This is a genomic window from Bradyrhizobium sp. 149 (assembly GCF_023073915.1).
In the GTDB taxonomy this organism is placed as follows: domain Bacteria; phylum Pseudomonadota; class Alphaproteobacteria; order Rhizobiales; family Xanthobacteraceae; genus Bradyrhizobium.
Genome location: NZ_JADPKK010000019.1, coordinates 330,379 through 694,461, shown reverse-complemented (window position 1 = coordinate 694,461; position 364,083 = coordinate 330,379). Strand labels below are relative to the sequence as shown.

344 protein-coding genes, 7 pseudogenes and 1 riboswitch (1 of these 352 only partly in view) are annotated in these 364,083 nt (G+C 63.4%); of the genes and pseudogenes, 198 read left to right on the top strand and 153 right to left on the bottom strand.

Annotated elements, in window-relative coordinates:
- Nucleotides 1-742 precede the first annotated feature (742 nt).
- Entirely contained in the window at nucleotides 743-1,648 is a 906-nt protein-coding gene (locus tag IVA88_RS15025; protein ID WP_247498000.1) for a hypothetical protein, read from the bottom strand.
- Between the two features lie 638 nt (nucleotides 1,649-2,286).
- Here IVA88_RS15025 and IVA88_RS15020 point away from each other — a divergent pair.
- Both IVA88_RS15020 and IVA88_RS15015 read left to right on the top strand, forming a co-directional pair.
- Nucleotides 2,287-2,886, top strand: coding sequence for a YdcF family protein (locus IVA88_RS15020; protein ID WP_247497999.1), 600 nt, complete (start codon nucleotides 2,287-2,289; stop codon nucleotides 2,884-2,886).
- Nucleotides 2,887-4,673: 1,787 nt separating this feature from the next.
- Nucleotides 4,674-5,726: a hypothetical protein gene (locus IVA88_RS15015; RefSeq protein WP_247497998.1), complete on the top strand. Its 1,053-nt coding sequence runs from the start codon at nucleotides 4,674-4,676 to the stop codon at nucleotides 5,724-5,726.
- Between the two features lie 49 nt (nucleotides 5,727-5,775).
- Here the strand turns inward: IVA88_RS15015 and IVA88_RS15010 are convergent, their stop codons facing one another.
- A complete protein-coding gene (locus IVA88_RS15010; protein ID WP_247497997.1) occupies nucleotides 5,776-6,030 on the bottom strand; it encodes a hypothetical protein in 255 nt (84 codons plus the stop codon).
- A gap of 1,012 nt (nucleotides 6,031-7,042) precedes the next feature.
- A complete protein-coding gene (locus tag IVA88_RS15005) occupies nucleotides 7,043-7,318 on the bottom strand; it encodes a hypothetical protein (protein ID WP_247497996.1) in 276 nt (91 codons plus the stop codon).
- 240 nt (nucleotides 7,319-7,558) lie between these two features.
- On the opposite strand from IVA88_RS15005, the pseudogene IVA88_RS15000 reads away from it, so the two are divergent.
- The 3 genes and pseudogenes from IVA88_RS15000 to IVA88_RS14990 form a co-directional block, all read left to right on the top strand.
- Nucleotides 7,559-8,824, top strand: a pseudogene (locus tag IVA88_RS15000) (M10 family metallopeptidase); the annotation flags it as partial.
- 1,694 nt (nucleotides 8,825-10,518) lie between these two features.
- A complete protein-coding gene (locus IVA88_RS14995; RefSeq protein ID WP_247497995.1) occupies nucleotides 10,519-12,192 on the top strand; it encodes an oligosaccharide flippase family protein in 1,674 nt (557 codons plus the stop codon).
- Complete coding sequence (locus IVA88_RS14990; protein ID WP_247497994.1) at nucleotides 12,189-13,427, top strand: hypothetical protein; 1,239 nt, start codon at nucleotides 12,189-12,191, stop codon at nucleotides 13,425-13,427. Before IVA88_RS14995 ends, IVA88_RS14990 begins: the two co-directional genes overlap by 4 nt.
- A 166-nt stretch (nucleotides 13,428-13,593) precedes the next feature.
- Here the strand turns inward: IVA88_RS14990 and IVA88_RS14985 are convergent, their stop codons facing one another.
- Nucleotides 13,594-15,510, bottom strand: coding sequence for an acyltransferase family protein (locus tag IVA88_RS14985; protein WP_247497993.1), 1,917 nt, complete (start codon nucleotides 15,508-15,510; stop codon nucleotides 13,594-13,596).
- A gap of 1,302 nt (nucleotides 15,511-16,812) precedes the next feature.
- Here IVA88_RS14985 and IVA88_RS14980 point away from each other — a divergent pair.
- From IVA88_RS14980 to IVA88_RS14970, 3 genes are read left to right on the top strand one after another with little or no spacing between them, the layout of a single operon-like run.
- Nucleotides 16,813-18,558: a hypothetical protein gene (locus IVA88_RS14980; protein ID WP_247497992.1), complete on the top strand. Its 1,746-nt coding sequence runs from the start codon at nucleotides 16,813-16,815 to the stop codon at nucleotides 18,556-18,558.
- Nucleotides 18,534-18,998, top strand: a complete 465-nt coding sequence (locus IVA88_RS14975; protein WP_247497991.1) for an acyltransferase — start codon at nucleotides 18,534-18,536, stop codon at nucleotides 18,996-18,998. The genes IVA88_RS14980 and IVA88_RS14975 overlap by 25 nt, the downstream gene beginning before the upstream one ends.
- Nucleotides 18,995-20,092 (top strand): DegT/DnrJ/EryC1/StrS family aminotransferase, encoded by a 1,098-nt coding sequence (locus IVA88_RS14970; protein WP_247497990.1) that lies wholly within the window; start codon nucleotides 18,995-18,997, stop codon nucleotides 20,090-20,092. Before IVA88_RS14975 ends, IVA88_RS14970 begins: the two co-directional genes overlap by 4 nt.
- A 430-nt stretch (nucleotides 20,093-20,522) precedes the next feature.
- Here IVA88_RS14970 and IVA88_RS14965 read toward each other — a convergent pair whose 3' ends face one another.
- Complete coding sequence (locus IVA88_RS14965; protein WP_247497989.1) at nucleotides 20,523-22,559, bottom strand: acyltransferase family protein; 2,037 nt, start codon at nucleotides 22,557-22,559, stop codon at nucleotides 20,523-20,525.
- A gap of 148 nt (nucleotides 22,560-22,707) precedes the next feature.
- Here IVA88_RS14965 and IVA88_RS14960 point away from each other — a divergent pair, with 148 nt between their 5' ends.
- From IVA88_RS14960 to IVA88_RS14870, 18 genes are all read left to right on the top strand, one after another.
- Nucleotides 22,708-24,654, top strand: a complete 1,947-nt coding sequence (locus IVA88_RS14960; protein ID WP_247497988.1) for an ABC transporter ATP-binding protein — start codon at nucleotides 22,708-22,710, stop codon at nucleotides 24,652-24,654.
- A 432-nt stretch (nucleotides 24,655-25,086) separates the two neighbouring features.
- The gene (locus IVA88_RS14955) at nucleotides 25,087-26,100 is read left to right on the top strand and encodes a Gfo/Idh/MocA family oxidoreductase (protein WP_247497987.1); all 1,014 of its coding nucleotides are present in this window, start codon (nucleotides 25,087-25,089) and stop codon (nucleotides 26,098-26,100) included.
- A 23-nt stretch (nucleotides 26,101-26,123) separates the two neighbouring features.
- Entirely contained in the window at nucleotides 26,124-27,062 is a 939-nt protein-coding gene (locus IVA88_RS14950; RefSeq protein ID WP_247497986.1) for a Gfo/Idh/MocA family oxidoreductase, read from the top strand.
- Nucleotides 27,063-28,508, top strand: a complete 1,446-nt coding sequence (locus IVA88_RS14945) for a hypothetical protein (RefSeq protein WP_247497985.1) — start codon at nucleotides 27,063-27,065, stop codon at nucleotides 28,506-28,508.
- Nucleotides 28,505-29,122 carry an imidazole glycerol phosphate synthase subunit HisH gene (hisH, locus tag IVA88_RS14940; RefSeq protein WP_247497984.1) on the top strand — a complete coding sequence of 206 codons (618 nt, stop codon included), beginning with the start codon at nucleotides 28,505-28,507 and terminating at the stop codon, nucleotides 29,120-29,122. The genes IVA88_RS14945 and hisH (IVA88_RS14940) overlap by 4 nt, the downstream gene beginning before the upstream one ends.
- Entirely contained in the window at nucleotides 29,116-29,877 is a 762-nt protein-coding gene (locus tag IVA88_RS14935; protein WP_247497983.1) for an AglZ/HisF2 family acetamidino modification protein, read from the top strand. The genes hisH (IVA88_RS14940) and IVA88_RS14935 overlap by 7 nt, the downstream gene beginning before the upstream one ends.
- Before the next feature lie 144 nt (nucleotides 29,878-30,021).
- Entirely contained in the window at nucleotides 30,022-31,128 is a 1,107-nt protein-coding gene (locus tag IVA88_RS14930) for an N-acetyl sugar amidotransferase (protein WP_346657596.1), read from the top strand.
- A 105-nt stretch (nucleotides 31,129-31,233) separates the two neighbouring features.
- The gene (locus IVA88_RS14925) at nucleotides 31,234-32,445 is read left to right on the top strand and encodes a glycosyltransferase family 4 protein (protein ID WP_247497981.1); all 1,212 of its coding nucleotides are present in this window, start codon (nucleotides 31,234-31,236) and stop codon (nucleotides 32,443-32,445) included.
- Nucleotides 32,446-32,688: 243 nt separating this feature from the next.
- The gene (locus tag IVA88_RS14920) at nucleotides 32,689-34,005 is read left to right on the top strand and encodes an N-acetyl sugar amidotransferase (RefSeq protein WP_247497980.1); all 1,317 of its coding nucleotides are present in this window, start codon (nucleotides 32,689-32,691) and stop codon (nucleotides 34,003-34,005) included.
- Nucleotides 34,006-34,029: 24 nt separating this feature from the next.
- The gene (locus IVA88_RS14915) at nucleotides 34,030-34,791 is read left to right on the top strand and encodes an imidazole glycerol phosphate synthase cyclase subunit (protein WP_247497979.1); all 762 of its coding nucleotides are present in this window, start codon (nucleotides 34,030-34,032) and stop codon (nucleotides 34,789-34,791) included.
- Complete coding sequence (hisH, locus tag IVA88_RS14910) at nucleotides 34,791-35,438, top strand: imidazole glycerol phosphate synthase subunit HisH (RefSeq protein WP_247497978.1); 648 nt, start codon at nucleotides 34,791-34,793, stop codon at nucleotides 35,436-35,438. The genes IVA88_RS14915 and hisH (IVA88_RS14910) overlap by 1 nt, the downstream gene beginning before the upstream one ends.
- Before the next feature lie 12 nt (nucleotides 35,439-35,450).
- Entirely contained in the window at nucleotides 35,451-36,152 is a 702-nt protein-coding gene (locus tag IVA88_RS14905) for an acylneuraminate cytidylyltransferase family protein (RefSeq protein ID WP_247497977.1), read from the top strand.
- Nucleotides 36,149-37,180: an N-acetylneuraminate synthase gene (gene neuB / locus IVA88_RS14900; protein ID WP_247497976.1), complete on the top strand. Its 1,032-nt coding sequence runs from the start codon at nucleotides 36,149-36,151 to the stop codon at nucleotides 37,178-37,180. The genes IVA88_RS14905 and neuB overlap by 4 nt, the downstream gene beginning before the upstream one ends.
- Nucleotides 37,177-38,313: a UDP-N-acetylglucosamine 2-epimerase gene (gene neuC / locus IVA88_RS14895; protein WP_247497975.1), complete on the top strand. Its 1,137-nt coding sequence runs from the start codon at nucleotides 37,177-37,179 to the stop codon at nucleotides 38,311-38,313. The genes neuB and neuC overlap by 4 nt, the downstream gene beginning before the upstream one ends.
- Nucleotides 38,303-38,929 (top strand): acetyltransferase, encoded by a 627-nt coding sequence (locus IVA88_RS14890; protein ID WP_247497974.1) that lies wholly within the window; start codon nucleotides 38,303-38,305, stop codon nucleotides 38,927-38,929. The genes neuC and IVA88_RS14890 overlap by 11 nt, the downstream gene beginning before the upstream one ends.
- 9 nt (nucleotides 38,930-38,938) lie before the next feature.
- Nucleotides 38,939-40,411, top strand: coding sequence for an aminotransferase class I/II-fold pyridoxal phosphate-dependent enzyme (locus IVA88_RS14880; RefSeq protein ID WP_276577895.1), 1,473 nt, complete (start codon nucleotides 38,939-38,941; stop codon nucleotides 40,409-40,411).
- A gap of 43 nt (nucleotides 40,412-40,454) precedes the next feature.
- The gene (locus IVA88_RS14875) at nucleotides 40,455-42,368 is read left to right on the top strand and encodes an SDR family NAD(P)-dependent oxidoreductase (protein ID WP_247497973.1); all 1,914 of its coding nucleotides are present in this window, start codon (nucleotides 40,455-40,457) and stop codon (nucleotides 42,366-42,368) included.
- Nucleotides 42,369-42,635: 267 nt separating this feature from the next.
- Entirely contained in the window at nucleotides 42,636-43,697 is a 1,062-nt protein-coding gene (locus tag IVA88_RS14870) for a Gfo/Idh/MocA family oxidoreductase (protein ID WP_247497972.1), read from the top strand.
- A 791-nt stretch (nucleotides 43,698-44,488) separates the two neighbouring features.
- Here the strand turns inward: IVA88_RS14870 and IVA88_RS14865 are convergent.
- The 3 genes and pseudogenes from IVA88_RS14865 to IVA88_RS14855 all read right to left on the bottom strand — a co-directional run bounded on the left by IVA88_RS14865 (nucleotide 44,489) and on the right by IVA88_RS14855 (nucleotide 46,808).
- Nucleotides 44,489-45,130 carry a hypothetical protein gene (locus IVA88_RS14865; RefSeq protein WP_247497971.1) on the bottom strand — a complete coding sequence of 214 codons (642 nt, stop codon included), beginning with the start codon at nucleotides 45,128-45,130 and terminating at the stop codon, nucleotides 44,489-44,491.
- Nucleotides 45,127-46,015 (bottom strand): annotated as a pseudogene (locus IVA88_RS14860) (ERF family protein). The gene IVA88_RS14865 and the pseudogene IVA88_RS14860 overlap by 4 nt, the downstream one beginning before the upstream one ends.
- Nucleotides 45,999-46,808, bottom strand: a pseudogene (locus tag IVA88_RS14855) (YqaJ viral recombinase family protein). The pseudogenes IVA88_RS14860 and IVA88_RS14855 overlap by 17 nt, the downstream one beginning before the upstream one ends.
- A gap of 94 nt (nucleotides 46,809-46,902) precedes the next feature.
- Between IVA88_RS14855 and IVA88_RS32585 the strand changes: the two are divergent.
- Nucleotides 46,903-47,160 (top strand): helix-turn-helix transcriptional regulator, encoded by a 258-nt coding sequence (locus tag IVA88_RS32585; RefSeq protein WP_346657595.1) that lies wholly within the window; start codon nucleotides 46,903-46,905, stop codon nucleotides 47,158-47,160.
- 93 nt (nucleotides 47,161-47,253) lie between these two features.
- On the top strand, nucleotides 47,254-47,757 hold the full coding sequence (locus tag IVA88_RS14850; protein WP_247497970.1) for an HAD family hydrolase: 504 nt from the start codon (nucleotides 47,254-47,256) through the stop codon (nucleotides 47,755-47,757).
- 86 nt (nucleotides 47,758-47,843) lie between these two features.
- Here the strand turns inward: IVA88_RS14850 and IVA88_RS14845 are convergent, their stop codons facing one another.
- The 4 genes from IVA88_RS14845 to IVA88_RS14830 form a co-directional block, all read right to left on the bottom strand.
- The gene (locus IVA88_RS14845) at nucleotides 47,844-48,290 is read right to left on the bottom strand and encodes a hypothetical protein (protein WP_247497969.1); all 447 of its coding nucleotides are present in this window, start codon (nucleotides 48,288-48,290) and stop codon (nucleotides 47,844-47,846) included.
- Nucleotides 48,291-49,019, bottom strand: coding sequence for a recombinase family protein (locus IVA88_RS14840; protein WP_247497968.1), 729 nt, complete (start codon nucleotides 49,017-49,019; stop codon nucleotides 48,291-48,293).
- Nucleotides 49,020-49,953: 934 nt separating this feature from the next.
- Nucleotides 49,954-50,160 carry a hypothetical protein gene (locus tag IVA88_RS14835; RefSeq protein WP_247497967.1) on the bottom strand — a complete coding sequence of 69 codons (207 nt, stop codon included), beginning with the start codon at nucleotides 50,158-50,160 and terminating at the stop codon, nucleotides 49,954-49,956.
- 127 nt (nucleotides 50,161-50,287) lie between these two features.
- Nucleotides 50,288-51,226 carry a glycosyltransferase family 2 protein gene (locus tag IVA88_RS14830; RefSeq protein ID WP_247497966.1) on the bottom strand — a complete coding sequence of 313 codons (939 nt, stop codon included), beginning with the start codon at nucleotides 51,224-51,226 and terminating at the stop codon, nucleotides 50,288-50,290.
- Nucleotides 51,227-51,464: 238 nt separating this feature from the next.
- Between IVA88_RS14830 and rfbF the strand changes: the two genes are divergently transcribed.
- The 5 genes from rfbF (at nucleotide 51,465) to IVA88_RS14805 (ending at nucleotide 55,963) form a co-directional block, all read left to right on the top strand.
- Nucleotides 51,465-52,235 (top strand): glucose-1-phosphate cytidylyltransferase, encoded by a 771-nt coding sequence (rfbF, locus tag IVA88_RS14825; RefSeq protein ID WP_247497965.1) that lies wholly within the window; start codon nucleotides 51,465-51,467, stop codon nucleotides 52,233-52,235.
- The gene (rfbG, locus tag IVA88_RS14820; RefSeq protein ID WP_247497964.1) at nucleotides 52,232-53,293 is read left to right on the top strand and encodes a CDP-glucose 4,6-dehydratase; all 1,062 of its coding nucleotides are present in this window, start codon (nucleotides 52,232-52,234) and stop codon (nucleotides 53,291-53,293) included. The genes rfbF and rfbG overlap by 4 nt, the downstream gene beginning before the upstream one ends.
- Nucleotides 53,294-53,336: 43 nt before the next feature.
- Entirely contained in the window at nucleotides 53,337-54,578 is a 1,242-nt protein-coding gene (locus IVA88_RS14815; RefSeq protein ID WP_247497963.1) for a class I SAM-dependent methyltransferase, read from the top strand.
- The gene (locus IVA88_RS14810) at nucleotides 54,571-55,494 is read left to right on the top strand and encodes a hypothetical protein (protein WP_247497962.1); all 924 of its coding nucleotides are present in this window, start codon (nucleotides 54,571-54,573) and stop codon (nucleotides 55,492-55,494) included. The genes IVA88_RS14815 and IVA88_RS14810 overlap by 8 nt, the downstream gene beginning before the upstream one ends.
- Nucleotides 55,495-55,570: 76 nt before the next feature.
- Complete coding sequence (locus IVA88_RS14805) at nucleotides 55,571-55,963, top strand: hypothetical protein (RefSeq protein ID WP_247497961.1); 393 nt, start codon at nucleotides 55,571-55,573, stop codon at nucleotides 55,961-55,963.
- A 441-nt stretch (nucleotides 55,964-56,404) separates the two neighbouring features.
- Here the strand turns inward: IVA88_RS14805 and IVA88_RS14800 are convergent, their stop codons facing one another.
- From IVA88_RS14800 to IVA88_RS14790, 3 genes are all read right to left on the bottom strand, one after another.
- A complete protein-coding gene (locus IVA88_RS14800) occupies nucleotides 56,405-56,554 on the bottom strand; it encodes a hypothetical protein (RefSeq protein ID WP_247497960.1) in 150 nt (49 codons plus the stop codon).
- A 216-nt stretch (nucleotides 56,555-56,770) separates the two neighbouring features.
- Complete coding sequence (locus IVA88_RS14795; protein ID WP_247497959.1) at nucleotides 56,771-57,322, bottom strand: MarR family transcriptional regulator; 552 nt, start codon at nucleotides 57,320-57,322, stop codon at nucleotides 56,771-56,773.
- 63 nt (nucleotides 57,323-57,385) lie between these two features.
- Nucleotides 57,386-57,733, bottom strand: coding sequence for a hypothetical protein (locus tag IVA88_RS14790; RefSeq protein WP_247497958.1), 348 nt, complete (start codon nucleotides 57,731-57,733; stop codon nucleotides 57,386-57,388).
- 207 nt (nucleotides 57,734-57,940) lie between these two features.
- Between IVA88_RS14790 and IVA88_RS14785 the strand changes: the two genes are divergently transcribed.
- Nucleotides 57,941-58,798 (top strand): hypothetical protein, encoded by an 858-nt coding sequence (locus tag IVA88_RS14785; RefSeq protein ID WP_247497957.1) that lies wholly within the window; start codon nucleotides 57,941-57,943, stop codon nucleotides 58,796-58,798.
- 126 nt (nucleotides 58,799-58,924) lie between these two features.
- Here IVA88_RS14785 and IVA88_RS14780 read toward each other — a convergent pair whose 3' ends face one another.
- Nucleotides 58,925-60,148 carry an AMP-binding protein gene (locus IVA88_RS14780; RefSeq protein ID WP_247497956.1) on the bottom strand — a complete coding sequence of 408 codons (1,224 nt, stop codon included), beginning with the start codon at nucleotides 60,146-60,148 and terminating at the stop codon, nucleotides 58,925-58,927.
- 86 nt (nucleotides 60,149-60,234) lie between these two features.
- On the opposite strand from IVA88_RS14780, the gene IVA88_RS14775 reads away from it, so the two are divergent.
- Nucleotides 60,235-61,389 carry an AGE family epimerase/isomerase gene (locus IVA88_RS14775; RefSeq protein WP_247497955.1) on the top strand — a complete coding sequence of 385 codons (1,155 nt, stop codon included), beginning with the start codon at nucleotides 60,235-60,237 and terminating at the stop codon, nucleotides 61,387-61,389.
- On the opposite strand, the gene IVA88_RS14770 is transcribed toward IVA88_RS14775, so the two are convergent.
- The 6 genes from IVA88_RS14770 to IVA88_RS14745 all read right to left on the bottom strand — a co-directional run bounded on the left by IVA88_RS14770 (nucleotide 61,386) and on the right by IVA88_RS14745 (nucleotide 68,621).
- On the bottom strand, nucleotides 61,386-62,225 hold the full coding sequence (locus IVA88_RS14770) for an ABC transporter ATP-binding protein (RefSeq protein ID WP_247497954.1): 840 nt from the start codon (nucleotides 62,223-62,225) through the stop codon (nucleotides 61,386-61,388). The genes IVA88_RS14775 and IVA88_RS14770 overlap by 4 nt on opposite strands.
- A gap of 125 nt (nucleotides 62,226-62,350) precedes the next feature.
- Nucleotides 62,351-63,634 (bottom strand): ABC transporter substrate-binding protein, encoded by a 1,284-nt coding sequence (locus IVA88_RS14765; protein WP_247497953.1) that lies wholly within the window; start codon nucleotides 63,632-63,634, stop codon nucleotides 62,351-62,353.
- A 46-nt stretch (nucleotides 63,635-63,680) separates the two neighbouring features.
- Nucleotides 63,681-64,754: a branched-chain amino acid ABC transporter permease gene (locus IVA88_RS14760; RefSeq protein ID WP_247497952.1), complete on the bottom strand. Its 1,074-nt coding sequence runs from the start codon at nucleotides 64,752-64,754 to the stop codon at nucleotides 63,681-63,683.
- A 3-nt stretch (nucleotides 64,755-64,757) separates the two neighbouring features.
- Nucleotides 64,758-65,651, bottom strand: a complete 894-nt coding sequence (locus IVA88_RS14755) for a branched-chain amino acid ABC transporter permease (protein WP_219682122.1) — start codon at nucleotides 65,649-65,651, stop codon at nucleotides 64,758-64,760.
- A 220-nt stretch (nucleotides 65,652-65,871) separates the two neighbouring features.
- The gene (locus tag IVA88_RS14750; protein WP_247497951.1) at nucleotides 65,872-67,803 is read right to left on the bottom strand and encodes a long-chain fatty acid--CoA ligase; all 1,932 of its coding nucleotides are present in this window, start codon (nucleotides 67,801-67,803) and stop codon (nucleotides 65,872-65,874) included.
- Nucleotides 67,800-68,621, bottom strand: a complete 822-nt coding sequence (locus IVA88_RS14745; RefSeq protein WP_247497950.1) for an ABC transporter ATP-binding protein — start codon at nucleotides 68,619-68,621, stop codon at nucleotides 67,800-67,802. Before IVA88_RS14745 ends, IVA88_RS14750 begins: the two co-directional genes overlap by 4 nt.
- Before the next feature lie 331 nt (nucleotides 68,622-68,952).
- On the opposite strand from IVA88_RS14745, the gene IVA88_RS14740 reads away from it, so the two are divergent.
- Complete coding sequence (locus IVA88_RS14740; RefSeq protein ID WP_247497949.1) at nucleotides 68,953-69,627, top strand: Crp/Fnr family transcriptional regulator; 675 nt, start codon at nucleotides 68,953-68,955, stop codon at nucleotides 69,625-69,627.
- A 12-nt stretch (nucleotides 69,628-69,639) separates the two neighbouring features.
- On the opposite strand, the gene IVA88_RS14735 is transcribed toward IVA88_RS14740, so the two are convergent.
- The gene (locus IVA88_RS14735; RefSeq protein ID WP_247497948.1) at nucleotides 69,640-70,902 is read right to left on the bottom strand and encodes an MFS transporter; all 1,263 of its coding nucleotides are present in this window, start codon (nucleotides 70,900-70,902) and stop codon (nucleotides 69,640-69,642) included.
- A gap of 122 nt (nucleotides 70,903-71,024) precedes the next feature.
- Nucleotides 71,025-71,867, bottom strand: a complete 843-nt coding sequence (locus tag IVA88_RS14730) for a uroporphyrinogen-III synthase (protein WP_247497947.1) — start codon at nucleotides 71,865-71,867, stop codon at nucleotides 71,025-71,027.
- A 143-nt stretch (nucleotides 71,868-72,010) separates the two neighbouring features.
- On the opposite strand from IVA88_RS14730, the gene purU reads away from it, so the two are divergent.
- Nucleotides 72,011-72,874, top strand: coding sequence for a formyltetrahydrofolate deformylase (gene purU / locus IVA88_RS14725; RefSeq protein WP_247497946.1), 864 nt, complete (start codon nucleotides 72,011-72,013; stop codon nucleotides 72,872-72,874).
- Between the two features lie 45 nt (nucleotides 72,875-72,919).
- On the opposite strand, the gene IVA88_RS14720 is transcribed toward purU, so the two are convergent.
- Nucleotides 72,920-73,204 (bottom strand): hypothetical protein, encoded by a 285-nt coding sequence (locus IVA88_RS14720; protein ID WP_247497945.1) that lies wholly within the window; start codon nucleotides 73,202-73,204, stop codon nucleotides 72,920-72,922.
- 518 nt (nucleotides 73,205-73,722) lie between these two features.
- Here IVA88_RS14720 and IVA88_RS14715 point away from each other — a divergent pair.
- From IVA88_RS14715 to IVA88_RS14690, 6 genes are all read left to right on the top strand, one after another.
- Nucleotides 73,723-74,913: an ABC transporter substrate-binding protein gene (locus IVA88_RS14715; RefSeq protein ID WP_247497944.1), complete on the top strand. Its 1,191-nt coding sequence runs from the start codon at nucleotides 73,723-73,725 to the stop codon at nucleotides 74,911-74,913.
- A 177-nt stretch (nucleotides 74,914-75,090) separates the two neighbouring features.
- Nucleotides 75,091-75,960, top strand: a complete 870-nt coding sequence (locus IVA88_RS14710; protein ID WP_247497943.1) for a branched-chain amino acid ABC transporter permease — start codon at nucleotides 75,091-75,093, stop codon at nucleotides 75,958-75,960.
- Nucleotides 75,961-75,968: 8 nt separating this feature from the next.
- Nucleotides 75,969-76,997 (top strand): branched-chain amino acid ABC transporter permease, encoded by a 1,029-nt coding sequence (locus IVA88_RS14705; RefSeq protein WP_247497942.1) that lies wholly within the window; start codon nucleotides 75,969-75,971, stop codon nucleotides 76,995-76,997.
- The gene (locus IVA88_RS14700) at nucleotides 76,994-77,749 is read left to right on the top strand and encodes an ABC transporter ATP-binding protein (RefSeq protein ID WP_247497941.1); all 756 of its coding nucleotides are present in this window, start codon (nucleotides 76,994-76,996) and stop codon (nucleotides 77,747-77,749) included. The genes IVA88_RS14705 and IVA88_RS14700 overlap by 4 nt, the downstream gene beginning before the upstream one ends.
- Nucleotides 77,742-78,458 (top strand): ABC transporter ATP-binding protein, encoded by a 717-nt coding sequence (locus IVA88_RS14695; protein WP_247497940.1) that lies wholly within the window; start codon nucleotides 77,742-77,744, stop codon nucleotides 78,456-78,458. Before IVA88_RS14700 ends, IVA88_RS14695 begins: the two co-directional genes overlap by 8 nt.
- A 19-nt stretch (nucleotides 78,459-78,477) precedes the next feature.
- On the top strand, nucleotides 78,478-79,596 hold the full coding sequence (locus IVA88_RS14690) for a cobalamin-independent methionine synthase II family protein (protein WP_247497939.1): 1,119 nt from the start codon (nucleotides 78,478-78,480) through the stop codon (nucleotides 79,594-79,596).
- A 143-nt stretch (nucleotides 79,597-79,739) separates the two neighbouring features.
- On the opposite strand, the pseudogene IVA88_RS14685 reads toward IVA88_RS14690, so the two are convergent.
- Nucleotides 79,740-81,452: pseudogene (locus IVA88_RS14685) on the bottom strand (caspase family protein); the annotation flags it as partial.
- Between the two features lie 175 nt (nucleotides 81,453-81,627).
- Between IVA88_RS14685 and IVA88_RS14680 the strand changes: the two are divergent.
- The 6 genes from IVA88_RS14680 to IVA88_RS14655 all read left to right on the top strand — a co-directional run bounded on the left by IVA88_RS14680 (nucleotide 81,628) and on the right by IVA88_RS14655 (nucleotide 88,842).
- Nucleotides 81,628-82,983, top strand: a complete 1,356-nt coding sequence (locus IVA88_RS14680; RefSeq protein WP_247497938.1) for a hypothetical protein — start codon at nucleotides 81,628-81,630, stop codon at nucleotides 82,981-82,983.
- Nucleotides 82,984-83,043: 60 nt separating this feature from the next.
- A complete protein-coding gene (gene metK, locus IVA88_RS14675) occupies nucleotides 83,044-84,240 on the top strand; it encodes a methionine adenosyltransferase (RefSeq protein ID WP_247497937.1) in 1,197 nt (398 codons plus the stop codon).
- A 129-nt stretch (nucleotides 84,241-84,369) separates the two neighbouring features.
- Nucleotides 84,370-85,791: an adenosylhomocysteinase gene (gene ahcY, locus IVA88_RS14670; protein ID WP_247497936.1), complete on the top strand. Its 1,422-nt coding sequence runs from the start codon at nucleotides 84,370-84,372 to the stop codon at nucleotides 85,789-85,791.
- Between the two features lie 161 nt (nucleotides 85,792-85,952).
- Nucleotides 85,953-87,413, top strand: coding sequence for an NAD(P)/FAD-dependent oxidoreductase (locus IVA88_RS14665; RefSeq protein WP_247497935.1), 1,461 nt, complete (start codon nucleotides 85,953-85,955; stop codon nucleotides 87,411-87,413).
- A gap of 211 nt (nucleotides 87,414-87,624) precedes the next feature.
- Entirely contained in the window at nucleotides 87,625-87,780 is a 156-nt protein-coding gene (locus IVA88_RS14660) for a hypothetical protein (protein WP_167768006.1), read from the top strand.
- Between the two features lie 132 nt (nucleotides 87,781-87,912).
- Nucleotides 87,913-88,842 carry an aspartyl/asparaginyl beta-hydroxylase domain-containing protein gene (locus tag IVA88_RS14655; protein ID WP_247497934.1) on the top strand — a complete coding sequence of 310 codons (930 nt, stop codon included), beginning with the start codon at nucleotides 87,913-87,915 and terminating at the stop codon, nucleotides 88,840-88,842.
- Between the two features lie 30 nt (nucleotides 88,843-88,872).
- Here the strand turns inward: IVA88_RS14655 and IVA88_RS14650 are convergent, their stop codons facing one another.
- The gene (locus IVA88_RS14650; RefSeq protein ID WP_247497933.1) at nucleotides 88,873-89,415 is read right to left on the bottom strand and encodes a hypothetical protein; all 543 of its coding nucleotides are present in this window, start codon (nucleotides 89,413-89,415) and stop codon (nucleotides 88,873-88,875) included.
- Nucleotides 89,416-89,543: 128 nt separating this feature from the next.
- On the opposite strand from IVA88_RS14650, the gene IVA88_RS14645 reads away from it, so the two are divergent.
- On the top strand, nucleotides 89,544-90,002 hold the full coding sequence (locus IVA88_RS14645; protein ID WP_247498021.1) for a nuclear transport factor 2 family protein: 459 nt from the start codon (nucleotides 89,544-89,546) through the stop codon (nucleotides 90,000-90,002).
- Between the two features lie 76 nt (nucleotides 90,003-90,078).
- On the opposite strand, the gene IVA88_RS14640 is transcribed toward IVA88_RS14645, so the two are convergent.
- The 3 genes from IVA88_RS14640 to galE form a co-directional block, all read right to left on the bottom strand.
- Nucleotides 90,079-90,780 carry a fumarylacetoacetate hydrolase family protein gene (locus tag IVA88_RS14640; protein ID WP_247497932.1) on the bottom strand — a complete coding sequence of 234 codons (702 nt, stop codon included), beginning with the start codon at nucleotides 90,778-90,780 and terminating at the stop codon, nucleotides 90,079-90,081.
- 35 nt (nucleotides 90,781-90,815) lie between these two features.
- On the bottom strand, nucleotides 90,816-92,618 hold the full coding sequence (locus IVA88_RS14635; protein WP_247497931.1) for an ABC transporter ATP-binding protein: 1,803 nt from the start codon (nucleotides 92,616-92,618) through the stop codon (nucleotides 90,816-90,818).
- A gap of 119 nt (nucleotides 92,619-92,737) precedes the next feature.
- Nucleotides 92,738-93,751, bottom strand: a complete 1,014-nt coding sequence (gene galE, locus IVA88_RS14630) for a UDP-glucose 4-epimerase GalE (protein ID WP_247497930.1) — start codon at nucleotides 93,749-93,751, stop codon at nucleotides 92,738-92,740.
- Nucleotides 93,752-93,876: 125 nt separating this feature from the next.
- Here galE and IVA88_RS14625 point away from each other — a divergent pair, with 125 nt between their 5' ends.
- Nucleotides 93,877-94,914, top strand: coding sequence for a glycosyltransferase family 4 protein (locus tag IVA88_RS14625; protein ID WP_247497929.1), 1,038 nt, complete (start codon nucleotides 93,877-93,879; stop codon nucleotides 94,912-94,914).
- Nucleotides 94,915-95,092: 178 nt separating this feature from the next.
- Here the strand turns inward: IVA88_RS14625 and waaF are convergent, their stop codons facing one another.
- Nucleotides 95,093-96,163, bottom strand: a complete 1,071-nt coding sequence (gene waaF, locus IVA88_RS14620) for a lipopolysaccharide heptosyltransferase II (RefSeq protein WP_247497928.1) — start codon at nucleotides 96,161-96,163, stop codon at nucleotides 95,093-95,095.
- 174 nt (nucleotides 96,164-96,337) lie between these two features.
- On the opposite strand from waaF, the gene rfaD reads away from it, so the two are divergent.
- The 6 genes from rfaD (at nucleotide 96,338) to IVA88_RS14590 (ending at nucleotide 104,261) form a co-directional block, all read left to right on the top strand.
- Nucleotides 96,338-97,318, top strand: coding sequence for an ADP-glyceromanno-heptose 6-epimerase (gene rfaD, locus IVA88_RS14615; RefSeq protein ID WP_247497927.1), 981 nt, complete (start codon nucleotides 96,338-96,340; stop codon nucleotides 97,316-97,318).
- An 11-nt stretch (nucleotides 97,319-97,329) separates the two neighbouring features.
- Complete coding sequence (gene rfaE1, locus IVA88_RS14610) at nucleotides 97,330-98,814, top strand: D-glycero-beta-D-manno-heptose-7-phosphate kinase (RefSeq protein ID WP_247497926.1); 1,485 nt, start codon at nucleotides 97,330-97,332, stop codon at nucleotides 98,812-98,814.
- A complete protein-coding gene (locus IVA88_RS14605; RefSeq protein WP_247497925.1) occupies nucleotides 98,811-100,097 on the top strand; it encodes an O-antigen ligase family protein in 1,287 nt (428 codons plus the stop codon). The genes rfaE1 and IVA88_RS14605 overlap by 4 nt, the downstream gene beginning before the upstream one ends.
- Nucleotides 100,098-100,180: 83 nt before the next feature.
- Nucleotides 100,181-102,094, top strand: coding sequence for a nucleoside-diphosphate sugar epimerase/dehydratase (locus IVA88_RS14600; RefSeq protein WP_247497924.1), 1,914 nt, complete (start codon nucleotides 100,181-100,183; stop codon nucleotides 102,092-102,094).
- Between the two features lie 2 nt (nucleotides 102,095-102,096).
- On the top strand, nucleotides 102,097-103,317 hold the full coding sequence (locus IVA88_RS14595; RefSeq protein ID WP_247497923.1) for a glycosyltransferase family 4 protein: 1,221 nt from the start codon (nucleotides 102,097-102,099) through the stop codon (nucleotides 103,315-103,317).
- Entirely contained in the window at nucleotides 103,314-104,261 is a 948-nt protein-coding gene (locus IVA88_RS14590; RefSeq protein WP_247497922.1) for an NAD-dependent epimerase/dehydratase family protein, read from the top strand. The genes IVA88_RS14595 and IVA88_RS14590 overlap by 4 nt, the downstream gene beginning before the upstream one ends.
- Here the strand turns inward: IVA88_RS14590 and IVA88_RS14585 are convergent.
- Entirely contained in the window at nucleotides 104,249-105,268 is a 1,020-nt protein-coding gene (locus IVA88_RS14585) for a glycosyltransferase family 4 protein (RefSeq protein WP_247497921.1), read from the bottom strand. The genes IVA88_RS14590 and IVA88_RS14585 overlap by 13 nt on opposite strands.
- Nucleotides 105,265-106,224 carry a lysylphosphatidylglycerol synthase transmembrane domain-containing protein gene (locus IVA88_RS14580; RefSeq protein ID WP_247497920.1) on the bottom strand — a complete coding sequence of 320 codons (960 nt, stop codon included), beginning with the start codon at nucleotides 106,222-106,224 and terminating at the stop codon, nucleotides 105,265-105,267. Before IVA88_RS14580 ends, IVA88_RS14585 begins: the two co-directional genes overlap by 4 nt.
- Nucleotides 106,225-106,441: 217 nt before the next feature.
- On the opposite strand from IVA88_RS14580, the gene IVA88_RS14575 reads away from it, so the two are divergent.
- The 10 genes from IVA88_RS14575 (at nucleotide 106,442) to IVA88_RS14530 (ending at nucleotide 119,034) form a co-directional block, all read left to right on the top strand.
- Nucleotides 106,442-107,431, top strand: a complete 990-nt coding sequence (locus IVA88_RS14575; protein WP_247497919.1) for an NAD-dependent epimerase — start codon at nucleotides 106,442-106,444, stop codon at nucleotides 107,429-107,431.
- A 7-nt stretch (nucleotides 107,432-107,438) separates the two neighbouring features.
- Complete coding sequence (locus IVA88_RS14570; RefSeq protein ID WP_247497918.1) at nucleotides 107,439-108,851, top strand: mannose-1-phosphate guanylyltransferase/mannose-6-phosphate isomerase; 1,413 nt, start codon at nucleotides 107,439-107,441, stop codon at nucleotides 108,849-108,851.
- Nucleotides 108,852-109,034: 183 nt separating this feature from the next.
- Nucleotides 109,035-110,039, top strand: coding sequence for a Gfo/Idh/MocA family oxidoreductase (locus IVA88_RS14565; RefSeq protein WP_247497917.1), 1,005 nt, complete (start codon nucleotides 109,035-109,037; stop codon nucleotides 110,037-110,039).
- Between the two features lie 10 nt (nucleotides 110,040-110,049).
- Nucleotides 110,050-111,237, top strand: a complete 1,188-nt coding sequence (locus tag IVA88_RS14560) for a DegT/DnrJ/EryC1/StrS family aminotransferase (protein ID WP_276577894.1) — start codon at nucleotides 110,050-110,052, stop codon at nucleotides 111,235-111,237.
- A gap of 189 nt (nucleotides 111,238-111,426) precedes the next feature.
- Nucleotides 111,427-112,953, top strand: a complete 1,527-nt coding sequence (murJ, locus tag IVA88_RS14555; RefSeq protein ID WP_247497916.1) for a murein biosynthesis integral membrane protein MurJ — start codon at nucleotides 111,427-111,429, stop codon at nucleotides 112,951-112,953.
- 161 nt (nucleotides 112,954-113,114) lie between these two features.
- Nucleotides 113,115-113,531 (top strand): SRPBCC family protein, encoded by a 417-nt coding sequence (locus IVA88_RS14550; protein ID WP_247497915.1) that lies wholly within the window; start codon nucleotides 113,115-113,117, stop codon nucleotides 113,529-113,531.
- 284 nt (nucleotides 113,532-113,815) lie between these two features.
- Complete coding sequence (locus tag IVA88_RS14545; RefSeq protein ID WP_247497914.1) at nucleotides 113,816-114,208, top strand: DUF1127 domain-containing protein; 393 nt, start codon at nucleotides 113,816-113,818, stop codon at nucleotides 114,206-114,208.
- Nucleotides 114,209-114,493: 285 nt separating this feature from the next.
- Nucleotides 114,494-116,803 (top strand): xanthine dehydrogenase family protein molybdopterin-binding subunit, encoded by a 2,310-nt coding sequence (locus IVA88_RS14540; RefSeq protein WP_247497913.1) that lies wholly within the window; start codon nucleotides 114,494-114,496, stop codon nucleotides 116,801-116,803.
- 199 nt (nucleotides 116,804-117,002) lie between these two features.
- Entirely contained in the window at nucleotides 117,003-117,449 is a 447-nt protein-coding gene (locus IVA88_RS14535; protein ID WP_247497912.1) for a cytochrome c, read from the top strand.
- Nucleotides 117,450-117,738: 289 nt separating this feature from the next.
- Complete coding sequence (locus IVA88_RS14530; protein ID WP_247497911.1) at nucleotides 117,739-119,034, top strand: cystathionine gamma-synthase family protein; 1,296 nt, start codon at nucleotides 117,739-117,741, stop codon at nucleotides 119,032-119,034.
- Nucleotides 119,035-119,145: 111 nt separating this feature from the next.
- Here IVA88_RS14530 and IVA88_RS14525 read toward each other — a convergent pair whose 3' ends face one another.
- Nucleotides 119,146-119,562, bottom strand: coding sequence for a CHRD domain-containing protein (locus tag IVA88_RS14525; RefSeq protein WP_247497910.1), 417 nt, complete (start codon nucleotides 119,560-119,562; stop codon nucleotides 119,146-119,148).
- Nucleotides 119,563-119,717: 155 nt separating this feature from the next.
- On the opposite strand from IVA88_RS14525, the gene IVA88_RS14520 reads away from it, so the two are divergent.
- Nucleotides 119,718-120,647 (top strand): cytochrome c, encoded by a 930-nt coding sequence (locus tag IVA88_RS14520; protein WP_247497909.1) that lies wholly within the window; start codon nucleotides 119,718-119,720, stop codon nucleotides 120,645-120,647.
- 24 nt (nucleotides 120,648-120,671) lie between these two features.
- Here IVA88_RS14520 and IVA88_RS14515 read toward each other — a convergent pair whose 3' ends face one another.
- A complete protein-coding gene (locus IVA88_RS14515; protein WP_247378005.1) occupies nucleotides 120,672-120,917 on the bottom strand; it encodes an Lrp/AsnC family transcriptional regulator in 246 nt (81 codons plus the stop codon).
- Between the two features lie 129 nt (nucleotides 120,918-121,046).
- Between IVA88_RS14515 and thiD the strand changes: the two genes are divergently transcribed.
- The 3 genes from thiD to IVA88_RS14500 all read left to right on the top strand — a co-directional run bounded on the left by thiD (nucleotide 121,047) and on the right by IVA88_RS14500 (nucleotide 124,027).
- Entirely contained in the window at nucleotides 121,047-121,847 is an 801-nt protein-coding gene (gene thiD / locus IVA88_RS14510; protein WP_247497908.1) for a bifunctional hydroxymethylpyrimidine kinase/phosphomethylpyrimidine kinase, read from the top strand.
- Nucleotides 121,848-122,053: 206 nt separating this feature from the next.
- Complete coding sequence (locus IVA88_RS14505) at nucleotides 122,054-122,866, top strand: UDP-2,3-diacylglucosamine diphosphatase (protein ID WP_247497907.1); 813 nt, start codon at nucleotides 122,054-122,056, stop codon at nucleotides 122,864-122,866.
- A gap of 177 nt (nucleotides 122,867-123,043) precedes the next feature.
- Nucleotides 123,044-124,027 carry a threonine/serine dehydratase gene (locus tag IVA88_RS14500; protein ID WP_247497906.1) on the top strand — a complete coding sequence of 328 codons (984 nt, stop codon included), beginning with the start codon at nucleotides 123,044-123,046 and terminating at the stop codon, nucleotides 124,025-124,027.
- An 81-nt stretch (nucleotides 124,028-124,108) separates the two neighbouring features.
- Here IVA88_RS14500 and IVA88_RS14495 read toward each other — a convergent pair whose 3' ends face one another.
- Nucleotides 124,109-125,929, bottom strand: a complete 1,821-nt coding sequence (locus IVA88_RS14495) for a caspase family protein (protein WP_247497905.1) — start codon at nucleotides 125,927-125,929, stop codon at nucleotides 124,109-124,111.
- 163 nt (nucleotides 125,930-126,092) lie between these two features.
- Here IVA88_RS14495 and IVA88_RS14490 point away from each other — a divergent pair, with 163 nt between their 5' ends.
- Nucleotides 126,093-126,536 carry an RbsD/FucU domain-containing protein gene (locus IVA88_RS14490; protein WP_247497904.1) on the top strand — a complete coding sequence of 148 codons (444 nt, stop codon included), beginning with the start codon at nucleotides 126,093-126,095 and terminating at the stop codon, nucleotides 126,534-126,536.
- A 98-nt stretch (nucleotides 126,537-126,634) separates the two neighbouring features.
- A complete protein-coding gene (locus tag IVA88_RS14485) occupies nucleotides 126,635-126,994 on the top strand; it encodes a hypothetical protein (protein ID WP_247497903.1) in 360 nt (119 codons plus the stop codon).
- Between the two features lie 136 nt (nucleotides 126,995-127,130).
- On the opposite strand, the gene IVA88_RS14480 is transcribed toward IVA88_RS14485, so the two are convergent.
- Complete coding sequence (locus IVA88_RS14480; protein WP_247497902.1) at nucleotides 127,131-128,504, bottom strand: hypothetical protein; 1,374 nt, start codon at nucleotides 128,502-128,504, stop codon at nucleotides 127,131-127,133.
- A 75-nt stretch (nucleotides 128,505-128,579) separates the two neighbouring features.
- On the opposite strand from IVA88_RS14480, the gene IVA88_RS14475 reads away from it, so the two are divergent.
- The gene (locus IVA88_RS14475) at nucleotides 128,580-129,776 is read left to right on the top strand and encodes a major facilitator superfamily domain-containing protein 6 (RefSeq protein ID WP_247497901.1); all 1,197 of its coding nucleotides are present in this window, start codon (nucleotides 128,580-128,582) and stop codon (nucleotides 129,774-129,776) included.
- On the opposite strand, the gene dgcA is transcribed toward IVA88_RS14475, so the two are convergent.
- Nucleotides 129,746-130,741, bottom strand: coding sequence for an N-acetyl-D-Glu racemase DgcA (dgcA, locus tag IVA88_RS14470; protein ID WP_247497900.1), 996 nt, complete (start codon nucleotides 130,739-130,741; stop codon nucleotides 129,746-129,748). The genes IVA88_RS14475 and dgcA overlap by 31 nt on opposite strands.
- 143 nt (nucleotides 130,742-130,884) lie before the next feature.
- Between dgcA and IVA88_RS14465 the strand changes: the two genes are divergently transcribed.
- Genes IVA88_RS14465 through IVA88_RS14455 form a run of 3 tightly spaced genes read left to right on the top strand, consistent with a single transcriptional unit; the run spans nucleotide 130,885 to nucleotide 133,686 of the window.
- Nucleotides 130,885-132,018, top strand: coding sequence for an ABC transporter permease (locus tag IVA88_RS14465; RefSeq protein WP_247497899.1), 1,134 nt, complete (start codon nucleotides 130,885-130,887; stop codon nucleotides 132,016-132,018).
- A gap of 2 nt (nucleotides 132,019-132,020) precedes the next feature.
- Nucleotides 132,021-132,791 (top strand): ABC transporter ATP-binding protein, encoded by a 771-nt coding sequence (locus IVA88_RS14460; RefSeq protein ID WP_247497898.1) that lies wholly within the window; start codon nucleotides 132,021-132,023, stop codon nucleotides 132,789-132,791.
- 16 nt (nucleotides 132,792-132,807) lie between these two features.
- Complete coding sequence (locus IVA88_RS14455) at nucleotides 132,808-133,686, top strand: MlaD family protein (RefSeq protein WP_247497897.1); 879 nt, start codon at nucleotides 132,808-132,810, stop codon at nucleotides 133,684-133,686.
- Between the two features lie 199 nt (nucleotides 133,687-133,885).
- Here the strand turns inward: IVA88_RS14455 and IVA88_RS14450 are convergent, their stop codons facing one another.
- Both IVA88_RS14450 and IVA88_RS14445 read right to left on the bottom strand, forming a co-directional pair.
- Complete coding sequence (locus IVA88_RS14450; protein ID WP_247497896.1) at nucleotides 133,886-139,528, bottom strand: negative regulator of septation ring formation; 5,643 nt, start codon at nucleotides 139,526-139,528, stop codon at nucleotides 133,886-133,888.
- A 143-nt stretch (nucleotides 139,529-139,671) separates the two neighbouring features.
- On the bottom strand, nucleotides 139,672-139,926 hold the full coding sequence (locus IVA88_RS14445) for a hypothetical protein (protein ID WP_247497895.1): 255 nt from the start codon (nucleotides 139,924-139,926) through the stop codon (nucleotides 139,672-139,674).
- Here IVA88_RS14445 and IVA88_RS14440 point away from each other — a divergent pair.
- Complete coding sequence (locus tag IVA88_RS14440; protein WP_247497894.1) at nucleotides 139,925-140,299, top strand: Hpt domain-containing protein; 375 nt, start codon at nucleotides 139,925-139,927, stop codon at nucleotides 140,297-140,299. The two genes, IVA88_RS14445 and IVA88_RS14440, sit on opposite strands and share 2 nt — an antisense overlap.
- A 165-nt stretch (nucleotides 140,300-140,464) precedes the next feature.
- Complete coding sequence (locus IVA88_RS14435) at nucleotides 140,465-140,785, top strand: 2Fe-2S iron-sulfur cluster-binding protein (RefSeq protein ID WP_007602043.1); 321 nt, start codon at nucleotides 140,465-140,467, stop codon at nucleotides 140,783-140,785.
- A gap of 33 nt (nucleotides 140,786-140,818) precedes the next feature.
- Here the strand turns inward: IVA88_RS14435 and IVA88_RS14430 are convergent, their stop codons facing one another.
- On the bottom strand, nucleotides 140,819-141,286 hold the full coding sequence (locus IVA88_RS14430; protein WP_247497893.1) for a thioesterase family protein: 468 nt from the start codon (nucleotides 141,284-141,286) through the stop codon (nucleotides 140,819-140,821).
- A 182-nt stretch (nucleotides 141,287-141,468) separates the two neighbouring features.
- Here IVA88_RS14430 and IVA88_RS14425 point away from each other — a divergent pair, with 182 nt between their 5' ends.
- From IVA88_RS14425 to IVA88_RS14415, 3 genes are all read left to right on the top strand, one after another.
- Nucleotides 141,469-142,497, top strand: a complete 1,029-nt coding sequence (locus tag IVA88_RS14425; RefSeq protein ID WP_247497892.1) for an NAD(P)/FAD-dependent oxidoreductase — start codon at nucleotides 141,469-141,471, stop codon at nucleotides 142,495-142,497.
- A gap of 125 nt (nucleotides 142,498-142,622) precedes the next feature.
- Nucleotides 142,623-143,225 carry a DUF2147 domain-containing protein gene (locus tag IVA88_RS14420; protein ID WP_247497891.1) on the top strand — a complete coding sequence of 201 codons (603 nt, stop codon included), beginning with the start codon at nucleotides 142,623-142,625 and terminating at the stop codon, nucleotides 143,223-143,225.
- Nucleotides 143,226-143,605: 380 nt separating this feature from the next.
- Complete coding sequence (locus IVA88_RS14415; protein WP_247497890.1) at nucleotides 143,606-143,953, top strand: hypothetical protein; 348 nt, start codon at nucleotides 143,606-143,608, stop codon at nucleotides 143,951-143,953.
- Nucleotides 143,954-144,009: 56 nt separating this feature from the next.
- Here the strand turns inward: IVA88_RS14415 and IVA88_RS14410 are convergent, their stop codons facing one another.
- The 10 genes from IVA88_RS14410 to IVA88_RS14365 form a co-directional block, all read right to left on the bottom strand.
- Entirely contained in the window at nucleotides 144,010-144,273 is a 264-nt protein-coding gene (locus IVA88_RS14410; RefSeq protein WP_247497889.1) for a hypothetical protein, read from the bottom strand.
- A gap of 207 nt (nucleotides 144,274-144,480) precedes the next feature.
- Complete coding sequence (locus IVA88_RS14405; RefSeq protein WP_247497888.1) at nucleotides 144,481-145,686, bottom strand: mandelate racemase/muconate lactonizing enzyme family protein; 1,206 nt, start codon at nucleotides 145,684-145,686, stop codon at nucleotides 144,481-144,483.
- Nucleotides 145,687-145,729: 43 nt separating this feature from the next.
- Nucleotides 145,730-147,271, bottom strand: a complete 1,542-nt coding sequence (garD, locus tag IVA88_RS14400) for a galactarate dehydratase (protein ID WP_247497887.1) — start codon at nucleotides 147,269-147,271, stop codon at nucleotides 145,730-145,732.
- A gap of 16 nt (nucleotides 147,272-147,287) precedes the next feature.
- On the bottom strand, nucleotides 147,288-148,736 hold the full coding sequence (locus tag IVA88_RS14395; protein ID WP_247497886.1) for an aldehyde dehydrogenase family protein: 1,449 nt from the start codon (nucleotides 148,734-148,736) through the stop codon (nucleotides 147,288-147,290).
- An 86-nt stretch (nucleotides 148,737-148,822) separates the two neighbouring features.
- Nucleotides 148,823-150,163: a glucarate dehydratase gene (gene gudD / locus IVA88_RS14390; RefSeq protein WP_247497885.1), complete on the bottom strand. Its 1,341-nt coding sequence runs from the start codon at nucleotides 150,161-150,163 to the stop codon at nucleotides 148,823-148,825.
- A 24-nt stretch (nucleotides 150,164-150,187) separates the two neighbouring features.
- Nucleotides 150,188-151,132: a 5-dehydro-4-deoxyglucarate dehydratase gene (kdgD, locus tag IVA88_RS14385; protein ID WP_247497884.1), complete on the bottom strand. Its 945-nt coding sequence runs from the start codon at nucleotides 151,130-151,132 to the stop codon at nucleotides 150,188-150,190.
- Nucleotides 151,133-151,266: 134 nt separating this feature from the next.
- Nucleotides 151,267-152,172, bottom strand: a complete 906-nt coding sequence (locus tag IVA88_RS14380; protein ID WP_247497883.1) for a LysR substrate-binding domain-containing protein — start codon at nucleotides 152,170-152,172, stop codon at nucleotides 151,267-151,269.
- Between the two features lie 122 nt (nucleotides 152,173-152,294).
- Nucleotides 152,295-153,647 carry an MFS transporter gene (locus IVA88_RS14375; RefSeq protein WP_247497882.1) on the bottom strand — a complete coding sequence of 451 codons (1,353 nt, stop codon included), beginning with the start codon at nucleotides 153,645-153,647 and terminating at the stop codon, nucleotides 152,295-152,297.
- A gap of 262 nt (nucleotides 153,648-153,909) precedes the next feature.
- Nucleotides 153,910-155,862 carry a hypothetical protein gene (locus IVA88_RS14370; protein WP_247497881.1) on the bottom strand — a complete coding sequence of 651 codons (1,953 nt, stop codon included), beginning with the start codon at nucleotides 155,860-155,862 and terminating at the stop codon, nucleotides 153,910-153,912.
- Nucleotides 155,863-156,021: 159 nt separating this feature from the next.
- Entirely contained in the window at nucleotides 156,022-157,104 is a 1,083-nt protein-coding gene (locus IVA88_RS14365; RefSeq protein ID WP_247497880.1) for a YbhN family protein, read from the bottom strand.
- Nucleotides 157,105-157,529: 425 nt separating this feature from the next.
- Here IVA88_RS14365 and IVA88_RS14360 point away from each other — a divergent pair, with 425 nt between their 5' ends.
- From IVA88_RS14360 to IVA88_RS14350, 3 genes are all read left to right on the top strand, one after another.
- Entirely contained in the window at nucleotides 157,530-158,036 is a 507-nt protein-coding gene (locus tag IVA88_RS14360) for a ferritin-like domain-containing protein (RefSeq protein ID WP_247497879.1), read from the top strand.
- A gap of 142 nt (nucleotides 158,037-158,178) precedes the next feature.
- Nucleotides 158,179-159,582: an MFS transporter gene (locus IVA88_RS14355; protein ID WP_247497878.1), complete on the top strand. Its 1,404-nt coding sequence runs from the start codon at nucleotides 158,179-158,181 to the stop codon at nucleotides 159,580-159,582.
- Between the two features lie 111 nt (nucleotides 159,583-159,693).
- Complete coding sequence (locus IVA88_RS14350) at nucleotides 159,694-162,093, top strand: EAL domain-containing protein (RefSeq protein WP_247497877.1); 2,400 nt, start codon at nucleotides 159,694-159,696, stop codon at nucleotides 162,091-162,093.
- Nucleotides 162,094-162,095: 2 nt separating this feature from the next.
- Here IVA88_RS14350 and IVA88_RS14345 read toward each other — a convergent pair whose 3' ends face one another.
- On the bottom strand, nucleotides 162,096-162,530 hold the full coding sequence (locus tag IVA88_RS14345) for a hypothetical protein (protein WP_247497876.1): 435 nt from the start codon (nucleotides 162,528-162,530) through the stop codon (nucleotides 162,096-162,098).
- 79 nt (nucleotides 162,531-162,609) lie between these two features.
- Between IVA88_RS14345 and IVA88_RS14340 the strand changes: the two genes are divergently transcribed.
- The gene (locus IVA88_RS14340; RefSeq protein WP_247498019.1) at nucleotides 162,610-163,197 is read left to right on the top strand and encodes a hypothetical protein; all 588 of its coding nucleotides are present in this window, start codon (nucleotides 162,610-162,612) and stop codon (nucleotides 163,195-163,197) included.
- Nucleotides 163,198-163,277: 80 nt separating this feature from the next.
- A complete protein-coding gene (locus IVA88_RS14335; protein ID WP_247497875.1) occupies nucleotides 163,278-163,886 on the top strand; it encodes a YdcF family protein in 609 nt (202 codons plus the stop codon).
- A gap of 8 nt (nucleotides 163,887-163,894) precedes the next feature.
- Here IVA88_RS14335 and IVA88_RS14330 read toward each other — a convergent pair whose 3' ends face one another.
- Nucleotides 163,895-165,238, bottom strand: a complete 1,344-nt coding sequence (locus IVA88_RS14330) for a PLP-dependent aminotransferase family protein (protein WP_247497874.1) — start codon at nucleotides 165,236-165,238, stop codon at nucleotides 163,895-163,897.
- Nucleotides 165,239-165,422: 184 nt separating this feature from the next.
- Between IVA88_RS14330 and IVA88_RS14325 the strand changes: the two genes are divergently transcribed.
- Complete coding sequence (locus IVA88_RS14325) at nucleotides 165,423-165,659, top strand: DUF1127 domain-containing protein (protein ID WP_247497873.1); 237 nt, start codon at nucleotides 165,423-165,425, stop codon at nucleotides 165,657-165,659.
- Nucleotides 165,660-166,586: 927 nt separating this feature from the next.
- Here the strand turns inward: IVA88_RS14325 and IVA88_RS14320 are convergent.
- Nucleotides 166,587-167,012, bottom strand: coding sequence for a universal stress protein (locus tag IVA88_RS14320; RefSeq protein WP_247497872.1), 426 nt, complete (start codon nucleotides 167,010-167,012; stop codon nucleotides 166,587-166,589).
- Nucleotides 167,013-167,089: 77 nt separating this feature from the next.
- Nucleotides 167,090-167,626, bottom strand: a complete 537-nt coding sequence (locus IVA88_RS14315; protein WP_247497871.1) for a histidine phosphatase family protein — start codon at nucleotides 167,624-167,626, stop codon at nucleotides 167,090-167,092.
- Between the two features lie 105 nt (nucleotides 167,627-167,731).
- Between IVA88_RS14315 and IVA88_RS14310 the strand changes: the two genes are divergently transcribed.
- The 9 genes from IVA88_RS14310 to IVA88_RS14270 all read left to right on the top strand — a co-directional run bounded on the left by IVA88_RS14310 (nucleotide 167,732) and on the right by IVA88_RS14270 (nucleotide 181,287).
- On the top strand, nucleotides 167,732-169,219 hold the full coding sequence (locus IVA88_RS14310) for an FAD-binding oxidoreductase (RefSeq protein WP_247497870.1): 1,488 nt from the start codon (nucleotides 167,732-167,734) through the stop codon (nucleotides 169,217-169,219).
- Between the two features lie 56 nt (nucleotides 169,220-169,275).
- Nucleotides 169,276-169,788 carry a peptide-methionine (R)-S-oxide reductase MsrB gene (gene msrB / locus IVA88_RS14305; RefSeq protein WP_007612345.1) on the top strand — a complete coding sequence of 171 codons (513 nt, stop codon included), beginning with the start codon at nucleotides 169,276-169,278 and terminating at the stop codon, nucleotides 169,786-169,788.
- Nucleotides 169,789-169,966: 178 nt separating this feature from the next.
- The gene (locus IVA88_RS14300) at nucleotides 169,967-172,219 is read left to right on the top strand and encodes a flagellar hook-basal body complex protein (protein ID WP_247497869.1); all 2,253 of its coding nucleotides are present in this window, start codon (nucleotides 169,967-169,969) and stop codon (nucleotides 172,217-172,219) included.
- Between the two features lie 35 nt (nucleotides 172,220-172,254).
- Nucleotides 172,255-174,138: a flagellar hook-associated protein FlgK gene (gene flgK / locus IVA88_RS14295; RefSeq protein ID WP_247497868.1), complete on the top strand. Its 1,884-nt coding sequence runs from the start codon at nucleotides 172,255-172,257 to the stop codon at nucleotides 174,136-174,138.
- Between the two features lie 21 nt (nucleotides 174,139-174,159).
- Nucleotides 174,160-176,040 carry a flagellar protein gene (locus IVA88_RS14290; RefSeq protein WP_247497867.1) on the top strand — a complete coding sequence of 627 codons (1,881 nt, stop codon included), beginning with the start codon at nucleotides 174,160-174,162 and terminating at the stop codon, nucleotides 176,038-176,040.
- 74 nt (nucleotides 176,041-176,114) lie between these two features.
- Nucleotides 176,115-176,897, top strand: a complete 783-nt coding sequence (locus tag IVA88_RS14285; protein WP_247497866.1) for a hypothetical protein — start codon at nucleotides 176,115-176,117, stop codon at nucleotides 176,895-176,897.
- Nucleotides 176,887-178,536 carry a hypothetical protein gene (locus IVA88_RS14280; RefSeq protein ID WP_247497865.1) on the top strand — a complete coding sequence of 550 codons (1,650 nt, stop codon included), beginning with the start codon at nucleotides 176,887-176,889 and terminating at the stop codon, nucleotides 178,534-178,536. Before IVA88_RS14285 ends, IVA88_RS14280 begins: the two co-directional genes overlap by 11 nt.
- Nucleotide 178,537: 1 nt before the next feature.
- Nucleotides 178,538-179,791 (top strand): hypothetical protein, encoded by a 1,254-nt coding sequence (locus tag IVA88_RS14275; protein ID WP_247497864.1) that lies wholly within the window; start codon nucleotides 178,538-178,540, stop codon nucleotides 179,789-179,791.
- Nucleotides 179,788-181,287, top strand: coding sequence for an aspartate aminotransferase family protein (locus tag IVA88_RS14270; protein ID WP_247497863.1), 1,500 nt, complete (start codon nucleotides 179,788-179,790; stop codon nucleotides 181,285-181,287). The genes IVA88_RS14275 and IVA88_RS14270 overlap by 4 nt, the downstream gene beginning before the upstream one ends.
- 119 nt (nucleotides 181,288-181,406) lie before the next feature.
- Here the strand turns inward: IVA88_RS14270 and flbT are convergent, their stop codons facing one another.
- Nucleotides 181,407-181,847, bottom strand: a complete 441-nt coding sequence (gene flbT, locus IVA88_RS14265) for a flagellar biosynthesis repressor FlbT (protein ID WP_247497862.1) — start codon at nucleotides 181,845-181,847, stop codon at nucleotides 181,407-181,409.
- Nucleotides 181,848-182,167: 320 nt separating this feature from the next.
- On the opposite strand from flbT, the gene IVA88_RS14260 reads away from it, so the two are divergent.
- The 3 genes from IVA88_RS14260 to flaF all read left to right on the top strand — a co-directional run bounded on the left by IVA88_RS14260 (nucleotide 182,168) and on the right by flaF (nucleotide 187,605).
- Nucleotides 182,168-184,441, top strand: coding sequence for a DUF1522 domain-containing protein (locus IVA88_RS14260; RefSeq protein WP_247497861.1), 2,274 nt, complete (start codon nucleotides 182,168-182,170; stop codon nucleotides 184,439-184,441).
- 215 nt (nucleotides 184,442-184,656) lie between these two features.
- Nucleotides 184,657-186,945, top strand: coding sequence for a DUF1522 domain-containing protein (locus tag IVA88_RS14255; RefSeq protein WP_247497860.1), 2,289 nt, complete (start codon nucleotides 184,657-184,659; stop codon nucleotides 186,943-186,945).
- 291 nt (nucleotides 186,946-187,236) lie between these two features.
- Nucleotides 187,237-187,605, top strand: a complete 369-nt coding sequence (gene flaF / locus IVA88_RS14250; protein ID WP_247497859.1) for a flagellar biosynthesis regulator FlaF — start codon at nucleotides 187,237-187,239, stop codon at nucleotides 187,603-187,605.
- A 141-nt stretch (nucleotides 187,606-187,746) separates the two neighbouring features.
- Here flaF and IVA88_RS14245 read toward each other — a convergent pair whose 3' ends face one another.
- From IVA88_RS14245 to IVA88_RS14230, 4 genes are all read right to left on the bottom strand, one after another.
- Nucleotides 187,747-188,106 (bottom strand): hypothetical protein, encoded by a 360-nt coding sequence (locus IVA88_RS14245; protein ID WP_247497858.1) that lies wholly within the window; start codon nucleotides 188,104-188,106, stop codon nucleotides 187,747-187,749.
- Nucleotides 188,107-188,265: 159 nt separating this feature from the next.
- Nucleotides 188,266-188,763: a hypothetical protein gene (locus tag IVA88_RS14240; RefSeq protein ID WP_247497857.1), complete on the bottom strand. Its 498-nt coding sequence runs from the start codon at nucleotides 188,761-188,763 to the stop codon at nucleotides 188,266-188,268.
- Nucleotides 188,764-188,774: 11 nt separating this feature from the next.
- On the bottom strand, nucleotides 188,775-189,140 hold the full coding sequence (gene flgJ / locus IVA88_RS14235; protein WP_247497856.1) for a flagellar assembly peptidoglycan hydrolase FlgJ: 366 nt from the start codon (nucleotides 189,138-189,140) through the stop codon (nucleotides 188,775-188,777).
- Nucleotides 189,140-190,264: a flagellar basal body P-ring protein FlgI gene (locus tag IVA88_RS14230; protein ID WP_247497855.1), complete on the bottom strand. Its 1,125-nt coding sequence runs from the start codon at nucleotides 190,262-190,264 to the stop codon at nucleotides 189,140-189,142. Before IVA88_RS14230 ends, flgJ begins: the two co-directional genes overlap by 1 nt.
- 270 nt (nucleotides 190,265-190,534) lie before the next feature.
- Between IVA88_RS14230 and IVA88_RS14225 the strand changes: the two genes are divergently transcribed.
- On the top strand, nucleotides 190,535-190,948 hold the full coding sequence (locus IVA88_RS14225) for a flagellar assembly protein FliX (protein WP_247497854.1): 414 nt from the start codon (nucleotides 190,535-190,537) through the stop codon (nucleotides 190,946-190,948).
- Between the two features lie 4 nt (nucleotides 190,949-190,952).
- Here the strand turns inward: IVA88_RS14225 and IVA88_RS14220 are convergent, their stop codons facing one another.
- Nucleotides 190,953-191,324 (bottom strand): helix-turn-helix domain-containing protein, encoded by a 372-nt coding sequence (locus IVA88_RS14220; protein WP_027518927.1) that lies wholly within the window; start codon nucleotides 191,322-191,324, stop codon nucleotides 190,953-190,955.
- A gap of 148 nt (nucleotides 191,325-191,472) precedes the next feature.
- Here IVA88_RS14220 and IVA88_RS14215 point away from each other — a divergent pair, with 148 nt between their 5' ends.
- The 3 genes from IVA88_RS14215 to IVA88_RS14205 all read left to right on the top strand — a co-directional run bounded on the left by IVA88_RS14215 (nucleotide 191,473) and on the right by IVA88_RS14205 (nucleotide 193,957).
- Nucleotides 191,473-192,084 carry an NAD(P)-dependent oxidoreductase gene (locus tag IVA88_RS14215; protein WP_247497853.1) on the top strand — a complete coding sequence of 204 codons (612 nt, stop codon included), beginning with the start codon at nucleotides 191,473-191,475 and terminating at the stop codon, nucleotides 192,082-192,084.
- 216 nt (nucleotides 192,085-192,300) lie between these two features.
- Nucleotides 192,301-192,666 (top strand): RNA polymerase-binding protein DksA, encoded by a 366-nt coding sequence (gene dksA / locus IVA88_RS14210; protein WP_247497852.1) that lies wholly within the window; start codon nucleotides 192,301-192,303, stop codon nucleotides 192,664-192,666.
- Nucleotides 192,667-193,186: 520 nt separating this feature from the next.
- The gene (locus IVA88_RS14205; protein WP_247497851.1) at nucleotides 193,187-193,957 is read left to right on the top strand and encodes a fumarylacetoacetate hydrolase family protein; all 771 of its coding nucleotides are present in this window, start codon (nucleotides 193,187-193,189) and stop codon (nucleotides 193,955-193,957) included.
- A gap of 265 nt (nucleotides 193,958-194,222) precedes the next feature.
- On the opposite strand, the gene flgH is transcribed toward IVA88_RS14205, so the two are convergent.
- From flgH to flgF, 4 genes are read right to left on the bottom strand one after another with little or no spacing between them, the layout of a single operon-like run.
- Entirely contained in the window at nucleotides 194,223-194,990 is a 768-nt protein-coding gene (gene flgH, locus IVA88_RS14200) for a flagellar basal body L-ring protein FlgH (protein WP_247497850.1), read from the bottom strand.
- Nucleotides 194,991-194,993: 3 nt separating this feature from the next.
- Nucleotides 194,994-196,136, bottom strand: coding sequence for a flagellar basal body P-ring formation chaperone FlgA (gene flgA, locus IVA88_RS14195; RefSeq protein ID WP_247497849.1), 1,143 nt, complete (start codon nucleotides 196,134-196,136; stop codon nucleotides 194,994-194,996).
- 10 nt (nucleotides 196,137-196,146) lie between these two features.
- Nucleotides 196,147-196,935 carry a flagellar basal-body rod protein FlgG gene (gene flgG, locus IVA88_RS14190; RefSeq protein ID WP_247497848.1) on the bottom strand — a complete coding sequence of 263 codons (789 nt, stop codon included), beginning with the start codon at nucleotides 196,933-196,935 and terminating at the stop codon, nucleotides 196,147-196,149.
- 16 nt (nucleotides 196,936-196,951) lie between these two features.
- The gene (flgF, locus tag IVA88_RS14185) at nucleotides 196,952-197,713 is read right to left on the bottom strand and encodes a flagellar basal-body rod protein FlgF (protein ID WP_247497847.1); all 762 of its coding nucleotides are present in this window, start codon (nucleotides 197,711-197,713) and stop codon (nucleotides 196,952-196,954) included.
- 379 nt (nucleotides 197,714-198,092) lie between these two features.
- On the opposite strand from flgF, the gene fliL reads away from it, so the two are divergent.
- The 5 genes from fliL (at nucleotide 198,093) to IVA88_RS14160 (ending at nucleotide 204,893) form a co-directional block, all read left to right on the top strand.
- A complete protein-coding gene (fliL, locus tag IVA88_RS14180; protein ID WP_247497846.1) occupies nucleotides 198,093-198,593 on the top strand; it encodes a flagellar basal body-associated protein FliL in 501 nt (166 codons plus the stop codon).
- A 19-nt stretch (nucleotides 198,594-198,612) separates the two neighbouring features.
- Nucleotides 198,613-199,815, top strand: coding sequence for a flagellar motor switch protein FliM (gene fliM, locus IVA88_RS14175; protein ID WP_027567600.1), 1,203 nt, complete (start codon nucleotides 198,613-198,615; stop codon nucleotides 199,813-199,815).
- Entirely contained in the window at nucleotides 199,812-200,258 is a 447-nt protein-coding gene (locus IVA88_RS14170) for a DUF6468 domain-containing protein (RefSeq protein ID WP_247297202.1), read from the top strand. The genes fliM and IVA88_RS14170 overlap by 4 nt, the downstream gene beginning before the upstream one ends.
- 9 nt (nucleotides 200,259-200,267) lie before the next feature.
- A complete protein-coding gene (locus IVA88_RS14165; protein WP_247497845.1) occupies nucleotides 200,268-201,026 on the top strand; it encodes a flagellar protein FlbB in 759 nt (252 codons plus the stop codon).
- Between the two features lie 102 nt (nucleotides 201,027-201,128).
- A complete protein-coding gene (locus IVA88_RS14160) occupies nucleotides 201,129-204,893 on the top strand; it encodes a tetratricopeptide repeat protein (protein ID WP_247497844.1) in 3,765 nt (1,254 codons plus the stop codon).
- Nucleotides 204,894-204,974: 81 nt separating this feature from the next.
- Here IVA88_RS14160 and fliP read toward each other — a convergent pair whose 3' ends face one another.
- Entirely contained in the window at nucleotides 204,975-205,730 is a 756-nt protein-coding gene (gene fliP, locus IVA88_RS14155) for a flagellar type III secretion system pore protein FliP (protein ID WP_247497843.1), read from the bottom strand.
- Nucleotides 205,727-206,692 (bottom strand): flagellar biosynthetic protein FliO, encoded by a 966-nt coding sequence (locus tag IVA88_RS14150; protein WP_247497842.1) that lies wholly within the window; start codon nucleotides 206,690-206,692, stop codon nucleotides 205,727-205,729. The genes fliP and IVA88_RS14150 overlap by 4 nt, the downstream gene beginning before the upstream one ends.
- Nucleotides 206,693-207,038: 346 nt before the next feature.
- On the opposite strand from IVA88_RS14150, the gene flgB reads away from it, so the two are divergent.
- From flgB to IVA88_RS14100, 10 genes are all read left to right on the top strand, one after another.
- Nucleotides 207,039-207,443, top strand: a complete 405-nt coding sequence (gene flgB, locus IVA88_RS14145) for a flagellar basal body rod protein FlgB (protein ID WP_247497841.1) — start codon at nucleotides 207,039-207,041, stop codon at nucleotides 207,441-207,443.
- 16 nt (nucleotides 207,444-207,459) lie between these two features.
- A complete protein-coding gene (gene flgC / locus IVA88_RS14140; RefSeq protein WP_027567607.1) occupies nucleotides 207,460-207,885 on the top strand; it encodes a flagellar basal body rod protein FlgC in 426 nt (141 codons plus the stop codon).
- A gap of 16 nt (nucleotides 207,886-207,901) precedes the next feature.
- Nucleotides 207,902-208,210 (top strand): flagellar hook-basal body complex protein FliE, encoded by a 309-nt coding sequence (gene fliE / locus IVA88_RS14135; protein WP_247497840.1) that lies wholly within the window; start codon nucleotides 207,902-207,904, stop codon nucleotides 208,208-208,210.
- A gap of 173 nt (nucleotides 208,211-208,383) precedes the next feature.
- Nucleotides 208,384-208,647, top strand: a complete 264-nt coding sequence (gene fliQ, locus IVA88_RS14130; protein ID WP_007612284.1) for a flagellar biosynthesis protein FliQ — start codon at nucleotides 208,384-208,386, stop codon at nucleotides 208,645-208,647.
- Nucleotides 208,648-208,664: 17 nt separating this feature from the next.
- Nucleotides 208,665-209,435 carry a flagellar biosynthetic protein FliR gene (gene fliR, locus IVA88_RS14125; RefSeq protein WP_247497839.1) on the top strand — a complete coding sequence of 257 codons (771 nt, stop codon included), beginning with the start codon at nucleotides 208,665-208,667 and terminating at the stop codon, nucleotides 209,433-209,435.
- 11 nt (nucleotides 209,436-209,446) lie between these two features.
- Complete coding sequence (flhB, locus tag IVA88_RS14120) at nucleotides 209,447-210,526, top strand: flagellar biosynthesis protein FlhB (RefSeq protein WP_247497838.1); 1,080 nt, start codon at nucleotides 209,447-209,449, stop codon at nucleotides 210,524-210,526.
- Nucleotides 210,527-210,680: 154 nt separating this feature from the next.
- Nucleotides 210,681-213,263, top strand: a complete 2,583-nt coding sequence (locus tag IVA88_RS14115) for a PAS domain-containing protein (RefSeq protein ID WP_247497837.1) — start codon at nucleotides 210,681-210,683, stop codon at nucleotides 213,261-213,263.
- Between the two features lie 202 nt (nucleotides 213,264-213,465).
- On the top strand, nucleotides 213,466-214,470 hold the full coding sequence (locus IVA88_RS14110) for a Tim44 domain-containing protein (RefSeq protein WP_247497836.1): 1,005 nt from the start codon (nucleotides 213,466-213,468) through the stop codon (nucleotides 214,468-214,470).
- Between the two features lie 145 nt (nucleotides 214,471-214,615).
- Nucleotides 214,616-215,296: a lectin gene (locus IVA88_RS14105; protein ID WP_247497835.1), complete on the top strand. Its 681-nt coding sequence runs from the start codon at nucleotides 214,616-214,618 to the stop codon at nucleotides 215,294-215,296.
- 79 nt (nucleotides 215,297-215,375) lie between these two features.
- A complete protein-coding gene (locus tag IVA88_RS14100; protein ID WP_247497834.1) occupies nucleotides 215,376-216,083 on the top strand; it encodes a glutathione S-transferase in 708 nt (235 codons plus the stop codon).
- 25 nt (nucleotides 216,084-216,108) lie between these two features.
- Here the strand turns inward: IVA88_RS14100 and IVA88_RS14095 are convergent, their stop codons facing one another.
- The 3 genes from IVA88_RS14095 to IVA88_RS14085 form a co-directional block, all read right to left on the bottom strand.
- The gene (locus tag IVA88_RS14095) at nucleotides 216,109-216,783 is read right to left on the bottom strand and encodes an isoprenylcysteine carboxylmethyltransferase family protein (RefSeq protein WP_247497833.1); all 675 of its coding nucleotides are present in this window, start codon (nucleotides 216,781-216,783) and stop codon (nucleotides 216,109-216,111) included.
- Between the two features lie 116 nt (nucleotides 216,784-216,899).
- Nucleotides 216,900-217,073 carry a hypothetical protein gene (locus IVA88_RS14090; RefSeq protein ID WP_247497832.1) on the bottom strand — a complete coding sequence of 58 codons (174 nt, stop codon included), beginning with the start codon at nucleotides 217,071-217,073 and terminating at the stop codon, nucleotides 216,900-216,902.
- Between the two features lie 161 nt (nucleotides 217,074-217,234).
- Nucleotides 217,235-217,708 (bottom strand): hypothetical protein, encoded by a 474-nt coding sequence (locus IVA88_RS14085; protein WP_247497831.1) that lies wholly within the window; start codon nucleotides 217,706-217,708, stop codon nucleotides 217,235-217,237.
- 246 nt (nucleotides 217,709-217,954) lie between these two features.
- On the opposite strand from IVA88_RS14085, the gene IVA88_RS14080 reads away from it, so the two are divergent.
- Complete coding sequence (locus IVA88_RS14080; RefSeq protein ID WP_247497830.1) at nucleotides 217,955-219,610, top strand: fumarate hydratase; 1,656 nt, start codon at nucleotides 217,955-217,957, stop codon at nucleotides 219,608-219,610.
- A 134-nt stretch (nucleotides 219,611-219,744) separates the two neighbouring features.
- Here the strand turns inward: IVA88_RS14080 and IVA88_RS32580 are convergent.
- The 6 genes and pseudogenes from IVA88_RS32580 to IVA88_RS14045 form a co-directional block, all read right to left on the bottom strand.
- Nucleotides 219,745-220,664: pseudogene (locus IVA88_RS32580) on the bottom strand (SH3 domain-containing protein).
- Nucleotides 220,665-220,678: 14 nt separating this feature from the next.
- The gene (locus IVA88_RS14065) at nucleotides 220,679-220,975 is read right to left on the bottom strand and encodes a hypothetical protein (RefSeq protein ID WP_247497827.1); all 297 of its coding nucleotides are present in this window, start codon (nucleotides 220,973-220,975) and stop codon (nucleotides 220,679-220,681) included.
- A gap of 104 nt (nucleotides 220,976-221,079) precedes the next feature.
- On the bottom strand, nucleotides 221,080-221,634 hold the full coding sequence (locus IVA88_RS14060) for a septation protein IspZ (RefSeq protein ID WP_247497826.1): 555 nt from the start codon (nucleotides 221,632-221,634) through the stop codon (nucleotides 221,080-221,082).
- 12 nt (nucleotides 221,635-221,646) lie between these two features.
- A complete protein-coding gene (locus tag IVA88_RS14055) occupies nucleotides 221,647-222,222 on the bottom strand; it encodes a hypothetical protein (protein ID WP_247497825.1) in 576 nt (191 codons plus the stop codon).
- A 77-nt stretch (nucleotides 222,223-222,299) separates the two neighbouring features.
- Nucleotides 222,300-222,563 (bottom strand): hypothetical protein, encoded by a 264-nt coding sequence (locus IVA88_RS14050; RefSeq protein WP_247497824.1) that lies wholly within the window; start codon nucleotides 222,561-222,563, stop codon nucleotides 222,300-222,302.
- A 37-nt stretch (nucleotides 222,564-222,600) separates the two neighbouring features.
- Nucleotides 222,601-223,998, bottom strand: a complete 1,398-nt coding sequence (locus tag IVA88_RS14045; protein ID WP_247497823.1) for a carotenoid oxygenase family protein — start codon at nucleotides 223,996-223,998, stop codon at nucleotides 222,601-222,603.
- A 105-nt stretch (nucleotides 223,999-224,103) separates the two neighbouring features.
- Between IVA88_RS14045 and IVA88_RS14040 the strand changes: the two genes are divergently transcribed.
- Nucleotides 224,104-224,853: a WHG domain-containing protein gene (locus tag IVA88_RS14040; protein WP_247497822.1), complete on the top strand. Its 750-nt coding sequence runs from the start codon at nucleotides 224,104-224,106 to the stop codon at nucleotides 224,851-224,853.
- Nucleotides 224,854-224,871: 18 nt separating this feature from the next.
- Here IVA88_RS14040 and IVA88_RS14035 read toward each other — a convergent pair whose 3' ends face one another.
- Nucleotides 224,872-225,477 carry a hypothetical protein gene (locus tag IVA88_RS14035; RefSeq protein WP_247497821.1) on the bottom strand — a complete coding sequence of 202 codons (606 nt, stop codon included), beginning with the start codon at nucleotides 225,475-225,477 and terminating at the stop codon, nucleotides 224,872-224,874.
- A gap of 165 nt (nucleotides 225,478-225,642) precedes the next feature.
- Between IVA88_RS14035 and IVA88_RS14030 the strand changes: the two genes are divergently transcribed.
- Entirely contained in the window at nucleotides 225,643-226,203 is a 561-nt protein-coding gene (locus IVA88_RS14030; RefSeq protein WP_247497820.1) for an SET domain-containing protein, read from the top strand.
- 137 nt (nucleotides 226,204-226,340) lie between these two features.
- Here the strand turns inward: IVA88_RS14030 and IVA88_RS14025 are convergent, their stop codons facing one another.
- Both IVA88_RS14025 and IVA88_RS14020 read right to left on the bottom strand, forming a co-directional pair.
- Nucleotides 226,341-226,739, bottom strand: coding sequence for a hypothetical protein (locus tag IVA88_RS14025; protein WP_247497819.1), 399 nt, complete (start codon nucleotides 226,737-226,739; stop codon nucleotides 226,341-226,343).
- A gap of 34 nt (nucleotides 226,740-226,773) precedes the next feature.
- Nucleotides 226,774-227,016 (bottom strand): hypothetical protein, encoded by a 243-nt coding sequence (locus IVA88_RS14020; RefSeq protein ID WP_247497818.1) that lies wholly within the window; start codon nucleotides 227,014-227,016, stop codon nucleotides 226,774-226,776.
- Nucleotides 227,017-227,117: 101 nt separating this feature from the next.
- Between IVA88_RS14020 and IVA88_RS14015 the strand changes: the two genes are divergently transcribed.
- The 3 genes from IVA88_RS14015 to IVA88_RS14005 all read left to right on the top strand — a co-directional run bounded on the left by IVA88_RS14015 (nucleotide 227,118) and on the right by IVA88_RS14005 (nucleotide 228,934).
- Nucleotides 227,118-227,939 carry a helix-turn-helix transcriptional regulator gene (locus IVA88_RS14015; protein ID WP_063995739.1) on the top strand — a complete coding sequence of 274 codons (822 nt, stop codon included), beginning with the start codon at nucleotides 227,118-227,120 and terminating at the stop codon, nucleotides 227,937-227,939.
- 68 nt (nucleotides 227,940-228,007) lie between these two features.
- Nucleotides 228,008-228,673 (top strand): DsbA family oxidoreductase, encoded by a 666-nt coding sequence (locus IVA88_RS14010; RefSeq protein WP_247497817.1) that lies wholly within the window; start codon nucleotides 228,008-228,010, stop codon nucleotides 228,671-228,673.
- 57 nt (nucleotides 228,674-228,730) lie between these two features.
- Nucleotides 228,731-228,934, top strand: coding sequence for a type II toxin-antitoxin system HicB family antitoxin (locus IVA88_RS14005; protein ID WP_247439458.1), 204 nt, complete (start codon nucleotides 228,731-228,733; stop codon nucleotides 228,932-228,934).
- A gap of 206 nt (nucleotides 228,935-229,140) precedes the next feature.
- Here the strand turns inward: IVA88_RS14005 and IVA88_RS14000 are convergent, their stop codons facing one another.
- Nucleotides 229,141-230,301: a GNAT family N-acetyltransferase gene (locus tag IVA88_RS14000; RefSeq protein ID WP_247497816.1), complete on the bottom strand. Its 1,161-nt coding sequence runs from the start codon at nucleotides 230,299-230,301 to the stop codon at nucleotides 229,141-229,143.
- 171 nt (nucleotides 230,302-230,472) lie between these two features.
- Between IVA88_RS14000 and IVA88_RS13995 the strand changes: the two genes are divergently transcribed.
- Nucleotides 230,473-230,901, top strand: coding sequence for a YeeE/YedE family protein (locus IVA88_RS13995; RefSeq protein WP_247497815.1), 429 nt, complete (start codon nucleotides 230,473-230,475; stop codon nucleotides 230,899-230,901).
- A 5-nt stretch (nucleotides 230,902-230,906) separates the two neighbouring features.
- Nucleotides 230,907-231,374 carry a DUF6691 family protein gene (locus IVA88_RS13990; protein WP_247497814.1) on the top strand — a complete coding sequence of 156 codons (468 nt, stop codon included), beginning with the start codon at nucleotides 230,907-230,909 and terminating at the stop codon, nucleotides 231,372-231,374.
- Nucleotides 231,375-231,431: 57 nt separating this feature from the next.
- On the opposite strand, the gene IVA88_RS13985 is transcribed toward IVA88_RS13990, so the two are convergent.
- Together IVA88_RS13985 and IVA88_RS13980 are read right to left on the bottom strand one after the other, a co-directional pair.
- Nucleotides 231,432-231,761: a hypothetical protein gene (locus IVA88_RS13985; protein ID WP_247497813.1), complete on the bottom strand. Its 330-nt coding sequence runs from the start codon at nucleotides 231,759-231,761 to the stop codon at nucleotides 231,432-231,434.
- Nucleotides 231,762-231,873: 112 nt separating this feature from the next.
- On the bottom strand, nucleotides 231,874-232,278 hold the full coding sequence (locus IVA88_RS13980; protein ID WP_247497812.1) for a hypothetical protein: 405 nt from the start codon (nucleotides 232,276-232,278) through the stop codon (nucleotides 231,874-231,876).
- Between the two features lie 152 nt (nucleotides 232,279-232,430).
- Between IVA88_RS13980 and IVA88_RS13975 the strand changes: the two genes are divergently transcribed.
- Nucleotides 232,431-232,664 carry a hypothetical protein gene (locus IVA88_RS13975; protein ID WP_247497811.1) on the top strand — a complete coding sequence of 78 codons (234 nt, stop codon included), beginning with the start codon at nucleotides 232,431-232,433 and terminating at the stop codon, nucleotides 232,662-232,664.
- A 250-nt stretch (nucleotides 232,665-232,914) separates the two neighbouring features.
- Here IVA88_RS13975 and IVA88_RS13970 read toward each other — a convergent pair whose 3' ends face one another.
- Entirely contained in the window at nucleotides 232,915-233,157 is a 243-nt protein-coding gene (locus IVA88_RS13970; protein ID WP_247497810.1) for a PilZ domain-containing protein, read from the bottom strand.
- A 179-nt stretch (nucleotides 233,158-233,336) separates the two neighbouring features.
- Between IVA88_RS13970 and IVA88_RS13965 the strand changes: the two genes are divergently transcribed.
- Nucleotides 233,337-233,630, top strand: coding sequence for an HdeA/HdeB family chaperone (locus IVA88_RS13965; RefSeq protein ID WP_247497809.1), 294 nt, complete (start codon nucleotides 233,337-233,339; stop codon nucleotides 233,628-233,630).
- A 117-nt stretch (nucleotides 233,631-233,747) separates the two neighbouring features.
- On the opposite strand, the gene IVA88_RS13960 is transcribed toward IVA88_RS13965, so the two are convergent.
- Entirely contained in the window at nucleotides 233,748-234,212 is a 465-nt protein-coding gene (locus IVA88_RS13960) for a PaaI family thioesterase (protein ID WP_247497808.1), read from the bottom strand.
- A 143-nt stretch (nucleotides 234,213-234,355) separates the two neighbouring features.
- On the opposite strand from IVA88_RS13960, the gene IVA88_RS13955 reads away from it, so the two are divergent.
- The 3 genes from IVA88_RS13955 (at nucleotide 234,356) to IVA88_RS13945 (ending at nucleotide 235,245) form a co-directional block, all read left to right on the top strand.
- On the top strand, nucleotides 234,356-234,490 hold the full coding sequence (locus tag IVA88_RS13955) for a peptidylprolyl isomerase (RefSeq protein WP_247497807.1): 135 nt from the start codon (nucleotides 234,356-234,358) through the stop codon (nucleotides 234,488-234,490).
- A gap of 83 nt (nucleotides 234,491-234,573) precedes the next feature.
- Entirely contained in the window at nucleotides 234,574-234,885 is a 312-nt protein-coding gene (locus IVA88_RS13950) for a hypothetical protein (RefSeq protein ID WP_247498018.1), read from the top strand.
- Between the two features lie 105 nt (nucleotides 234,886-234,990).
- Nucleotides 234,991-235,245, top strand: a complete 255-nt coding sequence (locus IVA88_RS13945) for a hypothetical protein (RefSeq protein WP_247497806.1) — start codon at nucleotides 234,991-234,993, stop codon at nucleotides 235,243-235,245.
- Between the two features lie 9 nt (nucleotides 235,246-235,254).
- Here the strand turns inward: IVA88_RS13945 and IVA88_RS13940 are convergent, their stop codons facing one another.
- Nucleotides 235,255-235,488 carry a hypothetical protein gene (locus IVA88_RS13940; protein ID WP_247497805.1) on the bottom strand — a complete coding sequence of 78 codons (234 nt, stop codon included), beginning with the start codon at nucleotides 235,486-235,488 and terminating at the stop codon, nucleotides 235,255-235,257.
- Nucleotides 235,489-235,662: 174 nt separating this feature from the next.
- Complete coding sequence (locus IVA88_RS13935) at nucleotides 235,663-235,851, bottom strand: hypothetical protein (RefSeq protein ID WP_247497804.1); 189 nt, start codon at nucleotides 235,849-235,851, stop codon at nucleotides 235,663-235,665.
- Between the two features lie 286 nt (nucleotides 235,852-236,137).
- Between IVA88_RS13935 and IVA88_RS13930 the strand changes: the two genes are divergently transcribed.
- The 3 genes from IVA88_RS13930 (at nucleotide 236,138) to IVA88_RS13920 (ending at nucleotide 239,407) form a co-directional block, all read left to right on the top strand.
- On the top strand, nucleotides 236,138-236,395 hold the full coding sequence (locus IVA88_RS13930) for a DUF2798 domain-containing protein (protein WP_247497803.1): 258 nt from the start codon (nucleotides 236,138-236,140) through the stop codon (nucleotides 236,393-236,395).
- Nucleotides 236,396-237,196: 801 nt separating this feature from the next.
- Nucleotides 237,197-238,285 carry a recombinase RecA gene (gene recA / locus IVA88_RS13925; RefSeq protein ID WP_247328290.1) on the top strand — a complete coding sequence of 363 codons (1,089 nt, stop codon included), beginning with the start codon at nucleotides 237,197-237,199 and terminating at the stop codon, nucleotides 238,283-238,285.
- A gap of 108 nt (nucleotides 238,286-238,393) precedes the next feature.
- Nucleotides 238,394-239,407 carry a hypothetical protein gene (locus tag IVA88_RS13920; protein ID WP_247497802.1) on the top strand — a complete coding sequence of 338 codons (1,014 nt, stop codon included), beginning with the start codon at nucleotides 238,394-238,396 and terminating at the stop codon, nucleotides 239,405-239,407.
- On the opposite strand, the gene gcvP is transcribed toward IVA88_RS13920, so the two are convergent.
- From gcvP to gcvT, 3 genes are read right to left on the bottom strand one after another with little or no spacing between them, the layout of a single operon-like run.
- Nucleotides 239,386-242,250, bottom strand: a complete 2,865-nt coding sequence (gcvP, locus tag IVA88_RS13915; protein WP_247497801.1) for an aminomethyl-transferring glycine dehydrogenase — start codon at nucleotides 242,248-242,250, stop codon at nucleotides 239,386-239,388. The genes IVA88_RS13920 and gcvP overlap by 22 nt on opposite strands.
- Before the next feature lie 17 nt (nucleotides 242,251-242,267).
- Entirely contained in the window at nucleotides 242,268-242,636 is a 369-nt protein-coding gene (gene gcvH / locus IVA88_RS13910) for a glycine cleavage system protein GcvH (RefSeq protein ID WP_247497800.1), read from the bottom strand.
- Nucleotides 242,637-242,647: 11 nt separating this feature from the next.
- Complete coding sequence (gene gcvT, locus IVA88_RS13905; RefSeq protein ID WP_247497799.1) at nucleotides 242,648-243,796, bottom strand: glycine cleavage system aminomethyltransferase GcvT; 1,149 nt, start codon at nucleotides 243,794-243,796, stop codon at nucleotides 242,648-242,650.
- Nucleotides 243,797-243,941: 145 nt separating this feature from the next.
- Nucleotides 243,942-244,030: riboswitch (glycine riboswitch) on the bottom strand.
- Nucleotides 244,031-244,252: 222 nt separating this feature from the next.
- Between gcvT and alaS the strand changes: the two genes are divergently transcribed.
- Both alaS and IVA88_RS13895 read left to right on the top strand, forming a co-directional pair.
- Nucleotides 244,253-246,961, top strand: coding sequence for an alanine--tRNA ligase (alaS, locus tag IVA88_RS13900; protein ID WP_247497798.1), 2,709 nt, complete (start codon nucleotides 244,253-244,255; stop codon nucleotides 246,959-246,961).
- A 4-nt stretch (nucleotides 246,962-246,965) separates the two neighbouring features.
- Nucleotides 246,966-248,198 carry a cyclic nucleotide-gated ion channel gene (locus IVA88_RS13895; RefSeq protein ID WP_247497797.1) on the top strand — a complete coding sequence of 411 codons (1,233 nt, stop codon included), beginning with the start codon at nucleotides 246,966-246,968 and terminating at the stop codon, nucleotides 248,196-248,198.
- Nucleotides 248,199-248,214: 16 nt separating this feature from the next.
- Here IVA88_RS13895 and IVA88_RS13890 read toward each other — a convergent pair whose 3' ends face one another.
- Together IVA88_RS13890 and IVA88_RS13885 are read right to left on the bottom strand one after the other, a co-directional pair.
- Nucleotides 248,215-248,760, bottom strand: a complete 546-nt coding sequence (locus tag IVA88_RS13890; RefSeq protein WP_247497796.1) for a DUF3455 domain-containing protein — start codon at nucleotides 248,758-248,760, stop codon at nucleotides 248,215-248,217.
- A gap of 99 nt (nucleotides 248,761-248,859) precedes the next feature.
- Nucleotides 248,860-250,074 carry an NADP-dependent isocitrate dehydrogenase gene (locus IVA88_RS13885; protein ID WP_247497795.1) on the bottom strand — a complete coding sequence of 405 codons (1,215 nt, stop codon included), beginning with the start codon at nucleotides 250,072-250,074 and terminating at the stop codon, nucleotides 248,860-248,862.
- Nucleotides 250,075-250,401: 327 nt separating this feature from the next.
- Between IVA88_RS13885 and IVA88_RS13880 the strand changes: the two genes are divergently transcribed.
- The 3 genes and pseudogenes from IVA88_RS13880 to cynS all read left to right on the top strand — a co-directional run bounded on the left by IVA88_RS13880 (nucleotide 250,402) and on the right by cynS (nucleotide 252,483).
- On the top strand, nucleotides 250,402-251,610 hold the full coding sequence (locus IVA88_RS13880) for a TrmJ/YjtD family RNA methyltransferase (protein ID WP_247497794.1): 1,209 nt from the start codon (nucleotides 250,402-250,404) through the stop codon (nucleotides 251,608-251,610).
- Between the two features lie 31 nt (nucleotides 251,611-251,641).
- A pseudogene (locus IVA88_RS13875) lies at nucleotides 251,642-251,904 on the top strand (SARP family transcriptional regulator); the annotation flags it as partial.
- Nucleotides 251,905-251,994: 90 nt separating this feature from the next.
- The gene (gene cynS, locus IVA88_RS13870; RefSeq protein ID WP_211397665.1) at nucleotides 251,995-252,483 is read left to right on the top strand and encodes a cyanase; all 489 of its coding nucleotides are present in this window, start codon (nucleotides 251,995-251,997) and stop codon (nucleotides 252,481-252,483) included.
- 54 nt (nucleotides 252,484-252,537) lie between these two features.
- Here the strand turns inward: cynS and IVA88_RS13865 are convergent, their stop codons facing one another.
- Entirely contained in the window at nucleotides 252,538-252,861 is a 324-nt protein-coding gene (locus IVA88_RS13865) for a DUF1476 domain-containing protein (RefSeq protein ID WP_247497793.1), read from the bottom strand.
- A gap of 307 nt (nucleotides 252,862-253,168) precedes the next feature.
- Here IVA88_RS13865 and purC point away from each other — a divergent pair, with 307 nt between their 5' ends.
- Genes purC through IVA88_RS13850 form a run of 3 tightly spaced genes read left to right on the top strand, consistent with a single transcriptional unit; the run spans nucleotide 253,169 to nucleotide 254,457 of the window.
- Nucleotides 253,169-253,936, top strand: coding sequence for a phosphoribosylaminoimidazolesuccinocarboxamide synthase (purC, locus tag IVA88_RS13860; RefSeq protein ID WP_008974302.1), 768 nt, complete (start codon nucleotides 253,169-253,171; stop codon nucleotides 253,934-253,936).
- Nucleotides 253,937-253,948: 12 nt separating this feature from the next.
- The gene (purS, locus tag IVA88_RS13855) at nucleotides 253,949-254,191 is read left to right on the top strand and encodes a phosphoribosylformylglycinamidine synthase subunit PurS (protein ID WP_128950927.1); all 243 of its coding nucleotides are present in this window, start codon (nucleotides 253,949-253,951) and stop codon (nucleotides 254,189-254,191) included.
- An 11-nt stretch (nucleotides 254,192-254,202) separates the two neighbouring features.
- Nucleotides 254,203-254,457, top strand: a complete 255-nt coding sequence (locus IVA88_RS13850; protein ID WP_247497792.1) for a hypothetical protein — start codon at nucleotides 254,203-254,205, stop codon at nucleotides 254,455-254,457.
- Between the two features lie 12 nt (nucleotides 254,458-254,469).
- On the opposite strand, the gene IVA88_RS13845 is transcribed toward IVA88_RS13850, so the two are convergent.
- Nucleotides 254,470-255,486, bottom strand: coding sequence for a magnesium and cobalt transport protein CorA (locus IVA88_RS13845; protein WP_247497791.1), 1,017 nt, complete (start codon nucleotides 255,484-255,486; stop codon nucleotides 254,470-254,472).
- Nucleotides 255,487-255,651: 165 nt separating this feature from the next.
- On the opposite strand from IVA88_RS13845, the gene purQ reads away from it, so the two are divergent.
- Together purQ and IVA88_RS13835 are read left to right on the top strand one after the other, a co-directional pair.
- Nucleotides 255,652-256,353, top strand: coding sequence for a phosphoribosylformylglycinamidine synthase subunit PurQ (gene purQ / locus IVA88_RS13840; protein WP_247497790.1), 702 nt, complete (start codon nucleotides 255,652-255,654; stop codon nucleotides 256,351-256,353).
- On the top strand, nucleotides 256,350-257,324 hold the full coding sequence (locus IVA88_RS13835) for a tripartite tricarboxylate transporter substrate binding protein BugD (RefSeq protein ID WP_247497789.1): 975 nt from the start codon (nucleotides 256,350-256,352) through the stop codon (nucleotides 257,322-257,324). Before purQ ends, IVA88_RS13835 begins: the two co-directional genes overlap by 4 nt.
- Nucleotides 257,325-257,333: 9 nt before the next feature.
- Here the strand turns inward: IVA88_RS13835 and IVA88_RS13830 are convergent, their stop codons facing one another.
- Both IVA88_RS13830 and IVA88_RS13825 read right to left on the bottom strand, forming a co-directional pair.
- Nucleotides 257,334-258,290 (bottom strand): DMT family transporter, encoded by a 957-nt coding sequence (locus tag IVA88_RS13830; RefSeq protein ID WP_247497788.1) that lies wholly within the window; start codon nucleotides 258,288-258,290, stop codon nucleotides 257,334-257,336.
- 75 nt (nucleotides 258,291-258,365) lie between these two features.
- Nucleotides 258,366-258,845 (bottom strand): PaaI family thioesterase, encoded by a 480-nt coding sequence (locus IVA88_RS13825; protein ID WP_247497787.1) that lies wholly within the window; start codon nucleotides 258,843-258,845, stop codon nucleotides 258,366-258,368.
- A gap of 183 nt (nucleotides 258,846-259,028) precedes the next feature.
- Here IVA88_RS13825 and purL point away from each other — a divergent pair, with 183 nt between their 5' ends.
- Nucleotides 259,029-261,239: a phosphoribosylformylglycinamidine synthase subunit PurL gene (gene purL, locus IVA88_RS13820; RefSeq protein WP_247497786.1), complete on the top strand. Its 2,211-nt coding sequence runs from the start codon at nucleotides 259,029-259,031 to the stop codon at nucleotides 261,237-261,239.
- Nucleotides 261,240-261,359: 120 nt separating this feature from the next.
- On the opposite strand, the gene IVA88_RS13815 is transcribed toward purL, so the two are convergent.
- A complete protein-coding gene (locus IVA88_RS13815) occupies nucleotides 261,360-262,538 on the bottom strand; it encodes an acyltransferase (protein ID WP_247498017.1) in 1,179 nt (392 codons plus the stop codon).
- 188 nt (nucleotides 262,539-262,726) lie between these two features.
- Here IVA88_RS13815 and IVA88_RS13810 point away from each other — a divergent pair, with 188 nt between their 5' ends.
- Nucleotides 262,727-262,900 (top strand): DUF1328 domain-containing protein, encoded by a 174-nt coding sequence (locus IVA88_RS13810; RefSeq protein ID WP_247497785.1) that lies wholly within the window; start codon nucleotides 262,727-262,729, stop codon nucleotides 262,898-262,900.
- Between the two features lie 85 nt (nucleotides 262,901-262,985).
- Here the strand turns inward: IVA88_RS13810 and IVA88_RS13805 are convergent, their stop codons facing one another.
- A complete protein-coding gene (locus IVA88_RS13805; RefSeq protein WP_247497784.1) occupies nucleotides 262,986-263,345 on the bottom strand; it encodes a DUF427 domain-containing protein in 360 nt (119 codons plus the stop codon).
- Between the two features lie 210 nt (nucleotides 263,346-263,555).
- Here IVA88_RS13805 and IVA88_RS13800 point away from each other — a divergent pair, with 210 nt between their 5' ends.
- Nucleotides 263,556-263,792, top strand: coding sequence for a BolA family transcriptional regulator (locus IVA88_RS13800; RefSeq protein WP_018316584.1), 237 nt, complete (start codon nucleotides 263,556-263,558; stop codon nucleotides 263,790-263,792).
- A gap of 24 nt (nucleotides 263,793-263,816) precedes the next feature.
- Nucleotides 263,817-265,010 carry a low temperature requirement protein A gene (locus tag IVA88_RS13795; RefSeq protein ID WP_247497783.1) on the top strand — a complete coding sequence of 398 codons (1,194 nt, stop codon included), beginning with the start codon at nucleotides 263,817-263,819 and terminating at the stop codon, nucleotides 265,008-265,010.
- 25 nt (nucleotides 265,011-265,035) lie between these two features.
- Here the strand turns inward: IVA88_RS13795 and egtD are convergent, their stop codons facing one another.
- Both egtD and egtB read right to left on the bottom strand, forming a co-directional pair.
- On the bottom strand, nucleotides 265,036-266,007 hold the full coding sequence (gene egtD, locus IVA88_RS13790) for an L-histidine N(alpha)-methyltransferase (RefSeq protein ID WP_247497782.1): 972 nt from the start codon (nucleotides 266,005-266,007) through the stop codon (nucleotides 265,036-265,038).
- 66 nt (nucleotides 266,008-266,073) lie between these two features.
- Nucleotides 266,074-267,372 (bottom strand): ergothioneine biosynthesis protein EgtB, encoded by a 1,299-nt coding sequence (gene egtB, locus IVA88_RS13785; RefSeq protein ID WP_247497781.1) that lies wholly within the window; start codon nucleotides 267,370-267,372, stop codon nucleotides 266,074-266,076.
- A gap of 241 nt (nucleotides 267,373-267,613) precedes the next feature.
- Here egtB and grxD point away from each other — a divergent pair, with 241 nt between their 5' ends.
- The 4 genes from grxD to IVA88_RS13765 are packed head-to-tail and all read left to right on the top strand — an operon-like array spanning nucleotide 267,614 to nucleotide 271,089.
- The gene (gene grxD, locus IVA88_RS13780) at nucleotides 267,614-267,940 is read left to right on the top strand and encodes a Grx4 family monothiol glutaredoxin (RefSeq protein WP_007602294.1); all 327 of its coding nucleotides are present in this window, start codon (nucleotides 267,614-267,616) and stop codon (nucleotides 267,938-267,940) included.
- A gap of 3 nt (nucleotides 267,941-267,943) precedes the next feature.
- Entirely contained in the window at nucleotides 267,944-268,495 is a 552-nt protein-coding gene (locus tag IVA88_RS13775; RefSeq protein ID WP_247497780.1) for an O-acetyl-ADP-ribose deacetylase, read from the top strand.
- A 46-nt stretch (nucleotides 268,496-268,541) separates the two neighbouring features.
- Nucleotides 268,542-269,828: a serine hydrolase domain-containing protein gene (locus IVA88_RS13770; protein ID WP_247497779.1), complete on the top strand. Its 1,287-nt coding sequence runs from the start codon at nucleotides 268,542-268,544 to the stop codon at nucleotides 269,826-269,828.
- Nucleotide 269,829: 1 nt separating this feature from the next.
- A complete protein-coding gene (locus IVA88_RS13765) occupies nucleotides 269,830-271,089 on the top strand; it encodes a serine hydrolase domain-containing protein (RefSeq protein WP_247497778.1) in 1,260 nt (419 codons plus the stop codon).
- A gap of 10 nt (nucleotides 271,090-271,099) precedes the next feature.
- Here the strand turns inward: IVA88_RS13765 and IVA88_RS13760 are convergent, their stop codons facing one another.
- The 8 genes from IVA88_RS13760 to murI form a co-directional block, all read right to left on the bottom strand.
- Entirely contained in the window at nucleotides 271,100-272,167 is a 1,068-nt protein-coding gene (locus tag IVA88_RS13760; RefSeq protein ID WP_247497777.1) for a threonine aldolase family protein, read from the bottom strand.
- 36 nt (nucleotides 272,168-272,203) lie between these two features.
- Nucleotides 272,204-272,488, bottom strand: a complete 285-nt coding sequence (locus IVA88_RS13755) for a type II toxin-antitoxin system RelE/ParE family toxin (protein ID WP_247497776.1) — start codon at nucleotides 272,486-272,488, stop codon at nucleotides 272,204-272,206.
- Complete coding sequence (locus IVA88_RS13750) at nucleotides 272,485-272,712, bottom strand: hypothetical protein (RefSeq protein ID WP_247497775.1); 228 nt, start codon at nucleotides 272,710-272,712, stop codon at nucleotides 272,485-272,487. Before IVA88_RS13750 ends, IVA88_RS13755 begins: the two co-directional genes overlap by 4 nt.
- 113 nt (nucleotides 272,713-272,825) lie before the next feature.
- Nucleotides 272,826-273,443, bottom strand: a complete 618-nt coding sequence (gene rpsD, locus IVA88_RS13745) for a 30S ribosomal protein S4 (protein WP_247497774.1) — start codon at nucleotides 273,441-273,443, stop codon at nucleotides 272,826-272,828.
- 197 nt (nucleotides 273,444-273,640) lie between these two features.
- Nucleotides 273,641-274,408, bottom strand: a complete 768-nt coding sequence (locus tag IVA88_RS13740) for an acyltransferase (RefSeq protein WP_247497773.1) — start codon at nucleotides 274,406-274,408, stop codon at nucleotides 273,641-273,643.
- Between the two features lie 105 nt (nucleotides 274,409-274,513).
- Nucleotides 274,514-274,897, bottom strand: coding sequence for a cupin domain-containing protein (locus tag IVA88_RS13735; protein ID WP_247497772.1), 384 nt, complete (start codon nucleotides 274,895-274,897; stop codon nucleotides 274,514-274,516).
- Between the two features lie 67 nt (nucleotides 274,898-274,964).
- Complete coding sequence (locus IVA88_RS13730) at nucleotides 274,965-275,738, bottom strand: aldolase/citrate lyase family protein (protein ID WP_247497771.1); 774 nt, start codon at nucleotides 275,736-275,738, stop codon at nucleotides 274,965-274,967.
- 46 nt (nucleotides 275,739-275,784) lie between these two features.
- Nucleotides 275,785-276,582 (bottom strand): glutamate racemase, encoded by a 798-nt coding sequence (gene murI / locus IVA88_RS13725; RefSeq protein WP_247497770.1) that lies wholly within the window; start codon nucleotides 276,580-276,582, stop codon nucleotides 275,785-275,787.
- Between the two features lie 335 nt (nucleotides 276,583-276,917).
- Between murI and IVA88_RS13720 the strand changes: the two genes are divergently transcribed.
- A complete protein-coding gene (locus IVA88_RS13720; RefSeq protein WP_247497769.1) occupies nucleotides 276,918-277,559 on the top strand; it encodes a glutathione S-transferase in 642 nt (213 codons plus the stop codon).
- A gap of 16 nt (nucleotides 277,560-277,575) precedes the next feature.
- Here the strand turns inward: IVA88_RS13720 and IVA88_RS13715 are convergent, their stop codons facing one another.
- Nucleotides 277,576-278,382 (bottom strand): cyclic nucleotide-binding domain-containing protein, encoded by an 807-nt coding sequence (locus IVA88_RS13715; RefSeq protein WP_247497768.1) that lies wholly within the window; start codon nucleotides 278,380-278,382, stop codon nucleotides 277,576-277,578.
- A gap of 260 nt (nucleotides 278,383-278,642) precedes the next feature.
- A complete protein-coding gene (locus tag IVA88_RS13710; protein WP_247497767.1) occupies nucleotides 278,643-279,755 on the bottom strand; it encodes a preprotein translocase subunit SecD in 1,113 nt (370 codons plus the stop codon).
- 260 nt (nucleotides 279,756-280,015) lie between these two features.
- Here IVA88_RS13710 and IVA88_RS13705 point away from each other — a divergent pair, with 260 nt between their 5' ends.
- From IVA88_RS13705 to IVA88_RS13690, 4 genes are all read left to right on the top strand, one after another.
- Nucleotides 280,016-281,923: an acyl-CoA synthetase gene (locus tag IVA88_RS13705; RefSeq protein ID WP_247497766.1), complete on the top strand. Its 1,908-nt coding sequence runs from the start codon at nucleotides 280,016-280,018 to the stop codon at nucleotides 281,921-281,923.
- A gap of 205 nt (nucleotides 281,924-282,128) precedes the next feature.
- Nucleotides 282,129-283,949, top strand: coding sequence for a caspase family protein (locus IVA88_RS13700; RefSeq protein ID WP_247497765.1), 1,821 nt, complete (start codon nucleotides 282,129-282,131; stop codon nucleotides 283,947-283,949).
- Nucleotides 283,950-283,987: 38 nt separating this feature from the next.
- Nucleotides 283,988-285,799, top strand: coding sequence for a caspase family protein (locus IVA88_RS13695; protein ID WP_247497764.1), 1,812 nt, complete (start codon nucleotides 283,988-283,990; stop codon nucleotides 285,797-285,799).
- Entirely contained in the window at nucleotides 285,799-287,646 is a 1,848-nt protein-coding gene (locus IVA88_RS13690) for a caspase family protein (RefSeq protein WP_247497763.1), read from the top strand. Before IVA88_RS13695 ends, IVA88_RS13690 begins: the two co-directional genes overlap by 1 nt.
- Before the next feature lie 99 nt (nucleotides 287,647-287,745).
- On the opposite strand, the gene IVA88_RS13685 is transcribed toward IVA88_RS13690, so the two are convergent.
- Both IVA88_RS13685 and purB read right to left on the bottom strand, forming a co-directional pair.
- Nucleotides 287,746-288,918, bottom strand: a complete 1,173-nt coding sequence (locus IVA88_RS13685; RefSeq protein ID WP_247497762.1) for a M20 aminoacylase family protein — start codon at nucleotides 288,916-288,918, stop codon at nucleotides 287,746-287,748.
- A 130-nt stretch (nucleotides 288,919-289,048) separates the two neighbouring features.
- Entirely contained in the window at nucleotides 289,049-290,356 is a 1,308-nt protein-coding gene (purB, locus tag IVA88_RS13680; protein WP_247497761.1) for an adenylosuccinate lyase, read from the bottom strand.
- Between the two features lie 589 nt (nucleotides 290,357-290,945).
- Between purB and IVA88_RS13675 the strand changes: the two genes are divergently transcribed.
- A complete protein-coding gene (locus IVA88_RS13675) occupies nucleotides 290,946-291,530 on the top strand; it encodes a TetR family transcriptional regulator (protein ID WP_247497760.1) in 585 nt (194 codons plus the stop codon).
- Between the two features lie 7 nt (nucleotides 291,531-291,537).
- Here the strand turns inward: IVA88_RS13675 and IVA88_RS13670 are convergent, their stop codons facing one another.
- The 3 genes from IVA88_RS13670 to IVA88_RS13660 all read right to left on the bottom strand — a co-directional run bounded on the left by IVA88_RS13670 (nucleotide 291,538) and on the right by IVA88_RS13660 (nucleotide 293,996).
- Entirely contained in the window at nucleotides 291,538-291,840 is a 303-nt protein-coding gene (locus tag IVA88_RS13670) for a hypothetical protein (protein ID WP_247497759.1), read from the bottom strand.
- Nucleotides 291,841-291,967: 127 nt separating this feature from the next.
- Nucleotides 291,968-292,618, bottom strand: coding sequence for a response regulator transcription factor (locus tag IVA88_RS13665; RefSeq protein ID WP_247497758.1), 651 nt, complete (start codon nucleotides 292,616-292,618; stop codon nucleotides 291,968-291,970).
- Between the two features lie 7 nt (nucleotides 292,619-292,625).
- Nucleotides 292,626-293,996: a histidine kinase gene (locus IVA88_RS13660; protein ID WP_247497757.1), complete on the bottom strand. Its 1,371-nt coding sequence runs from the start codon at nucleotides 293,994-293,996 to the stop codon at nucleotides 292,626-292,628.
- A gap of 198 nt (nucleotides 293,997-294,194) precedes the next feature.
- Here IVA88_RS13660 and IVA88_RS13655 point away from each other — a divergent pair, with 198 nt between their 5' ends.
- The 5 genes from IVA88_RS13655 to IVA88_RS13635 all read left to right on the top strand — a co-directional run bounded on the left by IVA88_RS13655 (nucleotide 294,195) and on the right by IVA88_RS13635 (nucleotide 298,561).
- Entirely contained in the window at nucleotides 294,195-294,995 is an 801-nt protein-coding gene (locus IVA88_RS13655) for a MotA/TolQ/ExbB proton channel family protein (RefSeq protein ID WP_247497756.1), read from the top strand.
- Nucleotides 294,992-295,678: a hypothetical protein gene (locus tag IVA88_RS13650; protein ID WP_247497755.1), complete on the top strand. Its 687-nt coding sequence runs from the start codon at nucleotides 294,992-294,994 to the stop codon at nucleotides 295,676-295,678. Before IVA88_RS13655 ends, IVA88_RS13650 begins: the two co-directional genes overlap by 4 nt.
- Complete coding sequence (locus IVA88_RS13645; RefSeq protein WP_247497754.1) at nucleotides 295,671-296,276, top strand: hypothetical protein; 606 nt, start codon at nucleotides 295,671-295,673, stop codon at nucleotides 296,274-296,276. Before IVA88_RS13650 ends, IVA88_RS13645 begins: the two co-directional genes overlap by 8 nt.
- A 113-nt stretch (nucleotides 296,277-296,389) precedes the next feature.
- Nucleotides 296,390-297,130, top strand: a complete 741-nt coding sequence (locus IVA88_RS13640) for a metallophosphoesterase family protein (protein WP_247497753.1) — start codon at nucleotides 296,390-296,392, stop codon at nucleotides 297,128-297,130.
- A gap of 6 nt (nucleotides 297,131-297,136) precedes the next feature.
- The gene (locus tag IVA88_RS13635; protein WP_247497752.1) at nucleotides 297,137-298,561 is read left to right on the top strand and encodes a bifunctional serine/threonine-protein kinase/universal stress protein; all 1,425 of its coding nucleotides are present in this window, start codon (nucleotides 297,137-297,139) and stop codon (nucleotides 298,559-298,561) included.
- Between the two features lie 25 nt (nucleotides 298,562-298,586).
- On the opposite strand, the gene IVA88_RS13630 is transcribed toward IVA88_RS13635, so the two are convergent.
- The 4 genes from IVA88_RS13630 to rpe all read right to left on the bottom strand — a co-directional run bounded on the left by IVA88_RS13630 (nucleotide 298,587) and on the right by rpe (nucleotide 299,975).
- A complete protein-coding gene (locus IVA88_RS13630; RefSeq protein WP_247497751.1) occupies nucleotides 298,587-298,778 on the bottom strand; it encodes a hypothetical protein in 192 nt (63 codons plus the stop codon).
- Between the two features lie 21 nt (nucleotides 298,779-298,799).
- The gene (locus IVA88_RS13625) at nucleotides 298,800-298,979 is read right to left on the bottom strand and encodes a hypothetical protein (protein ID WP_247497750.1); all 180 of its coding nucleotides are present in this window, start codon (nucleotides 298,977-298,979) and stop codon (nucleotides 298,800-298,802) included.
- 4 nt (nucleotides 298,980-298,983) lie between these two features.
- Nucleotides 298,984-299,124 carry a hypothetical protein gene (locus IVA88_RS13620; RefSeq protein ID WP_247497749.1) on the bottom strand — a complete coding sequence of 47 codons (141 nt, stop codon included), beginning with the start codon at nucleotides 299,122-299,124 and terminating at the stop codon, nucleotides 298,984-298,986.
- Nucleotides 299,125-299,273: 149 nt separating this feature from the next.
- Nucleotides 299,274-299,975, bottom strand: a complete 702-nt coding sequence (gene rpe, locus IVA88_RS13615; RefSeq protein ID WP_247497748.1) for a ribulose-phosphate 3-epimerase — start codon at nucleotides 299,973-299,975, stop codon at nucleotides 299,274-299,276.
- 248 nt (nucleotides 299,976-300,223) lie between these two features.
- On the opposite strand from rpe, the gene IVA88_RS13610 reads away from it, so the two are divergent.
- Nucleotides 300,224-301,006 carry an EF-hand domain-containing protein gene (locus IVA88_RS13610; RefSeq protein WP_247497747.1) on the top strand — a complete coding sequence of 261 codons (783 nt, stop codon included), beginning with the start codon at nucleotides 300,224-300,226 and terminating at the stop codon, nucleotides 301,004-301,006.
- Nucleotides 301,007-301,017: 11 nt separating this feature from the next.
- Here the strand turns inward: IVA88_RS13610 and IVA88_RS13605 are convergent, their stop codons facing one another.
- The 3 genes from IVA88_RS13605 to IVA88_RS13595 all read right to left on the bottom strand — a co-directional run bounded on the left by IVA88_RS13605 (nucleotide 301,018) and on the right by IVA88_RS13595 (nucleotide 305,194).
- Nucleotides 301,018-301,230: a KTSC domain-containing protein gene (locus IVA88_RS13605; protein WP_247497746.1), complete on the bottom strand. Its 213-nt coding sequence runs from the start codon at nucleotides 301,228-301,230 to the stop codon at nucleotides 301,018-301,020.
- Between the two features lie 99 nt (nucleotides 301,231-301,329).
- Complete coding sequence (locus IVA88_RS13600) at nucleotides 301,330-302,325, bottom strand: P1 family peptidase (RefSeq protein ID WP_247497745.1); 996 nt, start codon at nucleotides 302,323-302,325, stop codon at nucleotides 301,330-301,332.
- Nucleotides 302,326-302,383: 58 nt separating this feature from the next.
- Nucleotides 302,384-305,194 carry a PAS domain S-box protein gene (locus IVA88_RS13595; RefSeq protein ID WP_247497744.1) on the bottom strand — a complete coding sequence of 937 codons (2,811 nt, stop codon included), beginning with the start codon at nucleotides 305,192-305,194 and terminating at the stop codon, nucleotides 302,384-302,386.
- A gap of 234 nt (nucleotides 305,195-305,428) precedes the next feature.
- On the opposite strand from IVA88_RS13595, the gene IVA88_RS13590 reads away from it, so the two are divergent.
- Complete coding sequence (locus IVA88_RS13590) at nucleotides 305,429-305,815, top strand: response regulator (RefSeq protein WP_247497743.1); 387 nt, start codon at nucleotides 305,429-305,431, stop codon at nucleotides 305,813-305,815.
- Between the two features lie 81 nt (nucleotides 305,816-305,896).
- Here IVA88_RS13590 and IVA88_RS13585 read toward each other — a convergent pair whose 3' ends face one another.
- The 5 genes from IVA88_RS13585 to IVA88_RS13565 form a co-directional block, all read right to left on the bottom strand.
- Nucleotides 305,897-307,015: a branched-chain amino acid ABC transporter substrate-binding protein gene (locus IVA88_RS13585; protein WP_247497742.1), complete on the bottom strand. Its 1,119-nt coding sequence runs from the start codon at nucleotides 307,013-307,015 to the stop codon at nucleotides 305,897-305,899.
- 171 nt (nucleotides 307,016-307,186) lie between these two features.
- Entirely contained in the window at nucleotides 307,187-307,927 is a 741-nt protein-coding gene (locus IVA88_RS13580) for an ABC transporter ATP-binding protein (RefSeq protein ID WP_247497741.1), read from the bottom strand.
- Nucleotides 307,924-308,754: an ATP-binding cassette domain-containing protein gene (locus IVA88_RS13575; protein WP_247497740.1), complete on the bottom strand. Its 831-nt coding sequence runs from the start codon at nucleotides 308,752-308,754 to the stop codon at nucleotides 307,924-307,926. Before IVA88_RS13575 ends, IVA88_RS13580 begins: the two co-directional genes overlap by 4 nt.
- The gene (gene livM, locus IVA88_RS13570) at nucleotides 308,751-310,070 is read right to left on the bottom strand and encodes a high-affinity branched-chain amino acid ABC transporter permease LivM (RefSeq protein WP_346657591.1); all 1,320 of its coding nucleotides are present in this window, start codon (nucleotides 310,068-310,070) and stop codon (nucleotides 308,751-308,753) included. Before livM ends, IVA88_RS13575 begins: the two co-directional genes overlap by 4 nt.
- 11 nt (nucleotides 310,071-310,081) lie before the next feature.
- Nucleotides 310,082-310,999 carry a branched-chain amino acid ABC transporter permease gene (locus IVA88_RS13565; protein WP_018455577.1) on the bottom strand — a complete coding sequence of 306 codons (918 nt, stop codon included), beginning with the start codon at nucleotides 310,997-310,999 and terminating at the stop codon, nucleotides 310,082-310,084.
- Nucleotides 311,000-311,343: 344 nt separating this feature from the next.
- Between IVA88_RS13565 and IVA88_RS13560 the strand changes: the two genes are divergently transcribed.
- The gene (locus IVA88_RS13560) at nucleotides 311,344-311,868 is read left to right on the top strand and encodes a hypothetical protein (protein ID WP_247497739.1); all 525 of its coding nucleotides are present in this window, start codon (nucleotides 311,344-311,346) and stop codon (nucleotides 311,866-311,868) included.
- Here IVA88_RS13560 and IVA88_RS13555 read toward each other — a convergent pair.
- The 3 genes from IVA88_RS13555 to IVA88_RS13545 are packed head-to-tail and all read right to left on the bottom strand — an operon-like array spanning nucleotide 311,830 to nucleotide 314,427.
- Nucleotides 311,830-312,222 (bottom strand): carboxymuconolactone decarboxylase family protein, encoded by a 393-nt coding sequence (locus tag IVA88_RS13555; protein ID WP_247497738.1) that lies wholly within the window; start codon nucleotides 312,220-312,222, stop codon nucleotides 311,830-311,832. The genes IVA88_RS13560 and IVA88_RS13555 overlap by 39 nt on opposite strands.
- A gap of 30 nt (nucleotides 312,223-312,252) precedes the next feature.
- The gene (pcaD, locus tag IVA88_RS13550; protein WP_247497737.1) at nucleotides 312,253-313,035 is read right to left on the bottom strand and encodes a 3-oxoadipate enol-lactonase; all 783 of its coding nucleotides are present in this window, start codon (nucleotides 313,033-313,035) and stop codon (nucleotides 312,253-312,255) included.
- Nucleotides 313,036-313,071: 36 nt separating this feature from the next.
- Complete coding sequence (locus tag IVA88_RS13545) at nucleotides 313,072-314,427, bottom strand: 3-carboxy-cis,cis-muconate cycloisomerase (RefSeq protein WP_247497736.1); 1,356 nt, start codon at nucleotides 314,425-314,427, stop codon at nucleotides 313,072-313,074.
- 183 nt (nucleotides 314,428-314,610) lie between these two features.
- Here IVA88_RS13545 and IVA88_RS13540 point away from each other — a divergent pair, with 183 nt between their 5' ends.
- The 8 genes from IVA88_RS13540 (at nucleotide 314,611) to IVA88_RS13505 (ending at nucleotide 321,488) form a co-directional block, all read left to right on the top strand.
- The gene (locus IVA88_RS13540) at nucleotides 314,611-315,057 is read left to right on the top strand and encodes a carbon monoxide dehydrogenase subunit G (protein WP_007602417.1); all 447 of its coding nucleotides are present in this window, start codon (nucleotides 314,611-314,613) and stop codon (nucleotides 315,055-315,057) included.
- Nucleotides 315,058-315,221: 164 nt separating this feature from the next.
- Complete coding sequence (locus tag IVA88_RS13535) at nucleotides 315,222-315,707, top strand: (2Fe-2S)-binding protein (RefSeq protein ID WP_007602418.1); 486 nt, start codon at nucleotides 315,222-315,224, stop codon at nucleotides 315,705-315,707.
- Nucleotides 315,708-315,740: 33 nt separating this feature from the next.
- Nucleotides 315,741-316,547, top strand: a complete 807-nt coding sequence (locus IVA88_RS13530; protein ID WP_106944512.1) for a xanthine dehydrogenase family protein subunit M — start codon at nucleotides 315,741-315,743, stop codon at nucleotides 316,545-316,547.
- 62 nt (nucleotides 316,548-316,609) lie between these two features.
- Nucleotides 316,610-317,548, top strand: a complete 939-nt coding sequence (locus tag IVA88_RS13525; RefSeq protein WP_247497735.1) for a MoxR family ATPase — start codon at nucleotides 316,610-316,612, stop codon at nucleotides 317,546-317,548.
- Between the two features lie 99 nt (nucleotides 317,549-317,647).
- Nucleotides 317,648-318,850 (top strand): VWA domain-containing protein, encoded by a 1,203-nt coding sequence (locus IVA88_RS13520; RefSeq protein ID WP_247497734.1) that lies wholly within the window; start codon nucleotides 317,648-317,650, stop codon nucleotides 318,848-318,850.
- A gap of 9 nt (nucleotides 318,851-318,859) precedes the next feature.
- Complete coding sequence (locus tag IVA88_RS13515; RefSeq protein WP_007602422.1) at nucleotides 318,860-319,183, top strand: XdhC family protein; 324 nt, start codon at nucleotides 318,860-318,862, stop codon at nucleotides 319,181-319,183.
- A 2-nt stretch (nucleotides 319,184-319,185) separates the two neighbouring features.
- The gene (locus tag IVA88_RS13510) at nucleotides 319,186-319,887 is read left to right on the top strand and encodes an XdhC family protein (RefSeq protein ID WP_247497733.1); all 702 of its coding nucleotides are present in this window, start codon (nucleotides 319,186-319,188) and stop codon (nucleotides 319,885-319,887) included.
- The gene (locus IVA88_RS13505; RefSeq protein WP_247497732.1) at nucleotides 319,884-321,488 is read left to right on the top strand and encodes a molybdopterin-binding/glycosyltransferase family 2 protein; all 1,605 of its coding nucleotides are present in this window, start codon (nucleotides 319,884-319,886) and stop codon (nucleotides 321,486-321,488) included. Before IVA88_RS13510 ends, IVA88_RS13505 begins: the two co-directional genes overlap by 4 nt.
- Nucleotides 321,489-321,674: 186 nt before the next feature.
- Here IVA88_RS13505 and IVA88_RS13500 read toward each other — a convergent pair.
- Nucleotides 321,675-322,037: pseudogene (locus IVA88_RS13500) on the bottom strand (avidin/streptavidin family protein); the annotation flags it as partial.
- Nucleotides 322,038-322,249: 212 nt separating this feature from the next.
- Here IVA88_RS13500 and IVA88_RS13495 point away from each other — a divergent pair.
- Both IVA88_RS13495 and IVA88_RS13490 read left to right on the top strand, forming a co-directional pair.
- The gene (locus tag IVA88_RS13495) at nucleotides 322,250-322,639 is read left to right on the top strand and encodes a DUF4189 domain-containing protein (protein WP_247497731.1); all 390 of its coding nucleotides are present in this window, start codon (nucleotides 322,250-322,252) and stop codon (nucleotides 322,637-322,639) included.
- A 63-nt stretch (nucleotides 322,640-322,702) separates the two neighbouring features.
- Nucleotides 322,703-323,113, top strand: a complete 411-nt coding sequence (locus IVA88_RS13490; protein WP_247497730.1) for a DUF2000 family protein — start codon at nucleotides 322,703-322,705, stop codon at nucleotides 323,111-323,113.
- A gap of 25 nt (nucleotides 323,114-323,138) precedes the next feature.
- Here the strand turns inward: IVA88_RS13490 and IVA88_RS13485 are convergent, their stop codons facing one another.
- From IVA88_RS13485 to IVA88_RS13475, 3 genes are read right to left on the bottom strand one after another with little or no spacing between them, the layout of a single operon-like run.
- Nucleotides 323,139-323,552, bottom strand: coding sequence for a GFA family protein (locus IVA88_RS13485; RefSeq protein ID WP_247497729.1), 414 nt, complete (start codon nucleotides 323,550-323,552; stop codon nucleotides 323,139-323,141).
- A 12-nt stretch (nucleotides 323,553-323,564) separates the two neighbouring features.
- Nucleotides 323,565-324,029 (bottom strand): SRPBCC domain-containing protein, encoded by a 465-nt coding sequence (locus IVA88_RS13480; protein WP_247497728.1) that lies wholly within the window; start codon nucleotides 324,027-324,029, stop codon nucleotides 323,565-323,567.
- Nucleotides 324,026-324,361 (bottom strand): metalloregulator ArsR/SmtB family transcription factor, encoded by a 336-nt coding sequence (locus IVA88_RS13475; protein ID WP_247497727.1) that lies wholly within the window; start codon nucleotides 324,359-324,361, stop codon nucleotides 324,026-324,028. Before IVA88_RS13475 ends, IVA88_RS13480 begins: the two co-directional genes overlap by 4 nt.
- Before the next feature lie 108 nt (nucleotides 324,362-324,469).
- Between IVA88_RS13475 and IVA88_RS13470 the strand changes: the two genes are divergently transcribed.
- The 6 genes from IVA88_RS13470 (at nucleotide 324,470) to IVA88_RS13445 (ending at nucleotide 330,457) form a co-directional block, all read left to right on the top strand.
- Nucleotides 324,470-325,132 (top strand): TetR/AcrR family transcriptional regulator, encoded by a 663-nt coding sequence (locus IVA88_RS13470; protein ID WP_247497726.1) that lies wholly within the window; start codon nucleotides 324,470-324,472, stop codon nucleotides 325,130-325,132.
- A complete protein-coding gene (locus tag IVA88_RS13465; protein ID WP_247497725.1) occupies nucleotides 325,129-325,917 on the top strand; it encodes an efflux RND transporter periplasmic adaptor subunit in 789 nt (262 codons plus the stop codon). Before IVA88_RS13470 ends, IVA88_RS13465 begins: the two co-directional genes overlap by 4 nt.
- Nucleotides 325,914-326,846 (top strand): ABC transporter ATP-binding protein, encoded by a 933-nt coding sequence (locus IVA88_RS13460; protein WP_247497724.1) that lies wholly within the window; start codon nucleotides 325,914-325,916, stop codon nucleotides 326,844-326,846. The genes IVA88_RS13465 and IVA88_RS13460 overlap by 4 nt, the downstream gene beginning before the upstream one ends.
- Nucleotides 326,843-328,006: an ABC transporter permease gene (locus tag IVA88_RS13455; RefSeq protein WP_247497723.1), complete on the top strand. Its 1,164-nt coding sequence runs from the start codon at nucleotides 326,843-326,845 to the stop codon at nucleotides 328,004-328,006. Before IVA88_RS13460 ends, IVA88_RS13455 begins: the two co-directional genes overlap by 4 nt.
- Before the next feature lie 31 nt (nucleotides 328,007-328,037).
- Complete coding sequence (locus tag IVA88_RS13450) at nucleotides 328,038-329,345, top strand: adenylate/guanylate cyclase domain-containing protein (protein ID WP_247497722.1); 1,308 nt, start codon at nucleotides 328,038-328,040, stop codon at nucleotides 329,343-329,345.
- Between the two features lie 197 nt (nucleotides 329,346-329,542).
- Entirely contained in the window at nucleotides 329,543-330,457 is a 915-nt protein-coding gene (locus IVA88_RS13445) for a PhzF family phenazine biosynthesis protein (RefSeq protein ID WP_247497721.1), read from the top strand.
- 8 nt (nucleotides 330,458-330,465) lie between these two features.
- Here the strand turns inward: IVA88_RS13445 and IVA88_RS13440 are convergent, their stop codons facing one another.
- Nucleotides 330,466-330,927, bottom strand: a complete 462-nt coding sequence (locus IVA88_RS13440; protein ID WP_247497720.1) for a DUF488 domain-containing protein — start codon at nucleotides 330,925-330,927, stop codon at nucleotides 330,466-330,468.
- Nucleotides 330,928-330,964: 37 nt separating this feature from the next.
- A complete protein-coding gene (locus IVA88_RS13435) occupies nucleotides 330,965-331,786 on the bottom strand; it encodes a DUF72 domain-containing protein (protein ID WP_247497719.1) in 822 nt (273 codons plus the stop codon).
- Nucleotides 331,787-331,902: 116 nt separating this feature from the next.
- Between IVA88_RS13435 and IVA88_RS13430 the strand changes: the two genes are divergently transcribed.
- The 4 genes from IVA88_RS13430 to IVA88_RS13415 all read left to right on the top strand — a co-directional run bounded on the left by IVA88_RS13430 (nucleotide 331,903) and on the right by IVA88_RS13415 (nucleotide 335,505).
- A complete protein-coding gene (locus IVA88_RS13430; protein WP_247497718.1) occupies nucleotides 331,903-332,283 on the top strand; it encodes a hypothetical protein in 381 nt (126 codons plus the stop codon).
- Between the two features lie 88 nt (nucleotides 332,284-332,371).
- Nucleotides 332,372-332,569 carry a hypothetical protein gene (locus IVA88_RS13425; protein WP_247497717.1) on the top strand — a complete coding sequence of 66 codons (198 nt, stop codon included), beginning with the start codon at nucleotides 332,372-332,374 and terminating at the stop codon, nucleotides 332,567-332,569.
- 256 nt (nucleotides 332,570-332,825) lie between these two features.
- Complete coding sequence (locus IVA88_RS13420) at nucleotides 332,826-333,971, top strand: glycosyltransferase family 2 protein (protein ID WP_247497716.1); 1,146 nt, start codon at nucleotides 332,826-332,828, stop codon at nucleotides 333,969-333,971.
- Between the two features lie 31 nt (nucleotides 333,972-334,002).
- On the top strand, nucleotides 334,003-335,505 hold the full coding sequence (locus tag IVA88_RS13415; protein ID WP_247497715.1) for a glycosyltransferase family 39 protein: 1,503 nt from the start codon (nucleotides 334,003-334,005) through the stop codon (nucleotides 335,503-335,505).
- Between the two features lie 23 nt (nucleotides 335,506-335,528).
- Here IVA88_RS13415 and IVA88_RS13410 read toward each other — a convergent pair whose 3' ends face one another.
- The gene (locus IVA88_RS13410) at nucleotides 335,529-337,418 is read right to left on the bottom strand and encodes an adenylate/guanylate cyclase domain-containing protein (protein WP_247497714.1); all 1,890 of its coding nucleotides are present in this window, start codon (nucleotides 337,416-337,418) and stop codon (nucleotides 335,529-335,531) included.
- Nucleotides 337,419-337,563: 145 nt separating this feature from the next.
- Nucleotides 337,564-338,085, bottom strand: coding sequence for a FecR domain-containing protein (locus IVA88_RS13405; RefSeq protein ID WP_247497713.1), 522 nt, complete (start codon nucleotides 338,083-338,085; stop codon nucleotides 337,564-337,566).
- A 645-nt stretch (nucleotides 338,086-338,730) separates the two neighbouring features.
- Here IVA88_RS13405 and IVA88_RS13400 point away from each other — a divergent pair.
- Complete coding sequence (locus IVA88_RS13400) at nucleotides 338,731-339,804, top strand: DUF2778 domain-containing protein (RefSeq protein ID WP_247497712.1); 1,074 nt, start codon at nucleotides 338,731-338,733, stop codon at nucleotides 339,802-339,804.
- Nucleotides 339,805-339,835: 31 nt separating this feature from the next.
- Here the strand turns inward: IVA88_RS13400 and IVA88_RS13395 are convergent, their stop codons facing one another.
- From IVA88_RS13395 to IVA88_RS13385, 3 genes are all read right to left on the bottom strand, one after another.
- Nucleotides 339,836-341,188, bottom strand: a complete 1,353-nt coding sequence (locus IVA88_RS13395; protein ID WP_247497711.1) for a caspase family protein — start codon at nucleotides 341,186-341,188, stop codon at nucleotides 339,836-339,838.
- A gap of 110 nt (nucleotides 341,189-341,298) precedes the next feature.
- Nucleotides 341,299-341,937, bottom strand: coding sequence for a glutathione binding-like protein (locus tag IVA88_RS13390; protein ID WP_247497710.1), 639 nt, complete (start codon nucleotides 341,935-341,937; stop codon nucleotides 341,299-341,301).
- A 13-nt stretch (nucleotides 341,938-341,950) separates the two neighbouring features.
- Nucleotides 341,951-342,544 carry a cysteine hydrolase family protein gene (locus tag IVA88_RS13385; protein WP_247497709.1) on the bottom strand — a complete coding sequence of 198 codons (594 nt, stop codon included), beginning with the start codon at nucleotides 342,542-342,544 and terminating at the stop codon, nucleotides 341,951-341,953.
- A 133-nt stretch (nucleotides 342,545-342,677) separates the two neighbouring features.
- On the opposite strand from IVA88_RS13385, the gene IVA88_RS13380 reads away from it, so the two are divergent.
- Nucleotides 342,678-343,517: a LysR family transcriptional regulator gene (locus tag IVA88_RS13380; RefSeq protein ID WP_247497708.1), complete on the top strand. Its 840-nt coding sequence runs from the start codon at nucleotides 342,678-342,680 to the stop codon at nucleotides 343,515-343,517.
- A 116-nt stretch (nucleotides 343,518-343,633) separates the two neighbouring features.
- Nucleotides 343,634-344,380 carry a signal peptidase I gene (gene lepB / locus IVA88_RS13375; RefSeq protein ID WP_247497707.1) on the top strand — a complete coding sequence of 249 codons (747 nt, stop codon included), beginning with the start codon at nucleotides 343,634-343,636 and terminating at the stop codon, nucleotides 344,378-344,380.
- A gap of 122 nt (nucleotides 344,381-344,502) precedes the next feature.
- Here lepB and groL read toward each other — a convergent pair whose 3' ends face one another.
- Nucleotides 344,503-346,143: a chaperonin GroEL gene (groL, locus tag IVA88_RS13370; RefSeq protein ID WP_247497706.1), complete on the bottom strand. Its 1,641-nt coding sequence runs from the start codon at nucleotides 346,141-346,143 to the stop codon at nucleotides 344,503-344,505.
- Nucleotides 346,144-346,186: 43 nt separating this feature from the next.
- Nucleotides 346,187-346,501: a co-chaperone GroES gene (locus tag IVA88_RS13365; protein WP_007611913.1), complete on the bottom strand. Its 315-nt coding sequence runs from the start codon at nucleotides 346,499-346,501 to the stop codon at nucleotides 346,187-346,189.
- A gap of 374 nt (nucleotides 346,502-346,875) precedes the next feature.
- Here IVA88_RS13365 and IVA88_RS13360 point away from each other — a divergent pair, with 374 nt between their 5' ends.
- Both IVA88_RS13360 and IVA88_RS13355 read left to right on the top strand, forming a co-directional pair.
- The gene (locus IVA88_RS13360) at nucleotides 346,876-347,163 is read left to right on the top strand and encodes an usg protein (RefSeq protein WP_007611911.1); all 288 of its coding nucleotides are present in this window, start codon (nucleotides 346,876-346,878) and stop codon (nucleotides 347,161-347,163) included.
- A 151-nt stretch (nucleotides 347,164-347,314) separates the two neighbouring features.
- Entirely contained in the window at nucleotides 347,315-347,854 is a 540-nt protein-coding gene (locus tag IVA88_RS13355) for a cupin domain-containing protein (RefSeq protein WP_247497705.1), read from the top strand.
- Nucleotides 347,855-347,999: 145 nt separating this feature from the next.
- Here the strand turns inward: IVA88_RS13355 and IVA88_RS13350 are convergent, their stop codons facing one another.
- A complete protein-coding gene (locus IVA88_RS13350; protein WP_247497704.1) occupies nucleotides 348,000-349,250 on the bottom strand; it encodes a nucleoside transporter C-terminal domain-containing protein in 1,251 nt (416 codons plus the stop codon).
- Between the two features lie 157 nt (nucleotides 349,251-349,407).
- On the opposite strand from IVA88_RS13350, the gene IVA88_RS13345 reads away from it, so the two are divergent.
- Complete coding sequence (locus IVA88_RS13345) at nucleotides 349,408-350,646, top strand: MFS transporter (protein WP_247497703.1); 1,239 nt, start codon at nucleotides 349,408-349,410, stop codon at nucleotides 350,644-350,646.
- A gap of 183 nt (nucleotides 350,647-350,829) precedes the next feature.
- Here the strand turns inward: IVA88_RS13345 and IVA88_RS13340 are convergent, their stop codons facing one another.
- From IVA88_RS13340 to IVA88_RS13320, 5 genes are all read right to left on the bottom strand, one after another.
- On the bottom strand, nucleotides 350,830-351,588 hold the full coding sequence (locus IVA88_RS13340; protein WP_247497702.1) for an SDR family oxidoreductase: 759 nt from the start codon (nucleotides 351,586-351,588) through the stop codon (nucleotides 350,830-350,832).
- A 26-nt stretch (nucleotides 351,589-351,614) separates the two neighbouring features.
- The gene (locus IVA88_RS13335) at nucleotides 351,615-352,373 is read right to left on the bottom strand and encodes a proteasome-type protease (protein WP_247497701.1); all 759 of its coding nucleotides are present in this window, start codon (nucleotides 352,371-352,373) and stop codon (nucleotides 351,615-351,617) included.
- A 123-nt stretch (nucleotides 352,374-352,496) separates the two neighbouring features.
- Entirely contained in the window at nucleotides 352,497-353,345 is an 849-nt protein-coding gene (locus tag IVA88_RS13330; RefSeq protein WP_247497700.1) for a transglutaminase family protein, read from the bottom strand.
- A 66-nt stretch (nucleotides 353,346-353,411) separates the two neighbouring features.
- On the bottom strand, nucleotides 353,412-354,356 hold the full coding sequence (locus IVA88_RS13325) for an alpha-E domain-containing protein (RefSeq protein ID WP_247453793.1): 945 nt from the start codon (nucleotides 354,354-354,356) through the stop codon (nucleotides 353,412-353,414).
- 4 nt (nucleotides 354,357-354,360) lie between these two features.
- On the bottom strand, nucleotides 354,361-355,779 hold the full coding sequence (locus tag IVA88_RS13320; RefSeq protein WP_247497699.1) for a circularly permuted type 2 ATP-grasp protein: 1,419 nt from the start codon (nucleotides 355,777-355,779) through the stop codon (nucleotides 354,361-354,363).
- Nucleotides 355,780-356,054: 275 nt separating this feature from the next.
- On the opposite strand from IVA88_RS13320, the gene IVA88_RS13315 reads away from it, so the two are divergent.
- Genes IVA88_RS13315 through IVA88_RS13305 form a run of 3 tightly spaced genes read left to right on the top strand, consistent with a single transcriptional unit; the run spans nucleotide 356,055 to nucleotide 358,005 of the window.
- The gene (locus IVA88_RS13315; RefSeq protein ID WP_247497698.1) at nucleotides 356,055-356,792 is read left to right on the top strand and encodes a molybdopterin-binding protein; all 738 of its coding nucleotides are present in this window, start codon (nucleotides 356,055-356,057) and stop codon (nucleotides 356,790-356,792) included.
- A 39-nt stretch (nucleotides 356,793-356,831) separates the two neighbouring features.
- The gene (gene gpt / locus IVA88_RS13310; protein WP_247497697.1) at nucleotides 356,832-357,359 is read left to right on the top strand and encodes a xanthine phosphoribosyltransferase; all 528 of its coding nucleotides are present in this window, start codon (nucleotides 356,832-356,834) and stop codon (nucleotides 357,357-357,359) included.
- A gap of 28 nt (nucleotides 357,360-357,387) precedes the next feature.
- Nucleotides 357,388-358,005, top strand: a complete 618-nt coding sequence (locus tag IVA88_RS13305; RefSeq protein ID WP_247497696.1) for a hypothetical protein — start codon at nucleotides 357,388-357,390, stop codon at nucleotides 358,003-358,005.
- On the opposite strand, the gene IVA88_RS13300 is transcribed toward IVA88_RS13305, so the two are convergent.
- Nucleotides 358,002-358,235 carry a hypothetical protein gene (locus IVA88_RS13300; protein WP_247497695.1) on the bottom strand — a complete coding sequence of 78 codons (234 nt, stop codon included), beginning with the start codon at nucleotides 358,233-358,235 and terminating at the stop codon, nucleotides 358,002-358,004. The two genes, IVA88_RS13305 and IVA88_RS13300, sit on opposite strands and share 4 nt — an antisense overlap.
- Nucleotides 358,235-359,257 (bottom strand): methionine synthase, encoded by a 1,023-nt coding sequence (locus tag IVA88_RS13295; protein ID WP_247497694.1) that lies wholly within the window; start codon nucleotides 359,255-359,257, stop codon nucleotides 358,235-358,237. Before IVA88_RS13295 ends, IVA88_RS13300 begins: the two co-directional genes overlap by 1 nt.
- 109 nt (nucleotides 359,258-359,366) lie before the next feature.
- Between IVA88_RS13295 and IVA88_RS13290 the strand changes: the two genes are divergently transcribed.
- A complete protein-coding gene (locus tag IVA88_RS13290; RefSeq protein ID WP_247497693.1) occupies nucleotides 359,367-359,975 on the top strand; it encodes a 2-hydroxychromene-2-carboxylate isomerase in 609 nt (202 codons plus the stop codon).
- Entirely contained in the window at nucleotides 359,975-360,952 is a 978-nt protein-coding gene (locus IVA88_RS13285; protein ID WP_247497692.1) for an NADPH:quinone oxidoreductase family protein, read from the top strand. The genes IVA88_RS13290 and IVA88_RS13285 overlap by 1 nt, the downstream gene beginning before the upstream one ends.
- A gap of 9 nt (nucleotides 360,953-360,961) precedes the next feature.
- Here the strand turns inward: IVA88_RS13285 and IVA88_RS13280 are convergent, their stop codons facing one another.
- From IVA88_RS13280 to IVA88_RS13270, 3 genes are all read right to left on the bottom strand, one after another.
- The gene (locus tag IVA88_RS13280; protein WP_247497691.1) at nucleotides 360,962-361,852 is read right to left on the bottom strand and encodes a crotonase/enoyl-CoA hydratase family protein; all 891 of its coding nucleotides are present in this window, start codon (nucleotides 361,850-361,852) and stop codon (nucleotides 360,962-360,964) included.
- A gap of 149 nt (nucleotides 361,853-362,001) precedes the next feature.
- On the bottom strand, nucleotides 362,002-363,423 hold the full coding sequence (locus IVA88_RS13275; RefSeq protein WP_247497690.1) for an amidase: 1,422 nt from the start codon (nucleotides 363,421-363,423) through the stop codon (nucleotides 362,002-362,004).
- Nucleotides 363,416-364,083, bottom strand: the 3' portion of a protein-coding gene (locus IVA88_RS13270) for a M20 aminoacylase family protein (RefSeq protein WP_247497689.1). It continues 505 nt past the right edge of the window; 668 of the gene's 1,173 nt are visible here — the last part of the coding sequence; its start codon lies off the right edge, out of view — the gene reads right to left on this strand; the stop codon is at nucleotides 363,416-363,418. Before IVA88_RS13270 ends, IVA88_RS13275 begins: the two co-directional genes overlap by 8 nt.

Here is a 364,083-nt window from a genome sequence, read left to right as displayed (position 1 = left end):
CTGGTGGGGGGTATGGGGGCGGTGGGGGAATCGAGCCGAGGTGGAATCGGGCTGGTTCAGCCGTGTGCCCGGACCGCTACGACTATCATGCCAGATCCGGTCTCTGTCGACCTCAACGCTACTAACAACTAACGGTACGCCGGCTCACGCTGGCGAGCCCGCGTGTTGCCCACGGGCAAGCTCCGTCGCGCTTCAGTTGTCGCTCCCGCTGCTTGCAAGCCGGCGAGTCCGAGGTGCCGAAACTCCAGGCGAATATCTCCGACTAAGCCCCTCGGACTCAATGGTGGAAAGTTCGAATCTCTCCGGGCTCGCCACCCAAGCGGTTGAAGGTTAAACAACTTTCTCAGCCCTGGTTTTCATTCTGAACGCCATCAGCCCCGTCTCTGAACGCTTGTCGCTATTTTGTTCGCGAGGATTTGGCATGACGTTTTTTGGTGGCCGATAGCATCCGCTTGCGGACCGCTTCGCATAGCCCTCATAGCTCTGTTGCGTCTTGTGGGCGCTGCGCCCGTTTTGAGCCCACTTGAGCTTACAGCTACCAGCCGTCGCGGGTGGCTGAATACCCTCACCACCGGATGCCACCGCGGGTAGCCCGTGGTTGAGAAATGAACCCGAGAAACAAGACCGAATTGACGGCTTGCGCGAGTCGGTGAGAGCTGAGAGCATAGGACTACTGACAGCCGCGAGCACAAACTAGAACGATGGCCCGCCAGCGCGAACGAGCGGGATCGCCCCACGATCGTCATTTGCTCAAGCCGACTGCGGAGGTTTTTGAAAGATCAATGACAGCTTGCTCGATCGCTCTGGCTGCTAGTATGGCGGACCGTTCATCCATGTGCATACCATCGGGCCATCGCAAGTCATGCTTGGCCAGCGTCAAGTTTAGCCAATTCTTCGAGTTGTCGAACCGATCCAATGCGAACCGCCGTGTATCGCGAACAAGCCGCGTGTGTTCCAGTTGATCCGCGTAAGGCAGTTCGAAAAACAGCACCAGAATGCCCTCAGATTGCGTGGTCGAAATCAGTCGGGCAAGCTCATCGACGTTGTTTCGCAGCGCGGCAGTCAGATCTTGATCAAAGCCCTCAGCCGCTCGATCGAAATACAGTTGATTGTTGTATTGTTGGGCAGCCTCGGTCAGTAACCGATTAGCGGCCGTGACTGACTCCTCTCGATTGCGAGGAGCGTGTTGCCAATTCTCGTAAGCCGCGACACCCATGCGGACAGGGCGGAAAAATAGATCCTTCTTGTTCTTGGGACTGGAATAACTTTCAATGAGCTTCTCATCAGCCCCTTTAGAGAGCAGATTTGATTCTATCAAAATTGTTTTCGGAAGCTTCTGGCGATCCAGCAATAAGAAGCGCAAGCCGGTCAGAGGAGATCCTCCGCCGATTGCAAGATTTCGGACATTTAGATGGTCGAAGTAATCCTCTCTCATCCGTGCAGTTAACGAGCTTCCCAGAAGAACAACCTTGGGGGCCGGCTCACTTACATACCGGTTCAAGGCGATAAGGGCTCCGTCTCGGGCTGTTGTCGCAGGCGCTTGCATCCCGCTTGGCAGAAATGGTTTCGCAGCAGCGCAAATTACCAGGGCGAGCGCCGCGGCCGCTGCGCACTTTATTAGCCATTTGAGGCCGAATCTGTCACGCATATGCGAGCGCCCGCAAAACCCTGGAGCAATTCAGGAGATGTTCAGGTCTTTAGCACTAAGTGACGGTCCTGGAGAAGTGTATGCCAAAACTTTAGGTATCACTGGCGATTGCTTTGGCTTTCCTCGAATCACAATCGGCTTCGGCCGGACTGATTGATGAACCACGAGCGCCGCCGCCTGAGGTGCGAGTATCTTGGAACAGGGCGGGATCGGCCGTCTGCTATTTGCCCGCCGTACTATGACTACCTAGCGCGGTACAGGGTCTGTCTTCCGAGATGACGTAGTGCCGCGCAGGATAGCGGCCCGCCAGCTTGCGCCTTAGCAGCCGGCGGTGAGCCCCCAGCTGGCGGCTTTCCCACCCCCATCACCGCAATAGCTCGCGCGTGTTCCGAGGCCCAATGTTGACGACTTGGCCCATTTCAGCGAAACGCTTTCAATCGCCCCAAACTTGGTGACCCGTGTACTTCTTCCTTTCTAAGTCCCTTGGCAGGCTGCTGCTACCGCCAGACATATTATTCTCGATCGGCATCTTGGGCTTGGCGCTTCTATCCACCCGATATTCCTGGCTCGGAAATCGTCTGGTTCTTGGCGCCTTTGCTGCTCTGGTCATCTGTGGAACGCTCCCCGTCGGCGTAGCCATGCTGATGCCACTCGAGAATCGATTTCCGGCTTGGAGCCCAACGGCAGAAGCCCCCGACGGGATTGTGGTGCTGGGCGGCGGCATCGATGAGTATCGCTCAGACGAGCGAGGCGAAACAATTCCAAATGGAGGGTTCGCTCGAATCGTTGCGGCAGCAAAGCTGGCACGACGATATCCAAGGGCACGGATCATCTACACAGGCGGCAGCAGTAATTTGACCGGCAACGACATCCGCGAAGCCGATTATGCCGCTCAAGCATTCGAGGACCTCGGAGTCTCAAAAAACCGCATCGAGATCGAACGAGATGCGAGGAATACTGCCGAGAACGCCGTTCGTGCCAAAGCTATCGCGTCTCCGAAACAAGGCGAGCGATGGCTACTAGTGACCTCCGCCTATCACATGCCGCGCTCGGTCCAACTCTTTGGCAAGGTCGGATTCGCTGTCGAACCAGTCCCAACGGATTGGCAAACGGGCCTCAAGACTTTTTGGCGCCCTGACCCATTGAAACGCCTTGGACAGATGAAAACCGCTTCCCGCGAGTGGACCGGGCTCGCAGCTCTCTGGATCACCGGAGATGCCATTTTCACCGCCCCATAGTTGCGCAGCAGTGATAGCTAGGGCCCCACCGTGAACCGGCGGACCGGGGCTTTTCCGAAACCCGCGACACGCAGTAGCTCGCGCCCGCCCGGACCCACTTGCAATCGACAATTTGCGAGGTACTTACGATGCCGTTTTGATAGCGGCATGCCTCGCCCCGTCTGACGGCCGACTGCTCAAGATCGCGTTCGGCGAGATGCGCGAGATGAAACTCCGTGGGGCCTGGACGACTGCCATTGTTGCACTCAGAGCCGATCGCTGGCCGGACAATGTTGGCTTGCCTGATCTCGAGCCGCCTTTGTGTGCGCCGGATGCGGGAACGAGGAGCTCAGGTCAGACCGGATTTTAGCAGCGGCAAGCCGCCTCAATTTGCGACTTCACGCATCGGTTAGACACCCTCACCGCGCTACGACTGGTCCATCTTGGATGAGCCCGTCTTTCGCTATGTGGTGTAAGGGACGAATCCAGCCACATGAGGAAAACGGTGGATCCGCCGAGCAAATACAAAATGGCCATGCCCGCGTAACCGCAGATAGGCCGGGGCGTTCCTCGCGAATCTCAACCACCCGTAAGTTCCAGCGGGTGCGGCAGCGAGGAACGAACGCGAAAAGGCATGGAAATCGTGCTAGCTCACCTCTTCGAGCTGGCGGAGCGGCCCCGGCCTAACCGCTGTTTCTACCTACTGCAGCTTCCCCCTTTACGGCGACCAGCGTTCCGTTTTCCGTGGCCTGCCGCAATTCACTTAGCCGCATTTCCCGCCTACGCATCCATTGCCGATCGCTGTACCACGTGGCGAAACGCCAGATCACAAAAACACTCACTATGGGGAATGCAAGGAAGGCGGCGCGGGCTAGCGCGCTATCTAGAACGACAACTAGTACTGAGAACGCACCGACGATCGACCACCCTATCAATTCCCCAATTCGGTTGAACGGACGCATTCACCCCTCCGGCGCCATGTGCGCGTCGGTCTGATACAAATCTCGAGCGTTAGATAACGAGCCCTGACGAAGGGGAAATGCACATTTCTGTGAGTCCTTGGTGATCGCTGGGGCGACCTAAAATCAGCGACTGCCGTTGGGCGCCCAACTGGGTCTGGTTAAAAGAAGCGAATCGGCAACCGCCCGGAATCAACTGAATCGCTGTGACGCCACCTCAAAATAGAAATAAACCGCCGAACTTTGGGAGTTGGCGGGGAAGTTTGTTTGGACTGTGCGATCGGGAAACCCGATCGCGAGATGGAGCCTATCCGGGATTGGGCAGGTTCGCGAGCCTACCTAAGTGGCAGCGCCCCTCAGTCGTCGGTGCGTAATGGGCCACTGCCGGTCACGCTTTCGATGTATCCTGGAGCGGCGCCGGTGCGCCCGTCCAAGAGCTAACATACTACCTCCCGGGCATATCCGGCAACAGGTGATGCAACGGCGGTACAGCAATCCCCAATAAAACAAATACTCTCAGTCGGCGGGTGGGACTAGCTCGGTCGTCGATTCTCCTCGAGACGAATGATCCAGATTGCGTGGGAGGAGATCATAGCTCCTGCCGTGCTTCTTAACTCCCAATACCTTATAGCGGCTCAACGGAGCGTGGCCAGAAAGCGTCAGCAGCCTGCTTCGATAGACGCGCTCTGCTGGGATTCATATTGCTCTCGCCCTTCAATAGCAGCTAAGTTTCCGAACAGGGACAATGAGAGATGCGTGTCTTCGGAATGGCGGCCACCGATGGGCGCATGTTGAAGGTCGGTTGCAGCCTTCTTTGTCCAATTGTTCTGGCCAGCAATTTTCGGGACAATGCGCAAGTGGACCGAGCGGACTGGCGTCTATGACGACATCTGTTATCTAAGACAGGCTCATCTCTTGCAGCGCTTTGGCGTAAGCGGAATTGATACCAACCTTGACCGGGACGATGACGGCTATTTTGCGCGCCTCGCCAGAGAAATTGGATTTGCAGATTGGTCCGTGGCTGACCGCCTTCCGTGTCACAGGTTAGCCGGAAATAAATACATTATTCAATATCCGCCGGGAACCGGATTCGCCCTATCAATCTTCCCCGCTGGATTCCAACGAGTTTCCCTCTATGCGGTTGCGAATGTCGTCACGCTGTTTGCGGCACTTGCTGCGATATGGTCTGCGGCCTCCCGCCGCTGGATTGCATTGGCTGGAGTAGTAGGGCTGGCCGCCCTTTACTTCATGATAAATCCGGCGAAGGCGAGTTTCTCGATCGCACCAACATTGATTGTTTGCGCCATTTGCGGCTATCTGACGAACATTCTCGCCAACTCTCTGAATGCTCGTAACAGGATTATTGCCGCTGCTGCTCTGGGATTTCTCTTGGGTTTGGCAGTGAGCTTTAGGATCCCAAATCTGTTTCTGTCTGCGGGTTATTTCGCGGTCTTGCTGGCGCTTGGACATTTGGAGCGCCTCGCCATATTCGGCCTGACCTACGGTCTGGGCCTCCTTCCGACCCTACTCGCGAACTCGATCAATGCCGGCGGTATACTAAAAACCACCTATGGTCCTGGTGAAACCTTGCCGCCCGATCTCAGTTTCAGTATTGCCATTGACTACCTAAGCGACATGCAAGGTGCGCTAACGCTCCTAATTATTTTTTGGGCCGCGTGCTTGCTGGTTTTCCAACATCACAAAACTGCCGCGAGCATCGTTGCCGTGAACCTCATTACAAATCTGGCGTTCTTTCTGAGTCATCCGATTTTCACGCCCTATTATTTGATGCCCATTGCCATGCTGTCCGTTTGGACTCTGCTAGCAACAACCATCACGTCGCCCGAATCGAAACCCGCGCGCCTCTCATCGTCTCCCGCCTTACCCTCGGTCGTCAGTTAGACGTCCAATGGCCCGCATTTCAATTGTCCAGCTATCGCCGAAGACGTGTTCAAGAGCTCCAGCGGAAATCTAAAAAGCTGGCATCGGAGATCATGAACGTGCCAGCACGACTCGACTTCGTTCCCGGCTCGAGGCCTTGCGCGGATGCGCGACCGTTTCCGTTCTGGGATATCATTGCACCGATTGGATTACCGGGACCTTGTGACAGGCCTTGGGCCGGTCGTGCTGTTTCTTCGTTCTGAGCGGCTTCGTTCTCGCCCGGTCGCATTCCAAGAATCCTGACCCGCTTGATTTTTTCAGACATCGGTTGTTCAGGCCTCTTCCCGCAGCCGTCGCAACTCCTCGTTTTTCGGCACTGTGCTTCCAATCTGGATTTTACGTCGGCTATGTTGAAACGTTTTCGAGTGCGACGAGTGATCCTTTTTTGTCCTACCGGGATTGCTGTCGCGGCCTAAGAGAACTGGCTCCACGCACCCCGCAATCGTGACGGGTCAATTGCAGACGCTAACCGTCTGCTGAACGAGGCTGCGCGAGATAACAACAATCAAATGTATCTCGATCGAGCGATAGAAACGATTCGGGATCTGAGTGCCGCTCTGCAAAAAAAAACGTCGATGAGCTTGCTCAACTGATTTCAGCTGCTCGAAGCCGAGGCGTTGTGGTGCTTTTTTAATTGCCTTACGCCGATCAGCTGGAGCCTGCGCGGCCTGTTCGCGATACGCGGCGGTCCGCTTTGGGACGTCTCGGCAGCTCACAGGAATGGTTAAACTTGACGCTCGCCAAGCGAGACTCGCGATGGCCAGATGGTATGCACATGGTCGAGGGGGCAGCCTTATTGACGGCCAGAGTCATCGAGCAAGCTGTCGAAGAGCGTTTAAAAGTGTTAGGCGAAGGCCGGCACATTTGAGCCTGTTGTTCTTCGTGTATGGTCATTCCGCGACCGGTACACCTCGTCGGTCTGCTCCCCCGTTCCGGCGGCCGCGCTACCAAGCGGCTCGGTTGCGAGACAGCGTCACGGGCCGCCGCACAGCGACTGTTGCGATCAATCGTTCGGCAGGTCTTGTGCGGTGCCGAAATGATTGACGCTTGTCTTCTGGTGATTGCGCAGATCGGGGGCACGCCGGCCTCGCTTAGCTCAATGACCCAGGGCTCGGTGGATAACGTCAAGGTTCGCTCTCGCTCTCGGCGCTGAGCACGTGGGGCTCTTCGAGCTCGCGTGGTCGCATAGTCGGGATGGCGGTGGGGCGCCGGAGCGCCCCCGCGGGCAGCGCACTTTGATCCGTCCGCCAACTCGGTGCTTTACTGCATGATGGGGATCAACGCGCCAGACGCTTCAGCTCGGCGCGCGCCTGCTCGGCCAGCGGGTCTTCGCCGTGGCGCGCAATGAACAGCTCGAACGCCTCTCGCGTTCCCTTGCGACGGGCGGATTCGTACTCCTCCGCGACCGCAGCCGAGGGGTCGCGGGTCATTGGGACGGAGGGCGCGCGCCCCGCTGTGCCGCCTTGTTGGCCGCTCTCATCCGCATTGGCTTTTCCGACCATTACAGGCAGTCCTCCGAAAGGTAGATGGCCCGGCCCGGCGAGCGCCACCAAGGCGCCGAACAGACCGGCCGAAAGGGGACGTAGTTTCGTGATTTCACTCGCCAGACGGCAGCTAGCCGGAACCGACGTCCTTGTCGTGACTGTATGAATACGGGATTTGATAGTTAACACGGCCTTATGGAAGGAGTCTGGACCGGCCCGCCAAAATTAAACCAAACGTTTAGCTCTCAAGCTAGAATCACCTGACGCGCCCCCGAATCGAACCTGGGGTTTGCTGATTTGGAGATTCCCTTGGCCACCGCCGTCAACGTAAGTGCGACCAACAACTCTGACATCGACGGCTTGCTGTCGGGCTACAAATGGTCCGGCACGATCACGTACAGCTTTCCGGACGCTGCAAGCGATTACGCCAGTCCCTACAGCGGCGGCAGCAGTGAACCGACGACGTCGGGTTTTGCCTCGGCGCCGAGTCAGATGCAGGCGGCGATCAATTACGCGATCGGACTGATCCTCGGCTACACCAACGCCAACATCCAGTACGCCGGGACGAACGGCGCCGACATCATGGTCGCGCAATCGCCAGCGGCCAATCCGACATCCTACGCCTATTACCCCGGCAACTACGCGTCTGGCGGCGACGTGTGGTTCGGAACCGCCTACAACTATTCGCTGGCTGCCCTCGGCAATTACTATTTCACAACTGCGTTGCATGAGCTCGGACACGCCCTTGGCCTGAAGCACAGTCAGGAAGCCGGCGGTCCCGCCAATGTCGCGGTGCCGAGCGCGCACGACGACAGCGAATACACCGTCATGAGCTATCGCAGCTATGTCGGTGCTTCGACGACGAGCGGTTACACCAATGAAGCCTATGGATATCCGCAGACCTATATGGCCAACGATATTCTCGCGCTGCAGACGATGTACGGCGCGGACTACACGACTCAGAGTGGGACCACCGTCTATACGTGGAACCCGACCACCGGGCAGGAGTTCATTAACGGCGTGGGCCAGCCGGCCGACAATGGCGGTGCCGGTGGCTCGGCCAATCGCATCTACGAGACGATCTGGGATGGTGGCGGCGTCGATACCTATGACCTTTCGAGCTACACGACGAACCTGAGCATCAATCTCAATCCAGGCGCCTCTTCCGTGTTCTCGTCGGTTCAACTGGCCAACCTTGGAAATGGCCATTATGCGTCGGGCAACGTCTACAATGCCTATCTCTACAACAACGACCTGCATTCGCTGATCGACAACGCCACCGGCGGCTCCGGCAACGATACCGTCGTCGGCAACGTCATCGCCAACGTCCTGAATGGAGGCTCGGGCAACGATACGATCACCGGCGGCGGTGGCAACGACACCATCACGGGCGGCTCGGGCACGGATACGGCAGTATATTCGGGCAACGCGGCGAGCTACGCGATATCATACAATTTAGCGACGCAGACCTTCACATTAATCGACCAACGGTCAGGTTCGCCAGACGGCACTGACGCCGTTACAGGCGTGGAGAATTTTCGATTCGCCGACAACGTCATTTCAAGTGACACACTAGCGAACCAAGTTACCCCCGACCGTGAAGTCGTCGTGTACGATACTTCAAATAATCTGCCTTGGACTTCTGAGGTTTTTGGTTACGATTCCGAGAATAGGCTAAATCACCTCACGGTGAAGAACGATGACGGAACTTCTACGCTTACCGATTATAACTCGGCCCAGATGCATAATTTCAGAATGGCGGTATCACAGTACGACAGCGGTCATGGCCTGACATCGGTGTCTATCTACCCTGCTAATGATGCAAATCACGCACTTCTTGTAACCGCTTATGACACGCAACATGTGCAAAGTTGGAAGGACGCCATTTCTGGTTACAGCGCGACCGGACAGCTTGAGTATGTTACTGTCGAGAAATATGACGGAACGTCAGCTTACACGAAATACTTAAACGGTGGGGACGCCACAGTGTACAATTACGAGGCTGATGGGCATTTGGTGAGCCTAGCTCATGCCGGAACGATTGTTTATGTTTGACATGTGCAATTAGTCGCCCCGAGATTCGGCTTCATCCGGCATCTCGGAAAGCAACTTCCACCTCGCCAAGTAATGGCAGTATGGCGGGCAAACAGCGGAACCGCTACGATTTCGCTGCGCAGGAGTGGCCCCCTCAAGAACGTGGCGCCGATCGAGGTCATCAAGGCAGCGCATCCATTTTCAGTCCCCATCAATGATGAGACAGCGTGCTGCACGTTTGCGGGAGTGGGCTCCATCAGCCTCGCTGCGTCGCATAATGGCGGCTCGGAGTCAGTATGCACATATTTCCTGGACACGAAGACGGGTATCGATTGTAGCTGGCGCGTTATCGCGATGGCGTGTCCCCGCAAATTCGTATCAGGCGGTGCGACACGACAACGCCATGCGGTTTTTTGAGAGAGCCAATCCTCCAGTAACGGATGCAGTGATGCGGAGAATGGGGCGGCATTCTCATCCTTCGATTTGGGTGCCACAATACTCAGCAAAGTCGATAGCGATAGGAAGTCTTAACTCAGCGGCTCTCGCGCAGCTTTGGGCCATATCGGTTTGACCAAAGGGGCGGGGAAAGCGGCGAGTTTCGGAACTTCCATCGACACTCGATCAGCACTATTCGGACCGACAGCCCTACTGATCCCTGAGGATGCCGAAATATTGGGCGGGGCGACAATCATTGTGGGCTATCTAGCGGACGTTTTTCTTAGGAACCGAGCGAAGTGGATTTGCTTGCATGAGCCAACGACAAAGCTACGTCGAAACTGCGTTGGGTTCGCACGAATCGATAGTACCGATAATGAGCCGGTATTAGATTCAGCGGTTCCAATCGTTGTTCCGCATTCATCCTTGCGAGATTGCCGCGGTCAACATTCAGAGATATTGGACAATCAAGAGACGGAGCTAGCGTGTTGGTGATCATAACCTGCCGTCACCTCGGGTGCGATCACGAGATCAACGGGGCACGCGAAATGCCAAGCAGATTCTATGCTATTACTACAAAGGTCTAAGACAGGACCCGACCTTAGCCGTGCACAAGCGTGGTCTTAGGGCCAAATTGCGATTGACGCGGCGTGCGATGCGGGAGAGCGATTGTGGGCGAAAAGTGCAACCGTCCCAAGCAGCGGGCGCGGATCATGTCGGGTGATCTGAATGCCAGCTAATGAATCCATGGGATAACGTTCAGAGGTGCATCACATCGGATGCGCAGGAAGGAATAAAAGGTGAGGCCCTTCTTCCTTTTGGGAACATCCTTTTTTCGGTCGTCCCTCGTCTATCTTTTAGCAAATGGCCTGTCCGCCGGCGCGCCGCTCGTTCTTCTGCCAATTCTCACGCGCGCTCTCTCTCCCGAGGAATATGGTCAGATCGCCATGTTTTCTGTGGCGGCGCAGATCTTTGGGATTACGACGGGCCTGAGCACGCACGGCGCAGTAGCGATGAGGTATTTCGATCGAGATGCGATCGATTTCCCACGATTTGTCGGATCTTGTCTGATCGTTTTGTTAATCAGCACAGTAGTCACACTGCTTGTCGCGTGGACCACTCTAGACTGGCTTAAGCTGTACCTCACACTTCCAGGCAGTTGGCTTCTGATTGCAGTCGCTTTTTCAGCCAGCACCTTCATCGTGCAGGTCCAGCTTTCAATCTGGCAATCTAGCAAAAAGCCGTTGAGCTTTGCTGCACTGAGAAGCTTTCAGGGAGCGACGGATCTGGCGACGTCGTTCATCTTAGCTCTATCCCTTGGGCTAGGTTGGCAAGGCCGTGTTTCCGGGATGGCACTTGCGTCGTTCGTGGCCGCTTGCTTGGCACTTCATACAATGCGGCGCAGTGGCTTGATTCGTCTTCCTCATGACGCAGTCTACATGGGCGACGCGTTGCGTTTCGGTCTGCCGCTGGTTCCCCACGCGGCAGGCGCAATGCTCATCATGATTTCGGATCGCTTCCTGGTGGCCAACGTGCTTGGAGTTGCCTCGACGGGAATCTATCTTGTCGCAGCTCAGCTGGGCATGATTCTCTATCTCGCCAACGACGCCCTGAACCGAGCCTACTCTCCATACTTGATCGAGAGCCTGAAGCTTCACGATCAAGCCCGAGACCGTCAGATTGTGCGGTTCACGTACGCCTATTTTGCTGGAGTTCTTGCGGCCGCAATTGCATTCGGGCTGTCAGCGCCTTTCATTCTCGCTGCGCTCGCCGGACCGAAATTCCAGGCTGCTGGTTCAATCTTCGTTTTCATCGCGATCGGGCAAGCCTTCAGCGGGATGTACCTGGTGGTGGCCACCTACATCTTCTATGCCGGGCGCACAACTTACCTGGCGATGGTGACCATAACTGCCGGCATCGCAGATATCAGTATAACTTATTACCTACTCAAGCATCGTGGGCTGATCGGCGCGGCTGAGGCATTCATGATTACCCAAATGTTGTTCTTCATCGGCACTTGGGCACTCGCGCAGCAATGTCGCCCGATGCCATGGTTGAAAGCTCTTGGTCTTGATGCAAGCTCTTTTGTAAGGCCTGCCCTGATCGGTTTGGCCATGACTACGTATGCCATAGCCTTCGTACCGTCAGGCAAGTGGCAGCACATCTTTGAAGCGGCAGATGACGTAGAATTGGACCCGCTGCATCTCATCGATGCGGCACGCGCGGGCGACCTGGTTATGATGGAGACGCTCCTGGCACGGGGCATCGACATCAACGCGGCAAACTCGCTTGGAGTGACTCCGCTCATTGCCGCATCGGCATCTTTGCAAGAACCCGCCGTCAAACTTCTGCTGTCTCGAGGGGCTCGCCGGTCAGACAGAACGAACGAGGGATACACGGCATACGACTTTGCCAAGAACCAGTTGAATGATGAGCTAGCATGGCTCCTGGCCGACAATGACAAACGCAAATGACTAAGCCTGGCGCCGGAAGCAGCACCTCTCTAGTTATATTTCTCCTCAATTCCATCGCGATTCAGATGGTCGTCGGGCAGGACGTCGCCATCGAACGTTTCTCGGCGATTTATTGGGCCTTAGTTCTTCCCGCTTTGATGTTACCCCTGATTTCCATCCGCGAGATCTTCAGGATGCTTCTCGGACGCGGCATCCTGTTGCTGGCGTTCTTACTTTGTGCAGGTGGCTACCAGTTCGCTCGTGGCGACCTGCAGGCGCTCGCTCAGCTGTTCCTGATGGTCTGGGTCACCGCGTGGTGTGGATGCGAGACCACTCGGCTTACAACCAAGACTCTCACCGACATTTTCCTTGGCACGCTTTTGATGGGTGTGATGGTCGCTATGTTGACGAAACTTAATCCCTGGGGCTTTTTTCCGGGTCAGACCTCAACTAGCTACGGGCCTTGGCGAACCTCATTCTTCCCCCACATCGCCAACTCCGCCACCATGTCGCTCATCATGCTTATGATTTTGACGCGATCGGCTAAACAATTTGACAAGAAAGGCATGCTTGCGCTGGCGGTCTCTGCCTATTTTGGCCTGCTCGGGTTCGTCCGCACCGTCCTGATCGCCGCCGCCGTGTATTTCTCGTTGTATGCTGTTTTGACGAAAGCTCGCATCAGAAAGCCCGGCCTGCTGGTCGCCGCAGCCCTGGCCGTCATGGTTTCGAGCATTGCCGTCGAACTTGCAATCGCACCTCTCCTAGAGATGCTTCAGAACTCCTCTTTGGTGTCGCGCCTTCTTCTGCGTGGCGCAACCGAGCTCGACTCGCTGGCGATCGAACAACAATTGTACCGCCCATGGCTTTGGAAAGAGCACATTTCGATCTTTGCTTCGAGCCCTTACTACATGGGGCTAGGCAACTTTCGGCTGCTGGATCACGTATCTTACAACCTAGTGCCGGGGCTTGATGCCTCTGGCTCGGAGAGTTATCCTACTCGATTGATTGCGACCTACGGGATCAGCGCGTTTCTTTTTCTGGGCTATTTCGGCAGCCTGCTTTTCAGATCAGCGTTTTCTGGAGATGCTTGGGCTTGTGCATGTTTTCCGGTGATCGTTTTCATGATGATGAATTGGGGCAGTGTTTTCCACCCAACGAACGCATTTTTTGTTCTATTCTTGCTGATGATGAGGGGATCCATGGCGATTTTGCCGCGAGCGATTGCAGACCTCAACGAAAGGCATCGAAAGCTTTAAGGAGCGATGGCAATTGGGCCAATGACTCAGCGAGATCAACTTGAAAAACGTCCCTTCGGACAATGCGATGAATAGTTTTGGAAGTTCTCGGCCGCTTCGGCGGCTGGATCGGGCTGCCTCAAAACCGCAATCGGCAGGCTCTGCCATAGTAATCGAAGCTGCCCCGTCAATGTTTGTCGAGAATTCCCTTATGTAAGACGTCGCGGAAGTGATCAAGAACCAACTCTGCTCCGCGGTGGGTAAGATGATTGGCGTCACTGTAAATTGGCACGGTCCCGTCGATCAGCCTGCAGGTTCCTCCGCCGTCACACAGCGCATCCATTGGATTAATGAATGTTGCGCGCTCGCCAAGGGCTGCGGCCAGTTGTATGTTCCTCGCCTTTCGTCCCGCGTCGAGCTTTGAAGCTTGACAGCTATTTTGAAGGCGAATGGGCCGGAATAAGCAATCGACAGGATCCTGTTGCTGCTCGGGGGCTCCTGGAATCGAGCCAATGACAAGCAGAGAGGCTGCTCCTACGCTCGTTGCTAGTGAAGACAGCTGATCCGCATAAAATGGTGCGGCGGCAGAAAAATCAGAGAAGCGAAGCCTTTTGCCCGTGCTCTCTGAAATCAATGGAAAATTGAGCCATATCTGGCTGACAACAATCGTGGCCGGAGACCGCCGCATCTGCTCGAATGCCGCTGCTCTCGATGCACGGCATCCTTTATCGTAAAGCGATGGATCTGAATGCTCAGAGAAGTCGCGCGTATATTCGGTCGAGAAAAACGGGCAGCTTGAAAACTGGACAATACGAATATTATCGTCGGGGAACTCAGCCTTCAGCGCCGAATAGTATTGCTGAGCATTAGAGTCGCCTATGAAATACGCGATGACTGGTTTTCCTGGATTCGTCTCGCAACTATTGCCGCATCCATCGCCACCGTAGTTCCGCGCCGGGCTCGCAGAGAGAGCGGAATATTGAGGGCCTCGATCGCCAAGCCGCCAAATCCAGCCGCTTTGATAGCACGTAGCTGCGAGCGCAAGTATCGTAAAAGCAAACGCGAGCGTCGACCGAATGAAGATTGGATTGCCGATGCGAGCGCCGCGCGTGGGATATCGGAACGGCTGCTCCACCGTGCGGTACAGTATTTCGGACAGCCCGATCGATGCAACGGTCAACCATAGGCCCGTTCTCCAGCCCCATGGGGCGGCAGTTAGGTAGCTGTAGAAGACGGCGACCGGCCAGTGCACGAGGTAAAGCGAATAACTGCGCGCCCCTAGATACAGCATGGCGGAAGTACCCAACAGCAGTCTGCTTGACCTGTTTGCGCCGCCGAGAATAATAAACGCCGTTCCGACAGCCGGCAGTAGAGCCGGATACGACGGGAAGCCTGTTGTCTCGTCAAAAATTACATAGGACGTCAGCACCATTCCTAGGCCGACGGTTGTGAGGCCACACGTTCGGTGCGCGGTCTTCCTTTCGATGAGTGTCGTTAGAGCGCCAATGCAGAACTCGAATGCGCGAAACGGGAGTAGAAAGAAAATCGACGAGGTGTGGTCTCGAAAAGCAATATTCGCGGCCAAGCTGGCAATGAGAATCGCGACGACAGCCGCGAGGCGCGCATTACGCGATGCCGGCAATATGAACAATAACAAAGGCCAAAACCCATAAAATTGTTCTTCAATACCTAGCGACCAGGTGTGTAGCAAAGGCTTCAAAATTGCAGAGACTTCGAAGTAGCCTTGCTGGCTCCAGAACAGAATATTGGAGATAGCGAGAATTGCGGCAATCGACGATGCGCCAAGCTCTCTCATCCTGTCCGGCGAGAAAAACAGAGCGCCAACAAAAAGCGTCGACACGATGACAGCTAGGAGCGCGGGAAATATGCGCCGTACTCTTCGCTGATAAAAAGATCTAAAGCGAAAGGACCCTTGCCCGATTTCGCGTATGATTTGTCCTGTGATCAAATATCCGCTGATAACAAAAAAGACGTCCACCCCGGCATATCCGCCTGGAAACCATGTGGACCGAAAATGGCAAAGAAGCACACCGCCGACGGCGATTGTCCGAAGGCCATCGATTTCTGGCCTACGATCATTCATGCGCTTTAGTCGCCACCACGCACTCTTTGTAAAGGGTTGGTGATCGCGCCGTCGCTCGAGCAGACGAAAAACAGTGGGCCATCAGGTAAGTTCTCCAATTTCGTCATATAGGTCTTGTGAACGCTGCTCATTATGGGCGCTTCATCTATCTCAAGTGCAGCTATGCAAGTAGGATCGAACATGAAAAACGATAGTCGCTGCTGCAAGCACGCCGTGGGTCCACCAGCAGCACGCGCGATCCCGCTTTATGAGCGGCAAGGCGTTGCATTATTTCTCTCGTAGGAGCTCATGGGTTAAGCTGGAGTCGGGCTCTATCTTGGACTGCTGTAGCCTTTTGGCGGCCCGTGCTTAGCCTTGCGGCGCATCGAAGCCGGACATTTAGCAGCCGTAGGATTAAAACCACAGCTGTTCCCGACGCAAGCAGCTTCTTGACAGGAGAGGCTATCTCATTTGGAATTGCCTCCGATGCCGTCCAAGACGACGGTCGCACAAGTCGGTGCGGCTCAAGATTGAGTTCTGTGGGTCGTGAGGAAAGGAACGGCACTGGGTCGGATCGCACGGATCCTTAGTTGATCATCGAAACATGCACCGCGTGCACTTTGCCTCGCAACGATTCATTCGAGAAGGCCGGAACGTACGTCACGAACATCAGAGCGGCGATCAGGCGGGCGTAGAACGGAAGGATACTTCCGGTTTCCCACACCTGGGCGACGACAAGCGTGCGCTCCCAATCTCGCCTGAAGCCGCTGTCTACCTCGTGCATGGTGGAGGAAGGCGGCGGGGGGTGAAGCGAGGACGGCTAGGACGTTTGGCTGCATCGGCAAGCGCGGGAGCTTCTGCTAATACTTGTTCTCCGCGGGGGACGATCAGATGGCACCTACGGTAGTGGTGTGATCTTGATCCACATTCCCTATCGTGTTGAGGTGTGACTCGGGAACTACCCCTGTCGAAGCGTGCCGTTGCCTCAAAAGCATGCTGAGCTCATTTGTCAGCCAATCCGGCGGCTGGCCACTTCCTTGCAGGTGGACGCCCGGCGATGATTTCTGAGTTCCCGCCTCCCCTAATAGGCGTCACGCCTCAAAACTTCAAGAGAACCAGCGCTTTAATGAAAATTTGTGTTAGATGTAGGTTCACTATGGACTTTGCCTTATGCGATCCACTCGACCGCTAAACTGGCTTTGCTAAATCCAATATTCCCTTTGGCGAACGAGTTCGGGATCACATATGGCGACTTGCGGCGAATGTCCCTCTCGGGAAGGAGTGCGACGGCTTAAAATCCTTTTCTACATAGATTCTGGCACGATGTGGGCTCATTGCCTGACAGCCGCCGAACTGATTAAAGCGCAACTTCAGGTAGATATCGTGTTCATGATTGTTGATGCGAGAAACTATCTTGATGAAACAATGAAGAATTATCGGGTCTACGATTATGAGAGTCTATTTCAGGCTGGCTGTGGATTTGCACCGGTCTGGCCGATTGAAAAAACAAGCGGAAATTTCGGGAGCCGACTACGCAATCTACTGAGAAGCCGATCCCTGCAGTCGGCCTTTAGGAAGATTGGGAGTAGATCAAAGATTGTTCAAGTCACCTTGTTGCCGGGGCTGTTCGTATTGATGATAGCTTTTCGCGTCCTGAGACTGGCTCGAACTATGCGACGCCAACTGCACCGCAAATTTCGTGTGAAGAAAGCAATCGGGGCCCTGTTCGGAGATCCGCGCATTTTATCATCGTCGCGCGCGTCCCGTAGCCACAACGCACTGCACGCGGTGCTGGGGTACCTTGTTCTCTTTTTGCGCCATGATCTAAGCTCTGCTCGCAAGGGTCTGCGAGGCGTACGAACGACGCTTCGGGAAGTGCTGTTTGACCTGCGGAAAACGCAGACAGGACAGTTGCTTCAGCAACTGAAGAGCCTGTTTCTGGGAGCGAGAGGCGTAGAAAAATTTCTCAGAGCGATACAACCAGATCTGATCATGCTGCCGGAGGACAATGTCGAAACGCTGTCGACGATCTTTGTGGCCAAAGGTCGTCGACTGAATATTCCTAGTATGGTCATTCCATTCACAATTCCGAACCCGCTTGAGCCAGCGCGCTATTATCATGACAATCTAATGTATCATGCGCGTGGGGCCGTTGCACGGCGACTTGTTCACCGGCATCCCAAGTGGCGATTTAATCACGAGGGCAGGGATCTGCTTCGTCAGCCTGCCCTCAAGGCATCATGCCAGGAATTTCTGGGACTATCCTCTCCGGATCCATGGGTTCTGAATCGCGGTAGCGCGGTCAGCATAGCGCTCGATAGTGATGCGCAGCGTGACCTTTATATAAAATTGGGATTTCCGGTCGAACAGTTGAAAGTCATCGGTGATTTAAACGGGGCGATGTTTCACCGTGTTCTGAGTCACAAGCAGCGGTTTGTAGAAGAGATTTGCTCGAAGTACGGGTGGCAATCCGATCGACCACTGATCCTTTGTGGTTTTCCGCCGGATCAGTATCAAGGCACGGATACGAGCAGGTTTGAATTTCCCGACTATGATGCACTCATCGAGTCCTGGATGGGGAGCTTCAGCATGCTCAGCACACGGGCAAACATTCTGGTCAGGCCGCATCCACGTATTCCTCTGGAACGCCTCTCGGGCTTTGACGGCCCGAATGTCAAAATTTCGCTTCAGCCCACCGCTGAATTAATTCCTCTATGCGATCTCTATGTTGCCTCGATATCTGCGACGATTCGATGGGCCATCGCGTGTGGTATTCCTGTTATAAATTACGATACATACCGCTACCGCTACGCCGACTATGAGTCCGCTGCAGGGGTTATTGGTGTAGAAGACGTGGGAGAATTTCGTTCGCTGATGACACGTTTTGTGGGCGACGAAAAGTTTGCGGCCGATCTGAAGGAACGACAGCGCGGCGTCAAAGACTATTGGGGGCAATTGGATGACGGGACCGGGCGACGGTTGTCCGCTCTGGTTTTGGATGCCGTTGCCGGTGCTGGCCGCATCAATCCAAATGAGGAGAGGCAATGGGACTTGAGACCCGCCGAATAGGAATGCTGGATGTGACGTCCGGCGCACGGGTCGTGGTGACCGAGCCTTGCAATCTTTATGGCTGCACGCTTGGTGACGACGTTTTCGTCGGTCCCTTCGTCGAGATCCAGAGAGAGGTGGTAGTCGGCGCGCGGTCGCGTATTCAGTCGCATACGTTCGTATGTGAACTCGTCACCATCGGCGAAGATTGCTTCATCGGCCATGGCGTCATGTTCATCAACGACGAATTCAGTAACGGCGGTCCGGCTCGAGGCGACAGGTCGCTCTGGAAGCAGACGAACATCGGCAACAGCGTCTCGATTGGTTCGAATGCCACCATCTTACCGGTCAGGATTTGCGACGGCGCCGTGATAGGCGCGGGTGCCGTTGTCACGCGTGACATTATCGAACGGGGAATCTATGCCGGAAACCCCGCTCGCAAAATCCGGAACATCTCGTGATTAAGTTTCTCGATCTTCAGGCACAGTATCTGTCCATCAAGGGCGAGCTTGACGCTGCGGTTGCGGAGGTCATCCAAAGTTCGGCCTTCGTCGGAGGCCCGTTCGTCCCCGCATTCGAACAGGACTTTGCCAGATGGACGGGGGCGCCATACTGCATCGGCGTTGGCAACGGCACGGATGCGTTGGAAATCGCCGTTGAAGCCTTGGATTTGCCAGCAGGGTCGGACATCATCGTGCCGGGAAACAGCTTTATCGCGACCTCGGAGGCGGTGAGCCGTTGCGGTCACCGCGTGATCTTCGCCGACGTCGATCCGGATTGTTACACGCTCAACGCCGAAAACGTCCGCGCCAAGCTGACGGCGCGAACGGCGGCTATCATTCCCGTCCACTTGTATGGGCATCCCTGTGATATGGCCTCGCTGAAGCAGATCGCGCTGGAAAGAGGTATGAGGATTGTCGAAGATTGTGCTCAGGCCCACGGGGCCGAGTTCAACGGTCGCAGGGTAGGCACGATCGGCGACGTCGGGACTTTCAGCTTTTATCCGGGAAAAAATCTCGGTGCCTATGGAGATGCCGGGGCCATCGTGACCAATGACGAGGTTCTGGCGCGGAAGATGCGGATGATCGCCAATCACGGGCGGATCGCCAAATATGATCATGAATTCGAGGGCCGCAGTTCGCGTCTCGACGGGCTGCAGGCTGCGATCTTGAGCGTCAAGCTGCGACATCTTGATCGCTGGACGGAGCACCGGATTGCAATTGCAAATCGCTATCTTGATCGTCTGCGCGACATTCCCGAGCTCACGCTCCCTGTACGCAAGAACTGGGCGCGGCAGGTTTATCATCTATTCGTGGTGCGAACGAAAGAACGCGATGCGCTTGCGGCGCATTTGCTGGCAAGGGGAATCCAGACTGGCATTCACTATCCGATTGCGCTGCCAAAGCTTCAGGCTTACGCATCATTTGGCCAGGCTGACGAGAACCTTTTTGTCAACCGCAGCGACGCGCAACTGCTGAGCCTTCCGATCGGAGAGCACGTGACAATGGACGACGTTGATGTCGTCGTGGCGGCGATACGCGACTTTCTCGAATAAGAGATTAACATACGTCAAGTGTTGCTGGATGAACTTAGGTTGCCAGCTAGATAGGTTGAGGCGGGGAGAGGGATGTCGGCTCAATCGAGTGGTCCAGGCGGGGGGATCAAACGTCATTTTGAACTGAGCGAGAGCAATGCTTGGTTTCGGAAAAACCGGCATGGTCTGCAGCGTTACACTCAGCTGCGTCGCAGGGTAGCCAACGGCCGTATCCTAGCAGGCCGACCGTGCTGGTGGCGACAGGCAGCGAGCGATTGTGGGATATGACCGCACGACTGTCGCATTGTCGGCGGGATACGGCGGGCAATTTGCCGTTCGCGACTGGTTGGTTCGATTTGGTGCGTTTTAACTTTCCCACCTGGCTTGAACCCGGGAAAACTGGTGCGTGCTTGCTTGCCCATGATCGTGAATTCCAATGGAGTTCCGTGCCTCAATCTTGAAACTCTATTAGTTTCGCGGAAGCTGCGACCAATTTTTCCGCACCTTCCCGACTGAGATGGTCGGTATCCGTGTAATATATCTTGTCGTTTTCATGCGTAGCGCATCGTCCCGAGACGGCACTGCAAAACGTTTCATGTGGATATATCGGGATGATTTTTGAATTGTTTTTGAACCCGTCGAGGATGTCGAACACCCTTTCATTTCGCTTCAAATAAACAGCTAGGCTCGTCGTCAGCGGAAGGTCTCCACGGGCAATTAGCTTCAACAAGGTGCGCGGGACATTCCAGCCGACTTCGGGTACCGGGAGCACATAGTATACGACTATATTATTATCAGCCAATAGCCGAAGCGTTTCACGCAATTGGCTTGCTACCGCTCTAATCCTTGCGTGGTCGTCGCCCTTGAATCCGACTGGTTCGACTGGAAATGGTAGTCCCGGTTCTATCCCCCCTTCCTGATTGTCGAAGCGGGTCCCCAGTATATACGCAGTGCTTCGATCATTGATAATAACCTTCGATACCTGATTGGCTTTCAACGCTCGAAACGCGTCATTGTTGTATTCATCGCAACGGCTAGTGCCGAACTGTTCGACAACACCGATGATAAATGGACATCCTGCGTCCGTGTACACATACGCGGCCGCAGAATTGATGTTAAGCAAGTCGGAGATCGGACCCGTGAGTGTTTCTGCGTGGCTATCTCCAAGTACGGCGAAATGCGGCTTTGTACCGGGCCGTCCGATGATGCAGGCATCGGCAATTGCTCGCCTCGTGCAAGTTCTTCCCCCCACATACGCTATGCCGCGTTCAGGCGTGATTTCTAACAATTGTTGCTGAACCTGCGAATATCTCGCTGGAAAGCCACCCGCGAGAAGTGAAGAGAGGCCCGCCGCAACGAGCGTCACAACGGTTAAGATCGCTGACGCAGCGAGTTGCTTACCGTCGATTGCAGCATGCCGAAACGGCTGTTCAACGTAGCGCCAGCTTAAAAATGCCAATGCAAAGCTTGCCGACAGCAACAATGTCAGTGTAGCCCCGCCTGGAGCATTGACCAGATATGATCTTCCGAGCGCCAGAATTGGCTGATGCCATAGATAAAGTGAATATGAGATAAGGCCGATCCAAACGAGAGGCCGCCACGTGAGCAGCCGGACTGCCGGGCCACGATCGCCAAGGATGATAAGCGATGTTCCAACTGCTATCGTTATGGAGCCCATTCCGATGGCGCCTCGCGATCCAAGCAAGACCAGCGAACAAAGAACAAGCCCTAAACCAATGACGGGAAGCGCTGCACCAAAAGGACGCCATGAATCTCCATGGTCTGCCTGCATTTTAGCTAGAATACCCCCTAGTAGGAATTGCCATGCCCGGTAGTGAAGGAAATAAAACGTGCCTGCAGGATCAACTGCGCTGTTGAGGAAAGCCAACAGGATTGAAACTGCCGTAGCCACGATCATTAAGCAAAGAGTCGCTTGCCGCGCGCGCTGCCAAACCAGCAGTAACATTGGGGGGAACAGGAGATAAAATTGTTCTTCTAGCGAAAGAGACCAAAGGTGCAGCAGGGGAGTCAGTTCGCCAGGCTCTGAAAAATAATCTATTCGCCACCAGAAGAAAATATTGGCAACGAAAAAAATGCTTGCAACTAGACTGCGCGAAAAGTCAACGAGAGGTCGCGGTACGAGGATCAGCAATGCGAGAAAAAAGGTGACGATAAGAACCAGGAAAAGGGCTGGCAATATTCGTCTAGCGCGGCGAATATAGAAGACGTGGAGCGAGAAGGTCTCGCGCCTGAGCTCAGCAAGCACCAACGCTCCAGTCAGGTATCCGGATATCACGAAAAATATGTCGACGCCCAAATAGCCACCTTGGAGGGCGTAGCCATTGGATGATCCGAAGTTGGCGTGAAACAGCACCACGGCGAGGACTGCAATCCCTCGCAGGCCATCAATTTCGGGTCTGTATCGCCGCTTTTCGCGCGCCTGTGGATCTTTGATGTCTTGAGATCGGTTTTGTGGCATCGGTTTCATTGAGCTGCGTCGTTTTAGGTTTTGCGTACCCTATCGTTACAAATTAGGCCACCCTGGAGTTGAAGGCAGCTAGGCCGCCTTGCAAGCGGCGCTGGAGAATTCGGCGAGAGCCACCTGTTGATTTCAGGGTGAAGAGCTCCGTTCGAGAATGGTTGACCCGAAACGCCGGGTGGTCCAAATCTCAACTGCTTGGGAGCAGGAAGCTCACGAATCGCCTGCTCTGCTGACGAAGCATCACTGGAGCACGCTGTTGATTGTTATGTTTGGCCGCAAGATCGAAGGTTACAAGGCCGTTTTTGCGCTGGCGTGGCGCTACAGCCAAAGTCACCGGAAATTACTGTGGTTGTTCGCGGGCCTAGCGGTATTCGGCACCCTGACAGAGAGCTTTGGTGTCTTTCTTCTGGTTCCGTTGTTGCAAACGATGGGGCAGACGAATGTCTTTGCCAACGTTCCCCTGTTGGGTCGGATGTCGGTCCTTTTCAATGAACTCCCCGTTGACCGGCGGCTGCTCTGGGCTGGCGCCCTTATGTTGGTCGTTGTCTTGCTGAGAGGCGCGTTGCAGTTCGCCCAGGAGTTCGTGGGATATGCTATCCCGCACCGGATCGATCTTCATCTTCGGTTTCGTGCGTATTCCGTGTTTACTAGAACAAGCATGAAGTTTGTCGATACGATCGGCGCGGGCGAGATATCGAATATTACGATTAATCAGCCTGCCCGCATCGGGATCGCCATGCGATTCTTCGCTACTCTTGCTGCGAACGTAGCCGTCTTGTTCAGTTACATTGCCGTGCTGAGCTTCGTGGCTCCGCTTCTGTTTCTCATTGCATTCGTCTACGTGATTATCGTGTCGGTTGTTTTCAGGGCTATGACCACAAGACTAGTTCACAGCGTTGGCCTAGAGGTGTCGCAGGCGAACCTGCAGTTTGGCCAGCTTTTTTATGAAACGCTCCACGGCGGAAGATTAATTCGCCTGGCCGGCGCCACTGAGGATGTTCAGCGCGACTTGAAGGCTTCGCTGAAGGACCTGGAGCGTGCTCGCGACAAGACCGTTGCCGTCGAAAACATGACGGTGCCATTTTTCAGCACAGTTGGTGGCATTCTGATTTGCGTCATCGTGATGCTTGCTGGCACGTTGGATCCTGACGTCGTTGGGCAGGCGGTAGGCGTTCTCGTGATTTTTTTCATCCTGCTGTTTCGAATTCTGCCCCCCCTCAGCATCATCAATATTTCTAGGAATAATATTATCATTCATCTAGACGCATTTAGGGAATTCGATGCGTTTCTTGAAAAAGCCGAGAAAGCCAGAGAGCGGGATGGACACATTCGCGTAGATAGTTTCTCGGATGAAATTCGATTTGAAGATGTATGCTTCGCCTACGAGGAGGGGAGGCCGAACGTTCTCGATAAAGTCAGTTTCGTTGTACCAAAAGGTCACATGGTCGCGATTGTTGGCCCTTCCGGTGCGGGAAAGTCGACCATCATAAATTTAATAACTCGCTTGTACGCCCCCAACTCAGGAGCCGTGTATGTGGACGGCGCAAGTCTTAACGATATCGAGATCGCTTCCTGGTGGCGACGCCTTGGCGTGGTTACCCAGGATATTGTGGTGATGGATGACACAATCCGGGCAAACCTTTGCTTTGGTCTGCGGAATGAAGTTTCGCTGGACCAGATGCGTTCCGCAGCCAGGCTGGCTGCAATCGATGAATGGATCGAGAGTCTGCCGGACGGTTACGAGACCGTGATGGGTGATAGAGGATCTCATCTTTCCGGCGGGCAACGTCAGCGTATTGCGCTCGCGCGCGCCTTCCTTCGTGACCCCGACGTCATGATACTTGACGAAGCGACGAGCGCGCTTGACTCGCTGACCGAAAGAACGATCCAGAAGCAGCTGCTGGCACTTTCGCGCCGCAAAACGATGATTATCATTGCCCACCGTCTATCCACCGTGAGGCGGGCAGACACCATAATGCTCATCGATCGCGGACATGTTGTGGAAGTCGGCTCTCACAACGAGCTAATAGCCCGGCGCGGGAGGTATTGGAATATGATCGAGTCGCAGTCATTGGACCTCATCGAGGACGAAGAACGCTGATGGTCCGGTATTAGGCCGATAGCTGATTAGTTGGGATCTTGGAGTCTTGCGGGTGATTACAGAACCACAACTCGAGACACGGACATTCCGCAGAAGCCCTGTGGTTCACGGGGGGCGCCTGCACTTCAATTCTCACCGGGCAATGCCGATTGTGCTGCACGCCGACGCGAAGAGCCCCGCCCTCGATCTCTTCGTGTAGCAGGTTTTGTCCGCCCCAGTGGCGGCTGGGTAGGAACGAAGAGCTTAGATCGGTCTCGCTCACCAAGTTCTACTATTGAAGTTGGCGGCTCATTCGAAAACGGGCTGGGGGAATGCCTGCCGTCGGTTGCTTGGAAGCCATAATCGTCGTAGCAACAGGCGCGAAATCATGAATGTTCAGCAGTCAGCTTCGATTTTCTTGGGGTAGGATATGGGCTGCCATTGGAGACTTGGATGAAGGTTTGTGTGATTGGTGTCGGACGCATGGGGCGCCGGCATATTGTCGCCGCGCGTAATGCCGGATTTGAGCTTGCCGGCATTTTCGATGTGTCGGCGGACGCGCTTGCGACGACAATGACCGAAGGCCATGTAGACAAGGAATTGGCGTTTGACGATGCGCACCGCATGCTGAAATCGGTACGGCCCGATGCGGTGGTGATTTCGACCACCGCGCCCAGCCATTGCGAATTCGTTTGCGCGGCCGCTGGCGCCGGCGTGCGCTATATCCTGTGCGAGAAGCCGATGGCTTCCTCGCTGGAAGAGTGTGACCGCATGATCGCTGCGTGCCGCGCGGCCGGGGCAAAGCTGGCGGTCAATCACCAGATGCGATTTATGGAGCAATACACCGATATCAAGGCTCTGACAGAGACGCTGGAGTTCGGCGGATTGCGGTCCATGGTCGTCACCGCGAGCAATTTCGGTCTCGCCATGAACGGTTGTCATTACTTCGAGGCATTTCGCTACCTGACCAACGAAGAAGTAGCGGAAATATCCTGCTGGTTCGACCCGAACAACGTGCCTAATCCCAGAGGTCCGCAGTATGTTGACCGCTCCGGGCAACTGCGCGGTATCACGGCGTCCGGGGTACGGCTGATGATAGAGCTTGGGGCTGACCTCGGGCACGGCATCGAGGTTATTTACGGATGCCGCAATGGGCAGATCCTTGTGGACGAGCTGGCTGGATTTGTTCGCGGCATACATCGATTGCCCGAGTACCGCGATCTTCCGACCACCAGGTACGGAATGCCGGCCAACGAATTTCAACGAAAGGTCGCCCAGGCCGATGTGACCAAGCCGACGGAAGACCTTTGGCGCGCGATGCTTTCGGGTGACATATATCCCACCGGCGAGAACGGCCGGCATGCTGTCGGTGCGCTGGTGGCGGCAAACCTTTCGGGTGAAAACGCCGGCCGCACGGTCGCCCTCGGAAACGGATTGCCGATCGAACGCAAATTCATGTGGGCCTGAGGAGACTGGATTTGGCTTCCGGATTGAACGTCGCCTTCGTCGGCGCTGGTTATATGGCCGAAGAGCATATGCGGGCCTTCGCCGGTCTGCCTGACGTTACCATTGCCGGTGTCTACAGCCGTACCCGCGAACGCGCCGAGAAGCTCGCAGCCGTTCATGGCACCAAAGTCTACGACTCCGTTTCCGATCTCTACAGCAAGACGCAAGCAGACCTGGTCGTCGTGACGGTCATCGAACTCTCGATGGCGGAGGTCGCGGCCGCCTGTTTCGAGCATCCGTGGACCGTGCTGCTCGAGAAGCCCGCCGGCTACGATCTTGCCGATGCCACCCGGATTCGGGACGCGGCCGATCGTAGCCGGCGTCGCGCGTTCGTCGCCTTCAATCGCAGGGCCTATTCCAGCACGCGGCACGCGCTCGAGCTGCTCAAGGGCAGTTCGTCGGAAAGATTCATCAAGGTCATCGATCAGCAGGACCAGCAATCCGCCATGCTGGTGAACAAGCAGCCGGAACTGGTGGCGCGGAACTACATGTTCGCCAACTCGATCCATCTGATCGATTACTTCCGCGTTCTTGGCCGCGGCGAAGTAGCGAGCGTCGAGCCGATCGTGCCCTGGAAGCTGGAACGGCCCGGACTGGTTTTGGCGAAAATCAACTTCAGCAGCGGCGACATCGGGCTGTATGAGGGAATCTGGGATGGTCCCGGACCCTGGATCGTCACCGTCAACACGCCGGAGCAACGCATCGAACTGCGACCGCTGGAGCGGGTTTCCCTCCAGCTGCGAGGTACCCGGGCTGTCACCACGCCGGATATCGACGCCGACGATACCACCTACAAGCCGGGATTGCGTTATCAGGCCGTTCAGGCGATCGCAGCAACGCGCGGCCAGCCGGCCAACCTGGCCACCATTGGAGATTCCTGGCACTCCATGAAGCTGGTCGCGGATATCTTTGGCCTGAGATGAATGGCGTCATTCCCGTCACCCCGGTCGGAAGCTGAGGTCACCGCTGTTCTGGAGGAGTTTGAGCGGCGTCACCGGGTGTTCGGGCTGACGATCGGAGGGATATCGCTGTGGCGGATTCTGCGGTTCGAGATTTCCTTCACCATGCAAAATCTCGGGCTGTCGCGCCCAATGGCTTCGAAGCGCGAAATACTGGCGAGCATGTTTTCCGCCGCCAGACAGTTTTTCGTGGCGCCGCGCGGCATCCAATATCTCGGAGCCACCATGAGTTCGGCCCTGCGCACGTTCGATGGACGTGGCTGGCGCGATATCTACTTTGATCCCATCATCGACGGGATCGATGGTGGCGGAAAGATGCTGTATGTCGATGCGCCCGGTTTTGAGCAACATGCCAGGAGCGCCGTTCGCCAGCCGGTCTTCAACGACACCTCGGTGGTGGCGCTGAGCGCCGTTCTGGGGCGCATCTTCGGGGTGCGCGGCTATGATGATGTTTTCCAGGCGCTGTCACAAACCGTCGTCAACGATCTTGGCCTGCCCGAATTTACGGCAGAACGAATTCGCCGCAAATACAGCGTGCTGATCTGGCGAAGCTGGCTCTATCGCATCGTTTTGCGGCGGCTCCGGCCTGGTTGCGTCATGATCCCGAACTCCGGACAATTCGCGCTATTTCTGGCGGCGCGCGCGCTCGGCATTCCCTTTGTCGAAATGCAGCACGGCATCTTCAGCGAAAACCATCCAGATTCACTCCCGGCCGAGGCGCTCGAATTCGATCAAGGTGCGATGCTGCTGCCGGATTTCCTGACGGTCTATGGTTCGTGGTGGGGCGACCTGTTGAAAGACTCGGCGCTGGGCCGGCTTGGCCGGATTCGCGAGGTGGGCGCCTCCTGGATCGAGTCCGCCCGGGCATTGCGCCTGCGTCAGTTCGCGACCGATCCAGACCGGCCCGTTGTGACACTGACGTCACAGGGAACCGGCGTTGAGCAATTGGCTGATTTTGTAGCAGCGTTCCTCAAACTCTATTCGGGTCCTCTGCAATTCAATATCCGGCTGCATCCGGGCTATGAGATCGGTACAAGCCACTATGAAACCAAATTTTCCGGAGATGACCGGGTAAAACTGTGGCCCGGCAACTCCAGGCCGGATACGTTCGAGATGATCGCCATGTCCGACCTGCATCTCAGTGTTTCCTCGGCATGCCATTACGAGGCGCTTGGGATCGGCACGCCGACCGGGGTTCTGGCGTTGCCCGGACACGAACTGGTGCTCGACCTGGTGAGACGCAACGACGCCGCCTTGGTGGACAATCCCCCCACGCTGGCCATGATGGTCAAGAACCGTTCCTGGCCCACGGTATCGAACCGCGTTTCGGACCAATATTTCCGTAGAGGTCACATCGAGAACATCCGGGCGCTTCTTGCCGAATGCGGCGACATGGGGAAGAGCAGGTGATTACGATCGTCGATTATGGGACCAGCAACCTGGGATCGATGCAAAACATGCTCAAGAAGATCGGTGCAGCCTCCAGGATTGCGGCATCGCCGAGTGACCTTGACGGGGCCAGCAAGATCATCGTGCCCGGGGTTGGTTCGTTTGATGCGGGCATGGGCAAATTGCGGGAATCCGGCATGATCCCGGTGTTGAATCAAAAGGCGATGGTCGACAGGATTCCGACCCTCGGAGTCTGCCTCGGGATGCAATTGATGACGAAAAGCAGCGAGGAGGGTGTGCTGTCCGGTCTCGGCTGGATCGAGGCGGAAGCCGTCCGGTTCGATCAGAACGCGGATCCCGGTCTCAAGGTCCCGCATATGGGCTGGAACGAAGTTGTTCCCGCCAAGGCTTCCGCACTCACCGCGAATTTCCCGGCCGATGCACGGTTCTATTTTGCCCATTCATATCACGTAAAGTGCAGGGTGGCGGAAGACGTCCTGCTCGGAGTGTCCTATGGCGCCGGTACATTCACGGCGGCCTTCGAGCGCGGCAACTTGTTCGGCGCGCAGTTTCACCCGGAAAAGAGCCACCGCTTCGGAATGGCGTTCCTGAAGAATTTTGTAGAGCGATGCTGAAGACCCGCGTCATTCCCGCGCTGCTGTTGCGTGGTGCCGGCCTCGTGAAGACGACCGCCTTCAAGAATCCGGTCTACGTTGGCGACCCCATCAATGTGATCCGGATATTCAACGAAAAGGAAGTCGACGAACTCGTGCTGCTCGATATTGCGGCGACGCGTACTGGCCGGGGACCCGCATTCAGCACCATCGAAAGCATCGCCAGCGAATGTTTCATGCCGGTCGCCTATGGCGGCGGAATCACTACCGTCGAGCAGGTGCGGAGGATACTGGGGCTGGGTGTCGAGAAAGTCGTCATCAATGCCGCTGCGCTGGCCGATCCGCAATTCGTGCGCGCTGCGGCTGATGAATTCGGCAGTCAGGCGATCGTCGTATCGATGGATGTCAAACGCAAGCTGCTGGGCCGCTATGAGGTCTATGGCGACAGCGGCACCCGGTCAACGGGGCACGAGCCGGTGGCCTATGCCAGGATGATGGCCGACCTCGGTGCCGGTGAAATTCTCCTCACCGCGATCGATCGCGACGGGACCATGAAAGGCTACGACATCGAACTGGTGTCGAAGGTCGCCTCGGCGGTCGGCATTCCCGTCATCGCCTCCGGCGGTGCAGGCACGATCGCCGACTTCGGCGTCGCGTCGAAACAGGGTGGCGCCGCGGCGGTCGCTGCGGGAGCGATGTTCGTATTTCACGGCCCCCACCGCGCGGTGCTCATCACCTATCCCTCGCATGCCGAACTGTCCGCGGTCCTCGGTTGAAATGGACCCGCGCAAAATGTGCGCCTGATGAGCCCGGTCTGCTTCAAACAGTCCGAAAATCAGTATTTCTCCAACTGCCCGATTTGCTTTAATCAGGGTGCGCCGCCATGAAAGCCGGCGGTTTGTTCAAGAGGGATCTAGCGAGTGACAGTCTGCACGAGATGCATCATGGATACGACCGATCCGGACATCTCTTTCGATGCGGCGGGGGTCTGTAATCATTGCCACCGCTACGAGGAAGTCGCCCGTCAGCGGATCATCCCGCCGGCACAGCGCCAGGAGCGTCTCGCGCAACTGGTGGCCGAAGTGAAAAGGGCGGGCAAGGGAAAGCCTTACGACTGCGTCATCGGGGTCAGTGGCGGCGTCGACAGCACCTATGTGGCGTGGGTGGTAAAAGACCTGGGATTGCGCCCGCTGGCCGTCCATCTCGACAATGGCTGGAATTCCGAACTTGCCGTCGCCAATATCGAGAAGACGCTCAACAAGCTCGGCATCGATCTCTATACCCATGTCATCGACTGGGAAGAGTTTCAGAATTTGCAGATTTCATTTCTGAAGGCGTCGACGCCCGACGGCGAGGTGCCGACGGACCATGCGATTTTCGCGCTGCTATACAAGATCGCCGCGAAACACGGGCTCAAGCATGTCATCACCGGCACCAACGTGATATCGGAGGCGATCCTTCCGGAGAAATGGGGCTATGGATATTTCGACTGGTCGTATGTGAAGGATGTTCACCGCCGTTTTGGTTCGGCGAGGCTTTCGACCTATCCTCATTTTTCTCTGCTTGATCTATTCTACTACGTCTTTGTTCGCCGTATCCGCATGGTCTCGGTGCTCAATTTCATCGACTACAACAAGAACCAGGCGATGAACATTCTGCAGAACGAACTCGGCTGGGTCTATTACGGCGGCAAGCACTATGAATCGATCTATACGCGCTTTTATCAGGCCTATTTGCTGCCGCGTAAATTCGATATCGACAAGCGCAAGGCGCACTATTCCAATCTCGTCCTGTCCGGCCAGATGACGCGACCCGACGCGATCGAGGCCATGAAGGCGCCGGTCTATCCAGCCGATCTTCTGGAAGAGGACCGTCAATACGTCATCAAGAAGCTCAATCTGGATGCGCAGCAGTTCGAAGCGATCATGACCCTACCGCGGAAGACGTTTCTGGACTATAAAAACAACCGCGACGTGTTTGCGTTCGCTAAGCGACTGGTGAATTCGTCGCGGCGATTGATCGGGTAACGTGAAAGACTTCCAGAACCAGCTCGGGTTTGCGAAACGGTACGCCGATCGGGCCGCCTATCGCGGGCCGTGCGCGCGCGAGACGGCGGCAGCGAAAAACCTATCATGAGAGTCCTTTATATTCACATGACGGGCGCTTTTGCCGGCGGTTGCCGCAGCCTTTACGAGGTCGTCCGCGCCTTGCCCACGGGCGCCGTTGAACCGGTATTCGTCGCGCCGCGAGGCAGCATTCATGCCTTCCTGTCCAGGCTCGGGGACATGATTGAGACGGCCGGGATCAGCCAGTTCGACAACACACGGTACGGCTATTATCGCGGACTGCGCTGGCTGGTGCTGCTTCGTGAAATCGCTTTCGTGCCGTCGACGATTGCGGGGCTGTTGCGGGCCCGCCGTCAATGGAAGTCGGTCGATCTGATCCATATCAACGAGATCACCGGTTTGCTGCCGTGGCTGCTTGCCAGGCGGCTGTTCAAGGTGCCGGTCGTCGTGCATGTGCGTTCGGTCGTCAGGGATGACCGCGAATCCCGTCGAACCCGCTGGATCTCCCGGATGTTGCGTGATCGGGCCAGCGCGGTCATTGCCATCGATCAGAATGTGCGGGCGAGCCTGCCGCCGGATCTGCCGGTCGATGTCATTCACAATTCGCTGTCACTGGATGCTCCCGAGAAGTCGGCTGCCACGCTGGCCGACCAACTCAAGCTGAAACCGGACTCGTTCAAGATAGGATTCGTCGGCAATCTGTTGCGCGTGAAAGGCATTTTCGAACTGATTGAGGCCGCGCGCCTGACGCGGGACCGCGGCCTCAATGTCGAGTTCGTCATCGTCGGCGGCGATGCGAGTGGCTCCAACACGCTGAAGGCCCGTATTCTGAACCGGCTGGGAATCGGGCAGGACGTGGGCACCGAGGTAAAAGCCAAGATCGCGGAGTATGGATTGGCCGATCGCGTCCACATGGTCGGCTTTATGGCGAACATAGCGCGGGCCTATGCCTGCATGGACGTTCTATGTTTTCCGTCGCATTACGATGCGCCGGGCCGCCCGATCTTCGAGGCCGCCTTTCTCCGGGTTCCCAGCATTGCCGCGGTCAGGAAGCCGCTGGCGGACACGTTGGTCCACGGCGTGACCGGGTTGGCGGTTCCGCCGCATGATGCTCAAGCCCTGGCGGATGCCATCGCCACGGTCGCGGCCGACCGGGCACTGGCGGCGCGGATGGGTGAGGCGGCTTACCAGATGGCCGTCTCCAATTTCCAGGCCGTCAAGAACGCTGCCAAGCTCCTGGAGGTCTATAAGCGGGTGACCGGGGCACCTCACGCCTAAGCTGGGGTGGCAATGTCGGCAGGGCGGGGCGCCCAGCTTCTCGCCGCCTGCCGACCGAAAGGCGGCCTAAAGCCCTAGATCATTGGATAAAATCGGCTATTTTGCTCTGCAATAATCATTGGTTTTTCCGCCTCCGATAGCTTAAGAAGCGGCTCAATCCCGAAATCTGGTGGAGCTTGCGACCGGCGTGGTTGTTGGCTGCGGACAGACGGCCACGACGCTGGCGAGTTAGAGGTTTCCCGCATGGAAAAGATTCAGGCCCCCCAAGACATCGACAAGTCGCTCTTTGCGCCGGACGCGACCAATCTGACCACCCGGTTCGGCCTTCCAAAGAAAGTCGTGTTCTGCAAGCGTTGTGTCATTTCCAACCAGCGGCCGAATTCAGCGGTCGAGTACGCCCACACCAAGGAAACCCAGAAGAAGACCATCTTTTTCGACTCTGAAGGCATCTGCGACGCCTGCCGCTTTGCCGAGAAGAAGAATGCGACCATCGATTGGGATGAACGCGAGCGCCAGCTGCGCGATCTGCTCGACCAGCATCGCAGCCGCGACGGCAAGTATGATTGCATCCTGCCGGGATCGGGAGGCAAGGACAGCTTTTACGCCTCTCACATTCTGCGCACCAAATATGGCATGCACCCGCTGACGGTCACCTGGGCGCCACATATCTATACCGACTGGGGCTGGAAGAACTTCCAGAGCTGGATTCACGCCGGCCACGACAATATGCTGATGACGCCCAACGGCCGTGTGCACCGGCTGCTGACGCGGCTGGCGGTCGATCTCTTGTTCCATCCGTTCCAGGCCTTCATGTTCGGACAGAAGTCGCTGGCGCCCAAGATGGCGCTGCTGCACAAAATACCCCTAGTGATCTACGGCGAAAACGAAGCCGAGTACGGCAATCCGATCGGCGATACCGATACGGCCAAGCGCGACTGGTCCTATTTCACCTCCGACGACCAATCGAAAATCTATCTCGGTGGCGTTTCGATCTCCGACCTGAAGAACCAGTTCGGGGTGGAGCATCAGGACTTGCTGCCCTATCTGCCCGCCGATCCCAACGAGATCGAGCGGCAGAAGGTCGAAGTGCATTATCTCGGCTATTATCTGAAATGGCATCCGCAGAGCTGTTACTATTACGCCGTCGAGCACGGCGGTTTCCAGGCCTCGCCGGAGCGAACGCCGGGTACCTACAGCAAGTACAACAGCATCGACGATCGTATCGATGACTTCCACTATTACACCACCGGGGTGAAGTTCGGCATCGGCCGCGCGAGCTACGACGCGTCGCAGGAAATTCGATCCGGCGACATCAACCGCGAGGAGGGCGTCGCACTGGTCAAGCGTTTCGATCACGAATATCCGTCACGCTTTGCCGAGGAGATCTTCCGCTATCTGAGCATTCCCGAAAAGGAGTTCCCGGAGGCGAGCAAGATGTTCGAGAACCCGATCATGACCGAGCAGTATTTTGCCCGCCTTGCGGACAGTTTCCGTTCCCCCAATCTGTGGAAGTGGGTCGGCAACAACTGGCAATTGCGTCATGCGGTGTGGGAAGAATAGGTCCGGACCTGGCGGTAATCCGACGTGAGCAATCTCAGAATCATTCCTCGGCTGGACATCAAGGGGAAAAACCTCATCAAGGGCGTCCAGCTCGAGGGCTTGCGCGTCATGGGAGACCCGCAGGAGTTTGCGCTCGACTATTACCGCGCCGGCGCCGACGAACTAGTCTACATGGACATCGTCGCCAGCCTGTACGGGCGGAATAACCTGAGCGACATCATCCGGCGCGCCGCCGATCAGGTCTTTATTCCCATAACGGTCGGCGGCGGGATTCGCTCAGTCGATGATGCCAGGCACATCCTGAGGTCGGGAGCCGACAAGGTTGCCATCAACACGGCGGCCATTGCCCGTCCGGAGCTCATCGGTGAAGTGGCGCGCCATTTCGGCTCCCAGGCCATGGTTTTGTCGATTGAGGCCAAGCAGGTCGCCCCGGGCAAGTGGGAAGCCTACACCGACAATGGCCGGGAACGGACGGGGTTGGACGTCCTGCAATGGGTTCAGCGCGGTGTGGAAATGGGGGCCGGCGAGATTTTGTTAACCTCCGTGGACAGGGAAGGCACCCGAAAGGGGTTCGACATCGATTTGATCAGCCAGATCAGCAGGCTGGCGACGGTTCCCGTGATCGCCAGCGGCGGCATGGGCAGCATCGAGGACTTCCTAAAAGTGGCCGAATCGGCCCGGCCCGACGGGATTTCTATGGCCGATACCTTGCACTATAAGCGTGTGCGATTGGGTGATATCCGGGCTGCCGCGTTGAAGGCCGGATTGGCTGTCAGGCAGGTTTAATGGCCACGAAGATTACATTGCTCGACTACGGCATGTGCAACATGCTGAACGTTGCTCGCGCGCTGGAGCACGCAGGCGCCGACGTCCATGTTACCGAAGACCCCAAGGATGCCGTGGCCGCCGAGCGGCTGGTGGTTCCAGGGGTCGGCGCCTTCTCCGAATGCATGCGTGCGGTCAACCGTCTCGGCCACGGCGAAGCCATCCATCAATTCGTCAGGTCCGGGCGTCCGATGCTCGGCATCTGCGTCGGCATGCAGATCCTGTTCGAGGCCAGTGAGGAGTTCGGCGAGACGCCGGGGCTTGGTATTCTGCCCGGACGCGTTCGGATGATTTCCAACACCAATACCGATGGCGTCTCGCAGCGCGTACCGCATATCGGCTGGAATCATCTGATCGAGCCGCAGGCCGGCCGCAGCTGGGAAAAAACCCTGCTTGAGCCCTTCGGCACGGAAGGCCCTGCGGTCTATTTCGTGCATTCGTTCGCCGCTCAGCCCACGAACGACGATGACCGGCTCGCCGATTGCGACTACGGCGGTCACCGCATCAGCGCGATGGTCAAACGCGGCAATGTCACCGCGACCCAATTTCATCCCGAGCGTAGTGGCACTGTCGGGCTGCGAATGTTGAAAGAATTCCTCTCGCGATAGCGTGGTTCGAACGTGAAGACGCTGGCTATCATACCGGCTCGCGGTGGTTCGAAGCGCTTGCCCGGCAAGAACACGAAGCGCTTTCTCGGCGTGCCCCTGATTGCTTGGTCGATTCGCTTTGCCCGACGGCAGCAGCGGTTCGACGAGGTTATCGTCTCCACCGACGCCGAAGAGATTGCTGACGCGAGCCGGGCCGAAGGCGTCGATGTGCCATACCTGCGGCCGGCGGCCCTTGCCTCCGACACGGCAACCTCCGCGGCGGTCGTGCTCGACATCCTGGCCCGGGAGCGGCGAATCGGAAACACCTTCGATCTGGTCGCGTTGTTGCAACCAACCTCGCCGGTCCGCGAGCCGTCACGCTGGACCGAGGCGTTCGCCTATATCGATCGCGACGTCACCGATGCCGTGATCGGCGTCGCGCCGGCCCATCCCCATCCGAATTATGCGTTCCATTGGGAGCAGGGCGGCAAATTGCGATCCTTCGCCGATGGAAAGCAAATCACCCTGCGGTCGCAGGACCTTCCGCCTGTGGTTTATGTCGCCGGCAACATGTACCTGATCCGCTCGACTGTGCTAGAAGCGCACGGGGGATTTTTCCCCCCCCGCACGGTCGGGGTGCTCTGCGACCAGCCTTGCGAGGCGGTGGATATCGATACTGAGGCAGACTGGGTCGCCGCCGAGGCCCTGGCAAAGCATTACGGCAAATCGCCATGAAGACCTTCATCATCGCCGAGGCCGGCGTCAATCATAACGGCGATGAGGAAATGGCCGTCGAACTGGTCGAAGCCGCCGCCAAAAGCGGCGCCGACGCGGTCAAGTTCCAGACCTTCTCCGCCGACAAGCTGACGCGCAAGGGCGCCGAAAAGGCCGAGTATCAGAAACAAGCAACCGGCGACGGCGACCAGCATGGCATGCTCAAGGCGCTTGAGATGTCGGAAGGTCTGCACCGCCGCCTGTTCGCACGCTGCACCGAACTTGGTATCGAGTTCATGTCCACGGCCTTCGACGAGGAGGCGCTCGACTTTCTGGTCGCGCTCGGCATCAGGCGCATCAAAGTCCCGTCCGGCGAAATCACCAACGCGCCGCTGCTCCGGCACATGGCGTCCAAAGGTTTGCCGCTGATCGTTTCAACCGGGATGGCCGAGCTGGATGAAGTCGTCGCCGCCATCGGAATCATCAGCGCGGCGCGGGAGAGCCGTGGTTTCGCCGAGCCCCTCGGCGACATCGTGACTATTCTCCATTGCACCTCGAACTATCCGGCCGAAAGCGCAGATGTCAATCTTCGGGCCATGAACACCATGGCCCGAACCACCGGCCTGCCGGTGGGCTACTCCGATCATACGCTCGGCCTTGCGGTCTCGACCGGCGCGGTCGCGTTGGGTGCGAGCGTGATCGAAAAGCATTTTACCCTCGATTCCGGGTTGCCGGGGCCCGACCACAAGGCCTCCCTCGAACCCGATCAGCTTGCGGCGCTGGTGCGGCAAATCCGCGATGTCGAAGTGGCGCTGGGATCCGACATCAAGGCCCCGGCGGCATCCGAACTTCCAGTGCGCGACCTGGTTCGCCGCAGCGTCACCACCGTTCGTCCGCTTGCCGCCGGCGCTACAGTCGGCAGGGACGACGTCGCCCTGATGCGGCCGGGCACCGGCATTCCGCCGGTTGACCTCGACAAGGTGATCGGACGCAAATCTGCCCGGCACATTTCGGCCGGCGAAACCTTGCATTGGTCAGATATTGCATGACGGTGCGGAAGGTTTGTTACATCACCGGAACGCGGGCCGATTTCGGCCTGATGCAGTCGACCTTGGTACGTATCCAGCAGTCGGAAAACCTTGATCTCTCGCTCATCGTCACTGGAATGCACTTGCTGCCCGAATACGGACTGACGGTCGGTCAAATCGAGGCGGCAGGCCTGCCCATCGCGGCCCGCGTCGCCGTCGAAGACGGGTTGCCGACCGGCGCGCTGATGGCCAGAAATGTCGGACGGATGCTGATCGGGTTCGTCGAGGCGTTCGAGAAAATTGCTCCTGATATCGTTGTGGTGCTGGGCGATCGCGGCGAGATGCTGGCTGGCGCGGTGGCGGCCATTCATCTTGATGTTCCGGTCGTTCATATACATGGCGGCGAAAGATCCGGCACGGTTGATGAGCCGGTGCGCCATGCCATTTCCAAGCTTGCGCATTTTCACTTCGTCGCCACGGATGAGAGCAAGACCCGGCTGGTCCGCATGGGCGAGGTTGCCGAACGAATCTCGGTCGTCGGCGCGCCCGGGCTGGACGACCTCAAGAAAGCCGCGTTGACTTGCCGCGAAAATTTGTGCGCAGGCGTAGGGTTTGATCCGGCCCGGCCGGTCGCACTGCTGGTGTATCATCCGGTATTGCGGGAAGCCGGGATGTCGGCGGATCATGCCGCGCACATCATCGACGCTGTCCTGGCGAAGGGCTTTCAGATCATAGCCCTTAAACCGAATTCGGATGCCGGCAGCGCCGGCATCCGCAAGGTGCTGGAGGCGCACGCTTCGGCAGGCGATATCAGTCTTGCGACGCATTTGCCGCGGCCGGAATTCTTGTCATGGCTTGCGGCGTGCGATGTTATTGTCGGAAACTCGAGTAGCGGCATCATCGAGGCCGCTAGTTTCGGGACGCCGGTTGTGAACATCGGATCGCGGCAAAATCTTCGCCAGCGCAATGCCAACGTCATCGATTGCGGTGTCGATCGCGCCGGCCTTGATGAGGCGTTAACGCGCGCGTTGGCAGCGGTGCGTTTTGATCGCAATAATGTCTATGGGGACGGCCGGGCGGGAGAGCGGATCGCCTCGCTACTTGCCCAGATCGAAGTTTCCCGATCCTCAGTTGCAAAAACCAATGTCTACTGAACCTCTCTTTCTGATCGGCGCGGGCGGGCACGGATTGGTCGTGCTGGATGCAATCGAACGAGCCGAAGGGGCATCGGAGGGCATTTCCATTTTCGACCAGTCCGAGAACCGGATCGGCCAGAAGGCGCTCGACCTCATAGTCCATCGTTTCGACTCGGCCATGAACATGAAGGGCCGACGTTTTCACATCTGCATCGGTGACAATGCCACGCGTGCGCGTTTGTTTTGCTTGCTGGCCGGGGCGGGTGGCATCCCGGCGACGGTGATACACCCGATTGCAACGATCGCTCCTAGCGCGTTAGTTGGCTCCGGCAGCTTTATCGCGGCACACGGGATTGTTGCTCCCGACGCCCTCCTTGGCGAAGGGGTGATCATAAATCATGGAACCATCGTCGACCATGAATGCATCGTGGGAAGTTTCTGTCATATTGCGCCGGGGGCCACTCTTGCGGGGAACGCGCGGGTGGGCGACCGTGTCATGGTCGGTGCCGGTGCCAATATACTTCCCGGTCGCCGAATCGGCGATGATGCGATTATCGGTGCTGGTGCTGTGGTAACGACCGATGTACCACCAGGGGCGACCTATGTGGGCGTGCCCGCCCGCCAAATCCGCTGAGGACAGATAATGGATATCTCCGGAATCTGCATTACCCGCGACGCGACGATGCGTGCCGCGCTCGATATGCTCGACCGCAGCGGGCTCGGCGTTCTCCTGCTGGTCAGGGATGCGCAGGTATTCGAGCGTACCGTCACCGACGGTGACATTCGCAGGCTGTTGCTTGAGGGTGCATCGCTTGATCAGACCCTGGCGGCGGTTTCTGAGAAACGTTCCATCGTGCTGCCGGAAAACAGCACCCGGCGGGAGGCGCTTGAGTTGATGCAGAAGCACACCATCGATCATCTTCCGGTGGTCGATGCGAACGGCCGTGTAATTGATCTTGTCGAGCGCCGGGGGATCGACGAACAGATTTTGTTGTCGACCCCGCACATGGGAGAGAGCGAGCGCGATTTTGTGGAGGAGGCGTTTCGCACCAACTGGATAGCGCCGCTCGGGCCGAACGTCGACGCCTTCGAAACGGAGCTTGCGGAGATGGTCGGCGCGCAGCACGCGGTGGCGCTCACGTCAGGCACGGCGGCAATCCACCTCGCGCTCGTGCTGTTGGATGTCGGCCCGGGCGACACGGTCTTTTGTTCTTCATTGACGTTTGCCGCGAGCGTCAACCCGATCATGTACCAGGGCGCGGTGCCGGTGTTGATCGATTCAGAGCCCGAAAGTTGGAATATGTCGCCGGCCGCTCTTGGCCGCGCCCTCGAGGCTTCGCACAAAAAGGGATGCTTGCCGAAGGCCGTTATCGTGGTCAACCTCTACGGCCAGAGTGCGGACATGGGGCCGATTGCAGCACTTTGCGATCTCTACGGCGTACCGCTGGTGGAGGACGCAGCTGAGTCGCTTGGCGCCAAATACAAAGGCAAGTCGTCGGGAACTTTCGGCCGCATCGGGATCTACTCATTCAACGGCAATAAGATCATCACTACCTCAGGCGGCGGCATGCTTGTTACGGAAGACAAGTCGTTTGCCGAACGGGCCCGCTTCCTTGCAACGCAAGCGCGGGATCCCGCGCCGCACTATCAGCACAGCGTTGTCGGCTATAATTACCGCATGAGCAATATTCTGGCGGGCGTTGGTCGTGGCCAGCTCAAGGTTCTCGATCGCCGCGTTGAAGCTCGGCGGGCAATATATCGCCGCTACCTCGAGGCGTTTGCTAACGAACATTGGATCCAAATGATGCCGGAACCGGAGTGGAGCTTTTCCACGCATTGGATTTCGGCCGCTCGTCTTGTCCCGGACGCACGAATTACTGGTCCCACTTTAGTGCAGCACGTTTCCGACGAACTTATTGAGGCTCGTCCTGTTTGGAAGCCCATGCATCTTCAGCCCGTGTTCGCGCATGCACTTTATTTTCCTCATGGAAACGACTCTGTCTCAGATGAGCTTTTTGAGCGCGGCATCTGCTTGCCGTCAGGCTCGAACCTCTCCATGGAAAAGGTTGACCGGGTGGCTGAGACAGTGCTGAAGATTGGCCGGCGATTAGCGTAGTAGCGGCGTTCCCGCGACTGAGCCATTGCTCGTTGGAATGTAGATGACGTTTCCTTTGCATCTTACCTTGCGCAATTTCCTGATCGCGCTTCACGACCTGCTGGCGACCGCGGCGGCGCTGTTCGCCGCCTTTTATCTGCGCTTCGAGGGCGGCGAAGGTTTCTTCGACCGCCTGCCGCTGCTGATCCAGATCCTGCCCTATTTCCTCGCCTTCAGCGTGGTCGTGTTCTTCGTCTTCAACCTGACCGCGACGAAATGGCGCTTCATCTCGCTGCCCGACGCGCTGAACATCATCCGCGTCGCGACCGTGCTGACGGTTGCACTCCTGGTGCTCGACTACATCTTCGTCGCCCCCAACGTCCGCGGCGCCTTCTTCCTCGGCAAGGTGACCATCGTCCTCTACTGGTTCCTTGAGATCTCCTTCCTCAGTGCGCTGCGCATGGCCTACCGCTATTTCCGCTATACGCGGGTACGGCGTCACGCCCGCACCGGCGATGCCGCGCCGACGCTGCTGATCGGCCGCGCCGCGGACGCCGAGGTGCTGTTGCGCGGAATCGAGAGCGGGGCGATCAAGCGCATCTGGCCGGTCGGCGTGCTATCGCCGTCGAGTTCCGACCGCGGACACTCCATCCGCAACATCCCGGTCCTGGGCGGCGTCGATGACATCGAGGACGTCGTCGCCGACTTCGCCAAGCGCGGCAAGGCGATCGCGCGCGTCGTGATGACGCCAACCGCATTCGAGCCGGAGGCCCATCCCGAATCGATCCTGATGCGGGCGCGCAAGCTCGGCGTGATAGTCAACCGCATGCCTTCGCTCGAGAGCGGCGATACGCCGCGGCTCACGGCCGTCGCCGTCGAGGACCTGCTGCTGCGACCCAGCGAGACGATCGACTACGCGCGGCTCGAGGCCCTGATCGAGGGCAAGGCGGTGATCGTCACCGGCGGGGGCGGCTCGATCGGTTCCGAGATCTGCGAGCGTGTCGTCGCGTTCGGCGCCGCGCGGCTCCTGATCGTGGAAAATTCCGAGCCGGCGCTCTATGCGATCACGGAAGCGCTCGCGGCCCGCGGTGCGACTGCTTCGATCGAAGGAAGGATCGCCGACATCCGCGACCGTGAGCGCATCATCCGTCTGATGGCCGAGTTCAAGCCGGACATCGTATTCCATGCCGCCGCGCTCAAGCACGTGCCGATCCTCGAGCGCGACTGGAGCGAGGGGGTCAAGACCAACATCTTCGGCTCAATCAACGTTGCCGATGCCGCGCACAGCGCCGGCGCCGAAGCCATGGTGATGATCTCGACCGACAAAGCGATCGAGCCGGTGTCGATGCTCGGCCTCACGAAGCGCTTCGCCGAGATGTATTGCCAGGCGCTCGACCATGATCTTGCGGCGGCTCACGGCGGCGCCAGGCGATCGATGCGGCTGATCTCGGTCCGGTTCGGCAACGTGCTGGCGTCGAACGGATCGGTGGTGCCGAAGTTCAAGGCCCAGATCGATGCGGGCGGCCCCGTGACGGTCACGCATCCCGACATGGTCCGCTACTTCATGACCATCCGCGAGGCCTGCGATCTCGTCATCACGGCGGCAACGCATGCGCTCGGAACGCAGCGTTCGGACGTGTCGGTCTACGTGCTCAACATGGGCCAGCCGGTGAAGATCGTCGATCTCGCCGAGCGCATGATCCGTCTCTCGGGCCTGCAACCCGGCTACGACATCGAAATCGTGTTCACGGGCATGCGGCCCGGCGAACGCCTGCACGAAATCCTGTTCGCCTCCGAGGAGCCGACTCGCGAGATCGGCGTCCCCGGCATCATGGCCGCGCAGCCGAACGAGCCGCCGATGCAGACGCTGCGAAAATGGATTGCGGCTCTGGAGCAGGCGATCGCGCGCGACGATCGGGCCACCATCAGGACCATCCTGAAGGATGCGGTTCCGGAATTCGGGTCGACCGCGGCCTGATGGACCAGCTTTTCCGCGCTGTTTCTAAGAACGGCACTCAGAACACCCGCTGCATCGGAGCAATCTCACATGAGTACGGCAATTCATGCCCACGAGGCAAATGAAACTGTCGGGAGTCGGTATAGTACTGGATAAGCACACGGTTTACGATTCTGTCAGAATTGCGGCTTCGTAGACGCTATCAAAATTCTTGATTCCACATGTCGTTGATAATGTAGAGTGCAAATTGGTGATCCCTCCGGATCACGATTTCCCGAGGAGACTATCGTGATTAGGTTTGGCCTGCTGGGCTGTGGACGCATTGCAAAGCGGCATTCTGACCTGCTTGGCGGCAATCACATTGAGGGCGCCAAGCTGGTGGCTGTTTGTGACACCGCACGCGCGCGTGCTGATGCTATTGCTGCTAAATTCGGTGTTTCGGCTCATTACAGTCCGGACGAGCTGTTGTCTCGCGGCGATATAGACGCGGTTGCGGTATTAACCCCTAGTGGCCTGCATCCTCGACATGCCATCGCCTGCGCGCAAGCGGGAAAACATGTGGTGGTGGAGAAACCGATGGCGCTGCGGCTTCAGGATGCTGACGACATGATCCGTGCTTGCGATGAGGCGGGGGTGAAGCTTTTCATCGTCAAACAAAACAGGTTTAATGTCCCAATCATAAAGGCGCGTGAGGCGCTCGACGCCGGTCGGTTCGGAAAGCTTGTGCTAGGCACCGTTAGGGTGCGCTGGTGCCGGGACCAATCCTACTACGATCAGGATGCCTGGCGCGGCACCTGGGCATATGATGGAGGCGTGCTGACCAACCAGGCGAGCCACCACATCGACATGCTAGAGTGGTTCTTCGGCGATGTCGTCAGTGTTCATGCCCGCGGTATTACGGCACTTGTGAACACCGAGACGGAGGACACCGCGGTAGCGACCCTTAAGTTCCGATCCGGTGCCCTAGGCATAATCGAAGCCACAACTGCTGCGCGTCCCGTGGACCTTGAGGGCTCGCTTTCGATTATGGGTGAAAAAGGGGCCGTCGAAGTCGGCGGCTTTGCGATGAACCAGATTCGTCACTGGCGCTTTACTAACGAGCTGCCTGCGGACAAGGCAGTCATTGAAAAATTCTCGGTGAACCCACCGAATGTCTACGGTTTTGGCCATCAAGCCTACTATCAGCACGTGGTCGAGTGTCTTGCCAACCGCCACGCAGCCCTCGTCGATGGGCTTGAAGGTCGAAAAAGCCTGGAGCTCATCTCAGCACTTTATGAATCCATCGAGACTGGGGGGGAGGTCGCTCTGCGTTTCATGCCGCGGCGCAGTCGGCTTGGTGTCGGCTCGTGAAACGGTCCACACGTATATGATGCACGGGCTATAGCGATCGTGCGTGCAACTTACATGGGGAATGATTGCTTCGATTGACATGGCGTGATGTTCGTCACGCTACCTTTGCGAGTGTTGGACGGCCCGTGACGAGGTAGATTGTGGCGCCCGGCCAAATTAGGGACCGGGGTTGCCTTGGCTGGGACAGTTTCTGACCGCGTGGCAATCGGAGGAGGCTCGGTCGTCACAGGACATTGCGACCCGAGTACGTATTTTGGTAGCCAGTGCGGCGGTTTGACTACGACGCTCACCGACAGCATCTGCTTTGGACGAGGTGGATAGCCAAGGGGCAAATTCACGGAGTTCCCATTTCGCTCGGATGACACATGTCGAAGCCGGCATCATGAGCGGAGAATTTAAGGTATAGGGGCTATTCGGAGCGCAGGATGCAACAAGGCCGGCCTTGGGATGGCTTCTGGTTCGTACTTCCGGTACTGGTTCTTACTTCCGTTAAAGGGCATCGCATGCTTACTTGGTTTTGTCGGCTCCAATGGAAGATCGAACGTATGAAGGAGACACGCAGAAAACTCCGAAGGCGTCGACGCGAGATCGAGGGATGGAAGCGCATGCTGCTCGCCTGTCACGAGTGGGCCGATAAGATTGATCACGCGGAGTCGCGGCTGGCTCTTCTATCGATGGCAGAAAATTACAGGAACGCAATCGATGCGCATACACGCGAGCATCCAAGCGCCCGGCCGCCAGCATGAAGTACCGGCCCGGCGTCTCGGGGTAGTAAGGCTGGAGCGGTACGGTCAGCTCATTTGACGGCTTCCATCGAGGATCGATTTGCTTCCGCGAACGGTCGGGTCCTCGGTTTTGGTCGGAAGGAGCTTGGGGTAGACTTGTATGCGGCGGCGGCTGTCAATCTCCTTCAGCAGGAAGAGGCGTCTCAACTGCGCCCCGTTCATCAACGTTTCGAATAGCGGGAACATCTCGCGAGCCTGCACGTAAACTTCCACGCTAATGGTGTGCTGATCGAAGCCAAATGATGCGAGACGCGCCTCGATCTCGACTGCCGCAACAGGATCGAGCCGCCAATCGAGCGCGTTCTGAACGATGTAGCGTTCGGCGTCGTTTTTGAATTCGGGCACGATGCCGGGCACATCTATCCGACGAAGCGTCATCTCTATCGCTTTTTGGCGATATGATTCCAGCAGCTTGTGCCGCAGAATTCGATAGCGCTGCATCTCCCAGGACAGCTCCGCAACATCAATGGCGAGCAGCCATTCAATAGCGGATTGCGGGGCTATGTCGCGGAAGATGACGGCTTGAAGCGCGCGATGCTGCTCGAGGCTTTCGCCGGGTAGAAGTTGGGGAGCAGGACACAAGACCTGAAATTCGACCGGAATAGCTGATGTGGTTGCCGTCGTGGCGTTACCGAAGGGGCCATTCATTGACGCGTGACCTCCGGCCGGGCCTGCGATGAAGCATCGAAAGTGGCCACGTTCGTATTTGCCGGGTCGTGAACGGGGCTCGCTCCCCACAACTCGCTCGCGACAGGCAAAGGTGATATCTGCATATCCAACCATCATGCCTTTTCGTTGCCATGCCGATGGAGAGCCTGGTGGTGAGAGCGGCATAACGGAACGGTGAATTCGTCGCTGACCTTGCGCCCTAATGTTCGCGGCTGGGCGAACTTAAGGTGGTGGGCATCGGACGGAGCCTGCTTGCAGACCAGGCACGGCTGTGCCCGGACAAAAGCAAGATGGGCCTTGCTTCGCTTGCGCGGAGGCTCTTTTGGGAAGGCGAGGCCGCGGCTTCAGCACCGCCGGTCGGCTCAACACCGCCTTCGCCGGCTTCGCCTTGGGGCCCGGAGCCACTTGCGGCGCGGCGGCAGCGGGAGGTCCGGCGATAGCCTCAGGGGCATCGAGGTCGTCCTCACCCGCGATGCTGACCAGAGCGAACAGGGCGTAGCGGCGGGCATAGGTCAAGGACGCGCCCATGCGGTGCGGGGCCTCGACGTCCTTTGCGGCGCAGACCGGCAGGTCAGAGGAAATCCATTCTCCGGAGGCATGGGCCAACAGCGTGGTGAGGTGAATTTGACCTGAGACCTGCTCGATGCGCGTGGTCTGGACCGTTGCGATCTCCTGCTGGCTCAATGTCTTGCGGACAATGTCCAAGCCGGAGGCCAAGGAGGCGTAGCGGAAGGTCCTATCGCCCTCCCGCGGGAACGGGGACCGGATTACCGCCGTCAGGTTTTTTTCGGGGTTGGTCAGCACAGCCTGGGCCTTCGCCAAGGCCGCCGCGAGGGCGCCTATGCACTCACTGGACCGATGCATGAGCGACCTCCAGCGGCAGAGCTTCGAAGCTGATCGCGCCAGATTTGGAACGCTTCGCCTTCAAACCGTGGCCAGTGGCTTCCTTCGCATCTTCCGGGACCAGCTTCTTCAATTCGGCTTTGGCGAGCTCATGGTCATCGTGTGCATCTCGGGTGCGGAGGTAAGTCGCGGCGAGTCCAGCCCAGGAGTTGGATGATGCCATATCGACGATCTTGATGGCCTCGAGCCGAGGACGCGGCGTTTCAATTCCGAACAGTGCCGGTGGATCGCCGCTTTGCACGCAGCGCCAAAACTGCTTTTCGGCCGTCAAAAGGAGGTGCTGGTAGAGCGGGTCAGCATGTACCGTCATTTCAACCCACTTCCCTCCGCCCGTGACGATGGACAGCACCGCGCAACGTGCCGACACGACCCACATGTTGTGCTGCAGTTGAGCATGTGCTTCTCCGCTGCAGCTTCCTCTGAAAAATTCCAAGCCAGCATGAACTTGGCTTCGAATACTGCCCCGGTCCCCTGCACACGGCCGTCCAGGGTCGCTCCCATCCATTTGTGGACCGGATGCCTGACCCTTCTCTGCACGTCTTCCGACGCGGTTGCCGCTGGTTCGCTCGTACCAGGTCCGGTTGAGGTCCTCTGTGGCCGTTCCAAGTTGAACGATCAGCTCACCACTCAAATCAACAGGCTCGACCTCACCTCGCTTCTCTCTCCAGAGCCGAGAGAGTTTGTCTCCATCCTCTCCCATGATGATCCGCGCATCGGATCCTCCTATGAATGAGCGTCGGTCGATGGCAGTAATTGCGTCGTCTGTTTAAGAATCACGGCATGTTTTCCGTTGGGGTCGTCAACATAAAATGTTGATTAAAGGAAGGTAGCGTAGGTGTCAACATAAAATGTTGAAATTGATGTCGCCGTCTCAATGCCGAGCTGCTCGGGCTTTGCTCGACATGACACAGCCACGGCTGGCAACGTTGGCGGGGATTGGATTGTCGACGGTGGTCGATTTTGAGAAGCAACGGCGTGTCGTCTCTGATGACGCTATCAGGAAGATGCAAGAGGCGCTCGAAAGCTCGGGTGTGGTTCTCATCCCCGAGAACGGCGGAGGATTTGGAGTTCGTTTGTGCAAGCCCGCCGGAAAGTCGGGCTACTAGCTATTCCCACCGGCCCTCTTACAGCGCTTCCTTGATGTGAGCAGTTAGCGAGCCAACCCTGAGTGCAAGGCTGCTCGGTTTAAGGTATTTGCAATGAAACCCGCGGTGTTTTTGGACCGAGATGGCGTTCTTAACGAGGATATTGGCTATCTCTATGAGAGAGCTAAGTTCAGGTGGATGCCAGGCGCGCGGGAAGCCGTGAAGGCCGTCAATGATGCCGGATATTTCGCCTTCGTAATCACGAACCAGTCAGGAGTTGCTAGGGGATTGTACAAGGAAGCCGATATCAGAGCTCTTCATACCTGGATGTCAGAGGAGCTGGCAAAAGTTGGCGCTCACATAGATGCTTTCGAATATTGTCCACATCATCCTGAGGCAAGCGTCGAGCTTTATCGCACTTCGTGCACCTGCCGAAAGCCCAGGCCCGGCATGATCACGAAGATCATGAATCGCTTCCCCGTTGATTGTGCTCGGAGCTTTCTCATAGGCGATAAGTTCACTGACATCGAAGCGGCGAATGGAGCGGGGATACACGGCTACCTTTTCGAGGGCGGGAATCTTCAGCAGTTCGTCAACAGCCATTTGCGCACCAGATAAACAAGCCTCTCAGGAGAGGCGAAGCAAATCACCAGACGTGGCGAATGTCTTGTGACGCAGCATCGTGCAGTGGCCTCGTACAGCCGTTATGTCGAGAGGGCCGCCACTTTGGTCATGATTGCTCGCAAGACGTCCTCAATTGTGGGGCAACGATAGCTCGCAAATCGGGAGCGAGGCGTTGCCGTGAGATTAATTCGCTGCTTGGCCATTTCACTCAACGGTAAGAGGAAATAGTCGGTCACCTGCCTGTTTGTTGCTGGATCCAGTCTCAGCGCCAAGATGAGCTCGGCGGGTTCGATAATCCGTCGATGTACCAGCCAGGCGGGCGCGTGTCGCGGCGCGATGTAATAGCGAGCCATCCGAAGGGAAATGGCGAGCCTGCTGTCAATAGTCATCACTTTGGTGCCCCCGTCGAAGACCGCCGCAGCGCCAAGTGCTCGAATGCGCGTGGCAAGCTTCGATGCTTGTTGCAGCAATTCAGCATCAGATTGTCGGCGCGCGTCGAGGTAATCAAAATCGCGATCAGAGTTCACTTAACCAACCCGGCGGAAGGCTTCCCGCAGGCTGCCGAAACGGTATGCATAGAGAGGCGGGCTCGGCATGCCCTCTGTCGCCGCCATTATCGAGACGCTCAACTTCCCATTTGCTGCGAGCGCGTCTCGCAGCTTCTTCAACAAATGCTCGTCTGAAAGCCTGACATACTGTTCTTTCAGGAGCTCTTGAGCTTTGAAGAAAACGCTTCTGTCAACGATTGGCTCATAGAGCCCAGTCGCTCTGACCCATAATTCAGGTGGGTTCTTTTTCATCACCTGTTTGAGCCGAAACGACTTGCGATTATAGACGCTGTTGCCGATATAGGCTTCGTTGCTCAGTATGCGGATCATCCCTTCGGACCATGGTGTGCCCCGGTGATTGGAAACTTGTTCCTTGTTGAGCAAACGTACGATCGAGGCTTGCGACCGTCGTCGGACAACATACTCCCGAAAAATCTGGGCGACGATCTGCTGCTCGTGCTGCGGTCCGGGCTGGACGAGAACCCGGTCGGTCTGCAAATGTTTGCGCTGTCCGCTGCCCAGAATTATACCTCTCGAGCAGCGGTTTTCATCAACCAATTCGCGCTTGAGCCCGTAACTGATGGCGCCGCCCTGCTTGAAGCCAAGGCTCGCCACGCGGCAGGCGCCGGCGTGAACCTTGACCGAAAGTTCTCTTGAGTATTCGGCCGCCATCACTCGCTTGAGATTTTTCACGATGCTTGCGATCACACTACCGTCGTTGTCGAATTCTTCGGCGCAGTAGCAGACCTTGATCCTAGCCTGACGGCAGGTGAACTCGTAATACGCGCTCTCGTCGACATCCTGGAACTTCCCCAGCGGCTGACGTCATAGACAAGGATGTGATAAAAGTCCGCCCGGCCGCTGCGGACGTCGTCAATCAGCTCGATCAAACCTTGGCGGCGGTGAATGCGAAGACCGCTCCGACCCTCGTCCGTGTAGGTGCGAACAATGATCCAGATCGTGCTGCGCGGCATAGACGGCGATGGCAGCCGCTTGGTTTTGTGTCGAGTATCGCTGGTGGTCCGTTGACATGCGCACGTATTGGGCCGCACGCCCAGTTCTTGTCAGGGACAAAACATCTGCCCGAGGGCGAACGATCAGTGCGTTGGCCATGCTTTGCCTCCGCTACGTTGCTTGCAAGTCGATCGTATCACCAACTAGACCACGAAGAGATATGCTTGCTGACCCAATTCAGCACAACTGAGCAGATGATCGATGCCAAGCCGGCCCAAAGCCAGGATCGCCCCCGCGCGGCGCTGATAGATCTCAGATAAAGAAATGCGCCGAGGAGAACACCGTAATTTCGCCTGAAGTCGCCATTGAGCCGGGCGATCTTCGACAGCTCGCTAGACGCTTGGAGTTCCTCTGCCACGGCTGCCCCTTTTAATTTCGCAGGACCAGCACCCTATAAGCTCCTGTTTTGCCCGACGGAGCAAGTGGTATTTCGGGAAATCGAAAGGATGGCAAGTTCCGCGAATGTGGTGAGCGCGCACAGTTGGCCGAGAGCTATTATCGGACCTCGGACTTTAATCCGCCGAAAGGTCCGATGCGGATCAAAACCGCGGCAATACTCTGATTTGCCAAAAGGTTCTGCTCAAACGGTGAGCGGACGCCCTGCGGCCTACTTTATGAGGGCAGGCCGCTATACCACACCGCCAAACTCGATGCCTTCCTTGGCAAGCTCCTCGGCTTCCTCGGGGGAAGCGGTCGGCTTCGTATCAAGGTAGGGATGCTCAGACGCTGGCAGGATGGTGCGAATGTTTTGGCCGTCTGCCCGCGTGATACGGGCAACCCAGCGGCTATGGCCGTGCTCAAATCTCTGGATATGGTATTGCTTGTACGTGATCACGACGCTTGCACGCAACTGACGCTGGAGCAGGCCCCATATTAGCAAACGGGATGCCGCCGCACAACGTTTTCTAAAGTCCTGGCTTGAGCTCCGCCAACTGGCTTGAGCTCCGCCAAGCGCATTTCGCTCAGAAGTTGACCCGTTCTCTCTCGATCACGATCGGTCTCCTGCGGACCTGGTTGAAGATCGCAACGATATATTCGCCAAGCACGCCGAGGAAGAAGAGTTGCACGCCGCCGAAGAAAAATAGGCCGATGATGATCGTGGGAATGCCATGCGGGCCGATATCAAAGCCTGCGATCTTGAGGAGGAACACGACGAATGCGTAGGTGAAACTTAGCGACGAGATCAGCAACCCGAAGAAGAACGCGACCCGCAGCGGCACGGTGGAGAAGCTGATGGCTCCGAGCAGACCCTGGTCGATCAGGTTCGAGAGCCGGTTGCGCGATATGCCGTGCTTCCGCGCGAGCCAAGTGTAGGGTACGCCGATCGACCGGAAGCCGCATTCGAAGGGCATCATGCGCATGAACGGCTGGACGTCCTCGAACTGCTTCATGGCGTGGAGTACCTTGCGGTCGACCAGCTGGTAGTCGCCGACGTCGGCGGGATAGTCCACGTAGGACATGGTACTGATCGCTTTGTAGTACAGGTGGCGCGCAGTGCGGCTGAGGAACGCCTCCTCACGCCGCGCCCGGATGCCGAACACGATCTCGTAGCCGTCCTCCCAGTGTTTGACGAACGTCGGGATCAGCGCCGGCGGGTCCTGCAAATCGGCCGGCATGAAAAGCACCGTGGCATCGCCGGTGGAGGCCAGCACGCCGTTGTAGGTGCTCCTGAGCACGCCGAAATTCCGGGAGTTCACGATGACCTTGACCGAGGGGTCCTCGGCCGCGATTTCCTTCAGGATCTCGACGGTCCGGTCGGTCGAGGCGTTGTCGCAGAAGATGTGTTCGCGCTCGTAGCCCGGAAGCTCCCGATCGAAGATGTCCTTGACCACGGCGTAGGACTCACGGATCCCCGCTTCCTCGTTGTAGCAGGGGGTCACAAGGCTGATCTTTTTCGGCATCACTCCTCCAGGCGTCCATCGAAAGAGATCAGTCCCGCGCGGCTCGGAATCAGGCGGATGGCAGCCACCCCAGGCGGGTTTGGCGCGCCGGTGGTGGGGTTGCCATCTTTCAATCGTTTCTTTAGCAGGTAAGCCAACAACTTCAACCGCTCGAAGAGTAGGGCGGCACGGCTAGATCGTGTTGACAAGATTGGTCTATTCGTTCTGAAGTGACGTTTTCCGCTGGACGGGTACGAGCATGAAGGCCGTGATTCTGGCGGGCGGATTCGGGACGCGTATCACCGAAGAGAGCCACGTCAAGCCAAAACCCATGATCGAGATCGGCGGCAAGCCGATCTTGTGGCACATCATGAAGATCTTCTCGTCGCACGGGATCCACGAGTTCATCATCTGCTGCGGTTACAAGTCCTATGTCATCAAGGAGTATTTCGCGAACTACTTCCTGCACATGGCCGACGTGACGTTCGACCTCGCCAACAATGCGATGGAAGTGCACAACAAATTCGCCGAGCACTGGAAGGTGACGCTGGTCGACACCGGCCTCAACACCATGACCGGCGGTCGGCTCAGGCGCGTCAAGGACTACGTAGGCGAGGAGACGTTCTGCATGACCTATGGCGATGGGCTCGCGGACGTCGATATCGACGCGTTGCGCGATTTTCATCGCGCCCACGGGCGTCATGCGACGGTTACCGCGATCCAGCCGCCGGCGCGGTTTGGTGCGCTCGACATCTGCCACGACGTGGTCCGGCATTTCGAGGAGAAGCCGCGGGGCGACGGCCGCTGGATCAATGGCGGCTTCTTCGTGCTGGAGCCCGCGATCTTCGACTATCTCGACAACGACGCCACCATCTGGGAGCAGGAGCCGCTCAAGCGCCTGTCGCAGGACGGGCAGCTTGCGGCCTACCGTCACGCCGGCTTCTGGGCGGCGATGGACACGCTGCGGGACAAGCTGCACCTCGAACAGCTCTGGGATAGTGGGCAGGCGCCTTGGAAGAGCTGGCCATGAACGCCGGTTTCTGGACGGGCAAGCGCGTTCTCGTCACCGGGCATACCGGATTCAAGGGGGGCTGGCTGGTTGCGTGGCTACGCCATCTCGGCGCCGAGGTCGCGGGTCTCGCGCTGCCGCCCGCGACGACGCCGAACCTGTTCGATCTGGCTCATACTGAGCGGGACATCGTGTCTGTTTTCGCCGACATCCGCGATCCCGCTGCCATCCAGGCGGCGTTCGATCGGTTCCAGCCCGAGATCGTCTTTCACATGGCGGCGCAGGCGATCGTGCGAGCGTCCTATGAGGACCCGGTCGGCACCTACGCCACTAACGTGATGGGCACCGTGCACGTGTTCGAGGCCGTGCGGAATTCAGGCGTACGTGTGCTAGTCAACGTCACCAGCGACAAATGCTACAACAACAAGGAATGGGTGTGGGGCTACCGCGAGACCGATCCGCTCGGCGGCAAGGATCCCTATTCCAACAGCAAGGCCTGCGCGGAACTGGTGACACAGGCCTACCGGTCGTCATTCTTCAGTGGAACCAGCCAGATCGGGCTTGCCAGTGTCCGGGCCGGCAACGTGATCGGCGGCGGCGACTGGGCGCAGGATCGTCTGATCCCCGATGTCATCGCCGCGATCCGCAGCCGCCAGCCGGTGCCGGTGAGGAATCCCGAGGCGGTACGGCCGTGGCAGCACGTCCTCGAGCCGCTATCGGGCTATCTGCTGCTCGCCGAGCACCTGTGGCGGGACCCGGCTGCGTTCTCCAGCGAATGGAATTTTGGTCCCGATGCTGACAGCGTGCGCACCGTGCGCTGGCTGGTCGACCGGCTGGCCGTGCTCTGGGGTGTTCCGCCGCAGCAGATGGCGCAGCCGGGACAGCATCCGCACGAGGCGCGCCTGCTGTCACTGGACAGTTCAAAGGCGCGGGCTCATCTGGGGTGGGCGCCGCGCTGGGGCCTGGATCGTGCCGCATCCGCCGTGGTGGAATGGTACAAGGCATTCGAGCAGCGCGCCGCGATCAGGCCGGTGATGGTTGACCAGATCGACGCTTTCATGAACACCAAGCGGTCCTAGACTCTCTCTCGGTCTGTTTGGGCCGCCAACCGGATTCGATCTGATGGCCACCACGTCGACGCAACCGCTCACCGAGATCAAGAGCTGCGAGGTCTGCGGCAGCGACAAGCTCGTGCCGGTGCTCGATCTCGGCCAGCACCCGCTGTGCGACGATCTGGTGACGGCTGGCGATTCGCGTCAGTGCCGTGAATACCCGATCAAGATCGACTTTTGTCCGACCTGCGCCACCGGCCATCAGCGTTTCCAAGTCCCGAAGGAGGATCTGTTTCCCGGGGACTATCACTATCGCTCGCGCTTCACGGCCGACGTGCTCTCCGGGATGAAGAGTCTCGTGGCAACATGCGCGGAGCGGATGGGACCCTTGACCGGCAAGACCGCACTCGACATCGGCTGCAATGACGGCAGCCTGCTCGACTTCTTCCGCGAGGCCGGCGCCAGGACGGCCGGCATCGAGCCGACCGGTGCGGCGCAGGACGCCGCGGCCAAGGGCCATTTCGTGGTGCAGAACTACCTCAGTGCAGAGACTGCTTCCGAAATCCGTCGCGGCGTCGGTACGCCCGACATCGTCACTTTCACCAACGTGTTCGCCCATGTCGAGGATCTCAAGGGCGTGCTCGCGGCGCTGAAGGTGTTGCTTGGCCCCGACACGGTGATCGTGATCGAGAACCACTATCTCGGCGCGGTGCTGGATCAGCACCAGTTTGATACTTTCTATCACGAACATCCTCGCACCTATTCGTACAAGTCGTTCAGCTTCATCGCGAAGTCGCTCGGCCTCGACATCGTCAATGTCGAATTTCCCGCGCGCTATGGCGGCAACATCCGCGTCATCCTCGGGCACGCCGTGAGGAACGATGCCGTCGCGGCCGATGTCGTCGCCCGCGAGAACAATTTTCAGGTCGAGTTTGGCCAACTCGCGCGCGACGTCGAGCTCTGGAAGGCCCGCAAGGGCGAAGAGCTGAAGAAGATCATCGCGGCCCACGGACCCATTCGAGCCAAGGCGTTTCCCGGCCGCGCCGCCATCCTGGTCAAGCTGCTCGGCCTGACGGAGAAGGAGATCCTCGCGGTTCACGAAAAGCCGGGCTCGATCAAGATCGGACATTACGTACCCGGCACTCGCATTCCGATCGCGTCCGACGACGAGTTGTTCGCGCATGGCGATCAGAGCAAGCCTCTGCTCAATCTCGCCTGGCACATTTCGCGGGAGATCCGCCAATATCTCTCCGACAACGGCTACAGGGGCCCGGTGATCGACGTGCTCGGCCCCGACGATTTCCATGCCTGAGGCACCCGTCTTCACGATCCTCGGGTCGGGCTTCGGTATGTATGGATATCTGCCCGCGCTGATCGAGTGCGGGATTAAAGTGGCGCTGCCGGAGCGCTACGCTGCCGTGGTCGGTGGCCGAAGTGAGCTGGCTCAATATCTGCACGAGGTGATCTGGTGCGCCGATAGGGACGAGGCGCTGGCGCAAGCAAGCGGCGCGGTACTGGCGCTTCGTCCCGCCGATCAGGTGGACTGGATCGCTCGCTTGACGAAAACTAGAATTCGCGATTTCGTAGTCGAGAAGCCGATCGCGCCCACGCCGCAGCTTGCCTCGCAGCTCGCCGACCTGTTTGAGCGCACTGGCAAGCGGTATCGCGTCGGCTATACTTTCCGCTTCTTGCCATGGGCGGCGCGGCTCCGCACCATCTTAGGACAAAGAATCGATCGCCTTTCATTGGACTGGAGCTTCATGGCTCATCACTATCGGGCCAACATCGTGAATTGGAAGCGGTTCGACTCCAGCGGAGGCGGCGCGCTCCGCTTCTATGGCATCCATCTCATCGCGCTTTTCGCTGAGCTCGGCTACGACGACGTAGAGTCGTCGGTCGTCAGCGGTCCGTCGGATGACGAAACGGTCTCATGGGAGGCGATCTTCACTGCAAAGAACTTGCCGCCCATCGCGCTGCGCGTGAACAGCCGAGCCTCGCGTACTTGCTTCAAGATGACTGCAGCCCCGCAGTGCGGCTTCTTAGATCAGCCTGATCCTTTCGTTTCCGTACGGCAGAATTCGCCGAACGCCCGTGATCCCAGGGTGGACGTACTCGCGGCGCTGTGCCGTTCCTTTGGAGAGGCTGACGCTGATCATGCACAGCGTCAGCGCAACGTAATCTCATTGTGGGCGCGGATCGAGCAGAAATCCCGCAGAGTCCAGGTGTGACGGTCCCCATCAGCCAAAGCCTATGCCCCCGGCGCGGGCTGGCTTTATTGGAGGTCAGACCGGCGGATCTAAGCTGATGCGAGCAATTGACAGATTTAACCTGCTTGACGTTAGCCGTTTTCGGTTCGAGGAAAAAGTGAAGCGCGCGCTTGCCATTGTGGTGATGCTACTTCTGCCGATAACGTGCCTGAACGCCGGATCAACCATCGTCGGCGCCGGCTCGCAATCTTGTACCGCCTGGATGAATAGGAAGAAGAACCCGGTGGTTAAAGCAGCGTTTGAATCCTGGGTTGTGGGCTTCGTCAGCGGGCTAAATGTGGGGGCCGACAGGGAAATTGTCGGCGGGGGCGATTTCACAGCGATCGTCGCTTGGATGGACCGGCGCTGCAGATCTAATTCTTTGGATCAAATTGGGGTTGCAGCTCTGGATTTGGCGATGGAACTGGCGGATAACGCGGCAAAGCGCTGATCTGTTAGGCCAGCCGGTTTACGTTGGCCGCTAACATTCCGTAGATGCGTGGCCTCTTCTAAGAGGCGACTAGCCGCTCTGCCGCTAAGTGTGAACTCCACCTAGTTCATGATAGGATTTGGGAGCCGGCCTGAATAGCGGAGACGGATGTGCGGATCAAGCTACCCGAGACAGACCTCAAGTCAGTGCAAAGCCTTGGTAGCATTGAGCTCAAACACGAAGGCGGCAGACACGTCGGCCAATACTTTTTCGGAAAGGGTTACGGCCGAACCGTCTTCCTATTCGGGAAGTACAAGGGCACGTTTAAGACGCACGCTGAGTGTCAAGGTTTCGTCAATGGCGTGACGGCTGTCATCGATGATAACCGCGGAGCCCGGAGCGAGGCGACAGTTGACCTGAGTTGAGTGATTGGAAGCTTGGCCGCCCGGCCCAAAGCGGACGTCACGCTGCTTGGCCTGAAAGTAGGCTTCGAGGTTTACGCGACATCAGACCTGCATCTTGACCGCTGACCGAGGCGCGCTGCTCCTCGTTGAGGAGCGGCACCGTCATGGCCGTGGCAAGACCTGTGACGATCAGGTAGGCGGAGGACATGTTCCACCCAGGCCATTCGAAGACCAGATAGGAGAACAGAATTGCGCCTCCTCGCTCGAATAGGGGGGATATCAACATGCTGGCCGTAATGAGCCTGATTTGACTGCGGCTTGCCTACGATCAATTGGGCCTGCGCAAACGACCGCCTCTCGCTTTCTTCCTTCTTTGAAGGGGACAGTTCGACGGTGCGGAAGATTTGCGTGCGGCGCCCTTCCTTCATGGATCCCTTATCCGGTCTAGCGCCCGTTGCAATTCGCGGAAGGAGCGCTGGCCAATCCTCCCGGCTAGCGCCTTCTCGCTTTCGTCGATTGCCGGCCGCAAGCGGCCCAACAGTGCGGCGCCGGTCTCGGTTAAATAGAGCACGTAGTAGCGGCGATTGACGGCGGAGGCGGAGCGCCGCACCAGGCCGCACCGCAACAGATGATCCACCAACCTCCCGAGCCCTGCGCGCTCGATCGACAACGATTGCGCGATGGCGAACTGATTGACGCCGGGATTGGCCTCGATCGCCGACAGCACGAAGAATTGCGATGGGCTGATCTCAAAGGCGGCGAGACGCCGGCTGACATCCTTGAAGACCCAAAGCTGAGCCCGCCGGATGCGATAGATGATCGATCGGGACAGATCTGCGGAGGCAGGCAGCTTTGGCGGTGCGAGCTTTGCGAGTGGCGCCGCTCCCGGCAACGTGCGCGCCGGCCTTGCGACGCGCGCAGTCTGCGACCCTCTTTTGTCGACTCGCTTTCTGGTGCCGCCCTTTCCTGCCTTCATCGCGCGATCTTCCAAAATAGGGCGCAGGAATGTCCGACGGGTTGTCGGCGACCTCACTTCGCTTCAATGCGGGCAGTCTTGCCCGCCTGATGCGAACACTTTCTCGATCATCGCACTGATCATTTGATGTTCCGCCGCAAGCCGCGTCTGGGCTTGGATAAGGTTTGCTACAGCCCTTACTTGCGCTCCCAAAATATACGGGTCGATCACCAGCATTTCGTATAGTTCGAGGCTCTCAATGATGGAAGCGCTGCAGCGCCGGTCAAGGACGGCCGCGGAGAGCCTAACTGGGATTGGTAGCATCACACCTGCGCAAAGATTTTCAAGTAGCGCTTCCAACTCCCGGCGTGATGCCGCCAGCAGAGTGCGTCTCTCGTCGAGAGATTTTGCGATCTTGTTGATGTGGAGCATCACGAGGCGCCTAGACTTTGCATTGCCAGCTCAACAAGCGAATCAGTCTCTATCTGGCGCGGGTCCTTAACAAGGCGGATTGGGCCTAAACGAATGTCATCCCCAACTTCTATCTGGCTCGCATCAACATCCACTTGCATACGACGCGCGCCTCGGCGAACTTGGTGGAGGACCGGGGCAAATGATGATCTGTTGAGAGGATACATCGTGTCGCCCAAGAGAACGCGTTCTACTAACGCTCTGAAACATGGCGCTTATTCACACGCCGTGTTGCTTCCGCACGAAAGCCGCCGCGAGTACAAGTGGTTTGTCGCGGAAGTCGTCGCGGAATGGTGCCCGAACGGGCCGACCGAGGACATGTTGGTCGATCGCTTCATCGATCTCATGTGGCGTCAAAAACGAGTAAAACGCCACGACGACCAGCTGTTGCAGGCACATATCGATAGCGTTCAGACATATAACCGGACCCTGCCGCTTCGGGCCTCGCTGCAAGCCATGGCGCCAGAGTTCGCGCTAGCCGACACAGTTGAGAAGGTCGAAAAGCTCTTTAAAAAGTACAAGAGCTATGCAGACCTCGTTGTCCATTGGGTCCCGCGCCCAGCAGACGCTGAGAAAGAGGCGTCTTGGGGTACTGCTATCGCGGAACGCTTGAAAAAGCTGGAAGTCGGTCAGGTGGTGGAAGGTCCCTCCGAAGTCACCACCTTCGTGAACCCGACCAAAATTGAGCTGCTGGAAGACCGAATGGGACGACTGGACGAGCGAATCTTGATGGTCACTAAGCGGCTTGTGCAGGTCAAAGCATCGAAAGAGTTGCTCGGCACACATAAAGTTGCGCCGAAAATGCTGGCCGTACAGGCACCCCGCGCAACGAACTCGAGCATAACGATCGATCACGAACCGGACAGCAACGCCACCATCAATCCGGAGAGTACTTCGAAGGAGAAATGGTGGGTGCCTGGGCCGATCGGTTTCCGGACAGGAAACAAGGACGTGCTGAACCATCTGGAAGATCAGGAAACCTCGGGCGCCATCTTTACGACGGCAATGAAAACTGTGAAGAAGTGAAGCATTGCAACGGAATTGAAATTGTTGGGGGTGCCCGAGACGGTTGCAAAACTCGCAGAACAAGACTTCCATCCTGTTCGGAAAATCGATTGTAGATAGGTGGTTACACGCCGAAACACCCATCCTCTACCGCTCGTCCGCGATCACCTTGCCGTCGTTCGGCAGCGCGCCGGGGATCACCAGTTCAACGTCGCCTCCGAGCTTCGTCACCGCGCGCAAGGTGCCTGCAATCTCCTCGCGCAACGCGTCGCTCGCGGCCGCCGTCTCCGCTTTCAGCGTCATTGCATCGGCCTCGCCCTGGCGCGTGACGACGAGGCGTAGTCTTCCGAGCGCGGAATGGCGCTTGCCGATCTCGGCGACCTGCTCGGGGCGGACGAACATGCCCTTGACCTTGGTGGTCTGGTCGGCGCGGCCCATCCAGCCCTTGATGCGCATGTTGGTGCGTCCGCAGGGGCTGGTGCCCGGCAGTGCCGCGGTGAGGTCGCCGAGAGCGAGCCGGATCCAGGGATGATGCGGGTCGAGCGAGGTCACGACGATCTCGCCGACGTCGCCGGGCGCCACGGGATCGGCGGTACCGGGCTTGACGATCTCCATGATCAGATCCTCGTTCACGACCATGCCATCGCGCGCCGCGGTCTCGAAGGCGATGAGGCCGAGATCGGCGGTGCCGAAGGCCTGATAGGCATCGACGCCGCGCCCCTTGATCTCCGCCTGGAGCGAGGGCGGGAACGCCGCGCCCGAGACCAGCGCGCGCTTGATCGAGGAGACGTCGCGGCCCGAGCTTGCGGCAGCATCGAGCAAGATCTTCAGGAAATCCGGCGTGCCGCTGTAGCCGACCGGACGGTAGGCCTCGATCAGCTCGAATTGCTGCTCGGTATTGCCGGGACCCGCGGGGATCACGGCGCAGCCGAGCGCGCGCGCCGACGCATCGAAGATGAAGCCGCCGGGGGTGAGATGGTAGCTGAAGGTGTTGAGCACGATATCATCGGGCCGGAACCCGGCCGCGAACAGCGCCCGTGCGCCGCGCCAGGGGTCGGCCTGTCGCCCTTCCGGCTCGAAAATCGGCCCTGGGGAGGTGAAGAGGCGGGCGAAAGATCCGGGCGCCGCCGCGACGAGACCGCCAAAGGGCGGGGAGGCCTTGTGCAGGGCCGGCAGTTCAGACTTGCGCAGCACCGGCAGGCCCGCCAGGGCGGCCCTGGAGGTCACGGCAGCGGGATCGACCCCTTTCAGCCGATCGGCATAGGCGGGCGCGGTCATCGCACAGCGCAGCACGCCTGGCAGGCGGGAGAACAGATCGGCCTCGCGCGCGGCTTGTTCGCGCGTCTCGAGGGCGTCGTAATGGGCGGTCATGGCTGATCTTTCCGGGTTGGCATGCGTTGCGCGCCGCCGCCGGCATGGGTATCAGACGGCGATTGGCGAGGTTTGAAGAGGACGCGATGGCGGACGAGGGAATCAGTGCAGCGCACGAAGCGGCGGACGTCGTCGCGCGCCTGAAGCGCCGCATGATCGACGAGGCGCTGCCGCTGTGGTCGACGGTCGGCTGGGACCATGGCGCGGGTGGTTTCATCGATCGGCTGCACCGCGACGGCACGGCGGACGTGATCGCGCCGCGGCGCGTGTTCGTGCAGGCCCGCCAGATCTGGTGCTACGCCAAGGCCGCGCAGATGGGCTGGTACCCTGAGGGGCGCGCCATCGCGCTCAAGGGGCTCGAGCATCTGCTCGCCAAAGCAAAGGCGCCCGACGGCCGGCCCGGCTACGTGCACCGGCTGACGCCGGAGGGCGCGGTGCTGGACGGTCGGCGCGATGCCTACGACCACGCTTTCATCCTGTTTGCGCTTGCGACCGTCTATGCGCTCGACCAGGACGCGCAGGTTCGCGCCGAGATCGACGTGCTGCTCGCCTTCCTCGACGGCCATCTGCGCTCGCCGCATGGCGGCGTCCACGAAGGCCTTCCGGTCTCGCTGCCACGCCGGCAGAATCCGCACATGCATCTGTTCGAGGCGATGATCGCGTGCTTCGACGCGACCCACGATTTGTCGTTCCAGAACCGTGCCGGCGAGTTCTTCGCGCTGTTCCTTGCCAATCTCTACGACAAACGGACGCGCGCGCTCGGCGAATATTTCGAAGAGGACTGGTCGAAGATCGCGCCGGTCAGCGTCGAGCCCGGCCACCAGGCGGAATGGGTCTGGCTGCTGAAGGGGTTCGAACGCATCACGGGCTGTCCGACCGGACAGCGGCGCGCCGAGCTGCTGGAAACCGCGCTGCGCTATTGCGACGCGGCCACCGGCTGCCTGATCGACGAGGGCGACGACGCCGGCAAAATTCGCCGCAGCACGCGCCGGCTGTGGCCGCAGACCGAGCTTGCGAAGGCGTGGATCGCGCAGGCCGAATCCGGCGAGGCGGGTGCGGCGGACGAGGCGCGCTTGGCGCTGGCGCGGCTCGAACGGTATTATCTCAGCCATCCCGTGCGGGGCGGCTGGTACGACCAGTTCGATCGCGACGGCAAATCGCTGATCGACACCATTCCTGCGTCGTCGTTCTATCATGTTCTCTGCGCAGTCACGGAAGCGGAGCAGGTATTGGAAGGTTAAAGCCAGCGCTTGCGCCGCTTGAAGCTCTTGAGATTCTTGAAGCTCTTGCGCTGGTCGCCGGCGCCGCCGAGGTAGAATTCCTTGACGTCCTCGTTGTCGCGCAATTCGTCCGCGGTGCCGTCGAGCACGACCTTGCCCTGCTCCATGATGTAGCCGTGGCTTGCCACCGATAGCGCGGCGCGGGCGTTCTGCTCGACCAGCAAGATGGTGACGCCGAGGTCCCGGTTGATCTTCTGGATGATCGAGAACACCTCTTTCACCAGCAGCGGCGACAGGCCCATCGAGGGCTCGTCCATTAGGATCATCTTCGGGCGCGCCATCAGCGCGCGGCCGATCGCGAGCATCTGCTGCTCGCCGCCGGAGAGATAGCCGGCAAGCCCGGTGCGCTCCTTCAGCCGCGGGAAATAGTTGAAGACCATGTCGAGATCGGCACCGACCTCGCGATCCCTGCGGGTGAAGGCGCCGAGCTTGAGGTTTTCCAGGGAGGTCATGTCGGCGACGATGCGCCGGCCCTCCATCACCTGGAAGATGCCGCGGCGGACGATCTTGTCGGGATCGATGCCGTTGATGCGCTCGCCCTCGAACAGGATCTCGCCGCGCGTGACCTCGCCGTCCTCGGTCTTGAGCAGCCCCGAGATCGCTTTCAGCGTCGTCGACTTGCCGGCGCCGTTGGCGCCCAGCAGCGCCACGATCGCGCCCTTGGGCACGTCGAGGCTGAGGCCGCGTAGCACCAGGATCACGTCGTCATAGACGACCTCGATGTTGCGCACGCCGAGGAGGGGCGGCGCGGGCACGACGGTCGGCTTGGCGTGGGTTGCTTCAAAGGTGTCGGTCATTCTGTATGCCGCCGATTTGCTACGCTCGTCATGCCCGGGCTTATCCCGGGCATCCACGTTCTTCGTGCCGCCTGGTCAGACGTGGATGGCCGGGACAAGCCCGGCCGTGGCGTCGGAGATCGAAATCACCACCCAAGCAATTCCGGTTTGCGCGGCAGCTCGACGGTCTTGACCTTCTCGAGCTTGATCGCGCCCTTGGCCATGAGGTCGTTGAGATCGCCGTCGGTCGCACCGGTGATCTTGGTCCGATAGAGATCGACCTTCAGCGTGCCGCGGTGGTCCTTGTCGGTCCAAGTCGAGGGATTGCAGACGCCTTCCATGCCTGATGGCACCCAGTCCTTCTTCTGGTAGAAGCCCTTGGCGACGTTCTCGCCCGTGGCGCCGCCATTCTTGGCGGCCCAATCGATCGCCTCCTTCATGTAGAGGGACGAGCACACCGCCGCGATGTAGTGCACCGGGCGATAGACCTTGCCGGTGGGATCGGACATCTTCGAGATCTCCATCACCGTCTTCATGCCGGGCGCATCGCCGCCCCAACTCACAGCGGTGCGCAGCGGGAAGATCACGCCCTCGGCGGCATCGCCTGCCGTCTTGGCAGCGTTCTCGTCCATGCCCCAGACATTGCCCATGAACTGGATGTCGACGCCGGCGGTCTTGCAGGCCTTCATCACCGAGATGTTTGAAGCGGCGGTGTTGCCGAGATAGGCGTAGTTGGCGCCCGAGGATTTCAGGCTCAGGCACTGCGCGCTGTAGTCTCCCGGCGCCAACGCGAACACCAGCGGCGGCAGCACTTCGAAACCGAGTTCCTGCGCCATGGCTTCCCCGGCGGCCTTCGGCGCGTTCGGATAGGGGTGGTTGGCGCCCATGTGGACGAATTTCGGCTTGCCGGACTTGCCCTTGGCCTTCCAGTCCTCGGCTGCCCACATCAGCATCGCGCGCAGCGAATCCGAATAGCTCGGGCCGTAGAAGAAATTATAGGGCGCGGGCTTCGCCTTGCCGCTGACACCTTCCGGGTCGGTCAACGCGGCGGCGTAAGAGCCAGACATGTCCGGGATCTTGTCCTGTGCGAGGAAGCCGGTCAGCGCCTCGGTATCCGCCGTCCCCCAGCCCATGATCGCGGCGACCTTGCTGTCCGGCGCCGACCATTTCTTGTAGAGCGCGATCGCGCGCGGCACCTGGTAGCCGTAGTCGTTGGTATCGACGTTGAGCTGCTTGCCGCCGACACCGCCGTTCTTGTTGACCCAGGCAAAAGTGTCGGCGACGGCCTGACCGTAGGGCGTGCCGACGTCGGAGGTGCCGCCGGAATAATCGGCGAGATGGCCGATTGCGATCTGCGCCTGCGCACTTGCCGAAAATGCGGCGATCGCCAGCGCCAGCGATGCGGTGCTCAAAAAGGATTTTGTCTTCATTGGTTGCCTCCTCCTGTTTATTTGTTGGTTAGACAGTTGCCCGTACTCAATGTGAGAACGGGTAGAGTTTCCAGTACGCCTTGATCTGCCGCCAGCGGTGGGCGAGCCCGTCCGGCTCGAACATCAGGAACGCGATGATGATCACGCCGATCGCGATCTCGCGGAGGAAGGTGATGTTGGTGTTGAGCGACAGCGCCTTGTCGATCGCACCACCCTTCAGGTGGACGCTGACGAATTCCATCGTCTCCGGCAGCAGCACCACGAAGGCGGTGCCCATCAGCGTGCCCATGATCGAGCCGGTGCCGCCGATGATGATCATGGCGAGAAACAGGATCGAGCGCTCGATGCCGAAACCCTCCTGCGAGACCACGAGCTGGTAATGCGCATAGAGCGCGCCGGCGATGCCGGCGAAGAAGGCGGCGAGGCCAAACGACAGCGTCCGGTATTTGGTGAGGTTGATGCCCATGATCTCCGCGGAGAGATAATGGTCGCGGATCGCCACCAGCGCGCGTCCGTCGCGCGTGCGCATTAAATTGGTGACGAGAACGTAGCTTGCGACCACATAGGCGAGCACGACGTAGAAATATTGCCTGTCGCCGCGCAGCGTGTAGCCGAAGATCGAGAACGGGTTTGCACTTGCCGGTACCGAGCCGCCGGTGAACCACTCGGCGCGGGAGAAGAAGTCGAGCAGGATGTATTGTGCCGCGAGCGTCGCGATGACCAGGTAGAGCCCCTTAAGCCGCGCCGCCGGGATGCCGAAGATCAGCCCCACCAGCGCCGTGCCGACGCCCGCGAGCGGGATCGCGAAGAACACCGGGATCGGAGCGTTGTTCGAGATGTAGGCCGAGGTGAAGGCGCCGAGCAGGAAGAAGGCCGCATGCCCGATCGAAATCTGGCCGGTGAAGCCGACCAGGATGTTCAGCCCGAGCGCTGCGATCGAAAAGATGCCGATCTGGATCAGGATGCTGAGCCAATAGCCGCCAAGGAATTGCGGCACGAGACAGAGCAGCAGCACGCCGATGATCGCAAAGTTGCGGCTGGTCGTGGTCGGAAAGATCGTGGTGTCGGCCGCGTAAGAGGTGCGGAAATCACCAGCAGGGATGAGGGCAGGGCCGGCCATGGGTCAGATCCGCTCGATGTCGTGGGTGCCGAACAGGCCGTAGGGCTTGATCATCAGCACGATGATGAGGACGTAGAACGGTGCGATCTCATAGAGATTGCCCCAGTGCAGATACTCGCTGTCGACATATTGCGCGATGTTCTCGAGTAGTCCGATGATGATGCCGCCGAGCACCGCGCCGCCCACGGAATCGAGCCCGCCCAGGATCGCCGCCGGAAACACTTTTATGCCGTAGGCGGCAAGGCCCGAGGATACACCGTTCACGACCGCGACCACGACGCCCGCGACCGCCGAGACCGTCGCCGAGATCGCCCAGGCCATCGCGAACACGCTTTTCACGGAAATGCCGAGCGACTGCGCCACCTGCTGGTTGAACGCGGTGGCGCGCATCGCTAGGCCGTATTTGGAGGCGCGGAAGAACCAGGCCATGCCAATCATCATCGCGACCGAGACCACGAGGCTCATGATATAGACGGTCTGGATCTGTAGCCCGAACAGGCTGACGGACTGGCTCTCGAACACGCGCGGGAACGGCTGCGGATTGACGCCGAACATCCATTTCAGCGTCGCCTGCAGCACGGTGGACAGGCCGATCGTCACCATGATGACCGAGATGATGGGTTCGCCGATCATCGGCCTCAGGATCAGAACCTGCACCGCGATGCCGAACACGAACATGAACACCAGCGTCATCGGCATGCCGATCCAGAACGGCACCTGGTATTTCGCGAGCAAGGTCCAGCACACCCAGGCTCCGACCAGCAAGAGCTCGCCCTGCGCGAAATTGACGACTTGGCTGGCCTTGTAGATCAGCACAAAGGACATCGCGACCACGCCATAGAGCGTGCCGACCACGAGGCCGTTGACCAGGAGCTGGATGAGGAAGGCGGTGTTCATGCAGTGACGCTCGTTGATAAATCCGGCGCGCTCTTCCCCTCTCCCCTTGCGGGAGAGGGTGGCTTCGCGAAGCGAAGAAGGGTGAGGAGTTGTCTCCGCAGCGAGGATGCGGAGAGAGGACCCCTCACCCTGGCGAGGGTGTGGCCGATTGCGGAGATGCCCTCTCCCACAAGGGGAGAGGGCGCATCGGTTGGCCGCGTGCGCTTGTTTGGAAGTAAGATCACTCCGCCGCCTCCGCGAGCTGCCCATGTCCGCGCAGATCCACTACCCGCAGCGTCGTCCGCACCCGTTGCGTGGTGCCGTCCTGGAAGCGGATCACGGTGTCTACGGGGATGTCGGCGTCGCCGCGGTAGATCGCGTCGATGATGCCTGCGTATTTCTCGTTGATGACGCTGCGGCGCACTTTTCTTGTGCGGGTGAGCTCGCCGTCGTCGGCGTCGAGCTCCTTGTAGAGCAGCAGGAAACGGGAGATGCGCTGCGCCGGCGGCAGCGTGATGTTGACGGTTTCGACCTCCTTGCGAAGCAAAGCGTAGACCTCGGGCCGCGAGGCGAGATCGCTGTAGGTCGTGAACGAGAGCCGGTTCTTTTCCGCCCATTTGGAGATGATGGAATAGCGGATGCAGATCATCGCCGCGAGTGCGTCGCGGCCTGCGCCAAGCACCACGGCTTCCGCGATATAGGGCGAGAATTTCAGCTTGTTCTCGATGAACTGCGGCGAGAAGCGCTCGCCGCGCGAGGTCTCGGCGAGGTCCTTGATGCGGTCGATGACGACGAGTTGCTTGTTATCGTTGAAATAGCCGGCGTCGCCGGAAAGCATCCACCCATCCCTGACGTCGGCGACGCTCGCTTCCGGGTTCTTGTAATAGCCCAGGAACATGTTGGGATGCCGCACCACGATCTCGCCGACGCCGTGGACGTCGGCGTTGTCGATGCGGATCTCGACGCTGTCGGCCATAGGCACGCCGGTGGTGTCAGGATCGACCTTGCCCTCGGGATGCAGCGTGTAGGCACCTAACAGCTCGGTCTGGCCGTAGAGCGTGCGCAGCGGCACGCCCATGGCCTGGAAGAACTTGAAGGTCTCGGGGCCGAGCGCCGCGCCGCCGGTCGCGGCCGAGCGTAGGCGCGTGAAGCCGAGGCGGTCGCGCAACGCGCGGAACAGGATCGCGTCGGCAAAGCCGGAACGTTTGCCATGCTCGAGCGCGGCAAGCCCGCTCTTCATGCCCACATCGAACAGGCGCTGCTTGAAAGGCGTTGCGTCCATCACCTTGGCGCGGACGTCGGCGGCGATCGACTCCCAAACGCGCGGCGCAAACAGGATAAACGTCGGTGCGATCTCGCGCAGATCATTCATCATCGTCTCCGGCTCTTCGACGAAGTTGATCTTCATCCGGCACAAGAGGCCTTTGCCGAGCACGTAGACCTGTTCCATGATCCACGGCAGGGGCAGCACCGAGACATATTCGTCGTCGGGGCCCTTCGGATCGAAGGCGAGATAGGTCGCGCAATGGCCGAGCACGCGGCCGGCTGCGAGCATCGCGAGCTTTGGATGCGAGGTGGTGCCTGACGTCGTGCAGAGGATCGCGACGTCCTCGCCCTTGGTCGCATCGACCAGCCGATCGTAAAGTTCCGGTTCTCGCGTGGCCCGCGCCCGGCCGAGCTCGGCAAATTTCTCCGCCGACATCAAACGCGGATCATCATATTTCCGCATGCCGCGCGGGTCGGAATAGATGATGTGCTTCAGCCTCGGCACGCGTTCGGCCAGCGTAAGCAGCTTGTCGACCTGCTCCTCGTCCTCGGCGAAGACGAGTTGGGCTTCACCGTAGTTGAGGAGATACGAGGCCTCTTCATCCAGCACGTCGCGATAGAGCCCGAGGCTCAATCCGCCGATGGCGTGGGTGGCGATTTCCGCTGCGACCCAGTCCGGCCGGTTGTCGCCGATGATGCCGACGACATCCTCGCGCCCCAAGCCCAATTCGAGGAGGCCGAGTGCGAAGTCGCGCACCCGCGTGTGGTAGTCATTCCAGGTGAACGGGCGCCAAAGCCCGAGATCCTTCTCGCGCAACGCGATCTCGTTGCCGTACTCCTTCGCATTGAGCCGGAGCATCTTCGGATAGGTGTCGGCCTGCGCGACGCGGCCTGCGTAATCCATCATGCCGCGCTCTCCTGCGCCGGCGGAGCATCGTCCGGATCGACCAGCACCTCGTCCTCCTCGCCGAGATAGGCGCGCCTGACGTGGGGATCGGCCAGCACGGCGGCCGGATCGCCCTCGGCGATCTTGCGGCCGAAATCCAGCACCATGACGCGGTGGGAGATGTCCATCACCACGCCCATGTCGTGCTCGATCATCACCACGGTCATGCCGAACTCCTCGTTGAGATCGACGATGTAGCGGGCCATGTCCTCCTTTTCCTCGAAGTTCATGCCGGCCATCGGCTCGTCGAGGAGAATGAGGCGCGGCTCCAGTGCCATGGCGCGCGCGAGCTCCACGCGCTTGCGCAGGCCATAGGAGAGGGTGCCGGCAGGCGCCTTTCGCACCGACTGGAGATCGAGGAAATCGATGATCTCCTCGACCTTGCGGCGGTGCTCGAGCTCTTCCTTGCGCGCACCGGTGAGCCAGTACAGCGAGCCCGTGAGGAAATTGTTCTTCAGGAGGTGATGGCGGCCGACCATGATGTTGTCGAGCACGCTCATGTGGTGGAACAGCGCCAGGTTCTGGAAGGTGCGGCCGATGCCGAGCGAAGCGCGCGCGTTGGGCGTCAGGCCGGTGATGTCGCGGTCCTGATAGAACAGCTGGCCTTCGGTCGGCTTATAGCGGCCGGAAATACAATTCACGATCGAGGTCTTGCCGGCGCCGTTGGGGCCGATGATCGAGAACAACTCGCCTTCCCTGATGGCGAAGCCGACATCGGTCAGCGCACGAACGCCGCCGAATCGCAAGGACACGCCGCGCACTTCAAGACTGGTAGTCACCAACAAATCCCTCCCGGTGATGGCGCATTCAGTGGCGCTCTTCGTCCGTTCCTGTCGGGCGATCCTAGTACGGCCGTGCCGGTGAGGCCATGCAGCAGATGGTCTCGACCGGAGCCGCGCCGCTCTCGTCCCCGCTTGGGATCAAAAGCCGCGTCGTCCGAGGTGGTCCTCAATAGGGGAAAGCGCTATTTTGAAATGTCTCCCGCCTGACAATTCTGCGACAAAGTTTTCGGGCGGAGCGTCATCCGTCTTTCGTCGGATGGTAGTCGAAACGGTCATGCTGCAATGCAGCAGAACAGGAGTGGCGAACGGTGCGGCTGGCTTCGGGATCATGATTTCAGAGGATCAACTGAAGCGCGTCGCTGCCTGGTCGCGCGAGCTCACGCGAGCGGAGATCGAGGTTGCTCGTGCCGGGATCACCGAGCGGTCCTACGGCACCGGCGAGACCGTCTTCATGCGCGGCGATACCTTCGACTATTGGGCGGGCATGATCTTCGGGCTTGCCCGGATGGGCGGGGTCTCGCGCGACGGCAAGGAGACGAGTCTTGCCGGGCTGACGGCGGGGGCCTGGTTCGGCGAAGGCAGCGTGCTCAAGAACGAACCGCGCCGCTATGACGTGGTCGCGCTGCGCAACAGTCGCGTCGCACTGATGGAACGTAGCGCCTTCATGTGGCTGTTCGAGAACAGCGTCGGCTTCAACCGCTTCCTGGTGCGCCAGCTCAACGAGCGGCTCGGCCAGTTCATCGGCATGCTCGAGGTCAACCGCACGCTCGACGCCACCGCGCGCCTCGCCCGCGGCATCGCCTCGCTGTTCAACCCGATCCTCTACCCGGAATCGACCGCGCATCTGGAGATTACCCAGGAGGAGATCGGTGCGCTCTCGGGCATGTCTCGCCAGAACGCGAACCGCGCGCTGAACCGGCTGGAGAAGGAGGGGCTGCTGCGGCTCGAATATGGCGGCGTCACCATCCTGGATGTCGAACGGCTGCGCGGTTACGGCGATTAAGGATCCTCATCGTCATCGCCCATTGGCGGGAGCGTGCAACGGCCAGAGGTCGGCCCGCCAGCGGAACGCGATCGCCAGCATCGCGATGAAGCCCGCGGCGGCATAGAGCGAACCCGTCGCGGAATAGCCGATGATATCGATCAGGCTGCCGGCCGCGAGCAATCCAAGCGGCAGACCGTAGATCACCATCATGCGCACGCCCATCACGCGGCCGCGAAGGTGTGCGCTGGCCGTCCGCATCAGGATGACGGCAGCCGATATCATCGACATGCTCTGGGCGATGCCAGCGAGCACGAGGCAGGCCATCGCCACCGGCATGGTCCTGATTTCGACGAACACCAGCAGCATGGCGTACCAGGCCAGCGTCGCACCGATCAGGAGCCGGGCGATGCGCAATCCGCTGACGAGGCTGAGGGTGATGGAGCCGATCAGCGAGCCGACGGCGAAGCTCGCCGAGAGATAACCGAGGCCGGTCTGGTCGGTATGAAAGATGTCCCGCGCGATGTAGGGCAGCAATCCGCCGGTGAAGGGAAATGCGGTCAGGTTGGCCAGGAAGGCGACGCATAGCGCCGCGCGCATTCCCGGGCCATTCCAGGCGTAGACGATCCCTTCCTTCAAATCGACCAGCAATCTCGAAACGGCGCGGCTGTCTGCCGGAAGATGAGTTGTGGCAATGGTCCTTTCCGGCCGGGTGAGGCAGAGCATGAGCAGCGCGGCCGCGAGATAGAGGCAGACGATCACCACATAGACGAGGCCAATCCCGAGGACGGCAAACAGCCCGGCACCTGTCAACGCACCGGCGATGCGCGCGCTGTCCTGGGTCGTGCGCGCAACGCTGATGGCGCCCACCAGTTGCTCGGCCGGCATGATCTCGGCAAGCAGCGCGCCGCGAACGCCGAGGTCCGAGGGGCGGATCAGGCCCATAATCGCGACGATGATCATGACGCTCAGCGGCGTCAGGTGACCGGCCAACGCCAGAACCATGATGATCGACGCGAGCACCATATAGGCAAGACGCATCACGACCAGGAGATCGCGATGACCCATGCGGTCGCCGATCATGCCGAACACCGGCGCCACCAATGTCCCGACGAACTGCAGGGACGCAAGCACGGTGAGCAGCAGTACCGAGCCGGTCTCGACCATGATGTACCAGCCGAGCACCAGCGTCTCGACCTCGAATGCCCAGGAGGTGAGCAGGTCGGACGGCCATTGAAAGCGATAGTTGCGGATGCGAAATGGCGCGAGCGCGGAAGGGCGTGCGGGTGTGCTCAAGGCGCGATGGCGCGTATCACGGCGATTCCCTTGCCTTGTTGTTTCTTCTTCTGTGCGAGACCGTAGCGCCGGTGGCGCTTGTGTCAATCGGGGCAGCTGCAGGCCGCTCCCGCGCTCTGCTCCTAGCTTGCAGCGGTTCTCGATTTTCGCTCCAGGAGCGCGGTGGCCATCGCCGAGATCAGCGGCCGCATGAAGTAGGCTTCATCGGCAGGCGAGACGTCGGTGCGCAGGCCATGCGCGGCGAGCTCGCCCGAGACAGCAGGTCCCACCGAGGCGATCAAGGTGCGCTCGAAGCCTGCGCGTAGCTTCGCCTCGCTGCCATGCGCCTTCGCGGCCTCAATCAGGCGGCGCACCTGGCCAAGATTGGTCAGCGCGATCGAATCGATTCGCCCTTCAGCCATCTCGTCGATCGCGGTGACAATGTTGGCATCCGCCGCCTTTGAGTCGTAGGCATAAGGCAGCACGGCATCGACCTCGGCACCTTGTGCCGCGAGCGCGCGGGTCAGCGTGCTATGATCCTTGTCGGGATAAAGCTGGAGGCCGAGGCGATGCCCTTTCAGGTCGAGCTTGCCGAGCATCTCGATCACGCCCTCGGTGGTCGGCTTCTCCGTGGTCTGCTGCGCCTCGAGCCCGTTCTCACGGAGTGCGTTGCCGGGTTTCGGGCCGCGCGTGAACTTTCGCGAACTGGCAAGCGCCGCCACGAGGGCCTGATCGAGCCCTCGTGCGACGGCGAGCTTCATGATCCGCCGCAGCCCTTCGCCGGTCATCAGCACGAGATCGTCGAAGGGCTTGTCGATGGCGCGGCGGATCCAGGCCTCGACCGGGGCGGGGTCCGGTGCATCCTGGATGGTGAACATCGGGCATTGCACGACCTCGGCGCCTTGCTCGGCCAGCAGCTTCGAAAACTGCGCCTCCTCGCGCGTTTCCAGGATCAGGATGCGGGTGCCGTTCAAGCGGTCGGCCATGAGCTTACTCCGGTCAGTCAAAGCAATCGTCCGTTCATCCTGACTCCTCGGTTGGGATTGGCGCAAGGGTGGGGTCGGTGATAGAGCAGGGCGCAAATCGCGGGGTCGTTCCGCAGCCACTGCCCAAACCTTCATCAAGGCCCATGCCCGATCATCAATATGTCCTGACCCTGTCCTGTCCGGATCGTCCCGGCATCGTCTCGGCGGTGTCGACCTTCCTGGCCCATAACGGACAGAACATTCTCGATGCCCAGCAGTTCGACGACGTCGAGACCAAGAAGTTCTTCATGCGGGTGGTGTTCACCGCGGCCGATCTCGCCGTGGAGCTGTCGGCGCTCCAGACCGGCTTTGCCGCGATCGCCGAGCGTTTCGGCATGGAATGGCAGATGCGCGACCGCGCCGAGCATCGCAAGGTGATGCTGCTGGTGTCGAAGTCCGACCACTGTCTGGTCGACATTCTCTATCGCTGGCGCACCGGCGAACTGCCGATGAATTTGGCCGCGATCGTCTCCAACCATCCGCGCGAGGTCTATGACGGGCTCGATTTCGGCGGGGTTCCGTTCCACTATCTGCCTGTTACGAAAGAGACCAAGCGCGAGCAGGAGGCGCAGATCCTGGACCTCGTCGCCAAGACCGGGACGGATCTCGTCGTGCTCGCCCGCTATATGCAGATATTGTCCGACGATCTCTCGGCAAATCTGTCGGGACGCTGCATCAACATCCACCACTCGTTTCTGCCGGGTTTCAAGGGCGCAAAACCCTATCACCAGGCCCATGAGCGCGGCGTCAAGCTGATCGGCGCCACCGCGCATTACGTCACGCGCGACCTCGACGAGGGCCCGATCATCGATCAGGACGTCGAGCGCATCAGTCATCGCGACAGGCCCGAGGATCTCGTGCGAAAGGGCCGCGACATCGAGCGCCGCGTGCTGGCGCGCGCGATCCGTTACCATCTCGACGACCGCGTTATCCCCAACGGCCGCAAGACCGTGGTGTTCATGGATTGATGTTGCTTCACCTCGCCCCACAGCGAGGCGAGGGAGCGCACCGACCTAACGCACTGCGCCGGCCGACGTAGACCCCGTCGCGCCCTTCTGCGCCTGCTCTTCCTTTTCGCGATCGGCCGCCGGCAACAGCCGCTTGCGCTCGCGCTCCTTCATGTAGGCATCGTATTGCGGCGTGCCGGCCCGCGGTGGGGCGTCCGACGGCAAGCCGCCGGCCCATTGCGGGACGTAGTCACCCATGCCGGAGGAGAGCTTTTCGTTGACGGTGCCGCAGCCGGACAGCCCCGCGGAGAGTGCGAGGAGAAACAGGAGGGAACTGAAGGATCTGGGCATTGTACGGGCGCGTCAGTCGTGTTGGACGTCAGGTTAGGCTGGCGCCGGGAGAGTAGCCTTCAACAAGGTAAAATAGGCTTATTCGAGGTAGGTAATTAGCTACCGAGATGTGCAGGCCCAAGCCTCGCCGATGTTCAAATTCTGCAAACAAAAGACGAAATCCTCCATCCACCCGGCTGGCTGCGTTTCTAGACTGCGGCAAGGGCTCGCGACAAAGTGGCTCGATCGGCGAGAGGGCTTTTTCGTTGACAGGTCCATTTTATTTGTACAATCGTACAAATGATGGCGACCGCAATCGGGATGCTCGGGTATCCGATATAACCCCGACATCGCTTGCTGCTGTCGGTATTCGGAACGTTCGGCTTGCGCCGAATGGTCGCCAAACGTCCGATTGACAATAAGGGCGCGAAAGACGCCATGTTGCGCGCGACATCACGCGTGCGTGAGCTAAGCTCAAGGCAAGGACCGGGCACTCGGTCCGGCGCACAAGAGATCAGGAATGAGGGGAGGGACATCTGATGTTCGAACGCAAACAACTGTCTCGTAAGACTGCTTGGGCCGCGGCAGCGGCCGCCCTAGCGGGCCTTGCGGCCGTCGCTCCGGCCAAGGCCGAGGACAGCGTCAAGGTCGGTCTGATCCTGCCGATGACCGGCGGCCAGGCCTCGACCGGCAAGCAGATCGAAAACGCGATCAAGCTCTACATGCAGCAGAAGGGCGACACCGTCGCCGGCAAGAAGGTCGAGATCATCCTCAAGGATGACGCTGCGATTCCGGACAAGACCAAGACCGCCGCCCAGGAGCTGATCGTCAACGACAAGGTCCATTTCATCGCCGGCTTTGGCGTGACGCCGGCCGCCCTCGCGGCCGCGCCACTCGCCACGCAGGCCAAGATTCCGGAAGTCGTGATGGCGGCCGGAACCTCCATCATCACCGAGCGCTCGCCCTATATCGTGCGCACCAGCTTCACGCTGGCGCAGTCCTCCACCATCATCGCCGACTGGGCGGTGAAAAACGGCATTAAGAAAGTGGCGACGCTGACCTCGGACTATGCGCCGGGCAATGATGCGCTCAACTTCTTCAAGCAGAACTTCACCGCCGGTGGCGGCGAGGTGGTCGAAGAGGTGAAGACGCCGCTTGCCAATCCGGATTTCGCACCGTTCCTCCAGCGTATGAAGGATGCCAAGCCTGACGCGATCTTCGTGTTCGTGCCGGCCGGCCAGGGCGGCAACTTCATGAAACAGTATGCCGAGCGCGGGCTCGACAAGGCCGGCATCAAGGTGATCGGGCCGGGCGACGTCACCGACGACGACCTGCTCAACAACATGGGCGACGCCGTGCTCGGCACGGTCACCGCGCATCTCTATTCGGCAGCGCACCCCTCGCAAATGAACAAGGATTTCGTCGCGGCCTACAAGAAGGCGTACGGAAACCGTCCGGGCTTCATGGCGGTGAGCGGTTATGACGGCATTCACCTGATCTACGAAGCGCTGAAGAAGACCAATGGGGACACCGACGGCACCAAGCTCGTCGAGGCCATGAAGGGCCAAAAGTGGGAGAGCCCGCGCGGCCCGATCTCGATCGATCCCGAGACCCGCGACATCGTGCAGAACATCTACATCCGCAAGGTCGAGAAGGTCGACGGCGAGCTCTACAACGTCGAGTTCGCGACCTTCGAGGCCGTCAAGGATCTCGGCAAGACCAAGAAGTGACGCGTGTGCTTCACCTCTCCCGCTTGCGGGAGAGGTCGGCGCAACGCGCCGGGCGAGGGCTCTCTCCTCTTTGGGAGTCTCTTCGGTTGAGACACCCTCTCCCCAACCCTCTCCCGCAAGCGGGAGAGGGAGCGCAGCACGGCCCTTGGCCACACCTAGGATAACCTTCGACACGCGATGACCTCAATCCTCACCAATCTGTTCGATGGCGTTGCCTACGGCATGCTGCTGTTCGTGCTGGCCTGCGGGCTCGCGGTCACGCTCGGCCTGATGAACTTCGTCAACCTTGCCCATGGCGCCTTCGCCATGGCCGGCGGCTATGTCTGCATGGTGCTGGTCAACCGGATGGGTTGGCCGTTCTTCGCCGCACTGCCGCTGGCCTTTGTCTCCGCTGCGACGATCGGCATCGTGCTCGAACGCACGCTGTACCGACACCTCTATGCGCGCAGCCATCTCGACCAGGTGCTGTTCACCATCGGCCTGACATTCATGTCGGTCGCCGCCGTCGATTACATCCAGGGTTCGTCGCGGGTCTTCATCAACCTGCCGGCTGCGCTCCAGGGCCAGTTCGACGTGTTCGGCGTCGGCATCGGCCGCTATCGGCTGATGATCATCGTGATCTGCGGACTGCTCACCATTGGTCTCCAGATGGTGCTGGCCAAGACGCGGTTCGGCAGCCGCCTGCGCGCCGCAGTCGATGATCCCCGCGCCGCGAGCGGCCTCGGCATCAACGTGCCACAGGTGTTCGCCTTCACATTTGCCTTTGGCTGCGGCCTGGCCGGTCTCGGCGGCGCGCTGAGCGCCGAGATCCTCGGTCTCGACCCGTATTTCCCGCTGAAGTTCATGATCTACTTCCTGATCGTGGTGACCGTCGGCGGCTCGTCCTCGATCACCGGCCCGTTCCTGGCCTCGCTGCTGCTTGGCATCGGCGACGTGGCCGGCAAATATTACGTCCCGAAGATGGGACCTTTCGTGATCTACACCATGATGATTGTGATCCTGATCTGGCGCCCGAACGGTCTGTTCGGCCGCACGGCCGCGCGTTGAGTTCGCCGATGAGCGCTTCCTCCGACGTCGGCTATCACGCCCAGCGCCAGGCACGCTGGCACTATGGCGAGGCCGCTTTCTGGCTGATCGTGCTGGCCTGCGGCTTCGTATTTCCCTCGCGTTACCTGATCATGACCGACATCCTGCGGCTCGCGCTGTTTGCGATGTCGCTCGATTTGCTCCTCGGCTATGCCGGCATCGTCTCGCTCGGCCATGCCGCGTTCTTCGGCGTTGGCGCCTATGCCGCGGGACTTCTGGCGCTGCACGGGATCGTCAACGAGCCCGTGCTTGCGCTTGTCGTCGCCGGCCTCGTCGCGATGGTGCTCGGCTTCGCCACCAGCTTCCTGGTGATCCGCGGCGTCGACCTGACGCGGCTGATGGTGACGCTCGGCATCGCGCTGCTGCTGGAGGCGCTGGCCGAACGCTTCTCCAACGTCACCGGCGGCACCGACGGCCTGCAGGGTATCGAGATGCAGCCGATCTTCGGTGAGATCCCGTTCGACATGTTCGGCAAGACCGGCTTCTTCTATTCGCTCGCCGTTCTGTTGGTGTTGTTCCTGTTCGCCCGCCGCGTCGTGCATTCCCCGTTCGGTCTGTCATTACGCGCGATCAAGAACAATCCGCTGCGCGCTGCCGCCACCGGCATCCCCGTCAACCGTCGCCTGATCGCGATCTACACGCTCGCGGCGTTCTATGCCGGCATCGCGGGCGCGCTCTTCACCCAAACCACGGCGATCGCCTCGCTCGATGTATTCGCCTTCGAGCGCTCGGCGGACCTGATGCTCGTGCTCGTGATCGGCGGCACCGGCTATCTCTATGGCGGGCTGATCGGCGCGGTGCTGTTTCGTATGCTCCAGGAATTGTTCTCGACCATCACCCCGCAGTATTGGCAGTTCTGGATCGGCCTCGTGCTGGTCGTGATCGTGCTGGTCGGCCGCCAGCGCCTGCATCGCTGGATGCTGTATGTGCCCAATCTGGTCATCAAGCAGATAGCCGGGCGCAAGGCCGTGGTCGCCATTCCGGAGAGCGACGCATGACCATCGCGCTGGAAACTCAAAATCTCGAAAAGCAATTTGGCGGTCTGCGTGTCACCCGCGACTTGTCGCTAAGAATCGACCAAGGCGCCCGCCACGCGCTGATCGGTCCGAACGGCGCCGGCAAGACCACGGTGATCAACCAGCTCACCGGCGTACTCAAGCCAAACTCGGGCCGCATCCTGCTCGAAGGCCAGGACATCACGGATCTGCCTGTGCACAAGCGCGTGTTGCGCGGCTTATCGCGTACCTTCCAGATCAACCAGCTCTATCCCGACCTGACCTCGCTCGAGACCATCGGTCTCGCTGTCTCCGAGCGCCTCGGCCATGGCGGCGACTGGTGGCGGCGGATGGGCACGCGCAGCGACGTCAACGGCGAGATCGCCGACCTCCTGACGCGCTTCCACCTGCTCGACGTCATGAACGAACAGACCGTGACGCTGCCTTACGGCAAGCAGCGCCTGCTCGAGATCGCGGTCGCGATAGCCGCCAAGCCGCGCGTGCTGCTGCTCGACGAGCCCGCCGCCGGCGTGCCCGAGAGCGAGCGCCACGACATCCTCGCCGTCGTCGGCAGCCTGCCGCGCGACGTTACCGTGCTGCTGATCGAACACGACATGGACCTCGTGTTCTCCTTTGCCGACCGCATCTCCGTGCTGGTCTCCGGCGCGCTGCTCACCGAAGGTCCGCCCGAGCAGGTCGCGCGCGACCCGCAGGTCAAGGCGGTCTATCTCGGCGAGGAGGCGGTCAATGTCTGACCTGCTCGCGATCGACTCGCTTCGCGCCGGCTACGGCGAGGCAGTGGTGCTGCCGAACATGTCCCTGCGTCTCGCCGAAGGGCAGGTGCTGGCGCTGTTGGGCCGCAACGGCACCGGCAAGACCACGCTGATCAACTCGGTCGTGGGCGTCACCCGTCGCTTCTCCGGCACTGTCGGGCTGGCCGGCACCGACGTCACGACCTTGCGGCCCGACCAGCGGGCGCGCGCCGGGATCGGCTGGGTGCCGCAGGAGCGCAACATCTTCCGCTCGCTCACGGTGGAAGAGAACATGACCGCGGTGGCCCAGCCCGGTCCCTGGACCGTCGAGAGGGTCTACGAGATGTTCCCGCGGCTGAAGGAGCGGCGGAGCAACTTTGGCAACCAGCTGTCCGGCGGTGAGCAGCAGATGCTGGCGATCGGCCGCGCGCTGACTCTCAATCCGAAAGTGCTTCTCCTGGACGAGCCGACCGAGGGCCTTGCCCCCATCATCGTCGAGGAGCTCTTGAAGGCGATCGGGACCATCACCCGGGCCGGCGGCATCTGCTCGATTATCGTCGAGCAAAATGCCCAAAAGATTCTGGGGCTCGCCGACCGCGTTGTGATATTGGAGCGCGGAACGATCGTCCACGACGCCCCGAGCGCCGCGCTGAAGGCCGACCCGTCGGTCCTCGAGCGCCACCTCGGCGTGGCAGGGGCGGCGGCCCACTAGAATTTCGGGAGAGACAAAAATGCAGCGAACCAAAGCCCCCTTCCGCGCTGACGAGGTCGGCAGCCTCCTGCGCCCCGCCAAGATCAAGGAAGCCCGCGCCAGGCTCGAGAAGGGCGAGATCTCGGCCGACGATCTGCGCAAGATCGAGGACATGGAGATCGAGAAGGTCGTGCACAAGCAGGCTTCGCTTGGCCTGAAGCTCGCAACCGACGGCGAATTCCGCCGCTCCTGGTGGCATTTCGATTTCCTGGCGAAGCTCACCGGCTGCGAAATGTTCCACCCCGACACGGGCATCCAGTTCGCGGGCATCGAGACGCGGCATGACGCGGTGCGGGTGATCGGCAAGCTCGACTTCCCCGACGACCATCCGATGCTGGACCACTTCCGCTTCCTGAAGAAGGTCACCGACCAGGCCCACGTCACCGCCAAGATGACGATCCCCTCGCCGGCGGTGCTGCACTTCCGCGGCGGCCGCAAGGCGATCTCCAAGGACGTCTATCCCGATCTCGACGCCTTCTACGAAGACCTCGGCAAGACCTACCGCAAGGCCGTGAAGGCGTTCTATGACGCCGGCTGCCGCTATCTCCAGTTCGACGACACCGTGTGGGCCTATCTCTGCTCGCCGGACGAATTGCAGAAGGCGCGCGAGCGGGGCGACAATCCCGAGGGTCTGCAGCAGATCTATGCGCGAATCATCAACTACGCGCTGGCCGAGAAGCCGGCCGACATGGTGGTGACGACGCATGTCTGCCGCGGAAATTTCCGTTCGACCTGGATTTCGTCAGGCGGCTACGAGCCGGTTGCCGAGACCATGCTCGCCGGCACCAACTACGACGGCTATTTCCTCGAATACGACAGCGATCGCGCCGGTGGCTTTGAGCCGCTGCGTTTCCTGCCCAAGGGAAACAAGGTCGTCGTGGTCGGCGTCATCACCTCGAAGTTCGGTGAGCTCGAGAAGAGGGATGACATCAAGCGCCGTCTGGAAGAGGCCGCCAAGTTCGCCCCGCTGGAGCAGCTTGCACTCTCCCCGCAGTGCGGTTTTGCGTCGACGGAGGAGGGCAACGTGCTCTCCGAAGAGGAGCAGTGGGCCAAGCTCAGCCTCGCCGTGGAGATCGCCAAGGAAGTGTGGGGCCAATAAGGCCTCGTTGGCTCCGCTGTCATTCCCCGCGCAGGCGGGGAATCCAGTAAGCCGCAGCTTTCCCGTATCTCTCGCTGTCTATGGACTACTGGATCGTCCGGTGAAGTCCGGGCGATGACGGCCTGCATGGAGGCCGTCCTTACTTTCTCCGCCAGATAAACCTCGCCCAGCAGCGACGAGTTCGACCACGGCACTTGCTTGTTCTTCGTGGTCGAGACCACCTCTGCCCGCACCCGCGTCAGCATCTGCTGCACCTCAAGGCCGGGCGTGCCGAGATGGCGGGAGAGCGCGGCGGAGAACGGCGAGTTGGCGCCTTCGCCGTCGAGCGCGACCTGGCCCGGCGCAGTGGCGAAAGCGATCAGCGTCCCGGCGCCGAGCGTCGCACCGGCTCCGAGACTCGTTGGCGCCGCCAGGCCCGAGGCAGCTTCGATGCCGCGGTTGATGTCGGCCGATGCGACCTGCTGTGCCATTGGATTGTTGCGGCAGGCATCGAAGATCAAAATATTGGTGCGGACCTGGTCGTCGAGACCGGCCATGATCGTGTCCATGTCGATCATCGCGTCAGTCATCCTTGCGCCCGGCTTGAGTTCGACGTCGACGGGTATGAGATAGTTGCGGCCGTCGATCTGCACGCCGTGGCCGGCATAGTAGACCACCGCGACCTGCGCCCGCGCCGCCTCCCGCAAAAAGCCACGCGTCATCTGCTGCATCGCCGCGCGGTCGAGATCGACGCCTTCGGACACAGTGAATCCGATGTTGCGCAGGCTCTTCGCAACGGCGCGCGCATCATTGGGCGGATTGGGTAGTGCCTTGACGTGTGCATAGGCGCCATTGCCGATGATCAGCGCCATGCGCGTGCCGCGCGCGGCCTGAACAGGCGAGGGGGGCGCGGCACCCGTCTGCTGGGGAGCTGGTGCCTGTGCCGGCTCCGTCGTCGGTGACGGCGCATCGCGCGGGATCGGCACGCTTGCGCCGGTGACCAGCGACAGCCGCACCTTTGCGGTCGCCTGATTGGCCTTGCTGCCGGCATCGGCAGCCGCGATCGCCAGCGTCGCCTTGTAATCGTCTCGCGCCTGCGCGTAGTCGCCTTTTGCCTCATAAGCGAGCGCGCGATGGGTGTAGCCCGAGATCAGCACGCTCTTCGGCGGCGTCATGATGTTGACGGGCGGCTTCTCCCTCGCGAGTCGGATCGCTTCGCTGCCGTCCGCAATCGCGCGATCGTAATCGCCTCTGACACGCCAGATCGCGGTCCGGTTGATCAGCGGCTGCGGTAGCGTCGGGTCGAGCCGGATCGCCTGATTGATGTCGGTCAGCGCGCCGTCGAAATCACCAAGTGCCTCCTTCGCGATACCGCGGTTCTGGAACGAGAACGCCGATCTGGGATCGGCCTTGATCGACATATCGTAATCGGCAATGGCTTTGGCGTAGTCGCCCTTGCCGCGCCAGGCATTGCCGCGATTGTGGAAGATGATACCGCTCGGCGGGCCCAGCTTCAGCGCGTCGTCGAAATCGGCGATCGCGATCTCGTACTCGCCTCTGTCGTAATAGGCCGATCCCCTGAGATTAAAGGCCGCCTGGTTCGGCTGGAGCCGGATCGTTTCCGTGGCGTCAGTGATGACCTTGGCGTAATCGCCCTTCTTGTTCCAGGCCACCGCGCGCCAGAAGTAGACCGTCGCGAGTTGCTCGCCCTTGAACACCTTCAGCGCAATGATTTTAGCGCAGGCGTCGATCATCTGGTCTGCCGGCGTGGTGTCGCTGGTGCAGAGCGGCCCAAGCTGCCTGCGCGCCTGCGCAAATGCCGGCGCCGACCACGGGGTTGCAGCGAGCAGGCAGAGTGCGGCGAGGAGGCGGCGCATGGCGGTGGTCCCGTCGAGGGAGAGGCGTCTGTTTTGTTGCCCGGCAGGGGGCACTGGTTCACGGCCTCGCTGTTGTGCACAACGGCGAACCCGGATGCCTCGATCCCCTATTCCCTCAGTGGGCAGATTTTGCTACGAGGCGGTACCCAACCCCTCTGCCCACCGCGTCCCACTGATGAAAAACGACGAAATCCTGAGCCAAATCACTGAGTTCTGCCGCAAGGCGGACATGGCGGAATCGACGTTTGGCCGACGTGCGGTGAACGATGGGAAACTCGTGCACCGCCTGCGCGAGGGCAAGCGCATCACCATCGACACGCTGGACCGGATCCAGGCTTACATGGCCGCATCGATGGCCGGCGGCGTGCCGCCACCGCGGGGACTTCAGGTGCCCCCGGAAAAGCGCGATCCGCGCGGCAATTTTCGCTTTTTTGAGAACCGCCAGAAATACCTGCTGTTCGTCCACACTTGCAGCGAGAAGCGGGTGGTCGCCGAGCGCGTGGCGCTGGAGCTTGCCAGCATCCATCCCCGGCCCCCGGCACTGCGCGTGTTCGACGCGGGCGTTGGGGACGGCACGGTGCTGGCGCGCGTACTGCGCTCGATGCATCAGCGCTTTCCGCACATGCCGTTCTATGTCGCCGGCAAGGAGCTCAGTCTCGAGGATCTCCGCCTGACGCTGGAGAAGGTGCCGGATCGCATTTTCGAGCATCCGGCCTCGGTGTTCGTCTTTACCAATATGTTGTACGCGGAGGCGCCCTGGCTCACGCCGGCATCGCCCGCGGCGGCCGCCGCGACCGTCTGGCACGAGGTGCCCCTGCGGGGGGCTTCCTCGGGCGAGTTCGAGACCCAGATCGCGGAGCTGAAGCCGTTTTTGGAGCAGAATTGGCGCGCGGCGATCAGCCCGCGCACGGGCATGCCGCTGTATGAGCGGCCTGTCGTGCTGGTGCTCTACCGCGAAGACCAGCGGTTTTTGCTCGATTCGACCATTCCGCGGCCGGGCCAGACCGAGGCCAATTTCGACCTCGTTATTGCATCCCAGCCATACCGCGCGCTGTCTTCGGTCAATTTTCGGGCAAAACGGATCATTGCGCCCCTGGCGCGGGCCTTGCGGGCAGGCGGCCGCCTGATCGGAATTCACTCCCACGGCCAGGATCCGGGCATGGAAATGATCCAGGCAATCTGGCCCGGAGAAAATCCTTTCTCGGTGAGCCGTCATGAGCTATTGCGCGCGGTGAAGTACGAGCTCGGCTCGGTGGGCCGCGACCTAAATTTTAATGCTTACGCAGATAACCGCTCGATCTTCAGGTATGATATGGAAGCGCTGCCCAACGAGGTGACAGGCACTATCGGAACCTCGACAGCCTTTGCAGCCTGGAATGCGGCGGTGTATGTCGCTCAGATTGAGGACGACCGGTTGACGGAAATGACTCAAAACGGCCGCACTCTGGATGCCGCCAGGGACGTGCTGCGAAAGTACAATGGGCTCTGGTTTCTCGACGAATCCTACGTCATCTCACGCCGGCGTGATTGACATCATTCAAAGCTAAATATCGCAACGCCCGCCAGCTAGCGGCGGAACAAGGGGTTACTGATGCGCGCGTCCTATCTCTTCACCAGCGAGTCCGTGTCCGAAGGCCATCCGGACAAGGTGTGCGACCGGATCTCCGACGAGATCGTCGATCTGTTCTACCGGGAAGGACCGAAAGCAGGCATCGATCCCTGGCAAATTCGCGCCGCCTGCGAAACGCTCGCGACCACCAACAAGGTCGTGATCGCTGGCGAGACCCGCGGTCCCGCATCCGTCACCAACGAGCAGATCGAAGGCGTCGTTCGCGCTGCTATCAAGGACATCGGCTACGAGCAGGAAGGTTTCCACTGGGAGAAGGCCGACATCGAGATCCTGCTGCATCCGCAGTCGGCTGACATCGCGCAGGGCGTCGATGCGCTGCAGCCGGGCGAGGTCAAGGAAGAGGGCGCGGGCGACCAGGGCATCATGTTCGGCTACGCCACCAACGAGACGCCGGATCTGATGCCGGCGCCGATCTTCTACGCCCACAAGATCCTGCGCCTCATCTCGGAAGCGCGCCACTCCGGCCGCGAGAAGGTGCTGGGTCCTGACTCCAAGAGCCAGGTCACGGTGCAGTACGAGAACGGCAAGCCGGTCGGCGTGCGCGAGATCGTGGTGTCGCATCAGCATCTGGTCGAGGATATCTCGTCGAAGCAAATTCGCGACATCGTCGAGCCCTATGTGCGCGAGGCGCTGCCGAAGGACTGGATCACGTCGAAGACCATCTGGCACATCAACCCGACCGGCAAGTTCTACATCGGCGGTCCCGACGGCGATTCCGGCCTGACCGGCCGCAAGATCATCGTCGACACCTATGGTGGCGCGGCCCCGCATGGCGGTGGTGCGTTCTCTGGCAAGGATCCGACCAAGGTCGACCGCTCGGCCGCCTATGCGGCGCGCTACGTCGCCAAGAACATCGTCGCGGCCGGTCTCGCCGACCGCTGCACGCTGCAGCTCGCTTACGCTATCGGCGTGGCGCGCCCGCTGTCGATCTACATCGATACCCACGGCACCGGTAAGGTGCCGGAGGACCAGCTCGAAAAAGCGGCGGCAGAGGCGATGGATTTGACGCCGCGCGGCATCCGCAGCCATCTCGACCTCAACCGCCCGATCTACGCGCGCACCTCGGCCTACGGCCATTTCGGCCGCACGCCGGACAACGAGGGTGGCTTCTCCTGGGAGAAGACCGATCTCGTCGAGCCGCTCAAGCGCGCGGTCTAGTTCCCGTGCGACACTCCGGGGCGCTCGCGTGAGCGAGCGAACCCGGGATACTTAGTCATCACATCGATATTCCGGGTACGGCTCTTCGGGCCGTCCCGGAATGACCAATTCAACAACAGGACGCCCGCAATGAACGCGAAGCCCGGCTTCACCGATTACATCGTCAAGGACATTTCGCTCGCCGAGTTCGGCCGCAAGGAGCTCTCGCTCGCCGAGACCGAGATGCCCGGCCTGATGGCCACGCGCGAAGAGTATGGCCCGAAGCAGCCGCTGAAAGGCGCGCGCATCGCCGGCTCCCTGCACATGACGATCCAGACCGGTGTGCTGATCGAGACGCTGGCAGCGCTCGGCGCCGACATTCGCTGGGTCTCCTGCAACATCTATTCGACGCAGGACCACGCCGCGGCGGCGATCGCAGCCGCCGGCATTCCGGTCTTCGCCGTCAAGGGCGAGAGCCTTACCGAATACTGGGACTACACCGCCAAGCTGTTCGACTGGCACGGCGGCGGTCACCCGAACATGATCCTCGACGACGGCGGCGACGCCACCATGTACGTCCATCTCGGTCTGCGGGCCGAGAACGGCGACACCAAGTTCCTGGACAAGCCGGGTTCGGAAGAAGAGGAAGTCTTCTTCGCGCTTTTGAAGAAGCAGCTCAAGGAGAAGCCGAAGGGCTACTTCGCCGAGATCGCCAAGAGCATCAAGGGTGTTTCCGAAGAGACCACCACGGGTGTGCATCGTCTCTATGACATGCAGAAGGCCGGCACGTTGCTGTGGCCGGCCATCAACGTCAACGACAGCGTCACCAAGTCGAAGTTCGACAATCTCTATGGCTGCCGTGAATCGCTGGTCGACGGCATCCGCCGCGGCACCGATGTGATGATGTCGGGCAAGGTCGCGATGGTCGCTGGCTTCGGCGACGTCGGCAAGGGCTCGGCCGCCTCGCTCCGCCAAGCCGGCTGCCGCGTGATGGTGTCGGAAGTCGATCCAATCTGCGCGCTGCAGGCGGCAATGGAAGGCTATGAAGTCGTGACCATGGAAGACGCCGCGCCGCGCGCCGACATCTTCGTCACCGCGACCGGCAACAAGGACATCATCACGATCGAGCACATGCGCGCGATGAAGGATCGCGCCATCGTCTGCAACATCGGCCACTTCGACAACGAGATCCAGATCGCGGGTCTGCGTAACCTGAAGTGGACCAACATCAAGCCGCAGGTCGACGAGATCGAATTCCCCGACAAGCACCGCATCATCCTGTTGTCGGAAGGCCGCCTCGTGAACCTCGGCAACGCGATGGGCCATCCGTCTTTCGTGATGTCGGCCTCCTTCACCAACCAGACGCTGGCGCAGATCGAGCTTTTCGCCAACAACAAGGACGGCAAGTACAAGAAGGAAGTCTACGTGCTGCCGAAGTCGCTCGACGAAAAGGTCGCGCGCCTGCACCTCGCCAAGATCGGCGTCAAGCTCACCGAGCTGCGCAAGGACCAGGCCGACTACATCGGCGTCAAGCAGGAAGGCCCGTTCAAGTCGGATCACTACCGCTACTGAGACGCTGGTTCGAATCCATTGTTGACACGAAGCCCCGGAGCGATCCGGGGCTTCGTTGTTTTAATGACGACGGAGCGCCTGTCGTTGCGGTTGTGATCGAGCCGATTGCCGGTTGACGCGCAACGTCCGCGAGCGGACAATCCTTGGCGGCGGAGGGAACCATGTCCCAAGACCATTTCGACGTGCTGATCGTCGGTGCCGGCCTGTCCGGCATCGGTGCGGGCTATCATCTTCAGACCAAATGCCCGGGCAAGAGCTACGTCATCCTCGAGGGGCGCGACTGCATCGGCGGCACCTGGGATTTGTTTCGCTATCCCGGCGTCCGCTCCGACAGCGACATGTTCACGCTTGGCTATTCCTTCAAGCCATGGACCGATCCGAAGGCGATCGCCGACGGCGCGCAAATCCTCAACTACGTTCGCGAAACCGCGGCCGAGAACGGCATCGAGAAGCACATCCGCTTCCACCATCGTGTCAAGCGTGCGGCGTGGTCAACGAGTGAGGCGCGCTGGACCGTCGAGGCCGAGTGCATCACGGGCGAGGGCGCGACTGAGACCGTGCGCTTCACCTGCAATTTTCTGTTCATGTGCTCGGGCTATTACAAATACGAGGCGGGTTACACGCCGGAGTTTCCGGGCGTCGCGGATTTCGCCGGCCGCATCGTGCATCCGCAGAATTGGACTGACGACATCGACTGTGCGGGCAAGCGCGTCGTCGTGATCGGCTCGGGCGCGACCGCGGTGACGCTGGTGCCGGCGCTCGCCACGACGGCTGCGCAGGTCACCATGCTCCAGCGCTCGCCGACCTATGTGGTGTCGCGTCCGGCGCAGGATCCCGTCGCCAATAAATTGCGCCGCAATCTGCCGACGCGCCTTGCCTATCATCTGATCCGCTGGCGCAACGTGATGTGGGGGATGTTCTTCTTCCAGCTCAGCCGGCGCCGTCCTGCGAAGGTCAAGGAGCTGGTTCTCAAGGGCGTGCAGATGGCGCTCGGCTCCGACTACGACGTCGCCACCCATTTCACGCCGCGCTACAATCCCTGGGACCAGCGGCTCTGCCTCGTGCCTGATGGTGACCTGTTCAAGGCGATCCGCGAGCAGCGCGCCTCCGTGGTCACGAAGGAGATCGACACGTTTACCCGCGATGGCATTCGGCTGAAGGACGGCAGCGAGCTTGCCGCCGACATCATCGTGACGGCGACGGGGCTAGTGCTCCAGGTCGTCGGCGGCCTTGACGTCAGCGTCGACGGCCGCGCCGTCGATTTTGCCAATACGCTGACCTACAAGGGCATGATGTATGCCGACGTGCCGAACATGGCTTCGGCCTTCGGCTACACCAACGCATCATGGACGCTGAAATGCGATCTCACTTGCGAATATGTCTGCCGGCTCATCAACTACATGGACCGGCACAATTTCCGGCAGTGCATGCCGCATAATGACGATCCGGCGATCACCGCGCAGCCCTCGCTCGATTTCACCTCTGGCTATGTGCAGCGCTCGGTCGCGATGATGCCGAAGCAGGGCTCGAAGCAGCCTTGGCGGCTCTACCAGAACTACGCCCTCGACATCGTCTCCTTGCGCTTCGGCCGGATCGACGACGGTGTCATGCAGTATTCCTGATCGCGCCGTCGCCCGCGGTTGCGCCTTGCGCGTGGTGAGCGCCTGGCCAAGATCGACCGCGAGTGCCAGCACCGCCGTCCGGCAATGCGTTGTTTTGCGTATACGGCCGCTCGGCTGAATCGGCGATGCTGCCCGAACGGTTAACGCCGGATTAACCGCGGAGTCCTAGCCTGTGTCGGCCGGGGTTACTCGCAAGGCCGAGGTAAGCCCAATGGAAGCCCAGAAGATCGCGGTCGACGCCGTCGTGGCGCTGACCGATTGCGACCGCGACGCCGTGATCGCGTTCATCCGCCGCCTGTATCTCGCCGGCGTCACCGACCCCAAGCGCCTGACCTTCAAGGGCCTGCAGGCGCTGTCGCGGGTCTGATTCGGCTCGCTTCAGCTGCAGGTCCCAACCTTACTCTCCGGAGTGTGATTGCAACCCACCGGTGAATATCTTGCCGCTCGGGCGGTGTCGGGGTAGATCACGTTCCCGGTTGGATCGCTGGGGTACGGGGAGATGCTGAAACAGCTTTTTGCACCGCAACTGGTCATTCTTTATATCCTTGCGGCCTCGACGATTTACATCCACTTCCGGGGCAAGCAGCGGCTGCGCTTCGCGCGCCAGCTGGGCGATCACTCCACCTATCTCTCGCCCTACAACGTGCTGATGTATGCGGGCTCGGCGGTGCCGAACAGGCCGGTGATCCCGGTCGAGCAGTTTCCGGAGCTGAAGCTGCTCAGCGAAAATTGGGAAGCGATCCGCGAGGAGGCCGTGCGCCTGTTCGACGAAGGCTTCATTCGTGCCGCGGCGAAGAATAATGATTGGGGTTTCTACTCGTTCTTCAAGAGCGGCTGGAAGCGGTTTTATCTGAAATGGTACGACGACTTCCTGCCTTCGGCGCGCACGCTGTGCCCGAAGACGGTGGAGCTGCTCAACTCGATCCCGATCGTGCATGGCGCGATGTTCGCGATGCTGCCGCCGGGCGGCAAGCTCGGCGCCCACCGCGATCCCTTCGCCGGCTCGCTGCGCTACCACCTCGGCCTCGTCACGCCGAACTCGAACAAGTGCCGCATCCTGGTCGACGGCGTCGAATGCGTCTGGCGCGACGGCGAGGCCTTCATGTTCGACGAGACCTTCATCCACAGCGCGGAGAATGCGACCGACGTCAACCGCATCATCCTGTTCTGCGACGTCGAGCGTCCGATGAAGTACGGCTTCCTAACCGCGATCAACCGCTGGGTCAGCCACCACATCGTCAAGGCGTCGGCAACCCAGAACGTCGACGGCGAGAGCGTCGGCGTGCTCAACAAGGTGTTCGGCAAGCTCTACGAGATCCATCTTGCGAGCCGCAAGATCAAGGCGTGGAATCGCAAGGTCTACTACGTGCTGAAATATTCGCTGACGGTCGTGATTCTCGGCCTCTTCGTGCTGTCGGCCTTGAGGTGATCGCGTTCGCATGCGAACCGTCAGCATTTTCTAGTGATGGTGCTTCTGTCCTTCGGAGCTATCGGGGCGTTGGTAACCTCGCAGCTCCGCGTATCGCCGCATTTGGCTCTGATCGAGCAAGGCGGCTGTCGACAGATGATATTTGAGATGGCTTTCGCGGAGCAGTGCCTGGGTTTCCGAAATGGCAACGAGGGTCGCCTTGAGTGACTCCGATGTTACGACGCGGGCGGAGAAGAGCCGGTCCAACTCCGTTTCCTGCTCGACCAGCTTGTTACCCAGCGGGACCGCCTCTTGCTTCATGGCATCGAAGAGGCGCTGAACCTGGATGCGCTGATCCGCGGTCAAATCAAGCCGATCACCGAACTCAAGAACATGGCTCGGACCGGGATATCCATTGAGCTCGGCGGCAAGCGCCAGGCCCATGCCACGTCCCGCTCGAAGATCGTCGATCTGCTGGTGCGACAATGCCTTGATGGGCCGATGCTCAAGGCCAGCATAGGGCTGACTGGACTGCGCGCCGGCAACGTTGCACGAGACGATAAGCGTGGCCGCAAGGAGGAGAAGGCGCCTCATGAGTCTGGCTCCATGAAATCGGCCCGGTTCGTGATCGATCTCCACCGGTGCTCACCACTTATCTTGCTGGATGGTTCGCCCCATGGCAACAAGATTACCTGATTGAGCGGTCGAACTTGGAGCAGGCAATGGCCCCGTTACTAGTTGCGAACATTGAGGTGGTGCAGTTTTTCCGCGCGTGGCTGGAAACCTTCGCGGGCTATGTCCGCGAGGTCGACTACGCCTCGGCACGTCCGCTCTTCCATGCGGATGTGCTGGCCTTCGGCACGCACAACGACGTCATCCCCGGTCTTGACCAATGGGTCTCGACGCAATGGGACAACGTCTGGCCGAAGACGACCGACTTCCGATTCGTGATTGAGCAAACTTCGGTCCTGGCATCACCCGACGGCGCGATGGCAACCGTGATCGCGCCGTTCACGAGCACGGGCTATCATCCCGATGGCAGCCCGTTTCCGCGGCCAGGCCGCGCCACCATGGTGTTTTCCCGCAATGCCGATGGTTGGCTGTGTGTGCATTCCCACATGTCGCTCAATCGCGGTGTGCCCCAGGCAAGCCACGCCAATCGGTCGGTGAAGGCCTGGTAGATTGGCATCGTTCGCGATCGACATGCAAAAGGCCCGGACATGTCCGGGGCCTTCCTATTTCAAGCCACGGTGAGCCTTACTCAGGCTGGCCGATCGAGACCTTCAGCGTGCCGACGCCGTCGACGCCACATTCGAGCTTATCGCCGGGCTGGAGCTGCGACACGCCGGCCGGCGTGCCCGTCATGATGATGTCGCCCGCGGCGAGCTTCACCTGTTGCGAGAGCTGCCAGATGATCTCAGGCACGTTCCAGATCAGCTCGGTGAGGTCGCCCTTCTGCGCTTCCTTGCCGTTGACCGTGAGCCAGATCTTGCCCTTGGCGGGATGGCCGATCTTCGACGCCGGCTGCACCGCGGAGCAAGGCGCCGAATAGTCGAACGATTTGCCGATCTCCCACGGACGCTCCTTCTTGCGCGAGGCAATCTGGAGGTCGCGGCGGGTCAGGTCGATGCCGACGGCATAGCCATAGACATGGTCGAGCGCCTTGTCGGCGGGGATGTTCAGCCCGCCGCTCTTCATCGCGACGATCAGCTCGACCTCGTGATGGAGATCTTTGGTCAGCGGCGGATAGGGAATGGTGGCGCCGTCGGGCACCAGCATGTCGGCGTGCTTGGCGAAGAAGAACGGCGGGGCGCGCTCGTCATTGCCCATCTCGCGGATGTGCTCGAGATAGTTGCGGCCGACGCACCAGATGCGGCGCACGGGATAACGGCCGCTTTCCCCCACCACGGGAAGCGACGGCTGACTTGGGAGCGGGATGACGTAGGAGGCGGCGTTCATGAAGTGGTCTCGCTGCTCGTGAGGTGAAAGGAACTCTATGCGGTTGCGCTGATCGGCGCCAGAGCGCCGGCGTCGTGATGTTGCAGGCGGAAGAACGAGGCGTAGCGCCCGCCGCGGCGGAGCAGCTCGTCATGCCGGCCCTGCTCGACGATCTCGCCGCCCTCGACCACCAGGATCGCATCGGCGTGCATGATGGTGTGCAGGCGGTGCGCGATCACGATGGTGGTGCGGTTCTGGCAGAGATGCTCGATCGCCTCCTGCACCTGCCGCTCGGACTCGGAATCCAGCGCGGCTGTGGCTTCATCGAGCAGGATGATCGGCGCGTTCTTGATCAGCGCGCGCGCGACTGCGATGCGTTGGCGCTGGCCCCCGGACAGCTGCGTGCCGTGCTCGCCGACAGGCGTGTCGTAGCCGAGCGGGAAGCTCATGATGAAATCATGTGCGCAGGCTGCTTTCGCGGCATCGATGATTTGTTCTTCGGTCGCACCAGACCGGCCGAAGGCGATGTTGCCGCGGATGGTATCGCGGAACAGATAGACGTCCTGGCCGACGTAGGCGGTCTGAGCGCGCAGCGATTTTCGCGAGATCGCGCCGATCGACTGGCCGTCGATCACGATCGTTCCTTGCGTCACCTCGTAGAAGCGCAGCAGCAGCGCCAGCACGGTTGACTTGCCGCCGCCGGAGGGGCCGACCAAGGCGGTGACCTTGCCGGGCTCGGCAACGAAACTCATGCGGTTGAGCACGGTCTCACCGCTGCGATAGGAGAAGCTGACGTCACGCAGCTCGATGCGTGCATTCGACAGTTTCAGAGCCGGCTTGTCGTCGTCGGAGTGCTCGCTCGCGGGGCTGTCGACGACTTCGAGCAGCATGCGGGCGCCGACGAGCTGGCTGTTGAGGTCGATGTTGAGCCGCGCCAGCCGCTTGGCCGGCTCGGTCGCCATCAGGAACGCGGTCATGAACGAGAAGAACGCGCCGGGTGTGGCGTTGAGCGCGACCACGCTATAGCCGCCATAGAGCAGGCAGCCGGCGACCGCGAAGCCGCCGAGCATCTCCATCAGCGGATTGGAGCGGTTGGCAACGCGGGCCATCTTGTTGGCGTTGCGCTCGACGATCGCGATGTTCTCGTCGATGCGGTTCTGCATGGTGTCTTCGAGCGTAAACGCTTTCACCGTGCGGATGCCCTGCAGCGACTCCTGCATCGTCTCCAGGATGTCGGCGGTGCCGGTGAACTGGTTGTAGGCGAGGCCCTTGATGCGCTTGACCAGCTTGCGCAGCACCAGCATCGCCGGCGGCACGACGACGAGGCCGATAAACGACATCACCGGATCCTGCCACACCATGACGCCGATCATGGCGAGCAACATCATGAGGTCGCGCCCGACCGCATTCACCAGCATATTGAGGACATCGGTGATGGACTTTGCGCCGGCCGTCAGCCGCGCCAAAAATTCCGACGAATGCCGCTCGGAGAAGAAGCCGACGCTCTCGCGCATCAGCTTGGCGAACAGCTGGCGCTGGTTGGTGGCGAGGATGGCATTGGAGATCTTGGTCAGGATGACCATGTGGCCGTAGGTCGCCACGCCCTTGATGAAGAGCAGGATCACCGTGATGCCCGAGAACATCGCGATGCCCGGGATGTTCTTGTCGACATAGGCCTGGTTGATGACCTGGCCGAGCACGTAGGTCGCGCCCGCGGTCGATCCGGCGGCAAGCGCCATCAGCGCGAAGGCGACGAGGTAGCGCCGCCAGTAGAGGATCCCCTGTTCCGTGACCAGGCGGCGAATCAGGACCGCTGCCGCATAGGGATCGTCGGTGATTTTCTTTGGAAACTGAGCCATCCGCAGTCCATTGACGGCACAGGAAAAAAGCCTGCCCGCGCGTCAGGGATCGAACGGCCTCTGTGCCCGCTAAGCCAGCGCTTTTCAAGTCCAATTAAGGGCTTGCGCCCGGATGGAATCTAGGCCGAGGCGGCGTGGCGGAGCTCGCCGTGGCGCTCGCGGAACAGCTTTTCCTCCCACGCCAGCGCATGCGCTGCGATGGTCTCGAGGTCGTCGTATTGCGGCTTCCAGTCGAGCAGGCCGCGGATGCGGCTGGTGTCGGCGACCATGGTCATGATGTCGCCGGGCCGGCGCGGGGCGTATTGCACGGCGAAGCTGCGGCCGGACACCCGGCGCACAGCATCGATGGTCTCCAGTACCGAGTAGCCGCGGCCATAGCCGCAATTGAGCGTCGTCGAGGCGCCGCCATTGCGCAAATAGGCGAGCGCCGAGCGATGCGCCTGCGACAGGTCCGTGACATGGATGAAGTCGCGGATGCAGCTGCCGTCCTGGGTCGGATAGTCGGTGCCGAACACGTCGATCTTGGCGCGCTGGCCGGTCGCGGCTTCCACCGCGATCTTGAGCAGATGCGTGGCGCCGACGGTGGCAAGGCCGATGCGGGCCTGCGGATCGGCACCCGCAACGTTGAAATAGCGCAATGTCACGTATTGCATGCCATATGCGGCGGCGACGTCGTGCAGCATGATCTCGGTCATCAGCTTCGACGAACCGTAGGGCGACAGCGGCCGTGTCGGCGCATGCTCGGGCACCGGCACCAGGTCCGGATCGCCGTAGACCGCCGCGGTCGAGGAGAAGATGAAGCGGTTGATGCCACGCTTGACTGCGACGTTGAGCAGGTTGCGTGCGGTCATGAAATTGTTGCGGTAATAGCCGAGCGGATCGCGCATCGAATCCGGCACGACCACCGAGCCGGCGAAATGAATGATACTCTCGATGTTGTGCTGGGCGATCACGCCTTCAAGCAGGTTCTCGTCGCCAGCATCGCCAATGAACAGTGGCACGCCCTCGGGCAGATAGGCCGAGAAGCCGGTGGAGAGATCGTCGATCACGACGACATCCTCGCCGGCTTCCGCCAGCGCCAGAACCGTGTGACTTCCGATATAGCCGGCACCGCCGGTGACAAGCACAGTCATGGTCTCACCCGTCTTCGATCAACGCTCCAAACTAACGTTTACGTGGTGAAGAGTGGGTATCGGCGCGGCTGAACTGGTCACTATGCTTAATGTTGCGTATAGGGACTTTCGAAACGGAGCGTGACGTGGCGAATTCCCCAAGCGATCTCGAAGTGATCGTGCCAAATCTGCACAGGCGCTATTCCGGGGTCACCGCGACCAACCGAATGGTGGCGCCGCGGCTGGCAAAGCTGTTTCGCGCCGCATGGTTCGGCTCCGACGCGCCGGAGGGGATCGCGCGACTGAGCAGTGCCGATCTTCTGAGTTTGTGGCGTCGCAAGGCGCCGCTGATCTGGCACGCGCGCCGCAACAACGAGATGATCGCGGGCGTCGTGCTGCGCGCCCTTGGTTGGCCGCTGAAACTGGTCTTCACCTCGGCGGCGCAGCGCCATCATAGCTGGATCACGCGCTGGCTGATCCGGCGCATGGACGCGATCATCGCGACGTCAGATCTTTCAGCCTCGTTCCTGAAGGTGAAGGCGACGGTGATTCCGCACGGCGTCGACACCGAGGTCTATGCGCAGCCGGCAGATCGCACTGCTGCCTTCGCGGAAGCCGCGCTGCCGGGCCGCTACGCGATTGGCTGCTTCGGCCGCGTGCGTGCGCAGAAGGGCACGGATGTGTTCGTCGATGCGATGTGCCGCTTGCTGCCGCGTTATCCGGATTTCACCGCAATCATTGTCGGCCAGGTCACAGCCGAGCAGACACCGTTTGCAAGCGACCTGAAGAAGCGGATCGAGGCCGCCGGCCTGCAATCGCGCATCGTCATCACCGGCGAGTTGCCGATCGAAGCGGTGCAACGCTGGTATCAGCGGCTGACGATCTACGCCTTCACCTCCCGCAACGAAGGCTTTGGCCTGACGCTGATCGAGGCGATGGCGGCCGGCAGCGCGCTCGTCGCCGCGCGTGCGGGCGCGGCCGAGCTGGTGGTCGAGGATGGGGTGACGGGCGTGCTGATCCCGACGGGCGACGTGGACGCATTGGTCGCTGCGCTGGAGCCGCTGATGTGCGATGTAGCCACAGCAAGCGCGATGGGCGAGCGCGGGCGGGCACGGGTGCTCGAACGATTCAGCCTCGATGCGGAGGCCGCACGGATCGGCGAGGTGTATCGGCCGCTGCTTTGAACCCGCGCTTTGTGCCCGCAAAACAAAAACCGTGAAAACAACCCCATGCACAGTAGACGGGGACAGTGAAATCAATGGCTTGGCGGTCGGTCTATTGCGTTGCTGACTTTACGAAATGAATTTGACTCGTCGGGCAAAACACCGGCATGATGTCATCATCGGCGCAGCCCCAACGGCCTCAAGTCGTAGCGCGCATTCCAGCTTCACCCAGCACCCGCTCCGCGATCTCCACCACCTCGCCCGCCGCGATATCCCGCATGCAGCGGTGGTCGTTCATCCTGCAGATCGTGCTCTGGCAGGGCTGGCACGACAGCACGCTCTTGTCCTGGACCACGGTCGCGGCAAGGCCGTTGAGGGGCGCCCAGAGATAGGGGCTGGTCGGGCCGAAGATGCCCATGGTCGGCGTGCCCAGGGCGGCTGCGATGTGCATCAGCCCGGAATCGTTGGAGATCGCGACCCCGGCCGCGGCCATGGCCAGCACGCCGTTGCGCAGATCAGTGCCGGTGAGGTCCCGGACATCAGGGCCGCCGGCCGCGACGATCTCCTGGGCCAGGCTCTTTTCCCCGGGGCCGCCGACCACCCAGACCTCAAGGCCGCGCCCGGCCAGCAAGCGGGCGGCCTCGGGATAGTAGGTCCAGCGCTTTGACACCCCGACCGAGCCGGGAGCCAGCGCCACAGCTGCGCCGGCGCTGAGGCCGTTGGCCTGCCGCCAGCGGACGATGTCCTCGGCCGGGACCCGCAATTGCGGCACCGGCCATTCCCCCGGCAGGGGGGCTCCATCGGGCTGGGCGAGGGCAGCATTCTTGTCGATGAAGCGCGGCAGCTTCTTCTCGCCCCAGCGCCAGCGGTTGAGCAGGCCGAACCGGAACTCGCCGACGAAGCCGACCCTCTCCGGGATCCCGGCCAAAGCGGGCGCAATAGCCGCCTTCCAGGTCCGGGGCAGCACCAGGGCGGTGCCGTAGTTCCGCTCGCGCAGGAGCTTCGCCAAGCCGAGCTGGCGGCCCACGGCGAGCTGGCCGCGCGGCAGGTCCCAGACGATCCCAGCGCGCACGCCGGGCATGTAGTCGACCAGCGGGGCGCACAGGGATGTCGTGAGCAGATCGACTGGCCGGTTCGGCCAGCGCTCCTTCAGGACCCGCACCACGGTGTGATTCCGGACGAAATCGCCGATCCACATATAGGGGACGATCAGGATCGGGCGCGTGTCGCCCCGATCTGTATCTCCACCAAATTGCGAATCTTTGTTCATTTGTTAGATTGGACCGTGGGTGCGCTGATGTGGCGGTTCGGTAGCCGCTCCGGGCCGGCAGGTAAAGTCGGCTGAGCGGCAATCCCAAAACCGCTTACACTTTGGCGGATCATGCGCTAGGGCAGGACCGGGCCGCAAAACTTCGGGCAGGCAAAATCTGGCAGGGAAGTTGGAATGTTGCTGGTGACCGGCGGGGCCGGTTTTATCGGATCGAATGTCGTCGCCGCGCTGAACGAGGCCGGCCGCAGCGACGTCGTCGTCTGCGATCTTCTTGGCAAAGACGGCAAATGGCGCAACCTCGCCAAGCGGCAGCTTGTGGATATCGTGCCGCCGGCCGAACTGTTGGATTGGCTGAAGGGCCGCAAGCTCGACGCCGTGATCCATCTCGGGGCGATTTCCGCGACCACCGCGACCGACGGCGACCTCGTGTTCGAGACCAACTTCCGCATGTCGATGCGCCTCCTGGACTGGTGCACGGGGAATGCGGTGCCGCTGATCTACGCCTCCTCGGCGGCGACCTATGGCGACGGCGAGGCAGGATTTGACGACGACGCCTCGATCCTTGCGCTGAAGAAACTACGGCCGATGAATCTCTACGGCTGGAGCAAGCACCTGTTCGATCTCGCCGTCGCCGAGCGCGCAGCGAACGGCGAGAAGCTGCCGCCGCAATGGGTGGGGCTGAAATTCTTCAACGTGTTCGGCCCCAACGAATACCACAAGGGCTCGATGATGAGCGTGCTGGCGCGGCGCTTCGACGACGTCAAAGGCGGCCGCGTCGTGCAATTGTTCAAGTCGCATCGCGAAGGCATCGCCGACGGCGATCAGCGCCGCGATTTCATCTATGTCGACGACGTCGTGCGCGTCATTATGTGGCTGCTGGCGACGCCGTCGGTGTCCGGCATCTTCAATGTCGGCACCGGCAAGGCGCGCAGCTTCAGGGATCTGATGCTCGCGGCCTATGCCGTGCTCGGCGCCAGCCCCAAGATCGAATACATCGACATGCCCGAGCAGATCCGCGGCAGCTACCAGTATTTCACCCAGAGCCAGGTCGATCGCCTCCACCGCGCCGGCTATAATGGTGGTTTCACGACGCTCGAGGACGCGGTGAAAGCCTATGTCGGGGATTATCTCGACCGGCCCGACCGCTTCCGCTGAGGCCCATCACCATGCCGACGCCCATTCTCGATTTCGATGCCCTCGCGCAAGCCATCTCAGGCCGCACGGTGCTGTGCATCGGCGACATCATGCTGGATGAGTTCGTCTATGGCGAGGTGTCGCGGATATCGCCGGAGGCGCCGGCGCCTGTCATCGCGGCACAGCGCAGCGAGATCCATATCGGCGGTGCCGGCAATGTCGCGCGCAATGTCGCCGCACTCGGCGCCCGCTGCATCTTCGTCGGCCTCGTCGGCGCGGACGATGCGGGCAGGCAGCTCGCCTCGGCGCTCGCGGAGCAGGGTGCAATCGAAAGCGTGCTGGTGTGCGATCCCTCGCGCCCGACCACGCGAAAGGTCCGCTTCGTCTCCGAGCATTTTTCCACGCACATGCTGCGTGCGGATTGGGAGCAGGCACAGCCTGCCTCCGATACGATCGAGACCAAGCTGATCGACGCGATCCTGCCGCACATCGCGCGCGCCGACATCGTGCTGCTGTCCGACTACGCCAAGGGCGTGCTGACCGCCCGCGTGATCCGCCACACGATCGACGCCGCGCGAAAGCTCGGCAAGCCCGTGATCGTCGATCCCAAGAGCCTGAACTGGGCGATCTATCGCGGCGCGACGCTGCTGACGCCCAATCGCAAGGAATTTTCGGAGGCGACCCGAAGCCGCGCCGACACGCCGCAGAGCATCGTCGATGCCAGCGAGGACGTGATGCGCCTCGCCGATTGCCAGGCGATCCTGGTCACGCAAGGCGAGCACGGCATGACGCTGGTGCCGCGCAATGGCGAGGCCGTTCACGTTCCGGCGTATCCGGTGAAGGTGCGCGACGTCTCCGGCGCCGGCGACACCGTTGCCGCGGCGCTCGCGGTGTCGCTGGCCACGGGCGCGAACTGGGACACGGCGCTGCGCATGGCAAGTGCCGCGGCCGCCGTCGCCGTCGGCAAGCAGGGCACCGCCAGCGTAGGCACGGCCGAGCTGAAGCGAAGGATCCTGCCGCATGCCTATCTCGCGGCCGAGGAGAAGATCGTGCTCGAGCGTGATACACTCGACGCGCAGCTCGTGGAATGGAAGAGCCAAGGCCAGCGCGTCGGCTTCACCAATGGCTGCTTCGACATCCTGCATCCCGGCCACGTCAAGGTCCTGACCGCCGCCCGCTCCGCCTGCGATCGCCTGATCGTAGGGCTGAACAGCGACGCCTCGGTACGGCGGCTGAAGGGCACCGACCGCCCCGTTCAGGACGAGCGGGCGCGAGCGGAAGTGCTGGCGGCGCTCGAAGCCGTCGATCTCGTCGTCATCTTCGACGAGGATACGCCGATCGACCTGATCAGCCGCATCAAGCCGAGCGCGCTGATCAAGGGGGGCGATTACACCCGCGAGCAGGTGGTCGGCCATGAGGTCGTCGAGGCCGCGGGCGGAAATGTCGTGCTGGTCGACATTCTCCAGGGTTTCAGCACGACCGCGCTGGTTCATCGCGCGCGGGGAGAGGGCAAGTGACGACGCTCGCGGGGGAGACGACCGGCCAGGTGCTGTGGCGGCGTCTGCGCAGCCCGGCGGCCTGGTCCGAGACGGTCGATCTGTTCGCGATCCTGACCGCGGCCTCGCTGCCATGGTCGACTTCGCTTGCGGGGATCTTCAACGCCCTGATGCTGCTCTGCATGGTGCCGTTCCTCGACGTGCGCGAATTCCTGCAATCGCTGAAGCGTCCGATCTGCGCGGCGCCGATTGCACTGGTCCTGCTCGCGCTGGTCGGGACGCTGTGGTCGGACGCGGCCTGGGGCGCGCGATTCTACGCGGTCAATCCGACCGTCAAGCTGCTGGTGCTGCCGGTCCTGCTCTATCATTTTGCGCGCTCTCCGCGCGGGCATTGGGTCTTCGTCGCCTTCCTGGTGTCCTGCGCGCTATTGTCGGTGATGTCATGGCTCGTCGCCTTCTACCCGGACCTCGCGATCAAATCCGACCGTGTCGAACACGGCATCTTTGTGAAGAACTACATCGACCAGAGCCAGGAGTTCACGCTCTGCGCGGTCGCGCTCGCCTATCCGATCGTGCAGTTGCTGCGCCAGAAGCGATACTGGATCGCCGGGCTGCTCACGGCGCTCGCGCTAGCCTTCTTCGTCAACATGGCCTTCGTGGTGGTGTCGCGCACCGCGCTGGTCACCATTCCGATCATGTTCGGTGTGTTTGCGTTGCTTCATCTGAGATGGCGCAGCATCGCGATCATCTCTGCGGCCCTGCTCGTGGGCGCGGTTCTCGCCTGGCAGGCCTCGCCGCAATTGCGCAGGACCGCCGACAGCTTTGCCAGTGACTACACACGCTATGTGGAAAAAGGCGAGCCGACTTCGGCCGGCCTGCGGCTCGAATTCTGGCGGAAATCCGTCGGCTTCTTCGCGGAGGCACCGATCATGGGGCACGGCACGGGCGCGACGCGCGGATTGTTCGAGCGTGCCGCGACGTCCGGCGCCCAGAATAAAGCGTCCGCCGAGGTGATCGGCAACCCGCATAACCAGACGCTGAACGTTGCCGTGCAATGGGGCATCATCGGCGTCGCCGCTCTCTACGCCATCTGGATCCTGCATCTGCTGTTGTTTCGCGGCGACGGCCTCGCAAACTGGGTCGGCCTCCTGGTCGTGGTCCAGAACGTCTTCACCTCGCTGTTCAATTCCCATCTGTTCGACTTCCACGAGGGCTGGATGTACGTCATCGGCGTCGGCGTTGCCGGCGGCATGGTGATCCGGGCTCAGCAGGCCGAAGCGAAGGCGGCAGAAGCCGGTTCCTGAACGGCCGCGCGGCTGGCAACTCTCGTCGAGATGGGCTATCAGCGCGGTCAGGTTGCACCTCAACGGATTTCATCGGTCAGCGGATGACGCGTCTTTCGCATCTCACCTTGCGCAATTTCCTGATCGCGCTCCACGACCTGCTGGCGACCACGGCGGCGCTGTTCACTGCCTTCTATCTGCGCTTCGAGGGCGGCGACGGTTTCTTCGACCGCCTGCCGCTGCTGATCCAGATCCTGCCCTATTTCCTCGCCTTCAGCGTGGTTGTGTTCTTCGTCTTCAACCTGACCACGACGAAATGGCGCTTCATCTCGCTGCCCGACGCGCTGAACATCATCCGCGTCGCGACCGTGCTGACGGTTGCACTCCTGGTGCTCGACTACATCTTCGTCGCCCCCAACGTCCGCGGCGCCTTCTTCCTCGGCAAGGTGACCATCGTCCTCTACTGGTTCCTTGAGATCTCCTTCCTCAGTGCGCTGCGCATGGCCTACCGCTATTTCCGCTATACGCGGGTACGGCGTCACGCCCGCACCGGCGATGCCGCGCCGACGCTGCTGATCGGCCGCGCCGCGGACGCCGAGGTGCTGTTGCGCGGAATCGAGAGCGGGGCGATCAAGCGCATCTGGCCGGTCGGCGTGCTATCGCCGTCGAGTTCCGACCGCGGACACTCCATCCGCAACATCCCGGTCCTGGGCGGCGTCGATGACATCGAGGACGTCGTCGCCGACTTCGCCAAGCGCGGCAAGGCGATCGCGCGCGTCGTGATGACGCCAACCGCATTCGAGCCGGAGGCCCATCCCGAATCGATCCTGATGCGGGCGCGCAAGCTCGGCGTGATAGTCAACCGCATGCCTTCGCTCGAGAGCGGCGATACGCCGCGGCTCACGGCCGTCGCCGTCGAGGACCTGCTGCTGCGACCGAGCGAGACGATCGACTACGCGCGGCTCGAGGCCCTGATCGAGGGCAAGGCGGTGATCGTCACCGGCGGGGGCGGCTCGATCGGTTCCGAGATCTGCGAGCGTGTCGTCGCGTTCGGCGCCGCGCGGCTCCTGATCGTGGAAAATTCCGAGCCGGCGCTCTATGCGATCACGGAAGCGCTCGCGGCCCGCGGTGCGACTGCTTCGATCGAAGGAAGGATCGCCGACATCCGCGACCGTGAGCGCATCATCCGTCTGATGGCCGAGTTCAAGCCGGACATCGTATTCCATGCCGCCGCGCTCAAGCACGTGCCGATCCTCGAGCGCGACTGGAGCGAGGGGGTCAAGACCAACATCTTCGGCTCAATCAACGTTGCCGATGCCGCGCACAGCGCCGGCGCCGAAGCCATGGTGATGATCTCGACCGACAAAGCGATCGAGCCGGTGTCGATGCTCGGCCTCACGAAGCGCTTCGCCGAGATGTATTGCCAGGCGCTCGACCATGATCTTGCGGCGGCTCACGGCGGCGCCAGGCGATCGATGCGGCTGATCTCGGTCCGGTTCGGCAACGTGCTGGCGTCGAACGGATCGGTGGTGCCGAAGTTCAAGGCCCAGATCGATGCGGGCGGCCCCGTGACGGTCACGCATCCCGACATGGTCCGCTACTTCATGACCATCCGCGAGGCCTGCGATCTCGTCATCACGGCGGCAACGCATGCGCTCGGAACGCAGCGTTCGGACGTGTCGGTCTACGTGCTCAACATGGGCCAGCCGGTGAAGATCGTCGATCTCGCCGAGCGCATGATCCGTCTCTCGGGCCTGCAACCCGGCTACGACATCGAAATCGTGTTCACGGGCATGCGGCCCGGCGAACGCCTGCACGAAATCCTGTTCGCCTCCGAGGAGCCGACCCGCGAGATCGGCGTCTCCGGCATCATGGCCGCGCAGCCAAATGAGCCGCCGATGCAGACGCTGCGCAAATGGATTGCGGCGCTGGAGCAGGCGATCGCGCGCGACGATCGGGCCACTATCAGGACCATCCTGAAGGACGCGGTTCCGGAATTCGGGTCGACCGCGGCCTGACTATGCAGCCTCCAGGCAAGATCATCGTCGCGAGCCAGCATTACCCGCCTGATCCGAGCACGACGGCGGCGATCATGGCCGAGATCGCCTGCCGCATCGCCGGGGATCACGAGGTCGTGGTGCTGTCGGGCTCATCAGGCGCGTTGCCGGCATCGCAGACCGGCCCGGGCAAGCCGCGAATCGTCGCCGTCAAGAACCGGATGGCAGGCAAGGCGGCGCTGGTGCGGCGCGGGGTCTCGGAGCTGCTGTTCGCGGCGCGCACGTTCCTGGCGTTGACACGGGAGCTGAGGCGAGGTGACGTCGTGCTCACCGTCACCGCACCGTTCATGCTGCCTTACGCGGTCGCGGCGGCGGCAAGGCTGAAGGGCGCGCGCTCGGCGCTGATCATGCACGACCTCTTCCCCGACGTGCTGGTGATGGCTGGTCTTCTGAAGCCTGGTTCGATCGTGACCATGACGATGCGCGTCGCCAATAGCCTGATGTTCCGCGCGCTCAATGCCGTCATCACCATCGGCCGCGATGCCGAGCGGCCACTGCTGAGCTATTCCGGCATGACGCGGAACAAGATCCGCTTCATCCCGAACTGGGCGACGCTCGTGGTCGCACCCCGGCCGGTGACGGCGGATAATCCGTTCCGCAAAGCGCTCTCAGCGCGTTTCGTCGTCGGTCTGTCGGGCAATCTCGGCTTCACCCATGATCCGGAGATCGTGTTCGAGGCGGCGCGCCTTTTGAGGGCCGAGCCGGACATTCACTTCCTGCTCTCCGGCTGGGGCATCGGCTTCGAGCGGTTGAAGCAGTTGCAGGCCGAAGCGAATTTGCCCAATGTCTCCTTCGTGGCGCGGGTCGAGGATGCCGAGCTCGAGGCATTCCTGACGGCTGCCAATCTCTGGATCATTCCGTACCGGAAGGACGTTGCGGGGGTGTCGGTGCCGAGCCGGTTCTACAATCTGCTGGCGGTCGGCCGTCCCGTGGTGCTGGTCTCCGAGCCTGAGGCCGAGGCCGCGTTGACGGTGGTAGAGAACGGGCTCGGCTGGGTCGTGGCGCCCGGCCGTGCCGATCAACTGGCCGAGGCGATCCGTGGGGCGTCTTGCTCCGACGGTGTCACTATTGCGGAGCGCGCGGTGAAGGCGGCAGCGAAGTTCGATCGCGTCACCGCGATGGATGCCTATGCGGCGCTGGTCGACGAATTGTTGCGCAACCCCGAACTGGCGGAGCAGCGATGAACGAAAGCAAGCCAGTCGTGCTGGTGACGGGTGCGAGCGGTTTCGTCGGCCGTCATGTCGTGCCCGCGCTGGCGCGCGCGGGATGGTCGGTCCGCCGCGCGTTGCGCAGATCGGAAGGCATGGACGACGAGGTCGTGATCGAAACGATCGGCCCCGAAACCGACTGGCAGACCGCGCTTCAAGGCGTCGACGCAATCGTTCATCTCGCCGCGCGGGTGCATCACAAACACGAGGAGCATGCAGTCCAGCTCTACCGCAACGTCAACATTGCCGGCACTCTGCACCTGGCGCGCAGTGCGGCGATGGCTGGCGTGCGCCAGTTCATCTTCATCAGCACCGTTCTCGTGCACGGCCGCAGCAACGAGGGCCGCGCGCCGTTCAGCGAGGACGATATCCTGACGCCGCGCGGTCTCTACGGCATGTCCAAGGCCGCGGCCGAAGCAGGCTTGAAGACGCTCGCGCGCGACAGTGCCATGAAAATCTCCGTGATCAGGCCGCCGCTGGTCTACGGTGCGGGCGCCAAGGGAAATTTCGCGTTGCTGACGCGTGCAGTGAACCTCGGGCTGCCGCTGCCCTTTGCCGCGATCCGTAATCACCGCGCCTTCCTTGCCGTGCAGAACCTGTCGTCGTTCATCCTGCGCCGGCTATCTCATCCAGATCCCGCGAGCAATTTCGAAATCTTCCTGGTGGCTGACAGGGAGCAGGTCTCGACGCCCGAGTTCATCGAGCGGCTGGCCAAGGCTGCCGGCAAGAACCCGCGACTGTTCGGCATGCCGCCGGAACTGCTCAGCACGCTGCTGAGCGTGATGCGCCGCCAGGATACGCATGACAGCCTGATCGGCTCGCTCGAGCTCAATCTCGCCAAGGCGACGGCAACCGGCTGGCATCCGCCGATCTCCCTCGATGAGGGCCTGCGGCTGGCGCTGTCGGCTCAGGACTCCTGAGGGCGGGAGAAGCGGCGCAGCACGAATCCGACCGCGGTCGCGCCGGCGAGCAGGGAGAGGAGCGTGATTGCCGTCGAGCCGGCGCGCACGGTGACGATGGCAAGCAATGCCAGCACGAGGTTGAGCGCGAACACCTCGCCGATCACGCGGGAGACCGTGAAGCCGTGGTTGGTGGCGCGCTGGTAGAAATGCGAGCGATGAGCCGACCAGAATTGCTCGCGCCTTGCAATGCGCCGGAACAGCGTGATGGTCGAATCCACGAGGTAATACGCCGGCAGCAACAGCGCCGCGGCGGGCTGTCCGCCCCAGGCGAGCTCGAGCAGGCACCAGCCGAGCAATAGGCCGATCGGCAGGCTGCCGACGTCGCCCAGGAAGACTTTTGCGACCGGCTTGTTGAACGGCGCAAAGCCGAGCATGGCGCCGCACAGCGTTGCGGCGATCAGCGCGGTCGGCCACGACAAATCGCCGAACAGTCCGAGCAGCAGCAGCGCCGCGGTGACGGGCACCACTTCCGCCACCGTCATCAGGTCGAGCCCGTCCATGAAATTGACGAGGTTCACGAACCACACGCCCGCCAGCAGGATGAGGCCGCGCTCCAGTGCGAGCGGTAGCGCCGGCACGATGCGCGCGGTCTCGGGCGCGGTGAACACGACAGCGCCGACGGCTGCGGCCTGCAGCACGAGGCGCACGAGCACCGGCAGCGACCTGATGTCGTCGGCAAATCCGACCAGGGCGATCATGACCGTCGCAGCGATCAGCGCCGGCGGAATCGCGACGCTCGCCCAGGCTGCCCAGGCTGATGCGACCAGCAGCGTCGCGGCGGTCACTGCGATGCCCGCACCCTGCGGGGTCGGGATACGGTGCGAGGATCGCGCGTTGGGCCGCGCCAATGCGTAGCGCTGGAGCAGGGGGCGGCTGGTCCAGGTGACGACGCCCGACACCAGCGCGGCAATCGCAATGGCAAGCAGCGAGCATACAGCGCCGAGCGCGTCATTGGCCGCGTTCACTCCGGCACCCCGAGCGGCGCCGACCCCTGCGCGGCTTTCTCCGCGCTGAGGATCCAGACCAGGCCGCCGACCGCGCCCACGATGAAGTACACGGCGCCGAACAGCAGCGAGACGTTGACCCCCTCGTTTGCGGCCAGCCCCGCGAAGCCGAACGCGAGGCCCATGGTGGCTTCACGCACGCCCCAGCCGGCGATCGAGATCGGCATCATCGTGATCAGCATCACCGGCGGCACCAGCACAAAGACGTCGCTGAAGCCGACCGGCGCCGCGATCGACTGCACGACGCACCAGGCGATCACGACGGCCAGCACATGCACGGCGAGCGACAGGATCACGACGGCCGGTCCGCGCGAGCGGCTGAAGATCACGCGGTTGGCGATCACGGCACAGGCGTGGATGTGATGCGTGGCCCACCAGGTTTTCAGCCAGTGCCATTTCAGCGCGCCGAAGACCAGGAAGCCGAGACCACCCGCGAGCGCCGCGAGGTCGACGAGCAGCAGCGCCGAGCGCCCGTGCGGATCGGCGATGAGGCTGTAGCTCCAAGGCAGGCTCGCGACGATGATGATCGCGAGCGCGATCAAACCGATCGCGCGATCGACGAAGATCGAGTAGGTCGCAGCGCGCCAGCCGGCGCCGGCGCGCGCAACGAGCCACAGCCGGACCGCATCGCCGCCGATCGCCGACGGCAGGGTCTGGTTGAAGAACGATCCGATCACGTTGTAGCGCATGGCGCGGCCGAGCTCGAGCGGGGCGCCGCATGCGGCGCTGATCTCGCGCCAGCGCAACACGCCGACGAAGATTTGCAGGAAAGCGATCGCGATCGCCAAGCCGATCCAGAACAGGCTGGTCACGGTGAAGCGCGAAAACAGTTCGGACAGATCGACCTTGCGCAGCGCCAAGTAGAGCAGCGCTCCGGAAATCAGGATCTTGGCCGTCGACAACAGGATTCGGCGCATTTCGCCCGCATGAACCAGGGTTTTGAAAGCAACCCGACGCAGGGGCGCCGAATTCGGCCGCTTTGGTATGGTTTTGGCGCCGATCTTGCAATAGCGGTTATCGGGAGCCCTCATGCAGGGCGGTGGGGCTATTGCGACCGCGTCGATCCGGAGGCTAAAGAGGCGCCGCGGGCGAAAGATCGAGCGACGGATCGGGCGAAGAGTCCTTGGGAACAGGATGACGGATCAGGCGATTTTGGTCACGGGTGCCGCCGGTTTCATCGGCTTTCACGTCGCCCGGCAGCTCCTGGGCGAGGGCCGGTCCGTCGTCGGGCTCGACAATCTCAACAGCTATTACGACCCGGCGTTGAAACAGGCGCGGCTTGCGCTGTTGCGCGGCGATTCCCGTTTCTCCTTCGTCGAGGCCGATCTCGTCGACGGCGACACCATCGCGGCGCTGTTTGCGCGACATCGATTTGCCAAGGTCGTGCATCTCGCGGCCCAGGCCGGCGTGCGCTACTCGATCGAGCAGCCGCATGCCTACGCCGATTCCAATCTTGACGGCTTTCTCAACGTGCTGGAGGGCTGCCGGCACAATGGCTGTCGTCATCTCGTCTACGCCTCGTCATCGTCCGTTTATGGCGCCAACACAAAACTGCCATTTGCCGTGCAGGACCGGACCGACCATCCCGTGAGCCTCTACGCCGCGACCAAGAAGGCGAACGAGCTGATGGCGCAGTCCTACAGCCATCTCTACCGGCTGCCGGTGACGGGCCTGCGCTTTTTTACCATCTACGGCCCCTGGGGGCGGCCCGATATGGCCATGTTTCTGTTCGTGAACGCCATCATGGCCAACAAGCCGATCCGGCTCTTTAACCATGGCAAAATGCGTCGCGACTTCACCTATATTGACGACGTCACCCGTGTCGTGTCCAAGCTGGTTGATCGGGTGCCCGCGGATGACCAGGCTGCCGCAAATGCGCCGTCTAAGGTCTACAATGTCGGCAACCACCATCCGGAAGAGCTGATGCACGTCGTCGGACTTCTGGAGCAGGAGCTGGGTCGGACGGCGATCAAAGAATTGCTGCCGATGCAGCCAGGAGACGTTTTGGAAACGTTCGCGGATGTCGAGGATCTGATGCGCGACACCGGCTTTGCACCGTCAACGCCGATCGCGCACGGAGTTCGTAATTTTGTCACCTGGTATCGGGACTACTTCAAGGTTTGAAATGACGATGGACAAACGCATTATCCCCCTGATCATGTGCGGCGGTGCCGGGACGCGGCTGTGGCCGGCTTCGCGCGAGGTGCGCCCCAAGCAGTTCCTGCCGTTGTTCGGCACGCGCTCGACCTTCCAGGACACGCTGCTGCGCGTCTCGGAGGCCTCGCTGTTCGATCGCCCGATCGTCATCACCAATGCGTCCTACCGCTTCATGGTGCTGGAGCAGCTCGCCGAGATCGGCATCGAGGCCGACGTGATCCTCGAGCCGATGCGACGCGATTCCGGCCCCGCTATCGCCGCGGGCGCGGTGTTCGCGCAGAACCGCGCGAGTGAAGCGATCGTGCTCGCGCTCGCCGCAGACCACGTGGTGCAGGACAATGCCGCCTTCGTCGCGGCGTGCCGCGAAGGCCTTACCGCCGCGAGCACCGGCCGCATCGTCACTTTCGGTGTCAAGCCGGAGCGGCCGGCGACCGAATACGGCTATATCAGCCCGGGCGAGGTCATCTCCGGCGAGGTGCACGCGGTCGCGCGCTTCGTCGAGAAACCGGATGCCGTGAAGGCGGCCGACTACGTCAATTCCGGCTATCTCTGGAACAGCGGCAACTTCATGTTCCCCGCCGCCGTGTTGCTCGACGAATACCGCAAGGTCGATGCGGCGAGCGTGGAGGCGATCTCCAATGCCGTCGCCAATGCCGGCCGCGATCTCGGCTTCGTGACGCTGGAGCCCGAGGCGTTCGGCGCGGCCAAGGCGATCTCGATCGACTATGCGGTGATGGAGAAAACTTCGCGCGCAGCGGTCGTGCCGGTGTCCTGCGGCTGGTCCGACGTCGGCTCCTGGCACGCGGTGTGGGAATTGTCGGACAAGGACGCGCAGGGTAACGCTTCGCACGGCGCTGCGGTGTTCGAAGATTCCCGCAACTGCAACGTCACCACCGATTCCGCGCTGGTCGCGCTCGAAGGCGTCGACGATCTCATCGTGGTGGCGACTGCGGACGCAGTCCTCGTCTCGCGCCAGAAGGATGCCAACGGCCTGAAGCGGCTCGTGACCAAGCTCAAGGAGGTCGCACCGAAGGTCACCGAGGAGCACCTCAAGGTGCATCGGCCCTGGGGCAGCTACCAGTCCGTCGACAATGGCGAGCGCCATCAGGTCAAGCGCATCGTGGTCAAGCCGGGCGGGCGTCTGTCGCTGCAGAAGCACCATCATCGCGCCGAGCACTGGATCGTGGTCCGCGGCGCTGCCCGCGTCACCGTCAACGAGACCGTCAAGACGGTGCACGAGAACGAGTCTATCTACATCCCGATGGGCGCGGTGCACCGGATGGAGAACCCCGGTAAAATCATGCTGGAACTGATCGAGGTCCAGACTGGAAGCTATCTCGGGGAAGATGACATCATCCGGATTGAAGACGACTATCAAAGGTCCTAACCAGCACACTCCGAATCACGCGACCCGGGCCAAAAGAGTGGTCTCTTTCAGAGGCTTAAGGCCCGGGGAACGTGTAACTGTTTGAATCAAATCGTGTCCGGACCGCTAGCTCCGCATTCGCCACAAATGTGGCGTCCGTGCTAGAAGCGCCCGGGGATTTGCGTTGAATCGGGGTTTGCTCAAATGAGTTCCAAGGAATCTGCACCGGCAAAGGCCGGCTTGCGCGTCGGCGTCATTGGCGCCGGCGTGATGGGCAGCAACCACGCGCGCGTGCTTAGCGGTCTTCCCGGCGTCAGCCTCGTCGGCGTCGTCGATCCTTCGCCGGCACATCGCACGCGGGCGATGGAGCTCGCCAATTGCGCGAGCTTCGAGACGCTCGACCAGCTCCTGGCCGAGGGCGTCGACGCGGTCACGATCGCGGCGCCGACCCATCTGCATCACGAGGTCTCGCTCGCCTGCATCGCCAAGAACATTCACGTGTTGGTCGAGAAGCCGATCGCGTCCACGGTCGCAGAGGGCCGCGAGATTGTCACTGCTGCGCAAAAGGCCGGCGTGACGCTGATGGTCGGCCATGTCGAGCGCTTCAATCCGGCGGTTGCCGCCGTTAAGCAGGCGATCGCGGGCGAGGATATTCTCTCGATCGCGATCACGCGCGTCGGCCCGTTCCCGCCGCGCATGTCCAATGTCGGCGTCGTGATCGATCTTGCCGTGCACGACATCGACCTGATCCGCTGGTTCACCGAATCCGACATCGTCGAGGTGCAGCCGCAATTGTCGAGCGCGATCGCCGAGCGCGAGGACATCGCGCTACTCCAGTTCCGCACCGCCAACGGCGTGCTCGCGCACATCAACACCAACTGGCTGACGCCGTTCAAGGCGCGCAGCGTCACGGTCGCGACCCGCGGCAAATACGTGATGGGCGATCTCTTGACGCGCCAGGTCACCGAATGCTTCGGCTTCAAGCCTGACGGCAGCTATTCAATGCGGCATCTGCCGGTCGGCCATGACGAGCCGCTCCGCGCCGAGCTGATCGCGTTCCTCAAGGCCGTGCGTCACGGCGAGACGCCGGCGGTCACCGGCGACGAAGGCGTCGCCAGCCTCGAGATCGCGACGCAGTGCCTGGAAACGCCGTCCCGGCCCGCGGCCACGTCGCCCGCCCGCAAGGGTCCGCGCCGCGTCGTGGGCTGATTCCTTATCCATGCCGACCACTCAAGAAGGCGCCAAGAACCCGGCCATGAACCAGCATCTGCGTTCCGAACCCATTCCCTTCATCGACGTCGCTTCGCAGCGCCGCCGGCTCGGCGACTCGCTCGATGCTGCCGTCAAGCGCGTTCTCGACCATTGCCAGTTCGTCAACGGCCCTGAGGTCGCCGAGCTGGAAAAGCAGCTTGCGGCCTATTGCGGCGCCAAGCACGTCATCGGCTGCGCCAGCGGCACCGACGCCATCCTGATGGTGATGATGGCGAAGAATGTCGGGCCGGGCGATGCCGTGTTGTGTCCGTCCTTCACGTTCATCGCGACGGCGTCGCCGGTGGCGCGGACTGGCGCGACGCCTGTTTATGTCGACGTCGACGAGGCGACCTTCAACATGAGCCCGGAATCGCTGAAGCGCGGCATCGCGACCGCCCGCAAGGCCGGCCTCAAGCCCGTCGCGATCATTCCGGTCGACCTGTTCGGCCAACCGGCCGATCACGATGCCATCGCCGAGATCGCCAAGACCGAAGGCCTGTTCGTGCTCGACGACGCCGCGCAGGGCTTTGGCGCAAGCTACAAGGGCCGCAAGCTCGGTACCCTGGCACTCGCCACCGCGACCAGCTTCTTCCCCGCAAAGCCGCTTGGCTGCTTCGGCGACGGCGGCGCGATCTTCACCGATGACGACGAGCTCGCGGCGACGCTGCGCAGCATCCGCGTGCACGGGCAGGGCGTCGACAAATACGACAACGTCCGCCTCGGCCTGACCGGCCGGCTGGACACCATGCAGGCCGCTATCCTGATCGAGAAGCTGAAGATATTCGACGACGAGATCGCCGCCCGGAACAAGGTCGCCGAGCGCTACGCCCGCGGCCTCAGCAATGTGGTCACCGTGCCGCGCATTACTCCCGGCAACACGTCGGTCTGGGCGCAGTACACGATCCGGCTCCCGGAGGGCACCGACCGCGACGGCTTTGCCGCCGCGCTGAAGGCCCAGGGCGTGCCGACGGCGATCTATTACGGCAAGTCGATGCATCAGCAGACCGCTTACAAGCAGTACCCCGTCGCCGAGGGCGGCCTGCCTGCTTGCGAGAGCCTGTCGCAGGACGTCATCAGCCTGCCGATGCATGCCTATCTGACCGAAGCCGATCAGGAGCGAATCATCGCGGCCGTGCGCGGCGCGCTTTCTACCTGATTTCGCCGTTCTTTCTTTACCTCTCCCGCAAGCGGGAGAGGTCGGATTGCGCAAGCGATCCGGGTGAGGGCTCTCTCCTCCTGGGGATTCCTGCCCGCGGCGGCAGCCCTCTCCCGCAAGCGGGGAGGGAGCGCAGCTGCGCCGCAGCTTGCACCTAGACCTAATCTCGCCATGCTCTAAAACAGACGCATGCTCGGACGTATCTTCACGGTTGGTGGCTACACGCTGCTCTCGCGGCTGACGGGGTTTGCCCGCGACATCCTGCTCGCGGCGATCCTCGGCGCCGGCCCCGTGGCCGACGCCTTTTTCGTGGCGCTGCGGCTGCCCAACCATTTCCGTGCGATCTTCGCCGAGGGCGCCTTCAACGCCGCCTGGGTGCCGGCCTATGCGCACGTCCATGGCGAGCGCGGGGAGGGGGCGGCAAGATTGTTCGCCGACCGCATCTTCACGCTGCTGCTGGCCTCGCAGGTGCTGCTGCTGATCGTCGCCTGGCTGTTCATGCCGCAGGCCATGAGCATTTTGGCGCCCGGGTTTTCCGAGGACGCCGAACAGCGCAAGCTCGCGATCGAGCTGACCCGGATCACCTTTCCCTATCTGCTGCTGATCACGCTCGTGACGCTCTACGGCGGCATGCTCAACGTGATGCAGCGCTTCGCCAGCGCCGCGGCCGCGTCGATCTTCCTCAACATCTCGATGATGATGACGCTGGCGCTCGCCGCCTGGTTTCCCAGTGCGGGCCACGCCGCCGCCTGGGGCGTCCTCATCTCCGGCTTCCTCCAGTATTTTTTGCTCGCGGGTGATCTCGCTCTCCATGGCGGCCTGCCGCGCTTTGCCCCGCTCAAGCTTGACGAAGACATCCGCGGCTTCTTCAAAGCGCTCGGCCCGGCGACATTGGGCTCGATGGGCACGCAGGTCGCGCTGTTTGCCGACACCATCATCGCGACTTTCCTGCCCGCGGGTGCACTGTCGGCGCTCTATTATGCCGACCGCCTCAACCAGCTCCCGATCGGCGTGATCGGCATTGCCATCGGCACGGTGCTGCTGCCGGAGATGTCACGGCGGATCACGGCCAACGACCATGACGGCGCGCTGCAGGCGCAGCGCCGCGCCTTCGATTTCACGCTGCTGTTCTCGGTGCCGTTCGTCGCCGCCTTCCTCACCGTGCCCGACGCGATCATGCGTGCGTTGTTCGCCCGCGGGGCGTTCTCGAAAGCCGACGCTGCCGCCGCAGGCGCCACGCTCGCGGCCTATGCCATCGGTCTGATCCCCTTCGTGCTGATCCGCAGCGCGGTCGCGACCTTCTACGCGCGGAAGGACACCGCGACGCCGGTGCGGGCGTCGCTGACCGGCATCGCCGTCAACGTCGCGCTGAAGGTCGCCTTGATGGGATCGCTGGCCCAGATCGGCCTGGCGTTGGCAACCGCCGTGGGTGTCTGGACCAATCTGCTGCTGGTGCTTTTCTTCGCGGTGCGGCGAGGCTTTCTCGTGCTGGACCGCGCCTGGCTGTTTTCGCTCGCCAAATTCCTGCTGACCGGGATCATCCTGGCCGCCGCCTTCTGGCTCATCGCGCGCTTCAGCGGTCCTTCGCTGGGCTCGATGCACTTCCGGGACGAATTGACGCTGCTTCTGCTGGCCGTCGGGGGCGCGATCGTCTATGCGCTCGCCATCCTTGCACTGTTCGGCCGCCGCTGGCTGGTCTCGCTGGTGCGCGGCTAGCTTTTCATATTTTCAACGCATTGACGGCTCGAGCTTGTCGGCACGGGCCAGTCTCGATCGTCCTTGGATGGACACGTCTCGGAAGTGCGGTGGATGGACCCTGCACACGCGACGTGATGCCGTGACCTCGAGCCGGCAAAATCGAACCAGGAGCACTGTTTATGAGGATCACCGTCGAAACCAACGTAGCAGCCCCCATCGATCAGGTCTGGCGCGCTTACACGACGCCTGCTGACATCATGAAGTGGAACGCCGCGTCCGACGACTGGCATACGACCAAGGCGACCGTCGACCTGCGAGAAGGCGGTGTCTTCTCATCGCGCATGGAGGCCAAGGACGGCAGCATGGGCTTTGACTTCGCCGGTACCTACACGAAAATCATCGAGCACAAGCGGATCGAATATTCGTTCGGCGAGCGAAAAGCTGAAGTCGAGTTTGTGCCCGGCCCGAAGGGCATTCTCGTCCGCGTGGTCTTCGATGGCGAATCGACGCATTCGGTCGAGCAGCAGCAAGGCGGTTGGCAGGCCATCCTCGACAACTTCGCACGATACGTGGAAGCGAAGCAGAAGAAGTCGTGAAGGCACGTAGGGGGAAGGGAGCGCCTGAACGAGGGGCTCGCCTCCAGGATGCAACCGACGTTCACACATCTCTTGATTTTGCGCGATTGCTGTGGTACTAACAGCTCATGACTAAATCCGTGCGCAACATCAACTCGATGCACATGACCCGCTTCGGCTGGGCCGTGGAAGGAGTCGCGCGCTAGGAATTCGACGACGACATCTTTCCACCAGGGCCCCGCCGGCATCGGACGGGGCCTTTTGTTTGGCCACGCTCCCTGCCGGCACAACAGCAGGAGCATCCGATGCCACCCCAACTGACGAACGTCACATCCGAGACCGAGGTCGATGCCGCGGGACGCGGCCTCAACCTCTCCATCGTGTCGGCGAAGGACGCGATGGACGCGGCGTTGGCAGCGCGCCTCAAGGCGACCGCTGCAGCGCTGGACGACGCTTTGCCGGAAAGGAATGCCGCGGTAGCGACGCGAAGCGGCCGGGGCTTGCTCGGTCGGGCTTGGCGTGCGTTTCAGGAGCGGCGCCAGCGCCAGAGCTTACGAGCCAACTTGCAGGACCTGAGTGACAGGGAGTTGATGGATATCGGCCTCACGCGCGGCGAGATCGACTACATCACAGCTGAACGAGCTATCGATCGACTTAGAGATAGCACGATATATCTGTGGGGCCGTGGCTTGATGTAACTTGTAGAGGAGCTTGGCGGGCTGCCCCTTCGCGGCCGATCCTTCGAGACGCCCGCTTTTGGCGGGCTCCTCAGGATGAGGTCTCGTTTCGCGGCGCAATGGTGCGCCGCTTACGGCCCGTCTCGAACCACGCCTTCCAGAACGCCATATGCGATAGCCCCGCGCAATGACGGATCAGCGGCGCTTTCCGTACCGCCGATCAATGTGCCCGCCTAAACCCGTTTGCCTTGCCAGTTTTTCCACGGCAATATGCCGGCAAAACAACCATGAGAACGGGAAGAGAAAATGGCGGCTCCCATCAAATTCGGCGTTGGCCAAAGCGTGCTGCGCAAGGAGGATGACGCACTTATCCGTGGCAAGGGCCGCTATACCGACGATTACGCGCCGCAGGCCGCACTGCGCTGCCTGATGCTGCGCTCGCCGCATGCCCATGCCAAATACACCATCGATGCGAGCCGTGCCCGTACGCTGCCCGGCGTCGCGCTGATCTTGACCGCCGATGACGTTGGGGATCTCGGCAATCTGCCCTGCCTGTTCAATCTCGAGACCGATCCGTTCACCGGCCCGCCTTACCCGATCCTCGCCAAGGACGAGGTGCGCCATGTCGGCGATTCCATCGCCTTCGTCGTCGCCGAGACCGTCGACCACGCTCGCGACGCGATCGAGGCGATCGAGGTCAAATGGACCCCGCTGCCGGCGGTGACCGGCGTCGTCAACGCCATCAAGAAGGGCGCGCCGCAGGTCTGGCCGGACAAGGCCGGCAACGTCCTGTTCGATGTTTCGATTGGTGACAAGGCGGCGACCGAAGCGGCGTTTGCCAAAGCACATGCGGTCGCGGAAATCTCGATCGTCAATCCGCGCGTGGTCGCGAGCTTCCTGGAAACGCGTGCGGCGGTGTGCGAATACGACGCCAAGCGCGACCATCTGACGCTGACGGTCGGCAGCCAGGGCAGCCATCGGCTGCGCGATATCCTCTGCCAGAACGTGCTCAACATGCCGACCGACAAGATGCGGGTGATCTGCCCCGACGTCGGCGGCGGCTTCGGCACGAAGCTGTTTCCCTATCGGGAATACGCCCTCCTGGCAGTCGCCGCGCGAAAGCTGAAGAAGGCGGTGAAATGGGCGGCCGATCGCAGCGAGCATTTCATGGGCGACGCGCAGGGCCGCGACAACGTCACCACCGCGAAGATGGCGCTGGCCGAGGACGGCAAGTTCCTCGCGATGGATTGCGACTTGATGGGCGACATGGGCGCGTATCTGTCGACCTTCGGGCCCTACATCCCGCACGGCGGCGCCGGCATGCTGCCGGGCCTCTACGACATCCAGGCGTTCCACTGCCGGGTTCGCACCATCTTCACCAACAGCGTGCCGGTCGATGCCTATCGTGGCGCGGGGCGGCCCGAGGCAGCCTACGTCATCGAACGTCTCGTCGACGCCTGCGCCCGAAAACTCGACATGACGCCGGACGCCATCCGCCGCAAGAATTTCATTCAGCCGAAGGCGCTGCCCTACAAGACGGCGACCGGCAAGGTCTACGATTCCGGCGACTTCGCAGCGCATCTCAAGCGCGCGATGGAGATCGCCGACTGGAAGGAATTTGGCAAGCGCGCCAAGGCGGCCAAGAAGAACGGCCTGATCCGCGGCATCGGGCTTGCGAGCTATGTCGAGGTCTGCGGCACCATGGGCGAGGAGACCGCCAATGTGCGGATGGATCCCGATGGCGATATCACTGTCCTGATCGGCACCCAGTCGAGCGGGCAGGGTCACCAGACCGCCTACGCGCAGATCGTCGCCGAGCAGTTCGGCGTTGCGCCCGAGCGCGTGCACGTCCACCAGGGCGACACGGACATGATCGCCACGGGCCTCGGCACCGGCGGCTCGGCGTCGATCCCGTCAGGCGGCGTCAGCGTCGAGCGTGCGACCCGCGAGCTCGGCGCGCGACTCAAGGAGATTGCGGCCCAGGCGCTGGAAGCCAGCGCCGGCGACCTCGAGATTTCGGAAGGCGCGGTGCGCATCGCCGGCACCGACCGTTCGATCTCGTTCGCCGGTCTCGCCAAGCGCGCGGGCGCCGATCCCTCGAAGCTGAACGCGAGTGCGACCTTCGCCAGCGCCGACGGCACCTATCCGAACGGCACCCATCTCGCAGAGGTCGAGATCGATCCGGCGACCGGCATCATCAAAATCGTCAATTACGTGATCGTCGACGATTTCGGCAAGACGCTCAATCCGCTGCTCTTGGCAGGCCAGGTGCATGGCGGCGCCATGCAGGGCATCGGCCAGGCCCTGATGGAGCAGGTGGTCTATGGCGCGGGCGACGGCCAGCTCATCACTGCGACCTTCATGGACTACGCGCTGCCGCGCGCGGCGGACGGACCGGCCTTCGTGTTCGAGACTGCCAACGTGCCCTGCACGACCAATCCGCTGGGGGTTAAGGGGGCGGGCGAGGCCGGCGCGATCGGCTCCTGTCCGGCCGTCGTCAATGCCATCGTCGACGGGCTCTGGCGCGAGTACAAGATCGACCACATCGACATGCCGGCGACCCCGGAGCGGGTGTGGATCGCCATCAACGAGCACCACCGCCGTCACAGCCTGTGATTTCGCATGATCCGCAAACGTGTGGAGCGGTTTTCCGACGGGATCATGCGCGACTAATAAGGGTGCGACGATTTATCGTCGCGCCTTCCGCGGAATGAAATCTGCCGAGTGGTGTTGGCCCCATTGAGGGGTCGGCACGATCTGCATCAAGGCGATCCTGCATCAAGGCGATCTTGCATCAACGAAAGGGATTCTGCGAATGAAGCGAGTGTTGGTTGTTGGGGGCGCGCTGCTGCTCGGTATGGGCGCGGTTTGGGCACAAGAGGACTCCGTCAAGGAGGTCCAGACCCTCATGAAGGGCAACGGCAAGAACGCCGGCGCGGTGGCGGCGATGGTCAAGGGCGAAAAGCCCTATGACCAGGCCACCGTGGACAGCGCGCTGGCGCAGTTCGAGGACACCGCCAAGAAGCTGCCGAACCTGTTTCCGGCGAGCGCAAAGGGCATGAAGCCCGAGGGCGACTACAGCGCCTCGCCGAAGGTCTGGGAGGACAAGGCCGGGTTCGATGCCAAGGTCGCGAGCTTCGCCAAGGTCGTCGCCGAGGCCAAGGGCAAGATCAAGGATCTCGACTCGCTCAAGGCGAATTTTCCCGCGGTCGGCAAGGAATGCGGCGGCTGCCATGAGACCTTCCGCGTGAAGAACGGCTGACGCGCACAAGAAGCGGGTGGCCCGGATGGATGCGCAGTGAAACCCGCGCTACCAAAGCCAAGAAAGGGCGGCTGCGAGAGCAGCCGTTTTTTTATGTCGGCGCGCAGCGCAGCGGAGAAATTCTGTTCGCAAGGCCTGACGGATCGCTGCCAGAACAATTATCTTTGCTCCAGCCGCCGCGCCATTGGTGTGAGCTTTTGACGCTGACGCATCTCGCTCCTGACGGCTTCATGACATCAGGAGTTCCAACCCGCGGCGAGCTCCTCAATCAGGAACAGCGAGACAGGCCATGGCAAAACCCTTCCCGTCGAAGACGCACATCGGCAACCATATGCTGCATCCCGAAACGCTGATGCTGACCTATGGCTATGATCCGCAATTGTCGGAAGGCGCCGTCAAGCCGCCGGTGTTCCTGACGTCCACCTTCGTTTTCAAGACGGCCGAGGATGGACAGGACTTCTTTGATTTCGTCTCCGGACGGCGCGAGCCGCCGGAAGGGATGGGCGCGGGCCTAGTCTATTCACGCTTCAATCATCCCAACAGCGAAATCGTCGAGGACAGGCTGGCAATCTACGAGCGCACCGAGAGCTGTGCGTTGTTCTCATCCGGCATGGCGGCGATCGCAACCACGATCCTGGCTTTCGTCCGCCCCGGCGATGTCATTCTGCACTCCCAGCCGCTCTATGGCGGGACGGAAACCCTGCTGACAAATACGCTTGCGCGTCTGTCGATTGGCGCCGTCGGCTTCGCCGATGGCGTTGACGAGGCCGCGGTCAACCAGGCCGCGGAAGAGGCCATGGGCAAGGGCCGGGTCTCGATGATTCTGATCGAAACTCCGGCCAACCCGACCAATGGGCTGGTCGATGTCGCGATGATGCGCCGTGTCGCCGAGACAATCGGAAAGACGCAAGGACACGTTCCGATCATCGCCTGCGACAATACGCTGCTCGGACCGGTGTTTCAGCGGCCGATCGAGCACGGCGCGGATATTTCTCTGTACTCGCTCACGAAATATGTCGGCGGTCATTCAGATCTGATCGCGGGCGCCGCGCTCGGCTCGAAAGCCGTCGTGAAAGGCATCAAGGCGCTGCGGGGCGCCATCGGCACCCAGCTCGATCCGCATTCCTGCTGGATGATCAACCGGTCGCTCGAGACGTTGAGCCTGCGCATGGAAAAGGCCGATGCGAATGCGCGGCTCGTGGCGGATTATCTGCGCGATCATTCCAGGGTGGCCAAGGTGCACTATCTCGGTCATCTTGAGGCGGCTTCGCCGGTCGGACTTGTGTTCGCGCGGCAATGCTCAGGTGCAGGATCCACCTTCTCGTTCGACATCGTCGGCGGCAAGGCCGCGGCCATGAAGTTCCTCAACGCGCTGCAAATCCTCAAGCTGGCCGTGAGCCTTGGTGGAACGGAGTCGCTTGCGAGCCTGCCTGCCACCATGACTCATTCCGGCGTTCCCGCCGACATCCGCCGCAAGATCGGCGTGCTGGATTCCACGATAAGGCTGTCGATCGGCATCGAACACCCGTCGGACCTGATCGCCGATCTAGCGCAAGCGCTGAACGCGGCCGAACCCGAAATGTGACGCATGCGCCAAGATCGCGCCTTGTGCGTGGCTTCGGATTCCCAACCCAAGAATCGAAAAGGCCGGACGCTCCCTCCAGCGTCCGGCCTTCGCCGACGAAGCGGCCTTGACTTACTTCGTCACCTGACCGCGGATCTCGCCGCCCGGATTGGCCGCGGTGTGGATGTTGACATAGAGCTTCCCGCCGAGCAGATCGGCGGCCTGCGCGTCGGTCAATGTCGCCGAGCCCTCGGCCGGGCTGGTGGCTGCGCCGGGAATCGGGATCGCGACGCCCGCGTTCTTGCCGGGCTCGGCAGGCCCGTGGAAATGCGCGGCGGTGGCGGGGCCGGACAGGCCGGAATAGGTGACCTTCCAGGACAGCTTCTTGCTGGCGGCGTCGTAGTCCAGATCGGCCGTTCCGGTGCCGCTGCTGGTGGTTGCCGGTACCTCGGACTTGGCGTCGAGCGTTGCTTTCAGCTTTTCCGCACTGGCCGAACCCGCAAAAGCGACGGCGCCGAGCACTGACATGGCGATGACGGTCTTGTTCATGACTCTTCTCCCTGCTGAACCCGTTTGGGCTGCCAAACTTCCAACAGCCGGCATTTCAGTTTATTCCCGTTTCAGGCCGCGGCGGGCTAAATTCTTCGTGGCTGGAGCGGCGAAGACATCGGTCATAAGGTTCGCCGCGACGACGAAAGGACCGCATGTTGCGACGAACAATCTCCGTGGCGCTGCTCGCCGCACTCGCCGCAGCCGGCGTCTATTGGTGGCTCAGCGCGCCGGTGGTGGCGGCCGCCGGCGCCGCGCCTGCCCGCGTGCCTGATCTTGCCAATGGCGAGGTGATGTTCAACGCCGGCGGCTGCGCCTCCTGCCATGCCGTCCCCGACCAGCCCGATCGTCTCAGGCTCGGCGGCGGCGTCGCGATCAAGTCGCCGTTCGGAACGTTCTACGCGCCGAACATCTCCTCCGATCCGACCGACGGCATCGGCAAATGGAGCGACGCCGAATTCGTCAATGCGGTGATGCACGGGGTCTCGCCGGACGGCCGGCATTATTTTCCGGCCTTTCCCTATACGTCTTATCAGCGCGCCAGGCGCGAGGACGTGCTCGATCTCTTCGCCTATCTGAAAACGCTGCCGGCCGTTGCAGGCAAGGTGCGCGACCACGACGTGCGCTTTCCGTTCAATATAAGGCGCAACGTCGGTATCTGGAAATTCCTGTTCATGGACGGCAAGCCGTTCGTTGCTGACGGCACGAAGTCGCCGCAGTGGAATCGCGGCGCCTATCTCGTCAACAGCTTTGGCCATTGCGCGGAATGCCACAGCCCGCGCAATGCGCTTGGCGGCATCATCGCCGGACAACGCTTCGCGGGAGGCCCCAATCCGGAAGGCGAGGGATGGGTGCCCAACATCACCCAGAAGGGCCTCGGCGAGTGGAGCGCGAAGGATATTGCCTATTTCCTGAAGACCGGCGAGTTGCCCGACGGCGACAGCGTCGGTGGCGCGATGACGCGGGTGATCAAGAACACCTCGCAATTGCCGGACGACGATCTCGCGGCGATGGCGGACTATCTCAAATCGCTGCCGCCGGTGGACGGTCCGCCGCGCCCCAAGCGCAAGGAGGGCGGCGCCTGATCAGGCCCGCCCTTTTCCGGACGGTTAACTTGCGCCAAACGCCTTGAAGGTGATGATGGTGAGGGTGTCCTGGATGCCCGGCAGCACCTGCACCTTCTCATTGACGAAGTGGCCGATGTCGGTGTCCTTGTCGACGTAGAACTTCACCAGAAGGTCGTATTGTCCGGCCGTGGAGTAGATCTCGGAGGCGATCTCGGCTTCGGCGAGCGCATTGGCGACCACATAGGATTGGCCGAGCTTGCATTTGATCTGGACGAAAAAAGGAACCATCGCGGTCACTCCGAAAGCATATCTGAAGGCCACTAGGCCAAAACCAGCCGGATTTGGCAAGCGAACTTGCGGGTCGCCGGAGTGCGCGCTAGGACGGGCCATGGTCCCCAGGAAGCGGAAAATCGCCCCATGACGACCCCCGTGGCGCTCACGATCGCCGGCTCCGATTCGAGCGGCGGCGCCGGCATCCAGGCCGACCTGAAGACCTTTGCCGCGCTCGGCGTCTTTGGCGCTTCCGCCATCACGGCGCTGACGGCGCAAAACACGCGCGGCGTCACCGGCATTCACGCCGTGCCCGCGGAATTCGTCACCGCACAGATCGACGCGGTATTTTCCGATCTCGGGGTCGGCGCGGTCAAGATCGGCATGGTGGCGCAAGCCGCCAGCATCGATGCGATCGCCGCCGCATTGTCGCGCTGGAAGCCCCAACACATCGTGCTCGATCCCGTGATGGTGGCGACATCGGGTGATCGCCTGCTCGCGTCCGAAGCCATCGACGCCTTGCGCACAAGGCTGATGCCGCTGGCGTCGATGATTACGCCCAACCTGCCGGAAGCTGCGGCGCTGCTTGACGAGCCCGTCGCGGCGAGCGAGGCCGAGATCGAGAGCCAGGGGCGCCGGCTGCTGGCGCTGGGCTGCCGTGCGGTCCTGATCAAAGGTGGCCACGGCGAGGGCGCCGAGAGCATCGACTATCTCGTCGACGCCAACACCACGATCGCGCTCGCCGCGCCTCGCGTTGCCACAAGCAACACGCATGGCACCGGCTGCTCGCTGTCCTCGGCGGTCGCTGCGGGGCTGGCCAGGGGCGAGGATCTCGAGCGCGCCGTGCGCAACGCCAAGGTCTGGATCAGCGCGGCGATCGCGGCCGCCGATCGCTTCAGCGTCGGGCACGGCCACGGTCCGATCCATCATTTCCACAAATTTTACTGATTACGGTCGCGAGCGCGCGGCCGTGAACCCATCCAACCATGCAGGTCCGGTTCTTGCGGCGGCCGCTGCGGCGTCATGTCGCCTGATTGTCGCATGCGACTGATATTCGCAGGGGCGGGCGAGGCAAGGCGTGATTCGTATCCGAAGGTGCCTCAAAGGTTCGATTGGTCATCCCCCTGTCACGGGACATTGTTACAGGCTGGCGCATGGGAAGTTACGATGTGAGTGACGAGAGCCCGGAGCGGCGCTTTCGCACGTTGTTCATCTCCGACGTTCATCTCGGAGCCCGCGGTTCTCAAGCCGACCTTCTGCTCGATTTCCTGCGTTTCCATGATGCCGACACGATCTATCTCGTCGGCGACATCGTCGACGGCTGGGCGCTGAAATCGAGCTGGCATTGGCCGCAATCGCATAACGACCTGGTCCAGAAGCTTTTGCGCAAGGCGCGCAAGGGCGCCAAGGTCATCTACATCCCCGGCAATCACGACGAGTTCCTGCGCAACTATTACGGCACCCATTTCGGCGGCATCGACGTCGTCGAGAACACCGTCCACACCGGCGTGGACGGCAAGCGCTATCTCGTCATCCACGGCGACATCTTCGACCTCGTGGTGCAGAACGCACGCTGGCTCGCCCATCTCGGCGATAAGGCCTACGACTTCGCGATCCAGCTCAATCGCTTCGTCAACTTCTTCCGGCGCATGTTCAAAGTGCCCTATTGGTCGCTGTCGCAATGGGCCAAGCAGAAGGTCAAGAACGCCGTCAACTATATCGGCGCGTTCGAGCAGGCGCTCGCCGCCGAGGCGCGGCGCCACGACGCCGACGGCGTGATCTGCGGCCACATCCACTACGCCGTGATCCGTGACGAGCGCGGCATCCGCTACATGAATTGTGGCGACTGGGTCGAGAGCTGCACGGCGCTGGTCGAGCACGACGATGGCCATTTCGAAATCATCACCTGGGCGGACCAGGTGCAGAAGCCGGCGGAAGTCCCGCAGGTGGCAGCCAAAGCTGCATAACAAGGGCGGCCTGATGCGCATCCTGGTCGCGACCGACGCCTGGCACCCGCATAAGGGTGGTCGGTGCGGTGCTGCCGGCCGGAACGGGGCGGAACAGCCACGATTCGTCGCCAGAGGGGCAAAATCCTCGCGCGGAGATGTCTTGCCCGCGCCTCGATAGCCGCGATAAGGTCGGACATGACCGAACAGCTCCTTCCGATCGGCCCTGCCGATATCGATGCCGCAGCACGCGTGATCGCGCCCTTCGCCGTCCGCACTCCTCTGCTGTGCTTTCCGGTGCTCGACGAGCGCGTCGGTGCAAAGATCTTTTTGAAGCCGGAGATGCTCCAGCGCACCGGCTCATTCAAGTTCCGCGGTGCCTTTAACAAGGTCGCCTCGATCCCGCAGGACAAGCGCGCCGGCGGTGTCGTGGCGTTCTCCTCCGGCAACCATGCCCAAGGCGTGGCGGCGGCGGCAAAAATCCTCGACATGCAGGCAACCATCGTGATGCCGGCGGATGCGCCGTTGTCCAAACGCGAGCGCACCAAATCCTATGGCGCCGAGGTCGTGCTGTACGACCGCGATCGCGACGACCGCGAGGCGATCTCGCGCGGCATCGCCGAGAAGCGCGGCGCGACACTGGTCAGGCCCTATGACGATCCCTTCGTGATCGCCGGCCAAGGCACCGCAGGCCGCGAGATCGCGGAAGACATGGCAGCGCTCGGTCTCGCCCCTGACATCGTGGTGGCGCCGGCCTCCGGCGGCGGTCTGATCGCGGGCGTCGCGACGGCCGTGAAAGCGCGCTATCCGCTGGCCCAGATCGTCGTGGCCGAACCGGAGGCGTTCGACGACCACGGCCTGTCGCTGACCGTAGGGCATCGCGAGCCGCACGGGCCGGCAGGCCGCACCATCTGCGACGCGCTGATGGCCCTGATCCCCGGCGAGATGACGTTTGCGATCAACAGCAAGCTGCTCGCGCGGGGCGTCACCGCGTCGGACACGGAAGTCGGCGCGGCCGTCGCGTTTGCCTATCGCGAGCTGAAGCTCGTGGTCGAGCCGGGCGGCGCGGTGGGTCTGGCCGCGCTGCTGGCGGGGCGTCTCGATGTTGCCGGCAAGAACGTCGTCATCGTGCTCTCCGGCGGCAATGTCGATGCGGATCTGTTCGCGGAGCTGGTGGCCTGATTTTTCGGCCTGATCTTCCGACATGAAGAAGGGGCAGAGCGTCACCGCTCTGCCCCTTTCTCGTGTGCGCTCCGTGCGCCATCAGTGCATGAAGCCGCGATGGTTGTTGCCGCCGCCCATGTTCGACGACTGGTTCATCGACTGGCGGAAGTTGTTGCCGCCGACATTGCTGATCCGATTGGTCGTGTTGAACTGCGGACGGTTGTTCTGCTGGTCATTCTGGACCTGCACCTTGTTCACCGGGTTGTTGTTGATCTTGACGCCGTTGTTGATGCGGATCGGGTTGTTCTGGGTCTGAACAGGCTTGACCTCGACAGTCGTACCGCCCTTGCCGACATTGACCGGCATGCTGACGATCTTGCCAGGATTGCCGTTGATTGCGCCAGTGGCAGTGCCGACATTGCTGCCGCCATTCTGCGTCTTGTTGGTCGCGGGCAGCGTCACGATCTTGCCGATGCCGCCATTGCTGTTGGTGGTGTTGGTCAGCGCAGGCAGGGTAACGATCTTACTCGGGGTCTGCGATGGCGTGCCGTTCTGCTGGTTGGCCTGGTTGTTGGCCGCCGGCAGGTTGATGATCTGGCCGCCATTGCCGAGCTTGCCGATGCCGTTGTTGTCGCCCGACTTCTGCACGATCGGCAGATTGCCGTTCATCTGTGATCCGCCATTACCCTGCTGCAGCGGCATGTATTTGGGCTGGCCGAGATTGCCGATCTTGAAGGTCGGGGCGATGTTCTGCGGCGCCAGGAACTTGGTCGCCTGCATCAAGGGAATCTGCTTCGGCTGCATCTGGAGCTTAAGCGCGACCTGCGCATAGGGCGTGTTGCCGTAGCTGTCGTAGAAGCTCTTGTAGGCGACCGGCGAGTTCGCGAGCACCGTCTTGTGCCAGGCCTGCGTGAGCAGCAGGTTGTTGAGCAGCCAGCGGACGTGATCGCACAGCGGGTCATGCGGGTACATCGTGATGAACTCCTGATAGTACTCCGGCCGCGCTTCGGACACGACGTAGTCATAGGCCTGGCGTGTGGAGCGGCTCGGCAGGTTGGAGGCCATCTGCACCACAGGCGCATTCACCGGTGCGCGGTTGGCGGCAACAGCGGTGTCGCCGAAGAAGGTGAAGTCGGACGTCAGCGACGAGCTCTCCCACGGGATCTGCGCGCCGCTGGTGGTCTGGTTCACTTCGAGGCGCACGCGCTTGAACAGCTGCTCGATCGGGACGTTGGGCTCGCGCGCGACGTTCAGGAAGGCCTGCGTGTAGGGGCTGTGGCCGCCGGTGCCGTCCTGGGCTTCGGCGCCCGGCGCGGTCGAGTAGCCGACGATCGAGCCGTTCGGCGCATCAACGATGGCCAAGCCGCGGCCAGCGTCGTTGACGTTCGGGAACGGGTTGTTGCGGCAGGCGTCGAGGATGACGATGCGCATGCGGCTCGGGATCGTCTCCAGCGTCGACATCACGTCGACCAGGCGGACGGAGTTGTTGACGAGCTCGGTCTGGCTCGAGACCTTGGCGTCGACGGGAACGAGGTAGTTCTCGCCGGCGAGCTGCACGCCGTGACCGGCGTAATAGACCATCGCCACCGTGTTCGGACCGCGCGCCGACACTTTGGCGGAGAAGTCCTGCACCACGCGGAGCATGTCGTTCTGGGTGAGGTCGGTTGCGGCGACCACTTCGAACCCGGCCGAATTCAGGAACTTCGCCATCGACTCCGCGTCATTGTCGGGGTTGGCGAGCTGCGGCGCGTTCTGGTAGTTCGAATTGCCGATCACCAGCGCCACGCGCTGTTCCGGGCCTTGCAGCGCGGTGGGGGCCGGCTCGACCGGGGCGACTTGCGCGGAAACGGGGCCGCAGGCGAAGCCGAACAGGCTTCCCAGCAGGCTGGCCGTCATCAGGAAAGGTTTTAGGCGGAACATGGCGTGCTCCTTTGGCACTGATCTCGATACGAGATTGGTTGCCGCGGAGCTTGGCCGCGTTCGAGTTTGAGGTCCGTGATCCCCATCACCATGGTAGGCTGCGTGATCTGAATCACGCTTGGAACCCTCAAGGTGGGCGTTCGATGGGAGGACAGTCCGTCACATGCTGAAATCGATCGATCCGATCCTCACACCCGACCTGCTCTGGCTGCTGGCTTCGATGGGCCATGGCGACGACCTCGTTTTCGTCGATGCCAACCACCCCGCGAGCCGCATCGCGCAGAGCACGAATTCGCAGCGTCTGATCCAGTTGCCGGGCCTGCGCATGGAGACCGCAATCCGCGCCATCATGTCGGTCTATCCGCTCGACGATTTCGATGCCGATCCGGTGCGCGTGATGACGCCGGTCGACGATCCCGACCGCATTCCCGACGTGCAGCGCGCGGTGCTCGCGGAGATCGAACGCGCCGCCGGCCACCCTGTGACGCCCGGAAAACTCTCCCGGCCGGATTTTTACCGCGCGGCTGCGGCGGGCTTTGGCGTGGTGCAGGTCGGGGACAGCAGGGGTTACGGCTGCTTCCTGATCAGGAAGGGTGTGATCAGCTAGGCGAAGTTTCGGGCCATTCGATGGGTGCGCGATCGTGCTAATAGCTTTGCACTCGAATTTGAATGGCGTTCCCGGACTCGACTGTCTATCGTCGATCCATGTCGCGCCTTCTGTGTCTATCTGTTGCTATCGTCCTGTCGCTGCTGCCGGCTGTCGCGCCGGCTGCGTCAATCCAAAAGCGTCCCAAGCAAGCCTGGCATGGCTACGGCTTTCTGCCGGGCTATCGGCAGCCGCTGAGCAACAGCATTCCGCTCTACAAGCAGAAGGAAGCGATGCGGCGGATGTCCCCTAGCGACCGGCGCCATTGGTACATCGATCCGGTCCCGCAATATTACGGCTGGGATGGTGAGTGGCGCTATTTCGGCCGGCCCGGCTTCGGCGGCGGCCGTTACAATGGCGGCAGTTTTGGGCCGTGCTGGACGCGGACGCCGATCGGCGCAGTCTGGAATTGCGGGTGATCTGGCTCAGCGCGGGGCCGCTGGTCTAGTCCGTCATTGCGAGCGCAGCGAAGCAATCCAGAGTCTTTCCGCGGCGGCAGTCTGGATTGCTTCGCTGCGCTCGCAATGACGATGCGGTGAAAGCGCGCGCCCCCCTCTACGAGAAGAACGCGATCTTCTCGGCCTGGGTCATGCGGCGGATTGGCGCCATCGGATCGTTGGCGGCGGCGCGGGGCTTTTGCAGGATGCCGCTAGCGAGGATGGTGGCGCCGAGCGACGGCTCGGGGACGGGCGAGGGCATCGGCAGCGTGATCGGCTCCGCGCTGAACGTCGCGTTGGCGGCCATGACCGGCGCCGGCTGCTCCATCACTTCGGCGGCGGCTTCCGCAATGGCGTTGGTGAGGCGCGCAAGCGATTCCATCGCGATCGGCGCCTCCTCTACGGGCTCCTCCACGACGGGTGCGGCGCCCGGCTCCGGCGCGATCGGCATCTCGGCTGCAACGGGCGCTGCGGCCTCCGCAACCACCGGCTCCGGAACGGTCGCTTCCATCTCGACCGGCTCGATGATCTCGTCGAACTCCGGATCGGGCGCCGCCATCTCGAGCGCGATGGCCTCGAGGATGGCTTCGTCCTCGGCTTCCGCGGCGGCATCAAGCGAAAATTCGTCCGGCACCTCGGCGAAGGCGGCGGGCTCAACGACCGGCTCTTCAAAAACGACGGTTTCAGGCGCGATCTGGCTCTCGGCGACGATCTCCGGCTCTGAGGCGGCATCCATTGCCCGCTCGGCAACGGAGAAGGCCCCGGCGACGCCGGCTGCCGCTATGGCTGCTTCGGGCTCGATCGCCTCTGCGATGTCCTGCGGCGCCTCCGTAAAAGCGACGACGGCTTCGCTGGCCATCGCCGCAGGCGCGGCCTCCGCCGGCGGAGCTTCCGCCACGGACGCAGGTGCGTCCTGCACCGGAGCGGGCGAGGGGCGCGCAGCCTGCGGCGTTGCGTCGCCGTCGGTCTGGTCAATCCGGTCCTTGAGCAGATCGAATGCGGCCTTGAGGTCGGCGCGGGGGTCGATGGCCGCAACTTGCGCGCAGGCCGCCTCGATGGATTCGAGCTGCGAATCAATCAGGTCGCAGATTCGCCCGTCGGCGCCGATCTCGCGCCAGCGCCAGGAGATCTCCTTGATGATGCGAAGGCCGCGCGGGATCGGCGCGAGGCTCGCCTCGATCGCTGCGGGATCGAAGGCCGCGATCGCGATCGTCTCGGCTTCGCGGATCGCGTGCCGGATTGCGACCAGCGCCTCGGGGAGGCGGTCCTCGACGAGGGGCTGGCGCTGTGCCGCAAGGGTTTCTTCGATTTTCGCGACCGCGTCGAGCACCATGCGGGTGTCCGCATTGCGGTTGCGCTTGGCGTATTCACCGAGGAACCAGCGGCCGCGCGCGGTCTCCAGGAAGGCTTCGCGGATCGCGTCGTAATCCTGCTCGTTCGGCTCGGCCGCGCGGGCAGACATAGGCGAGAGGGCGAATGCTTCGTTGGCCATGTCAATCTCGTCGCGCAAATCAGTGCGCGTTACAGTAACGATCACCACGATATCGACCGAATCGCAATTGGTTTGATGGCACCCGAATCACTAATCCCCATTGCGGCATCTCGGAAGCGGCGATTCGCCGTGAGCCTCGCCCTGTTCTACTCGGCCGTGTTCGCGGTGTCGGGTACGCATCTGCCGTTCTTTCCGGTCTGGCTGAAGGCGATCGGCATCGACGCGGCCTGGATCGGCCTCATCAACGCGCTGCCGGCGATCACGCGCTTCACCACGCTGCCGCAGATCACCGCCTTTGCCGAAAAGCGACATGCCATTCGCGCCGGCATGATGGTGTCGGTGCTGGCGACGGCGATCGGGTTCACGGCGGTCGGTCTGCAGCAGCAGCCGCTGGCGCTGTTCCTGATCTATGCGCTGACCTGCATGATGTGGACGCCGACCATGCCGCTGACCGATGCCTACGCGCTGCGCGGCGTCGCCCGCTACGGGCTCGACTACGGGCCGGTGCGGCTGTGGGGCTCGGCAGCGTTCGCCGCCGGCTCGCTCGCCTGCGGCTATCTCGTAGACCACATCGCGGCGCGCGATCTGATCTGGGTCATCGTCGCCTGGGCCGTTGTTGCGGTCGCCGCCAGCGTGCTGCTCCAGCCACTGGATGATGTCAGGCGAAGGACCACAGAGGCGCGCGCCAGCAAAGCGCTGCTGCGCGATGCCGGCTTCTGGGCCATCATCGTTTCTGCCGCGCTGATCCAGGGCAGTCACGTCGCGTATTATACATTTTCGGCTATTAACTGGCAGGCCCACGGCCTCGGCGGGCTGACGATCGCGGGCCTCTGGACGTTAGGCGTGATCGCCGAGATCATCGTGTTTGCGCTGTCGCCGCGCTTCTCGCTGCACCCGTCCTCACTGATGGCGATCGGGGGCGCGAGCGCAGTCGTGCGCTGGGTCGTCACCGCGCACGATCCGCCGCTCGCGCTGCTCGCGGTCGTGCAGCTCGGCCACGGCCTGACCTTCGGGATGACCATCCTCGGCACGATGAGTCTGATGGTGCAGCGCGTGCCGTCGCATCAGATCGCGCGGGGGCAGGGCTACTATGCCGCATGCAACGGATTGCTGGGTGCGACCACCTCGATCGCGTCAGGCGCGATCTACGCCCGCATCGGCGATGGCCTCTATTACGTGATGGCGGCGATGGCCGCTGTCGGCGCGCTCCTGATCTGGTCGGCGCGGCACCGGCTGAAAACTCACCCCCACAGCGAAGAGTCCGGCGGATAAATCAGGCTGTCGTCGTAACGCAGGCCGTACTCACGGTCATGCTCCAGCAGCAGCGGACCGTCGAGATCGACGAAGCGCGCCTGCGGCGTCACCAGCATCGCAGGCGCCATCGACAGCGAGGTTGCGACCATGCAGCCGATCATGATCTCGAAGCCGAGCGCCTGCGCGGCATCGGCCATCGCCAGCGCCTCGGTGAGGCCGCCGGTCTTGTCGAGCTTGATGTTCACGGCGTCGTAGCGTTCACGCAAGGGTGCGAGCGAGTTGCGGTCGTGCACGCTCTCGTCGGCACAGACCGCGAGCGGGCGCTTGATCCGCGCCAACGCGTCGTCCCTGCCGGCCGGCAGCGGCTGCTCGACCAGGGTGACGCCGGCGGCGTCGCAGGCCGCGAGATTGTGCTCCAGATTGGCCTCGGTCCAGGCCTCGTTGGCATCCACGATCAGCTCGGATTCGGGGGCGGCGCTGCGCACCGCGGCGATCCGCTCACCATCGCCGTCGCCGCCGAGCTTGATCTTGAGCAGCGGCCGGTGCGCCGCCTTGGCGGTGGCAGCCGCCATGGCCTCGGGCGTGCCCAGCGAGATCGTGTAGGCCGTGGTGCGCTCGCCCGGCGCAGGGCGGTCGAGCAGGCTCCAGGCGCGCAAACCCGCGGCCTTGGCTTCCAGATCGATCAGGGCGCAATCCAGGGCATTGCGGGCCGCGCCAGGCGGCATGGCGGCTTGCAAGGCCTGCCGGGTGAGCCCGCGGGCCACAGCCTCCTGCATGGCCTGGACGGCGGCAAGGGTCGCCTTGGGCGTCTCGCCATAGCGGGGATAGGGCACGCATTCGCCGCGGCCCGTCAGGCCGTCCCGGCTGACCTCGGCCACGACGGTCACGGCCTCGGTCTTGGCGCCCCGGCTGATGGTGAAGTTGCCGGCGATGGGAAAGCGCTCGATTCGTGCCGCGAGGGCCGGAACTTTGCTGGAAGTCATTTTGAACTCTGGCGAAATCTGAACCTGCTGGTTACCTCTAGCAACTAAGGTTAACCAGTTGGGGATACCTTCTCCGGGTAAGGGCGCGTGCGCAACCATCTGATTTCATCCGTTTCTCGCGCCCCGGCACGGGAGCGGACATCTTGAGCGGCGATCCGAAGCTGGAACGGATTGCGAAAGGCAATGCGCTGGCACTCTGCGCCACCGGAGCCTGGACCGCGAGCTTCGCGCCGGTCCTGGAGCGGATGGTGGCTGACGCCGAGAAGCTTGCCGGCGGTTCGCAAAGCATCTTCATCGATGTTTCCGAGGTCGCCAAGCTCGACACCTTCGGTGCCTGGCTGATCGAGCGGCTGCGCCGGAGCCTGACCCAGGGCGCCGTCGAGGCGCAGATCGCTGGCCTCTCCGCCAATTATTCGAGTCTCGTGGACGAGGTGCGGCGGGTCAGGGCGACGCCCGTCATCGACACCAGCACGATCACCATCACCGGAATGCTGGACCAGATCGGCCGTGCCGTGGCCGGGGTCGGCGGCACCGTGGCAGGCCTCATCGACATGCTCGGCGCCGTGCTCGCGGCGGGCGCGCGCACCTTGGTTCACCCGCGCTCGTTCCGCCTGACCTCGACCGTGCATCATCTCGAGCAGGTCTGCTGGCGCGCGGTGCCGATCGTGGTGCTGATCACCTTCCTGATCGGCTGCATCATTGCCCAGCAGGGCATCTTCCATTTCCGCAGGTTCGGCGCCGACATCTTCGTCGTCGACATGCTCGGCGTGCTGGTGCTGCGCGAGATCGGCGTTCTGCTGGTCGCGATCATGGTCGCGGGCCGCTCCGGCAGCGCCTACACCGCCGAGCTCGGCTCGATGAAGATGCGCGAAGAGATCGACGCGCTGCGCACCATGGGCTTTGATCCGATCGAGGTGCTGGTGCTGCCGCGCATGCTGGCGCTGGTGATGGCGCTGCCGATCCTGGCCTTCCTCGGCGCCATGGCCGCGCTCTACGGCGGCGGTCTCGTCGCCTGGCTCTATGGCGGCGTCGATCCCGAAGCGTTTTTGCTGCGCCTGCGCGACGCGATCTCGATCGACCATTTCATCGTCGGCATCGTGAAAGCACCGGTGATGGCCGCCGTGATCGGCATCGTCGCCTGCGTGGAAGGGCTCGCCGTGCAGGGCAGCGCGGAATCGCTAGGCCAGCACACGACGGCGTCGGTGGTGAAGGGTATCTTCTTCGTCATCGTCATGGACGGCGTGTTCGCCATCTTCTTCGCCTCGATCGGGATGTGACGATGGCAGGCGAGATCCAGAACCCCATCATCAGCGTCCGCGACATCACCGTGCAGTTCGGCGCGACGCGCGTGCTCGACGGCCTCAACCTCGACGTCAAGCGCGGCGAGATTCTTGGCTTCGTCGGCCCTTCCGGCGCGGGCAAGTCGGTGCTGACGCGGACCATCATCGGCCTCGTGCCGAAGCTCGCGGGCAGTATCGAGGTGTTCGGCGTCGACCTGGATTCCTCCAATACGTCGCAGCGTCGCAACGTGGAGCGGCGCTGGGGCGTGCTGTTTCAGCAGGGCGCGCTATTCTCCTCGCTCACGGTGCGGCAGAACATCCAGTTTCCGATGCGCGAATATCTGCGGGTGTCGCAGCGGCTGATGGACGAGATCACCATCGCCAAGCTCACCATGGTGGGTCTCAAGCCCGAAGTCGCCGATCGCTTTCCCTCGGAATTGTCGGGCGGCATGATCAAGCGCGTGGCGCTGGCGCGCGCGCTGTCGCTCGACCCCGATCTCGTCTTCCTGGACGAACCGACCTCGGGCCTGGACCCGATCGGCGCCGGCGACTTCGACGAGCTGGTCAGGACCCTGCAGCGTACTTTGGGGCTGACCGTTTTCATGGTAACCCACGATCTCGATAGCCTTTACACAGCATGTGACCGCATCGCCGTTTTAGGGAACGGTAAGATCATTGCGGCAGGGTCGATTGCCGACATGCAGGCCTCGCAGCATCCCTGGCTGAGACAATATTTCCATGGCAAGCGCGCTCGCGCGGTGATGGGCTGAGGTGCCGGAGTAGCTGATGGAAACGCGCGCAAATTATGTGCTGATCGGGTCGTTCACGCTGGCGGTGATCGCCGCCGCGATCGGCTTCGTGTTGTGGTTTCAGTCGTTGCACACCACCAAGCAGCGCAGCCCCCTGCGCGTCGTGTTCGAGGGCCCGGCCGCGGGCCTGCGCAACGGCGGCAGCGTCAATTTCAACGGTATTCGGGTGGGTGAGGTGGTCTCGGTGAAGCTCGACAACCCGCGGCGGGTTGTCGCACTCGCCATGGTCGAGAACAACGCTCCAATCCGCAAGGACACCCTGGTCGGCCTCGAATTCCAGGGCCTGACCGGCGTCGCCGCGATCTCGCTCAAGGGCGGCGAGGAGGCCGCACCGTCGCCGCCGCTTGACGAGGACGGCATCCCGACGCTGACCGCCGATCCCAACAAGCTCCAGGACGTCACCGAGGCAATCCGCGGCACGCTCCAGAACATCAACAAGATCGTCGCCGACAATCAGGAATCGGTGAAGAACTCGCTGAAGAATCTCGAGACCTTCACCAACTCGCTCGCCCGCAATTCCGAGAAGATCGACGGGGTGATGGCCAAGGTCGACGGCGTCATGCTCAAGGCCGATAGCCTCATGCTCGGCCTCAACACGCTCGCCGGCGGCAAGGACGGCGGCGAGCTGTTCCTGGCGGTGAAGTCGATCCGCGAGCTGGCCGACGATTTCGACAAGCGCTCCGGCGCGCTGATGACGGACGGCCGCCGCACGCTCGGCGACATCAGCCGCGCCGTCAACAATTTCGATCGCAACCCGACCCGCGTGCTGTTCGGCGCCAGCAACAGCGCACCGGCGGCCGCGTCGCCGCCGCCAGAGCCGCCCAAGCCCGCCACGCCGGAGCGCAGGCGGCAGTAGGCGCGTTCCACTCGTCTCTCACCTCGTCATTGCGAGCGAAGCGAAGCAATCCAGACTATCTCCGCGGGGGCAGTCTGGATTTGCTTCGTCGCAGGAGCTCCTCGCAATGACGGTGCTTGCGCAACGACGTTCCCCAAAACAAAAACGGAGCCCGCGAGGGCTCCGTTCTTCATCGCTATTCGTTATCGCGGCGAACCGCTTACCCCAGCCGTCCCGCGCTGTGCGCGAGCAGCGTGTACACCAAGCCCGTCTCCGAGGTCAGGTGGTTGCGCAGCTCCTGCGGGCCGCGGCCGTCGCGGGCGACTTCGTCGAGCAGGCGTTCGAATTCCGCGACATAGCGGTCGACCGTGCCCTTGAAGTTGCGGTCGGAGCGATACTTGCGGGCGACCTCGTCGAAGGCTTTCTGGCCGGCGGGCGTGTAGAGGCGCTTGGTGAAGGCCTTGTTCTCGCCGCGCTGGTAGCGGTCCCACATCTCGGACGCGAGGTTGCGATCCATCAGCCGGCCGATGTCGAGCGACAGCGATTCCAGGGGATTGCCGCCACCTTGCGGAGCCTGCGGCTGCGGAGCCGGTGCAGCTTGGCGGCCGCGCTGGGCTTCACGTCCGGTCGGCGCACCCTGGTTGGCGTCCGTGCGGCTCAACAGGTCCGAGAGCCAGCCGTCGCGGCCCTGGTCGTTGCCGGCCGGCGCAACCGGCGGAGCTTCGGTGCGGCGCGAGGAGGCCGGCATGCCGAGGTCCGGCGGCGGCAGCGTCGAGGCGCTGGCGCTCTCGCGCATACGCGTCTCGGTGCTGCGGGCGCCGACGGTCGCCAGCATCGGCTCTTCCTGGCGCTGCACGCTGGCGCGGCCCGCCGTGGAGACGTCGAGGCCACGGCCGTGCTGGGCCACGATGCGGTTGAGCTCGGCGAGGGCTTCGATCTGGTCGACGATCACCTTGCGCATCTGCGCAGTGCTCTCGGCGGCCTCCTGCGGCATCTCGAGCACGCCGCGGCGCAGCTCGTTGCGGGTGGCTTCGAGCTCGTTGTGCATCTCGAACGCCATCTGCTTCATGCTGGAGACGAGGTTGGTGAACTTCTCGGTCGACTGCTTGAACATCGCATCCGCCTCGTCGGTGGTCTGGCGGTAGATGTCGTGCATCGCCTCGACGGTCTGCCGGTGCTCCTCTTCGGAGGCCGATCGCACCGCCTCGAACTGGCGGGTGATCGCGGCGGAACCGGCGCCGGCAGTCTCGGCCACGACGCGGGCGATGTCGCGGGCACGCTCTTCGGCGGCCGCCAGCGATTCATCGAGCAGGCCGGTGAAGCGCGACAGGCGCTGGTCGAGATCGGCCGTGCGCAGGTCGATTGTGGTGACGAGCGATTCCAGCGCCAGCTTGCGTTCGGCGAGCGAGGCGGTGGTGTTCTTGTTGCTCTGCTCGACGACCTGTGCGGCTTCGACGAGTGCCTTGCCATGCGCGTCGAACTGGGTCGACAGCTCGCCGAGATCCTGGAGCGCCCGCGTGGTCTTGCTGTTGAAGACGTTGAGCTGGTCTTCCAGGTTCTGCGTCGCGGCGCCGTTGCGCGAGGTGACGTCGTTCATTGCCGAGACGAAGTCGGCGACACGCGTCACCAGCGCCCGCTCGAGCGAGTTGAGGTTGTCGTGCGCACCGGTCAGCACTTCCTGGAGCAGGATGTTGCCTTCGCGCAGGCGCTCGAACAGCGCGACCGTGTCGGTACGCAGGATCTTGCTGGTCTCCTGCATCTCGGTGACAGCCGCGATCGAGACCTGGCGCGACTGGTCGATCGCCGCGCGCGAGGCCTGCTCGAGGTCCTTGAGCGACTTGTTGACGGCACCCGTCGCCATCTCACTTGCCGAGTTGATGGTCCGCGCCACTTCGGAGCCGTTGCCCATCATCGTCTGCGAGAACGCATGGCCGCGCGTCTCGATCGACTTCAGCGCGTCGGAGGTGACGCGGTCGATGTCGAGCGTGAGCTGGCTGGTCTTCGAGCCGATCGCGTCCACGAGCGAGCCGCGCTTGGCGTCGATCATGTTGGCGAGACGGTCGGACTGCTGCTGCACATAGGTGACGATCTCGTCGGTCTTGCCGGTCATGGCCTGGCCGAAGCTGCTGCTGGCGGCCAGCACCGAGCGCTCGACGTCCGCCGAGCTCGACTTGACCCGCGAGCTCGCCTCGTTGGATGCGTTGATCAGCGCGTTCTGGGCGTTGAGCGCGCTGGTCTGGATGTCGTTGGTCGCGTTCGCGGCGGCCGTGCTCAGCGTGCGCTCGATCTCGCTCGAGATCGTGCGGATCTGGCTTGCGGCATCCGCCGAGGTCGACGTCAGCGAGGTCTGCGCCTCACGCGCGCTGTTGAGGATGGTCGAGGCGGTGTCGGCACCGACCGAGGTCAGCGTGCGCTCGATGTCCGTGGTCAGCGACTTGATCTGGCTCGCAGCGTCCGTCGAGGCGGAGATCAGCGTACCCTGAGCCTCGCGTACGCCGCTGGTGAGCGCCTCGATGGTGGCGCCGCCGGCGGTCGCCAGCGCGCGCTGCATCTCGGCCGCCAGCGAACGAACCTGGCCGGTCTGTTCGGCGGAGACCGCGAGCAGGGTGCTCTGGGCATCGCGGGCGCTGGTCGTGATCGTCTCCGCGGTCGACTGGCCGACCTGCGAGAGCGACCGGTGCACTTCGGCGGCGAGAGACTTGACCTGGTTCGCCGCATCCGAGGACGCGTTGACGAGCGTGCTCTGGGCTTCGCGGGCGCCGGTCATGATGGTCTCTGCCGTCGCGGTGCCCGCCATCGAAAGCGAGCGCTGCACGTCCGAGGACAGCGCCTTGATCTGGTTGGCGGTCTCGCTCGAGGCCGCGATCAGCGCGCTCTGCGCATCGCGGGCGCCGGCGGTGATCGATTCCGCCGTGGTGGAGCCGGCCATCGACAGCGAGCGCTGCACGTCGGCGGTGAGGGTCTTGACGTGGTTGGCCGCGTCCGAGGACGCCGTGACCAGCGTGGTCTGCACCTCGCGGGCACCGGCCAGGATCGAGGCTGCGGTCGCCGAGCCTGCCGACGACAGCGTGCGTTCGACGTCGGCTGCGAGCCCCTTGATCTGGTTGGCGGCATCGCCGGATGCGGCGACCAGCGTCGACTGTGCTTCGCGGGCACTGCTCAGGATCGAGTTCGCGGCACCGGTGCCGACCGCGGTCAGCGCGCGCTCGACCTCGGCGGAGGTCATCTTGAGCTGCGCGTTGACGTCGGAGGAAACCGTCATCAGCGACTGCTGCGCGGTGCGCGCACCGGTCTGAATGGTCTCGCTGGTATTGACCACGAGGTTGGTGAGCGAGCGCTCGGCGTCCTCGACATGCGAGCGGATCGCGGTCGAGATCATCTCGGCGCGGGACATCATGTCCTCGCTGGCCTGGCGTCCGCTGCTCTCGATGCGGCCGGCGACGGCCTCGACGCGCGAGCCGAGCAGGTCCTCGAACTGCGCCACGCGCACGTCGATGTCGCTGGCGACCGAGCCGACCTTGGTCTCGATGGCGTACTGGATGTCCTGGAAGCGCGCCGTGACCGTGTCGGTCAGGTGCGTGCTGCGGCCGTCGATGATCTCGGTGACGCCGGTGATGCGGCGGTCGACCGCCTCGATCGCCTGCGCGGTGCCGTCCGTGAGCGTCGAGGTCAGGAGCGTGAGGCGGGTATCGATCGACTGCACGGCCTGCGAGGCGCCGTTCGTCACCGCGGTGGTCAGGTAGGTGAGGCGCGTGTCAATGGATTCGAGCGCCTGCGACGCGCCGCCGGTGAGGGTGGTCGTCAGATGCGTGAGGCGCGTATCGATCGACTGGATGGTCTGCGATGCGCCGTCGGTCAGCGACGACGTGAGGTGGGTGAGGCGGGAGTCGATCGACTGGATCGCCTGCGCGGCACCGTCGGTGAGTGACGAGGCGAGCGTGTTGAGGCGTCCGTCGATGGTCTCGGTGACCGACTTGGCACGGGTATCGAACGACTGTTCGAGCGCGGCGACGCGGCCGACGAGCTGCTCGTCGAAGGTCTTGATGTGACCGTCAATCGTCGAGTCTAGGCTGGAGATCTTGCCGTTCAGCGAGGCATCGAGGTTGCTGACACGTTCGCCGATCGTGGTCTCGAACTGCACCAGGCGCTGGTCGAGCACGGCCGTGATCGCACCGCCGTTGGCGGTGAAGCGGGTGTCGAAATTGTCGACATAGGTCTTCAGAGACTCATGGATATCCTGCGTGCGCTGGCCCATCCGATCGACGATCTCGCCGCCGAAGGTCTTCACGGTGCGGTCGAATTCGGAGATGTGGCGGGTGATCAGCGCACCCAGCGTGCCGGAGTCGCGGGCGAACTTCTCGACCAGCTCGGTGCCCTGGTTCTTCACCAGCTCGTCGAAGGCGCTCATCTGGAGCGACAGCGAGTCGTGCGCGGTCTCGGTCTGGCTGACGACCTTGGCGACCAGCGTGTTGACGGTGGCGTCGAGCGCCTCGCTCGCCTTGTCGCCGGAGGTCATGATCTGGCCGGCGAGGCGGTTGCCGGCGTCGTCGATCTTGGCGGAGAGGTCGTTGGAGCGCAGCTCGAGCTCGAGCAGCAGCGAGTCCGACGAATTCTTCAGGCTGTCGTGCACCTGCTCGGTACGCTCGGAGATGCCGTCGACGATCGCGGCGGAGCGCTGCTCGAACTCGCCGGTGATGCGGTCGATGCGCTCGTTCAGCATTTCGTGGACGCGGTCGGCGAGGTCGACGAACTCGTCGTGGACGTGGCCGGTCTTGAAGTTGAGGCTGGTGGTCAGCCGCTCGCTGGCGTCGAGCACGGCGCGCGTGGTCTCGTTGCTGGCCTCCTCGAGGCGGTCGAGCAGGTCGCCGCCGCGCTCGCCGAGCGCGAGGATCATGTTGTCGCCGGCGTTGCTGAGCGCACCAGTGATGTGGGCGCCGCGCTCTTCGAGCGCGCCGGTGATGGACTTGGCGACCTCGTCGACGCGTGAGGCGATCGCGTCCGAGATCAGTGCGATGTCATGGCGCAAATCGATCTGAACGCCGGAGATGGCGCTGCGGACCTGCTCGGCCTGGCCGACCAGATTGTCGCGCTGATGCGCGATGTCCTGGAGCAGGGCGCGAATGCGGACTTCGTTGTCGGAATAGGCGCGTTCGAGCGCCGCGACCTCGTTGGCGACCAGCGTCTCGAGCTCGCCGGCGCGCGCGATGGCCCGCTCGATGCCGTCGCCCATGGCCGCGACCTCGCGGCGGATGGCTTGGCCGACGGTGACCATGGAATCGGAGGCCGAGCCCTCGGGCTCGGAGAAGCGGATCGCGACCTGCGCCATCGCCTGGGCGATCATGCGCATTTCTTGACCGCGCCAGACGAGGCTGGCAAGGAAGTAGAACAGCATGATCGGCGCGAAGAACATCGCGATCAAGCCGGCGATAACGAGCACGCCGCCGCTCTGGCCCATGGCGGCCTGGATCGAGGGCAGGAAGCCGACCGTCAGCGCGGCGCAGGCGGCGAGCCAGACGCCGGCGAAGATGGTGGCAAAGGTGTAGACGCTGCGGGCAGGGCGGCCCTTCTGAAGGGCCTGCAGCAACTGGCCGATGGTCTCACGGTCGTCGTTGGCTGCGCGGCGCGAAGAGCGCGGCTCCTCGATCGGGTCGAACATCCCGCGCTCGTTCGCGGCAGGACGCGGGTCGAAGCTCGGCTCGTCGAAAAGCGGAGGAGCGGGCGGCGCGACCGGAGGCAACGTTTCGTTGCGCATCGAGGCGTTTCGGCTGGTGTCCGCAGCCGTGTCGCTGATGTTCAGGGCTTCCTGGATCGCAGAAAGCGCAACTTCTGTGGGGTCTTTGACCTTTTTCGGAGTGTTCGCCATGTTCAGTCCGAGCCCTCGTTACTTGTACGCGTCCCCCCGCGAGCTCTGCGCGCTACGCAAGCCCACAGTCCGGATCATGCCGCTTGCGCGGATCTCCGAGCCGTCCCCACCCGGACGGCTTGTCCGCCAATTTCTCCAACATCCTATTGGCAGAGCGTCGCGAATGAAATGCCTGCGATTAAGACATTCTTAATCATCGTTAACAGGATCGGGCCGTAAGGCCTTAGCAATAAATGTAATTCTCCACCGAACTCGCCGGATTGCGGCAACTTTTCGTCAATAAACGGGCAGATTTGCGCAAAACCGCCGGAACATTTCGTTAACCATTTCCATGCTTGGGTGGAGGGAACTTGACCGCCGGACCGGCGGACATCGCGCGATGCCGGGGCCTGCGCCATGACGCCTGAACTGCAACGGATGAACTGGATGCCCTCGCCCCCGCTTGCACCCATCGACAGCCCGCTCGACTTCGATCACCTCTCCCGCATGACGCTCGGCGATTCCGAGCTGGAACAGGAAGTGCTGGCGATGTTTGCCGAGCAGGCCGTGCGCCTGATCGCGGCGATGGCAGCGCTGCCGGCCGAAGCCGGCGCACTCGCCCACAAGCTCAAGGGCTCAGCACGCGGGATCGGCGCCTTTGCGGTGGCGGATGCCGCAGCCAGCCTGGAGACCGCGATCCGGACAGGTCAGGGCAGGCCGCACGCCTTCGCCGCGCTGAAAGAGGCGGTGACCGAGGCTCGCGCCGCGATCGCAGCGATCCTGAAGCCTTAGGGCGATAGGGCGAGAGCCGTGCCCTAGTCTTTTGTTTTGACGGGTTTTCTTCCCGCCAAGCGGTATTCACGACTTACCAAAACGCTATGGCGCCGGGCTGACCGACCCGTTATAGGACAGCCCGGACCCTCCTTCATTCTCAAGATCGCGGCAGCACGAGCACACATGGCCAAAATTCACTTTGTCGATCACAAGGGCGAAACCCGCACGGTGGACGTCGAGAACGGCGCGACTGTGATGGAAGCCGCCATCCGCAACAGCATTCCCGGCATCGAGGCCGAATGCGGCGGCGCCTGCGCCTGCGCCACGTGCCATGTCTATGTCGACGAAGCATGGCGCGAGAAGGTCGGCAGCCCGACGCCGATGGAAGAGGACATGCTCGACTTCGGCTTCGACGTGCGCCCGAACTCGCGCCTGTCCTGCCAGATCAAGGTCTCCGACGATCTCGACGGCCTCGTGGTCGCGACGCCGGAACGGCAGGCCTGATCCTTCTGACAAGCCTGATCCTCGTTGATTGAACTATGAGCTCGGCGGCGCGACCTCGATGCCGCGCTTGTGCCAGGGCCTGAGCTTCTCGAGCACTTCCGCGGTGAGCGGCGTTGGCCGGCGCGACACCTCGTCGATCATCACGGCGACCGACGTCGCTGACGCGATGCACTTTCCTTCCGAAAACACGACCTGCTCGAACGTCACTGACGTTCGTCCCAGCTTCACGACGGCGAGGCCGAGTTCGATCGTGCCCGGCCAATGCAGCTCCGCGCGAAAATGGATGTCGAGCCGCACGATGATCCAGGCGAGTCCCGGCGGCGTCAGCCCATATTCCGGGAGCTTCATCAGCGTGACACGGCCGGTCTCGAAATAAGTGGCGTAGACAGCGTTGTTGACGTGCTGGTTGGGATCGAGATCGCCGAAGCGGACATTGTCGCTGATGCGATAAGGGTAGTCCTCCAGGCGCGGCGTCGTATCGAGGCGGCTTGGTGCGTTCACCGATTGATCTCCGTCATATCTTTGCTCGTTACAGCCCAGTTATCCTGACCCGGCAAGTGGGTGCGGCTGCGGGGCGCTCCCGCTTTTATGCCTTCCCTGATCCATCCCCGTTGGCTAGACAGGCAAGGTCACCTCTGCCCGCCGGGCGCCGTCCCACCGATAACGACCGATAAAGAGACGACATGAGCGACGCGATCAAAACCGATGTGCTGATTATTGGCGCCGGCCCCTGCGGTCTGTTCGCCGCCTTCGAGCTTGGCCTTCTCGACATGAAGGCGCATTTCGTCGACATCCTCGACAAGGTCGGCGGCCAGTGCGCCGAGCTCTATCCGGAAAAGCCGATCTACGACATTCCCGGCATTCCGCGGGTTTCAGGCCAGGGCCTCACCGAAGCGCTGATGGAGCAGATCAAGCCGTTCCATCCGACCTTCCATCTCGGCGAGATGATCGAGACCGTGGAGAAGATCGGCGATCCCCTGTTCCGCTGCACCAGCGACGCCGGCAAGGTGTTCGAATGCAAGGTGCTGGTGATCGCGGCCGGCGGCGGCTCGTTCCAACCCAAGCGTCCGCCGGTGCCGGGGATCGAAGCTTATGAAGGAAGCTCGGTGCACTACGCCGTGCGCAAGATGGAGACGTTCCGCGACAAGGACGTGCTGATCGTAGGCGGCGGCGATTCCGCGCTGGACTGGACGCTCAATCTGCATCCGATTGCCAAGCGCATCACGCTCCTGCACCGCCGCGACGATTTTCGCGCCGCCCCCCACAGCGTCGAGCAGATGCGCGCGCTGGTAGCCGGCGGCAAGATGGATCTGCGGCTCGGCCAGGTCACCGCGCTGTCGGGCACCGAGGGCAAGCTGACCGGCGCCACCGTCAAGGGCAACGACAACAGCGTGAGCGAAATTGTCTGCGACACCATGCTGCCGTTCTTCGGGCTAACCATGAAGCTCGGTCCGGTCGCGAACTGGGGCATCTCGCTGGAGAACAATCTGGTGCCGGTCGAGACATCCGCGTTCGAGACCAACGTATCAGGCATCTTCGCGATCGGCGACATCAACACCTATCCCGGCAAGATCAAGCTGATCCTGTGCGGCTTCCACGAGGGCGCGCTGATGTCGCAAAAAGCCCATCGCTACGTCTACCCGGAGAAGCGGCTCGTGTTCCAGTACACGACCTCGTCCTCCAGCCTGCAAAAGAAGCTTGGTGTCAACTGACGGCCAGCTGCGAGGGCGGCGATGGCCCATGTTTCTGGTGCTGGAACAGTTCGCGAAATCGCCGTAGTCTGCGGCCATTGCAGTTGGTGGCTTAGCAAGGTGATTGGCTCAGCAAGGTGACGATAATGCGGACTCTTTTTTTCAGCTTTCGGCTGTTCTCGCTGCTCGCGCTGGCGATGTCGCTCGGTGCGATGAGCCCGGCTGCGGCGCAAGTGCAGCAGCCGACCGCCGCAGGCCTCTGGCAAAAGGTGGAAGACGGCAAGACGGTGGGATGGTTTCTCTTCGTCGACCACGGCGGTGTGTTCGAAGGCGTCATCGCAAAAACCTTTCCGCGGCCCGGCGACGATCCGAACGAGGTCTGCGCGAAATGCACGGACGATCGCAAGAACGCGCCGGTGCTCGGGCTCTCCTTCATCCGCGACATGAAGCGCGACGGCTTGAAGTATGACGGCGGCAACGTGGTCAATCCGCGCGACGGCAACATCTGGAAGGCCAAGATGACGGTCAGCCCGGACGGGCAGACGCTGACTATGCGCGGCTTTCTCGGCATCTCCCTGTTCGGCAAGGACGAGACCTGGACGCGTCTTCCCGACGCCAACATCGCCCAGGTCGATCCCGCGATCGTCGCGAAATATCTCCCGGCGCAAGCGACCGCCGCGACCAAGCCGCTGCCCGCGCCCGCGGCGAAGAAGGGCGGCGCGATGATGGCGCCGGCGCCGAAGCAGTAGGGCCTACCTCGCGTACTGTGCTGCCTGAACTTCTGTAGCTCCACACGGCGCCGTGATTTCCCGTCAAGGCGGGGAATCCAGCACGCCGCAGGTTCTCCGTGTTCGCACGCGGCGTCCGTGACGACCGTGCGCAATTGCATGCGGCCGGCGATGACAGCGGAGATCGTGGCGCACGAGCAGCGGGTATATCCGTCGAAAGACGAGCGCGTGCCCGCCGCCCTCCAGTAGTTCCCCGGAATGCGCGCTGGCGCCGGATTTGCATAGCTGTCGCAAAGCTGCTGGGGAGCGAGTCGTGGTCTCTGTGCCCTTCTGAAGGGCACAGAAGGCGGACGACGTCGTCTGTCCCCTGCTGCGAGGATTACGATTCGCGAGAAGACGACATGCGACTTGCACGATTATGTGCCGCTGCGCTGCTGGGACCGCTAGCGACCCCGGCGCTGGCGCGCGACGACGGGCGCTACGCCAACTCACCGTTAAAGCCCTGGTTCGAGAGCCTGCACAGCGAATACGGCCAATGCTGCTCGGATGCGGACGGCTATATGGTTGCCGATGTCGACTGGGAATCCGACCAGGGCCGTTATCGCGTGCATCTCGACGGCGAATGGGTGGTCGTGCCTGACGGCGCCGTCATTACCGAGCCGAACAAGATCGGCCGCACCATGGTGTGGAAGCACTATATCGACGGCCATCCGCGCGTGCGCTGCTTCATGCCGGGCAGCATGACGTAGAATGAAGCGTCATCCCGGGCGACGCAGAGCGTCGAACCCGGAATGACGGTGGAGGTTCAGCGCGCCTCGCGCGCCGTGTCGGCGCTGGCAAGCCGCTTCACGCGCGGCGACGGCACAGACACGGGGGAGGCGGGCATGCCTGCGACGATCATCGCGGGCGCAGCCGACTGCTCCTCGACGCCGGCACCGCCGAGCACCTGCACTTGCATCGCCGAGATCGGAAAGGACTTCACTTCGTAAGAGGGAAGCTCGCCGGCGAATGCACCGACCGAGTTGGCAATCATGGCAGCGGCAGCGGCAATCATCGAAAGAGCGCGCATTGGAAAATCTCCGTGGAAAAATGGCAATCGGAGGTTTTGTCGCGGCGATGCCGCGACAGGTTCGCTTGTGTGCGAACATTCGATCGCCAGGCTCGGATATATTTGATTGCATGATGTCGCCGCGACGAAGCGTGAAAGAAACTTACGGCGCCAATGTTTCCGGACGGTTTCGGGGGAGCCGTCGCGCGGTGACGTTTCGCGCGTGTCTTACGCGCCGAAACGGGACTCTCGCACCACCGCATCCGCACGGCGGCGCACGTCGGGATTGAGCGCAAGGCCCAGGCCGGGGGAACGCGGCGCAGACACGACGCCGTTGTTCACGGTCGGCAGCGCGGTGACGAGATCGCGGTACCAGGTCGACAACGTCGCACGCACGACCTCCTGGAAGATCGCGGTTGGCGCATGCAGCGCCAGATGCAGACCCGCCATCAGCGCGACCGGGCGGGTGCAATCGTGCGGCGCGAGCGGCTTGTTGTAGGCTTCTGCCAGGGCGGCGATCTTGCGCGCTTCGCTCAAGCCACCACACCATGCGATGTCGAGCATCACCACGTCGATGGCGTCGGCCGCGAGCAGATTGCGGAAACTCGCAGCGCCCGCCAGGGTCTCGCTACCGCAGATCGGCGTCTTGACGCGCCGACGCAGGTCGGCGAGGCCCTGCACATCGTCCATCTTGTCGAGGGGATCCTCGACCCAGAACACATTGTAGTCTTCCAATGCGCGGCAGATGCGTTCGGCCGCCTGCGCGCCCCACAGGCTGTGCAGCTCGCACATGATCTCGATGCGCTCGCCGACCGCGTCGCGGATCTTGCGGAATGGCTCCAGCCCGGTCTTGAGCTCGGTGAGCGAGATCGAATGTCCGCCATCGGCGGCAAAGGGGTCGAATGGCCAGATCTTCATGGCGCCATAGCCCTCGCTCAAAAGGCTTTCGGCGAGCGCGCCGGCGTCGCGCATGAACGCGATCTGGTCGTCATAGGGACCGAGCGATGCATCGTCCGTGCCGATCTCGCGCCGTTTGGCGCTCTTGGTGTTGTAGGCGTAGCCGGCGCAGGTGTTGTAGGCGCGGATGTCGAGCCGGCTCGCGCCGCCGAGCGCCTCGTGTACGGGAATGCCGTGACGCTGGCCCTTGATGTCCCACAGCGCGATGTCGATGGCGCTGGCGGCACGCACCTCGGCGCTGACGCTGTGGAAGCCGAGATAGGGCGTCAGCAACTGGCGCGAGATCGCCTCGATGCGGCGGGAGTCCTGGCCGAGCACCAGCGGTGCCGCGAGCTCATGCACGGCAGCCTCAACGGCCTGGGCGCCGCGAAAGCTTTCGCCGAGGCCGGTGAGCCCTTCATCCGTTTCGATCTCGACCCAGATCAGGTTCGGTCGTTCCTCAATGCGGATCGTGCGCAGGGTCGTAATGCGGGACATTGAGACGTCCTCTTGATGTTCTGTTAGCATCCGCGCGCGGCGCTCAGGTCACCGGCGCCGGATTGAACAGCGTCAAATCGTTGTGGATGCCCCAGCGATCCGACCAGGGTTGCGTGCGGCCGCTGGCGACGTCGAGGATCAGGCGGAACAGGTCCCAGCCGGTTTCCTCGATGGTCTTCTCGCCGGTCGCGATGCCTCCCGCATCGAAATCGATCAGGTCCTTCCAGCGACGCGCGAGCTCGCTGCGGGTGGCGACCTTGATCACGGGTGCGGCGGCAAGGCCATAGGGCGTGCCGCGGCCGGTGGTGAACACCTGCAGCGTCATGCCGGAGGCGAGCTGGAGCGTGCCGCAGATGAAGTCGGACGCCGGCGTTGCCGCAAACAGCATGCCCTTCTGGGTCGCCTTCTCACCGGGCGCGAGCACGCCGGTGATCGCGGACGAGCCGGACTTGACGATCGAGCCGAGCGACTTCTCGACGATATTCGCCAGGCCGCCCTTCTTGTTGCCCGGCGTGGTGTTGGCGCTGCGGTCGGCGCCGCCGCGGGCCAGATATGAGTCGTACCAGGCCATCTCGCGCACCAGTGCGCGGCCGACGTCCTCGTTGATGGCGCGTCGCGTGAGCAGCTGGATCGCGTCGCGCACTTCGGTGACTTCCGAGAACATCACGGTGGCGCCGGCGCGCACCAGCAGGTCCGCGGCGAAGCCGACGGCGGGATTCGCGGTGACGCCGGAGAAGGCGTCGCTGCCGCCGCATTGCAGACCGATGACGAGATCGGCGGCCGGGCAGGTCTCCCGGGTGCGCTTGTTGAGGATTTTCAGGCGGGTTTCGGCCTGGGTCATGATCGCGTCGACGATCGCGCCAAAACCGTCGAAGGCTTCGTCCTGCATGCGCACGATGGCGTTGCTGACGCCTTCCGGTACCAGACGCTCGGGCGCAAGCTTCTCGCAGCCGAGGCTGACGACCAGAATCTCGCCACCGAAGTTCGGGTTCTGCGCGATGTTCTGCAGCGTGCGGATCGGAATCACCGCGTCGGGCGCGGTGATGGCGACGCCGCAGCCATAGGCATGCGTCAGCGGCACAACGTCGTCGACGTTCGGGTATTTCGGCAGCAGCTCGGCGCGGATGCGCTTCACGGCATACTCCATCGTGCCCTTGACGCACTGCACGGAGGAGGAGATGCCGAGGATGTTTTTGGTGCCGACCGAACCGTCCGAATTGCGAAAGCCCTCGAAGGTAAAGCCTTCGAGCGGCGGCAGCGGCGCGGGAACGGCGGTCGAGATTTCCAGCTTGTCGAGGGCAGGGGCCTCCGGCATGCGGATGCGCGCTTCATCCACCCATTCGCCGGCCAGGATCGGCGAAAGCGCGTAGCCGATCACCTCGCCGTAGCGGATGATCGGTGCGTCCTGCGTGATGTCGACCAGGGCCGTCTTGTGGCCTTGCGGCACGAAGGCGCGCAGCGTCAGCCCGCAGGCAAAGCGGGAGCCGGCGGGAAGCCCGAAATCATTGACCACGATCGCGACGTTGTCGCGATCGTTGAGCTTGATGTAACGGGGCTGTTCTTTCGCTGCGACGTCCTGGTCCATTTGGTATTCCGCGTGGTTAGCCGGGATAGGTATAGGCGGTCTTTACCGTCGTGTAGAACTCGCGGGCATAGGAGCCTTGCTCGCGGGCGCCATAGCTCGAACCCTTCCGGCCGCCGAACGGCACGTGATAGTCGACGCCGGCGGTCGGCAGATTGACCATCACCATGCCGGACTCGCTGTTGCGCTTGTAGTGCGAGGCGTATTTCAGGCTCGTGGTGCAGATGCCGGAAGCAAGGCCGAACTCGGTATCGTTCGAGATCGCCAGCGCCTCCTCGTAGTTCTTGGCGCGAATGACGGTAGCCACCGGCCCGAAGATTTCTTCGCGCGCGATACGCATGTTGTTGTTGGCTTCCGTGAACAGTGCGGGCTGCAGGTAGTAGCCGGGCGTCTCGCGCTTGAGCAGCTCGCCGCCCCAGGCGAGCTTGGCGCCCTCGTCCTGGCCGATCTTGATGTAGCGCAGGTCCTGGTCGAGCTGGCTCTGGTCGACCACCGGGCCGATATGCACGCCGGCCTTGAGCGCGTCGTCCACGGAGAGGCCCTTCAGGCGCTCGGCCATTGCGGCGACGAAGCGGTCATGGATGCCTTCGGTGACGATCAGGCGCGAGGATGCGGTGCAGCGCTGGCCGGTCGAGAAATAGGCGCCGTTGACGGCGACTTCGACGGCGGTCTTCAGGTCGGCGTCGTCGAGCACGACCAGCGGGTTCTTGCCGCCCATCTCGAGCTGGAACTTCTTCATCGGGTTCGACAGCACGCAGGCCTGGGCGATCTTGCGCCCTGTTTGCACCGAACCGGTGAAGGAGATCGCGGCGACATCCGGGTGCTCGAGCAGGGTCTGGCCGACCACCGAGCCGGAGCCGATCACGAGGTTGAACACGCCGGCAGGAATGCCGGAGCGGGTGATGATCTCGGACAGCGCATGCGCCGAGCCCGGCACCAGCTCAGCCGGCTTGAACACCACCGTATTGCCGTAGCAGAGCGCCGGCGCGATCTTCCAGGCCGGGATCGCGATCGGGAAATTCCAGGGCGTGATCATGCCGATAATGCCGACCGGCTCGCGGGTGAGCTCGACGTCGAGGCCGGGACGCACCGAGGCGCCCTTCTCGCCGATCAGGCGCAGCGCTTCGCCGGCGAAGAACGCAAAGATCTGGCCGGCGCGGGCGACCTCGCCGATACCCTCAGGCAGCGTCTTGCCTTCCTCGCGGGCGAGCAGGCGGCCGAGCTCTTCCTTGCGGGCGATGATCTCGAGCGAAATCTGGTGCAGCGCGTCGTAGCGCACCTGCGGCGTCGACTGCGCCCAGGCGGGGAAGGCGGCCTTGGCGGCTGCGATCGCCTTCTCGGTCTGCGCCTTGTCGGCCTTGGCGTATTCGCCGACGACGTCATTGGTGTTGGAGGGGTTGATGTTCCTGGTGACGGCGGAGCCATCGACCCATTCGCCGCCGATGAAGTTCTTCAGGATCGCAGTCATGTTGTTTTCCTCCAAGTTATCTAAGGGGGCATGATCCTTATCGGAAAACCGGTACCCACTTTTCCGGGATCATGCCTGAAGGTTTCTTAACGCACGAGGCAGGGACGCTTGTCGTCGAAGGTCCAGCCGGGGATCAGGTCCTGCATGGCAATAGCGTCATCGCGGGCGCCGAGTCCATGCTGCTTGTAGAGCTCATGCGCGGCGTCGATGGCGGCCCTGTCGATTTCGATACCCAGGCCCGGCCTACCAGGCACGGCGATCTTGCCGCCCTTGATCTGGAGCGGCTCCTTGGTCAGCGCCTGGCCGTCCTGCCAGATCCAGTGGGTGTCGATCGCGGTGACCTTGCCGGGGGCGGCGGCGGCGACATGGGTGAACATGGCGAGCGAGATGTCGAAATGGTTGTTGGAGTGCGAGCCCCAAGTCAGGCCGTTGTCGCGGCAGGTCTGGGCCACGCGCACCGAGCCTTGCATGGTCCAGAAATGGGGATCGGCGAGCGGAATGTCCACCGCGCCGAGGCGCAATGCATGAGAGAGCTGCCGCCAGTCCGTCGCGATCATGTTGGTGGCGGTCGGTAGCCCCGTCGCACGGCGGAACTCGGCCATGATCTCACGGCCGGAGAAGCCGCCTTCGGCGCCGCAGGGGTCCTCGGCATAGGCGAGGATGCCGTGCATGTCCTTGCAGAGGCTGACAGCCTCGTCGAGCGACCAAGCGCCGTTCGGATCCAGGGTCACGCGCGCGTCCGGAAAGCGCCTGGCGATCGCGGTGACCGCCTCGATCTCCTGCTCGCCCCGCAGCACGCCGCCCTTGAGCTTGAAATCGGCGAAGCCGTAATGGTCGTGGGTGGCTTCCGCGAGCCGCACCACGGTCTCCGGCGTCATAGCCTCCTGATGGCGGAGGTTGAACCATTCGGGCTTGCCCGTCTCGCCGCTGACGTAGTCGAGCTTTGACCTGCTGATGTCGCCGACGAAGAAGAGATAGCCGAGCGTCTCGACACTGCTGCGTTGCTGGCCTTCGCCGAGCAGCGCGGCGACGGGCAGGTTGAGATGCTGACCGAGCAAATCGAGCAGCGCCGACTCCACGGCCGTGACGGCGTGGATCATGACGCGGAGATCAAAAGTCTGCTTGCCACGGCCGCCGGCGTCGCGATCGGCGAAGGCGGTACGGATATCGGCGAGAATGTTGTTCATCGCGCCGACGGTCTTGCCGATCACGAGATCACGGGCGTCCTGCAGAGTCTGCCAGATCTTCTGCCCGCCCGGCACCTCGCCGACGCCGGTGTGACCGGCATTGTCGGTGAGGATGACGATGTTGCGGGTGAAGAACGGCGCATGCGCGCCGCTCAGATTGAGGAGCATGCTGTCACGGCCGGCGACCGGGATCACCTGCATCGCCGTGACGACCGGTGCGCCAGAGATATTCTCGGCCATCGCGCGCTCCTCCCTGTTGTCCTCTTATTCTGCAGCCTGTTGTGACGATCGGATGGCGGGCAGATTTTTCACCAGCGCGGCCACTTCCGCGATCTCCTGCTCGGTGAGATCGGTGAGCGGCGGGCGGACCGGGCCGGAATCGCGGCCGATCACCTTCATTCCGGCCTTGATGATCGAGACCGCATAGCCCTTCTTGCGGTTGCGGATCGCGATCAGCGGCAGAATGAAATCCTTCAGCCCGGCATGGATCGTCGCATGATCGCGCTTGCGCACCGCGGCGTAGAAGTTGGTGGCGAATTCCGGAACGAAGTTGAACACCGCCGAGGAATAGGTCGTCACGCCCATGTCGAGATAGGGCAGCGCGAAGGTCTCCGCCGTCGGCAGGCCGCCGATATAGGTCAGGCGATCGCCGAGCTTGGTGTAGACGCGGGTCATCAGCTCGATGTCGCCGATGCCGTCCTTGTAGCCGACGAGGTTCGGGCAGCGCTCGGCAAGGCGGGCCAGCGTATCGGGCTGGAGGATGGCGTTGTCGCGGTTGTAGACGATGACGCCGATCTTCACGGAAGCGCAGATTGCTTCCACGTGGGCAGCAAGGCCGTCCTGCTCGGCATGGGTGAGATAGGGCGGCAGCAGCAACAGGCCGTCGGCGCCGGCCTTTTCTGCGCCGATCGCGATCTCGCGCGCGGTGGCGGTGCCGTAGCCGGTGCCGGCGAGCACGGGCACGCGGCCCTTGGTCTCGTCCACGGCGATCTTGACGACCTGCGGAACCTCGGCCGCCGTCAGCGAGAAGAACTCGCCGGTGCCGCCGGCGGCGAACAGGCCTGCGACGTCATAGCCGCACAGCCAGTCCATGTTGGCGCGGTAGGTCGCCTCGTCGAAGGAGTAATCCACCTTGAACGGCGTGACGGGGAAAGACAGGAGCCCGGATCCGATCTTCTGGGCCATTTCCTGCGGGGTCATCTTGCTCATGGGCGCTGCTCCCTTGTCTCGTGCTTGTCTCGTGTTGTGGAGGACGCAAGCCTGCGCGTCCATGGGCCGTGGTTTAGGAGACCGTTCGATGCGCGTCCAAGCCAAAGCCTATATCGACCAATGCGAAATCAGCATCAATCTTCCATCGCCTCCGCCGAGGACAATTCGCTCGCGATTTTGACCAGCGCCGAGAGCAGCGGATTTTCGTCGTCGCGTCGCCAGACCATGAACAGCTCGACCGGGACGCGCGTGCGCAGCTTCAGCGGCCGCAGGCGGACGTCCGCGATCTTCAGGCTCGCCGCTGCCGCCGGCACGATGGCGAGGCCGAGGCCGGCGCGCACCATGGCGAGGATCGAGTGGATCTGGCTCAGGTGCTGAACATAGCGCGGCAGGATATCGGCGCGGGTGAACAGCGCCACCAGCACGTCGTGAAAGTAGCGGCTCTCGTAGGGCGAATACATCACGAAGGGCTGGTTGTCGAAATCCTTGATCGTGATGCTCTCGGCATTCGCCAACGGATGCTTTTTCGGGATTGCGGCGAGCAGGGGCTCGGCGACGACCCGGCGGCTGGCGACTTCCGGGCGCGCGATCGGCGGCCTGAGCAGGCCGGCATCGATCTGGCCCGAGGTCAGCGCCTCGAACTGGTCGCCCGACACCATCTCCTTCAGTGAGAAATCCACCTCCGGCAGCTTGGCGCGGCAGGCGGCGACGAGCTCGGGCAGGAAGCCGTAGGCCGCGGCCGCGGTGAAGCCGATCTTCAGCGAGCCGGACTTGCCGAGCGCGATACGGCGGGCGACCTGCGAGGCGCTTTCCGCGAGCTTCAGGATGCGCCGCGCCTCCGGCAGGAAGCTGCGCCCGGCGGGCGTCAGGCGCACCGAACGGCTGGTTCGCTCCAGCAGCGGCGCATCGATGATATGCTCGAGCACCTGGATCTGCCGGGACAGCGGCGGCTGGGTCATATTCAGCCGCGCGGCGGCGCGGCCGAAATGCAATTCCTCCGCCACCGTGACGAAACAGCGGAGCTGATTAAGGTCGAACATCGATACATGCCTTAGATGAATAAGGCGTTTCCCCGGCACTTCTAGCATCGATTACTCCCAAAACAAAGACGGCGGCCGTGAAGCCGCCGTTAAGTTGCCTGGTCAAGCTCCCATGGGAGCCCTCAGGAGGAACGTTTGAGCACCACGCGCTCGATCTTGCCGACGACCACGAGATAGGCGAATGCGGCCACCAGCGCATTGGCGCCAACGAATATCAGTGCACCGTTGAACGAGCCGGTCGCGGCCAGGATGTAGCCGATCACGATCGGGGTGCTGATGGAGGAGAGATTGCCGAAGGTGTTGAACAGGCCGCCCGAGACGCCGCCGGCTTCCTTCGGCGAAGTGTCGGAGACGACCGCCCAGCCGAGCGCACCGATGCCCTTGCCGAAGAAGGCGAGTGCCATGAAGCCGACCACCAGCGCCTGGCCGTCGACATAGTTGCAGGCGATGATCGACATCGACAGCAGCATGCCGCCAACGATCGGGATCTTGCGCGCCATGGTCAGTGAACCCGTCTTGCGCAGGATGGCGTCGGAGATGACACCGCCGAGCACGCCGCCGACGAAGCCGCACAGCGCCGGCAGGGTCGCGACGAAGCCGGCTTGCAGGATCGAGAGGCCGCGCTCCTTGACCAGGTAGACCGGGAACCAGGTCAGGAAGAAATAAGTCAGTGTGTTGATGCAATACTGGCCGAGATAGACGCCGAGCATCATGCGATTGGAGAGCAGCTGGCGGATGTGGTCCCATCCCGGGCCGGAATCCGGTGTGCGTTGACCCTTCAGATCGTCCTTGGGCGCGTCGAGGTCAACCAGCGCGCCGCCTGCCTTGATGTAGTCGAATTCAGCCTCGTTGACGCCGGGGTGCTCTTTCGGCCCGTAGACGGTCTTGATCCAGACCACGCCCATGATGATTCCGAGCGCGCCCATCACGAAGAAGACGTAGCGCCAGCCGTAATCGTGCGCGATCCAGCCCATCACCGGCGCGAAGATCACGGTCGCGAAATACTGTCCGGAGTTGAAGAACGCGGACGCGGTGCCGCGCTCATTGTCGGGAAACCAGGCCGCAACGATGCGGGCGTTGGCCGGGAACGACGGCGCCTCGGCGATACCGACAAGGAAGCGCAGGCCGAACAGCACGACGATCGCGGTGCCGGCGCTGAAGAAGCCGACCCAGCCTTGCATCGCAGTGAACAGCGACCAGATGATAATGCTGAAGGCATAGACGAGGCGGGAACCGTAGCGGTCGAGCAGCCAGCCGCCCGGCACCTGCGCGATCACATAGGACCAGCCGAACGCCGAGAAGATGTAGCCCATCGCGACGGGATCGAGATGCAGCTCCTTGGAGAGCGCGGGGCCAGCGATCGACAGCGTGGCGCGGTCGGCATAATTGACGGTCGTGACCAGGAACAACATGGTCACGATGAATAGCCTGACGCGAGATCTCCTCACGTCCGCTGCGGACATCACTGCGCTCATTACGCGCCTCCTTAAAACTCGAAACGTTTCCTCCCGATGACTCCTAGAGGCGCGCGCGGCAAGGTGTCCAAGTTCAAGGGGGTATCGATCGATGCCGCTTTTGGATTGATGGAACGGCAGGTAGGAGGAACGATAATGAGTTTGCGATCTCAATCTCGTCATTGCGAGTGCAGCGACGCAATCCAGAATCCCTCCGCGGAAAGACTCTGGATTGCGTCGCTGCGCTCGCAATGACGGATGTGGAGAGAGCTCGCTCTCGCTGCTATTGCCGCGCGCCCGGCATGAGCGGTGCGAGCAGTCCGCGCGTCACGCCCGGCGGCACCGCATCCAGACCAAGCACGGCGCTTGCGGCCGGCAGCGCCGCGTCCGCCATCGCGGCGTGGCCTTCGGCGCTCGGATGCACGGCGCCGCCATAGACGGCCGAGAGCACGCCCCAGGTCGCGTCGTGAATGTCGGTCGGCTGGCTCGCTGCCGGCAAGCCTTGCGGATAGGTCATCGCGGCGAAGTAGCTGTCATTGGCGTCGCGGATCCAGCGCGCGCGCGGCAAATAGGCCCGGAATTCGGAGGCGCCGCGGCCGCACAGCATCGGCTGGCTCGCCGCGCTCACGATGTCAGGATTGAAGCTCTGGCCGTTCTCGGCAAAGCAGCTGCGGTCGAACTCGGGATCGTTGCCCGAGTGCGCGCAGAAGCCGTGATCGGCGAACGCCGCCTGATGCGAATCCACGAAGGTCATGCGGTCGGCCTCGGGATCGCGGCACAATGCGCCGCGGGTGCAGGTCGCGAGCCCCTTCAGTTGCGGCAGGAATTCCGTGTCGACGAAGGTCGAGACGCGGGCGAGGCGCTGCGGATCGGCATTGAAGGACGGATGGATGTCGAAGCCGGCGCGGCCACCGCGGCAGGGCACGCCACCATCGGCGAGCGCCGGGTTGGCGTAGGAGACGTAGACCACGTGCGAGAGGTCGCCGCCGACCAGCGGCTTCAGCGCCTCGCGAAGCTTGACGAAATTCTGCGGCAGCTCGCGCGCCAGCGCATCGCGGGAATCATCGACGCTCGCCATCACGCCGGAGCGGCGGAATAGCGCGCGCTCGGTTGCGGTCTCGACGATCACGTCGGCGACGAGGCCGGAGAAATAGACGTCATTGGCACCGACCGAGAGCAGCACCAGGTCGAGCGTGCGCTCGGGCTGGCGCTTCCTGGCGGCGGTGAGCGCCTCGCGCAGTTCGGCGACCTGCGCATTCACGCTGGTGTTGCAGACGCCGGTCTTGCCGGGCGGGCATTCGCGGGCGCGCTGCGAGCCGAGCAGTCCGTCGCTGATGCTGGCGCCGGTGCAGGCGAGCGGCAGGAAGGTCACCGCGACATGGGTGTAGCGCACCGCGAGCGCCAGCGCCGTGCGGGCCTGGTAGCTGTAGAGCGAGCGGTGGCAGGGCGAGTTGAACCAGAGCGCGCTGTAGCGCTGCCAGTTGGCGAGCGTATCCGGCGCTTCGCAGGCGCGGCCGCCCTTATATCCGGCGCGGCTCGGCCGATAGTACTGCGCGCCGGCGGTGCCGAGATACGAGCGGAAGCAGAAACCTTCATCCGACAGCGCCAGCGGCCGGTCCGGATTGCCTTCGCCCGAGGCGATGCTGTCTCCGAGGCCAGCGACGAAGATGTCGCGGACCTGGATCTCGGTCTGGACGCGCTGGGTCGGATCGGAGCCGGAGGAGATGTCGACGCTCGCGACGGTCTGCTTGCCGTAGCGGACCCGCAGATTGATCGGTTCGGCGCAGTCGAACGTGGATTGTTGCGGCCCGTCGCCGTCGTCGAACGACCAGGCGCAGGTTGCGCCGACGGGCACCGCGCCGGTGAGGCGCACAGTGATGGGATGGTCGACCGGGGTGAGGTAGTTTTCCTTCGTATTGTCGCGGTTGCAGGGCTGGTTGACCCGGCCCTGGAGGTCAATGCAGAGGCGGTTGACCATGTTGCGGGCCCAGCCGCGGCCCTCGCTCTGGAGCTCCAGCGATTGCTCGGCGGCGAGGATGCTGCGGTTACGCGCGTTCTCGACATGGAGCAGGAAGTCGCGCTCCTCGCGGAACAGCCGGAAGCGGTTGCGCACCTCCCAATTGATCTGCATGGCCCCCGCGTCCTGCGCGGTCGCCGGCCCCAGCGGCCAGGCGGTGAGGAGCCCGGCGAACAGCAGGGCGCCGGCGAGGAAACGGCGAAGGGATACAGGGATCATGGCCCGCGTCTTCAACGGCAAAGTTGAGGCGGAAATATGAGAGAGGAACTGCTCTCCGCCTGCAACATGGGTCTGACGGTTTTGCGGGCCGCCGTCTAGCGGACTATTGTTGGAGCATGATCTATTCGGAAAACCGCTTCGCACTTTTCCGGATCATGCTCAGCGTTTGCTGGCCTGCCGCAGCGACCGCTCGCGCTCCATCGTTGCCACCTGCTTGGGCAGGTTGGCCTGCGCGCAGGCCTCCGCCAGCCGTCGGCGCTCCTGCCAGGGCTCCACCACATTCATCCAGAGCTCGCGTGCGCCCATGATGGAGATGGCTAGACCGAACGGAATCACGAAATAGAGGATGCGGAAGACGAGGAGCGTCGCCAGAAGCTGCTCGCGGCCGAATTCGGGCAGCGCCACCAGCATGGCGGCGTCGAACACGCCGAGCGAGCCAGGGGCGTGGCTGGCGAAGCCGAGCAATGTCGCCAGAATGAACACCACGGAGAGCGACAGGAAGTCGATCTGCGGATTGGCCGGCACCAGAAGGTACATCGCCAGCGCGCAGAAACCGAGATCGATGACGCCGATCAGGATCTGCACCAGCGTCAGCGGCGCCGACGGCAGCACCACCTTCCAGCCCTTCTGGCCGAGCTCGCGGCGCTTTTCGCCCATGCAGAGCCAGACCAGATAGGCGCCGATCGAGGCGAGGCCGCCGAACGCAATCAGCCGGTTGATCGACGACGGCAGCTGATCCATGGAGGAGGCGGCAGCCGGGTGGATCGCCATGCCGATCGAGAGCACGAAGATGTTACCGAGCCAGAAGGTCAGGCCCGACAGGAAGCAGATTTTTGCGACGTCGATCGCGTTCAGCCCGTAATCCGAATAGATCCGGAAGCGGATCGCACCGCCGGTGAAGACGGTGGCGCCGATATTGTGGCCGATCGAATAGGACGTGAAGCTGGAGAGCGCCGCGATGCGATAGGGCACGTGCTTCTTGCCGATCGTTCGCAGCGCAAAAAAGTCGTAGAAGGTCAGCGTACAGAACGCGAAGCATACGCAGATCGCCGCCAGCCCGATATTGCCGCGGGGAATCTCGGTCAACGCGGTCAGGATGACCCCGGTATCGATGCCCTTGAGGGTCCGCACCAGCGTGGTGATCGCGAAGGCGATGATGAAGACGCTCGCGGCAATGCCGAGCCGTCGCCAGCCGATCCATCTCGTGAAGCCGCGTTTCAGCGCGGTCAGCAGTCCGTGCATTCATCCTCCCGGCGGGGGGCAAGACCGACCATGCCAGACATTGGCCGGTCGGATGCGATCAGTGCCCGATGTGGGCTTCGATCGCTAGGCATGATGTAGCTCATTTAAGGCAAAAACAGTGACTTGTGCAGCCCTTGACAACAATAGGTTCTGCCTCGCACCAGCCACTTTGTCATACGCGGTTCACATCGGGCGCGCGTTAAGCATATGAGTCGTGGGCCCGGCCGGATCACGCGTTCCTCTGCTGGACAAAACTCAGATCTGGGCGCCTTCGGCATTGTTCCAGCGCAAAGCACGGTGCGCTTTTTTGGAACGTCGATGCCGCGTCCTTGTTAGGCCCCATCAGCAATCGAACATGGCGGAATATGCGGCTTCTCCTGCAAGCCGACGCCTCCGTGTTCCCAAAACCAGAGAGGATCGGACCGATGGGACTGTTCACAAAAGACATCAAAACCATGAACGACCTGTTCGTGCATCAGCTCCAGGACATCTATTACGCCGAGCAGCAGCTCACCAAGGCGCTGCCGAAAATGGCAGATAAGGCGACCGACCCGCAGCTGAAGCAGGGCTTTTTGACGCACCTCGAAGAAACCAGGGAGCACGTCAAGCGCCTCGAGGAAGTGTTCAAGATGCACGGTGCGCAGGTGAAGGCGGTCGATTGCCCTGCGATCGACGGCATCATCGAGGAAGCTGACGAGACCGCCGGCGAAGTCGCCGACAAGGCGGTGCTCGACGCCGCGCTGATCAACGCGGCACAGGCTGCGGAGCATTACGAGATCGTCCGCTACGGCAGCCTGATCGCCTGGGCCAAGCAACTCGGCCGCAACGACTGCGCCAGCGTGCTCGCCAAGACGCTCGAGGAGGAGAAGGTCACCGACAAGAAGCTGACCACGATCGCCGAGAGCAAGGTGAACCTGCGCGCCGCCAGCTAGGGCCGGGCGTAGCCGGGATAAAGCGTCGCGCGGTCTTCCGCGCGACGCTGGCATTTGACGCATCCATCATTCGGTCATAGTCGAAACATGGCGGGGGGCTGGAAGCGTATGGTTCGCATGGGGCTGCAACCGAGATGGCAGCATGCGAGTAAGCACCGTCAAATACGAAGCCTTCGCAGCCGGCCCGCCGCATGCCGGCTCGCGCCTTGCAACCTCCCTCACGCTTGCCGCGATGAGCCTTGGCTATGGGGTGGTGCAGCTCGACGTCACCATCGTCAACACCGCGCTCGATGCGATGGGCAGGACGCTCGGCGGCGGCGTCGCCGAGCTGCAATGGGTGGTCAACGCCTACACCATTGCGTTTGCCGCCTTCATCCTGACGGCCGGCGCGCTCGGTGACCGGGTCGGGGCCAAGCGCGTCTTCATGGCGGGGTTCGCCATCTTCACCACGGCCTCGCTCGCCTGCGCGCTGTCGCCCAATGCGGCCGTGCTGATCGCAGCGCGGCTGGTCCAGGGGCTGGCGGCGGCGATCCTGGTGCCGAACTCTCTTGCGTTGCTCAATCATGCCTATCCGGACGACCGCGAGCGCGGCCGCGCCGTTGCGATCTGGGCCGCCGGTGCGAGCCTCGCGCTCACGGCCGGCCCCTTCGTCGGCGGGGCGCTGATCACGCTGGTCGGCTGGCGCGCGATCTTCCTGGTCAATCTGCCGGTCGGGCTCCTTGGGCTGTGGCTGAGCTGGCGTTACGCCAGCGAAACCACGCGGGCGCGCTCCCGCGAGATCGATCTGCCCGGCCAGCTTGCCGCGATCGGTGCGCTGGGAGCCCTCGCCGGCGCGATCATCGAAGGTGGCGCGCTTGGCTGGGAACATCCAGCCGTGATCGCAGCCTTCGTCGCAGCCGCAATTCTCGCCGTGCTCTTCGTCTGGCGCGAGAGCCGCGCGGCGCAGCCGATGCTGCCACTGTCGCTGTTCGGCCACCGGCTGTTCGCGCTGACTTCGCTCGTCGGCCTGCTCGTCAACATCGCGATCTACGGCCTGATCTTCGTGCTCAGCCTGTATTTCCAGAGGATCAACGGGCTGTCGGCATGGTGGACCGGTCTCGCCTTCGTGCCGATGATGGGGGTGGTGCTGCCGGTCAACCTGCTGGCGCCGCGCCTCGCCGAGCGTATCGGCCCGTGCCGGACCATCATGGTCGGCGCCTGCGTCTCGGCGATCGGTTGCCTCGGCCTGCTCTGGATCGAAGCCGGCACCGGCTATTGGGCGATCTTTGCGCAGATGATCGCCATCAGCGGCGGACTTGGACTGCTGGTGCCGCCGCTGACCTCGACCTTGCTGGGCAGCGTCGAGAAGGCGCGCTCGGGCATCGCGGCGGGCGTGCTGAACGCGACGCGGCAAACCGGCAGCGTCCTCGGCGTCGCGCTGTTCGGCTCGCTGGTGGCCTCGGAGGGGGCGTTCATGACGGGCCTGCATCTGTCCCTGGCCGTGTCCGCGGCCGTGCTGCTGCTCGCCGCCGCCGTGATCGGCCTCGGCGCACCGGCGCGCGGATGAACAATCCGAGGGAATGACCACATCTCCCGTTAACCATCACCGAAGCAGGCGCGGAACCGCTTACTGACTGTCCATCTCTGTCGGTCCAAATGCGGTCGATAGGGGCCCGCAATGTATCAAGTTCTCTACTGTCTCACCGGCGAGCACGACTGGCGGCTCGTCGCGCTTGGTGGCGCGGTGTGCCTGCTCGCGAGCGGGACGGCGATCAGCTTGTTTCACCGGGCGCGCGCGACGCAGGGCCCTGCGCGTCTGGTCTGGATCGCCCTGGATGCCGTCGTCAGCGGATGCGGCATCTGGGCGACGCATTTCATCGCGATGCTGGCCTACGGGCCGGGCAACGGTGGTGCCTATAACATTCCAGTGACGATCCTGTCGTTGATCTTCGCGATCTCAGTCACCTTCGTGGGACTGAGCATCGCGGTATCGTCCTCGCGGACACCGTGGGTCGTCCTCGGCGGTGCCATCGTCGGCGGCGGCGTCGCGGCGATGCATTACACCGGCATGGCGGCACTGGAGATTCCCGCGCGCGTGAGCTGGGTCGAAGGCACGGTCGTCGCCTCGGTCCTGTTCGGCATCGTCTTTGCGGCGCTCGCCTTGTTCGTTGCGGCGCGACGCGACGACCGCTCACATGCGCTGAGTGCCACCGGCCTGCTGACGCTCGCCATCGTCGCACATCATTTCACCGCAATGGGCGCGGTGCTGCTGACGCCGGACCCGACGCTCGCGATCAGCGGGCTGTCGATCCCGCCGGCCTCGTTGTCCTTCCTCACCGCGGGTGCCGCGGTCGCGATCATCGCGATTGCGCTCGTGGCGGCGCTGCTCGACCGCCGCGCCAAGGGCGAACTGGGCCGCCAGCAGATCGTGCTGGACACGGCGCTCGAGAACATGTCGCAGGGGCTGTGCATGTTCGATGCGGACGGCAAGATCATCCTGTTCAACGAGCGCTATGCGGCGATGTTCGGCCGTACCGAAACCCTGCTCACCGGTCGCCTGCTGGTCGACGTGCTGCGGGAGGAGCAGGCCAAGGGCCAGTGGCAGGGCGATGCGGGTGAATTCTTCGCCCGCCTCGTCGGCGACGCGCGCGAGAGCCGTACCACGACCGACGTCGTGACAAGGTTCGGCCGCTCCATCCGGGTCGTCAACCAGCCGATGCAGGGCGGCGGCTGGGTCGCCACCTTCGAGGACATCACCGAATGGCTGGACGCCCAGGCCAAGATCTCGCACATGGCCCGCCATGACGCGCTGACCAGCCTGCCAAACCGCGTGCTGTTCCACGAACAGCTCGTGCAGGGACTGCGCCGGACCAGATCGGGCGACCAGCTCGCGGTGCTTTGTCTCGATCTCGATCACTTCAAGGACATCAACGACTCGCTTGGCCATCCCATCGGCGATGCGCTGCTCAAGGAGGTCGGCCGCAGGCTGAAGGCCACCGTCAGCGAGAGCGACACCGTGGCGCGGCTCGGTGGCGACGAGTTCGCCGTGGTCCAGATCGGACGGTCGGAGGAGACCGCGGCAAGATCGCTTGCCGGCCGCCTCGTCGAGGTGATCTCGGCGCCTTACGAGATCGACGACCATCAGATCGTCATCGGCGTCTCGATCGGCATCTCGCTGTCGCCGCAGGACGGCAGCAATCCGGACGAGCTGTTGAAGAACGCAGACCTCGCGCTGTACCGCGCCAAGGCGGACGGCCGCGGCACCTATCGGTTCTTCGAGACCGGTATGGACGCGCGCGCGCAGGCGCGGCGCCTGCTGGAGATGGATCTGCGTGCGGCGCTGCAACGCGACGAGTTCGAGCCGTACTATCAGCCGATCCGCGACGTCGCCAGCGGTCGCGTCGTCGCCTTCGAGGCGCTGCTACGCTGGAACCATCCGCAGCGCGGCCTGATTGCACCACTCAACTTCATTCCGCTGGCCGAGGAAACCGGACTGATCATCCAGCTCGGCGAGTTCGTGCTGCGTTCCGCCTGCACCGACGCGGCCACCTGGCCCGACGATGTCGACGTCGCTGTCAACCTGTCGCCGGTGCAATTCAAGAATCCGACCCTGATCGCATCCGTGACCGAGGCGCTGGCCGCTTCGGGACTCGACGCGCGCCGCCTCGAGCTCGAGATCACCGAATCCGTGCTGCTCCAGAACACCGAGGCGACGCTGACCACCCTGCACGAGCTGCGCGCCATGGGCGTGCGCATCTCGCTCGACGATTTCGGCACCGGCTATTCGTCGCTGAGTTACTTGCGCAGCTTCCCCTTCGACAAGATCAAGATCGATCGCTCCTTCGTGTCCGAGCTGGCGACGCGGGAGGATTCCATGGCGATCATCCGCGCCGTGACCGGGCTGGGCCGGAGCCTCGGCATCGTCACCACGGCAGAAGGCGTCGAGAACGACGCGCAACTCGAGCTGCTCCGGCGCGAGGGCTGCACCCAGGCGCAGGGCTATCTGTTCAGCAAGCCGCGGCCCGCTTCCGATGTCGCGATCATGCTGGACGGTCCACAGCTGCGCGCGACCGCCTGAGGCTAGCCGCGGCGCAGCGCGAAATGCGCGCCGCAGAACGCCATCACGGCACCGAGGCCCAGCGCGGCAATCCCGGCCAGCACGCCCGAGACCGTCGGGACCGGGCTCGGCGCCGAGGCCACCTGGCCCGCACCCGCCAGCAGCAGCACGCCGACCGCGATCAGGAACTGCCGCATCCGTTGCGGGATCTGGCCCGAGACGGCGCTCTGCATCAATGTCGCCGTGAAATAGCCGCCTGAGAAGCCGACGGTGGCGATTAGCCACCAGGCGATCGCCGCGCCCGCCGGTATAAATTCATGCGTATCGGAGTGCCAGAGGCCGCCGAGGTCGAGCCCGTAGCGTGCACCCAGCATGTGCACGGCGAGCGCGAGCAGCACGCCGGAGATCACGGCGGCGCCGAGAATCAGGCGGCGCGGAAAAAAAATCGTCTCAGCCATGTCTCGCTTGTAGGATGGGGCAGGGCGCTCGCGCAAGCGGATCGCAGACTGGATCGCCCGGATTGGATTCATTGTGAAGGTGCAGGATTCGAGCGCTGAGGCCGCTGCGGGTGCGAGCTATGCCTACAAGGCGTCGCTGATCGGCTCGGCGCATCGCTTCGAGCTGACGGAGGAGGGACTGTCCTGGCACATCGGCGGCCGCACCTCGCTCTGGCGTTATGACGAGATCAGTGCAATCCGGCTGTCGTTCCGCCCCGTCTCGATGCAGCAGCACCGCTTTCGCGCCGATGTCAGCCATACCGGTGGCGGCCGTATCGCGATCCTGTCGACGAGCTGGCAGACCGCAGCTCTGATGGCGCCGCAGGACAATGGCTTTCGCAATTTCATCGTCGCGTTGCACGCGCGGATGGCGCAGGCCGGCAGCCGCGCCGAATTGTCCACGGGCCTTGGCCGCAGGACCTATGCGGTGATCCTGGCTCTGCTCGCGGCGTTCGCAGTGGCGATGACGGGGCTCCTGATCCGCGCGCTCGTGATCGGCGAATTCGCCGGCGCGCTGTTCATCATCGGCTTTGCCGCGCTGTTCGCCTGGCAGATCGGCGGCTTCGTGCGTCGTAACCAGCCGCGGAGCTACAGCTTCGATCGCGTGCCAAACGCTTTGCTGCCCTAAATGGCTTTGCTGCCCTAGCTGCAATGGGCCGCAATCAAACGTGACTTCGCGCCTTTGCGCCGGTGTCGCATCGTGCCGCCATGTCAATCATGGATCGCAGCAGGCGTCTGCCGACTGGGGATGAGATCTCCGAGATCAACCGCACGCATCTGATCGATACGCCGCTGCAGCCGGCGGACCTCTTGTTCATGTTCGGCACCCGAGAGGACGTCGCGCAACGCGTCGACACCGCCGCGAAACTGTGGCGCCGGGGCTACTTCCGCTGGTCGATTGTCAGCGGCGGCGTGACCGCGGGCTCGGAGCAATCCGAATGCACGATCATCAAGGCGGCGATGGCCGCGGCGGGCATTCCGGCTGACCGGATCCTCGAGGAACATCGTGCCTTGAACACCGGCGAGAACGTGATCCTGTCGTTGCCGATCATTGACGCGGCGCTCGGGCTGCAGAATATCCGCAGCGTGATCTGCCTCGGCAACACCTGGACCGCGCGGCGTTATCCGATGACGCTGCACCGGCACTGGCCGGAGGTTGAGAAGATGCTGCTCACGGTCGACAGCTTTGCGACGCCGCGCGCGCTCTGGCACACCGACCCCGAATTTCGCCGCCGCGTGCTGCACGAATGGGACAAGATCGAGCCTTACAAGGCGAAGGGCTTCATCGCGGAATGGCCCAAGGCCTTGCTGCCCTAGACGGATCGCTACTCCGTCGAGTCGAAATCCTCTTCCTTGGTGCCGAGCAGCGACACGATCGTGCGCAGGCCGGAATCGAGCTGCTCGAACGAGGGTGGGGCGAGCGCGAGCCGCACCGCGTTCGGGGCATGGCCATGGGCGATCGCGAAGGTCGAGGACGGCGTCAGCGCGATGCCGCGCCGGGCTGCGGCGGCGACGAAGGTCTGCGAGCGCCAGTGTGCCGGCAGCGTGAGCCAGAGATGATAGGAGCGGGGATCGGCGGCGAGCTGGTAGCCGGCGAGCAGCCTTGCCGCGGTCTGCTGGCGGCGCGCGGCGTCGATGCGTTTCAGCCGCGTCAGCTCGGCGACGGTGCCGTCTGCCATCAGCCGCTGCCCGGATGCGAGCGCGTGGCCGGAGGCGAGCCAGCCGCCGGTGCGGACCGCGGTCATCACGCCCTCGCGCAATCGCGGCGGCGCGACGAGGATGCCGAGTGCGATCCCCGGCGCGACCTTTTTGGACAGGCTGTCGATCACGATGCAGCGGTCGGGTCCGAGCGCGGCCAGCGGGGTGTCGTCGGCCAGGAAGCCGTAGACGGCGTCCTCGATGATGGTGAGATCGAGCTTCTCGGCAACGCGCATGATGTCGGCACGCCGCGTCGCGTTCATGGTGACGCCGAGCGGGTTCTGGATGATCGGCTGGAGATACAGCGCCGACAGATGCGCTTCGCGATGGGCCTTCTGGATGGCGTCGGGGCGCGCGCCAAATTCGTCCATCGGAATCGGGACCAGCGTCACGCCGAGCCGCGCGGCGATGCTCTTGACGTAAGGATAGGTCAGCGCCTCGACGCCGCAGCGGCCGCCGGTGGGAACGAGCGCTGCGAGCGCGGCCGCCAGCGACTGCTTGCCGTTGGCGGTGAAGACGATCTGCTCGGCCTGCGGCGCGAAATCCTTGCGCGCGAGATAGGCGGCGGCGGCATTGCGCGCGCTCTTGGTGCCAGTGCTGCTGGAGACGCGCAGCGCGGATTCGAGCGCATCGACGCGCTCGAGCCCCGCAAGGCTCTTGGCGATCATCGCCCATTGCTGCGGCAGCAGCGGGTAATTGACCTCGAAGTCGATCCGCGCGTCGCGCGGCTCGCTCAGCGCCTCGACCTCGCGCCTGATGTCGCCGGAGATGAAGGTGCCGCGGCCGACCTCGCCGACGACGAGGCCACGGCGGAGCAATTCCGTGTATACCCGGCTCGCGGTCGAGACCGCGATGCCACGGTCATAGGCAAAATTGCGCTGCGGCGGCAGCCGGTCGCCGGGTCTTAACGTGCCGTTAGAGATATCGAGAGCAATGGCATCGGCAAGCTTCACGTATTCGAACTTGGACATTATTGCACCGAGAGCAATGTTTCACTTGCTCCGAGTAGTGTACTGGAGCATTTAGGTTCCATCAAGGTCCACGATTGAGCCGAGGAGAGCGAGAGCAATCCGATGGCAGATCAGGTGCAGGCGCTCGGGCGCTTGCGCCAACGGCATCCCTTTCGCCGCGTGGACAACAGGCCGGAGAAGGACAATGAACACGATCTCGCAGACCGCCGGGCGGAGTTTACACTCATCCTCGTCGGACGGATTTTTCCGCAAGCTGGCCAATGGCGCCTATGCGCTGTTCGACCGTCTCGAGCGCCGCTCCGCCGTCAAGACGCTGAACGAGCTCGACGACCGCGCCCTGCGCGACATCGGGATCACGCGCAGCCAGATCGAGGACGCCGTCTACGGTCAGGCCAAATCAGAGCTGACGCGGTATCTGTAGGACGCTTCGAAGATCATCATGCCTGGCCAGGCCAGGCATGATGATCACTCGCGTGACGTACAATGCCTCCGCATCGTCATTGCGAGCGCAGCGAAGCAATCCAGAATCTTTCCGAGGCGGCAGTCTGGATTGCTTCGCTGCGCTCGCAATGACGGTGTTTGAGGCACTGGCGTCGTTCTCTCAATTTCTCTATCGAGCGCAGACACACCTTCGCCCTCTCGCGGCGTGTTCGCCCGAGCTTTGCTTGGTCGTCTCGCCCTCGAAATTGAAAGAAGGCGCAGGGAAGACCGGGCGCCGGCTGGCACCCGCGGTCCACTGTGCGAAGTTGCAGTCAAAAAATCTGCACAGCGGCATACAGGTGAAGCCAAAACGACCGGCCTTCCCTGCGCAGTGGTTTTACGACTTATGTCGTGCTCTCCCCGGGGAGCGATGCACTATTGCCCCCGTCGCCTTGCGGATAGCTGATGCCTGCAGTCCGGTTGGACCGCCACATCACCGCAACACTTGGCGCACAGACCCCGGGCGCCAGGACCACACGATTTCGCCGTACGCCGATCGCACCGGTCGTGCGCGCGACGCCTTCGCTCACGGCTCTCCGCCCTGCGAAACCATTCGCGCCGATGTTATCAGCGTCCACCGCCGTCCGGCCCGCGTTCGTGACGATCGCGATACGCCCCTCTTCCTTGGGCCGGGTTGCCGCGACACATACGTCGTTTCCGAATTTCGGTAAAGTGGAATATTTCTGGCCCGGCGCGTTGACCCAGCGCTCGGGTGTTTTGCCCGTCAGGCAACGCAAGATCTGGTAGCCCGGAGTGATAGGCGCGCGATGCCTCAACATCGTCATTGCGAGCGCAGCGAAGCAATCCAGACCGCCACCGCGGAAAGACTCTGGATTGCTTCGCTGCGCTCGCAACGACGGAGCACCGCTCAGTGCCTGACCACCAGCACGGAGCATTTGGCGTAGCGCACGACATGCCCGGCATTGGAGCCGAGGAAATAGGTGCGCATTGCCGGCCGGTGCGAGGTCATCACGATCAGATCGGCCTTCATGTGCACGGCTTCCTCCAGGATTTCGTGGTAGATGCCACCCTGGCGCACCACGCTGGAGATGCGGGAAGCCTCGATGCCGGATTCGCGTGCGACGATGGCGAGGGCTTCTTCCGAGGTCTGACGCTGCTGTTCGTCGAAATCGGCCGGCACGTATTCGGCCAGCATCACCGGCGTCATCGGCAGCACGTTGAGCAGGCGCACCACGCCGCTCCAGGTATGCGACAGTGTTGCCGCGGTCGCGATCGCCGGCTTGGCCAGATCGGTGTCGGCGAGGTCGATGGGCACGAGGATGGACTTGAACATCTGCGCCTCCAAATCTTCCGGTCAGGAAGTCTTGTGACCAGGCTGGATCGACCGGTCGAGACGCGCGCCCCCGCGTCTCATTCCAATCGAAGCAACCTGGGGCTGACGAACTGCACCAGTTTGCCGCGGCGGTAGGCCACGTCGCCCCAATCCTTGACGTCAAAATCGAAGATCGCAAGCCCTGCGGTGGGCAGATTGTCGGCGATCGCCTTGGCGCTTGCCGGATCGCCGCCGCCCATCAGCATCAAGGCGACCTCATGCATGCCCGGATTGTGGCCGATGAGCAGCAGCTGCTTCGGGTCGGCCGGGACGGTTGCAGTGCGAATGGTCTCCAGGATCTGCGCAGGATCGGCGCCGTAGAGTTCCGGCAGGATCTCGACCTGCGGCGCCGCGACTCGGTCCTTCATCGCCTCCCAGGCGATGTCCCAGGTCTGTCGGGCCCGGACGGCATGCGACACCAGCACGGTCTCGGGGAAGGGCGGATGGGCGGCGATCCAGTCACCGAGCTGCGCGGCATCCCGTTGGCCGCGGTCGTCGAGATGGCGATCCTGGTCACGGCCGCTCGGCGCGTCGGTCTCGGTCTTGGCGTGACGCAGCAGCAGTAAACGGCGCATGGCATTCTCGAATCATTTCGCGTCCAGGGTAATCTAAAACGATAATCTACAGGCGCCGGTCGAGGACAAGGTGACAAGCGGCCGCTCAGTCCTTTAAGAAACGTCATGAGCGAGACTTTCACAAGCGTGTCCCAGGAAGAAGCCGGCTTTCGCGACCGCACGCGGCTGTCGTTCGACTTCGATGCGGACATTTGCGTCATCGGGGCAGGGCTGGCCGGACTCTCCATCGCGCTGGAGGCGGCCCGGCTCGGGGCCAGCGTCGCGGTGCTCGAGGGCCGCCATATCGGCTGGAACGCCTCGGGCAACCAGCTCGGCACCGTGATGCCGGGCTTCGCCCTGCCGCTCACCGACCTGATCGAGCGCGTCGGCTTCGAGGACGCGCGGGAATTGTGGACGCTGTCGAAGGAGGGGGCCGAGTTCGTCCGGGCCAACGCCACGGAAGCGAACATGCCGGGGATCGGCCCAAGCGACGGCGTGCTGGAGGTCTCCAACGTCGATGCCGGCGACCGGCTGATCAGCCGGTTGCAGATGCTCACCGAGGATTTCGACACCGAGGTCGAGGGCTGGCAGGCCGATCGCGTTCGCGAGGTGCTCAAGACCGATCATTACTTCCACGGCGTGTATTATCCCCGGGCGTTCCAGGTCGATGGCCGCAAATATGTGCACGGCCTCGCGGCGCTGGCGCGGCGGGCGGGGGCACGCATCTTCGAGGATACGCCGGTCGTCAGCATCGATCATTCCGGCATCCGCAAGCGCATCGTCACGCCCTCGGCGCGGCTGCGCGCCACCCACATCGTGCTCGCCGGCAACATCCATCTCGGCGCGCCGTTGCGGCGCCTGTCTGAAACGCTGCTGCCGGTCTGGCGCTATGCCGGCATCACCGCGCCGCTCGGCGAGCGCGTGCACGAGATCATCGCCTTCAAGGGATCGGTAATGGATTCCGACGGCGTCGATCATTTCCGGATCGTCGACGGCGACCGCCTGATGTGGGAGAGCCCGGAGACCACCTGGGCGGCGCGGCCGCAGCGCTTTGCGGGTGCCGTCAGGCGGCGGGCCAGGACTATCTTCCCCCAGCTCGGCAATATCGAAATCACCGAAACCTTCGGCGGCGCCACCGGCCAGACCGTGCACGGCATGCCGCAGATCGGCCAGTTGCGCAAAGGCCTGTGGGTGGCAAGCGGGTTCGGCCGCCAGGGCATGAACACCTCGGCCCTGGCCGGGCAGATGATCGCGCGCAGCATCCTGTGGGGCGACGAGCGCTGGCGGCTGTTCTCGCCGTTCGAGCTGGTCTGGGCAGGCGGCGCGACCGGACGCGTCGCGGGCCAACTGGTCGGGATCTGGGGCAGGGCGAGTTCCGCTGCCGCAGGTTCGCTCGCCCGCTATCGCGAACGGGCGAGGATCAAGGACCGGGAACGGGAGGCACGCCTCGCCGAAGCCAACCGGGCCGCCGGCACCGGTCCGCGTCGTCCGCCGTCCGGCGTCAGGCCGCGGCTGGCCCAGCCGCCCAAACCTTCGGCCGAGGCGGTGGAACCGGCCTCGCGCGACGACAGCGTCTCGCAACGGACCCGAGAAAAATCCCGCCCGGAAGTGTAACGTCGGCCGTTAGAGCCCGTATCTCAGGGCGTGGACGCTCCCGCACGGAGAATGAGATGTTTGATCGCCGCATCCTGTTGACGACTGTCGCCGGCCTGTTCGGCCTTGCGGCCTTCCGCTGGCTCAGAGCATCGCCCGCGGAGGCCGGAGAGAAGGCCGCGCAAAAATTCGAGATCGAGAAGACCGACGCCGAATGGCGTGCCCAGCTCACGCCGCAGCAATATGAGATCCTGCGCAAGGAAGGCACCGAGCGGCCGGGCTCCAGCCCGTTGCTCAAGGAGCATCGCAAGGGCATCTTCGCCTGCGCCGGCTGCGACCTGCCGCTGTTCGCCTCCGACACCAAATTCGAGAGCGGCACGGGCTGGCCGAGCTTCTACCAGCCGATCGAGGGCAATGTCGGCAAGACTGAGGACCGGACCTACGGCATGCTCCGCACCGAGGTGCATTGCCGGCGCTGCGGCGGCCATCTCGGCCACGTCTTCGACGACGGTCCGAAGCCCACCGGATTGCGCTACTGCATCGATGGTTTTGGGCTGGTCTTCCACCCCGCGGCGGCGTCGGCGACGTGAAGTTTGATCCGGCAATTGTTGCCGGCCCGGCAATTGTGCCCCGGTCATACGACCGGGGCATTCCTATTTAAGTCATTGATTTCGTAAGAAAACCAGCATTGGCATAGCCCTTGCGACAGTCTCCTCCGACTGCGGCCATGGTCGACCGGCCGCCGAGATCGGATCTGGAGACAAAGTTATGGGTATCTTCGATGCAATGAACACCTCGGTGGGTGGCCTGCAGGCGCAGTCCTACGCGCTGCAGAACATTTCCGGCAACATCGCGAACTCATCCACCACCGGTTACAAGGGCATCGGGACCAGCTTCGTCGATCTCATTCCGGACTCCTCGGTCCCAAGCAAGCAGGTCGCCGGCGGCGTGACGGCCAACGCCAAGGCCACCATCACCACGCAGGGGACGATCTCGGGCTCCACCGTCGCCACCAACATGGCGATCACCGGCGACGGCTTCTTCTCGATCCAGAAGGCAACCGGCATCGTCGACAACGTGCCGGTGTTCAGCGGCGTCACCTATTACACGAGGCGTGGCGACTTCCAGCTCAATGCCAACGGCAATCTGGTCAACGGCGCCGGCTACTATCTGATGGGTGTCACGGTCGATCCGAAGACCGGCAACCCGCAAGGCAACGTTGCGACGGTCCTGAAATTCCAGAACAACTTCATCCCGGCGCAGGCGACCACCTCGATCCAGTACGCGGCGAACCTGCCGACCCAGCCGAACACGGTGGCGAGCACGACGGCGGCGTCCGGCACGCTGCTAGCGGCTGGCGGCCTCAATCCGTCCGACTTCTCGGCCAACCCGCTGCCCGTGGGCACGCCGCCCGCGCCCTATACCAATGCGACGGTTTCCGGTGCAGCCGCCACGGGCAACATTCGTTCGGCCTACTCGTCGACCACGGGGACCGGCACGGTCGCGCTCCAGAACAATTCGTCCGCAGTGGCATCGGGCACCACGTCGCTCGACAACACCGTGGGCACGCATCTCGCCTCCAGCATTCTGACCGCGCTCAGCGGCCAGACGCTGACCATCAACGGCAACACGATCACTTTCGACGGCAGCACCACCGTCGCGACGGTCGGCAGCAACACCACGATCGGTCTCGGCGCAGGCACGACGGCCACGGTGGCCAGCATCCTGAACGCGATCCAGACCGCCGGCGGCGCCGGCGTCACGGCCTCGCTCTCCGCCAGCGGCAATATCCAGATCTCGAGCGGTACCGGCACCGACGTGGCGGTCAACAGCGGCACAGCAGCCACTGCGCTCGGCATCAGCAGCGTGACGCGCGGCGGCAACGTGCTGTCCTCGCCCGCGATCTCGGGCGCCACCGTGCTGAGCGGCGCGGCGTCGGCCGGCGGCGCAGAGGTGATCTCGTCGGGCTTTGCGGCCGGCGACACCATCACGGTCGACGGACAGACGCTGACATTCATGGCGTCGGGTGCATCAGGCGCGAACCAGATCAACATCACCGACAATATCACGACCTTGCTCGGCAAGATCGACGCTCTCTCCGGTGCGTCAGGGTCTGCGGTCAGCACCGGCGGCGTGATCACGCTGAACACCGGCACCGTGTCCAATTTGTCGGTAGCCAGCTCCAACAGTGCGGCCTTTGCCGCGCTCGGCTTCACGTCGACCATCACCAAAAACCGCGATGGCGGCGGCACCGCCGGCACCGGCGGCGTGGTCGGCAACGACGTGGCGACCTTCACCAAGGAATCGATCAGCGGTGGCGCGGTGACCGCCTACAACGCCGCCGGCACGCCGGTGAACCTGCAGTTGCGATGGGCCAAGACCGACAGTGCCTCGCTGGGCGCGGGCCATGCCGATACCTGGAACATGTTCTACCAGACCGACCCGAATGCGACCGGTACGGCGGTCGGCTGGGTCAACACCGGTCAGGCCTTCACCTTTGCCTCCGACGGCTCGCTGACTTCGCCGAGCGGCTCGGGCATCACCATCAACAACGTCAGCGTCAGCGGGCAGACGCTCGGCTCGGTCTCGTTCAACATTTCCTCGGGCGGGCTGACGCAATATGCCAGCACCAGCGGCGCGGTGACCATCAACACCATCACGCAGAACGGCTATGCCGCGGGCCAGCTGCGCTCCGTCGCGGTCAACAACAACGGCCTCGTGGTCGGAACCTTCTCCAACGGCCAGAACCTCGACCTCGCACAGGTGTCGTTGTCGCACTTCAACGGCACCAATTACCTCAAGGCCATCGACGGCGGCGCTTATGCCGCGACCGAACAGTCGGGGCCCGCGATCGACGGCGCTTCGGGCACCATCAGCGGCTCGTCTCTGGAAGGCTCGAACACCGACATCGCCGACGAATTCACCAAGCTGATCGTGACCCAGCAGGCCTACTCGGCCAACACCAAGGTGATCACGACGGCGAATTCGATGGTGCAGGACCTCCTGAACGTGTTGCGCTGATCGGCGCGTGACGTAACCAAAGGCGGCAAGTCAACATGGGTTTGAGTTCAGCCCTCGCCAGCGCGATGAGCGGTCTGCGTGCCAACCAGGCGGCGCTCTCGATCGTCTCCTCGAACGTCGCCAACTCGCAGACGCCGGGTTACGTCGTCCAGACGCCGAACCAGATCGAGGTCACCACCGGCGACTTCGGCTCGACGGTGATGACGACCGGCGTCAGCCGCGAGCTCGACACCTATGTGCAGAACCAGCTGCGCACCGAGACCGGCGGCAGCGGCTACGCCGACCAGATGGCCAACATCCTGAAGCAGCTTCAGAATGTCTATGGCACGCCCGGCAACAGCGGCACGCTCGAAACCGCGCTGAACAATTTCACCACGGCATTGCAGGCGCTGTCGACCAGCGCGGGCTCGTCGTCGGCGCAAACGGTCGCTCTGGGCGCGGCGCAGACGCTGGCGCAGCAGCTCAATCTCACCACCAAGGGCATCCAGTCGCTGCGCTCCAATGTCGAGCAGGATCTCGGCACCTCGGCGCTGGCCGCCAACGCGGCGATGCAGCAGGTCGCCGACATCAATTCCAGGCTCCAGGGCCTGTCGGAACACGACCCTTCGGCTGCGACGCTGATGGACCAGCGCGACCAGGCCATCAACACGCTGTCGAAATATGTCGACGTCCGCGTCACCACCGACGGCTCGAACCAGGCCAACATCTACACCACCACCGGCATCCAGCTGGTCGGCGCCGGGCTCGCCTCGCAATTCACCTTCGCGTCTGCCGGTGCGCTGTCGGCGACCTCGCTCTACAACATTGATCCCTCCAAGTCCGGCGTGGGCGCGCTGAACATCAAGCTGCCGAACGGCTCGCAGCTCGACGTCGTCGCCAACAACGTGGTGTCTTCGGGCCAGATCGCGGCCGATCTCAAGCTGCGCGACCAGACGCTGGTGCAGGCGCAGAACCAGATCGATCAGCTCGCCGCGACGATGTCGAGCGCGTTGTCGGACAAGACCACGGCCGGCAGCACGGTCTCCGGCCCGCCGGCCGGCTTCGATCTCGACCTTGCCGGGGCAGCGCCGGGCAACAGCGTCAACATCACCTACACCGACACGACCACCAACACGAAGCGCCAGGTCACGCTGGTCAACGTGACCGATCCGGCGGCGCTGCCGCTCCAGAACGCCGCCAACGCCAATCCGATGCAGATCGGGGTGAACTTCTCCGGCGGAATGGGCGCGATCGCCTCGGCACTCAACACCGCGCTTTCCGGCTCGCATCTGTCGTTCGCCGCTGCCCCGTCGCCGGCGACCGCCACCACGTTGCGGGTGACCGACGACAACAGCGGCCTTGCCAAGGTCAATTCGTCCTCTATCACCAAGACGATCTCGTCGCTGACCTCGGGCAATCCGCAACTGCCGCTGTTCACCGACGGCGGGCAGGCGCTCTACACCGGCGCGATCACGGCATCCGGTTCGCAGATGACCGGCCTTGCCGGGCGCATCGCCGTGAACAGGCAGCTGACCGCCGACCCGACCAGGCTGTCGGTCTACAACACCTCACCGATCACGCCCGCGGGCGACACCACGCGCTCGGACTATCTCTATTCGCAACTTACCTCGGCGGTGTTCTCCTTTTCGCCGCAGAGCGGCCTCGGCTCGGCGAGCCAGCCCTTCACCGGCAGCGTCTCGAACTATCTCCAGCAGTTCCTGAGCGTTCAGGGCAACGCCGCGACCCAGGCGACCCAGCTCCAGCAGGGCCAGAGTGTCGTGGTCTCGACGCTGCAGGCCAAGTTCAACTCGACCTCCAGCGTCAATCTGGACTCGGAGATGTCGAACCTGATCCAGCTCCAGAATGCCTATGCCGCCAACGCTCATGTCATGTCGGTGGTGCAGAGCATGATGAATACGTTGCTCCAGGCTCAAGTGTAACAAGTAACAGGGCTCTGAAACATGTCGATCAGCAGCATCAACTACTCTTCGTCGGTTCTCGGTTCGCAGATCCGCAACATCAACACGCAGCTTACCGACCTGTCGACGCAGCTCTCGACCGGCAAGCTGTCGCAGAACTATTCCGGGATGGGGACCAACGAGGGCTTCGCGATCGCCGGGCGCGCACAGCTGTCCAACATCGCCGCCTATACCGACACGATCACCAACGTCAACGTCAGCATCAACCTCGCCAACACCGCGCTGCAGGCGCTGACCACGATCCGCAACACGGTGCAGACGGGCTCAGCCAACACCGCGCAGGATCTCAACGTCAACGGCCAGACGGTCGCGCAGAACACCGCCGCCGCCCAGTTCGGCTCGATGGTCGGCGTGCTCAACACGCAGGCGGGCAACCGCTATCTGTTCTCCGGAACCGCCGTCAACACGCAGCCGGTCGCGGATGCCGGCGACATCATCAACGGCACCACGACACAGGCGGGCTTCAAGACCGTCCTGGCCGAGCGTCAGGCCGCCGATCTCGGCGCCGGCACAGGGCGGCTGGTGCAGACGTCATTGCCGTCGGGCGCTGTGCAGGTGTCCGAGGACGTTGCCGGATCGCCGTTCGGACTCAAGATCGCGGCGGTCTCCTCGACGCTGACGGGCGCGACGGTCACCGGCCCGAGCGGCTCACCGGTGTCATTCTCGGTGAATCTCAACGGCACCAATCCGAACAATGGCGACAAGCTCAGCGTGAGGTTCACGCTGCCCGACGGCTCGACCGAGCAGATCGACCTGACGGCGTCCACCGCCACGCCGACGCCCGTCGGCAGCTTTGCAATCGATGCAAGCATTCCGGTGAACCCAGCCAACACCCAGACCAGTCTCAACACCGTGCTGAACACCGCGATCACGAAGCTCGCCAACACTGCGCTCGTGGCGGCATCCGCGGTGACTGCCGGCGACAACTTCTTCAACACCGCGAGTTCTGCGATCGGCACGCCTGTCAACAATCAGGCGGCGGCGCCGGCGCCCGTGACCGGCGCGACGGCGTTGTCCGGCGCGAGCCCCTCGGACTCGATTTCACCGGGCTTCGTCGCCGGCGACACCATTACCGTCAACGGCACCACGCTCTCGTTCGTCAGTTCGGGCGCGACCGGCAACCAGCTCAACGTCGGCGACAGCATCCAAGCCCTGATGAGCAAGATCGACCAGATCACGGGGACCTCGAAGCCCTCGACGGTCCATGGCGGCTCGATCACGATCAACACCGACGATGCGGCGAACCTGAGCATCACGACCTCGAATACGGGAGCGCTGGGTTCGCTTGGTTTCGCTTCCACCCCCGTGACCGCCACCCAACCGCCGCTGCGCGTCGGCTCGTCGCCCGCAAGCTCGGCGACGACGCTGGTCAACGGCTCGGCCACCACCGTGAAATGGTACCAGGGCAATGACGGGCCGGGCTCGCCGCGCTCCACCGCGATGGCGCGGGTCGACGATTCCGTCACGGTGCAGTACGGGGCGCAGGCCAACGAGGACGCGATACGCAAGGAGTTGCAGGCGGTCGCCGTGTTCGGGACGTTCGCGACCTCGCCGGCCGGACAATATTCGGGCGGGCAGGTCGCCGCGCTCAGCCTGCGGGTGACGCAGGCGCTGACCAAGCAGGCCGGCCAGCAGCGCATCGAGGACATCCAGACCGACCTCGCGATGTCCCAGAACACGATGAAGGACGCAAGCTCGCGCCAGACCCAGGCCAAGGCGCAGCTCCAGACCATCATCGACCAGGCGGAATCGGCCCCGCCGGACCAGGTCGCGAGCCAAATCCTTGCGCTCCAGAACGCGCTCCAGGCGTCCTACCAGGTGACCTCGAACCTCTCGCAGCTCTCGCTCGTCAAGTTCCTGTAAGGGGCGGGTGTTAAGGCGCCGTTAACCATGCCTCTTTACCTCTTGGTGAGGATTGGAGCGGGGCGGAGCTGCCGATGTCGGACAAGATGAAGCTGGTGGTGGCCACGCCATGTTTCGGCGGGCAGGTGACGAGCATCTATGCGAGCTCGATCTTCGCGCTCCAGCGCGCCGTCCACGGCATGGCCAATCTCGAGCTCAAGGTGCTGCTGCGCGACGGCGACGCGCTGATCACGCGCGCGCGAGCCAATCTGGCCACGATGTTTCTCGACGATCCCGAAGCGACGCATTTCCTGTTCATCGACGCCGACATCGGCTTCAAGCCGGAGCAGGTGTTCCGGCTGATCGAGTGCGGCGCCGATGTCGTTGCCGGGTGCTACCCGATCAAGCGCGTCAACTGGGACAAGGCGAAGCGCGCGATCGAAGCCGGCCGCACCGACGTGCCGGCCGCATCGCTCGACTACGTGCTCGAGATCGAGGACCCCGACCGCATCGTGGTGGTCAACGGCTTCGCCCGCGTGCGCTACGCCGGCACCGGCTTTTTGATGATCCGACGCCCCGTGCTGGAGGCGATGTGCCGCCATCCGGACTACGCCGCCTTGCAATTCTTCCGCGAGCATTCGCACGATGCGCTGGCGGCGAGCCAGAACCGTTTTGCCTTGTTCGAATGCATGATCGATCCGGCGACCGGCACTTATCTCTCCGAGGACTTCGCCTTCTGCAAGCGCTGGACCGACATCGGCGGTGAGATCTGGGCCGACATCCAGAGCTCGCTCGATCACGTCGGACCGTCGGTGTTCCATGGCGACATCACCTCGCAATTCGCACCGGCGCCCGCGGCCGCGGCCGATGCGGCGTGAGCCTTTCGGGATGAGCGCCGGCGCATCCCGTCTGTCAGCTGCCGAGCCCGCGTCCGACGGCGGCTCGCGCTATCGCCTGCGCGATCTCTTCACACCGCTGGATACGCTGCTCGCCTCCGGCGGAGATCCGCGGCTGGCGCTCGATCCGAACGACCGCGTCAACGCCTATGGCTGCGCGGCCTCGCCGGAGCCGGAGCTCTGGAATTTCGCCTCCTCGACCGCCTCGACGATCTCGCAGACGGCCTACGACCGCGCCGCGCTGGCGCGCGAAGAGCTGATGCACAAATGCCTGTTCGAGGAGGTCGAAATCGCCTTCGATGCGCGCTGCGAGGGTATGCGCGAGGAGCTGCGCGGCCACCTTCAACTATCATCGCGCGTCGAAATCGTGTTCTCGCCGTCCGGCACGGACTCCCAGCTGCACGCCCTGTTCGTGGCGCGCGCGGTGCTCGGCGCGCTCCCGGTGACGATCGTGGTCGGCGCCGACCAGACCGGAAGCGGGACACTGCATACCGCACGCGGCCACCATTTCAGCACGATGACGGCAGGCGGAATTGCCGTGCGCAAGGACGGCGCGGTGACCGGGCTCGCCGGCGATAGCATTGCGGTGCCGCTGATCGACACGGCGGCCTGCATTGCGATGCGCCGGGATGCCGATGCCGCGGTGCTGCGCGCGGTCGAGACCAGCCTCGCGCAAGGCCGGCGCGTTCTGTTGCAGATCATGGATTCGTCAAAGCTCGGTTGGCGCGCCCCAAGCGAGGCCTGTCTCGATGAGATCGCGCGGCGCTGGCCGCGCAAGGTTCAGGTCGTCGTCGATGCCTGTCAGGCGCGGCTCGGCCGTCGGCGGCTGCGCGCCTATCTCGACCGCGGTTACATGGTGCTGATCACCGGCTCGAAATTTTTCGGCGGACCCGCTTTCAGCGGTGCGCTGCTGGTGCCGAAAGGCCTGTCGCGGTCGATCGACCGGATTGGCGGGATCGCGCCTGGTATCTTCGACTATGCCGGCCGCTGCGACTGGCCGATGGCGTGGACGGCGCTACGTTCGCGCTTCGAGCGCCGGCCGAACTTCGGTCAGTGGCTGCGTTGGGAGGCGGCGCTGGCCGAGATCGGCGGCTACTACGCCGTGCCCGGGGCTTTCCGCGCCAAGATGCTGGCCGAGCTTGCCGCCGGCATCGATAGCATGATCGCGTTGTCGCCGTCGCTTCGCCCCGTTCCAACCGCGATCGATAAGTCAGGCGCGGACGACGAGGAATTCGCGCAAGCCACGATCTTTCCGTTCACGCTGCTGCGCGGCGGAAAGCCGGTCTCGATCGCCGAGACCGGCGCCGTGCATCGGGCGCTGGCGCGCGACATGGCCGAGGAGATCAGCGGCAGCGCGGTGGACCGGCATGTGGCCGCCCAGCGCTGTCTCGTCGGCCAGCCGGTCCGACTGGAGCGGCAGGACGATGCGCTGCAAGCCGTGTTGCGCCTCTGCGTCGGCGCACGGCTCGTGACCGAGGCCTGGTCGCCGGATAAAGTGCAGGCGCAACGCAATGTGCAACGCGTTCTCGATCGCATCGCCGATGTCCTGGTGAAGATCGAGCTATTGCTTGACCGTAGCGCGGTCGCGGCCGTGCCGGCAAAATCCGCGTTCGAGGTGTGAGATGCAGCATTCAGTTTCCGCGCCGATCGGCGTGACCACGCCGAATCATGCCGACCGCATCGGCTTTGCGCAGTTGACGCGCCGGGCCTTCGAGGGCGGCGACCTGCATCCGTTGCGCGACCGGCTCCTGGCGCGGATCGAGGAGGGCACGGCGGAGGCCGGCGAAGGCCTCGATCTCTCGCTGATCGCCCAGCTTCTCGGCGAGAAGGAGGCCGGGCTGGTGATCCAGACCGAGGTGCTCTCCTTCCACCAATTGTTTCGTACCCCTTGCGCTGCTCCAAAACCCCGCCTGCGGGTGCTCGCGCTCGCCGCCGATATCGACATGGGCGGCAATACGCCGATCGACTTCCTGCTGGAAGACTCCGACATCGAGCTGTTGACGCTGTACGTCGTCAAAGGCATCGGCCTGCCGGAGAGTTTGCCGGAGCACGACGTCGCGATCGTGATTGCATCCGATTCCGAGGAATGCCGGGAGGCGCTCGCGCTGATCGAGAAGGCCGCGCCGCGCTGGCCGCGGCCACTGCTCAATCGCCCCGACCTCATCGGCAATCTCGATCGCGATAAACTCTATCGGCTGCTGGCGGGCGTGCCCGGTCTCGACATTCCCGTGACCGCCCCCACGACGCGCGCGCAATTGTCGGAGCTTTCGCAAGCCAAGATCGTCTGCGAGGAGATTACGGGCGAACTGCGCTTTCCGATGATCGTGCGGCCGCGCGGCACGCATGCCGGCGTGGGGCTCGCGAAGCTCGATGATGCCAGGGCGCTCGCTGCCTATCTCGCCGAGCGACAGGAGCAGGACTTCTTCGTCGCGCGCTTCGTCGACTATGCGAGTCCGGACGGGCTTTACCGCAAATATCGTCTCGCCATGGTCGACGGCAAGCCTTACGCCTGCCACATGGCGATCGCCGACCGCTGGGACATCTGGTACCTCAACGCCTTCATGGCGTTCAGTGAGGAGAAGCGGGCGGAGGAAGCCGTCTTCATGCTCGACTTTGACCATGCTTTCGCTGCGCGTCACAAGGTCGCGCTCGGCGAGATGAGCAGGCGCGTCGGCCTCGATTATTTCATCGTCGATTGCGCAGAGAACCAGAACGGCGAGCTCCTGGTCTTCGAAGCCGACAACACCGCCGTCGTGCACAACATGGATCCGCCGGCCGTGTTTCCGTACAAGCCGCCGCAGATGCGCAAGATCTTCGCGGCATTTACGGCGATGCTGTCGCGGCATGCTAGCGTGGGCGAGGAGAGTGCAGCATGAACGAGATCATCCGCAACACGCAAAGCTCCGTCACGCACACCTCGCTCGATCCGCAGGACTGGAGCGAGTTTCGTGCGCTGGCCCATCGCATGCTGGATGAGACGATTGACGGGATCGCCAACGTTCGCGCGCGTCCGGTGTGGCAGCCGATCCCCGAGGGCGTCCGCGCGGCATTCAAGGCCGACGTGCCGCGCAAGGCGAGCGATCTCGCCGACGTCTATCGCGACTTCTCCGAACATGTCGCGCCCTATGCGACCGGTAATGTCCATCCCGGCTTCATGGGCTGGGTGCATGGCGGCGGCACCGCCGTCGGCATGGTCGCGGAAATGCTCGCGGCAGGCCTCAACGCCAATCTCGGCGGCCGCGACCACATGCCGATCGAGGTCGAGCGCCAGATCGTCGACTGGATGCGCCGCCTGTTCACCTTCCCGGAAAGCGCGAGCGGCATCTTCGTCACGGGCACGTCGATGGCCAATCTGATGGCGGTGCTGGTGGCACGTACGAGCGCCCTCGGCACGCTGGCGCGGCAGTACGGCATCGGCAATGACGGCGCACTTCTCACCGCCTATACGTCGCAGGCCGCGCATGGTTGCGTATCGAGGGCGATGGACATCGCCGGGCTCGGCATCGATGCGCTGCGCAAGATCGGCGTCGATGCCGATCATCGCATCGACATTGCCGCGCTGCGTGCGCAGATCGCGATCGATCGCGAGGTCGGCTTCAAGCCGTTCCTGGTCGTCGCATCCGCGGGTACGGTCGATATCGGTGCGATCGACGATCTCAAGGCGATCGCAGAATTGTGCCGCGAGGAAGGAATCTGGTTTCACGTCGACGGCGCCTTCGGTGCGCTCGCGATCCTGTCGGCCGAGCTTGCGCCGCTGCTCGGCGGCATCGAGCTTGCGGATTCCATTGCGCTCGACTTCCACAAATGGGGACAAGTGCCTTATGACGCCGGCTTCCTGCTGGTGCGCGACGGCGAGCAGCATCGGCAGGCCTTTGCGCAGCCCGCGGCCTATCTGCGCCGCGAGGCGAGGGGGCTTGCGGCGGGCGCGGTCTGGCCCTGCGATCTCGGCCCCGATCTGTCGCGCGGCTTCCGTGCGCTGAAGACGTGGTTCACGCTGAAGGCGTTCGGCACTGACCGGCTCGGTGCGGTGATCGCGCGAAGCTGTGCGCTGGCGAAATATCTGGAGACGCGCGTTCTGGCCGAGCCGCGGCTGGAGTTGCTGGCACCGGTCAATCTCAATATCGTCTGCTTCCGTTACCGCGCCGCCGATGAGGTCAATCGCGAGATCGTCGCCGACATCCAGGAGTCCGGCGTCGCGGCGCCGTCGAGCACGACGCTGGACGGCAAGTTTGCGATCCGCGCCGCGATCGTCAATCACCGCACCGAGGAGACCGACATCGATGCGCTGATCGCGGCCGTGCTGGAATTCGGCGGACGGCGCAGCCGCGACGCTGTGATCGAGGTCGAGGCGCCGCCGCTCGCGGCACAGTAGCTCGATCCATGTTTGAAACGACAACGGCCCCGGAGACGATCCGGGGCCGTTGTCGTTGGTAGGGCTGGTCGTTCGTGCGTTCTGGTCGTTCGCGCCGGCGTGGCCGCGCGAACGCGTGGTCAGGCGGCGGTGCTGACGTCGTCCTTATCCGCTTCGGCCTTGGGATGGGCGGCCTCGAACTGGCCGCGCAGCTTTTCTTCGTAGGCGATCAGCTTGCGGGCGTCCTTCAGTGCGCGATAGAGGTCGCCGTTGAGGATGTTGTTGTTGATGCCTTCGATGATCGGCCAGGAGCTCGGCACCGCGGTGACGATGTCGCGCACCAGGTTGAAATAAGTACCGTGTTGGGTCTGCGGATCCGGCGAGATGTACATGAGCTGGACCGCAAGATAGACGAGCTTGGCGGGCGTATCGGCGGTTTCCGGCGTGAGGATGTCACGCTCGCGCAGGATCGGCACGTTGTCGCCATCGATCAGAAGGCGGGCGCGCTGGTCGGTGTTGGTTATCACGCAGTTGCCGACGATGATGCGTTCGTGCGGTCTGAGCTCGACCTTGAGGGCCATGCCTGTTCTCCATCAACGCTTTCGTAACCGAGCGTGTGTTGCGGCGGATCAGCGCGCAATACTCCATCAAGATTAGTTAACGAGTTGTGAATCCCGGCCATTGCTGCGGAAAAGATCAATCATATCAACGCCGAAATTAGCAGTCGGAGCGGCGTCACGGGCCTGCTTATCGGCCGAATCGCGCGCCGACTCAGCAAAAGTGCCGATTTCATTTCATGTTTCGTTAGAGGACTCCGCCCCACGGTCCGCCGGTCGCTGGGTCACTCGATCCATGCAGACGCGTAACAGTAAGCGTCGTTTTACCAGAAAGGTAACACCCAATGTCCGGTATCGTTCTCTCCTCGTCGGTTCGCCAGAACCTGCTCTCCCTCCAGTCCACCGCTGACCTCCTCGCCACCACGCAGAACCGTCTGTCGACCGGCAAGAGCGTCAATTCGGCTCTGGACAGCCCCACCAACTTCTTCACGGCTCAGTCGCTCGACAACCGCGCCAGCGACATCAACAACCTGCTCGATGGCATCGCCAACGGCGTGCAGGTGCTGCAGGCCGCCAACACCGGCATCACCTCGCTGCAGAAGCTGATCGACAGCGCCAAGTCGATCGCCAACCAGGCGCTGCAGACCACCGTCGGCTACTCCACCAAGTCCAACGTTTCCGCTACCATCGCGGGTGCGACGGCGGCCGATTTGCGCGGCACCACGAGCTTCGCCAGCGCGACCGCAAGCAGCAACGTCGTGTTTAGCGGCGCGGCCGGCGGCACCACGGCGGCGGCGGGCACCACGACCCTCGGCGCCACCATCGGTTCCTTTGCAAGCACGGGCGCGACGGCCGGTGACGGCACCACGGCCCTGACCGGCGCCATCACCCTGATCGCCACCAACGGCACGACCGCGACCGGCCTGGCCGGCAACGCCCAGCCTGCCGATGGCGACACGGTGACCGTGAACGGCAAGACCATCACCTTCCGCAGCGGCGCGGCTCCGGCGTCGACCGCCGTTCCGAGTGGTTCGGGCGTCAGCGGCAACCTCGTCACCGACGGCAGCGGCAACACCACCGTCTATCTCGCCACCGCGACCGTCAACGATCTCTTGTCCGCGATCGATCTGGCCAGCGGCGTCAAGACCGTATCCATCACCGCGGGTGCTGCGACGATCGCCGTGAGCGCCAGCCAGCCAGGTGCTGCCGTCTCGACCGCTGCAGGCGGCGCCGTCACGCTGAAGAGCTCGACGGGTGCGGATCTCAGCGTCACCGGCAAGGCCGACCTGCTCAAGGCTCTCGGCCTGACGACGGCCGTGGGCGGCGGCAACGCCACCATCAACGTCAACCGGACCACGAGCTCGGGCTCGCTGGGGGCAACGATCGCCGACGGTTCGACGCTGAACGTCGACGGTCACGTCATCACCTTCAAGAACGCGCCGATCCCGGGCTCGACCGGTGCGCCGAGCGTTCCGAGCGGTTATGGCACGAGCGGCAACGTCCTCACCGACGGCAACGGCAACTCGACGGTCTATCTGCAGGCCGGCACGGTCAACGATGTGCTGAAGGCGATCGACCTTGCCACCGGCGTGCAGACCGCGACCATCAACGCCAACGGCACCGCGACGCTTGCGACCGCGACCGGCCAGTCGAACTCGACGATCAACACGTCCGGTCAGCTCAAGCTCTCGACCGGCGTCAATGCCGACCTCTCGATCACGGGCTCCGGTAATGCGCTGAATGTGTTCGGGCTCGCCGGCAACACCGGCAGTGCGACGGCGTTCACCGCGGCGCGCACCTCGGGCATCGGCGGCATCGCCGGCAAGACCTTGACCTTCTCCGCCTTCAACGGTGGCACGGCGGTCAATGTCACCTTCGGCGACGGCACCAACGGCACGGTCAAGACGCTCGATCAGCTCAACACGCAGCTTCTGGCCAACAATTTGTCCGCGACGATCGACGCCAACGGACGGCTGACCATCACCGCGTCCAACGACTATGCGTCCTCGACGCTCGGTTCGACGACGGCAGGCGGTGCGATCGGCGGCACGCTAACCTCGGCGCTGACCTTCTCGACGGCGTCCAACCCCGTCCAGGATGCGGTTGCCCAGACGGCCCGTGCCAACCTGGTGTCTCAGTACAACAACATCCTGAACCAGATCGACACCACCTCGCAGGACTCCTCGTTCAACGGTGTCAACCTGTTGAACGGTGATCAGCTCAAGCTGGTGTTCGACGAGACCGGCAAGTCGAGCCTCAACATCACCGGCGTGACCTACAACTCCAAGGGTCTGGGCCTCGCTGCCTTGACCGTCGGTGTCGACTTCATCGACAACGCCGCCTCCAACCGCGTGCTGACCAATTTGAACGCCGCGTCGAGCACGCTGCGCTCGGAAGCCTCGAGCCTCGGTTCGAACCTCTCGGTGGTGCAGGTGCGTCAGGACTTCAACAAGAACCTGATCAACGTGCTCCAGACCGGCTCGGCCAACCTGACGCTGGCCGACACCAACGTCGAAGCGGCCAACAGCCAGGCGCTGTCGACCCGCCAGTCGATCGCGGTCTCCGCGCTGTCGCTGGCCAACACCTCGCAGCAGAGTGTGCTTCAGTTGCTCCGTTAAGCGACTGAAACTACTAAATAAATCGAGCGGCGGGGCCAGTTGCCCCGCCGCTCTTTTTTGCGTCCGGAGGCGGGTAGGGGCGTTCACCGGCCATTAACCCTGTCCCTTAAACCGGCGTTAACCATACTTTAAAGGAGACCCCCTAAGACTGGACCAAAGCCCGCTTTCAAGACCGCGCGGCCGATTCGTACCTGGTTCAAGAGGAAGACTCGCCAATGTCCAACATCGTTCTCTCGGCGTCCGTTCGCCAGAACCTGTTGTCGCTGCAGTCGACGGCCGACTTGCTGGCCACGACGCAGGAGCGGCTGTCGACCGGTAAGAAGGTCAACACAGCGCTCGACAATCCCACCAACTTCTTCACGGCGCAGGGGTTAGACAACCGGGCGAGCGACATCAGCAACCTGCTCGACGGCATCAACAACGGTGTGCAGGTGCTCCAGGCCGCCAACACCGGCATCACCTCGCTGCAGAAGCTGATCGACAGTGCCAAGTCGATCGCCAACCAGGCGCTCCAGACCACGGTCGGCTATTCCACCAAGTCGAACGTCTCCACCACGATTCCCGGTGCGACGCCCGCCGACCTGCGCGGCACGACCTCGTATGCGAGCGCGACCGCCAAGAGCAACGTCCTCTATACCGGCGCAGCCGGTGGCGTGACCCCGGTCACGGGAACCGCCGCACTCGGCGCCTCGCTGGGTTCAAACGCGGGCACGAATGTCGGGTTTGCCGCGACCGCGACCGACGGCACGACTGCACTGTCCGGTACCGCCACGCTGGTCGGCACCACGGCATCCACCACCTTCGGCGCGGCGCCGGCGGACGGCGACACCCTCACGGTCAACGGCAAGACCATTACCTTCCGCACCGGTATCGCCCCGACGACGCAGCCGACCGGCTGGGGCCTCGACCCCAGCGGACACATCGCCACCGACGGCAACGGCAATTCGATCGTCTACGAAGGAACGGCGGCTGCGCCCGGCGCGACTGTCAATGACGTCCTCAGCGCGATCGACCTCGCCAGCGGCGTCAAGACCGCCGCAATCAGTGCAGGCGCAGCAACCATCACGGTCAGCGGCTCGGCCGGTCCGATCGGCACGCTTCAGGTGGCATCGTCCATCACGGGCGGCCAGGTCACGCTGAAGAGCTCGACCGGCGCCGATCTGAGCGTGACGGGCAAGGCCGACTTCCTCAACAAGCTCGGTCTGACCGCGGCGACCGGCGCAGGCAATGCCAGCATCACCGCGGCCCGATCGACTACCGCCGGCTCGCTCGGCTCTCTCGTTCAAGACGGCTCGACGCTGAACATCGACGGCCACACCATCACCTTCAAGAACGCCCAGTCGCCCCAGTCGACCGCCAGCGTGACCTCCGGCGGCGTCAACGGCAACATCGTCACCGACGGCAACGGCAATTCGACCGTCTACATCCAGAGCGCGACGCTCACCGATCTGCTGAACTCGATCGACCTCGCCACCGGCGTCAAGACGGCCAGCATCTTCAACGGCGCGGCGACCCTGTCGACGACTGCGGGCCAGATCCCCTCGTCGGTCAACAGCAGCGGTCAGCTTGCGCTTTCCACCGGCATCAACGCCGACCTCTCGATCACCGGCACCGGCAATGCGCTCAACGCGTTCGGTCTCAGCGGCAATACGGGAACGGCGACCGCTTTCGCCGCGGCGCGCAACTCCGGTGTCGGAGGTGTCAGCGGCAAGACGCTGACCTTCACCTCCTTCAACGGCGGCACGCCTGTCAACGTCACCTTCGGCGACGGCACCAACGGCACCGTCAAGACCCTCGACCAGCTCAATGTGCAGCTTCAGGCCAACCACCTGACGGCGACGATCGATGCCAACGGCGTGCTGACGGTCACCACCGTCAACGAGTACGCGTCCTCGACGCTCGGCTCGACTGCCGCCGGCGGCACGGTCGGTGGTACGCTCACCGGCGTGCTGGCCTTTACCACCGCGCAGCCTCCGATTCAGGATCCCGTCGCGCAGACCGCGCGCTCCGGCCTGGTCAGTCAGTTCAACAACATCCTGGCGCAGATCGACACGACCTCGCAGGACTCGTCCTTCAACGGCGTCAACCTGCTCAACGGCGACACGCTGAAGCTGGTCTTCAACGAGAACGGCAGCTCGACGCTCGGCATCAACGGCGTCGTGTTCAACGCGGCCGGCCTCGGTCTTAGCAATCTCGTTCCCGGCACGGACTTCATCGACAACGGTGCCACCAACAAGGTGCTGGCGAGTCTGAATGCCGCCTCGAGCACGCTGCGCTCCGAGGGTTCGTCGCTCGGTTCGAATCTGTCAATCGTGCAGGTGCGCCAGGACTTCTCCAAGAACCTGATCAACGTTCTGCAGACCGGCTCGTCCAACCTGACGCTCGCCGACACCAACGAGGAAGCGGCGAACAGTCAGGCGCTGTCGACCCGCCAGTCGATCGCGGTGTCGGCGCTGTCGCTGGCCAACCAGTCGCAACAGAGCGTACTGCAGCTGCTCCGCTAACTTTACGGCGCAAGATCGCTCATCGATTTCGCGGCGGGGCTAACGCCCCGCCGTTCATTTTACGGAGATCGCTAAGGCACGATTAGCTGAGATTGATGCGCATCACGCGGGACGTGTTTACTGCGTGCACATGCGCATCTAGCTTCATGATGACGAAGAACTCCGAGACCCGTAATACTCCGGAGTGCTTCCAAGCACACACGTAAGCAAATCTTAAGCGGTGCTGCCTAGGGTTGGGAAAGAAATCCTTAAGCGCGTTCAACGGGCTAGGTAACCTCCAAGGTGTGATTGATGTCGAATTCCGCTGCCTCGGCCTACGCGCGTGTTGCAACGACCACCGCATCTCCTCGCGACATCGAAGCGCAGACCCTGCTCAAGGCCGCGAACAAGCTTCAGGATGCGATCAACAACGCCGATCCGTTCAGCGAGCAGACCACGCAGGCCCTGATGTTCAATCGCAAGCTCTGGACGATTTTCCTGAGCGAGGCCATGCGAGACACCAATCCGCAGCCGATCGACGTCCGGCAGAAGATCGCCAACATCAGCGTGTTCGTGCTGAGCCAGACCGCCGCGCTGCAGATGAGCCCGCAGTTCGATCACTTCCGTCCGCTGATCGAGATCAACCGCAACATCGCCGCGGGTCTGTCCGGCCGTCCGTGATCAAGGACGGCTCCTTCCGCTTCGGCAACAAAGTTCACGCTGACGGATATGGGCAAGGCGCAGATCAAGAACGTCGTCACCGATCCTGCGACCGCCTCGAGCTAGCTCGACACGGGCGTTGCGATGCCCGACGCCTGATCGTCAGGCGCTGCGGTCGGTGCTGGCCGGACGCGAGGGTTCGGACTTCAAATCCAGTGCATGGAAATAGGCCCGCCGGCGCAGCATCGCTTCGTCGGGGAACTGGTTGACCACGGCGTCGGTCCTGTCGTTAACGACCTGAAAAACGAACGACGCAGCCGCCTGGTCGAACACGACTTGGCGTGACACGTTCTCATTACCATGCAGATCGTTACGCACAGGCGCGCTGGTATCGCTCGCGGCGACCGTCTGGCGCGCCGGAAGATCAGTTTGCACGGCCTCGTTCGCCGCCGCATTCGACGTCGTTACGATCTGCACAGGGGCCGGGATCCCCACCGGCCTGATGCTGAAATCTGTACTCATGGCAGCCTCCTGGTTGCCTCACGTGAGTCAAATCCCAACCCCTCTCAATGCGCAACCATGGAACGCCGGGATTGAACATCCGGTAAGCAAACGTGCCTAACCGCGCGACGATATCGCCGCGCGGTTTTTCGTAAAATTGTCGCTTGTATTTGCGCGCGCTCAGAGCGAGCGGCTGACCGCGAGCGGGGTGATGTGGCGCGGACCCGGAGTGGCGCGTCGTCCCGCCGCGGTGTAAGTGTTCGGCACGTTGCGCTTCTGGATCTCGGCGTTGACGCCGCGCACGACGCTCTCCGAGACTGCGTGAGCGGTTGCGAGCACGGTGAGATTGACCTGGAGCATCGCGCGGAATGCATCGTGGTGCCGATGCAGCGTCGAGAGCAGCTCGGGCGCGGATTTCGCGAGCTGGGCCTGGTTCGCCTTCAACTGGCTGACGGCGCCGACATAGTTTCGCGACAGCTCCTGCTTCTTGCTCTCGAGGGTCATCGCCTCGCGGACCTGGCCGGCACGCACCAGCTCGGTCTCGCGCTCGATCAGGCCGAGCAGGGCACTCATCGCATCCATCAACTGCTCGGCGATCTTGCGCGCTTCGGCGGTTCCGGGTGGGGTGTTCGGGCGCTGTGCTTGCACCGGCTGGCGCGAGGCGTTGAACTGGTTCATCTCGTTTGACCTTATGCCGTGCGGATCGTTTTCGCCTGCTGCATGATCAGCGTGCGATAGACGTCAGTGGCGATGCCGACGCCGCCGGCGTTGGCGAAATTCTTGGAATATTGCTCGGTCAGCATCGAGCGCCACACGCCGGTGCCCGGCGTGTCGCCGAACGGGCCTTCGCCCTTCAGACCCGAGGTCATCTGCGAGAACATGCTGTTGAGGAACATCGCCTCGAAGTCGGTGGCGGTCTTCTGCGCCTTGGCCTGCTGCTTTGGCGGGACCTTTTGCAGTGCCGCGGCGAGATCGAAGTCAGGCCTGCCGTTGCGGCTCTCCACCGAGAAGGCGGAGCTGGCGAGGCGTGCGGTGTTGACCATGCCGGTCTGCATCACATCACCTCGATGTCGGCTTCGATCGCACCGGCCGCCTTGATCGCCTGCAGGATGCTGATGAGATCGCGCGGGCCGATGCCGAGGCCGTTGAGGCCGTCGACGAGCTGCTGGAGCGAGACGCCGTCCTTGACGACGGCGAACTTCTTGCCGTCCTCGGTGACGCTGACGCTGCTGCGCGGCGCGACGACGGTCCGCCCGCGGGACAATGGGTTGGGCTGGCTGACCTGCGGGCTCTCGGAGATCGTGACGGTGAGGTTGCCCTGTGCGACCGCAACGGTGGCGACGCGGACGTCGCGACCCATCACGATGATGCCGCTGCGTTCATCGATGATGATCTTGGCGGCGAGATCCGGATCGACCTGCAACTGCTCGATCTCGGTGAGAAACGCGACCACGTTGCCCTTGAACTCAGGCGGGATCGTAAGCTGCACCGTCGATGGGTCGATCGGCTCGGCGGTCTTGACCCCGAGATAGTCGTTGACCGCGGCGGCGATCCGCTTGGCCGTGGTGAAGTCGGCGTTGCGCAGCGCAAGGCGGACGTTCGGCAAGCGATTGAGCGCGAACTCGATCTCGCGCTCGATAATGGCGCCGTTGACAATGCGTCCGACCGTCGGCACGCCACGCACGATTTTCGCCGCTTCGCCCTCGGCCTGGAAGCCGGAGATCGCGAGCGAGCCCTGTGCGACCGAGTAGACGTTGCCGTCGGCGCCGAGGAGGGGGGTGACGAGCAGGGTGCCGCCCTGGAGATTCTTGGCGTCGCCGAGCGCGGAGACGGTGACGTCCATGCGCGTGCCCTGGGTGGCGAAGGCCGGCAGATTGCCTGTCACCATCACGGCGGCGACGTTGCCGGTGCGGATGGTGGCGCCGCGGATGTTGACGCCCATGCGCTCGAGCATCGCTTGCAGCGACTGCTTGGTGAAAGGGATGTTGTTGAGGGTGTCGCCGGTGCCGTTGAGGCCGACGACGAGGCCGTAGCCGATGAGCTGGTTCTGCCGCACGCCTTCGATGTTGGCGAGATCCTTGATGCGCGATGTCGCGCTTGCAGAATTGACCGAGAGCACCAGCGCTGACAGCGCGGCGCAGGCCACCCCCACAATTCTCACCCAACGAACGCCTGGCATCCTCTGCTCCCCGAGGCTCCTCAAATCGAAGGACCATCACGACACTCCCATGACGAGCTGGTCCGACGCTGTTCTTGCGAGCGCTGTGCCAACTCGGGGCAGCGGGGGTAGGTGGCTGAATAGGTTGAGTAAATCTGTTTCGGATGGTCTCAGCCTGTGTTGTCCCTGAGGAGCGAAACTGCCGCCTGTCGGCAGATTTTGCCGGGCTGTTTACGGGCCGTTAACCATAAAACGGCGAATGTGGCGCATCGATCACCCGGATTGCTTCCGATGCGCATCTACGGACCGAACGGCACCACGCTTGGAACGCCGGCCAGCCAGGCCAGGCGGACGAGCTCCGGCACCTTCGTGCTGCCCGACGCCTCGTCGGCGCCGGAGACGCGGGGCGCTGCCGCACCGAAGGCCGCTGCCAACATCGACGGGCTGCTCGCGCTGCAAGGCATCGAAGAGGATCCCGTCGAGCGTCGCAAGCGCTCGGTCGTGCGCGGAAAGACCGCGCTCGACGTGCTCGACGATCTCAAGATGGGGCTCCTCTCCGGCAAGCTCGACGCCTCGACCGTGATGCGGCTGCGTGATGCTGCGGCGAACCTGAAATCGTCCTCCGGCCATCCTGGTCTTGACTCGGTGCTGTCCGAGATCGAGCTGCGCGTCGAGGTCGAACTCGCCAAGGCCGGACAGGCGTAGCGTCTTACGCCGCTTCATCCTTCAACTGCGCGTCGTAGCGGCGCTGGGCGGCGAGCACGTCTTTCAGATTCTGCTCGGCCCAATCTCGGAGCGGATCGACCGCCGCCGCTAGCGTCACGCCGAGCTGCGTGATCGAGTATTCCACGGTTACCGGCACGGTTGCGATCGCGTGACGCTTGATCAATCCGTCGCGTTCGAGCGATTTGAGAACCTGGCTCAGCATCTTCTGCGAAATGCCTTCTATCGTGCGGCGTAACTGATTGAAGCGCATCGGCTCCTCGCGCAGCAGCAGCAGGATCAGCACCGCCCATTTGTCGCCGACGCGGTCGAGGATCTGTCGGGTGGGGCAGTTCGCTGCATAGACGTCTGGCTTCATCGTCGCGTCTCACGATCCATTCCGCTCATTTACCGGCTGCCGCCGGTTACTCCTGTGTAATCAGGTAAGCACAAAGTGCTCTCTTAACACCAGCATACTTTTAGATATCTAGTCACTGGTAGTTACCACAGAAGCAAAGGAGCCTTCCATGAAAATCGCAATCGCCGGCGCCTCGGGCCGGGCCGGGTCGGAGATCACCAACGAACTGTCCCGCCGCGGCCACACGGTCACGGCCATCGCCCGCAATCCCGAGAAGATCGCGGCCCTTCCGAACGTCACGCCCACCAAGGGGGACGTGCTCGACCAGTCCGGCCTCGCCAAGCTGTGGGCCGGTCACGATGTCGCCGTGAGCTCCGTTCACTTCCTGGCCAGCGATGCCCTCAAGCTGATCGGCGCAGCAAAGGAGTCCAAGGTCGGTCGTTACCTCGTCGTCGGCGGGGCCGGCAGCCTTGAGGTCGCTCCGGGCGTCAAACTGGTTACAACTCCGGGTTTTCCGGCTCAGTACAAGGCTGAGGCGGAGGCGGGTTCGGCCTTTCTCGACCTGCTGCGGCAGGAAAAGGAGCTGAACTGGACCTTCATCTCGCCTTCGGCCCTGTTCGTCGAGGGGGAGCGCACCGGCAAGTTCCGGCTTGGGACCGATCAGCTTCTCGCAGATGCGAACGGGAAGAGCTGGATCACCTTCGCGGACTACGCCATTGCGCTCGCCGACGAGATCGAGCGTCCGGCCCATGCGAAGCAGCGTTTCACGGTCGGGTACTAGGCCTTCGGCCGCCCTCCGGGCCCTCCAGGATAAACCTTCCTGTGCAAGGGCTTGGGGGCGCCGATCGGGCGATCAGGGAAACATTGTCTGTCACAAGAGGCCGCTATATAACGCCCCGCTCAGCGGACACCGTTCCGTTTGCGAGTCGTTGCTTAGACAGATAGGCCGCCCTTGGAAAAGTTGAAAAACTACCGACCGACCGAAAAAGAGCCTTTCATGAACGACAGGCAGAAGGAGTACTTCCGTATGAAGCTCCTCTCCTGGAAGGATGAGATACTCAAAGAGTCCAAGCTCACCCTGCAGGCCCTGCAGGAGGAGAACGTGAACCATCCCGATCTCGCCGATCGGGCATCGTCAGAAACCGACCGCGCTATCGAACTCCGCGCCCGCGACCGCCAGCGCAAGTTGATCGCCAAGATCGACGCCGCGCTCCAGCGTATCGAGGACAACACCTACGGCTATTGCGAGGATACCGGGGAGCCGATCTCGTTGAAGCGGCTCGAGGCCCGGCCCATCGCGACGCTCTCGGTGGAGGCGCAGGAGCGCCACGAGAAACGCGAGAAGGTCTATCGCGACGAATAAAGTCCGAGCCGCAGTGATGCGGCTCTTTGTTTTTTGCACGCAAGGCGCGGCGTTTTGCGCCGTGACCAGCATTTTGCCTGTCGCTTGCAACCGCGCGCTTCGGCGCGCGGGCGCAAACGCGAAAAGTGAGTCGCGATCAACGAGGTAGACTCAACTCCTCCGAGCTCACGTGAGTTCGGATGAGAAACAGCCTTCACTTCAGGTGCGGGGGTTTTGCGAGTCGCATCAACGACATCGAGTCGAATGCTGGGACACTGATCCAGCAGCTTCACGCATCGCTGCAATCAAGCCTGTTGCCACGCTGCAAGGCGCGCATCCGCATAAAGCCTGGACCAGCTCACTTTTTCCTTAAGCGCCGGCAGCAGGCCATGAGGGTTCCCATGATGTGGCCCGATCTGGTTTCGCAGCTCTCCAGCCAGGGCTGGCAATGGCGTGCTGCCGCGCGGCTCCCGCGCTTGTCACGCCCGGGCGGGGATGCTGAAGTGCCGGCCTCGATTGTGGTGCGTGGGAGCCGGCGCCGATGGACAAAATTCTCGCAGCCGCAAAGGCGATCGCGTTGGCGCGCCGCAACCATGCGCCGCTCGAAATTGCCCCAGCCGACGAAGCGGAGGGCTATCAGGTCCAGCGCGCGCTGCACGATCTGCTGCTGCAGCATGTCGGCCCGCTCGTCGGCTACAAGATCGGCTGCACCAGCCAGGTCATGCAGGATTACATCGGCATTCCGCACCCTTGCGGCGGCGGCGTGTTCCAGAAGGGCGTGCACGACAGCGGCGTGCAGCTCGCGGCTGCCGATTATGTCCGGGTCGGCGTCGAATGCGAGATCGCGGTGCGGCTGAAGCGCAATCTCGCCGCCGGGGAGGCGCCGTTCACGGCTGAATGGGTCGGCGAGGCCGTCGAGGCCTATCATCCCGCGATCGAGATCGTCGACGATCGCTACGTGAACTGGGAGACGATGGGCGCGCCGACCTTGATCGCCGACGATTTCTTCGCCGCCGGCTGCGTGCTGGGCGAGATCGTGCCGCGCTCGTCGGTGCCGGACCTCAAAGCCGTCAAAGGCCGCGCCATCGTCAACGGCGAAGAGGTCAGCCACGGCACCGGCGCCGACGTGCTCGGCCATCCCCATAACGCACTCGCCTGGCTCGCCAACCATCTCGCCGCCGAGGGCAAGGGCTTGCACGCGGGCCAGCTGGTGCTGACGGGGAGCCTGGTGAAGACGCTGTGGCTGAAGGCCGGCGACAAGGTGCGGATGGAGCTGGACGGGCTGGGCGTGGTGGAGGCGGAGTTTACGTGACCTCTCCGCGTCGTTGCGAGGAGCTCTTGCGACGAGGCAATCCAGAGTCTTTCCGCGGCGGCAGTCTGGATTTGCTTCGCTTCGCTCGCAATGACGGAGATGGGGGCAGCGAAGTCGCTGCGATCGCGCGGATCTGACCAGCTGTACGCGGCCGCGCCATCGCCAAAATACATGCGGCCCTCGCCAGGGGAGCTAGCGAGGGCCGCGTCGTACATCGTCGTTCGCGCCTAGGTTCGCGAACACGATGTGGGAGCTCTTGAAGAAGTTAGAAGGGCAGCAGAACGTCCATGACTTGCTGGCCGTAGCGCGGTTGCTGCACGTCCGTGATTTGGCCGCGGCCGCCGTAGGCGATGCGGGCCTGCGCGATCTTGGTTGAATCGATGGTGTTGTCGCTCTGGATGTCTTCGGGACGGACGATGCCGGCCACGACGAGCTCGCGGATCTCGTAGTTGACGCGGATCTCCTGCTTGCCTTCGACCACGAGGTTGCCGTTCGGCAGCACCTGGGTCACGACGGCGGCGACGTTGGTCTGCAACGCTTCCTGGCGGTTAACCGAGCCCTTGCCGTCGCTGGACGCCGTGGAGTCGGCGGCGAAGATGCGGCCGGGCAGCACCTTCTGCGCCTGCACACCGAGCGTCTTGGCGCCGATGAAGTCGTCGATGCCCGAGTTTTCCGAGTTGGTGCGGCTGCGCTGGGTCTCGTTGGAGAGGTTGGCCTTGTCGGTGATGTTCACGGTCACGGTCAGGAGATCGCCGACATGGGTCGCGCGCTGGTCCTTGAAGAAGGCGCGGCTGCCGTTGCGCCACAGCGAGTTCGGATTGTAGGAGGCGACTTCCGGCTTCGGCATCGGCATCTGCACCGGCTTGTAGCCGGGCTGCGTCGTCGGATTTTCGATCGCCGCCAGCTTCGGTTGCTCGCCGATCTGCGACAGCCGGTCGATCGAGGAGCAGCCGCTTGCCAGCGCGCAAATCGCCAGCAGCAGGGCAGTAATCGCGATGCGACGAGGACGGGAAGCCGAACTAAAAGCGGACATGACTTACTCTGACTTGGCTGGAGCTTGCGAGACGCGAACTTGCGGGATCTGGGCTTGTGCGATCTGGGCCGGGGATGCCGGGGTCTGGATCAGGCTCTGGGCGAGGGCTGCGGCCGTAGGGGCGGGGGCGGGCGCTTCGTCACGCTTGAGCGACGAGGTCTGCTCGACCGCGGCCGGCATCGGTGCCGCCTGGCTGGCGCCCTGGACCGTCACCTGGCCGCGGCCGGTGATGACGCCCGAGAGCGTGCGCTTGGTCTGCAGGTTGAGCACGCTGATGGTGTCGCCCTCGGCGCCGCTCTCGATCGCCTTGCCGCGCGTGGTGAGGTAAATCCCGGGGACCTGGTAGATGACGGTTACGCTCTGGTAGCGCTGCACGAAGTCGGGCTTGACCATGTCGGCGACGCGGATCGGCGTCCCCGCCCGCATCGGCCGGCGGAGCTGCATACCGAGCGTGCGATCGCGCGATGCGGCCTCACCGGTGACCTCGGCCTTGGGCCGGCGCTCCACGGCGACGTCGGAGGACTTCAAGAGATCGGTCCGATCGATGTCGCGCGTCAGCACCGCCACCTCCACCGTCTCGATGGCGTTGCCGGTGAAACGCAGCTTGGTCGGCGCCGAATTGTTGTCGTTGTTGATTTCGAAGGCGATGTCGAAACGGCCGCTGCGGGCGTCATAGCGGGTGGCGACCGGCTGCAGCACGCCGGTGTTGGAGGCCTCCAACCGGATGTCGGCGATGCCACGGTCGAACGTGACGGTGATGTTGGCGGCATCGCCAAGTCCGAAGCGGCGCTCGAGCGCCGAGGCAACCGCGGCTTCGAGGTCCTTGTTCACCAGGGTGCGGGCGAGACGGGTGACCTGGACCTCCCTGATGTCGCCGGTCATCACGCCGATCACCTGCTTTGCACGCAATACCGACAGCACTTGCGCGACCGGCAGCGCGCCGGTGGTGCCGAGATCGGGCGAGCGGTAGACCGGGATCAGCGCAGCCGAGCCGGCATTGTCGATGAGATCGCCGACCCGCACCACGTCCGAGGTCACGGTGATGCTCGCGCGCAGCGTCGGCGCCGCGATGGAATCGTCGGCGGCCCGTGCAGGCAGCGCCAGCGCGAGGACAGCGGAGATCGTGGCGAGGGTGGTGCGGATCATCGTCATCACCTCAGCGGAACAGCGCCGTGGTCGATTGCATCATCTGGTCGGCGGCGCTGATCACCTTGGCGTTCATCTCGTAGGCGCGCTGGGCGGCAATCAGGTCGCTCATTTCCGAGACGACATCGACATTGGCCTGCTCGAGGCTGCTCTGGGTGATGTTGCCGAAACCCTCGGCGGTCGCCGTGCCGTCCTGCGGCGGGCCGGAGGAGGGCGTCTCCGTGAACTGATTGTTGCCGACCGGCTGGAGGCCCGCCTTGTTGATGAATCGGGTCAGGCCGATCTGGCCCTGGATGGCCGAGGTCGACGAACCCGGCAGCGTCACCGAGACCTGGCCCTGAACGTTGATGGTGAGGCCCGAGGCGTTGTTCGGGATCGTGATCGTCGGCTGCACCGGGTTGCCCTGTGCGGTGACGATGCGCCCCTGATTGTCCATCTGGAAGGTGCCGTCGCGGGTGTACTGGTAGCTGCCGTCGGGCATCAGGATCTTGAAGAAGCCTTCGCCCGTGATGGCCATGTCGAGGTCGTTGCCGGTCTGCGACAGCGTGCCCTGGGTCATGCTGCGCGGTGTGCCGACGGTCTTGACGCCGCCGCCGATGTCGACGCCGACCGGAAGGATGGTGCCCTGGTCGGACGACTGGGCGCCGACGCGGCGGACATGTTCGTAGATCAAGTCCTGGAACGCCGCGGTCTGCTTCTTGAAGCCGGTGGTGCGCAGGTTGGCGATGTTGTTGGAGATCACCTGAACGTTGAGTTCTTGTGCCGCCATTCCGGTTGCTGCGGTGTGAAGCGCCTGCATGTCAGTTCTCCCTCAATCAGGCCGGAACGTCGGCGAGCTTCTCGATCGCCGACTTGTGCATGTCACTCTGCTGCTGGAGCAGGTTGGCGATGGCGGTGTAGCTGCGCATGACTTCGACCATGCGGCTCATCTCACCGACCGAGTTCACGTTCGACTTCTCGACGTAGCCCTGCTGCACGGTCGACTTGGTGTCGGCCTGCTGGGTCGCGGAGCCGACGCTGTAAAGGTTGGCGCCGAGCTTGGTCAGCTTGGCTGGATCGTCGAACGAGGCCATGCGGATCTTGCCGCGGATCGAGTCGTTCTTGGCCGTGCCCTCGAGGACGGTGACGGTGCCGTCCGGCGCGACATTGATGTCGTGGTCGGTCGGCTGGAAGGTGATCGGGCCGCCGGTGCCCAGCACGAGGTTGCCGTCGGAGGTGACGAGCTGGCCGGTGCTGTTGAGCGAGAATTTGCCGTCGCGCGTGTAGCGCTCGGCGCCATTGGCCTGAACCGCGAAATAGGCGTTGCCGCTGATCGCCATGTCGAGCGGATTCTTGGTCGGCTCCATCGGCCCTTGGCCGACGTCGCGGAAGGTGCCGCGGTCCTGCACATAGGAGACCCGGCGGTCGGAGCCGACGAAATTGTCTTCACGCGCGTTCGAGTTGAGGTACTCCTCGAACAGCGAATGGTCGGCCTTGAAGCCGTTGGTGTTCGCATTGGCGACGTTGTTGGCGATGACATCCATCTGCCGTTCCAACGTCATCTGCCGTGACAAGCCGATCAGAAGCGCGTTCTGCATCGGAAATCTCCCCTGAGTGAGATCTGCCACCTCGCTCTCCCAAGCGCCTTGGCCGACCCCGTGAACGAGACCTCGGGTTCTCCCAAACCTTAGGTCTCGGCCCTTTCTCAGCGAAACTCGTGCCAAGCCGGAAAATTACGCAATTTCAGCGCTTTGTCTGTTTTTCGAAGGTGTGGGGAGGCGGCAGAAAGGTTCTGTTAGCCATGTTTGCCCGGCAGATTTTTCCTAGTGAAGGCCTAATCGAAAGGTTCCGTTAACCATTATTACCGTAGCGTTTGCGGGTAAGAGGAGCACTGCGCTGGGGCATTTGTATCGCGTCATTGTCTGCCAGGAGCTTCGCTCTTTCGACCCCTTTGAGAGATGAGCGAGCGCGGCGATCATGGCAGAGAATGAAGCGGAAGGCGGCGCAGCCGCCGAAGGCGCGGAAGCCGCTCCGCCCAAGAACAAGCTCAAGCTCATGATCATGGCGGTGGGCCTGCTCGCCGTTCTCGGCGGCGGTGCCGCGACCTGGTTCTTCTTTTTCCGTCACGGCGACAACGAGCATCACGCCGAGGCGGCGCCCCCGCCGAAGCCGCCGGCTTTCGTCGAGGTTCCCGACATCATGGTCAACCTCGCCGGCGCGCCGGGCGAGCGCGTGCAGTATCTGAAGCTCAAGGTCGTGCTGGAGCTGAAGGAAGAGAAGCAGGTCGAGGCGATCAAGCCGACGATGCCGCGCATCACCGACATCTTCCAGACCTATGTGCGCGAGCTGCGCTCCTCCGACCTCAACGGTTCCGCCGGCGTCTTCCGCCTCAAGGAAGAGCTGACCAAGCGCGTCAACGCGGCGGTCGCCCCGGTCCAGGTCAGCGCGGTGCTGTTCAAGGAAGTCGTGATCCAGTGAGCATGACGGGCTAGGGATCATGGCAGGCACCGACCAACCAGACCAGGATGCAATTGCCGCCCAATGGGAGGCCTCGCTCGATTCCGAGGATCCCGCCGAGGCCGCGAAGGCTGCTGCCGAAAACGAACTGTCCGAGACCATGGCCCTGCAATGGGCGGCCATGGTCGAGGACGGCAGCCGCGATCTCGGCGCCGGCAAGAATTCCGGCGAGCGGGTGCTGTCGCAGGAGGAGATCGACAACCTCCTCGGCTTCGCGGTCGGCGACGTCACGCTCGATGACCATTCCGGCATTCGCGCCATCATCGATTCGGCGATGGTCTCCTACGAGCGTCTGCCGATGCTCGAAATCGTCTTCGACCGCCTGGTGCGGTTGCTGACGACCTCCCTGCGCAATTTCACCTCGGACAACGTCGAAGTCTCGCTCGACCGCATCACCTCGGTGCGCTTCGGCGACTACATGAACTCGATCCCGCTGCCCGCCGTCCTCACCGTCTTCAAGGCCGAGGAGTGGGACAATTTCGGCATGGCGGTGGTCGATTCCAGCCTGATCTACTCGATGATCGACGTGCTGCTCGGCGGCCGCCGCGGCTCGAGCCAGCTCCGCATCGAGGGCCGGCCCTACACCACGATCGAGACAGAGCTGGTCAAGCGGCTGGTCGAGGTCGTCATGGCCGATGCCGAACAGGCGTTCCGGCCGCTGTCGCCGGTGACTTTCACGATCGACCGGCTCGAGACCAACCCGCGTTTCGCCGCGATCAGCCGTCCTGCCAACGCCGCGATCCTGGTGCGCCTGCGCATCGACATGGAAGATCGCGGCGGCAATATCGAGCTCTTGCTGCCTTACGCGACCATCGAGCCGATCCGGGGCGTCCTGCTCCAGATGTTCATGGGCGAAAAGTTCGGCCGCGACCAGATCTGGGAAGGCCATTTCGCCACCGAGATCGTCCAGGCCGAGATCTCCGTCGACGCCGTGCTCTACGAAGCCGACATTCCGCTCAAGCAGCTGATGCGGCTGAAGGTCGGCGACACGCTGCCGCTGGACATGCGCGCGGATGCCAACGTCACCGTTCGCTGCGGTGACGTCACGATCACCGAAGGACGCATGGGCCGGGTCGGCGACCGCGTCGCGATACGGGTGACGAAACCCTTGCGCAAGCCAAGTACGACACTTGCGATGTTCGAAAAGGTCGACGAGCAGAACAAGATGATGGAGGCCCCATGAACCACTCCCTAGGAATGGCGATCGAGACGCTGGTGGCTATCTTGCTGATGCTGACCATCGTCTACTGCGTCACGCTTAACAAGCGGCTGACGCGGCTGAAGGCGGACGAGCATTCGCTGAAGGCGGTCATCGGCGAGCTGATCACCGCAACCGAGATCGCGGAGCGCGCGATCGGCGGGCTGAAGCTCGCGGTGCGCGACGTGAACGAGAATCTCGGCAGCCAGCTTGCGGCGGCGACCCAGATGTCCGAGCAGCTCTACAAGCAGCTCGGCGAGGCCGACAACGTGGTGCGGCGCCTGTCCAAGATCGCGGTCGCCGCGCGCCCCGTGACGAACCCGGAAACGGTCGCCGCGCCCGCAGCCAAGCCCTCGTCGGCGAAGGCGGTGGCGGCTGCGGCCGAAGCCTTCTCCGAGCGCCGACGATCCAACGGTCTTGCCGCATAAAGTCAGGGTATGAAGTCCTTTCGCAACATCCGCGTCATCCCCATCGTGCTGGTTGCCGTCGCTGGCCTCGCTACGCTGAAGGTCGCCGGCCTCGTGCTCAATGGCGGCTATGTCTTCGACTACAAGCCGGGCCAGACCAAGAAATCCTGGGCGCAGGAGAATCTGAACTTTCCGAGCAGCCGCGAGGATCCCGATATCACCGGCTCGACCCATGGCGCGCCGAAGGAGGCGCCCAAGCCCGCCGCACCCCAAACCAAGCCCGAAGGCGCCGCCGTCAAGGAGGAAGCCCAGCCGCAGATTTCGGCCTCCGAGCGCGCGATCCTGGAACGCTTGCAGTCGCGCCGCCAGGAGATCGAGGCCCGCCAGCGTGAGATCGACATCCGCGAGAGCCTGTTGAAATCCGCCGAGAAACGCATCGAAAACAAGGTCGAGGAGATGAAAGCGGTAGAAACCCGTATCTCCGCGACTCAGGCCGAGCAGAAGGCTGCCGAAGCCCAGCGCATGAAGGGCCTCGTGACCATGTATGAGGGCATGAAGCCCAAGGACGCCGCGCGGGTCTTTGACCGGCTGGAGATGGGCGTGCTGATCGAGATCGCTTCGCAGATCGCGCCGCGAAAGATGTCGGACATCATGGGATTGATGTCGCCGGAGGCCGCCGAGCGGCTGACGGTCGAGATGGCCCGCCGGGCCAATGGCGGCGGCGATCAGTCCGCCTCGGCCGGCGAGCTGCCCAAGATCGACGGCAAGCCGACGCAAAAGCCGAATTGAGGGCTCATACTTAAGAAGTCCTTAATTGCCAAAATCTACAGTCGAGGGCAGGGGCCGGCACCAGTGCCGGCGTGGACCGTCGAACCGGAAGAAATGCCGCCAATGGCGCGAGAGGCTGCCGCTGGATTTGTGTCGCGAGCCCGCGCCCTGGCGCGGGGGCTGTCGCGTCATGTCCGCGTGGCGCCGCTGCTGGCAGCCAGCCTGCTGATCGGCTTCAGTGCACCGGCCCGGGCGACCGATGCTGTCAGGGGCGAGGCGACTTTTTCGGCCGGCGGCGGCTTTGCCCGGCTCGTGATCAAGCTCGGCGAGGACGTCCCTTCCGAGGTGACGACGGCCGGCTCCATTCTCGTCATCCGCTTCGACCGGGCGGTCGACGTTCCCGTCGATCGGGTCCCGGAAGGCGCGCCGGACTACGTCAATTCCGCCCGCCGCGATCCCGACGGCGGCGCCATCCGCCTGTCGCTGGCGCGGCGCGTCACCGTCAACACCATGAATGCCGGCGAACGCACCTTCATCGACCTCTTGCCGGAGGGTTGGAAGGGGCCGCCGCCGAGCCTGCCCATGGACGTGGTCAAGGAACTCGCCGAGCGCGCGCGCGTCGCCGAACGCGCCCTGCGCGCCCACCGCGCCGCGGCGGAGAGCAAGAAGCGTCCGCAGATCCGCGTGCGCGCCTCGGTGCAGCCAACCTTCGTTCGCTTCGTGTTCGAGATGCCCGACGGCGTCGGCGTGTCCTCCGTGCTCAACGAGCAGAAGCTCACGCTCGCCTTCAATGCCAATCTCAATTTCGATCTGGCGGACGCGGTCGTCGCAGCGCCGCCGAACGTCGCCTCGATCAAGCAGAAGGCCGACATCGACCAGACCAGTGTCGAAATCGCGCTGATCGGCGATTCCGACGTGCATTCGTTTCGCGACGAGAAGAACTACGTCGTCGACATCTCCTTCCAGCCGGACAAGGGCAAGATGGCTACGACGGCCGAGGCGGCGATCGCGCAGATCAAGCCTGCCGCTCACGGACCCGCGCCTGCGCCTGAAAAGCCGGCGGCCGAGAAGCCGAAGGACGCGCATCGCGAGATCGCGCCGCCGACGTCCGAGACGATCGCGCGCGAAGCCAAAATCGAGGTGAAGCCCGAGGTGAAGCCGGAAACGCCCGCCGCGATGCCGCCCGCTGAAGCGCCGAAATCGGCGCCAGCGCCCGAAGCCGCGCACGCTGCCGAAGCGTCCAAGGAAGCGCTCAAGGAAGCGTCCAAAGAAATCTCGAAGCCTGCGATCCCTGCTGCGGAAGCCGCGGTCGCGCCTGCCAAGCCCGTCATGGCCGAACCGCCTAAGGAGGTCGTGAAGGAAGTTGCCCAGGAGACTGCGAAGGAGCCGGTCAAGGAAGCCGTCAAGGCTGCGCCAGCAGAGGCGCCCGCCATGCCCCTGCCCACTGTCGCCAGCGTCGATGCCCGCCGCGACAGCGACGGCCTGCGCGTGACCTTCCCGCTTCAGGTCGCGACGCCTGCGGCGGCTTTCCGCCGTGGCGACACCGTTTGGCTGGTGTTCGATACGCCGAACCCGATCGACGTCGAGGCGATCCGCACCAAGGGCGGTGCGATGATCGGGGAGGTTGGCCGTATCCCGCTCGACAAGGGACAGGCGGTGCGCATCCGTCTGACCCGGCCGCTGGTCTATTCGCTGACGAGCGAGGAGGTCGGCAAGCAGACCAACTGGCTCTTGACGCTCGCCGACAAGATCCAGGCGACGCCGCTGCCGCTGATGATGTCGCGCAACATCACCGACCCCGTGCTCGCCAACATCGCGATCCCCTTCTCCAATCCGGGGCTTCTGCACAAGCTCACCGATCCCGACGCCGGCGACACGCTCTATGTCGTCACCGCGCAGCGGCCGGTGCGCGGCTTCATCAAGCGGCAGGACCTCGTCGATCTCGCGCTGCTGGAATCCGCGCATGGCATCGCGATCCGGCCGAACTCCGATGAGGTCGGCGTCGAGGTCGGGTCCGACAAGGTCATCCTCGGCAAGAAGGGCGGGCTGACGCTGTCGCCGGTCGACATCTCGGCCGAGCGCGCCCCGACCGCAGTGCGGCCGATCTTCAACCCCGAAGGCTGGCGCAAGGGCCAGTCGGAAAACTTCATAACGCGCCAGAACGACCTGATCACGGCGATCTCCATCGTCGAACCGGCGCTGCGTTCGCTGCCGCGGCTCGACCTCGCGCAATTCTACATGTCGCGCGCGATGTATCACGAGGCCAAGGCCGTCACCGAATTGATGCTGGCCGATCCTCTCAACAAGGAGGAGAGCGGTGCGCTGATCATGCATGCGGTCGCAAGCATCCTGATCGGCAGGCCGGCGCAGGGCCTCAAGGACCTCGCCAACCCCGTGATCGGCAACAGCCACGATTCCCAGCTCTGGAAGGCGCTCGCCTATGCGCGCCAGGGCAAATGGGCGGACGCGCGCGAGAAGTTCAAGAACGTCGAGTTCGCCATCGCCTCGCTGCCGCTCGACATCCAGCGCATCGTGACGATGGAGGCGATGCGCGCTTCGCTCGAGGTGAAGGACTATGCCGGTGCCTCCAAGCGCCGCAGCGAGCTCGAGGTGGTCGGCGTCTCGCCCGAGGCCGCGCCCGGCTTCGCCGTGCTGCGCGGCCGGCTCGCCGAAGCGCTCGGCCACGACAAGGATGCGCTCGACGACTACAAGTTCGCGGTCGGCTCGACCGACCGGCCGGCTGCGGCCGAGGCCAAGCAGCTCGAGATCGCGCTGCGGCAGAAGCGCGACGAGATCAGCAAGGAAGACGCGCTGCGCGAGCTCGAAACGCTCTCGATGACCTGGCGCGGCGACTCGATCGAGGTCAAGACGCTTCAGATGCTGTCGCAGATGTTTGCCGAGAACGGGCGCTACCGGGACGCACTCACCGCGGCGCGTACCGCGACAAAGTTGCAGCCGAATGCGGACGCCTCGCGCCAGGCACAGGATCTCGCCTCCGACCTGTTCACGCAGATCTTCCTGGGACCCAAGGGCGACGAGCTGCCGCCGGTCGAAGCGCTCGGGATGTTCTACGAGTTCCGGGAGTTGACGCCGATCGGCCGCCGCGGCGACGAACTGATCCGACGCCTCGCCGACCGTCTCGCCTCCATCGATCTGCTCGATCAGGCCGCCGAGCTCCTGCAATACCAGGTCGACCACCGTCTGGAAGGTGCGGCGCGTGCACAAGTCGCCGCGCGCCTCTCGATGATCTATCTCGCCAACCGCAGACCCGACATGGCGATCACGGCGTTGCGCGCGAGCCGCATCAGCGACCTCTCCGGCGAGCTCAGGCAGCAGCGCCTGCTGCTGGAGGCGCGCGCGCAGAGCGACGTCGGCCGCCACGATCTCGCGCTCGACATCGTCTCCAACGTCTCGGGGCGGGAAGTGCTGCGCCTGCGCTCCGACATCTTCTGGGCGGCGCGGCGCTGGCGTGAATCCGCCGAGCAGATCGAGCTCTATTACGGCGAGCGGTTCCGTGACTTCAAGCCGCTCAACGCGGTGGAGAAAAGCGACATCATCCGCGCCGCCGTCGGTTATGCGCTCGCCGACGATTCGATCGGCATGTCGCGCTTCCGCGAGAAATACGCCCCGCTGATGAGCGAGAGCGCCGATCGGCTCGCCTTCGACATCGCGAGCAAGCCGTCTGGCGCCTCCAGCGCCGAATTCGCCGAGATCGCCAAGCTGGCTGCCAGCGTCGACACGCTCGACGGCTTCCTGCGCGAGATGAAGCAGCGCTTCCCTGACGCCACCGCCCGCGCGCCGGCCTCGCCGCAGGCGAAGGACGAGGCCGACCACACCGGCTCGCTGCCCACGATTCCCGTCGTGCGGCAGATCAAGATGACGCGGTAGGGACCCTGCTAATTTAGCTCCCGTTTCTCGGCGGGTGCCGCGCGAGGCGGCAACCTTCGTGGGGCATGACGGCGGTGGAGATTACCCCCCGTAGCTCTGCACTAGGCTCCCCGCCACCAGCGACCAGCCGTCGACCAGCACGAAGAAGATCAGCTTGAACGGCAGCGAGATGGTTGCCGGCGGCAGCATCATCATGCCCATCGACATCAGCACGGACGCGACGACGAGGTCGATGATCAGGAAGGGGAGGAACAACAGAAAGCCGATCTCGAAGGCGCGCTTCAGCTCCGAGATCATGAAGGCGGGGACGAGGATGCGTAAGCCGAGCTCGTCGGGGGTGGCGGGCGGCGGTTCGCCGGAGAGATCCAGGAACAGCTTGAGGTCCTTCTCGCGCACGTTCTTCTGCATGAAGCCGCGCAGGGGAACGGAGGCGCGCTGAAGCGCGTCCTCGACGCCGAGCTGATTGGCGACGAGCGGGCGGATGCCTTCGTCGTAGGATTTCTGCAAAACCGGTCCCATCACGAAGAAGGTGAGGAACATCGCGAGTGCGATGATCACCGAGTTCGGCGGAGCGGTCGCCGTACCCATCGCGGTGCGCAGCAGCGACAGCACGACCACGATGCGCGTGAACGACGTCATCATGATCAGGATCGACGGTGCGATCGACAGCACCGTGAGCAGCGCGATCAGCTGGATCGCGCGCTCGGTGACGCCGCCACCGCCCGCGCCGCCGAGATTGATGCTGATGTCCTGCGCATGCGAAGGGCTCGCGAGCGAAGCCGCGCCGATCAGGACAGAAAGAAAAAAAACTCTACGCGGGAGGGCCGGCAGCCTCACGAAGACGGCTTCGGACGGCCGAGCAGCGAGGCCATCTCGTCTTCGAGATTTTCAAAGCTGGTCTTTTCCGGGGCCGGCTTTGCGGGAGGGGCCGGTGGTGCCGGCGGCTCGCTGCGGGCCACACGCGGGGGAGCGGCCGGGGGCTCCGGCGCGACCGGAGGGGCAAGCGTCTCGCCGGCCGGGCGGCGCAGCGCAGCTTCGAGCCGCTGCGCCATCTCGGCGAGATTCTGCTCGGCGCTCGATGGCGCCGCGGGAGCCGGCGGCGGAACGGGCGGAGCCTGCGGTACAGGCGGCGGCGGAGGAGGTGGCGCAGCTGCGCGCTCGGCGCGCACCGGAGGCACCTTGACGGGTTCACTCTGGCGCGGCGGACGCGGCATCGGAGGGGGTTCGTTGCGGGCCACACGCGGAGGAACAGGTTCGGGACGCATCTCGCGCTCGGGGCGCGGTGCGAACGGCTCGGACGTGAAGCCGGGCAGTGGCTCGTTGCGGCGTTCGGCCGGCGCGGGCCGGCGCACTTCGTCGGCGAAGGAGGGGCGTGCGGGCCGCGGTGGCGGCTCGGGCATTTGCGGTTCGGGATGATCGAGCAGCTCGGGCCGCGGTGCTTCGTCGGCCCAGCCGCTGGTATCCGGCATCGGTGCAAGACGCGGCGGCTCGGCGGCATTGGAACGCTGCGGGAGCTGGTCGCGGCCGGGCGCTGCGCGCACGATGTTGGGTTCGACAACGATGTCGGTGGGACCGCCGATCATCAGAAGATGCTCGACATTGTCACGCCGGACCAGCACCAGACGGCGGCGGCCGTCGACCGCGGCGGCATCGATCACGGCGAGCCGGGGCATCCGGCCGCGCTGGGTGTTGGCGCCGAGCCGGCTGGTGGCGAATCGGCGAACCAGCCAAGCAGCGACGCCGATCAACGCCAGAACGACGATGAACGCGACGATGAAGGTGATAGGGCTGCCTTGCATACTTGTCCCCGACAAATGGTGCTTTTCTCGTGCCCGTGGTCAGATGCGCCAACCACGGGCGTACGATGCCCCAAACTGCGATTTCTTAACGTCCCACGGCAAGTTTTGCCGTCCCCAACTCTTAATAACCTATGAATCGCTCGATCCAAAACGACTTCTTGGCCTGTGCACGCGCCGCCAAGCGGTTGGGTTAATGCCGCTTTTGGAGGCGTAGAATCACGGGGGCGCGCATTCGTGTCCCGACGGGGGACATCTGCTGTGACATCTTTAACCAGCTGTTAACCATACACGCGGCAAATTCTGCCTAGCTTCGGACCTGATCCGAGAGGCGGAAGGAGCCGCAACGATGTCCATCAACGATCTTCCGGTGCTGTCGGCGCTTCGCACCAAGATGCAATGGCACCAGGAGCGCCAGCGCGTCCTGTCCGAGAACGTCTCCAATTCCGACACGCCCAAATTCCGGCCGCGAGACCTGGTCGAGCCGAAACTGGACAAGAGCGGAGCCGTCACGGGTTCGATGGGCCCTTTGACCCTCACCCGCACCAGCGGTTCCCACATGACGCCGTCAGGTGCGGCCTCCGGATTCGACCAGAACAAGAATGTGGGTTTTGAGACCCGCCCCGCGGGCAACGCCGTCAATCTCGAGGAGGAGATGATGAAGGCGGCCAGCAACCAGATGGATTATGCGGCGGCGACCTCGCTCTATTCGAAGAGCCTGCATCTGCTCAAGACCGCGATCGGCAAAGGCTAGCTAGAGGAAGCGCATCATGGCGAATGACAGCAGCGACTTTGCCCGCTCGATGGCGATCGCGACCTCCGGTCTGCGCGCGCAGGCCGGGCGCATGCGGGTGATCTCGGAGAACATCGCGAACGCGGATTCGACCTCGCAGAGCGCCGGCGGCGATCCCTACCGGCGCAAGGTTCCGACCTTCTCCTCCGCGCTCGACCGCACGCTCGACGCGCAGGTCGTCACCCTCGGCCGGATCAAGCCCGACCAGTCCAATTTCCGCACCAAATACGAGCCGAACAATCCGGCGGCGGATGCGACCGGCAACGTCAAATATCCCAATGTGAACTCGGTGGTCGAGATGACCGACATGCGCGACGCGCAGCGGTCCTACGAGGCCAATCTCAACATCATCAGCGCGACGCGCCGGATGATCCAGCGCACCCTCGACATCCTCAAGAGCTGAACAGGACATTTGAACCATGGCAACACCGACAATTGCCGCCAACGCCTATGCAAACCTCGCTCGCGTGCTGGAGCACAGCGGCGCCGGCAAGGGCAGCGAGCCGAGCGGGCAATCCTTCGCCTCTCTTCTGAAAGACACTGTCGGCAGCGTCCTGGAATCCGGCCGCAAATCCGATGCGCAGACGGTGGCGATGGCCGCCGGCAAGGCCAATGTGATGGACGTGGTGACGGCGGTTGCGGACACCGATGTCGCCGTGTCCACGCTGGTCTCGGTCCGCGACCGCGTGATCGCGGCCTATGAAGACATCATGAAGATGCCGATCTGATTTTTGGCGCTCGCGTCTGCCCCAATCGTCATTGCGGGCGCAGCAAAGCAATCCAGAGTCTTTCCGCAGCGGCAGTCTGGATTGCTTCGCTACGCTCGCAATGACGGGGGATAAGCCTTCGCATCGCTCGCAAGAGCGGTGGGAGGCGAGGAATAAGACAAAGGAATTGTGCAATGACCGGACCCGAAACCCTCGACGTCGCGCGTGATGCGATCTGGACGATCGTGATCGTGTCGTCGCCCCTGATGGTGGTGGGGCTCGTGGTCGGCGTTGTCGTGTCGCTGTTTCAGGCGCTGACGCAGATCCAGGAGCAGACGCTGATCTACGTGCCGAAGATCCTGGCCATCTTTGCCACGATGCTCTTGGCATTGCCGTTCATGGCCGACGCGCTGCATTCCCACATGCTGCGGATATCATCGCGAATCATCGGCGGCTGAGGCACAATGCGCCCGTCATGCGCATCGACGTCTCGCTGCTGCCGGCGCTTGCCGCCTCCTTCATGCTCGCCTTCGCCCGGGTCGGCGCGATGGTGATGCTGTTGCCGGGGCTGGGCGAGACCAATATCCCGACACGGATCAAACTGTCGATCGCGCTGCTGCTCACGCTGATCATCCTGCCGCTGCATCGGAACGCCTACCACGTCGACATGGAATCGATCGCGCCGCTGCTGGTCCTGATGCTGCATGAGATCGTGATCGGCATCGTGCTGGGGGCGACCGCGCGGGTGACGTTGTCGGCGCTGCAGGTTGCCGGTGCCGTGATCGCGCAGCAGATGGGGCTCGGCTTCGTCACCTCGGTCGATCCGACACAGGGACAGCAGGGCGTGCTAGTCGGCAACTTCCTGACGATGCTGGGGGTGACGCTGCTGTTCGCCACCGACAGTCATCATCTGGTGATCGCGGCGCTGAACGACAGCTACGCGATCTTTGCGCCGGGCGAGACCGTGTCGAGCGGCGATGTCGCTGCGCTGGCGACGCGCGCCTTCGCCGCCGCGTTCCGCCTGGGCTTGCAACTTTCCGGACCTTTCCTGGTGTTCGGCCTCGTCTTCAACATCGGGCTCGGCGTGCTGGCGCGGCTGATGCCGCAGATGCAGGTCTATTTCGTCGGCGTGCCGCTCTCGATCTTCGCCGGCTTCCTGGTGCTCGCCGTGGTGCTCACGGCGATGATGGGCACCTATCTCGACTATTTCATCGGTGTGATGCACCAGATGATGCCACTCAAGTGACCAGGTGATCGATGGCGGAAGACAACGATCCAGAGAGTCAAACAGAAGACCCGACGCAAAAACGTCTCGAAGAGGCGCTCGAACGCGGTGACGTCGCCAAGAGCCAGGAGATCAACACCTGGTTCATGATTGCGGGCGCCACGCTCGTGGTCTCGAGCTTCTCGGGATCGGTCGGCAGCGGGCTGATGACGCCGATGCGCAACCTGCTTGCCAATTCCTGGATGATCAAGACCGACGGCCGGGCTCTGCTCGCGCTGATGCAGCAGATCGAAATCGCGGTGCTCGCGGCGCTGGGCGTGCCGCTGCTGATGCTGGTACTGGCGGCAATTGCCGGCAACATGTTGCAGCACCGCTTGGTTTGGTCGGCCGAATCCCTCAAGCCCAAGTTCAGCAAGCTGTCGCCGGCCGAAGGTCTCAAGCGCATCTTCGGCAAGCAAGCGGCGGCGAACTTCCTCAAGGGTCTGGGCAAACTGATCGTGCTCGGCGCCGTCATGACCACGATCCTGTGGCCGGAGCGGCATCGCATGGAGGCGATGGTCAGGCTCGATCCGGCCGCCATGCTCGGCGCCACCACCAGCCTGACCATTCACCTGCTCGGCGCGGTGGTCGCCGCGCTCGCGATCATCGCCATTGGCGACTATTTCTTCCAGTATCGCAGCTGGTTCCAGCGGCAGAAGATGTCGCTTCAGGAGATCAAGGAAGAGTACAAGCAGTCCGAAGGCGACCCGCATATCAAGGGCAAGCTCAGGCAGTTGCGCCAGCAGCGCTCCAAGAAGCGCATGATGGCGGCGGTTCCCAAGGCCTCCGTGATCATCACCAACCCGACCCACTATTCGATCGCGCTGTCCTACGAGCGCGGCATGTCGGCGCCGATCTGCGTCGCCAAGGGCGTCGACAACCTCGCTTTCAAGATCCGCGAGATCGCGCGCGAGCACGACATCCCGATCGTCGAAAACGTGCCGCTCGCCCGCGCGCTCTACGCCACCGTCGAAATCGACCAGGAAATCCCGACCGAGCATTACCATGCGGTCGCCGAGGTCATCGGCTACGTCATGCGTCTGAAGAGCGGATTCAGTGCCAGCCGGCAATAAAACCCCTGAAAAGTACTGGAAATGGCCGTAATCTGGGAATCAGCGTACCTTTCGCCCCTGCTGCCCTTGCGCCTGCGGGTCCGATTCAGGCAGGGAGGACCCCGCGCGCCCCGTAGCGCGTTGATTCTCTGCCGACAGGCTGCGCCAGCTTGATATGACTGCTGAGACTGACCACGACCTCACACGCGAGCCCGTTGCGACGCACGAGCCGTCGCCGCGCTCGGGCAGCATTGCGCTGGTGCTGCTGGTCGCCGCCGGCCTCGTCGCCGTTGCCGTCGGGCTGATGACGCTCGGGCGCGCGCAGGCCCAGCCCTATATTCTCGGCATCCTCGCCGTGCTGGCCATGGTCGGCCTGTTCAACCTGTTCGCCTTCGCCGCCGGCATCATCCGCTTCGTCGACCGCAATCTCGACGATCCCGTGATGGGGCGCATCGCCGACCACGCCTTCGACGGCCTCGCCGTGACCGACCCGCGCGGCCATGTGGTCTATTCCAATGCGGCTTATCTGACGCTGACCGGCGCCGCCGGTCCACAGGACGTGCGTCCCGTGGAGCGCGTCTTCATCGGCAACCCCGACGTCTCCGAAGCGGTGTTCCGCCTGTTGAAAGCTGCGCGCGAAGGCAAGCGGCAGCAGGAAGAGGTGCGCATCTCCGGCCACGACGGCAGCCAGGGCCGCTGGCTGCGCATGCGGGTGCGGCCCCTCGGCACCGGCAAGCGCGAGACGAGATACGCGGTATGGTCGATCGCCGACATCACCCGCGACCGCGAGCGCCAGGAGGACGTGTTCCAGGAGCTCCAGCACGCGATCGAATATCTCGATCACGCGCCGTGCGGTTTCTTCTCGGTCAATCCGGCCGGCGAGCTCGCTTATGTCAACGCGACGCTGGCGAACTGGCTCGACTACGACCTGGCCGAGATCGGCTCGGGCGGGCTGAAGCTCACCGATATCGTGTCCGGCGACGGCGCTTCGCTGCTCACGGCGATCGTGGCGGTGCCGGGCGAGGTGAAGACCGAGGTCTTCGACATCGACTTGCGCATGCGCACCGGCAAGACCATGCCGGTGCGGCTCTATCACAAGCTCGCCTTCGGCGCCGACGGTGCGCCGGGGCCGTCGCGCACGCTGGTGATCAGCCGCGCCCGCGACGAGCGCAGCGATCCGGACCGCGCCGCCGAAGTACGCTTCATGCGCTTCTTCGACCATACGCCGATGGCGATCGCGACGGTCGACCGCGGCGGCAACGTCGTGCGCGCCAATGCGCGCTACGCCAAGCTCGGGCAGGCGCTGGGGCTCGACAGCGCCAGCAAGTCGATCTTCCGGGCGGTCAATTCGCGCGACCGCCATTTGCTGATCGCGGCCATCAACCAGGCCGCCGAGAATCAGGCCGACATCGCGCCGGTCGAGGTGGCGCTGGAAGGAACCAAGGAGCGCTGGGGCCAGTTCTTCGTCACGCCGGTCGACGGGGGTGAGAACGACGCGGAAGCCGCCATCGTGCACATGCTCGAGACCACCGAGCGGCGCGCGCTGGAGAACCAGATCAATCAGTCGCAGAAGATGGAGACGGTGGGCCAGCTCGCCGGCGGCATCGCCCACGACTTCAACAACGTGCTCTCTGCCATCATGATGGCAAACGACTTCCTGCTGAACGCGCATAAGCCTACCGATCCGTCGTTCCAGGACATCATGCAGATCAAGCAGAACGCGACGCGTGCCGCCACGCTGGTGCGGCAGTTGCTGGCGTTTTCACGGCGGCAGACGCTGCGGCCGCAGGTGCTCGACCTCGGCGATGCGCTCTCCGACCTCGCCATGCTGCTGCGCCGCCTGATCGGCGAGAAGGTCAAGCACGAGACCATCCACGGCCGCGATCTCTGGCCGGTCAAGGTCGACGTCTCCCAGTTCGAGCAGGTCATCGTCAATCTCGCGGTCAACGCGCGCGACGCCATGCCCGACGGCGGCAAGCTGATCATCCGCACCGCCAACGTCACCACCGAGGAAGCGGCCAGGCTGGCCTACAAGGGCATGCCGGCCGCGGACTATGTGCGGATCGAGGTCGCCGATACCGGTACCGGCATTCCCGCCGACATCCGCGACAAGATCTTCGAGCCGTTCTTCTCGACCAAGGAAATCGGCAAGGGCACCGGCCTCGGGCTCTCGACCGTCTACGGCATCGTCAAGCAGACCGGTGGCTTCATTTACGTGGATTCCGAGCCGGGGCAGGGCACTTCGTTCCACATCTTCCTGCCACGCCATCACCCCGAGCCGGAGGTGCAGGTCGAGCAGCCGGCGGCGGTCGTTGGTGCCGCCAATGGTGCTGCGAAGGAAGCCGCGTCCGCGGCGGACGCCAAGCCCCGCGCCGACCTTACCGGGCAGGGCACCATCCTCCTGGTCGAGGACGAAGAGGGCCTGCGCGCGCTCAACGCACGCGGCCTGCGCTCGCGCGGCTACACCGTGGTCGAGGCCGAGAACGGCGTCGAGGCGCTGGAGGTGCTGGAAGAGCAGAGCGGCGGAATCGATCTCGTCGTGTCCGACGTCGTAATGCCGGAGATGGACGGCCCGACGTTGCTCAAGGCAATGCGCGAGAAGAACCCCGACATCAAGTTCATCTTCGTCTCCGGCTACGCCGAAGACGCGTTCGAGAAGAGCCTGCCCGAAGGCCAGCAGTTCGACTTCCTGCCCAAGCCGTTCACGCTCAGCCAGCTCGTGGCGGCCGTGAAGGAGACGATGGCGAAGGCGGGGTGAGGGCTTCAACGCAATGACGAGGAAAGCGGAATTCCCGTCGCAAAAGCCACGGTAGCCCGCGACCGCGGTTCCTTCGCGTACGCGGCCAAGCTGCCGCCAAATATGGGCTTTTGCCACATCCCCGCGACTGAGGGCCGCAGCCACAAGTTCCGATAGTGGCTTCCTTTTTCCGGAAGGCTGCCCATCTTAGGGGCACGCCCCGATGCCGGGGATCTGGGAAACGAACATGAATTTCTCGCAACGCTCCCGCAGCCTCTTCAAGACGATTGCCGTCGTGCTGGCGCTTGCGCTGCCGACTGCGCTGGCGATCTCGTCCGCCGATGCCCGCGTCGGTGGCGGCATGTCGTCGGGTTCGCGCGGTTCGCGCACCTATTCGGCCCCGCCGTCGACCACGACCGCGCCGGGTTCGACCTCGCAGTTCAACCGGACCTACAGCCAGCCGGGTGCCGGCATGAACTCGGCTGCCGCCGCCCCCGCACGTGGGGGCCTGTTCGGCCGCGGCGGCGGTTTCCTGGGCGGCCTTGCGGCCGGGTTCCTCGGCGCAGGCCTGCTCGGCATGCTGTTCGGCGGTGGCCTGTTCGGCGGCCTCGGCGGCCTTTCGTCGATCATCGGCCTGATCATCCAGGTCGTGCTCGTGGTGGTCGTGGTGCGACTGGCCATGTCCTGGTGGAAGCGCCGTCACACCCCGCAGGCGGCCTATGCCAACGCTGAGGCCGGTGCCGGTCCGGGACCGCAGGCGAACAATCGTAGTGGTCTTGGTGGCGGTCTTGGCGGCGGCTTCGGCTTCGGCGCCAACAACGCGCCGCTCGAGATCAAGCCGGACGACTATGAGGCGTTCGAGCGCCTGCTCGGCGATGTCCAGACCGCCTGGTCCAACGAGGACGTGGCCAAGCTGCACACGCTCGCGACGCCGGAAATGGTCTCCTATTTCGAGCAGGACCTCGCTCAGAACCGCGCGCGCAACGTCGTCAACAAGGTCAGCGATGTGAAGCTGTTGCAGGGCGACCTCGCGGAATCCTGGCGCGAAGGCGAGACCGACTACGCGACGGTGGCGCTGCGCTTCGCGCTCACCGACAAGACGCTTGACCGCAATACCGGCGCGGTTGTCGCCGGCAGCGAGCAGCCGGGCGAGGCCACCGAAGTCTGGACCTTTGCCCGACGTCCGGGCGGCGCCTGGGAATTGTCGGCGATCCAGCAGACCAACTGATCGCGGACGACAAGAAAAAAGGCGTCGTGCTTCTTGCACGGCGCCTTTTTCTTTTGGAACGTCTCGCATCGCGGCATCGGAATAAACGGGCGGGGGCCGGGTTGAAATCTGGCGACCAACGACAAAAACACAACTGGAGGATAAGATGATCCGTATCGGGAAATCCGTGACGATTTCAGGCCTTGCGTTCGCTGTGGCTTTGCTTGCGGCGCCATCGGCGCTGGCGCAGTCGGCCGACATGACGTTCTTCGTCACGTCCAACGGGCCGGGCAAGGGCGCCGATCTCGGTGGCCTGGAGGGGGCCGACGCGCAATGCCAGAAGCTGGCACAGGCCGTCGGCGCCGGTAGCAAGACCTGGCGCGCTTATCTCTCGACCCAGCCTGCCGACGGCAAGCCGGCCATCAACGCGCGCGACCGCATCGGCAAGGGACCGTGGCAGAACGCCAAGGGCGCGGTGATCGCCAAGGACGTTGCCGACCTGCACGGCGCGGCCAACAACCTCACCAAGCAGACCGCGCTCAGCGAGAAGGCCGAGGTCATCAACGGCCGCGGCGACACGCCGAACCGGCATGACATCCTCACGGGCTCGCAAGCCGACGGCAGCGCATTTCCCGCAGGCGACGACAAGACCTGCAAGAACTGGACGTCGAGCACGCAAGGCGCGGCGGTCGTCGGCCATGCCGATCGTCAAGGCCTGCGCGATGACGAGCCCTCGAAATCGTGGAACAGCTCGCATCCCTCGCGCGGCCCCGATGGCGGCTGCTCGCAGGCCGATCTGAAGAGCACCGGCGGCGACGGCCTGCTGTATTGCTTCGCGGCGAATTGAGGCCGCGGAACTCTCTCCGGCGTCATGGAGTTCGTGGCTGCGTGCTACATTCGCGGCAACGCAATCACGGACAGTTTCCATGAAATACGAGCTCTATTATTGGCCCGAGATCCAGGGCCGCGGCGAATATGTCCGGCTGGCGCTGGAGGAAGCGGGCGCGGCTTACGTCGACGTGGCGCGTGGCCCACGCGGCACCAGTGCGATGATGAAGATGATGGACGCGCACCAGGGCACGCCGCCCTTCGCGCCGCCGTTCCTCAAAGCCGGCAAGCTCGTCATCGGCCAGACCGCCAACATCCTGCTCTATCTCGGTGCCCGCCATGGGCTGGCGCCGAAGTCGGAAGCCGGCCAACTCTGGGTGCATCAGCTCCAGCTGACGATCGCCGATTTTGTGGTCGAGATTCACGATACCCATCACCCGCTCGGGCCCTCGCTCTACTACGAAGATCAGAAGCCGCCGGCGAAGAAACGCACGGCCGACTTCTGGAGCGAGCGCGTGCCGAAATTTCTCGGCTATTTCGAGCAGCTCCTTCAGGACAATGGCGGTGCCTATTTCACCGGCCGCAGGCTGACCTATGTCGATCTCTCGCTGTTCCAGATCGTCGCGGGGCTGCGCTATGCGTTTCCGAAGCGGATGAAGGCGTTCGAGGCCGATATCCCGGGCCTCGTCGGCCTGCACGACCGCGTCGCGGCGCGGCCGAACATCGAGGCTTATCTCGAAAGCCGGCGCCGCATTGCCTTCAACGAGCAGGGCATCTTCCGTCACTACCGCGAGCTGGATAGTTAGCCGGTCTCAGCGGACTGATGCGCACTCACCACACGCCAGGCAGCAGGCGATAGCGCACGCGCGTCACGTAATCGGCATAGCCCGGCAGGCCGTCGCGTAGCGTGCGCTCCTCGATGCGAATGCGGAGCGCAAACAATACGAGGAACAGCGGCACCATCACAAGTCCCCACCATGAGCCCAGAAGCAGTGGCACGCCGGCGAAGAACAGGATCATGCCGCTGTACATGGGATGGCGCACGTGCGCGTACGGCCCCGTCGAGATCACGCGCTGCGCGCGCTCGGCTTGCAGCTTCACCACGGGCGCCGCGAACGAGTTCTCGCGGAAGACCCAGAGGATGAACAGCGTCGAGAGCAGGAACAGTGCGAGGCCGAGCATCTGCAGCGTCATCGGCATGTCGGAGAATAGCGTACGCCGGTCGAGCCCCATCGCCGCCAGCCAGATCAGCATGGCGACGACAAAGACGGTCATGAATACCTTGTCGGCAGCGGGCTGGTCCTTTTGTAGGACCGGCCGCAGACGTTCGGCGAGCAGTGCGGGGTCGACCCGATAAAGCCACCAGCCGCAGAGCGGGCCGAGCAGGGCGGAGGTCGCGAGGAACCCCCAAGCTGATGGCCAATTCAGGGTGCCGGCGGATGCGAACAGCAACGCGCCCATGGCGGCGGTGGTGATCGTGCTCTGCAACAGCAGTCTTGCGATCATGCGCAGGTCTCAGAGTAGCCGCGCACGATATTGGTCCCGCTATCGGGCGAAGATGCGGCCGGACACGCGAAAAGCCCGATCGACCGGATCGGGCATTTCACCTCTGGCAAACCCGATCAGGCGAGCTGATCGATCCGCGTGCCCTGACCCGGCGGCAGCGGCGCAGGCGGCGTCGGCTTATAGGTCGGGTCGCTGTCCTTGGTCTTGGTCTGATCGTCCTGCTGCTTGGTCGCGTCGTAGCTCGGCACCACGATCGCGATCGGCGGCGGCGAAACGGTAGAAACGCTCATCCACAAATCCTCACACATGGAAACAATTGACCCTGCGCCGTGAGGCGCGAAGCTTCCGTCAAGTCAATCGTTAAAATGCGAGGGATCTGGTGCGGTGGAGTGCGTTCTCGGACGTCTCCTCGTCATTGCGGAGCGTGTGGAAAAAGCGCGGGGCGCCCCTTCTATTCGTCCTTGCCGCGCGTGATCGCGATGGACGCATCCGTCTTGGTACGGGTGCACTCCATGTTGAGTCGTCGGTAGCGCATGACGACCTTGTCGCCGCGCAACAGTCCCATCCGCTTCAGGCAGCGTGTCGCGCCCGTGGTGGTATCGTCCTTCGTCACAGTAAAGACGATTGCCGCCATCGACCCGACCAGCGCAAAGAACTCCGGCTTGGGCTTGCGATCGCCCTTGGCATAGAGCTCGATCGAATATTTGTCGCCACGGCAAGCCACGGACAATTCCTTGGCCGCAGGATGCGTGAGGTAGACGACGTTGGCCGCGCGGAAATTCACCTTGAGGCGATCGATTTGGGACGACAGTTCCTTGGCGCTGTCGTCGCAGCGATCGGCGCGAGCGGGCGAGGCGAGGGTCACAAGGCCGGTGATGGCGGCGGCGACCAGGATCGCGCCGCGGACGTGCAAGTTCAATGTCATGATAAAAAGCCCCTTAGCGGGCGCATTCAACCGTCGTCGCGCGCGCAGCGCAAGGGGTGCAACCCCGGTCTTCACCGGCATCATGGGGACACCTGTCCGCCGACAGCCGCCGAAAAAGGCTCGCCATGCCGCCGAATCGGGATGCCCCGACCGCACCAGAGCGCCTTCCCTTTGTGGCAAAAAAGCTTAGAACGCTTCTATGAAAGGGGCCCATGCGAGGACCCCAAAACCCCGAGATTCCAGACCATGAACGCTCCCACCGCCTTCCCCGATCCGTCAAAGCCCGTTCCGCCCTACAAGCACACGCCGCTGTTTCCGCTGGGCAAGGACGAGACGCCCTACAAGAAGATCACGGCCGAGGGCGTGAGGCTCGAGAAGGTCCTCGGGAAAGACATGCTGGTGGTGTCGCGTGAGGCGCTGCGGGCGCTGTCGGAAGCGGCCTTTGGCGACATCAACCACTATCTGCGGCCGGGTCACCTGAAGCAGCTCCGCGCGATCCTGGAGGACGGCGAGGCCAGCCCGAACGACAAGTTCGTCGCGCTGGACTTCCTCAAGAACGCCAACATCGCCGCCGGCGGCGTCCTGCCGATGTGCCAGGACACCGGCACCGCGATCATCATGGGCAAGAAGGGCTGCAACGTCATCACCGATGGTGACGACGAGGCGGCACTGTCGGAAGGCGCGCGCGATGCCTACCTGCGCCGCAATCTGCGCTACTCGCAGGTCGCGCCGCTCTCGATGTACGAGGAGAAGAACACCGCCAACAACATGCCGGCGCAGTGCGAGATCTACGCCGAGGGCGATGACGCCTACAAGTTCATGTTCATGGCGAAGGGCGGCGGCAGCGCCAACAAAAGCTTTCTGTTCCAGGCCACGCCCTCGGTGCTGACCAAGGACCGGCTGCTTGCGTTTCTGAAGGAGAAAGTGTTGACGCTGGGCACTGCGGCGTGCCCGCCCTATCACCTTGCCATCGTGATCGGCGGCACCTCGGCCGAACTCTGCATGAAGACCGTGAAGCTCGCGTCGGCCCGCTATCTCGATGCGCTGCCAACCCATGGCTCGCCCGACGGCAACGCGTTCCGCGATCTCGAAATGGAGCAGGAAATTCTGAAGATGACGCAATCGCTCGGCGTCGGCGCGCAGTTCGGCGGCAAGTATTTCTGCCACGACGTGCGCGTGATCCGTCTGCCGCGTCATGGCGCCTCGTTGCCAATCGGACTTGGCGTGTCCTGCTCGGCCGATCGCCAGGTGCTCGGCAAGATCACCAGGAACGGCGTCTATCTCGAAGAGCTCGAGCACAACCCGGCGCAATATCTGCCGCAGGTCGAGCAGTCGCTCGGCGGCGAGGTCGTCAAGATTGACCTCAACCAGCCGATGAAGGACATCCTCGCGACTTTCTCGAAGTACCCGACCAAGACCCGGGTGTCGATGACCGGCACCATGATCGTCGCGCGCGACTCCGCGCATGCCAAGCTGCGCGAACGGCTGGACAAGGGCGAGCCGCTGCCGGACTATTTTAAGAACCACCCGGTCTATTACGCGGGCCCCGCCAAGACGCCCGAGGGTTACGCCTCCGGTGCGTTCGGCCCGACCACCGCAGGCCGCATGGATTCCTTCGTCGATCAGTTCCAGGCCGCCGGCGGCTCGATGGTGATGGTCGCCAAGGGCAACCGCGCGCCGGCCGTGCGCGAGGCCTGCAAGAAATACGGCGGCTTCTATCTCGGCTCGATCGGCGGCGCCGCGGCCAATCTTGCCGAGCACTGCATCAAGAAGGTCGAGGTGCTCGAATATCCCGAGCTCGGCATGGAAGCGATCTGGCGCATCGAGGTCGTCGACTTCCCGGCGTTCATCATCATCGACGACAAGGGCAACGATTTCTTCAAGGAGTTGAATCTGGGCTGATGCCGCGTTCCCCGGAGGCCGCGCAGCATGAAATGATGCGCTGCTGATCCGGGGATCCACGTGGCGGCATGAGTCCCGGCTCTGCGGAGCAGCGCTACGCGCTGCACCGCGTTTGGGACACAAGACTTACTCGCTCAGCTACAATTCGTGACCTGGTTGGAGCACAGCCCGCGCCACCAGCCGCGGACGCCGTCGTGGCTCTCGACGAGACCCCAGAGACCGCTGCAGGCAAAGATGCGCTTCGCTCCGCCGTCGGTGTCGATCGCGCCGCCGAGTTCGCGCTGGGCCGGCATCCATTTCGCATCGACGAAGGGCGCCTGGAACAGGCCGCCCATGCGTGTCGCGCCATTGGCGTAGGATGCGCCGACCTTGTTGGCGGCGACCCAGCCGCGTCCAGCATAGGGCTTTGGCGCGCTGCGCGGATATTTGTTGTCGTCCTCGTAGTCCTTGCCGGGCGGCTTGGCGCCTTCGATCAGAAACCAGCCGTTCCTGGAGCCGATGATGCGGAATTAGGTGAGCCAGCCGCCATCGGGCGTGTTCTCGCTGCCGCCGAGCTTGAGCCGGTAGGGCGGCGGAATCGTGCCGAGCACACGCGCCTTGACCGACGGTTCGGCGCGCACGTTCAGGCCATCAGGGTCCTTGTCGATGGACCAGGCGCCGAGATCGCAGGGCTCGGTGCCCTCGGCGAGCGTCGGGCGCTTGGCCGCGAGATCGGCGTGCAGCTTTGCAAAATCAGTGTCGTCGTTGTCAGGATCAGGCCCGGTCCGCGGCTTCAATTCGGCTGAGACTGCGCGTGTCGCATCCGGCGTCAGCGTGACCACGACAGCCTGGCGCGTCGCGAACACGCTTGCCGGTGACTCGGATCGTTCGATGTCGCGGGATAGACGGCGAGGTAACCCGTCGAACCTTCGGTCCGATAGGCCGTGCCGGCCACATAGCCTGCCGGCACCATGGCGAGTGCGCTTGCGCGCCATGCCGGTTCACTGTCGTCCGCGCGCGCCGCTTGTGTCGCGACACACAGGATGGTCGCTGCGATGAGACGGAGCGCGCGCACTTTTGCCGCGCGTCTTAGGCGCGCGTGCCGGTGAACGGGAAGCTGCCCATCGGGCCGATCCCCATTTCTCCGCTCATGCTGTCGCCGGAGACCGTTCCAATGAATTCGAGCGTCAACGGCATCGGGTTGGTGATCGAGACCTTCCAGTTGACGGCGTCGCCGGAGACAGTGCCGTCGAAGATCTCGGCGGTATTGCCTTCCGCGCCCTGCGTGCCCGTAAGCGTGCCGCCGGCGGCCGTCAGGCTCAGCGTCGCCTTGCGCTCGCCCATGGGCGTCGTCATGGTCAGAGTCCAGTTGCCGTCCACGGCCATTCGCGTCTCCCAAGATGCCGGCGGACCGCGACGATCCGCGGGCCAGTCCCGGCCGAGCGTATAGCGCAACTCGCAGCAGCTGCCTAACGCTCCGTTGGAGGCATTTAGGCGCGGGCGGCGGCGCGCCGACGGCTGGTCACGATGAGGCGAAGCACGACATACTGCACGGCAAAGGCGAGGATCTTGGCGCCGCCTGCGACCACCGTGAGATAGAACGCCCACAGCTTCAGATCGCCTGTGGAGGCTACCGCGATCATGCCGACGCCGATCACGAACATCAGCGCCGCCCAGACATAGCCCGCTGCCGTCACATATTCCGGGACGGTCTCGACGACGATCGGCGGCATGTAGCGCAGCATCCAGCCGCGCTTGAGCATGATGGCGCCGATCGCGAAATGCGCAATTGAGGGTTTTGCCAGCATGAAGCGCGGATCGTTGGTCAGCAGCGTGACCGTGCCCAGCACGACGACGAGTGCGAGGCTCGCATAGGTCATGTAGTTGAGTTGCTGCCCCTTGACGCTGGCGTAGATCACCTGCGCGATCGCACCGGCAATCGCCACCGACGTTGCCAGCACGACATTGTCGGTGATGAGGTAGACGACCAGGAAGACGATGGCGGAAAGGAAGTCAGAGGCGAGGCGGGCGAATACGTCCTTCATCGTCGATCCTGTTCAGCGAGTGTGGGGCATTGCGCTGGCGGGCGTACCGTACTTGATCTGGCGATATTCGGGATACCATTTTGTGAAATAGATCGCGCTGTTGCGGGCGGCGAAGGCGACCGCAAGGCTCGACCAGAGCGGCAGGCCGGGGACATAAAGCAGCACGAGATTGGCAGCCGCCATCAACAGCGCAGCCGCTGTCCATGCGGCGGTGATGACGTAGTTGGCATAGAGAAAGCCGGGCATCGCCGCGGTCTCGGCCGGCACGGACTCGAGCGCGTATTGCAGCGTGAAGGGACGGCGGACCAGCATCGAGCCGAGCGAGATTGCGAAGATGCCGATGTCGACCGACAGCTTGACAGCGAGCGTGCCGAGCGCCGGATCGATCAGCGTGAGGTAGAGGCCGATTGCGGCGAATAGCAGCGCCGAGCCCATCGCCAGGATCTTCACCGTGCGGCCGCGTGCGACATCGATCGCGACGGTGGCGAGGCAGATTGCCGAGGCCACGAACACGCTGATCGTGACCGATGTCACCAGCATTAGGAAGCTGTAGGCGCCGTAGGGCGCGAGGATCAGGAAAATCGCCATGGTCTGCCTCGATCAGGCCTTATCTTTACGATGTAAAGATAACTAGCGAGAGGATGCCGCCTGGTCAAGTGAAATCTTTACAGTGTCAAAATGACGTAAGTGAGCTCTAAAACAGAAAGTACTGCAACGGCTTGGTCGGACGCTTGGTCGGCCAATTCCGCCCAGGGTAGGTGCGAGAAGGTCGGCAGCGCTGCGGCGGCAAGAAGACCTAAGGAGAGCAGGATGCCGCCGTTGAAGATGGTCTGTCTGCTCCGCCGCAGCCGGACCGTCTGGAGCGCGAGCGCGGCGCAGGTCGGGGCGAGGACGGCAAGACAGTCCGTGGTGATCGGGTGCATATCCATGGGAGACCTCCTTCCATCCGGAATGACGAGGTGAGAGCTATTGCGCGCCGACCCAATTGCCGTGAAAACCGTCGGGCACGCGGTGGCCGAGCAGCACCAGCGCGACAGGCCCTGCCTCGACATCGGTGGCATTGAACACGGCGAGGTCGCTGCGGTTCTCCCGCGCGCGCCAGATCACCGCCAGCAGCCAGCCATCGCCTTCAGGCGCATCCTTCGACCGCTCGACGAACACAGGCTCGGAAATGGTGTCGCCGGTCGGCAGCAGATAGTGGCCGAGGCGCTTTCCATTGCCGTCGACATGGACGATGCCGGATAGCGCGCCGAACATCGGCAGCTTCGGATTGGCGCAGGCGTACCAGCCGTGACGGCTCTTCAATCCGGCGCGGCGGTCGTCGATGCGCGGGAATTCGCCGGTGAGATCGTCCAGATAAGTCTGCTGGAAACGGTCGGTATTCCCCGAGAGATCGAACGTCCAGCGGCAATGCCGGGCGCGCGACTTCTCCGGATCGGTCGGCCGACCGTCGGGATGCGGAAACAGCGGCGCTTCCTCGAACTGCATGACATCGGCGATGATGCGGTCACCGTCCTCCCACGCATTCATGACGTGGAAGACGTAGCAAGCTTCAGCACGAAACCAGACGATGTCCTTCGCCGTGCCGTTGCCTTTCATCACGCCGACATAGGCGCCCTTGTCGGGCTCCCAGGCATAGGGCGGCCGTCCGCTCATCGCGCGCTCCATGCTGCCGGTGATGGGCAGGATCGGAAACAGCACATGGTTTTCGGTCACGATGAAGTCGTGCACCATGCTGGCATAGGGCGCCTCGAACCGTTCGAAGCGCGTCGCCTTGCCGGACGCGTCGATCGACCCGTAGGAGAGGGCAGGTGTCAGCGGACCCGCGGCATTGTAGCCGAAGAACACCAGCTCGCCGGTGAGCGGATCGATCTTCGGATGCGCCGTGAAACTGCCGGCGACGCGGCCCTGATAATTGTGATAGCCGCGCGTTGCGAGCGTGCCGGCCTCGATCTCGGTCGGCAGATGCGCTTCTTCCAGCGCCAGCAGCTTGCCGGCATGAAAGACGATGTTGGTATTCGCGGCGCCGCCGTCGGTGAGGCCCGCTGGGGCGTCCGGCAGCTTGCGGCCGAAGCCGCCGAACAAGGCACGGCCGGCATCGTGCTCGGCCAGCCATTTCGGCGTGCGGACCCAGCGGTTGCGGTAGCTGGCGCGACCGTTCTCGAGATGAAAGGCGTGCAGCATGCCGTCGCCAACGAACCAGTGTGCGCCGGGGGACTCGAACTGCGGATTGGGGCCGTTGCGATAAAGCGTGCCGTTCAGCTCGCGCGGCAATTCGCCGAGGACCTTGAGGAAGGGCGCGTCAGCCTCGAATGGAATCGGCGCGAGGTTGTGGCGGCGTTCGGCAATGGCGTCCTGCTGCACGGCGTATGCCCTTTATCTTTACATCGTAAAGATCAGGTAGTGCTGATCGTCGCGGTAGTCAAGTGAAATCTTTACAGTGTCAATATTGCGTCCTATAGCTTGGCCATGGGCAAGAGCGAAACCAAGAGCGAAACCAGGACCGAATCCCCGCGGCGCGCACGCACTTCGCGGAAGACATCGTCGGCAGCGGGTACGCCGCCCCGTTCCGTGCGCCGCACATCGAGCGTCAAGACCGAGGCGCCCTATCACCACGGCGCGCTACGCGAGGCGTTGCTCCAGGCCGCCGAACGGGTGCTGGAGCGCGACGGGCTCGCCGGCCTGACCTTGCGCGCGGTGGCGCGCGAGGCAGGCGTCTCGCATGCCGCCCCCACCCATCATTTCGGCGACCTCACCGGGCTTCTCAGTGAGCTCGCGGCCGTCGGCTTCCGCCAGTTCAATGCGGCGATGGCGTCGTCCTGTGACAGCGCCACCACGCCGCTCGAGCGCGCGCTGGCGCGGCCGAAAGCATATGTCGCCTATGCCCAGGCTCATCCCGGCATGTACGGCATCATGTTCCGCACCGAGCGCCTCGACTATTCCAGGCCGTCGCTGCACGAGGCGGCCGAGGCGTCCTTTGCCGGGCTCGCCAATGCCGTCGGCATGATGCGGCAGGAGCAGATCAGCGGGGACGCGCTGACGCTCAATCAGGGCGCCGCGATCGCGCGCGCCTGGTCGATGGTGCACGGTTTTACCATGCTGCTGCTCGATGGGCGGCTGGAGGATATTCTGGGGCGCCTGCCCGAGGGGACGACTCCCGAACGCCTGCTCGAAGCGATGCTGATGTCGCCCGTGACGGGGAAGCCGCCGGCTCCTTGATCGATTGCCAGCGAGCGCCTACCGGATCGTCGCGAGCTTGACCGCGCGGCCGCTGGCACCAACGATCTTCACCTTGTCCTTACCGCAGGTAAAGCCGCGGGCGGACTCGTCAGCGGCCTTGCGCGCGAGCTCATTACTGTTCGGGTTGGCGATCGCGTCGACATAGGCGACGTGGCAGACAGGGCCGGGCGGCAGCCGGGTCACGCTGAGCATGGCCTTGGTGTTCGGCCGCCCCTGCTTGTCGGGATCGGTGCCATCGGCGATGTGCCAGCGCTGGATCATCGCAAACGGCTTGGCGGCCGCCGTGCGCCATTCGACGGTGGTCCCGGATGAGTTGAACGGAGCGAACCAGACTTTTGCCGCCGGTTCCTCGGCCGCGGCCTTGCGATTGCGGCCGACGGAGACAACCTCGCGAAGATCGTCCTCGGCGATCAGGACCACGAGTCCATCCTCGCCCTTGCAGGCCCGCGTGGTGCTGCCGTCGAGTTCACTGGCCTTGCCGACTTGGCGGCAATCCTTCGGGGCCGTCGAGGTATATTTGCTGCCCACGGATTGGGCGTCGGCGCGGTCCAGACCGCTGCACATCAGCAACATGGCCAGGCTTGCAATGGTGATGCGGATCATGACGGCGCCTTTGATCGAGCGGGAACTTCGTACCATCAGACGTCTTGATTGTGGGCAAGGTTCAAACAGGAGCGACAGACACCTGACAGCGGCGCGGAATCGTTCTAGAAGAGCGGCTTCGCTTGGGCTATTTCAGCCTCGTTCGCGTCCTCGTTTCTCGTGATCATGCCAGCCACCTCGTCGAACAAACCTTATCGCGTCGGCCGCTCGAAAACCGGGCTCGGCCTTTTCGCCACCAAGCCGATCAAGAAGGGCACCCGGATCATCCGTTATCACGGACCGATCCTGGACTCCCGGATTCCCGAGCAGGATGACATCGAGAACAAATACCTGTTCGAGCTCAACGGCCGCTGGACCATCGACGGCTCGGTGCGCAAGAACCTCGCGCGCTACATCAACCATTCGTGCCGGCCCAACGCCGAATCCGACGTGCGGCCGCGCGAGCGCAAGGTCTTCATCCGCGCCATCAAGAACATCGAGCCGGGCGAGGAGATCAACTACGACTACGGTACCGATTATTTCAAAGCCTATCTGAAGCCGATCGGGTGCAAGTGCGATTCTTGCGAGAAGAAGCGCAAGAAACTGCGCGCCGAAGCACGGGTCGAGCGTGCCAAGGTGAAGGCGCGGGCGGAACGCAAGGCCGAGAAGGCGGGCGCCAAAGGCGCCAAAAAGAAGAAGCTCAACGGCCATGCCATCGGCAAGGCAAACGGCCGCGCACGGGCCTAGCTTGTGCCTCTGGCTCCGCTGTCATACTCCGGGTTGACCGGGGCATCCAGTACGCCGCAGCCTGTCCGCATACGTCCGCTGCCTCTGGAATGCTGGGTCGCCCGGTTAGACCGGGCGACGACTCGCAGCGGTAAGCCTCAGGCCGCCACCGCACTCCCGCTCCTGCGCAATCCTACATATTGCAGCTCGGCAAACACGCCGGTCGCGATCGCCTGCGCCACGACCATGAGCTCACCGCTGATGTTCGGCGACACCGCGCCCGAGAGCAGCAGCGCGATGCTGCCGACTGTCCAGGCCGCGTTGCCGACCACGACCAGCAGCACGAGCGGCTTTGCCACGGAGGCGCGTGAGGCAAGCCAGCCGACGAGTGCGGCGTAGGCGATCAGGAACAGGCCGGTCTCCCGCAGCAGCGCTTCGGGCAGGTTGAACAGCGACGCGAACGCGCTGGCACCGAAGGTGAAGCCAAGGGCGGCGATGCCGCTAAAGATTGCGTCGGCAAGCAGCGCGCGGCGGAGCAAGGTGGATGCGTCGATCATCGTGGTCTCCATGTGGGTTGGACTCAGGGAAAAGTCAGTTCCCTCCGCGCCACCAGGCGCGGAGCAGGCGGGCGAGGCGGAACGGGCAGAGGCTCCTGCCGAGGCCGTGCTCGAAAGCTGCGACCTGCGCGACGACATAGTCGCCGGTCGAATGCACCAGCGGCTCCGGCATGTTGAGGCTGCGCGCCAGCATCCGGGTTGCGAGCGCCGTGGCCCAGGGCAGGACTCGCGGCAGGAGGTGGTCTGTGACGGTGCGGTAGAGCAGTAAAGCGATCATGGTCGTCTCCTGTTGCGACCGAAGATGTGCCGGCCCGAGGCCCAATTCGATTACCTTCGACGTAATGGAAGCGCAGAAATCTGCGTGCTAGGTTTTCGACCATGAACGCACATGCATCCACGGCACAGGCCGAACGCAGCCAGCCGGTCCATATCGGCGACCATCTGCGCGAGTGGCGGCAGCGCCGCCGCATGAGCCAGCTCGATCTCGCCGGAGAGGCCGAAATCTCGGCGCGGCATTTGAGCTTCGTAGAGACCGGCCGCGCCGCACCGTCGCGTGACATGGTGCTCAGACTCGCCGAGCGCCTCGACGTGCCCTTGCGCGAACGCAACGTGCTGCTGGTCGCCGCCGGATATGCCCCGGCCTTTCCGCAGCGGCCGCTGGAGGATCCCGCCTTGAAATCAGCCCGCCAGGCGATCGACCTCGTCCTCAGGGCGCATGAGCCCAATCCGGCGCTGGCCTATGACCGGCACTGGAATCTGGTCTCGGCCAATCGCATGCTGGCGCCGCTGCTCGCCGGCATTCCGCAACGGCTGCTCGGCCAGCCCTTCAACGTGCTGCGGCTCGCCTTCCATCCGGAGGCGCTGGCGCCGCGCACGGTCAATCTCGCGGAATGGTGCGGGCATCTTTTGGAGCGGCTGCACCGGCAATGCGAGGCGACGGCCGATCCCGAGCTGATCAAGCTCTACAACGACCTGAAGAGCTATCCGATCCCGGCGCGCGCGGCGCCCCTGTCGAGCGACAATGTCGCGATCCCGTTCAAGCTGCGCCACGACGGGGAGATCCTAAGTTTCTTCTCCACCACCATGGTGTTCGGTACGCCGGTCGACATCACGCTGTCGGAGCTAGCGCTGGAAACCTTCTTCCCGGCCGACGAGCGCACGGCCGAGCGGCTCCGACAAATGGCAGCAGCCATGAGCTAGCGGGCTTGCCTCGGAACGGGTTCGGCTTATCTTTGGCCACAAACCCGCAACGCCCGAAGGAGGCGCTCATGAGCACCCTAAAGCCGCTCCAGATTGACGTCGTCTCCGACGTGGTGTGCCCCTGGTGCTATATCGGCAAGCACCGGATCGAGAGTGCGCTGGCGCTCGTTCCCGACGTTCCGGTCAATCTCAATTTCCGTCCCTTCTTCCTCAATCCCTGGGTCCCGCGTGAGGGCATCAGCCGGGAAGACTATCTCACCAAGAAGTTCGGCTCAGTCGAGGCCTATAAGGGCATTGCGGGCCGTGTGGTCGCGGCCGCAAGTGAAGAGGGCCTCACTTACAAGCCCGAGCTTGTGGCGCGTCAGCCCAACACGACCGACTGTCACCGCCTGATCCTCTGGGCCGAGACGATCGGCAAGGCTCCCGAGATGAAGCAGCGCCTGATGGAGCTGTATTTCCGCGACGGGGGCGACCTCACTGATGTGAACGTGCTGGTGAAGGCGGCTGCCGATGTCGGCCTTGATGCCGACGACGTGCGCAAGCGCCTTGCTACCGACGAGGACGTCGCGCGCGTTTCGGCGGACGCACAGGAGGCCGCCGAGAAGGGCATCTCCGGCGTGCCGACCTACGTGTTCGCGCAGAAATACGCCGTCTCCGGCGCGCAGGATCCCAATATGCTTGCGCGTGCCATCCGTGAGGTCTCGGCGGAGATCAACGCGCAGGCGGCGGAGTAATCTGTTGAGGTTGAATATGTCTACGGCTTCGGCGACTATCCAGGTTGTGAGGTCGTCATGAAGATCAAGATAGTTGTTCACGAGGCTGAAGAGGGGGGCTTTTGGGCTGAGGTCCCGGCGATTCCTGGTTGTGCCACCGAAGGCGATACAATGGATGAGCTGATGGCCAACCTCAGAGATGCGATCGAGGGGTGCCTATCCGTGGAAGTCGCGCCACCCGAACCGGGCGGCGTTGAGCGAATTCTGGAACTGCCTGCGTGAAGTCAATCTCTGGTCGGGAGTTCGCACGAATTGTCGAGCGTCACGGCTGGAGTTTGCTTCGGATCAGCGGCAGTCACCACATCTACGGTAAACCGGCAGCATCGTGCGGCTCTCGGTCCCCATTCACGGTAACAAGCCGCTGAAGGCTGGATTACTCCGTCATCTCGTCAAAATAGCTGAGCTGTCTGACGCGGATTTGTAGCCCGTCAACTCCTGATCAAGTGCACCGCGGATCGCGCCGCTTTGCGCGCGGCATAACACGCTGCGAGCGCTCCGTGAATGAGCGCCACGATGGGGTCGTTCCGCCGCAATGGTATCAGCACGTCGCCGACGGCGAAGCGCCCGCGCCAGATCGGATTGATCATGGGGTGATCGGCGCTCGCCGTGGAATCCGCGCTGGCGATGGCCGGATCGGCGCAGAAGCGGCGGGTGAGCTCGAGCGTGAGCTGCACGCCCGGCGAATATCTTGCAAAACGCTCGTCGATGCCGAGCTTGAAGAAGAAGGCGCGGTCCTGATGGTGCAGCACGACGCCGGCGGCCACCGGCGTCGCGCCAGCGCGAAGGGTGACGATCTCGCATTGCGCGGTTTCTGCCAGCGCGGGAACCGCGCGGCGGATGAAGGTCGCATCGCCGGCATGCTGGACCAGCGCGGTGCGGCGCTTGCCTTTCCAGCCGCTGGCTTCGAGCTGTAAAAATATTTCGAGCGCAGGTCTGATCTCGTCGGGGCTGCGCGCGACGTCGAACACGACGGCGCCGTGTTCTTCGAGGCGATGGCGTTGGCGGCGTAGCTCCTTGAGCTTTTTGGTGCCGAGCGCGTCGCGCAGCAGCGTCTCACCGTCCTGCGTCGCGTCGAGGCTGGCACGGATGTAGGAGCCGAGGATTCGCGGCTTCAGGCCGTCGCGGTTCAGAACCTGATTGAGGGCGGTCATTGCGCCCCCGTCGAGCGCGACGTCGTTCAGCACGAGCGCATGCGCTCCGGCCGCGCGGGCCTGCTGCAACAGGCGCGTCGCTGCCTCGATCGGGGCATCGCGGTCGATCAGCGGGCTGCACAGCGTGCCGTACGGATGCGCGCTCACCAGCGCGGGCAGGGGAATCTTCCATGCCCGCCAGAGCGAGATCACCGGCATCAGTCCGATCAGCCGCGATCCATCGCATGCAGGAAGCGCCGAGGCATCCGTGCGGCCGCGCGCGGTTGCGCTGACAGCAAGCTCCCAGCCCGGCAGGTAATATCCATTAGGCTCGATCGCGCGCTGGGTGAGTGCGCGCCATTGGCCGGGTTCGATCGCCGTAAGAGGGACGCGCGCGCGCGACGCCGCGGCATCTGCCGATGCCGGATTGATCGCAGCCTGGTGCGCGATATCGACCACGTCCCGTCGTCCCCGTTCAGGAGGCCATGCTTAGCGCAAAGATTGGAAAATACCGTTGGGACGCCGCTTCAATTCGAGTGGTAATATTAATGCCTCGTTGAGCATCCGGCCGCGAGCCGCCGGCTGTCCCGTTGGATACGCCCAAAATTGCTCTCGACCCGGAGGATCATAATGGTCGCAACACCTTTCACGCCGATTGCATCGCTCCTTGGCGGCGCGTTGATCGGCCTGTCCGCCGTGCTGCTGATGTGGACGACGGGACGGATCGCCGGGGTCAGCGGTATCGCGGCGCGGCTGTTTCCGCCTTATGAGGATCGGCAATTTGCCGGCCGGCTCGCCTTCGTCGCGGGCCTCGTCGTCGCGCCCATTCTGGTGCGCCTCGTCACAGGAAGCCTGCCGGCGCAAACGATCGGGGCGGCAACGCCGCTTCTGATTGTCGCGGGATTGCTCACCGGCTTCGGCGCTGTGTGGGGCAGCGGCTGCACCTCCGGCCATGGCGTCTGTGGCTTGTCGCGGCTGTCGGTGCGCTCGTTGGTCGCGACCATCACCTTCATGGCGGCAGGCATGGCGACCGTCTTCGTGATGCGGCACTGGAGCTGATCGGGATGACAATCCTCATTCAATTCGCGATCGGTCTGGTCTTTGGCCTTGGCCTCATCCTCTCCGGCATGTCGAACCCGGCAAAGGTGCTGAATTTTCTGGACGTCGGTGGCATTCCCGCAGGGACCTGGGATGCGAGCCTCGGTTTCGTGATGGCCGGCGCGGTCGCGGTGACCTTTATCGGCTTCAGCCGCGTCTTGAAACTCGCGCGGCCTGTCTTCGCCAACCGCTTCTACGTCCCAACGCGAAACGATATCGATCCGAGAATTATCGCCGGTCCCGCCATCTTCGGTATCGGCTGGGGCCTTGTAGGCTTTTGTCCAGGACCGGCGTTGACCGCGCTCGGATTTGGCTCGGCCTCCGCCTTCATCTTCGTCGCCGCGATGTGTGCCGGGATGGTGCTCGCCCGCTTCATCGCGCAGCTCCCGTCGTCAACGCGTATCGTCAAGCCGGCCGATCCGCTCGAGACCTGACATGGGCAGGACCGGGCGAGTTGTCTCGTCCGGTCCCGCCTGTCATGTCATTATTGACTACCAGCGGTCTCCGCCGACACCGACGCCCACGCTGACGCCGGGTGCGCGGATGCCGACGCCGCCGCGCGGACCATCGTCCCAGTCACGATAGGTGCGGCGTTCATAGTAGCGGTCGCGCGGCATGGTCGCGTAGGAATCGCGCACGATCACGCGCGAGCCGCCGCGGGTGCGATAGCAATTGCCGGCATCGTCGCAGACCAGCCGCACTTGCTGGACGAGATCGGGGCTGGTGTATTCGCTGGTCGTATAGACGTCGGCGGCCTTGGCGCCGCTCACCGCTGCCAAGGCTCCGACACCAGCCAGCAATGCAATCGTGAATGTCTTCATCACGTCCTCCTCGAAACTGCCCTCGGCGGTAACAAGAAGGGGAAGCGGTGATCGTTCCGGCAGAATTACAGGTTTTTCCCGGAACCGGATCGCATGTCGGCGAGATCTGTTCCTAGATCGGCTCGTAGCTTTCCGACCCGCAGATGTCGTCCGCCTCGGCGCGGCGACGATCGATCACCTTTCCGCCTGATATGGTGACGATGTAGGTCTGTGGGCCGAGCGACGACCCGGTCGCCGAGGTGAGCTGGGCCCGGACGCAAGCTGTCCAGCCCGGTCCCCGCACCTCCCGATGGGGTGTGGCGACGTGCACCTCACGCGGATAGGACGTGCTGAGGAAGACGAATTCGATCTGCTCGCGCACCACGCGTTTGACGTCAGGGGGCGATTCGGGCGGCGGCTGCTCGGCTTCCTTCATGCGCATGAACTCGGGCACCGGGGCGCGGCTGTCGGCAAAGCCGCAGCCACCGAGCGCGAGCGCGCCGGCCAGCAGCGCCGCTTGAGCAACAATCCGCAACATCCGTGAAGGTCCCCTGCGGGCCAACAGATAGGCACGAATGCGATCCGACGAAGTCCCGGCCGATCAAGATTTGCTGAAATCTTGGAACCCGCTGCATTTGCTATTCCGGGATTGCAGGCTAGTTTGTGCCCCGGACGAGGGGGATTGCGCCAATGAGGATTTTGGTCATAGCGGCCGCGGTGCTGGCGCTGGCGGTTGCCTCGGCGCAGGCGCAGATGGGCGGCGGCAGGCGTCAGCCCAACGAGGGCGGCCAGAAGGCGGACAACAAGCCCAACGTCGACGAGAAGGCCTACAAGGCCGCACTCGATCGCATTCCCGAGTCCAAGGAGAAGTACGACCCGTGGAGCGGGGCGCGTCCGCCTGAACTTGCCAAGAAGCCGAAATAGGTGAGGCGCGCGTTGGCGACCTCCGGCTGGGTCATTTGACTTCTCTCGTTTCGTATCGCCACCGCAGCCAAGCATCGGGCGGCAAACGGCTGGCCCGTAGCGAGCCCGCCGGCCAAGGGAGGTTTCGTCGTCGTGCTCGACCGCGGTACCGGCAAGCCGGCGTGAGTCTGCGCTCGAGTCGCCGCCGTTGCATCAAGCAATCATCATCGTGTTGTGGATGTGATGCGAACGATCATTCACGTCATATGCACTACTGTACGAAAGCGAGGCCGATGCGCCTCTCGCTGCGCCAGACGGTGCGGCAATTCCGCACAAAATTGTCGCGCGCGATCGCGAGTGTGAACGATTGCGGTAATGTGACGGTGGCGTCGAGCTCGATTGCGGCGCCGTTCGCCGATATGTTTCGCACCGTGCACGTGATGCCGCTGCTTTCAAACCTGATCGTTCCGCCCTTGAAAACACGATAACGTTGCGTTGTACGCTTCTCGATCATCCGCGTTAATCCATAATGATGTTTGTGAAATAGTGCATAGAAATTACGTTGAACTAAACTCAATACTGGCGCTACTTGCACCGCGCTTCAGACTTCGTTTACGACGTCGAAACGGAGGTAACTCCGCCGATTTTCCCCAAGCCGTTCCTTTCTGGCGCTACGCGCCGATGGAGATATTGATGAAGACCACACTTTCGCTTCTGTTCACCGCAGCGCTCTGGCTGTCGTCGATGCCCGCCCACGCCACCAAGCTCGATCTCGCGACCATGAGCTGCAAGCAGTTTCTCGAGAGCGGCGACGACACCATCAAGATGGTGCTGACCTGGATGGATGGCTGGTACAAGGGCGATGAAGAGAACGCGATCATCGATACCGACGTGTTCGTCGAGAACGCCAAGCAGTTCGGCACTTATTGCGGAAAAAATCCGAACGTCAGCATCGTCACCGCGGCCGACGAAGTGCTCGGCAAGTAAGTTCTCCCGCGTGACGGTGCGAAACGCGATGCCATCGCGTTTCCCGTCTGGACATGACGCCATCGAGAGCCGGGGTGCGCTTTGCGCTCACGCGGCTTTATCCTTTTCGGATGATGTTCACCCCGGCAGCATCGCGAACGCGCTCGACACCATCGCCACCGGCTTGTTGTCGGTGGCCGAGAGCAGCGTGACGCGGCCAAAGCTCATGGTGCGTCCGAGCCGCACCACGCGGGCGTCGGCCAGCACGTCCGACGAGGAGACGGCGCGCATGAAATGCGTGGTCTGGTCGACCGTGGTCATCGGGCGATAGCCGCGGTTGGCGGCGAGATTCGCGATCACCATCGCGGTGTCGGCGAGCGCCATCAGCGCCTGGCCGCAGACCACGCCGCCGTTGCGGCACAGGCGCTCCGAGAACGGCATGCGCAAGAGCGCTGCCGGCTGCCAGTCGGGCACGTCAGGCGGCGGCAGGTGCTCGATGCGCTCGACCGAGAGGTTGAGATCCTGGACCCAGGGCGCAAAGACTTCGCCGAGGATGCGTCTGGCATCAGTGATGCCGAACTCGGCTTCTGGCTGCGATGGCATTGCTGTCGCTTTCTCCCGTATTGCCGGATGTTCGGCATTCTGAGCGGATCGGCGCGGCAAAGTCACCCGGTCTGCCGCGGCTCCCGTCGGCTTGAAAATGCCTGACTTCGCCCAGTATGATGCCACGGAGTGGGGATGGGTGGATGATGTTGCGTCGGTATGTCCTCGTGTTTTGTCTGGTCGGGCTCGGCCTCGCGCTGAGCGGGTGCACCAAGTGCGGCCCGATCTGGGACGACTGGCTCCACGCGCCGAAATCGTGCAAATCGGACCGGCTCTAGCGGGCCGAGCGGCCCCTGCGGCTGTGGCAGGGGTGACAAGGCGCGGGCGACCCGCGCCGCCATGGATGATCGAGGAGTACATGATGAAGCTTTTCCGTATGGCCGCGGTGCTGGCTGTCCTGGCGGGACCGACCGTGCTGGCGGGACCGGCCTATGCGCAAATGCCCAATCTCAATTTGCTGCAGGAGGGGCCGGGCAAGACCCCCGAGGAGAAGGCCGCGGAAGCCGAGCGTGATAAGGCCTACAAGGAAACGCTGAAGAAGATTCCGGACTCCAAGGCGTCCAACGATCCCTGGGGCGGCATGCGCTCTGATCCGCCGAAGCAGCCGGCGGCGCCAAAGGCGTCGGCCGCAACCGGTGCGCCGAAGAAGAAATCCGGCACGGCTGCCAATTGACGGTCTGCCCGATCGGAGGCGGCTGGCGCCTCCGGCCGGGACTCCTCTTCGGCCTGCCTGCTTCCTACATTCCGCCAGAGCGTATTGTGTAAAGAAGGGCGGGACATGGCCGATCGTCCCCGGGATCTCGCCGAGCGGATGGCGCGCCGGCGCAAGATGGGTGGCAAGCCGGGCCAAATGGCCGGCGACGGGTATCTGCGCGAGACCTTCACGCTGCCGCGCGCGGCGGCGCGGGAAAGGGCGCAGGCCTTCTTCGCCCGCTACCCCAAGGCCGGCTATATGAGCGCGGTCGAGACCTGGCGCGAGCTGCCCGGCGGCGACATCGAATTCACGATGCGGCGGCTGCCCAGCGCGGACTAGGGCCGACCCCTATTCGAACGTTTCGGCGGTGATGCGGATCCGGAACACGGGCTCCTTGGCCTCGTCCAGCAGCTCCATGTGCCACTCGGAATTTTCCTGGAGCTTGCGGGCGATGCCGGCGGCCATGTCGGCGCAGACATTGGTCATCTCCTTCCACGCCAGATCGCGATTGGCGAATTCCGACGCCTGGTCGGCGCAGCCGGAATAACGGCCGTTCCGGATTCGAAAGAAGTAGAGCGGCATGGCTGGCACCGATCGCACGTGATGGCCCCCGTTCTCCACGGCCATAATCGCGTTCAGTCCAATCCCAAACCGCTGGCAGATCAATTCCGGGCGGCTACGGAATAGCCGCCCATGGGCGTCGTGCCGCCGATGATCTCAGTTCCGCTGCTCGGGCCGGCCGCTCAGTCCGGCCGTTCAGGCCGTCTTCCGCCCGATCGCCTTCAGCTCCCGATCGATGCGCAGCTGCACCCGTCGGATCGCCAGGAGATCGATCTTGGTCTCGGTCCTGCCGGTCTTGATCTGCTCGCCGATCCGGAACTGCCACTGCCAGATTCCGGCAATTGCCGTCTTCGAGACGGTGAACTCGACGCCCCTGTGATTCATGGCCATCTCCCACGATTCACTTCCATCCTTGCAAACATGCCGGGCGGCGAAATATTCCGCGGACAACCTAAGTCTGTCGATAAGCTGCGGATAGTTCACGGCTATCTCGCAAACGCGCGCGCTCCGAGACATACGAAATCGGATTTCGAAAGACGCCGGCGGCGCGCCCTCGTGCCCCGTGGTTCTCCGACCATGAACAGAGTTCCTGGCCGGGCAAAGGCGTCTTCCGGCGGACGACGGCATGTGGCTTGCTTGGCCTGATGACGACAAGCAACATGGGCGCGTCATGCTGGGCATTCCCCGCCGTTATTCTCATTTCGTGTTCGGAATCATCCAGTCCGGACTGACCTCGCTGATCGCCGCGGGCATCGCCAGCTTTCCCGCAGGGAACACGCTGGTCTTCCTCGCGCACTGGATGGTGTCGTGGCTGATCGCATGGGCGGCGATGCTGCCGATTGTGCTGCTGGCGGCGCCGGCGATCCGCGCCTTTTCGCTGCGGCTGACGCAGGAGGAGGGCGGTTCGCAAACCGGCCGGCCGACATGAAAATCGGCATGAAAAAACCCCGCTTGGGGAGAGCCAAGCGGGGAAAAGGTTATTGGAGGCTGAGGTGCTGGGCTGCAACACCATAGCCGGACGAGCCTAGCCGGGTCAGCTTACGACAGCCTGACAAGGCCACGAATCGGGTCCGGGCGTCGGGCGGCAGGCCGCATACTGGCCCCGCACCCGTCCCAATTTCGACATCCGCTCGCACAACTCAGGACACAACCGCAGGCGAGATTTCGCAGCGACGGCGCAGCCATGGGGGAAACGTGGCGCGCCGGCAACGGGGTGGCATCATGGACAACGTAGAGCGGTCATTCGCCGCCGCGACGGCAGCTGGCTTCGTGGTGCTGGTGATCGGCATCGTGCTGCTGGCGCTGCTGTAGGCGCGGTGCCGGCACGCGGTGAGAGGGCGGCAGGCCCGGCGGTGGAAGGCCCATGCGCGGCTTTCAAAACGCGAAAACAACCCCATGCACAGTAGCTCGCTGGCAAGTTTCCTTGTTTAATCAACGGCTTGCTGGTAGTGCTATGATACCATTCCTGCCCGGACTCGCCTCTAGACATGCGAATCCCGATTCCTAGGCCAATCCCTTGATGTGAACGGCGGCCCGTTCCCGGCGAGCCATCAAATGCGTTCCCGGCGGCGAACGCCTCCGCCTCCGCCTGCCGCGCCGGCTCGGAAGCCCATCCGCAAAAGAACATATTGCGAACTTAGAACAAATAGGGTACATTGCTTTTATCGCCGCGCCGCCCCGCCAGCCGTTTGTCCCTCTAGCGAATCCTCGCCATAAGGAGCACGACCCAATGTCCACCACTGCCCTGCGTATCGTCGAAGGATCTTCCATGGACAAGACTAAAGCTCTGGCCGCCGCGCTCTCACAGATTGAGCGGCAGTTCGGCAAGGGCTCGGTGATGAAGCTCGGCAAGAACGACCGTTCGATGGATGTCGAGGCGATCTCCTCGGGCTCGCTGGGGCTCGATATCGCGCTCGGGATCGGCGGCCTGCCGAAGGGGCGCGTCGTGGAAATCTACGGGCCGGAATCCTCCGGCAAGACCACGCTGGCGCTGCACACGGTGGCGGAAGGGCAGAAGAAGGGCGGCATCTGCGCCTTCATCGACGCCGAACACGCGCTCGATCCGGTCTATGCGCGCAAGCTGGGCGTCAACATCGACGAGCTCCTGATCTCCCAGCCGGACACCGGTGAGCAGGCGCTGGAAATCTGCGACACGCTGGTGCGCTCCGGCGCGGTCGACGTGCTGGTGATCGACTCGGTCGCGGCGCTGGTGCCGAAGGCCGAGCTCGAGGGCGAGATGGGCGATGCGCTGCCGGGTCTGCAGGCCCGCCTGATGAGCCAGGCGCTGCGCAAGCTGACGGCGTCCATCAACAAGTCCAACACGATGGTCATCTTCATCAACCAGATCCGCATGAAGATCGGTGTGATGTACGGCTCGCCGGAGACCACCACCGGCGGCAACGCGCTGAAATTCTACGCCTCGATCCGTCTCGACATCCGCCGCATCGGCGCGATCAAGGAGCGCGACGAGGTGGTCGGCAACACCACCCGCGTCAAGGTGGTGAAGAACAAGCTGGCGCCGCCCTTCAAGCAGGTCGAGTTCGACATCATGTACGGCGAAGGCGTCTCCAAGATGGGCGAGATCCTCGATCTCGGCGTCAAGGCCGGCATCGTCGAAAAATCCGGCGCATGGTTCTCCTATGACAGCCAGCGTCTTGGCCAGGGCCGCGAGAACTCGAAAGCGTTCCTGAAGGCCAACCCCGACATCACCGCCAAGATCGAAACTTCGATCCGCCAGAACTCCGGCCTGATCGCCGAGCAGATTCTCGCCGGCAGCCCGGAGCGCGACGCCGACGGCGAGGAGCCGGCTGACGAGTAAACCTCGAACAGAGAAGAGTTTTTCGCGAGGAGCGGGCGCTGAGGACGTTGAGTTGCCGACGTCGTTAGTGCCCGTTTCGTTTTGGCGTGGTGGTGATCGGGTGATGCGATGAGGCGTGTGATCCTGACCAGTTCGTCCGGCATCGGCCTCATCCATGCGAACCGCGCCGACATGGTGATCCCGCTGATCTTCCGGTTTGTTTCGGGGCCGTTGCCTTCGTCCGAGCATCTTGCGCGTTATTTCGGGGGACGTTCTTCCAGAGAATTGGAGCCTGAGGTCCTTTGGTGCGAACTTGTCGGTCGGTCATTCCTGACCGGGCTCGCACACAAAAACGTACCATTCGTTCTGGTCTGCGAGGATTTTGCCGTCGACCTCATCGAGCTGTGGTTCGATCCCGAACCGAATAGTCAATTGCAGCTGATCTGGATCATCGACTATTTGCGCTCCGTGCCATTCCTCGCAGAACGACTGAAACTGCGCTCTGTCGATTTCGATCTGCGCAGAACCGATCCGGCGGAGCTGCGTCACCGCACCGTGCAGGAGTTCGACGTTACGGAACGCGACTTTGAGATCGCAGGCATGGCCTGGGAAGCCTATCGCGCGCCGACGCCCGAGCTCTGTTTCGGGCTGCTCAGCCGGCCTCTCGGCAATCTGTCTTCCCTGAAACCGGCGCTGCTACAATTGCTAGCGAAACTGCCGTCGCCGGTAACAGGCCTCGGCGCAACGGAGAGGCGATTGCTCGAACTGATCGCGAGGGGACACAACCGTACCAGTGAGTTGTTTCAGCCAACCGTGCTCGGCACGGGCGTGTTCGATCAGTGGGAGTTGGGCGCGTTGCTGGAAGGGCTCGCATTCGGTCCATCGCCCGCAGTTGCGGGTCTGGATGACAAGCTCGCAACCCTGGACCCGAACGATGCGAGAGGACACCACGCCGCCTATCGCCGCAGCCGGCTGTCGTTGACCGAGTTTGGCAAAGCGGTTCTGGAAGGCCACCAGGATTTTTGGCGTCACAATCCGATCAAGCGCTGGTGGGGCGGCACCCTTCTGACGAACGAACGGCTTTGGCGCTGGGACCCAAGAAGCCGCTCGCTGGTGGCGCCTTACTCCGCGGCCTCCGCGTAGTCGCTCACCGGCGGGCAGGAGCACACCAGGTTGCGGTCGCCATAGACGTTGTCGACGCGCCCGACCGGGCTCCAGTATTTATCGGTCCGCGAGGTGCCCGCGGGGAAGCAGCCCTCGGCGCGGGTGTAGGCGCGGTTCCAGTTGTCGTCCGCAATGTCGTGCACCGTGTGCGGGGCGTTCCGCAGCGGCGAGGCCTCGATCTTGAAGCGGCCGGCCTCGACCTCGGCGATCTCCTTCCGGATCGCGATCATGGCATCGCAGAAGCGGTCCAGCTCCGCCTTCGACTCCGATTCGGTCGGTTCGATCATCAGCGTGCCCGGCACCGGGAAGCTCATGGTGGGCGCGTGGAAGCCGTAGTCGATCAGGCGCTTGGCGATATCGTCGACGGTGACGCCGGACGTCGTCTTCAGCGCGCGGGGATCGACGATGCACTCGTGCGCGACGCGGCCCTTTTCGTTCTTGTAGAGCACCGGAAAATGCGCATCGAGCCTTGCTGCGACGTAGTTGGCGTTGAGGATCGCGATCTCGGTGGCGCGCTTGAGGCCTTCGCCGCCCATCATCAAAATGTAGATGTAGGAGATGGTCAGGATCGACGCCGAGCCGAACGGCGCCGCCGAGACCGGGCCGATCGGCGCGCCCCCGTCCGTTGCAGGATGACCAGGGAGGAACGGCGCGAGGTGCGCCTTGACGCCGATCGGGCCCATGCCAGGGCCGCCGCCGCCATGCGGGATGCAGAAGGTCTTGTGGAGGTTGAGATGGCTGACATCGGCGCCATAATCGCCGGGCCGGGACAGACCGACCTGCGCATTGAGGTTGGCGCCGTCGAGATAGACCTGGCCGCCGTGGCCATGCACGATGTCGCAGATCTCGCGAATGTGCTCCTCGAACACACCATGCGTCGAGGGATAGGTAATCATGACCGCGGCGAGGGCGTTGGAGTGCTTCTCCGCCTTCGCTCTGAGATCATTGACGTCGACGTCGCCATTCTTTTCGCACGCGACCACCACGACGTCCATGCCGACCATCGCAGCGGAAGCCGGATTGGTGCCGTGGGCGGAGGAGGGGATCAGGCAGATCTTGCGGTGCGTCTCGCCGCGCGCGGCATGATAGCCGCGGATCGCGAGCAGCCCGGCATATTCGCCCTGCGCGCCCGAATTCGGCTGCAGCGAGATCGCGTCATAACCGGTGATGTCGCACAGCCACTTCTCCAGGCGGGCGAACAATGCGTAATAGCCGCGTGCCTGCTCGCGCGGGGCGAAAGGATGCAAGGAGCCGAATTCCGGCCAGGTCAGCGGCATCATCTCGGTGGTCGCGTTCAGCTTCATGGTGCACGAGCCGAGCGGGATCATCGCGCGGTCGAGCGCGAGGTCGCGATCGCTGAGCTTGCGCATATAGCGCAGCATCTCGGTCTCCGAGCGATGCGCGTGGAAGACGGGGTGGGTGAGAAAGGAGGTGCCGCGCTTCAGCGCCTCCGGCAGCGCCTCGCGCGTGGTGGCGTCGATCTCGGCATAGGCGAGCGTGCCGCCAAAGGCGCGCCAGACCGCTTCCACCGTCGCGGGCGTGGTGGTTTCGTCGAGCGCGATGCGCAAGCTGTCGTCACCGACGCCGAGATTGATCTTCTCGGCCGCCGCGCGCGCGACAATCTCGGCACGCTTCGCGCCGGCATCCACGCTGAGCGTATCAAAGAAGCTGTCGGACTGGAGCGCAAAGCCGAGCTTGCGCAGGCCTGCAGCCAGAACGGCCGTGCGGCGATGTACGTTGCGCGCGATCTGAGTCAAGCCTTCGGGGCCGTGATAGACCGCGTACATCGAGGCGATCACGGCAAGCAGCACCTGCGCGGTGCAGATGTTGGAGGTCGCCTTCTCGCGGCGGATGTGCTGCTCGCGGGTCTGCAGCGCGAGCCGATAGGCAGGCATCCCGCGCGAGTCCACGGAAAGGCCGACGATGCGGCCGGGCAGCGAACGCTTCAGCGCGTCGCGCACCGCCATGTAGGCGGCGTGCGGCCCGCCATAACCCATCGGCACGCCAAAACGTTGCGCCGAGCCGATGGCGATGTCCGCGCCGAGTTCGCCGGGCGAGGCGAGCAATGTCAGTGCCAGTAGATCGGCGGCAACGATCGCGAGGGCGCCTTTGGCCTTCAGCGCTGTGATTGCAGGCCGCAAGTCGCGCACGGCGCCCGACGTTCCCGGATATTGCAGCAGCGCGCCAAGCACGTCCGTCTTGTCGAGATCGGTGAGGGGATCGCCGACGACCAGGGTCCAGCCCAAGGGCTCCGCGCGGGTGCGCATCACGGCGAGCGTCTGCGGATGCACGTCCTTGTCGACGAAGAAGGCCTTTGCTTCGACCCGCGAGTGCCGCTCCGCGAGCGCCATGGCTTCGGCCGCCGCGGTGGCTTCGTCGAGCAGCGAAGCGTTGGCGACATCGAGCCCGGTGAGATCGCAGATCATGGTCTGGAAGTTGAGCAGCGCCTCAAGCCGGCCCTGGCTGATCTCTGGCTGATAGGGCGTGTAGGCCGTGTACCAGGCCGGGTTCTCCAGAATGTTGCGCTGGATCACCGCAGGCAAAATCGTGCCGGAATAGCCCTGGCCGATCAGCGAGGTGAAGACCTGGTTCTGGGCGGCGAGCTCGCCCATATGCGCGATCGCCTCGGTCTCGCTCAAGGGCTTGCCGAGATCGAGCGGGGCGGCCTGCCGGATCGAGGCCGGCAACGTCTCCGCCATCAGCGCGTCGACGCTTTTCGCGCCGACGGCCTCGAGCATTGCAGTGACGTCGCGTGCCGAGGGGCCGATGTGGCGGCGTACGAAGCTGGCGGTGTCGCCGTTGGATTTGCGGTGCGCGGTCATCGCTTGCTCCATCGTCTTTAAGCCGTGTGGGCCTTGTAGGCGGCTTCGTCCATCAAGCCGCCGAGTTCGCTCTTGTCGGCAATCTTGATCTTGAAGAACCAGGCTTTGCCTTGCGCGTCCGAATTGACCAGCGCCGGCTCGCTCGCGAGATCGGGATTGGTTTCGAGCACTTCGCCCGTAACAGGCGCGTAGACGTCGGAGGCGGCCTTCACGGATTCCACGACGGCGGCGGCTTCCGCCTTCTTCAAGGTGCGGCCGAGCTTGGGGAGTTCGACGAACACGACGTCGCCGAGCTGCGACTGCGCATAGTCGGTGATGCCCACGGTGGCGACATCGCCGTCGATCGCGAGCCATTCGTGGTCGGAGGTGTACAGCGTCGTGGTCATTTTCTCAGTCCTCAGCGTTTGTAGGTGTTTTTCACGAATGGCATGGCGGCGATTTGCACGGCCAGGCGTTGGCTGCGCACCTCGGCGAAAAGCTTTGTGCCGAGCGCGCTCTGGTGCGTGGGCACGTAGCCCATCGCGACCGGCGCATTCAGGCTCGGGCCGAAACCGCCCGAGGTGACCTTTCCGATCGGTTCGCTGGAGCTCGCATCCGCAAACAGCAGCGCGCCCTCGCGCACCGGCGCGCGCGCCTCGGTGCGCAGGCCGACGCGGCGGCGGGATGCGCCGTGGTCGAAATGAGCGAGAATCTTCTCGGCGCCGGGAAAGCCACCGGTGCGCGCGCCGCCGGTGCGGCGGCTCTTCTGTACCGACCACTCCAGCGCGGCCTCGGCCGGCGTGGTCGTGGTGTCGATGTCGTGGCCGTAGAGGCAGAGCCCGGCCTCGAGCCGCAGGCTGTCACGGGCGCCGAGCCCGATCGGCATGACGTCGGGATTTTCCAGCAGCGCCTTGGCGAGGCGCTCGGCATCGCCAGCAGGAACCGAAATTTCAAAGCCGTCCTCGCCGGTGTAGCCGGAGCGCGAGACGAAGCAGTCGATGCCGGCGACCTTGTGCGGGCCGGCATCCATGAACTTCATGGCGGGCGCCTCTGCACATAATTTCGCCAGCGCCGATTCCGCCTTCGGCCCCTGTAGCGCGATCAGCGCGCGGTCGGCAAGCTGCTCGATGACGCAGTCGTCCGAGAGATTCGCGCGCAGATGCGCCTCGTCCTCCGCCTTGCAGGCGGCGTTGACGACCAGGAAAAGATGATCGCCGAAATTGGCGACCATCAGATCGTCCAGAATTCCGCCCTCGGCATTGGTGAACTGGGCGTAGCGCTGCCGTCCCGGCGCAATCGCCAGAATATCCTGCGGCACCAGCCGCTCCAGCGCGCGGGCGGCGTCCTCGACCTTGCCGGATTTCGGCCGGAGCGCGATCTGGCCCATGTGGGAGACGTCGAACAGGCCGGCTGCATTGCGGGTATGAAGGTGCTCCTTCAAAACCCCTGCGGGATATTGCACGGGCATGTCATAGCCCGCGAACGGCACCATCTTGCCGCCGAGCGAGATGTGCAGGTTGTAAAGGGGGGTACGTTTGAGGGAATCTTGGTCGTCGCGCGCAAGCATCACAGGGGCCCTCGGCGGTTCCCCGGAGACAATTCCCCGGTGGCAACCAGTCGAAGCCCCATCTGTCGCTGTGCCTGAGAGTATTATCCCGTCGGCGGACGCAATCCGGACTTAAGCCCGTCGGCGCCTCTTTCCAGATGCTGTCAAAGCCACGCGGTCCTTTTGCCTGAGAGTTTCCGGGGCGGTTGCTCCTTCGGCGCCGGCACCAAAGCCGGTCTCTCCCGACGTGGCCGTACGATACAGATGGGTAAAGACCACAGCCCGGCCAAGCCTGTCAACGCGGGCTTTGTGCATTTCAACGGGATTGAGCGCCTGCGGCAACCCACTGATCTGTCTGCACAGTTTCTGGACAGCGAAGCTGGCCTTGTCTAAAAGCGCTTTGGCCCGCAGATATCAGCCCAAACTTGCGGTTTGGATGGCTGGGAAGCGGGTCCAAGCATACCCGATTGGATGAACATGAGCGGCGTCAACGAGATCAGGTCGACCTTTCTGAACTTCTTTGCCGAGAACGGCCACGAGATCGTGTCGTCCTCGCCATTGGTGCCGCGCAACGATCCGACATTGATGTTCACCAATGCCGGCATGGTGCAGTTCAAGAACGTCTTCACCGGGGTCGAGAAGCGGCCCTATCAGCGCGCCACCACCTCGCAGAAATGCGTGCGCGCCGGCGGCAAGCACAATGATCTCGACAATGTCGGCTACACCGCGCGCCATCTCACCTTCTTCGAGATGCTCGGCAACTTCTCCTTCGGCGACTATTTCAAGGAGCGCGCGATCGAGCTGGCCTGGAAGCTGATCACCAAGGAATACGGGCTCAAGAAGGACAAGCTGCTCGTCACGGTCTACCATACCGACGACGAGGCGGCGGACCTCTGGAAGAAGATCGCCGGATTCTCCGACGACCGCATCATCCGTATCCCGACCTCGGACAATTTCTGGGCGATGGGCGACACCGGCCCGTGCGGCCCGTGCTCGGAGATCTTCATCGATCGCGGCGAGCATATCTGGGGCGGGCCTCCGGGCTCTCCGGAGGAGGACGGCGACCGCTTCCTCGAATTCTGGAACCTGGTGTTCATGCAGTACGAGCAGGTGACGAAGGAGGAGCGCGTGGCGCTGCCGCGTCCCTCGATCGACACCGGCATGGGCCTTGAACGCATGGCTTGCATCATGCAGGGCGTCGACACCGTGTTCGAGACCGATCTGTTCCGTCATTTGATCGACGCGACCGCGTCCGCTCTCGGAAGCGGACCGGACGAGAAGACCGTCGCCTCGTTCCGCGTCATCGCCGACCATCTGCGTTCGTCGGCCTTCCTCGTCGCCGACGGCGTGCTGCCTTCGAACGAGGGCCGCGGCTACGTGCTGCGCCGGATCATGCGCCGCGCGATGCGCCATGCGCAGCTGCTCGGTGCGCAAGAACCGCTCATGCATCGGCTGGTCTGGGCGCTGGTTCGCGAGATGGGCCAGGCCTATCCCGATTTGATGCGCGCGGAAAATTTGATCGAGGAAACGCTGCGGCTGGAAGAGACCCGCTTCCGCAAGACGTTGACGCGCGGCCTCGCCATTCTCGACGAGAAGAGCGCTTCCTTGAAGAAGGGCGACATGTTCGACGGCGACGTCGCCTTTACGCTGTACGACACCTATGGCTTCCCGCTCGATCTGACGCAGGACGCGCTGAAGTCGCGCGGCATCAGCGTCGACCAGGCCTCCTTCACCGATGCGATGGAGCGTCAGAAGGCCAAGGCGCGCGAGTCCTGGAAGGGTTCTGGCGAAGCCGCTTCCGAGGCGATCTGGTTCCCGCTGCGTGAGAAGCTGGGCGCGACCGAATTCCTCGGATACGACACCGAAACTGCTGAGGGCGTAGTCACGGCGATTGTTAGGGGCGGTGAGGAAGTCTCCGAACTTAAGCCTGGCGAAAGCGGGCAGGTCATCCTGAATCAGACGCCGTTCTACGCCGAGTCTGGCGGTCAGGTTGGCGACACCGGGGTCATGAGGCGTGGACCGGATGACGCCAAAATTCTGGCGCGTGTCTTGGACACACAAAAGAAGGTGGGTGGCGATCTGTTCGTTCACCACATTGCCGTAGATAATTATGGATTGAAGGTCGGCGACCCTGTTCTTCTAGATGTCGATCACGGCAGGCGGTCCTCGATCCGCGCGCATCACTCGGCCACGCATCTCATCCACGAGGCGCTGCGCCAGGTGCTCGGCGATCACATCGCCCAGCGCGGCTCGATGGTCGCGCCGGACCGGCTGCGCTTCGACTTCGTGCATCCGAAGCCGATCACGGCGGAAGAACTCGCGCGCGTCGAGGACATCGCCAACGACGTGGTGCTGGAGAACGACGAGGTCTCGACCCGCGTGATGGGCGTGGACGAGGCCCGCGAGGCCGGCGCGCGTGCGCTGTTCGGCGAGAAATACGGGGATGAGGTTCGCGTCGTCTCGATGGGCCGGACCGCGCGCGAGCGCGGCGCCAACGCGCTCGGCTGGTCGGTCGAACTGTGCGGCGGCACCCATGTCAGGCGCACCGGCGACATCGGGCTGATCACGTTGACAGGCGAGAGCGCGGTCGCCTCGGGCGTGCGCCGCATCGAGGCGCTGACCGGCAACTACGCCCGCAAGCACGCCAACGACACCATGGCGCTGGCAAAGACCGCGGCCAACGAGCTGCGCACTTCGATCGACGACGTCCCGGCGCGCATTGCCGCGCTGATGGAGGAGCGCAAGAAGCTCGAGCGCGACCTCTCCGACGCCCGCAAGAAGCTGGCCATGGGCGGCGGTGCATCTTCTTCGAGCAATGGCGCGGCCGCAGGCGTGCGCGAGATCGGCGACGTCAAGCTGATGGCGCGTGCGGTCGAGGGCATCGAGATGAAGGATCTCAAGAGCCTTGCCGACGACGGCAAGAAACAGATCGGCTCCGGCGTGGTCGCCATCGTCGGCGTCACTGAAGATGGCAAGGCTGGCGTCGTCGTCGGCGTCACCGCTGACCTCACCTCGCGCTTCAATGCGGTCAATCTGGTGAAGGTCGCCTCCGAGGCGCTCGGCGGCAAGGGCGGCGGCGGCCGGGCCGACTTGGCGCAGGCCGGCGGCCCTGATGGTGCCAAGGCGGCTGAGGCGCTGACGGCGATCGAAAAAGCCATGACTGAACAAAAGTCGGCCGGCGCGTAAGTACGTGAGCCCCGTTCCGCGAGGACGTGGCTCAGCCGATCCCGATTTGAGGGATCGCCTGTACGAATTGCTGGAGCACGATCCGCTGGCCTACTCGGTCGGGTCGCGCTTCATCCAGCTGATCGTTGGCGTCATCGTGCTCGACGTGGTCGCGATGATCCTTGCCTCGGTGCCGGAGCTCGACGCGCAGTTCGGTGCGGTGTTCGCAGGCATCACCATCCTGTCCGTGATCGTGTTCGCGCTGGAATATGCCGCGCGCCTGTGGACGGTGGCTGGCCATACCCAGCGCACGGCGTCCGCGCTATCGGACCGGCTCAGCTATGTCTTCTCCGCGCTCGGCATCATCGATCTCCTCGCGTTCCTGCCGGCTGCGATCGTGCTCGCTATGGGCCGGCATGCAACGCTGGCTGCGCTCGGCGTGCTGCCGTTCTTCAAGCTGGTGCGCTACTCGCCGGCGATGCGCTCGCTGCTCGCGGCCGTGCACGCCGAGCGGCGGGCGCTGATCGGCTGCATCGTCATCCTGATCGGCGCGGTTCTCACATTTGCCTCGCTGCTCTATGCCATCGAGCGCGACGTGCAGCCCGACAAGCTCGGCACCATTCCGCAGGCGATGTGGTGGGCGATCGTGACGCTCGGCACCGTCGGCTATGGTGACGTCGTGCCGGTGACGGCGCTGGGGAAATTCATCTCCGTCTTTACCATCATCAGCGGATTCGCCATGATCGCGCTGCCGGTCGCGATCATCTCCACGGCCTTCGCGGAAGAGGTGAGGCGGCGCGACTTCGTGGTCACCTGGGGCATGCTGGCGCGGGTGCCGCTGTTCTCGCACCTGAGCGCGTCCGAGATCGCCGATATCATGCGGCTGCTGCGGGCCCGCACGATCGAGCAGGGCGAGATCCTGGTGCGGCGGGGCGATGCGGCGTCGTCGATGTATTTCATCACCGCCGGCGAGGTCGAGATCGCGCTGCCGAACCAGCAGGTGCGGCTCGCGGATGGCACTTTCTTCGGCGAGATCGCGCTGCTGCACAAAACCAAACGCAGCGGCACGGTGACGGCGACGCGCAAGACCCGGCTGCTGGTGCTCGACGCCCAGGACTTTCACGCCCTGATCGAACGCATGCCGACGCTCGCGGCGCATGTCCACAAGACGGCGAAGGCGCGGCTGGAGGGGAGCGGCGACCTTGCGGCGGCGGAGTTGGCGCAGGCGGAGCGCGAAGGCGGCGACGGAAGCGAGTAGTCTCGCCGCAAGAGGGTCAGCCCTTCTTCAGAAAAACGTAGGTGGCGGAATAGGGCACGCTCTTGAAGGCTCCGGCCCTCTCGCAGGCGCCGTCAAGTTTTCCGCCGATGGTCCCGAACCGCTGAACAGTGGTGGCGGCGGAGAGCGCGCCGTTGCCGCGTCGTTCGGTGACCTCCAGTTTGAGATAGGCAATGGCCCCCTCGGTCAGGCTTGGAGCGGTGGCCGTGACCTTCGCTGTCACGGCGCTGCCGTCCTGCAGCTCCCAGTTCGGTCCGGCGTAGTGTCGCCCCACTGTCTTGCCATTTTCGATCAGCGTTGCGATCGGCTCCCGGAAGCTCCAGACGAGTTTACCGTCGGCGTCCGCCTTGCATTCATAGATCTGAGCCCCTTCGGCGCTCAGGACCGCGATCCGCTGCTCGCCGGGAGCCTGGATGGCCTCGGGGAGGCGAACGAGCATGATCGCCCCTGATGGGGCCTCAGGCTGGCCAGTCTCCGCAGACATCGCGGGCGCAGCCATGGCCGCGAGCAGCAACAGGCAGGGGACAGCAAGCTTGATCGACATGGTCGCATCTCCGCGCAAAGGTCAGAATAAGCAAACGGGCCGCGCTTGCGACGCGGCCCGTAATGATGTCCGGCCCAGTCCGGCGAAATTGCGGACGGCTTACGCCGCCAGCGCCTTCCCGAGGTTCTCGGCGACCTTGTCGAGGAAGCCAGTGGTCGAGAGCCAGCGCTGGTCGGCGCCGACCAGGAGCGCGAGGTCCTTGGTCATGTAGCCTTCCTCGACCGTGTCGACGCAGACCTTCTCCAGGGTGTTGGCGAACTTGGCGAGCTCGGCGTTGTTGTCGAGCTTGGCGCGGTGCGACAGGCCGCGGGTCCAGGCGAAGATCGATGCGATCGAGTTGGTCGAGGTCTCCTTGCCCTTCTGGTGCTCGCGGTAGTGGCGGGTCACCGTGCCGTGGGCGGCTTCGGCTTCCACCGTCTTGCCGTCGGGGGTGAGGAGGACCGAGGTCATCAGGCCAAGCGAGCCGTAGCCCTGCGCCACCGTGTCGGACTGCACGTCGCCGTCGTAGTTCTTGCAGGCCCAGACATAGCCGCCGGACCATTTCAGCGCCGAAGCGACCATGTCGTCGATCAGGCGGTGCTCGTAGGTCAGGCCCTTGGCGTCGAACTCCTTCTTGAACTCGCGCTCGTAGATGTCCTGGAAGATGTCCTTGAACCGACCGTCATAGATCTTCATGATCGTGTTCTTGGTCGAAAGATAGACCGGGTAGTTGCGCAGCAGGCCGTAGTTCAACGAAGCGCGGGCGAAGTCGATGATCGAGTCGTCCAGATTGTACATCTGCATCGCGACGCCGGCGCCCGGGGTCTTGAACACTTCCTTCTCGATGACGGTGCCGTCCTCGCCGACGAACTTCATCGTCAGCGTACCCTTGCCGGGGAACTTGATGTCGGTGGCGCGATACTGGTCGCCATAGGCGTGGCGGCCGATGATGATCGGCTTGGTCCAGCCGGGAACCAGGCGCGGCACGTTCTTGCAGATGATCGGCTCGCGAAAGATCACGCCGCCGAGGATGTTGCGGATGGTGCCGTTCGGCGACTTCCACATCTGCTTGAGGTTGAACTCCTTCACCCGCGCCTCGTCGGGGGTGATGGTGGCGCACTTGACGCCAACGCCGACCTTCTTGATGGCCTCGGCGGCGTCGATGGTCACCTGATCGTTGGTGTGATCGCGGTACTCCATTCCCAGGTCGAAATACTGCAGCTCGACATCGAGGAACGGGTTGATCAGCTTGTCCTTGATGTACTGCCAGATGATCCGGGTCATCTCGTCGCCATCGAGTTCGACGACGGGGTTGGACACCTTGATTTTTGCCATGATCGGGGAAGCCTCTTGGGAACGGCGCTATTGGCACGCCACGGGAATATCCGCCGCCTCTTAGCACCTGACTGCAGCGGGCGAAAGCCAAGGGATTATGCACTTTTAGCTCATCCAGCCTCCGCAGATGGGGGATGGGGAGCGGTCCCGCCGCGGGGGCCGGGTAAGGTTTCAGGCGAGATTCAAAAGTCGAATCCAACCCGTTATTTCCCTTGAGAATTTCGTCAGGACAGGCAAACGACAGGCAGCCGGCCTCGGCCGATTTTGAATCAATTCCTGAAGCTCGCCTTGGCAAGGCCTTGAGAACCAGTGCGAAAGCGAAACGAGATGTCGGGGACTGACAAGAGCAAGACCGGCCTTTCCCTCGACGGTCCCATCGTAATCCTGGTCGAGCCGCAGCTTGGCGAAAACATCGGCATGGCCGCGCGCGCCATGGGCAATTTTGCGCTTGGCGCCTTGCGCATCGTCAACCCTCGCGACGGCTGGCCCAACATCGCCGCCCAGCGCGCCGCCGCCGGCGCCGACTATATTCTGGATAAGGTCGAATTGTTCGACACGGTCGGTGAGGCCGTCGCCGATATCGACCTGCTGTTTGCCACCACCGCGCGCCCCCATGATCAGGCCAAACCGGTGGTGGGGCCGGAAGCCGCAGCGGCCGAGATTTCCGGGCACGTCGTGGCGGGCGGCAAGGCCGGTATCCTGTTCGGCCGGGAGCGCTGGGGTCTGACCAATGAGGAGGTCGGGCTCTCCAACCGCATCATCACCTTTCCGGTCAATCCGGGCTTTGCCTCGCTCAACCTCGCCCAGGCGGTGCTCTTGGTCGGCTACGAATGGTTCAAGCGCGCGACCTCCGGCGAACTGCCGCATGCCATGCCGGAGCGTTCCGAGCGCGCCTCGCAGCACCAGATGCAGGCCTTCTTCGACAACCTCATCCGCGAACTCGACCGCGTCGAGTTTTTGCGCCCGGCCGAGAAGCGCGACACCATGCTGGTGAACCTGCGCAACATCTTCAGCCGGATGGAGCCGACCAAGCAGGACATGCACACCCTGCACGGGGTGGTGATGGCGATCGCCGAGGGCCGCAAGGGCCCGGCCAAAGGCGGCGTGCTCGATGGCGAGCAGGCGACGCGGCTGCGCGCGCTGCTGGCCGAGCACGGGCAGGGCGGCGGCGTGCCCGACAGCGGCTCGACCGTGCGCGGCCTCGCCCGCCTGCTCCGCCGCAACCCGACCGATGCCGAGCGGCTGCTGTGGCAGGCCCTGACCCGCGACCGCCGCTTCGCAGGCGGGTTCAAGCGCCAGACCCCTGTGGGGCGGCACATCCCGGACTTCGTCTCGTTCCCGCACCGGATCGCGATCGAGCTGGTCAACCCCGGCGAGGGCGAGACGATCGCCGCTGACCGCGCGTCGCGGCGGGCGTGGCTCGAGGCGCGCGATTATCGGGTGATCGAGATGCGGGCGGCGGATGTGGAGCGCGATCTGGAGGCGGAGCTGGCAAGTCTTCAGAGGATGATCGCGGAAGGATCGAACGATTCGTAGGAAGAGTGAGCCTCACGGCTGCGCAGAAGGCAGCCCGCTCGAGGCGTTTCGCGACGCCGACGTACGACACCTTCGGGCGCAGATTGCCGTGCCGGCATCGGAGCTGCATCATCGGGACGACAAGGCCGTACGGATCGCGGCCGGCTGGGAGTGGCGAGCCGGATCCGCGACGCAGAATTCATCGAGCTCGACGGCCATGATCATTGGTTCTTCGCAGGCGATCAGCAGCCGGTGCTCGAGGCGATCAAGCGATTTGCCGAGGCTTTGCCGCGCGAAGCGAGGTCGAGGCGGTGAAGCCTTAAGCCTCATTTATTGGCACGTTTCGTGCCTCCCAAAGCGGCACGAAACGACGTGACACCGTGCTTAGCCAAGGGAGACCCTGACATGAAACGCGAAGACCTCACCGAGAAGCTGCTCGACATCAAGCGCGAGAAGGGCTGGAGCTGGAAATATATCTGCGAGCAGATCGGCGGTTATGCCGAGGTGCTGATCGTCGGCGCCATCCTCGGCCAGATGAAATTGACGAAGCCGCAGGCGGCGAACGCCGGCGAGCTGTTCGGCCTGTCGAAGGCGGAGACCGCGATGCTCAACGAGGTGCCGATGCGCGGCACCGGCACGCCGATGCCGCCGACCGATCCGCTGATCTACCGCTTCTACGAGATGGTGATGGTCAACGGCCCGGCCTGGAAGGCACTGATCGAGGAGGAGTTCGGCGACGGCATCATGTCGGCGATCGACTTCGACATGGCGATCGAGCGCGTGGCGAACCCGAAGGGCGACCGCGTCAAATTCACCATGAGCGGCAAATTCCTGCCGTACAAATATTACGGCGCCAGCGGCAATGTGCCGGAGTACGGCTTCAAGGAGGGATAGCTGATCGTCATTCCGGGTGCGCGTCTTCGATGTGCCCCGGAATGACGTTTCGCCTTACTTCCCCGCTTTCACCTCGGCCGCGGCCACGGCGATCAGCTCGTTCATCTTGGCGCGAATCGCCTGTTCGGTGACGGCGACGTTCTTGGCGGCGAAATCGGCCATGACCTTGCGCAGGACGTCGGCATCGCCGGCCTCCTCGAAATCGGCCGCGACCACCTCCTTGGCATAGGCGGCGGCGGCATCGCCGGTGATGCCGAGCTTTTCGGCCGCCCACAGGCCGAGCAGCCGGTTGCGGCGGGCTTCCGCCTTGAATTTCTGCTCCTCGTCGAGGGCAAACTTCTTCTCGAAGCCTTCCTCGCGCTTGTCCAACGTGCTCATGCTTTTCCAATTCCCTGCTGACTGGACCCGGCCGCCCTCGTTGCGAGAGCCCCGGTGCATGCCTAGATAGGGGGCACGAATCGGCAAAACAACGAGCCGTTAAGCCGCAGGCAAGACGGTATAAGTTTGATGCCGGATGGCCGGATCGATTGTGCTGGGACAGCCAATCGGATAGGTTGCCTAAGGCTGGGTTCCCGTTCTGTTTCTAGGGGTTCCGGGCCGTTCACGGCAGCTCCGCTGTGGGTCGTAGTCTCGTCAACCGGAGCACACCAAATACATGGATTTCAACAAAACACGGTACATCCCCATGAGCCGTCGGCGTCGCATTTATGAAGGCAAGGCAAAGGTTCTTTACGAAGGCCCGGAGCCCGGTACCCTGATCCAGCACTTCAAGGATGACGCCACCGCGTTCAATGCGAAAAAGCATCAGGTGATCGAGGGCAAGGGTGTCCTCAACAACCGGATCTCGGAGTACCTGTTTCAGCACCTCAACGACATCGGGGTGCCGACCCATTTCATCCGCCGCCTCAACATGCGCGAGCAATTGATACGCGAAGTCGAGATCGTGCCGCTGGAAGTGGTGGTGCGGAACGTCGCGGCCGGCTCGCTGTCGCAGCGCCTCGGCATCGAGGAGGGCACGCAGCTGCCCCGCTCGATCATCGAGTTCTACTACAAGAACGACCAGCTCAACGACCCCATGGTGTCGGAAGAGCACATCACCGCGTTCGGCTGGGCAACGCCGCAGGAGATCGACGACATCATGGCGCTCGCCATCCGTGTCAACGACTTCCTCACCGGCCTTTTCCTCGGCATCGGCATCCGCCTCGTCGATTTCAAGATGGAGTGCGGCCGGCTGTTCGAGAACGAGATGATGCGGATCATCGTCGCCGACGAGATATCGCCGGACTCCTGCCGTCTGTGGGACATCAAGTCGAACGAGAAGCTCGACAAGGACCGCTTCCGCAGGGATCTCGGCGGCCTGCTCGAGGCCTATACCGAAGTCGCCAAGCGTCTCGGCATCCTCATGGAGAACGAGCGTCCGGCGGGATCCGGCCCGGTGCTGGTGAAGAGCTAAGAGGGATTTGACGTGAAGGCACGTGTCACCGTTACCTTGAAGACGGGCATCCTCGATCCGCAGGGCAAGGCCATCGAAGGCGCGCTGAAGTCGCTCGGCGTCGACGGCGTCGCCAGCGTGCGCCAGGGCAAGGTGTTCGACATCGAGCTCGCCGGCGCGGACAAGGCCAAGGCCGAGGCGGCGTTGAAAGACGCCGCCGACAAGCTGCTGGCGAACACCGTGATCGAGAATTATGCTATCGAGATGAAAGCATAAGGGTCGGCCAAATGCCCGACGTGCCGTCCGAGCTGATGTTCGAGATTTTGAAATCGATCCAGACGCGGCTGGCGCAGGTCGACGGCAAGATTGATGAAATGAAGCAGGAAATGTCGGCGTTGCGAACTTCTCAGAACGCGGCTCGCCAGGAGATCACCAGCGTCTTTCAGGAGCTCGGCGGAATTCATGCAACACTAGTGAGGCATGAAGGGCGGCTCGACCGAATCGAGCACCGGCTCGAACTCAGTGATGCGCCGGTCCGTTGAGGTCGCGCTAGATCACAGCCACCCGACCGAACGAAAACGCCAGTACAGGGCGCCGCACGCCGTCAGCATCACGCCGAGCAGCGTGTAATAGCCGTACTCCCAGTCCAGCTCCGGCATGTGCTTGAAGTTCATGCCGTAGATGCCGGCAAGCGCGGTCGGGATCGCGATGATGGCGAGCCAGGAGGCGAGCTTCTTGGAGACGGCCGTCTCCTGGGCCTGGCCGACCAGCAAGCTTGCTTCGAACGCGAAGGCCAGCACCTCGCGCATGGAATCGATCCGCTCCTGAATGTTCCTGACGTGGTCTGTGACGTCGCGAAACAGCGGCTGCATCGTCGCGCGCACCATCGCAAGCTCGTCATGCTCCAGACGGCGGCAGACCTCGACCAGCGGGCCGATCGCAGTCCTGAGTCGCAGCAGGTCGCGGCGCAGCATGTAGAGGCGCTCGATCTGCGCCTTGCTGATCGGCTTGGAGAGCACGTCGTCCTCGATGCTCTCGACCTCTTCGTGAATGCTCTCGAGCACGGGCGAGTAGTTGTCGACGATGAAATCGAGGATGGCGTAGAGGATGTAGTCCTCGCCGCGCGCGAGTGCACGGGGGCAGCTTTCGCAGCGTTCGCGCACCGGCGTGTAGGACGTCGAAGCGCCGTGGCGCACCGAGACCAGATAGCCTTCGCCGACGAAGATGTGCGTCTCGCCGAAGGCGATCCGGCCCTCGATCAGTTGCGCGGTCCGCGCCACGATGAACAGGGCCTCGCCGTATTGCTCGATCTTCGGACGCTGATGGGCGTGGTTGGCATCCTCGATCGCGAGCTCGTGCAGGTCGAACTGCTTCTGCACCGCGCTGAGCAGCGCCATGTCCGGCTCGTGCAGCCCGATCCAGACCACGTGGCCGGGTTTGGCCCGCCAGCTCGAGGCTTCGCTGATGGCGATATTGGCGACACGCCGGCCGTCGACATAGGCGCCGGCGGCGATGACGCCCTCGGTGGACACCGGCTCGGAGAGGGATGCAGGCAGCGACGGGACATTCATGGCTTCAATCCCGGGCAAGTCGATCGGCCGGATGGCGGGCTACGGCCTGTGCACAACGCTCGCGGCTGAGGCTAGCACTGGTAAAATCCCCGTCAAATGGTTATGTCTGCTGGCGATTTGGCAGCCGTGCCAGCCCCATTTCAATCCTCGTTCGGAACCTCTGCCATGAAAGCCGCTATCCTCGTCTTTCCCGGAATCAACCGCGAGCGCGACATGGCGCGCGCGCTGAGGCTGATCTCTGGCCATGAGCCGGCGATGGTGTGGCATGCCGAGACCTCGCTACCTGCGGGGACTGATCTCGTGGTCGTCCCCGGCGGCTTCTCCTACGGCGATTATCTGCGCTGCGGCGCGATCGCGGCGCGGGCGCCGGTGATGGACGCGGTGCGCGACTATGCGGCCAAGGGCGGCCTCGTGCTCGGCGTCTGCAATGGCTTTCAGATCCTGTGCGAGTCCGGCCTTTTGCCGGGAATCCTGATGCGCAATGCGCGGTTGAAATTCATCTGCCACGATGTGCATCTGCGCGTCGAGCGCTCCGACACGCCGTTCACGCGCGGCTACAATGCGGGGCAGGTGATCCGCGTGCCGGTCGCGCATGGCGAGGGCAATTATGCGGCGGACGCGGAGACCATCAAGCGGCTCGAAGGCGAGGGTCGCGTGCTTTACCGCTATTGCTCGGCCGACGGCGCAATCGACGATATCAGCAACATCAATGGCGCCGCCCAATCCATCGCCGGCATCGTCAACGGCAAGGGCAACGTGCTGGGCATGATGCCGCATCCGGAAAACCACGTCGAAGACATCATGGGCTGCACCGACGGCCGCGGCCTGTTCGCCGGCCTCACCGCGCATCTGGAAAAGGCCGCGTGATTGGGTTCGTGCTGAAGCGGCTGTCGGCCGCCGTCGCCGTCGTTGCGTTCGCGACGGCCGCGTTCGCGCAGGATTTCCCCAAGCGTCCCGTCACCATGATCGTGCCGTTCGCGGCCGGCGGCACGTCCGACGTGATCGCGCGCACGGTTGCCGAGCAGATGGGCATCGCGCTCGGCCAGACCATCGTGATCGAGAATGTCGCCGGCGCCGGCGGCTCGACCGCACTGGCGCGCGCCTCCCGCGCCGAGCCTGATGGCTACACCATTGCGATCGGCAATGCCGGCACCAACGCCGCGACCTATACGATCTATCCAAAGCTCCCGTTCACTCCGGACTCCTTCGTGCCGATCGCCATGGTGGCGAAGACATTCGGCATCATCGCCGTGCGCAAGGATTTTCCGGCAAAGGACCTGAAGGAGTTCATTGCCTACGCCAAGGCCAATCCCGGCAAGATCAATCTCGGCCATGCCGGCGTCGGCTCCTCGAACTACCTGATCTGCAAGAGCTTCGTCACCGCCGCCGGCATCGACGCGACGCTGGTCGGCTATCGCGGCGCTGCGCCGGCGCTGACGGATGCGATCGGCGGCCAGATCGACGGCGTCTGCGATGCGGCGGCCTCCGTCTCGCAATCGATCAACGAGAAGCTGGCGCGCGGGCTCGTGGTCGGCTCAACGGTGCGGCTGGCCACGCTGCCCGATCTGCCGACCTCGGCCGAAGCCGGCCTGCCCGAATTCGAGGCGCAGGGCTGGAATGGCCTGTTCGCGCCCAAGGGCACGCCGCCGGCGGTCATCGCCAAGCTGAATGCCGCCGCGCGTACGGCCGTGGAAACCGACGCGGTGAAGAAACGGTTCGCCGATCTTTCGACCGTTGCCCCCGATCCCGACGAGCACACGCCCGAGTTGCTGCAAAAGCTCGTGACGCGCGACGTCGAGAAGTACCGGAAGATGCTGGCAGACGACGCCAAGCAATAGCGCTTCGCTCTACCGCCTCTTCAGCCGCTCCGCCGGCACCGTCATCGCGGCGACGCCGGCCATGACCAGCAATAGTCCCAGCGCCAGGTTCGACGGCACGCTTTCGCCGAGCAGCAGCACGGAAAGACCCACGCCGATCGGGATGCGTAAATAGCCCTGCGCGTTCGTCGTGAGCGTGCCGAGCCGTCCGAGGCACATGTAGAACAGCATCAGCCCCAAGGCGCTGGAGACGATGCCCATGACGATGGTGGCTATGATCGCCGTCGGCGTCGGGTGCAGCGTCCAGGGCTGGTCGATGATCAGCGAGGGCGGCAGCAGCACGAGGCCGCCGAACAGCAGCGAGCCGGCCGCCACCACCATCGGATCGTATTCGGACAGCCGCAGGCCGAAGATGGTTGCGCAGGCAAAGGAGATGGTGGCGAGCAGGATCGCGATCTCGGCCACGATCTCGCTACCGAAGCCGCGCAACGCGTCGAGCCCGACGATGACGATGGTGCCGACAAGGCCGAGGACCGCGCCTAAGAGCTTCAGCAGCGTCGCCGGCTCGTGGCGCGTGATCAGCGACGTGATCAGGAAGGCGAAGATCGGCGTCGTCGAGGCCAGCACCACCGTGTTCGACGCCGGCACGTATTGCTGGGACCAGGTGATGACCAGGAATGGGAAGGTCGAGTTGATCAATTGCTGGGTCGCGAACAGCTTCCAGGCCTTGGCGTCGGTCGGGATCCTGACGCCGCGCATCCACAGGATCGCGAACAGGAAGGCGGCCGCGATCAGCGAGCGCGCCGTGATGAAGGTCGCGGGCGGGATCGTGTCCAGCGCGAGCTTGGCCAGCGGATAGGTGGAGCTCCAGCAGCAGGCCAGCGCGACCAGCAGCGCATAGTCGCGCCAGCTCCGCGCTCCGGTGACGGGCATGGACGGCAATGGCGAGGCCGTGGCGCGACCCGTCGGCGATGTGCTCTGCGGCACCCTGGCGTTGCTCCCCGGCGCGACAGCGCTCGACGCAAGTCTGGGCGAGGGGGCGCCAAAAGGGAAGGCGGCGAGCTATGCGTTTGGCTGTAGTGCCGGCTTCCGCTTCACCCGCTTGATCGTGCCGGAGAAGGTGAACAGCGGCCGCCCGGCTGATGTCAGCTTGCCGCGCAGGAAGATCAGCGAGCCGCCGGCGCGGGAGACTTCGCCGACGCACTCGATCAGCTCGCCTTCGCGTGCCGCGTCGAGGAAGTCGCAGGCGAAATTGGTGGTCACGGCCGGCCCGTCCAGCTCGTGGGTGGCGATCGCGAACAGGCAATAGTCGGAAAACGCCATGAAGCAGCCGCCGTGGACGTTTCCGGAGCCGTTGAGGTGCTTTTTCTCGACCCGGAACGCCGAGCGGACGCTGCCGTCCGCCTCGATCCGGTGCCAGAAGGGGCCGACATGGGACTCAAAACTGTCGCGAATCCAGGTTCGCCAGCCCTGGAATTCCCCATCGGTGGCGACGTGGAGGTCGGGGCGGCGCGGCGGGGGCGCCTTGGTCAATTCATGCAAGGAAATGGGCCTTCAATTGCGGGTCTTTTGCTCTTAAATCCGATCTGTCCGCGCTGCGCAATTCCTGTTCCTGCAGCCCCTGGCCGCAAAACGTGGGACAGCGGGAAAATGCGCCATAAAGGGCTTTTCGTGAGCCCCCGATGTTCCTAAGAACGGCCAACCGACGCCGAAAGCCCAAATTCCATGAAGAACGAACCCAAGATCACCCCCGAGCTGATTGCCGCCCACGGGCTCAAGCCCGACGAGTACGAGCGCATTCTGAAGCTGATCGGGCGGGAGCCGACCTTCACCGAGCTCGGCATCTTCTCGGCGATGTGGAACGAGCACTGCTCGTACAAATCCTCGCGCCTCCATCTGAAGGGGCTGCCGACCAAGGCGCCCTGGGTGATCCAGGGTCCCGGGGAGAACGCCGGCGTGATCGACATTGGCGACGGCCAGGCCGTGGTCTTCAAGATGGAGAGCCACAACCACCCGAGCTACATCGAGCCGTACCAGGGCGCGACCACCGGTGTCGGTGGCATCCTGCGCGACGTCTTCACGATGGGCGCGCGCCCGATCGCCTGCCTCAACGCGCTGAGCTTTGGCGCACCCGAACATGCCAGAACCCGGCATCTCGTCTCCGGCGTCGTCGCCGGCGTCGGCGGCTATGGCAATTCCTTCGGCGTGCCGACGGTCGGCGGCCAGGTCCGCTTCCATACCCGCTATGACGGCAACATTCTCGTCAACGCGATGGCGGTCGGCCTCGCCGATACCGACAAGATCTTTTATGCGGCCGCCTCCGGCGTGAATATGCCGATCGTCTATCTCGGCTCCAAGACCGGCCGCGACGGCATCCACGGCGCCTCGATGGCCTCGGCTGAGTTCGACGACAAGTCCGAGGAGAAGCGCCCGACGGTGCAGGTCGGCGATCCCTTCGCCGAAAAGCTGCTGCTCGAAGCCTGCCTCGAGATCATGGAAAAGGGCTGCGTCATCGCGATCCAGGACATGGGCGCGGCTGGCCTGACCTGCTCGGCGGTCGAGATGGGCGCCAAGGGCGACCTCGGCGTCGACCTCGATCTCGATGCGGTGCCGACGCGCGAGATCGGCATGAGCGCCTACGAGATGATGCTCTCGGAGAGCCAGGAGCGCATGCTCATGGTGCTCAAGCCCGAGAAGGAGAAAGAGGCCGAGGCGATCTTCAAAAAGTGGGGCCTCGATTTCGCCGTGGTCGGCTACACCACGCCGAGCAAGCGCTTTGTGGTCAAGCATGGCGGCGACGTCATGGCCGATTTGCCGATCAAGGAGCTCGGCGACGAGGCGCCGCTCTATGACCGCCCGCATGTCCCCTCCGCCGCGCTGCCGGTCGTGCATGCGCGCGAGGTGCCGGCGCCGATGGGTCTCGGTGCCGCGCTCGAAAAACTGATCGGCACGCCTGACATGTGCAGCAAGCGCTGGGTCTGGGAGCAGTACGACCACGTCATTCTCGGCAATACCATGCAGCGTCCCGGCGGCGATGCCGCCGTGGTGCGCGTGCAGGATGGGCCGAAGGGCCTGGCGCTGACCGTCGACGTCACGCCGCGCTATTGCGAGGCGGATCCCTATCAAGGCGGCATGCAGGCGGTGGCGGAAGCCTGGCGCAACATCACCGCCGTCGGCGGCAAGCCGCTTGCGATCACCGACAATCTCAATTTCGGTAATCCCGAGCGGCCCGAGATCATGGGTCAGTTCGTCGGCTGCCTGAAGGGTATCTCGGAAGCCTGCCGCGCGCTCGACTTCCCCGTCGTGTCCGGCAACGTCTCGCTCTACAACGAGACCAACGGCCGCGCGATCCTGCCGACGCCCTCGATCGGCGGTGTCGGCTTGCTCGATGACTTCACCAAGTCAGCCTCGCTCGCCTTCAAGGCCGAAGGCGAGGCGATCCTCCTGGTGGGCGAGACCCATGGCTGGCTCGGCCAGTCCGTTTACTTGCGTGATATCTGCGGTCGCGAGGAGGGCGCGCCGCCGCCGGTCGACCTCGCCGCCGAGAAGCGCAACGGCGACTGCGTGCGCGGCATGATCCATGCGGGCACCGCGACCGCCGTGCACGATCTCTCCGACGGCGGCCTTCTGATCGCGCTTGCCGAAATGGTGATGGCGAGCGGCGTCGGCGCAAAACTGCTTGCGGCGCCGACCGCGCTGGTGCCGCAGGCCTATTGGTTCGGCGAGGACCAGGCGCGCTATCTCGTCACCGTTCCGGAAACGGAGGCCGGCCGGGTGCTCGCCAAGATGCGCGGCTGCGAGGTGCCCTGCGTGCGGATCGGCACCACCGGCGGTGACACCGTCGCGATCGCGGGCGAAGCGCCTGTGACGATCGAGGCACTGCGGACCTCGTTCGAGCGCTGGCTGCCGGAATACATGGGCGGGAAAGCAGCCTGAGCAGCTGCTCCGCTCTCGTCATTGCGAGGAGCGAAGCGACGAAGCAATCCAGACTGTCTCCATGGAGGGACTCTGGATTGCTTCGCTACGCTCGCGATGACGCGTGGGTAGACCTTGGCCTCACAACACGTGTGACGCCCCCGGAATCTTCCGCAAGCCCGCCGTGAGCCCCCAGCTCAGGATAACAGTGAGCACGAAGCCGGTCGTGGCTTTCACAATGGCCGGCAGGCTGTAATCGAACAGCGCGTACTGGATCCACAACGCGATTGGGTAGTGCACCAGGAAGATGCCGTAGGCATCCGCCTGCATGCGGTCGAGCAGGTTCGGGCCCGGTGACTTCTGGTGTAGGAAGAAGGCTAGGATCGCGAGCAGGATCGAGCCCGAGAACAGAACCAAGAACGTGCCGTAGAGCGCCTGATACCAGTGCGGCTGCGGGTCGGGATTCCCGAGGACCTCGCGCTTGATGTAGATCATGCCCCACATCAGGCAGTAGGGGATCAGCGTGGCGATCACCCACAGCCAGCGCTGTTTCGGCAACTGGCCGTCGGCGCTGAGAATGCCGCGATCGAAGTTCGCAGCGCCAACACTGACGCCGATGAAGAAATAAGCGAAGTAGAGCAGGATGCGGCTCGCTTGCACCGAGAACGGCCCGAGTTCGAACCATTTGCTGCCGCCGAAATAGAGCAGCGCCGGCACGTAGACGATTGTCGTGACGACCACGAGCAGCAGCCAGAATACGGCCGGCTGGTCGAATCCGCGCAGCGAGATGCGGTTGCCCGGATCGACCAGATGCGCCGAGACCCGGTAGAGCAGGCTTGCTGTCAGGTCGAATGCCAGCAGCACCCACACGAACCAGATCGGGCCGCTCGGCCATGGGCCAACCGTGATCGTCTTCCACCAGAACGCCGTGAAGCTCAGCCCGGGATCGTGCCGCAGCGCGATTGCGTAATAGGCGAGCGGGATGATGGTGAACGCCGCGATCGCGAACGGCAGCCCCAGCCGCAACAGGCGGTCGCGGAGAAAGACCTGCGGCGCCTTGCGCGCAATGCCCGGCCACGTGAACAGCCCCGACAGGAAGAAGAACATCGCCATGAAGAAGCTGTCGGTGGCCAGCACGACGATGTCGAAACCGGCCCAGGAGGTCGGATCGGTGTGCCCGAAATAGGTGTAGGGGATCACCGCGTGATGGAGCAGCACCACCAGCGTCAGAAAGGTACGGGCCCGATCGAGCGACAAATTGCGCGTCTTGCTCCTCGGCGCGGCGTGCACGTCTGCGCCGATCGTCGCGGAATGTGACATCGTCATCGTGGCCGCCCCGGTCGCGCTTCTATCCCGGCCGGACTTTGCCGCCGGGAACCGGATTCAGCAAGGGGCGTTTGAGGCGGCCGCAGGTCCGACACCGTTAGGAACCAGTTCCGCGCGGCGAAGTTAGCGTTCGCCAAAAGGGCCTGAGGGCCGCGACAAGCGGTACAATTTCGGAGCTGGCGATGACGATCCTGAAATGGGCGCTGATCTTCTTACTTGTCTCGATCCTGGCCGGCGTGCTCGGCTTCACCGGTATTTCGGCAGCCTCCGCCGATATCGCCCGCTTCCTGTTCTACGTGTTCGTCGTGATCTTCCTGGTGCTGCTGATATTGGGGCTCACGATATTCAGAGCGTAGCGGGGCGCGGATCCATTTGTATCTGCGCAGCCAAGAACGTGGATGGCCGGGACAAGCCCGGCCATGACGGCAGGCCCTGTGGATGCTACCCTACTTCCTCGATCTTCACCTTGTCCGGGTAGAAGGCAAGATGACCGGAAATCTCCGTCATGGCGGGGAAGGGCGTCTCATAGGTCCAGATCGCGTTGTCGAGCGTCTTGCCGTCGGCCTTGACGCTGTAATAGCTCGCGTCGCCCTTGTAGGGGCAATGGGTGACGCGGTCGGTGCGCTCCAGCAGGGCCATGTTGGCGTCCTGTCGCGGCACATATTGCACCGCCGGATATTTCGCCTCCTTCAGCGTCAACGCCTTGCTGGTCTCCGCGATCACGGTATCGCCGGCCGTGACGCGGACGCGCCGGGGGTTCTGGGTGATGGTGATGGGATGGTCGGGCCCTGGAAGCTTCATGATTTCAAGCCTTTTCGATCAGTCTGCCGCACGCGGCACTTTGTCGTGCCTTTATCCTGATGGGATCACGGATATAATGCCTCAAGGCGTGACGTAGAAGACCGTTCACGCTAAGTTTGCCCCTGCCGGCAAGCTTGGCTTTGCAGATCCGGACCCCGGCAAGCGATTCGAAGAGGCTGTTTTGCAGCCGAGACAAGGAGCACGACCCGAATGCCTATGGACGCCCACGATATCGAGGCGATGATCAAGGCGGCAATCCCCGATGCCGAGGTGACCATCCGTGACCTCGCCGGGGACGGCGATCACTATGCCGCGACCGTGATCTCGGAATCCTTCCGCGGCAAGTCCCGCGTCCAGCAGCACCAGATCGTCTACCAATCCCTGCGCGGCCAGATGGGCGGCGTGCTGCACGCGTTGGCGCTGCAAACCGGGGTGCCGGGCGCTTGATTTGATTTTGACGGGGGGATGATAATGGCTGCGGACAATCCTCGCGGTGCGATGTTTCGCGTCATCCTGCCGAACCAGCACAGCCGCGTTACCAATGCCGAGCTGTTCTTCGACCTCGTCTTCGTCTTCGCGATCACGCAGGTCTCGCACACGCTGCTGCACCATTTCACGCCGCTCGGTGCGGTGCACGTCACGGTGCTGTTTCTCGCGGTGTGGTGGGTGTGGGTCTACACCGCCTGGGTCACCAACTGGCTTGATCCCGAGCTGACGCCGGTCCGGATCATGCTCTTCCTGATGATGCTGGGGGGGCTTGTGCTGTCGACCACGATCCCGACCGCGTTCGAGGGGCGGGGCCTGTGGTTTGCGATTGCCTACGCAACAATGCAGGTCGGACGTACCGCGTTCTGGATGTTTGCAACGCCACGGCATCGAACTGCGGTCCGGCACAATGCGATCCGCATCCTGACGTGGCTCTCGATCTCCGCGGTGTTGTGGATCGCGGGCGGGCTTTCCGAAGGCGATACGCGGCTATGGCTGTGGATCGCGGCGCTCACCTGGGAATACATCTCCCCGGCGGTACGTTTCTGGGTGCCGAAGCTTGGCTTCTCGTCGGTCGAGGCCTGGGCGGTCGAAGGCGCCCACATGGCCGAGCGTTGCTCTCTCTTTGTCATCATCGCGCTGGGCGAGGCCGTTGTCGTCAACGGCGCGACCTTTGCCGAGCTGGACTGGACCGCGGACAACATCCTCGCCTTTGTATCGGCGCTCGTGGGGGCCATCGCGATGTGGTGGGTTTATTTCCACAAGGGCGCGGAGGCCGGCTCGGAGCGGATCTCCAAGTCCGCCGAATCCGGCCGCCTGGCGCGGCTCGCCTACACCTATCTGCACATGCCGATCGTCGCCGGCATCATCCTGACCGCGGTCTCCGACGAGCTGGTGCTGAAGCATCCGGTCGGCCATTCCGACCTGAGGACCATCGTCAGCACGATCGGCGGGCCGCTGCTGTTTCTGGTCGGCACCATCCTGTTCAAGCACGCGATCCGCGGCTTCCTCCAGCTCTCCCACGGCATCGGCATCATCCTGTTCCTCGTGCTGTGGTGGTTTGCCGCCGAACTGTCCCCGCTATGGCTGTCGATGGCCGCGACGGTGATCATGATCGTTGTTGCGGTGTGGGAGTCGGTGTCGCTGGGATCGCCCCCGGAAGAGGCCGAGGAGCATTGAGCCGGCGCCATTGGCGCCGGAGCGTTTACTCCGCAGCCTCCAGTGCGTGCACCGAGAACATCTTGGCCGCATCCGTCCAGCTCTCGCGCACCTGCCAGCCGGCGCCGTGCGCCAGCGCCGCGAAACGTTCGATGCTGTATTTGTAGCTGTTCTCGGTGTGGATGCTTTCGCCCGCCCGAAACGAAATGCTGGTGCCGAGCAGGCGCACGGTCTGGCTCTTCTTGCTGATCAGGTGCATCTCGATGCGGTGCCGCTCGCGATTGTAGATCGCGCGATGGGTAAAGGCGGAGAGATCGAAATTGCCGCCGAGCTCGCGGTTGATCCGCACCAGCACATTGAGGTTGAAGCGGGCGGTGACGCCGGCGGCATCGTTATAGGCGTCGTGGAGAACCCGCTCTTCCTTCTCGAGATCGGCGCCGATGATCATCTGCGCGCCCTGGCCCAGAATAGCTCGCGCGCTCTTCAGGAACGCCTGTGCTTCATGCGGCTCGAAATTGCCGATGGTCGAGCCCGGGAAGAACCCGACCTTGGGCATGGTCGCCACCGCCTTGGGCAGCTCGAACGGCGTGGTGAAGTCGGCCGCCACCGGGTAGATGCCGAGTGACGGAAAATCCCGCTTCAGGCCGTTCGCCTGCGCCTTCAGGAAGTCGCCGGAGATGTCGACGGGCACATAGGCCGCGAACTTGCAGTGATTGAGCAGCAGGCGGACTTTTGTGGTCGCACCCGCGCCGAATTCGACAAGGGCCGCGTGCTCCGGAATGATTTTCGCGATCTCGCTGCCGCGCTCCTTCAGAATCGCAAGCTCGGTGCGCGTCGGATAATATTCCGGCAGGCGCGTGATCGCCTCGAACAGCTCAGATCCGGCCGCATCATAGAAATATTTCGGCGACAGCTTTTTGGGCTGCTGCGAGAGGTCACCGATGGCCTCGCGCGCGAAGGCGGTGGTCTGCTCGTCGGGAAGATGGGCTTCGGCCAAAGCACTGGCGCGCACATTCATGATACTCTCCTGAACGCGCTGTCCGGCGCGCGGTTGTCGTCGGATGAGACTTTTAGTCGTCGTCTGCTAATCGTAGTCGGCGAGCCGCAATCCCGTGAACTGCCAGCGATGGTGCGGATAAAAGAAGTTCCGATAGGTTATACGGCTGTGCCCGTCCGGGGTTGCAAGCGAGGAGCCGCGCAGCACCAGCTGGTTGACCATGAACTTGCCGTTGTATTCGCCGAGCGCGCCTTCGATGGCGCGATAGCCCGGGTAGGGTGAGTAGGACGATCGCGTCCACTGCCAGACGATGCCGAAGGCATCGTTGAGCTGGCCGGCGCGGGCCGCGATCTCCCATTCCATCTCGGTCGGCAGATGTTTTCTGGCCCAACGCGCAAAGGCGTCAGCCTCGTAGTAGCTGATGTGGCAGACCGGCGCGTCGGGATCGACCGGCTTGAGACCGGCCAGCGTCATCACCTGCCATTGGCCGTCGACCTCGCGCCAGTGGCCGGGGGCGTCCCAGCCCTCGTTGCTGACGGCCGCAAAACCGTCCATCAACCACAGCGTTGCGGTCCGGTAGCCGCCGTCGCGCATGAAGGCGAGCCATTCGCCATTGGTGACAAGATTGCGCGCGACCTTGACCGGGCCAACGAGGGCGCGATGCGCCGGCTTCTCGTTGTCGAAATGAAAACTGTCGTCGACATGACCGATGGTGTGGATGCCTTCGTTCAGCGTCAGCCAATCCTCACTGGCCGGCGTCGCGGTCGGAAAGCGCCAGTCCGGATCATAGGCCGGCGGGATCGGGTTCTGCGCGAAGGCGTGCAGGATGTCGGTGAACATCAATTCCTGATGCTGCTGCTCGTGGTTGAGGCCGACCTCGATCAGCGGCGCGATTTCGCGAAGCTTGTCCTCGCCGGCCTCGCCGAAGAATTTCACGACGGCAGCGTCGACATATTTTCGATAGGCGCCGACCTGATCGGCGCTGGGACGGGTGATGTCGCCGCGGTGATTGCGGGAATGGCGCGGGCCCGCGCCGACGTAATAGGAATTGAACAGGAAGGCGAAGTCAGGGTGAAAGGGCCGGTAGCCCGCACAGTGCTCGCCGAGCAGGAATTGCTCCCAGAACCAGGTGGTATGCGCCCGGTGCCATTTCGTCGGGCTCGCATCCGGCATGGACTGGATCTGCTGATCCTCCGGCGACAGCGGCGCAGCCCGGCGCTCGGTCTCGTCGCGGACAGTGAGAAACGCGTCTTCCAGCCTCCGGGCAAGACCGCCCAGATCGGCCGACGGTGACGAAAGCGAGGCGGGGGCCGTAGCGGAGGCTTGTTTCGTCACGCTTTTCTCCAGACAGCACAAGAGAACGTTGTTGCCGTTTCCCGGTTCCAAAACGCCGGGTTCGTCCTAGATAGGCGCTCCGTGACGGTATGAAAGTCCTCCCCGGTGATGATATTCGTGGCATCATGCAATGGGCCGGCGCTGCTGAGAGCGGTCCGCCCAGGAGCCGCTCGCCGCCATTTTACTTTGGATGCACAACGGTTTGGGCTACATATATAGGCAGGTATCGGGTTAAATCGGCTGAGCCAGCCCGAAGCGATTGGAGTGGGCTCCGCCCCATAAGGACACGGATATGAGCATCGAGGAATTCATCGCCAACGAAGTGAAGTCGAACGACGTGGTTCTGTTCATGAAGGGTACGCCGCAATTTCCGCAGTGCGGGTTCTCCGGCCAGGTCGTCCAGATCCTCGACCACATCGGCGTCGGCTATAAGGGCCTCAACGTTCTCGAATCCGCCGAACTGCGCAACGGCATCAAGGACTATTCGAACTGGCCGACCATTCCGCAGCTCTATGTGAAGGGCGAGTTCGTCGGCGGCTGCGACATCGTCCGCGAGATGTTCCAGGCCGGTGAATTGCAGCAGCTCTTCTCCGAAAAGGGCGTCGCTGTCGCGGCCTGATACGTGACCCGACTGACGCGCCGGATCGGCGGCGCTCAGCTTGAGGTCGTCGTTGCTGACATCACCACGCTGAGCGTTGACGCCATCGTCAACGCCGCAAATTCGTCTCTTCTTGGCGGAGGCGGCGTCGATGGGGCAATCCACGACGCTGCCGGTCCCGCGCTGCTAGCCGAGTGCCGGACGCTCGGAGGGTGCCCGACCGGCGATGCCAAGATCACCAAAGGCTACCTTCTCCCTGCGCGCCATGTGATCCATGCGGTCGGCCCTGTCTGGCACGGCGGCACTCGCGGTGAGGCAGAGGCGCTGGGCTCCTGCTATCGCCGCGCGCTTGAGCTCTGCGGGCCCAATCAGCTGACTTCCCTGGCATTCTCCGCGATCTCCACCGGGGTTTACGGCTTTCCGGCCGACCAGGCCGCGAAGATTGCGGTCCATGCGACCATCGAAGCCCTGCCGGCTGCACCGCTGGTCGTCGAGGTCATATTTTGTTGTTTCTCTGAGAACAGCGCGGCTCTGCATGCGGACGTTTTGGCGCGGTACGGCAGCCCTTGTGCCTGATGACGCGGTCAGTACACTCCGCCGGACCGTGTTCGGGGGAGGGGATATGATTTCAAAGTCTGGACTGCGTGCGCTGGTCTGCGCCGCGCTGGTATCGCTTGCTACGATCTCGTTCGCGCGGGCGGAGGGCACCTACGAGGTTCCGGCCGGCGCGCATTTCAATCAGGACAAGCTCGCCAAGGTCAGCGAGTTCTTCAAGAACGAGGTCGCGACCGGCAAGATCGCCGGCGCTAACGTGTTGATCAAACAACATGGCAAGCCGGTCTACCACGAAGTCTTCGGCGTGCAGGACGTGGTCAGCAAGGCGCCGATCACCGATAAGACGATCTTCCGTCTGTTCTCGATGAGCAAGGCGATCACTTCCGTGGTCGCGGTGAAGCTGATCGAGGACGGCACGATCAAGCTCGACGATCCCGTCTCGAAATACATTCCGTCCTTTGCCAATGTGAAAGTCGGCGTCGAGAAGAAGGCCGAGGACGGCACCAAGTCGCTCGAGCTCGTTCCGCCGAACCGGCCGATGACGGTGCACGATTTGATGACGCACACCTCGGGCGTCACCTACGGGTTCTATGGCGACAGCCTGGTCCGCAAGGCCTATCGTGATGCCAATATCTATGCCGGCGATTTCGACCTCGCGGAGTTCGCCGAGCGAATCGCAAAACTGCCGCTGCACAACCAGCCGGGCGCGCTGTGGCAATACGGCCATTCCACCGATATCCTGGCGCGGGTCATGGAGATCGCGGCGGGCAAGCCGCTCATCGAGATCGAGCGGGAAAAGCTGCTCGATCCGCTCGGCATGGTCGACACCGGCTTCTTCGTTACCGATCCCGAGAAGCAGAAGCTGCTGGCGCAGCCGGTGCCGAACGACAGTGATTTCCGGGTTGGGCGGATCAACGATCCGACCATCGTCAAGAAGATCCAGTTCGCCAGCGGCGGCATGGTTACGACCATGGCCGACTATGAGCGCTTTACGCAGATGCTGCTCAACGGCGGCAATCTCGACGGCAAGACGGTTCTCAAGCCCGAGACGTTCAAGCTGATGGTGACCGACCAGATCGGTCCCAAGTCGGGCGTCGATCGCGACTATTTCTATTTCCCCGGCGACGGTTTTGGTTTCGGTCTCGGACTTGCGGTGCGCACCGATCCCGGCAACGCAAAACCGCCGCCGCCCGGCGATCTCGGCGAATTGAAATGGGACGGCGCCTCCGGCTGCTATTTCGTGATCGACCCCAAGCAGGACATGTTCTTCGTCTTGCTGGAGCAGACCCCGACCGAGCGTCAGCGCGTGCAGCGAACATTGAAGCAGCTGATTTATGAAGCCATGGAGAATTGACATGTTCGGGCGCCGCGCGTTGATCGCGGCGCTCGTTGTTCTGTTCGGCGTGCTTGGTGCGAAGGCAGGCTCCGAGCGCGCCGCACACAATTTCTCGCCCGAGGGCCTGGCAAAAGTCTCCGACTACATTCGGAAAGAGATCGCCGCTGGCACATTTCCGGGCGCGATCCTGTTGCTTCAGCAGCACGGCAAGCCGGTCTATTACGAGAATTTCGGCGTTCGCGACATCGCAACCGAGTTATCGATGAGCGCGGATACGATCTTCCGCCTCTACTCGATGTCGAAGCCGGTCACGTCAGTCATGGCGATGATGCTGGTCGAGGAGGGCAAGCTGTCGCTCGACGATCCCGTCTCGAAATACATTCCGGCCTTCGCCGGCATGAAGGTCGGCGTCGAGAAGAAGGCGGAAGACGGTAAAGTTGCGCTGGTGCTGGAGCCGCTCGAGCGTCCAGTCACGATCAGGGACCTGCTGCGCCACACGTCGGGGCTGCCCTACGGCTATTACGGCGGCGGCATGGTGCGCGAGCTCTATGCGGACGCCAATCTCTTCAACAGCAATCTCACCAACGCCGAGTTTGCCGCGAAGATCGCTACGCTGCCGCTGGTCGAGCAGCCCGGCACGGTCTGGGACTATGGCTATTCCACCGACGTGCTCGGCCGCGTTGTCGAGGTCATCGCGGGAAAGACGCTGCTTCAGTTCGAGAAGGAGCGGCTGCTTGATCCGCTCGGCATGACAGAGACCGCATTCTTCGTCGCCGATCCCGCCAAATTCCCCCGCATCGCCGAGCCGATGCCGGAGGATCGCAACATCAATCCGACGACGCAGGTCCGCGACATCAGGCGGCCCCTGAAATGGGAATCGGGCGGCGGCGGCATGGTCGGTACGATCGGCGACTATGCCCGCTTCGCCCAGATGCTGCTCAATGGCGGCAGCTACGACGGCCGGCGCTATCTCCAGCCAGAGACCATTGCGCTGATGGCGTCGGATCACATTGGGCCAGAGACCAAGATCGCACGTGACCAGGACTATTATCCGGGCGGAAGCTCCGGCTTCGGCCTTGGCTTCGCCGTGCGCACCTCGGTGCCATCAGGTACATCGTGGCCACTTGGCGAATATCGCTGGGACGGCGTCGGCGGCACGTTCTTCTTCATCGATCCCGAGGACGATCTGTTCGGGATCTTCATGGTGCAGACCCCGTCGCAGCGCGGCCGGTTCCAGCTGGCGCTGAAGACGCTGATCTATCAGGCGATGGGGCGGTGATCGCGTTCCGTTACGCCCCGCGCACGATCTCGCGGACGCAGCCGATCGTCTCTTCGATCTGGCTCGCATTGACGTCGAGATGGGTGCAGGCGCGGATGCGGCCGTCCATCATTGCAAGCGTCACGCCACGCTGGCGCAACGCCGCAACCATCTTGTCGCCGGGAATGCCGGCGCCATCGGGCTTGAAGAACACCAGATTGGTCTCGGGCTCCTGCACCTCGACGCCTGCGATCTGCGACAGCCCGCGGGCGAGCGCGCGCGCATTGGCGTGATCGTCCGCGAGGCGATCGACGTGGTGGTCGAGCGCATAGATGCAGGCGGCGGCACAGATTCCCGCCTGCCGCATCGAGCCGCCCAGGCGCTGCTTCCATTGCCAGACCGCGTCGATGAAGGCGCGCGAGCCCGCGAGCACGCCGCCGATCGGTGCGCCCAAGCCCTTCGAGAAGTCGATCCAGGCCGAATCCCACCCCGCGGTCATGTCGCGCGGGGAGATGCCGCTCGCCACGGTGGCGTTGAGCAGGCGCGCGCCGTCCATATGGGTGACGAGGCCATGTTGTTTGGCGATTGCGACGATCTCGTCCAGCGCCGCCTTCTTCCAGATCGTGCCGCCGCCGATATTGGCGGTCTGCTCGACGCTGACCACCGTCTGCGGCGGCTGGTAGCGCGTGCGCGGATGCAGCGCTCTGCGGAAGGTCTCCGGCGTGAACTGGCCGTCGGGTCCCTTCAATTGCGTGACCTGGAAGCCGCCGATCGCGGCATGCGCGCCGCCTTCGCGCGCGATGATGTGCGCGCTCTCGTGCGCGAGGATCTCGTCGCCCGGACGGCAATGCACCAGCGTCGCGGTGACGTTGCACATCGTGCCTGAGGGCATGTACACCGCGGCTTCCTTGCCGAGCAGTTCGGCGACGCGCTCGCACAGCGCGTTCACGGTTGGATCATCGCCGACCTGTTCGTCGCCGACCTCCGCCCGCGCCATTGCCTCCCGCATTGCAGGTGTCGGCTTGGTCTGCGTGTCCGAGAGCAGATTGATGCGCACCGGCGGTGCCTTGGGATCGATGGGGGGAGGGGTATAGAGCATCAACTTGCTCCTTAAGGGAATTGCACTCACTCGCGGTCAGCGAGTTCTGGGTGGACGCCGGGCGGCGTGACGAAACCGCATGATAACGACTTCTGTCGCGGTCACACGATAATCGATCAGATACGGATAAGGGTTGACCGGCAAGCGACGGACGTATGCACGGCTGGTCGGTCGCCCTGCATAAGGGTGATCCTGAAGCAGTGCGATGAGCGCCATAACGCGGTCACGCACGTGGTCTGCTCCTTCTGGCGAGCGCGCTTCGATGTAAGTCAGAACTTCGTCGATTTGGACGAGCGCCCGCTTCGTGTAGCGGACCTTCACAGCCCGTGCTTAGCCCACATCGCGCGGACTTCGTCGACACTGGCAAGCTCACCGCGAGCGATTTCGGCTTCGGCCTCCGCGAGATCGGCCTCTTCCGCCGGCGTCAGCTGGATCGGAGGCTGATCGACCCCGGCAAGCTCAAGCAGGGTCCGCGCCAATTCGTCCTGCTCTGAATCGGGCAGGCCGGACACTTTGCTAAAGGCCTCTTCCAGAAGACGCGTCATGCTCAACTCCGCGATGCGCAATCCTAGCACATATGGCCTGGGGCATGGAAATGGCCGGCTCATACAAAAAGGCCCCGGAAAACCGGGGCCTTGAACTTTGATCTGCCGAACTATCAGCGCGAATAGAATTCGACCACCAGATGCGGCTCCATCTGCACCGGGAACGGCACGTCGGAGAGGTGGGGGATCCGAATGTATTTCGCGGTCATCTTGCCGTGGTCGACCTCGATATAGTCGGGGGTATCACGCTCGGGGAGTTGGCTGGCTTCGAGGACGTGGGCGAGCTGCTTGGAGGCTTCCTTGACCTCGATCACGTCGCCAAGCTTGACCTGATAGCTCGAGATGTTGACCTTGCGGCCGTTCACCTTGACGTGGCCGTGATTGACGAACTGGCGCGCGGCGAAGATCGTCGAGACGAACTTGGCACGGTAGACCACCATGTCGAGACGGCGCTCCAGCAGGCCGATCAGGTTCTCGCCGGTGTCGCCCTTGAGACGGCTCGCCTCGACATAGACGCCGTGGAACTGACGCTCGCTGATGTTGGCGTAGTAGCCCTTCAGCTTCTGCTTGGCGCGCAGCTGCACGCCGAAGTCGGAGAGCTTGCCCTTGCGGCGCTGGCCGTGCTGGCCGGGACCGTACTCGCGGCGATTGACGGGGCTCTTCGGGCGGCCCCAGATGTTCTGGCCCATACGGCGGTCGAGCTTGTACTTGGCTTCACTGCGCTTAGTCATCGCGTCCTCTGTAAGTTCATGGTTTGAGGAGACGCGCCCTCCTGTGTGACGGGCTAGCCCGGCACTGACAGGTCCGATCCCCAAAGCGTAGGGGAAAGGACCACGGGTCGCGAAACGCTTCGCGGGCCGAAATCGGCCCGCGAGCAAGCGGCTTTTAGGGGAATCTGGGGCTCGCTGTCAATGCGAATAGCCCGGAATCACGTCCTGACCGCCCGAACCGGCTTGGGGCCGGCTGCCCGTAATTCGGCAGCGATTTCAGTGTTCAGGGCCTGTTCCAGACGGGTCAGGACCCGGGCGATCGGGGCGGCGTCGGTCACCCGGTGATCCCAGCGGATCACGACATGGATGGTCTGGTCAGGCCCGACCACCCCATAGCTGACAATGAAAGGGCCGGGCGTGATGGGGTGAAGCTCGCCCCCGCCATAGGCGGCCACCGAGCTCACCGCGAAGCTGCCGAACCAGTTGCCGCGCTGCCGGCCGAAATTCAGCCCCATCGCCCAGGACAGGCGCCGCAGCGGCAGCGGCAGGCGGGTCGCCCGCATGATCTTGCGGAACATGGGAATTTCGTCGATCGGGGTCGTCTTGGCGCGCCGGATCTCGGCATCGATTTCGGCCAAGGCCATGGCCTCGGGGCCTGCGATCCGCTGAAACAGCACGCATTCCTCGCCGTCCTCGACCCGGGCGATGGCGACCGAGGCGACGCTCTTCGGCAACTCATAGAGCATCGGCCAAGGCCATTTGGCATAGACCGTGCGCAGGGCCGGCTCGTCCCTGGCCACCAGAGCGAAGGCCTTGACGAAGATCGCGGCCCAGCCCGCCGGCGCCATCGCGCCTGTGCGGGCGTCCAACAGAGGGCGGATATTGAGCGAACGGGAGAGCGATACGAACGGCACGCCCATCGAGGCGCGCATGAGATCAATAATCAGGCCACGCGGCAGCGAGATGGTCTTTGCTTTCCCGCGCATCGCTCTTTCGGCTCCCGCAGATTAGAAAATGTCCAGCGAGCGGGTTCCCGCTCGCCGTCTGCTCTAGCACGAACCAACCCGGCTAGGGCCGGTCGGTTCGCCGCATCAGGGCGCCGGCGAGGCCAGCGGCTTGGTCTTGTCGACGACGTAAACGCCAAGCACTTTCATGGCCTTGTCGCCGTGAGCTTTGGCATCATGCACGACGCCTGCCGGGATCTGGTAGGAATCGCCGGCTTTCAGGGTTTTCTCCGGCTGCCCGTCGATGAGAAGATTCAGCTCGCCTTCGAGCACGTAGCCGGTCTCGATTCCCGGATGGGTATGGCGTCCGGCCGCGCCGCCCGCCGCGACTTCCGCGATGGCGGTGATGGTGTTGTAGCCATCCGGAAATTCGATCTTCTGGAGCGGGGTGCGCTTGATGCCGGGCTGCTGGGCGAAGGCCGCAACGGCAAGGCCGGCGAAGGCAAGAGCGAGCAAAGTCTTTTTGAGCATTGTTTCCTCCCTGGAACGGCCGACCCTAGCAGCGCGGCAGCTCCCGGCAAGGTGGCAATCGGCCTGTTCAGCGCTTGATTCCCTCGAACGCCGCCATGATGCCGCGCTGGAACAGCGACCAGTCGAAGCCGAGTGCGATCGCACGGTAGCCGCGGTCGATCAGCTGGTTGGCCTGGTCTGCGGTACGCGCCACGCCGCCGATCGGGACGCCGCTTCTGAGGATGCCGGCCTCGGCCCGCGCCACCAGCTCCAGCAATTCCGGATCGTCCATCTGTCCGCGCTTGTTGATGGACGTCGCGAGATCGCCGGGGCCGATCACGGCTACATCGATGCCGGGCGTGGCCATGATCTCGTCGATGCGGTTGACCGCTTCGACGTGCTCGATGGTGATCATGCAGATCATCTCGTCGTCGGCGCCGGCCATGTAGTCCGGCATCGACTGGCCCCAGCGGAACGGCGCATGGAACGGACCCCAGAGCCGATCGCCGCGTGGCGGATAGCGCACGCTGCGCACCGCTTTCTCGGCTTCAGTGCGATTGGTGATCATTGGGAAATTGATGCCGAAGGCGCCGATATCCATCGGTGCCTTCGCAAGCCATGGCTCGTTCGCCGCGATCCGCACCAATGGCGTGCACGGTGTGCCGGTGGTGGCTGCGATCATCGCATGTGCTTCGGTCAGTCCAATCGGGCCGTGCTCGAGATCGACGATGATCCAGTCGAGCGAGCGGGCCATGATCTGCACGGTCTGCACGCTCGGGATCGTCGCGATTGCGCCGAACGCGGGACGACCCTCGCGCCAGAGCTGGCGGAGACGGTTGAGCGGCGTTGCGGGAACCGACATGAGGAGCCTTGGGATGATCTTAGCAGCGCGCCGTCGAGGCGCAAGGTCAGGCGGGAATGCGGCCGCCGAAGAACGGCGTCAGCGTGGCCGAAAGGCCATGCACGCGATTCGAGGTGAAGATCATCTCGGCGCCGGATTGCGCGATGCCACCCGTGTGCGGGCCGAGCAGATCCGAGACGCGGCGGGCGATCGCGGGCGCCGGATCGATCCATTCGACCGGCCAGGGCGCGAGCTTTTTCAACCGGTCGAGCAGCAGCGGATAATGCGTGCAGGCGAGCACCACTGTGTCGGTGCGTGCGCCCGCGTCCCGGGCATCGCCGACGAAACACGGGGCGAGCTCGGCGAGGATGGCGTCGTCGCTGACGGAGGAGCCGCTGAGCTCTGCTTCAGCCAGCGCGGCCAGCTCGGGCGAGCCGACCAGTGTCACTTCGCAGCCTTGCGCGAAGTCGCGGATCAGCGCCCTGGTGTATTCGCGCTTCACCGTGCCCTTGGTGCCGAGCACGGAGACGCGCCGGCTCCTCGATCGTGCACAGGCCGGCTTGATCGCGGGCACCGTGCCGACGAAGGGCAGGGAATAAGCCGCGCGCAGATGCGATAGCACCAGGGTGGACGCCGTGTTGCAGGCGATGACGACGAGGTCAGGATCGTGCGTGCCGACCAATTCCCCGATCAGCGGCACCACCCGGGCGATGATCTCGTCCTCGCTGTGATGGCCGTAGGGGAAGAAGGCGTCGTCTGCGACGTAGACGTAATGCGCATCGGAGCGCGCGGCCACGACCTCGCGCAGGACCGTCAGCCCGCCAAGGCCAGAATCGAACACCAGAATCGTCGGAGAATTGGTCACGTGATCACCCTAGCCCGACATGGTTACCATTCGGTTTTTAGGGCGGTTTTGCGGCAGGGGCGTTTGAGGCCAGCTTGGAACGGTTCAATTCGCGGCGTGCGGATAAGGACAGGCCCGCAAATCCGGAGAGCCGACATCTCAGAAGCACCAGTAAGACTGGCAACTTCATCCGCCGCGACCTCGTCGTGGCGCGGCTGATGCGGGACGAGGCGGGGTAGGGCAGGCACCGCAGAACTGTCGCGCGCTGCCTCCCCATCTCATTACTTCGCTGCGCTTGAAATGACAGAGTAAGGTGTGGCGTGACGAAGTATTCGGTTGCGAACGCAGGAGGCCTCATGCTTACCGTCCATCATCTCGGCAAGTCGCAGTCCGAGCGTATCGTCTGGCTGTGCGAAGAGCTGGGGATTCCGTACGAACTGAAGCGCTATACGCGCGATCCCGTCACCATGCTGGCGCCGGCCGAGTACAAGGCGCTGCATCCGATCGGGGCGGCGCCTGTGATCACCGATGGCGATCTCGTGCTCGCCGAATCCGGCGCCATCGTCGATTACATCATGGCTAAATATGGCGAGGGCCGTCTTGTGCTCCGCTCCGGCGACCCAGATTTCGCGCAATTCCTGTACTGGTTTCACTTCGCAAATGGCACGCTGCAGGCAGGCATGGGCCGGTTGATGATCCTGAATCGGCTCAAGCTCGCCGAGAACCATCAGATGCTGGCCGCGACCAAAGGCCGTGTCGATCGCGCCTTCGATCTGGTCGACGCGAGGGTTCGCGAAGCCGAGTATCTGGCGGGCGACATCTTCACCACCGCCGACATCATGGTAGGCTTTTCGCTCACCACGATGCGCTACTTCCAGCCCTATGATCTCCAGCGCTGTCCAAACGTGGTCAAATATCTCGGCCGCATCGGCAGGCGGGCGGCCTATCGGCGTGCGATGGAGAAGGGCGATCCGGGCATGGCCTTGATCTTGAACTGAGCGGCCGCGCAATCGATCACGCGATCCTGTTCGTGGTGGCCGCCCGTTCCCTCGCCAGCTGATTCTGCAACCGATCGATGTTTTGCAGCAGGCGTTGGCTGGTCAGCACCAGGAAGTAATAGCCGAACTGCGGATCCTGGAAGTAGATCTCGAGCAAGCGGTCGTAGGTAATCGTCAGCACCTGCCCGTCCTCGATGCATTCGATCGTTCCGGTGCGCCGGTTGCCCGGCGTGAGGAAGCCGAGCTCGCCCATCAGCGCGCCCGGCATGATCTCGATGTTGATCTCCTTGACCAGGAACTTGCCGGTGACCGTGAGGAGCATCTCCTTGGCTGGATCGCCCAATTTGAAGAGCGTGTCGCCGCGGCGATATTTGCGTTCGGTCATGAACGGCTTGAGCCATTCGATCGACATGTCGCCTTCGGCCGCATGGCGCGCCTTCTTGACGAGCTTGAGCATCTGCCGCAGGCGCAAGGCGTTGATCGGCAGCAGCAGGAGATAGAGGAGGAAGGTCGCGACGTTGGCGGAGAGCGCGCCGAAGACGGCGAAGAACGCGCAACCGATCATGTTGGCGACGCGCAGCGGCACCATCGTTCGCATCAGCAGGGTGGCGACGAAGAAGCCGGCGCCGACCGCGGCGAACATATTGGCCAGCGTGATGTTCTGGACGAAGATCTCCAGCATCCGATTGAAGATCGAGTCATAGGTGACGTTGTTGGGATCGAGGCCCATCTGGACCAGGATCTTCGCGATCCTGAGGTTATCCGTCGCCGCCTCGAGAATGCGGTCGAGGATCGACGAAATGTCTGCGCTGCCGGACGGCATGGTACTATCCCCGCGTGAGGCCTTCAGTCCTAGTCGGTATTCTCGACACCTATAGCCGAAATCGAACGACGACCGCTGGAATGACGCTTTCGGCCGCCGTGCTGCAAGAGGCAAATTTTAGCCTGATCGGGCGTTTCGGCAATTGCCTGTTTGGCTGTGCGTATGGCCGTGGCGCGCCCGTGATCGGCGCCACCGGGTACGAGCCTCGGCATGGTGGACCCCGGCGCCCAAAAACGGCGGGGCGTGGAGCGATCTCCGCCTTAGGGCTTGGCGGCGGGCGGCACGACCTGCTGCTCGACCAGGCCGAGGTGCCCCGGCAGCGAACCGGCGCGCAGCAGCATGGCGACGCTGTTCGCCTCCTCCAAGGTGAAATTGCCGGAGATCTGGCCCGAGCCGCCGGTGATGGGCTCGCGGATCACGGGGGCGGAGACCACCTTGCCATCGAGCACGATGGCGAACGGCTTTCCGATGTTCTCTTCGGTAATGTGGGCAAAGCGCCGCGTGCCGCGGCCATTGAAGCGGAACGAGGCGATCGGCTCTTTCGTGCCGCTGGCAAACCCCGGGCCCGAGTAGCTGATATCGTCACCGTCGAGCGCGCTGTCCTTGGCGACCAGATAAGGGCTCTTGTCCTTGAAGCCGGGCAGGACTTCCGTGCCTGCCGGCGGCGTGCCGGATTGCGCCTGCTCCGGCGGCATAGAGAGGTCGATCAGGCGGAAGCCGACCTTGACCCTTCGGGCGAAGACCGCAGTGACGCGCTCGGGCTCCATCACACCGGGCAGGAAGATGCGGATGCGGTCGGTCCCATCGGGCTGGACGCTGGCGAGCTGGATGCCGGCCTCCTTCAGACGCAGCTCGATCATGGCGATGGCATCTTCGACGAATTCGTGCAGCCGCGCCGAGGATGCTGCATCGGTCGGCGCGAGCCTGACCATTCCCTCGCCGCCGTCGGTCATGGCAAGTGCATGCGACGGCAATCCCTCCGCGGCTGACGCGAGCTTGCGCGCGAGTTGCTCGCGGCCCTTGACGTCGGCGATCTTCAACTCGACGCCGCCGTCGCGGATCGCAAGGCCGGAGAAGGCGATCTTGCCCTCGCGCAGAGTCTTGTAGACGTTGTCGCGCAAATCCGTGACGACGCTCTCGCGCAGGCCATCGGTGTCCACCTTGTAGACAATCCGCGATCCGCCGAGCTTCTCCATCTTGTCGCTGATGAAGGCCGAGATCTTGGCGCGCATCTTGTCGATCTGGCCGTCCTCGGCATGTGCCGTGCCGGGCAGGGCGAACGCCGATATCATGATCCCCGCTGTCAAGATCCCCGTTGTCATGGTGAGCGCGACGAGCAGCCGGGTGGCGCAATCCCGCGGGGGCCTAGTCATGATCACCTCAAGTCTTGCGGCAGGGCGCTGGAAGGGCGCTGGCATATGAGTCCGATGCCAGTTCTTGGTCCCCGGATCGGGCGCGCAGGTTCAAAAGCCTCTAACCAGAGCCCGATTGTCGCCGATGTTAGGTCATGGACGAACGCCAAATCATCCATCATTCTGCCCCCTGCTCGGCCGGCGATCGGTCGAGGCGCCGCCAACCCAAAAAGTCAAAAGACAGGGCGCGGGGACATGCATCTGAGGGAGGACGGAATTCCATGGCGGGCATCCACGCGCTCGATCGGCTCATCGGCAGCGATTATCCGGACCTGGCAACGGACGCAGAGGTTCGAGCCTTCGAGCAGGTCCCTTACGCCGATCGCGTCGCGGCCGAGAGCACTTACGATGCGATCAGGCTGGGTGCGATCAGCAATCCCGACGGGGCGGCGATCCAGTTCCTGCAAAACGCCGATCCAGCCGACACGCCGGTGGTGGTCACCTACCGCGACTTCGTCGCGCGCGTTACGCAGGCCGCCAACATGTTTCACGCGCTTGGCGTCGAGAAGGGCGACGTCGTCAGCTTCATGCTGCCGCTGGTGCCCGACGCCTTCGTCACACTGTTCGGCGCGGAGGCCGCCGGCATTGCCAATCCGGTCAACCCGCTGCTCGAGTCACACCAGATCGTGGAGATTCTGGAAGCCGCGAACACAAAAGTCCTGGTGGCGCTTGGGCCGATGCCCGGCACTGACATCTGGCAGAAGGTCGAGCAGATCCGCCCGCAACTCAAGCACCTCAAGCCGATCGTGCAGGTGTTCGGCGGCGGCGATCCGGCGCAGGGAATCTTTGCCTTCAGCGATCTGATCAAGCAGCAGCCGGCCGACCAGCTTATCAGCGGGCGCAAGATTCTCGGCAGCGACATCGCGGCCTATTTCCACACCGGAGGTACCACCGGCACGCCAAAGCTGGTGCGGCACACGCATGCCAACCAAGTCTATCAGGCCTGGGCGCTCAATCTGCTGCTGAAGTCGAAGCCGGGCGCCAACATGCTGTTCGGCATGCCGCTGTTTCACGTCGGGGGCTCGCTGACGCAGGTGCTGACGACGCTGTCGGCCGGCGGTTCGCTGGTCGTGCTATCGCCGAGCGGATGGCGCAATCCGAATGCGGTGAAGAACATCTGGCCATTGGTCGAGCGCTTCAAGCCGGAGGCGCTGTCGAGCGTGCCGACGGTGCTCGCCGCGGCGCTCGCGGTGCCGCCCGGCAATGCCGACATCTCCAGCCTGAAATATGCAGCCGGTGGCGGCTCGGCGATCCCGGTCGCGGTGGGGTCTGCGATCCAGGACAAGCTCAAGCTGCCGGTCGTCGAGGTCTACGGCATGACCGAGACCTCAAGCGTGCACACGCTGGCCTATCCGTCACGGCCGATCCGGCTCGGTTCGGTCGGCCTTCCCATGCCTTACGCGCGAGTCCGCATCGTGCAACTCGATGCCGACGGCCGCCTGATCCGCGACTGCGCGCCGGACGAGATCGGCGTCGTCATCATGGCCGGGCCCGGCGTGTTCGGCGGCTATCTCAACGACGAGCACAACAAGGGCGCCTTCGTCGATGAGGTCTGGGTCAATTCCGGCGATCTCGGCCGGCTCGATGCCGACGGCTATCTCTGGATCACCGGGCGCGCAAAGGATCTCGTGATCCGCGGTGGCCACAACATCGATCCGGCGCCGATCGAGGAGATCATGTTCCGCCATCCTGCGGTGGGCTTTGCCGCGGTGGTTGGCCAGCCCGACGCCTATGCCGGCGAGCTGCCGGTAGGTTACGTGCAGCTGAAGCCGGGCGCGACTATCGAGCCGGGTGAGTTGGAGACATGGGTGCGCGAGCGTACGCCCGAGCGCGCCGCCGTCCCGGTGCAGGTCATCCCGATAGATCCGATGCCGGTGACAGGCGTTGGCAAGGTGTTCAAGCCGCAGCTGCGCTGGGACGCAGCCCAGCGCGTGTTCACGAAGGTGCTGACACCGCTCGCCGAGCGCGGCATCGACTGCAAGGTCAGGGTCGGCGCTCACGGCAGCCACGGTTCGATCGCCACCGTGACGCTGGCGGGCCTGCCGCCGGACCAACGCGAGGCGGTCGCGAACGAGGTGCACGCATTGCTTGCACCGTTCGTGATGCGCCACGAGGTGGTGCAACTGTAACGGACCCAACAGGCGGCTTCGGCGTCAGCTCGAAAGCAGGGCGACGCTTGGCCGCACTATCCATGCCCTCGATAGAGCTCCTTGTGTGATAGAGATCACATAGGAACAATTGGCAATCGGCGACGCTCCCGAATAGTCTCAGGGAATTGCATCCGGGGGGACGCAAGTGATTCCGTTTCGTTTATTTGGTTTGTTGATATTGGCGATGGGCCTTGCCTGCGGACCGGCACATGCGGACCGGCGGGTTGCGCTTGTCATCGGCAATTCCGCCTACAAGAGTGCGCCCAAGCTCGGCAATCCCGTCAATGATGCCACTCTGGTCGGCGGCATGTTCAAGAAGGCGGGCTTTGATTCCGTCGACGTCAGGCTGGATCTCAGTGCCAGCGAGATGCGGCGCACGTTGCGTGAGTTTGCCGGCAGGAGCCGCGATGCCGACATGGCGGTCATTTACTACGCGGGCCATGGCATCGAGTTGGAAGGCACCAACTATCTCATTCCGACTGACGCGACGCTCGAGACCGATGGCGACGTGCTCGACGAGACCATCCCGGTCGAGCGCGCGCTGTTCGCGGTGGAGCCGGCCAAGCAGCTGCGCCTGATCATTCTGGACGCGTGCCGCGACAATCCGTTTTCCAAGACCATGAAACGCACGCTGGCGTCGCGCGCGGTCGGACGCGGGCTCGCCAAGGTCGAGCCGACCAGCCCCAACACCATGATTGCGTTCGCGGCAAAGGCCGGTTCAACCGCATCTGACGGTGATTCCCGCAACAGCCCGTTCGCCGTCGCTTTGGTCGAGCACCTGCCGAAGCCGGGCCTCGACCTGCGCAAGGCATTCGGCTTCGTGCGCGACGACGTGCTCAAGAGCACCGGCTACAAGCAGGAGCCCTATGTGTACGGCTCGCTCGGCGGCGACGACGTGCCATTGGTCGCGGTCAAACCAGCGGCGACCGGGCCGCAGGCCAACCCGCAGGATGCCATTCGCCGGGATTACGAGCTCGCGCTGCAGCTTGCCACGCGCGATGGTTGGGAAGCCTTCCTGGCGCAATATCCCGAAGGCTTCTATGCCAATCTGGCCAAGGGCCAGATGAACAAGATCGCCGCCGAGGAGACGCGCGCGTCGGCCGAACAAAAAGCGAATGCGGCCGAGCAGCAGAAGGCAAGGCTCATTGCCGAACGCGCCCAGAAGGCCGAGCAAGACAAGGCGGCAGCAGCGGCCAAGGCCGCCGAAGAGGCGCGGATCGCGGCGGAGAAGCAAAAGCAGATCGAGCAAGTGAAGGCTGAAGCGGCCGAGCAGCAGCGCAAGGTGGCCGAGGCGGCCGCGGCGAAAGCACAGGCCGAGAAGCAGGCGGCGGAGAAGGCCAAGGCCGAGCTTGCCGCCCGACAGGCCGCGGAGAGGGCGTCAGCCGTGCAGGCCGCAAAGCCGGCGCCCGATCGGCAGATGCCAGAGGCCGAGCAAAAAGTTGCAGCCCTTTCGCCGGCGCCGGCATCCACATTGTCGGCGGCTGATCTGACAAAATCGGTGCAGGGTGAATTGCGCCGTGTCGGCTGCCTGTCCACCGCTGTCGACGGCGACTGGAGCGCCACCTCTCAGCGCTCACTGATGCTTTTCAACAAATATGCCGGCACCCAATTCGACGCGAAGCTTGCCAGTGTCGACGCGCTCGATGCACTGAAAGCGAAGCCCGGACGGGTCTGCCCGCTGGTGTGCAATTTCGGCTTCAAGGCCGATGGCGACCAATGCGCGAAGATCAGCTGCCGGGCCGGCTATCGTGTCGGTGACGACAACGAGTGCGAAAAGGTGCCGGAGAAGAAGCCGGTGGCGACGCGCGAGAACTCCTCAAGACGCGATGCAGAGCGGAAGGCAGGCGAATCTTCGCCGCCCAGGCCCGAGGCGAGCGGGCAGATTATTTGCAGTTCGACGGGCTGTCGCCCGGTGCAAAAGGGATGTCGGCTTGTCAGCGGGACGATCCCCGGCAGGGTTAGTTCGAATACAGCCACAGGCGGCAACTTCGAGGTGTGTAACTAGGGTGTAGTTGTCAATCGCCCGTATAAGGCTCGGCTTTCATGATCGTCTTGCGATCTCTTTCACTGTTGATATTCGGTCTTTGGCTGAGCTGCGGCTCTGCCCTCGCCGACAAGCGCGTTGCGCTCGTCATCGGCAATTCCGCCTACAAGAACGCGCCGCGGCTCGCGAACCCGGTGAACGACGCGGGGCTGGTCGGCGGCATGTTCAGGAATGCGGGTTTCGATACGGTCGAGATCAGGCTTGACCTCAATGCCAGCGAAATGCGGCGATCGCTACGCGAGTTCGCGGCCAGGACGCGCGATGCCGACATGGCGGTGATCTACTATGCGGGTCATGGCATCGAGCTGGATGGCAGCAACTACCTCGTTCCGACCGATGCCATGCTGGAAACCGACGGCGACGTCCTTGACGAGACGATCGCGCTCGACCGCGCGCTGTACGCTGTCGAGCCGGCCAAGCAGCTTCGGCTCGTCATTCTCGATGCGTGCCGCGACAACCCCTTCGCCAAGACGATGAAGCGCACCCTGGCCTCGCGCGCGATTGGTGGCGGGCTTGCCAAGGTCGAACCGACCAGTCCGAACACGATGATCGCGTTTGCGGCCAAGGCGGGGTCGACAGCGTCCGACGGGGATTCCCGGAACAGCCCGTTCGCGGTCGCGCTGACCGATCATCTGCCGAAGCCCGGGCTCGACCTGCGCAAGGCGTTCGGGTTTGTCCGTGACGACGTCTTGAAGAAGACCGGCAACAAGCAGGAGCCGTATGTCTATGGGTCCCTGGGCGGGAGCGATGTGTCGCTGGTGCCGGTGAGGCCGGTCGCTGCAGCCGGACCGCAGGCAAATCCGCAGGAGAGTGTGCGCAAAGACTACGAGCTTGCCCTTCAGGCCGGCCTGCGCGAAGCTTGGGAAGCATTCCTCCAGACGTACCCGGACGGCTTTTACGCCAACCTCGCTCGTGTGCAGTTGAAGAAGATCGCCGCCGAGGAGGATCGCACGGTGGCGACCGAGAAGGCGCGTCTGGCCGAACAGGAGAAGGCGAGGCTCGCGACCGAACGAGCCCAGAAGGCCGAGCAGGAGAAAGCTGCCACCGCTGCGAAAGCCGCTGAAGAGGCGAGGATCGCGGCCGAGAAGGCCAAGCTGGTCGAGCAGGCCAAAGCGGAGGCGGCCGAACGAGATCGCAAGGCGGCGGAAGCTGCCGCGGCCAAGTCGCTCGCCGAGAAGCAGGCGCTCGAGAAGGCGGCGATTGAGGCCGCAGCGAAGCAGGCGGCGGACAAGAAGGCGGCTGATGCCGAAAGCAGGAAGGTCGCCGCGCTGTCGCCGCCGCCAAGCTCCCCGGCGCCCGGCGATCTCGCGAAATCCCTGCAGAGCGAATTGCGCCGCGTCGGCTGCCTTTCCGCCGCCGCCGACGGCGACTGGAACGCCGCAACGCAGCGCTCGCTGACGCTGTTCAACAAATATGCGGGCACCCAGCTCGACGCGAAGCTTGCAAGCGTTGACGCGCTCGACGCGCTGAAAGCGAAACCGGGCCGCGTCTGCCCGCTCGTTTGCAATTTCGGCTTCAAGGCCGATGGCGACCAATGCGCGAAGATCACCTGCAAGGCCGGCTATCACGTCGGTGACGACAATGAGTGCGAGAAAGTTCCGGAGAGAAAGCCACCGCCTACCGCCCGCGACGAGCCGAGGAGGCGCGACCAGGACCGGAAAGATGCCGAGTCTGCAGCGCCGAAGTCGCAAGCGTCTGGGCAGATGATCTGTAACAACGCAGGATGCAGGCCGGTCGCAAAGGGGTGTCATCTCGGGCCGGTCCCAAATGCAAACGGCAGCGCCAAGATCACTGGTGAGGTGTGCAACTGATGGCCCGGCATGCCCCCCGAAGTCTGGCGGTCGGGCTTAGGGCTCTTGCTCTTCTTGTTGTCGCGGGCTGCGGCCCGGCTCTCGCCGAGAAGCGCGTTGCGCTCGTGATCGGCAATTCCGCCTACAAGAGCGCGCCCAAGCTCGGCAATCCCGTGAACGACGCCATCCTGATGGGCGGCATGTTCAGGAAAGCCGGCTTCGACACCGTCGACGTCAGGCAGGATCTGAACGCGCCCGAAATGCGCAAGGCGCTGCGCGAGTTCGGCGCGCGAACCCGAGATGCCGATGTCGCGATCGTCTACTATGCGGGCCATGGCCTCGAGGTGGACGGCACCAATTATCTGATTCCGATCGATGCCGCCCTCGAGACCGACACCGACGTCTACGACGAGGCGCTGCCGATCGATCGGGTGCTCGTGAGCATCGAGCCGGCCAGGCAGCTTCGGCTCGTCATTCTCGATGCCTGCCGTGATAATCCGTTTTCCAAGACGATGAAGCGCACGGTGGCCTCGCGCGCGATCGGACGCGGGCTTGCCAAGGTCGAGCCGGCCAGTCCCAATACGATGATCGCGTTTGCGGCGAAGGCGGGCTCGACGGCGTCCGACGGCGATTCCCGCAACAGCCCATTTGCGACCGCGCTTGTTGAGCATCTCCCAAAGCCCGGGCTGGACCTGCGCAAGGCGTTCGGCTTCGTGCGCGATGATGTGCTGAGGAGCACCGCGAATAAGCAGGAGCCCTTCGTGTATGGCTCCCTGGGCGGCGACGACGTGCCGCTGGTTCCTGCCAAGCCGGCAGCAACCGGTCCGCAGGCAAATCCGCAGTCTGAACTCAGGCGGGACTATGAACTGGCGCTCCAACTCGGCACGCGGGACGGTTGGGAAGCGTTTCTGGCGCAATATCCTGAGGGATTCTACGCGAATCTCGCCAAGGGCCAGTTGAACAAGATCGGCGCCGAGGAGACGCGCGCGTCAGCCGAGCAAAGGGCAAGGGCGGCCGAGCAGGAAAAGACAAAGCTCATCGCGGAACGCGCACAGAAGGCCGAGCAGGACAGGGCGGCTGCGACGGCAAAGGCGGCCGAAGAGGCGCGGATCGCGGCGGAGAAGCAAAAGCAGATCGAGCAGATGAAGGCCGAAGCGGCCGAGCAGCAGCGCAAGGTGGCCGAAGCTGCCGCGGCGAAAGCGCAGGCCGAGAAGCAGGCGGCGGAGAAGGCCAAGGCCGAATTGGCTGCCAGGCAGGCTGCAGAGAAGGCATCAGCCGAACAGGCCGCAAAGCCGACAGGCGATCGGCAGATGCCCGAAGCAGATCAGAAGGTCGCCGCCCTTTCGCCTGCGCCGGCATCCACATTGTCCGCGGCCGATCTGGCCAAATCCCTGCAGAGCGAACTGCGTCGCGTCGGTTGCCTGACGTCGTCTGCGGAGAGCGAGTGGAGCTCGGCCGCGCAGCGCTCGCTGACGCTGTTCAACAAATATGCTGGCACCCAGTTCGACGTGAAACTCGCCAGCGTTGCCGCGCTCGATGCGCTGAAGGCGAAGCCGGGCCGGGTCTGCCCGCTCGTGTGCAATTTCGGCTTCAAGGCCGATGGCGATCAATGTGTGAAGATCAGCTGCCGGGCCGGCTATCACGTCGGTGACGACAACGAATGCGAGAAGATAGAGCGGAAACCCGTCGCGCGGCAAAGTCCCCAAACAGCGGATCAGGATCGGAAGAGTGCCGAGAGGGACCCTGCCAAACCGCAAGCCGCTGGACAGATCCTCTGTACGTCAAGCGGCGGTTGCCGTCCCGTTCGCAAGGGATGTCGTCTCGAAGCCAATAGCGGAGGCGTGGGACAAGCCGAAATATGCAATTGACGCGAAAAGGTCGTGCTCAAACAAAAATGTAGAGCGCGATGACAAAAGCATCCTATTCGCATCGCACTTTTGGCTAACCCACCTTACGCAATTTGATCATTATCCCGCCGGCATCCGCGTCTCCACCAGACGCGCCCAATAGGACGCGCCGTGGCCGAGGATGTTGTCGTTGAAGACGTAGGCCGGGTGGTGGCACTCGTTGCCGTCGCCCATGCCGACCAGGATCATCGCGCCGGGGCGGGCTTCCAGCATGAACGAGAAGTCCTCGGCGCCCATCATGGGAATGAACTTGTCGTTGACGCGCTCGGCGCCGACGATGTCGCGGGCGACGTCGGCGGCAAGGCCGGCCTCGCGCGCATGGTTCATCGTGACCGGATACATCCGCGTGTATTTCGTCTCGGCCGAGCCGCCATAGGCGCGCGCGACGCTGTCGGCGACCTCGCCGATGCGGCGCTCGACGAGATCGCGCACCTCGGGATCAAGCGTGCGCACGGTGCCCCCGAGCTCGGCGATCTCCGGAATGATGTTGAAGGCCGTGCCGGAATGAAATTGCGTGATCGAGATGACCGCCGATTTGAGCGGATCGACGTTGCGCGCGACGATCGATTGCAGCGCGTTGACGATCTGCGCGCCGATCAGCACGCTGTCGATCGACTTGTGCGGACCCGCGCCGGCGTGGCCGCCCTTGCCGTGGACCGTGATCTGGATATTGTCGGAGGAGGCGAGCATCGCGCCGGGCGTGGTTGCGAAATGGCCCTCGGGCAGGCCCGGCATGTTGTGCATGCCGTAGACCTCTTGGATGTTCCAGCGCGTCATCAGCCCGTCCTCGACCATCGCCTTGCCACCACCGCCGCCTTCTTCCGCGGGCTGGAAGATCACGACCGCGCTGCCGTCGAAGTTGCGCGTCTCGGCGAGATATTTGGCGGCGCCGAGCAACATGGCGGTGTGGCCGTCATGGCCGCAGGCGTGCATCTTGCCGGGGACCTTGGAGGCGTAGGCGACGCCCGACGTCTCCATGATCGGCAGCGCGTCCATGTCGGCGCGCAGGCCAATGGTCTTGCCCGAGGCGGACTTGCGCCCGCGGATGACACCGACGACGCCGGTGCGGCCGATGCCCGTCACCACCTCGTCGCAGCCGAACTCGCGAAGCTTGTCGGCGACGATGCCGGCCGTGCGATGGACCTCGTATTGCAGCTCCGGGTTCTCATGGAAGTCATGGCGCCAGGCGGCCATTTCGTCGGAGAGGACGGCAACGCGGTTGACGATCGGCATGAGTTGAATCCGTTTCTTGTGGGTCTTCTCGTCATTCCGGGGCGATGCGGAGCATCGAACCCGGAATCTGGAGATTGTGGCGCGAGATTCCGGGTTCACGCTGCGCGTGCTCCGGAATGACGAAAAGCAATCAGCTCTCCCCGAACACGCGCTTGAAGATCGTGTCGACGTGCTTGAGATGGTAGCCTAGGTCGAACTGCTCCTCGATCTCGGCGTCGGTGAGATACTTCTTCACCTCAGCGTCCTTCTTCAGGAGCTGGAGGAAATCGCCTTCGCCGCGCCAGACCGGCATGGCGTTGCGCTGCACGAGCTTGTAGGCGTCCTCGCGGCTTGCGCCCTTCTGCGTCAGTGCCAGCAGCACGCGCTGCGAATGCACGAGGCCGCCGAGGCGGTCGAGGTTCTTCTGCATGTTGGCGGGATACACCAGCAGCTTGTCGATCAGGCCGGCGAGGCGCGCCAGCGCGAAGTCGAGCGTGACGGTCGCGTCGGGGCCCATCATGCGCTCGGCGGAGGAGTGCGAGATGTCGCGCTCGTGCCAGAGCACAACGTTCTCCAGCGCCGGTGTCACATAGGCGCGCACCATGCGCGAGAGACCCGTGAGGTTTTCCGAGAGCACCGGATTGCGCTTGTGCGGCATCGCGGACGATCCCTTCTGCCCTTCGGAGAAGAACTCTTCGGCCTCCAGCACCTCGGTGCGCTGCATGTGGCGGATCTCAACCGCGAAGCGCTCGACCGAGGAGGCGATCACACCGAGGACCGAGAAATACATCGCGTGGCGATCGCGCGGGATCACCTGCGTCGAGATCTGCTCGGGGACAAGGCCCATGGCCTTGGCGACGTGTTCTTCCACGCGCGGATCGATCTGCGCAAAGGTGCCGACGGCGCCGGAGATGGCGCAGGTCGCGACCTCTTTCCTCGCCGCGATCAGGCGTTCCTTCGCGCGCGTGAATTCGGCATAGGCATAGGCGAGCTTGAGGCCGAAAGTCACGGGTTCGGCATGGATGCCGTGGCTGCGGCCGATCGTCGGCGTCATCTTGTGCTCGAAGGCGCGCTTCTTAAGCGCCGCCAGCACCTTGTCGAGGTCGGCGAGCAGCAGGTCGGCGGCGCGGGTGAGCTGGACGTTGAGGCAAGTGTCGAGCACGTCGGAGGAGGTCATGCCCTGGTGCACGAAGCGCGCCTCGGGGCCGACGATCTCGGCGAGGTGGGTGAGGAAGGCGATCACGTCGTGCTTGGTCTCGCGCTCGATCTCGTCGATGCGGGCGACGTCGAAAGTGGCGTCCTTGGCCTTGGCCCAGACCGTCCTGGCGGCCTCCTTGGGAATCGTGCCGAGCTCGGCAAGGGCGTCCGCCGCATGCGCCTCGATCTCGAACCAGATCTTGAACCGGGTCTGCGGCTCCCAGATCGAGGCCATTTCCGGGCGGGTATAGCGGGGGATCATCTGACGACTCCAGGAAGGTGGGCGGATGACCCAAAAGGGCTGCACCGGCCAGAATGTTTTTTACGCCGTGATTTAGCAGAGCGGGGAAGGCGAAACAAACGGCGCCGGCAAGGTAGCGGGGGATGACCGGGCTGGACGGGGTCATCGGCCCGGCGGGGGCGGGGCGACGGGAAGCCGGCCCCAAGGGAACCGAAGGGGAGGCCCGCAGATATTAACTGTCAATCACGGATCATTGACTGACAGATATTGAAATCTGTCATCGAGATGTGTATATTCGTGGTCGGACGCTCCGATTGGGCGTCTGACGGCATCCCGGGAGCCCGATGTCCCAAACAATGGGGATTGAGGGTCGCAATTGAACAATGGGGACCGCCAATTAACTGGAGACTTACGACAATGACGACCGAAATCATCAATTTGACCGGGACGATTGGGCACTGGCTCAATTTACTGGTGGCGCGCCAGATCGCGGCGCAGGCTGCAAAACTGCCTCATTAAGGCGAGAGCTTTCCGAAACGACCGGCACGGGCGCTTCGGAAGCAGCTCCATCGCCGGATAACTGAGCCCTTAGCGGGAACATGGTGCTGGCATGAACGAAGCCGTTATCTTGACGCCGGAGCGGATCCTCGAAGTCACCGAGGACGTGCTGCGGCGTTACGGACTCGCCAAGGCCACCGTGGTCGACGTGGCCCGCGCCCTCGATGTGAGCCACGGCAGCGTCTATCGTCATTTCCCGAGCAAAGCCTCGCTGCGTGAGGCCGTCGCCAAACGCTGGCTGGATCGGATCGACGCGCCGTTGCTGGCGATCGCCGAGGAGCAGGGTCCGGCGCCTGACAGGCTCGACCGCTGGCTACGGACGCTGTTCGCCGCCAAACGTTCGCGCGTGCTCGACGACCCCGAGATGTTCGACACCTATCTGACGTTGGCGCGCGAAGCCTGCGCGGCTGTCAAATGTCACAAGGACACCATGATCGACCAGATCGCGGCGATCCTGTCCGATGGCGTGACGCAGGGCGTGTTCGCCGTAGACGACGTCAAGGCCACCGCGCGCGCCATCTTCGATGCCACCGTCCGCTTCCACCATCCGGCTCATGCCGACGAGTGGAAGGACGCCGACCTCTCGGCGCGTGTCGATGCGACGCTGGCGCTGGTATTGCGCGGGCTGAAGGCGTAGGCGTTTTTTATCCCCCGACCTTATGAGCGAGGGCACCATCGCGGAGCGAACGCGGATGGTGGGACTTCTTCCGTCCACGAAGAGCGGCACCGGCCAATGGCACGACCGGCGGGCTTTCCGGATACGCATTGACTTCAATTTCGACGAGGTCCTTCGCCCGCTTTCGAAGCCGGTAGAATGCAAGCTCTTGTTCGAGCATGGGGCAGTGGAATCGGATCGTTGCTGTGTCTGGCAGGCGGCAGAGTTCATCGATGAGCTCGCCGACAGTGATAATCGCGGGATAGGTGGCTTCGCGGATAGCCTTACTCATGGCGGAACTCCTTCGCTCCGGTACTAACCAGAGTTCGACCGCCTCCGTTCCAATCCTCATCGCTAAGGCGATCGAAATATCCTTGGAGACCCCGCGTGCGGAGGAGGGCTCTAGGGACGGGCAAGCTCTAGATCTTCGTCAGCCCGCAACTCGCCGCCAGCCGCACGAGCTGCGCATCCGTGCGCGCGCCGGTCTTGGTCTTGATCAGATAGTGATAGTTCTGCACCGTCTTGACGCTGAGATTGAGATGCGCAGCAATCTGTTCGGTCGTGGCGCCGCCGGCGAACTGGCGCAGGATCTCGATCTCGCGTTCTCCCAGTTGATCCAGCGCTGAGCCCGCCGACAGGCTGTCCTCGGCCAGGATGTGCGCGATGTCGTCGCTCATGGCGCGCTCGCCGCGGGCGACGCTGCGGATCGCGGACACGACCGCGGACGGCTCGCTGCTCTTGGTGACGAAGCCGCTGGCGCCGGCACTGAAGGCTGCCTTCACCAGCACGGCCTCGTTGTGCATGGTGAAAACGAGGATCCGCGCCCGCGGGCTGCGCGCGCGGATGTTGCGGATCGCCTCCAGCCCGCTCGCGCCAGGCATCGAGATATCAAGCACGACGACATCAGGATCGCGTGCCTTGAAGGCGACGTAGGCATCCGCGGCGCTGTCGGCTTCCGCCACGACATGCAGATCGCCCTGGCTTTCCAGCACGCGCCGATAGCCTTGCCGCACGATCGGATGGTCGTCGACCAGCAGCACGGAAATGCCTGTCGCTGTAATCTCGTTCATCTCGGCCTCACGCGGCGAGCGGGATGGTGGCGGCGACGCTGAGGCCGCGATGGGCTGATAGAATCGACAATGATCCACCGGCCGCAGCAACGCGCTCGCGGATGCCCGTGAGGCCGAAGCCGGCCGACTGCACTACGTGCGCCGCGTCGCCGCCGCCATCGTCTTCGACGCGGATCAGTAACGCATCGTCGTCGCCCGCGCGCCGCTCGACGCTTAGCGAAATCTCGCGCGCCGCGCCGTGGCGCAACGCGTTGGTCAGGCATTCCTGCGCGACGCGATAGGCAGTGGTGGCGGCCGGGCCGCTGATGTCGGTGAGGTCGCCCTTGAGATCGAGCTGGATCGTCGGCCGCGCCGAGCTTTGCGAGCGCCAACTATCCACCAGATTCACCAGGCTCGCCTCCAGTCCAAGCTCGGCGGGCAGGGGATTGCGCAGGCGCTTCAGCGCATCGCGCAGCGAGGCCATCAGATGATGCGTGGCCTGCGAGATCATCCGCGCGTCCTGCGCGATGCCGTTGTCCTTGTCTTCCTTCGTGCCCGCCGTCTCGATGGTGTTGGCGAAGGCGAGGATGGCCGAGAGATTTTGCCCGAACTCGTCGTGCAGCTCGCGGGCGAGCGCGCGGCGTTCGTCGTCGCGGATCTCGATCAGGCGTCGCGTCAGCGTTGCGCGCTGCTCGGTCGCTTCCTCCAGCCGGCCGCCGAGCTCGCCGACGGCGCTGCCGATCATCGCCAGCTCCATCGAGCGGAAGCGCGGCAGTTGGGTGCGATACTGACCGCGCGCCATGCGCTGCAAGGCAGTCACGATCGTGCGCGCCGGCGCCAGCGCATGCGCGATCGCGAGCGAAGCCAGCAGCGCGATCGCCGCCGCCATCAAAAGCGCGACATCGATGACGTTGAGGATGTACTCCCAGGCGAGCGAGATGGCGGCCGCTTCATCCGGCGTCGCGACCACCGTTCCGGCGGTCGCCGCGCGGGGACTGACCGGCCGTATCACTTCGGCGTGGCTGCCGAGGAAAGTCGGCACGATCGATGCGAACCAGCGCGGCGGCGTCTTGCCTAGCCCCTCGCTCTGGCCGCAGAGCGGCTTTTCGAATGCGATGGCCGGCTGAAACTCGACGCAGACGCCGGGCGAGATCAGCTTCATCGTCTCCAGCGTGCGCCACTCCGGAATCGGCAGAAGCTGCTCGCGTGTTCTGCTGCTCCGCAACAAGAATTCGTGCCAGTACAGCGCCTGAAGCGCCTGCGCAACCCGCTGCGCCGAGGCCGCAGTCGCCCGGTCCACGCTGCGATAGGCGTCGAACGTGGCCCAGATGGTCGCCGCGCCGAGGCAGAGCGCGACGATGAGAAACAGACGGGCGACAAGCTGAAGCACAAGGCGCATGCGATCACCCCAAAGTTTGGTAAGGTCAGCCTAACAACGCCGCCGCGCCTTGCCAATTGCGAGGCACGGCAGGATGGCAGCTCGGGCAAATTTCCCAAGCCGGATTGGGCATGGCTCTTTGGACCGGGCGCGGCGGCTTTGATCTAGTGGGCGGGTAATCGCGGCAGGCCAATCTTTATAGGCCAGGAGCAGTGCAGCATGACTTCGATGACGATTGGACCGATCGCGGGGCCTGCTGCCGACCCATCCGAGCGCAGCGCGCTCCTGTTCTGGATGATCTTCACCGGGCTTTCGATCTTCGCCGTCGTGCTGCTGTGGCGGTTCGGCCTGATCGGTCTGATGCTGACCTCGGATCGGACTTACATTTCCAGCATGATCGCGCTGCTCTATGTCCTCACCTGCGGTCACTGCTTCCTGCGCACCCGGGCAATTGCCCGTGAAGGCGCGGCGGCCCGGCGCTGCCGCGCGGTCCTCGCGGCGCCCGAGGGCGGCAGGGCGCTCGACGCCGGCGCGGCCGCGCTGCCACGCGGGCTGGTGCGGGACCACATCGAGAGCCTCGTGACCAAAGCCGCGGCGCAGGACTACCGCCCGGTCGACCAGACGCTATTGCTGCGGACGCTCGCCGACCGGCTGCGCGGCTCCAACGGCTTCGGGGCCTTCGTCTCGGATACGCTGATGAAGCTCGGCCTGCTCGGCACCATCGTCGGCTTCATCATCATGCTGGCGCCGATCGCGGGGCTGGATGCCGCCGACAAGGTCGCGATGCGATCCTCGATGGGACTGATGAGCGACGGCATGGCGGTCGCGATGTACACGACCCTGGCGGGCCTGGTCGGTTCGATACTGGTCCGCATCCAGTACTACATGCTGGACGCCGCGACCCAGAAGGTGTTCTCGGACGCGGTGGTGCTGACCGAGACCTATGTGACGCCGGTGCTGGAGCGCAAGGGCGCTGGAATCAAGGGTTCCGGAATCATGAGGGTCGGACCCCAGTCATGATGGATGATTTCGGTCTCTATCCGCGCGAGGAGCCGTTCGATCCCCTGGGCGTGATGCTGTTCAAGGCGCTCCAGGTGATCGCTTTCCTGTTCTTCCTCGCGCTGCTCGCGGTCTCGCCGGACGCCAAGGACGGCAAGATCGACTCCAAGGCCGAGTTCATGATCACGCTGGACTGGCCGGACAGCCATCCCGACGATCTCGACCTGTTCGTGCAGGATCCCGTGGGCAATATCGCCTGGTATCGCCACCGCGAGGCTGGTTTCCTGACGCTCGACCGTGACGATCGCGGCGGAGCCAACGACTTCATCATGGTGAACGGCAAGAAGATTGCCTCGCCGATCCGCGAGGAGATCGTCACGGTGCGCGGCATCGTTCCCGGCGAATACACTGTCAATGTCTCACATTTCGTGGCCACGACCGGCGAACCGGTCCAGGCCAATGTGAAGGTGCAGAAGCTCAATCCGACCGCGCAGGTGATCTTCGACAACAAGTTCACGCTCGATCACACGGGCGACGAGAAGACCGCGGTGCGGTTCCGGCTTGATGCCGAGGGCAAGGTCGTCAATGTGGACCAGCGGCCGAAATCGCTGCTGGAGACTTTTCGCAGCAGCTGGCGCAACGGCGCCGATCTCGACCCGAGGACCGGCGTGAGCAAGAACACTGCGAGGGTACGCCGTGACTAGCCTGCAGACGGTCATCCTCACGCTATCGGTCGCCTATGCCGTCATCGGCGCACTGCTGCTGGTCGTGCTGGTTTATGCGCGGCTGCATTGGTCACTGAAGGCGGTTGCGGTCGTCGTGACCAGCGCCTTCTATGTCGTCAGCTTCACGGAAATGCGTGGGCTGCTCGGCTGGGCCAGCGCGGACCGGCTGCCGACCTCCTTCAAGCTGCTGAAGGCCCGCATCGTCGAGCCGCATTCGCTGGAGGGCGATCCCGGCTCGATCTATCTCTGGGTCGAGCAGCTCGACGAGGACAATCGCCCGAGCGGCATTCCGCGCGCCTTTCGCGTGCCCTACAATGACAGGCTGGCCGACAAGACCCATGCAGCGGAGAACGAGATCGCGTTGGGACATCCGCAAGGCGGCCGCGCCGCCGATTTCGGCGGCGGCGATGGCAGCCTCATCGACATGGTCCGGGAATATGTGACCCCCAAGACCATCATGGAGACGAGCGGCGGCGATTCCTCGACCGGCGAATTCGCTGCGCCGTCGGCCGGCGCGCAAAGCGCCGTGTTCACGCCGCTGCCGCCGCCCCGGATGCCGCCGAAGGACGAGCAATAGGCCCTTCACCATCGCCGCAGGCGCCCGCTGGAAAACGGGCCCGCGCCGGCGCATCTTGACGTCCCTCAATTTGGCCTTATCGGCTTCCGATAAGGCTTCGGGGTGGAGGGTGCGTGCTTCTCGCTGTCTTCTCGGATATCCACGGCAACCGGCAGGCGTTCGAGGCGTGCCTGAAGGTCGCGCGGGCGCGTGGCGCCGAGCGATTCATCCTGCTCGGCGACTTCGTCGGCTATGGCGCCGATCCGGAATGGGTGGTGGATACCGCGATGGAGCTGGTTGCCCAGGGCGCCGTCGCCGTGCGCGGCAACCATGACCAGGCGGTGAATTCCTCGGCCGAGACCATGAATGCCGAGGCGCAGATCGCGATCGAATGGACACGCGGCCGGCTCGACCCCGCGCAGCGGCGGTTCCTGGCGGAATTGCCGATGCTGGTGCAGGACGGCGACCGCCTGTTCGTGCATTCGGAAGCCTCCAGCCCCCGAGGCTGGCACTATGTCCGATCGACGGCGGACGCCGCCAAAAGCCTCATCGCGACGCCGGCTCATGTCACATTCTGCGGCCACATCCATCGCCCGGCGATCTATTCGATGTCGGTGACGGCGAAGATGACGGGACTTGTGCCCAAGACCGACGTCTCAGTACCGCTGCTGCGCGGGCGGCAATGGCTTGCGGTGCTCGGCTCGGTCGGCCAGCCACGCGATAACGATCCATCCGCGGCTTTCGCGCTGTTTGACACGGTCTCTTGCCAGATCACCTATTGCCGCGCGCCCTACGATGTCGAGACGGCCGCGAACCGGATCCGTGAGAACGGCCTGCCGCATTGGCTCGCCGACCGGCTGTCGCAGGGGCGCTAGAGGCCGATGCCGAAACCCCTGGTCAAATCAGGCGCAGAGATCGACGGCTACACTATCGGCGAATGCGTCCATGCCGGCGGCATGGCGACGCTGTGGACGGTCACCCATCCCGGCATCGACGTGCCGCTGCTGATGAAGATTCCGCGGGTGTCGGAGGGTGAGGACCCCGCAGCGATCGTCTCCTTCGAGATGGAGATGATGATCCTGCCGCGGCTTGCCGGGCCGCACGTGCCCGCATGCTTCGGCACGGGCGATTTCGCCCACCAAGCCTATGTCGTGATCGAGCGCATCTCCGGGACCACGCTCTACAAGCGGCTGCCCGACCTGCCGCTGCCGTATGACGAGGCGCGGCAGCTCGTCGCCAGGATCGCGACAGGGCTCGCCGATTTGCACCGGCAGAACGTGATCCATCACGACATCAAGCCGAGCAGCATCATGTTCCGCGAGAGCGGCGAGGCGGTGCTGATCGACTATGGCCTGTCGCATCACAACCATCTGCCGGACCTGTTGCAGGAGGAATTCCGCCTGCCTTACGGCACCGCGCCCTATATGGCGCCGGAACGGCTGTCAGGGGTGCGCGACGATCCGCGCAGCGATCTGTTCTCGCTGGGCGTGCTGCTCTATTTCTTCACCACCGGCGAGCGTCCCTTCGGCGAGGGCGAGACGCTGCGTGCGATGCGGCGCCGGCTGTGGCGCGATCCGCACTCGCCGCGCGCACTCCGCGCCGATTATCCGCCCTGGCTCCAGGAGGTGGTGCTGCGGTGCCTCGAGATCGAGCCGGTGCGGCGCTATCCGACGGCGTCGCAGCTCGCCTTCGATCTGACCCATCCGGACCAGATCAGGCTCACGATGCGCTCGGAGCGAATGAAGCGCGATCCCCTCAGCGTCGCCTGGCGCCGCCGGTTCAACCAGGGCGTCATGGCGCCCCGCGCGAAATCGGATGTCGCAGCCCAAATCGCATCAAGCCCGATCGTTGCGGTCGCGCTCGATACGGCGGAAGGCGAGCCGGAATTAAACGAGGCCCTGCGCATGACGACGGAACGCATTCTCGCCACGCTGCCGTCGGCGCGGCTCGCCTGTCTCAACGTGCTCAAGCTCAACCGCATCGCGATTGACAGGACGCTGGACGAGCAGGGCTTCAACAAGCATATCGACCGGTTGGTGGCGCTTAGGCACTGGGCCACGCCGCTCAAGCTGGACGAAGGCCGGCTGTCGGCTCACGTGCTGGAAGCCGTCGATCCCGCCGCGGCCATCCTGGAGTTTTGCGAGGTCAACCACGTTGACCACGTCATCATCGGCGCGCGGCAGGGCTCGTTTAGGCGAACACTGCTCGGCAGCGTCTCGGCCAAGGTGGCTTCGGAAGCGGCCTGCACCGTCACCGTGGTGCGGCCGCCGCGAATGGCTGCGGATGCCGGCGAGGGCGCCGGATAGGGCCGCGCCCTGGATCCTGGAAGGTTCAGGCCGCGTGGGCAGTGTACGTGGTAGGCTTGCGGCGGATCGGCCAGGAGAATTGCGGGCTGGGCTCGCCGTGATCCGCGCTGCCGCCGAAGAACTGGATGATCTCGCGGCAGGGCTCGCAGTTGAACAGGTTGCGCGACGCGGACGCCTTGGTCATTTCCTTCAGGCAGTTTGGGCAGTGCGGCTTCATGAGCTTAGTCCAGAAAAGAATTCAATGCCGGCGCGGTGACCGGAGCGGGTGATCCAGGTCCGCCATCTCGGGCCTGGTGTCGTCGCGCATCTCGCCTTCGGTGCGTTCGAGCCGTCCGAAGAAATAGTCGAGGTCAGGATGCGGGCGCCGCGGGATGCGGCACCTGCGCTTCGGCTGACGTTTCACGAGCGCGATCTGCATGGGCTCAGGCCCGATACCAGTCGCGACGGGTGATGCGGGTCGAGCGTGCCGCGACCTTCACAGGTCCGGCCGATGGACCAAACACAACAAACGCACTGAAACCAAGCCACAACGCCACGCCAGTCCAAACCAGGGTCGTCGTCATGATGTGCTCCCGCGAAAACAGGCAAGAATCACTAGCGGTGATTTGCGCGAATCAGGGAAGCCCGGAGGAGTACGGATCAAGGTTGCAAGTTTAGGCGTTGCGCGTCGCAACATCCGTAGGAGCCGCACATGTGCGAAGCGCGTGAGCCTTCAGATTGCTTCGCCGCGTGCGCCTGCGGCCGCGTTGCGGATCGCGGCGATGTTGGTCTTGTAGGCGTCCTGCGTGCCGCCCCTGAACACGGATGTGCCGGCGACGAAGGCATTGGCCCCAGCTGCGGCCAGGGGACCTGCGACGTCGGAGCCGACGCCGCCATCAACCTCGATGTCGATCGGACGGCCCGCGGTCATCGCGCGGATGTCGCGGATCTTGCCGATCGCGGAGGGGATGAAGGCCTGGCCGCCGAAGCCGGGATTGACCGACATCACCAGCACGAGGTCGACGAGGTCCAGGACGTATTCGAGCGTGCTGATCGGCGTGCCCGGATTGAGCGAAACGCCGGCCTTCTTGCCGAGCGCGCGGATCGCCTGAAGCGAGCGGTGCAGATGGGGACCGGCCTCCGCATGGACGGTGATGTGGTCGCAGCCGGCTTTCGCAAAGGCCTCCAGATAGGGGTCGCAGGGCGAGATCATCAGATGTGCGTCGAAGATCTTCTTGGTGTGCGGGCGCATTGCCTTGATGACGTCGGGGCCATAGGAGATGTTGGGAACGAAGTGCCCGTCCATGACGTCGAGATGGATCCAGTCGGCGCCGGCGGCGTCCACGGCGCGCACCTCCTCGCCGAGCCTCGAGAAATCCGAGGCCAGGATCGAGGGCGCGATTGCCAGGGGGCGGGGGGCGAAGGCTTGGGTCATTGCGGTTTCCCGTGGCGGCCGTGAAAGATTGACTCGCCTAACATGGGCCTCTCAGCCGGGCAATGCAGGGCGGCGTGCTTCCTGTGGGCGGAAATTTCTGCCGCGGCCGGCATGAATTGCCGGTGTTCCCGGGCCGTGCAAAGTGCGGTGAAAGCGGATTTCATTGAGCTTTTCTCGCTGGCATGGCGCTTGCTGACGTCACCTCCAGGACATTGGTCGCGGCATGCCGCATCGGTTGGAGTTGTGCAATGTTGTTTGCCCTTGGTGCCGTATCGAGTGCGCTCGGCGCGATCCAGTCGCTGACGAATTCAAAATCGTCCTCGTCGACCCAGAAGACCGGGTCTTCGCAAGGCGCGACCAATCCGTTCGCGATCGACAGCAGCAGCACGACCAGCGGCGCGGCCTCGTCGGTCAATTCAGGCAACCGCCCGCAGATCGCGCCGGAGACGATGAACGCGCTGCTCGCCGCGCAGAGCCAGTCCTCGGACAGTGCGAGCAGCACAGCCGGCTCGACCTCGTCGAACTCCGCGTCCTCGACGAGCCGTGACGCCGCGCTCAAGGACCTGTTTTCACAGATCGACGCGGATGGCGACGGCAAGATCACCAAGTCCGAATTCGAGCACGCGCTGGGTGCCGGTGGCACCAACACGGCGCAGGCTGACGACGTGTTCTCCAAGCTGGATTCGAACTCCGACAGCAGCGTCAGCCTCGACGAGATGTCGAAGGCGCTGAAGAGCGGCCATCGCGGTCACCATCACGCACAGGGTGCGGGCGATGCGTCCGGCAGCGGTTCGGATTCCTCCTCGCAGTCCAGCGGCGGCTCGACCTCGACCTCGACGACCGGCGCCGACGGCTCGACCACCACCACCGTCACCTACGCCGACGGCTTCAAGATGTCGACGACGGTCCCGGGCGCCTCCAGCTCCCGTAATTCGGCCTACGATCTGTTCGCACAGTTGATGCAGCGGCAAGGCGGACAGGGACAAGGCGCCTCAGCGACTGTCGGTTCATCGATGTCGATGAACGTGTGACCTGCTCATGGCTAGCTGGCATATTCGTGAGTGATGTCACGGTAGACATACCGGTCGCGGATTTCGCGGTTGAAGAACGTACCCTTTGAGCGCACATTCTTGAACGCGGCGGCGACCTCGGGCGGAACGTCCGCGTAGACATAGAGGCGTCCGCTGACGAAAGTGACCTTCAGCTCGCGCGTGTCGGGCGTATAGCGGAAAAAGCGGATCACGGAAGACGGCATGGCGGTGCACCTTGGCCCGTCAGGGTAACGCCGTGTTCGTGGTTTCGTTTCTACGCGTTGTCTTGACGCGAACCGGTACCCACTTCGCTCGAAAGCGCCTTAACCGAACCGGGCCTTCCACGCCGGCATCGCGCCGGCGAACGGCAGGGCCGTCGCATTGTAGACGCCGCGAGCGATTGCGCGTGCGACCACGTTGGCGGCGACCGTGCCGAGCTCGGTAAGGCCGACCAGCGGCTCAATGGGCTTCTCGCCAGTTGCGGCGGCGAACAGCACGTCGCCGTCGGTTGGGGCATGCACCGGATAGATCGCACGGGCAAACCCGGTATGCGCAATCATCGCAAGCCGCTTGGCCTGGGCCTTGGTCAGCGTTGCATCGGTGACGACGAGGCCGATCGTGGTGTTCTCACGCGCGCTCGCGGCGGGTCCGCCCTTGATGCGCATCGCCAGCATGTCCGGCGTGAAGGCGGACGGCAGGCCGCGCCCGCCGAACTCGCCGTTCTCCTCGAACGGCGCGGCCCAGAACCACGGCCCTTCGCCAATGGTCGTGCTGCCGACCGCGTTGACGACGATGATCGCGGCGACCTTGATGCCGTTGGCCAGGACCGCGGAAGCCGACCCCAGTCCGCCCTTGAAGGTCGCGGTGGTCGCACCCAGCCCTGCGCCGACGCTTCCCAGCGCGAAATCGTCGCTGGCGGCCAACGCTGCGGCGTAGCCGAGATCGCGATAGGGCGCGAAGCGTCCCCAGGCCTTGTCGCCACCGTTGAGCAGGTCGAAAACGATCGCGCCCGGCACGATCGGTATCACCGCCTCGCGAATCCGCAAGCCGCGGCCTTGTTCGGCGAGCCAGGCCTGGATGCCGCCGCCGGCGTCGATTCCAAAGGCGGAGCCGCCGGACAGCGCGATCGCATCAACGCGATCGACGGTGCTGGCGAGGTCGAGCAACGCGTCTTCGCGCGTGCCGGGTCCGCCGCCGCGAACATCGATGGCCGCAACCGCGGGGGCGTCGAAGATGATTGCGGTCGTGCCGGTGGCGACTTTCGCATCTTCGGCATGGCCGACGCGGACGCCGGCGATGTCGGTGAGAAGGTTTTTCAAGGCGGCTCCGCAGGCTGAAAGGCGTTCGCTTCAGCGATATCGCAGGGATGCCGCAGGCTCAACCCGCGAGCGCGGTCCTCAGCATCTTGGCGAGCTCGGATTTGCGGTAGGGCTTTGCCAGCAGCAGCACGCCGGAATCGAGCCGCCCGTGATGGACGATGGCGTTCTCGGTGTAGCCCGAGGTGAACAGCGTCTTCAGCTCGGGGCGGCGGCGAGCCGCCTCATCGGCGAGCTGGCGGCCGTTCATGTTGCCCGGCATGATCACGTCCGTGAACAGCAGGTCGATGTCCTTGTCGGCATCGATGATGGTGAGGGCCTCGGCCGCGTTGGCGGCTTCGAGGGCGGTATAGCCGAGGCTCTTGATCTGGGTCACGACATATTGCCGCACCAGCGCGTCGTCCTCGACGATCAGGATCTTCTCGTCACCGCCGGCAATGGGGGCGTTCTGGAGCGCCTCGAACTCGGTCTCCTGCACGCCGCTCGAGCGCGGCAGGTAGATCTTCACGCTCGTGCCGTGGCCTTCCTCGCTGTAGATCTTGATGTGGCCGCCGGACTGCTTGACGAAGCCGAACACCATGCTGAGCCCGAGGCCGGTGCCCTTGCCGACCTCCTTGGTGGTGAAGAAGGGATCGAACACCCGGTCGATCAATTCCGGCGGGATTCCGGAGCCGGTGTCGCTGACGGCGATCATCACGTAATTGCCGGCCACCACGTCGGGATTCATGCTGGCATAGCCGTCGTCGAGGAAGATGTTGCGGGTCTCCAGCACCAGCGTGCCGCCATCGGGCATGGCATCGCGCGCGTTCAGCGCGAGATTGAGGATCGCGGTGGAAAGCTGGCCTGGGTCGACCAGTGCCGGCCACGCGTCCTCGGTGAGCTGCGGCATGATGGTGATCTGCTCGCCGAGGGTGGGATGCAGGAGCTTTGCGGCCTCGAGTGTCAATGCGTTGACGTCGATTTCGCGCGGCTGGAGCGGCTGCTTGCGGGCGAAGGCGAGCAGATGCTTGGTCAGTTGCGCGCCGCGCTCGGCGGCATCGTCGATCAATTTGGTGATGGCGGCGAGCTCGGGACGATCAGCGACCGCGTCCGCCAAAATGCCGATCGTGCCGGTAATGACGGTCAGCACATTGTTGAAGTCATGCGCGACACCGCCGGTCAATTGACCGATCGAATCCATCTTCTGGACGTGCCTGAACTGCGCCTCGGCTGCCTGCTTCTCGGTGAGGTCGCGGCCAATGAAGAAATGGCGCTTGACCGGCTCGGACCACGTTCCCATCCAGTTCAGCGTCACCTCGTGACCGTCGTAGTGGTAATAGCGCGCCTCGAAGCTGCGCTTGACCGCGCCACGCCGCGCCGCGCGCATCTCGTTCCGTGTCCTTTCGAGATCGTCGGGATGAATGAACTCGGTGGCGCTGTGCCCGATCATGTCGTCCGGGCTCAAGCCGAGGATGGTCTTCACGCTTGGGCTGACCTGGACGAAATTGCCAAAACTGTCAGTGACGAGGATCAGATCCTGCGAGGTCTCGAAGATGCGCTGACGCTCCTCGACCTCGCGGCGCAGTTTCTCCCGGGACTGCTTCTCTTCCGTGATGTCGTGGGCGATCTTGGAGGCGCCGATGATTTCTCCGTTGGCTGATTTCAGCGGAGAAATGTTGAGAACGACGTCGAGCGGACGGCCGTCCTTCCGCATGCGGACGGTTTCGTGCTGGGCGATCGTTTCGTTGCCGCCAACCCTGTTCAGGATACCCCTGACCTCGGCCTTGCGGTCCTCCGGCACGATGATGTCGATCGGCTGGCCGATGGCCTCCGCGGCGGTATAGCCGAACAGACGTTCGGCGGCCTTGTTCCAGCCGGTGATAATGCCGTCGAGCGTCTTCGTGATGATGGCATCATTGGCGGATTCGACGACGGCGCCGTACAGCGCAAGGCGCTTGCCATAGTAGTCGCGATCCAATGCCGACTGCTGGCGCAGCCTGCCGACGAGGCCCAGCGTGTGCGCCTGGAGGCGGACATTTTCGATCAGAAGCACCGCAAGCACGAACGTCGCCGCGCAGAGGCCATAGAGGCGGCCAGCGTAGAAGCCGAGATCGAAGCGCGCGACGTTGACAATCGCCGACAGCGCGATGTCGAACAGCCACGCGCACATCACGACCATGAGCCAGACATCGATGACCGAATGCGGTCGACGGAACCACAACGAGACCAGCGCGGCGAAGCTCAAGGACCAGATGAAGGACACCACGCCGATCATGATCTGGGTGTAACGGCCGTCGCGCAGCAGGACCGGAAGCACGTCGTGCTGGGCAGTGACGATCCAGGTCAAGACGGTCACGACCGCAACGACGCCGAGCACGCTGGCGTAGATCGCCTTGCTTGCCGAGCCCGCGATCCGGGCACCGCCGTCGGCCTCCTTCAGCCAGGCATAAGCCAGCACGCAGAGCGGGAAGCCGCCGTGCCAGATCATGTAGAGCCAGACCGTGGTCTGCTGGTCGGCGCCCAGCAACCCGGTCGGCGAAAAAAGTCCCGGAAAGGTGAGGGCATGGACCACAGCCGCGGCGGCGGTGAACAGATAGCCCGTCGCGAGCACGAGCAGCGCGCGGGTCCGGAGCACCGCAAACTGCGACAACAGCAGGACCGCGGTGACGATGTCGGCGACGACGAGGGCGGATTGATAGCTCGCGACGAAGGCTGGCACAGGCAGCAGCGGGATACCTGCGAAAGGCACGGCCACTGCGAACAAGATCGAGGAGACGCCCACGATCGCCAATGCTGCGCTGCGGTCTTTCGGGGTGGCCGGCAACGTCGAAAGGAATGTGTTTCGATCCGTCGTCTCGGACACGTGCAGTTCTCGCAGATCGGTCTTGAGCATCTTTGCCAATCTCATTTGGCCCAATGAATTGCCGTCCATGGTAGCGGGTTCTGGGCACGCACCATGGAAAAACCCACCGCGACTCAACCGAAGGTTACAGTTTACTTAATTTTATTGGGAACGCGCACCAGGGATCGGGTAAGATGCGCTTTACTGGACGGTGCCACAATGCCCTCCCGCCGCTAAGGGTTCCAGGTTTGAATCAGGCATTTTGATCTCAGGGAGTCGTTCCCTATGCCCCGCGTACTCATCATCGACGACCAGAAGGACGTCCGTGCGATGGTCGCGATCGTGCTGCGCGTCCACCGTTACGACGTCGTCGAGGCCGACAGCGGCGCAGCCGGGGTGAAAGCCTTCAGTGAGGCCTGTTTCGACGCGGCAATCGTGGACATTTTCCTCGGCGACAGCAGCGGCGTCGATGTCATCGCGACCCTGCGCGAGCTTGCACCGGGGCTTCCGGTCGTTGCCGTGTCGGGGATGACGGCGCTGGATTTCATGGAACAATCGCCCCATCTCGCCAACGTGGTCTGCCTGCAAAAGCCGTTTCGGCCGAACGATCTTCTTCAAGCACTGCGGAAGGCCCAAGCCGCAGTGGACGACGAGCTGCCCGCAGTCGGCTGACGCTAGCGCAGGAAGAAACGCCCCGGGCAAAGCCGGGGCGCGGTGATGATTGGATGGGGCCTTCAGGCCCGGCAAGCGTGCTTACGTGCCGTTGCCGCTGATCGCGGCGTAGCCGCCCTTGGCGTCCCATTTGTAGACGACGTAGTCGAGCTGCTTGATGTCGCCCTTGGCGTCGTACTCGATCGGCCCGATCACGGTGTCCCATTTGCCGGCCTTGATCGCCGCCATGACCTTCTTAGCGTCGGTGGTGCCGGCCTTCTTGGCCGCTTCCGACCAGACCTGCATCGCCGCGTAGGTGTAGAGCGTGTAGCCCTCGGGGTCGATGTTCTTGGCCTTGAAGGCTTCGACGATCTTCTTCGCGGTCGGCTTGTTGCGCGGATCGGGGCCGAAGGTGAACAGCGTGCCTTCGCCGGCCGGGCCGGTGATGGAGGCGTATTCCTTGTCGGCGAGCGCGTCGCCGGCCATCAGCACGGTCTTGAGGCCCTGGTCGCGCATCTGGCGCAGGAGAAGGCCGCTCTCCTGATGGTAGCCCCCGACATAGACGAGATCGATATTGTCGCGCTTCAGCCGCGAGACGATCGCGTTGAAGTCCTTGTCGCCCTTGTTGTAGGACTCGTACATCTTCTCGGTGACGCCGGCCTTGTTGAGCGCCTTCTTGGTCTCGTCCGCAAGACCCTTGCCGTAGGTGGTCTTGTCGTTGAGGATGGCGATATTCTTGCCCTTGTAGTTCTTGGCGATGTACTGGGCGGCGACCAGGCCCTGCTGGTCGTCGCGGCCGCAGACGCGCGCCACGTTCCACAGTCCGCTATCGGTGAATTTCGGATTGGTGGAGGCAGGGGTAATCTGGAGCACGTTACCGTCGGCATAGGCTTCCGAAGCCGGAATCGACGACGACGAGCAATAATGCCCGGCCACGAAAGGTATTTTCGCGCCGGCGATCTTCTCGGCGATCGAGCGCGCCTGTTTTGGATCGCAGGCGTCGTCCTCGACGGACAGCGCGAGCTTCTTGCCGTTGAGGCCGCCGGCCGCGTTGATGTCGGCCACGGCCATTTCGGCGCCGTTCTTCATCTGGCGGCCGAAGGCGGACTCGCCGCCGGTCATCGGACCGGCGACTGCGACGGTGACATCCTGCGCGAATGCCGCGCTCGATAGCGCGATCGATGCGCCGAATGCCAGACCGATGAGCTTCAGTGATTTCATGAGATACCTCGAGGGTGGTCGCCTGTGGACGTTGCCGGACATGCCCGGTTCGAACCGGCGCCATTCTTGAATGAATTTTGGGAGAAGTCACCGGCAAAATACGGGCATTGGCGGAGATATCTCGCCACATTCGGCCGCATGCGGGTCCGCACCGGTTCGTCTTGGGCGGCCTCAACCGTGCCGGCCACCTTCCAGGTAGGCGGCGCGAATCTCGGGGCGCTGCAACAACTCGGCGCCGGTCCCGGCCAGCGTGATCAGGCCATTGACCATGACATAGCCGCGATGGGCGAGCTTGAGCGCATGGTTGGCGTTCTGCTCGACGATCAGTACGGTCAGGCCGTCCTGCCGGTTCAGAGTGCGGATCGCATCGAAAATCTGGCGCGCGATCAGCGGCGCCAGACCGAGCGAGGGCTCGTCGAGCAGGAGCAGTCGAGGACGGCTCATCAAGGCGCGGCCGATCGCGAGCATCTGTTGCTCGCCGCCGGATAAGGTTCCGCCGCGCTGGGCGTAGCGTTCCTTCAGCCGCGGAAACAGCATGAACACGCGTTGTAGCGTCGCCTCGCCTTCGGCATCACTGCATTCGGTGGCGTCCGCCCCCATCTGGAGGTTTTCCGCCACGCTCATGCGCGGGAAGATGCGGCGGCCTTCCGGCGACTGCGCGATGCGCAAATGCGCGATCTCGTGGGTCGGCACTTCGGTGATGTCGCGGCCTTCGTACAGGATCTGGCCGGCGCGGGCGCGCGGCTTGCCGAAGATCGTCATCATCAGCGTCGACTTGCCGGCGCCGTTGGCGCCGATCAGCGCCACGATCTCGCCGGCGTTGATCTCGAGGTCGACGCCTTTCAGCGCCTCGATCTTGCCGTAGGCGGCGCGAAGGCTGCGAATCGCGAGCAGGGGAGTGGGCGCAGTCACGACCCGCTCTCCATCACGGCCACCGCCTCTTCCTCATCGGTGCCGAGATAGGCGGCGATCACCTTTGGATCGTCGCGAACCTCGCGCGGGGAGCCTTCCGCGATCTTCACACCATGGTCCATCACCACAATGTGGTCGGAGATCTCCATCACCACAGACATGTCGTGCTCGATCAGCAGGATCGAGGTGCCGAGCTCGTCGCGGATCGACAGCAGCAGCTCGCTCAGGGCGGCGCTCTCGCGCGCATTGAGGCCGGCGGCGGGTTCGTCCAGGCACAAGAGCGCGGGCTCGGTGCACATCGCACGTGCGATCTCGAGCCGTCGCTGGTCGCCATAGGCAAAATTACCGGCGGCGTCGTCGGCGCGATCGAGCAAATTGACCCGCTTGAGCCAGTCGGTGGCGAGATCGATCGCGCACTTCTCGGCGTCGCGGTAGCCGGGCGCACCAATGAGTCCGAGGAAGGTGAAGCCGGAGGCGCGCATCAGCGCGTTGTGCTGCGCCACCATCAGGTTTTCCAGCGCGGTCATGCCGGGAAACAGGCGAATGTTCTGGAAGGTGCGGGCGACCTTGGCCTGCTTGGCGATGCGGAAATCGTTCAGCCGCTCCAGCGCGATCACCTTGCCGTCATGGGTGAGGCGGATCGCGCCGCCGCTCGGCCTGTAGAACCCGGTGATGCAGTTGAAGACCGTGGTCTTGCCGGCGCCGTTGGGTCCGATCAGGGCGGTGATCTTCTTCCGCTCGGCCGCAAACGACAGGTCCTGCACCGCGACGATGCCGCCGAAGCGCATGGTGAGCCGGTCGACCTCGAGAATCTGGTCGGGGCTCATCCGTGCCCCTCTTTGACGAGGTCGGAGGAAATCGCGTGTGCCTTGGTCAGATACACGGTCGGTGCGCGATGGCCGATGAGGCCGCGCGGCCGCCAGATCATGATCAGCACCATGGCCATGCCGAACACCAGCATGCGATAGCTCTCGAGGCTCCGGAACAGTTCGAAACCGCCGATCATGGCGAGCGCCGCGAGCGCCACGCCAAGCTGCGAGCCCATACCGCCGAGCACGACGATGGCGAGCACCAGCGCCGATTCCTGGAAAGTGAAAGATTCCGGACTGATGAAGCCCTGGCGGGTCGCGAAGAACGCGCCGGCAAAGCCGCCGAACATCGCACCGGTCGCAAATGCGGTGAGCTTGGTGGTCGTGGTGTTGATACCGAGCGCGCGGCAGGCGACCTCGTCCTCGCGCAACGCTTCCCAGGCTCGGCCGATCGGCAGGCGGCGCAGCCGGATCGTCACCCAGTTGGTGAGCAGCGCAAGCGCCAGGATCAGGTAGAACAGGAAGACGATACGGTGGGTCGGCGAATATTCGATACCGAGCCTGGCGGCGAGCCCGTTGTCGCTGTTGTCGAGCGGAATGCCGAAGAAGGAGGGGCGGGGAATGCTGGAGACGCCGTTGGGGCCGCCGGTCAGCTCCTGCCAATTGATGATGACGAGGCGGATGATTTCGCCGAAGGCGAGCGTCACGATGGCGAGGTAGTCGCCGCGCAGGCGCAGCACCGGGAAGCCGAGCAGCACGCCCCAGAATGCGGCAAGGATGCCGGCAAGCGGCAGGCAGATCCAGAATGACCAGCCGAAATTGGTGGCAAGCAGCGCGTAGGAATAGGCGCCCACCGCATAGAACGCGACGTAGCCGAGATCGAGCAGGCCGGCGAGGCCAACCACGACGTTCAGCCCCCAGCCCAGCATCACATAGGTGAGCACGAGGATTGCGAGGTCGAGGATGTAGCGCTGGTCATAGAAGATCACGGGCACCAGCAGCGTGAAGATCAGGAGCGCCGGTGCGAGATAGCGGCCGAGGAACGACATTCCGCTCTGCACCGCGGGCGGCACCAGCTTCTCGGCGCCGGTCGGACCGATCCATTGCTTGAGCAGCTCGATCACGATCGAGCCGCCGAACACGGCGGCGACGAGGGAGGCGACCTCGCCGAAGCGCGTCCAATAGGTGAGCTGGCCGTCGGAGCCGGCTTCGGTGCGGACGCCGACCATCAGCGAGAACAGCACCAGCGCGATCAGTGCGTTGAAGCCGGCGGTCTTCAGGAGAGCGGGGATCCCCGATGGAGCTTTGGCCGTATTGATTGAGGGAGTTTTCACGCGCACGACCGTCAGACTTTTTCGACTTCGGGACGACCGAGCAGGCCGGTCGGCATGAAGATCAGCACGACGATCAGAATCGAGAACGCCGCGACATCCTTGTATTCGACCGAGAAATAGGCGGACCAGAACGTCTCGATCAGCCCGATCGCGAGGCCGCCGAGCATCGCGCCCGGCAGCGAGCCGATGCCGCCGAGCACGGCCGCGGTGAACGCCTTTATGCCGGCGACAAAGCCCATGAAGAAATCCACCAGGCCGTAATAGAGCAGGTACATCAGGCCGGCCACTGCGGCGAGCGCAGCACCGATCACGAAGGTCATGGAGATCGTGCGGTCGACGTTGACGCCGAGCAGCGCTGCCATGGTCTGGTCCTGCTCGCAGGCGCGCATGTCGCGCCCGAGCCGGGTGCGTGACACCAGCCAAGTGAAGATCGCCAGCAGCACGATCGTGGTGATGACCACCACGATCTGGATGTTGGAGAGCTGGATCACGAAGCCATCGGCGCTCTCGTGCAGCGTATAGCCGCCGGTGATCACTGGCGGCACTGGCTTCACCCGCGCGCCTTGCGCCACCTGCGAATAGTTGGTCAGCACGAACGACATGCCGATCGCCGACAGCATCGGGGCGAGGCGGAAGGAGTGGCGCAGCGGACGGTAGGCGATGCGCTCGATGGTCCAGCCATACAGGGCGGTGATCGCCATGGAGACCAGGATCACGATAAGCAGGATGACTGGAACCGCGGTCAGCCCGGTCGAGACCAGGAGAAGGAAGGTGATCAGTGCGATGAAGCCGCCGATCATGAAGACGTCGCCATGGGCGAAGTTGATCATGCCGACGATGCCGTAGACCATCGTGTAGCCGATCGCGATCAGGCCGTAGATGGAGCCGAGCACGAGGCCGTTGATGAGCTGCTGGGCGAAATAATCCATAGGCTGCCGTACCCAAATCTGACGCGGCTCAAAGGGAGCTCTTCGAGAGAGAGTGCTAGTTTCTTCTCGGGCCCCGGCAGCCCTTAAGCATTCTGGTTTTGTAACAGGAGGGAACTGGCGGCTGCAACCGGCCCCGCCTCCGCATCGAGGCTTTTACAAAGATCATTTGGCGCTCCGGTTCCCCCGCAATGGGCGGAACCGGTCCGCGAGAGCCCCAAGTGGATGCCCAGTCGGGAGGCAGTTAAGGTAAACAAAGGGTTTAAATTGCCGCCACAGTCTGATGCGAGTTAGCTCCCGGCAAAGCCTTCCATCGAAGGCGCGGGCCAAGCGAAGCGGGAAGCGGCATGTTCGGAAATTGGCGGATCGGTTCTGTAAATGGCGCACTTCTGGCGGCCTATTTCATCCCGGCCTGGACCCTCGTCGCCTTCAATATCATGGTGGCGCCGGTGCACGGCCTCTATGAGCGGCCGAGCGTCGCAGTGGCTCTTTTCCTCAGCGACCATCTCCAGATGGCGGGGACGGACACGGTTCGCGCCGCCTGGCTGCTGGCGTTGGGGCGACTGACGGTGGTGGCGTTCTTTGCGATCTACCTTGCGCTGCTCTGCATCCCCCGCATCCGCAAGAACGGCGGCAGCGATGAGGCGCTCGGCATTGCGCTTGCGATCGGCAGCCTGATCTCCTTCGCCAGCATGATCATGGCTTCGAAGGTAGGCGAGACGGCTGCGCTGCGGCTGCACGCGACCGAGCTCCTGCTCCTGCTAGGTGCCGCCATCGTGGTGGTGATCGAACGGCCCGCGACGGCGGCGAAGACTGCCGAGGCCACCCCGCCGTTAGGTCTTGAGCAGGCCGAGCTCCTGCACAATCGCTGAGGCTTCCTTGACGGCGTGGTTCACCGCCGGCACGCCGCAATAGATCGCCTGCTGCAGCAGGATTTCCTTGATGTCGTCGGGCGTGAAACCGCCCTCGGCGAGCGCCGCGCGCACATGGAGGCGGAATTCGTCCCATTGCCCAAGCGCGACCATGGTGCCGATTACCAGGATCCGCCGCGTGCGCTCGTCGAAATGCGGCCGCGTCCAGATCTCGCCCCAGGCGTAGCGGGTGATCATGTCCTGGAAATCGGTGTTGAACGCATTGCGACCCGCGATCGACTTGTCGACCCAGGCATTGCCCAGCACTTTTCGGCGCACGTTCATGCCGGCATCGCGGCGCTTCTGGTCGTCCATGTCCATCCTCCGCTCGCAATGACGGCTGTGCTATCGCTGCGTCAAAAAGCCCACCACCGCATCGGTAAACGCGTGCGGCTGCTCGACATTGGAAATGTGGGCGGCGTCGATGATGGTCATGCTCGCGCCGGGAATGCTTGAGCGGATCAATTCACCCGCTGAAATCGGCGTCGCCATGTCGTGCCGGCCGGCGATCACCAGCGTCGGGCTTTTGATCTTCGGCAGCAGCGCGCGCTGGTCGAGCGTCGACAGCGCCTCGCAGCAGGCGAGATAGCCTTCGACCGGGGAGGCCAGCAGCATCGCCTTCATCCTGGCGGCGATGTCGGGCGCGCGCTCGCGGAAATCCTGGGTGAGCCAGCCGGCGATAACGGCGTCGGCGACGGCGGCGATGCCGCCCTTCTTCACGGCGTCGATGCGCTCAAGCCATTTGGTCGGCTCGGCGTAGTAGCAGGAGGTGTTGGCGAGGATGAGCTTGCCGAAGCGCTCCGGCGCATTCGCGCCCAGCCATTGCCCGACCATGCCGCCCATCGACAGGCCGCACCAGTGCACCTTCTCGATATTGAGGTCGTCGAGGATCGCGAGCACGTCACGGCCGAAGCGCTCCATCGTATAGGGGCCGGGCGGAACGTTGGACTTGCCATGGCCGCGGCGGTCATAGCGGATGACGCGGAACACCTGCGTCAGCGCCTTCATCTGCGGCTCCCACATCTGCAGCGTGCAGCCGAGCGAGTTGGAGAGCATCAGCGTCGGCCCGCCGTCGCGGCCCTCGACGGAGACGTTGATCAGGCAACCGTCGGCATCGATCATGGGCATGCGGGCGTCTCCGTCTTATTTCCGCTCAGGGCTGCTCTATTCGCGCTCGAGGCTGTCGAGCAGGCGGTCGATCAGGGCTTGGGAAGCCCCTTGATAGGCCATCGGCTCGAACAATGCCGCAATATTTTCCGGCGAAAGATGCGCGGTGACCTGCGAATCGGCTGACAGCACCTCGCGCAGATGTTTCTTCTCGGCCACTGCGCGCTTGCTCGCGGCTTCGATGACATGATGCGCATCGCTCTTGCCGATCGTCTCGGCCAGCGCGAAGGTGACCGCTTCCGCCATGATCAGGCCGTGGGTCGCATCGAGATTGCTGCGCATGCGCGCCGCGTCGACATCGAGCCCTTCGGCGATATCGACGATCGCCGCGAGCCCGCCCGAGGTGACCAGCATCAGTTGCGGCAGTGTCGGCCATTCCGCATGCCAGGGCCCGGCGCTGCGCTCGTGGTCCTGCACCTGGGCGGCAAAGATCGTCGCGGCGAGCTGCGGGGCCATGGTCGCGCAGCCCAGCGCGCTTGCGGCGGCCACCGGGTTGCGCTTGTGCGGCATGGTCGAGGAGCCGCCGCGGCCTTCGCCAGCCGGCTCGAACGCCTCGGCGACGTCGGTCTGCATCAGCAGCGAGACGTCCCGCGCGATCTTGCCGCAACTGCCGGCGAGAATGGCGAAATAGGAAGCGGCCTCCGCGATGCGGTCGCGATGGGTATGCCAGGGCGCTTCCGGCACCGGCAGCTTCAGCTCCTGCGCCAGCCGCTCGGAAACGACGAGCCCCTTGTCGCCAAGTGCTGCAAGGGTGCCGGCGGCGCCGCCGAATTGCAGCGCGAGGCCCTCGCGGGAGAGCCGCCGCAGGCGGCAGCGGGCGCGGGCAAGGCTTGCAGCATATTCGGCGGCCTTCAGCCCGAACGGCATCGGTAGGGCGTGCTGGAGCCAGGTTCGCGCCACCATTGCCGTGTTGCGGTGGGCTCGTGCCAGCGCGGCAAAACCCTTGATGGCGCGGCTGAGGTCGGCGTCCAGCGCATCGATGCCGGCGCGGAGCATGAGCATGGTCGCGGTGTCGATGACGTCCTGGCTGGTGGCGCCCCAATGCACGTAGCGCGCGGCCTCTGCGTCCGCCTTGCCGACATTGGCGGTCAGGGTCTTGACCAAGGGGATCGCGAGATTGCCGGATCGCGTCGCGGCCTCAGCCAGCGCAGCCATGTCAAAGGTATCGGCCTTGCACGCGGCTTCGATCGGACCCGCCGCGGACGCGGGAATCACTCCCGTGGCCGCTTCGGCTCGAGCCAGGGCTGCCTCGAAATCGAGCATGTTCTGCAGGGTCGACCGGTCGTCGCAGACCGCGCGCATGGCCACGCTCGACAGCATCGGCGCGAGCAGGGGGGAGAGGGATGTGCTCATATTGTGCGGGACCTAACCACCATGGCCCGCCCGTGCCAATCCCAAACAATCAGCGCAAGCTTTTTGCAGTTGCGAATATGCATTGCACGTGACCGGGGGGCACCCTTTCTTTTGCCGCCTCCCTGCGTTACTTGAGCAGCATTAGAGTTGCGCGATCCAAGTTCGATATCCCGGGAGGCACCCATGGCCATGACGATGAACGGCGAAGTCCAGCTTGCGGCGCCGCGCGAGGCCGTGTGGGCCAAGCTCAATGATGCCGAGGTGCTGAAGGCCTGCATCCCTGGCTGCGAAGAGCTGGAGAAGACCGAAGATGGCGGCTTTCGTGCGACGGCGAAAATGAAGGTCGGCCCGGTGTCGGCGCGCTTCAAGGGCAAGGTCACGCTGTCCGATCTCGACCCGCCGAACGGCTACAAGATCTCCGGTGAAGGCGAGGGCGGGGTGGCCGGCTTCGCCAAGGGTGGCGCCGTGGTCAAGCTTGCGGAGAAGGACGGCGGCACGCTTTTGTCCTACGAGGTCGAGGCGCAGATCGGTGGCAAGTTGGCGCAGCTCGGCCAGCGCCTGATCAACGGCGCCGCCAAGAAGCTAGCCGACGAATTTTTCGCGAACTTCGCCAAGGCGGTACAGGGCTGAAGGCCAATACCTCAAGCATTGCGCCTTTCGGCATATCGCGTTTTGTCATGGCGCCTTGCGTTCCGGGTGATGTTGCCCCGGGGCATAATGGCCCATATGATGGGTTGGAATAATTATAAGAACCGCTTCGACGGGACCCGTCGGGGCGCTGATAGAGAGTGCTTATGGCAAAAATCTCCCTCATCGTGAACGGCAATCCTGTCACGGCCAATGTCGATCCCCGTACCCTGCTGGTGCAGTTCCTGCGCGAGAATCTGCGGCTCACCGGCACCCATGTCGGCTGCGACACCTCGCAGTGCGGCGCCTGCGTTGTGCATCTGGACGGCAAGGCCGTGAAGTCCTGCACCACGCTTGCCGTGATGGCCGATGGCCACGAGGTCAAGACGATCGAGGGATTGGCCGCCGACGGCGCGCCGCTGCATCCGATGCAGGAGGCCTTCCGCGAGCACCACGGCCTGCAGTGCGGCTTCTGTACGCCCGGCATGATCATGACCGCGATCGACATCGTCCATCGCAAGGGCAATGAGCTCGACGACCACACCATCCGCGAGGAGCTGGAAGGCAATCTCTGCCGCTGCACCGGCTACCAGAACATCGTCACCTCGATCTCCGCCGGCGCCAAGGCGATGGCGAAATCCGATCTCGCGTAAACCGCGCGCGCACTCTGCGATCAGGACATTCAGATGTACGATTTCAAATACCATCGCCCCGGGACCGTTCGGCAGGCCGCCAACCTCCTGGTGAAGAACGAAGACGCCAAGGTGATCGCCGGCGGCCACACGCTGATTCCCGTCATGAAGCAGCGCCTCGCCAGCCCGCCGCATCTGGTCGACCTTTCCCATATCGAGGGCCTCAACACGATCGAGATGAAGGGCCGGGCGCTCGTGATCGGCGCCACCGCCAGGCATGCCGAGGTCGCAAGCTCCGCCATCGTCGGCGAGGCCATCCCGGCGCTTGCGAACCTTGCCAGCCAGATCGGCGATCCCGCCGTGCGCCACAAGGGCACGATTGGCGGCTCGCTCGCCAACAACGATCCGACCGCGGACTATCCAGCTGCGGTGCTCGCGCTCGGCGCCACCATTGTCACCAACAAGCGCCGCCTCAAGGCGGAAGAGTATTTCCAGGGCCTGTTCACGACGGCGCTCGAAGCCGACGAGATCATCACCAAGGTGATGTTTCCGCTGCCGAAGAAGGCGGCCTACATCAAGTTCCGCAACCAGGCCTCGCGCTACGCGCTGGTCGGCGTGTTCGTGGCGCGGCGTCCGTCGGACGTGCGGGTCGCGGTCACCGGCGCCGGCTCCGAAGGCGTATTCCGTGTCACCGCTTTCGAGGAAGCCCTGAAGAAGCGCTTCGCCGCGAAGGCGCTTGATGGCATCGAGGTGCCGGCGGACGGCCTCAACAGCGACATCCATGGCAGCGCCGAATACCGCGCGCACCTCATCGGCGTGCTGACGCGGCGTGCCCTCGACGCCGCCAACGCCAAGGAGTGAGTGATCCTCACGCCTCGGCCCAAACTTGTCCCCGGTGAGGGCGCAGCGAGACTGGCTTTTTCATGACTTCAGCGGCCAATACGTCCGGTGCCAATACTTCAGTTGTATTGCCGGCATCGGTCGATGCGATGCTCGAACTCCTGACGTCGCGCGGCTATCTCGCCGAGCGATCGCTGGCCACGGTGACCTATCTGTCGCTGCGCATGGGCCGGCCGCTGTTTCTGGAAGGCGAGGCCGGCGTCGGCAAGACCGAGATCGCAAAAGTGCTGTCGGCGGCGCTGGGGCGGAAGCTGATCCGCCTGCAGTGCTACGAAGGCCTCGACGTCTCCTCGGCAGTCTACGAGTGGAATAGCGCCGCGCAGATGATCGCGATCCGGATGGCAGAGGCCGCCGGAGACACCGATCGCGATCAATTGTCGTCCGACATCTTCGCCGACCGCTACATGATCAAGCGACCGCTGCTCCAGGCGCTGGAGCCCGATGTCGCCGGTCCGCCGGTGCTGCTGATCGACGAGCTCGACCGCGCCGACGAGGCGTTCGAGGCCTATCTGCTCGAAATCCTCAGCGACTTCCAGGTGACGATCCCCGAATTCGGCACCGTGAAGGCGCCGAACCCGCCGATCGTCATCATCACCTCCAACCGCACCCGCGAGATTCACGACGCGCTGAAGCGGCGCTGTCTCTATCATTGGGTCGATTATCCCAACGCCGATCGCGAGCTCGCGATCGTCAAGTCGCGCGTGCCCGGCATCTCCGCAAAACTGTCGCAGCAGGTCGTGCGCTTCGTCCAGGCGCTGCGCAATCAGGATTTCTACAAGTCGCCGGGCGTCGCCGAGACCATCGACTGGGCCACCGCTTTGTCCGAGCTCGACGCCCGATCGCTGACCCCGGAAGTGGTCGGCGACACGCTGGGTGCGCTGCTCAAATACCAGGACGACATCACGCGGATGCAGGGCGACACCTTGCAGAAGGTGCTGAAGGAAGCGACGAACGAGAATTAGTCGTCGTCGTTCCGGGGCGATGCGTAGCATCGAAGCCGGAGCCTCGAGATTCCGGGTTCGCGCTTTGCGCGCCCGGAATGACGGCAGGGACAGCAGACCATGGCCATCAACCACCTGGCGCCTGAGCAAACCGAGCAATTCGCTGACAACATCGTCGGCTTCGCCCGCGCGCTGCGTTCGGCGGGCATGCCGGTCGGGCCCGGTGCGGTCATCGATGCCATGGGCGCGCTCCAGGTGATCGACATCGGCAACCGCGCCGACGTGTTCGCCACGCTGGAGGCGATCTTCGTCACGCGCCACGAGCATGCGCTGATCTTCAAACAGGCCTTCAACCTGTTCTTCCGCGCCTCGGAAGAGTGGAAGCACATGCTGGATTCGGTCCCGTTGCCGGAGCAGGCCAAGAAGAAGCCGCAGGCCGGCTCGCGCCGTGTGCAGGAGGCGATGGCGCAGCCGCGCATGACGGAGACGCCGCAGCACCAGGAGCAGGATTTGCGCCTGTCGGTCTCAGACAAGGAAATCCTTCAGAAAAAGGATTTTGCGCAGATGAGCGCGGCTGAGATCACGGAAGCGCTCCGCGCCGTCGAGCGGATGCGGTTGCCGCAGGCCGAGCTTCTGACGCGGCGGCGCCGGCCCGATCCCCGCGGCCCGCGCCTCGACCTGCGCCGCACCCTCCGCGCCTCGTTGCGCACCGGCGGCGACATCATCGAGATCCATCGCTTCGGGCGGATCGAGAAGCCGGCGCCGATCGTCGCGCTGCTCGACATCTCGGGTTCGATGAGCGAGTACACCCGCCTGTTCCTGCATTTTCTGCATGCCGTAGGGGACGCGCGCAAACGCGTCTCGGTCTTCCTGTTCGGTACCCGGCTCACCAATGTCACCCGGGCGCTGCGCCAGCGCGACCCTGACGAGGCGCTGGCGAGCTGCTCGGCCTCGGTCGAGGACTGGGCCGGCGGCACGCGGATATCGGCCTCGCTGCACAATTTCAACAAATTGTGGGCGCGGCGCGTGCTGAGCCAGGGCGCCATCGTGCTGCTGATCTCCGACGGGCTGGAGCGGGAGGCCGATTCCAAGCTCGCCTTCGAGATGGACCGGCTGCACCGCTCCTGCCGCCGGCTGATCTGGCTCAACCCGCTGCTGCGGTTTGGCGGCTTCGAGGCCAAGGCCCAAGGCATCAAAATGATGCTGCCGCACGTTGACGAATTCCGCCCGGTACATAATTTGAGTTCGATCCAGGAGCTGATCACCACGCTCTCCCGGCCGCTGCCGCCGCATCACCGCAGCCTGATCCGCTCCGCAGCTTGAGAGGTAGCCATGCTCGATCGCGACGAGGATATTCTGAAGGCGGCGGAGGACTGGCAAAAGGCGGGTCGTGGCGTTGCGCTCGCCACCGTGGTGGAAACCTGGGGCTCGGCGCCGCGCCCGGCGGGCTCGAGCCTCGTCATCAACGACGAGGGCACATTCCTGGGGTCCGTCTCCGGCGGCTGCGTCGAGGGCGCCGTGGTCACCGAGGCCATGGACGTGATCCAGAGCGGCAAGCCCAGGATGCTGGAGTTTGGCGTTGCCGACGAGACTGCCTGGAATGTCGGGCTGTCCTGCGGCGGCACCATTCGCGTCTTCGTCGAGAAAGTCGGCTAGCCGTGAAGCTCGATATCCTGCACGAACTCAATGCCGAGCGCGCCGCGCGCCGGCCGGTGATCCTGGTGACCGACACCGAGAGCGGCGAGCAGCGCCTGGTGAAGGCCACGGATTTCGCGAAGGATCCCTTGGGCGCTGAACTCGACAAGCAGCTTCGCATGGGCAAGAGCGCCAGCGTCGAAGCCGGCGGCAAGAAGCTTTTCCTCAACGTCTATGCGCCGACCGCAAAGCTCGTCATCGTCGGCGCCGTCCATATCAGCCAGGCGCTGGCGCCGCTGGCGCGCTCGCTCGGCTACGACGTCACCGTGGTCGATCCGCGCACGGCCTTTGCGAGCCCCGAGCGCTTCCCCGACGTTCCGTTGGTCGCGGAATGGCCCGAGACGGCGCTGCCGCCGCTCAACGTCGATAGCTATACGGCTTTCGTCGCGGTGACGCATGATCCCAAGATCGACGATCCCGCGCTGCTGCACGCCTTCGAGCGCAACTGCTTCTACATCGGCGCGCTCGGGTCACGGAAGACGCACGCCAAGCGCGGCGACCGGCTGCGGGCGCAGGGCGCCAAGGACTCTGACATTGCGCGCATCCACGCGCCCATCGGGCTTGCGATCGGCGCGGTCTCGCCGTCCGAGATCGCGGTGTCGATCATGGCCGAGATCACCGCGGTGCTTCGCTTGCCGCCCAAAGAAAAAGAAGAAGCGGCATGAAATTCGGCCCGGCGAGCCCCAGGGATGCGATCGGCGGGGTGACCGTCCATACCCTGCGCCAGGGGCCGCTGGTGCTGAAGAAGGGCACGACCATCGGACCTGGGGAGGTCGAGGCGCTGGAGCGGGCCGGCATCAAGGATGTCGTGGTGGTGCGGATGGAGGAGGGCGATGTCTCCGAGGACATCGCGGCTGCCAGCATTGCGCTCGCCGTCGGCGGCGATGGCATTCATGTCGAGCGCGCCTTCACGGGCCGCGCCAATCTGTTCGCCGCGCGCCCGGGGGTGCTGGTGATCGATCGCGCCGCGGTCGACCGCATCAACAATATCGATGAGGCCATTACCTTTGCCACGCTCTCCGCCTTCAAGCCGGTGGTCGAGGGCGAGATGGTCGGCACCGTCAAGATCATCCCGTTCGGCGTCGAAGCAAGCTTGCGTGATGCCGCGGTGAAGGCTGCGGGCCGCGACGTGCTGAAGATCGCGCCTTACGTCATCAAGCGCGTCGGCGTGGTTTCGACGCTGCTGCCAGGCCTCTCCTCCAAGGTGATCGACAAGACGTTGCGCGTCACCGCCGAGCGGCTGGCGCCGGCCGGTGCCAGCATTATCGCCGAGCGGCGGGTCCCGCATGAGGAGCGGGCGCTGTCGGCTGCGATCAAGGAATTGCTGGGACTTGGCGCCGAGCTCGTGATCGTGTTCGGGGCATCCGCGATCGCGGATCGCCGCGACGTGATTCCGGCGGCCGTCACCGAAATCGGCGGCGAGATCGAACATTTCGGCATGCCGGTCGATCCGGGCAATCTGCTGCTGATCGCCCGGGCCGGCCGCGTGCCGGTGCTGGGCGCGCCTGGCTGCGCGCGTTCGCCGGTCGAGAACGGCTTCGACTGGGTGCTGATGCGGCTCCTCGCGGGCATCAAGGTGACCCGTTCCGAGCTGATGGGCATGGGCGTCGGCGGCCTGCTGATGGAGATCGTGACGCGTCCGCAGCCGCGCGCAAAACCGGAGATCGAGGGCAACAACCAGGTCGCGGCGATCGTGCTTGCGGCGGGCCGTTCGACCCGCATGGGCGGACCGAACAAACTGCTCGCCGAACTCGACGGCAAGAAGCTGGTGCGGATCGCGACGGAGCAGGCGCTTGCTTCAAAAGCATCCGAGGTGATCGTCGTCACCGGCCATCAGACCGAACTGGTCGAGCAGGCACTGCAGGGTCTGAATGTGCGGTTCGTCAAAAATCCGGATTTTGCCGGCGGCATCGCAAGCTCGGTCAAGGCCGGCATCGCCGCCGTCCCCGAGACGTCCGATGGCGCTGTGGTCTGCCTCGGCGACATGCCGCTGATCGACGCCGGCCTGATCGACCGGCTCATCGACGGCTTTGCGCCGGACCGCGGCAATCTGATTGTCGTACCCGTCAGCGAGGGCCGCCGCGGCAACCCCGTGCTGTGGTCGCGCCGCTTCTTCAGGGAATTGATGACCCTCGACGGCGATGTCGGCGCGCGTCATCTGATCGCCAAGCACACCGAGGCGGTTGCCGAAGTGCCGGTCGACGGCGAGAGCGCCTTCCTTGACATCGACACGCCGCAGGCGCTGGAAGCGGCAAGACGGGGATGACGATTTCGTGGGGGTAGCCCTTGCGGCAGCGCGAAGCGCAATCCGCACGGCGTAACCCACCACTTTGGTGGCCGCAAAGCTCGCCTCCTTCTTGGTATTCGAAAGCTTCTCGACGCCTCCGGCTTTCAGCTCGACGCCGCTCTTCGTCAGTTGGGCCTTGTTGCCGCTGCTGAATGTGAATGTGTCGGCGCCCGCGCTGATGCCGTTCCATGCGACCGCTTCGCCGAGGGACAAATACCAAAGGCCCTGAAAGCCTGTTGTGGCGTTGAGCTGTCCGGTCCAGACCGTAGTCGAACCGCAACCGAGGAAGTTTACCGAGAAGCTGATCGCGGTGCCCGAGTTGCCGTAGGCGAGCCAGCCCGTCACCCCCTGCGGCTTGCCCCCGTCGCAGCTGTTTGCCGCGTTGTTGGTGTAGGTCCCCGTGATCGCGCCCGTGGTCTGGTTGAAGCCGGTGATGGCCAGGATTGAGCCGTACTGGTTGGTCCAGGTCCAGTTCACCGTCTGCGCCTGCGCGGGCGAAAGCCCGATGAGACAGGCCGACGCGAGCATTCCCAACAGCATTGCATTGGTGTGGCGCATGGTCGTTTCCTCCGGCTCTCTGCTTGAAGCCTCACGACCTTAAATAACGCGATTGAAAAACACAACTATAAAGTGTATATTCCTCCCGCTATTCGAACGCCGCTTTTCAACCACGCGTTCACCAAGTGGAAACGACCGGCGCTTAGAGTCGCCTTCACCTGCCTTGGGGGAGGGGTTTTTCCATGGCCTCGAATGTCGTCGCGCGCCGTTGCGCGATGTTTTTCTTTGCGCTGTCCGTCTGCGTCGCCGGCGCTCGCCACATCACGGATGCGCACGCCGCCGGTGCGTTTGCGGTCGGCAAATGCGGCGCCTATGGCCAGGCCTTCGACTATGGGGCCGAGCACGAAGCGCGCACGGCGGCGCAGAAGCAGTGCAAGGGCGATTGCACGACCGTCACGATGAAGCGCGCCTGCGCCGCGATGTCGGTCGATCTGTCCAATCCGTGCGGCGCCTATGGCTATGCCGTCAAGCCGAAGATCTCGGCATCGCTCAATGCCGCGACGCGCGAATGCTACAAATACGGCGGCAAGGAATGCGTGATCCGCGCCTGGGCCTGCGACGCCAAGGGTTGATTTCTCTTGCCGTCATTCCGATGGTGCGTAGCATCGAGTCCGGAATGACAGTCGGGGAGTTGCATGCAGTTCGATACCAAGATCGCCGTCGTGATCCGCACCGACCTTCAGGCCTGGCAGAAGCTCAACGTTGCGGCCTTCCTCACCAGCGGCATCGCGGCTGCGTTTCCGGACTGCATCGGCGAGCCCTATGAGGACGCATCGGGCACGAAATATCATGCGCTGATAGGCCAGCCGATTTTGATCTACGGCGGCGACGGTCCGGCGCTGTCGCGCGCACTCGATCGCGCATTATCGCGCAATGTGGCTGCGGCGGTCTACACCGAGGACATGTTCAAGACCACGCACGATGCCGCCAATCGCGAAGCGGTGAGGGCGGTGGCCCGCGCCAATCTCAACCTCGTCGGTCTCGCCATACGCGCCGAGCGCAAGGTGATCGACAAGATCGTCGATGGCTTGAAATTCCATAGCTGACGCGCGCGCTTCCACTTGCGAGGCCTTACCCCGGCGGCATGCCCGCAAACTTCGGCAGGTCCGGATCGAGACGATCCCAGTCATGTCCGCGCGCGGCGTAGGTCACCACCTGCGGCTTGTAACGCGCCGGCTCGTCGAGGCTCGCGGCGCGGACGGTGAAGACCTCGGGCGTGGCGGCAAATGTCATGTAGACGGGAGCCCCGCAATTTGCGCAGAAGGCACGCGTCTTCACGTTGCCGCTGTCGGCGGTCATGTCCCAGTGCCTGGCCTGGCCCGTCACCGTCACACCAGCGCGGGGAAACGTCAGGTGCGAGCCGTGACCCGTCCCGCTCTCCTTCTGGCAATCCCGGCATTGGCAATCATTGCTGAACACCGGCTCGCCAACGATCTCGTAGCGGATCGCGCCGCAGGCGCAGCCGCCGGTATAGGGCTTGTTCATCGCGATGCCTCCTTACTGGTCTTCGCCGCTCACGGCATCGAGCCGCTGCACCACCTTGACCCAGCCGTCGCTCATGTTGCGATAGGCGGTGTCATTCTTCGGCATCACGAAGCCCGAATGCACCACACGCACGCGCGTCCCTGCATCGACCGGCGTGAGGGACCAGGTGACGACGGTGTCGAGCGCCGAGCCGTAGCCGGTATTGTCCTCGTCGCCGCCCTTCCAGGCGTAGGCGAACCGCCGGTTCGGCACGACCTCCAGAACGCGGCAATGGATCGTGCCGTCCCACGCGCCCGCCGGGTTGGTCTTGAACGTGAAAGCGTTGCCCTCGACGGCCTCGAAACCGGTCGGCGGCATCAGCCAGCGCGCAATGAGCTGGGCGCTGGTCAGCGCCTTCCAGATCGTCGCCGTCGCATGAGGGAAGACCTCGTCGATAACGATGTCCTGGGTTTGGACGTTGGAAGCAACAGCACTCATGGATCGATCTCCTTCAAGAGGTCACGCAGGTTCTGGAAGCGCTCGCGCCAGAACACGCCGTAATGGTCCATCCAGGAGACCAGCGGTTCGAGGCCTTGCGGCGCGGCGCGGTAATAGACGTTGCGGCCCTCGGCACGTTCGGCGACGAGGCCGGCCTGCTTGAGGGACTTCAGATGTTGCGAGATCGCGCCTTGCGTCACGCCACTTCCGCGCGTGAGCTCGGCAACGCTGATCTCCTTGCTCTCGAACACGCGCTCGAACACCGCACGTCGGGTCGGGTCGGCGAGGGCGCGCATCACGATGGTGATGGGGTTTTGGGAGGCTTCGATCATCTCGATAAATTAGCAAGGACTAATTCATTAGTCAATACTAATTCATCGACATTGCTTAGCTTCGAACTGGTGATTGACAATGACTGACTAGTCAGTCATAAAATTCAAATGACAAAAGAACCGACCACGTCCGTTGCAGTATCTCCAGCCGGGGAGGCCGTGCCCCTCTCGAGCCGCGCCACGCGCGCGGCGGAACGGCGTGCGGCGATCGTGGATGCCGCGATGGAGGAATTCATTGCGCGCGGCTTTGCCGCGACGCGGCTCGACGACATCGCGAAGCGCGCCGGCGTGGCGAAGGGCACGATCTACCTGCACTTCAAGGATAAGGAATCGATGTTCGAGGAGCTGGTGCGCACCGTGATCGTACCCGTGGTGGCGAAGCTGACTGCGCTGCCGCCGCCGACGGGCTCGGTGCGCGACCTCGTCGAGGCCTTTGCCAGCAATTTCCTGAAAGAGGTCATCGGCACGCGCCGCGGCGATCTCGTGCGCCTGATCGTCGCCGAGGGGCCGCGGTTTCCCTCCGTCGCAGACTTCTACTACCGCGAGGTGGTCTCGCGCGGGATCGCCGGCATGCGGGCGCTGATCGAGCTCGGCATTGCCCGCGGCGAGATCCGCGAGACGGATCTCGCGCGCTACCCGCAGATACTGGTCGCGCCGGCGATGATCGCGGTGATCTGGCAGAGCCTGTTTGCGCGGCATGCGCCGCTCGACGCGCAGGACATGTTGCGTGTCCATCTCGATTTGATTTTTGGCGAACGGAGGACGACATGAGGTCGTCGCAAACGATTTTCAGATGGGCATTGGCCGCCGCGCTCGCAATCGGGCTTGCCGCCTGCAACGAGAAGCGTGATCCCGGCTTTCAGGGCTGGGTCGAGGCCGACATGATCTTCGTCAGTCCCGATGAGGCCGGACGGGTGACGAAACTCAACGTTCGCGAAGGCGACGAGGTCAAGGTCGGCGATCACCTCTATTCCGTCGACGACGATCTCCAGCTGGCCGACCTCAACCAGAACAAGGCGACGCTGGCGAATGCGCAGCAGACCTACGACCGTGCGGCCTCGCTGAGCAAGACCGGTTCCGGCACCCAGGCCAATCTCGATTCCGCAGTGTCGTCCTTGCGCGTCGCCGAGGCACGGGTGGCGACGTCAGAGACGCGGCTGGCGCGGCGCAAAGGTTTTGCGCCAGTCGCCGGCACCATCCAGCAGATCTATTTTCGCGAGGGTGAGATGGTGGCGGCGCAGCGGCCCGTGCTCTCGATCATGCCGCCCGGCAACATGAAGCTGCGCTTCTTCGTCCCGGAGACCGAGCTGCCGAAGCTTGCGATCGGCGATACGGTGCGGGTTGCGTGCGACAATTGCGCCGCCGATCTCACCGCAAGGATCTATTTCATCGCGACTTCGGCCGAATACACGCCGCCTGTCATTTACAGCCTCGAGGAGCGCAACAAGCTCGTCTATCTGATCCAAGCGCGGCCATCGCGCCCCGATGCCCTGCGCGTCGGGCAGCCGATCGACGTCCATCCCAATCCAAAAACGCCTGTGGCGGACAAGCGATGAGCGGCGGCAACGGCATCGCCATCGACGTCAAGGGCCTGACCAAGTCGTTCGGCGGCCGCGAGGTCGTGCACGATTTGTCGATGCAGGTGATGCGCGGCTCGATCTACGGCTTCCTCGGCCCGAACGGCTCGGGCAAGACGACGACCATCCGCATCCTCTGCGGCCTGCTCACGCCCGATAGCGGCGAGGGCACCTGCCTCGGCTACGACATCAGGCGCGATGCGGAAAAGATCAAGCGCCAGGTCGGCTACATGACCCAGCGCTTCAGCCTCTATCAGGATCTCTCTGTCCGCGAAAACCTCGAATTCGTCGCGCGGCTGTACGGCCTGCGCGATGCACGCGGCGCCGCGCGCGACATGATCAAGCGGCTGGGGCTCTCAGGCCGCGAGGAGCAGCTCGCGGGCGAGCTCTCCGGCGGCTGGAAGCAGCGGCTGGCGCTGGGTGCCTGCACGCTGCCCAGTCCGAAACTGCTGCTGCTGGACGAGCCGACCGCTGGCGTCGACCCGAAGGCGCGGCGCGATTTCTGGAACGAGATTCATGCACTCGCGGCCGACGGTCTCACCGTGCTGGTCTCGACCCACTACATGGACGAGGCCGAGCGCTGTCACGAGATCGCTTATATCGCCTATGGCCATCTGCTCGTGCACGGGACCGTGGAGGAGGTGATCGCGAAATCCGCGCTGACGACCTACACAGTAACCGGCGAGGACCTGAACGAGCTCACGGCTGCGCTCACCGGCAAGTCCGGAATCGACATGGTGGCGCCGTTCGGCACGTCGCTGCACGTCTCCGGCCGCGACGTCGCCGCCCTCGAAGCCAGCATCGCGCCATGGCGCGAGAAAAGCGGGCTGCGCTGGCACAAATCATCGCCGTCACTGGAAGACGTCTTCATCGAATTGATGAGCCGTTCCAAGGACAATTTCCAATGAGCGTCGTCGATCATTCCGCTCCATCACCCGAGATACGGGAGCGCTTCGGCGTCTGGAGGCGCTCCTATGCGATGTTGATCAAGGAGTTCATCCAGCTCAGGCGCGACCGCGTGTCGTTTGCGATGATCGTGATGCTGCCGGTGATGCAGCTCCTCTTGTTCGGCTATGCCATCAACACCACGCCCCACAATCTGCCGAGCGCGGTGCTGCTCCAGGAAGACTCCGATCTCGCCCGCTCGATCCTGAAGGCGCTGGAGAACACCGCCTATTTCCGTTTTATCTACGAAGTGCACGATGTCGAGGATTTCGACAATCTCCTGAAATCCGGCAAGGTTCTGTTTGGCGTCGAGATCCCGCGCGGCTTCGAACGGGCGGTGCGGCGCGGCGACAGACCTGCGCTGCTGGTCGCGGCCGACGCGACTGATCCGGTCGCAGCGAGCGCGGCGATCGGCTCGCTCGGCATGGTCGTGCAGACCGCGCTCAAACACGATCTCTATATCGGCAATCCCCCGGAGATGCCGTTCGAGATCCGGGCGCATGCCCGCTACAATCCGGCCGCCGTTTCAAGCCTCAACATCGTGCCGGGCCTCGTCGGCACCATCCTCACCATGACCATGCTGATCTTCACCGCGCTCTCGGTCACGCGCGAGGTCGAGCGCGGCACGATGGAGAGCCTGCTGTCGATGCCGATCAAGCCGGTCGAGGTGATGTTCGGCAAGATCATCCCTTACGTGCTGGTCGGGTTCGTGCAGGCGTTCCTCATCATCGGCATCGGGGTCGGCCTGTTCGGCGTGCCCGTGCTCGGCAATCTGTTCCTGCTGGCGCTGCTCTCAACGCTGTTCATCACCACCAATCTGGCGATCGGCTACACGATCTCGACGCTGGTGCAGAACCAGCTCCAGGCGATGCAGATGTCGATGATGTTCTTCCTGCCGAGCATCTTGCTGTCCGGCTTCATGTTCCCGTTTGCCGGCATGCCGGCCTGGGCGCAATATGTCGGTGAGTGCCTGCCGCTGACGCACTATTTGCGCATCGTTCGCGCCATCATGCTGAAGGGCGCGAGCATGCAGAATTTGCGCTTCGACGCGCTGGCGCTGGCGGTCCTGATGCTGCTCGCCATGACCATCGCCGTGACGCGCTTCCGCCGCACCCTGGATTAAGGCACAATGCCCCCCGGATTCGAGGGGTGGAATGGCCAGGTTTGCGAGCAGGAAGACGCGGCAGCATGCCGCGCTGTCGGAGGATTTCGAGCGCGAGCTGACGCGGGAGGTGCTGCGCACCGAGCTCTTGCGGGTGAGGACGCTGATCCTGACGGGCTGCGTCATGACCGTGCTCCTCACCGCCATCTACCTGATCGATCCGGCCGTCGTGAACCGGGTCTGGCGGGGGACGGAGGGGTTGGTCGAGGTCTACGGCCTCTTGGTCGGCTTCATCCTGTTCGAGGTCTGGGTCCACATCCAGATCAGAAAGAACCTCCGGCTCGATCGGGACCTGCCGGTTATCAGGCGCTATATCGGTGCGCTGATCGAGACGTCGCTGCCGACGGTGATCCTGATCCTGCAGATCCGGAGCATGGGCGCGAGCCAGGCGCTCGGCTTTGCGGTGCCGCTGATGTACTTCATCTTCATCATTCTCTCGACACTGCGGCTCGATTTCCGGCTTTCGACCTTCACCGGCTTTGTCGCCGCAGCCGAGCTGCTCGCCGTGGCGCTCATCTACGATCCAGCCAGCAGCGTCGGCGAGCCTCAGGCCTACTTTCATGCGGTGCGCAGCACCATCATTCTGATCTGCGGCGTGCTCGCGGGCGCGGTCGGTGCGCAACTCCGGCGCCAGTTTGCTGCGAGCATTGCCGCGGCCACCGCGCGCGACCGGGTGACGAACCTGTTCGGCCAGCATGTTTCCCCTCAGGTGGTGGAGCGGCTGATGGCGGCGGGAGCCAGCGCGGGCGGCGACCTTCGCCGTATCGCCGTGATGTTCGTCGATTTCCGCGGCTTCACCGCCGGCGCGCAGACGCGCACCCCGCAGGAGGTGGTCGACCGGCTCGACGGCGCCTTCGCCGTGCTCGTCGACGTCCTCGATCGTCAGGGCGGCATCGTCAACAAGTTCTTGGGCGATGGTTTCCTCGCGCTGTTCGGCGCGCCGCTGGAGGCGTCCGACGCCGCGCATCGCGCGGTTGCCGCTGGCCGCGAGATGCTGACCGCGATGGACCGCATCAACGCCCAGACGAGCTGGCCGCTTAGAATTGGAATCGGCATCCATTTCGGCGAGGTCGTCGCCGGCAATATCGGCTCGCCCCGGCGCAAGGAATACACCGTCATCGGTGACACCGTGAACTTCGCCTCACGGTTGGAGGCGCTGAACAAGGAGTTCGGCTCGCAGCTTCTGATCTCCGCCGCCGTTCGCGAAGCGCTTGGTGAGGACTGCGACGATGCCGTTGCGCTCGGCGAGGTCGAGGTGCGCGGCTATGAGCAGAAGGTGCCGGTGTTTCAATTGGGGTAACGCGCGGTGAAGGCGTGGGATGAATTATCTCTGCTAGCTTTCGGGCTTTGCATTCTGGGCGCCGCTTCTCGCTTCCAACACCTCACCGCGATTGCTCCGATTGTACCGAATATTGGGGCATGACGAGCGATGCCGCCGGCTTGTAGACTGCCGGCGATGCGGCCGGATGCGGCCGCGACTTGCATGAGGAAGTGAAGATGCAGCGCCGCTACATCACCGTCGACGTGTTCACCGACCGCGCCTTCGGCGGCAACCAGCTCGCCGTGGTGCTCGATGCCGGCGGGCTGTCGACCAGGCAAATGCAGTCGATCGCGACCGAGTTCAACTATTCCGAGACGACTTTCGTGCTGCCGCCGCGCGACAACGCGAATGATGCCGAGGTGCGCATCTTTACGCCGCTGCTGGAGATTGCCTTTGCCGGTCATCCCAATGTCGGCACGGCCTTCGTGCTGGCCTCTATGGCGAAGGAGCCGAAACCGCGCCTGCTGTTCGAGGAGAAGGCCGGGCTCGTGCCGGTCGAGATCGTGCGAGAGCAGGGGCGGGTGGTCAGATCCGAGCTGACTGCGCCGCAGCCGCTGGCGCGGCATGCGCCGCTGTCTCCTGCCGAAGCCGCGAGCTGCATCTCGCTCAGCGCGGATGACGTCAAGACCGACAACCACGCGCCGCATGTCGTCACCGTCGGAAACGCGTTCCTGGTGATGGAGCTGCATTCGCGCGAGGCATTGAAGCGGGCCCGGCCCGACGCTGTTGCCTACGGCAAGGTCTTGCCGCGCGACGGCGCCCGCTCGGTGTGGTTCTATACCCGCGACGTGACTGCGGCCGAGGCGCCGTGCGAGCGGCAGGCGCGCATGTTCATGCGCGGCGCCAGCGGCCTCACCGAGGATCCTGCCACCGGCAGCGCGACCGTTGCAGCCGCCGCGCTGTTCGCCGATCTCGATCCTGTCAGGGACGGCGAGTTGAAGCTCACGGTCGGCCAGGGCTTCGACATGGGCCGACCCAGCATCCTCCAGACGCGCGTGCGCAAACAGGACGGCAAGATCGTCTCGGCGCATGTCGGCGGGAGCTGCGTGCAGATGATGGAAGGGACGTTCAGGCTCGCGGGGGAGGAATGACGAGCCAGCTACACCTGCCGCCCCGCCAAATTCCTCACCGCCACGCCATCCCGCTCCTCGATGATCTCCGCGATCATCCGGCGGTGACAATGGGTGTGGTCGCGCTCGTAGCAGAGCAGGCAGACGGGGCCGGCTTTCCTCACCAGAGCCGACAGTTCGTCCATCTCTTCCCTGGCCTGCGGCGTCTTCAGGTGCTTTGCGTAGATCTTCTCCAGCACATCGTATTGCCCGCTGCGGGCAGCGAGGCGGCCTTCCTTGGGCGTGCCGAGCGCGGCGAGGTGGAGATAGGCGATGCCGCGTTCATCGAGTCCTGCGGACAACTGCTTCTTGGAAAAGCCGGGCCGGCGCGATGACGTCACCGCGCGCACGTCGACGACGAGCTTGACGCCGGATTGCTCCAATTCGTCGAGCACGGCCTTGGGCGGGGTCTGCTCATAGCCGATGGTGAAGAGCTTTTTCGCCTTTGCCATGAGACACCTCAGCGAGACAACCTTCAGCAGGGCACCTTCAGCTCACCCGTGCGATCAGTTCCATGGCGCCTGCCGGTGCGCGCACCTTGCCCTCGTGGATGACATAGGCGAACACGTCGCGCGGCTCCTTCTTCGGCTTGGCCTTGTCAACCTTTGGCAGGTCGTCGGGTTCGCCGCCCGAAGCCCAGTCCTGAAAACGCTTGGCCCAGGCATCGAGTTGCTTCGGCGGATAGCACGTCTTGATCTCGTCGTTGCCCTTCTGAAGCCGGGCGTAGACGAAATCTCCGGCGACGTCGGCGATCGCCGGATATTTGCCGTGCTCGGCGAACACGACCGGCGTTTCGAACTCGCGGATCAACGCGACGAAGTCGGGCGTGCAGAAACTATCGTGTCGAACCTCGACGACATGGCGCAGCGCGCGTCCCTCGAGCTTGCGCGGCAGCAGCTCGAGGAACTTGCCGAAATCAGCGCCGTCGAATTTCTTGGTCGGCGCGAACTGCCACAGCACCGGTCCGAGATGGTCGCCGAGTTCCAGCACGCCGGAATCATAGAACCGCTTGATGGAATCCCCGGCCTCGCCCAGCACGCGCCGGTTGGTGGCGAAGCGGGGCCCCTTCACCGAGAACACGAAACCATCAGGCACCTCGCTCGCCCATTTGCGAAAGTTCTCCGGTTTCTGCGAGCCGTAATAGGTGCCGTTGATCTCGATCGACGTCAGCTTCGATGCCGCGTAGGACAGCTCCTTGGCTTGTGTGAGCTTCTCCGGATAAAACACGCCGCGCCAGGGCTCGAAGGTCCAGCCACCGATGCCGATGAAGATGTTGCCGGATTTTTTAGACGCGGTTTTTGCTTTGGCCACGGGAGGATCTCGGATGACGGGAGGAGGGCCTCCATCCTAATCAAACCAGTTGTGATTGGCCAGTTGCGACGTCCCGTCTAAGCTCGCGACAGGATCTGCGAAAAAAGGAGAACAAGATGCGGATGTTGATGGTGGGAGCGGCGCTCGTCATGATGACATCTGCTGCCATGACTTCTGGTGTTATGGCCGACGATGACGATGCCAAGGGAGCGCAGAAGCTCGCCATGCAGGGCCGCGACGATTACTGGCATTGTCTGGCGCGGGAATATTCGCGCGACGGCAATCAGGGCCTGTCGGAACAGGACTTTGGCCGTTCCGTCGCCGGCGCCTGTCCGTCCGAGCGGCAATACTACCGGGTGGCACTGCTTGATTATCTCACCACGCAATATCCGGATATCGATGCCGGCGCCCATCTCGCGACCGCGAACAGGGCGGTGGACTCGGCGCAGAAGGACATCGTGACGGCCTTCGTCAAGCACAGGCCGCCGCAGAAATAGCCATTGACCGTTGGCGTCCCGCAGGCCCTTCCGGCTGTGCGCTCATCCATGATATCACTGGGCGCATCTGGAACAGGGATGGGTTTTCATGTCGTCTGAGTCGGTGGGGGGCATTTTGGGCGCGATTGTCGCGGCGATCGTGCTTGCGGTCGCCGTCGTTTTTGGGCCGATCGGCCAGTACGGCAAGCCGCCCAAGCCCGCGAAAGTCGAGCCGGCTGCGGCGCCGGCTGCCCCTGCCGCGACTGTGCCGCGAGGGCCGGTGATCAAGGAAGTCCCGAACCAATAAGGGCCTGAAAAGGCGTCTTTTCGCCCCTTGCAGAGCGGCTTTGTCGTTCCCATCTAGCCTGTAACGGCGACGTTGAGCGAAAACTCCGGCGCTGGAACGACCTTGGAATTGCTCAGGCTGCGCCGGATGTACGCGCCGCCGGCCGTTCCGGGGTCGTTGGCATTTTGGGCCCGTTTTGGGCCGCTCCCCAGAGAAAACCCGGCTTGCCAGCGCAAGTTCTTGGCAGCACAGGACGCGGCGGATATACGCTGCCGTCATGAATGAAGCGATCAGACCGGGCTCCGACACCCTGCCGCAGACCCCACAGGCGGCGTCGCCATCGCCGCAATTGTCCGTCGTCGTCCCGACCTTCAACGAGCGCGACAATGTCACGGTGCTGTACCGGCGGCTGGAGGCCGCGCTGGCCGGCATTGCTTGGGAAGTCGTGTTCGTCGACGACAATTCGCCTGACGGCACCTGGGACGTCGTGCGCGCGCTGGCGCAGCGCGACAGCCGCGTGCGCTGCGTCCGCCGCATCGGCCGCCGCGGCCTGTCGGGGGCCTGCATCGAGGGCATCCTGGCGTCCAGCGCGCCCTATGCGGCCGTGATCGACGCCGACCTCCAGCACGACGAGACGCAGCTGCCGAAGATGCTGTCGCTGCTCGCGAGCGGGCAGGCCGAGCTCGTGGTCGGCAGCCGCTACATCGAGGGCTACAAGACCGAAGGCTTCAACAAGCAGCGCGCCGGCGCGAGTGCGCTCGCGACCGAGGTCGCAAGGAAGATGCTGCGGGTCGAGATCGCCGATCCCATGAGCGGCTTCTTCATGGTTCGCCGCGACCGTTTCGAGCAGCTCGCGCCGAAACTTTCCGTGCACGGCTTCAAGATCCTGCTCGACCTCGTCGCGAGTGCACACGGCAGCTTGCGCGCCATCGAAATTCCCTACACGTTCGGTGAGCGCCAGCACGGCGAAAGCAAGCTCGATTCCATGGTCGCGCTGGATTTCCTCGGTCTGGTGCTGGCAAAATTCACCAACGATGCCGTCTCGCTGCGCTTCCTGCTGTTCGCGATGGTCGGCGGTATCGGCCTCGTGGTGCATCTCGCCACCCTGTTCATATCGCTCGAGCTCTTCAAGGAGCCGTTCGCGGAAGCGCAGGCCTCCGGCGCCATCGTCGCGATGACCAGCAATTTCGTCATCAACAACTTCCTGACCTATCGCGATCAGCGGCTGAAGGGCTTTGCGCTGCTGCGCGGCCTGATCGCGTTCTACATCGTGTGCAGCGTCGGTCTGCTCGCCAATGTCGGGGTCGCCTTCTCGGTCTACGACCAGGAGCCGATCTGGTGGCTTGCGGGTGCGGCCGGGGCGCTGATGGGCGTGGTGTGGAACTACGCGATGTCCGGACTGTTCGTCTGGCGCAAGAAATAGCGCGCCAAGGAAACAGCCAGGGAAACGGGTAATGGGCGGGGCTGACGCGCGGATCGTCCGCAATACGGCGCTGGTGATCCTTGCGCTGGTCAGCTTGCGGCTCGTCGCGGCTGCCTTCACGCCGATCACCTTCGACGAAGCCTATTACTGGATGTGGTCGAAGAATCTCGCCGGGGGGTATTACGACCACCCGCCGATGGTTGCCTACGTCATCCGCGCCGGCACCCTGATCGCCGGCGACACCGAGCTCGGCGTCCGGCTGGTCTCGATCCTGCTCGCGCTGCCGATGAGCTATGCGATCTATCGCTCCGCCGCGATCCTGTTCGGTGGCGCCCAGGTGGCGGCGACCAGCGCCATCCTGCTCAACGTGACGCTGCTGGCCTCGGTCGGGACGCTGATCGTCACGCCCGATGCGCCGCTTCTGGTTGCCTCCAGCTTCGTGCTGTTCTTTCTCGCAAAGGTGCTGGAGAGCGGCCGCGGCGTCTGGTGGCTCGCGGTCGGCGCAGCCGTCGGCGCGGCGCTCCTGTCGAAATACACCGCGATGTTCTTCGGGCTGGCGATCGTGATCTGGCTCGCGGCCGTGCCGAAACTGCGGCACTGGTTTCTATCACCCTGGCCGTATCTCGGCGGCTTCGTCGCCCTGGCGCTGTTCTCGCCGGTGATCCTCTGGAATGCCGATCATCAATGGGTCTCGTTCGCAAAGCAGCTCGGGCGCGCGAGGATTGAGGATTTTCGTCCGGTCTTCATCGCCGAACTGATCCCGACCCAGATCGCGTTCGCAACTCCGCTCGTCTTCATCCTCGGCGCGATGGGGCTGCACGCGCTGACCTGGCGCCGGGCCGGCGCGCTGGCCTCGCGCGTGCTGATCGAGACGATGTTCTGGACCGTCGTCGCCTATTTTGTCTGGCATTCGCTGCATGCCCGCGTCGAGGCCAACTGGTTCGCGCCGGTCTATCCGCCCTTCGTCATCGCGGCGGCCGCCGCCGCCAATCTCGTGCAGTGGCAGCCGCGCCAGCGTCATCTCGTGGATTTCTGCCTGCGCTGGGCCGCGCCGGTAGGCATCGTGATGTTTGCCGCGCTGATCGTGCAGGCCAATACCGGCTGGCTGTCTGGCTATCGCCGCGATGCGACCGTGCGCAGCGTCGGCGTCGGCTGGCATGAGCTTGCCGCGGAGATTGAAGCGGTGCGCGCCCGCAATGGCGCGACCTGCGTGCTTGCGCCCGACTACGGCACCACGGGCTGGCTCGCCTTCTATCTGCCGCGCGGCAGCTGCGTGGTGCAGCAGAACCAGCGCATCCGCTGGGTCAACATGCCCGAGCCCGATGCAAAACTGCTTGCGGGCAAGCTGATCTATGTCGACGAGCTGCGAAGCGACGGCCATCCCGCCGTCGACGACCTCTTTGCGAAGGTGACGCGGGTCGCGCAATTGCAGCGCAAGCGCGGCCCGCTCGTGGTCGAGACTTACGGCATCGATCTGCTCGAAGGCGCCAAGGGCGACGTGCTGGATCGCTCGCCGCCGCCGGAAGCGCGGTAGCTCTTCGTCGGGACGGCGGAGGTTCAGTCGATCATCTCGGCCTTGGCCGTGGCTTGGTTCGGCTTGTCCTGGTCGCGCCAGAACCAGACGGTCACGACGCCGGACCGGCCGCGGACTTGCGTGAGCAGCGGACCCGACAGAACGCCGTCGGACGCGCCCTGGAAGTCGGCCGCATCCAGCAGCGTATCGCTGAGCGCGAGCCGCGCCCCGTTCTGGACGGCGACCTCCATCAACCGGCTTGCGACGTTGACGGTGTCGCCCGTTGCCGTGATGTGCTGATGGCTTTCGCCGAGGCGGGAGGCGACGATCGGGCCGAAATGCGCGCCGATCTTGAAGCCGAGCTGGTCCCTGATCGCGGGCGGCAATGACGCGATCCAGCGTTCGACGCCGCGGTGCAGGTCGATCGCGCATTTCAGCGCGCGTGCGGCGTCGTCGGGCATCGCGCCGGGCAGGCCGAACAGGATCATGGCGCCGTCGCCGAGGAAGCCGCTGATCATGCCGCCGCAATCGATCGCGGTCCTGTCGATCAGCGCGTGAAACGCCTTCAGAATGTCCTGGAGTTCGTCCGGATCGATCCGCTCGCTCAGCGCCGTGAAACCGGAGAGATCGATGAAGACCGCGGCTGCGTCCTGCCGGACGGGTTTTGACAGGAAATTCGGATCGCGCGCCAGCCACTCCTGCACCGCGGGAGCCTGGAATTGCGCGAGCGACCGGCTCTTCGCGGCGAGATATTGGGTACGGCGGCCTCCGGCCCACAATTGCACGCCGGCAAACATCACAACCGGCGGCACTGCTGCGGCGAGCGTGGTCGCAGCGTTCATCCAGACGCCGTGCGTGAACGCGAACAGATTGAGCGCGGCCCAGGCGATCATCACCGCGGCCGCCGCGACGAGGCCGAGCGCGCTGCGCCGCCAGGCGAGCAGGCCCACCAGCAGCATCGGCAACAGGATCGCGATGAGCGCCTCGGCGATGTGGACCTTGCGGTCGCGGACGACGCCGTCGCCGGCGACGAGATGGGTGATCGCGGTCGAGACCACCTCGACGCCGGGCATCAGGGAATCGAACGGCGTCGGATAGAAATCGCCGCCGCCTGCGACCGAGGCGCCGATCACGACGATCCGGTTCTCGATCGCCGCGCGATTGAGCGTGCCGTCGAAGATGCTCTGCGCGCTCACGGTGCGGATGGTGCGGCGCGGGCCGTAATAGGTGATCGGCAGTGCGAAGTCAGAGTCGGTCGGCACCGCGCGGTCGCCGAGCAGGAGCTGGTCCGGCGCGATCGTGAGCGGCTTGTCGAGCGCGCGCGCCGCGACGCGCAGCGGAAATGACAGCTCGACCTTGTCGCTCGTCCGGAACAGCATCGGCACCGCGAGCGGCGAACCCGATTGTCCGGTCGCAACGTTGACGACCCCGACCTCGGCATGATCGGCGAACGCCGGTAAAGGCAGCAGGAAGCGCTCGGCCTGCGGCAGGGCGGCGAAGGGGCCTTGACCGCTGGCCTCCACGGTCTCGCTGGCGGACGGGAAGATCGCCGCGGCGGCAAGGACCATGGGACCGGTCGCCAGCGTGTTTGCCAGCGTCGCGTCGCCGATCGCAGCGCTGCGGTCGACCAGCAGCAGATCGATGGCGACGACCTTCGGCTTGAACTGCACGATGGTGTCGACCACGCGGGCGAGATCGGCGCGCGGCAGCGGATAGCTGCCGCCGCGCTTCACCACGGTGTCGTCGATCGCGACGATGGTGACGAGATCGGGCGGAATCTGCACGCCGCGGACCTGGGTCCGCCAATCCGTCAGCGTCGCCTCGAGGCGGTCGAGAAAGCGCAGATGACCGGTGGCGTAGCCGGCATAGATGCCCGCGCCCCACAGCGCGGTGAGGGCAAGCGCCGCCAGGATCTGAACGCGTCGGCTACTCATGTGGTCGTGTTGCAATTCTCTATCGTCCAAATATTGTTGTTCGACCTCGTCAACCGAGCCTTATCGACCGAGCCTTATCAACCACGTCTTTTTGTCCAAGTCCTTATTGACCAAGGCCTACCGTCCAAGCCTTATCATCCAAGCCTTACTGTCCAAGTCTTGCCATCAGCGCGTCGACACGCGGCTGGCCCCATGTCTTGACGGTCAACGCACCGGTTGCTTCGACGTCAACGCCTTCGCCCGGGCCTAAACTGACGCCGCGTCCGCGGCTCCTGCGGCTCACGCCGACACGGCCGTCAGCGACGAAGACGGAGGTCTTGGCCTCCCCGACATCGACCGCCCATTTCGTGCCGCGCACCGCGGCGATCGCCTGTGGCGTCAGCACCTTGAAGGGGGTACCGCCGGGCTTCTTGGGCACCTCGACCAGCAGCGCTTTGCTGCTCAACTCCACGGAGTCTATATGTCCGTCGCGGTTGGCGTCCTTAAGTTCAAACCTGGCGCCGTTTTCCGCAACGATCGTGATGCCGTTGTCGCAGCGCCAGGTCTGCGTGCCGGCAGCCGACGGCGATGCCGTGCAGCCCGCATTGGCAGGCTGCGCGGCCGCGTATTCCATCACCAAAGACGACCACAGCAGGACGAAAAACCCAGCGCGCGTGATCCCTCTCATGCCAGCCTCCGTTTGCGTGCTCGGCACAGTCCAAGGCGATGTTGATACGGTGCCGTATCACACGCAGAGGCTGCTGAAAAGTGCCGACATCGCAGCTATTTTCTCGTCACGAGCTTTTCCAGACCGGCGCAATCAACTTTCGGTCAGGCGCCATGCCGCGCGAGCGCCCCGTGAAGGCATGAGTGGCATGCCACGAGAGGTGGAAGCGGGCTATTGCGCACCAGCCTCACGCAATGTTTCCCCGTTAACGTGCGGGTATTGAAGACCACGAAAACGACTTGGTTGGTGCGTCTAGAGATGCGGCCGGAGACGTCCGCTGACGGTGCTGAACCGGTCGAGAATTATGGTTAACAGACGCGCTTAAGTCCGTAGTTCTGCGGCCTTTTTCTCGAAATGGGACGACGTTAACGGGTTGCCCCACATCCGCCCGAACTTAATCCGCATTTAACTAAAAGTGGCCTTAATGACGCTCCGACCCTCTGCGAAATGCTGTTCCCGGATCGTGACCAGCGGCGCTTCGAAGGGGGACTGAGTGACACCGTTCTGGACGCAAGGCGAATGAGTACGAGTATCGCTGCGCAAGGTATCGCGGCACGGAAGTCCAAAGGGTTCTCGAGCAATTCTTATCGGAAGCCTTCCCGGAAAATGAACACCCAAAGCGTGCTTGGTGCCGCCGTGATCGGCTGCGTCGTGCTTGGCGCCGGCTGGACCATCCACAGCAACATCTTTGCCGCCAGCGTCTATCCGACGGTCGGCAGCAGCGGCTACGACGAGCCCGTGATCAAGCGCGCGCCCAGGGTCGCGCTGCGCGAGGCCGGTGAGGCCGTCAAGGAAGCCTTTGCGCTCTTGCCCGACCGGTTGCAGGTGGCCGCGCCGATCTCGCGCGAAATGTTCAACGACCGCTTTGCCGCCGCTGCGACCCAAGGCGTGACCTCGAATGCGGCGAGCGCCGCGCCCGCAACCAAGGTAGCCGAAGCCAAGGACGCGCCGAAGCCGAGCGTGATCGCGAGGGTCGCGGAAGTCCTGAAGCCAGGTCCGGCCAAGATCGCCGACGCTGCGAAGTCCAAGCGCGGCGCCGACGCGCCGGTGCAACTGGCCTCGGCAGATCCGGCCGAGATCGTGCCGGCGCCTGAGGCGAAGGCAAAATCGTTCGCCGATCGCGCCAAGGCGGCGGTGATGTCGGTCACCGGGCCGCGGCAGTCGATGGTGGAAAAGCTCTGGGGCAAGCGTGAGCCGTCCGGCGGGCTGCTCGCCTATGCTTCGGCCGATGCCAGCGTGACCGCTTCGATCGCGCCGAAGGAGCAGAATCCCATGCTCGGCGGTTCGGCGCCCTATGACCGCTCCACCGCGGTTTACGACATCAGCGCGAAAACGGTGTATCTGCCCGACGGCACCAAGCTCGAGGCACATTCCGGCCTCGGCTCCAATCTCGACGATCCCCGTTCCTCGCGCATCCGCATGCGGGGCGTGACGCCGCCGCACATCTACGACCTGAAGCCGCGCGAAGCGCTGTTCCATGGCGTTCCCGCGCTGCGCCTGACCCCGATCGGCGGCGAGAGCGCGATCTACGGCCGGGACGGTCTGCTCGCGCACACCTTCATGCTCGGGCCGAATGGCGACTCCAACGGCTGCGTGTCGTTCAAGGACTACTACGCGTTCCTCGACGCCTACCGCAACAAGGGCATCCGCAAGCTCGCGGTGCTGGCGCGGGTGGAGTGAGGCGCAACGCGCCTCACCGCTTTTTGCACGATCAGCGCTTGACGAAGACTAGGCCGCACGCGCGCGCCTCGTTGCGCTTGCCGGTGCCTCGGGTGCGATCGAACTGCGCATCGACCGTAAAGGCGTAGGGCGAACCGGGCGCGAGGTTGTTCAGGGTGTAGGTGCTTGCTCCTGTCGTTCCGCGCGCGCTCAAAGTCGTCTTGCCGTCCGCGGGGATCTGGCCGTCGATCTCCAGGCGATTGACGGCGCCCTGGCCCTGAGCGTCAGCGTGAAACACCCCGTTTGCAACCGTGGCAGACAGGCCCCGGGTGAAGCCCTGCGCCTTGCCGGTAGCCGGGCAGTTTAACGTCACGTCCCAGTTGCCGTCGAAGTCCTTGGTGCTGCGGGAATTGCTGGTTGCCGGCGCGAGCGCCACCTTCTGCTTGTGGCCTTCAATCCGCGCCTTGGCGAGCGTGGCGAAGATGCAATTCGGGAATCTCGTGAGATGATCCTCGTAGGCACCAAGCGTGCCGATGCCGTCCGCGGCCTTCCAGTGCGCCTCTGCGGCCGCGCAGGGATCCGCCCGCGGCGCGGCTTGCGGCGTTGCGGGCGCCACCGTGACCGACACCGGTCCGTTCAGGTAGAACTTGCCGATGATCGACAGTGATAGCTCCGGGAGCTGGGTCTTGCCGCTGGAATCGTAGACGTCGCTGCTGATGTCGCGAAAAACCTCGCCGATCTCCTGCGGTTCCTCGATGTGCTTCAGGAACGCCGTTGTATAGGGGCTGTTGCGGCCGCTGCCATCGGCTGCCGTCTGCCCGGATTGCGTCGAGAACGAGACGATCGTGCCGCGCGGTGCTTCGACTTTCGACAAGCCCCGCCCGATCGAGGCGGCGCGCGTCATGCCGGCGGAGCGTTTCAAGGTTTCGGCCAACGGATTGTCGCGGCAGGAATCGAGGATGAGGATGCGCAGGTTCTTGGCCTGCTGCAGGTCGTTCACGATGTCGTCCACCCGCACGAAGCGCTTCAGATCGGCTTCGTCGCTCAGCACGGCGTCCACAGGCATCAGATAGTTCACGCCGTTGTACTGCATCGCATGACCACTGTAATAGAACATGGCGACGTCGGCTTTGCTCGCGGCGCGCGCGAAGCGGATGGTCAGGTCCTGCATGTCGGCCTGGCGCAGGTCGATGCCCTGGAGCACCTCGAAGCCGCTGCGCTTGAGCGAGGCGGCGACGTCTTCGGCATCGTGCGAAGGGTTGGGAAGCTGCGCCGTAGAGACATAGGCGCCGTTGCCGATCACCAGCGCGACCCGCGTTTCCGCCGATGCGGGCTCAGGGCATAGCCAGCAGGCGAGGAGGGCGAGGCAGAGTTTGGCGGGGCAAAATCTGGAAAGAGCACGCATGAATGCCTTCCAAGGAAATGTCGAAGAATATTCCTCCAGATTAGCGCATGCGGTGCCGACATCAATGCCTTGCCTGAGAAACGCTCAGACTTCGCGGCCGTGACATCCTGTCACGCCGGGCTCGCCGCCATCGTCTTGCGCACAGCCATTTCGGTCGCGATCGCGTCCCGTACCGCCGGCCGCGCCTGCATGCGCGCCAGATAGGCCGACAACGACGGCCATTGCGCGATGTCGACACCTGCGGGACGGAGCAGCAGCAAAGCCCAAATGAGATGGGAATCCGCGACGGTGAAGCCGTTGCCGACGAGGAATTCGCGGTCCGCCAGATGCGTGGCAGGCATCGACAAGGTCTGCGCTATCCTTGCACGCGGCTTGGCGAGCGAGGCGTCGTCCTTGTACCAGAAGGTCGGAAACAGGAACGCCTTGTGGATCTCGGTCCCGATGAAGCTGAGCCATTCCTGGAGCCGATAGCGATCGGGATCTCCGAACGCGGGTGCAAGGCCCGCCTGCGGCTTCACATCGGCGATGTATTGCAGCACCGCCGCGCTTTCGGTCAGCCGTTCGCCATTCTCCAGCACCAGGACCGGCACCGCGCCCTTCGGCGAAACGCCGAGGAAATCGCTGCCATCGTCCACGACTGTCTTGGTCCAGATATGGGCCAGGTGATACTGCGCCTCGATGCCGGCTTCCATCAGCGCGATGCGGCTGGCGAGCGAGCAGGCCATCGGAAAGAAATAGAGTTGCAGCATCGCCATCGCTCCATCAGCTCAGCGCATCGCCGCGCGCGATGATCGCGAAGCGATCCGACAATTCGGCCAGCGCGACCTCGTGAATGGTCCTTGCGGATAGTACTCCGCCGCGGCCGTTGGGCAGATCTCGCGTGGCGCAGGAATCGGCATCGATCGTCGTGCGAAAGCCGAGGTCGAGCGCGGCCCGGGCAGTCGAGCTGACGCACATATGCGTCATGAAACCCGCCAGCACGATGTTCTTGAGTCCGCCCGCGGCGAGCTGCGCCTGCAGGTCGGTGCCGGCGAAGGCGTTCGGCAGCTCCTTCTCGATCACGGCCTCGTTCGCTAGCGGCGCGAGCTCGGCGGCGATGGCGCCGCGATCGGCGGTGCGGTCGAACAGGCCGCCCGGCTTGCCGCGATGGGCGATATGGAAGATCGCAGCGCCGCTCTGCCGCGCACGGGCGAGTAGCTTCGCAGCGACAGCGATTGCGGGCTCGGCGTCGGGGAGGGCCAGGGGGCCGGCACGGTATTCGTTCTGGATGTCGATCAGCACGAGGCAGGACTGGCCGAGCTTCGGTGGGTTGAGGTCGGCGCCGGAAAGTTCGAGCAGTGTCTTTGGAGCGGTCATGCTGGTCAGGCTTCCCCTAAGGAGATCAGATGGCGCGACACTAGCGCGGCGGCGGCCTGCCATTGCGCAGGACTATTGCAGCACATGGCTGCAAATTTGCAGGAGCGGGCGACGCCTGCTAGCCTCGCCCGCCATGAATTGGGACGATCTGCGCATCATCGCCGCGGTAAGGGACGAGGGCACCTATGCCGGCGCCAGCGCACGGCTGCGCATCGACGAGACCACCGTTGGCCGAAGGCTCGCGCGCATCCAGCGCGATCTCGGCATGCTGCTGTTCGATGCGGTGGACGGCCTGCGCCGGCCGACCCGCCATTGCGAGGCGGTGCTCGAGCATGTCGGCGCCATGGCAGCGCATGTCGCGGCGATCGATCGCATTGGCGAGAGCCAGCCCGGCCCGGTCGGCCGCCTGCGCATTGCCTCGACCAATGCCGTCGCCGAGGAGCTGCTGGCGCCGCACGCCAGCGCCTTCCTGCGCGACAATCCGGGGCTGACCCTGCAGTTTCTGACCTCCAGCAGCAACGTCAAATTCTCGCGCTGGCAGGCTGATCTCGCCATTCGTCTGCGCAAGCCGGAGAAGGGCGACTTCACGATCTCCAAGCTCGGCGACGTCAGGCTGTACTTCTTCGAGCCCAGTGAGCGCGCGGGCGGCGATCCGGTCGCCTGTGTCTATCCGGACGAGCTCGACGCCATTCCGGAGCAGCAGTTTCTGCGCGCGAAGCGGCTGAAGAACGTGCGCTGCATCACCGACAACGTCCGCATCATCCGCACCATGATCCGGTCGCATCAGGTCGTCGGCGTGCTGCCCGAGCACAGCTGCGGGACGTTGCTCGCCGACCGCAGCCTGCGCGCAACGCCTCTGCCGAAGCGCCGCGACGTCTGGCTGCTCGTGCAGAACCACCTCAAGCGCGACCCGGCGACGCGGCTCACCATCGAATGGGTGCGGCATTGCTTCAGGGATTTTGGGCGCGGCTGATGGCGGATGGCCTCGCGTGAACGCGAACCGCGCGCGGCGCGACCAAGTGATGGGATTGCGCGCGCGCCAAGGTTGCGTAATCTGGCGACGACCACGGGCTTGACCAGGGCAGGCGCATGACCACTCTCCAGGACACCGTCCACCCGCAGGCCAAATCGCGGGAATGGAAGGCGATCGTCATCCTGATCCTCCTGATCCCGGTGCTGTGGTCGCCGCCGTTTCTGTTTCGCTTCTTCCTGTATCAGCCGTTCAACATTCCTTCCAATTCGATGGTTCCGACGTTGATGGTCGGCGACTTCGTCTTTGCGGCGAAATATGCCTATGGCTACAGCCGCTATTCGTTTCCGTTCGCGCCGTCCTGGATCTCGGGCCGCATCTTCGCCGCCGAGCCGGCGTATGGCGACGTCGTCGTGTTCCGGACTCCGAAGGATATTTCGGTCGACTACGTCAAGCGCGTGGTCGGGTTGCCCGGTGATCGCATCCAGATACGGCAGGGCCAGCTCATCCTCAACGACCGCACGGTGACGCGTGTCGCTCTCAAGCAGGCACTCGCCGGCTCCACCTGCGGTGTGGATGACGGTGGCAAGGCCAAGCGCTGGCGCGAGACGCTGCCGAACGGCGCGTCCTACGTCACGCAGGACTGCGTCGACAACGGCTATTACGACAACACTGACGTCTACACCGTGCCGCCGGGCCATTTCTTCGTGCTCGGCGACAATCGCGACAATTCGACAGATAGCCGCGTGATGTCGGTGATGGGCTTCGTGCCGATGGACAATCTGGTCGGCAAGGTGACGCGGATATTCTGGTCGCTCGACCAACACGGCGAGCCGCACATGGAGCGGCTGGGAAAAGTGTGGTGAGGGCGTGCCGTCATTCCGTGCCCGGCGCTACGCGCCGTACCGGAATGACGAGCGGAGACAAACAAAAACCCCGGCATCGCTGCCGGGGTTTCGCATTTTGTCGTTTGCCGGAATGGCTGGACTTAGAAATCCATGCCGCCCATGCCGCCGCCCGGGGGCATCGCCGGGCCGGAGCCGCCCTTCTTGGGCAGCTCGGCGACCATGGCTTCCGTGGTGATCAGCAGGGCCGCAACCGAGGCTGCGTTCTGGATCGCGGTACGGACCACCTTGGTCGGGTCGATGATGCCCTTCTTGACGAGGTCGACATATTCGCCGGTCTGGGAGTCGAAGCCGTAGGCGTACGACTTGTTCTCGAGGACCTTGCCGACGATCACCGAGCCGTCTTCACCGGCGTTGATCGCGATCTGGCGAGCGGGCGCGGAGAGCGCCTTGCGCACGATCTCGACGCCGGTCTTCTGGTCGTCGTTCTTGGTGCGCAGGCCCTTGAGCTGCTCGGAAGCACGGAGCAGGGCGACGCCGCCGCCCGGGACAATGCCTTCTTCCACAGCCGCGCGGGTCGCATGCATCGCGTCATCAACGCGATCCTTGCGCTCCTTCACCTCGACCTCGGTCGCGCCGCCGACGCGGATCACCGCGACGCCGCCTGCGAGCTTGGCAAGACGCTCCTGGAGCTTCTCACGGTCGTAGTCCGAGGTGGTTTCCTCGATCTGCGCCTTGATCTGGGCCACGCGCGCTTCGATGTCGGCCTTCTTGCCGGCGCCGTTGACGATCGTGGTGTTCTCCTTGTCGATCATCACCTTCTTGGCGCGACCGAGCATGTTGAGCGTGACGTTCTCGAGCTTGATGCCGAGATCTTCCGAGATGGCCTGGCCGCCGGTCAGGATCGCGATGTCCTGCAGCATGGCCTTGCGGCGATCGCCGAAGCCCGGAGCCTTGACGGCCGCAACCTTCAGACCACCGCGCAGGCGGTTCACGACCAGCGTGGCCAAAGCCTCGCCTTCGACGTCCTCGGCGACGATGACGAGCGGCTTGCCGGTCTGCACCACGGCCTCGAGCAGCGGCAGCAGCTCGTTCAGCGACGAGAGCTTCTTCTCGTTGATGAGGATGTAGGCATCGTCCATCTCGACGCGCATCTTGTCGGCGTTGGTGACGAAGTAGGGCGAGATGTAGCCGCGGTCGAACTGCATGCCCTCGACGACGTCGAGTTCGGTCTCGAGCGACTTGGCTTCCTCGACGGTGATGACACCCTCGTTGCCGACCTTCTTCATGGCGTCGGCGAGGAACTTGCCGATCTCCGCGTCACCGTTGGCCGAGATGGTGCCGACCTGGGCGATCTCGTCGTTCGAGGTGACCTTCTTGGAGTTCTTGACGAGGTCCGCAACGACGGCTTCGACCGCGAGGTCGATACCGCGCTTGAGGTCCATCGGGTTCATGCCGGCGGCAACCGACTTGGCGCCCTCGCGCACGATCGCCTGGGCCAGCACGGTGGCGGTGGTGGTGCCGTCGCCAGCCGCGTCAGCGGACTTCGAAGCGACTTCACGCACCATCTGCGCGCCCATGTTCTCGAACTTGTCCTCGAGCTCGATCTCCTTGGCGACGGTGACGCCGTCCTTGGTGATGCGGGGAGCGCCGAACGACTTGTCGAGCACGACGTTGCGGCCCTTCGGACCGAGCGTGACCTTCACCGCGTTGGCGAGAATGTCGACGCCGCGAAGCATCTTGTCGCGCGCATCGACCGAGAATTTGACTTCTTTAGCTGCCATCTGGATTTTTCCTTAGGTGTTTAGCTGGGGAGAGAGGGGGCTTTTAGGCCGCCTTCTTCTTGGAAGCGGGGACGTCGAGGACGCCCATGATGTCGCTTTCCTTCATGATCAACAGGTCGACGTTGTCGATCTTGACCTCGGTGCCGGACCACTTGCCGAACAGCACGCGGTCGCCGACCTTCAGGTCGATCGGGATCAGCTTGCCAGCTTCGTCGCGGCCACCCGGGCCGACGGCGACGATTTCGCCCTGCGAGGGCTTTTCCTTCGCCGTGTCGGGAATGATGATGCCGCCTGCGGTCTTCTCTTCTGCGTCGATGCGCTTGACCACGACGCGGTCGTGAAGCGGACGGAAATTCATGCAGTTCTCCTAAGCTTTTGCACGATTTGGGAATTTTGGCTTGTTAGCAGTCTGTGCCGGCGAGTGCTAGCACAGGCACAGCTGAGATAAGGCAGGATTTTGGCGGGAGCAAGGGCTTGTAGCAGAAAAATAGCAATCGAAAGCGCCGCCTGCCAAAATCTCTTTCCATCGTTAACCGCCGTCGATGCCCGTATTAGCACGGAGCCACATCTGCTGCTAACGCATTGAATTTCAACAGCTTGTTAAACTTTTGGGCTTGAGATGGATTGTCAGTTTGCGTCACATTTCTCTCATGTGAGCGCATCAGTAGCGGGTGGCTCGTAAGGCGCACCGGAAAGCCACCCCTTGAATGCGCTCCTGCAAAGGAGGTTGGCATGGGCTTGCGGAGTGGGGCCGTTTCGGACGATTTCCGGAAACAGCTGCTGGGTTACGGAATGACGACGGCGCAAATTCTCTATCGGATGCCGGATCATCCCTCGTTGCTTCAGACTTACGTCTGGCAGGACTACGACATGTTTCCGAAATTTCCGGCGTTGAAGGATTTCCTCGCGTTCTGGCAGGAAAAGCTCGACGGACCGCTTCACTCGGTGACAGTAGCGCATTCCAAGCTGATCAAGCCGGCCGAGCTGCGCGCTGTGGACGGCGTTTTTCGTTTGCATTGATCGCGGGATGCGTAGGGTGGATTAGCGCAGCGTAATCCACCACTGTTTGTGTCCTCGGAAGCGAAAGAGGTGGGTTACGCCTACGGCTAACCCACCCTACGAGTCCCTTTTTTGTGCTAGCCTCTTCCCATAACAACAGGGGAGGCAGCCCATGGCCAAGAAAACAAACAAGAAAACAAAATCGCGCAGCGCATCGCAAGCCGCGGTGAAGAAGCGGAGCGGAGCCAAGGCCGCGACCAGATCATCGGCGCGCAAGACGGTGAAGGCGAAAGCGCGCACCGCCATCGCGAAAAAGCCCGCGCGTCCCAAGCAGCGCATCGCCATCAGCCATCACCGCGAGGAAGACTTCAAGGCCGACGGCCTGCGCACCTATGCGAAGTATCGCGATCTCGGCATCGCCGCCGCAAGCCACGGCCTCGCGCAGGCGCACGTGATCCGGCTGCAAGGTCCGTGCAATCCGGACGAGGTCTCGAAGCTGCACTTCCACGACGTCGAATTCCAGATGGTCTACGTGCTCAAGGGCTGGGTGAAGACCTATATGGAGGGAGAGGGGGAGACGCTGATGAAAGAGGGCAGCGCCTGGACCCAGCCGCCAAAGATCAAGCACATGATTTTGGATTACTCGGACGACGTCGAGCTGCTGGAGGTGATCCTCCCGGCGGAGTTCAAGACGGTCGAGCTGAAGGCGTAGGCTTTCTCCTCGTCATTGCGAGGAGCTCTCGCGACGAAGCAATCCAGAACTTTCCGCGGACGCAGACTGGACTGCTTCGCTTCCTCGTAGTGACGGCGCTCTTGTAGCCTGCATTGCGCTGGGCTCCATCCGGCCTACGACGGCGTCAGGTGATGACACCCACCACCGCTCCCATCAGACATGTCGTCAGCGTGCCTGATACGATCGACTTCAGCCCGAGCGCATTGATCTCCGCACGCCGTTCCGGCGCCATCACGCCGAGACCGCCGATCATGATGCCGAGGCTGGCGAAATTGGCAAAGCCGCACATCGCATAGAGCATGATCAGGCGCGAGCGCGGATCGAGCGCGCCGGGCGGCAGCTTTGAGAAATCGACATAGGCGATCAGCTCGTTGAGCACGGTTTTCGTGCCCATCAGGCTGCCGGCGGTGATCGCCTGGTCCCATGGCAATCCCATCAGCCAGCACACCGGTGCCATCACCAACCCCAGCAGACGCTGCAACGAGATCGCGGCACCGCCGATATCAGGCAGCAGGCCGAGAATCGCATTGACGAGATAAACCAGCGCGACCAGCACCAAGAGCATTGCGACGATGTTGATCAGCAGCTCGATCCCCGCGCCGGTCCCTTTCACGATCGCGTCCATCGTGCCGGAGACCTCCATGTCGGGATCCTCCAGCGCGCCGCCGGTGCGCTTGTCGGATGTCTCGGGCACCATGATCAGGCTGACCAGGATCGCGGCGGGCGCGCCCAGCACGGAGGCGATGACGAAATGCGCGGCCGCGTCAGGAATGAGCGGAGCAAGGAGCGTCGCGTAGAGCACAAGCACCGTACCGGCGATGCCGGCCATGCCTCCGGTCATCACCAGGAACAACTCGCTGCGGGTCATCTGCGCGAGATAAGGCCGCACGAACAGCGGCGCCTCGACCATGCCGAGAAAGATGTTGGCCGCGGTCGAGAGCCCGACCGCGCCGCCGACCCCGAGCGTCCGCTCCAGCAGCCAGGCCACGCCGCGCACGACCGGCGGCAGCACGTGCCAATAGAACAGCAGCGTGGTCAGCACGCTCATGACCAGCACGATCGGCAACGCCTGAAACGCCAGGATGAAATCGGCGCCCGGCACCTTCAGATCGAAGGGCAGGGTGCCGCCGCCGATATAGCCGAACACGAAGGAGGAGCCGGCGCGCGAGGCCGCGGAGATCGCACCGACCGCCTCGTTGATGGCGCCGAAGGTGCGCGCGACGACGGGCAGCTTCAGCAGGACGATCGCGGTGACGAAGGTCGCGACCAGGCCGATCGCCGCCTGGCGCAGCGAGACCGCGCGGCGATTCTCTGCCAACGCGAATGCGATCAACAGCAATGCGAAAATGCCGAGTGCCGATTGCAGCCGCAGCATGATGTCCCCAAACCCCGATGATTATGGCCACCGCTGCGTTGCAAACGCAATGCCGGAGCTTGTCGGAGGGTCCCGCTGTTGACAAGCAGGTCCGCGTCAGCCACGCGGAGCACGTTGATATCAGGAGCCGGACAGCCCGAGCGTGACCGAAGAGGCGATGCCAGACCAGCCAATCTCGGGAAACCCGCCGGCCAGTGTCCGCGCGCTCCTCTGCCATCGCGCCTTCCTGTTCTTTCTGCTCTCGCGCAGCCTGTCGCGTTTCTCCAGCCAGATCGCGGCGGTCGCGATCGGCTGGCAGATCTACGATCTCACCGGCTCGGCCTTCGACCTCGGCATGGTCGGCCTCGTGCAATTCCTGCCCACGGCGCTGCTGGTGTTCGTCGCCGGCCATGCCGCCGACCGTTTTGAGCGCAAGCGCGTGGTCCAGCTCTGCCAGCTCGTGGAAGCGGGGACCGCGCTCTATCTCGGCGTCATCACCTATCTCGGCGCGGTCGGCGAGGTGCAGATCTTTGTCGCGACCTTCGTGCTCGGCATTGCCGGCGCGTTCGAGAGCCCGACCACCGCGGCGCTGCTGCCACTGATCGCGCCGCAGGGATCGCTCCAGCGCGCCACCGCCGTCTCCAGCGGCGCGGCACAGGTCGCGACCATTATCGGTCCGGCGCTTGGCGGCTTCGCCTATGCGATCGCGCCGCATCTCGCCTATGCCGTGATGCTGCTGTTCTGGATCTTTGGGATGATCCTGACCGGCTTCATCCGGCCACGCCCGCAGGCGATCGCCAAGGATATGGCGGGAGCCGGCGATATCTTCGCCGGCGGTCGCTTCATCCGCAGCAATCCGGCGATCCTCGGCACCATCTCGCTCGATCTGTTCGCGGTGCTGTTCGGCGGCGTCACCGCACTGTTGCCCATCTATGCCCGCGACATTCTCCAGACCGGCCCGATGGGGCTCGGGATCTTACGTGCCGCGCCGGCGCTCGGCGCGCTGCTGATGACGATGGTGCTGGCCCGTCACGCCATCTCGCGGCATGTGGGCCTGCGCATGTTTCAGGCTGTGATCGTGTTCGGAGTCGCGACGATCGTGTTCGCACTGTCGTCCTGGATGTGGCTGTCGGTGCTCGCGCTCGCCGTTCTCGGCGCGGCCGATACGATCAGCGTCGTGATCCGCTTCTCGCTGGTGCAGCTCGCGACCCCCGACGAGATGCGGGGCCGGGTCGGGGCGGTGAACTTCCTCTTCATCAACGCCTCCAACCAGCTGGGCCAGTTCGAAAGCGGGGTCGCAGCCGCACTGTTCGGCGCCATGCCGGCGGCCGTGCTGGGCGGCGTCTGCACGGTCGCGGTGGCGCTGCTGTGGATGAAGTTGTTCCCGAGCCTGCGCCAGGTGGAGAGTCTGGAATAGGGCGGGAGCTCTCTCTCCCGTCATTGCGAGGAGCCCTTGCGACGAAGCAATCCCAGCTGCCTCCGAGGAGGGACTGGATTGCTTCGCTCTGCTCGCAATGACGACTGCGGAAATAACGCAGATCAATCAATGGGGCGCTGCCGCGCGCCTACTGTGCATGGGGTTGTTTTCGCGTTTTTTGAGTTAGCCTCGTCCCACGAACGGCATCTTGGTTGCCATGACAGTCATGGTCAGCACGTTGGCGTCGAGCGGCAGGCCGGCCATGTAGGCGACGGCGTCGCCGACCGCCTTCGCATCCATGCGTGGCTCCTGCTTCGACGAGCCATCGGGCTGCAGCACGCCGGGGCCATTGACCATGCGATCCGTCATCGGCGTCGCGGCATTGCCGATGTCGACCTGGCCGACCGCGATGTCGTACATGCGACCATCGAGATTGGAGGCCTTGGTCAGGCCCGTGATGGCGTGCTTGGTCGAGGTATAGGCTGCCGAGAACGGCCGCGGCGCATGCGCCGAGATCGAGCCGTTGTTGATGATGCGGCCGCCGCGCGGGGTCTGGTCCTTCATGATGCGGAAGGCGTGCTGGGTGCACAAGAACGGACCGGTGAGGTTGGTGTTCACCACCGCCTGCCACTGCTCGAGGCTGAGATCCTCGAAATTCACGGGCGGGGCGCCCATGCCGGCATTGTTGAAGAGCACGTCGAGGCGACCATAGGTGTCCTTCACCTTGGCGAACAGCGCGGCAATCGAGTCCGGCTTGGTCATGTCGGCGGTGACACAGAGGCTTTTTCCCGCGGGGCCGAGCTTCGCGGTCTCCTCGAGCATATCGAGCCGGCGCCCGACCAGCACCACTGTGAAGCCGGTGTTCATCAGCGCCAGTGACGCCGCGCGCCCGACTCCGGTCCCGGCGCCCGTCACCAGCGCGATCTTTTTCGCTTCACTCATCGTTTCCTGCCTTTTCTCTTGCGTTGTCAGGTTTTGGCTTCTTTTTCGTTCTTGTAGGGCGGCCGCGGAATATTCTGATGCGCGGCGCGCAAGGCCGCCGACCAGCGCGAGCGCAAATCGTGGAAATACGGCTCCCCCGCCTCGATGCGGTGGTTGAGATCGGCCTCGCAGGCATCGGCACGCACCACCAGCACGTCGATCGGCAGGCCGACGCCGAGATTCGAGCGCATGGTCGAATCCATCGAGATCAGCCCGGTCTTCAAGGCTTCGTAGAGCTCGACGTCGTAATGCATGGCGCGGTCGAGCACCGGCTTGCCGTATTTGTGCTCGCCGATCTGCAAATAGGGCGTGTCGGTGGTGCATTCGATGAAATTGCCGGCGGTATAGACCATGAACAGGCGCATGCGCGCGCCGTTGATCTGACCGCCGAACAGGAAGGACACGTCGAACGACACGTCCTCGGACCTCAGTGCCGGTCCCTCGGTCGTGTGCACGGCCCGGATCGCCCGGCCGATGCGCTGGGCGGCCTGGAACATGGTCGGCGCGTTCATCAGCGTCTCGATCTCACCCGTGTTGGGGTCTTCGAGGCCCTCCGTCAGCGTCGAGAGCACCGACTGGCTGATGGCGAGGTTGCCGGCGCTGGCGATCGCCATGATGCGGTCGCCGGGTTTGGAGAAGATGTGGAGCTTGCGGAAGGTCGAGACGTTGTCGAGGCCGGCATTGGTGCGGGTGTCGGCGATCATCACCAGACCGTCCCGAACCAGGATTCCGCAACAATAGGTCATTTCCAGTCCCCGAACGCGTTTGCGCGGAATTACTAGCCAATTTCAAGGGCCGCTCCAACCCCCGATTCCCGCGGGGCGGCCGGCCGAAGCTGTACGCGGGCGAGGGGCGGTGCGTGGCGCGGTTCAGCTCTGCCGCTGGGACTGCGATTGCGACTGGCCACCGCGGCCGGCCTGCTCGACCTTCACGGTCACCGCCAGCGTCTCCGCGCCGCCGCCATAGCGGGTGCCGCGCACGGGGGCGGCGCCGAGATAATCGAGCCCGATCGCGACGCGGACATGGGCATCGGTGGCGCAGATGCTGTTGGCGGGATCGAAGCCGACCCAGCCGAGACCGTCGACATAGGCCTCCGCCCAGGCATGGCCTGCTTCCTGATGCACCGTGCCGTCGGAGCGCAGGAAGTGGCCGGAGACGAAGCGCGCCGGCACGCCGCCGCTGCGGGCGCAGGCGATGAAGATGTGCGCGTAGTCCTGGCAGACACCGCGCTTGAGCGTGAACGCTTCCGCCGCGGACGTGCCGCTGTTGGTCGGGTCCTCGTCGAAGGTCATGTGATCGCCGATTTGCGTCATCAGCGTGTGCAGGAAGCCGAGCGTGTCGCTCTCCGCCTCGCTGCGCAGCTGGCGCGCAACCGCATTCATCGCCGGACTGACGGCCGTGAGGTCGGTGGCGCGCAAGAACATGCCGGCCGGAAAGCGCTCATCGGCGCCGCGGAGAACGCCGCCGGTGTCGTGGGTCTCGACCAGGCCCTCGGCGGTGATCTTGATGTTGTCGACCGGTCCGCAGGACAGCACATGGGTGACGTTGCCGAACGCGTCCTCGTGGGTGTCGAGCTTGGTGTCGGTCGACACGTCGATCTGCCACTCCGCCACATATTGCCCGTCATGGCTGCCGGGAGTCATGCGCAGGATCTGGATGACGCTCGTGGCCTGCGGCTCGTAGCGATAGGTCGTGGTGTGCAGGATTCGCAGGCGCATGGTGGACCGTTGTTCTGGCGTCATCGTTCCGGGCTTGCCCGCGGGCGTCCCGGAATGACAGCAGTATCAGATCAGATACTGCTTCGTGATGATTTCGCCCAGCCTGGAATTGTCCAGGATGAATTCCTGAATGAATTCATGCACACCATGCTGGAAAATGTCGTTCATGTTGCTGTGTTCCAGCCGGTTGCGGATGCCGCGGGCATGGCGCTGGGCCGGGCCCTGGCGGCCATAGGCGACGCCGATCTGGTCGAGATTGCGCACCAGATTGCCGTAGCAGCTTGCGAGCGAACGCGGCAGCGAATCGTTGAGGATGAGCAAATCCGCGATCAGCCAGGGTTTCAGTGTCTCGCGATAGACCCAGTGATAGGCCGTCAGCGCCGAGACCGAGCGCAGGATCGAGGTCCACTGGTAGAAATCGAGCGGGCCGCCGACGTGCTCCTCCTCGGGCAGCAGCACATGGTATTTCACATCGAGAATGCGCGCAGTGTTGTCGGCGCGTTCGAGATGCAGGCCCATCCGCGAGAACCAGTAAGCGTCGTTGCGCAGCATGGTCCGGTAGGCCGAGCCGTCGAAACGCAGCGAGGTCTCCTGCACGAAGCGCAGGAACTTTGCGAGATCCTCGCGCGTGGAGGTCCCTCTGCTCCAGACTTCCTGCAATTCGATCCAGGCCGAGTTGATGGTGTCCCACATCTCGCTCGTCAGCGCGGTGCGCACCGAGCGCGAATTCAGCCTCGCCGCCTCGATGCAATTCCTGATCGAGGACGGATTGTCTGCCGAGAACGAGAGATAATCGACGACGTTGTGCTCGTTGGCTTCTTCATACTGCTGATAGAAGCTCGCGGCGACGCCGGCGGTCAAAAGCGCCGAGTCCCATTCGTTGGTCTTGCCGATATAGGCGGCGGGAAGCGCGGTGACGCGCAGCGTCGCATCGATGGTGCGCGCGAGATACTCGGCCCGTTCGACGTAGCGGGCGAGCCAATAGAGGTTTTCGGCGGTACGCGACAGCATCTCTCTACTCGTCCAGGATCCAGGTATCTTTGGTGCCGCCGCCCTGGCTCGAATTCACCACCAGGGAGCCTTCCTTCAGGGCAACACGAGTCAACCCGCCGGGCACGATCGTGGTGCTCTTGCTGCCGGTGAGCACGAACGGCCGCAGGTCCACGTGGCGCGGCGCAAGGCCGGAAGCCGTACAGGTCGGGCAGGTCGAGAGCGCCAGCGTCGGCTGCGCAATGAAGCCCTCGGGCTCGCGCTTGAGCTTTTCGCGGAAGGCCTCGATCGTTGCTTTGGTCGCGGCAGGACCGATCAGCATGCCGTAGCCGCCGGAGCCGTGCACCTCCTTCACGACGAGTTCGCTCAGATTATCCAGCACATAGGCGAGATCCTTCGGCTCGCGGCAGCGCCAGGTCTGCACGTTCTTCAGGATCGGCTCCTCGCCGAGGTAGAATTTTACGATGTCCGGCATGTAGGAGTAGATCGCCTTGTCGTCGGCGATGCCGGTGCCGACTGCGTTGGCAAGCGTGATGTTGCCGGCCGCATAGGCTGACATCAGTCCGGGTACGCCGAGCGCGGAGTCGGGGCGGAAGGTAAGGGGATCGAGGTAGTCGTCGTCAACGCGGCGATAGATCACGTCGACCCGTTTCACGCCCTCGGTCGTCCGCATGAACACTTCGTTGTTCTTGACGATGAGGTCGCGGCCCTCGACCAGCTCGATGCCGAGCTTATCGGCAAGGAATGAGTGCTCGTAATAGGCCGAGTTGTAGACGCCCGGCGTGAGCAGCGCGACCGTCGGCTCGCCCGAGGCGCTCTGCGGCGCGACCGAGCGCAAGGCGGATAGCAGCTCGTCCGGATAGCGCTCGACCGGCGCCACCCTGTGGCGGGCGAACAGGTCCGGAAACAGCCGCATCATGATCTCGCGGTTTTCCAGCATGTAGGACACGCCCGAAGGCGTGCGCGCATTGTCCTCCAGCACGATGAAGTCCTCGGCATCGACCCGGACGATGTCGATGCCGGCGATGTGCACGTAGACGTCATGCGGCACCTGCTGGCCGTTCATCTCGGGACGGAAAACCGGGTTCTGAAAGATAAGGTCGTCGGGCACGATCTCGGCGCGGAGGATGTCGCGGCCGTGATAGATGTCGCGCAGGAACATGTTGAGCGCGCGCACGCGCTGCTTCAGACCCTTCTCCAGCAGCGCCCATTCCTTGCCGGACATGATCCGGGGGATCACGTCGAAGGGGATCAGGCGCTCCGTGGATTCGGAGTCGCCATAGACAGCGAAGGTAATGCCGATGCGGCGGAAGAGGAGCTCGGCCTCCTGGCGGCGATATTCGAGCGCCTCGGGAGGCGTCTCCTTGAGCCAGCGCGCCAGCTCCTGATAGGCGGGGCGAAGGTCCCCACCTGGAATGTTCATTTCATCAAACGCGACTGCCATAGATCCCGACTTGTCTCCGCAAGGCGTTGCGCCATTGGACAGGTCGCCAAGGCCTTCGAGACCGCAACGTCCTGGCCATGCGGCAAGAGTGCATGACTTTCATGCGGTAGCAAGGGCCGGGCCAGCGCGATAAGCATGGGGAGAGGACATTTGCCGGGGATGGCCGGCGGCTTGCCTGAAAAAATGGCTGAGGACTGCTTATTTCGGCAGCAAAACCGCGTGACTTCAACGCGTTACCTCGGCAAAGTCGGGCCGATAGGTGAAGGACTAGAGGTATGAGCGAGATCGTCACGGCGGGCATTTTGGTCATCGGGGACGAAATCCTGTCCGGCCGGACCAAGGACAAGAACATCGGCTTCATCGCCGAATACCTGACCAATATCGGCATCGACCTGAAGGAGGTCCGGGTCGTCTCCGACGACGAGCCCGACATCATTGCCGCGTTGGATGCACTGCGGCATCGCTACACCTATGTCTTCACCACCGGTGGCATCGGGCCGACCCATGACGACATCACCGCTGATAGCGTCGCCAAGGCCTTCGGCGTCGGCATCGGCCATCACCCGGAGGTGGTCGCCCGTTTCCGGGAGCGCTGGAGCGAGCAGGACCTCAACGAGGCCCGCCTGCGCATGGCCCGCATTCCCGACGGTGCCGAGCTGATCCAGAGCGCGACCATCCTCGCCCCCGGCTTCAAGATCGGCAATGTCATCGTGATGGCAGGCGTGCCCTCGATCATGCAGGCGATGATGGACATCGTCTCGCCCAAGCTGAAATCGGGCGTGCGCATGCTCTCCGAATCGGTTCGCGCCAATGCGCGGGAGGGCGACATCGGCGGCCCGCTGCGGGCGATCGCCGCCGAACATCCCGACACCATCATCGGCAGTTATCCCTTCATGGACGAAGACCAAAAGCCCAACACAAATCTGGTGGTGCGCTCGCGCGACGCGGACAAGGTCGCAGCTGCCATGGCGGCGGTGAAGGAAATGCTGGCGGGATTGAACATCACTCGGTAGCTACAGACGCTGCTGGACGATGATTGGCGGGAGAACACGATGGCTGGTGAAGCACCGGAATTGAGCGCGGAAGAGCGGGCGGGCCGGCCGTTTCCAGTCTCGTGGGACCAGTTCCACCGGGATTGCCGGGCGCTGACCTGGCGGCTCAACGAGGTCGGTCCGTTCCATGCGGTGATCGCGATCACCCGCGGCGGCCTCGTGCCGGCCGCGATCGTGGCGCGCGAACTGGGCGTGCGCGTGATCGACACGGTCTGCATCGCCAGCTACGACCACGACAAGCAAGGCGAACTGCAGGTCCTCAAGGGCATTTCAGAACAGGCAATGAAGCTCGGTGGCGGCACCGGCAAGGGGCTTCTCATCGTCGACGACCTCGTCGACACCGGCAAGACCGGCAAACTGGTCCGCGAGATGCTGCCCGACGCGCATTTCGCTACCGTGTATGCCAAGCCGAAGGGACGTCCGCTCGTCGATACCTTCATCACGGAGGTATCGCAGGACACCTGGATCTTCTTCCCCTGGGACACCGCGCTGTCGTACCACCCGCCGCTCCGCGACGGGGCGGCGTGACTATCGCGATTGCGCGGCGGAGGCATCCATGCCCCTGCAAAACCGCGTCACGCCGACCGGCGAGATCATCGCGACGCCGCACCGGGGCCAGTTCACCGGCAACCGCGGCATCATCCATGATCCCGCGACGAAGACGCTGCTGAAGAAGCGCTGGTCGTCGCCGGCCTGGATCGTTTGCCTGTGTGAATTCCGCGGCTGGCGGCGGCCCGTGATGGCACGGCGGAGCTGGACCGAGCTGTTCTTTCTCGACGAGGCCACAGCCTTGGCGGCAGGTCACCGTCCTTGCTTCTTCTGCCGCCGTGACGATGCGAAGCGATTTCGCAATGCATGGGAAACGGGGAATGATGCAAGCGGCATCAGCGCCAAGGCAATGGATGCCGTGCTGCATCGGGAGCGGCTCGATCGTGGCAAGAAGCGGCTGCATGCGCTGCCGATGCCGCTCGCGGAATTGCCCGACGGCGCGATGTTGCAACAGGGCGATGACTGCTTCCTGATCGCGCAGGGCAAGGCGTTGCTATGGTCATCCGCGGGCTACGTCCCGCATGCGAGCGCGCTCGATCATCCGATGTTGCTGACGCCGCCCTCCACGCTGTGCGCGATCATCGCTGGATATCAGCCTGTGCTGCATCCGACCGCGCGCAGCTAGCGCAGCGGCTTGCCGTCTTCATCCACCGTGGTCCGCGCGTCGCGCAGCGCCCATTCGCGGATCACCTGGCGACACCGGGTTAGATCGGCTTCGCTCGCGGCATTCGCAGCCTTGGACGCACGCTCCACGATTGCTTTGCAATTGAGAAGCACGGAACGATCCTCTGCGCGCGCCGGCAGCGCCAACGCTGCAAGCGCTGCAATGGCGAACGCCAGACGGATCGCCGCCATTACCCCAGCTTCTCGCGTGCCAGCGCGGCGCCGGCGCCGAGCGCCATCAACTTGGCTTCGGCGATCTCCCGCCGCATCGGTGCCATGCCGCAATTGGTGGTGGCGATGATGTTGCTCTTCGGCACGAATTTCGACACCGCGTCGATCACCGCGACGACGTCCTCGGCGGTCTCCACCGTGTCGCTGGCGACGTCGATCACGCCGGCTTGCACGATCTTGGTTTTGAGCAGGGCGAGCAGGTCGAGCGGCACCTTCGAATTGCGGCACTCGATCGCGACCTGCTGGATCGGGCTGGCGTCGATCGCGGGAAAGATCTGCTCGTACTGCCGCCATTGCGCGCCGAGCGTTTCCTTCCAGTCGGTGTTGGCCTTGATGCCGTAGCCGTAGCAGATGTGCACGGCGGTGGCGCAGGTCAGGCCCTGCGCGGCGCGCTCCAGCGCCTTGATGCCCCAGTCGTTGACCTCGTCCATGTAGACGTTGAAGGCGGGCTCGTCGAACTGCACGAGATCGACGCCGTCGGCCTGGAGCGCCTTGGCTTCCTCGTTCAGGAGTTCGGCGAACGCAAAGGCCATCTTGACGCGGTCGCCATAGTAGCGATCGGCAATGGTGTCGATGATGGTCATCGGGCCGGGCAGGGTGAATTTCAGCTTCTTCTTCGTGTGCGTGCGGGCAACGCGCGCTTCGTCGGCGTGGACGCGTCCTTTGAGCCGGAGCGGTGCGACCACCTGCGGCACCATCGCCTTGTAGCGATCCTTGCGGATGCCCATCTCGACCTTGTGGGCGAAATCGATCCCCTCGATCTTCTCCAGGAAACCGTGGACGAAATGCTGTCGGGCCTGCTCGCCCTCGGTGACGATGTCGATGCCGGCGTCCTCCTGGACCTTAACGGCAAGCATCGTCGCATCGCGCTTGGCGCGGACGAGCTCGTCGCCTTGCGACTTCCAGGGCGCCCAGAGCATGTTGGGTTCGGCGAGCCATTCCGGCTTCGGCAAGGAGCCGGCGATCGTGGTTGGAAACAGCATGGCGCCCTCGCGGCGGGTTGTGATTGCACCCCTTCCTGCCATGTCTTAACGTCGAGGTACAGAACAACAAAAGCCGCCTTGAAACCCGCGGCGCCGGAGCGGAAACGCCATGATCGAGTTCTTCTTCGACTGTTCCAGCCCCTGGACCTATCTCGCCTTCCACAACATCCAGCCGCTGGCCAAGGAGGTTGGCGCGGAGATCATCTGGCGGCCGATCCTGGTGGGCGGCATCTTCAATACGGTCAACCCAAGTGTCTATGCGCAGCGCGAGACGCCGGTGCCGCTCAAAGCGCGCTACATGAAAAAGGACCTTGCCGACTGGTCGCGCTCGGCCGGCCTCGCGATCAAGATGCCGCCGACGGTGTTTCCGGTGAACAGCGTGAAGGCGATGCGCGGCTGCATCTGGCTCGGGCAGGAATCGGTGCCTTTCGCCACGGCGGTGTTCGAGACCTATTGGGGCGGAGACAAGGACATCTCGCAGGACGAAGTGCTCGCCGAGATCTGCAGAAAGGTCGGCGTCGACGAGCAGAAATTCTTCGCGGGCATTTCCAAGCAGGAGGTCAAGGATCAGCTCAAGGCCAACACGGAAGAGGTCGTCACCCGCGGCGGCTTTGGTTCGCCGACGATCTTCGTCGGCAAGACCGACATGTATTTCGGCAATGACCGCCTGCCGCTGATCCGAGAGGCGTTGCTGCGCAGCAAAGCGAGCGCGGCCTGATGGTGCGGGCTGTCGTCTGCCGCGCGCTCGGCGCACCCGAAAAATTGCAGATCGAAGAGTTTCCGTCACGCGACCTGAAGCCGGGCGAAGTGCGGGTCGCGATTCGTGCCGCTGGCTTGAATTTTCCCGACGTGCTGATGGCGGCCGGCGGATACCAGCTCAAGCCGGAGCTGCCGTTCACGCCGGGCATGGAGGCGGCCGGCGACGTGACCGAGGTCGGCGCAGAGGCGAGCGGCGTCGCCGTCGGCGACAAGGTCATCGTCAAGATGCGGCACGGCGCCTTCACGGATGAAGCCGTGGTGATGCCGTCGCAGCTCACGCCGATGCCATCGACGTTCGACTATGCGGAAGCTGCGACCTATCTCGCCGGGCACGGTACCGCCTATCACGCGCTGATCGACCGCGGCCGGGTTGCGCCCGGCGAGGTGCTGCTGGTGCACGGCGCCGGCGGGGGCGTGGGCCTTGCGGCGGTCGAGATTGGCAAGATGCTGGGGGCGACCGTGATCGCGACGGCGTCCAGCGAAGAAAAGCTCGCGATTGCCAAGGCGCGTGGCGCCGATCATCTCGTGCGCTACGACCGCGAGCCGTTTCGGGATGCCGTCAAGCGTATCACCGACGGCCGTGGTGTCGACGTCGTGTTCGATCCCGTAGGCGGCGAAGTCTTCGAGAACTCAATGCGTTGCATCGCCTGGGGCGCGCGGCTGCTGGTGATCGGCTTCACCGGCGGCATCGGCTCGGCCAAGACGAATCTGCTCCTGATCAAGGGCGCCAGCGTGCTCGGCGTGCGTGCGGGCGAAGCGGTGCGAAAAAATCCCGCGCTTGGCGAAGTGCGGCTGAAGGCGCTGCTCCAATGGGCCGAGGAGGGCAAGCTGCGGCCCAACGTCTCGCACCGCCTGCCGCTGGAAGAGTACGCGAAGGCGATGCGGTTGTTGATCGAGCGCAAGGCGATCGGGCGTGTGGCGCTGGTGATGGAGTGAGAAGGTAGGTTACTTGTACTCCCGCTCCGTCCACCACGGGAAGTAGTCCGGCATGTCGCTCGACACCTTGTTCTTGAACTGCGCAGGGCGCTTCTCCAGAAATGACGTCACGCCTTCCTTCACATCGTCGGAGCGGCCGCGGGCGTAGATGCCACGGCTGTCGACCTTGTGGGCCTCCATCGGATCGTCGGCACCCATCATGCGCCACATCATCTGGCGGATCAGTGCCACGGACACCGGTGCAGTCTTCGCCACAAACTCCTTGGCGAGCGCACGTGCGGTCGGCAGCAGGTCATCAGGGGCTACGACCTTGCTGACGAGGCGGCCGGTAAGGGCTTCCTGCGCCGGGAAGACGCGGCCCGAATAACACCATTCCAGCGCCTGCGAGATGCCGACGATGCGCGGCAGGAACCAGCTCGAGGCGGCCTCCGGCACGATGCCGCGCTGGGAGAACACGAAGCCGAAGCGCGCGGCGTCGGAGGCGATGCGAATGTCCATCGCGAGCTGCAGGGTGACGCCGATGCCGACCGCGGGTCCGTTCACTGCGGCAATCACCGGCTTCAGGCATTTGAAGATCCGCAATGTCACCTGGCCGCCGCCGTCGCGCACTTGAGGATCGCTGTAGTCAATCTTGCCGTCGGCGAAGCGCTTCACCGGCCCGCGCCGGGCATCTCGGTCGAACGTGTCGGCGCCCGACGAAAGATCTGCGCCGGCGCAAAAGCCGCGGCCGGCGCCTGTGACGATGATGGCGCGGACGTTGTCGTCCTTGTCCGCGGCGTCGAACGCGTCGATCAGCTCTCCCTGCATCTGCGCGTTGAAAGCGTTGAGCTTGTCGGGCCGGTTCAGCGTGATAGTGAGGATCTGCTCGGCGACTTCGTATTTGATCGTCTCATACGCCATGATGATTTCCTTCCCTGTCCTGAATTTTGTCTCGAAGAGACGTCATGCATGGCCGCCAGCGTCCGTCTTGCGCGGACTGGGCATGTGGCAGGCGGTAAGAGAACGCGGATGGCCGGTCCAAACAACAAGCCCGGCCATGACGGAGTGCGTTAGCGCGCCGGCGGGCTGGGCCAGGGCTTCTGCGGACCGCGCAGGCTCTCAAAAGCCTTGGCCATGCCGAGCACGCCGATATCGTCGAAGCGGCGGCCGACGATCTGTACGCCGATGGGAAAACCTTTGGCGTCGAAGCCGCCGTTGATGGAGATCGCCGGATTCTCCGACATATTCCACGGCACGGTATAGGCGATGTGCTCGAACGGCTTCATGGGATCGTTGGTCGGCGAGGCCCAGTCGGCCGGATAGTTCACGTTCGGCGCCGTCGGCGAGATCACATAGTCGAGCTCGCAGAACAGCTTTGATGCGGCCGCGCGAATTGCCATGGTCTGGTTGAAGCCACGGATGACGTCGACGCCAGACAGCTTTGCACCGGACTCGCCCCATTTGAAGATGTAGGGCAGCACCTTTGCCTGCTCGGCCGATGTCAACTTGGACAGGTCGTCCCACATCCGCGCGCGCCAGAAATTGTCGAGGCCATCGAGCATCTCGCGCGTGAGAATACCGTCGACTTCGGTGACGACGGCCCCTGCGGATTCGAACGCTTTAGCGGCCTTCACCGCGACCTCGCGCACCGGTTTCTCCAGCGCCAGGCCAACGCCGGGATCGAGCATCAATCCGATGCGGAGTTTGCGCAGGGATTTCTCCAGCCCCTTCCAGTTGAGGGGCTCCGCGGGCAGGCTCGTGCCGTCGCGTCGGTCGGGTTTTGCGATCACGCTCATCATCAGCGCGCAATCGTCGACGGTGCGGGTCATGGGACCGGCGACGCGGCCGACATAGGCGGGATCGATCGGCACGCGGCCAAAGCTCGGCTTCAATCCGACGAGGCCGCACCAGCCCGCGGGCAGACGGACCGAGCCGCCGATATCGGTCCCAAGATGCAGCGGACCATAGCCAGCTGCAGCAGCGGCGCCCGCGCCGGCGCTGGAGCCGCCGGGATTCTTGGAGAGGTCCCAGGGATTGCGCGCGAGCGCATGGAAGCTGGAGAGCCCCGAGGACAGCATGCCGTAATCGGGCATGGTGGTCTTTGCGAAGATGATCGCGCCGGCTTCGCGCAGCCGCGCGGCGGGCGGTGCGTCCTTCTCGGCCGGCGTGAGCTTGACGCTCGCAGCCCCCAGCGGCACCGGCACGCCTTTGGTCGCGATGTTGTCCTTCACCGTCACAGGCACGCCGTCGAGCACTCCGGACGGCTCGCCCCCGGACCAGCGTGCGGTCGAGGCCTTCGCGGCCTCGCGCGCGCCGTCGGGATCGAATGCATAGAGCGCCTTGAGGTGCGGCTCCCACGCGGCGACGTGCGCGAGCACGTCTTCCAGCACCTCGCTCGGCGAGAACTGCTTGGCGCGATAGCCCGCGATCAGATCGACCGCGGAAAGATCGTGCAGCGAGGTGACTTCCTCCTCGACGCTTTTTTTATGCATTGCTACCTGCCGGCATACGGGTCTCGATGATCCGGGCGAACATGCTCGCACCAATCGGCAGGATCTTGTCGTCGAGCACGAAGCCGGGATTGTGCACGGGCACCGAGCCGTCGTGGCCGACCCAGAAATAGGCGCCGGGAATGGTTTGCAGCATGTCGGCAAAATCCTCGCTGCCCATCTTCGGCTGTGTACGGGTAATCACCTTGGCAGGATCGACGACGGTGCGCGCGACTTCCTCGACCACCCTGGACTGCTCGACCTGGTTGACCAGCACGCCGAAAGTATCGCGGATGTCGGCTTCGATCTCGCACTGGAAGGTGCTCGCGATGCCGGCGCAGATGGTGCGGATACGCTGGCTGATCAGGGCGCGGACTTCGTTCGAGAAGGTGCGGATGGTGCCGCAGAGATGCGCTTCGCCGGGAATGACGTTGTAGGCGGAGCCGGCATGGATCTGCGTGATCGAGATGACGGCGGCCTGCAGCGGGTCGACATTGCGGCTGACGATGGTCTGGATTGCCTGGGCCAGCGTGGTCGCGATGATGACCGCGTCCTTGGAGCGCTCGGGCATCGCACCATGCGCGCCGTAGCCGGTGATGCGGAGGTCGAAGAAGTCGGCGCTGGCCATCGCCGGGCCGGGCAGGATCGCGATCTCGCCATGAT

Coding starts and splice junctions, on each gene's coding strand:
- IVA88_RS15025 (WP_247498000.1), bottom strand. CDS start 1,648: ATGCGTGACAGATTCGGCCTCAAATGGCTAATAAAGTGCGCAGCGGCC.
- IVA88_RS15020 (WP_247497999.1), top strand. CDS start 2,287: ATGCTGATGCCACTCGAGAATCGATTTCCGGCTTGGAGCCCAACGGCA.
- IVA88_RS15015 (WP_247497998.1), top strand. CDS start 4,674: ATGCGCAAGTGGACCGAGCGGACTGGCGTCTATGACGACATCTGTTAT.
- IVA88_RS15010 (WP_247497997.1), bottom strand. CDS start 6,030: ATGTCTGAAAAAATCAAGCGGGTCAGGATTCTTGGAATGCGACCGGGC.
- IVA88_RS14990 (WP_247497994.1), top strand. CDS start 12,189: ATGACTAAGCCTGGCGCCGGAAGCAGCACCTCTCTAGTTATATTTCTC.
- IVA88_RS14985 (WP_247497993.1), bottom strand. CDS start 15,510: ATGAATGATCGTAGGCCAGAAATCGATGGCCTTCGGACAATCGCCGTC.
- IVA88_RS14980 (WP_247497992.1), top strand. CDS start 16,813: ATGTGGGCTCATTGCCTGACAGCCGCCGAACTGATTAAAGCGCAACTT.
- IVA88_RS14975 (WP_247497991.1), top strand. CDS start 18,534: ATGGGACTTGAGACCCGCCGAATAGGAATGCTGGATGTGACGTCCGGC.
- IVA88_RS14965 (WP_247497989.1), bottom strand. CDS start 22,559: ATGAAACCGATGCCACAAAACCGATCTCAAGACATCAAAGATCCACAG.
- IVA88_RS14960 (WP_247497988.1), top strand. CDS start 22,708: ATGGTTGACCCGAAACGCCGGGTGGTCCAAATCTCAACTGCTTGGGAG.
- IVA88_RS14955 (WP_247497987.1), top strand. CDS start 25,087: ATGAAGGTTTGTGTGATTGGTGTCGGACGCATGGGGCGCCGGCATATT.
- IVA88_RS14945 (WP_247497985.1), top strand. CDS start 27,063: ATGGCGTCATTCCCGTCACCCCGGTCGGAAGCTGAGGTCACCGCTGTT.
- IVA88_RS14935 (WP_247497983.1), top strand. CDS start 29,116: ATGCTGAAGACCCGCGTCATTCCCGCGCTGCTGTTGCGTGGTGCCGGC.
- IVA88_RS14925 (WP_247497981.1), top strand. CDS start 31,234: ATGAGAGTCCTTTATATTCACATGACGGGCGCTTTTGCCGGCGGTTGC.
- IVA88_RS14920 (WP_247497980.1), top strand. CDS start 32,689: ATGGAAAAGATTCAGGCCCCCCAAGACATCGACAAGTCGCTCTTTGCG.
- hisH (WP_247497978.1), top strand. CDS start 34,791: ATGGCCACGAAGATTACATTGCTCGACTACGGCATGTGCAACATGCTG.
- neuB (WP_247497976.1), top strand. CDS start 36,149: ATGAAGACCTTCATCATCGCCGAGGCCGGCGTCAATCATAACGGCGAT.
- neuC (WP_247497975.1), top strand. CDS start 37,177: ATGACGGTGCGGAAGGTTTGTTACATCACCGGAACGCGGGCCGATTTC.
- IVA88_RS14890 (WP_247497974.1), top strand. CDS start 38,303: ATGTCTACTGAACCTCTCTTTCTGATCGGCGCGGGCGGGCACGGATTG.
- IVA88_RS14880 (WP_276577895.1), top strand. CDS start 38,939: ATGGATATCTCCGGAATCTGCATTACCCGCGACGCGACGATGCGTGCC.
- IVA88_RS14875 (WP_247497973.1), top strand. CDS start 40,455: ATGACGTTTCCTTTGCATCTTACCTTGCGCAATTTCCTGATCGCGCTT.
- IVA88_RS14865 (WP_247497971.1), bottom strand. CDS start 45,130: ATGAATGGCCCCTTCGGTAACGCCACGACGGCAACCACATCAGCTATT.
- IVA88_RS32585 (WP_346657595.1), top strand. CDS start 46,903: ATGTTGAAATTGATGTCGCCGTCTCAATGCCGAGCTGCTCGGGCTTTG.
- IVA88_RS14850 (WP_247497970.1), top strand. CDS start 47,254: ATGAAACCCGCGGTGTTTTTGGACCGAGATGGCGTTCTTAACGAGGAT.
- IVA88_RS14830 (WP_247497966.1), bottom strand. CDS start 51,226: ATGCCGAAAAAGATCAGCCTTGTGACCCCCTGCTACAACGAGGAAGCG.
- rfbF (WP_247497965.1), top strand. CDS start 51,465: ATGAAGGCCGTGATTCTGGCGGGCGGATTCGGGACGCGTATCACCGAA.
- rfbG (WP_247497964.1), top strand. CDS start 52,232: ATGAACGCCGGTTTCTGGACGGGCAAGCGCGTTCTCGTCACCGGGCAT.
- IVA88_RS14815 (WP_247497963.1), top strand. CDS start 53,337: ATGGCCACCACGTCGACGCAACCGCTCACCGAGATCAAGAGCTGCGAG.
- IVA88_RS14810 (WP_247497962.1), top strand. CDS start 54,571: ATGCCTGAGGCACCCGTCTTCACGATCCTCGGGTCGGGCTTCGGTATG.
- IVA88_RS14805 (WP_247497961.1), top strand. CDS start 55,571: ATGCGAGCAATTGACAGATTTAACCTGCTTGACGTTAGCCGTTTTCGG.
- IVA88_RS14800 (WP_247497960.1), bottom strand. CDS start 56,554: ATGTCCTCCGCCTACCTGATCGTCACAGGTCTTGCCACGGCCATGACG.
- IVA88_RS14795 (WP_247497959.1), bottom strand. CDS start 57,322: ATGAAGGCAGGAAAGGGCGGCACCAGAAAGCGAGTCGACAAAAGAGGG.
- IVA88_RS14790 (WP_247497958.1), bottom strand. CDS start 57,733: ATGCTCCACATCAACAAGATCGCAAAATCTCTCGACGAGAGACGCACT.
- IVA88_RS14780 (WP_247497956.1), bottom strand. CDS start 60,148: ATGACCGCCCATTACGACGCCCTCGAGACGCGCGAACAAGCCGCGCGC.
- IVA88_RS14775 (WP_247497955.1), top strand. CDS start 60,235: ATGGCGGACGAGGGAATCAGTGCAGCGCACGAAGCGGCGGACGTCGTC.
- IVA88_RS14770 (WP_247497954.1), bottom strand. CDS start 62,225: ATGACCGACACCTTTGAAGCAACCCACGCCAAGCCGACCGTCGTGCCC.
- IVA88_RS14765 (WP_247497953.1), bottom strand. CDS start 63,634: ATGAAGACAAAATCCTTTTTGAGCACCGCATCGCTGGCGCTGGCGATC.
- IVA88_RS14760 (WP_247497952.1), bottom strand. CDS start 64,754: ATGGCCGGCCCTGCCCTCATCCCTGCTGGTGATTTCCGCACCTCTTAC.
- IVA88_RS14755 (WP_219682122.1), bottom strand. CDS start 65,651: ATGAACACCGCCTTCCTCATCCAGCTCCTGGTCAACGGCCTCGTGGTC.
- IVA88_RS14750 (WP_247497951.1), bottom strand. CDS start 67,803: ATGATGGATTACGCAGGCCGCGTCGCGCAGGCCGACACCTATCCGAAG.
- IVA88_RS14740 (WP_247497949.1), top strand. CDS start 68,953: ATGATTTCAGAGGATCAACTGAAGCGCGTCGCTGCCTGGTCGCGCGAG.
- IVA88_RS14730 (WP_247497947.1), bottom strand. CDS start 71,867: ATGGCCGACCGCTTGAACGGCACCCGCATCCTGATCCTGGAAACGCGC.
- purU (WP_247497946.1), top strand. CDS start 72,011: ATGCCCGATCATCAATATGTCCTGACCCTGTCCTGTCCGGATCGTCCC.
- IVA88_RS14720 (WP_247497945.1), bottom strand. CDS start 73,204: ATGCCCAGATCCTTCAGTTCCCTCCTGTTTCTCCTCGCACTCTCCGCG.
- IVA88_RS14715 (WP_247497944.1), top strand. CDS start 73,723: ATGTTCGAACGCAAACAACTGTCTCGTAAGACTGCTTGGGCCGCGGCA.
- IVA88_RS14710 (WP_247497943.1), top strand. CDS start 75,091: ATGACCTCAATCCTCACCAATCTGTTCGATGGCGTTGCCTACGGCATG.
- IVA88_RS14705 (WP_247497942.1), top strand. CDS start 75,969: ATGAGCGCTTCCTCCGACGTCGGCTATCACGCCCAGCGCCAGGCACGC.
- IVA88_RS14700 (WP_247497941.1), top strand. CDS start 76,994: ATGACCATCGCGCTGGAAACTCAAAATCTCGAAAAGCAATTTGGCGGT.
- IVA88_RS14695 (WP_247497940.1), top strand. CDS start 77,742: ATGTCTGACCTGCTCGCGATCGACTCGCTTCGCGCCGGCTACGGCGAG.
- IVA88_RS14690 (WP_247497939.1), top strand. CDS start 78,478: ATGCAGCGAACCAAAGCCCCCTTCCGCGCTGACGAGGTCGGCAGCCTC.
- IVA88_RS14680 (WP_247497938.1), top strand. CDS start 81,628: ATGAAAAACGACGAAATCCTGAGCCAAATCACTGAGTTCTGCCGCAAG.
- metK (WP_247497937.1), top strand. CDS start 83,044: ATGCGCGCGTCCTATCTCTTCACCAGCGAGTCCGTGTCCGAAGGCCAT.
- ahcY (WP_247497936.1), top strand. CDS start 84,370: ATGAACGCGAAGCCCGGCTTCACCGATTACATCGTCAAGGACATTTCG.
- IVA88_RS14665 (WP_247497935.1), top strand. CDS start 85,953: ATGTCCCAAGACCATTTCGACGTGCTGATCGTCGGTGCCGGCCTGTCC.
- IVA88_RS14660 (WP_167768006.1), top strand. CDS start 87,625: ATGGAAGCCCAGAAGATCGCGGTCGACGCCGTCGTGGCGCTGACCGAT.
- IVA88_RS14655 (WP_247497934.1), top strand. CDS start 87,913: ATGCTGAAACAGCTTTTTGCACCGCAACTGGTCATTCTTTATATCCTT.
- IVA88_RS14650 (WP_247497933.1), bottom strand. CDS start 89,415: ATGAGGCGCCTTCTCCTCCTTGCGGCCACGCTTATCGTCTCGTGCAAC.
- IVA88_RS14645 (WP_247498021.1), top strand. CDS start 89,544: ATGGCCCCGTTACTAGTTGCGAACATTGAGGTGGTGCAGTTTTTCCGC.
- IVA88_RS14640 (WP_247497932.1), bottom strand. CDS start 90,780: ATGAACGCCGCCTCCTACGTCATCCCGCTCCCAAGTCAGCCGTCGCTT.
- IVA88_RS14635 (WP_247497931.1), bottom strand. CDS start 92,618: ATGGCTCAGTTTCCAAAGAAAATCACCGACGATCCCTATGCGGCAGCG.
- galE (WP_247497930.1), bottom strand. CDS start 93,751: ATGACTGTGCTTGTCACCGGCGGTGCCGGCTATATCGGAAGTCACACG.
- waaF (WP_247497928.1), bottom strand. CDS start 96,163: ATGAACAAAGATTCGCAATTTGGTGGAGATACAGATCGGGGCGACACG.
- rfaD (WP_247497927.1), top strand. CDS start 96,338: ATGTTGCTGGTGACCGGCGGGGCCGGTTTTATCGGATCGAATGTCGTC.
- rfaE1 (WP_247497926.1), top strand. CDS start 97,330: ATGCCGACGCCCATTCTCGATTTCGATGCCCTCGCGCAAGCCATCTCA.
- IVA88_RS14600 (WP_247497924.1), top strand. CDS start 100,181: ATGACGCGTCTTTCGCATCTCACCTTGCGCAATTTCCTGATCGCGCTC.
- IVA88_RS14595 (WP_247497923.1), top strand. CDS start 102,097: ATGCAGCCTCCAGGCAAGATCATCGTCGCGAGCCAGCATTACCCGCCT.
- IVA88_RS14590 (WP_247497922.1), top strand. CDS start 103,314: ATGAACGAAAGCAAGCCAGTCGTGCTGGTGACGGGTGCGAGCGGTTTC.
- IVA88_RS14580 (WP_247497920.1), bottom strand. CDS start 106,224: ATGCGCCGAATCCTGTTGTCGACGGCCAAGATCCTGATTTCCGGAGCG.
- IVA88_RS14575 (WP_247497919.1), top strand. CDS start 106,442: ATGACGGATCAGGCGATTTTGGTCACGGGTGCCGCCGGTTTCATCGGC.
- IVA88_RS14570 (WP_247497918.1), top strand. CDS start 107,439: ATGGACAAACGCATTATCCCCCTGATCATGTGCGGCGGTGCCGGGACG.
- IVA88_RS14565 (WP_247497917.1), top strand. CDS start 109,035: ATGAGTTCCAAGGAATCTGCACCGGCAAAGGCCGGCTTGCGCGTCGGC.
- IVA88_RS14560 (WP_276577894.1), top strand. CDS start 110,050: ATGCCGACCACTCAAGAAGGCGCCAAGAACCCGGCCATGAACCAGCAT.
- murJ (WP_247497916.1), top strand. CDS start 111,427: ATGCTCGGACGTATCTTCACGGTTGGTGGCTACACGCTGCTCTCGCGG.
- IVA88_RS14550 (WP_247497915.1), top strand. CDS start 113,115: ATGAGGATCACCGTCGAAACCAACGTAGCAGCCCCCATCGATCAGGTC.
- IVA88_RS14545 (WP_247497914.1), top strand. CDS start 113,816: ATGCCACCCCAACTGACGAACGTCACATCCGAGACCGAGGTCGATGCC.
- IVA88_RS14540 (WP_247497913.1), top strand. CDS start 114,494: ATGGCGGCTCCCATCAAATTCGGCGTTGGCCAAAGCGTGCTGCGCAAG.
- IVA88_RS14535 (WP_247497912.1), top strand. CDS start 117,003: ATGAAGCGAGTGTTGGTTGTTGGGGGCGCGCTGCTGCTCGGTATGGGC.
- IVA88_RS14530 (WP_247497911.1), top strand. CDS start 117,739: ATGGCAAAACCCTTCCCGTCGAAGACGCACATCGGCAACCATATGCTG.
- IVA88_RS14525 (WP_247497910.1), bottom strand. CDS start 119,562: ATGAACAAGACCGTCATCGCCATGTCAGTGCTCGGCGCCGTCGCTTTT.
- IVA88_RS14520 (WP_247497909.1), top strand. CDS start 119,718: ATGTTGCGACGAACAATCTCCGTGGCGCTGCTCGCCGCACTCGCCGCA.
- IVA88_RS14515 (WP_247378005.1), bottom strand. CDS start 120,917: ATGGTTCCTTTTTTCGTCCAGATCAAATGCAAGCTCGGCCAATCCTAT.
- thiD (WP_247497908.1), top strand. CDS start 121,047: ATGACGACCCCCGTGGCGCTCACGATCGCCGGCTCCGATTCGAGCGGC.
- IVA88_RS14505 (WP_247497907.1), top strand. CDS start 122,054: ATGGGAAGTTACGATGTGAGTGACGAGAGCCCGGAGCGGCGCTTTCGC.
- IVA88_RS14500 (WP_247497906.1), top strand. CDS start 123,044: ATGACCGAACAGCTCCTTCCGATCGGCCCTGCCGATATCGATGCCGCA.
- IVA88_RS14495 (WP_247497905.1), bottom strand. CDS start 125,929: ATGTTCCGCCTAAAACCTTTCCTGATGACGGCCAGCCTGCTGGGAAGC.
- IVA88_RS14490 (WP_247497904.1), top strand. CDS start 126,093: ATGCTGAAATCGATCGATCCGATCCTCACACCCGACCTGCTCTGGCTG.
- IVA88_RS14485 (WP_247497903.1), top strand. CDS start 126,635: ATGTCGCGCCTTCTGTGTCTATCTGTTGCTATCGTCCTGTCGCTGCTG.
- IVA88_RS14480 (WP_247497902.1), bottom strand. CDS start 128,504: ATGGCCAACGAAGCATTCGCCCTCTCGCCTATGTCTGCCCGCGCGGCC.
- IVA88_RS14475 (WP_247497901.1), top strand. CDS start 128,580: ATGGCACCCGAATCACTAATCCCCATTGCGGCATCTCGGAAGCGGCGA.
- dgcA (WP_247497900.1), bottom strand. CDS start 130,741: ATGACTTCCAGCAAAGTTCCGGCCCTCGCGGCACGAATCGAGCGCTTT.
- IVA88_RS14460 (WP_247497898.1), top strand. CDS start 132,021: ATGGCAGGCGAGATCCAGAACCCCATCATCAGCGTCCGCGACATCACC.
- IVA88_RS14455 (WP_247497897.1), top strand. CDS start 132,808: ATGGAAACGCGCGCAAATTATGTGCTGATCGGGTCGTTCACGCTGGCG.
- IVA88_RS14450 (WP_247497896.1), bottom strand. CDS start 139,528: ATGGCGAACACTCCGAAAAAGGTCAAAGACCCCACAGAAGTTGCGCTT.
- IVA88_RS14440 (WP_247497894.1), top strand. CDS start 139,925: ATGACGCCTGAACTGCAACGGATGAACTGGATGCCCTCGCCCCCGCTT.
- IVA88_RS14445 (WP_247497895.1), bottom strand. CDS start 139,926: ATGGCGCAGGCCCCGGCATCGCGCGATGTCCGCCGGTCCGGCGGTCAA.
- IVA88_RS14435 (WP_007602043.1), top strand. CDS start 140,465: ATGGCCAAAATTCACTTTGTCGATCACAAGGGCGAAACCCGCACGGTG.
- IVA88_RS14425 (WP_247497892.1), top strand. CDS start 141,469: ATGAGCGACGCGATCAAAACCGATGTGCTGATTATTGGCGCCGGCCCC.
- IVA88_RS14420 (WP_247497891.1), top strand. CDS start 142,623: ATGCGGACTCTTTTTTTCAGCTTTCGGCTGTTCTCGCTGCTCGCGCTG.
- IVA88_RS14415 (WP_247497890.1), top strand. CDS start 143,606: ATGCGACTTGCACGATTATGTGCCGCTGCGCTGCTGGGACCGCTAGCG.
- IVA88_RS14410 (WP_247497889.1), bottom strand. CDS start 144,273: ATGCGCGCTCTTTCGATGATTGCCGCTGCCGCTGCCATGATTGCCAAC.
- IVA88_RS14405 (WP_247497888.1), bottom strand. CDS start 145,686: ATGTCCCGCATTACGACCCTGCGCACGATCCGCATTGAGGAACGACCG.
- garD (WP_247497887.1), bottom strand. CDS start 147,271: ATGGACCAGGACGTCGCAGCGAAAGAACAGCCCCGTTACATCAAGCTC.
- IVA88_RS14395 (WP_247497886.1), bottom strand. CDS start 148,736: ATGACTGCGATCCTGAAGAACTTCATCGGCGGCGAATGGGTCGATGGC.
- gudD (WP_247497885.1), bottom strand. CDS start 150,163: ATGGCCGAGAATATCTCTGGCGCACCGGTCGTCACGGCGATGCAGGTG.
- kdgD (WP_247497884.1), bottom strand. CDS start 151,132: ATGAGCAAGATGACCCCGCAGGAAATGGCCCAGAAGATCGGATCCGGG.
- IVA88_RS14380 (WP_247497883.1), bottom strand. CDS start 152,172: ATGTTCGACCTTAATCAGCTCCGCTGTTTCGTCACGGTGGCGGAGGAA.
- IVA88_RS14375 (WP_247497882.1), bottom strand. CDS start 153,647: ATGAGCGCAGTGATGTCCGCAGCGGACGTGAGGAGATCTCGCGTCAGG.
- IVA88_RS14370 (WP_247497881.1), bottom strand. CDS start 155,862: ATGATCCCTGTATCCCTTCGCCGTTTCCTCGCCGGCGCCCTGCTGTTC.
- IVA88_RS14365 (WP_247497880.1), bottom strand. CDS start 157,104: ATGCACGGACTGCTGACCGCGCTGAAACGCGGCTTCACGAGATGGATC.
- IVA88_RS14360 (WP_247497879.1), top strand. CDS start 157,530: ATGGGACTGTTCACAAAAGACATCAAAACCATGAACGACCTGTTCGTG.
- IVA88_RS14355 (WP_247497878.1), top strand. CDS start 158,179: ATGCGAGTAAGCACCGTCAAATACGAAGCCTTCGCAGCCGGCCCGCCG.
- IVA88_RS14350 (WP_247497877.1), top strand. CDS start 159,694: ATGTATCAAGTTCTCTACTGTCTCACCGGCGAGCACGACTGGCGGCTC.
- IVA88_RS14345 (WP_247497876.1), bottom strand. CDS start 162,530: ATGGCTGAGACGATTTTTTTTCCGCGCCGCCTGATTCTCGGCGCCGCC.
- IVA88_RS14335 (WP_247497875.1), top strand. CDS start 163,278: ATGTCAATCATGGATCGCAGCAGGCGTCTGCCGACTGGGGATGAGATC.
- IVA88_RS14330 (WP_247497874.1), bottom strand. CDS start 165,238: ATGTCCAAGTTCGAATACGTGAAGCTTGCCGATGCCATTGCTCTCGAT.
- IVA88_RS14325 (WP_247497873.1), top strand. CDS start 165,423: ATGAACACGATCTCGCAGACCGCCGGGCGGAGTTTACACTCATCCTCG.
- IVA88_RS14320 (WP_247497872.1), bottom strand. CDS start 167,012: ATGTTCAAGTCCATCCTCGTGCCCATCGACCTCGCCGACACCGATCTG.
- IVA88_RS14315 (WP_247497871.1), bottom strand. CDS start 167,626: ATGCGCCGTTTACTGCTGCTGCGTCACGCCAAGACCGAGACCGACGCG.
- IVA88_RS14310 (WP_247497870.1), top strand. CDS start 167,732: ATGAGCGAGACTTTCACAAGCGTGTCCCAGGAAGAAGCCGGCTTTCGC.
- msrB (WP_007612345.1), top strand. CDS start 169,276: ATGTTTGATCGCCGCATCCTGTTGACGACTGTCGCCGGCCTGTTCGGC.
- IVA88_RS14300 (WP_247497869.1), top strand. CDS start 169,967: ATGGGTATCTTCGATGCAATGAACACCTCGGTGGGTGGCCTGCAGGCG.
- flgK (WP_247497868.1), top strand. CDS start 172,255: ATGGGTTTGAGTTCAGCCCTCGCCAGCGCGATGAGCGGTCTGCGTGCC.
- IVA88_RS14290 (WP_247497867.1), top strand. CDS start 174,160: ATGTCGATCAGCAGCATCAACTACTCTTCGTCGGTTCTCGGTTCGCAG.
- IVA88_RS14285 (WP_247497866.1), top strand. CDS start 176,115: ATGTCGGACAAGATGAAGCTGGTGGTGGCCACGCCATGTTTCGGCGGG.
- IVA88_RS14280 (WP_247497865.1), top strand. CDS start 176,887: ATGCGGCGTGAGCCTTTCGGGATGAGCGCCGGCGCATCCCGTCTGTCA.
- IVA88_RS14275 (WP_247497864.1), top strand. CDS start 178,538: ATGCAGCATTCAGTTTCCGCGCCGATCGGCGTGACCACGCCGAATCAT.
- IVA88_RS14270 (WP_247497863.1), top strand. CDS start 179,788: ATGAACGAGATCATCCGCAACACGCAAAGCTCCGTCACGCACACCTCG.
- flbT (WP_247497862.1), bottom strand. CDS start 181,847: ATGGCCCTCAAGGTCGAGCTCAGACCGCACGAACGCATCATCGTCGGC.
- IVA88_RS14260 (WP_247497861.1), top strand. CDS start 182,168: ATGTCCGGTATCGTTCTCTCCTCGTCGGTTCGCCAGAACCTGCTCTCC.
- IVA88_RS14255 (WP_247497860.1), top strand. CDS start 184,657: ATGTCCAACATCGTTCTCTCGGCGTCCGTTCGCCAGAACCTGTTGTCG.
- flaF (WP_247497859.1), top strand. CDS start 187,237: ATGTCGAATTCCGCTGCCTCGGCCTACGCGCGTGTTGCAACGACCACC.
- IVA88_RS14245 (WP_247497858.1), bottom strand. CDS start 188,106: ATGAGTACAGATTTCAGCATCAGGCCGGTGGGGATCCCGGCCCCTGTG.
- IVA88_RS14240 (WP_247497857.1), bottom strand. CDS start 188,763: ATGAACCAGTTCAACGCCTCGCGCCAGCCGGTGCAAGCACAGCGCCCG.
- flgJ (WP_247497856.1), bottom strand. CDS start 189,140: ATGCAGACCGGCATGGTCAACACCGCACGCCTCGCCAGCTCCGCCTTC.
- IVA88_RS14230 (WP_247497855.1), bottom strand. CDS start 190,264: ATGCCAGGCGTTCGTTGGGTGAGAATTGTGGGGGTGGCCTGCGCCGCG.
- IVA88_RS14225 (WP_247497854.1), top strand. CDS start 190,535: ATGCGCATCTACGGACCGAACGGCACCACGCTTGGAACGCCGGCCAGC.
- IVA88_RS14220 (WP_027518927.1), bottom strand. CDS start 191,324: ATGAAGCCAGACGTCTATGCAGCGAACTGCCCCACCCGACAGATCCTC.
- IVA88_RS14215 (WP_247497853.1), top strand. CDS start 191,473: ATGAAAATCGCAATCGCCGGCGCCTCGGGCCGGGCCGGGTCGGAGATC.
- dksA (WP_247497852.1), top strand. CDS start 192,301: ATGAACGACAGGCAGAAGGAGTACTTCCGTATGAAGCTCCTCTCCTGG.
- IVA88_RS14205 (WP_247497851.1), top strand. CDS start 193,187: ATGGACAAAATTCTCGCAGCCGCAAAGGCGATCGCGTTGGCGCGCCGC.
- flgH (WP_247497850.1), bottom strand. CDS start 194,990: ATGTCCGCTTTTAGTTCGGCTTCCCGTCCTCGTCGCATCGCGATTACT.
- flgA (WP_247497849.1), bottom strand. CDS start 196,136: ATGATCCGCACCACCCTCGCCACGATCTCCGCTGTCCTCGCGCTGGCG.
- flgG (WP_247497848.1), bottom strand. CDS start 196,935: ATGCAGGCGCTTCACACCGCAGCAACCGGAATGGCGGCACAAGAACTC.
- flgF (WP_247497847.1), bottom strand. CDS start 197,713: ATGCAGAACGCGCTTCTGATCGGCTTGTCACGGCAGATGACGTTGGAA.
- fliL (WP_247497846.1), top strand. CDS start 198,093: ATGGCAGAGAATGAAGCGGAAGGCGGCGCAGCCGCCGAAGGCGCGGAA.
- fliM (WP_027567600.1), top strand. CDS start 198,613: ATGGCAGGCACCGACCAACCAGACCAGGATGCAATTGCCGCCCAATGG.
- IVA88_RS14170 (WP_247297202.1), top strand. CDS start 199,812: ATGAACCACTCCCTAGGAATGGCGATCGAGACGCTGGTGGCTATCTTG.
- IVA88_RS14165 (WP_247497845.1), top strand. CDS start 200,268: ATGAAGTCCTTTCGCAACATCCGCGTCATCCCCATCGTGCTGGTTGCC.
- IVA88_RS14160 (WP_247497844.1), top strand. CDS start 201,129: ATGGCGCGAGAGGCTGCCGCTGGATTTGTGTCGCGAGCCCGCGCCCTG.
- IVA88_RS14150 (WP_247497842.1), bottom strand. CDS start 206,692: ATGCAAGGCAGCCCTATCACCTTCATCGTCGCGTTCATCGTCGTTCTG.
- flgB (WP_247497841.1), top strand. CDS start 207,039: ATGTCCATCAACGATCTTCCGGTGCTGTCGGCGCTTCGCACCAAGATG.
- flgC (WP_027567607.1), top strand. CDS start 207,460: ATGGCGAATGACAGCAGCGACTTTGCCCGCTCGATGGCGATCGCGACC.
- fliE (WP_247497840.1), top strand. CDS start 207,902: ATGGCAACACCGACAATTGCCGCCAACGCCTATGCAAACCTCGCTCGC.
- fliQ (WP_007612284.1), top strand. CDS start 208,384: ATGACCGGACCCGAAACCCTCGACGTCGCGCGTGATGCGATCTGGACG.
- fliR (WP_247497839.1), top strand. CDS start 208,665: ATGCGCATCGACGTCTCGCTGCTGCCGGCGCTTGCCGCCTCCTTCATG.
- flhB (WP_247497838.1), top strand. CDS start 209,447: ATGGCGGAAGACAACGATCCAGAGAGTCAAACAGAAGACCCGACGCAA.
- IVA88_RS14115 (WP_247497837.1), top strand. CDS start 210,681: ATGACTGCTGAGACTGACCACGACCTCACACGCGAGCCCGTTGCGACG.
- IVA88_RS14110 (WP_247497836.1), top strand. CDS start 213,466: ATGCCGGGGATCTGGGAAACGAACATGAATTTCTCGCAACGCTCCCGC.
- IVA88_RS14105 (WP_247497835.1), top strand. CDS start 214,616: ATGATCCGTATCGGGAAATCCGTGACGATTTCAGGCCTTGCGTTCGCT.
- IVA88_RS14100 (WP_247497834.1), top strand. CDS start 215,376: ATGAAATACGAGCTCTATTATTGGCCCGAGATCCAGGGCCGCGGCGAA.
- IVA88_RS14095 (WP_247497833.1), bottom strand. CDS start 216,783: ATGATCGCAAGACTGCTGTTGCAGAGCACGATCACCACCGCCGCCATG.
- IVA88_RS14090 (WP_247497832.1), bottom strand. CDS start 217,073: ATGAGCGTTTCTACCGTTTCGCCGCCGCCGATCGCGATCGTGGTGCCG.
- IVA88_RS14085 (WP_247497831.1), bottom strand. CDS start 217,708: ATGACATTGAACTTGCACGTCCGCGGCGCGATCCTGGTCGCCGCCGCC.
- IVA88_RS14080 (WP_247497830.1), top strand. CDS start 217,955: ATGAACGCTCCCACCGCCTTCCCCGATCCGTCAAAGCCCGTTCCGCCC.
- IVA88_RS14065 (WP_247497827.1), bottom strand. CDS start 220,975: ATGGCCGTGGACGGCAACTGGACTCTGACCATGACGACGCCCATGGGC.
- IVA88_RS14060 (WP_247497826.1), bottom strand. CDS start 221,634: ATGAAGGACGTATTCGCCCGCCTCGCCTCTGACTTCCTTTCCGCCATC.
- IVA88_RS14055 (WP_247497825.1), bottom strand. CDS start 222,222: ATGGCGATTTTCCTGATCCTCGCGCCCTACGGCGCCTACAGCTTCCTA.
- IVA88_RS14050 (WP_247497824.1), bottom strand. CDS start 222,563: ATGGATATGCACCCGATCACCACGGACTGTCTTGCCGTCCTCGCCCCG.
- IVA88_RS14040 (WP_247497822.1), top strand. CDS start 224,104: ATGGGCAAGAGCGAAACCAAGAGCGAAACCAGGACCGAATCCCCGCGG.
- IVA88_RS14035 (WP_247497821.1), bottom strand. CDS start 225,477: ATGATCCGCATCACCATTGCAAGCCTGGCCATGTTGCTGATGTGCAGC.
- IVA88_RS14030 (WP_247497820.1), top strand. CDS start 225,643: ATGCCAGCCACCTCGTCGAACAAACCTTATCGCGTCGGCCGCTCGAAA.
- IVA88_RS14025 (WP_247497819.1), bottom strand. CDS start 226,739: ATGATCGACGCATCCACCTTGCTCCGCCGCGCGCTGCTTGCCGACGCA.
- IVA88_RS14020 (WP_247497818.1), bottom strand. CDS start 227,016: ATGATCGCTTTACTGCTCTACCGCACCGTCACAGACCACCTCCTGCCG.
- IVA88_RS14015 (WP_063995739.1), top strand. CDS start 227,118: ATGAACGCACATGCATCCACGGCACAGGCCGAACGCAGCCAGCCGGTC.
- IVA88_RS14010 (WP_247497817.1), top strand. CDS start 228,008: ATGAGCACCCTAAAGCCGCTCCAGATTGACGTCGTCTCCGACGTGGTG.
- IVA88_RS14005 (WP_247439458.1), top strand. CDS start 228,731: ATGAAGATCAAGATAGTTGTTCACGAGGCTGAAGAGGGGGGCTTTTGG.
- IVA88_RS13995 (WP_247497815.1), top strand. CDS start 230,473: ATGGTCGCAACACCTTTCACGCCGATTGCATCGCTCCTTGGCGGCGCG.
- IVA88_RS13990 (WP_247497814.1), top strand. CDS start 230,907: ATGACAATCCTCATTCAATTCGCGATCGGTCTGGTCTTTGGCCTTGGC.
- IVA88_RS13985 (WP_247497813.1), bottom strand. CDS start 231,761: ATGAAGACATTCACGATTGCATTGCTGGCTGGTGTCGGAGCCTTGGCA.
- IVA88_RS13980 (WP_247497812.1), bottom strand. CDS start 232,278: ATGTTGCGGATTGTTGCTCAAGCGGCGCTGCTGGCCGGCGCGCTCGCG.
- IVA88_RS13975 (WP_247497811.1), top strand. CDS start 232,431: ATGAGGATTTTGGTCATAGCGGCCGCGGTGCTGGCGCTGGCGGTTGCC.
- IVA88_RS13970 (WP_247497810.1), bottom strand. CDS start 233,157: ATGATCGAGAAGCGTACAACGCAACGTTATCGTGTTTTCAAGGGCGGA.
- IVA88_RS13965 (WP_247497809.1), top strand. CDS start 233,337: ATGAAGACCACACTTTCGCTTCTGTTCACCGCAGCGCTCTGGCTGTCG.
- IVA88_RS13960 (WP_247497808.1), bottom strand. CDS start 234,212: ATGCCATCGCAGCCAGAAGCCGAGTTCGGCATCACTGATGCCAGACGC.
- IVA88_RS13955 (WP_247497807.1), top strand. CDS start 234,356: ATGATGTTGCGTCGGTATGTCCTCGTGTTTTGTCTGGTCGGGCTCGGC.
- IVA88_RS13950 (WP_247498018.1), top strand. CDS start 234,574: ATGAAGCTTTTCCGTATGGCCGCGGTGCTGGCTGTCCTGGCGGGACCG.
- IVA88_RS13945 (WP_247497806.1), top strand. CDS start 234,991: ATGGCCGATCGTCCCCGGGATCTCGCCGAGCGGATGGCGCGCCGGCGC.
- IVA88_RS13940 (WP_247497805.1), bottom strand. CDS start 235,488: ATGCCGCTCTACTTCTTTCGAATCCGGAACGGCCGTTATTCCGGCTGC.
- IVA88_RS13935 (WP_247497804.1), bottom strand. CDS start 235,851: ATGAATCACAGGGGCGTCGAGTTCACCGTCTCGAAGACGGCAATTGCC.
- IVA88_RS13930 (WP_247497803.1), top strand. CDS start 236,138: ATGCTGGGCATTCCCCGCCGTTATTCTCATTTCGTGTTCGGAATCATC.
- recA (WP_247328290.1), top strand. CDS start 237,197: ATGTCCACCACTGCCCTGCGTATCGTCGAAGGATCTTCCATGGACAAG.
- IVA88_RS13920 (WP_247497802.1), top strand. CDS start 238,394: ATGAGGCGTGTGATCCTGACCAGTTCGTCCGGCATCGGCCTCATCCAT.
- gcvP (WP_247497801.1), bottom strand. CDS start 242,250: ATGACCGCGCACCGCAAATCCAACGGCGACACCGCCAGCTTCGTACGC.
- gcvH (WP_247497800.1), bottom strand. CDS start 242,636: ATGACCACGACGCTGTACACCTCCGACCACGAATGGCTCGCGATCGAC.
- gcvT (WP_247497799.1), bottom strand. CDS start 243,796: ATGCTTGCGCGCGACGACCAAGATTCCCTCAAACGTACCCCCCTTTAC.
- alaS (WP_247497798.1), top strand. CDS start 244,253: ATGAGCGGCGTCAACGAGATCAGGTCGACCTTTCTGAACTTCTTTGCC.
- IVA88_RS13890 (WP_247497796.1), bottom strand. CDS start 248,760: ATGTCGATCAAGCTTGCTGTCCCCTGCCTGTTGCTGCTCGCGGCCATG.
- IVA88_RS13885 (WP_247497795.1), bottom strand. CDS start 250,074: ATGGCAAAAATCAAGGTGTCCAACCCCGTCGTCGAACTCGATGGCGAC.
- IVA88_RS13880 (WP_247497794.1), top strand. CDS start 250,402: ATGTCGGGGACTGACAAGAGCAAGACCGGCCTTTCCCTCGACGGTCCC.
- cynS (WP_211397665.1), top strand. CDS start 251,995: ATGAAACGCGAAGACCTCACCGAGAAGCTGCTCGACATCAAGCGCGAG.
- IVA88_RS13865 (WP_247497793.1), bottom strand. CDS start 252,861: ATGAGCACGTTGGACAAGCGCGAGGAAGGCTTCGAGAAGAAGTTTGCC.
- purC (WP_008974302.1), top strand. CDS start 253,169: ATGAGCCGTCGGCGTCGCATTTATGAAGGCAAGGCAAAGGTTCTTTAC.
- IVA88_RS13850 (WP_247497792.1), top strand. CDS start 254,203: ATGCCCGACGTGCCGTCCGAGCTGATGTTCGAGATTTTGAAATCGATC.
- IVA88_RS13845 (WP_247497791.1), bottom strand. CDS start 255,486: ATGAATGTCCCGTCGCTGCCTGCATCCCTCTCCGAGCCGGTGTCCACC.
- purQ (WP_247497790.1), top strand. CDS start 255,652: ATGAAAGCCGCTATCCTCGTCTTTCCCGGAATCAACCGCGAGCGCGAC.
- purL (WP_247497786.1), top strand. CDS start 259,029: ATGAAGAACGAACCCAAGATCACCCCCGAGCTGATTGCCGCCCACGGG.
- IVA88_RS13815 (WP_247498017.1), bottom strand. CDS start 262,538: ATGTCACATTCCGCGACGATCGGCGCAGACGTGCACGCCGCGCCGAGG.
- IVA88_RS13810 (WP_247497785.1), top strand. CDS start 262,727: ATGACGATCCTGAAATGGGCGCTGATCTTCTTACTTGTCTCGATCCTG.
- IVA88_RS13805 (WP_247497784.1), bottom strand. CDS start 263,345: ATGAAGCTTCCAGGGCCCGACCATCCCATCACCATCACCCAGAACCCC.
- IVA88_RS13800 (WP_018316584.1), top strand. CDS start 263,556: ATGCCTATGGACGCCCACGATATCGAGGCGATGATCAAGGCGGCAATC.
- IVA88_RS13795 (WP_247497783.1), top strand. CDS start 263,817: ATGGCTGCGGACAATCCTCGCGGTGCGATGTTTCGCGTCATCCTGCCG.
- egtD (WP_247497782.1), bottom strand. CDS start 266,007: ATGAATGTGCGCGCCAGTGCTTTGGCCGAAGCCCATCTTCCCGACGAG.
- grxD (WP_007602294.1), top strand. CDS start 267,614: ATGAGCATCGAGGAATTCATCGCCAACGAAGTGAAGTCGAACGACGTG.
- IVA88_RS13770 (WP_247497779.1), top strand. CDS start 268,542: ATGATTTCAAAGTCTGGACTGCGTGCGCTGGTCTGCGCCGCGCTGGTA.
- IVA88_RS13765 (WP_247497778.1), top strand. CDS start 269,830: ATGTTCGGGCGCCGCGCGTTGATCGCGGCGCTCGTTGTTCTGTTCGGC.
- IVA88_RS13760 (WP_247497777.1), bottom strand. CDS start 272,167: ATGCTCTATACCCCTCCCCCCATCGATCCCAAGGCACCGCCGGTGCGC.
- IVA88_RS13750 (WP_247497775.1), bottom strand. CDS start 272,712: ATGACGCGTCTTCTGGAAGAGGCCTTTAGCAAAGTGTCCGGCCTGCCC.
- rpsD (WP_247497774.1), bottom strand. CDS start 273,443: ATGACTAAGCGCAGTGAAGCCAAGTACAAGCTCGACCGCCGTATGGGC.
- IVA88_RS13740 (WP_247497773.1), bottom strand. CDS start 274,408: ATGCGCGGGAAAGCAAAGACCATCTCGCTGCCGCGTGGCCTGATTATT.
- IVA88_RS13735 (WP_247497772.1), bottom strand. CDS start 274,897: ATGCTCAAAAAGACTTTGCTCGCTCTTGCCTTCGCCGGCCTTGCCGTT.
- IVA88_RS13730 (WP_247497771.1), bottom strand. CDS start 275,738: ATGTCGGTTCCCGCAACGCCGCTCAACCGTCTCCGCCAGCTCTGGCGC.
- IVA88_RS13720 (WP_247497769.1), top strand. CDS start 276,918: ATGCTTACCGTCCATCATCTCGGCAAGTCGCAGTCCGAGCGTATCGTC.
- IVA88_RS13715 (WP_247497768.1), bottom strand. CDS start 278,382: ATGCCGTCCGGCAGCGCAGACATTTCGTCGATCCTCGACCGCATTCTC.
- IVA88_RS13710 (WP_247497767.1), bottom strand. CDS start 279,755: ATGACTAGGCCCCCGCGGGATTGCGCCACCCGGCTGCTCGTCGCGCTC.
- IVA88_RS13705 (WP_247497766.1), top strand. CDS start 280,016: ATGGCGGGCATCCACGCGCTCGATCGGCTCATCGGCAGCGATTATCCG.
- IVA88_RS13700 (WP_247497765.1), top strand. CDS start 282,129: ATGGGCCTTGCCTGCGGACCGGCACATGCGGACCGGCGGGTTGCGCTT.
- IVA88_RS13695 (WP_247497764.1), top strand. CDS start 283,988: ATGATCGTCTTGCGATCTCTTTCACTGTTGATATTCGGTCTTTGGCTG.
- IVA88_RS13690 (WP_247497763.1), top strand. CDS start 285,799: ATGGCCCGGCATGCCCCCCGAAGTCTGGCGGTCGGGCTTAGGGCTCTT.
- IVA88_RS13685 (WP_247497762.1), bottom strand. CDS start 288,918: ATGCCGATCGTCAACCGCGTTGCCGTCCTCTCCGACGAAATGGCCGCC.
- purB (WP_247497761.1), bottom strand. CDS start 290,356: ATGATCCCCCGCTATACCCGCCCGGAAATGGCCTCGATCTGGGAGCCG.
- IVA88_RS13675 (WP_247497760.1), top strand. CDS start 290,946: ATGAACGAAGCCGTTATCTTGACGCCGGAGCGGATCCTCGAAGTCACC.
- IVA88_RS13670 (WP_247497759.1), bottom strand. CDS start 291,840: ATGAGTAAGGCTATCCGCGAAGCCACCTATCCCGCGATTATCACTGTC.
- IVA88_RS13665 (WP_247497758.1), bottom strand. CDS start 292,618: ATGAACGAGATTACAGCGACAGGCATTTCCGTGCTGCTGGTCGACGAC.
- IVA88_RS13660 (WP_247497757.1), bottom strand. CDS start 293,996: ATGCGCCTTGTGCTTCAGCTTGTCGCCCGTCTGTTTCTCATCGTCGCG.
- IVA88_RS13655 (WP_247497756.1), top strand. CDS start 294,195: ATGACTTCGATGACGATTGGACCGATCGCGGGGCCTGCTGCCGACCCA.
- IVA88_RS13650 (WP_247497755.1), top strand. CDS start 294,992: ATGATGGATGATTTCGGTCTCTATCCGCGCGAGGAGCCGTTCGATCCC.
- IVA88_RS13635 (WP_247497752.1), top strand. CDS start 297,137: ATGCCGAAACCCCTGGTCAAATCAGGCGCAGAGATCGACGGCTACACT.
- IVA88_RS13630 (WP_247497751.1), bottom strand. CDS start 298,778: ATGAAGCCGCACTGCCCAAACTGCCTGAAGGAAATGACCAAGGCGTCC.
- IVA88_RS13625 (WP_247497750.1), bottom strand. CDS start 298,979: ATGCAGATCGCGCTCGTGAAACGTCAGCCGAAGCGCAGGTGCCGCATC.
- IVA88_RS13620 (WP_247497749.1), bottom strand. CDS start 299,124: ATGACGACGACCCTGGTTTGGACTGGCGTGGCGTTGTGGCTTGGTTTC.
- rpe (WP_247497748.1), bottom strand. CDS start 299,975: ATGACCCAAGCCTTCGCCCCCCGCCCCCTGGCAATCGCGCCCTCGATC.
- IVA88_RS13610 (WP_247497747.1), top strand. CDS start 300,224: ATGTTGTTTGCCCTTGGTGCCGTATCGAGTGCGCTCGGCGCGATCCAG.
- IVA88_RS13605 (WP_247497746.1), bottom strand. CDS start 301,230: ATGCCGTCTTCCGTGATCCGCTTTTTCCGCTATACGCCCGACACGCGC.
- IVA88_RS13595 (WP_247497744.1), bottom strand. CDS start 305,194: ATGCTCAAGACCGATCTGCGAGAACTGCACGTGTCCGAGACGACGGAT.
- IVA88_RS13590 (WP_247497743.1), top strand. CDS start 305,429: ATGCCCCGCGTACTCATCATCGACGACCAGAAGGACGTCCGTGCGATG.
- IVA88_RS13585 (WP_247497742.1), bottom strand. CDS start 307,015: ATGAAATCACTGAAGCTCATCGGTCTGGCATTCGGCGCATCGATCGCG.
- IVA88_RS13575 (WP_247497740.1), bottom strand. CDS start 308,754: ATGAGCCCCGACCAGATTCTCGAGGTCGACCGGCTCACCATGCGCTTC.
- IVA88_RS13565 (WP_018455577.1), bottom strand. CDS start 310,999: ATGGATTATTTCGCCCAGCAGCTCATCAACGGCCTCGTGCTCGGCTCC.
- IVA88_RS13560 (WP_247497739.1), top strand. CDS start 311,344: ATGTTCGGAAATTGGCGGATCGGTTCTGTAAATGGCGCACTTCTGGCG.
- IVA88_RS13555 (WP_247497738.1), bottom strand. CDS start 312,222: ATGGACGACCAGAAGCGCCGCGATGCCGGCATGAACGTGCGCCGAAAA.
- pcaD (WP_247497737.1), bottom strand. CDS start 313,035: ATGCCCATGATCGATGCCGACGGTTGCCTGATCAACGTCTCCGTCGAG.
- IVA88_RS13545 (WP_247497736.1), bottom strand. CDS start 314,427: ATGAGCACATCCCTCTCCCCCCTGCTCGCGCCGATGCTGTCGAGCGTG.
- IVA88_RS13540 (WP_007602417.1), top strand. CDS start 314,611: ATGGCCATGACGATGAACGGCGAAGTCCAGCTTGCGGCGCCGCGCGAG.
- IVA88_RS13535 (WP_007602418.1), top strand. CDS start 315,222: ATGGCAAAAATCTCCCTCATCGTGAACGGCAATCCTGTCACGGCCAAT.
- IVA88_RS13530 (WP_106944512.1), top strand. CDS start 315,741: ATGTACGATTTCAAATACCATCGCCCCGGGACCGTTCGGCAGGCCGCC.
- IVA88_RS13525 (WP_247497735.1), top strand. CDS start 316,610: ATGACTTCAGCGGCCAATACGTCCGGTGCCAATACTTCAGTTGTATTG.
- IVA88_RS13520 (WP_247497734.1), top strand. CDS start 317,648: ATGGCCATCAACCACCTGGCGCCTGAGCAAACCGAGCAATTCGCTGAC.
- IVA88_RS13515 (WP_007602422.1), top strand. CDS start 318,860: ATGCTCGATCGCGACGAGGATATTCTGAAGGCGGCGGAGGACTGGCAA.
- IVA88_RS13505 (WP_247497732.1), top strand. CDS start 319,884: ATGAAATTCGGCCCGGCGAGCCCCAGGGATGCGATCGGCGGGGTGACC.
- IVA88_RS13495 (WP_247497731.1), top strand. CDS start 322,250: ATGGCCTCGAATGTCGTCGCGCGCCGTTGCGCGATGTTTTTCTTTGCG.
- IVA88_RS13490 (WP_247497730.1), top strand. CDS start 322,703: ATGCAGTTCGATACCAAGATCGCCGTCGTGATCCGCACCGACCTTCAG.
- IVA88_RS13485 (WP_247497729.1), bottom strand. CDS start 323,552: ATGAACAAGCCCTATACCGGCGGCTGCGCCTGCGGCGCGATCCGCTAC.
- IVA88_RS13480 (WP_247497728.1), bottom strand. CDS start 324,029: ATGAGTGCTGTTGCTTCCAACGTCCAAACCCAGGACATCGTTATCGAC.
- IVA88_RS13475 (WP_247497727.1), bottom strand. CDS start 324,361: ATGATCGAAGCCTCCCAAAACCCCATCACCATCGTGATGCGCGCCCTC.
- IVA88_RS13470 (WP_247497726.1), top strand. CDS start 324,470: ATGACAAAAGAACCGACCACGTCCGTTGCAGTATCTCCAGCCGGGGAG.
- IVA88_RS13465 (WP_247497725.1), top strand. CDS start 325,129: ATGAGGTCGTCGCAAACGATTTTCAGATGGGCATTGGCCGCCGCGCTC.
- IVA88_RS13460 (WP_247497724.1), top strand. CDS start 325,914: ATGAGCGGCGGCAACGGCATCGCCATCGACGTCAAGGGCCTGACCAAG.
- IVA88_RS13455 (WP_247497723.1), top strand. CDS start 326,843: ATGAGCGTCGTCGATCATTCCGCTCCATCACCCGAGATACGGGAGCGC.
- IVA88_RS13450 (WP_247497722.1), top strand. CDS start 328,038: ATGGCCAGGTTTGCGAGCAGGAAGACGCGGCAGCATGCCGCGCTGTCG.
- IVA88_RS13445 (WP_247497721.1), top strand. CDS start 329,543: ATGCAGCGCCGCTACATCACCGTCGACGTGTTCACCGACCGCGCCTTC.
- IVA88_RS13440 (WP_247497720.1), bottom strand. CDS start 330,927: ATGGCAAAGGCGAAAAAGCTCTTCACCATCGGCTATGAGCAGACCCCG.
- IVA88_RS13430 (WP_247497718.1), top strand. CDS start 331,903: ATGCGGATGTTGATGGTGGGAGCGGCGCTCGTCATGATGACATCTGCT.
- IVA88_RS13425 (WP_247497717.1), top strand. CDS start 332,372: ATGTCGTCTGAGTCGGTGGGGGGCATTTTGGGCGCGATTGTCGCGGCG.
- IVA88_RS13420 (WP_247497716.1), top strand. CDS start 332,826: ATGAATGAAGCGATCAGACCGGGCTCCGACACCCTGCCGCAGACCCCA.
- IVA88_RS13415 (WP_247497715.1), top strand. CDS start 334,003: ATGGGCGGGGCTGACGCGCGGATCGTCCGCAATACGGCGCTGGTGATC.
- IVA88_RS13410 (WP_247497714.1), bottom strand. CDS start 337,418: ATGAGTAGCCGACGCGTTCAGATCCTGGCGGCGCTTGCCCTCACCGCG.
- IVA88_RS13405 (WP_247497713.1), bottom strand. CDS start 338,085: ATGAGAGGGATCACGCGCGCTGGGTTTTTCGTCCTGCTGTGGTCGTCT.
- IVA88_RS13400 (WP_247497712.1), top strand. CDS start 338,731: ATGAACACCCAAAGCGTGCTTGGTGCCGCCGTGATCGGCTGCGTCGTG.
- IVA88_RS13395 (WP_247497711.1), bottom strand. CDS start 341,188: ATGCGTGCTCTTTCCAGATTTTGCCCCGCCAAACTCTGCCTCGCCCTC.
- IVA88_RS13390 (WP_247497710.1), bottom strand. CDS start 341,937: ATGCTGCAACTCTATTTCTTTCCGATGGCCTGCTCGCTCGCCAGCCGC.
- IVA88_RS13385 (WP_247497709.1), bottom strand. CDS start 342,544: ATGACCGCTCCAAAGACACTGCTCGAACTTTCCGGCGCCGACCTCAAC.
- IVA88_RS13380 (WP_247497708.1), top strand. CDS start 342,678: ATGAATTGGGACGATCTGCGCATCATCGCCGCGGTAAGGGACGAGGGC.
- lepB (WP_247497707.1), top strand. CDS start 343,634: ATGACCACTCTCCAGGACACCGTCCACCCGCAGGCCAAATCGCGGGAA.
- groL (WP_247497706.1), bottom strand. CDS start 346,143: ATGGCAGCTAAAGAAGTCAAATTCTCGGTCGATGCGCGCGACAAGATG.
- IVA88_RS13365 (WP_007611913.1), bottom strand. CDS start 346,501: ATGAATTTCCGTCCGCTTCACGACCGCGTCGTGGTCAAGCGCATCGAC.
- IVA88_RS13360 (WP_007611911.1), top strand. CDS start 346,876: ATGGGCTTGCGGAGTGGGGCCGTTTCGGACGATTTCCGGAAACAGCTG.
- IVA88_RS13355 (WP_247497705.1), top strand. CDS start 347,315: ATGGCCAAGAAAACAAACAAGAAAACAAAATCGCGCAGCGCATCGCAA.
- IVA88_RS13350 (WP_247497704.1), bottom strand. CDS start 349,250: ATGCTGCGGCTGCAATCGGCACTCGGCATTTTCGCATTGCTGTTGATC.
- IVA88_RS13345 (WP_247497703.1), top strand. CDS start 349,408: ATGCCAGACCAGCCAATCTCGGGAAACCCGCCGGCCAGTGTCCGCGCG.
- IVA88_RS13340 (WP_247497702.1), bottom strand. CDS start 351,588: ATGAGTGAAGCGAAAAAGATCGCGCTGGTGACGGGCGCCGGGACCGGA.
- IVA88_RS13335 (WP_247497701.1), bottom strand. CDS start 352,373: ATGACCTATTGTTGCGGAATCCTGGTTCGGGACGGTCTGGTGATGATC.
- IVA88_RS13330 (WP_247497700.1), bottom strand. CDS start 353,345: ATGCGCCTGCGAATCCTGCACACCACGACCTATCGCTACGAGCCGCAG.
- IVA88_RS13325 (WP_247453793.1), bottom strand. CDS start 354,356: ATGCTGTCGCGTACCGCCGAAAACCTCTATTGGCTCGCCCGCTACGTC.
- IVA88_RS13320 (WP_247497699.1), bottom strand. CDS start 355,779: ATGGCAGTCGCGTTTGATGAAATGAACATTCCAGGTGGGGACCTTCGC.
- IVA88_RS13315 (WP_247497698.1), top strand. CDS start 356,055: ATGAGCGAGATCGTCACGGCGGGCATTTTGGTCATCGGGGACGAAATC.
- gpt (WP_247497697.1), top strand. CDS start 356,832: ATGGCTGGTGAAGCACCGGAATTGAGCGCGGAAGAGCGGGCGGGCCGG.
- IVA88_RS13305 (WP_247497696.1), top strand. CDS start 357,388: ATGCCCCTGCAAAACCGCGTCACGCCGACCGGCGAGATCATCGCGACG.
- IVA88_RS13300 (WP_247497695.1), bottom strand. CDS start 358,235: ATGGCGGCGATCCGTCTGGCGTTCGCCATTGCAGCGCTTGCAGCGTTG.
- IVA88_RS13295 (WP_247497694.1), bottom strand. CDS start 359,257: ATGCTGTTTCCAACCACGATCGCCGGCTCCTTGCCGAAGCCGGAATGG.
- IVA88_RS13290 (WP_247497693.1), top strand. CDS start 359,367: ATGATCGAGTTCTTCTTCGACTGTTCCAGCCCCTGGACCTATCTCGCC.
- IVA88_RS13285 (WP_247497692.1), top strand. CDS start 359,975: ATGGTGCGGGCTGTCGTCTGCCGCGCGCTCGGCGCACCCGAAAAATTG.
- IVA88_RS13280 (WP_247497691.1), bottom strand. CDS start 361,852: ATGGCGTATGAGACGATCAAATACGAAGTCGCCGAGCAGATCCTCACT.
- IVA88_RS13275 (WP_247497690.1), bottom strand. CDS start 363,423: ATGCATAAAAAAAGCGTCGAGGAGGAAGTCACCTCGCTGCACGATCTT.